This is a genomic window from Xanthomonas citri pv. citri, assembly GCF_000961215.1.
GTDB classification, from domain to species: Bacteria; Pseudomonadota; Gammaproteobacteria; order Xanthomonadales; family Xanthomonadaceae; genus Xanthomonas; species Xanthomonas cissicola.
The window spans coordinates 1,782,221-2,243,593 of sequence record NZ_CP008998.1; the positions used below are offsets into that span (position 1 = coordinate 1,782,221).

Genomic DNA, 461,373 nt, shown 5'->3' on the forward strand with positions numbered 1-461,373 from the left:
GCCAATCGGCTCGCGCGTCCGCCGACTGAATCGACGGCATCAGCTGGCCGCGTCGACGGCTTCGCCCACCGGGCGCACCGTGACTGCCTGGATGCGATGGCCTGCCATGCGCCGCACGGTCAGCAGGTGACCATCCAGCTCCAGCGTTTCGCCTTCCTCGGGCAGGCGCTGCAGCTGACACAGGATCAGCCCGCCGACCGAATTGACGTGGTCCGGCGCGCTCAGGTCCTGACCGAGCAGGCGTTCCAGGCGGAAGATCGAGGTGCTGCCGGCGACCAGCAGCGAGCCGTCCTGGCCACGGATCGGGGCATCGCGCACCACGTGTCGGTGCTCGTCCTCGATGTCGCCAACCACCACTTCCAGCAGGTCTTCCAGGGTGAAAAAGCCCAGGATGCGGCCTTCTTCTTCCACGCACAGCGCCAGATGGGTGGTGCCGGTGCGGAATTGCTCCAGCGCGTTGGGAATCGGCGTTTCCAGGGTCAGCACGGTGGGAGGGCGCAGCAGCGGGCGCAGATCGTCCAGGTTCTGGCCGCGTGCCATCGCCACCAGCAAATCCTTGGTGTGCAGGATGCCGAGTACCTGTTCGCCATCGGCATCGAACCAGGGGTAGCGGCTGTAGCGCGACTCACTGAATTCGGCCAGCACCGTCTCCAGGGTCATGCCTTCGCGCAGGCTGCGCATGTGCTCGCGCGGGCGCATCAAATCGCCGGCGACCAGATCCGGCAATTCCAACGCGTGGCTCATCAAGGCCAGCCCCTGGTCGGGCGCAGCGGCGTTCGGGTCCTGGCGGCCGACGATCAGCATCAGTTCCTCGCGTGAGTAACGATGCGAGTGATGTTCCACCTCGCCCCAGCCGAGCAGGCGCAGAAAGCGGTTGGCGCTGGTATTGAGCACCCAGATGGCCGGGTACATCAGCCAGTAGAAAACGTACAGCGGCGCAGCGGTCCACAACGACATGCGTTCCGGGCGGCGGATCGCCATGGTCTTGGGCGCCAGTTCGCCCAGCACGATATGCAGGAACGAAATCAAGCTGAAGGCGATTGCCAGCGCAGTGAATTGTGCCGCTTCCGGCGACAGGCCCAGCGTATCGAACAGCGGTTGCAGCAGATGTGCGAAAGCCGGCTCGCCGACCCAGCCCAATCCGAGCGAAGCCAGCGTGATACCGAGCTGGCAGGCCGACAGATACGCATCCAGATGCGCGTGTACACCGAGCAACAAGCGCCCGCGCCAGCCGTTGGTTTGCGCCAGGCCCACCGCTTGCGTGTGCCGCAGCTTGACCAGCGCGAACTCGGCGGCGACAAAAAATCCATTCAACAGCACCAGCAGCAATGCCACCAACAGCAGCAGGACGTTACCCAACATGGCCGCCTCCATGCGCTGCAGGAGCGGTCCATCCGCGTGCCACCGCATGTGCGGTAGCGATGAGCAGTGTCGCGGCAACCGATGCGGAACGTGCGTTTCTACAGTCAGGCTCGTCGCCCATGGCGGCTTGGTATCTCGTCATGATCAGCAGGCAGTCTAGCCGACAGCGTGCGACGACATCGTCGCAACGCGGCGTGCGAGTATCGTAGACAGTCTCGCCAGCGTGGGTACGCCCGCCGCCAGCCATCCATCACCACAAATCAGCAATGTGCGGAGAGTGCAGATGAGCGAACGTTTCAGGACCGAACACGACAGCATGGGCGAATTGCAGGTGCCCGCCGACGCGTTGTGGGGCGCGCAGACCCAGCGCGCGGTGCAGAATTTCCCGGTGTCCGGGCAGCCGATGCCGCGCGGTTTCATTCGCGCGCTGGGCTTGATCAAGGCCGCGGCAGCCGGCGTCAACGCCGAGCTTGGATTGCTGCCGAAGTCGATCGGCAAGACCGTGCAGGCCGCTGCATTGCAAGTGGCCGAGGGCAGCTTCGATGCGCAGTTTCCCATCGATGTGTACCAGACCGGTTCGGGCACCTCGTCCAACATGAATGCCAATGAGGTGATTGCCACCCTGGCCACGCGTGCCGGCAAGGATGCGGTGCATCCCAACGACCACGTCAATCTGGGCCAGAGTTCCAACGATGTGGTCCCCACCGCCATTCGCGTGTCGGCATTGCTGGCGGTGCAGGAACATCTGCAACCGGCGCTCAAGCATCTGCGCAAGACCATCGACAAGCGCGCCAAATCGCTTGATAAGATCGTCAAGACCGGTCGCACGCATTTGATGGACGCGATGCCGCTCACCTTTGGTCAGGAGTTCGGCGCGTGGTCGGCGCAGCTGAGTTCGGCGCAGGAGCGTATCGACGACGCGCTCAAGCGCTTGCGACGCTTGCCGCTGGGCGGCACGGCGATCGGGACCGGCATCAATGCCGACCCGCGCTTCGGTGGCAAGGTCGCCAAGGCCTTGTCCACCCTGAGCGGAGCCAGGTTCGAGAGCGCGGAAAACAAGTTCGAAGGACTCGCCGCGCAGGACGATGCGGTGGAGTTGTCTGGCCAACTCAACGCGCTGGCGGTGGCACTGATCAAGATCGCAAACGACTTGCGCTGGATGAATGCCGGCCCGTTGGCGGGCCTGGGCGAAATCGAACTGCCGGCGCTGCAGCCTGGCAGCTCGATCATGCCAGGCAAGGTCAATCCGGTGATTCCCGAAGCCACCGTGATGGCGTGCGCGCAGGTGATCGGCCACCACACTGCCATCACCATCGCCGGGCAAACCGGCAACTTCCAGTTGAACGTGACGTTGCCGCTGATCGCCTACAACCTGCTGGATTCGATCACCTTGCTGGGCAACGTTTCGCGCCTGTTGGCCGACACCGCCATTGCCGGTCTGAAGGTGCGTCAGGAGCGCGTCCGCGAGGCGTTGGACCGCAACCCCATCTTGGTGACGGCACTGAACCCCATCATCGGTTACGAAAAGGCCGCGGCGATCGCCAAGCGTGCCTACAAGGAGCAGCGGTCGGTACTGGATGTGGCCAAGGAAGACAGCGGGCTCGGCGAAGCGGAACTGCGGCGATTGCTCGACCCGACGGCATTGACACGCGGCGGTATCCATGCCGGCGGCGGTAGCGGGGGCTGATCACCGCAGCGCATATGTAGGAGCGCACGTGTGCGCGATGGGGCATTATCGATAACGCCCTGTCGCGGCGCGCTCCTACCGATTTTGCTGATTTGTCGTCGCTTGGCCAAGCCGGCTAAGCGTCAGTGCCGCTCGGCCTGCACATTGCCGAAGCTCTCGCGATACGGCTGCAGCGACGGAATTTCATCCAGCAATTGACCACTGAGCGTCTGGATCTCGGGCGTGGCGGTCAGCTTGATCGACTTGTATTCCGGATCCGGGCCGGCCTCGTTGACCGCCTGCTGACGCAACATCTGCAGGTGGCCGAACAGCAGCTGCAGCTTGGCGCGTGTCGGCTCTTTCTGCGGCAGCGCGATGTCGTCGATCTTGAGCGTGCCATCGGGGGTGATTTCGGCATTGGCAGCTGGCGGGCGGCGGATCATCACCGACTGCGTGGTGACCGCAACGCGCGGCTTGCCGCGTTCGGCGCGGCGAGACGATTGGTCGCCACAGGCAGCAAGCGTGCACAGCAGAAGCGCCATGCAGAGCATCACGAACTTGTTCATGGGGTCGATGGAGTGAGGAGAGCGCATTAGTGTAATCCCGCTCCGGTCTGCGGATCGGCAAAGCGGCAGTCCAGTGCCTGCCAAAATGTCGCAGGGCATCGGTCTGTTTGGTCGCCGTGCACGCATCGTCGGCTGGGGGCGCTTTCCGGCCGGCCAATCAGCAGCGGCGCGCGCCCTGCGAACAGCTGTGCAGGCGGTGCGATACGCAGTTGCCGAACGGTGCTGATGGAAGCGCTGCCACCTCCCCGCGACTAGTCGTCGACCAGGCGTGGGGCGCACAGGCGCCGCAGTGTACGAGCGGCACATGCCGCGCCGCGTACCGACGACGCCCGCTTGTCGGTGGGCGAAGTCGGTTTGTCGGCCGCTCTACTTGCGGCAATCGTCGATGTCGTGCTGCGTCAGGGTCGAATACGGCGCAAACGCCGGCACCAGGTGCGCGGCTGCATCCTGCGCGGTGCGCAGCGTGGCCAGCTGGTCGCAGATCTGCAGGGCCTTGTTCTTGAAGGTGTCCGCCTCGGCCTCGATCTTGTCGCCGATCTGATCGGAATTGCCGCTGAGCACGCCCTTGATCGCTTCGCCCGCCGCATGTGCGCCGAACGCCGCGCCCTGGGTGCCGATGTCGATGCCCTTCTTGGCCACGCCTTGCACCTGCGCGTAGTAACTGCGCATCGCCTGACGTTGCGCCTCGTTCAAGTCCACCGGCTTGCCGTCGACGCTGAGCGCGCCATCGGCACTGATGGTGGCGGCGGGCAAGCCATTGCGCTTGAGCGTCAGGCTCTTGCCGGTAAAGGTCACGCCGGCACCATTGGCCTGGCCGGAGACGTTGACGGTCGGTTCGGACTTGCCGCAACCCGCCAGCAAGACGCTCATCACTAACGCCGAAACAAGCAATTTCATCAGCAATTCCCCCGCATCCTGAAAGAAGTCGTCATTTGTCTGCCGGTACCCGCGTGCTGCCGGAGACCTCGCTCACATCGATATCGCCGCTGCCTTTGTGCGCCACGCTCAGATCGCCACGCACCTTGCGTACATTCAACGCGCCGGAAGCGACCAACTCCACGTTGACATTGCCTTGCACATCGCGGATATCGACATCGCCCGAGCCGATCGTGCCGATCTTGATGTTGCCTGCGACGCCGTGCAGCTTGACCTCGCCGGACTGCACTTTCGCCACCTCGACCGCGCCGTGCACCTCACGCGCCTTGAGGTCGCCCGAGCCCACTGCCAACACGCGCAGAGCGCCCAGGTCTTCCAGCTCGACATCGCCGGAGCCCACCTTGGCAGTCACGCGGCCCTTGGTGCGACGAATCGTCATGTCGCCGGAACCCACATCGGCGCTCACTGCGGCGGCGCCGTTGATCTGCGCATCGCCGGATCCCACGTCGAATTGCACCAGCACCGTGTTGGGCACGCTGCCGCGCAGATCCAGGTAGGAGTAGCTGTTGCCGAAGGAGAACCGGCGGTCATCGTTCAAGGTCACCACCAGCTTGTCGCCGACGCGTTTCTGGGTCACGGTCAGGCTCTTGAGCAACTCAGCCCTGGCAGCACAGGCGCGTCCGCTCAGTTTTCCGCCGCCGCTGGGCGAGGCGTCCAGATGCAGGTCGTTGGAAGCGACCTCGAACAGGACCGACTTCACGCCGGTCAGCTGCAGGTCCAGGCTGCGTGGTTCGGAGAATTTGCACTGCTCCTCTGCCGCTGCGACACCGGGCAATGCGAGCAGGATGGCCAGGCTCAGGGTCAGGCGCATGGGACGTCCCTCAGGCTTCGGAGCGCCGACGGCGCAGATAGATGGAGGCGGCGATCAACGCAACGCCGATGGCTGCGCCGATCCAGATGTCAGGGCTGCCATACACACGTGTGCTATCGGTGTGCTGCAATGCCCACTGCACCAGATCGCTGGGGTTCTGGATCATGCTGCTGTCCAGATTGCCGCTGACGGCAAGCGGCGACCAAGTGCCGGGCAGGGCGCTGAGCAGGCCGCGATAGCCGACGATGTACCAGATCCAGCCGATCGGCAGCGACACGCCCGGCATCGCCGAGAGAATGCTCAGCATCACGCAGGCCAGCAGCGGAAACAGCACCGCCCACAGGAACGGCTTGCTGTTGGCCCAGGCCGAGCAGAACATCAGCCAGCCCACGGTCGGCAGCGCCCACAACAGGCTCATCGGAACGGTCTTCAGCAACAGCCATAGCAGCGAAAACGGGTGCGAATGGGTCGCCAGCGCCCATGGGCTGGGCACACCTGCAATCAAGGCGCCAACGATGGCGATCAACCACAGCGCCATGCCGACCGCCGCACCGATCGCGATGGAAATCAGCGGCGCCAGCAGCAACGCCCAGGCGGCCTTGGACAACACCGTCTGCACGTCCGACACCGGCAACGATTTCCAGAACAGCACGCTGCGGTCGCGGCGGTCGTCGTACAGGCTGCCGAGCGCATAGAAAAACACCACGAACGCCAGGACTACCGACGCGATGCCGATGCCGCCCAGCAGCAGGCCGTCGCCGACCTGGCCCAGCGTGCGGGTGTATTCGGCCAGGTCGTCCATGGCGATGCTGTCGCCGACCATGTTGCGGCGCGCACTGATCGCACCGATCACCGCGCCCAGCAGCGCGAAGAACACCGCAATGCCACCGGTGATGAACTGCGCCCACACGAAGCCGCCACGGTGCTCCCAATATTCGCGTTTGAGCAGCCAGGCGAAGGTGCGTGCGGGTGATGCTTTGTTGGTCACTGCATTCATGCGTAGGTCCCCTTCATGACCGCAACGAACAGGTCGGCTAGGCCGGGATTGCGGGTTTCGCCAAAACGGGCGAGCTGCTCTTTCGGCGCGCCATCGAACAACATCACGGTCTTGCCGAACGGCAGTCCGCGCTCGTCGATCGGCTTCAGCGCGCGTGCTGCATCCAGCTGATCGGCACCGACCAGGACTTCGGTGTAGCGCTCGGAGACGCTTTCCATATCGGCGGTGAGCACGATGCGGCCGTCGCGGATGAACATCACATCGGTGAGGATGTGTTCGATCTCCTCGACCTGGTGGGTGGTGACGATGATGGTCTTCTGCTCGTCGAAGTAATCCTCCAGCAGGCGCTGGTAGAACTGCTTGCGGTAGAGGATGTCCAGGCCCAGGGTCGGTTCGTCCAGCACCAGGATGCGTGCGTCGATGGCCATCACCAGCGCCAGATGCAGCTGCACGATCATGCCCTTGGACAACTCGCGCACCCGCGATTTGCGGTTGAGCTGGGTATTGGCCAGGAAGCGCTCGCACTTGGCGCGATCGAAACGCGGATGCACGCCGGCGACGAAATCGATCGCTTCGCCGACCCGCAGCCAGCGCGGCAGCACCGCCACATCGGCAATGAAGCAGACCTCGTTCATCAGCGCGTTGCGCTGCGTGCGCGGATCCATGCCCAACACCTGCAACTCGCCGGCGAAATCGGTCAGGCCCAGCACCGCCTTGAGCGCAGTGGTCTTGCCGGCGCCGTTGGGGCCGATCAATCCAATGATGCGGCCAGCGGCGATGGTGAAGCTGGTGTTGTCCAGCGCGAGCCGATGCTTGTAGGCCTTGCGCAGGCCACGTGCATCGACCACATGGTCGGAGGAGACGGCGGTCATGGTGTTTTTCCCTGTGGCAACAGATCGTCGATGGACAGTCCCAGGCGCTGGATCCTTTCCAGCACGGCGGGCCATTCTTCATTCAAGAAACGCTCGCGTTCGCTGCCACGCAGCTTCTGTGCGGCTTCCGGGGTCATGAACATGCCCAGGCCGCGGCGTTTCTCCACCAGATTCTCGTCGGCCAGTTCCTGGTAGGCGCGCGAGACGGTGATGGGGTTGAGTTGGTAATCGGCCGCCACCTGGCGCACCGAGGGCAGGGCATCGCCGGGCTTGAGAATTCCATCGAGCATCATGGCAATCACCCGTTCCTTGAGTTGGCGGTAGATGGGAGCGCCGTCGCTCCACTGAATGTCGTTCATGATCAGCTCCGTGGGCGCAGGGCCTGCGCGAAGGAGAAATAGGGCATCGACAGCGAAGCGCGCACATGCCGGCCAGGCCGGGAACGCGCTTCGGGGGGAGTTGTCGCGTTTTCCGTAACCGCCTCCGACACGCCATAATCGGCGCCGGACTCCGTCACCTGACTGGAAGCGGCTCCCAGGCAACCAATGGCAAACAGGGTGCTGCCGAACAGCAACAGCGGAACTGGTCGCGTGAAGCGTGTGCTGTTCATGCTTTCCCCTGCGTTGGATGACTGGTGTTGTATTCAACTATAACACCGACACGCAGGTAGTCAACTGTTTGTCATCCCCAACTGATGGCACCCCTTTATCGGTGCGCCGCCTCAACTATCGAAGGGCATTGCTCATGTTGCTCAATCGTCTGCTAGCTCTTGTATTGACTGGCTTTTTTGCAACGCCTGCGTTCGCTGCCGGCACCCCGGTACTGGATGTGGAGTACCGGCCGCTGGCCGGCAAGACGCCGATCAACCTGAACCGTACCTACGGCGGCAAGGTTGTCATGGTGGTCAACACCGCCAGCAAGTGCGGCTTCACCCCGCAGTACGAAGGTCTGGAAGCGCTCAACCATCGCTTCGGCAGCCGCGGCTTCACCGTGCTGGGCTTTCCGTCCAACGATTTCCAAGGACAGGAACCGGGATCTGAGAAGCAGATCCAGGAATTCTGCACGCTGACCTATGGCGTGAAGTTCCCGATGTTTGAGAAGGTCCATGTGCTGGGTGCCGAGGCAACGCCGCTGTATCAGCGCCTGACCCAGGCCACTGGCGTGGCGCCGGGCTGGAATTTCCACAAGTATCTGATCGGTCGCGATGGCCGGGTGGTTGCGCAGTTCCCCAGCAAGATCAAACCGGACGATCCGAGCGTGCTGGCAGCAATCGAACGCGAGCTCAAGGCGCCGGCGCGCTGAGCGCAGCGCTCGCATCGCCGCGCGCGCGTGCGACAATGCGCATTCAACGCCATCGGTGGCGTGTCTTTTCACTTTTGGGAAGTGCATCGAATGAAGATGGGAAAGCGCGGCGCGGCGGCGTCGTTACTGATGGTGGCAATGGCGGCGTCGATGCCGGCGATGTCGCAGCAACCGGCCGCAGCGGCCACCAAGGAGAAGCCAGCTTTGAATGCATCGTCTGATAAGAGCACGCGCGACAACGTCAGCTACGCCATCGGTATGGACGTGGCACGTTCGTTCGAGCCGATCGCTCAGGACATCGATGTGAACGCGATGCAACGCGCCATCGAAAATGCATTCAAGGGCGGCAAGCCGCTGTTGTCGGATGAGCAGACCCAGGCCACCGATACTGCATTGCGTACCGCGCTCGCTGCCCGCAACGGCCAGCAGGTGCCAGGCATGGCGCCGGGCGCCGCGCCGGCTGCACCGTCCAAGGAAAATGTCGGCCTGATGCTCGGCGATCGCGCGGTTGGTCCGTCGCTGGCCGGTATCAAGGACGAGATCGATCTGTCGATCCTGATGGAAGCGGTGCGTACCGTGTTCGCCAAGGGCACCACGCGTCTGACCCAGCAGGAGGCCGCAGCCACCATGCAGGCATTCGCCTCTGCCAAGCAGGGCGCTGCCGCTGCCAACAATCGCCAGCAGGGCAATGAATTCCTTGCCAAGAACAAGACCGAGACGGGCGTGATCACCACCGCGTCCGGCCTGCAGTACATGGTGTTGCGCCAGGGTAGCGGCGAGCGCCCGATGCGGACCAGCAAGGTGCGTGTGAACTACGAAGGCAAGCTGCTCAACGGGCAGGTCTTCGACAGTTCCTACCAGCGCGGCCAGCCGGCGGAGTTCGGTCTGGATCAAGTCATTCCCGGTTGGACCGAGGGCGTGGCGTTGATGCCGGTCGGTTCGAAATACCGTTTCTGGATTCCATCCAACTTGGCCTATGGCCCGAACGGCACGCAAGGAGGGCCGATCGGACCTGACGCAACGTTGACGTTCGATGTCGAACTGATGGGTATCCTTCCCTGATCTTCCGCAGGAGGCAGTTCATTCCATGCGCGTTGCGATCTTCGGCACCGGCTACGTGGGTCTTGTGACCGGTGCCTGCCTGGCGGAAGTGGGGCATCAGGTCGTCTGTGTGGATATCGATCAAGCCAAGCTTGATGCCCTCAATCGCGGGCTGATTCCGATCTACGAGCCCGGCCTGGAGCCGATGGTGAAGGCCAACCATGCCGCCGGCAGGTTGCGCTTCACCAGCGACGCGGCTGCCGCGATCGCGCATGGCGAGATCACCTTCATTGCCGTAGGCACGCCGGCCGACCAGGATGGGAGTGCCGACCTGCAATACGTGCTGGCAGTTGCGCGCACGGTGGGCCGGCATATCGACGGCCCGGCGATCGTGGTCAACAAGTCAACGGTGCCGGTCGGCACGGCCGATCGCGTACGCGTGGCGATCCAGGAAGAACTGGCCGCGCGCGGAGTGGCGCACGACTTCGATGTCGTCTCCAACCCCGAATTCCTCAAGGAAGGCGACGCGGTGGCCGACTGCATGCGCCCCGACCGCATCGTGATCGGCGCCAAGAAGCCGGCAGCCATTGCGCGCATGCGTCGCCTGTACGCACCGTTCAATCGCAACCGCGATCGCATCGTCGAAATGGACGTGCGTTCGGCCGAGCTGACCAAGTACGCGGCCAACGCGATGCTGGCGACCAAGATCAGTTTCATGAACGAGATCGCCAATATTGCCGAGCGTGTCGGTGCCGACGTCGAACAGGTGCGTAACGGCATCGGCTCTGATCCGCGTATTGGCTGGCACTTCATCTATCCCGGCGCCGGTTACGGCGGCTCGTGCTTCCCGAAGGACGTGCAGGCATTGGCCAAGACGGCCGAGCAGTACGGCATGCAGCCGACCCTGCTCAACGCAGTGGAAAGCGTCAATAACGCGCAGAAGGGCCATCTGTTCGAACTGGTGCAGCGGCATTACGGCACCGAGGGTGCCGGCATTGTGGCCGGCAAGACCTTCGCGGTGTGGGGTCTGGCGTTCAAGCCCAATACCGACGACATGCGTGCTGCGTCCAGCCGTCGCTTGATGGAACAGTTGTGGGAAGCCGGTGCCACCGTGCGCGTCTACGACCCTGAAGCCACTCGCGAAGCCAGGCGCATCTTCGGCGAGCGCGATGATCTGACCTTCTGCGACAATGCCTTTTCTGCACTGGAAGATGCCGACGCACTGGTCGTGGTTACCGAGTGGAAGCAGTTCCGGAGCCCGGACTTCGGCAAGATCAAGCAGGCCTTGAAGGACGATGTCGTCTTCGACGGCCGCAACCTTTACGACCCGCAAGAGATCGAAGCCGCAGGTCTGGCGTACTACGCCATTGGACGAGGCCGTTCGCTGTATGCATGAGCAACTCCCGCTGCAAGACCGCGCGCTGGAAGCGCGGTTGATCGAATTGGAAACGCGCCTCTCCTTCCAGGAGCAGGCGCTCAACGAACTGAGTGAAGCACTTGCAGACGCCCGTTTGACGGGCGCACGCAATGCCGAATTGATCCGCCACCTGCTCGAGGATCTGGGCAAGGTGCGCTCCACATTGTTTGCCGATGCAGTGGACGAACCGCCGCCTCCGCACTACTGATTGCAGATTGCCACCGCCATGAGCGATACCTTACGTGACCAGTTGCTTGGGTTGGGCTTCAAGTCCGCGCCCAAGCCCGAACGCAAACCCGATGCACGTCCTGCAGCGCGTGCGCATGGCAATGGTGGCAAGCCAGCACCCGGGGGTAATCGGCCGGGCCAGGCCAGGGGGCCGCAGCGTCCGCATGCCGCTGCGGCGACCGATGGCCATGGCGAGCGCAAACCCGCTGGCAGGCCCGAGCGTCGTCATGACGGCAAGCCCGGTGCAGCGCCGCGTCCGCAGCATCCCGCTGCAGATCGCCGTGGCCCCAGGCCGGCGCGCACGCGCGAAGATATCGATCTGGCCAAGGCCTATGCGATCCGTGCGCAGCGCGAGAAGGACGAGCGCATCGAAGCCGAGCGAGTGAAGCAGGAAGAAGCACGTCTGCGTCGCGAAGCCAAGGCCAAGCTCGAAGCGCTAGTGAAGGACAAGGGCCTGAATGATGCCGCTGCGGATATCGCCCGGCACTTTCCGTATGGCGGCAAGATCAAGCGCATTTACGTCAACGCCGATCAGCTCAAGGCGCTCAACACCGGGGAGCTGGGCGTGCTGCAACTCAACGGACGCTATCTGCTGGTGACTGCCGAGCTTCTCGCCGAAGCCGAAGCGGTGTTCGCCCCATCGGTGGCATTGAAAGTGGACCCAAACGCACCAGCGGGCGAGGACCCGTACGCTGATCCGAAATATCAGGTGCCCGACGATCTGGTCTGGTAAGACGCGCGCTGCGTGGTGTGTGTTGTATACGGGCGCCTACGGGTGCCCTTTTTTTAGGCATTTTTCCGAAGGCAGCAAGCGCGCAGCCGCCGCGTAAGCCAGAGGGCGGCCATCGGATTGTCGGGCGTAGAACGCATGCTGGTTGTCTGATCATGGTGCCGCGCTGCCATCGGGGCTCACCCTGACCGCTAACCCGGCAGACAACAACCAGAGCGCCGCTATACAAGCCGGTCACAGGCGGCGCGGCACCATGCGCGCCGTTACGTATCGATGCAGGCTGGCGCCTCTGCCGTGGCCTCGTCCCTGCGTGGTTGCTCTGTCCTGCCAATGGTGCTGCATATGTCCCTGTGGTCGAAATCCTTGAAATCCAACGCCGTGGCGGCCGTCGTCTCTCGTGCGCCTGTTCGCGTGCCGGTGCGGGCGCGGCGCCGAACGCCGTCGGCTTTGGCGATGCTTGCGCTGTGCGTCGCTAGCGGGCACGCCGCCGCGCAGGCAGACGATGCGCCAGCGTTCGACCGGCCGGGCATTCCGTTCGCTGCGGAGGCGTTGCAGCCAGGTGCGTTTGCGTGGGAACAGGGCTTGCCGGATGCGAGTACCGATCGCAGCGGCGGGCAGCGCACGACCCAATACACTGCCGACACGCTGCTGCGTCTGGGGTTGTTCCAGGATGTGGAGCTGCAACTCGGGAGCGACAGCTACAACTGGCAGCATGGCGGTGGCGCGCGGGTGCGTGGCGGTGGCGACAGCAGTGTCGGGTTGAAGGTGGCCTTGCCATCGCGCTCGGAGAACTTTCATTGGGCTGCGTTGGGCACTTACAGCATCCCGACCGGCAGCCCGGCCTTCAGCGACGGCTACTCGCGCGAACTCGGGGTGACTGCATCCTGGGATCTGGCGCAGCAGCGCGCCCTCGCGTTATACGTCAATTACGCGCGCGACGACGACGGGCACACCTGGACGTTCTCTCCCAATTACACGTTTTTCTCCGGCGACCATTTCAGCAGCTATGTGGAAGCGGGCTTGGACACCGGCAGCGAGCATGCGCGTGTGGCTGGCGCGGGTGGCGCATGGCAGCTGCCGCATGCGATGCAGCTGGATGTGTCGGTGTTGCGCGGACTGACCTCGGAAAGCCCGGACTGGGAGGGTGGCATCGGACTGTCGATCGCGTTTGAGTGAGCGGCGCGAACCGCCGCTGCTGGGTCACTGACCAGTCGGCGCGTTGCCCTGGGCCTCTCAGCCTGGTGCCAGATGAGCTATGTTGCACTGCCGCATGCATTGGCTGCGCGGAAAAGGCCTAATTGGATCGATCCAATTTGATGCCACTGCATGCGTCTTTCTTCCACCGCAAGGCTTGCCACGTGACGCCAGCCAAGCCGACACCCGAGATGACGGCGGACGACGCGACGCCGGGCGCGCGGCGCGGCGCGGTGACGTTACGCGATATCGCCGGCGCCATTGGTGTCTCGCGCGCAACGGTGTCGCTGGTGCTGCGCGGTAGCCCGCTCGTGCATGCGAGCACGCGCGCGCGCGTGGAGGCCGAGCTGGATCGGCAGAATTACGTCTACAACCGCGCCGCGGCGAACTTACGCCAGCGCACCTCGTCCAGCGTCGCGCTGGTGATCAACGATTTGTCCAACCCGTTTTTTGCCGAGTTCGCCGCCGGCGTCGACGAAGCACTGGGCGCAGCCGGCTATGTCACCTTGCTCGGTAGCACCGGCGAATCGACGCAGCGTCAACAAGCAGTGCTGACCTCGCTGATGGAGCACACGCCGGCGGGCATCATCCTGTCGCCGGCCGAAGGCAGCCAGGCGCAGGCGCTGAGCCAGGTGCTCGGCCGCCAGCGCAACGTGGTGCTGTTCAATCGCGAGGTGGAAGGCGCGCAATGGGATCTGCTGGCGCTCGACAACGCACAAGGCGCGTTCGTGGCCTGCTCGCATCTGATCGCGCAAGGTCATCGGCGTATCGTGTTCTTCGGTGGGCATGCCGCATCCAGTTCCTGCCGCCAGCGCCGCGCCGGCTACGCGCGTGCGATGCAGGAGGCGGACCTGGAAACGCATTACGTCGAGTCGGCTCCAAATCGCCAGGACGCCGCAGTCTGCGGGGCGCGCTTGCTAAACAGTACGGCGCAGGCAGCGACTGCGGCGGTCTGCTACAACGACACCGTTGCGCTCGGCTTGATGGCGGCACTGGCCAAGCACGGCCTCGTACCCGGCCGCGACTTCGCGGTGACCGGCTTCGACGATATCGCCGAAGCGGCGCTGTTCACGCCTGCATTGACCACCCTGGCTGCAGACCCGCGTGCGCGGGGCAGGCAGGCTGCGCAATTGGTGCTGCAACGCATCGGTAGCCCCGAGCTTGCCGCACAACAGCTGACCGCCGCAGTCGCACTGAATATTCGTGCGAGCAGCGCCTGCGGACCCACAACGCGAATGTCACCACCTCCCCCAAGCGGTCCATCCGCCCATTCCCCCACCAAGGCCTCAGGCCGCTGACCAGGCAATCCCTATGGTTTCCCTTTCCACGCAATCCTCCGTGCCCAGCGGCAACAAGGCGCCCGTCAACAACGGCGTCGCGTTGTCGGTGGTCACCACGATCTTTTTCATGTGGGGCTTTCTGACCTGCCTCAACGACATCCTGATTCCGCATCTGAAGGCGGTGTTCGAGCTCAACTTCGCGCAGGCGATGCTGGTGCAGTTCACCTTCTTCGGTGCCTATTTCCTGATGTCGCTGCCGGCCGGTTGGCTGGTGAACCGGTTGGGCTATAAGCAGGGTATCGTGGCCGGCTTGGCGGTGGCGGCGGTCGGCGCGCTGGGCTTCTGGCCGGCGGCGGAATTGCGCGTGTACAGCGCATTTCTCGGCGCGTTGTTCGTATTGGCCACTGGCATCACCATCTTGCAGGTGGCGGCCAATCCCTACGTCGCCTTGCTGGGGCCAGAGCGTAGCGCCTCCAGTCGCTTGACCCTGGCCCAGGCACTGAATTCGCTCGGCACTGCAATCGCGCCACTGTTGGGCGGCTGGTTGATCCTGTCCAACACGGTAATGAGCGGCGACCAACTGAAGGCCCTGCCGGAAGCTGAGCAACTGGCTTATCGCGTGCAGGAAGCGCAGGCCGTGCAAGGCCCGTACATCGGGCTGGGCATCGTGCTGTTCCTGTTGGCGATCTTCGTGTTTTTGTTCCGTCTGCCGGCTCTGACCGACGCCAGCGCACAGAAAGACGACAGCACGCATTCCTTGCTCGATGCCTTGCAACACCCGCATGTGCGCTTCGGTGTGTTGGCGATCTTTTTCTACGTTGGCGCCGAAGTGGCGATCGGCAGCCTGATGGTCAATTACTTCTCGCTGCCGCAGATCGGTGGGTTCACCGAGCGCGAGGCAACCAAGTATGTGTCGGCCTACTGGACGCTGGCGATGATCGGCCGTTTCATCGGCTCGGCGCTGCTGGCCAAGCTGTCGCCGCGCGTGTTGTTGTCGGTGTTCGCTGCAATCAACGCGGTGTTGCTGGGCCTGACCATGACCAGCGGCGGCATGTTGGCGGTGTACGCGCTGGTGGCGATCGGCCTGTTCAATTCGATCATGTTCCCGACCATCTTCACCCTGGGCATCGAGCGGCTTGGTCCGCTGACCGGGCGCGCGTCGAGCCTGCTGATCATGGCCATTGTCGGCGGCGCAATCGTGCCGTATCTGCAAGGGTTGCTCGCCGACAGCATCGGCCTGCATGAGTCGTTCGTGCTGCCGTTGCTGTGCTACCTGTACATCGTGTTCTACGGTATCTGGGGCTCGCGGTTGCGCGGCGCACTGGCGGAGGCACGCGCATGAGTGCGAGCAAGCATCAGGTGGTGTGTTTCGGCGAAGCGCTGATCGACATGCTGGCGTTGCCGCAGGCCCGCCCGGACGAGGCGCGCACCTTCGCGCAATATGCCGGCGGTGCGCCGGCCAATGTCGCCGTTGCGGTGGCGCGCCTGGGGGGCGCTGCGCATTTTGTGGGCATGCTCGGGCGCGACATGTTCGGCGATTTCCTGCTGCAAAGCCTGCAGCAATCCGGCGTGGCGACCGACGGCATCGTACGCACCGATCAGGCCAAGACTGCGTTGGCGTTCGTTGCGCTGGACGACGCGGGCGAACGCAGTTTCAGTTTCTACCGTCCACCGGCAGCGGACCTGTTGTTCCGTCCCGAGCACTTCGCTGCGGACGGGTTTACGCAGGCAGCGGTCTTGCATGTGTGCTCCAACAGCATGACCGAGCCGGAAATTGCCCAGTGCACGCTCGACGGCATGCGCCGTGCGCGCGCCGATGGCGCCATCGTCAGCCTTGATCTGAATCTGCGCCCGATGCTGTGGCCGCAGGATGTCGAGCCGGCGCCGTTGCTATGGGAGGCGCTGGCGTTGGCCGATGTGGTCAAGCTTTCGCGCGAGGAACTTGAGTATCTGGCGGGAACGCTCGATAGCGACGCCAGTGCGGTCACGCAAAAGCTGTGGCAGGGCAGGGCCAGTTGGTTGCTGGTCACCGATGGCGGCGGGCCGGTGCATTGGCAGACACGTACCGATTCAGGCCAGGTGCCGGCGTTCCAGGTGCAGGTGCGCGATAGCACCGCCGCCGGCGATGCGTTCGTCGGCGGGCTGCTGTATCAGCTGGCGACGCGTGCTGCATCGCTGGAGCAGCTGTGCGGTGATCCCGCGGTAATCAATGAGGTGATCCGGTTTGCTGCCGCGGTCGGCGCGCTGGCGGTGACGCGCAAGGGCGCGTTCGCGGCAATGCCGAGCATCGATGAAGTCCATTCCTTGATCCAGGAACAATCATGAGCCGTTTGCCTGCAACACCCGCACCCGATTTCCGTTCGGCCGACGTCTTGCGCCAGCACATCGCCGACACCATGGCGTTCTATCATCCGCGCGCGATCGATCCGGCCGGTGGGTTTTTCCAGTATTTCCGCGATGACGGTTCGATCTACGATGCAGGGCATCGGCACTTGGTCAGCAGTACGCGCTTCGTCTTCAACTACGCGATGGCCTACCGCGAGTTCGGCGATGCTGCGTACCTGCAGGCGGTACGTCACGGGCTGGACTATCTGCGCAACGTGCATCGCAACCCGCAAACCGGGGGTTATGCGTGGACGCTGCGCGATGGCGTGGTCGAAGACGACATGAATCACTGCTACGGCGTTGCCTTTGTGTTGCTGGCGTATTCGTGCGGCTTGAAAGCCGGCGTCGATGAGGCGCGTGCGTGGATGGACGAAACCTGGCAACTGCTGGAAAAACACTTCTGGGAAGCAGGCTTCGGCTTGTATCGCGACGAAGCCGACGCGCAGTTCAACTTCACCAGCTACCGCGGTCAGAACGCCAACATGCATATGTGCGAGGCGATGATTGCTGCGTACGAGGCCAGCGGCGAGCAGCGTTATCTCGATCGTGCACTGGTGCTGGCGGAGAACATGACCCAACGCCAGGCTGCCAAAGCCGATGGGCTGGTGTGGGAGCATTACGACCTGCAGTGGAATATCGACTGGGATTACAACCGCGATAATCCCAAGCACCTGTTCCGCCCGTGGGGCTTTCAGCCGGGCCATCAGACCGAATGGGCCAAGCTGCTGATGCTGCTGGATCGCTATGCGCCGGCCGACTGGTTGCTGCCCACCGCGCAGCACCTGTTCGATGTGGCGGTGGAGCGCTCATGGGATACGCAGCGCGGCGGGCTGTATTACGGCTTCGACCCTGAAGGCAATGTCTGCGACGACGACAAGTATTTCTGGGTGCAGGCCGAGTCGTTGGCCGCTGCCGCATTGCTGGCGCAGCGCAGCGGCGACGATCGCTACTGGCAGTGGTACGACACGCTGTGGGCCCATTCGTGGGCGCACATGATCGACCATCAGTATGGCGCGTGGTATCGCATCCTGGATGCGGACAACCGCAAGTACAGCGATGAGAAAAGCCCGGCGGGTAAGACCGATTACCACACCATGGGCGCGTGCTACGAAGTCTTGAACGTGTTGCGGCCGGCTGCTTGATGCTGGCGTGATCCAAGCGCCGCCGCGCAATGCGGTGGCGTTGCAGCGTAGGAGCGCACCCGGGCGCGATGAGGTTCTACCAGGAAAGCCTCATCGCGCCCGGGTGCGCTCCTGCGATCTGCGGACTGCAGATGCCCTTACTCCGGGTCGTAATCCAGATTCAATGCCAGCCAACGCTCGGCCAGTGCCAGCGTGATGCCCTTGCGCTTTGCATAATCGGCCACCTGTTCCTTGCTCAGTCGCCCGACCACGAAGTACTGGCTCTTGGGGTGGCTGAAGTAATACCCGGAGACCGCGGCAGTGGGCAGCATCGCGAAGCTTTCGGTCAGCGACATGTCGGCGTTGCGCTCGGCATCGAGCAGATCGAACAAGGTACGTTTTTCGCTGTGTTCGGGGCAGGCCGGGTAACCGGGTGCCGGGCGAATGCCGCGATAGCGCTCGGCGATCAAGGCTTCGTTGTCCAACGCTTCGTCCTCGACATAACCCCAGAACTCGGTGCGCACGCGTTGATGCAGGCGCTCGGCCAGTGCCTCTGCCAGACGGTCGGCCAGAGCCTTGAGCAGGATGGAATTGTAGTCGTCGTGCGCGGCTTCGAACCGGGCCACATGCGCATCGATACCGATGCCGGCAGTGACCGCGAAGGCGCCGATCCAGTCCTGCGTGCCGCTGCTTTTCGGAGCGATGAAATCGGCCAGGCAGAAATCCGGGCGGTCGATGGGCTTGTCGACTTGTTGGCGCAAGAAGTGCAGGAGTTGCCGGGATTGGGGATTGGAAATTCGGGATTGGCTTTGCTTCTGCCAATCTCCAATCTCGACTTCCGAATCCCGGGGGTCCGTCAGGATCACCTCAACATCATCCCCAACGCTATTTGCCGGCCACAGCCCGAACACGGCCTTGGCCGTCAGCCACTTCTCTTCGACGATGCGCTTGAGCATGCGGCGTGCGTCGCGATACAGCTCGCTGGCCTGGGTGCCGACGATTTCGTCGCTGAGAATCGCGGGAAACTTGCCGGCCAGTTCCCATGCCTGAAAGAACGGCGTCCAGTCGATGAGTTCGATCAGCTCCTGCAACGGGTAGTCATCGAAGACGTGGATGCCTGGCTGGCGTGGGGCCGGTGGCGTGTAAGTGCCCCAATCGCCGTCGAAGCGTTGCGCACGCGCTTTTTCGAGCGACACCAAGCGCTTGGCATCGCCGCGATTACGGTGGCGTGCGCGGATTTCCGCGTAATCGGCATCGTTGGCGGCGACGAAGGCCTGGCGCAGGTCGCGCGAGATCAGCGACTGCGCCACGCCCACGGCACGCGAGGCGTCCTTCACCCACACGGTGGGCGCGGTGTAGTGCGGGTCGATCTTCAGCGCGGTGTGCGCGCGCGAGGTCGTTGCGCCGCCGATCAACAACGGAATGTCAAAGCCCTGCCGCTGCATCTCGCGCGCCACATGCGACATTTCTTCCAGAGATGGCGTGATGAGGCCGGACAGCCCGATCAGATCCGCGTTTTCTTCGCGTGCGCGATCCAGGATCACCTGCGCCGAGACCATCACGCCCAGATCCACCACGTCGAAGTTGTTGCAGGCCAACACCACGCCGACGATGTTCTTGCCGATGTCGTGCACGTCGCCCTTGACGGTGGCCATGATGATCTTGCCGTTGGACTTGCCGACATCGCCGGTGCGCAGTTTTTCCGCTTCGATGAAGGGCAGCAGATACGCCACCGCTTTTTTCATCACGCGCGCGGACTTGACCACCTGCGGCAAAAACATCTTGCCGGCGCCGAACAAATCGCCCACCACGTTCATGCCGTCCATCAGCGGGCCTTCGATCACGTCCAGAGGGCGTGTGGAATGCTGGCGCGCTTCTTCGGTATCGGTTTCCACGAATGCGTCGATGCCATGCACCAGCGCATGCGCCAAGCGCGCGCGTACCGGCTTGTCGCGCCAGGCCAGGTCTTCGACTTTTGCCGCGCCCTTGGTGCCCTTGTAGCGCTCGGCGATTTCCAGCAGACGTTCGGTGCCGTCACGGCGTCGGTTGAGGATCACGTCCTCCACGCGTTCGCGCAGTTCCGGGTCCAGTTCGTCGTAGATCGGCATGCCGCCGGCGTTGACGATGCCCATGTCCATACCGGCCTTGATCGCATGGAACAGGAACACCGAGTGGATTGCCTGGCGTACGGTTTCGTTGCCGCGGAACGAGAACGAGACATTGGAAACGCCGCCGGACACATGGCAGTGCGGCAGCGTGTCCTTGATGATGCGGGTAGCTTCGATGAAGTCCACCGCGTAGTTGTCGTGCTCTTCGATGCCGGTGGCCACGGCAAAGATGTTCGGGTCGAAGATGATGTCTTCCGGCGGAAAGCCCACCTGCTCGGTCAGCAGCGTGTAGGCGCGCGTGCAGATCTCGACCTTGCGTGCGCAGGTGTCGGCCTGGCCCGCTTCGTCGAAGGCCATCACCACCGCGGCGGCGCCGTAGCGCAACACCTTGCGGGCGTGTTCGATGAACACCGCTTCGCCTTCCTTGAGCGAGATGGAATTCACTACGCTCTTGCCTTGCAGGCACTTCAATCCCGCTTCGATGACACTCCACTTGGACGAATCCACCATCACCGGAATGCGCGCGATATCCGGCTCGGACATGATCAGGTTGAGAAAGCGCGTCATTGCCTTCTCCGAATCGATCAGGCCTTCATCCATGTTGACGTCGAGGATCTGCGCACCGCTGTCCACCTGCTGACGCGCGACCTCCACCGCTTCCTCGTAGCGCTCCTCCTTGATCAGCTTGCGGAACTGCGCACTGCCGGTGACGTTGGTGCGCTCGCCGACGTTGACGAACAACAGGTCCGGCGTAATGACCAGCGGCTCAAGGCCGGACAAGCGGGTGTAGCGGGGAGTGCTCATGCAAGGCTCTGCTGGAAGGCGACGCCGACGGCGCGATCGGTCGTGGTGAGTCGGTGTTCACGGCCCGGCCCTGGGGCGCGGTGCAATGCGGCCCTCATCCGGCGCTTCGCGCCACCTTCTCCCGCAAGTGGGAGAAGGCAGGTGGACTGCGCACGGCGCGTCCTTGCGGCAATCCAAGCGCCGCGCTGTCCTTCTCCCGCTAGCGGGAGAAGGTGCCCGAAGGGCGGATGAGGGTGAGCCTGACGCATCACGCCGCCAGCTCTTGTGCGCCCGGCAATTGCCGCGGTGGCAGATCAGCGACCGCCTCGGCAATGGCGCGGATATGGTCGGGCGAGGTGCCGCAGCAGCCACCGACCAGATTGAGCAGGCCGGCCTGTGCGAATTCGCGCAGCGTCTGCGCCATTTCTTCCGGCGTCTCGTCGTATTCGCCGAAGGCATTCGGCAAGCCGGCATTCGGATGCGCACTGACATAGGTGTCGGCGATCTGCGCCAGCGTTTCCACATGCGGGCGCAAATCCCTGGCGCCGAGCGCGCAATTCAGGCCGATCGACAACGGCCGGCCGTGCGCGACCGATGCATAAAACGCTTCGGCAGTCTGTCCCGACAAGGTGCGACCGGATGCATCGGTGATGGTGCCGGAGACCATCACCGGCAAACGCCCGCCGCGCGCGTCGAAGACCTCTTCGATCGCATACAGCGCGGCCTTGGCGTTGAGCGTGTCGAAGATGGTTTCCACCATCAGCGTATCCGCGCCGCCATCGATCAGGCCCTCGATAGCCTCGCGATAGGTTGCGCGCAGCGCATCGAAACTGGTGTTGCGGTAGCCCGGGTCGTTGACGTCCGGGCTGATCGAGGCAGTACGGCTGGTGGGGCCGAGCACGCCGATCACAAAGCGCGGCTTGTGCGGGGTCAACGCCTCGACGTCGTCGCAACAGGCGCGCGCGACCTGTGCGCCGGCCTTGTTCAACTCGTACACCAGATGTTCCAGGTGATAGTCGGCCTGGCTCACCGACGTGGCGTTGAAGGTATTGGTTTCCAGGAGATCGGCACCTGCCTCCAGGTAGGCACGATGAATGCCGGCAATGATTTCCGGGCGGGTCAACAGCAGCAGATCGTTGTTGCCCTTCAGGTCGTGGCCCTGCGGTACGTGCGCGTGGTCGCAACCGGGGCCGTGCACGTGCGCACTGTCGTAGCCGTCGGCAAAGCGGGTGCCGCGGTAATCGGGCTCCTGCAGATCGTGGCGCTGGATCATGGTGCCCATCGCCCCATCGATGATGAGGATGCGCTCGGCAAGCGCGGCAGTGAGCTTGGCTGCGCGTTCTGGATGCAGCCACGGCAATGCAAACCGGATTGGAGATTCGGGATTAGGGATTCGCACGTGCGTCATGGTCCGGTTCTCCGCGCAGCGGTGTCTTTGTTTTTCACTAATCCCGAATCCCGATTCGCCATTCCCGGCTTCACCGCAATCAGCGAGATCACTTCGAAATGGGGCGGGCGTTTTTCGCGTGTCACCGTCTCCAGGCTGGAGACGTCCAGCCCGGCTTTTTCAACGAACTTGCGCAACTCCTTGGCCGCAAAGCCCAGATTGACGTGGCCGTACGCATGCACTGCGGCGCGATGTTCGTGCTTGGCCAGGCTGCACAGCAGCAGGCGGCCGCCCGGGCGCAGCACGCGCGCCGATTCGGCTACCGCCTGCGCCGGTTTGGCCGCGTAGGTCAGTGCATGCATCAGCACCACCAGGTCGAAGCTGGCATCGGGGAATGGCAGCGCATGCATATCGCCTTCGCGCACTTCCACGTTGCGTAGTTTGCGCAGGCGCTCGCTGGCGGCCGCAACTACGCGCGCGCTGGTGTCGATGCAGATGTAGCGGGTGGCGTGCGGTGCCACCAGTTCGGCCAGCACGCCGTCGCCGGCCGCGATATCGAGCACGTCGCCGGTTTCCAGCAGGGGCAGGGCGGTGCGCGCCAGGGCCTCCCAGGTGCGGCCCGGCGAGTAATGCCGCTCCATGTCGCCGGCCACCGAATCGGCCCAGTTCTGGTCCGCAGCACGGTTGGCCAGCACGGCGGCCACGCGCTCGGCATCCTGGCGCAACAACGGGTCGTCGCTGCCGGTGCTCAGTGCCAGCCACAGCGCCCGTTGGGCCGGGTCCAGCGACACTTCGTCGAAGCGGTAATACGCCGACACCCCGGCGCGACGGTCGCGGACCAGCCCGGCTTCCTTGAGTTTGGCCAGGTGCGTGGACACCCGCGGCTGCGCCAGGCGGGTGATGGCCGACAGCTCGGCCACGGTGAGTTCTTCCTGCTCCAGCAAGGCCAGCAGGCGGACTCGGGTGGCGTCGGCGAATACCTTCAGGCGTGCCGACCAGTCTTCCAGATCCATGAATATCTCTATATCGCGATATGGAGATATTTTCGACCCGGCGCCAGGTGCGGTCAACTACATACGCATGCGAATGGTTGGCGCTACAATGGGGCTCAGCTCAGGCCTGAAGGGGTGCGACGTGGATTTCAGCTTCACCGAAGAACAATTAATGATCCAGGATGTGGCGCGCCGCATCGCGCAGGAAAAGATCGCGCCCAGCGCCGAGCAATTCGACCGTAGCGGCGAATTCCCGCTCGAAAATATCCGCCTGTTGGGCGAAAACGGCCTGATGGGCATCGAGGTGCCGGTCGAATACGGCGGCGCCGGCATGGACCCGATCAGCTACGCGCTGGCGATGATCGAAATCGCCGCGGCCGACGGCGCGCATTCCACCATCGTTTCGGTCAACAACTCGCTGTTTTGCACCGGTATTCTGAAGAACGGCAGCGAAGCGCAAAAGCAGCTCTACGTGCGCGCGATCGCCGAAGGCGCGCACATCGGTGCGTTCGCGCTGACCGAGCCGCAGTCCGGCTCGGATGCCTCGGCAATGCGCTGCCGCGCGGTCAAGCAGGCCGATGGCAGCTTCCTCATCAACGGCAAGAAGAGCTGGATCACCTCCGGCCCGGTGGCCAAGTACATCGTCTTGTTTGCAATGACCGAGCCGGACAAGGGTTCGCGCGGCATCACTGCGTTCATGGTCGACACCGATCGCGCCGGTTTTCATCGCGGCAAGACCGAGCCCAAGCTCGGCATTCGCGCCTCGGCCACCTGCGAAATCGAGTTTGCCGATTACGTTGCGCAGCCCGATGAAGTGCTGGGCGTGGAAGGCGAGGGCTTCAAGACTGCGATGAGCGTTCTGGACGCCGGGCGCATCGGTATTGCCTCGCAAGCGGTCGGGATTGCACGTGCGGCTTATGAGGCCACGCTGGCCTACGTCAAGGAGCGCAAGGCATTCGGCGCGGCGATCGGCACGTTCCAGATGACCCAGGCCAAGATCGCCGACATGAAGTGCAAGCTGGATGCAGCGCTGCTGCTGACGCTGCGCGCCGCGTGGTTGAAAGGGCAGGGGCAGAAGTTCGGCACCGAAGCGGCAGTGGCCAAGCTCACTGCATCCGAGGCGGCGATGTGGATCACCCATCAGGCCGTGCAAATCCATGGCGGCATGGGGTATTCGAAAGAAATGCCGCTGGAGCGCTACTTTCGCGATGCAAAGATCACCGAAATCTACGAGGGCACCTCGGAAATCCAGCGCCTGGTGATTGCACGCGGCGAGACTGGCTTGCGCTGAAGTCGACCGCGCTCCAGCGCTGCCGCCACGCGCGGCAACGCTGGAGCGCTCTCCGCGATGCAAAGATCACCGAAATCTACGAGGGCACCTCGGAAATCCAGCGCCTGGTGATAGCGCGCGGCGAGACTGGCTTGCGCTGAAGTCGACCGCGCTCCAGCGCTGCCGCCACGCGCGGCAACGCTGGAGCGCTCTCCGCGATGCAAAGATCACCGAAATCTGCGAGGGCACCTCGGAAATCCAGCGCCTGGTGATTGCGCGCGGCGAGACTGGCTTGCGCTGAAGTCGACCGCGCTCCAGCGCTGCCGCCACGCGCGGCAACGCTGGAGCGCTCTCCGCGATGCAAAGATCACCGAAATCTACGAGGGGACTTCGGAAATCCAGCGCCTGGTGAATGCGCGCGGCGAGACTGGCTTGCGCTGAGGTCTTGCCGCGCTCCCGCGCTGCCGCTATACGCGGCAACGCTGGAGCGCGCTCGGGTCGCAGCGATGCGGCAAGGTCCGAGCGCTTGCTGCAGTGCGTTGTGATCACCAAGGGCGGCTACGCCAACGCTTGTCCTGCGTTGCAGGCGCGGACCACAATCGACGCCTCTCCCGTGTCTGGTGCGCGCATGTCCCGGTCTTCGCACGCTGCTTCGTCCCGTGTTTCACGCTCCGGCTTTGCATATACGCTTTGGTGCTGGGGGCTGCTGCTGTTCTGCACGATGGCAAGCGCGCAAACGCCGCCACCGTCGATCGTGCCGACCGATCGTCTGCAGGAGTCCTGGTGGGCGCAGCGGCATGCCCAGGTGCTGGAACAGGTCAAGCAGCACCCGGATGCCAAGTTGCTGCTGATCGGCGATTCGATCACCCAAAACTACGAAAAAGCCAAGGCGCCGGACGAAGACTTCCAGCCGACCTGGCAAACCTTCTACGGTAGCCGCGGCGCACTCAACCTGGGTTTCAGTGGCGACGGCACCGAAAACGTGTTGTGGCGGCTGGCCAATGGCGAAGTCGACGGGCTGCAGCCGAAGGTCGCGCTGGTGCTGATCGGCACCAATAACACCGGCCATCTCGGTCAAACCGCCGAGCAGACCCAACTCGGTATCGATGCGGTGGTCGCAGCGATCGAGCAAAAGCTGCCGCGCACGCACATCCTGCTGCTGAGTGTGTTGCCCAGCGATCTCTCCAGCGAAAAATCGCGGCGCGATGCGCAGATCAATCAGGGCCTGGCCGTGCGTTACGGCGACAACCCACGCGTGACCTATCTGGATGTGAGCTCGGTCTTCCAGCGCGACGGCAAGCTGCGCACCGAGCTGTTTTACGACACCCGGTTCCGTCCGGCGGCCGGTGCCTTGCATCCGGACACGCGGGGGCAGCGCATGCTGGCCGAAGCGATCGAGCCCACGCTCGCGCGGCTGCTGGGCGAGCCGCCGGTCAAGCCGGTGGCCGAACTCGGCCGTGACGCGGCGACCTCGCTGATGCCGGTCGACTGGCTGGAGCAGGATTCCTACGACTGGTACGCACGCCACCACGCAGCGCTGGCCATCGCGCGCAGCCTGAAGCCGGAGGTAGTGATGATCGGCGACTCGATCACCCATTCCTGGTCTGGGCCGCCGCAGGCCACGCGCGTCAGTGGCCCCGAATCGTGGCAATGGTTGTATGGCATGCGGCCGGTACTGAATCTGGGCTTCGGCTGGGACCGCACGCAAAATGTGCTGTGGCGCATCCGCCAGGGCGAACTCGATGGTCTGGACCCGCGCTGGGTGGTGCTGCATCTCGGCACCAACAATCTCAGCGGCACGGCGCAATCGCGCGCCAGTACCCCGGCTGAAGCGGCGTTGGGTGTGCAGGCGGTGGTGAGTGAGGTGCGCCGCCGCCTGCCCAACAGCAAGCTGATCCTGATGGCGATCATGCCGCGTGGCCGCAACCCCGACGATGCGCGGCGCGCGCCGATCGCCGAGACAAACCGGCTGCTGGTCGCGCGCTATGCCAAGGATCCGGCGGTGCAGTTGGTCGATATCGGCCCCAGGCTGCTGCAGCCCGACGGCACGCTGCCCGAAGCGCTGATGCCCGATGGCACCCATCCCAGCGAATCCGGCTACCGCATCTGGGCACGGGCGCTGCGCGAGGCAGGAATTACCGCTGCGCCGTGACGGGGGCGGCGCGCGCGCGTTCGTCGAAAGGCGAGCGCGGCTGGTGAGTGTGGCACTGCGGCCGCCCGCGCGCTGCTGCGTTGTGCGTGCCGACAGTCGCGTTTGGTTTTTTTAGCATTGCGCGGGCCCACATTCCGCGTGGAGCGTGATGACGGCCGACGGGCTCAAGCGAGGCTATCTGCCGCGTCCGACGCCAGGAAAGCGAGCCCGGGTCGAGGTGCCGGCAAGGGCTCGGCGCGGCGATCGAGTACAGAGCACTGCATTTTCGAGCCGCAGAAACCAGAAGACCCCCGATTGCTCGGAGGTCTTTTTAAACTGGTGCCCAGAAGAGGACTCGAACCTCCACGAAGTTGCCCCCGCTAGCACCTGAAGCTAGTGCGTCTACCAATTCCGCCACCTGGGCAGGTGAGCCGCGAATTTTGCAGGCTCCCGGCAGGCTTGTCAATGGTTTCTGTGCAGCAATCGTCGGCGGTCGCGCCGGCCTTGCTGCCCATCTCGCCGCGCCACGCAGTACCATGTAAGCAATGACAAAGAAAAAAACCCCAGATTCCGATCGGCCGAGTCGCCGCAAATCCACCGGCGCAGGCGATTCCAGCGCTGCCGAACAGCAGAAGTTGCCGGGCTGGATGCCAGACTTCCTGGTCCGCGCCGCAGCCGGCGCATCGACCAGGTCCGCCAACAAGCGCGCTGCCGACAAAGCATCCAACGCCTCCAAAGCCTCGCCACAGCCGGCGACCGCGCCGCCTGCGCCGCGCGCTCCGCATCCGCGCAAGAGTGGCCCGTCTGCGCCGCCGCCGGAACGCTTCCAGACCGCCGCGCCCGCGGCTGCCGAATTCAAGGATCCGCATGCCGAGCGCGAGGCTCTTCGGTATGCCGAGCCGATCGCCAGCCGCGAGGCGATCCTGCAGTTGCTGGAAGCCTGCGACGGTCCGCAGACCGCCGAAGAAATTGCCGAGCAGCTCAATCTGAGCGATCGCATCGACGCACTGGGCAAGCGCCTGGCTGCGATGGTGCGCGAAGCACAGCTGGTGCAGAACCGCCGCGGCGGTTATGCGCCGGTGCAGCAGACCAGCCTGATCGCCGGCGTGGTCATCGCCAATCCGGAGGGGTTTGGTTTCCTCAAACCCGACGAGGGCGGCGACGATCTGTTCCTGCCACCGTTCGAAATGCGCAAGGTCATGCATGGCGACCGCGCGCTCGCCAATGTCACCGGCATCGATCGCCGCGGCCGTCGCGAAGGCGCCATTGCGCGCGTGCTCGAGCGTGGCATGTCGCGCATGCTGGGGCGCTTCTTCTATGAGCACGGCGTGGCTTACGTCGACCCCGACGACAAGCGCATCCAGCGCAATGTGCAGATCGCCCCGGACGGTATCGGCGAGGCACGCGAAGGCCAATTGGTGGTCTGCGAACTGATCGCCCCGCCGGACGCGCGCCGCCCGGCGATCGGCAAGATCATCGCGGTGCTGGGCGACAAGCTGACGCCGTCGCTGGTCGTGGAAATGGCCATCCACGGCCATGAATTACCGCACGAATTTCCGCAAGAAGTACTGGACGAAGCGGCGGCCGTGCCGTTGGTGGTCGAGCCGCAGATGATCGGCGGGCGCGTGGACCTGCGGCAGATGCCACTGGTCACCATCGATGGCGAAGACGCCAAGGATTTCGACGACGCGGTGTATTGCGAACCCAACGCCGACGGCTTCCGTCTGGTGGTGGCAATCGCCGACGTGTCCAACTATGTGCGTCCCGGGACGCCGCTGGACGACGAAGCGCAAAAGCGCGCTACCTCGGTGTATTTCCCTGGGTTCGTGGTGCCGATGCTGCCGGAAACGCTGTCCAACGGCATCTGCTCGCTGATGCCCAAGGTCGACCGCATGTGTTTCGTCTGCGACATGCAGGTGGGGCGCGATGGCGAAGTGACCGGCTCGCGTTTTTACGAAGCGGTGATGAATTCGCACGCACGCCTGACCTATAACCAGGTCTGGAAGGCGGTGGGCGAAGACGATGCGGATACCAAGGCCTTCATCGGTCCGTTGCTGCCGCAAGTGCAGCGCCTGCATCAGCTGTATCACCTGCTGTCGAAGGCGCGCACGCAGCGCGGCGCGATCGAGTTCGAAACCTCCGAAGTGCGCTTCGTGCTGGACAATACCGGCGAAGTCACCCAGGCCGGCATGCTGGTGCGCAACGATGCCCACAAGCTCATCGAAGAATGCATGATCGCCGCCAACGTCGAGGCGGCGCGCTACCTGCTGAGCGTGCATGTGCCCGCGCCCTACCGTGTGCATGAGCGCCCGCCGGAGAGCAAGTACGAAGACCTGCTGGAGTTCCTCAAGGAATTCCAGCTGAGCTTGCCGGCATGGAGCAAGGTGCGACCCGGCGACTACACCAAGCTGCTGAAGAAGGTGCGCGCGCGCCCGGATGCGGCGCTGCTGGAATCGGTGTTGCTGCGCAGCCAGAGCCTGGCGGTGTATTCGCCGGAGAACAACGGCCATTTCGGTCTGGCGCTGGAGGCATACGCGCATTTCACCTCGCCGATTCGGCGTTACCCGGATCTGTTGGTACACCGCGCAATCAAGCACGCACTGACCGGCGCCAGCCCGCAGACATTCATCTATACCCCGCGTCAGATGGCGGCGCTGGCATTGCAATGCTCCGAGCGCGGACGGCGTGCCGATGAAGCCGAGCGCGAAGTGGACGAGCGCTACCGCGCAGCGTGGATGGAAAAGCACGTCGGTGGCCAGTTCGATGGCGTGATCAGCGGTGTGACGGGATTTGGCCTGTTCGTGGAGTTGACGCAGTCCAAGGTCAACGGCCTGGTGCACGTCACGCAGCTGCCGCAGGACTATTACCAGTTCGATCCGATTCGCAAGACGCTCAGCGGCGAGCGCCGTGGCCGCGAGTTCCGCCTCGGCGACCCGGTGCGTGTGCTGGTGCTCAAGGCCAGCATGGAAGAGCGCAAGATCGATTTCCGCCTGGCCGAAGAAAATGGCGGAGCGCCCGAAGCGCCGCTGCCGCCGCGCGAGAAGCCGACCAAGCGCAAGAAGAAATCGTACTGAGCTGCAGGACCATGTTGCGGGCGACCGAAACGGCAGCCCGCAGCACGTTTAGTGGTGGCAAGAGCAGCCACTAAAATATAGCGAGAGTCGTCGGATGGGTGCAGATGGCGCTGATCCATCGCAGCGTGCCGGCGTTTCCGGCCGATTCCCAATCCCGCTACCGGCCGCGTCCGCTTGGTGGTGAGCGCAGTCGTGTTATTAGCTGTCATAGAGGCAGGTGGGGCCGTTGCAGGTGTGTGGGTCTGCAATGGTGTCCGTAACAGACTGACGCGGAGCAGGGCATGGACACTTCAAGCGAATACAGCGGCGGCTGCCAGTGCGGGGCGGTGCGGTTTCATGTGCGTGGTGCGTTGGTGGACGCTTCCATCTGCCACTGCCGCATGTGTCAGAAAGCATTCGGCGCGTATTACGCGCCGCTGGTGTCTGTGCGAGGCACCGAGTTTCGCTGGACCCGTGGCGAGCCCAAGCGCTTTGCATCGTCGACGGTCGTGCAGCGCGGGTTTTGCGCCGATTGCGGCACGCCATTGACTTATGAGGCACCCGACGGGATCTCGGTTGCAGCAGGTGCCTTCGACACGCCGGAGCGGTTGCCGCCGCATATCCAGTATGGGTTGGATCGCAAGCTGCCCTTCGTCGATAGCTTGGCGCAGCTACCCACGCGTCCACCCGAAGACGATGCCGCCGCGGAGGCTTTTTTGGCCAGCGTGGTGTCGCGGCAGCATCCGGATCACGACACTGCGCATTGGCCCGCGTGAGAAGTCGCCCCGGTTTGGTTGTGCTACTGATCGCGGCATGCGAGCAGTGACGGTATCACCTCGCTCGCGGCCGTCTCGCCGCGCCAAGACGCGCTGGTGCACGATATGGCAGGCTTCCATCGGCACGATGGGTTGCACGGCCAGCATGCGTTCACTGCAGGCGCGCCATTGGCCCCGGGCGCTGCGTGTCCAGCACCGGTGCCCCTTGCAGCAACGCTTCGCTGGCATCGCCCGGGCTCCCATGCACCGGCCGTGACGTGACAGGCCGCAGGCCCTACCATTCCCTCTTTACCTCTTCGTATGCCCACGCAATGAGCAAGCAGAACCAGTGGATCGTCGGCGTCAACGCTGTCGCCTCGTCCGTCGAGAACGACGCCGACAACGTGCGCGAGGTCTTGATCGAAGCCGGCAGCAAGAATCCGCGCCTGACCGAGATCGAGGAACAGGCGCGCCGCAAGGGTATCGACGTGCGCCGGGTCAACACCCAGGCGCTGGACGGTGTGGGCGGGCAGGTGCGCCATCAGGGCGTGGCCGCGCGCTATGCCGCCGCGCGGCTGTGGGCAGAGAACGAGCTGGAAGGGCTGGTCGAGGCCGCCGCAGGGCGCGCGCTGGTGCTGATCCTCGATGGCGTGCAGGACCCGCACAACCTTGGCGCTTGCCTGCGCAGTGCGGCAGCGGCCGGGGTCACCGCGGTGGTGATTCCCAAGGACAAGTCGGCCACGGTGAACGCCACCGTGCGCAAGACCTCCGCCGGTGCCGCCGACCGTATTCCGGTGGTGGCGGTGACCAACCTGGCGCGCTGCCTGCGCGACCTGCAGAAGCAGGGGGTGTGGCTGTATGGCTTGGCCGGCGAAGCAGAGGCTTCGTTGTACAGCGTGGATCTGCGCGGCAATGTCGGGCTGGTTCTGGGTGGCGAGGCCGATGGCCTGCGCCGTCTCACCCGCGAGCACTGCGACGGCCTGGTCAAGATCCCGATGCCCGGCGAAATCGAAAGCCTCAATGTGTCGGTCGCGACCGGTGTGACCTTGTTCGAGGCCGTGCGCCAGCGCCTGGGCGCCTAACACCTGCGTGCATCAGGCGCGAGCGCAGGCGTGCCGGCCTGGGTATCGCACGCGCGTTACGCGATGCACATCAGCTCCAATTCTTGATCGTGGCAGTGCCGATGGGCATCTGCGCAATGTTCCGCGCAGATGCAGCTCGCAGACAGTGGCCTGACCCACGCGCAGGGAGTTGCAGCAAGGCTTTCCAGAGGTGCGCTTCCATCGTCGAACGCCGCGCGGCGTTTTTGCCTACCATATCGCCAGCGAACGGCGCGTTGTGTGTGATGAACGATGGGGTGGGCGCCTGGCAAACAGGCGAGAGCAGTTGCGGCGTCCAGGCGTCAGCACGACGAAGAAATAGACAGCAGCAGCGCTGGTTCGGTGTCGGCGCCTGCCTGCTGTTGGCGCTGTGTTCGCTTGTTGCGGTTGCCTCACCGGCCGGAACGGCACGCTTGCGCGATTACGCCATCGATAGCTGGAGTTCGCGCAACGGGCTGCCGCACAACTCCTTGCGCGACATCGCCCAGACCCGCGACGGGTATCTGTGGTTTGCAACCTGGGAAGGCCTGGTGCGCTACAACGGGCTGGAATTCAGCGTGATCGACCGCAGCACGCGCCCTGGGCTGCCCGATAACGGCGTCGGCGCACTCTACGTAGATCGCGATGGCGCGCTGTGGCTGAGCGATGCACGCGGCAACCTGGTCCGGCATGCTGCCGATGGGCAATGGCGGCAGTGGCAGTGGCAGCGGCAGGGGCAGTGGCCGCAGGCGTTGATCCATGCCATGACCATGGACGCTGAAGGCCGCATGTGGCTGTTGTTCGAAGGGCATGGGCTGGGCTGCCTGTGGCCGGATGGGCACTTCGACTATTCCCCGCCGCACGATGACGCGCCACTGCAGAGCAGCTTTCCGCGCATGGTGTTCGATGCGCGGGGGCGCTTGTTGATCGGCACCTTCGATGGATTGATCTACCGCGAACCGGATGGGCGCATGCACCGCGCGCCGGCTGCATTCGGGTTTCCACCGGGGTTGGCATGGCCGTATCGCGCAACGGACGGCACGGTGTGGGTGGTTGCGGGCGATCAGCTGTATCGCCTGCAGGGCGAGCGCGCCGAGCTGGTGCATCGGGTGCCGGGGCACGGCCACTTCACCGCGATGCTGCAGGATCGCCGCGGCGATCTGTGGCTGGGCAGCGAAAACCAGGGGCTGCTGCGGATCGGGCCGTACGGCGTGGAGCAGCTGCCGGCCGGTCGCAGCCTGCCGACCGGACGTATCGTCAGCCTGCGTGAGGACGCAGAAGGCAGTATCTGGGTCGGCGCCAACGGCGGTCTGTTCCGGCTGCGCGAGACCCTGTTCAGCAGCTACAGCCAGCGCGATGGATTAAGCGGCGACTACAGCCGCGCCATGTTGGAAGACCGCGACGGCAGTCTGTGGATCGCCGGAACCGCCGGCCTGGACCGGATGCTGCCGGACGGGCGCATCGTGCCGGTGCCGGTGGTCACACCCTCCGGGCGACGCCTTTCGGTGCTCAGTCTGGCGCTGGACCGGCACGGCGATCTTTGGGTGGGCACCTATGCCGATGGCGTCTTCGTGTTGCGCGCTGGGCGCGTGCTGAGCCATTACGGCGAGGCCGAGGGCATTCCCGGCGGGCATATCCGCGCGATCGTGATCGACGACCACGATGCGGTGTGGCTGGCAACCCAGCGTGGCGTGGCGCAGCTAGTGGATGGCAGGCGCGCGCCGTTGGCCATCGAAGGCCTGCCTGCCAGCGTGGTGACCGCATTGGCCAGCGTCGATGGTGCGTTGTGGATCGGTTCGGTCGATGGTGCGGCAGTGCTACGCAACGGCAAGCTGCGCCAGTTGAATCTGGAAAAACTGGGCGGCGCGCGCAGCGTGTTCGGTTTTCAGCCCATCGGCGATGCCATGTGGATCGCGACCGATCGCGGCCTGTATCGCGAGCGCAATGGCGTGCTTGCACGCGTGGGTCTGGAGCAGGGTATGCCGGTGGATACGGTGTTCCAGCTCATCGACGACCGGCGTGGCAATGCATGGATCAGCAGCAATCGCGGTGTGCTGCGTACCGAACTTAAGACCCTCAATGCCGTTGCCGACGGGCACGGCACGCTCGCGATCGAACGCTATGGCGAGATCGATGGCATGGGCAATGCGCAGGCCAACGGCAGTTCCGGCCCCAGCCTGCTGCGGCGTGCCGACGGCACGGTGTGGGTAGTGACAGCTGGCGGCGTGAGCAGGGTCGACCCCTCACGCCTGCAGCGCTTTCGCGAACGTCGCCCGCCGCCGGCAGTGATCGAGAATGTGCAGCAGGATGGCCAGCCGTTGGTGTGGCGCCAGCGCGCACAACTGGCTGGCGGGCATCGCTTGAACGTGTCCTACGTCGGCATGAGCTTTCTGCTGCCGGAGCGAATCGAGTACCGCACCCGACTGGAGGGTCTGGACGCTAGCTGGACCGAGCGCGGCCGGCAGCGCAGCGTGGAATTCATCGGCCTGCCGCCGGGCAGGTATCGTCTGCACGTGGCTGCGCGCCATCCGGGCGGGGCATGGAGCCCGCACGAAGCGGTGTGGGCGTTCGAGGTATTGCCGCTGTGGTGGCAACGCCAGGATGTGCGCTTGGCCGCGGCGCTGGGGACGCTCTTGTTGCTGGCCTTGCTGTATCGCGTGTTGCTGCATCGCTACAAGACCCATAACGCGCGCCTGGCCGAGCTGGTGCGCAAGCGCACCGAGGACCTGCAACGGCAGGCGCAGCGCTTGCTGCAGGCCAACCAGGAAAAGAGCGAGCTATTGACGCGTTTGCGTATCAAGTCCGACGTGTTCGAGCGTCAGGCGCACGAAGATGCGTTGACCGGGCTACCCAACCGTCGCCATTTCGACGAAGCGCTGGCGCGCGATATCAGCCGTGCACGGCGCAGTGCGCGCCCGCTGGTGCTGGCGATTCTGGATATCGATCACTTCAAGCGCATCAACGACCATTATTCGCACGCCAGCGGCGATGCGGTCCTGCACGAGGTGGGGGTGCTTCTCACGGCGGCCGCGCGCGCCTCGGATCTGCCGGCACGCCTGGGCGGCGAAGAATTCGCGCTGCTATTGGCCGACACCACGCTGGACGAGGCACAGGCACTTTGCCTGCGCATCCGCGCGCTCTTCCATGCCCGTCACAACTGGGGCAGCGTCGAGGGCTTGCAGGTGACCTTCAGCGCCGGTGTTGCCGCACTGCGCGACGAAGACACCGGCTCGTCGCTGATGCAGCGCGCCGATCACGCCTTGTACGAGGCCAAGAGCGCCGGGCGCGACCGGATCTGTGTGGGTTAGGGGCGGGGAATCGGGATTCGGGAGTCGCAACAGCAGTGCAGACATTCCTCCTCCTGCGGGAGAAAGTGCCCGCAGGCAGAGGAGGTAGATGCGCTACTGGCGCGCCACCTTAGAGTGCCACCTGTGCAAAGCTCTTGCGATTCCCGATTCCCGATTCCCGATTCCCCAACTCAAACCGGCCCGGGCCAGGCGTTGGCGATCTTGCAGAACAGGCGTGCGGTCTGTTCGGTGTCGTAGACCGCGCTGTGGGCGTCGGCTGCATTCCAGTCCAGGCCTGCGGCCTGGGCGGCGCGTGCCAGCACGGTCTGGCCGTAGGCCACGCCGGCCAACGTCACCGTGTCGAACACGCTGAAGGGATGAAACGGGTTGCGTTTGTGGCCCACGCGCGCCACGGCCGCGTTGAGAAAATTCAGATCGAAATGCGCGTTGTGGCCGACCAGGATTGCGCGCTGGCAGCCGTATTTCTTCACTGCTGCGCGCACCGGCGCGAACACATGGTCGAGCGCTTCCTTTTCCTGCTTCGCGAATCGGAATGGATGGTCGAGCACGATACCGGTGATTTCCAGCGACTTCGGGTCGATCTCCAGCCCGGGCGCCGGCACCAGGTGTGCGCTGGCGGTCTCGCCGGGAAAGAAGCGTCCGTCGGCACCCATTTCGATCGGCACGCAAGCGATCTCCAGCAGTGCATGCTTGTTCCAGTCGAACCCGCCGGTTTCTACGTCCACCACCACGGGCAGATAGCCACGAAAGCGGCGCGACATCGGCAAAAAGGAGGGGGCAGGCTGTGCATCGACCGGTTCGTTCATCCGCATAGCCTAGCAGGTCGCACGTCGGGCTCTGCCTTGGCTGCAGGCTTGCAGATTCATACCTGCGGCGGCTGCGGCCCGCATCACCCGGTGCATGACCTAACACCATGCCGTTGGCGCGCACGATCGCCCCGTGTTGGCGAGCATTTTTTTCGAACCGGGCGGCTGTGGACCATATGCGTCGGTCGCCCCCACACCAAATAGGAGAAGCCCGATCCGCGTTGCCACGGACCGGGCCTCACTGACGACACGGTGAGCAAGCGCTTAGTGCCCAGCGACGACGCTGGTGATGAGCCCGGTGGCCACTGCGATCAGCACGTACGTGTTATCCACGCGACGCCATTCGTGTCCACGCGGCGGCGGCTTGAGATGGTGCTTGTGGTAGTCGGCAACGCGGCTGCCACGATGGTCCGGCGCCAGCCGCTCGCCGCGACGATACGGCGGGCCGCGCCGGTCGTTGCGGTGATCGCCGTGATCCGCCTTGCGGCGATCGTCGCGCCTGTCGTCATGCCTCTCGTCGCGATGGTCGTCATGGCGGTCAGGGCCATGGTCGTCGTGATGCTGCGCGTTGCGGTCACGGTCGTGATCGAGGTCGTGCTGCTGCGGCGCTGCAAACGCTGCGCCAGAGGTCAGCAGCGTCAAGGCCATGAAAGATCCAACGAAGCGTTTCATCAGCGGACTCCTGGGTCACAGGAAATGCCTGTGCACCTGCACGGTAGAAGTTTCAAGCTGAATACGTAATGAGAAGGCGTTCCGGCGCCTCACGGCAGCGCTGCCGGGGTCTAGACGACGCCGGTACTGCTGGTGTCGTCGCGCTTCACGCGCGGAGGCAAGGGTTGCTCGCCATGCACCAGGAACCACACGTTCTCGGCGATGTTGGTGGCGTGGTCGCCAATGCGTTCCAGATTCTTTGCCATGAACAGCAGATGCGTACACGGGGTGATATTGCGCGGGTCTTCCATCATGTAGGTGAGCAGCTCGCGGAACAACGCGGTGTACTGCGCATCCAGGCGCGCATCTTCGTCGCGGACACGGATCGCCGCATCGGCATCCTTGTTGCGATACGCCTGTACGGCTTCTCGCACCGCATCGGCCGCCATCTGGCCGAGCGCGCGCAGGCCCACGGTCTGCGGCAGCGGCGGTGCGGAATTGAGCGCGATCGAGCGCTTGGCCACGTTGGCCGCGTAATCGCCAATACGTTCGATATCGGCCGGAATCCGCAGGCCTGCAAGAATTTCGCGCAGATCGCGCGCCATCGGGCCGCGCAATGCAAGTCGCATCACGTCGTGGCTGATCGCGTGCTCCAGCGCATCGATCGCCTCGTCGTTGACCACGATGCGGTGCGCGGCATTGTCATCGCGACGCTCCACCACATCCAGTGCGGCTTCCAGCTGCGCCACCGCCGTCTCGCCCATGCGCACGATCTCGGCGACGAGACGGTGCTGCTCCTCGTCGTAGCTTTTGACGATATGGTCGTTGAGGTGCTGGTTCATCGTGATCTCGATTCGTGGCAGTGGTGGATGTCCGCCGTAACCTTGGCGACATGGCACATGATGCAAATGTCGTGCCGGGCGGTGTGGCGGAACTGCGTCAATGCGGCGTTGCGCTGGCGCGCCTTACATCAACCGAAGCGGCCGGTGATGTAGTCCTCGGTCTGTTGCTTGGACGGCTGCGAAAAAATGGTTTCGGTGCGGTCATGCTCGATCAGATCGCCCAGGTACATGAAGGCGGTGTAGTCGGACACGCGCGCGGCCTGCTGCATGTTGTGGGTGACGATCACGATGGTGTAGTCGCGCTTGAGCTCTTCCACCAACTGTTCGATCCGGCTGGTGGAAATCGGGTCCAGCGCGGACGTCGGTTCGTCCAGCAACAACACATCCGGGCGCAGCGCTACCGCACGTGCGATGCACAGGCGCTGCTGCTGGCCACCGGAAAGACCCAGCGCGCTCTGCCCCAGCTTGTCCTTGACCTCGTCCCACAGCGCGCCCTGGCGCAAGGCCTGCTCGACGCGGTTCTGCATGTCGGCTTTGGACAGTTTTTCGTGGTGGCGGATGCCGTAGGCCACGTTTTCGAAGATGGTCATCGGAAACGGCACCGGCTTCTGGAACACCATGCCCACCTTGCTGCGCAGGCGGTTCATCGGGTACTTCGGCGACAGGATGTTTTCGTTGTCCAGCAATACCTCGCCGCGCGCTTCCATCTTCGGATACAGCGCGTAGATGCGGTTGAAGATGCGCAGCAAGGTCGACTTGCCGCAGCCGGAGGGACCGATCAACGCAGTGACGCGCTTTTCGGGGATCTCGATGTTGATGCTCTTGAGCGCGTGGTACTTGTCGTAATAGAAATCCAGATTGCGTGCGGCCACCTTCACCGGCGCCTGCGCCGTCGGCGCCCCCGTGGCGGCCGGGACAGCGATGCGATGCATCGGCTTGGCGTTTTGGAGATCGTTCATGTCGGGTGTCCGGAAGGAAAGGTCAGTCATTGGAGATCTTGTTGCGCAAGAGCAGGGCGCGCGCGCCCAGGCTGACCAGCAACACGAACACGGTCAGCACCAGCGCGCCGGCCCAGGCCAGCGTCTGCCAGGTGTCGTACGGGCTGCCGGCGAATTGATTCATGATCACCGGCACGCTGGCCATCGGCTGGAAGATGTTGCTGTTCCAGTACTGGTTGCCGAATGCGGTGAACAGCAGCGGTGCGGTTTCGCCGCTGATGCGCGCCAGCGCCAGCAGCACGCCGGTGACGATGCCTGCCGAGGCGCTGCGGTACAGCACCTGCACCGTGACTTTCCACTGGGGAATGCCCAGCGACAATGCCGCTTCCCGCATCTGCGCCGGCACCAACCGCAGCATTTCGTCGGTGGTGCGCACCACCACCGGCAGCACGATGAAAGCCAGCGACAGCGCACCGGCGAATGCCGAAAAGCGTCCGCCGGTCTGCATCACGTACAAGGTGTAGACGAACAGGCCCAGCACGATTGAGGGCGCCGACAACAGGATGTCGTTGACGAAGCGCACCACCACGCCGGCCTTGCGCGCGTTGCCGTACTCGGCGAGCCAGGTGCCTGCAGCGATGCCCAGCGGCGTGCCGATCGCCAGTGCCAGCCCGCACATCACCGCACTGCCGAAGAAGGCGTTGAGCAGGCCGCCTTCCTGCATCGGCGGCGGCGTCATCTTGGTAAACAAGTTGAGATCGATGCCCGGCACGCCCTTGGACACCAGCGTCCACAGGATCCAGGCCAGGAAGAACAGACCAAACAATGCAGTGACGCACGAGAGCAGCAACGCGATGGCGTTGGTGACCCGGCGGCGGTTGTACAGCGATTGCGACACCGAAGCGGCGGACATCAGTTGCCCTCCCGACGCGACAGCTGCATGAGCATGAAGCGCGCGATGGCCAGCACGATGAAGGTCACGATGAACAACACAAAGCCCAGCAGCAGCAATGCCGACCGATAGGTTTCAGTGGCCTCGCCGAAATCGTTGGCGATCAACGCCGCGATAGTGGTGCCGGGCTCCAGCAGCGACGGCGACAGGCGCACCGTGTTACCGACCACGAAGGCCACCGCCATGGTTTCGCCCAGCGCACGCCCCAGACCCAGGAACACACCGCCGATCACCGCAGAGCGGGTGTAGGGCAGCACGATGTCCCAGCTCACTTCCCACTTGGTGGAGCCCAGCGCGTATGCAGATTCCTTCAAGCGCGTGGGCACGGTCAAAAACACTTCGCGCATCACCGAGGAGATGAAGGGAATCACCATGATTGCCAGCACGAAGCCGGCGGTCAGCAGGCCGATGCCCAACGGCGGGCCCTGAAACAACGGGCCGATCAGCGGCAGCGTGCCGAGATGATCGTTGAGCCATGGTGTGACGTGCTCGGTCATCACCGGCACCAGCACGAACAGGCCCCACATGCCGTAGATGATCGACGGGATGCCGGCCAGCAGTTCGATGGCGGTGCCGACCGGGCCACGCAGCCAGCGCGGCGCCACCTCGGTCAGAAAGAACGCGATACCGAAACTCACCGGCACCGCAATCAGCATCGCGATGACCGCGGTGACCAGGGTGCCGTAGATGGGTGCCAGCGCACCGTATTTGTTTTCGACCGGATTCCAGTCGGCCGAATAGAAGAAACTCAGGCCCTGCATCTGCAAGGCATGGCGTCCGCCCCACAGCATCGACAGCGCCGCGCTGCCGAGCGCCAACAGGACGAAAACGACCGTAGCGGCCAGCGCAAGCTTGAACAGGCGATCGGCGCGTGCGTCGCGCAGGTCGCGGCCGCGTGGCGCGGTCATCGCTTCGGGAATGGCGGTGGCATTCATTCGATTGGACTCGTCACCCGCGCAACGGCGGGAGCGTGAGACAGCAGGAACGGCGAGGCACCTTCAGGTACCTCGCCGCAGCGCAGCCCGCCGCATGGGCGGGTGCAGGGCATTACTTGAACTCGCTGCCCCAGTAGGCTTCGATCTGCTTCACCAGCTCCGGCGGCAGCGGCACGTAGTGCAATTCGCTGGCCTGGGCCTGGCCGTTTTCCAGCGCCCACTTGAAGAAGTCCAGCGTCGCCTTGCTGCGCGCGGCGTCCTTGGGCTGCTTGTGCATCAACATGAAGTTGGTCGCGGTGATCGGCCATGCCTTCTCGCCCGGCGCATTGGTGATCACCAGATTGAAGTCACGGGCGTTGGCCCAGTCGGCGCTGGCAGCGGCGGCGGCAAAGCTTTCCGCATTCGGCTCGATCCATTGGCCGGCCGCGTTCTGCAGCGAGGTGTACGGCATCTTGTTCTGCAGAGCGTAGGCAAGCTCGACATAGCCGATCGAGCCCTTGATCTGCTGCACGTACGACGCAACGCCCTCGTTGCCCTTGCCGCCCACGCCACCCGGCCACTGCACCGAGGTGCCTTCGCCGACCTTGCTCTTCCACTCCGGGCTGACCTTGGACAGGTAGTTGGAGAAGTTGAAGGTGGTGCCCGAACCATCCGAGCGATGCACCAGGTTGATCTTGGTGGCGGGCAGGGTCACGCCCGGGTTGGCCGCGACAATGGCCGCGTCGTTCCACATCGTGACCTTGCCCAGGAAGATGTCGCCCAGCAGGGCGCCGGTCAAGCGCAGCTTGCCCGGCGCGATGCCTTCCAGATTCACCACCGGCACCACGCCGCCGATGGCGGACGGGAACTGCCCCAGGCCAGCCTGTTGCAGTTCGGCGCTGTCCAGTGGCTTGTCGGTCGAACCGAAATCCACCGTGCCGGCCTTGATCTGCGCAATGCCGCCGCCGGAGCCGATCGATTGATAGTTGACCTTGTTGCCGGTGGCGGCGTTGTAGTCGGCCGACCACTTGGACACCAGCGGATAGATGAAGGAAGCACCGGCGCCGGAAATTTCAGCACCCTTGCTGTCGCTGGCGGCGGCGCCTGCGGCTGGCGCGCCCTTTGCGGCGTCTGCGGACTGCGCGTCCTTGCCGGGCGAGCACGCGGCCAGGGCGAGGGCAATGGTGAGGGACAGGGCGGTCAGGCTGGCCGACTGCAATTTCATGGAAGCTCCGAGGCTGGATTGGCCGGTGTCTCCGGCAGACCACACTATGAAATGATGTTTTTGTTACACCCGCATGACAGCGCCTTCTGGCCAACGCATCACAAAAAAGACGCGGACCACGGAGGGCGTTGCACCCTCCGGGATCCGCGTCCCGGGGCCGACGCCGGGGAGAGAGACGGCATCGTTCCTTCACGCGTTTTCGTGCTTGCTGCCAGGCCCTAGTGCACGGCGCCCATTGCCAGTTCCAGGTGGGCGGGCGGCTCGCCGGCATGGACCAGACAACGGCCCATGCCGTTTTAGAGCATGGCTTGCCCCACCAGGCCGCTGCAGCAGAGGCCTGCGCCGTACTCTTAGTGCGGCAGATTCTTGGCCCAGTACGCCTCGATCTGGGTCACCAGCGTGTCCGGCAGCGGCACGTAGTCCAACTGTTTGGCCTGCGCATCGCCCTTGGTGTAGACCCAGCGGAAGAATTCCAGCGTGTTCTTCAGTCCAGCCGGATTCTTCGGCTTTTTCTGCACCAGGATGAAGTTGGTCGCCGTGATCGGCCAGGCGTTATCGCCGGCCGCGTTGGTCATCACCAGATAGAAGTCCTTGGCCGTGCCCCAGTCGGCGCTGTTGGCAGCGGCGGCGAAGGTTTCATCCGACGGCTGCACGAACTTGCCGGCCGCGTTCTTCATTGCGGTGTAGGCCATCTTGTTCTGCAGCGCGTACGACAGCTCGACATAGCCGATGCCGCCCTTGATCTGCTTCACGTAGGCAGCCACGCCCTCGTTGCCCTTGCCGCCGATGCCGGTCGGCCACTGCACCGCCGTGCCTTCGCCGACCTTGCCCTTCCAGTCCGGGTTGACCTTGGAGAGGTAGTTGGTGAAGTTGAAGCTGGTGCCCGAGCCGTCGGAGCGGTGCACCACGGTGATCTTGCCTTCCGGCAGTTTCACGCCCGGGTTGAGCGCGGCGATGGCCGGGTCGTTCCAGGTGCTGACCTTGCCCAGGAAGATGTCGCCCAGAGTCTTGCCGTCCAACTTGAGCGTACCGGCGGCAATGCCCGGCACGTTGACCACCGGTACCACGCCGCCGATCACCGAGGGAAACTGCGCCAGGCCGGCAGCGGCCAGTTCTTCCGGCTTGAGCGGGGCATCGGAAGAGCCGAAGTCCACGCTGGCCGCCTTGATCTGGGCAATGCCGCCGCCCGAACCGATCGATTGGTAGTTGACCTGCTTCTTGGTGGCCGCGTTGTAGTCGGCCGACCACTTGGACATCACCGGGTAGATGAACGACGCACCGGCACCGGTGACGTCGGCAGCCTGGGCGCACAGTGCCAGCGAAGCGGCGAGCACGCCGACGGCCAGACGGGTCTTGAAGGAGTGGATCACGGAACAGCTCCTGTAGCGAAGGGATGAGGACGTCCCGCCGTGGTGCCATTGCAGGGCAACGGCATGACCATGCGGTGTCTGGGACATGACAGGCCGATGACGGCGTTGCGCCGTCGGATGTTCGGGCCGGCAGGAAGTGGCGGCTACCACCGCGTGCCTCGACCGAGCGCACGCGGCAGCGACGCACTTACCAGTAAAACTGCGCGCGTGCTTCGATGATCGACGGATTGTCGTCGACCAGGCCGCGCGTGCTGCTGTTGTAGCGGGTGCTGTCGACCTTGGCGTAGTCGAGCGCGAACTTGAAATTGGAGCGCCAGTACCAGTTGGCGCCGACCGTCCAGATGTTCATCTTGCCGCCCAGCACGCCATCGACGAACGGCGTGTTGCCGTTGGCGACCAGGTGGCCGTCGTTGAGGTCGAGGGTGTCGTAGCGCACCGCCAGCTGCCACATGCCCGATGCCGGCTCGTTGGGTAGCGGGGTGGTCGGCACGCCAGCCTTGTAGCCCCAGGTTTCGCCGGTGAGGTTCCAGACGCCGCTCACGTACCAGCCGTCGCTCTTGTAGTCGTGCGCATTGGCACCGATGCGGTTGGCGTTTTCCTGGAAGTACTCGCTCTGCAGTTTGAACGGCCCGGTGATCCACATCGCCTCGGCACCGGCCACGCCGACGTTGTCCACATTGGTGATGGCGCCGCTGTCGATCAGGCGAACCGTGGTCAGGTCCGCGTCGGGGCGTGCGCGCAGGCGCAAGGTGTCGTCGTCGGTGTCGTAGGCCAGGTAGCTCAGGCCGAAGTGCAGCACATTGCCAGTCTCGTTGATTGGCGCCCAGGTGCCACGCGCGCCATAGCCGTTGCCGTGCGCCTGGTTACGGGTCAGCTCGCGGCCGAATGCACTGGCGGTCACGCTCCAATTGTTGTCGCCCATGCCATAGGCCACGCCCAACCGGCGCGAGATGCCATAGGTGTTCGTCACCGACGCCTTCGACACGAAGTCGTTGTTCTTGGTGCTGGACAGTTCTTCCAGGCTGTTGGGCTGCTTGAACTGGCCGATCTGCAGGTAGTTGTTCGCGTTGCCGCCAAACTTGTACTTGATGTTGTTATCCAGGAAGCGGCCGGTGCTGCGAATGGTGGTGCCACGGATGGTGACTTCCTTCAGCACGCTCGGGTCATAGCCGGCGACCCATTCGAAGTTGCCCGGGCCCTTGCCCTTGAGGACCAGCTCGGCGCGCCGGATGCTGAATTCGGAATTGTCGCCATTGGCACCGATCGGACCATTGAGGTCCTGCACATCGTTGTGGAACCAGTTGCCGTCGGCCTGGACCAAGCCTTCCAGCGAGATTTCCGAACCGCCGATTACATCGATGGCGATCTCGGCATGTGCTGCAGGAGCGGCCAGTGCCAGCAGCAGCGCGGAACCAAGCAGGGTGGGAGCGAGTTTCATAGATGCCTTGCGACCTGAGAAAGTGGGCGCAGGCTAGGGCGTGAAGGTTGCGTTAATGTGACAAAACAACAGAAACGTAATAAGTGATTTTTGCCAATAAAGACAAGAGTTTACGGGTGTTTAAACTATGTCATCGTGTGTCAAAAAGCTGAACGGCAATGGTTTATGACAGCGCCGCGCGCCGACCCAAATCCTTGAATTCGCAAGCTGCGCCGCTGACGGCCTGAACTGGAGCCACGCCAGCCTGAACACATGCGTCAGTTTGTGCGGCGCACCACTTGCATACGCGGCGTCAGAATTGTTAGCTTCGAGGCCATGTTTCCTCGATTCCTCCAATTGCTGTTGGTCTGCCTGCTCGCGCTCTCCGCGTGGTCGGCAGCCAACGCGCACGCGCGCATGCAGGATGCGTTCGTGGGCGACGGCTTGGCGGTCATGGTGGATGCTGGCGAAGAACGCGATGCAGTTGAAGATCCGCAGGACGACGGCGATGCACAGAGCCAAGTCGACACACAGCCTGCAGACGATATCCCCTTGCTCTCCCAGGCATGGCCGATGCTGGTGCGGTATTCCCCCTCGTGGCATGCGCATCACGCGCCGGCAAATCAAAAACGCGACCTGATTCCACAGCTGCGTCCTCCAAACGCACTGATTGGCTGATCCCCGCTGTCGCTGCACCCGGTGCGTTCCGCGCCGGATTCCTACCTGATTTGTTTGTCTTTGCAATTCGCGGCGTGCGCCGCGGACTGCTATTCGTTGCCTAGAGGAATCTCCCATGGAAAGTTTGCTAGAAGGTTTTCGTCATTTCCGTAAGGAAGTCTATCCGCGCCAGAGTGCGCGCTTTCAGGAGTTGGCGGGCGGCCAGAGCCCGCATACGCTGTTCATCACCTGCGCAGATTCGCGCGTCATGCCGGAGCTGATCTTCTCCGCACAGCCAGGCGAACTGTTCGTCTATCGCAATATCGGCAATGTGGTGCCGCCTTACTCTCAGCACGTCAGCGGCGTGGTGGCGGCGATCGAATACGCCATCGCTGTGCTGGGCGTGCGGCACATCGTGATCTGCGGGCATACCGACTGTGGCGCGATGAAGGCCGTGCTCAAGCCGGAGTCGCTGGAAGACGTGCCCTCCGTGGCAGCGTGGCTCAAGCACACCGATGCGGCGCGTCATGTCACCGCGCATCACGGGCACGATCCACAGAGCCCGGATGCGCTGAACTGCATGACCGAAGAGAACGTGGTCTCGCAGCTGGACCATCTGCGCACGCAGCCGGTGGTGGCAGCGCGCCTGGCGGCAGGCACCTTGCGCATCCACGGCTGGATCTACGACATCGCCCACGGGGAGATCCGCGCCTTCGATGCCGAGAAGGGTGGCTTCCGGCCACTGCTGGCCGAAAGCACCCCCGAAGCCACTCCACGCCCGCGACTGCAGCAAGTCGTGCGCGCTGAACTCGCCTGACGGAGCCTGCCATGAACACATCAGGTATCGGCGGATATTTCCGTCAGGGACTGTTTGGGCGTGATTTATTGGCGTCCGTAGTGGTCTTCCTTGTCGCGCTGCCGCTGTGCATGGGTATCGCGATCGCATCCGGCATGCCGCCCGCCGCAGGCCTGATCACCGGCATCGTTGGTGGTTTGGTCGTCGGCTTTCTGGCGGGTTCCCCGCTGCAGGTGAGCGGGCCGGCCGCCGGCCTGGCTGTGTTGGTGTTCGAACTGGTCCGGGAGCACGGCGCTGTTGCGCTCGGGCCGGTGATCTTGGTGGCCGGTGCGATTCAGCTGATTGCCGGTCTGTGCCGCGCAGGCGTCTGGTTCCGGATGACATCGCCGGCCGTGGTGGCCGGCATGTTGTCGGGCATCGGCATCCTGATCGTGGCCTCGCAGGCGCACGTGTTGATGGATGCCGCGCCCAAGGCACGCGGTCTGGAAAACTTCGCCGCATTGCCTGGCGTGTTGTGGCAGGCCATCAGCGAGGGGACCGGCCGTAATGCGCTGTTCGTGGGTCTGGCGACGATCGGCATCATCCTGGCTTGGGACAAGCTGCGCCCGCAGCGTCTGCGGTTTCTGCCGGGTGCATTGATCGCGGTGGTGGTTGTCACGGCGACCGTGCAGTTGCAGGGCTTGAATGTCAACAAGGTCGACGTGCCGACCAATCTGTTCTCTGCGATCAGCATCCCCAGCATTTCCGACATCTTTGGCGTGTTCAACCACACCTTGCTGGTCTCGGCTGTGACCTTCGCCTTCATCGCCAGCGCCGAAACCCTGCTGTCGGCGGCAGCGGTGGACCGTATGCATCAGGGCGCACGGACGCAATACGACCGTGAGCTGGCGGCGCAGGGCGTGGGCAATATGCTCTGCGGCTTCCTGGGTGCTTTGCCGATGACCGGCGTGATCGTGCGCAGCGCGGCCAATGTGCAGGCCGGTGCGGCAACGCGTGCATCGACCATCCTGCACGGCAGCTGGCTGCTGGTGTTCGCCATGCTGTTGCCGTGGCTGTTGCGGATGACGCCGGTGGCGTGCCTGGCTGGCATCCTGGTCTATACCGGCGTGAAGATGATCAAGATCGGGCAGGTCAAGGAACTGGCGACCTACGGCCGCGGAACGGCTGCGATCTACCTGGCGACCACCTTCGCGATCGTGGCTACCGACCTGCTGACCGGCGTGCTGATCGGCTTCGGTCTGTCGCTGTTCCGTCTGGCACTGCATTCTTCGCGTTTGAAGGTGGAGGTGCGCGAGCACGCCGACAAGAAGGACGAAATGCATCTGACCCTGCAGGGTTCGGCCACCTTCCTGAAGGTGCCGGCGATGGCACGTACGCTGGAAAGCGTGCCGCCGAACACTGCGCTGCATCTGGATGTGGCCAAGCTGCACCACGTCGATCATGCCTGCATCGAGTTGTTGCGCGACTGGAGCCGGAATGCGGCCTCGCGCGGCTGCGAACTGGTGGTGGACTGGAAGGAACTGGATCGACGTGTCGAAGGTCAGCCCACGGTGGATGGCGTGCTGGTGGAACAGCGCGTCGAGCAGGCGAAAGCTGCGTAAAGTGTCGTAAACGCCCGGCGTTCGCGCCGGGTGACCCCATCGTGATCGGATGATGCATGGCGCCGAACGACGCATCATCCGGTCACGATTTTTTTTGGCGCGAGTGGGGATTCGGGATTCGTAAAAGCTTGCGGCTTTGCGGTTGCTGCGCGTGGATCAGGGCGCGCGGTTGCGTCGTTGCTCCGGCTACATTGCTGCATCAACTCCTGGTTTTTGTTTGCCGCTCAGGGGCCGGCGGCGTCTTGTCGCGGTAGCGGCATAGATCGTGGATCACGCAGCCCGGGCAATCCGGTTTGCGTGCCTTGCAGACGTAGCGTCCGTGCAGGATCAGCCAGTGATGCGCATCGTGCAGGAATTCGGACGGAATCACCTTGACCAACTTGTCTTCGACCGCGCGTACGTCCTTGCCTGGCGCAAGACCGGTGCGGTTGGAGACGCGAAAGATATGCGTATCCACGGCCATGGCGGGCTCGCCGAAGGCGGTGTTGAGCACCACGTTTGCGGTCTTGCGGCCAACGCCGGGCAGCGCTTCCAGCGCGGCGCGATCATGCGGCACGTCGCCGCCATAGCGCTCGAGCAGGATGCGGCAGGTGGCGATGACGTTCTTGGCCTTGGCGTTGAACAAGCCGATGGTGGAGATGTACCGCTTCAGGCCTTCTTCGCCGAGATCGAGAATGTCGCGCGGGGTATTGGCCACCGGATATAGCTTGCGGGTCGCCTTGTTGACGCCGACATCGGTGGCTTGCGCCGACAGCAGCACCGCGATCAATAACTCGAATGGGGTGGTGTACTCCAATTCGGTGGTGGGGTGCGGATTGAGTTCACGCAGGCGCTCGAACATTTCCTGTATCTCGGGCTTGCGCATGCTGCCGCCACGACGCGTCGGCGCCGTTGCCTGAGGTATGTTCATGGCTGCGCTCCGCCAGCGGCTTTCGCCTTTGCGCGCGCCAGGATGGCAGCGGCCAGCGGCGGCAGTGCGGGCGTTGCCGGTTGGCTGGGTGCCGGGGCGGGGGCCCTGCGCGCGTCGCGTTCGGCAGCCCGGCGGTGCAGGCGCGCGGAGCGCGCGCGATAGCGTTCGCGCGCGGCCCAGGCGTCTCGTAGACGGCGCTGCGCGCTTAGCAACGTGGCGCAGACCTGCGGGCAGTCGGCGTCCAGCGTATCGTGCTGCGGGTCGGGCAGATACGCCATCAAGCCGAGTGCCAGCGCACGATCCAGGTCGTCGGCCTGCACACAATCGAACAACAGCAGCGGCCATGGACGCGATTCCGGAATGAGGTCGAGCGTCATGGCGATATCAACGATTGCGGAACTGTGCAGGGCGTTTGTCGAGAAACGCGCGAGTGCCTTCGCGCATATCGTCAGTGGCGAATAACAACGCAAATTGCGCGGCTTCCAGCTGCAGGCCTTCTTCGATGGCGCATTCGCCGCCGAACATCACCGCATCGAGAATGCCGCGCAGCGCCAGCGGCGCCGCGTTTGCCAGGCGTTGCGCGAGCGCCAGCGTCTCTTCGTGCAAGGCATCCGCTTCGACCACGCGATTGACCAGGCCCAGTTGCAGTGCGCGGGCTGCGTCGATCGGCAGGCCGAGCAGGCACAGTTCCAGCGCTGCGGCGCGGCCGGTCAGACGCAGCAGGCGCTGCGTGCCGCCAAAGCCAGGGATCAGGCCGAGATTGATTTCCGGTTGCCCCAGGCGCGCTGTTGCTGCGGCGATGCGCAGGTGGCACGCCATCGCCAGCTCCAGGCCGCCCCCCAGCGCGAAGCCATTGATCATCGCGATCACCGGCTTGGGCATGCGTTCGATCCGGCGCATCAGCCGCTGGCCCAGCAGCGAGAATGCGCGGCCCTGGATTGCCGACAGATCACTCATTTCCGCGATATCCGCACCCGCCACGAAGGCCTTGGGGCCGGCGCCGGTGAGAATCACGGCGCGTACATCGTCCGCAGCGGCTGCGTCTTGGAACGCCTGATCCAGCGCCTGCATGGTCGCCTGGTTCAAAGCGTTCAGTTTGTCCGGCCGGTTGACCGTAATCGTCCGGACGCTGGCGTGATCGGCGATCAGAATGACGTGATTGGACATGTGAACCCTTGCGAACGTAAAAAAATAGTAAATACGGAACTTCCGAAAGCCTTGCTGGTCCTAGCTTTCGCGATAAGTAGCGGTTCGGTATCGCGGCCGTTATCCTAGCGCGTCATCTCAGGCGGCAGACCCGTCCTGTGCCACCACCCTGGAGAATTGTTTGATGAAGTTGCGTTCTATCGCGGTCGCCGTGGCGGCCCTGGCCCTGACGGGCAATGCACTGGCCCAGGACACGACGTCCGAGAAGGGCAAGTTGAGCTATTACTTCGGCTACGACTACGGCAACAATCTTGCCGAGCTCACCGGCCGCGGCGAGCAGCTCGACATCAACTCGGTGGTAAAGGGGCTGCAGGACGCCTATGCCAAGAAGCAGCCGGCGATCACTGCCGACCAGCTGAAGCCGGCGGTTGAAGCGTTCCAGAAGCGCGAGCAGGGCCGTGCCCAGCAGGCCAAGGCCGAGTACGACAAGGCCGCTGCGGCCAACAAGACCAAGAGCGACGCGTTCCTGGCCAAGAACAAGAGCACCGCCGGCGTGCAGACGCTGCCGAGCGGCGTGCAGTACCGCGTGATCGAAGCCGGCAAGGGCGCCAAGCCGACCCAGGCCAGCACCGTGCAGCTGGAAGTGGCCGGTCCATTCCCGTTCGGCGACCGCGAGAAGGCACGTCCGGCGCAGCAGATCCCGGCCATCAAGGTCAGCGAGGTCGAAATGCAGGCCATGCGCGACACGCTGCTGCAAATGCCGGCCGGCTCGAAGTGGGAAGTGACCCTGCCGCCGGAAAAGGCCTACGGCGCCGATCCGCGTACCCCGTTCCCGCCGAACGTGGCTGTGCAGTTCGAGATCAAGCTGGTCAGCGTCAAGTAATTGCACGCGATGGTGCTGCGATAACGCCGGCCACCAGGCCGGCGTTGTCGTTTTGGTCTGGCGATTGTCTGAAGAGAGCGATGCAACGATGCAGCGGCCGCAGGACCAGCGATGAGCGGCAATGACGTCGGATCCGATGATGGTCCCGATTTCGCTGCCGGCCCTCTGCCCAGTCCGTGTATCGGTGTATGTTCGCTGGACGCGCAGTCGCACTGCGTCGGCTGTTTGCGCAGCCTGGATGAAATTGCACGCTGGATGAGCATGAGCGACGCCGAACGCCAGGACTATCTGCACACGGTGCTGCCCGCACGCGCGCTGACGGCACGCCTGCCCGAATACGCGCAGTTGAGGCGGGCGCTGTATCCGCTGGACACCGCGCCGGCCGGGCCGGGTTGGAACCATGCCGAGCTGATCGACCTGACCGACGGCGACGCGTCTGCCGAAGCGGCGGTGCTGTGCGGGCTGGTGCCGCGGGAGCAGGGAACGACGGTGTTGCTGACGCGGCGTACGGACAGCTTGCGCCATCACGCCGGGCAGGTCAGCTTCCCTGGCGGACGGATGGAGCCGTCCGATGCCGACGCCGCCGCTGCAGCGCTGCGCGAGAGTTGCGAAGAAATTGCGCTGGGTGCGCAGCAGGTGCATGCCATCGGATACCTGGATCCGTTTCTGACCGTCAGTGGATTTCGAGTGACGCCCGTGGTGGCGGTCATCGCCCCGGGGTTCGTGGCGGTGCCGCAGCCGGATGAAGTGGCGGACGTCTTCGAAGTGCCGCTGGGCTATCTGATGGACCCGAACAATCTACGCAGTGTGGAACTGGAATTCCGCGGGCGCCCGCGGCGCGTGCTCGAATACGACTGGCCTGCCCACCGCATCTGGGGCGCTACCGCCGCCATTCTTCTCAATCTTCGTCGTCGCCTGGAGCAGGTTGCATGAGTGCCGATCCGAACTGGACCACGTTGGTCGATGCCGCCGTGCTGGCGGCCGCGTTGCAGCATCCGCAGCTGCGTCTGCTGGATGCGCGTGCCGCCCCACCGACCGCGCCAGACCCGCACGCAGCGCGCAAGGCGTACGCGCAGGGGCATCTGCCCGGCGCGTACTACGCCGATCTCGACCAAGACCTTGCAGCTCTTTCGCGGCCGGCGCAGGGGCGGCACCCGTTGCCGCACGGCGCGGCATTCGCCAAACGTCTGGGCGAATGGGGCATCGATCCGCACACCCAGGTCGTTGTCTACGACGCGGCCGATGGCAGCATGGCGGCTGCGCGCGCGTGGTGGATGTTGCGACTGATGGGGCATCGCCGGGTGGCGGTGCTGGACGGCGGCTTGGCCGCTTGGCGTGCTGCCGGGTTTGCGGAAAGCACCGAGTCACCTGCAGTGCGTGATGGCGCAGCGTATCCCGGCAGTTTCGATACCGCCGAGGTCGTGGATGCCGAGCAGATCGTGCAGCGACTGCAGCAGGCGCCGGGCTGGTTGCTGGACGCGCGGGCAGGCGAGCGTTTCCGTGGCGAAGTCGAGCCGATCGATCCGGTGGCCGGGCATGTGCCGGGTGCGGTGAATCGTCCGTTGGGGCTGAACCTGCGTGATGGTCGCTTCAAACCAGCTGCCGAACTGCGCGCCGAGTTGTCCGCGTTGCTGGGTGCGTACCGGCCCGAGCAGGCGGTGGTGATGTGCGGGTCGGGTGTCACGGCATGCCATCTGTTGCTGGCATTGGAAGTGGCCGGGTTATCAGGAGCGCGCGTCTACGCCGGTTCCTGGAGCGGTTGGCTGCAAGACGCCGCGCGGCCGGTCGCGACCGGCGCCTGATTGCAGGCACAATGGCGGCAGGAACGGTGACCTGTGGGGACGCGGGTTCGCTGCGCGGAGCGCAGTTTCTTGCAGTGCTGGGTGAGCCATGCGGTTGCAGTTACGGGTTGGCGCGCTGTGCGTCGCGGTGTGGACGTTGGCTGCCTGTTCGGCGGAGTCGTCCGCCGATGTCAGCGATAGGCCTGCTGCCGGTCATCGAAATGCGGCGCAGCACGATGTGTACCAGGTCGCGCTGGAACAAGCGCGTGCGGAGCGGCTGAGGCAGCTGCGTGCGCCCGACGGGTGGTTGAGCTATACCGGTTCGGGGCGCGTGCGCGCCGGCCAGTACCGTGTGGGCAGCGACCCGCATAGCGATATCGTCCTGCCTGCCGGCCCTGCGCAGCTGGGGCAACTGACGTTGGATGCTGCAGGGCAGGTGCGCTTTCGCGCAGATGCCGCCGCGTCGGTGGCGCTCGATGGGCAGCGCGTCGATGAGGTGCGCCTGGAACCGGAGCGGGCAGGGCAGCGCGGCGACCGGCTGGACGTGGGTGGCCGGCAGTTCTATCTGGTGCAGACCGGCGCCTTGTACGGCTGGCGCTTCCGCGACCCGGCAGCGCCGGCGCTGACGCAGTTCGACGGGCTGGACTATTTCCCGACCGATCCGCAGTGGCGCATCCAGGCGCAGTGGCAACCCTATCCAACGCCGCGCACGACGACCTTGCTGACGTCGATCGGCACGCCGCTCACCGTGCAGGTGCCGGGAGAAGCGGTGTTCTCGCGCGATGGCCGCCAATACCGCTTGCGGCCGCTGCTGCAGGAAGATGGCCAGGGCCTGTTCTTCCTGTTCGCCGACCGCACCAGCGGCAAGGAAAGTTATGGCGGCGCGCGTTATCTGTTTGCCGCGTTGCCCCGCGATGGTCAGGTGGTCCTCGATTTCAATCTGGCCGAAAATCCGCCATGCGCGCTGACGCCCCATGTGGTCTGCCCCATCGCGCCGCCTGAAGACCGGTTGGACGTGGCAGTCAATGCCGGCGAGAAGACCTACCGTGCGACCGAACGTTGAGCGTGCTGCAACGGGTTGACGGTGCGCGAAGGAAGATGTTTTTCGGGTCATCAAAGCATCCGAGAGCTATCACGTGCGTGTTCTGCAGGCGACGCTGCCTTTCGACGGCAAGATTGGCGCGCATGTTGAACCGCTTCTCGTCGATGTCGGCGCCGTCGGGCGCTACCGGGCATGACCGACGTAACGCAGCGAGGCGCCCACCGGCGGCGGCAGACGTGCATGAGCCGGAGTGTTGGCGGGTAGCTGCCGATCCCGCGCCCGTCACGCCGGTGCGGTGGTTGGGCAGCGTCTTTTTGTAGCCGCTCCAGATGGACCGTCAAACACCTGTCGGATGCAGGCGTCGTCCGGTTTCTACAACTGCCTCCTAACGTGGCGTGTGCGACCAGCTCACCGCCGCTTCGATACGTGACCACGGAAACAACGGTCCGGGGTCGAGCTTGCGTTGAATCTTGCGCGACGGGTCGTCGCTGGCCGCTTCCTGGGTGGTATCCAGGGCCTGATGGCCGGCGATGCGCCGCACCGACGGCAACTGCTGCTGGAGCCATTGCAACAAGGTGATCAGCGCCGCGATCTGTGCTTCGGGATACGGTTCGGTCATCTCCTGATACCGCGAATCCAGCCAGTGTGGATAACGGCCGCGGTTGACCAGTTCGATGCCCAGCGTATGCGGGTTGTGCCCGCGCACATGATGCGCAACGCGCTCCAGGGCGACGTATTGCTGGATGCTGCCGTTGCGATCGAGGTAGTAATGCCCGCTGTTCCCGGTGCCGCTGTCATAAAGCACGCGTTCGCCGTATTCGCGCGCCATCGCCATGTCCGGCAATTCGGTGCAATGGATGACCACCATGTCGATCTGGGTGAGCGCGCGCCTGGCCAACCGCGATTCGTAGGATAACGGCGCGTAGGTGATTGGCGGCGACGGCAAGACGGCATCGGACATGGAGCGGATGCTAGCATTGCCCGATGGCTTTGAATCCCGACAGCCCCCTGGGCAAATTGATGGCGACGCTGCCGCAGACCGGTCAGGTCACCTGGATCGGCGTGCGTCCGGCGCGCGACGTGGCGATGCTGGAGGTGGACGCGGCGCAGGTCACCACCGGTATTGGCCTTGTGGGAGACCGCTACAAGGGCGGCAGCGGCAAGCGTGGCGTGACCCTGATCCAGGCCGAGCATCTGCCGGTGATCGCGGCGTTGTCAGGACACGCGACCATCGCGCCGGCGACGCTACGGCGCAACCTGGTGGTGTCCGGCATTCCGTTGATCGCGTTGAAAGGGCGGCGATTCCGGATCGGTGAAATTGAACTGGAAGGCACCGACCCTTGCGACCCGTGTTCGCGCATGGAAGATGCCCTGGGCGCAGGCGGCTACAACGCCATGCGCGGCCACGGTGGGCTGTGCGCACGCGTCCTGCGCGGCGGCGTGCTGCGCATCGGCGATACGGTGCAGGCGCTATGAGTCGCGGCCATTGCATCCTCTCGCACGGCTTCGAAAGCGGCCCGGACGCCTTGAAAGTCACCGCGCTGGCCAACGTGGCCGAGCAGTTGGGCTGGACCCACGAACGCCCGGATTACACCGACCTGGATGCACGCCGCGAGGTGAGTACGCTGGGCGACGTGCGAGGCCGGCTGCAGCGCCTGCTGGAAATCGCGCGGGCGGCGGCCGAGAGGGGGCCGGTGGTGCTGGTCGGCTCCAGCCTGGGCTCGTATATCGCCGGGATGGTGTCGTTGCAGGTGCCCACCCGCGGCCTGTTTTTGATGGTGCCGCCGACCAAGATGGGCCCGATGCCGGCGCTGGACGCCGCACCGGTGCCGATCTCGATCGTGCATGCCTGGCGCGACGAACTGATTCCGGCTGCCGACGTGATCGCCTGGGCGCAGGCCCGGCATGCGCGCCTGCTGCTGGTCGACGACGACCATCGCCTTGCCTCGCACGTCGACGCGTCGGCACGCGCGTTCGCAGAGTTGTTGCAGAGCCTGTGATGCGGACGGTTCCCAGCCACGGCTGCGCGTGGTGCCACCGATGAACGTGTTGATCCGCGAAGCCACCGAAGGCGACGCCGCCGCCATCGAACTGCTGACCATGGTGGCCTTCATGCGCGCCGAACGCAGCCGGCATGACGAGCACCAGGTGATTGCAGGATTGCGTCAGGACGGCGCACTGGCGTTGTCGTTGGTGGCCGACCACGACGGCTATGTGGTCGGGCATCTGGCCGTCTCGCCGGTGGCGCTGTCCGACGATTCGCCCGGCTGGTTCGCGCTTGGCCCGCTGGCCGTGGGGCCCGGCCACCAACGGCAAGGGCTGGGCGCGCGGTTGGTGCAGGCAGCGCTCGCCACGTTGCGCGAGCGCGGCGCCGCAGGCTGCCTGGCGCTGGGCGAGCCGGCGTTTTTCCGGCGCCTGGGTTTCGCGGTCGAACCTGGCTTGGTGTTGCCCGAGGTGCCTGCATCGGAACTGCAAGCCCTGGCATTCGGCGACCGGCTGCTGCCGCTGGCCGATGTGTCTTACCACCCGGCGTTCGGGCTGGGTTGAGCGAGCTGCGTTCGCCCGGCCTGTTGCGCCGGTGTCGCGGCCGGTGCGGCGGGTTAGACTGGGCACACTTGACCTTTTTGGGATTGGTTCGATGCGCCATTGATGCCGCCGTCGAGATGACGGCCTTACCCGCTGCTGGTCCGGTTGGATCGGCGCGTGTGCTGGCATGCAATGGAGACCGGTATGCCCTGTCCGTCGCTGACGCTGGAACGCGTTGCGTATGTGCTGCCCGATGGCAGCCCGCTGTTTTCCGATCTGAACATCCATATCGACCAACGCGCTACCGGCCTGGTCGGGCGCAATGGCGTGGGCAAGAGCGTACTTGCGCGCCTGCTGGCCGGTGAGCTGCTCCCCAGTGCCGGGCGGTGCGTGCGCAGTGGCAGCGTGCACTACCTGCCGCAACGGGTGAGCGTGGCGACGGGGCAGCGCATTGCCGACCTGGCTGGTGTCGCGCCGCTGCTGGATGCGTTGGACCGCATTGCCGCTGGCAGTACTGCGCCGGCCGATTTCGAACGCGTTGGGGAGCGCTGGACGGCCCATGCGCAATTTGCTGCCGAACTGGAACGGCAAGGCCTGGGTGGACGCGATCCGCATGCACCGGCCGCGCAACTGAGCGGCGGCGAAGCGATGCGCGTGGCGCTTGCCGGTGCGTTTGTGAGCCAGCCGGATGTTCTGATTCTGGACGAGCCCAGCAATCACCTGGATGGTCCGCAACGCCAGCGGCTGATGGATCGATTGCTGGCCTGGAGCGGCGGCTTGCTGGTGATCAGCCACGACCGCGGCGTGCTCGAGGCGATGCAGCGCATCCTGGACTTGTCCGCGCACGGGCTGCGCAGCTACGGCGGAAATTACGGATTCTATGCGCAGCAGCGCGCCAGCGGGCAGCGGGTCGCCAGCGATCTGCTGGCCCAGCGCAAACATGCACGCGCACGCGGCGAGCAGGTGTTGCGCGCGCAACTGCAGCGTCAACAGCACCGCCAGGCACGCGGCGCGCGTGCTGCGGGGCAGGCCAATCAGGCCGCGATCCTGCTTGGCGGGCAGAAGCAGCGCAGCCAAGTCAGCGCAGGCCGACTGCAACAGCAACGTCAGGCCGAGCAGGCGCGGCTGAGCGAAGCGGTGGTGCAGGCTGCAGCGCAGGTGGAGGTCGATCCGGCGATCGCTGCGTTGGCGCCGACCTTGCCTGCCAACACGCCGCGGCGGCTGGCGACGCTGCGGCAGGTGGAAGTGGCGGACGCGCGGCTGGGCGGGCGACGCGTGGACCTGCTGCTGCAGGGGCGGTCGCGGATTGGTCTGGTTGGTCCGAACGGCAGCGGCAAGTCCGCCTTGCTCCAATTGCTGGCTGGGCGCCTGCAGCCAAGCGCAGGGCATTGCCAGGTGCACGTGCCGGTGGCGTATCTGGATCAGGACCTGGGGCTGCTGGACCCGGCGCGCTCGGCCGCTGCGCAACTGCAGGAGGCAAACCCGGGTGCGCCAGCCCACGTGCAGCGGCTGCGCCTGGCGCTGCTGGGGCTGGACCAGACGCGTGCCGACCTGCCCTGCGGCCAGCTCAGCGGCGGCCAGCGGCTCAAGGCTGCGCTGGCCTGCGCGCTGTACCGGGCGCAGCCGGCGCACCTGCTGTTGCTGGACGAGCCCACCAACCACCTGGATCTGGCCTCGGTGGAAGCGATCGAGGCGCTGCTGTACGACCACCAGGGGGCGCTGATCGTCGCCTCGCATGATGCGGCCTTCCTGCAACGGTTGGGCCTGCAGCAGCGCCTGGACACCGCGCAGGCGCAGTGGCGGTTGGCGCCGTGGTGAACCGTGCAGTGTGCGACGCTGGCGCCGGGCTGGTAATGCCGGTCGCGATGGCCGACCATTTGCGGCCCGTCCACGGCGGCCGCGGCATTGCCCACCAGGGAGCCGGCCCGCCGTCCTGCTTTCACGCTCGCCGCCGCGGCCAGCGTCTTTATCGATACCTGCCCACGTGAAATTCTTCGCATCCTGCGCCAAGGGCCTGGAATACCTGCTTGCCGACGAGCTGCTTGCGCTCGGTGCCAGCAGGGCCACTGCCACTATTTCCGGCGTCAACGTCGAAGGCGAACTGCGCGATGCGCAGCGCGCCGTGCTGTGGTCGCGCCTGGCCAGCCGCGTGCTGTGGCCGCTGACCGAGTTCGATTGCCCGGACGAAGACGCGCTGTACGCCGGCGTGGCCGAACTGCCATGGGACGCGCATCTGTCGGTGGGGCATACGCTGTCGGTGGACGCGCATGTGTCCGGGACCGCCATCACCCACGCCCGCTACGCGGCGCAGCGCATCAAGGACGCGGTGGTCGACACCATGCGCCGGCAGGGGCTGGAGCGCCCGTCGGTGGACGTGGAAAACCCGGACCTGCGCCTGAACCTGTCGCTGCGCAAGGGCCGCGCCACCATTTCGGTGGACCTGGGCGGCGGCCCGCTGCATCGTCGCGGCTGGCGCATGGCGCAGAACGAGGCGCCGTTGAAGGAAAATCTGGCCGCAGCGGTACTGATGCGCGGCGGCTGGCCGCGCGCCTATGCCGATGGCGGCGGTCTACTCGACCCGATGTGCGGCAGCGGCACGCTGCTGATCGAAGGCGCGCTGATGGCCGCCGACGTCGCGCCCGGTCTGCAGCGCTACGGCAGCGATGTGCCCAGCCGCTGGCGCGGTTTCGACCGCGACGGCTGGCAGCAGCTGGTCGGTGAGGCGCGCGAACGCGATAGGGTCGGCCGCGCTGCGCTCAAGCAGGTGATCCATGGCAGCGATATGGACCCGCACGCCATCCGCGCTGCGAAAGAGAATGCGCAAGTGGCCGGCGTGGCCGAGGCGATCTGGTTCGGCGTGCGCGAGGTCGGTGAATTGCAGACCCCGCCGCAGGCCACCGGCGTGGTGGTGTGCAACCCGCCCTACGACGAGCGCCTGGCCGCCGATGCGGCGCTGTATCGCCGCCTGGGCGACACCTTGCAGCGCGTCGCGCCGCAGTGGCGTGCCAGCCTGCTGTGCGGCAATGCCGAGCTGGCGTATGCCACCGGCCTGCGCGCGGGCAAGAAATACCAGCTGTTCAACGGTGCGATCGAATGCGCGTTGATCGTCTGCGACCCGATTGCAGTGCCGCGGCGTACCCCGCTGGCGGCACCAACCGCGCTCAGCGAGGGCGCGCAGATGGTGGCCAACCGGCTGCGCAAGAATCTGCAGAAATTCAAGAAGTGGCGCGCGCGCGAAGGCATCGAATGTTTCCGCGCCTACGACGCCGACCTGCCGGAATATTCCGCCGCCATCGACGTGTACCAGCAGGCCGATGGCGACCGGCGCATCTTCCTGCATGTGCAGGAATACGCAGCGCCGGCGACGATTCCCGAGGCCGATGTGCGTCGTCGCCTCAACGAATTGCTGGCCGCCGCACGCGAGGTCTTCGAGGTACCGGCCGAGCGCGTGGCGCTGAAGTCGCGCGAACGCGGCAAGGGCGGCAGCAAGTACGGCCGCTTCGAGCAACGCAACGAAATCGTCCACGTGCGCGAACACGGCGCGTTGCTGCGCGTGAACCTGTTCGATTATCTGGATACCGGGCTGTTCCTGGACCATCGCCCGCTGCGCGGCACCATGGCGCAGCAGTGCAGGGGGCGCCGTTTCCTCAACCTGTTCTGCTACACCGGTGTGGCCAGCGTGGAAGCGGCGGTGGCCGGTGCGGCCTCCACCACCAGCGTGGATCTGTCTGCAACGTACCTGCAGTGGTGCGCCGATAATCTTGCGTTGAACGGGCTGGCCGGGAGCAAGCACAAACTGGTGCAGGCCGATGCATTGGCCTGGCTGGAAGCCGAGCGTGCGCACTTCGATGTGATCTTCTGCGACCCACCGACCTTCTCCAATTCTGCGCGCGCGGAAGATTTCGATATCCAGCGCGAGCACGTGCGTCTGTTGCGCGCGGCCGTGGCACGGTTGGCGCCGGGGGGGGTGTTGTATTTCTCCAATAACTTCCGTCGCTTCAAGCTGGACGAGGAAGGGGTGGCGGAGTTCGCGCAGTGCGAAGAAATCAGCCCCCGCACCATCGACCCGGACTTCGAGCGGCATGCGCGCATCCATCGCGCCTGGCGGTTGACGGCCTGAGCTCGGGCCGGTTGCGTCCGATGGCGGGCCGGCATGGCCCGCAGGCGCCAGCAGACGCAGTTGCCAGGATGCCATGCGTGCAGGCGCGGGAGCGGTGCTTGCGACGACGCAACTGCTGCCGTGCATGAGGGGGAGGGTGGGACATGAGCGCAACGGACCCACAACAAGCCCAGCACGGGGCTGCGGTATGCTGATTCGCATGCTCTGGAGTCAACGATGACCGCACCACCTCGCATCGCTTTTCTTGCCAGCCCCGCCGAGCCGGCGGTGGCCGCGCGTGCGCGCCTTACGCAGCGCTATGGCGACCATGCGCTGGACAGCGCCGACATCGTCTGTGCGCTGGGCGGCGATGGGTTCATGCTGCAAACGCTGCACCGGCATGGCGCCTCCGACAAGCCGGTGTTCGGCATGAAGCTGGGCTCGGTCGGCTTTTTGATGAACCAGTACCGCGACAACGAGGACGACCTGCTCGAGCGCCTGCAGCGCGCCGAGCCGGCGTATCTGCGGCCGCTGGAAATGCAGGTGCAGACCGAATCCGGGGCCAGTGCTGGCTCGCTGGCCTACAACGAGGTCTCGCTGTTGCGGCAGACCCGGCAGGCCGCGCATCTCAGCATTGATCTCAACGGCCAGACCCGCATCGCCGAGCTGATCGGCGATGGCGTGATGGTGGCCACGCCGGCCGGCAGCACGGCGTACAACTATTCCGCGCACGGGCCGATCCTGCCGCTGGGCTCGCATACGTTGGCGCTGACGCCGATCGCACCGTATCGTCCGCGACGCTGGCGCGGCGCCATCCTCAAGGCAGATACCGAAGTGCGCTTTCGCGTGCTCGACCCGTACAAGCGCCCGGTCAGCGTCACCGCCGACTCGCACGAAATTCGCGACGTGGTCGAAGTGACCATCCGCGAATCCGCGCAGCGCCAGGTCACGTTGTTGTTCGATCCCGAACACAATCTCGAAGAGCGCATCTTCAGCGAGCAGTTTGCGGTATGAAAGGCGGGGATCTGGGATTCGAGATTCGGGATTGGCAACGGCAGCAGCGTGCCACGTCGTCTTTAGAATCGCGCGCACGCGCTACGATGCTGCGCGGATGGGCGATCAAATCCCGACCTCCAGTTCCCGCTTTAAACCAACCCCGAATCCCGAATCCCGAATCCCCGCCCCAATGACCGATAACTCCCCCAGGCTCCTGACCGTCGCGGTGACCTCGCGCGCCCTGTTCGATCTCGAAGAAGGCCATGCGCTGTTCGAGGCCGACGGAGTGGAGGCGTATTCGGCGTTCCAGCGCGAGCATGAGGACGACATCCTGCAACCTGGCGTTGCGTTCCCGGTGGTGCGCAAGCTGCTGGCGCTCAATCACGATGTGCCCGAGGACGCGCCGCGGGTGGAAGTCATCCTGCTGTCACGCAATTCCGCCGATACCGGTCTGCGCATCTTCAACTCGATCCAGCATTACAACCTGGGCATCGTGCGTGCCACCTTCACCTCGGGCGAGCCGACCTGGCCCTACGTCAAGCCATTCGGGACCGATCTGTTCCTGTCGGCCAATCCGGAATCGGTGCGCCGTGCGCTGAGCCATGGCATCGCGGCGGCGACCATCATGCCGCGCGCACTGGGCGAACGCGCCGAGGCCGCCGCGGCAATCGTGGACAACGACGAAAGCCGGCTGTCGACGCAGCTGCGGATCGCCTTCGATGGCGATGCGGTGATCTTCGGCGACGAGAGCGAACGTATCTCGCGCGAGCAGGGCGTGGAGGCCTTTGGGCGTCACGAGCGCGAACGCGCGCGCGAGCCGTTGTCGGTGGGGCCGTTCCGTAATTTCCTGTCGGCGCTGCATACCTTGCAGGCGGCCTTTCCGCCCGGCCAGGCCTCGCCGATCCGCACGGCGCTGGTCACCGCGCGCTCGGCACCGGCGCATGAGCGGGTGATCCGCACGTTGCGCGAGTGGGGTGTGCGTCTGGACGAGGCGCTGTTCCTTGGCGGGCGTCACAAGGGCCCGTTCCTTCAGGCGTTTGGTGCGGATATCTTCTTCGACGACTCGCAGCACAACATCGACAGTGCCCGCCAGCATCAGCATGTGGCTGCCGGCCATGTGCCGCACGGCGTGGCCAACGAAGGGTAAGGCGAAGGCGGCTACGTCGCTCAACCGGCATCATGACGCCGGCGACATCTCCAACTGGAGGTCCACCACCTTCCAGCGCAACCCCTGTGGTTCCAGCACCACCTTCAGTGGTGGTTCGCCGGGGGCGCGTTCGACGTCGATCACGAAGCGGTCCAGTGCCTCGAAGCGGTGTTTGGCGTTTTTCAGCGGTCGTGCTGGCTCGGTGGGGCCGAAGGGATCGCCGCCCTGCAGTTCATTGCGGCCGCGCTTCCACAGCACATGCCCCTGCAACAGTGCACCGATGCCGATCGGCGTCACCAGCGTATCCACTGCTGCACCACCGAGTTGGTTCCCCAGGCCATACAGCAACGTGCCCCACGGACTGGCGGCGAGGTCTGGACCGGCTTGCCGCACCAGATAATCGTTGAGCTGGGCGCGCAGGCTGCTGCGCACACGCGGGAAGTCGACATAACGTTCCAGTGCAGCGGTGTCGCGTTGCTCGATGGCCTTGGACAGGCCATGCATGGTCATGTAAGGCCCGCCGAACCACCACGCAGTGACGGTCAGCAGGAAAGCGATGAGGACGCCGATGGCTTTTTTCATGCCGCCCAGACTGCCGCAATCGCGGCCGCGACAGGTGAAGATCAGTGACTGGGGGAGCCGAGGCCATCGCCGACTGCAGCGCGTTGTAGTCCAGTAGCACCCCATCGAAGACGTCAGGATTGGCGATCATCCAGTGCAGGGTCGATGCCGAATGCGTATTGATGCCGGTGTGGCGGATCAGGCCGCGTTCGCGCAGGCGCTGCATAGCCAGCAGCAGGTCGTCGTTGATGTCGTGCTCGCTGGCGCCATGTGGCTGGCAGATGTCGAGATAGTCCAAGCCAAGATTGCGCAGCGATGCTTGGCAACTGGCCCTGATCGCTGCAACAGAGAAGTCACGCCGTTGCGCACCACTGGCACCGGCCTGGCCGGTCAACGTACCGCCCTTGCTGGACACGACAAGCGAATCCCGCGAACGCTGCGCCAGCAGGGGGCGCAGGATCCGTCGCAGGCGCGGTTGCGCACATGGAAGGCGGAGTAGTGGTGGCCGGTATCGAGCAGGTTCACGCCCTGCGCCAGCGCGTGCTCGACCACCCGTGCGGCGGCGCCTTCGTCGAAGCGCCGGTGGCCCCAAGAGCCGGAACATCCCTAACCGATCGGCGAGACCAATAGCCTGGTGCGGCCCAGCGTCCGGCGCTGCTGGCCTAGCGGTAGATCCTGTGTCATCAAAATTCCAGGTCCAAGGCCGCGCACAGGTAATCGACGAACGGCGCCAGGATCACCAGGTCCGCCTCGATGGTCTGGCGCAGTCGCGGCCCGGTCATGATGCTGTCGTCCAGGTGACGCAGATACGCCCAGTTGCGGTGCTTGAGATCGTCGATGAACTCGAAATCGTTGGGGAAGCCGCGCGGTGCCCGCACCAGTTTTTCGCTGTCGTCCAGGCTGAATTTGCGCAGCAATTTCGGGTTATGCGCAGCGGCCTTCCAGCTGCCGGGGTTGTCGAAAATGAACTGGCGCAGCTTGCGTTGCGTGTCCGGCTCCGGATGCCACAGGCCGGCGCCGACAAAACTTTCGCCGGGCTGCAGATGGAGATAGAACGATGGCGCCGGCATCTGGCGGCGGCGCTCATGGAACAGGCGCGCGCCTTGCCAGTTCTTGTACGGCGATTTGTCGTTGGAAAACCGCGCATCGCGATAGATGCGGAACAGCGAGCCGCCCTGGGTCCTGGGATCGGCGCGATAGTGTTCGCTGACCTGTGCCAGTGCAGGCTGCAGATCGGTGATCAGCTGCAGGAACGGCTGGCGCACATGCGCTTCATACTGATGCCGATGGTCGTTGAACCAGGTCTTGTCGTTGTGGCGGGCCAGGGCGCGCAGGAACTTGAAGCTGGCGTCGGAAAAGTAGGTGGTCATAGCGTGCGTTGGAGGTCCGAACCCCAGGCGGCGAGCTGGTCGAGTAGGGCTTGCTTGGTAGCATCGTCGGGGTGAGCACCCCGTAAATCCGCGATCTGCGCGTGGTATTGCTCCAGGGTGACTTCGCCCAGGCCGCGGTCTTGGAGCAGGCGCTGGCGGCGATACACGTTCCAGCGCTCCTGTTCCTCGAACGAGAGTGTCTGCGGCCAGTTGCGCGCGCGGTAGCGAAACAGCAGCTCGATCAGGCGCGGATCGCGAAAGCGCGCTTCCAGCGCGCCCAGTTCGTCCGGCGCGCTGGCGCGGACCTGCGCAAGCAGGCGTTTGTCGCCTTCGGCCAGAAAGCCATCGTAGAGCGAGGCGTCGGCATCGTTGACCGCCGCGGCCGCGGCGCGTTCGCTGCCGTAGACCTGGCGCACCTTCTCGGCAAGTTCAGGGCCCAATGCGCGCAACCGTGCCGCCTTGGCCACTACCGCGTCGTGATCCACACCCAGGCGCTCGAAATCCGCAGCGCGCAGATGCTGCCAGGCTACCAGCGCGGGCGACTTGTTCAGATGCACTTCCTTTAGCGGGATACGCTGTTCGCCTTCCGGCAAATCCGCGGCGCGGATATACAGGCGGTCTGCAATATCGTCGGGGCTGAGCCGCAACAGCACCTCCGGGTCGCCCTCCAGATCGAATACGATCACGCGGCTGTCGATGCGCGGGTGGCGCGTCAGCGGCAGTACCGCCGCAGCGCAAAGGCGCGAGGCGGGGTAACGCTGCGAAACATGCAGCACCGGTTGCATCGCAATGACATCCAGCAAGGCGGCTGCAAAGCGCTTGTCGCGCAGGCGCAGCGCGTAGTCCCACAACTTCGGCTGGTGCTGCTGGAATTTGCGCGCCATGCCGATGGTGGCGTACACGTCCGACAAGGCTTCGTGCGCATCGCCTTCGCGCACATCGTTGGCATCGGCCAGGTGCTCCAGCTTGAACGAGGTGGCGCCATCTTCGCGCTGTGGCCAGACGATGCCGTCCGGGCGCAGCGCGTGTACCAGTCGCAGCACATCCAGCAAATCCCAGCGGGAATTGCCGCCACGCCACTCGCGCTCGTACGGGTCGTAGAAATTGCGGAACAGGCCGCAGCGGATGAATTCGTCGTCGAAGCGGATCGAGTTGTAGCCCAGCGTGCAGGTCTGCGGTCGGCCCATCTGTTCGGCGATGCGTGCGAACGCCTCGGCCTCGGTGACGCCTTCGCGCAGCGCGTGCTGCGGGGTGATGCCGGTCACCATGGTGGCGTAGGGCGAGGGCAGCAGATCGTCGGCCGGCTGCACGAAAAAGCTGATGGGCTCTTCGATCACGCGCAGTTGCGCGTCGGTGCGCACTGCAGCGAACTGTGCAATGCGGGTGCGGCGTGGATCCTGGCCGAAGGTTTCCAGGTCGTAGAAGAGAAAGCTGTCAGGCATGCGGGTACGACATCCAGATGCGCGGCGCACGGCGTATGCGCTGCCGGGGTCGCCTAGTATCCCCCATCGCGGCAACGCCACGCGAAGAGCAGCTAACAAAACGACTGCGCAGCCGCCAGGCGGGTGCGGCCGGTGCTCGGAATCGGCATGTACCACTCGTACACTGCGGTTCTGAGCGCGCCGTCCGCGCCCACCTGACGGCTGCTCGCTACGTTTTGTCAGCCGCTCTAAGGCGTGGCCGTGCGGGAGGTGAGCCACGTCCACGGGCGAAGCGCTCGCGTAGCGGGCCGGGTGCGGCGTTGTCAGGCGCTAGCCACTACACATGGGGCGCTTGCAGGTGCTGGCAGCTGCAGCACCGCACCGAAGAGACATCCTTTCCGCACGCCAATCGCAAGCCTGCTCGTCACCGTCGCCGCTGCAAGCATCAATGCCGTCCTCCGCATCCTCCGCAGACGTCAGTGCGCGCCGTCCAGCGGCTCCAGGCGTGCGTGCACAACCGCTTCCAAGGCGGACCAGTCGATGCGCGACAGATCGCTGTGCCCGCGCGTGGCCTGCACCAGGATCTCGCGCTGGATCTCGCTGCGCGCCAGCGCAATCGAGTAGCGCGTGCGCAGGAACGTCACCATGGTGTAGTGCGGCACGAAGCGGGTGGGCCAGCGCGCCTGCAACTGCTGTTCGAGCTCGCGCTGCAGCAGGAAGTCGGGGTCGTCGACGCGGTCGCGCATTTCCAGGTAGTTCTCCAGCGCCATCTGCTGGATGGCGGCCGCATCGTCGCGACGCGCAGCCTCGAAGGCCGCGAACGCGCTTGCCAGGTCGTCGTGCGCGTCCAGTTGATCTGCCAGTGCCACGCAATCTTCGAATGCGCAATTCATGCCCTGGCCATGGAACGGCACCATCGCATGGGCGGCGTCGCCGATCAGCAATGCGCGGCCATCCAGATGCCAGCGATCCAGGGTCAGCGTGCCGAGCAGCCCGGGCGGATGCTCTTCCCAATGTTCCTTGAGTTGCGGAATCAGCGGCAATGCGTCCGGGAAATCGCGTGCGAACAAGGCGAATGCTTCATCGCCGGTACGCGTGGTGGCGAAGCTCGGCTCGCCGGCGTTGGGCAGGAACAGGGTGACGGTGAACGTCCCGCCATCGTTGGGCAGCGCGATACACATGTAGCGCCCGCGCGGCCAGATATGCAGCGCGTTGCCTTCGATCCGGAATCCGCCACCCGGCTGCGGCGGAATTTCCAGTTCCTTGTACGAGTGATCGAGGAATTCGGTGCGTTCGCCCAGCGGCGATTTGCGCTGCATCGCCGCGCGCAAGGCCGAGCCGGCGCCATCGCTGCCGATCAAACTCTGAAAGTGGATCTCGTGCGGCTGGTCGTCGCGGTCGTCGATGAAGCGCGCATAGCCGGCGTCGAAATCCACGGTATGCAGGCGGCGATAGAAGTGCACGCGCGCGCCGGCCTGTTCGGCCAGATCGAGCAGGGCGACATTCAGCGCGGCGCGATGGATCGACCAGATCACCTCGCTGTCGTCGCGCCCGTAGCGTTGCAGCTGCGGTTGCCCGACCAAGGGGTGCACCATGCGCCCACGCATCATCACCGCCTTGGCCATCACCGCATCTTCGGCGCCGGCCTGGCGCAGCGCATGCCGGCCGCGTTCGGCCAGCGCCAGATTAATCGAGCGGCCGGACTCGTAGCCCTTGATGCGCGGGTCGCCACGCCGTTCGTACACGGTGACCTGCCAGCCGCGACGCGACAGCAGGATGGCCAGCAGACAACCGGCCAGACCGGCGCCGATCAGGGTCAGGGAACGCTGAGAAACTGGGCTCAATGCAATGTCCGGAAGCAGCCGGACGCAGCGCCGGCGAAAAGGGGAAGACAGCGACTGGCAGCAACGCCGGGCGGGCTGGGAGTGTACGTGGGCGCGCGGCGATTCCGCGTGCCATACAGGTGCGCTGGAGGCACTGCAGTCAGACTGCCGCGCTCAAGCAGCCGCCCAGGCTTCCACCTGCTCCACGAAGGTATGCAGATCGCTGAAGCGGTTGTACAGCGGCACGGGCGCAATACGGATCACGTCCGGTTCGCGCCAGTCGCCAAGCACGCCGGCTGCGTGGAGGTGCTCGAACAGCGCGCGGCCCCGTGCGCGTCCGCCGGCCACCCGCAGCGAGAGCTGGCAACCGCGTCGCGCTGGTTCTACCGGCGTGACGATCTGCAGCACCTGCGGCACCCGCGCGTGGATCATCTGCTCCAGATGCCCGGTGAGCTGTTCGGACTTGGCGCGCAATGCAGCCATGCCGGCCTGGTCGAACAACGCCAGCGAGGCGCGCAGCGGTGCCAGCGCCAGCACCGGTGGATTGCTCAGCTGCCAGCCTTCGGCACCGGGCGAGGGCACGAACTGCGGGTCCATGCGGAAGCGGGTCTGCTGCTCATGTCCCCACCAGCCGGCCATGCGCGGCAGGTCGCTCGTCGCATGCCGCGCGTGCACGAAGCAACCGCCCACCGCGCCGGGACCGGCGTTGAGATATTTGTAGTGGCACCACACCGCGAAATCCACGCCGTCGTCGTGCAGGGTCAGCGGGAGATTGCCCACCGCATGCGCCAGATCTAAACCCACCGCCGCGCCCTGCGCGCGCGCCAGCCGCACGATTTCGGCTAGGTCGAAGGCCTGCCCGGTGCGGTACTGGATGCCCGGCCACAGCACCAACGCCAGGTGCGGACCATGCTGCGCAATGGCCTCGGCGATGGCCGACATCGACACGGTGCCGTTGGGTTCGTCGGCTTCCACTTCGATCAGATGCGTGGCCGGGTCCAGCCCGTGCAGGCGCAGCTGCGATTCCACCGCATGGCGGTCGGACGGAAATGCGCCAGCTTCGATCAGGATCGCGCCGCGCTCGGCAGTGGGACGATAGAAGCTCGCCATCATCAGATGCAGATTGACGCTGAGGGTGTTCATGGCCACCACTTCGCCGGGTTGCGCACCGACCACGCGCGCCAGCGCGTCGCCCACCAACTGGTGGTACGTCAGCCATTGGGTCGGGCCGGTGAAGTGGCCTTCCACCGCCAGCGCACCCCACTGGTCGAGCACCTCGTCCACCATCGCGCGGGCCGCGCGCGGCTGCAGGCCGAGCGAATTGCCGACGAAATAGGTCTGATCGTCATCGCCGTGCTGCGGGAACACGAAGGCATCGCGCAGGTTGCGCAGCGGGTCGGCGGCATCCAGTGCAGCAGCATGGGCGCGGGACAGCGGGTCGGTCATCGTCGGGCTCGCAACACGGATCAGGGCGGCAGTTTACCTGCCGGCATCGTGCACGCCGTCATGCACGGCCGGCGCGCCGGCCGAGGCCGGTCGGGCAGGGCGCAGCAGGTGGGTGAGCGTGCCGATGCTGTCGGTGACGCGGTCGATGGTGTCGGCCAGCGCGGCGGTGGCTGGGGAACTGTCGGGCAATGCGGCCAACGCATCGGAAAGCTGGCGCTCGGCGTTGCGCAAGGTAGCCGCGGCAGGGGTGCCGCCAGTGCGCAGGCCGTCGATCACCGCGGACAGCGCCTCATCGGCCTGCTGCGCAAAGCTGGGCAACGCGTCCAGCGTGGGTAGCGGATGGCCATCTCGCAGCACCGCTTCCAGCAACAGGCTGGCGCGGATCAGCCGGTTGCCATTGGCCAGCAGCGATTCGGCCAGCTTGAGCTCCTGCAGATTGCGACGGCTGCGCGGTTCGCCACGCAAACGCTCGATCGAGGCCTGGGCATTGGTGCGTGCAACACGCGCGGCGGCACGCGTATCGCTCAGGCCCTCCATCTGGCCGAGCAGCAAATGGCGCAGATGGTCGCGATATGCGCTGAGCAATTGCGCCAGCGAGGCGCGAATCTGCCGGCGTTCGCGGGTGGGCCACAATGCATAGGCGACCAGCGCCAGCGCGCTGCCGGCCACGGTCGCCTGCAGGCGCGCGCCGACCGCTTCGCCCGGTGCCACGCCTTCGAAGGACAGCAGCAGCACCAGCATGCCGGTCAAAAACGCCACGCCGATACCGTAGTTCACCTGCGTCAGCAACCGAAACCCAAGGCAAAACAGCGCCAGCAGGGCCATACGGATGCTGGCGCCGTCCATCGCCAGATGCGCGAGCAAGGTGGCCAGCAACAGGCCGACGAAGGTGCCGGCCACGCGCAACGCGCCAAAGCTGAAGGTGCCGCCGAAATCCGGTTTGAGCACGATGGCGGTGGTCATCGGAATCCAGAAGCCGTGCGGGATTTGCTGCCAGCGCTGGAAGGCGATGGCCAGCGCCAGACACACGCCGCAACGCAACGCGTGCCGGAAGGCGACCGACGACAGGTCAAGATTTGCGCGCAACGTGGCCCAGGTCGCGGCCGGGCGCAGCGCCGACGGCAGCCGCGCTTCGGCCAGTTGCGCCTGGATTTCGCCACGGCTGCTGGCCCAGTGCGCGTTGCGGATCAGCGCGCGTAGCTGGCCGCCCAGGCCCTGTGCGCGCGCGACGGCGACGCGCACCAGGCGGCGTTCGCGCGTATCGGCATTGTCGTGCTGAAACCGTGCCAATGCCCCGACCAGGTCGTCGAACCCGGTCATCGAGGCATTGGCTGCCTGCGGGTCTTCGCCCATGGTCATCGCGTGCGCGAGCTGTTCCAGCACGATGGCGCTGCGTTCGAGCACGCGTTCGATCGCCGGGCGCGCCTGCGAGTCGGTCAGGCGCGTCTCGGCATCGGCCAACGACAGCAGCTCCAGCCGCACGCGATCGCACAGCTCGGCGATGATGCGAAAGCTCTGCACCGCGATCGCGCGCGAGCGATGCTCGCCGTGCAGCATCACCATCGCGTCGAGCACTTCCTGCGTCGCCGGCGGCGCCGCACTGGCGTCCGGGCGCTGCCGCGCGCTGCCGGCCAGCTGGCGCATCAGCTCTGCCAATGCAAAGCGTTCCGGGCGATAACGCTGCAGCGGCCACGCCGCCAACGCCAGCATCACCTGCAGCAGGCCGCCAGCGAAGATCAGCGCCGCCACACCGGGTGCCTGCTGCACCGGCAGCCGCATGTCTGCGCTGACGACCAGCAGGATCATGCTGGTCAGGCCCACCCGCGCGGCCACCGGTCCGAGCGCCACCAGCAAGCCGCCGCCCAGGCCGAGCAACAGGCCGGCCACTACCAGCGCCGGCGTATTGTGCCCGACCCAGATGCCGAGCAAGGCAGCCAGGCCGGCCGCCAGGGCTGCCATCAACATGCGTTGCAGACGCGCACGATACGGCCCGGGCTGGTCGGAGAACATGGTATTGAGCGCGCCGCTGCACACTGCCAAACCGGCGGCAACCTGCCCGGTCGCCACCCCGATCGCCAGCGGCAGGACGACTGCAGCGGTGTTGCGCAGCGCGACGCGCAAGGGCACATCGCGTGGTTTGAGGTCGATCAGTGCGCGCAGCATGGTGCCGGTTTCGGAGCATGCGAGCGCCAGACCTGCTGCGCGCGATCGCGTGCGGTTAGGTTGTCAACCCTCGACCGTGGCATAGCGCTCAGGCGCAGGATGCAGGTGCCCGCACTGCGAACAGGTGCGCAGTGCGGGCGAGCGGTAGAAGCGATCGAACACCGGCGGGAAGTCGGTTTCGATGTTTTTTAGCGGAAACATCGCTTCATACAACTTGTGATTGCACTGCGGGCAATACCATTGCAGGCCGTCCTGCTCGGTGGGCAGGCGCTCGCGTTCGATCACCAGGCCGATCGAGCCGTCCGCGCGTTGCGGCGAATGCGGTACCTTGGGTGGCAGCAGAAAGACTTCGCCGGCACGGATCGGGATGTCGCGCGCCACGCCCTCGTCCTGCACCTTCAACACCATTTCGCCCTCGAGCTGGAAGAACCACTCCGGGCCTTCGTCGTAGTGATAGTCGGTGCGCGCGTTCGGTCCCCCGACAACCATGATGATGAAGCCATCCTGCTGGATGCACTTGTTGCCCACCGGCGGTTTGAGCAGGTGGCGGTGTTCCTCGATCCAGGCGTGCAGGTTGATTGGCGGGGTCAGCATCGACGTTTCTCGGCAAAGAAGATATCCGGTTCAGTCGGCCGCCGATGTGCGATGGACGCTGCGGCCGGCCACGTGTGCGTACGGCTCAGCGCTCGGTTTGATCGGCCTGGATCTGCGCCAGCGCTGCGTCATAGCGTTCCTGCAGCAGCTCGGGGCGGTCGATCGACATGCCCAGGTCGTGCGCGCGGCCATCGCGCAGGCTGTATACCCAGCCATGCACGCTCAATTGCTGGCCACGCTCCCAGGCGTCATGCACGATGGTGGTGCGGCACACGTTGACCACTTGTTCGAGCACGTTGAGCTCGCACAGGCGCGCGTGCTGCACCGACAGTTCGCCCGCGTTGTGCAGGCAGGCTTCGTGCTTGTCGGCCACGTCGGTGACATGGCGGATCCAGTTGTCGACCAGCCCCATGCGCTTCTGGGTCAGGCTGGCGAACACGCCGCCGCAGCCGTAATGGCCGACCACCAGCACATGCTTGACCTTGAGCACATCCACCGCGAACTGGATCACCGACAGGCAATTCAGGTCGGTATGCACCACCACGTTGGCGATATTCCGGTGCACGAACACTTCGCCCGGCGCCATGTCGATGATCTGGTTGGCCGGCACGCGCGAATCGGAGCAGCCGATCCACAGATATTCCGGCGTCTGTTGAGTCGAGAGTTTGGAAAAGAATTCCGGATCCTCGCGGCGGATACGCTCGGACCAGGCGCGGTTGTTTTCAAGCAAGTGGTTAAGCTCGTTCATGCGCGCAGTATTCCAGAAAATGTGGTCGTGGCGGCTTCGATGAGCGCCCAGGATGAATCAGCTTTCAGGCTTCCCAGTCTCGGCGAACGACCGATGTCCGGCCAGCGCACCCCTGGGGAAACTGGCGCCACCGATCAACTCAACAGGTGGCGCCGATGGCCGACTTCAACGCGTTCTTTCCGACCTTGCTCAAACACGAAGGCGGTTTCGTCAACGATCCCGTCGATCCGGGCGGAGCCACCAACAAGGGCATCACCCTGCTGACCTTCAAGGCCTGCGCGCAGGACCTGCTGGGCATCGAGCCAAGTCTGGCGAACCTGCGTGCGTTGACCGACGCTCAGGCTGGGGTCATCTACAAGGCGCAGTACTGGGACCGGCTGCGCGCCGATCAGATCGCGCTGCAGCCGTTAGCCAACATCGTGTTCGACTTCTACGTCAACGCCGGCAACAACGCCATCAAACTGCTGCAGACCGTGCTCAACAGCCAGACCGGCGGCAAGTTGGTCGCGGACGGCCGCATGGGGCCGGCCACCTTCGCGGCGCTTGCTTCCAGCAACCAGCAGGACCTGTATGCACGCTACAAGGCAGGCCGCAAGGACTATTACCACAGGCTCGTCGCCGCGCGACCGCCGCTTGGCAAGTTCCTGAAGGGCTGGCTGGCGCGCGTGGATTCCTTTCCCGACTCGGTCTGAGCCGATAACGGCCCAGCGACACTTCCGACTGACGAGCCCGACATGGCGCAGATATCCCTCAATGATCTGATCGAAGCACTGGCCGGCGCGGTCATCGACGCCCAGGACCGGATCGAGCAACACCAGATGGCCAACCTGGGTGCGTTCTTCGACGAAGACAACCGTCCCAGAAGCGTCCTGATCCGCTTGCCGTCGCAGCACCCGGAGGCGGGTGAGAACGACGAAGACCTGTATCGGGCACCGCTGTTGCCGCTGGTGTCGTCCAACGTCCTGCGGATCAAGGATGTAGAGATCAGTTTCGATGCACAACTGGGTGAACTCAGCGAGCTGGACGAGGCAGTCGTGCCGGACGCGTTGGCGGTTCCGGCGGTCGTCGAAGACTGGCATCCCAAACCGCCGGCGCTGCCGGGCCAGATCGGCATCGACCTCGGCTCCAATGCAAAAAATGCGCGAAACAGTGCAGTGCACGTCGTGTTGCGGGTGGAAGGCAGCGAGCCGACCGAGGGCGTGGCACGTCTCATCAATCGCCTTGCGCAGTCGCAAGGTGTGTTCAAAACGGTCAAGGGAGAGTAGCTCCCGCCGTCATCGTTTTCTTCATAAACAACCACTCTTCAGGAGAACACCATGAGCGATATCGTCAACATGTCCGACCAATTCAAGGGCCTGCCGATGGCAGACCTGATCGGCGCCCCGTTGCGTGCAGCCTGCGATGCGCAGGTCATGCTGGCACGGGCCACCGCCGACTTCATCAAGGTCATCGGCTTTCTGCCGCCGACCGACCCTGCCGACCCCAACGGGAACGGCGGCACGCGCACCGCGCAGTTCAAATTCAAGCGCCCGGTCGAGGACCCTAGCGGTACCGGGATGGCTGAGGAGGAAGTCGAGATCGTTGTACCGTTGTTGACCCTTGTCAACGTACCCAACCTGAGCATTCAGACCGTGGACGTGACCTTCGATATGGAAGTCAAATCCTCGTTCTCGGAAAAGGAAGCCGAAGACAAGAGCCTCAAGGTGGATCTGGAGGCCAGCGTCGGCTGGGGCGTCTTCAAGGCCAAGGTCAACGTGCAGGGCTCCGTGTCAAGTCATAAGGAAAATACCCGCTCTTCGGATAACTCGGCCAAGTATCACGTCGCGCTGCACGCCGAAGATCGCGGCACGCCCGAAGGCCTGTCGCGTGTGCTCGACATCTTGCAGACCGCTGCGGCCCCACGCAAAGTCACCGCGCCTGTGCCGGTGCCGTAAGCGTCGCTGTTGCGTCCCGTACTTTTCCCTCACCCGAGTCTTTGCCGATGATTGATTTGTCAGAAGTCAGTTACATCAAGCGCATCGTCGTCGGCAGCGACAACCCGGCGAAAATGCAGACTGCCGAGCAGGTCGAAGCTGCGCAGCAGTTGCTCAATCGCTGCCTCGGCGAAGCGCCCAAGGGGGCGATTCTCGGGATCGAGAAGAGCTTCAATATCCTGCAGTTGGGCGAGCACCAGGTCGTGCTGCAATGGTTGTGCTACCACGTCGGGTTCAAGCGCAAGCCGGTCTGGCTGACGGAGGCATAGATGGCACGTGCAAGCTATTGCCTCGACGCCTTCGTGGAGCTGCTCGACCAGGCCGTCCGACGCGCGCAACAGCGGTGCCGCCAGCGGCACGCTGCAGTTGTAAATGCCGCGGCGGCCGCATGCGACATGTGGGCACATTGCGTGGATGGTGAGCAAACGGCGCAGGCCGAAACGGCACCCCTGTTTTCCATTCCTGTCTGCCAATTGCGTGCGCTGCGGCTGCAGCAAATCAGCGAGTTTTCGTTGACGCTGCAAGTGCAGATAGAGCCGGTCACGCGGACCGATGGTGCTCCCGGGTTGGCATTGCGTCTTGCGCCTCCAGATGGCCGTACGCCTGGGCATACGCTGAAGATCAGCTATCAAGGAACCGAGCGTCCGCGTGGCGTGCTTTGGTTCGATGGTGTCGCGTTGAAGGAGTGGATACTGCATCCGTTCATGGACGTGCCACTATCCGATCCAGGAGAACTGCGATGAGGCTGCTGCTGTCGGACGCCGATGCCCGTGCGGTCGCCGAGCGGCTGGGAACCGATGTGGCCACCTTGCATGCAGATCTCTGTCGGCAGTCCCGGCGCAAGCTGCGATCCATCTCCATCATCTGCTTGGTTGTTGTTCTGGTGATCGCTGCGTTCGCTGTGCTGAGCGGCAGCGGGATCGATCTTTCCACTATTTCCAATTTCTTATCGGAGCGTTTTCATGGCTGGTCAGCATCGCTATCGTCATCGCATTTTGCGCATCACCTCCGCACTTGCCTTGTGTTTATCGCTGACTGCAGCGCAGGCGGCTCCCGCTGGCGGGATTCCGGCTGGTGACTGGCGCGGCATCCTGTCCGCCAGCGGCAGTACCGGCCCGGTCTATGTCCGTCTGAGCGCGCGTGCGGCTGGAGTCGAGGGCACCCAGGTGGCCGATCTGCGATTCGGGCCTCCCTACAATTGCGCGCTCGAGTTACGCGCGCAGCCGGATGGGTACGCGTTGCTGTCGCGCAATGGCGGCAAGTTCTGCGAGGCGCTGACCGGTGGGGTTGCCCAACTCCAGATGGCGGATAGTGGGGCGCCTGGGATGCAGCTCACCTTGCCTGGCGGCGCCTCGCCGTTGGTCGTTGCCCTGAATCAGAGCAGTGCTGGATTGGCCGAAGCCGGGCGCTGGCGCGCGGCGGGCCTGATGTCCGCGCAGCTGGAGATCGTGGCGACCACCGTCCGTCCGGGAGACGTGCTCGGTCGCCTGCGTTACGGTGCCCCACGGGACTGCCAAGTGGAATTGCGCTATGCCGGGCGTGCAGCAGGTGCGTTGAATGCCTGGGTCGTGGCCAACGATAGAGGCTATTGCCGTCAGCTCAGCGATGCCCAGGCCAGTCTGCAGGTTCGTGCAGATGGCAGTGCCGAGCTTGCACTGCTGTTGAAAGGTCAGCGAGAGACCGCACTGTTCGAGCGGATGCCGTGAGGTGTCGTCGCTGCGTGTCTGCCAGTAAGGACGTCATCTATGTGGAAGCGAGCCAGTAGGCGCGCCGGCCTACGGCGACGCGCAGTGGCCCAGCCCGTCCCGCCGGCGGAATTGGGCGGGACGGCATTTTCCAGCGTGCTCGAACAACTGGAGCTCGAATGCCGGGCGATGGTCTCCTACGCACTGAAGCAAGGGCTGGCAATGTCTCCCGATCTGCCTGGCCGGCTAGCAGAGCTGCGCGTGATGCCTGGCGCCTCCTTGCACGGCGAATCCGGTGCGCGCGAATTGGCCGGTCTGCACCGGCAGCTGGTGCGTGCGATCCAGCCGGCAACGCCGCAGGCGGTGGTGCTGATCGAGCGCGAGCGCCTGCGCGGTGGTTGGTTGCGCTGGCTCGGGCCGATTCCGTTGATCCGCACCTTGACCTTGACCTCGGTCGGTTGCCTGGCCTCAGTGGTCGGGCTGGCGATGTCCAGCCTGGTGAACGAGCGCAACATCACGCTGGGCTTCCTGGATTCCTCAGGAAGCACGCTGGGCTGGAATGTGATGTTCATCCTGGCCTGCGCCGGACTCGGTGCAGCGTTTTCCGCGTTGTTCCAAGCCCATCGTTACGTTGCCGACGCAACATACGATCCGCGCTTCGATTCCTCCTATGCCGCGCGTATGATCCTCGGTCTCATCGCTGGCTGATCCTGGTGGAGTTGCTGCCGGAGAATCTCTTCGCTGAAAGCAGTCTGGGTGCATTCGGAAAGCCCGCATTGGCGATGATGGGCGGATTCTCGGCAAGCGCGGTGTATCGCCTGCTGCAACGCATGGTCGAGGTCATGGAAACGGTCGTGCGCGGCGATTCCGGCCAACAGGCCGCTGCCGCGATCCAGTCGCAGCGTGCGTCGGCCGAATCCGAAAGCATCCGCGCGCGTGGCGAACTTGCCGCAGCTCTGCTGGACCTGCAGCGCGAGATGCAAGCGGACCCGCGTCTGGATCAGGTGCGCCAGCAACTGACCGGCCTTGCCAGGCAGATGATGTCAGACGATTCCTGATCTTTCGCCCATGAGCTGCGCTCAGACGCGCGCGCCTTTTTTTTTCTGCCCGTCCGTAGGGTGCGGTTTGGCACAGCCTGCGGGCATCAGGTGGCAGCGCGCTTCGCGTCGTGCGGCATAGCTCGCTTCGGCATCGGCGTAAATTGCCTAACACGCTTCAGGCAGGCGCACCCGTCACGGTGCCTCAGCGACATCGGCAGCGTTGTCGATACCGGCATCTGATGCTCGCCAAATCAGTTCAAGACCGATGGCCCGGAGGTGAGCGTGTGACAAGCTCGCTCAAGTGCTCCTGCCGAGCATCTGCCGATTCGCTGCAGCGCGCCGCGTGCAAGCCGCTGCGCACTCGCGGCCCCCATTCGTGCACCAGAGCGTATGATGAAGACACGTATCGTCGTCGCTGCCGATCGCACCATCCTCGTGGAAGGGATGGTCGCTTTGCTACAAAAGGTTCCGGGTATCGAAGTGGTAGGGCATGCGGAAGACGGGCTGGCATGTCTTCAGATCGCCGCCAGAGAACGGCCCGATATCGTCCTGGTGGATGTCCTGCTGCCCGGCCTCAATGGTATCGATCTGACGCGGCGCTTGATGCAGCGCAGCCCCAACAGCCGGGCAATCTGTATAGCTCCGTCCGATGCCTGTACGCAGTCCAGCGCAGTCTTCGAAGCCGGCGCCAAAGCATATCTGGCGCGAACCAGCCGCTTCGCCGAATTGCTGCGGGCAATTCAATGCGTCATCCAGGATCAGACCTACATCAGTCCGCAGATGTCGCGTTCGCTGATCGCCGGGCTGCGTCGTGCTGCCAAGGCCGATTCTGCGTACACCCGACTCACCTCGCGCGAGCGCGAAATCGTGCAGCTCTATTCGGAGGGCCTGTCCACCAGGCAGATCGCCAACCGCTTGCACCTGAGCGTGAAAACGGTGGGGACGCATCGCGAAAACTGTATGTTGAAGCTCAATATCCAAAGCATCGCTCAGCTGACCCGTTATGCGATCGCGCAGGGCCTTTCTCCGCTTGAAGCAGCAATCGGCGGTAGCGGTGAGCCATCCGATGGATGCGTAGCGCGGCACATGCGCCGTGCCGGCTGAGGCGTCCTGGCTACGCGCAGCGGCACACCGGCCGCATGGACGCTGGTGCATGTACTCAGGTGCGAGGCGATGGCTTGCGCATATCAGCATCGCCGGTGGCCGGTACACCGCCGCCACAGCGTGTACAACGCTAGCGCATGCAGAGCCTGCTCCGTTTCTAACCGGTCCGGATCTGCGGTCTTGACCGATACCCGGTGATGGGTGCGATTCGCACACTGGTGTTGCGTCCATTGGCGCAGGCGGCGCAACCAGCGACGCACCATCATTGACAGGAGATTTTCATGAGAACCACGTTGAAACTTGAAGCGGAGAGCTATGCCAAGGCGCTGAAAGATATACGGGACGCCAATGCGAATGCGCAGTCTATCGAGGTGTCCTACGTGCCTGGCGAAGCACATGAAGAAGTCTCACGCTACTTTCTCAAATATCCCAACTTCGAGTTGAACGCCTATGCTCTCAAAGATCGGAAGTACGATCTGAGCAAGTATCAACACACGGGTAAATTTCCGAGTGTCACAAGCGTCGACTTGGCTGCCGCGTTGTCCAAAGGCGGCGAAGGCAAGACCGCCATGAACGAACGGTTGAGCGTCGTGGTGTGTCTGATCTGCGAGGCCGCGCGTTCCGAGCCGATCGAACAGGCGATGCAGGCAGCCATCGCGTACGAATACGTCGACTTGGAGCGCTATCGTGTGTTGATGAACATGTACGACCACACGCTCACGTTCAAGCGCGAAAAGCGCACTGCAGACGCGTTGCTGCCGCTGCAGTTGCAGGACTACATCGACTACGTCAAATCCACGAAGTACACCGGCGATAAAGGCATCGAAAAGACCATTAGCGACCTGGGGTAGTGCGTTATCACGTCCATCAAACCGCAACGGCGGCAGACGCCGTTGCGCATCAAGAGCCGCTAACAAAACGTCGCGAGCAGCCGCTAGGCGGGCGTGGATGGCGCTCAGAGCCGGAGTACACGGGGTACATGCCGATTCCGAGTGCCGATCGCGCCCGCATGGCGGTGCGCAGTCGCTCTGTTGGCTGCTCCAAGGAGAAAGCTATGGGTATGTCCGAAGATGCCGCTGCCGGCGGGCAAGGCGGCAATCTGGAGTTGATTCAAACGCTGGAGCAAATGCTCGAACGTGACCAGACCGGCAAGCTACTGCAGCCACTTTCCGGCATGGCGGTCGCGCGGCCGATCTATCAGGTGCCGGCCATTGCGCTGGCGGAACCGCTGAAAACGCTGGTCGCCACCATCTTCCGCTCAGCGGGTGTCTACGATGCAGTGCCTGAATCCAGGCACGGCGAAAATGTGCACGGTTCCATGCGCGATGTGCACCAAAATAACGACAATGGCCGCCGCTATCTTCCGGTGCTCGATTATCCCGTCGCACCGACAGGCCGCGCCGGGCGTTATCACGACTATATCGTGCAGCGGAGCAAGGCAGATGTGCAAAACCGGCAACGCCAACGCTCGGGCATCAGTGGCGTGCTGACTGGTTATGTGGAATACACCGTGGTACTGGAGGGATGTAGCAACGTACGATTGATCTTCGACTATCTCAACACGCGTTTCTTTATCTCTCCCAATCACTACAAGCCCTGGGCCAGGCCAGAGGCATTGGTTGCACGCCGCAATTTGGGCGCCGACCCGGCGCGCTATCGGCTTGCACCGCACGAAGCAGGCATGGACGAGCAGAGCTGGCGCGACGACGAGTTATACGGCCCCCATCTGCTGATCATGCTCTGAGCACGGCGAAGGGCGATCCCTGGTGAAGTAGGAGTCCTGCAATGACCTGTGCCCAGGTCGTTGCAGGTGTCGGCCGACAGCCTGGCCGATGTGTCCGTCTATCTGTGACACGCGTCCGACAATGCGCCTGCGGCTTCTCAGCGCCTGGTTTCGGCATGCAGCGCCGCCTGCATCAATGCTGCGATCGCGTGCGCGTCTTGGTCGGCTTGCTGCGTCAGGAACTGGGCGACACTGCGTTGATTGCCCGCCGGGTGGTTCTGGCTCAGTTTGAAGGTGAGCTCGATGCGGCTTGGAACGAAGCGGAAGCCGACCAGGCCGCGCAATTGTCGGCGATGACTGTCGCGCTCCATTTCGAACTGCCAATCGCTGCCCACGCGCTGCTCGAAGTGCGCGCTCATGCGCGCGATCAAACTGCCCAGCGCCTCCTCATCGCTCACCTGGCTGCAGCGTCCATGCAGGTGCGCGACAGCGTAGTTCCAGGTGGGCACGCGCGCAGCCGCGTCCTTGTCCAGGTACCAAGTGGGCGAGACATAGGCATGCGGGCCCTGCAACACCATTACCGCATCGCCAGGAGCGCGCGCCTGCGGATTGGGGCGTGCCCAATGGCCCTCGATCACGACATCCTGGCCATCGCGCTGATACAGCACCGGCAGGTGCGAGATCGCCAACTGCCCGTCCTCGCGCTGGCTGATCAGGGTGACGAACGCATCGCGCGCGAACAGCCAGTCCAGCAAGGCCAGATCGGTCTGCGCAAATGCGCGTGGGGCGTACATGTCAGGCGCGGCCACCCATGTTCACGACCATGCGCGCGCGCAGCTCGGCATCGTCGTTACCTTGGGGTGGCGAGACTTCATGCAGCGAAAAGCCGCGGATGAGCGCGTCTTCTTCGTCCAGCCCGTCCAGCGCCACGAATTCGGCATCGAACAAGGCCGCGCGTGCGCTGTCTTCGCTGTCGTAGGGCAGCGTCTTGCCGTCGCTGTCCAGCACCTCGGCGGTGCCGGCTTCATTGATGCGCAAGCGCGCCCAGATCAGCGTGCGGCCGATCGTGGCCAGCCACCAGGAGTCGTGGGTGCCCTGCAGTGTGTCTTCGTAACTGGTCATTGCATTACCTTGGAAAGCAGGCCGAGCAGGGCCGCCATGCCCAGGCCGAAAAAGATGGTGAGCAGCGAAAGCCAGGCGGGTGTGGCCAGACCGGACAGCGCGCTGTCGCGGTAGCTTCGGTAACCCCGCGCCAGAAGCCAGCGCAACGCCACGGGACTGATGAAGGCCGGGTCGCCGAAGCTGGCCAACGCATCCGGATGGCGGTCGCGCATGTGCACCAGGGTCAGCGGCCAGAAGATCAGCAGTGCGGTCAACCCGGCGACGGCGACACCGACAAAACACAGTGCGAAGAACAGCGTCATGTGGCCGCCAGCAGTAGTGCGCGTTTGGGGAGTGCCGCGCCAATGACCAACGCTGCGAAGGACCAATGCATTGGAACCGTGGCATGCCGGGTTGCGGCACGCGCGGTGTCGGTCTGCCACCGGCGTTGCGGCTCTAGTTGGCGCGATGCCAGCCGCGTCAGCAACACGCTACGTACCGCCGTCAGCCCGGTCATGATCGCCGCAAGCCAGAAGGCCAGCGATTGCAGCAGGGGGGCGGCGGCCGGCAAGCTCACCTCAGAACTCCGCGCTGCCAGGCGCACGCGGGTAGGGGATCGCGTCGCGGATGTTGCTCAGCCCGCACACGTACACCACCAGCCGCTCGAAGCCCAGGCCGAAGCCGGCATGCGGCACCGAACCGTAGCGACGGAAATCGCGGTACCAGCTGTAGTGCTCCTTATCCAGGCCGAACTGCGCCATGCGCGCGTCGAGCACATCCAGGCGCTCTTCGCGCTGGCTGCCCCCGATGATTTCGCCAATGCCCGGCGCCAGCACGTCCATCGCCGCGACGGTCTTGCCGTCGTCGTTCAAGCGCATGTAGAACGCCTTGATGTGCTCGGGATAGTTGGTCACCACCACCGGGCGGCCGATGTGTTCTTCGGTCAGCCAGCGTTCGTGCTCGGTCTGCAGGTCCAGGCCCCATTCCACCGGGAAATCGAATTTCTTGCCGGAGTTCTGCAGCAGCTTCACTGCGTCGGTGTAGTCGATCTGCTCGAACGGTGCATTGATGAACGCTTCGAGCTTGGCGATCGCGTTCTTGTCCACGCGCTCGGCCAGGAACGCCAGGTCGTCGCCACGCTCATCGAGCACCGCGCGGAACAGGTATTTGAGGAACTGCTCGGCCAGGCGTGCGTCTTCGGCCAGATCGGCGAAGGCGATTTCCGGCTCGATCATCCAGAACTCGGCCAGATGACGCGTGGTATGGCTGTTTTCAGCGCGGAAGGTCGGGCCGAAGGTGTAGACCTTGCTCAGCGCCAGGCAATACGCCTCCACATTGAGCTGGCCGGACACGGTCAGAAAGGTTTCCTTGCCGAAGAAATCGCGGCTGAAATCCACTGCGCCGCTGGCATCGCGTGGAAGGTTGACCATGTCCAGCGTGGAGACGCGAAACATCTGCCCGGCGCCTTCGGCATCGGAGGTGGTGATGATCGGTGTGCTGATCCAGTTGAAGCCGTTCTGGTGGAAGAAGCGGTGCACGGCCTGCGCCAGGCAGTTGCGGATGCGGGTCACCGCACCGAACAGGTTGGTGCGCGGACGCAGGTGCGCCACTTCGCGCAGGAATTCCGGCGTCATCGGCTTGGGCTGGATCGGGTAGGTCAGCGGGTCTTCGACCCAGCCGACGACGTCCACGCCACTGGCCTGGATCTCGAACGATTGACCCTTGCCCTGCGATTTCACCAGCACGCCCTTGGCGATCAGCGAGCAGCCGCTGGTCAGGCGCTTGATCTCGTCGAAATTGGGCAGCGTGTCGTTGGCCACCACCTGGATCGGAGCAAAGCACGAGCCGTCGGTCACGTTGATGAAGGCCAGTCCGGCAGATCCGCGCAAGGTGCGCACCCACCCCCGTACCGTGACTTCGCCGCCTTCCGGGAGCTTTCCCGCAAGCGCATGTTCAACGCTGACCACCGTCATGACTGTTCCTCGCCGTAGCGACCTTGAATGGCCTGCGAGTTTACTGGCTGCGGCCGCGCCGGCGCGAGCATCTGAACAGCTTGCCGAGCGCTGTGCTTGTCGCAGGCGCGTACTGCCCCCACCTATTGCAGATGCCGCAGCTCCGCGTTCTGCCTGGTTGTTGCGGCCTCGCTATACTTGCCGCCACTGTTTCGGAGTGCCTCCATGGCCGTCAGCCTCACCCCCGCCGCGCTGGAGCGCGTGCAGCGTTTCGTGCAGCAGACCCCAGGTGCGTTGGGTCTGCGCTTTGGCGTCACCAAGACCGGTTGTTCCGGCTGGGGCCATGTCACCGACCTGGCACGCGAGGTGCGTGACGACGACGCGGTCTTCGAGCAAGACGGGGTGCGCATCTTTGTCGACCCCGCCAGCCTGCCGCTGGTGGATGGCACCTGCATCGACTTCGGCAAGCACGGCCTGAGCGAGACCTTCACCTTCAGCAATCCCAACGCGACCGCCGAATGCGGCTGCGGTGAGAGCTTTACCACCGCGGACGAGCACCGCTGATTCCTTCTCCCTCGGGAGAAGGTGCCCGAAGGGCGGATGAGGGGGCGCCTCGGAGATCTGCCAACGCATGTACTGACAAGCGCGTCGCTACGCGCCGCCCAGGGTGAATCGCCGACTGCTCCATCGATTTGCTCCGCACCCTCACCCCAACCCCTCTCTCTCGGCGGGAAAGGGACTCTAAGCGGTAACTGCCAGCTGTTTGCTGCCTCATTGCCCAGCGAGTTGCAGCTAAGCCCCTGAACTGCCATACTTTCCTGCTTCCTGCCCGATTCCGGGTGGGGAACCCTTGCTCCACCGGCCGCTTGCGCGGACCACCGGGGAGCTGTCCGGCCCACGTGGCCACATCCGAAAGGTAAAACAACATGAGTCGTCATTACGAAGTCGTGTTCCTGGTCCATCCGGACCAGAGCGAGCAGGTCCCGGCCATGATCGAGCGCTACAAGTCGCTGATCGAGGGCGGTAACGGCACCATCCACCGTCTGGAAGACTGGGGCCGTCGTCAGTTGGCCTACCCGATCCAGAACCTGGTGAAGGCGCACTACGTGCTGCTCAATATCGAAGTCGACCAGGCCGTGCTGAGCGAGCTGGTGGAAAGCTTCCGCTTCAACGATGCGGTGCTGCGTCACCTGGTCGTCAAGCGCGATGGCGCCGACACCGAGCAGTCGCTGATCATGAAGAGCAAGGACGAGAAGGGCGACAAGCCCGAGCGTAGCGAGCGTCGTCGTCGTGACGACGAAGAGGGCGAAGCGCCCGCCGCCAACGATAACGACGGCGACAACGCCGAAGCCGCTTAAGGAGCGCTGACATGTCCAAGTTCTTCCGTCGCCGCAAGTTCTGCAAGTTCACCGCCGAGGGCGTCAAAGAGATCGACTACAAGGATCTCAACACCCTGCGTCAGTACCTCACCGAGAACGGCAAGATCGTGCCGAGCCGCGTGACCGGTACCAAGTCCAAGTACCAGCGCCAGCTGGCCACGGCCGTCAAGCGCGCTCGTTTCCTGGCGCTGATCCCGTACACGGACAACCACGACGTTTAATCCGAGTCCCTCGGAAGAGCCCGCACATCCATGTGCGGGTAATTAAAAATATAAAGGCCGGTCATTCGAGATGCGGTGTTAATCGTTCTTTTACGATTCCCAAATCCCGATTCCCGAATCCCGTCTTTTCGGACAGCACCCGTTGCGCCCGCTACATGCTGGCGCTAACGAATAACGGAGTACCACCATGGATCTGATTCTTCTGCAGAAAGTGACCAACCTGGGCAACCTGGGCGACAAGGTCAGCGTCAAGCCGGGTTACGGCCGCAACTTCCTCGTGCCGCAGGGCAAGGCCGTGCCGGCCACCGCTGCCAACGTTGAAGCGTTCGAAACCAAGCGCGCCGAGTACGAAGCCAAGGCCAACAGCATCCTGGCCGAGGCACAGAGCCGCGCCACCAAGTTCGAAGGCGCCAGCGTCACCATCGGCGCGCATGCGTCGACCGAAGGCAAGCTGTACGGCTCGGTTGGCCCGCGCGATATCGCCGAGGCGTTCACCGCCGCCGGCCTGCCGCTGGAAAAGAGCGAAGTAATCCTGGGCGAAGGCGCATTCCGCAATGTCGGCGAATACGACGTTGTGCTGCACCTGCACGCGGATGTGGAAACCACGGTCAAGGTCATCGTCGAATCCGACGCCTGATCCAGGCCATATGTGTCACCCGAAGGGCGCCTTGTGAGGCGCCCTTCGTTTTTTGGGGCGCCGCCGCCAGCGCTGGCATGCCCGTTATACTCATGCCCCATTGCCGGTTCCACGGCCCGCGGATCTTATGGATCAAGGGCTTGGGCGCTGGCTTCACAGGAAAAGCGCCTGCCGGCCTCGTCCGTGCGGTGCCCGGAATCTCCAGCCCCATGCGCCTGTCCACGATCAAGCTGTCCGGTTTCAAGTCGTTCGTCGACCCGACCACGTTGCACCTGCCCACCAACATGACCGGCATCGTCGGCCCCAATGGCTGCGGCAAGTCCAACATCATCGATGCGGTGCGCTGGGTGATGGGCGAGAGCTCGGCCAGCCGCCTACGTGGCGATTCGTTGACCGACGTGATCTTTTCCGGCTCTTCGGCACGCAAGCCGGTGTCGCAGGCGACGGTGGAGCTGATCTTCGACAACTCCGACCACACCATCAGTGGCGAGTTCGCCTCGTTCAACGAGATTTCGGTCAAGCGCCTGGTCAGTCGCGACGGCAATAGCGCCTACTACCTCAATGGCACCAAGTGCCGGCGCCGCGACATCACCGATCTGTTCCTGGGCACCGGCCTTGGGCCGCGCAGCTACTCGATCATCGAGCAGGGCATGATCAGCCAAATCATCGAAGCACGCCCGGAAGACCTGCGCGTGTATCTGGAAGAAGCCGCCGGCATTTCCAAGTACAAGGAACGCCGCAAGGAAACCGAAACGCGGATTCGGCATACGCGCGAAAACCTCGACCGTCTGAGCGACCTGCGCGAAGAAATCACCAAGCAATTGGCGCATCTGCAGCGCCAGGCGCGGCAGGCCGAGCAATACCAGGCGTTGCAGGAAGAGCGCCGGATCAAGGATGCCGAGTGGAAGGCGCTGGAATACCGCGGCCTGGATGGTCGGTTGCAGGGCCTGCGCGAGAAGTTGAATCAGGAAGAGACACGCCTGCAGCAATTGATTGCCGAGCAGCGCGATGCCGAAGCACGCATCGAAACCGGCCGCGTGCGCCGCGAAGAAGCCGCCGAAGCGGTGGCCAAGGCACAGGCCGATGTCTACCAGGTCGGTGGCGCCTTGGCGCGTATCGAGCAGCAGATCCAGCATCAGCGCGAACTCTCGCATCGCCTGCACAAGGCGCGCGATGAGGCGCAGAGCCAGCTGCAGGAATTGACCCAGCACATCAGCGGCGACTCGGCCAAATTGAGCGTGCTGCGCGAAGCGGTGGCCACTGCCGAACCGCAACTGGAGCAGCTGCGCGAAGACCACGAATTCCGCCAGGAGTCGCTACGCGAAGCCGAAGCGCGGCTGGCCGACTGGCAGCAGCGCTGGGAAACGCATAACCGCGACACCGGCGAGGCCTCGCGTGCCGGTGAAGTGGAACGCACGCGCGTCGATTATCTGGATCGCCAGGCGCTGGAAGCCGACCGCCGCCGCGAAGCGTTGGTCAATGAGCGCGCTGGGCTCGACCTCGAGGCATTGGCCGAGGCGTTCGAGCAGATCGAACTGCGCCATGAAACCCAGAAGACCTCGCTGGACGGGCTGACCGAGCAGGTCGAGGCGCGCAAGCACGCGCTCGCTGGGCTGCAGGAACAGCAACGCGCCAGCCAGGGCGAGCTGGCCGAAGTGCGCAAGCAGGCGCAGGCCGCGCGCGGTCGGTTGTCGTCGCTGGAAACCTTGCAACAGGCCGCGCTTGGCCAGGAGCAGGGCGCCGCAGTGGCGTGGCTGAAGTCGCGCGGACTGGATTCGTCCGCGCGCGTGGGCGAGCGCATCAGCGTCGAGAGCGGCTGGGAAAATGCAGTCGAAGGCGCCCTGGGGCAGTTGATCGAAGGCGTGCTGGTGGAGGCGCCGGAACAATTGGTCGATGCGCTGGGCGAGTTGGGCGATGGCCGCATCGCGTTGGTGTCCAGTGCGACTGACAATGCGAGCTTCGCGCCGACCTCGCTGGCCGCCAAGGTGCAGGGGCCGATCGCGATCCGTCGGCTGCTTGCGCGTCTGCACACCGCCGAGGACCTGGACGCTGCGCGCACGCTGCAACGCAGCCTGCCCGAAGGCGATTCGGTGATCACCCGCAATGGCGAGCGGCTAGGCGAGGGTTGGGTGCGGGTCTCGCGCTCGGGCGCGGCCAAGCAGGGCGCGCTGCTGCGTGAGCGCGAGATCCAGGAGCTGCGCACCCAGATCGAAACCCTGCAAGAGCGCGAAGCCGAGCTTGAGCACCAGCTGTCCAGCTTCCGCGAACAACTGCTGGCGGCAGAGCAGCAGCGCGAAGACGCGCAGCGCCAGCTGTATATGGCGCACCGCAGCGTCTCCGAACTGGCTGGGCAATTGCAGAGTCAGCAAGGCAAGGTGGACGCGGCGCGCACGCGCATCGAGCGCATCGAAACCGAATTGGCGCAACTGCTGGAAACGCTCGATACCAGCCGCGAGCAGGCACGCGAAGCGCGCGCCAAACTCGAAGACGCGGTCACCTTGATGGGCGATCTGCAGGGCACGCGCGAAGCGCTGGAAAGCGAGCGCCGTCAACTCACCGATGCACGCGATCAGGCGCGAGATGCCGCGCGCGGCGTGCGCGATGCAATGCATGCATTGGCGCTGACGCTGGAGTCGCAACGCACCCAGATCGCATCGCTGAGCCAGACCCTGGAACGCATGGACAGCCAGCGCGGGCAGCTCGATACGCGCCTGGAAGATCTGGTCGCCCAGCTGAGCGAAGGCGATTCGCCGGTGGAAACACTGGAACACGAACACCAGGCCGCGTTGAGCGAGCGCGTACGCACCGAGCGCGCGCTGGGCGAAGCGCGCACCCTGCTCGACAGCATCGACAGCGAGCTGCGCAGCTTCGAACAGACCCGCCAGCAACGCGACGAACAAGCGTTGGCGCAGCGCGAACGCATTTCGCAACGCAAGCTCGATCAACAGGCGCTGGTGCTCAATGCCGAGCAACTGGAAGCGGCGGTGGTCAAGGCAGGCTTCGTGCTGGAAGAGGTGGTCAACGGGTTGCCCGAGTCGGCCAACGTGGCCGAATGGGAAGCGGCCGTTGGCCAGATCGACGGGCGCATGCGTCGCCTGGAGCCGGTGAACCTGGCCGCCATCCAGGAATACGGCGAAGCCGCGCAACGCTCCGAGTATCTGGACGCGCAGAACCTGGACCTCAATACCGCGCTGGAAACGTTGGAAGAGGCCATTCGCAAGATCGATCGCGAGACCCGTGGCCGCTTCAAGGACACCTTCGACCGGGTCAATTCCGGCGTGCAGGCGCTGTACCCGCGCCTGTTCGGCGGCGGCCATGCGTATCTGGAACTCACCGGCGAAGACCTGCTCGACACCGGCGTCACCATCATGGCGCGCCCTCCGGGCAAGCGCGTGTCGAGCATTTCGCTGCTGTCCGGCGGCGAGAAGGCGATGACCGCGGTGGCGCTGGTGTTTGCGATTTTCCAGCTCAACCCGGCGCCGTTCTGCCTGCTCGACGAAGTGGACGCGCCGCTTGACGAAGCCAACGTCGGTCGCCTTGCCAACATGGTGCGCGAGATGAGCGAGAAGGTGCAGTTCCTGTTCGTCAGCCATAACAAGGCCACGATGGAGGCCGCGCGCCAGCTCTCCGGCGTGACCATGCGCGAGCCCGGCGTCAGCCGCCTGGTCAGCGTGGACCTGGAAGAGGCCGCACGTTTGGCGGGTGCGGCATGACGTGCCATGCTTGCCGGAATATCGACACCTGTCACTCTTATGCGGAGGCACGCTGAATGTCCGACATGGCCATGATCCGGATCGGGATCCTGATCGCTGGACTGCTGCTGGTCGCGGCCATCTTCCTGTTTGGTCGCCCGAAGAAATCGCCGCAAGGGCGCCGGGTCGACAAGGGCGAGGGCCAGCCGCGTGAACGGCGCGAACCTGTGATTTCCAGCGAGTTCGGTGCGGAGGGCGACGCTGCAGAACGCGCAGAAGGCGTCGAGCAGAGCGAGCTCAATCTGGAAGGGCAGGATGCTTCCGGCGGCAACGAGGTCGGCAAGCGCCCGAACCAGGATTTCGACAAGATCGTGTCGTTGTTCGTGGCCGCCAAGGCGGGCCAGGTGCTGCGCGGCGAAGATGTGGTGGTGGTGGCCGAGAAGACCGGGCTGGTGTTCGGCCACATGAACGTGTTCCACCGCCTGGTGGAAGGCCATCCGGAACGCGGGCCGATCTTCAGCATGGCCAGCATCCTCAAGCCCGGCAGTTTCGACATGGCCAACATCCGCGAGATGCAGACACCGGCGATTGCGTTTTTCCTCACCTTGCCGGCGCCGATGACGGCGCTGGACGCCTGGGAAAAAATGCTGCCCACCGTGCAGCGCATGGCCGAACTGCTGGATGGCGTTGTATTGGACGACAGCCGCAATGCGTTGGGCCGCCAGCGTGTTGCGCACATCCGCGACGAACTACGCGCCTACGATCGCCAGCACCAAGCACCGCCGCTGACCAAGTCGCCGCGCTGGTGAGTTGACATGTTGAGCCTGCAGGGCGTGTTGGCGGTGGTGTTGCTGCTGGTGCTGTGGGCGATCTTGGCGATGCCGTTGTTGTGGATCTTTACCAGGATCGCCGCACGCCTGCGCAAAAGGCCGCGACATTCGCCCTGGGTGATCGTGGGCTTTGCTGCCGCGATCACGTTGCTGGTCGCGCCTGTGCCAACGCCTTTCGTCAGCGTGTTCGTGCCGCACGCCATCGCGCTGCTGGACCGCCGTTATTACCTGCATCTCCTGCAAGGGCCGCCGATGCTGCACGAGCTGCTACTGTGGAACGCCGGCTCGATGGCGCTGACCTTCGCCATCAGCTATTTCTGGATCCGGCGCACGCTGCGCGCTTCGGAGCCTGAGGCGTTCGATCAGTAGACGTCCAGAGCCCCTCTCCCCACGGGAGAGGGGTTGGGGTGAGGGTACGGGCGAAGCACTCGTGCAGTTGAACAACCTCAGGCTTCGCCCGCACCCTCATCCGCCCCTACGGGGCACTTTCTCCCCCCATAAAGGAGGCAACGTCCCAAGGGGAAAAGGGTTAGCGCTTGGCCTTCCCGAACGCCTCACGGAACCGCAGCATTTCCGCCTCGGTCCCCACGCTGACGCGCACCCGCTTGGGCCAGATCGGCCAGCTGCGGCCGACGATGACGCCCTGCTTCTGCATCGAATCGGCGAACACGCTTGCATCGCGCTTGACGTCCAGCAGGAAGCAGTTGGCTTGCGAGGGCAGGCAGGTGTAGCCCTTGCCCTTGAGCCAGGCGATGGTCTCCTCGCGCACGCGGGCGTTCTCGGCGCGGCGGGTCTGCACCAGCAGCGGGTCGCGCAGGCTGGCGATGCCGGCGGCCATCGCCGGAACCGACGACGGGTTGCTGCCGAATGCGGCAAGCTTGGTCTGCAGGCCGGGCGGGGCCAGGGCGGCACCCAGGCGCAGGCCAGCCATGCCGTAGAGCTTGGAGAAGCTGCGCAGCACGATCAGATCCTGGCGCTGACGCACCAGATCGGCCACCGAGGGCTCGTTGCTGTAGTGGATGTACGCCTCGTCGACCACCAGCACGGCGCTGGCCGGCTTGTTGGCCAGCAACCATTCGATGTCGGCGCGTGGGGTGATGGCGCCAGTGGCGTTGCCGGGGTTGCACAGATACAGCATGCCGGCAGTCGGGTCGGCCTTGGCCATCGCCTTGACGTCGTGCGCGCCATCGGCACGCAGCGGCACCTTGCGTACGGCCACGCCGCGGGCGGTGGCGCTTTCGATCAGCGGGTCGAAGCTGGGGTCGGCGACCACCAGCCCCGCGCGCGCGGACGTCAACAGGCTGCCGGCCCGGTTCAGCGCGTCACGCGAGCCGGGGAACAGCGATAGATGATCGTTGGGCAACTGCAGCTCGCCGGTCATCAGGTTGCGCAGATCGTGCTCCATCTCGAGCAGGTAGCGGCCCGAGCGTGCCAGCGAACGTGTGGCAGCTTCAATCGCTGCCGGGGCGGGCCCGAGCGGATGCTCGTTGAGGTTGAGGTAGACCGTGCCGGCCGCCGCGGCCACGCCCGGCGTTGCCGGGGCCGCGGCGCGCTTGCGGGCCGCCTGGGCTGCGGGTGCCAGCCCCAGTGCGGAAACCGCCACGCCGGTGGTAGCGAGGCTGAGAAACGAACGGCGCGAGACGGGCAACGACACGGGCGAACTCCATAGGCGGCGGGCAAAGAGGGCGCCACGCTAGCCGGTTTGTGTCTGTCTGCCTATCGGGGAATTGCCATAAAACTGGTTGGACGCGTGCGTGCAGGCGTTGGACGGCAAAGACAGGTGGCTGGGTGCGATGGCCGGCTCCTGCCGGGCTCGCTGTCGGCCAGAATGCCGATGGGCGCTGGCGCACCTGGTGCGCATCGACGCAAACGACTTCATCCATCGCTCAGTCATCGCGAACGGCGCCCGCGCCGCTGACCTTGGCATCGGTGTGGCCCGTTAGAATGGGCGGCCCAGAGCCAGCCCTGCGATCGTATGACTGCCAGCCCGGATCCCGCTCAGCGCATCGATGCCCTGCGCCGTCGAATCGAAGACGCCAACTACCGGTATCACGTACTCGACGAGCCGCAGATGGCCGATGCCGATTACGACAAGCTGATGCGCGAGCTTGAGGCCTTGGAGCGCGCGCACCCGGAATTGGCCAGCGCCGATTCGCCAACCCAGCGCGTCGGCCATCTGGCCGCCTCGCGGTTTGCCGAAGTGCGGCATGCCATGCCGATGCTGTCGTTGGGCAATGCCTTCAGCGATGAGGAAGTGACCGAGTTCGTGCGGCGCATCAGCGAGCGGCTGGAGGTCAGACAACCGCTGTTTTCGGCCGAACCCAAACTCGATGGCCTGGCGATCAGCCTGCGCTACGAAAATGGCGAGTTCGTGCAGGGCGCCACGCGCGGCGATGGCGCCACCGGCGAGGATGTCAGCGCCAACCTGCGCACCGTCAAAGCGATTCCGTTGCGTCTGCGCGGCGAGGGTTGGCCGCGGGTGCTGGAAGTGCGCGGCGAGGTCTACATGCCACGTGCTGCGTTCGAAGCCTACAACGCGCAGATGCGTGCCCAGGGCGGCAAGATACTGGCCAACCCGCGCAATGGCGCGGCCGGCTCGCTGCGGCAGCTGGATGCGCGCATCACCGCGCAGCGCCCGCTGAGCTTCTTCGCCTACGGCGTTGGCGAAGTGAGCGAAGGCGCATTGCCTCAGGCCCATTCGGCGATCCTGGCGCAGCTGCGCGCGTGGGGTTTTCCGGTCAGCGCGCTGGTCGAGGTCGTGCAGGGCAGCGATGGTCTGCTGGCGTATTACCAGCGCATCGGTGAGGCGCGCGATGGCCTGGCCTTCGATATCGATGGCGTGGTGTACAAGCTCGACGATCTGGCCGGGCAACGCGAAATGGGCTTCGTCTCGCGCGCGCCGCGTTGGGCGATCGCGCACAAGTTCCCCGCACAGGAGCAGTCCACCACGGTGGAGGCGATCGAGATCCAGATCGGCCGCACCGGTGCGGCCACGCCGGTGGCGCGCCTGAAGCCGGTGCATGTGGCCGGGGTGATCGTCACCAATGCCACGCTGCACAACGCCGACCAGATCGCGCGGCTGGATGTGCGCGTGGGCGACACGGTGATCGTGCGCCGCGCCGGTGATGTCATCCCTGAAGTGGCCGCGGTGGTGGCCGACCAGCGCCCGCCCGGCACCCAGGCCTGGCAGATGCCCACGCAGTGCCCGGTGTGCGGTTCGGAGATCGTGCGCGAAGAAGGCCAGGCGGTCTGGCGCTGTTCCGGCGAGTTGACCTGCCCGGCGCAGCGCAAGGAGGCGTTTCGGCATTTCGTCTCGCGGCGCGCGATGGATGTGGACGGCCTGGGCGAAAAATTCATCGAAGTGCTGGTCGACAGTGGCCTGGTGAAGGGCGTGGCCGACCTGTATCTGCTGAGCGTGGACCAGCTGCTGCAATTGCGCCTGATCAGCACGGCCGACAGCCCGCACGCGTTCTTGCGCGAGGCGCGCGAGCATCTGGCCAGCGGTGCATATGCGCAGCTGGAAGCCAGCGTGGTCGGGATCGGCGTGGACCTGGCCGGGGAGCGCGACGTGCCGCAGACCTGGCAGGCCGATCTGCTCCGCGCAGGCTTGCCGAGCTTCGACTGGAACCGCAAGAAGATCGCCACCAAGTGGGCGGAGAATCTGATCGAGGCGATCGAAATATCGCGCGATACCACGCTGGAGCGTTTTCTGTTTGCGCTGGGCATCGAGCATGTGGGCGAAAGCACGGCCAAGGCCTTGTCGGCCTGGTTCGGCGATCTGGAATTGATCCGGCATCTGCCGTGGCCGCTGTTCAAGCGCGTGCCGGATATCGGCGGCGAAGTGGCGCGCTCGCTGGGGCACTTCTTCGATCAGGCCGGCAATCAGAAGGCCATCGATCATCTGCTGGCGCGCAAGGTGCGCATCGGCGACACCCATCCGCCTTCGCCGAAGCTGCGCGGCGAGCTGAGCTTGGCCAATTTGCTGGAGGACCTGGAGATTCCCAAGGTGACGCCGATTCGCGCCGCCCAGATCGCGACTGCGTTTGGTTCCATCGATGCCCTGCGCAATGGCGGTCCCGAGCCTCTCGTCGAAGCCGGTGTACCGCAGTCAGTGGCCGAGTCGCTCGCGGCCTGGCTGTTGGTGCCGGCCAACGATACGCTCGCGGTTAATGCCCAGAGAAAGCTTTCCGAGCTGCTGGCGATGCTGCCGGAGGCCGGCGAGGAAAAGACCGGCCCGCTCGATGGCCAGACCGTGGTCATCACCGGGACGCTGGCTGCGCTGACGCGCGATGCGGCCAAGCAGCGGCTGGAAGCGCTGGGCGCCAAGGTCGCCGGTAGCGTCTCCAAGAAGACCGCGTTTCTGGTGGCCGGCGAAGAAGCCGGTTCCAAGCTCGACAAGGCGCAATCGCTGGGCGTGGAGATCTGGGACGAAGCGCGTTTGCTGGCCTTCCTGGGCGACCACGGCCAACAGCCATGAACACGGCGCAGGTCGATCTGGCCGCGCTGCAGTTGCGGGCGCGGCTCAACGCCGCGATCCGCGACTTTTTCGCCGAACGCGGCGTGCTAGAGGTGGAAACGCCGGTGCTTTCGGAGGCCGGCAATACAGAACCGAATATCGAGAGTTTCAGTACCCGCTTCACCGGCCATGTCGATGCCGGCGCGCCGCTGCGCTGGTTGCGCACCTCGCCGGAATATCCGCTCAAACGCCTGCTTGCCGCCGGCGTGGGCGATTGCTACGAACTGGGGCGGGTGTTTCGCAATGGCGAAGCCGGTGGCCGTCACAATCCCGAGTTCAGCATGCTCGAATGGTATCGGGTGGGTTGGAACGATCGCAGTCTGGCGCAGGAGACCATCGAACTGGTGCGTCGCGCGCTGGCGCTGGTCGGGCGCCAGGCGAGGGTGCAGGTGCTGACGTATCGCGCGCTCTTCGTGCAGACGTTGGGCATCGACCCATTGTGCGATCCGATCGAAACGCTACACGCCGCCTTGCATGACGTGGCGATCGATCCTGTGGGTCTGACCCGCGACGATTGGCTGGACCTGCTGATGACCCATCGCATCCAGCCGGGCTTTGCCAGCGATACCCTGACGGTGGTGCACGATTGGCCGGCCAGTCAATGTGCGTTGGCGCGGATCCGCCACGACGACCCACCGGTGGCCGAGCGCTTCGAGCTGTATCTGGGCAGTTTCGAGGTGGCCAATGGCTATCACGAATTGAACGATGCGCAGGAGCAGCGTGCGCGCTTCGTGCGCGACAATGCCGTGCGTGCAGCACGTGGATTGCCGCAACTGCCACTGGACGAACGCCTGCTGGCGGTGTTGTCGCAGTTGCCCGACTGCGCCGGTGTGGCGGTGGGCGTGGATCGCCTGTTGATGGCCTTGCGCGGCACTACGCAGATTGCCGACGTGCTGGCGTTCGACTTCGCCCGCGCCTGAGTCATCTGGCTGTCATCGGCGCCGTATTGCTATCTTCACATCGATGATGCTCTCATCTTCGCGTCCACGGGGGCGCGACGAAGATCGTTCGGGGTGAGGATTGTCGGCATGAAGTGGCTGGTCAGCTTATGCGGTTTGTGGTGCTTGCCGCTGCTGCTCGCCGATGCGCGCGCGTCCGACCGCGCAGCCGGCGTGGTGCGCTGCGAGTCCAAGGACCTGGCGCGCGTGCATTGCGCGATGGAGACCGCCCAGGGCGTGCAACTGGTGCGCCAGCTCTCCGAAACCAGCTGCATCCGCGGTAGCGAATGGGATGTCGAACGCGATGGCGTGTGGGTCGAACAAGGCTGCCGCGCGGAATTCGCAGCGACCCGTGCGCAGACCGCAACCGTGATGCGCCGCGTGGTCCGCTGCGATTCCAATGGCGGCACGGTGGCGTGCCCGGTGGTGCTGCGTGGCGCGCCGGTGCGTCTGCTGCGGCAACGCTCGATGTGGCCGTGCAAGGAAGGGCGCACCTGGGGCGTTCGCCGCAACGAAATCTGGGTCTCGCGTGGATGCGATGGCGAATTCGAGGTGGGTGCAGAAGATGGCTCCGGCTTCGTCGCGGTGCCGCGCATGGTCACCTGCGAATCGAAGAAAAGTGCGCGGCGCACCTGTGGCGTGTCGGTGGAACGCGCGGTGCGCCTTGGCCGGCAGATGTCCAAAACGCCATGCGTGGAGGGCCAGACCTGGGGCTGGAGCCGCGACGGGGTGTGGGTGAACGACGGCTGCCGCGCCGAGTTCATCGTCGACTAAGAGCAGGTGACACAACGTCGCGCGCAGTCGTCGGGTGGAAAGACGACGCGCAATAGCCGCAGTGTACGAGTGGTACCTGCCTTCCGAGCAGCGGCCGCGCCCGCCTTCCGGCTGCACAGTGGTTTGGTCGGCCGCGCCAGGGCCGCGCGGTCGTGCAGCGGCGCAGGCGCTGCGCGCGCCTTACAATGGACGCATGAACGACAGCGCCCATATCGATTACGCCCGCTACGACCACATCCGGCCACTGCTGTGGACCGGCGATGCCCTTGAATTGCTCGACCAACGCAAACTGCCCTTCGAGGTGGCGCATGTGCGGTGCGACAGCAGCGACGCGGTGGCCGAGGCGATCCATTCGCTGGCCGTGCGCGGTGCGCCGGCGATCGGCATTGCGGCCGGGTGGGGCGTGGTACTGGCCGCGCGCGACATCGCTGCCGACGACGGCAGCGCTGCGCTGCAGAAGCTCGAGCCGGCGCTGCTGCGGCTCAACGCGGCGCGTCCGACCGCCGTCAACCTGGCCTGGGCGCTGATGCGCATGCGCCGGGTGCTGGGCGCGGCGGGCGCCGATTGGCGCGAGGTGATCGCGCGCGAGGCGCAGGCCATCGCCGATGAAGACCTGGCCGCCAACCGCCACATGGGCGCGCTTGGCGCCGCACTGATCGCACCGGGCAGTGGCGTGCTGACCCATTGCAACACCGGCTCGCTGGCCACCGCTGGCTTTGGCACCGCACTGGGCGTGATCCGCGCCGGCATGGCGCAACAGCGCATTGCCAAGGTGTTCGCCGGAGAAACCCGGCCGTGGCTGCAGGGCGCGCGCCTGACCGTGTGGGAGCTGCATCAGGACGGTATCGACGCGACCCTGATCGCCGACTCGGCGGCCTCGCATCTGATGAAATCCGGGCTGGTGCAGTGGGTGATCGTCGGCGCCGATCGCATCTGCGCCAATGGCGATACCGCCAACAAGATCGGCACCTACCAGCTGGCCATCGCCGCCCGCCACCATGGCGTGAAGTTCATGGTGGTGGCGCCGTCGTCCACGGTGGATATGGCAACGGCCAGCGGGGACCAGATCGAGATCGAGCAACGCGATCCCGGCGAGTTGTTCGGCGTGGGCGGGGTCAGGACGGTGGCCGATGGCATCCACGCCTGGAACCCGGTCTTCGACGTGACCCCAGGCGATCTGATCGACGCGATCGTCACCGAACGCGGCGTGATCGCGCAGCCGGACCTGGCGCGGATGCAGGCCGCCTTCGGCAGCTGAGCCCGGGGCCGGCCGCCCGGCTTCCAACGCCGCCCAAACTCCCTGCAAGTGCTTGTTTCTGGCTGGTAAAGCGGAGGCGTCGGGATGCCCTGCCGTGGTACAATCCGGCGCTTGAATCGATCGGCGGGAGCGTGGGGTCGGCAGCCTGATGCAAGGGCGCTCCCGACGCGGCTTTCCGGCTCGCCCGCCACCTCACTTACGGAACCCGAATGGCAGAAACCGCCAAGGAAATCATCCAGGTCAACCTGGAAGACGAGATGCGCAAGAGCTATCTCGATTACGCCATGAGCGTGATCGTGGGCCGCGCACTCCCCGATGCCCGTGATGGCCTCAAGCCTGTGCACCGGCGCGTGCTGTACGCGATGCACGAGCTGGGCGCACACAGCAACAAGGCCTACTTCAAGTCGGCGCGTATCGTCGGCGACGTCATCGGTAAATACCATCCTCACGGCGACCAGTCGGTGTACGACACGCTGGTGCGCATGGCGCAGCCGTTCTCGCTGCGTTACATGATGGTCGACGGTCAGGGTAACTTCGGTTCGGTCGACGGCGACTCCGCCGCGGCGATGCGATACACCGAGTCGCGCATGTCGCGGCTGGCGCATGAGTTGATGGCCGACATCGACAAGGAAACCGTCGACTTCCAGCCCAACTATGACGAGAAGGAACAGGAGCCGACGGTCATGCCGACCCGGTTCCCGAGCCTGCTGGTCAATGGCTCGGCCGGTATCGCGGTGGGCATGGCCACCAATATCCCGCCGCATAACCTGACCGAAGCGATCAATGCCTGCATCGCGCTGATCGACACGCCCGAGCTGGATGTCGAAGGCCTGATGGAATACATCCCCGGCCCGGATTTCCCCACCGCCGGCATCATCAACGGTACCGCCGGCATCGCGGCCGGCTACCGCACCGGCCGTGGCCGTGTACGCATCCGCGCCAAGGCCGATGTGGAAGTGGCCGACAACGGTCGCGAAGCGATCGTCGTGACCGAGATCCCGTACCAGGTCAACAAGGCGCGGCTGATCGAGAAGATCGCCGAGCTGGTCAAGGAAAAGAAGCTCGAAGGCATCAGCGAGCTACGCGATGAGTCCGACAAGGACGGCATGCGCATCTACATCGAAGTCAAGCGCGGCGAATCTGCCGAGGTTGTGCTCAACAACCTGTATCAGCAGACCCAGATGGAGGCGGTGTTCGGCATCAACATGGTGGCGCTGATCGATGGCCGCCCGCAGTTGATGAACCTCAAGCAGATGCTGGAGGCGTTCATCCGCCACCGCCGCGAGGTGGTCACCCGCCGCACCATTTTCGAACTGCGCAAGGCGCGTGCGCGTGCGCACGTGCTGGAAGGCCTGACCGTTGCGTTGGCCAACATCGATGAAATGATCGAGTTGATCAAGACCTCGGCCAACCCGCAGGAAGCGCGCGAGCGCATGCTGGCCAAGACCTGGCAACCGGGCCTGGTGGGTGCGCTGCTGGGCGCGGCCGGCGCAGAAGCCTCCAAACCGGAAGATCTGCCGCCGGGCGTGGGCCTGATCCAGGGCTTCTACCAGCTCAGCGAAGTGCAGGCTGCGCAGATCCTGGAAATGCGTCTGCATCGTCTGACCGGCCTGGAACAGGAAAAGCTGACCGACGAGTACAAGCAATTGCTCGGCGTCATCGAAGGCCTGATCCGCATCCTGGAAAACCCGGATGTGCTGCTGCAGGTGATCCGCGACGAGTTGATCAATGTCCGCGAAGAATACGGCGATGAACGCCGCACCGAGATCCGTCACAGCGAAGAAGATCTGGACATTCTGGATCTGATCGCGCCGGAAGACGTGGTGGTGACGCTGTCGCACGCCGGGTATGCCAAGCGCCAGCCGGTGAGCGCGTATCGCGCGCAGCGCCGTGGTGGCCGTGGCCGCTCTGCCGCAGCGACCAAGGAAGAAGATTTCATCGACCAGCTGTGGCTGGTCAACACGCACGACACGCTGCTGACCTTCACCAGCAGCGGCAAGGTGTTCTGGCTGCCGGTGCATCAGTTGCCGGAAGCCGGCTCCAATGCGCGCGGCAGGCCGATCATCAACTGGATTCCGCTGGAATCGGGCGAGCGCGTGCAGGCCGTGCTGCCGGTGCGCGAATACGCCGACAACCGCTACGTGTTCTTCGCCACGCGCAACGGCACGGTCAAGAAGACGCCGTTGAGCGAATTCGCCTTCCGTCTGGCGCGCGGCAAGATCGCCATCAACCTGGACGAGGGCGATGCGCTGGTCGGTGTGGCCTTGACCGATGGCGACCGCGACGTGCTGCTGTTCGCTTCCAACGGCAAGACCGTGCGCTTTGGCGAATCCACCGTGCGTTCGATGGGCCGTACCGCCACCGGTGTGCGCGGTATCCGTCTGACCAAGGGCGAGGAAGTGGTCAGCCTGATCGTGGCCGAGCGTGCTGGCGGTGTCGAAGAAGAGATCGAAGGCGACGAGGTCGATGATGTGGTGGAAGCCACCGATGGCGGCGAGTCTGCCGTGATCGAGGTCGCCGACGACGGCAACGTGGCCTACATTTTGACGGCCACCGAGAACGGCTACGGCAAGCGCACCCCGCTGACCGAATACCCGCGCAAGGGGCGTGGCACCCAGGGCGTGATCGGTATCCAGACCACCGAGCGCAACGGCAAACTGGTGCGTGCGGTGCTGCTGGGCGCCACCGACGAAGTGCTGTTGATTTCCGATGGCGGCACGCTGGTGCGCACGCGTGGTTCGGAGATCTCGCGCGTCGGTCGTAACACGCAGGGCGTCACGTTGATCCGTTTGTCCAAGGGCGAAAAGTTGCAGGCGGTTGAACGCCTGGATGCATCGCTGGATGAAGTGGATGAGGGAGTGGACGAAGCAAGCGCAAGCGTGAGCGAAACGCCGCCGACCGACGCGTGATTGCAGCGCTAACGCGACGCAGTTGACCAAAAACGCCGGTGAAAACCGGCGTTTTTTATTGCGCGAAGTTTTTTGGATCGCCACGCTTTATGGCGGGCGTTGACATCTGCAACGCAGTGTCTTCATGCGTTCGCCGCAAAGATCGCGACTCTTTCACTGACACGGGTCGAAGGTTGTGGGCGGTGCGGCGGCGTTGCGTCGCCGCCGAGTCGAAGAGGAACAACGGATGACGATTCTGGATCGTCCTGCCGGTCGCGGCCATTGGGCGCTGGCGACCTTGGGAGGCGTGATTGCACTACTGGGCGCGGTGCTGCTTGCCGGTGGCGTGTGGCTGGCTGCGTTGGGCGGCTCCTGGTATTACGCACCGGCCGGTGCGGCGATGCTCGTTGCCGGCGTGCTGCTGTTTCGTGGCCGCAATGCGGGCGCCTGGTGGTTTGCCGGCGTGGTGGCGGTTTCGTTGCTGTGGACGTGGTGGGAATCAGGCAGCGATTACTGGCGCTGGGTGCCGCGTCTGGGCCTGATTGTCGGCCTGGCATTGGTGCTCGCCTTGCTATTGCCGAAATTGCAGCGCCCCGTGTCGCGCACGGTATCGCGCAGCCTGGCCGGTGCGCTGGCGGTGGTATTTGTGGTGGCGTTCGCATTGGCGTTCATGCCGCATGGCGTGACTGAAGCCGATGGCGCGCTGGCGCATGCGGCAGGCGTGCTCGGGGGCCTGGTCACCCGCGACACATCCGCCCCGGTTGCGGCGTCTGGCGCGCAGCCGGCGAATGCACCTGCCGACGGCGATTGGGCCGCGTACGGACGCAGCCAGGCCGGCCAACGCTATTCGCCGCTGCAGCAGATCAATCGCGACAATGTGACGCAGCTGCAGCAAGCCTGGCTTTTCCACACCGGCGATTTGCCGAACAAGCGCTGGGGTGCGGAAACCACGCCGCTGAAGGTGGGCGACAGCCTGTATCTGTGCACTGCGCGCAACCAGGTGATAGCGCTGGATGCCGCCAGCGGCAAGCAGCGCTGGCGCTACGATCCCAAGGTCAAGGACGAGGCGATCCCGTACACGGCGGCATGCCGTGGCGTCTCGTATTACGAAGTACCGGCGGCTGCCGACGTTGCGGATGCTGGAGCAACGACAGCGCTATGCCGCACGCGCGTGATCGAAGGCACGCTCGACGGGCGCTTGATTGCGCTGGACGCACGCAGCGGCACGCCGTGCCCGGATTTCGGCAGCAACGGTCAGGTGGATATCACCGTCGGTATGGGCGAGACGCCGCCTGGCTATGTGTCGATCAATTCGCCGCCGGCCATCGTGCGCGGCGTGGTGGTCACCGGGCATCAGGTGCTCGACGGGCAGAAGCGTTACGAGCCCTCCGGTGTGATCGAAGGTTTCGATGCGGTGACCGGCAAGTTGCGCTGGGCCTGGGACATGACGCATCCGGAATGGAACGGCGCACCGCCGCCGGGCCAGAGCTGGACGCGCGGCACGCCCAATATGTGGACCACCGCCGCAGCCGATGAGCAGTTGGGCTACGTGTATCTGCCGATGGGCAATTCCACCGCCGATTACTGGAGCAGCTCGCGCACGCCGCAGGAGAACCGTTATGCGACCTCGCTGGTGGCGCTGGATGTCACCACCGGCAAGCCGGTGTGGAATTTCCAGACCACGCACATCGATGCCTGGGATTACGACCTGGGCTCGCAGCCGAGCCTGATCGACTTCCCCAAGGACGGCGTCAACGTGCCGGCGGTGCTGTTGCCGAGCAAGCAGGGCGAGCTGTACGTGCTAGATCGGCGTACCGGCAAGCCGCTGGTGGGCGTGGAAGAGCGTACGGTGCCAGGCGGTGGCGTGGAGCCTCAGATGCGTGCCAAGACGCAGCCGTTCTCGCTGTATCACACGCTGCGCAAGCCGGACCTGAGCGAGCGCGACATGTGGGGCATGACTCCGATCGACCAGCTGGTTTGCCGGATCCAGTTTCGCAAGGCCAGTTACAAGGGCATTTACACGCCGCCGGAAGCGGACCGGCATTCGATCGAGTACCCCGGTTACAACGGCGGTTCGGATTGGGGCAGCGTGGCGGTGGATCCGCACCGCGGTGTGATCGTGGCCAACTACAACGACATGCCCAACTACAACCTGCTGGTGCCGCGCGCCAAGGCCGACAAGCTGGGCTGGGCACCGCGCGATGAAGTGCGTGGCGATGCCGGCGGCGCGGAAGGCGCAGGCGACCCGCAGACCGGCACGCCGTATGCAGTCAACGTCAATGCCGGCTGGCGTCTGCCGTTCACCAAGTTGCTGTGCAAGGAACCGCCGTACGGCGGCATCCGCGCCATCGATCTGGCCAGTGGCAAGACCCTGTGGGACCGCCCCTTCGGCAGTGCGCGTGGCAATGGCCCGTTCGGCATCCGTTCCGGCCTCCCGATCGAAATCGGTACACCGAACAATGGTGGCGCGGTGGTGACGGCAAGCGGTTTGATCTTCATTGCCGCCGCCACCGACGACCTGATCCGCGCGATCGATCTGGCCACCGGCAAGGAGCTGTGGCATGCCAAGTTGCCGGCCGGCGGCCAGGCCAACCCGATGGTGTACGAATACGGTGGCCGCGAGTATCTGGTCATCATGGCCGGCGGGCACCACTTCATGGAGACACCGGCAGGCGATGCGGTGATCGCCTACGCGTTACCGCTTAAAGCGCAGTGATTTCGGAGACGAGCGAGATCGGCTGCTAAAGCGGCACGCAAACGCCTGCGTAGGCGCCATGCCACGTGGCCCGTGTCTGGAATCGGAGTGTGCCAATGCAGACAGACATTTTGATTTCGGGCGCGAGTCGTCCGCCGACAGCTAACGATGGATCGCATCATTCGTCAGGGGCTCAGGAACGTTGAAGCATGAAAAAGCGCACCGCAAGCGGTGCGCTTTTTCGCTGAAGAAAATCGCGGGGTAAGCGCTCGGCTACCTCGGCAAGACAACGCTGATGCGCCCAGCGCTTGCCCACATGACGCATCGCGCCGCACGCTTTCCCGGTTCCCGGTTCCCGGTTCCCGAATCCCGAATCCCGAATCCCGGTTCCCGGTTCCCGGTTCCCGAATCCCGAATCCCGAATCCCGAATCCCGAATCATCCGACGTTCGCCGCCACCTCATCGTCCTGCACCGCATCGCGCACATCCTGTGCCAGCGTCGCCTTGACGATGATCGAGCGGATCGCATCGGTGGCCTCGGACAGCGGCACATCGTTGCTCAGGCGCTGGAAGGTGTCGCGGCTGTTGTAGCCGGAGCCATCCTTCAGGTAATGCTCGTACATCGACAACAGATCCTGGCAGGCCGTGATCAGTGCAGCGACATTGCCACGCACCAGTGCGTGACCGATCTGATCGAAACTGTGCAGGCAATCGGCAAGCCAGTGCAGGTCGTAGCGCGCGGTGGTCGGCTCGGGGGCGTTGTGGCCGCGGCTGTAGGCGCTGTAGCGACGCAGGCTACGTGCCACGCGCGCCACATGCGCGAACAGCGTGCCGATCTCGCTGGCGATATCCAGCCGCTGCACCAACACCATGGGAATCACCTGGCCGGCAGCGGCCGCCTGCTGCTCGGAGGCGTTCTGCTCATGCTGTTCCAGCGATTGCTTGAGCACGGCATAGCTACGCTGCAGCGATTCCAGTTCCAGCGTGGTGGCCGCCGCACGCGCCTTCAGTTGCGACAGCGCCGCCTGATAGCGGCCAAGGCTGTCCTGCGTGCTGGCAAGCTCGCCGGATTCGGCACGCAGCTGGCGGCCACGTACGAACGCCAGCCCGGTAGCGATCAGCGCCCAGAGTGCGAATGCAGGCACCAGGTAGATCAGGATGCCCATGGGGATTCCTCGAAACGTTGCATATCTTGTCGGCCTGCAACGCGCAGACTTGAGGCTGATCCTTGGCGCGTGCCCTGATTCGGGACGTCGTGCTCAGACACGGCAACGACATGTTGCCGGCGCACAGGATCTCAGGTGGCGAATGGCACCCGGAAGAGGCCCGACAGCGCGCCACTGCGGGGTAAGGGAATGCACGAAGAGGGGGCTGCGCGCGGGAGCGGCCCGGACGATGCAGCGGTGCCCCCAAGCGCGCTGTTCGGCTGGGTCAGCGCAGAATGCCCGGCAAATCCAGCCCTTTTGCCTTCGCGCAATCGGTTGCAATGGCGTAACCGGCATCGGCGTGGCGCATCACGCCGGTGGCCGGGTCGTTCCAGAGCACGCGTTCCAGGCGCTTGTCGGCGGCCTCGCTGCCGTCGCAGACGATCACCATGCCAGCATGTTGCGAGAAGCCCATGCCGACGCCGCCGCCGTGGTGCAGCGATACCCAGGTGGCGCCGCTGGCGGTATTGAGCAGGGCGTTGAGCAGCGGCCAGTCGGAGACCGCGTCCGAGCCGTCGGCCATCGCTTCGGTTTCGCGATTGGGCGAGGCCACGCTGCCCGAATCCAGATGGTCGCGGCCGATCACCACCGGTGCCTTCAGCTCGCCGCTGCGCACCATTGCGTTGAAGGCCAGGCCCAGCCGGTGGCGGTCGCCCAGGCCGACCCAGCAAATGCGCGCGGGCAGGCCCTGGAAGGCGATCTTGTCGGCCGCCATGTCGAGCCAGCGATGCAGATGCGCATCGTCGGGAATGAGTTCCTTGACCTTGGCGTCGGTCTTGGCGATGTCGTCCGGGTCGCCGCTGAGCGCGACCCAGCGGAACGGGCCAATACCGCGACAAAACAGCGGGCGGATGTAGGCAGGCACGAAGCCGGGGAAATCGAACGCGTTGTCGACGCCGGCCTCCAGCGCCATCTGGCGCAGGTTGTTGCCGTAATCCACGGTAGGCACGCCCAGTGCGTGGAAGGTGAGCATGGCGCGGATGTGGTTGGCCATCGAATCGCGCGCCGCCGCTTCCACTTCTTTGGGCGCGCTCACGCGCTTTGCGTCCCACTCTTCCACGCTCCAGCCCTGCGGCAGGTAGCCGTTGACCGGGTCGTGTGCAGAGGTCTGGTCGGTCAACAGATCCGGCCTGATCCCGCGCAGCAGCAGTTCGTCCAGCACGTCGGCGACATTGCCGAGCAGGCCGACCGACAGTGGCTTCCTCGCGGTGCACGACTCTTCGATCAGGCGCAGCGCTTCATCCAGCGAATCGGTCCAGGTATCGAGATACCCGGTGCGCAGGCGCATGTCGATGCTGGAGCGGCGGCACTCCACCGCCAGGCACGAGGCGCCGGCCATCACCGCCGCAAGCGGTTGCGCGCCGCCCATGCCGCCGAGACCGCCGGTGAACAGCCACTTGCCGGCCAGGTTGCCGTCATAGTGCTGGCGGCCCATTTCCACGAAGGTTTCGTAGGTGCCCTGCACGATGCCTTGCGCGCCGATGTAGATCCAGCTGCCGGCGGTCATCTGGCCGTACATGGCCAGGCCCTTTTGATCGAGTTCGTTGAAGTGGTCCCAGTTGGCCCAGCGCGGCACCAGGTTGGAATTGGCGATCAGCACGCGCGGCGCATCGGCATGGGTGCGGAACACGCCCACCGGTTTGCCGGACTGCACCAGCAAGGTGTGGTCCTCGTCCAGACGCGTGAGCGCAGCAACGATCGCGTCGAAGGATTCCCAGTCGCGCGCGGCGCGGCCGATACCGCCGTAGACCACCAGTTCCTGCGGGCGCTCGGCCACGTCCGGGTCCAGGTTGTTCATCAACATGCGCAGCGGCGCTTCGGTGAGCCAGCTCTTGGCGGTGAGCGTGGTGCCGGTGGCGGCGCGGATGACGCGGGTTGCATCGTGACGGGTCATGCCGGGTTCCTTGCAATCAGCGGTTGGCCGCAGGCGGCGCGGTGTCGGAAGAGGGCGCGTTGGCGAAGTGCAGGCAGGCCTGCAGCACGTGGCGCAGTACCGCGCGCAGCGCGACGGCGTGTACCGGCTGCCACGGCGTTGGCCAGTTGTCGGGAGTGAGGCTGTCGGGTTCGCGCATGTAGCCGCGGCAGGCCAGTTCCATCTGCAAGGTGTGCACGCCGTGCTTGGGCTGCGCGTAGTGGCGGGTGATCCAGCCGCCCTTGAAACGGCCGTTGCGCACCGTGCTGGAGCCGCTGCTGCGGCACAGGCTCTCCACCGCATCGACCAGGTGTCGGTCGCAACTGCGGTCCTCGTTGCTGCCGATGTTGAATTGCGGCAATTCGCCATCGAACAGATGCGGGATGAACGAGCGGATCGAATGCGCGTCGTAGACCACGATCTTCGCGTGCCGCGCGCGCAGGCGCGCGATTTCTCCGGCAAGCGCGGCATGGTACGGGTCGAACCAGCGCGTGCGACGCAACGCGATCTGCGCCTGATCCGGTGCCGCACCAGCTGCATACAGCGGCTGATTGTCGAAGGTGGTGAGCGGGCACAGACCGGTGGTGTTCTGGCCCGGATACAGCGAAGCCCCGCTCGGGTCGCGATTGACGTCGATGACCGAGCGCGAGATGGCGGTCCGCAGCGTGGTGGCGCCCAGCGACTGTGCGAAGTCGTAAAGCTGGTGTACCCACCAATCGGTATCGCGGCGCGCCAGCCACGGCGACACGAACTGGTCGGCCACGTCCTCCGGTAAATCGGTGCCGGTATGCGGAAAACTGATGATCAACGGCGCGTCGCCGCGGTGCAGTTCCAGCCAGTCGGGCAGGGCGTTCATCGCTGCGCTCCATGTACGCGTGCTGCGAGCGTGCGGCATGCGTTGCGCAGCTGTGCGTTGCGGATGCGTCGCGTGTACGGCGCGGCGTCATCGCAAGTGCGTGTGCTTGGGGAGACAGCGAAAGACCGCAGTTGCGACCGTGACGATGCAGGTATCGATTCGCTGCATAAGCGCTGCCCACTCATACGTCCTGCTCCACACCCGGCAACGGGATCGCCACTGTCTGCGCCAGCGCGCCCGAGCGCACCAACGCGCTGGCAGCCAGCATATCCGGATGGAAATAGCGGTCGTCCTGCAACGTGGGCACCTGTGCGCGCAACAGGGCACGTGCCGCTTCCAGCGCAGTGCTGGAGCGCAGTGGCGCATGGAAGTCGCAGCCTTGCACGGCAGCCAGCAGCTCGATGCCGATCACGTGCGCGGCGTTCTCGGCCATCGCCAGCAACCGGCGCGCACCGTGCGCAGCCATCGAGACGTGATCTTCCTGATTGGCCGAGGTCGGGATCGAATCGACACTGGCCGGATACGCGCGCTGTTTGTTTTCCGACACCAGCGCGGCGGCCGTCACCTGCGGAATCATGAAGCCGGAGTTCAAGCCCGGGCGCGGTGTGAGAAAGGCGGGCAGGCCGGACAGCGCCGGGTCGACCAGCATCGCGGTGCGGCGTTCGCTGATCGAGCCGATTTCGCAGACCGCCATCGCCAGCATGTCCGCGGCAAAGGCGACCGGCTCGGCGTGGAAGTTGCCGCCAGACAGCGCTTCGCCGGTATCGCTGAAGACCAGCGGGTTATCGGACACGCCATTGGCCTCGATCTCCAGGGTGCGCGCGGCCTGACGCATCACATCCAGCGCCGCACCCATCACCTGCGGCTGGCAGCGCAGGCAGTACGGGTCCTGCACGCGCACATCGCCAAGCCGATGCGATTCGCGGATGGCCGAATCGGCCATCAGGGCGCGCAGCGCTGCGGCAGTGGCGATCTGTCCAGGCTGCCCGCGCAGCGCATGGATTCGCGCATCGAAGGGCGTATCCGAGCCCTTGGCCGCTTCCACCGACAATGCACCGGTGACCAGCGCGGCCTGCAGGACGGTTTCGATCTCGAACAGACCGGCCAGGGCGCAGGCGGTGGAAAACTGGGTGCCGTTGAGCAGGGCCAACCCTTCCTTTGCGCCCAGCACGCGCGGCTGCAGCTGCGCATGTGCAAGCGCGTCGGCAGCAGGCAGACGCTGCGCGCCGACGAAGGCCTCGCCAACGCCGATCATCGCCGCAGCCAGATGCGACAGCGGTGCCAGATCGCCGGAAGCGCCCACCGAGCCCTGGCACGGCACCACCGGCGTGATGCCGGCGCGCAGCATCGCGTCCAGCAGTGCCAGCGTGTCCGGCTGCACGCCGGACGCGCCCTGGGCCAGGCTGGTGAGCTTGAGTGCCATCATCAGCCGTACCACCGGCACCGGCGTGGGCTCGCCCACGCCTGCCGCATGCGAGAGCACGATATTGCGCTGCAGGGCCTGCAGATCCTCGCGCTCGATACGCACGCTGGCCAGCTTGCCGAAGCCGGTGTTGACGCCATACACCGGCTCGCCACGCGCCACGATGGCCTCCACCGTTTGCGCGCTGCGCAGCACCGCAGCAGCACATGCATCGTCCAACGCGACTTCGGCACCGCGATACAGCGCACGCCATTGCGCCAGCGTGACCTGGCCGGGTTGCAAGACAATAGAAACACTCATGACGACTCCGGATTCAGCACGGATGCCCGCGCCACACGCGGGCATGAAGAGGATTGAAGCCCATGCGATAGACCAGATCGGCCGGCGCATCGATGTTCCAGATCGCCAGGTCGCAGTCCATGCCGGCGCGCAGCTGGCCCAGGCGCTCGCTGCGCCCAAGCGCACGCGCAGCCTCGCGGGTGAACCCGGCGATGCATTCGTCCACGGTCATGCGGAACAACGTCGCCGCCATGTTCATCGCCAGCAGCGGGCTGGTCAGTGGCGAGGTGCCCGGGTTGCAGTCGGTGGCCAGCGCCAGCGGCACGCCGGCCGTGCGCAGCGCGGCGATCGGTGGCAGCTGGGTATCGCGGGTGAAGTAGAACGCGCCTGGCAACAGCACTGCCACCGTGCCGGCAGCGGCCATCGCCGCAACGCCGTGCTGGTCCAGGTACTCGATGTGATCGGCCGACAACGCGCCGTAGCGTGCGGCCAGTTCGGCGCCGTGCTGGTTGCTCAATTGTTCGGCGTGGATCTTGATGCGCAAACCATGCGCTTGCGCCGCGATGAAGACCTGTTCGGCCTGCGCCTGCGAGAACGCCAGATGCTCGCAGAACACGTCCACCGCCTCGGCAAGCCCTTGTGCGGCGATCGCCGGAATCATCTGCGTGCAGACCTGGTCGATGTAGGGCTGCGCCTGCTCGCCAGGCGGCACGGCATGCGCGCCCAAGAAGGTCGGCACCACTTCCACCTTGCGCTGCGCGCCGAGCTGGCGCGCCACGCGCAGCTGCTTGATTTCATCGTCCAGCGCGAGCCCGTAGCCGGACTTGATTTCCAGCGTGGTCACACCTTCGGCCAGCATCGCATCCAGGCGCGGCAGGCTGGCGGCCAGCAGTGCCGCATCGTCGGCGGCGCGGGTGGCGCGCACCGTGGCCACGATGCCGCCGCCGGCTGCGGCGATGTCGGCATAGCTGGCGCCGCGCAGGCGTTGCTCGAACTCGTTGGCCCGATTGCCGGCGTACACCAGGTGCGTGTGGCAATCGATCAGGCCGGGGCTGATCCAGCGACGCTGGCAGTCGTGCGCAGTGTCGGGCTGCAGTGCGGGCGCCTGTGCGGCCGCGCCGGCGTAGACGATATGGCCGTGCCGGCAGGCGACGATGCCATCGTCCACGATGCCCAGGCCGCCAGCGGCCGCATCCAGGGTCATCAGTTGCGCGTTGTGCCACAGAACGTCGCAATGCATGGCGCAGGCTCGTGGTGTCTGATATGTATATACAATAGATTCGGCGATCGAGGGTGTCCAGTGGCAGACCAACAGATGCAGGTGTTCTGGGCCGCCCGGGCATTGTTGCCCGACGGCTGGGCGAGCGGCGTGCGGATCGCACTAGCGCAGGGCCGTATCGGCGCGGTGCAGGTCGATGCGCCTGCTGCCCCCACCGACACGCGTTGCGAGGTATTGCTGCCAGGCCTGGGCAACCTGCATAGCCATGCCTTTCAGCGCGGCATGGCGGGGTTGACCGAAGTGAGTGGGCGCAGCGGCGACAGCTTCTGGAGCTGGCGCGAGCTGATGTACCGCTTCGTCGACCGGCTCGACCCGGACAGCCTGCAGGCGATCGCCGAGCAGGCCTATGTGGAAATGCTCGAAAGCGGCTTCACCCGGGTCGGCGAATTCCATTACCTGCACCACGCGGCGAGCGGTGCGCGGTATGCGCAGGCCGGCGAAATGTCCGAGCGCATTGCCGCCGCTGCCGCCAACACCGGTATCGGGCTCAGCTTGTTGCCGGTGTTCTATGCGCACTCGGATTTCGGTGGTGCCGCCCCCAGCCCGGCGCAACGCCGTCTGATCCACGACATCGACGGCTTCGCGCGCTTGCTGGACGACTGCAGACACAGCCTGAAAGCGCTGCCGGACGCGGTGCTCGGGCTGGCGCCGCACAGCCTGCGCGCGGTCACTCCGCAGCAACTGGCAGCGCTGGTGCCGCTTACCGATGGCCCCATTCATCTGCATATCGCCGAGCAACAGCGTGAAGTGGACGCCTGCCTGGCCTGGTCCAAGCAGCGCCCGGTGCAGTGGCTGCTGGCCAACGCGCCGGTGGATGCGCGCTGGTGCCTGGTGCACGCCACGCATGTGGATGCACGCGAACTGCAGGCGATTGTCACCAGCGGCGCGGTGGTCGGGCTGTGCCCGATCACCGAAGCGAACCTGGGCGATGGCGTGTTCCCGATGCAGGCCTTTGCTGCTGCGGGCGGGCGTTTTGGAGTGGGTTCGGATTCGAATGTGCTGATCGATGCAGCCGAAGAACTGCGCCTGCTCGAGTACGGCCAGCGCCTGACGCTGCAGGCGCGCAATGTCCTGGCGCAGGGGCCTGTCTCGAGCGGGCGCTGGCTCTACGATCAGGCTGGCATGGGTGCCGCGCAGGCGCTGGGCCTCGCGCAGACCGGCATCCGTGCCGGCGCAGCGGCCGATCTGATCGAACTGGACGCCGCGCATCCGGCCCTGCTGGCGCGCAGCGACGACGCCTTGCTGGACAGCTGGCTGTTTGCCGCGCGTGGCACCGCGGTGCGCAACGTCTGGCGTGGCGGGCGCTGGGTGGTGCGCAACGGGCAGCATGTCGACCGCGCCCGTATCGCCATACGGTTTGCCGCGGTGTTGCGCAGCCTGCTGGGCCAGTGACATTGGCCATCGCACGATGCAAGAGTGGTCAGGTGGATGCCCAACGGCGCGCAGAAGTCGTGGTGTACGCTTTACACCTGCCGATGACGGGCCCCGGCCGCAACCGCCAGTGGCTGCGCCTGAGCCGCTTCAAACGGATGCGCGCGCAGTGCTGCTCCAGGAGCCGCTGCAGAGGCAGCAGCGTCGGCGGTGCAGGTGCACCAGTGCCCTCGTCCATGCAGCGTGCATGGTGCATGTCGCAACGTGCTGCTGGCGCACGCTGCCGACCATGTGGCATGCCGATTGAATAGCCGCTCTTTCCGGAGACCCGCGCGTTGAACGCCATCACCACCATCGTGCCTGGCACCTTGCATCAGCGCATCCGCCAGGATCTGGAACAACGCATCCATAGCGGCGACTGGCCGCCCGGGCACCGCGTGCCGCCCGAGCATGAGTTGATGGCGCAGTACGGCTGCTCGCGCATGACCGTGAACAAGGTGCTCGGCTTGCTGGCCGATGCCGGCATGATCGAACGCCGCCGCCGTACCGGTTCATTCGTGGCACGGCAGCACCCGCATCTGGAACAGGTGGCGCTTTCGATCCCGGACATCGAAGTGGAAATGACCACGCGCGGCCATGCGTACCGGTTCTCTTTGTTGTCGCGGCAGCTGCGCAACGTGCGGCAGCGCGTGCCGCAGGAACGTGCGCTGGGCAGCACCGGCAAGGTGCTGGAATTGCAGAGCGTGCACCTGGCCGACGGCCGCCCGTTTGCGCTGGAGCACCGCGTGATCGATATCGCCACCGTGCCCGACGCATTGGACCAGCCGTTCACGGAGGTGGCGCCGGGCAGCTGGTTATTGCGCAACGTGCCATGGACGCGCGCCGAGCACCGCATCAGCGCTGCCAGTGCCGATGCCGCGCAGGCCGAGCAGCTCCAGGCGGACGATGGCGCGGCCTGCCTGGTGATCGACCGCCACACCTGGCGCGGGGACCTGCCGGTCACCTACGTGCGCCAGATGTTTCTAGGCGGGTCGTACGATCTGGTGGCGCGGTTCGCGCCGGGGCTGCGCTGAGGTGATGTCGGCAGGCGACGGACGCTACCGCAGCGCTCAAGTCGCCGGGGATTGTTGGCTGAACGGTTATCGGCCGTGTTGAAGTCGCACGCCAAGATGGCGGCGACTGCGCTTCACGATCAGGTGCCCAGCTGAGCAGGCCAAGCCGCGCGGCACGATGACAGCCGCCAACGCCCCAGGATCAGATCGTGCTGCACTGACGCCAGCGCACCGGCTCGGCGGTGCCCGGGCGCGGGTTGAGCTGCACGCGCACCGTGCGCAGGTAGGGGTAGCGTTCCAGCTCGCGGCAAATCAGCGGCCATGCCGCGCCGTCTTCCACCGTCCGGTCCACGACCAGGGTCGCCTGGGTCAGCCAGATGCCGCGCACCAGCCCCGGTGTCTGCGCCAGCGCCTTGGAGACCTCGCGCTGATAGCCCTGGATGGTGGCCGCATCCGGTTCTGCGCCGGCTGCCACCGCGGCCGGGGCCGCCGCGGTGGGTGACGGCCCCGGCTGGGCGGGACTGGCGGAAGGCCTAGCCGCAGCAATCACGCGAGCCGGCGCGGGAACAGGCGAAGACACCGCAGTGCGCGGTGCAGCCGGCGTCGGAGCCGGCGGGCGCAGCGCCAGCACCGCCATGGCTGCCAGCGTCGCCAGCGCGGCACCGGCGATGATGCTGTGGCGGATCGCGCGGCGGCGCGCCGCACCGACCACGCCGGCTTCCACGTCGCCAGGCAGATAAGGTTTGAGCAGCGGCCACAGACGCACACCGTCCAGGACTTCGATCGATTGTTTCTCCGCGGCGGCGATACCTTCGCGCTCCATGCGGCCTTCGGTCACCATCACGCCGCCGTTGGCGCCAGCCAGCCGCGCCATCGCGCCGCCGTTGGCGCCAGCCAGCCGCGCCATCGCGCCGAGCTCGTTCACTGCCGCCACGCCGATGCGATAACCGCGCCCGTGCTTGCAGGCCACCAGCCGGGTGCCATGCTCGGTCTGCATCATGAAATCGGCAGTGGGCAGGCCGTCCTGCGGCAACTGCGTGGGCTGCCATCCGCGTTGATCCTGCAGAACGCGCAGCACCACGGCGGAAAAATCGCGCCAGTGCATGATGGCTAGCGCACGTACGCCTTCATGCACTTCATTGGCGCGTCGTCGCACCAGCCAAAGATAGGCAGACACGGCCAGCCAGAGCAGCAGTGCAGCCAAGGGCGCCAGAATCCAGGAAGGCATGAGCATCAAGCAATGGCGCGTATAACGAATCGTGCGTGTAGAAGAATCCTTCGCGAAAGATTCGTCAATGGATCGTGCGCGGCGATATCGCGAGCCGTGATCCAGATAGCGAAAGACCCGCCAGTCCGAAGCCGTGAGGGGAGGGGAGCAAACGGACTTCGTAACGCAGGACTGGCGGGTCGTCCCCGATTGTCTGAAAAATCATGTTGCTTTGCAACATCGGGAGGTAGGGCTGTGTCGAAGCGCTAAGGTCCTGATTCCAAAGGCTATGCGGATCTGACTCGCCTCCTGGCTTCACGTCGAACCATCGCCAATGCCGGGCTGCCGCTTCAACAAGCGCACCACGCAGGGCAATTGCCCGCACCAGGTCAGGTGGCGCAGCCGGCGACACTGCTTGGGGTGGCTGGGGGCGACCACGCCGGCACGCATCTCGAAGCGTAGTCTGCACACCAGCACCAGCACCAGCACCAGCACCAGCACCAGCACCAGCACCAGCACCAGCACCAGCACCTGCACCTGCACCTGCACCTGCACCTGCGATGATTTTCTCACCGTCCCGGGCGACAACCGCGCCGTCCCATGACAGCGTGGTTGCTTTCACCGTTGCGCTTATTCCGGGTCGAACGCACCGGGATTGCTGGACGACGATGCCGCCCCGGCGCCCGCGCCGCCAGCACCGGTCGTCTCGCTGGCAGCCTGCGCCGCCTGGTTGGCGGTGCGGTTGGCGCGCTTGGTGGCCGCCGTATTTGCGCGGACCTGGGCCTTCAGCGACTCGACCTCGCGCCGCAGGTTTTCCAATTCTTCCTGCTCGGGAATGTTGAGCGTGCGCAGGACACCCTTCACGCGTTCGTCGAAGGCCTTGCCCAGTTTGTCCCAGCCGCGCACCGCAGTATCGCGGGCCTGCTCGAACTGGGTTTCCACCTCTTCGCGCAACTCATCCACGCTCTCGGCCGCCCTGCGCTGACCGGTGCGTTCATAGGCGGCGCCTTCGCGTACCAGCGAGTCGAACAGCTTGCTGCCTTCGTTCTGCACGCGCCCGAGCGCGCCCAGGCCAGCAAGCCACACGGTCTGAGCCGATTCGCCAAGCCGGCGCGAGATCTGTTCCGCCTGCGCCTGGAAGCCCTGGGCCGCGTTGCCGCGGTTACCGTTGTGATCGTATCCGGTCGTCATGCGATGCTCCTGTAGGTTGCCAACGTGACATTGCGGTCACCCTAGTGCCGACCCTGCATCGGGCAGGTGAAGCAGTGCCCGATCAGGCGGACTGGAAGCATCTACCCGCACGCGCCCGAGCAGGTGACTTGAGGCTGAAGCAGCGCAGCGCCAACGGCACGATCAGGCGAGTTTTTCGGCCAGCAGGCGCCGGATTTCCGATTCCACCATCGGCTGGACGGCCGATAGCAAAAAGCCGAGCTCGGCGGTGACGTGCACTTGCTGCGGCAGCAGCGCGATCGCCCCGTCCACGCCGGCACGTGCGATACGCAAGGTGTCGCCTTCCCAATGCGAGGCGACGCCGTAGCGATCGGTCAGCTTGCGCGCCGCCTCGTCGATGGCCGCGCGGGCCTGGGCCGGCGTCAAGGAATGGTCGTGGCGGATATCGATGTTGGACATGGGTGCGATGGGTCAGGCGAAAAGTGAGGGCGCATTGTGCGCATGCGCGGGCCAGGCTCCAAGTGCGGCCACGCGTGGCGTCGCTGTCGATGTCAGACATGCGGGTCTGCGAGCTGCCGCCGCGGCGCCTGCTCAGCCGACGGCAGCGCGCCAGCACGCTCCGATCACTCCTGGATGGCCGCGCATGGGGGCAAACCTGCTAGGCTGCGGCGGGTGCGCGACCTGCAAGTTCACTTCACCCACCGGCAGCAGCCGGATCATTCCCTCAAGCCCGGCGTCCACCGGATCGTCCGTCATGCCTCCGGCAGCGTGCGGGTGGTCGGCGATGCGCAGGGCGCATTGCTGTTGGCGCAGTTCTGCCTGGACCAACGCGGCCTGTGGCTGCAGGTCGCCAACGGAATCCGCGGTATCCACGTCAATGGGCGCCCGGTGCGCCGCATGGCGCTGCTGCGTGCGGGCGATGCGATCTATGCCGATGGCGTGGAAATGCTGTTGCGCAGTGCCCCGTCCAGTGCGCCGGCCAACGATACCCAAGACGACACGGCCAGCCTCGGCGAGGTCTGCCTGCTGTTGCGCGGCATCGGCGGGCGTCATCACGGTCGCAGTTTCACCCTGGATCGCGCGCGTCTGGTCGGCAGCGATGCCGCCGCCGATATCGTCATCGACGACCCGGCATTCGCGGCGCAGCATGCGCGCCTGGAACGGCACGGCGACCGTGTGCTGATCCGCGATCTGGGTTCGGAAGAGGGGAGCTGGATCAATGGCGTCCAGGTGCGCGACGGCTGGCTGCAGGCGGGCGATCAGGTCGTCTTCGATGCGCGCCACCGCTTCGTGGTGGAAGTGCCGCGGACGCACCACAGCACCACCTGGGATCTGCCCGATACCGAACCCCTGCCGCCGCCGAGCGCCGTTGCAGAGCCGACGCGCGCACCGGTGAAGGTGGCACGCTGGCCCTGGTTGCTGCTCAGCGCGGCGTTGCTGGCGGCGGCGTTGAGCGCCTTGCTGTGGTTTGGCGCGCGCTGAGTTTTTTCCAGACGCGCCAGCCCAGCAACACCGCAAGAATGCCGGCGTACAAGGCCGGCTCGCGGATATCGGATTTCACCAGCCACCAGAAATGCAGCACTGCCAGCAGGCCGATCGGGTAGATCAACATGTGCAGGCGGCCCCAGTTGCGCTTGAGCCGACGCATCCACCCCTGGGTAGAGGTGATCGCCAGCGGCATCAGCAACAACCACGCCGCAAACCCCACCGTGATGTAGGGGCGTTTGAGGATCTCCTCGAAAATCTGCGTCCAGAAGCCGCGCAGGTCCAGCGTGAGGTAAGCCGCCAGGTGCACGGTGGCGTAGAAGAACGCGTACAGGCCCAGCATGCGGCGGAAGCGGATCACCACTGCCTGCCCGGTGAGTTGGCGCAACGGCGTGATCGCCAGCGTGATCAGCAACAGACGCAGCGCCCACAGCCCGGTGCGATGTTCGATCTCGGCCACCGGGTCGGCGCCCAGCGCATCGCTGCCGCTTTGCCACACCTGCCAGAATTGCCAGCCGAGCAGGGCGATCGGCGCCAGCGCCGCGGCATGCACCAGCGTCTTGGCAGCGATCACGGACGTGGATGTCTTGGCCATGCGAACTCGAAAAAGGAAACGATGCTGAAGCGTAGGAGCGCACCCGGGCGCGACTGGCATGACCGATAAAGCCAGTCGCGCCCGGGTGCGCTCCTACGCCGGGTCGATGTCAGAGTGTGTGTTGCCTAGAACCACTTCTTCAGATCCATGCCCGCATACAACGAAGCGACCTGATCGGCATACCCGTTGAAGGGCTTTGTCGCGATGCGTTCGGCAAACAGCTTGCTGGCGGTGCCGGCGATGCGGCGTTCGGTCTTCTGGCTCCAGCGCGGGTGGTCCACCGCTGGATTGACGTTGGAAAAGAAGCCGTATTCGGAAGGTTGCAGATCGTGCCAGGCGGTCTCGGGCATTTTTTCGACGAAACGGATTTCCACGATCGATTTGATGCTCTTGAAGCCGTACTTCCACGGCACCACCAGCCGCAGCGGCGCGCCGTTCTGCTGCGGCAGCGGCTTGCCGTACAGGCCGGTGGCCAGCAGGGTCAGCGGATGCATCGCCTCGTCGATGCGCAAGCCTTCGCGATATGGCCAGTTGATCGAACGGTAGCGCACGCCCGGCATCTGTTGCGGGTCGGCCAGGGTGGTGAATGCCACGTACTTCGCCTTGGAGGTCGGCGCGAAGCGCTTGAGTACCTCGCCCAGCGGCACGCCCGTCCACGGGATCACCATCGACCAGCCTTCCACGCACCGCAGCCGGTAGATGCGTTCTTCCGACGCGATGCCCTTGAGCAGTTCGTCCAGCGACAGGCTGCCGGGCTTCTCGCATTCGCCGCCCACCTTCACCGTCCAAGGCGACAGCTTCAAGGTCTTGGCCGCCTTGGACGGATCGGTCTTGTCGGTGCCGAACTCGTAGAAGTTGTTGTAGCTGGTGACGTCTTCCAGCCGGGTCAGTTCCTCTGCCGTGCGGAACCCGCTGCGCGCCTGCGCCGGCGTCACCACGGTCTTGGGCGGCGGAGGCGGGTCGGCCTCGGCGCACCCGGCCACGCCCAGCGCCGGGGTCAGCGCCAATAACTGCAGCAGCCGGCGACGGTCGCGGTAAACGGACTCGTCGGTGATCTCGCTGGACGGCAAGTTCAAAGCATCGCGAAACGACATGGCAGGCTCCGGCAGTGGCTGCAGCGGTAAGAGTAACGAACCAGGACACAAGTTCGCCTTGGCGCATCGCTACGTTACGTCAGGCTCAGTCAAAAGGATGCAGCTGCAACTTTTTTGTCCGCTGCCAAGCCCGATGCGCTGCGGCATACTAGAAGGCTAGCTCGACAAGGTATGCCATGACACGCGCGTTCAATTTCAGTGCCGGCCCCGCGACATTGCCGGAATCGGTCCTGCGCCAGGCGCAGGCAGAGATGGTGGAGTGGAACGGCGTTGGCGCCTCGATCGTGGAAATCAGCCACCGCAGCGCCGATTTCATGGCGGTGGCCGCTGCCGCCGAAGCCGATCTGCGCAGTTTGTTGTCGATTCCCGACGACTATGCGGTGCTGTTCACCGCCGGTGGCGCCACCACCATCCAGGCGCTGCTGCCGCTGAATTTCGCCGCGCCCGGCCAGGCGGCCGACTACGTGATCACCGGGCATTGGGGCAAGACCGCGATCAAGCAGGCGGCCACATATGTGGATGCGCGCATCGCCGCCGACGCGCAGGCCGATGGCTTCGTCGACATTCCCGCTGCGGCCAGCTGGACCTTGTCGCCGCATTCGGCCTACGTGCACATCACCGCCAACGAAACCATCCATGGCGTCGAATTTCGCGACACGCCGGACGTGGGCACGCTGCCGTTGTTTGCCGACTTCAGTTCGTCGATCGCCTCCGAGCCGCTGGATATTTCGCGCTACGGCCTGATCTACGCCGGCGCACAGAAGAATCTTGGTCCGGTCGGCATTTCGGTGGTGATCGTGCGGCGCGATCTGCTGGAACGTGCCGGGCAACCGCGTGCGGACATCTTCAATTACGCCTCGCAGGTCGCGCGCGATTCGATGCTCAACACCCCGCCGACCTGGAACTGGTATCTGCTCGGGCTGACCGTGAAGTGGATGCTGGAGCAGGGCGGAGTGCAGGAGTTTGCGCGCCGCAATGCAGAGAAGGCCGCGCTGGTGTACGGCGCCATCGATGGTTCCGGCGGCTTCTATCGCAACCTGATCAAACCGGCAGTGCGTTCGCGCATGAACATCCCGTTCTTTCTGCCGGACGAGCGGCTGGATGCGCTGTTCGTCAGCGAATCCAAGGCAGCCGGGCTGCTCGCGTTGAAGGGTCACAAGGCAGTCGGTGGCATTCGGGCGTCGCTGTACAACGCGATGCCGGTGGCGGGCGCGCAAGCGCTGGCCGCGTTCATGCACGACTTCCAGCAGCGTCACGGCTGAGTCTTCATCTACCTGCGGCGTCTGCCGCGCAGGCGCATGCGCTGCCAGCGCACATGCGCCGCCATTTTAGGAATGCCCAGCAATGGCCCCCAAGTCCAACAAGCCCACGGCCGCCACAGGCGGCAACAAAAAGCCGACCAAGACAGCGACGAGTGCTTCAGCCGGCAAGCCTGCAAACACGCCGGCTGAAAAGGCCGCGATCAAGACCGCCGCGCCGGTGCTGGCCGATGTGCGTGCCAAGATCGACGAGATCGACCGCAATATCCAGGCGCTGATTGCCGAGCGCGCCAACTTCGCGCATCAGGTCGGCAAGGCCAAGGGCAAGCTTGCGGCGGCGGTGGATTACTACCGCCCCGAGCGCGAGGCGCAGGTGCTGCGCATGGTGGTGGACCGCAACGAAGGCCCGCTCAGCGACGAAGTGCTGGTGCACGTCTACCGCGAAATCATGTCGGCGTGCCTGGCCCAGCAGGAGCCGCTGAAGATCGGTTATCTCGGCCCGGAAGGCACCTTCAGCCAGCAGGCGGTGCTCAAGCATTTCGGCCGCTCGGCGGTGGGCTTGCCGATGGCGACCATCGAAGAAGTGTTCCAGGAAGTGGAGGCAGGCAATGCCGACTTCGGCGTGGTGCCGGTGGAAAATTCGGGGCAGGGCACCATCCAGGTCACCCTGGACATGTTCCTGACCTCCAACCTGAAAATCTGCGGCGAAGTCGAGCTGCGAGTGCATCAATATCTGCTCTCGCGCAACGGCCGGCTGGAAGATATCGAACGCATCTACGCGCATTCGCAGTCGTTCGCGCAGACCGCGGGTTGGTTGCGCTCGCATTTGCCCAAGGTGGAAAAGATCGCAGTGTCCAGCAACGCCGAAGGCGCACGCCGCGCACGCAATGCTGAAGATGCCGCGGCCATCGGCGGCGAAAGCGCAGCGCATGTGTATGGCTTGAAGAAAGTCATCATGAAGTCGATCGAGGACGACGACGACAACACCACGCGCTTCTTGGTGATCGGGCGGCAGATCTTTCCTTCGTCCGGGCACGACCGCACGTCGGTGCTGGTGTTCATCCACGACAAGCCGGGTGCGTTGTTCGACGTGCTCAGCCCATTCGCACGCCACGGCATCAGCATGAACCGCATCGAATCGCGGCCCTCGCATCAGGCCAAGTGGGAATACGGCTTCTTCATCGATCTGATCGGCCATGTCGAAGACGATGCGATGAAGCAGGCGCTGGCCGAACTGAAAGCGCACTCGGCACAGATCAAGGTGCTGGGTTCGTATCCGGTGGCCATTCCCTGAGCATTGAGGCTCGATACGACAATCCATGCCGGCGCGCCGCAACCTTGTATCGACGGCGACGCCGCACCCTTCTTCAAGCGCATCGTCGGCGTTGGCGATGCCGCAGCCATCGGATCACATGCATGAGCAGCAGCACGCACCACTGGATTGCCCGACGCGGCACCGCACTGCAGGGCAGCCTGGCCATTCCTGGCGACAAGTCGGTTTCGCACCGCGCGGTCATGTTCGCCGCGCTCGCCGACGGCGTTTCGCAGATCGATGGGTTTCTTGAAGGCGAGGACACGCGCTCTACCGCCGCCATTTTCGCCAAGCTGGGCGTGCGCATCGAAACGCCGTCGGCGTCGCAGCGCATCGTGCACGGTGTGGGTGTAGATGGTCTGCAGCCGCCAACCGAGGTGCTGGATTGCGGCAATGCCGGCACCGGGATGCGTCTGCTGGCCGGCCTGTTGGCTGCGCAGCGCTTCGACAGCGTATTGGTGGGCGATGCGTCGTTATCCAAGCGGCCGATGCGGCGCGTGACCGGCCCGCTGGCGCAGATGGGCGCGCGGATCGAGACGCAGGACGACGGCACGCCGCCACTGCACGTACGCGGTGGGCAGGCGCTGCACGGCATCGATTTCGTCTCGCCGGTTGCCAGCGCGCAGGTCAAGTCTGCGGTGCTGCTGGCCGGTCTCTATGCGCAGGGCGAGACTTCGGTGACCGAGCCGCATCCCACCCGCGACTACACCGAGCGCATGCTGTCGGCGTTCGGCGTGGAGATCGATTTTTCGCCTGGCAAGGCCCGTCTGCGCGGTGGACAGCGTCTGCGCGCGACCGATATCGCGGTACCTGCGGATTTTTCGTCGGCTGCATTCTTCATCGTCGCGGCCAGCGTCGTTCCCGGCTCGGAAGTGGTGCTGCGCGCGGTCGGATTGAATCCGCGCCGCACCGGGCTGCTGGCCGCGTTGCGCCTGATGGGCGCAGATATTGGCGAAGAAAACCATGCCGAACACGGCGGTGAGCCGGTCGCCGATCTGCACGTGCGTTACGCGCCATTGCGCGGTGCGCAGATTCCCGAGGCGCTGGTGCCGGACATGATCGACGAATTCCCGGCCTTGTTCGTGGCTGCCGCTGCAGCGAGCGGGCAGACCGTGGTGACCGGCGCCGCCGAATTGCGCGTCAAGGAGTCCGATCGCCTGGCGGCGATGGCCACCGGCCTGCGCACGCTTGGCATACAGGTCGACGAAACGCCGGATGGGGCGACCATCCATGGCGGCAGCATCGGCAGCGGCGTGATCGAAAGTCATGGCGACCATCGCATTGCCATGGCGTTCGCCATTGCCGGCCAGCTATCCATGGGACAGGTGCAGGTGAACGACGTGGCGAATGTGGCGACCTCGTTCCCGGGCTTCGACACCCTGGCACAGGACGTCGGATTCGGGCTGGAAACTGCCGGGCATCGGTAACGCGTCTGTTCTCCGCCGAGTGGCTTGGCAGGGTCTGCCAGCGAGTCAGGAGTCAAACGACGCCCGCGACATCTCTACCGTTGAGGGCAAACGTTGAGGGCAAAAAGCCGCAGCGCTGAGCAAGTCCTCACCGCTGCGCGGTGAATTCCACCGGCACCTGCACGCTGCTCACCACTGCGTGGCCGTCGCGCGTGGCGGGCTCGAAGCGCCACCGATGCAAGCTCTCCATCACCGCTGCATCCAGCCGCGGGTCGTCACTCCCGCTCCGCTCGACGATGGTCACATCGCTCACCCGGCCCTGTACATCCAGTTGCAGACGTGCGGTGCGGCTGCCCTGGATGCCGGCACGCGCCACGGCGGCGGGGTAGCTCGGCATTGCGTTGCCCGGGAGCGGCTTGGCTTCTACGCTGCTGATCGCTGGGCGAGCAGGCTGGTGCGCCACCATCGTCATCGCGCGCGGGCCATCGGTCGTTGGCAGGATCTGCCGACTTTCCACCGGCAGCGGCCGCGTATCGGGAGCGAATGACTCATCGCTGTGGCGTGCCCACCACCAGCTGGGCACCACGACGAGCAGCGCCACCAACGTTGCCCACATCCAGGGCGACGCGCCGTCGCTCGCCACGTTCTGCTGCCGCTCTTGGGGGCGCCGGCCGTGTCGCGGCAACGACGATGGATGAGTGGATGAAGGATTCGAAGTGACGGACATGGCCGGCCTCCTGCGCATCTGGGGATGACGGGACCAGTCTGGTTGGCGATACCTGAGGGAGAGCTAAGGCAGCCGGTAGAGGAAGCGCTAGAGCTTGCCGGATGTTCAGCTTAGTCAAGCTGACATTGCGGCGCGGTTAAACAACATGGCGCTTCCGGCTGCGGGGCGTTCACAGAGCCTGCCACCTCAGGCCTGGATACGCGCAACGCAGTGACAAGGATCAGCTGCGAAGGGTTAGCTGCGCTTACTGCGCCGGCTTGAACTCGAATGGGATGTCCATGCTGCCAGCGACCGGCTGACCATTGCGCTGCGCCGGGTGGAAGCGCCAGTGCCGCACCGCTTCCATGGCCGCACGGTCCAGATCGCGCGAGCCGCTGCGCTGCACCAGGGTCACGCCACCGGGATTGCCGGCGGCATCCACGTCGACCCGCACCACCACATCGCCGGCATCGCCGCGACGCAGCGCAGCGGGCGGGTAGCGGGGCGGCGGCATCTGGCCCTGGATCGGTACCGGGCGATCTCCGCCAGCCACCGGCGGGTTGACCGGCACGGCGCTGCCAGCGGCACCTGGCACCGCATTTTCCGGCAGCGGCGTCGGAGCGGGTGGGGCCGGTGGTGCGGTGTCCACCAGGGTGGGGGTTTCGGCTGGCGGCTTGGCCTGCGGCATGTCGCTGGCACCGTCCTGGGCGGGCAACGGCGCCGGCAGCGGCGCGATGGTGTCGTCGGTCTGCGCGCCTGCGGTCGGCTGCGCCGGCGAGGCCTTATAGAAGTCGTCCTTGCGGCCGGTGGCCCAGACCAGCAGGAACAACAGCAGGCCGGCAGCGAAGGCGATGCCGGCGATTTTCAGCGTGTGGCGGGGCAGACGCAGAACGATAGGGCGATCGGACGCGGGACGGGGCGCGGGCATAGGACTCACCTGAAGAATCGTCGCAATTCTGGCATAGCCGTAGTGAATCGATCGCAGCAGGTGGCGGAACAGGCGATAATCTCGCGCTATTCCACTGACGCACATATTCCGATGCTAGATCCGGCCCTGCTTCGCCAACACCCTGCCGACCTTGCCGAGCGCCTGCGCAGCACGCGCGGTTTCTCCCTGGACACTGCGGAACTGGAGTCGCTGGAGAGCGAGCGCAAGCGTATCCAGGTGCGCACGCAGGAACTGCAGAGCCAGCGCAATTCCAAATCCAAGGCGATCGGGCAGGCCAAGGCCAAGGGCGAAGACGTGGCCGCGCTGATGGCCGAAGTGGCCGGGTTCGGCGATGAGCTCAAGGCGTCCGAAGACGCGCTGGATGCGATTCGCGCCAAGCTCGAAGGCATCGCGCTTGGCCTGCCCAATCTGCCGGCCGAGGGTGTGCCGCTTGGCAAGGACGAGAGCGAGAACCTCGAGCAATCGCGTTGGGGTACGCCGCGTCAGTTCGATTTCGCCGTCAAGGACCATGTGGAACTCGGTGCGCCGCACGGCTGGCTGGATGGCGAAACGGCAGCCAAATTGTCGGGTGCGCGGTTCACCGTGCTGCGTGGTCCGGTCGCGCGTCTGCACCGTGCGCTGGCGCAGTTCATGCTGGACCTGCATGTGGGCGAACACGGTTACGAAGAAACCAACGTGCCGCTGCTGGTCAATGCCGATTCGATGCGCGGCACCGGTCAGCTGCCGAAATTCGAAGACGATTTGTTTCAGACCGAAGTGGGCGAGTCGCGCCGTTATCTGATCCCCACCTCCGAAGTGCCGCTGACCAATATCGTGCGCGAGGAGATCGTCGACGCCGAGCGTCTGCCATTGCGCATGACCGCCCATTCGATGTGTTTCCGCGCCGAAGCCGGCAGTGGTGGCCGCGATACGCGCGGCATGATCCGCCAGCACCAGTTCGAAAAGGTGGAGCTGGTGACCGCCTGTGCGCCGGAAGACAGCGATGCCGAGCATCAGCGCATGACGCGCTGCGCCGAAGTGGTGCTGGAACAACTCGGTCTGCCGTATCGCAAGGTGTTGCTGTGCACCGGCGACATGGGGTTTTCCGCGATCAAGACCTACGATCTGGAGGTGTGGTTGCCGTCGCAGAACACCTATCGCGAAATTTCGTCCTGCTCCAATTGCGGCGATTTCCAGGCGCGGCGCATGCAGGCGCGCTGGCGCAACCCGGTCAGCGGCAAGCCGGAGTTGCTGCACACGCTCAACGGCTCGGGCACTGCCGTGGGTCGCGCGATGATCGCGGTCATGGAGAACTACCAGAATGCCGATGGCTCGATCGATGTACCGCAGGTGCTGCGTCCGTACATGGGCGGGATCGAGCGTATCGGCTGAGCGCCGCTAACAGGAAGGCGGCGCCCATCAGCAGGCGGCGTGGGCGGTGTTCGGTGCGCATGTCGCGTTCGGGCACTGCGGTTGCCCGGCTAGACCCGCGCTCACCAAACGCGTGCTCGCGACGCTTTGGTAGCCGACAACTGCGAGTGTGGAGTGCAGTCTGCGTTGTCTGGCGCACATCGTTTGAGGCGTTTGAGCGCGAGCTCCTTTGCTAGTGGAGATTGACGAAAAAAAACGGGACCAGCGCTGGTCCCGTTTTTCGTTTACGGCATGTCGCCGTCATGACGATCTTTCGATGCGTCGACGCATCACGCCGCACGCTTACGCGCCAGCAGCAGCCTCTTCTTCAGACAGCCCGGCCAGCGCCGAGGCCAGCGCATCGGCGCGATGCTGCGGCGAATACGCCACGCCTTCTGCGCGCACGAAGCTGATGTCGTCGACGCCCAGGAAGCCCAATACCTGGCGCAGATACGGCTCCTGAAAATCGTTCGTGGGATCGGCATACAGGCCACCACGCGCGCTGGCAATGATGACGCGCTTGCCGCCGGCCAGGCCTTCCGGACCATTGGCGGTGTACTGGAAGGTGCGCCCGGCGACTGCAATGCGATCGATCCAGGCCTTGAGCGTGGAAGGGATGGCGAAGTTGTACATCGGTGCGCCAATCACGATGACATCGGCCTGCAGGAACTGCTGCATCACCGCTTCGGCGGCCGCGGCCTCTGCCGGATCGGTCTGCGCCAGCGTTTGCGCGGTCAGATGCGGAATCGGGTCGCGGTCGAGGTCGCGATACGACACGTCCACCTCGGGATGGAGCCGGCGCTGCTGCTCCACGACGGCGGCACTGAGCTCGCGGCTGATGGAATTGGCGCCGAGCGCGCTGGAATCGAGGTGCAGCAGTTTCATGACGGTGACCTGTGGCAAGCGGCATCGCCGCGGAGGTGTGCAGCCTAGGTCGTTGCTCTGTCGGAATAAAGGTGATTAAATATCACTTATCGTTCTATCCATGGATACATGCGCCATGCACGACCTGAATGACCTGTATTATTTCGCGATGGTGGTGGATCACGGCGGCTTTGCCGCTGCCGAGCGTGCGCTGGGCATCCCCAAATCGCGCCTGAGCCGCCGCATCAGCCAGCTCGAGACCGACCTGGGCGTGCGCCTGTTGCAGCGCTCCACGCGCCGTTTCGCGGTGACCGACGTCGGCACCAGCGTGCACCGGCACGCGCAAACCATGCTTGCCGAGGCCCAGGCCGCGCGCGAGGTGGTGGATCGTCTCAGCGCCGAGCCGCGCGGTCTGGTACGTGTGAGCGTTCCTGTTTCGCTTGCGCAGATCCAGTTGCCCAAGTTGTTGCCGGAATTCCTGGCCAAGTATCCCAAGGTGCGGCTGCAGCTCAATATCAGCAATCGCCGCGTGGATGTCATCAACGAGGGTTACGACATTGCGCTGCGTGTGCGCTCGCGCCTGGACGACGACGGCAGCCTGGTGATGCGCAGCTTCGGCCAGGTGCAGGAACTGCTGGTTGCCAGTCCCAAATATCTGGATCGCGCCGGGCGTCCCAAGGACCCCAGCGAGCTGGCCAACCACACCACCATGAGCACCAGCGAAGACGAAGCGCATCAGCGCTGGGAGCTGCACGGCCCGAACGGCGAAATGCGCCGCGTCGATCTGCAGCCACGGCTGGCCGGCTTCGACTTCCCGCTGCTGCAGTCGATGGCGCGCGACGGCTTCGGCATCACCATGCTGCCGGAAACCGTATGCGCCGAAGCGGTGCGGAGCGGCGAGCTGGAAGTGGTGTTGCCGCACTGGTCGCTGCCGCAGGGCATCTGCCATGCCGTGTTCGCCTCGCGTCGCGGCCTGCTGCCGGCGGTGCGGGTGTTCATCGACTTCCTGGCCGAACACCTGCCCCAGGAAATCGAACGCTCGCGCCTGGATTGCGGCGGCAATTGCGCCGAACTGGCGGAAAAGCTCAAGCGTGCCACCGGCACGGCGCCGCGCCTGGTGGTGGCCGAAGCGGGCTAAGCGTCCGTGACGAAGCTGGCCAAGGCCTAGGTTGACGGCCGAGGCTGGCCGGCATGTTGTCTGGCAGTCCCCTTGCTGTTCAGCAGTCAGTTCGCTTCAGATGTCCGGCGGGTTGCGTGCTTAGACGCCGTCGGCCGACCACACCGTGTAGCAGCCGAGCGGCATGCGTGGTGCAGCCCGCTGCGCCGGCCAGCGGCGGCGGTGCCACTGAGCAAAACGCGCCCGGGCATGCGAGAATGCGCGCCCGGGAGCGATCCTGGGAGAGCGGGCCGCACAGGATGTTCGTGCGGCCACAGCCAGGCCACCCGCGCGAGGCGGGTCGCCCGCGTGGCATCCGACGCCTTCGGCGGTCACGCGCAGCAGCATCGGAGAGATGGCCGAGCGGTTTAAGGCACCGGTCTTGAAAACCGGCGAAGGGTCAAACCTTCCGTGGGTTCGAATCCCACTCTCTCCGCCATACGTCGTTGCAAATCGCAGAGGTGCCGTGACGTTCCGCCGCGCACACCGCTCGTCCCATCCGCTGTCCCATACTCGGTGCGATGGTCGTCTGACGATCAATGTGTCAGCGCACGGATCACTCAGCGGCGCGCTCGACCGTGCAGTGCAGGTGGTCGCGCTGCCGGCACCTGCATCGCTGCTATCGCTTTCAGGACGATCCGGAGCGAGCAGCGCTCACCTTGCTACGGGAGCTGCACGCGCTTAAAACGCAGATGAGCCAGATCCGCGTCTGGGCATAAGCCCCTGTCCATCACTTGCTGTGGGCGCCGGCAGTGATAGTGCTGTATTGCCACTCCGCTTAGCTATTGCTGCGATGCATGACACTTCCCCCTCGATCAACGCCGACGCACCTGCGCTGCAGGCCGCTGGCGATGCGGCCGGGATACTCTGGACGATCGGTCATTCCACCAGGACCTGGGAGGCATTCGTTGCGCTGTTGGGCGCGCATCGGATTGAGGCATTGGTGGATGTGCGGCGCTTTCCAGGCTCGCGTCGCTACCCTTGGTTTGCCAGCGACACGATGGCGCAGGCATTGGACGCGGCGTCGGTGCGCTATCTGTGGCTGCCCGCGCTGGGCGGACGTCGCAAGGCGCAACCCGGATCGCCCAATGGCGCGTGGCGCAACGCGGCGTTTCAGGGCTATGCCGACCATATGACCAGCGCCGACTTCGGCGCCGGGCTGGAGCAAGCGACGGCCATGGCACGGGAGCGGCGTACGGCCCTGATGTGCGCCGAAGCGCTCTGGTGGCAGTGCCATCGCCGCTTGATTGCGGATCTGTTGCTGCACCGCCGGTGGCAGGTGCTGCACATTCTTGGCGAGACCGCGGTGCAGCCGCATCAGTTGAATGCCGATGCGCGCCCGGTTGGGCGCGATCTGATCTATCCGCCGCGGCAGGTTGGTCTGTTTTCCGCCGAGTAGGCGCCTGCGGTAAGTCGAGGCCCAGACGATCGCCGCGACCGTCGCTTGTCTATCGAACGCGATCGCGCGGGCTCACAGCACCGTTGCGTTGACCTTGAAGACGTCCACTGCGCGGGTGAGTTGCGTGGAATGCTGCTCCAACGCATGCGCGGCGGTGCTGGCGGCTTCGACCAGGCGCACGTTGTGTTGGGTGGTCTCGTCCATCTGCGCGATGGTGTGATTGACCTGTTCGATACCGCCGGCTTGTTCGTTCGAGGCGGCGGAGATGTGGGCCATGATGTCGGTGACGTGTTGGACGCTGGTGACGACTTCGCCCATGGTGGTGCCGGCCTTGTGCACGAGTGTGGAGCCGTCGGCGACGCGTTGTACGGAGTCGTCGATGAGCCGCTTGATTTCTTTTGCTGCATCCGAGGAGCGGTGCGAGAGCGTGCGCACTTCCGATGCGACAACGGCGAAGCCGCGGCCTTGTTCGCCTGCGCGTGCGGCCTCCACCGCGGCGTTGAGGGCCAGGATATTGGTCTGGAAGGCGATGCCGTCGATGACCGAAATGATGTCGGCGATGCGCCTGGAAGCGGCTTCGATGCCGGACATCTGTTCGATGACCTGGCCGACCACGTCGCGGCCTTCCGTGGCGATCGCGGCGGCGCCGCGTGCGAGCTGGTTGGCGCGGGCGGCGTGCTCGGCATTCTGCTTGACGGTGGAGGTCAGCTCTTCCATCGAGGCGGCGGTTTCTTCGAGGCTGGCGGCTTGTTGTTCGCTGCGCTGCGCCAGCTCCTGATTGCCGCTGGCGATATCTTCTGCGGCGAAGCCGATGCTGTTGGAGGTTGTCTGGATGCGGGTGACGATGTCGGTGAGGCGGTGCACGGTGCTGTTGGCGTCGTCGCGCATGGAGGCGAACACGCCGTGGAAATTGCCGGACATGCGCACGGTCAGGTCGCCATCGGCGATCGCGCGCAGCAGCCCGGAGAAGTTGGCCAGGTTGGTATCGGAGGTGGCCATCATGGTGTTGAGGTTTTCCACCATCAGGCGGAAGTCGTGCTCGAACTTCTCCGGCTGGCCGCGTAGCGCGAAGTCGCCTGCGCAGGCGGCCTGGGTCAGTTCCTGGATCTGCGCGTTGATCGCCTGCAGGTTGCGCTTGACCTGCTGCATGGTGGCAGTGATGGCGGATTTTTCGCCGGGATACTGCTCGATGTCCTGGGCAAGATCGCCAACCGCGTAGCTGCCCATGACCTCGGTCATGCGCAATTGGGTCTGCACGTGGGCGTGCACGAGCGCGTTGGTGTCTTGCACCATGTCGCCATATTCGCCGGGGAAACGCCGTGCGTCGGTGCGGTAGCTGATCTCGCCGGCGTCGTGGCGCGCAGCCATGCTGCGTTGCGCGGAGATCACTTCCTGCAGGCGCCGCTGCATCTGCTGCATGGCGCGCAGCAGTTGCCCGGATTCGTCGTTGCCGGTCGCTGCGTCCTGGCTGCGCAGGTCGCCGTCGTTGATGCGCTGGGCCAGGCGCAGCGACTGGCGTAGCGGCAGCACCACACTGCGCGTGAGCAGGAACGCGATGGCGGCGCCCAGCAGCAGGGCGACCACGGTGGACATCACCATCAGCATCGCAAAGCCGCGCGCGGTGGCAACGGCCTGCCTGGCGGCTTGGCGGTTCTTGGCTTCCTGCAGATCGATGAAGGCGTTGATGCTGGCCAGCCAGGCAATGAAGGCCGGGCGCGCTTGCTGCAGCAGGTGCTGTTGTGCCTGCGCCTTGTCGGCCGCATCGCGGAACGCGCGCACTTGCGCGATCAGCGGCAGGGTGCGCTGCTCGATGGTCTTGATCTGCTGGAGAATGTCTTTCTCTTCCGCATCGGTCGAGCTGGCGATCATGTCGTCGAGCGGTTGCGCAGAGCGTGCGTAATCGGCAGCGAGCTTGTCGATCGATTGTTCGGCGGCGTGGCGGTTCGCGGGGTCGTCCATGAGCACGACATCGCGCAGCGCGATGGCGCGGTCGTGGACACTGCCGCGGAAGTTGATCGCGTAGCGCTGCTTGACGCTGTTGACTTCATTGATGGCAGTGAGCTGCTGGTCGATGCTGCGAACGCGTTGGATGCCGACCACGGTCAGGATCACCATCAAGACGATGATCGCGAGAAAGCCCAGGGCCAGGCGCTGTCCAATGCGCAGATTCGGGAAGAAATGCATAGGGGTTCGATCGGTGTTCCGACTGGCGGAAGAGCGGGGGAGTCCCGGCAACTGCAGGGAGACGAAGGCGCGCGCGACACTGCAGGAGCCAGCGCAACGGCCGCCGCTCTAGTGGTGTCTCGACATGTTCGTTAGCGACCTCTAGCTTTGGAACTGAAGCCGTAGCGTCTGCCGGTTCAGGTGCTGGTGGGGCTGTCCACTGCGTGCCGAGCGATCTCCTCGCTCGCAGCGGCAGCGCTGCCGCGCACGGCGCACCGGCGACTGTCAACGGCGCTTTTAGGGATAACGCGAGAGATCCGGCGCCTTGATCGCAGGCGTCATCCACTTCGCAGCGAGGTTCTGCACGCTTGGCTGGCTGGCGAGTTTGAGGGCGCCATGCAGCAGATGGATGCCGAGCCGGCTATGCGGGTTCATCAGGCGTGGGCCGATCTTCGGCACGCCCTGGGCCTGCTCGACCATCGGACGCATGGCGGTGGCGTAGGCCGCGAAGGCCGCGTCCAGTGTGTCCGCCTGGGCGATCTCGTTGGCCAGCACATACGCGCCGGTCACTGCCAGGGTGGCGCCGATCCCGGCCAATGGCGTCGCGCACCAGGCCGCATCGCCGGTGAGCACGGTGCGGCCGCTGTGCCAGCGTTGCATACGCACCTGGCGTAGGGCATCGAAGTAGAAATCGTCGGTGCCGTGCATGCCATCGAGTACGCGGGCCGCTTGCCAACCGGCGTCGGCAAAGCGCTCGTGCAGGTAGGCCTTCTGGGCGTCGACGCTCCAGTCCTGTTCGCCCTCGGGCGGTTTCTGCAGCGAGAGCATGGCGCGCGTGGTGCCGTGCCGGTCGGGTCGCAACGAGATGCTGCGCCCGCCGGTGGTGTGGTACCAGCGCCACAGCCGGTCGTCGTCGGCGCTGCGCGGGATGGTGAAATAGGCGATGGTCAGATCCATCCAGCGCGGATCGTTTTCCCCGGGGAAAACCTGTTCGCGCGTCGAAGAGCCCACGCCTTCGGCGACGATCACTGCGTCGAAGCGTTCGCTGCATCCGCTTTCGAAGGTAACGGTTGCGGCATCGCTGCCGGCAGCGTCTTCGATGCTGGCGATGCGGTCGCCGAAGCGATATGCCACATGGCTGCGCGCGGCATCGTAGAGCAGGCGGGCCAGATCGCCGCGCAAGATCTCCAGTTCGGCGGTAGGGCCATCGCCATCGACGTCTTCGGTCTTGAAGGTGGCGACGGCCTGGCCGTGCGCGTCGATCCAGGCGGTGCCTTCTTCGCCGGTTCCCTGGGCCAGCGCGGCACGTTCCAGGCCCATGCGTTGCAGCACCTCACGGCCGACACCACGGACATCGATGTTCTGGCCGCCATCGCGAAACCGGGTGGCGCGTTCCGCCACGGTGACATCGAAGCCGCGATGGGCGAGTGTCCAGGCGGCAGTGTTGCCGGCGATGCTGGCGCCGGTGATGAGGATGCGACGCGGCATTGCAGTCACCGTGGGCAGGAAATATCAGGCATGATATTACACGTCTTGCCCGTGACGCTCCATGTTCGCGATCAGCCGGTGCATCAACGCGACGGTCTGCTGCACCTCGTCGGTGGAAAAGCCTTCCAGCGCCACTGCGTTCATACCCAGCAGCGCACGCCCACCGAGCTCGGCAATCTTGCGCCCGCGGGCGGTGAGCGCCACCAGCGCGGCGCGGCGATCCTGCGGGGTCGGGGTGCGCTTGATGAGCTTCAGTCCCTCCAGCTTGTCCAGCAGCGCCACCATGGCCGGCTGCTTCACGGCCGAGGCGATGACCAGGTCGCGTTGCAGCATCGGGCCTTTCCAGGACAGCAGCATGATCGGGCCGATCAGCGCCAGCGACACGCCGTGCGGCCGCAGCTGGGCGTCGACCAGACGGTTGAAGACCCGCGCCGCATGGTTGGCCAGGTACCCTGGCGCGACCGCAGCCTGCGGATGGATGAGTTCATTCTGATCAAGCATTTGGACGACCGTGCGTTGCCCTGGGGGCCATCGGGCAATGTTACGTCTCCTGCAGTGCGGCATGGCGGTCGGCGCCGCGTGGCAACGTGCGCAAGCCTGGTGGCTTGGCTGTCAAGGCGATATCGCGCTGCTGTGCTGCCGAAGACGGCACGGCCCCATGCGCGCAGGCCAACGGCCGTACCGGCCGTGGCGTAGGCTGCGTGCAGCCGCAAACGCAGGCGGGGAAGCTGCCTGGTTCAGTCGCCGCAGACGGGTGTGGCTGGACGCCACCTGCCATAGGCCAGATGATGGGCGACCGCGCGCCGCTTGGTCTTGCCGACGAGTCGTGCGCCTGCGGCGACCTGGTCTTTTCAACGGTTGGACATGATGCACGGATGGGTGATGGAGAAGCTCACGGCAGGCGACCTCGCGGTCGTGCGCGGCGCGTGCCGTAGCGGCGACCTGCGTGTGGACGCACAGCGGGTACGCCGTCTATGAATGCGGAATTTCCGCACGGCAACAGCGTCATGGCGCAGGCGGTGCGCAACCACCCCTGGGCGGCGAGCCCGCTGGGACCCACCGCACAGTGGCCATCGCCATTGCGCAACGCGGTCGATCTGATGCTGGGTTCGCCCGAAAGCATGTATCTGGTGTGGGGCGATGCGCTGACCTTTTTCTACAACGACGCCTACACGCCGATCCTGGGGCCGCGCCAGGCGCAGGCGCTGGGCGCGCCGCTGCGCGTGCTGTGGGCCGATGCCTGGGAGGCGGTGCGCGAGCCGATCGAGGCGGCATTCGTCGGCCAGGCATCGCGCTTTGAGGAAGTGCCCATCGGCATGAACCGTTACGGCGTGCCGGAGCAGACCTGGTGGACGTTCTCGTTCTCGCCGATCTACCTGGACGATGGCCGGGTGGGCGGCGCGTTCTGTGTCACCAATGAAGTCACCGCGCGCAAGCTGGCGCAGGCGCGGCTGGCCGACGAACACGAGCGCCTGATCCGCCTGTTCGAGCAGGCGCCGATGTTCATGGCGTTCCTGAGCGGGCCGCAGCATCGGGTGGAGTTCGCCAACCCGTGTTATTCGCGTCTGATCGGCCACCGCGATGTGATCGGGCGGCCGTTGGCCGAGGCGCTGCCGGATGCGGTGGAGCAGGGGCATGTGCGTCGCCTGGACGAGGTGTACCAGTCCGGGCGCGCGTTTTCGGCCAATGCGCTGCCGTACATCGTGCAAGCGGTGCCGGGTGGTCCCACCGAGCGACGCTTGCTGGATCTGGTCTATCAGCCGATCGCAGGCGCCGACGGCACCATCTCCGGCATCTTCGTGCAGGGTCTGGACATCACCGACCGCATCAGCCTGGAACGCGCGGTGCGCGAGGCCGAAGTGCGCAACCGGCAGATCCTGGACAGCGTGATGGACTACGCCATCATCGCCACCGATATGCACGGGCGGGTGACGTCGTGGAACGAGGGTGCCCGGCGCATTCTGGGCTGGAGCGAGGCCGAGATGCTCGGGCAAACGCTGCAGCGCACCTTTACTCCGGAAGACGTCGAACAGCGGCAACTCTTGATCGAAGCGGCGGCAGCGCTGGAAAGCGGCAGCGGCATGGACGAGCGCTGGCACGTGCGCAAATCCGGCGAGCGGTTCTGGGCCAACGGCTCGCTGATGGTGTTGCGCGAAGAAACCGGCGAGGCGATCGGGTTCGTCAAGGTGTTGCGCGATCGCACCGCCGAGCGGCTGGCCAGCGAGGCGCTGCAAAAGAGCGAGCGGCGCCTGGACGCACTGGTGCGCGCGTCGTCGCAGTCGATTTTTTCCGCCAGTGCCCACTGGCGCGAATTGCGCCAACTGGTGGGCGACGGCGTGCTGAGCGACGCGGTGTCGGCCACGCCCGACTGGCAGACGATGGTGCACCCGGACGACCGCGCGCGGTTGGCGCAAGCGCTTGCGCAGGCGACTGCCACCAAGTCTGGTGTGGATGTGGAATACCGGGTGCTGGGCGCAGATGGGCATGTGGGTTGGACCTTGATGCGCGCGATTCCGTTGCTCGATGAGCGCGAGCAGATCGCCGAATGGTTCGGCACCTCTGCCGACATCACCGACAAACGCGTGGCCGAAGAGCAGCTGCGTCAACTTACCGAGACGCTGGAAGAGCGCGTGCGCGAACGCAGCGCGGCGTTGTTGCTTGCCGAAGAGAAGCTGCGTCAAAGCCAGAAGATGGAGGCGGTGGGGCAGCTGACCGGCGGGCTGGCGCACGACTTCAACAATCTGCTCACCGCCATCAGTGTTGGCCTGGAACTGCTGCAGACGCGCATCGAGCAGGGCAAATACGACCGGCTGGAGCGCTATGTGGAAATGGCACAGTCCAGCGCGGCGCGCGCCACCGCACTGACCCAGCGGCTGCTGGCGTTTTCGCGCCGGCAGACGCTGGCGCCCACCGCACTGGATGTGGAAGCGCTGGTGCGTGGCATGCACGACATCATTGCGCGCACGCTGGGGCCGTCGATCGCGCTGCAGCTGCGTCCGGCGGACCAAGCATGGCAGGTGCTGGTGGACGCGCCGCAGCTGGAAAATGCGCTGCTCAATCTGTGTATCAACGCGCGCGACGCCATGCCCGATGGTGGGCAGCTCACCATCAGTCTGCACAACCGCGCGCTGGATGCCGCTGCCGCGCAGCAGCTGGAGCTGCCACCTGGCGATTACGTGTGCCTGAGCGTGCAGGACACCGGGACCGGCATGACGGCCGAGGTCATGGCCAGGGTGTTCGAACCGTTTTTCACCACCAAGCCCATCGGCCAGGGCACCGGGTTGGGCCTGTCGATGATCTATGGGTTCACCCGCCAGTCCGGCGGGCATGTGCGCATCGATTCGGAAGTGGGCGTAGGCACCACAATGGCCTTGTACCTGCCGCGTTTCACCGGCGTGCTGGCGCAGGACGACATGGCACCTGCCGATGCGCCGCTGCAGCGCAACGCGGCGCACAGTCGCACCGTGTTGTTGGTGGAGGACGAAACCGCGATTCGTGTGTTGATTTCCGAAGTACTCACCGAAGCCGGATACCGCGTGATCGAAACCGCCGAGGGCAGTGCGGCGGTGGAGCGCTTGCGCTCGCAAGAGCACATCGATGTGCTGGTGACCGACGTCGGCCTGACCGGCGGCCTCAACGGGCGTCAGGTTGCCGATGCCGGGCGGCAATCGCGTCCTGCATTGCCGGTGCTGTTCGTCACCGGCTATGCGGCCAGTGCCGCAGTGGGCGCGGGCCAGCTCGACGATGGCATGGAGGTGTTGACCAAGCCATTCCAGGCCATCGAGCTGGAGCGGCGGGTGGCGCAGTTGCTGGAGCGTCGCGCCCACTAAGCGTTGCGGGTGCCAGCTGAGAGTGGCTGGCTGCACCGACATTCATTGCTTGAGACATGCGTATGCCCGTGCAAGTCGCTGGACAGATGCGGAGTGCAGACGCGGTTGCGTCTGCCTAGAGCGCCGTCTGTACGATGCCCAGCAGATCGCGCAAGGAAAATGGCTTGGTCAAAAGACGCATGCCGGTATCCAGAAAGTCGGCACGTTTGGCGATTTCGCCCGCGTAGCCAGTCATGAAGACGATGGGCAGCGCCGGGTAGAGCATGCGCGCCTGATCGGCAAGGTCGCGCCCGTTCATGCCAGGCAGGCAGATGTCCGATAACAGCAGATCGAACGGACATGCCCTGGTGAGTTGCGTCAGCGCGTGTTCGGCGTCGGCAGAGGCCACCACGTGGTAGCCCTCGTCGCCAAGAATGTCTGCAGCCATTTCGCGGATTGCGTCGTCGTCTTCGACCAACAGGATGCGTGCGTTGGGTAATGCGTAAGCCACTACGGTCCTCGAGCGATCGCAATGCTGCGATGCTTCGCCCTGCACGGTAGGCGCACCCGCGTGACGGCAGTGTGGGACAGTGCAACACGATGCGTGCACCGCTGCAGCCCTGGTCATGCACTAGGCTTGGGAATCATCGTAAAAACACGGCAATTCTGGTGATTTGCGATACCCGCAACAGCCATGACGTGCCTTGCGTCAAGTAAAGCAAACTGATCAGTTCAGTCGCTCCCACCGGGTCATACTGTCCGCGTGTTAAATTCAGTTCCATGAAGAACGTGACGCAGATGATCGCAAACCGCATCACTACTGGCAGTACCGGGCTCGACACTATCGTGCGAGGTGGGCTGCCCGCCAACCGCTTGTACCTGCTCGAAGGCCAGCCCGGTGCCGGCAAAACGACTTTGGCGCTTCAGTTTCTGTTGGATGGTGCGGCCAAGGGCGACAGCTGCCTGTATGTGACCTTGTCTGAAACCATCGACGAGCTCACCGAAGTGGCCGCTTCGCATCATTGGTCGTTGGAGTCCCTGCATATTTTTGAGCTGGCATCCGCCGAGGCGTTCTTGGGCGAACGGCGGCAGCAATCCATCCTGCATCCATGGGAGATGGAGCTGGATGGCACCATCAAGCTCATCCAGGCCGAAGTGGATCGGGTCAAACCGACGCGGGTGGTGTTCGATTCGTTGTCCGAGTTGCGCCTGCTTGCGCAGGATTCGCTGCGCTATCGGCGCCAGGTGCTGGCGCTCAAGCAGTATTTCGCGCCGCGCAACATCACGGTGTTCCTGGTGGACGATCTGACCGGCGAGCACGGCGAGCGCGATGCGCATCTGCACAGCCTGTGCCATGGGGTGATTTCGCTGGAGCGCATGACGCTGGAGTTCGGTGCGGCGCGGCGCCGGATGCAGGTGCAGAAATTGCGTGGCGTAGATTTCATCGCCGGCTATCACGATCTGGCCATCGTCACCGGCGGTATGCGCATCTATCCGCGTTTGATCGCCTCCGACCACCACCTGCCATTTGTCGGCGAACCGGTAGGCAGCGGAGTGGAGCGCATCGATGCATTGCTGCATGGCGGCCCGTTGCGCGGTACCAGCACGCTAGTGACAGGGCCAGCCGGCTCGGGCAAGACCAATCTGGCATTGCAGTTCGTGGTTGCCGCGTGCGAGCGCGGCGAGCATTGCTGCGTGCTGGAGTTCGACGAGCGCACCGGCACCTTGTTGAAGCGTGCCGAAGGCCTGGACATGGATCTGCGCAAATATATGGACGCGGGTCTGCTGGAGTTGCACCAGATGGATCCGGCCGAAGTCACGCCGGGCGAGTTTGCCTGGACGGTACGCGGCAGCGTGGAGGAGCGCGCGTGCCGCATCCTGGTGATCGACAGCCTCAACGGGTATCTGGCGTCGATGCCGCAGGAAAAGCAGCTGATGTTGCAGATGCACGAGCTGTTGTCGTATCTCAACCAGAGCGGGGTGACCACGTTCCTGATCAACCCGCAGCAGGGGCTGGTCGGCAGCATGGCGACCAGTAGCACCCTCAATGTCTCCTACATGGCCGACACCGTCGTCTTGCTGCGCTTTTTCGAGGCGAAAGGACGCATTCGCAAGGCCTTGTCGGTGATCAAGAATCGCAGCGGCGCGCATGAAGATGCGATTCGCGAACTGCGCATCGGCAGCAGCGGCCTTCAACTGAGTGAGCCGCTGGAGAAATTCCACGGCGTGTTGACCGGTACGCCGCAGTTTGTCGGAGACGACGGCCCGTTGCTGGATCGTCCCGTTGACTATCTGTGACGCGGACGGCTCCATCGTTCATATCATCGCGCCGTTCGGACGCGATGCGCAGAGCATTGCCGGCATCGTTGGCGAACGCGGGCTAGCGCGCCGGGTCCATGCCACGCTGGACGCGCTGGCGGGCGACCTGCACGATGGTTCCGGCGTGGTGGTCCTGACCGAAGAAGCGATCCGCGGCGACCTGCATGCGTTGTCGCACATCCTGCAAGGCCAGCAGGCCTGGTCGGACATTCCGTTCGTGTTGTTGCGCACGCCGCGGGGTGCGCACAACCGCCGGCAGGTGCGTCTGCCGGCCGAGATGACCAACGTCATCGAGTTGGAGCGGCCGCTGAGCTCGGCCTCGTTGCTGAGCGCCATCTCCACCGCGTTGCGCGCACGGCAGAAGCAGTTCGTCATCCGCGACCAGCTGGCGCAGTTGGCCGAAAGCCGCACCGCGCTGGCGCAGAGCGAGGCCGAACTGCGCCGGGTGACCGATGCGCTGCCGGTGCTGATCGCTTTCATCGACAAGAACTTGGTGTACCGCTTTGCCAATCGTTCTTACGAAGACTGGATTGGTGTGCCGCCTTCCAACGTGATCGGGCGGCCGTTGGCGGATGTGGTCGGGCCTGCGGTGGTTCAAGAACGCCGCGCCTGGATCGAGGCCGCGTTGGCCGGTCAGACGTTGACCATTGAAACCAGCTGGCCGCATGCCGATGGCCGCCGCCGCGATGCGGAAATCCGCTACATGCCGCGCTTTGATGCGGACGGCAAGGTGGATGGATTCCATGTGTTCGCCACCGATGTGACCACACGTGCGCTGGCGCTGGAATCGATCCAGCAACAGGCCAACCTGCTGGAGGTCAAGGTGGCCGAGCGGACCGCCGAGTTGCAACAGCAGATGCTGGCGCGCGAATCCAGCGAAGCGGCGCTGCGCCAGGCGCAGAAGATGGAAGCGGTAGGCCAGCTTACCGGTGGCATCGCACACGATTTCAACAACATGCTCACCGGCATCTTGTCTGCGCTGGATCTGGCGCGGCTGCGCATCGACCAGGGGCGCACCGAAGGGCTGGGCCGCTTTCTGGATGTGGCCTCCGCCTCGGCATTGCGCGCAGCTGCGCTCACCCAGCGCCTGCTGGCATTCTCGCGGCGTCAGTCGCTACAGGCGCGGGATCTGCAGTTGAACGATCTGGTGGCGTCGTTGCAGGAGTTGCTGGCGCGCACGTTGGGCGAATCGGTGCGTCTGGAGATCGATCTGTGTGCGGAACTGCCGCAGGCATACGTTGACGAAAATCAGCTGGAAAGCGCACTGATCAATCTGGCCATCAACGCCCGCGATGCCATGCCCGACGGCGGGCAGCTGCGTATCGCAACCCGGCAGCTGCAGGTGGAAGATCAGCCGCTGGAACTCGGCCGTGGCATTGCCTTGGCGCCGGGGCGTTACGTGGTGGTGTCGGTCGCAGATACCGGGACCGGCATGCCCGCCGACGTGCTTGAACGCGTGTTCGAGCCGTTCTACACCACCAAGCCGATCGGCCAGGGCACCGGCCTGGGCATGTCGATGATCTACGGCTTCATACAGCAGTCCAACGGCCAGGTCTGGGTGGAGTCGCAGCCGGGCGCGGGCACCACGGTCAGCCTGTATCTGCCCGCCGGGGTTGCGGCGCAAACCGCAGTGCCGCAGACGCAGAGCGATGCGGTGCTGGCAGGGCAGGGCCAGCAGGTGCTGGTGGTGGAAGACGACGAGCAGGTGCGGCTGCTGGTCACCGAACTGCTCAGCGAGCTGGGTTACCAGGCCGACGTGGTGGCCGACGCGGACGCGGCGCTGCCGATTCTTGCCTCGCCACGGCGGATCGACCTGCTGGTCACCGATGTCGGCCTGCCGGGCCTCAACGGGCGCCAGTTGGCCGAGATCGCGCGGCAGTCGCGGCGCGATCTGCCGGTGATCTTCATGACCGGCTACGCGGAAACGGCACGCGACCGTGGCGAATTTCTCGGCGAAGGCATGAGCATGATCGCCAAGCCATTCACGCTGGGCGAGTTCAGCGGAAAGCTGCACGAAGTGCTGGGGCCTTCGGCCTGAGTGCGGCTAACGCGATGTAGCGAGCCCGTTGAACGTGGGTGATCCATGGAAGCGGTGGGTACGAGTGGTTGCTTTCGCTCTTGCGTGCCGACCTCGCCTGTGTCGCGATTGCCTGCCTTTTCGTCAGATGCACTCAAGCTGGCGCAAGACGCGGCAATGCGATGACGTGCGTGCCCTGCAACTGCATGGCACGGCACGGCACGGCACGATGCGTAGCGCTTGATTGCATGATGCGATGACGCGGATTGTTTGCGCCAAGTGCCGCGTCTATCGCGTGAACCGGCTGCTTGGCAGTTTGCACGCGCTGTGCAATTGCACTGCATTGCAGCCATCGCCAATCAGACCGCATCACGCGGGGTTGCCACTGTTCAGCGCGTCCCACGCGCAGATTGCCGTGCGCTGGCCATCGATTCGGCCACCGCGATCTTGTCTGCCACCGCTTTCTGCATCGGCGATCCGGTTTCCAGCAAACCGTGCAGATGCCGCCAGTGCGCCGTGGCCGCGGCGAAGTCCTGCTGTTGAAAATCGCTGATGCCCAACAACCAGAGTCCACGCTGGTTGTCCGGCTCGCGTGCGATCACCTGCTGCAGGCGTGCGCGCGATGCGGCGTCGATGGCGAAATCGTCGTGCGTGGCCATATCCGCCGCGACCCAGCCCACAATGGCGGCGCTGATATCGGGAGCGATTCTGAGCACTTGTGCATATGCCTCGCGCGCCTCGGCGGGGCGGTCGTTCTGCTCGAACGTCTTGGCCTGCTGCATGAAGCGATCCAACGCCAGCTCCTGCGCGTCGGCGATGGCGTTTGCCGCTCGCGCCTGCCCTGCAACTGCGGATGGTGGCAGCGGGGCCACGTGTGCTGGCTGCGCTGCATCCACATGCGTGACGATCGCCTCCGGCGCGCCCACCAGCCGGTACAACCCGGCCGTGGCCAGCGGCAGGCCCAGCGCCAGCAGGATTGCCAAGCGGTCACGCGCATGACCGCTGCCGGTGGGGCGGCGCAGCAATGGTGCCAGCAACAGCAGCAAGGCCAGCGCCACCAGCACGGCGCTTGCGACATAAAAACCTGCCATCACCATTCTTCCTCCGCGTGCGGCGCCACCGGCGTGCCGGCGCGCGCACGTTTGCGCACGGTGTGGATGACCACGCCCGCACCAGCAAGCAACATCAGCGCCGGCCCGAACCACAGCAGCCAGGTGCCGCGTTTGACTGGCGGGTCGTAGAGCACGAAATCCGAATAGCGATCGACCATGTACTGCTTGATCTGCGCATCGCTCCTGCCGGCCTGCAGTTGCGCGAACACCTGATGACGCAAATCGCGCGCCAGGCTGGCGTTGGAATCGGCCAGGTTTTCGTTCTGGCAGACCAGGCAACGCAGTTGCGCCGTCAAGCGCTGGTAGCGCGCTTCATCGCTGCGGTTCTTGAACGGCAGCGGGTCCACGGCCTGCGCCGCCAGCGAGGGCGCCAGCAGCACGCCAAGCAGCAACACCAGCAGCAGGCGCACACGGCGGCCTTGCGTGCGCCACTGCCAGCGCCAATGCCACAGGCGTGTGTAGCGCGCCGACGCCATCACGGCGCGGCCTTGGGAAGCGATGCGATGGCCGGCAGCAGCTCGTCGTTGATCGCATCGGGGGTCAGCACGCCGATGTGTTTGTAGCGGATCACGCCCTGCGCATCGATCAGGAACGTCTCCGGTGCGCCGTAGACGCCGAAGTCGATGGCGGTCTGGCCGGCTTCATCGGCGATCACCACTGCATACGGGTTGCCGAGTCGCGCGAGCCAGGCGGTGGCATCGGCCGGAACATCCTTGTAGTTGTAGCCGATCAGCGGCACGCCGAGCCGGCTGGCCTGGGCCATCAACACCGGATGCTCATGCACGCATTCGGCGCACCAGCTGCCGAACACATTCAGCACGTAGGGGTTGCCCAGCAATTGATCGCGGCTCACGCGCTGTTCGGGCTGATCCAGCCGCGGCAACGAAAACGCTGGTGCCGGCTTGCCGATCAACGGCGAGGGCACATCACGCGGACTGTGCTGCATCGTCCGCAGGATGCCGACGCCGAACAGCGCCGCCAGCAACACGAAGCCCAGCAAGGGCAGCAAACGATTCACGGGCGCGATTCCTGTGCGATGACGCGCGCTGGTTGCGCCGGAGAGGCGACCGAGGTGTGTGCAGTCGCCGGCGCACGCAAGCGGCGTGCGCAGGCGCTGACGAAGCCGCCCAGCATCATCAGCAGGCCACCGGCCCAGATCCAGCGAATGAAGGGTTTGTAGTAAAGGCGCAGCGTCCAGTCGTGTTCGATGTGCTCATCGTCCAGTGGCTCGCCCAGCGCCACATACAGGTCGCGGGCGATGCCGGGATCGATCGCCGATTCGGTCTGGATCCGCTCGCTGCTGTACAGGCGTTTTTGCGGATGCAGTTGCGCGACCACCTGGCCGTCGCGGCTGACCTGCACGCTGCCTTGTTCGGCCTTCCAGTTCGGCCCATCCACCAGCTGCACGCCATCGAAGCGGAAGTTGTAGCCGGCGATCTGCGCGCTCTGGCCGGGCGACAGCCGCACATCGCGTTCCACCGACAGGCTTTCGGAGACCAGCACGCCGGCAACGAACGCCGCCACGCCCGCATGCGCGATCAGCATGCCGGCCATTTCCGCCGGAAAGCGCCGCCCGCGCGGCATGTCGCGCCAGCGTTTGACCACGTACAGCGCGGTGCCCGCGGCCACCCATGCGGCCACACCCATGCCGGCCATCGCCTTGGCCTGGCCATCGGCAAACACACTGCCGACCAGGGCGCAGGCGATCGCGGCAATGCCGGCACGCGTGCCGAGCGCTTTCAACGGTGCGGCTTCGGCCTTGCCCCAGCGCAGGTACGGGCCGAACGGCAGCAACAGCACCACCGGCAACATCAACAACGGAAACAGCAGGCCGAAATAGGGCGGCCCCACCGACACCTTGCCCAGCGCAAACGCGTCGGCGATCAGCGGAAACAAGGTGCCCAGCAAGACCATGGCCGCGGCCACGGTGAGCAGCAGGTTGCCGATGAGAATGCCGGTTTCGCGCGAGGCAGCGGCAAACGGTTTGCCGCTGGCGATCTTGGGCGCACGCAGTGCATACAACAGCAACGAGCCGCCGACGACGGCAACCAGAAAAATGAGGATGTACAGGCCGCGGCGCGGATCGGCCGCAAACGCGTGCACCGAGGTCAGCACGCCCGAGCGCACCAGGAAGGTGCCCAGCAACGACAGCGAAAACGCCAGGATCGACAGCAGGATGGTCCACGCGCGCAGGCTGCCGCGTTTTTCGGTGACCGCCTGGGAGTGGATCAACGCGGTGCCGACCAGCCATGGCATGAAACTGGCGTTTTCCACCGGGTCCCAGAACCACCAGCCGCCCCAGCCCAGTTCCGCATAGGCCCACCAGCTGCCGGCGACGATGCCGGCGGTGAGGCAGGCCCAGGCCACATTGGTCCACGGCCGAGCCCAGCGTACCCAGGCCTGTTCGAGGTCGCCGCCGATCAATGCCGCCACTGCGAATGCGAATGCCACCGAAAACCCGACATAGCCGGTGTACAGCACTGGCGGGTGGAAGGTCATGCCCGGGTCCTGCAACACCGGATTGAGTTCGTTGCCATCCAGCGGAATCGGCGACAGCCGCCCGAACGGATTGGACGTCAGCAGTATGAAGGCCAGAAAGCCCAGCGAGATCAGCCCCAAGACCGCCAGCACGCGGGCGGCGAAGCGCTGCGGCAGGTGCCGGCTGAAGGCGGCCAGCAGCACCGTCCAGGTGGCCAGGATGGCGATCCACAACAACAGCGAGCCTTCGTGGGCGCCCCACACCGCCGCAACGCGGTAGTACCAGGGCAGGGCGATGTTGGCGTTGGCGGCGACGTAGGCCACCGAAAAATCCAGCGACAACAACGACCAGGCGAGCAGGCCGAACGCCATCCACACGAACACCGCCTGGCCCACTGCTGCAGGCCGCGCGATCCCCATCAACGCGGTGTTGCCGCGCCACGCACCGATCAAGGGCAGTACGCCCTGGGCGAGCGATAACAGCAGTGCCAGGATCAGTGCGATCTGGCCGAGTTCAGGCGTCATGGGCGGATCGCAAGGTGAAACGGAAAGAGGACGTCATCGACGTGCGTGGCAATGACCGCAAGCGCATCAACGCGGCGCGGTCAGCGGTGCGACGGTGGCGGGAACTGGCTTGCCAAGGTGGCCCTGCGCCATCGCATCCTTCAGCTCTTTCGGCATGTAGGTCTCGTCGTGCTTGGCCAGCACTTCGTTGGCGACAAAGCGCCCGCCCTGCATGCGCCCGTTGGCGATGACCGACTGGTTATCGCGAAACAGGTCCGGAAGAATGCCGGTGTACTCCACCTGGGTCGCTGCGTTTTTATCGATGACGATGAAGCTGACCTTCAGCGAATCACCGGCACGCTGGATCGAGCCGGCCTTGACCATGCCGCCGAGCCGGAATTGCTGGTAGCCGGCGGCTTCCCCCGCGCGGACCTGGCTTGGGGTGAACAGGTAGCTCATGTTCCGCTGCAAGGCGAACACGATGAGCGTGACGGCCAGCGCGGCGGCGGCCAGTACGCCGATCACCAGCCACAGACGTTGTTTGCGCGTGGCGTTCATGGCGCTTCGCGGTCCAGTGCCGGTGCCGGTTGATCGCGTACACGCCACGGTGCCTGCCGCTGCAACTGGCCGCGCAGTTCGCGCGGCAGCCGGCGGCGGCGCAGCCAGGGCGCTGCAAGATCGGCCAGCAGCGCCAGCACGAACAATGCGTAGGCGGTCCACACGTACTGGCCGTAGCCGCCCATCGCCAGAAAGGTGCTCATGCGGTGCGCTCGGTCAATACGATGCGGCGGACCCAGTCCTTGCCGCTTTCCAGTGCCAGCAATTCCACACGCACGCGGCCGAACAGGCTCGCAACGTAATAGCACTTGGTGGCCAGCATCATGGTCAGCAGCGGCCACAGCATGTCTGCGCTCATCTTGGAGGGGCCGAGCAGGCGCACGGTGGACCCCTGGTGCAGCGTGTTCCACCACACCACCGAGTAATGCACGATGGGCAGATTCACCAGGCCCACCAGTGCGAGCAAGCCGGCGGCGCGCATCGCCTGGCGGCGGTCTTCCACGGCGTGATACAGGCCCAGCACGCCCAGGTACAAGAACAGCAGCAGCAACTCGGAGGTGAGCCGCGCATCCCAGGTCCACCAGGTGCCCCACATCGGCTTGCCCCACAGTGCGCCGGTGCACAGGGTGATGAAGGTAAACGCCGCACCGATCGGCGCCGAGGCCATGGCGACCACTTCGGCCAGCTTGATTCGCCACACCAGCGCAATGAACGCCGAAACGCCCATTGCCGCATAGATGAAAAGACTCATCCAGGCACTGGGCACGTGGATGAAGATGATGCGGTAGGCATCGTGCTGCTGGTAATCCGGCGGTGCCAGGACCAGGCCGCCGTAGGCTGCGACCGCGCCGAGCAGCGCGGCCAGCCCCAGCGCCCACGGGCGCACGCTGCCGGCGACACGATAGAAGGTCGGCGGCGAGCTGAGTTGATGCAGCCACAAGGGAATCCACTTGGCCATGCCGGTGCCGTCAGTTGGAGTGTTTGGCGGGAGGCGCCAGCGCCTGCACTGCGGCGCCTGCGTTGACCTGCAACTGCCCGTCGGAGACCTTGCTGGTGCGCTGCATGAGCTCGCGCAACGCCTTGGCATCCATCGATGGTTGCAGCGACAACAGCAGCGCGGCCATGCCGCTGACATGTGCGGTGGCCATCGACGAGCCGGAGGTGAAATCGTAGCGGCCGTTCGGTTGCGTGGTCAGGATGTCCTTGCCGGGTGCGCTGAGCACGCCGGGCATGGCCGGTGTTGCGCTGCTGCTGCGCACGACCAGCACGCCGGGTACGTCATTGGGAAAGCCATCCAGACGCCCGTTCGGTGGCATTGCCGCCACCACGATGCGGCCCTGTTGCACCAGCTGCTGCAGCATCTTGCTCAACAGCGGATCGGCGGGGCCACCCAGGCTCAGGTTGATCACGCGCGCGGAGCTGTTGTCGATCGCCGCCAGCGCCTTGGCCAGGGTGAAGGTATTGCACCGTGCGGTGGCGCCGACCGTGGGCGCGTACCAGCACGCCTTGTAGATACTCAGCATGGCCTTGGGTGCCATGCCGACGATGCCCTGGTGATTGTTGCTGCCGGCGGCAATGATGCCGGCCACTTCGGTACCGTGCGAATCGGTGCTGGTCTTCACCGGTTTGTCGTCGACCAGATCGTGCACGTCGCGGATGCGCGCCTTCAGATCGGGGTGGTCGGTGTCCACGCCGGTATCGACGACCGCGATCACCACGCCGCGGCCCTCGGTCACGGTCTGTGCGCTGGCGGCATCGGTGTCGATGAAGCCGCGTTGCATGTCCACGTACGGGTCGTTGTAGCTGGACAGCGAGGTCGTCTTTTCCGACGCATCGGTGGAGAACACCGAAAAATCCTGCACTGGCTGCACCAGCTCCACGCCTTCGTCGTCGGCCAGTGCACTGACCAGTTCATCGCGCGACACGCCCGGCGGCGGTTGCAGCACAGCGCAATACAGGCCCAGCGAGGTGATTGGCCAGGCCGAGACTTCGTGCAGTTTGTAGCGCTGCTTGATGCTGTCCATGCGCGCGGCAGCCTTCTGGCCGGCGCCGTAATAGCTGGATGCGTAGCCGATCAGGCTGGAGCCGGCGCGGGCCGGTGGCGCGGCGAGCGGGTTGGCCACCGCCAGCAGGATGTCGCGGCTGCTGTCGGGCGTTTGCGCATCGGCCAGTGGCGGGGCGGTGCCGGCAACATCCGTCGCCGGCTCCTGCAGGGCTGCGGCAGCGTGCGCGTTGGAGGGCGCGCCCAGGCCGGTGAACGCGGCGATCAGGCCAATGGCGAACAGGCGATTCATGGGGCCGAGACGATCTCCGCCAGCCGGATGCCTGGGGTGGCGCGTAGTTGCTGCACGGTCTGCTGCGGTTGGGCCGGGGGCTGCGGGGCGGCAGGCACCACGGTGTAGGCGCCCATTTCGTTGGGGCCGCCGACCACCTGCAACTGCTGCGCATGCAGCAGCCGGTCCCAGTCGGCCACGGTCATCCTTGCGTCCGGCACCACGCGGATGGCGCCCTGCGGCACCGGCAGGGCCGCCACGCTGCTGAGCGTGCGGTAGTCGTGCGATGGCGCAGGCGAGGCCAGCTTGACGCCCATCACGCCCAGCCCGATGGCCTGGACCAGCGCGGCGGCGGCCAGGGCGCGTACCGTCCAACTGCCGGAGCGGCGTGCGGCAGGCGCGCGCGCAGACGCGCTGTGCTGCTCCGGTGCATCCAGGCGGCCGAGCAGGCGTTGCAGACCGGCGCTCGGGTCCAGCTTCACTGTCGACGGCAGCGCCAAGGCCTGGCGCAGGCGGTTCTGCTGGGCGAATTCGGCGCTGCACGAGGCGCACTTGGCCACGTGCGCGATCAGCCAGGTGTTTTCTTCCTCGGTGGCACTGTCCAGCAGCACCGCCGGCATCAATTCCCAGGCGTGCGAGCATTCCTTGCCAGGCGCGATGAAAAACGTCTTCATTGCATGGTCTCCGTGTAAGGGGCGCCGCCGGCCAGGCCGGGCAGCACATTGCGTAATTTGACCCGGGCGTGGAACAGCCGGGCTTTGATGGTGCCGACCGGGCACTGCATGATGTCGGCCACTTCTTCGAGCTTGTGGCCGACGCCGTAGACCAGTTCGACCACCAGGCGCTGGTCCGGCGACAACCGTTCCATGCCCTTGTCCAGCCAGTCGCGCAGTTCGCGGTCGTCGTTGTCGTCGGCGCTGGGGGCGTGGTCTTCCACCAGGGCAGTGTCGTCGATGGCTTCGCCGTCATGCTGGCGCAGGCATTTGAGTCCGCAGCGGTAGGCGATGCCCATGATCCAGGTGGACACCTGCGAGTCGCCGCGGAAGTCGCCGGCCTTTTGCCAGGCGATCCAGAAGCAATCGTTGATGGCCTCTTCGATAATGTCCGGGCGGCGGGTCAGCCGCGACAGGAAGCGGCACAGCCGGCCGTGATAGCTGTGGTACATGCTGGCCAGCGCGTCGCGATCGCCCCCGGCCATGCGGCGCAACAGCATGCGATCGGTGGCATCGCCCAGGGTGTCGGTATCATTCATCGGTGCAGGCATGGCGGGTCACCCACGTCAGTGCGCGCTGGCAGGCAAAAGGTTGCGTGTGGATCAGAAGGTTCTGGCGACCGTGCCCAGCCACGGCATGTCGCCGGGGCCGCCCTGCATGCGCGGGGTATTGCCGCTGGTGAGGATGCGCTCGGCTTTCAGTGTCCATCCGGCGCGGTTCCACTTCAGGCCCACCTGGCCGTACTGATAGCGGCTGGAGCGCGCTGCACCGTAGGCCATGGCTGGAAAGCGCGACGAGCCGGCACCGAGCGACAGGCTGACATCGTTGCGCAGCGGGACGTTGGCGGTGATATCGAACGCCACGTTCCACGGCGACCGGTCGGCCCGCGGGAAATTGAAGGTGGACAGCGAAAACGTCAGCAGGTCGCGGTAGGACCAGGCCAGGCTGGCTTCCTGGCGGTCGAAGGTGCGCGTGGCGCGGTCGGTCGGGTAGGCGTAGTAGAGCAGGCTGGCCTGCATCTGCCAGCGGTCGTCCAGCATCCAGGCACGTCCGAGCTGTGCGGTGACCGCGACCGGATCACTCCAGGCGGGGGACTGCAGCGCCACCGAGGTGGAAACCGACCAGCCGGGGGCGGGCAGCCAGTAGCCGGCGGCCTGCACGGTGACCTTGTTGGGGGCGATCGAGATGCCGCGGTCGATCAGGCTGGAGGTCAGCGCCACGGCACCACCGAAGTCCTTGGCCGGGGCGCTGCCGCAGGCGCCGGCTGCCAGCGTGAGCAGCAGCCACTGCAGCAGCGTGCGGTGCCGGTATGGTTGGCGACGCACCCGCGGTTGGCATGGTTGCTGGGCGGACACGGGCGGTCGCGCTTCGCAAAGCTGGCGACGTGCGGCACTGTCCGACAGTGCGCCCACGTAGAAGCCCGCGTGGGCGCAATGCCGTCGCGGTCGGGAGGGGAGCGGCTTGGAAGCTGGAACGGTGGGCAATGGCGTGGGGCGGTGTGTCAGACAGGGACGCGATGGTGCCCCAGGTCGGCGGACGAGACCACCGCAGCGACGGCGATTGCGTCCGGATACGCGAAGGCACCGCGTCGGGCAACGCGAATCCATCCTGGCCGGCCGGTGGCGGCCGCCTGCAATACCTGGCTGTGCAGGCGGCCGCCACCGGCAGGTGCCACGGCTGGGCGCATTGGCAACCGACGCAGCCACGCCACCGGCAGAGCAAGCGATGCAGGTGGTGCCCGCAGGACAGACGACCGGGACCGCGGGCATGCACGCGCGGTGCGATTGGCGCGCCATCCGTCCGCCCCCTCGGGCGACGACGCGCCATGCCGCGTAGGCCGCGCCTATTTCAAGGTGTTGAGGTAGGCGATCAGCGCGTCGAGCTCCTTGGGGTCGTCCAGGCCGTCGTATTTCATCTTGGTGCCCGGCAGCGCCTTGGACGAGGATTGCGATAGATAGGTCTTGAGCTGGGCCGGGGTCCAGGTCCACTTGCTGTTCTTGAGCGCGTCGGAATAACCGCCGAAGTCGGCGACGGTACCGGCAGGGCGTCCTGCCACGCCGAACAGCGATGGGCCCTTCTTGTTCTTGCCCGGTTTGACGCTGTGGCATTCACCGCATTCGGTGAGGAAGACGTTGGCGCCGTCGGCAGCGTATGCCGAGGGCACAGGCAGTGCGCCTGCCAGCATCAGCCCGGCCAATGGGGCGCACAACACGGAGAGTTTGCGTGGTGAGTTCATGTGGATCCGTACAGGTGCGGGAGGGGTCAGAAGGCCAGGTTGACCGACAGGGTGAAGCTGTCGAGATCGCGCGGATTGGTGATCGGCGGGCCACGGAAGACGTTGGAGGTACTGCCGTTGAACTTGTCGAAACGGAACCAGCCGGCGGACACGCGCAGATTGGCCATCGAGGTATAGGTGCCGTCCTTGCCGAACGGGGTCCAGTACAGCAGGATCAGATTGCTGGTGGTGTCCGGGATACCCACCGGCGAATAGCGCGCCGCATCGAACGAGCCGCTGTTGATCATGTGCGCGGCCAGCACGCCGTAGGTCTGCTTGAAGGCGTAGTTCATGCTGAGGGTCTGATCGCGCACGCTGCCCCGGTCCAGCGCCGGCAGGGTGGGATCGGTCGGCATCAGCGGGCTGCCGTATTTGCGACGCTCGTAGATGTTGACGTAGGCCAGCGACAGCACGTGCTCGCGGGTGCCGAGGAATTGGTAGGTCAGGTCGTAGCCGAAATCGGTGAGGTCGTCGCTGGGCCCGGTGCGCAGCGGCTGGCGGCGCGTAGTGAGCGCGGTCAGGCCCACCGAGAAGAACTGGCGCTTCATGTCCTTCATGTAGGCAAGACGCGCATAGCTGGTATCGCTGAGCTTGCCCGGGTCGCCGTTGACCGGCCAGCCGAGGCGGTCCTGCGCAGACGGCGACAGCGCGCTGTAGCTGCCCACTTCGCCGTACCAATTGCGGTCGTACAGGCCGTAGACGCTGGCGCCGACGACGCGGTTGGACAGCGCCGAGGAGCTGAGCATGGTGGAGGCACCGCCATTGGAGGCAGGGGTGAGCGTGGAGGCGTTCGGCAACACATGCACCGGGTCGGAAATGCCCGGGTTGTTGTTGACGCTGACACCGATCATGGTGTCCTTGCCCGCTATCTGGAACGGCTTGCCGACAAAGCGCAGATCGACGTCGTCCAGGCGCGTATCGAAGGTCGCATTGCCGCTGTTGTTGGAGCGGATCTTCGAATAGCCACCGATGTTGTCGTTAAGGCGGCCGCCCAGATACAGATCGGCTTCGCGCAGGCGCGAGGTGCTGTCGCCGCGGCTGGGGTTGTTGCGCGACCAGGTGAGCTGGCCGGACACCGGGATCTTGGTGCCTTCGCCATCGGTATCGGTAAAACCGCCGAGCTTGAAGCGCATGCCGTAGGGCGTGAGCGAGGGGCCATAGGAACCGACATGGCAATCGGCGCAGGACGAGCCGGTCTGGCGCGCGAACGAGGGAATCGCCTGCGCCTGCGTGCTGGCCAGTAGCAACAAGGGGCCGGACACGCACAACAAGGACGTCAGGCAGGCAGTACGCGTGGCGGTGCAACGCGGGGCGGGCTGGAAAGCGGGCATGGAAAGTCCTTGTTCGACGGTGCGGGATGCAGTGGTGCGGGAATCGGCGAGAAAACGAATGACAGACGGCGGGGGGCGGCGGCTCATGCGCGCTTGCCCGGTAAGACGCGACGCAGCAGACCGTCGCGCAACACCAGGTGATGCCAAAGCGCGGCGCCGATATGCAGTAGCACCAGCGCCAGCAGCGCCCAGGCCGCATTCAAGTGCCAGGTGCCGAGGGTGTCGCCGAGGTCGCCGTCCGGCGCGACCAGCGCGGGCAAGGGGATGCCGAAGAAATACACCTGCTTGCCGTAGGCGCTGCTCAGCGACCAGCCCAGCAATGGCAGCGCAAGCATCAGGCCGTACATCGCCACATGCGTGGCGCCAGCGGCCAGGCGCATCGGCAGCGATGCGGGCGGACCGGGCGGCAATCTGCGCAAACGCAGGCGTAACCCGATGCGTAACGCAAACAGCACCAGCACCAGCAAGCCAAAGTGGCGGTGGCCTTCCAGCAGCCACTGACGCAGTGCGCGGCCATCCAGTTCGGCGCGCAGCAGGATCAGCGTGGCGGCCATGGTCAGGCACAGCACGGTGAGCCAGTGCAGCACGCGCATCGCTTTGGGCAAGGGCGGTACCTGCGCGGCTGCGGGCGCCCGTTCTGCCGGGGGCAGCGTGTCTGTGCCGTTGACGGGAGCGCTGGCGGGCGCCGGGGGGGAGGAACGCATCTGATCTGTCTTCCGGTGGTGGTCGTTGGTTCCGGCTGCGCGCTGCGCGGCCAGGCCTGGCTCCCCACGCCGGCCCAACGGCGGCCAGGCGAACGTGCACCGATGGGTGCGGCGATGTCGGAAAAAGGTTGCGTCGTTGCGGCACCTGGTTCGCACGTGCTGCACATCGAAGCGCTGCGACACGATCGGTTGCGCTTGCGCGCACGGCGCTTCGCAGGGTCGCGGGCGCGCGCAACCTTTCGCGCAACCCGGCGCACTCAGGCATGTCGCACTACGTGCAGTCGGCGGTTACGCCTTTCCGATCATGGCTATCGAACGCATCCAGTTGCATACCCACGGTGACGATCGCGGCCTGCTCATCTCATTGGAGCAGCAGCGCAATGTTCCGTTCGAGATCCGCCGCGTGTATTACTTGTTCGGCACGCGCCACGACGTGCATCGTGGCCAGCACGCGCACCGCCAGCTCAATCAATTTGCAGTGGCCTTGCACGGCTCGGTGACGATTCTGCTCGACGAAGGCAACGGCAATGGCCCCAGCGAAGTGGTGCTGGACGACCCATCGCAAGGCCTGCTGCTCGGCCGCATGGTGTGGCGCGACCTGTACCGCTTCAGTGCCGACTGCGTGCTGATGGTGCTGGCCGACCAGCCTTACGACCCTGGCGATTACATCCTGGACTACGACCAGTTCGTGAGCGAAGTGCGCAATGGCACTGCGCTGCAAGCCCGCAGGCTGGAAGCATGAGCGTACCGAGGCAACTGGTGATCGTCGGCGCGGGCGAGTTCGCGCAGATCGCCTGCGAGTACTTTCAGCACGACAGCCACTTCACGGTGGCGGCCTTCAGTGTGGAGCGCGCTTTTCTGCTGCAGCCCACAGTGGCCGGGTTGCCGGTGGTGGCGTACGAAGAACTCGAGCAATGCTATCCGCCGCAACACTACGCGGTGTTCGTGGCGATTCCGGCAACGCAACTCAATCGCCTGCGCACCCGTTTCTTCCAGGATGTGGTGCGGCGCGGCTATCGCTGTGCGACGTATGTGAGCTCACGCGCGTTCGTCTGGCATAACGCGCAGATCGGCGCCAACTGCTTCATCTTCGAGGGCAACGTCGTCCAGCCGTTCACCCGCATCGGCGACAACTGCGTATTGTGGAGCGGCAACCATCTCGGCCACCGCACGGTGGTGCAGGATCATGTGTTCATCGCCTCGCATGCGGTGATTTCCGGCTATTGCGAGATCGGGCAGGGCAGCTTCATCGGCGTCAACGCCACGCTCAGCGACAAGGTGCGGATCGCCGCGGACAACGTCATCGGTGCCGGCGCGCTGGTGACGCGACATACCGAAGCCGAGCGTGTGTACGTGGGCTCGCCGGCACGCGCGGTGGCGGGCAGATCCAGCTTCGATGTGGAGCTTTGAGCGGTGTTCGCCTGGAACAAACGCGGACTGGTGTTCGACGTCGCGCGCCATGGGGTGGGCGGCTGGATGCACCATGCCGCGCTGACGCCAACACCGCATCGCCTGTCTGCTCAGGTGCTGCGGGTGTACGCCGGCTTTCGCGATGCGCAGGGCGTGAGCCGGATCGGCTACGTGGATGTGCGCGCCGATGCGCCAACGCAGATCGTCGGCGTCAGCAAGCAGCCGGTGCTCGACATTGGCCGTGACGGTTGTTTCGACGACAACGGCATGATCCTGGGCGATGTGGTGGCCGGGCCGGACGGGCTATACCTGTTCTATGTCGGCTTCCAGCGCGTGGCCAAGGCCAAGTTCCTCGCCTTCACCGGCCTGGCGGTCTCCCACGATGGTGGCGAGCGCTTCCAGCGTCGGCAGGAAACGCCGCTGCTGGATCGCGCACCGGGGCGCAGCACGATTGCGGCGGTGCATTCGGCACGCTACGAACAGGGCCGCTGGCGGCTCTGGTACGCAGTGGGCGACGACTGGGAAACGATCGGCGGCCAGCCGTATCCGCGTTACCACATCCGCTACGCCCAGACCGACGACCTGCATTGCATCCCCACCGACGATGCTGTGTGCCTGCTTCCACGCGGCGACGAGTACCGCATCGGGCGTCCGCGCGTGTACCGGCTCGGCGAGCGCTATGTGATGTATTTCACCCGTGGCGACCTCCAGGGCGGCTACTTTCCCGGCATCGCCTTCAGTGGCGATGGGGTGCACTGGGAACGCGACGACCGTCAGTTGGGGCTTGCGTTATCCGATGACGGCTGGGATGCGCAAGTGCTGTGCTACCCCGCCTTGATCCAGCACGGCGAGCGTGTGTTGATGTTCTACAACGGCAACGCGATGGGGCAGGCGGGCTTCGGCCTGGCAGAGGCGGCGTTGCCGGTTGCGTTACAGGGCTGCCATGTTTTCGGTTAGGTCCTACGTGCCGGCCGATGCGCCTGCGTGGGATGCCCTGGTGGTGGCGTCGCGCAATGGCAATCTGCTGCATCGGCGTGACTATATGGACTATCACGCCGAGCGCTTCGTGGATGCGTCCCTACTTGTCCAACGTGGGGACGCGGTGGTGGCGGTGTTCCCGGCGAATGTGCAGGGCAATTGCGTCAGCAGCCACGCCGGGCTCACCTATGCCGGGCTGCTGTCGTCGATGGCACTGCGTGCCGGCGCCGCCTTGCAGGTGTTCGAGCAGATTGCCGCGCACTACCGCGCGCTTGGCGTGCGCGAGATCATCTACAAGCCGGTGCCGCATATCTTTCATGCGTACCCGGCCGAAGAAGAGCTGTACGCACTGCATCGGCTTGGCGCGAAGCTCTGCCGGCGCGATTTGTCGTCGGTGATTGCGCTACGCGAGCCGCCTGCATTCAGCACCGAGCGGCGGCGGTCCATTGCCAAGGCGCGCAAGGCCGGGGTACAGATCCGGCGCGGGACCGAGCTCGATGGATTTCATGCGCTGCTGACCCAGGTCCTGCAGCGGCATGGCGTGGCACCGACGCATCGGCTGGATGAGCTTGAACTGCTGCAACGCCGGTTTGCGCAGCAGATCGTATTGCATGAGGCGCGCGCTGATGGGCAATTGGTCGCCGCCGCGTTGGTCTTCGACTTTGGCCGCTGCGTGCATACCCAATACCTGGCGGTCTCCGAGCAGGGCCGCCAGTTGGACGCGTTGAGCCTGCTGCTGGCCGACCTCATCACCGATGTCTATGCGCAGCGCGAATATTTCAGTTTCGGTATCTCCACCGAACAGGGCGGGCAGGTACTCAACGAAGGCCTGGTGGAACAAAAGGAACGCTTCGGCGCGCGCGCCGTGGTACAGGATGTCTATCGATGGTTGATGTAATGGATGTGCCTTTCCTGGATTTGCGTGCAGTCAATGCACGCTATGCGGATGAGCTCAAAACCGCAGCGGCACGTGTGATCGATGCCGGCTGGTATGTGCTCGGTCAAGAGCTGGCCGCATTCGAAGAAGAATTCGCCAGTTATTGCGGCACCACGCATGCAGTCGGCGTGGGCAACGGGCTGGATGCGTTGGGGTTGATCCTGCGCGGCTACCGTGAGCTGGGGGTGTTGCGCGAAGGCGACGAAATCATCGTGCCGGCCAACACCTTCATCGCGACATTTCTGGCGATCAGCCAGAACCATCTGGTGCTGGTGCCGGTCGAGCCGGACCCGGTCACTTTCAACATCGACCCGGCAAGGGTGGAAAAGTCGATCGGGCCACGCACACGCGCCATCATGGCAGTGCACCTGTATGGGCAATTGGCCGAGATGCAGGCCCTGCAGACCCTGGCCCATCGCTACGGCCTGCTGCTGATCGAGGATGCCGCGCAAGCGCACGGGGCAAGCGCACGGGGGCAGCGTGCCGGTGCCTTCGGCGATGCGGCGGCCTTCAGTTTCTTCCCGACCAAGAATCTGGGCGCATTGGGCGATGGCGGCGCAGTCACGACGTCGGATGCGCGTCTGGCCGAGCGCATTCGCGCGCTGCGTAACTACGGCTCGGAAGTGAAGTATCACCATCTCTGCCAGGGGGTGAACTCGCGTCTGGATGAAATGCAGGCTGCTTTCCTGCGCGTCAAGCTGGGCTATCTGGAGGACGAGATCGCGCTGCGGCGTGCAGTGGCACGGCGATATCTGCACGGTATCTGCAACCCGCTGATCGTGCTGCCCGCGCCGGTGGCCGAGCAACAGCACGTCTGGCATCTGTTCGTGGTACGCAGCCTGCAGCGCGATGCCTTGCAGGCACATCTGTTGCGGCAGGGCATCCACACGCAGATTCATTACCCGGTGCCGCCGCACCGGCAGCCGGCATACGCCACTTTGGGCGAGGCCTGCCTGCCGCTGAGCGAACAGCTGCATCGGGAAGTCCTGAGCCTGCCGATGGGGCCGGCGCTGGACGATGCAGCAGTTGCGCATGTGATCGCGGCCTGTCAATCGTTCGGCAGCAACATATGAATCTCATGCGCAGCAGCGCCTACACCGGCGTTGCGACGCTGGCCAAGCTGCTGGCGGCATTGGTGGTGATCAAGCTGGTCGCCGTCTATGCTGGGCCGCAGGGTGTGGGCCGGCTTGGCCAGTTCCTCAACCTGATGTCGGTGCTGGCGGTATTGGCCGGTGGCGGCATCAGTACCGGCATCGTCAAGTATGTGGCGCAGTACCGCGACGATGCCCCCGCATTGGCGCGCCTGCTGAGTGCGGCGCTGTGGTACGCATTCTGCGCGGCCTGCGTGATCGCACTGCTGGCGATGGCGTTCAGTGGAGCGATTGCCGAGCGCCTGTTGGGCGATGCGAGCTACCGTCCGCTGATCTGCGTGTTGGCGATCGCGCAGCTGGGAATCGCACTGCTCAATTTCATATTGGCGCTGATCAACGGCTTCATGGATGTGCGACGGCTCGTCTTCGTGCAAGTGACAGGCGCCGTGCTGAGCGTTGCCTTGGTGGCGTGGCTCTCCAGCCGGGCGCAATTACATGGAGCGCTGCTGGCGCTGGTCCTGGGGCAGGTGCTGTGGCTGCTGGCTGCGGTCCCGGCGCTGCGGCGTAGCCCCTATTTTCAGCCTGCAATGTGGCGGATGCGCTTTGACGCGCAGATGACCCGTCGGCTGGCGGCATTTTCGCTGATGACGCTTACCTCGACACTGATGCCGCAGCTGGTGACCCTTGCGGTGCGCAATCATCTGGCGCTGCGGTTCGGCTGGGAGCAAGTGGGTTACTGGCAGGCGGTAAGCCGGGTTTCCGATGCCTATCTGCTGTTCTTCACCACCGCCATCAACGTGTACTACCTGCCCAAGCTGGCCTCGCTGCAAGGCGCTGCGGCGCTGGGCAGCGAGCTGCGCAGCGCGTATCGCCACGTCATGCCGGCGGTGATCGTGGCGGCGCTGGGCGTCTATGTATGCCGCGATTGGGTGACCTGGCTCCTGTTCGATCCCCAATTTGCCGCTGCGGCGCCCTTGTACGGCCCGCAGCTGCTGGGAGACGTGGTCAAGATCGCGGCGTTCGTGCTGTCGTACGTGATGCTCGCCAAGGCAATGACGCGGCTGTTCGTGATCTCCGAATGCGTGTTCGCAGCGAGCTATCTGGCGCTGGTGTACGTGTTCACCGCGCGGTTCGGGCTGATCGGTGCGATGTATGCCTTCGCCGCCAACTACGTGCTGTATCTGTTGTTCAACATCGTGGTGGTGCGGCGCTATCTGGAGCGGGCGGCATGAACGATCGGGCGTGTGTATCGGCACGTACACGCTGGCCGCTGGTGTCGGTGCTGATTCCGGCGTTCAACCATGCGCGTTTCGTGCAGCGTTGCCTGGATAGCGTCCTGGAAGACCCATATCCATGCAAGGAGATCGTGATCATCGACGATGGCTCCCGTGATGCCACCGGCGAAAAGATCAGCCAGTGGATCAGCGATCATGGACATCGGCTACCGGTGCACTTCGTGCAACGCGAGAATCGGGGAGTGGCCGCCACGCTCAACGAGCTGGCATTGCGTGCGCGGGGAGAGTATCTGCGGCTTGGCGCAAGCGACGACTATCTGTTGCCCGGCGGGCTGGATGCGCAGGTGCGCTATCTGCGCGGACATCCGCAAAAACTTGCGGTGATCGGCGATGCCTGCGTGGTCGATGCGCATGGCCAGTTGATGCATGCCAGCGCCATGCGCGATCTGCACCGGGTCGACAAGGATCTGTATCGCTCCGAATCCGGCATCCGGCATGCGGTGATACGGCAGTGGGCAGTCAGTGGCGCCGTGGCCCTGCTACGGCGCAGCGCCTTGGACGCGCGCAGCCGGTGGGACGAGTCGCTACGAATCGAAGACTGGGACTTCTTCCTGCGCCTGGTTGCGGGCAATGCGCTGGGTTTCATCGATCTGCCGGTATGCGCCTACCGCTTGCATGGCAACAACCTCAGCAAGACCGCAGACGTGCCGGCGCGCATCGCCAACCTGTGCGAGTCGCGGCAAGTGGCATTGCGCTGCGCACCGCTGTTCGATGAGCCCGATCGCATGCTGCTGCATGCGCAGGCGCGTTACATCGCTGCCAAGGTGGAATTTCTGCGGCGCCGGCCGCACCGGATTGCCATGCATCTCGCGGTCTACGCAGGGTTGTCGCTGTCTGCCAGATGGCGTCCGAAACGCGTCGCGCGCGCGGCGGAGCTTGCATGAGCACGCTGTTGCGCCGTCCGGCGACCTATCTGGCATTGCCCATGTTGCTCAGCTGCGCGTTGACGTGGCTGACCTATGCGCTACCCGACGGCTACCTGGAAGGCATCGTGCTGCTGGCGCTTGCGGCAGCGGCCACCTTCGCGCTCGATGCGGTGCTACGCATACAGGTGCCGTCGGTCGAACGCTTTCGCCACTACCGTTACCCCGGTACCCGCGATGCATTTCTGGCGATGGGACTGGCCGCGGCGGTGACGATGTTCTGCATCGCCGATGTGGTGCTGTTTCCGATTCCGTTGTTCAGCGATCCCGCGTCGTACGCTACCTTGAGCCCGCTGCGTGCGCATGTGCGGCACATCTCCAATATGTGCTGGATCCTGCCGCCGATCGCCCTGCTGTGCGTGCGCCATCGTGGGTTGCGTGCGGCGATGGTGATGTTGGGGTTGGTGTTCCCGATCGTGGTGATCGATCGCAACCGCATCTTCGCTGGCCTGTTCTCGTTCGTGCTGGTGATGCTGTTGCGGCGCGACCCGGCACGTCGGTTGCCGTGGAAGACCGTTGGCCTGCTCGTGCTGGCCGGCGGTGGCGTGTTTTCGATCCTTGGCGCGTTGCGCTCCGGTTCCCTGGCCACCGTGGCGTTGCCGTTCAGCGCGTTCTACCGTGCCATGCCGCAGGGCGTGCAATGGTTGCTGCTCTACATCAGTGCCGGGCCGTATAACTTCGGGGCGATGCTGGCCAAGGGCTACGTCAACGCCAGCTTCCTGGTCAATCAACTGGTGCCGTTCACTGGTTCGATTGCCACCGCGGGGACCAGCATTCCGCTGGATGCGCCCAACATCAATGTAGGCACCGAGTTCTTCCCGTTCTTGATGGCGTGGGGCGCTCCCGGTGCCCTGCTTGCGATGTTGGCCTTGTACGCCGGGCTGGTGTGGAGCGTGCGGCGGCTCGATGGTTCGCTGTCGATCTTTCATGTGCTGATCTTCCTGCGCATCGCCTATGCCTGCCTGATGTCGCCCTTCGCGCCACAGGCGTTCACCTGGACCAACTTCGGCTTCGTCGCGCTGTGCCTGGTGCTGCATGCCTGCACGGTGCTGCTGCCCAACCGGCTGTCCCCACATCCGTCTGCCGCGTGAGCGTGCAGCACGCCCCTTATCGCCCCGTTGTAGAGCCGCGCCCATGAATCAACACGACGAAATCTATCTGATCGACCTGTGGCGCATCCTGCGCCGGGAATGGCGCTGGGCAGTGGCAGCGCTGGTGGTGGTGCTTGGCCTGACCTTCGCTTTTACACGCCTGGCAAAACCGCAATGGGAGGCCACCGCGTGGATCCAGGTTGGCGAAATCGGCCCGACCCCTGCTGGCCGCGACCCCAAGGTCGAACCGTTCCAGCGGGTGATCGATCGCATGAAAACGCGGCTGTTTCAGGATGCGGTGTTGCGTCGGGCGCAGGTGCCGCTCAATAGCCGCGCCGCGCAGCTGTATCGCGGTAGCCTGAAGCCGGACCCCGACCCGTACGCCAATCTGATCGGTGTGACTATCCGCGCGGAATCGGCGCAGCAAGCGCGCACGCTGGCCATGGCCACCGTGAGCCAACTGCAGACGCTGCACGGCGACACCCATGCAGCTGCGCTCGATCTTACGCGCGCCCGCCTGCAAGGCTTGAGCGAGGATCTGCGCGCGGCCACCACCAACCGCGAGCAGCTACAGCGGCAGTTGCAGGCCGGGCACGGGGCGTCTTCCGCCACGCCAACGCAGGTACTGGCGGGCGTGTTGCTCACCGACAGCAACACCACCATTCGCGCCTTGAAGAGCGAGCGCGACGACCTCGTTGCCCGCCTCACCGCGCGCTACACCTACCAGACCTCGCTGGCGTGGCCGCTGTACGTGCCCGACCGCCAGGCGTTTCCAAATGCGGTCACCGCCTGGGCGGCCGGCATGCTGGCCGGGGCGGGACTGGGCGTATTGGTCGCCGTGCTGCGCAATGCGGTGCGCCGTCGCGCGCGGACTCCTGCACACGCTGGTGCATGACGGTTGCCGTGGGCAACGGCGCATGCAGGGGGGATTGAGTTTGCGCAAGCAGCAGGCCCCAGGCGATACGAGAGCGAACGCCGGGCCGTATATCGCATGCGGCGTGTTGAGCCAATGCATGCCTGTTGGGCGTGATCGCCTGAGCCAGCTCGGCCAGCAGTCGCCACGCTGCAACCAAACCGGCAACACCGCGCACTCACGGGTCTATCAAGCGATGCCGCACCGGTGGCGTTGCGACCGGAGAGCGTGGTGAAAACAACAGGACGGGTCTGGAAGGCTGTGCATGTCGTCAATCAGTGAGCATGCGGCGCGGGGCGGCACGGTCGCGCCGGAGCAGCTGCTGGAAACGCAACGTGCGTTCGACAGCGTTGCTCCCGACTACGATGGTCCCCGCGGCAACAACGCGCTGATCCAGCGCATGCGCACCACGCTGTGGGACACGGTGGCGAGCGAGTTGCCGATAGGGTCGCGGCTGGTCGATCTGGGCTGCGGTACCGGCCTGGATGCTGGCGAATTCGCGCGCCGCGGATATTCCGTGCTGGCGACCGACTGGTCGCCGGCAATGGTCGAGCGTACCCGCCACCGCGCGGCCACGCACGGTCTGCAAGAACGCCTCACCACCGCGCATGTCGGCATCCAGCAACTCGATCGGCTGGAAGGCAGCTTCGATGGCATGTACTCCAACTTCGGCCCGCTCAATTGCGCGCCGGATCTGCCGGCCGTCGCCGCGCAATGCGCGCGCTTGCTGCGCCCGGACGGCTGCCTGGCGTTTTCGGTGATCGGGCGGATCTGTCCGTGGGAAATCGGCCATTACGCCTTGCGCGGGCGCTTCAGGCGCGCGGCGGTGCGTGCCGCCAAAGGGGCAATTGCGGTGGGCATGAACGGCCACACCATCTGGACCTGGTACCACCTGCCGCGCGAGTTCTACCGCGCATTCGAAGCGCATTTCGTGCTGGACAGCTACCGCGCCTTGAGCCTGTTCCTGCCGCCGCCGTATCTGGTGGAGTTTTGCGAACGCAATCCACGCCTGTCCGAGCGCCTGGGGCGCTGCGACGACCGGTGGGGCGGGCTGCCGCTGCTGCGCGACATGGGCGATCACTTTTTGATCGTGATGCGCAAGCGCTGAGTGGAGCGGTCGATGGCCATGGCCGATGTCTGCCTGCAAGGCGCACGCGCGATCACCCAGGCGGGTCCGTCGCGTGCCGCAGTGACGATCCGCGCGGGGCGCTTCGGCGGCACGCTCGGCACCGGCACCGTGCGCCTGGATCTGCAAGGGCATGTACTGGCGCCGGGCCTGATCAATGCGCACGAACATCTGCAGGTCAACTGCGTGCCACCGCTGCCGCAGGCCACGCCGTTCGCCAACAGCTATGCGTGGATCGAGTCATTTCAGGCGCATTTTCAGCACCCGGACGTGGCCGCCGCACTACGCGTGCCCAAGGCGGTACGGCTGCGCCATGGCGGTTTGAAGAACCTGTTGGCCGGCGTCACCTGCGTGGCCCAGCACGACCCATGGCATGCCACGCTGGACGAGGCGAATTTCCCGGTGAGCCTGCTGCGCGACTTCGGCTGGAGCTACGCATTGGGGTGGGCAGGCTATGGCCCGCCCGTACAAGGCAGCTTTGCCGCAACCCTGCCAGCGCATCCCTGGATGATCCATCTGGCCGAAGGCACCGATGCGGTGGCGCGTGCCGAGCTCGACGAACTCGACCGGCTCGGCTGCCTGGCCGCCAACACGGTGTTGATCCACGGCGTAGGCATGGGTGAGCACGATATCGAGCGGGTGATCGCGCGTGGCGCGGCCGTGGTGTGGTGTCCTTCCAGCAATCAGGCGCTGCTCGGCCGCACGCTCGATCCGTGGCGCTTGTGCATGGCCGGCCGACTGGCGCTGGGCAACGATTCGCGCATCAGCGGCGCGCGCGACCTGCTGGAAGAACTGCAGATCGCCAGCCAGAGCGGGTTGGCACCGGACCAATTGCTTGGCATGGTCACCGGTGACTGCGCGCGTATCCTGCGCATGGCAACGCGTGGGCGTATTGCGCCTGGAGCCACTGCAGATGTGTTGATCGTGCGCGACCGCGGTGGCGAGCCTGCCAGCAGCATCGTCGGTTGCACGCGCAGCGACTTGCGTGCGGTGATTCGCGATGGCAGGCCGCGCATCGCCGATCTGGATTTTGCGTCGTGGTTCGACGCGGCCGGCATCCGGACCGTGCCGGTGTTGCTGGACGGACGGCCCAAATTGCTCGATGCCACGCTGGCCGATCCGGCGGTGCTAGCGCTCGAGCCCGGTCTTAGAGCGTGTTATGTACGTTGAGGTGAGTGCGAAGCGTCCTGTGGCGCGTCGAGACAAGGCGTGCGCTGCGGCCCAGGCTGGCCGCCCGGGCAAGGCGCGCAACGCGGTCTCGGCGCGCCACAGGGCACTTCCCGGAGGGTTGGCCGTCAGCGGCACGGAGCGGGCGCCGCGCGGCTTGCCTTGGCGCCAGCCACGCCGGCGCCACGCAGCACCCGCTCCGCACCGCCGGCGCCCAACGCATCTCATCTCAACGTGCATAACACGCTCTAAGCGTTTAACGCGGGAGCAGCCGGCGCAGGCCACCGCGCAGGTGACCCATGCGCTGGCTGCCAACCGAGCGCTTTCGTGAGCGCAGTGCCGGTGCTCGAGCCCGCTGCTGCGTACGCACTGTGGGCGCAGGCGTATCCACCGCATGCGCACAACCCGGTGATGCTGGCCGAAGAGCGCGCCATGCTCGCATTGATGCCGTCCAGCCTGCAGGGCCAACACGTGCTGGACGCCGGCTGCGGCAGCGGCCGCTACATGCTGCACGCACTGCGCCGTGGCGCCCGGCAAGTGACCGGTGTCGACCTGTCGCCGCAGATGCTGCACCGTGCCGGTGCCGAGCTCGCACAGGACTGGCCGGCCGCACGCATCGTTTTGCAACAAGGCAGCCTGGATCAGTTGCCGTTGGCCGATACGGTGGCCGACCTGAGCGTGTGCGGTCTGGTGCTGGGGCACCTGCAACAGCTGTGGCCGGCGCTGGAAGAACTGCATCGCGTCACCCGCGTCGGCGGCATCGTGCTGTGCAGCGACGTCCACCCGATCGGCCACGCATTGGGCTGGCGGCGCGACTTCAAGGCCGATGGGCAGCACTACGCGGTCCGCCACACCCAGCATCTCTATAGCCACTGGCATTCGGCATGCACCGCACTCGGGTTCGCGATCCAAGCCGTGTCCGAGCCGATGCTGGACCCTGCGGATATCCCGGCCGGGGCGCGTTTCGACCAGATGGCGTTGCAGGTGCCGGTTGCGCTGGTGCTACGGCTGAGACGGATCGCGTGAGCAAGATCTTGCACACCGCAGCGGCTGTCTGTGCGTTGGGCGCTGCCGATCAGTGGCACGCTGCGGTCGCAGCGGCACACGGCAACGACGTGGCGTCGATCGCCATCCAGGGGCTGCCGGCCCTATGAACCTGCACGTCGCACACCTGAATCTGGTTCCCACGCCCGATGGCCTGAACGTGGAGCAGGTATTCGCGCATTGGCCAACGTTGGCAGATATCGCCGAAGCTGTCGCCAGTGCTGGCGTGCAGGTATCGGTGATCCAGGCCTCCGCCTTGAATACCCGACTGCGCCGCCAGGGCGTGGACTATCGCTTCGCCGATCTGCACCAGCGTGGCAGCGCAGTCCGCGCCCGGACGCTTGCCGCCTTGCTGCACGAGATCGATGCCGATGTGCTGCATGTGCATGGTCTGGAATTCGCCGGCGATGCGCGGCGTCTGGCGCGCCTGCTGCCGCAGCTGCCGATCCTGCTGCAGGATCATGCCAACCGGCCGCCACGCTGGTGGGCCAGAAGCCTGTGGCGCGCACGCTATGCTGCCGCAGCCGGCATCGCGTTCACCTCGCTGGAACTGGCGCAGCCGTTCGTGCGCGCGCGCCTGTTTCGCCGCAGCACGCAGCTGTTTGCCATCCCCGAATCCAGCAGCCGCTTTACCCTTGGCGACCGATTGCAGGCGCGCGAGCAGACCCGCGTGCACGGCGACCCCTGTGTGGTGTGGATCGGCCATTTCAGTCCAGCCAAGGACCCGCTCTGTGTACTCGATGCGGTGGCCACCGCTGCGCGTCTGTTGCCCGGTCTGCGGTTATGGTGCGTGTTCGACCAGGCGCCACTGCTGGCGCAGGTGCAGCAGCGCCTGCGCGCCGACCCGCAGCTGGCCAGATGCGTGCACTTGCTCGGCAAGGTCGGGCACGCACACGTGCAGGAGCTGCTGCGTGCGGCGGACGTCTTCGTTTCTGCCAGCCATGCAGAAAGTTGCGGTTATGCCGCACTGGAAGCCTATGCCTGCGGGTGCCTGCCGCTGCTGACGGCCATTCCGTCGTTTCGTGCGCTCAGCGATGACGGCGCAGTGGGCGAGTTATGGCCGATTGGCGATGCATCGGCACTGTCGGAACTGTTGTTGCGCGTCAGCCGGCAACGTCCCTCGCGTGCACAGGTGCGTGCCCATTTCGAGGCGCGCCTGTCGTTTGCCGCAGTGGGCCGGCGCTGGGCGCAGGCGTATACGCAACTACGCACGACCCCGCCGGAGCGCACCGCATGAAGCTGGCATTGGTGGTGCCGGGTGGTGTGGATCGTAGCGGGGAAGTGCGGGTGATTCCGGTATTCCTTACCTTGATCGAGTGGCTGGCACGCAACCATGACGTGCACGTGTTCGTGCTGCATCAAGAGCCGCAACCAGGCATCTGGCGCCTGCGCGGTGCCACGGTGCATAACATCGGCGCGCGTCGCACGCGGCTGCGCGCCATCGCCGCCATCTGCGATGAGCACAGGCGCGCACCATTCGCTGTGATTCAGGCGATTTTTTCCGGCTATTGCAGTTTGATCGCGGTGATCGCCGCCACGCTGTTGCGCCGTCCCAGCATGGTGCATATCGCCGGTGGCGAGCTGGTCGCCTTGCACCGCATCGATTATGGCGGCCGCCGCAAATGGCGCGGGCGTTTGCGCGAGGCGGTGATCCTGCGGCTTGCCGATCAGGTAACGGCTGCCAGCGCGCCCATTATCGATTCGCTGCAGGCGCTGGGCATCGCTGCGCAACGCGTGCCGCTAGGCGTGGATCTGCGCGCCTGGCCGCCTGTAGCGCCGCGCGCCCGCACCGGGCCGACCGCGCGCCTGCTGCATGTGGCAAGCCTCAATCCGGTCAAGGATCAGACCACCTTGTTGCAGGCAATGCGCGCACTCAAGCGCGCCGGCGTTGCCTTCACCCTGGACATGGTGGGCGTCGACACACTGGGCGGTGCCATGCAGCGCCTGGTGCAGCAGCTCGGCTTGCAGCGACAGGTACGTTTTCTCGGCTTCAAGACCCAGCGCGAGTTGCGGCCGATCATGCTGTCGGCCGATCTGCTGGTGCTGTCCTCGCTGCACGAAGCCGGGCCGCTCGTGCTGCTGGAAGCTGCCGTTGCAGGGGTTCCTACGGTGGGAACTGCGGTCGGGCATCTGGTCGAGTGGGCCCCCGTCTGCGCATTGGCGGTGCCGCCGGGCGACTGGGCCGGAATGGCAGAGGCCATCCGCCAGGTCCTCGCCGACGACGAACTGCGCTTGCGTCTTGCCTGGGCGGCGCAGTGCCGCGCCGTCCGCGAAGATGCTGCACTGACCACGCGCCTGTTCGAGCAGTCGTATCGCCAGTTGTGCGATCAGCGACCAATGCGGCGAGTGCGCTGACGCGCGTGGCAACGCAGCGAGTTGTTCGCAGCGCCCTTGCGCTCACCGTTTGAAGGCTGCCGGTGGCGCCTGCGGAACCCTCACGTACTGGCTCGCGCCGGCTGCAGATAGCCGTCCAGTGCCGCACGCACCACGTACAACATGTCCGTGCGCGGCACCGGTCTGGTCAGGCGCGTCACCAGGCGGCGTGCCTGGGTGTGGCGCACCCACGGCTGATCCTGCAGCCATAACTGTGTCTGCAGCATGTCCGCGCGCTCCTTGCGGCTTTCTGCCGAAGGCACCACACGGCTGTGCAGATACCGCCGCGCTTCGCCCAACGAGCGCGACCATTCGATGCCAGGCAGCGCCGACAGCCACAGGTTCGAGCACGATGCGGCGGTGAGCGTTTGCCGGGCTGCACGCATGCGCAGCAGCGCAGGACAGTCAGCATGCAGGCGCGCCATCACGGCAGGCGGCACCAGTGCGCGGTAATAGCGCTGCAGCAACAGCAGTGGCGGCAACGCCCACCATGGGGGCATGGCGCTGTCTTCCCACAATTGCTCCCAATCGCGCGGGCCCATGCGCGTTGCCAGCAAGGCAAGATCATGCAGATGCATCAGGCGAATGGTGCGGTGGCAGATGCCGCCGGCCGCATGCAGCAGCAAATGACACATCAACGCACCGACCGATGGATAAGGGTTCAAGCCCGGTTGCGGGCGCTCTGGCCGGATTCGTGCAGTGATCTCCACGCTGCTCACTGGCAGACGTTCCTGGATGCGCGTGTGTAGCTCGATATTGATCGGCGCATCGCGGTGTTCGCCCAGCCCGGCCACTGCCTCGCCCTGCTGCGGCTTGAATACCTGATGCTTCCACTGCTCGAAGGAGGCGACATAGCCCAGTTCGCACAACAGCGCCGCCGCTGCAGGTGCGTCGTCGGGTTCCACCAGCAAATCGATATCGGCCATTGGTCGGTCGCCAGGCAGATACACCCCCAGCCGATGCAATGCGGTCCCTTTCAATCCCACCAGCGCGACGCCGGCACTGCGCGCAGCGGCATCGATGCGTGTCAGCAGCAGCGCGATATGCCGATGGCGGTCTTCGACATGGTTGCGCTGTTCGCTCAGGAAGGCATTCCATTCGGCGTTCTTCCACAACGAGCGGCGCTGCAACAATGGCGAAACGCCGTGCGCGGCCGCCGCCGCTGCCGCCAGCTGCCACTGCAGCCGGTCCCACTGCGGCAATGCATCGCCCGGCTGGGCCAGTTCCAGAGCCAGCCGTTCGGTCGCCGTCTGCAGGCGGTGCTTGATGGTGCGAAGGGAAGGCTGCATGCGCGTGGTCCGGTCAGGCAAGGTGTCGAAGGGACGGTGTGGGAACGAGCGAGCGCTAGCCCACCAGGACGGTGCTCAGTTGCCGTGGCTGACGCGCAGCACGGGGGGGCATCGGCTCGCTGCGGTGCTGGGTTTCACTGGCGATCAAGGCAGACCAGCGTGCTTCCAGTTGGTCCGATGCCTGCGCGAACGCATCGGCTGTCATCGCAGCACGCGCCTGTTGCAGGTCGACCTGCGTGTGCAGCAGATCGCGGACGGCGCGATAGAACCCGGAGTCGTACGCGCCACGGAACATCATCGCCAGGTCGTCGCTATCCTGCCAATGGGTCTTGCTGCCCAGCTGAGTCTTCACTTCTTCGTAGAACTTGGTGCCGGGCAGGGGATACGACACACTGACACCGATGATGTCCGGATTGGCCTGCGTCACCAGTGCGCGCGTGGCCAGGATGTCCTCGAGTTCCTCGCCCAGATAGCCCAGCTGGATGAAGAAGCCCACGCGAATGCCCTGCGTTCCCAGGCGCTCACGCGCGGCGATGACCTCGCCGACCTGGGTGCCCTTGGTCATCTTGTCAAGAATGCGCTGGCTGCCGCTTTCCGCACCGATCCAGGCCTCCACGCAACCGGCGCGCGCCAGCGCTGCGGCCATGCGTTCGCTGGCAAGGTCGGCGCGGGTCTGGATGCTGAATGGAACCGCGCCGTCGGCATCGCGCAATTGCTGCGCAAAGGTCTCCACCCAATCGATATGAAAGCCGAAGATGTCGTCGGCCATCCAGATATGGTCGGGCCGATACCTGCGTTTGAGGTGAATCATTTCTGCGGCCACCTCTTCGGCGCCTCGGCGCTTGTAGTGATTGCCCCAGATCGGCTTGGCGCACCAGTTGCAACGGAACGGGCAACCGCGCGAGGCTGCCATGTTCAAGCTGAAATGGCCATGCCGTTGTTGCCAGAAGCGCCGGTAGCGCGGCATGTCGACCAGGTCCCATGCCGGCAGGCCGCTCAGGCGTGCGTCCGGTGGTTGCGCGCCGGGATGTACGCGCATCGCCGTAGGCTGGCTGGTGGCGATTTGCGCAACCCCTGACAGCCAGTGTTCGGTGGTGACGTCCGGCTTCGCTTCGATGCGCTCGAGCAAGGAGATCAACGGGGCGATGCCTTCGCCGATCAACACCGCATGCGCGCCTGCGGCCAGGAATGCATCCGGATTGTCGGAGGCATCCGAGCCGGCCACCAGCACGCGGCAGCCGGCGGCGCGGGCCTGCCCGATCATGCGGCAGGCGGCCTCGCGCATCCGGCTCAGGCACATCTTGGTGAGGAAGTTGAAGTTGTCTTCGTAGAACACCACCAGAGCCGGCTGCGCAGCGCACAGTGCAGCGGTGTAGTCCTCCACATCGTCGGCCAGCATCGCATCGAACAGGCTCACTGCATGCCCACGTTCGCGCAGCAGCGCTGCGACCTGCAGCGTCGCCAACGGTGGATAGGGCTTGCCGCGCTCCCATTGCTTGGGGTCGTAACGCAGGAAATACGAATGACTGACCTGGATCTTTACCATCTGCACAAGGCTCTCGTTCTCTCGCCAGGTGGGCGCAGCAGCGGCGTGCGCAGACACCGGCATTCGGCTCGGCAGTAGGTGCGCATGCAGGCGGCTTTGGTTGCGCCGCGTCGCATGCGGACACGGCTTGGGCGATGCAACCTTTCTGTGGAAAAGCAGCACACATCGGCTGATTCAGCGCATCGGATGAAGGCATGCCGCAGTCGGCTGCATGGGTGGAAGACACGCCGCTGAGCGATGGCTCCGCCGCCATCGCAACAGGGGCCGCAGTGGCGGCAGATCCGTTCGGCGAGCATCGCCCGAGGTGCTGGGGCGTGCGCCGGCAGATTCTCGGTGCGCTGTTCCATTTCCAGAGCGATAGCCAAGCACTGCTGGCGCTTGTCGATGCCGCCTACGCTGGGTTGCCCGCGCATCGGTTGCCGGGCGCTCCGGAATTTCATGTCACGCTGGACCTGCTGCCGCGTGCGCCGGGCCGCACCGATGCAGAGCCGCCACCTGTGCGTACGCACGCCAGCGGCGGCCTGCTGTGCGGCATCATGGATGCCTGCAATTACCTGATGCTGTCGGTGCCGCAGCGCCGCGCGATGCTGGTGGTATCCGAGGACATGCTTGCCCACGCGTATCACGTGCGTTACGAACTGATCGAATTCGCCGTGTTCCTGCTGGCTGCGCGTGGGCTTGGGCTGGTGCCGTTGCATGGCGCGTGTGTGGGTCGACGCGGACGCAGCGTGTTACTGCTTGGCGCTAGCGGTGCGGGCAAATCGACCGTGGCCTTGCACAGCCTGTTGCATGGCCTGGACTTTGTCGCCGAAGACGGTGTCTTTGTGGCGCCCAATAGCCTGCTCACCACCGGCGTGGCCAATTTCCTGCACCTGCGTGCCGAAACGCTGGGCCTGGTCGACCCGCCCACGCGCGCGTGGATCAGCGCATCGCCGGTGATCCGGCGCCGCAGCGGCGTGGAAAAATTCGAGGTCGATCTCCGCCATCGCCACGCGCATCTCGCACCCAAGCCCATGCAGTTGCGTGCGGTCGTGATGGTGTCCAGGTCGCCGGCCATCGCATCGGCACCGCACCTGGTCGCGGTGCCTGGCGAGCAAATCGCCGCCTACCTGGCCCAGGATCAACCGTACGCCGCCGGTCAGCCCGGCTGGCAGCGCTTTGTCGAACAGGTGCAGCGCATCGGCATGTTCACCTTGCACCGTGGCACGCATCCGCAGGCCTCGGTGGATGCGCTGCTGCAGCTGTTGCAATGAGGGGTTGTATGCAAGCGTCCCTGGACGCCACCGGCCCGCAGACCCTCGTCGCGCGCTGGCGCCTGCATGTTGCGCACGGATGAGCGGCCGGCGATGACAGCCGGCCAGCGCATGCGCGCTGCATTGCACCGGTTCGCGAGCACTCTGGTGCCGACAGACATGCCGACGATTGCACTTTACGTCGGGTTATCGCTGGCTGCCGCGTTGGCCGGCAGCGTGGTGGCGGTGTGCCTGCTGCCGCTGGTGCAACCAGGCCACAGCGTGCAACTGGCGGGCTATCGTCTGGCCTTGCCGGGCGGGCTGGCGATGCAGGCGGGCGTGTTCATTGCAGTGAGCCTGCTGTTTGCCGCGCTGCGCTGGCAGAGCGCACGGCTGGCCGCGCAGCTGACCAGCCGCTATGCCATCGGTCTGCGCGGACGCGTGCATGCGGCGTTGATCGATGCGCCATTGCCGGCCTTGTCCGGGGCCAGCTCGGCAGAAATCGCCAACGTGCTCACGTATAACATCGAGATCGCCACGCAAGGCTTCAGCGCTGTGCTGCAGCTGCTGGTCGCGGCCATCACTGCGCTGGTGAGCGTGTGCATCGCGGGCCTGATCGCACCTGGGCTGTTGATCACCACCCCATTGCTGGCGGTGCTGGCATGGTTGGGTCTGCGCTTTTCCCGCAGTCACGCACACGCACGCATCAGCCGCGCGTATGTGGCGGACATGACGCGGCTGTTCTGGCTGAGCGAAGATTTCCCGCGTCGCTTGCGCCACGTACGCTCGTTTCAGCGCGAAGATCTCGAAACCCGCCGTTACGAGCGCATTTCGGCGCGACTGGGGCACGGGTATGCGCAGCAGCAAGCACTGGTTGCCGGCAGCCGCCTGCTGCTGGAACTCATCGCGGTGGTCGCTATCGCCGGCATCCTGGTACTGGCCAATCGATGGCAGGGGGGCGATCGTGCTGCCCTGATCGCCGTCAGTCTGTTGCTCGGCCGTCTGTTGCCGTACCTGGTCACCACGCGGCAGAGCATTCAGCAATTGCGTTCGGCGTGGCCGGCGCTGCAGCTGTGGCGCCGCTATGTCGACCTGGGCGCTGCGCGTGTGCACGTTCCGGAAGAAATGGCCGAACCATTGCCGGCTGCGCTGCATATCGAACACATCGGGCTGGCGCTGCCGCTGCCCCAACTCGCGATCGAATCGATATTGCTGGTGCCAGGTCAGATGACCCTGGTGGTCGGTGCCTCCGGCGTGGGCAAGAGCAGTCTGATGGATGTGCTCTCCGGTCAGGCGCCGCCGGCGCAGTTCGTGGCGCACATGGGCGGACGTCGGCTGACATTCTCGGCATATCGACATCTGGTGCGGCACAGCGCCTACATCGGCCAGGGCGTGCGGCCGTGGCAGCACACAGTGCGCGAATGCCTGCAGTGGGCGTTGCCGGGTGCCTCTGACGCTCGCATGTGTGAGGCGCTTGTAGATGTCGGCATGTGTGCACGGCTGCAGCGCGACGCGCAAGGTCTGGACACGCCGATTCATGCGCAGGGCGGGCGCCTGTCCGGCGGCGAGTTGCAACGCTTGCTGCTGGCGCAGGTATTGCTGCGTCGGCCGACGCTGGCCGTCCTGGATGAAGCAACCAGCGCCCTGGATGCCGATGCCGAACATCGGGTGCTGAGCACCCTGCGCGCGCGCCTACCGCAGAGCGCGCTGGTCGTGGTGTCGCATCGCACTAGCCTGGCCGCGGTGGCAGACCGCACGGTGACACTGGGCAGCGCACCTCTTGAACCGGGGCATGCCGGCACGGCGGAACTGGCGGCGAAGCTCGGCGCGCGATGACGCGTCATCGGCTGGCAACCGGTCGGGGGATCAACCAGGGGCGGGGGCGGTGCAGCGGCCTGTGGCGATAGAGAGGTGGCGGATCAGATCCGCCGGCTGATCATTGATCCGCTATCGCTGACAGAACCGAGACCGTTGTCGGGCACGCACCGACGTGCGCTAAACCACACGCAGCACGATGGCTTACACGTCTGGCCTTCCGCAGGCGTTTCATCATCCGTACTCACCTGCAATGTCTTCCAGTGCACGATTGCGCGTGCGTGGGCCGAACACCGCAATCACGCTCGCCACGATCGACATGCTGAGCGCGATGAAGGCCAGCACGCCATGGCTGCCAACCTGCGTCAGCAACCAGCCGATCAGCACGCTGCTCACTGCCGTGGAGAGGCGACTGAAGGAATAGCAAAAGCCCACTGCACGTGCACGTAAGCCGGTCGGGAACAGCTCCGCTTGATAGCCGTGATAGGCAAAGCTCATCCACGCGTTGCAGAACGCGACCATCGCCCCGCACAGCACCATGCCGACGGCGTGATGCTGCACCGCGAACAGCCCACCGAACAGAACAGCGCCCAGCGCCGACGCGGTGATCTGCCATTTGTTTTCCCAGCGCTGCGCAAAACGCAGCAACAGCAATGGCGCCAGCGGGTAGGCCAACGAGATCGCAAACGAATACGCCAGGCTCTTGGTCACCCCGGCTCCGGTGCCCTGCGCCGAGATCAGCGCAGGCAACCAGTTACCGAAGCCGAAGAAGCCGATCGCCTGAAACACATGGAAGACCACCAACATGCCGATGCGCCCGCGATACGGCGCACGCCACAGCGGCGCGCTCAGCATCACGCTGGCCTGCGTGGCTGTGGCCGCCTGCGGCGCGGGCAATGGCGCACCCACATCGCGCGTGCAGCGCGCCTCCAGTTCGGTCAGCACGGCATCGGCTTCTGCGTGCCGGCCGTGCGCGGCCAGCCAGCGCGCCGATTCCGGCAAGCGGCTGCGCAGCCACCAGATCGCCAGCGCAAACGCGCCGCTGAGCAACACCACCCAGCGCCAGCCGCTCACCCCCAGCGGCGCAGACGGCACCAACATCCATGCGGTCAGCGCGACCGTCGGTACCGCCAGAAATTGCACGAAAAATGCAAATGCAAACGCCGCACTGCGCATGTGCCGCGGTACCAGTTCGGATAGATACGTATCGATGGTGACCAGTTCGATTCCCAACCCGATGCCGACCACAAAGCGCAGCACGATGACACCGCTGGCAGTGCTCTGCAGACCCATCGCCACGGTCGCAGCGGTGTACCAGATCAAGGCGAAGGTAAACACCGGGCGACGCCCGAACCGGTCGGCAAACGGGCTCAATAGCGCGGCGCCGACAAACAACCCAAGGAAGGTGGCCGCCGCAAATGCGGCTTGATCGGACATGCCGAACGCGCCGTCGGCGCCGTTGGCAAAAATGCCGTCGCCAATCAGCCCGGGGCTGATGTATGCGGTCTGGAACAGGTCGTACAACTCGAAGAACCCGCCCAGCGCCAGCAACCCCACCAACCGCCACAGTGTGGCGCTGGCTGGCAACCGATCGATCCGGGCGGCGATCTGCGCAGAAGACGAGGGCTGTTCGGGGCGCGCTGAAGCACTCGCAGACATGGGAAGACAGGGGCAGACGGGACCGCGTCATCATAGCCAGCGTCCAGATGCCGCAGCGGGCACGCTTCGTCGCGCGGTCGATGCGTTCGTCTGTGATGAGCGGACACTGGGCATTCAAGGTGCGCCCAACTGAGCAAGGACCAGCGCTCTTCACCGCAGCCGCAACCGCACCGCCCTCGCCAACAGCAAGCGCAACAATACGGGTATCGCGAGTCGGTCAGCCCGTGCGCCCAATGCGTTGTCCGACTGCTGGAATGCTGTAATCCCTCACGGCACCCAACACGCCGCTGGCAATGCCGCCGGGCCAGCCCCATCTCTGGCATATCACTCTTCCCGGAGTCATCCGATGACCCCCATTTCCGTGCTCGACCTGGCGCCGGTCTGCGAAGGCAGCGACACCACCCACGCCTTCGCCAACATGCTCGATCTGGCCCAGCACGCCGAGCGTTGGGGCTATCAGCGCTACTGGCTGGCCGAACACCACAACATGCCAGGCATCGCCAGCGCTGCCACCGCCGTGCTGATCGGTCACGTCGCCGGCGGCACCAAGGCCATTCGCGTGGGTGCCGGCGGCATCATGTTGCCCAACCACGCGCCGCTGCAGGTGGCCGAACAATTCGGCACGCTGGCATCGCTCTATCCGCAGCGTATCGACCTGGGCCTGGGCCGCGCGCCGGGCACCGATCAGCCCACCGCCCGCGCATTGCGCCGCTATTTCGACAGCGCCGATCACTTTCCGCAGGACGTGGCCGAATTGATGCGCTATTTCGCGCCGGCGGTGCCGGGGCAGCTGGTACAGGCCGTGCCCGGCGCCGGGCTGGAGGTGCCGGTGTGGCTGTTGGGATCGAGCCTGTTCAGCGCACGCCTTGCCGCCGCGATGGGCTTGTCGTTCGCGTTCGCCTCGCATTTCGCGCCGGACGCGATGGACGAAGCGGTGGCGATCTATCGCCGCGAATTCCGCCCGTCCGCACAGCTCGCCAAGCCGCACGTGATGCTGGCCCTGAATGTGGTGGCGGCCGAGACGCAAGCGCAGGCACGGCGTCTGTTCACTACCCAGCAGCAAAGCTTCGTCAATCTGCGTCGCGGCAAGCCGGGCAAGATCCCGCCGCCCATCGACGATATCGACAGCTTCTGGCAACCGCATGAGCGTGTCGGGGTGGAGCGTGCACTGGCCTGCACGGTGCTCGGCGATGCCGAGCAGATTGCGCGCGGCGTGGCCGAGTTCATCGAGCGCCACACGCCCGACGAGCTGTTGTTCACCGCCAACATCTACGACCACGCCGCGCGTCTGCGCTCCTTCGAAATCGCCGCTGCCGCGTGCCGCGAGCTGGACGTGACCTTGGTGTGATTCACGTCGCTTTGCGCAGCGATCCGCTGTGATGCGTGCACATCCATCAGGAAAACCAGCATGCAATTTCAAGAACGCAGCGAGAGCATCAAGCAGTTGGCCGAATTGATTCGCGGGGTGGACATCGCGATGTTCACCACCGTCTCGGCCGACGGCAAATTGGTGAGCCGCCCGCTGGGGACGCAGGAAGTCGAGTTCGATGGCGACCTGTGGTTCGCCACCGCCGCCGACAGCCCGAAAGTAGCCGAAATCGCCGCCGATCCGCGCGTCAACGTGGCTTATGCGTCGGCGTCGAAGAACACCTATGTCTCGGTGGCCGGCACTGCACGCGTGGTCCACGACCGGGCCAAGATCGACGAGCTGTGGTCGCCGGCGATGAAGGTGTTTTTCCCGGCCGGCAAGGACGATGCGAACCTGCGTTTGATCCACGTGCGTGCCGAATCGGCCGAATACTGGGACGGCCCCAGCGGGTTGCTCGGCAAGGCGCTGTATTTCGTGATGACGGCGGTCACCGACGATACCGGCAGCCTGTCGGACAACCGCGTGGTCGATCTGAAGTAACCGCGTCGCAAGCGACGCGCCGGACGCGCTGCGCTCAGCGCCATGCGTCCGGCCACCAATCGCGAATCAGATCCACCAGCTGGTCGGAGGTGACGCCGAACACGGCCACCGAGATCAGCGCAGCTGCCCAGCCCACCAGCATGAGCGCGCCGTCGCGCTCGAGCAGGGCCAGCGCGAACAGCAGCAGGATCAAGCCGAAAATATAGTTGGTGAAGGGGATCGGCAGCGTCAGCAAGATGCCGACCAACACCAATAGCAAGCCGGTGAGTAGTTGCGCCGGCATCCCATCCAGCATGCCGTGCAACCGCGGTTTGAGCAGGCGATCCAGGCGTTGCAGCGTCGGTCCCAGTTTGGCCACGAAGCGCTGACTGGTCCGACGGCGCGGCCCACGTTCGCCGATGAAGCGCGGTACCCACGGCTTGCGCAGGCAGCACATCATCTGCAGCCCGATCAGTATCGTCAGTGGTCCGCTGATGCCACCGGCGACGCCGGGAATCGGAATGAACGAGGGCAGGATCGCAAGAAACAGGAACACGCCGAAGGCGCTTTGCTGCAGGTCGGCCAAGATCTCGCGAACGCGCAACACCTGGTCCGGATCACCTTCGCTGAAGGCTGCCAGCAGGCTGCGGATGCCTTCGTTGCGGTAGCGCATCTGCTCGTTGGCATCATCGCGCGGCGCACTGCCGTCACCCGACGATGTCATCGCTGTCCTCGTCGCCCACCCGGCTCAGCAGCAACTTGTCCACGCGCGCACCGTCCAGGTCGACGATCTCGATGCGCCAGCCGGCCCAATCGAAGAATTCGCCGGCCTGTGGAATGCGCCCGAAATAGTAAATGCACAGGCCCGCAAGCGTGTGGTAGTCGCCTTCGTCGGCGTCGGGCAATTCGGCACCGAGCACTTCGCGCAATTCTTCCACCGGCAGCGATCCATCGATCAGCAGCGAACCGTCCGCGCGCGTGACCACCAACGCGTCTTCGTCGGTATTTTCCACCGCCTGCAGACGGCCGACCACCGCGCCCATCAGGTCGCTGATGGTCACCAAGCCACGGATTTCGCCGTATTCGTCGACAACCAGCGCCATCGACTGCTGTTCTTCGCGAAAGATTTCCAGCAGCTTCATCGCATGCGTGGATTCGGATACGAACAAGGTGTCGCGCAGCGCCTGGAACAGGTGCGCGCCGTGGCCGTCCATGCGCGTGACCAGCGATTTGACTTCCAGCACGCCGGCGATGTCCTGGTCGCTGCCGCGGTATACCGGGTAGCGCGAAAATTCGTGCTCGCGCATGATCTGCAGATTGCGTTCCGGCTCGGCGTTGGCGTCCAGCCAGGCGATGCGGTTGCGCGGGGTCATCAGGCTGTCGGCGGTACGATCGCCCAGCCGCATCACCCGATTCATCATGTCGCGCTCGTGCGCGTCGATCACCCCGGCCTCGTGGCTTTCGGCCACCAGCATGCGGATCTCTTCTTCGGTGACCGAGGCCGACTCGTCCTTGCCCATGCCCAACATGCGCAGGACCAAGCGAGTGGAGCGCGCCAGCACCCACACCCCGGGCGCGGCGATCTTGGCCAGCCAGGCCATCGGCACTGCGACAACGCCTGCGATGTCTTCGGAATTGCGCAGCGCCAGCCGTTTGGGCACCAGCTCGCCGAAGATCAGCGTCAGGAACGTGATCAGCGCCACCGCCAGGGTGCTGCCGATGACCACCGAATACGGGCGCGGCTTGCCGACCAGTTCGAACGTGCCCGCCAGGGCCGGGAACACACCCTGCAGCCAGCTGGCAATGGCTTCGCCGATCGCTTCGCCGCCGAACACGCCAGTCAGGATGCCGATCAGGGTGATGCCGATCTGGACCGTGGACAGGAAGTTTTCCGGGCTTTCGGCCAAGGCCAGGGCCCGCGCGGCGCGCTTGCTGGAACCGGCCATCTGCTTCAGGCGGCTCTTGCGCGAGGTCATCAACGACATCTCAGACATGGCGAAGAAGCCGTTCAGCACGATCAGGGCGATGACGATCAAAAACTCAACCACGGGCGTCTTCCCCGGTCAGTGAAGGGGAGGGCGGGGGAGCACTGGAGCTACCGGCGGGCGCACGGGCCGGGCGGCAACACGGGGGGATAGGGTCGTCTTCCATAGGGTGCGCCCGAGGGCGCGGTGGCATGGTAGCAAACCACAGGGTGGTTCGAGCCGGGAAATGTCGATGTGAAGGCCGCTCCCGGCGCGAGATACCCAGAGAGGTCATGGAACGGTCATAATTCGCGTCTGGCGCCGTCTCTCCCTCGACGGCAGGAAGTTGTCCACCCATGTTCTCGTTGCAGACCATCTTCGGTTCCGGCAAGCAGTTCTATGCGCTTCTGAACGAAGCGGCGCAGGCCGCCTACGACAGCACCAAGGCGTTGCACGCCATGATGCGCGAGTCCGACCGCCAACCCGCGCTGGACGCCTTCAAGCTGGCCCGCCTGCGCGAACGCGCCGCCTCCGACAAGATCGGCCAGGCGCTGGTGGACAGCTTCATGACCCCGATCGAGCGCGAAGACATCGAAGCGCTGGGCTCGGCGCTGTACAAGATTCCCAAGCAGGTCGAGAAATTCGCCGACCGCTATTCGCTGGCCACCAAGCACCTGGAACACATCGACTTCGCCCCGCGCGCCGCGATGCTGGAGCAGGCCGCCGGTGTGGTCGTCGAGATGGTGGCCGACCTGCCGGACATGAACATCGACCGCATGACCGCGCTCAACGACAAGCTGCGCATGCTCGAAAACGAAGCCGACCGGCTGATGCTGGAGCTGTACCGCGACATCTATTCCGGCCGCCTGGACACGTTGCAGATGTTCCTGCTCAAGGAGTTCTTCGAGATTCTGGAAAAGGCCATCGACCGCTGCCGCGAGGCCGGTGTGGTGGTCTACCAGATCGTGCTGAAGAACAGCTGAGGTCGCCGCGTGCTTACCTTAGTTCTGGTGGTGATCCTGGCCGCGTTGGTGTTCGAGTTCATCAACGGCTTCCACGACACCGCCAACTCCATCGCCACCGTGGTTGCCACCAAGGTGCTCTCGCCCGGTTGGGCGGTGATGCTGGCAGCCGGCATGAACCTGATCGGCGCGCTGACCGGCACCGCCGTGGCGCTGACGATTGCTTCTGGCCTGCTCAACACCAACGTGGTCGAGGTCACCCCGCAGGTGATTTTGTGCGCGCTGCTGGGCGGCATCATCTGGAACCTGATCACCTGGTGGAAGGGCCTGCCGTCGTCGTCCTCGCATGCCTTGATCGGCGGCCTGTGCGGCGCCGGTCTGGCCGCGGCGCACAACGACTGGGACGCGCTGATCTGGTCGGAAAACATCGGCAACTGGGCCAAGAACAAGGGCCTGTTGTGGAAGGTGTTCGTCCCGATGATCACCTCGCCGATCGCCGGTTTCGTGCTCGGTATCGTGGTGATGGTGCTGCTGTGGGCGATCATTGCCGGCATGTCCAAGATAGGCGGCCCGATCGGGCGGCTGGCGCGGCCGCGCTGGGTCAATGCGTTCTTCGGCAAGGCGCAGATCGCCTCGGCCGCATACATGGGCTACGCGCACGGCCACAACGACGCGCAGAAGACCATGGGCATCATCGCCATGACCCTGATCGGCGCGCAGTCGGCCGGCGCGCTGGACGACCTGCCGAGCTGGTTGTCGTTCCTGCATCCGGGCACCGGCCTTGCGGCCGGCGCCGGTATCCCGATGTGGATCGTGCTCACCTGCGCGGTGGTGATGGCTGCAGGTACCGCGTCGGGCGGTTGGAAGATCATCAAGACGCTCGGCCACAAGATGGTCAAGCTGCATCCCATCCACGGCTTTGCCGCAGAAACCAGCTCGGCGACGGTGCTCACCGTGGCGGCGCATTTCGGCATGCCGGTGTCCACCACGCACAGCATTTCCACCGCCATCATGGGGGTGGGTTTCGCCAAGAATCCGCGTTCGCTGCGGCTGGGCGTGATCGAGCGCATCGTCTGGGCCTGGATCCTGACCATCCCGGCTGCTGGCGGCGTGGCGTACCTGATCCTGACGCTGTTCGAGCTGTTGGGCTGGACCTGAGCGGTGCCGCGGTGCGGTCACGCACCGTTGGCAGACTGCGATGCCCTTGCCGTATGGACCTGTTTCCGGCAGGTTGCCCGCATGCCATGAGTGAGACCCTTTCTCGATGATGCTTGCCCTGGTGTGCGTGTTGTTCGGGTTTGCCTGGTTGATCGACCGACGCGGATTGCGGCGGTTTTCCCGCGTGTTGGGCCTGGCCAGCTTGCTGCTGGTGTTCGCGGTGGGGTGCGGTCCGTTGCCCTCCTGGATGCTGCAACACCTGCAACGCACCGGGGTCAACGATTTCAACGCGTGGGGCGCGCGCAACGTCATCGTGCTGCTGGGTGCCGGCACCGTGCGCCCGGAAGGCCGCGACGCGGTGGCCGAAGCCAACCTGTTCGCCTATGGCCGCATCGTCGAATCGGCGCGGCTGTATTGGCAATGCCGGCACAGCGGTGGCGATTGCAAGATCGAGATCAGCGGCGGCGATGCACGCGGCCTGGGCCTGTCCGAAGCGGTGGTCTATCAGCGTGTGCTGCTGGGCCTGGGCATTCCGCGGGCAGATCTGATCATGGAGCCGTCGAGCATGAACACCTGGCAGAACGCGCAGTTCAGCCAGCCCTTGCTGCGCGACTACCGGCCCGATCGCATTGCGTTGGTGTCCTCGGCCACGCATCTGCGTCGGGCCGAACTGTATTTCCGCCACTTCGGCATCGATGCCACACCCGTGCGCGCCGACTGGCTGACTGCCACGTGGTCGATCCTGCCGCAGAGCTACAACTTCACCCTGGCCGATGTGGCCCTGCACGAATACCTGGGCATTGCCCGCTATCAAGTCTACCAGTGGTTGGGGTGGAACGTGCAGGCGACCGCCCCTGGCGCGGTCTGAGCGCGGCACGACGCGGCTGATCCATCGCCGAGCGTCCACACGCCCGGCGATGCGAGCAATCAGCGCGTTTCGTACATCGCCTCGACGTCGTTACGGAACGCGGCCTGGCTGTCGGCACGGTTGTAGAACATGTGGCCGCCCGGATATTCGCGCACCTGCACGCGTTTGCTGTCGCTGCCCATGGCCGGCATCTGGTCCACCGTCAGGACCGAACCCATGAACGGGCAGGAGAGGTCGTTCCAGCCGTGCGCGATCAACACGCGCAACTTCGGATCGATCGCCACCGATTGACGCAGCTGGGTCACTGCGCCCTTGCGAAGCTCGTCGTTCCAGTCCCAGAGCTTGTTGACGTCGTAGTTGAGCGCGCGATACTGCGCATCGATCTTCCAGCCGACCACGCGGGTCACGAAGTCCACCATTGCGGTGGTGGTGGGCGCAATGATGCTGTCCAGCAGCGGGTCGTTGGCGCGTTGTTCGGCATCGTTGGGAAACGGGTCGAAGGCGGTCACGTTGGAGTCGTAACGGCTGCCCAATTCGCCCTTGTCGCGAAACACCTCGCGCAGATAGGCCTGGGTTTCCAGGCGCCCGCCGGAGCGTCGCACATACGCCGGGTCCAGCCCGGTCATGCGGGTGACCTGCTGCAGCATCGCTTCGGTAGCCTGCGGGTCGGTGCGTCCTTTCATCAGCGCCACCGCGTAATCGCTGCGGGTGTAGTCGATCACCTGGCGCATCGCGCTGTCGCTGAGCTGGCCCTGGCGCTCCAGGTGCGCAGCAGCGATCGAGGGAAGCGTCAGCATCCATGCCAGGGGCGACACATCGCCGTTGTCGTCCAGGGTCGGGTTGAGGTACGGCGACACCAGCACCACGCCGTTCATCGCCACGCCCAGCTGCGTCTGCAGGTAGTGGGTGATGCGCGGGCCGCGGAATCCGCCATAGCTTTCCCCGACCAGATATTTGCGCGCCTGCAGGCGGCGGTTTTTGAGCAGCCAGTCGTAGATCACCCGAGAGAGATATTCCACGTCCGCCTGCGGGTTGTAGAACTGCTTCTTGGCATCGTCGTCGCCGATCAGCGCGCGGCTGAAGCCGGTGCCCACCGGGTCGATGAAGACCAGGTCGGTGAAGTCCAGCCACGTGCCCGGGTTGTCGCGCAGTGTGGCCGGTGCCGACGCACTGTCGCCTTCGGCGCCGAAACCGACGATCTTCGGCCCGATCGCGCCCATGTTGAGATACACCGATGCGGCGCCCGGCCCACCGTTCAATGCGAAGGTCACCGGGCGGTTCTTGCCATCGACGGTGTAGGCGGTGAATACCACCTCGCCCATGGTCTTGCCCTGCGCATCGCGTACCGGCAGCGTGCCGACCGTGGCGGTATAGCTCAGGCTACGGCCAGCCACGCGCGTGTTCTGACGCACGCTGGCGTCGGCCGGCAATGGCGCCTGTTTGGCGGCGGCATCGGATTTGGCGTCGCTTTGCGCATCGCTTTTATCGGCTTTGTCTGGCGCTTCGGCCAGCGCCGTCCCGCTGAGTAGCACACAGGCCAGCAGGCCGGCGCGGAGAAAGAAGGGCATGGGCATCGATGTGGAAGCAGGGGAGTGCCGATGCTAGGCCCCGGCAGCACTCGGTGGATGTGCACAAAGGCATATGTGTCGCGTCGACCGATGTGGCTTGCCTGGCTTGGAGCAGTATGTGCCGCAGCAGGCAGCCGTCTGACTCAAGGGGAAAGGTTTGCGCAGTCCGCTGAAACAAGCATCGACATCAAAGAAAATCGATAACACGCCCTTCTCCCATCGGGACATTGTCCTGCTTTATGGGGGGAGAGGTGCCCCCGCAGGGGCGGATGAGGGTACGGGCGAAGCTCTCGCAATGTTCGATTGCACGAGGCTTCGCCTGTACCCTCCCCCCAACCCCCGCTCCGCGCCCCGGCCCGCGCTCGCAGCGCGGGCGCTCCAAGGCACGCGCGCCAGTGGCGCGCAACCCGTGCCTTCTCGCCCCCGGCGGGAGGGGGGCTTTCAAAGCTTCCGGGTTTTTAAACTTCCAGCGACGCCAGATCGCCCTTGGTTTCCAGCCACTGCTTGCGGTCGCTTGCGCGTTTTTTGGCCAGCAGCATGTCCATCAACGAACGCGTCTGCTCGCCGTCGTCGATGGTCAGCTGCACCAGCCGACGCGTGTCCGGGTGGATGGTGGATTCGCGCAGCTGCTGCGGATTCATTTCGCCCAGGCCCTTGAAGCGGGTGACGCTGATCTGGCCCTTCATCTTCTCGCGCGCGATCTTGTCCAGCAGCGTGGTCTTTTCTTCTTCATCCAGCGCGTAGAACACCTGCTTGCCCACGTCCACGCGGAACAGCGGCGGCATCGCCACGAACACATGGCCGGCGGCCACCAATTCGGGGAAATGCTGCAGGAACAGCGCCGTCAGCAGCGTGGCGATATGCAGGCCGTCGGAGTCGGCGTCGGCCAGGATCACCACCTTGCCGTAGCGCAGCCCGGTGATGTCGTCCTTGCCCGGGTCGCAGCCGATCGCGATCGCCAGGTTATGCACTTCTTCGGAGGCCAGCACGCTGCCGGAAGCCACTTCCCAGGTATTGAGGATCTTGCCACGCAGCGGCAGGATCGCCTGGAAGTCCTTGTCGCGCGCCTGCTTGGCCGAGCCGCCGGCCGAATCGCCTTCGACCAGGAACAATTCGGTGCGCGACAGGTCCTGGCTGATGCAATCGGCCAACTTGCCGGGCAGGGCCGGGCCCTGGGTGACCTTCTTGCGGACGATCTGCTTCTCGGTCTTCAACCGTGCGCTGGCGCGATCGATGGCGATCTGCGCGATCTTCTCGCCGATCTCCACGTTCTGGTTGAGATACAGGCTGAAGGCATCGTGTGCGGCGCCTTCGATGAAACCGGCGGCCTGGCGCGAAGACAGGCGTTCCTTGGTCTGCCCGGAAAATTGCGGATCGGTCATCTTCAGGCTGAGCACGAAGGTGACCCGGTCCCACACGTCTTCCGGCGCCAGCTTGACGCCGCGCGGCAGCAGATTGCGGAAATCGCAGAACTCACGCAGCGCATCGGTCAGGCCCGAACGCAGGCCATTGACGTGGGTGCCGTGCTGCGCGGTGGGGATCAGGTTGACGTAGCTTTCCTGCACCAGCTCGCCTTCCGGCACCCAGGCCGCGGCCCAGTCGACGATTTCGGTGTCTTTTTTCAGGCTGCCGACGAACAGGTCGGCCGGCAGCAGTTCGTGCTCGGCCATCTCACCTTTCAGGTAATCGCGCAGGCCGTTCTCGAAATACCAGCTGTCCTGCTCGCCGGTTGCCTCGTCGTGCAATTTGACGGTCAGGCCGGGGCACAGCACCGCCTTGGCGCGCAGCAGGTGCCGCAACGCACGCACATTGAATTTGGGCGTATCGAAATACTTGGGGTCGGCCCAGAAGCGCAGCCGCGTGCCGGTATTTTTCTTGCCGACGGTGCCCACCACTTCCAGCTTGGACGCAGCGTTGCCATCGCGAAACTCCATGCGGTGCTCGCTGCCTTCGCGCTTGATGAACAGCTCGACCTTGGTCGACAGCGCATTGACCACGCTCACGCCCACGCCGTGCAAGCCACCGGAGAAGGTGTAGTTGCGGTTGCTGAACTTGCCGCCGGCATGCAGCCGGGTCAGGATCAGTTCCACACCCGGAATCTTTTCTTCCGGATGGATGTCCACCGGCATGCCGCGGCCGTCGTCGGACACTTCGCAGCTACCATCCTTGTACAGCGTGACTTCGACCTGCTTGGCGTGGCCGGCCAGCGCCTCGTCGACCGAGTTGTCGATCACTTCCTGCGCCAGATGGTTCGGGCGCGCAGTGTCGGTATACATGCCGGGGCGGCGTTTGACCGGGTCCAGGCCCGACAGCACTTCAATATCGGCGGCGTTATAACGGGTGTTCATGCATCTCGTTGGCACGTGAAACGACGCGCAAGTGTGGGGGCTGAGCCGATTTTTTGCACGCGACCGGCGTTCAGTGGGTGGCCGGGCAGCATTGGCTACCCTGGCGTTGGTTTCGAAATCAAACGTCCCCACCTGAGGATGTCACCGAAGCCAAAGAGGACGCCATGAAGTTCAAGCACATCCTGATGCTCACCCTCGGTGCGGCCGCAGTGGCAGCGCTTCCCGCCATGGCCCAGGCCGCTCCGCAGCAGACCGGACAGGGCGCCGCCGCTCAAAAGACCGACGACGCGAAGGCCAAGACCGAAGCCGAGCGCAAGGCCGAACGCCGCGCCGCCGCTGCCGCGCAGAAGCCCAAGGCCGATAGCGCCCCGCGCGAGGAAGAGGAAGAAGAAAAGCCTGCACGCTGATCGCGCGGCCTAGCCGCCGGATCTTAACGACGCCCCGGCATTGCCGGGGCGTTTACTTTTGGAACATGTCAGACCACTCAGCAGTCGCCCTGCCGGTTGTAGCCGATGCCGGAAGTGGCATGTGACGCGCGTGCTTCCGGTTCCTGCAGAGAGCCGGCAATCGCCTGGCGACTGCCCCTCATCTCTGTCGGTCGCTCAGGCCTGCGCGGCATGCACTGTTTCAACGTGTGATGACCTTGTCGTCACGCAACCCTTGGGCATTCGCCCGTCACCCGCTAAACTATGGCTTTCCGGGAGGCTTCAAGCCCCATGACCCCCCTGATTTTCGTTACCGGCGGCGTAGTGTCCTCGCTAGGCAAGGGCATTGCCGCCGCTTCGCTTGCGTCCATTCTTGAAGCGCGTGGCCTGAAGGTCACGATGATGAAGCTGGACCCGTATATCAACGTAGACCCGGGCACGATGAGCCCGTTCCAGCATGGCGAGGTCTACGTCACCGACGACGGTGCCGAAACCGACCTGGATTTGGGCCACTACGAGCGTTATGTGCGCACGCGCCTGTCGCGCAAGAACTCGGTGACCACCGGCCGCATCTACGAGAACGTCATCCGCAAGGAGCGTCGCGGCGATTATCTGGGCGCCACCGTGCAGGTGATTCCGCATATCACCGACGAAATCCGTCGCTGCATCGACGAGGCCACGGCCGGGTTCGATGTCGCGTTGATCGAAATCGGCGGCACCGTCGGCGACATCGAATCGCTGCCGTTCCTGGAGGCGATCCGCCAGGTGCGCACCGAGCGCGGCGCCGAAAAGGCAATGTTCATGCATCTGACGCTGGTGCCGTACATCGCGGCAGCCGGCGAGTTGAAGACCAAGCCGACCCAGCATTCGGTCAAGGAACTGCGCTCGATCGGCATCCAGCCGGACGTGCTGCTGTGCCGGTCCGAGCAGGCGGTGCCGGATTCGGAACGCCGCAAGATTGCGCTGTTCACCAATGTCTCCGAGCGTGCGGTGATCAGTTGCCCGGATATCGACGTGCTGTACGGCATGCCGCTGGAGTTGCTGCGCCAGGGACTGGACGAATTGGTCATCGACCAATTCAAGCTGCGCGACAAGGTGGCTGCAGCGGATCTGTCGGAGTGGGCGGCCGTGGTGGACGCGGTCAAGCATCCGCTGGACGAGGTCAACATCGCCGTGGTCGGCAAGTACGTCGATCACCAGGATGCCTACAAGTCCGTGGCCGAAGCGCTGCGTCACGGCGGCCTGCGTCAGCGCACCAAGGTCAACCTGAAGTGGCTGGAAGCGCAGGATCTTGAGGGCAGCGACATGTCTGCCTTGCAGGACATCGACGGCATCCTGGTGCCGGGCGGTTTCGGCGATCGCGGTTTCGAAGGCAAGGTGCAGACCTCCAAGTTCGCGCGTGAGCAGAAGGTACCGTATTTCGGTATCTGCTACGGCATGCAGGCGGCCGTGGTGGACTATGCCCGCCACGTCGCCGACCTGGATGCGGCCAACAGCACCGAGAACGATCGCCAGTCGCCGCACCCGGTGATCGGCCTGATCACCGAATGGCGCACCGCCACCGGTGAAGTGGAAAAGCGCGACGAAAAATCCGACCTGGGCGGCACCATGCGCCTGGGCCTGCAGGAGCAACGCCTGAAGCCCGGCACGCTGGCGCGCGAGGTGTACGGCAAGGACGTTGTGGCCGAGCGGCATCGTCACCGTTACGAGTTCAACAACCGCTATCGCACCCAGCTGGAAGACGCCGGGCTGGTGATCTCCGGCAAGTCGATGGACGACACCCTGGTGGAAGTGGTGGAGCTGCCGCGCGACACGCACCCGTGGTTCTTGGCCTGCCAGGCGCATCCGGAATTCCTGTCCACCCCGCGCGACGGCCATCCGCTGTTCATCGGCTTCGTGCGTGCGGCGCGCGAGAAGAAGGCCGGCGGGAAGTTGTTGAAGGAAGCGCGCGCGTGAGCAGTCCCTTCTCCTGTCGGGAGAAGGTGGCGCGAAGCGCCGGATGAGGGGGCGCCGCAACGCACTGGAAGATGACAGCCATGACGAGCGCGTCACCACGCGCCAGCCAGGGCAAACCATGGGGCTTCACAGGCGCTTCGCCAACCGAACCCTCACCCGACCCCTCTCCCGATGGGAAAGGGGCTCAGATGACTGCCTTCTCCCGCCGGGAGAAGGTGCCCCGTAGGGGCGGATGCGGGTACGGGCGAAGCCTCATGTGCCTAAATCATTCAACTATTACGTGCCAACCGTACCCTCGCCCCAACCCCTCTCCCAACCGGAGAGGGGCGTCAATCGAAATAAGGTGACCTGATGAAACTGTGTGACTTTGAAGTTGGCCTGGATCAGCCGTTGTTCCTGATCGCCGGCCCCTGCGTGATCGAATCGATGCAGCTGCAGCTCGACGTGGCCGGCAAGCTCAAGGAGATCACCGGCAAGCTCGGGGTCAACTTCATCTTCAAGTCGAGTTTCGACAAGGCCAATCGCACCTCCGGCACCAGCTTCCGTGGCCCGGGCCTGGAAGAAGGCCTGAAGGTGCTGGATGCGGTAAAGAAGCAGATCGGCGTGCCGGTGCTCACCGACGTGCACGAATACACCCCGATGAACGAGGTCGCGGCCGTTGTCGACGTGCTGCAGACCCCGGCATTTTTGGTGCGCCAGACCGACTTCATCAAGAACGTCTGCGCCGCCGGCAAGCCGGTCAATATCAAGAAGGGCCAGTTCCTGGCGCCGTGGGACATGAAGCCGGTGGTGGACAAGGCCAAGTCCACCGGCAACGAGCAGATCATGGTCTGCGAGCGTGGCGCGTCCTTCGGCTACAACAATCTGGTCAGCGACATGCGCTCGCTGAGCGTGATGCGCGACACCGGGTGTCCGGTGGTGTTCGACGCCACCCATTCGGTGCAGTTGCCGGGCGGGCAGGGCAGCAGTTCCGGTGGTCAGCGCGAGTTTGTGCCGGTACTGGCGCGCGCTGCGGTGGCAGTCGGCATTTCCGGCCTGTTCGCTGAAACCCACCCGGATCCGTCCAAGGCGCTGTCCGATGGTCCCAATGCGTGGCCGCTGGATCGCATGGAAGAACTGCTCGAAACCCTGATGGAGTTGGACACCGTCACCAAGAAGCATGGGTTTGCGCGTTTTGCGTGAGTTCTGAATCAGTGCGCGGCCGCTGCGGCGCACCGCCAGGATCGGCGGTGCGCCACTGGCCGGGGGGCGTGGACATTGGCCGCATCGATCGCGGCGTGGGCGTGCATGGCGGTGATGGCCGTTCTGCTTACCGCCAGCATCGGCATGCCGGGCGATGGCGACCATGCCATGCAAGCCACGCGGCTGCCGATGCGCATCACGCTGGCGGTGGCCATGATGGCCGCCGTCGGGAGCCTGGCCACCGGCTCGGCTGCGTTGCGGTTGGGTCGCCAGCCTGGTGTGGCGATCGCCGCGCTGACCTTGCTGCTGGTCGTGCTGTTGCTGTCTGGTCTGTCGCTGCTGGGCCTGATGGCGTAGCGGTCCGCCCGCGACGTGCTGCGTGTCGCGGCTGCATGCGATTTGGCAATGGACCGGTGTGCGGCGATAATCCGGCAGCTTGTTTCCGGTGTACTTCCCCCCTTACTGGTAACCGAACGGACCTATGACCACTATCGCCAAGATCCTCGCCCGCGAAATCCTCGACTCCCGCGGCAATCCCACGCTGGAGGCCGAAGTCACGCTGGACGACGGTTCGTTCGGCCGCGCGGCTGTGCCGTCGGGTGCCTCGACCGGTACCAAGGAGGCGGTGGAGCTGCGCGATGGCGACAAGACCCGCTACCTGGGCAAGGGCGTGCGCCATGCGGTGGACAACGTCAACGGCACCATCGCCGAGACGCTGAAGAACTTCGATGCGGCCGACCAGCAGGGCCTGGACCGTCGCCTGATCGATCTGGACGGCACCGAGAACAAGGGCCGCCTGGGCGCCAATGCGCTGCTGGGGGTTTCGCTGGCTGCCGCGCATGCCGTGGCAGCCTCGCGCAAGCAGCCGTTGTGGCAGTACCTGTCCACCATCACCGAGGCCGATGTGGCGCTGCCGGTGCCGATGATGAACATCATCAACGGCGGCGCGCATGCCGACAACAACGTCGACTTCCAGGAGTTCATGGTGCTGCCGGTCGGCTGCAGCTCGTTCTCCGAGGCGCTGCGCGCCGGTACCGAAATCTTCCATTCGCTCAAGTCGGTGCTCAAGGGCCACGGCCTGAGCACGGCGGTGGGCGACGAAGGCGGCTTTGCGCCGGACTTCCGCAGCAACGTCGAAGCGCTGGACACCATTCTCGAAGCGATCGGCAAGGCCGGTTACACCGCCGGCGAAGACATCCTGCTGGGTCTGGACGTGGCGTCCAGCGAGTTCTACGACAACGGCAAGTACAATTTGGTCGGCGAGAACAAGCGCCTGACCAGTGAGCAGTTCGTCGATTTCCTGGCCGACTGGGTCGCGCAGTACCCGATCATCAGCATCGAAGATGGCCTGGCCGAAGACGACTGGGCCGGCTGGAAGCTGCTGACCGATCGCGTCGGCAAGAAGGTGCAGCTGGTGGGCGACGACCTGTTCGTCACCAACCCGAAGATCTTCAAGCAGGGCATCGATTCGGGCACCGCCAACGCGATCCTGATCAAGGTCAACCAGATCGGCACGCTGACCGAAACGCTGGAAGCCATCGCGATGGCGCACGCGGCCAACTACGCTTCGATCGTGTCGCACCGTTCCGGCGAAACCGAGGACACCACCATCGCCGACATCGCCGTGGCCACCACCGCCACGCAGATCAAGACCGGCTCGCTGTGCCGCAGCGACCGCGTGGCCAAGTACAACCAGCTGCTGCGCATCGAGCAGGCGCTGGGCTCCGGCGCGCGTTACGCCGGCCGCGACGCGTTCGTTTCGATCAAGCGATAAGCCGTGCGCAACTGGCGCTGGCTACTGCTGGTGCTGGCGGTACTGCTGGCTTGGCTGCAGTACCGCTTCTGGTTCGGGCCTGGGAATTCCGGCGAAGTCATGATGCTGGAAGCCCAGGTCGCGCATCAGACACAGGACAACGAAGGTCTGCGCCAACGCAACCAGGCGTTGGCAGCAGAGGTGAAGGATTTGAAGGACGGCGAGGCGGCAATCGAGGAACGTGCGCGCAGCGAGCTGGGCATGATCAAACCGGGCGAGACGTTCTACCGCGTGGTCGAGGATGCGCCGCTGCCGGCACCTGCATCGGCTGAGGCGTCGGCCCCCGCACAGCAAGCGCCTGAGCCTGTCGATCCGGTGGATCACCCATGACCGGGTCCATCTGGGCAATCGTGCCGGCCGCCGGGCGCGGCACCCGTTTTGGCGGGCCGCTTCCCAAACAATATTTGCAGGCCGGCGGTCAGCCACTGATGGCGTACACGTTGGCGGCGCTGGCCGCGCATCCGGCGCTGGCCGGCATCATGGTGGCAATCGCCCCCGGCGATGCCGATTGGCCCGGCTGGACCGCGGTGCAGTCCAAGCCCGTGCTGACCTGTCTGGGGGGGGCGACCCGCGCAGCCTCGGTGCTGTCTGGTTTGCTGGCCTTGCCCGAGAGCGTGCGTGCCGACGATTTCGTGCTGGTGCACGATGCCGCACGGCCGAATCTGGCGCTGGCCGATCTGGATCGCCTGCTGGAAATCGGTCGCGGCGATCCGGTCGGCGCAATCCTGGCTGCACCGGTGCGCGACACGCTCAAGCGTGCCGGCGACGATGGCGGTATCGACGGCACCGAACCGCGCGAACGCCTGTGGCGCGCACTCACGCCGCAGTTGTTTCGTCGCCATCAACTGATCCGTGGACTCACCGAGGCCTCGGCGGCCGGTGTCGAGGTCACCGATGAAGCGATGGCGATGGAGCGGATTGGGCTACGCCCATTGCTGGTGGAAGGCGCCGAAGACAACTTCAAGGTGACGACCCCTGCGGATCTGGCGCGCTTCGAGTTTGAACTGGCCAACCGGGACTGTGGACCCGGGACCCGGGACCCGGAAAGCGCGCATCCCCAGTCGTCCGTTTCGGCCTCTGCTTTCTCCGGTCCCGGGTCCCGGGCCCCCGGTCCCGAAGAGATCTAATCCATGTCCTTCAATTTCAGAATCGGCCAAGGCTACGACGTGCATGCGTTCGGCCCTGGCGACCATGTGATGCTTGGCGGCGTGCGCGTGGCGCACAGCCATGGCGTGCTCGCCCATAGCGATGGCGATGTGGTGTTGCACGCCCTGTGCGATGCGATGCTGGGCGCGCTGGCGCTGGGCGATATCGGCCGGCATTTCCCGCCTTCCGATGCGCGCTGGAAAGATGCCGATAGCGCGCAGTTTCTGCAGCATTGCGATGGCTTGCTGCGCGAGCGCGGCTGGCGCGTCGGCAATGCCGACATCACCGTGATCTGCGAGCGCCCCAAGGTCGGTCCGCATGCGGTGGCCATGCGCGAGCGCATCGCCGACCTGTTGGCGATTGAACTCGATGCGGTCAGCGTCAAGGCCACCACCAGCGAACAATTGGGCTTCACCGGCCGCGGCGAAGGCATCGCTGCACAGGCCGCGGTGTTGCTGGGCAGGATCGCTGCGCCTCATCAATAGCGACACGTGCAGCGCTTGGCGCCGGAGCGGCGCCGATGCTGCCCGATGCAATCACCGCGCCGAACCACCCGGCGCACAGCGCGCCACCTCCGGCGCGAAGGCGAACCACACCATGAGCGAGACCTCTTTGCTGCCGCGTGCGCATGGCGCCGCGGTGCTCAGCGCGGCGATGCGCAGCACCCCGGACGATTTTCAGGTCGACGAGCTGCCGGCATTCGAACCCTCCGGCGAAGGCGAGCATCTGCTGCTCACCGTGCGCAAGCGTGGCCAGAACACGGCCTATATCGCCAAAAAGCTCGCGCACTGGGCCGGCATCGCCGAGATGGGCGTCAGCTATGCGGGTCTGAAAGATCGCCATGCAGTGACCACCCAGCGCTTCAGCGTGCATCTGCCCAGGCGCATCGCGCCGGATATCGCCGCGCTGGATGATACGCAGATGCAGGTGGTCGAGAGCAGTTGGCACAATCGCAAGCTGCAGCGCGGTGCGCTGCATGGGAACCGCTTCGTGCTGACGCTGCGCCAGGTGCAGGGCGAGCGCGATGCGATCGAGCAGCGGCTGCAGGCGATTGCTGCGCGTGGCATCCCCAATTGGTTCGGCGAACAACGTTTCGGTCGCGATGGCGGAAATGTGGCGGCTGCGCTGGCGATGTTCGGTCATGTGCAAGCTGACGACGGAACCTTGCTGCCGGCGCCCACATCCAGGCGGCGGCTACGCCACGATCAGCGCTCGATGTTGCTGTCGGCAGCGCGCTCGGCCTTGTTCAATCGCGTGCTCGGCGCACGCGTGGCGCAGGGGAGTTGGGATGGCGCACTGGAGGGCGAGGCGTGGATGCTGGACGGCTCGCGCAGCGTCTTCGGCCCGGAGCCGTGGAGCGAGGCCTTGGCCGAGCGACTGGCGCGTTTCGATATCCATCCCAGTGGCCCGTTGTGGGGCGCTGGCCAGTTGCGCTCGACCGACCAAGCGGCAGCGGTGGAGCAGGGCGCATTGTCCGACCCGCCATCCATCGCATTGCGCCAAGGCCTGGAAGCTGCGGGATTGAAGCAGGAACGCCGCGCCCTGCGCTTGCGTCCGCACGGTCTGGAGTATCAATGGCTGGAGCCGCAGACCCTGCAGCTCGCCTTCGCGCTGCCGCCCGGTTGCTATGCCACCGCAGTGCTGTGGGAATTGGGAGATGTCGCCGACGCCGGTCGCTTCAACGTCGACGTACGCGCCGATGCGTGATCGCGTGCGGGTGCTGGTCGATCTGCGCGGGACAGCATGTGACGGCCCAATCTTGCTGTGCGCGCAGGAGCGGCCTTGGCGGTCGCTGAGGCGATAGTGGATCAATCGTGGCGCGACGAAGCAGTGCCAGCTCCCTAAGGGCGCAACAAGACTTGGTTCGCATCAGGCGAGCCATGCGCGAAAGACTTTCCAGACAACACGTCGCCGCGCGCAATCGCTGCCATTCCGAATCAATCGCGCGTCACCATCGGCCTATCGCCGCGCCAGCAACACCAGCAGCGCCCCGGTGCCGCCCTGCGTCGGCGGCGCGGAATGAAACGCCAGCACATCGTTGCGTTGACGCAGCAGCCGGTCCATGAGGTTCTTCAGCACAGGCGCGCCGTTGTCCGATTGCAGTCCCTTGCCGTGGATGATGCGTACGCAGCCATGTTCGTGCGCATGTGCTTCCAGCAGGAACTGGCGCAGCAACGATTCGGCCTGGGCTGCGGTGGCGCCGTGCAGGTCCAGTTCGTCCTGCACCGAGAATTGCCCGCGCTTGAGCCGTTGGAACACGCGGGTGGGAAGGTTCTCGCGCCGATAGCTGGCGGTGTCGCCCGCTTCCAGCGGCGCGCTGTCGCGCAGCAGGCGCGCAAATTCGGTGTGCGCTTCGGCGTCATCGCGCTCGGCCATGCGCGCGCGGGGCTTGGGCCGCGGCTTGGCATTGGCCGGTGGGGCGACTTCACGAATCGGCTTGACCGCGCCGATCGCTGCGCGGAACAACGCGCCGTCGTCTTCGTCTTCAGGATGCGACATTGGCACAGCGTACCCGGTCCAAGCGCAGACGCACGCGAAGATCAAGCGCGAAGGCGCGGGACGCATCCGGTATCATGGCCCGGTTTTCCGAGGAGTCCCATGCGCGTACTGGTTAGCAACGACGACGGTGTCGACGCCCCCGGCATCCAGGTTTTGGCCGAGGCGCTGCGCCATGCCGGTCATGAAGTGATGGTGGTCGCGCCCGACCGCGACCGCTCCGGCGCCAGCAATTCGCTCACGCTGGATGTGCCGATCCGCACCCGCCGCATCGACGCGCAGACCTGCGCAGTGGCCGGCACGCCCACCGACTGCGTGCATCTGGCGCTCACCGGCATGCTCGATTACGACCCGGACATCGTGGTCTCCGGCATCAACAACTCGGCCAATCTGGGCGACGACGTGATCTATTCGGGCACCGTGTCGGCCGCAATGGAAGGCCGCTTCCTCGGCTTGCCGGCGGTGGCGGTGTCGCTGGTCACGCACAACCACCAAGCGCACAACTACGACACCGCCGCGCGCGCTGCGGTGGAAATCGTGGCGCGGCTGAAGGCCGACCCGTTGCCTGCCGACACCATCCTCAACGTCAACGTGCCGGATCTGGCATGGTCGGATGTGCTCGGTTTCGAAGTCACCCGGCTCGGCAATCGCCACCGGTCCGAGCCGTGCGTGCCGCAGCGCGATCCGCGCGGCCACACCGTGTACTGGATCGGCCCGGCCGGTCCCGAGCAGGATGCTGGCGCCGGTACCGATTTCCACGCCGTGCGTACCGGACATATCTCGATCACGCCGATCCACGTCGATCTCACCCGTTACCAGGCACTGGACACCGTTGCCGGCTGGGTGGGTGGGCTGACCGCAGCGCTGGACGGCCCGGCATGACGCCGAGGCTGCGCCTGCAACCGGAATCGGTCGGGATCGGCATGACCTCGCAGCGCGTGCGCGACCGCCTGGTCGAGCGCCTGCGCGAGGCCGGCATCCAGGACGAGTCCACGCTCAATGCAATGCGCACCGTGCCGCGGCATCTGTTCATCGATGAAGCGCTGGCCTCGCGCGCCTACGAAGACACCGCGCTGCCAATCGGCCATGGCCAGACCATCTCCCAGCCCTGGGTGGTGGCGCGCATGACCGAAGCGGTGCTGCAGGTTGCCCCGACCAAGGTGCTCGAAGTGGGCACCGGCTCCGGCTACCAGGGCGCGATCCTGGCGGCGCTGGGGTTGGAGGTCTACACCGTCGAGCGCATCGGCGACCTGCTGCGGCAGGCGCGCAAGCGCTTCCGGCATCTGGGCATGAATGTGCGCAGCAAGCACGACGACGGCCGCATCGGCTGGCCCGAGCATGGTCCGTACGACGCCATCGTGGTGACCGCCGCGGCACCGGCGTTGGTCGATGCACTGATCGATCAGCTGGCGGTCGGCGGACGCCTGGTCGCGCCGGTCGGCGGTGCTTCCTCGCAATCGTTGGTGCAACTCACCCGCGGGGCCGATGGCGCGATCGAACAACAGGTTCTGGCGCCGGTCACGTTCGTCCCGCTGTTGTCGGGCATGCTGGATTGAATCCATGAGAGTCCTTCGATGAAGATTTTTGGGCCGTTGTACGACGTGGCCATCCGTTGGTCGCGCCATCGCCGCGCACCCGCGCTGCTGACCGGTCTCAGTTTCGTTGAGGGCTTCATCTTTCCGGTGCCGCCGGAAGTGATGTTGGCACCGATGTCGCTGGCCGAGCCCAAGCGCTCGCTCTGGTTTGCGACCTTGAGCCTGATCGGCTCGATCTGCGGCGCCCTGGTCGGTTATCTACTCGGCCATTTCGCCTTCGCCGCGCTGCAGCCGCTGATCGAATGGCTGGGCTGGAGCGCGAAGATCCAGCAGCAGATCGAAACCCTGCGCACGCTGGTCGCCGATTCGCCGTGGAAGGCGTTCTGGGCGCTGGTCCTGGTCGGTTTCACCCCGATCCCGCTGAAGATCTTTACCTGGGCCTCGGGCGTGGTCGGCGTGCCGATCCTGCCGTTCATCGCCAGCATGCTGGTCGGGCGCGGCAAGCGCGTGTATCTGGTGGCCGGCGCGATCCGCCTGGGCGGTGCGCGCGCCGAAGCGGCGCTGCATCGCTGGATCGAGCCACTGGGCTGGGTTGCAATGGCGGTGCTGGCGGTCGGTGCGGGGTGGTTGGTGTGGAAGACAACGAACGGATGAGCAAGACGCAGATGAATTCGGCACGCAAGACAGCAGTCATGCTCGCAATCGCCATCGGGCTGACCGCCTGTAGCAGCGCAACGGTGGTGCGTTCGCCCGGAGCGAGCGGTAGCGGGGCGTCGTCGCGTCCCAGTGCCGCGCCGCGCCCTTCGGTGCCGCGTCCGGGTGCCACCGTCACCGTGCAGCGCGGCGATACCCTGTACGCGATCTCGCGCCGTACCAATATCACCGCCGCGGATCTGGCCGCCTGGAATGGCCTGTCTTCGCCGAACACCATCTATCCCGGTCAGACGCTCAAGTTGTATCCGCCCGGTGCCAGCAAGCCGGGTGGCAGCGCGCCGGTGGCTGGCGGCACTGTGGCGCCGCCGCGCCCTGCTGTGCCGATCGCCGCACCGGTCAGTAGCGGATTCTCCTGGCGTTGGCCGGCCGATGGCGTCGTGGTGGGCACCTTCGTCACTGGCGAAACCACCAAGCAGGGCGTAGACATCGCCGGCACCAGCGGCCAGGCCGTACGTGCTGCCGCCGATGGCGTGGTGGTGTATTCGGGCGCCGGCCTGGTCGGCTACGGCGAACTGATCATCATCAAGCACAACGACCAGTGGCTATCCGCATACGGTCATAACCGCAAGCGCCTGCTCAACGAAGGCCAGAGCGTCAAAGCGGGGCAGCAAATTGCCGAAATGGGCCGCAGCGGCGCCTCCCGCGACATGTTGCACTTCGAGATCCGCTACAACGGCAAGCCGGTCGATCCGTTGCTGTATCTGCCTAAGAAGTGAATGGGGAGTAGAGAATAGGGAATGGGGGAAACGCGCGCCGCGGCAATCTGGGGGCGCGGGCAACGAGGTGAGTGCTTACTGATACTGTTCGCGCAAATTCTGCTTGACAGCGAAAGCGTGCTCCGCCTGCTCTCCCGATTCCCGATTCAGCCCGGCAACACCATCGCCAACGCCACCCGCCGGCCTTCGCTGGCCAGTACGTTGTAGGTGCGTGCGGCGGCGGAATTGGTCATCGCTTCCAGGCCGATGCCGCGGGTCAGGCAGGCCGCCAGCACGTCGGTCTTGGGGAATAACTGGCGCTCGCCGGTGCCGAGCAGGATGACGGCTGGATTGAGTGCCAGCACCGCCTCCATATGACTGGCCTGGAGTTGCTCCAGCGCCTGGACCGGCCAGTAGTCCACCAGCTCATCCGGCATCAGGATAAAGCTCTGCTGCAGGATCTGGTCGTTCACCTTGGCGTGGCGGCCGTCGGCCGCGCGCAGCGCATAGGTGTAATCGGGGTGTTCCTGACTTAAAGGCATGACGAACTCGTTGGCTCAGCCGCGCGGCAGCACGATCTGGCGCTTTTCCTTGCTGGGGCGGTACAGAATGGCGACGTGGCCGATGCGCTGCACCAGCGCACTACCAGTCTGCTCGACCAGCTCGGCAATCATCGCATCACGGGTCTCGCGATCTTCCGATGCCACCTTCACCTTGACCAGTTCGTGGCGCTCGAGCACTTCCTCGAGTTCTGCCAGAAATGCCGGCGTGACCCCTTTGCCGCCGGTCTGCAGCAAGGCTTTGAGGTCGTGGGCCTGGCCGCGCAGGAAACGGTTCTGGGCGGAGGTGAGAACAATGGACATGCAGGATCGAAGGGAAGCAAAGGGTGTTCAGGGTATCATGGCGACCCGTTCGGACCCCTCTGCCAATGCCTTCCCGCAGTAAAAGCAGCCAGCGCTGGCTCAAGGAACACTTCGCCGACCCTTACGTGAAGAAGGCCCAGGCCGAGGGCATGCGCTCGCGCGCGGCCTACAAGCTGGAAGAGTTGCTGCAGCGCGACCGCCTGCTCAAGCCGGGCATGGTGGTGGTCGATCTGGGCGCGGCGCCGGGTGGCTGGTCGCAACAGGTACGCAAGTCAATGGGCGACAGCGGCCGGGTGGTGGCGCTGGATATCCTGGACATGCCGGCCCTGGCAGGCGTGGAGTTCCTTCACGGCGACTTCAGGGAGCAGGCCGTCCTATCCCAATTCGAAGCGATGCTGGGCGATGTGCCGGTGGACCTTGTGCTGTCGGATATGGCCCCCAATAAGAGTGGCATGGATGCGGTCGACCAACCGCGGATGATGCACCTGGCGGAATTGGCCATGGAATTTGCCGACACCCACCTCAAGCCGGGCGGGGCGTTCCTGATCAAGCTGTTCCAGGGTGTCGGGTCCGACGACTACATTCGCGAGCTTCGCCGCCGCTATGAAAAGGTGACGATTCGCAAGCCGGCGGCCTCGCGCAAGCGCTCCCCGGAAGTTTATGCGCTCGGTCAGGGCAAGCGTGTCCAGATCAAGTAAGCTGCCAATGACCGCCGTATTTCAAGCATTGAAGAGTAGAGGGCACCGGAGCCAATGAGGATGAACGACTTGACCAAGAATCTGCTGCTGTGGGTGGTCGTCGCAGTTGTGCTGATGGTTGTCTTCCAGAGCTTCTCGCCGCGGATGGCGGGCGGCGTCGGTGCCGACTCGATCACCTACACCCAGTTCCTGAAGGAAGTGGACTCCGGGCGCGTCAAATCGGTGGATTACACCGACGAGACCAACCTGGCCGTCAACGCGATCCGCTTCAAGCGCACCGACGGCAGCGAGGCCACCGTCTACGGTCCCCGCGACGACAAGCTGGTCGACGTGCTGTACAGCAAGAACATCGAAATGACCCGCCAGAAGCCCTCGACCGGCCCTGGCTTCTGGTCGCTGGTGCTCAATTTCCTTCCCGTCATCCTGATCATCGGCTTCTGGCTGTTCATCATGCGCCAGATGCAGGGGGGTGGTGGCGGCGCGAAGGGCGCGATGAGCTTCGGCAAGTCGCGCGCCAAATTGCAGGGCGAGGACCAGATCAAGATCACCTTCGCCGACGTCGCCGGTTGCGACGAGGCCAAGGAAGAAGTGGGCGAATTGGTGGACTTCCTGCGCGACCCGACCAAGTTCACCAAGCTGGGCGGCAAGATTCCGCGAGGCGTGTTGATGGTCGGCCCGCCGGGTACCGGCAAGACCCTGCTCGCCAAGGCGATCGCCGGCGAGGCCAAGGTGCCGTTCTTCAGCATCTCCGGTTCCGACTTCGTCGAAATGTTCGTCGGCGTGGGTGCCAGCCGCGTGCGCGACATGTTCGAGCAGGCCAAGAAGCACGCGCCATGCATCATCTTCATCGACGAAATCGATGCGGTGGGCCGTCATCGCGGTGCCGGTCTCGGCGGCGGGCATGACGAGCGCGAGCAGACCTTGAACCAGCTGCTGGTCGAAATGGACGGTTTCGAGGGTGGCGAAGGCGTGATCGTGATTGCGGCGACCAACCGTCCCGACGTGCTGGATCCGGCGCTGCTGCGTCCAGGCCGTTTTGACCGTCAGGTCGTGGTCGGCCTGCCGGACGTCAAGGGCCGCGAGCAGATCCTGCGCGTGCACATGCGCAAGCTGCCGCTGGCCGACGATGTCGTGCCGATGGTCATCGCCCGCGGTACCCCGGGTTTCTCGGGCGCCGACTTGGCCAACCTGTGCAACGAGGCAGCATTGTTCGCGGCGCGTGGCAGCGAGAAGGAAGTCCGCATGGACCACTTCGACCGTGCCCGCGACAAGATTCTGATGGGTGCCGAGCGCCGCTCGATGGCCATGAGCGAGGACGAGAAGACCCTTACCGCGTATCACGAGGCGGGCCACGCCATCGTCGGCCGTCTGGTGCCGGAGCACGACCCGGTCTACAAGGTCACCATCATTCCGCGTGGCCGCGCGCTCGGCGTGACGATGTATCTGCCGGAAGGCGACCGCTACTCGATGAACCGTGTCGCGATCGAGTCGCAGCTGTGCTCGCTGTACGGTGGTCGCGTTGCCGAAGAGCTGATCTTCGGCGGCGACAAGGTCACCACCGGTGCGTCCAACGACATCGAGCGGGCCACCAAGATGGCGCGCAACATGGTCACCAAGTGGGGCCTGTCCGACGAGCTTGGCCCGGTGGCCTATGGCGAGGAAGAGGACGAGGTGTTCCTGGGCCGTTCGGTGACCCAGCACAAGAACGTTTCCGACGAGACCGCGCGCAAGATCGACGAAGTGGTGCGTTCGATCCTGGACAAGGCCTACAGCAAGACCAAGACCATCCTCACCGAGAACCTGGACAAGCTGCACGCGATGTCGCAGTTGTTGCTGCAGTACGAAACCATCGACGTGCCGCAGATCGATGCCATCATGGAAGGCCGCGAGCCGCCGCCGCCGGCTGGTTGGGGCAAGTCCGACAAGGACGGTGGCAACAACAACGACAAGGGTAGTCCGCGTCCATTGCCGCCCATCGCCGGACCCGCCGAGCAACTCTAAGCCGGCCATGCACTGATCTGCGAGGCATCCATCAAGGCCGGGGAGCGATTCCCGGCCTTGATGCGTTATCGGGCTGCGTCGATGCCCACGTATGGGCGACCATAATCATCCAGGAGACACCGCCGATGTTCGAGACCGCCCTCACGCTGGATTGCGCCGGCCGCAGCCTGCGACTGGATGCGCCGCAGGTGATGGGTATCGTCAATGTCACGCCCGATTCGTTCTCCGACGGCGGCCAGCATGCGACCTGCGCAGCGGCGATCGCCCATGGGTTGGTACTGGTTGAGCAGGGCGCTGCGGTGCTGGATATCGGTGGTGAGTCCACCCGCCCGGGCGCTGCGGCGGTCTCGGTTGAAGAAGAATTGCAGCGGGTCATCCCGGTCATCGAAGCGCTGGCGCAACGTACCAGCGTGCCGATCAGCGTGGACACGTTCAAACCGGAGGTCATGCGCGCGGCGGTCGCAGCCGGCGCCGGCATGATCAACGACGTCTATGCCCTGCGTTCGCCCGGTGCGCTGGAAGCGGCGTCGGATCTGCGCGTGCCGGTGGTCTTGATGCATGCGCGCAGCGCGCCGCATGCCATGCAGGACGCGCCGCACTACGACGATGTCGTCGGCGAGGTGCACCGGTTTCTGGCCGAGCGCATCTTCGCCGCCGAGATGGCCGGAATCGACAAGCGCCGGCTGGTCCTGGACCCGGGCTTTGGCTTCGACAAAACCACCACGCACAACCTCACCCTGCTTGCGCAGCTGCAGCGACTGCAGGAGTTCGGTTTGCCCGTGCTGGCCGGGCTGTCGCGTAAGCGCAGCATCGGCGAGCTGACCGGGCGCGAGATCGCCGCCGATCGTGTGCACGGCTCGGTGGCCGCGCATCTGATCGCCGCGCAACATGGCGCGCTGCTGCTGCGCGTGCACGATGTGGCGGCAACCGTGGATGCGTTGAAGGTGTGGAAGGCGATGGCGGCCATTCCCGTCCCGCGTGTCAGCGCGCCCGCCACGCCCGCGATGCGTTGGCCGGACGAGGACTGATGGCTGTCGACCAACGCCCGCTGGCGATCGCCGTGATGGGCCCCACTGCCAGCGGCAAGACGGCGCTGGCGCTTGAGGCTGCAGAGCGCTGGAATGGAGAAATCGTCAGCGTCGATTCGGCGCTGGTGTACCGCGGCCTGGAAATCGGCGCAGCCAAGCCGGATGCGGCGATGCGTGCGGCGGTTCCGCATCATCTGCTCGACCTGCGCGATCCCTGGCAGGTGTATTCGGCAGCGGAGTTCGCCGCCGATGCACGCCAGGCGATCGCGCAGATCGTGGCGCGCGGCAGGTTGCCGATTCTGGCCGGCGGCACGGGGCTGTACTTTCGTGCGCTGCTGGAAGGTTTGTCGCAGCTGCCCGAGGCCGACCAGGCCGTGCGTGCATCCATCGCCGCCGAAGCTCAGCAGATCGGTTGGGCCGGCTTGCACGCACAACTGGCACGCGTGGACCCGGTGGCAGCAGCGCGCATCCATGCGACCGACCCGCAGCGCATCCAGCGGGCGCTGGAGGTCTACCGCATCAGCGGGCGGCCGATCAGCGCGTGGCAGGCGCTACCGCCAGGGCCGCGCCTGCCGGTGCGCGTGTTGAAGGTGGTATTGGCGCCACGCGAGCGCGCGGTGCTGCATGCACGTATCGCACACCGGCTGGATGCGATGCTGGCGCAGGATTTTCTGACCGAAGTGCGGCGCCTGCGGGCGCTGCCGCAGCTCCAGGCGGTGGCAGCCCCGCTGGATCTGCCGGCCGTGCGCGCGGTCGGCTACCGCCAGGCCTGGCAGTATCTGGACGGGGCTGGCAGCCTGGCCGAGTTCCGCGACAAGGCGATCCAGGCGACCCGGCAACTGGCCAAACGCCAGCTCACCTGGCTGCGCGGCGAGCTCGACGCGCGCTGGTTCGACCCGGAGCGTGACCGCCATCAATTGGAGGACGCAATTGTCGGCTTCCTCGCTGATCGTCCCGCTGTACGGCAGGCTTCAGGCGTGTAACATCCCGTTTCCGGGACCGGCTGGGGATAGCAGGTGTCGACCGGAACAATAAGAACAATAATGAAGAGGATTTTTCGATGGCTAAGGGGCAATCTTTACAGGACCCATTCCTCAATGCGCTGCGGCGCGAGCGAGTGCCCGTGTCGGTGTATCTGGTCAATGGCATCAAGCTGCAGGGCACGATCGAGTCGTTCGACCAATTCGTGGTCCTGCTGCGCAATACCGTGAGTCAGATGGTGTACAAGCACGCCATTTCCACGGTGGTGCCGGCGCGCAACGTGCGCGTGGGGCCTGGTGGTGGGTATGTGCAATCCAATGAAGGCAATCAGGCGGAAGATGACGACGTCGAGCAGTAACGGAGTAGTGCGTGTTTGATCGGTCCCGCAAGGGTGAACACGCGTTGTTGATACAGACCCACTCCGGCGGGCCTGCCGAAGACGATGTGTTGGAGGAGTTCGCCGACCTTGCCAAGTCGGCGGGCGCCACGGTGGCGGCCACGCTCACCGCACGCATCGATAAGCCCAGCCCGTCGACCTTGATCGGTAGCGGCAAGCTGGAAGAGGTCAAGGCCGCAGCCGAGGCCACCGGCGCCGATCTGGTGTTGGTCAATCACACCCTGTCGCCTGGCCAGGAGCGCAACCTGGAGCGGTATCTGGAGCGGCGTGTGATCGACCGCACCGGGTTGATCCTGGACATCTTCGCGCAACGTGCGCGCAGCCACGAAGGCAAGTTGCAGGTGGAACTGGCGCAGTTGCGCCACATGGCCACGCGGCTGGTGCGTGGCTGGACGCATTTGGAGCGTCAGCGCGGTGGCTCCATCGGCCTGCGCGGCCCCGGCGAAACCCAGCTGGAAACCGACCGCCGCCTGCTGCAAAAGCGCGTCGAACAGTTGCAGCAGCGGCTGGAAAAGGTCGAGGTGCAGCGCACCCAGATGCGTCGTGCGCGGATGCGCAGCGAACTGCCACGGATTGCACTGGTCGGTTACACCAATGCCGGCAAGTCGACGCTGTTCAACGTGTTGACCGGTGCAGAGGCTTACGTGGCAGATCAATTGTTCGCCACGCTCGATCCCACCGTGCGACGCATTGCGTTGCCGGGCGGCAGCGCGATTCTTGCCGACACGGTCGGCTTCGTGCGTGATCTTCCGCACGAGCTGGTCGCCGCGTTCCGCTCGACGCTGTCGGAGGCGCGCGATGCCGATCTGTTGCTGCACGTTGTCGATGCGGCAGACCCGTTGCGCGAAGAACGCATCCTGCAGGTCGACGAAGTGTTGCAGGCCGTCGGTGCCGGCGATCTGCCGCAGCTGCTGGTATTCAACAAGATCGACAAGATCGCAGGCGCCGAAGTGCGCCGCGACGCGCAGGACGGCATTCCTGACCCGGCCCGCCGCGAACGTGTGTGGGTATCGGCGCGCGACGGGCGCGGGCTGGAAGAATTGCAGCATGCGCTCGGCCAGCGGCTGGACCTGCGCCACCTGACCGGCCAGCTACGGCTACCACCGTCTGCCGGCCGCCTGCGGTCCAGGCTGCATCAGCTGGAAGTGGTGCGCAATGAGCAATCCGACGAAGAGGGTTGGTTGCTCGAGGTCGATCTGCCGATGGTCGAGGCAGAGCGGTTGGCTGCCGGCGAGGACGGTGCGCCACTGCGCGCAATGCTGCCGGATCGTCGCGAAGACTGGGAAGCGTGAAGAACGCAGCACGCTCGGTATGACGAGAGCGTGCTGCTGCTTCAAGGCGAATGGGGCAGGGTGTACCGCATCGCCGTGCGGCAGTTGCCAGGCCTCGTCCTGGCCAGCCGGAACTTACAGAAAACCCGTAGAGCAGTGGGTGCTGCGGAAGAGTGCAGTCGTGCGCTCATGCAGCGCATCACATCTGTCCTCAGTAATGCAGTGCCATCGTTGCGGTGCTTAGGTGGCTTGAAGGCGGCGCTGCACGTTGACCGCGTGCGGCCGGCATCTCGGCGCACATGCAAGCCCGGCCAGACCCGGCGTACCGCATATTGGCCACACATCGCCACTGAACCTTGGCCGCCTGGCGCCCAGGCGGAATCGGCGCCAGCGGCAGACAGGCGCGACGAATTGGGCTAAAACGTCCGCTGCCCCCTCCTTGCCGTGCCCATGTCTTTTTCCGCCGATTCCGAACTGCAGCAGCTGGCCGAAGCCCTCGGGCAGCAATTGCTTGCCGCGCGCGAGCGCCTGGTCACTGCCGAGAGTTGCACCGGAGGCTGGATCGCCAAGGCAGTGACCGATGTCGCCGGCTCCTCGCATTGGTTCGATTGCGGGATGGCCGCCTACAGCTATGAGGCCAAGCAGGCGCTGCTCGGCGTCCGCCCACAGACCCTGGAAGTGCATGGGGCGGTCAGTCGCGAAACGGTGATCGAGATGGTCTCTGGGGCCCTGGTGAATTCCGGCGCAAGCATCGCAGTGGCGGTGACCGGCATTGCCGGGCCCGGCGGCGGCAGTGAGGACAAGCCGGTCGGCACGGTCTGGATCGGCTGGAAACGTCGCGGTGGTTACGCCACGGCGCAACTGTTCCAGTTCAATGGCGACCGCGATGCGGTGCGTCGTCAGACCGTCGCTGCAGCACTGCGCGGATTGAGCGCGCTGCTTTAGCACTCGTTGGGTCCACTGGATGGGGTTCGGTAGCAGATCCGCAACGCCCTATTGTCAACGCAATCTCGCCCAGCATGGAAACCCAAACGCTGTAGTTATGGACCTTCCCAAGAAACTGGCGGTGGCTCGTTGTCGACACGCCGCTGCAGCACGCTGAGCGGACGCGTTATCTGGCACATGCAACGAGGCTGCGAGGTGGCAATGGCGCAACCGAGGTGCATGCGCTGCGCACGCGTTGCAACCTGCACTGAGCTTGGACGGGGCGGGGGCGCGACAGCGGAGGGCAGATCGGCTACAAACAAGGTCTCCTCGCCGCCCAGCGTGCCAATGCATTCGTTTCTTGCTCCTGTCCCATCGGTCGCCGCGTTGCAGGCTGCTCTGTACTGCAGTGTCACGCAGCGCCTGAGCGCAACGCGCTCGCAGGCGGTGTGCTGATGTGGGAAGCGCTAGGCACGGTACGTGATCTTGGGCGTCTGCAGGAAATCGCCTCGGTCCTGATCCGCTACGGCTTCGGCGATGTGGTGCGTCGTATCGGCCTGGCCGATGTGCTTGAGCGCGCCGGCAGGCTGTTGCATTGGCAGAATGCCGAGGGCCGGTTGCGCATGTCCGCAGCGATGCGCGTGCGGCGTGCACTGGAAGAGCTCGGGCCAACCTTCGTCAAACTGGGCCAGGTGTTGGCCACGCGCGTGGACCTGCTGCCGCCGGAGTGGATCGAAGAATTGAGCGAGCTGCAGAACGCGGTGCCGGCGCTGCCATTCGATCAGATCCGTCCGCAGCTGGTCGCCGCGCTGGGTATGGAGCCGGAAAGCGTCTTCGCGCGCCTGGACGAACAACCGCTGGCGGCCGCATCGCTGGCACAGACGCATCGCGCGTGGCTGGTCGATGGCACCCCGGTGGTGTTGAAGATCCGTCGTCCCGATATCGGTGACACCATCGATGCGGATCTGCGCCTGCTCGCCCGGCTTGCTGAAATCGTCGAAACCCGCGCACCGGATCTCAAGCGCTACCGTCCTTCCGAGGTGGTACAGCAATTTACCGTCTCGCTGCGACGCGAGCTGGACTTCGCTGCCGAGGGGCGCAACGCCGAACGCATCGCCGCCAACTTCGCGCACGATGCGCAGGTGGTGGTGCCGGCGGTGTACTGGGAGTGGACCAGCGAGTCGCTCAACGTGCAGGAATTCATCGATGGGATTCCGGGGCGCGATCTGCTCGCCGTCGATGCGGCCGGCCTGGATCGCAGGGCGCTCGCACGTGCCGGTGCCGGCATCGTGCTCAAGATGGTGCTGCAGGACGGCTGCTTCCACGCCGACCCGCATCCGGGGAACATTTTTTACCTGCGCGACGGGCGCATCGCGGTCATCGATTTCGGCATGGTCGGGCGCGTCTCCGAGCAGCGTCGGTTTCAGGTCGCACAGCTGCTGCACGGCATGGTCAGCTACGACGCCGAAGCGGTGATCGACGTCTTGCTGGAATGGGCGGGCACCAGCCTGGAGATCGACGAGGCGCGTTTGCAGCAAGACATCGGTGCGTTCGTCGACGAGTATCGCGGCGTGCCGCTGAAAGAATTGCGTATTGGCGCAATGCTTGGCGACGTCACCTCCATCCTGCGCGATCACGGGCTGACGCTGCCATCGGATCTGGCACTGATGATCAAGGCCTTTCTCACCCTGGAAGGCATGGGGCGCCAACTCGATCCGGATTTCGACATGGCCACCGAGGCGCGCCCGTACCTGGAGCGCGTGGTGCTGCAGCGCTATGCGCCGCGCGCCATCGTGCGGCGTGGCCGGCGGACCGTGACTGGCGCGATCGACCTGATCGGCGATCTGCCGCGCGACCTCAAGCGCCTGTTGCAAGCCGCACGCCGCGGCAAGCTGCAGCTGCAGGTCGAAACACGCGCATTGCGCGAGTTCGGCGAGCAGGTCGACCGCGCCGCCAATCGCCTCACGATGGGGATCGTGACAGCCGCCTTGGTGATCGGCTCCTCGATCGTCATGAACAGCGTCGGCGGTAGCGCCAGCCGCTGGTTGCTCGCGCTGGGCGTGGGCGGTTTCATCGGCGCGGCGCTGTGCGGCATCTGGATCTTGTTTTCGATCTGGCGAAGCCGGCGCTAGCGCGCGACGCGTCGTCCTGATGGCGTGCGGGCAAGACGCGGCGAAATACTTGCGCAGGCGATCGTTAGTAGTAATACTACTAAACATGGACCTGACCGATACCCAGCAAGCAATCCTGGCCCTGATCGCCGAGCGCATCGACGCCGATGGTGTTCCGCCTTCGCAGACCGAAATCGCGCGCGCGTTCGGCTTCAAGGGCATACGCGCGGCGCAATATCACCTGGAAGCGCTGGAGCATGCGGGTGCGATCCGGCGCGTCCCAGGCCAGGCGCGCGGGATACGGCTGGCCGGGCAGGGTGCGCAGACACGCACGGCTCCTGTGAGCGAGGTGGCCCGCGACGATGTGCTGCGTCTGCCGGTGCTGGGCCGCGTGGCCGCGGGTCTGCCGATTGGCGCCGATATCGGCTCGGACGACTTCGTCGTGCTGGATCGTGTGTTTTTCTCGCCGTCGCCGGATTATCTGCTCAAGGTGCAAGGCGATTCGATGCGCGACGAAGGCATCTTCAACGGCGATCTGATCGGCGTGCACCGTACCCGCGACGCGCGCTCGGGGCAGATCGTGGTGGCGCGGATCGATGAGGAAATCACGGTAAAGCTGCTGAAGATCGGCAAGGACCGCATCCGGCTGTTGCCGCGCAATCCAGACTACGCGCCCATTGAGGTGCTACCGGATCAGGATTTCGCGATTGAAGGCCTGTATTGCGGGCTGTTGAGGCCTAACCGCTGAGCTCTGTGCCGATGGCCGTGCTGGCGTTTCTCCGAGCCCGCACTGCAGGATTTCCCGCTGCCACGGGACTTGCCGCCTTCTTAATCTGAGTGTGTCGCCTGCGGTCTCAGCCTGTGCGATACACCGCCGCTACATTAGCCCCATACCGAAATCACTGACGAGGATCACCCAGATGGACGAGAACAAGAAGCGCGCCCTTTCCGCCGCACTGAGCCAGATCGAAAAGCAATTCGGCAAGGGCTCGGTCATGCGCATGGGCGACCGCGTCATTGAGGCGGTCGAAGTCATCCCGACCGGCTCGCTGATGCTGGATATCGCCCTGGGGATCGGCGGCCTGCCGAAGGGTCGCGTGGTCGAAATCTACGGCCCGGAATCCTCCGGCAAGACCACCTTGACCCTGCAAGCCATCGCCGAGTGCCAGAAGAACGGCGGCACCGCTGCCTTCATCGATGCCGAGCACGCACTGGACCCGATTTATGCGGCCAAGCTGGGCGTCAATGTCGACGACCTGCTGCTGTCGCAGCCGGATACCGGTGAGCAGGCACTGGAAATTGCCGACATGCTGGTGCGTTCGGGTTCGGTTGATATCGTGGTGGTCGACTCGGTCGCTGCACTGACGCCGAAGGCGGAAATCGAAGGCGAGATGGGCGACCAGCTGCCAGGTTTGCAGGCTCGCTTGATGAGCCAGGCGCTGCGCAAGCTCACCGGCAATATCAAGCGCTCCAACACGCTGGTGGTCTTCATCAATCAGCTGCGCATGAAGATCGGCGTCATGATGCCGGGCCAGAGCCCGGAAGTGACCACCGGCGGCAACGCGCTGAAGTTCTACGCCTCGGTGCGTCTGGATATCCGCCGTATCGGTGCGATCAAGAAGGGCGACGAGATCATCGGCAACCAGACCAAGATCAAGGTGGTCAAGAACAAGCTGGCGCCTCCGTTCAAGCAGGTCGTGACCGAAATCCTGTATGGCGAAGGCATCAGTCGCGAGGGCGAATTGATCGACATGGGCGTGGAAGCCAAGCTGGTCGACAAGGCCGGCGCCTGGTACAGCTATGGCGATGAGCGCATCGGGCAGGGCAAGGACAACGCGCGAACCTACCTGCGCGACAACTCGCAGGTTGCGACCCGGCTGGAAGCGGAGCTGCGTGAGAAGTTCCAACCTGCCGAAGCACCGCGTGAAGCCGGCGACGACGAAGACAAGGAGTAAGTTGCAGCTGCACAACATCACCATTCACCGGAGTTGGTTTGCCGGGAATTTATTTGCCGTGAGTTGGTGACGGTGATGCTGTCGGTGAGCGGTTGGGGGAACCTCGCGCGATTCGTGGCCGCTCCATTGCCACCCACGTCAGCCCGGCGCTGGGGCAACAAGTTCGAGCGTGTTTGAAGTTTTTCTATCGCGAGGACGGCGGAGTCAGTGCTGTCGCTTCTCGCGGTAGATCTATCGAAGGCCAGGAGGGCAGGCGCCATGGACGGCGCATTGATGTCGTAACTGATTTTGGCGATTCGGGACACCTCAACGATGGACGAGCAAGAGCCTGCACCAAAGCGGGGGCGCCGGTTCAAGGAACAGACGCCGGTCCAGCGCGCACTCGGCCTATTGGTGCGGCGCGAACATTCCCGCAAGGAATTGAACCGCAAGCTGCTGGCCCGCGGGATCGAGCCAGATGCGGCGCAAGCGGCTGTCGATCGGCTCACGGACGAGGGATGGCAGGACGACACCCGCTTCGCTGCTGCAGTCGTGCGCAATCGCGCCGGTTCGGGCTATGGCCCGCTGCATATTCGTGCCGAGCTCGGAACCCATGGCCTGGATAGCGAGGCCATCAGTGCCGCCTTGGCGGCCTTCGAAGGGGATTGGACCGAAAACGCGCGCGATCTGATCCGCCGTCGGTTTGGCGAACAAGGCCCAACCGACCTTCCGCAGCGGCGCAAGGCCGCCGATCTGCTGGCCCGGCGGGGTTTCGAAGGCAACAGCATTCGCGCCGCCACGCGCTTCGACCTTGAGGACTGAGGGCGTCAGGCCTGCTACCCTTCGTGGTTTCAGGTTGTTCCGCTCATCTGCGCCCACATTTCATTGGGTGACCGGGACTGCCGCCCGCCCAATGCCAGCACATGAACGCACCTGCCAAATTCAGCACTTCCCAGATCCGTAGTGACTTCCTCGCGTTCTTCGAGGGGAAGGGCCACACCATCGTGCCATCCGCGCCGCTGGTGCCGGGCAACGACCCCACCTTGCTCTTTACCAATTCCGGCATGGTCCAGTTCAAGGACGTCTTCCTCGGCGCGGAGAAGCGTAGCTACGTGCGTGCCGCGGACGTGCAGCGCTGCCTGCGTGCCGGTGGCAAGCACAACGATCTGGACTCGGTGGGCTACACCGCGCGCCACCATACCTTCTTCGAAATGCTCGGCAACTGGTCGTTTGGCGACTACTTCAAGAAGGACGCCATCGCCTGGGCATGGGAACTGTTGACCCAGGTCTGGAAGCTGCCGGCCGACCGTCTGCTGGTCACGGTCTACCACACCGACGAAGAAGCCTTTGCGTTGTGGCGCGACGTGATCGGCATCCCGGAAAGCCGCATCGTGCGCATCGGCGACAACAAGGGTGCGCCTTACGCCTCGGACAATTTCTGGCAGATGGCCGATACCGGCCCCTGCGGCCCGTGTACCGAAATCTTCTTCGACCACGGCGATCACATCGCCGGTGGTCCGCCGGGGTCGCCGGATGAAGATGGCGACCGCTTCATCGAGATCTGGAACCTGGTCTTCATGCAGTTCGATCGCCAGCCCGACGGCACCCTGGTGCCGCTGCCGGCGCCGTGCGTGGACACGGGCATGGGTCTGGAGCGTCTGGCTGCGATCCTGCAGCACGTCCATACCAACTATGAAATCGACCTGTTCCAGACGTTGATCGGCAAGGCCGGTTCGCTGACCGGCGTCGCCGATCTGGAGAACAAGTCGCTGCGAGTGATCGCCGATCACATCCGCGCCTGCTCCTTCCTCATCGTCGATGGCGTGCTGCCCTCCAATGAAGGGCGCGGCTATGTGCTGCGTCGGATCATCCGGCGTGCGCTGCGCCATGGCTGGATGTTGGGCGTGCGCCAGCCGTTCTTCAGCAAGATGGTGCCCACGCTGGTCGAGCTGATGGGCGAGGCCTATCCCGAGCTGGTGGTGGCGAAAGACACGGTGGCGCGCGCGCTGTCGGCAGAAGAAGAGCGCTTTGCCGAGACACTGGACGCCGGCATGAAGATCTTCGACGAGGTCGCATCGCGCTCGCAGGACATCATCCCGGGCGCCGACGCGTTCCGGCTGTACGACACTTACGGCTTTCCGGTCGACCTGACTGCCGACATCGCGCGCGAGCGCGGCATGCGCGTGGACATGGAGGGCTTCGAGTTCGCGATGGAGCGTCAACGCGAGACCGCGCGTGCGGCTGGCAAGTTCGGCGGCGGCGTCGCATTGCCGGCGGACCTGGTCGCCAGCATGTCGCCGACCGTGTTTCTGGGTTACGAGGCGTACGATGCCGACGCCCTCAAGGTCGTGGCCATTCTCAGGCAGGGCCGCCCGGTCGAACGTGCGGAAGCGGGTGATGAGGTGATCGTGTTCACCGATCGCACGCCGTTCTACGCCGAGTCGGGTGGCCAGGTCGGCGACAGCGGCCAGCTGAGCGGCCCCGGCGTGTCGGTCGAAGTTGCCGATACGCAGAAGTTCGCCGGCCAGTTCCATGGGCATGTGGGTCGCATCAGCGAAGGTGCGCTCGCGCTTGGTGATGTGCTTGCCGGGGAGATCGATACGCAACGTCGCGGCAAAACCATCCTCAACCATTCGGCCACCCACCTGCTACACGCAGCCCTGCGCGAAGTACTGGGAACGCATGTGCAACAGAAGGGCTCGCTGGTCGCGCCTGATCGACTGCGCTTTGACTTCTCGCACTTCCAGCCGATCACTGCTGACGAGCTCGCTGTGATCGAGCGCAAGGTCAATGCTGAGGTCCGCACCAACCATGGCGTGGAAGTGCACAACATGGCCATGCAGGAGGCGCTGGATTTCGGCGCGATGGCGCTGTTCGGCGAGAAGTACGGAGAAAACGTCCGCGTGCTCAAGATGGGCGGCTATTCCACCGAATTGTGTGGCGGTACCCACGTCACCCGCACCGGCGACATCGGTTTGTTCAAGATCACCTCCGAAGGTGGCGTGTCGTCGGGTGTGCGCCGTATCGAAGCAGTGACTGGGCAGGGCGCGCTGGACTACGTGGCTGACGAGGAACGTCGCCTGCTCGAAGCAGCCAATCTGCTCGGCGGCAACACCACCGAGGTGGTGGATAAGGTGCGCGCGCTGACCGAGCGTCAGAAGCGGCTGGAGCGCGAGCTGGAATCGCTCAAGGCCAAGCTGGCGTCGGGTGCGACTGCGGATCTGGGCGCTCGTGCAATCGATGTTGCCGGAGTCAAGGTTGTCGCGGTGCGTCTGGAGGGATTCGATGCCAAGGCGCTGCGCGATGCGATGGATCGCCTGAAGCAACAGCTCGGCGATTCAGTGATCGTGCTGGCTGGTGCTTCGGGCGGCAAGGTGGCGCTTGTCGCTGGCGTGAACGGCAGCCCAACTGGCAAGGTGAAGGCAGGGGAACTCCTCGGCCACATCGCCAGTCAGATCGGCGGCAAGGGCGGTGGCCGTCCGGATCTCGCCCAGGGTGGTGGCGAGGACGGGCCCGCCCTTGCGACCGCACTCGACGGTGTCCCCCTCTGGGTCAAGCAACACTTGGGCTGAACACTTGTCCTGCTATGCCTTGCTGGCTAGCAGGATGTCCCGCTACCATTTCTGGTCTATTCCCTTTACGTAGGGCGCGTCTCACTCAGGAGGCCGTCGATGCTGGTGGGAAATCCACCGGTTCCAGGAGATTTGCAAAATGTTGATCCTCACTCGCCGGGTAGGCGAAACCTTGATGATCGGCGACTCGGTCACCGTGACCGTTCTCGGCGTCAAGGGCAATCAGGTGCGCATCGGTATCACCGCACCCAAGGATGTGGCTGTGCATCGCGAAGAAATCTATCAGCGCATCCAGCGTGGGGATGAGCCTGTCGCCTCCGGCGCACATCACGGCGACGATTCTTCGAATTGATCGTTGTCAAGGGTTTACGTTAGCCCCTCTTACCCGGTATTCTTCGCGGCCTGCCACGGACATCGCGGCAGGCAGCAAAAACTGGAGCGATGCCCGAGCGGCTGAAGGGGCTCCCCTGCTAAGGGAGTATAGGGTCAAAAGCTCTATCGAGGGTTCGAATCCCTCTCGCTCCGCCAGTGTTCTAAACGCCCGCAAATCACTGATTTGCGGGCGTTTTTATTTGTGCTACGCGTTCGTCGATAAGGCCGTACTGGTTGAAAGCGTCGTCTGGCGCTGCGACGCTGAGCGTCGTCGGATTCTGGGATCCGTGGGTGCTCGCTGACGCTAGTTCAACTCTGCAGGCGCGTCCGAGCGCACTCAGGCCAGCAGTGAGTACGGCGAAAGGGTCGCGCTGTGCACGTGTCGTCAGTACCCATAGTGCTTCAAGAAGGTCGGCTCTGAGCTCGGCTGCTAGCCGGAGGCTTGCAACTAGCCTTTGCGTCTCTCACCAGCTCACATCTGAAGCATGGGATGTGCTGGCTAGCGAAGGCCCTTGTCTTGCTCGCATCGCTCGACGGTCGATAGCGACGCGTCAGGCGCCTGCAGCGCGATCGCGAGCTGCGTTGTCGCATTACGAAGAGGCCGCGCCCTGTTTGCTTGGTGCCAGTCCGCCAGATTTCGGCGCAGCTCTGCGACATGTCATTCCATCCGCATGGTTGTGGGCATGCGCTTGCAGGCATTGTGCGAGACACAGGGCGAGGCGGCACTCCATTGCCGTGTGCGCCAGCGTGCCGTATGACGCATCGAGCGAGGCGCATCGACGTGAGCGATAAATCCTCGTATCGATGGTGTCTTGGGCACTCCGGGTTTTTGCCATCTTGCGCATGCAGGCGGGTGGCATACGAAGACACTGCTTCTGCGCGCGAGATTGCAGCGTTTGGATCTGTTGCTGCTGCAAATAGACCGGCGCACCAATCCACTCCTGTGGACCATCAAGGAGTAAGGATCAAGACCAAAACCAAAACCAGGGTCGAAGGCCCAGAGCGAAAGGCCTATCGATGTTCGGCGTTCGAGGTCGGCGGCGCAGCGATCGAGGTCTTACACCCCATTCGCTCGCCTGCCCGGGCTGCCATGAATGGCACTCAGGACGGGCGTCATTGCCGCTTCGCGAGCACGCGTCGCCTCTGTCCTACACATCTGAACCGCCCTGTCGATGCGGCATGTGGTGGGGGGTCAAGTAACCGGCACCTGGGTCGCTAAGGACGTAGACCATATCTCGGATGTTGACGTGATGCGCCTATCGAACCTGCTTGGACGCGTGTTCTCCTTCTGGGGTCGCGGGCTGCGCCACAAGGTCGCAGCGGTGGACCGGGTGATGGCGGTCATCGAGTTCGACCTGGACGGCCGCATTCTGGATGCGAACCCGAACTTCCTGGCCCTGATGGGGTATCGACTGGACGAGGTGATCGGCCAGCACCACCGCATGTTCGTGACGGCCGCAGATCGCGACAGCGAAAGCTATCGGCACTTCTGGGAGGGGCTGCGGCGCGGAGACTTCAATGCCGGGCGCTTTTGCCGGCTGGATAAACGCGGGCACGAGGTGTGGATCAATGCCTCCTACAACCCGTTGCTGGATCGATCCGGCAAGGCGTATCGCGTGGTGAAGTACGCCACCGACATCACTGCGCAGGTACGCCAGACAGCCGATTTCGAGGGGCGCATCGACGCCATCGACAAGGTGATGGCGGTCATCGAGTTCTCGCTGGACGGCACGGTGCTCGCGGCCAACCAGAATTTCCTGCAAGTGATGGGCTACCGGCTCGAGGAGATTGTCGGCAAGCATCACCGTATGTTCGTCGATGCCGGCACGCGCCAGTCGGCGGAGTACCGCGCGTTCTGGGATTCGCTCGGGCGCGGTGCCTTCGATGCAGGCCGCTATCGGCGCATCGGCAAGGACGGCAGGGAGGTATGGATCCAGGCGTCCTACAACCCGGTGCTCGACGAGCATGGGCGCCCGTACAAGGTGGTCAAGTATGCCACCGACGTGACCCGCCAGGTGATCGATTCGGCCGATGCGGATGGGCGCATCCGGGCGATCGACAAGGTCATGGGCGTGGTCGAGTTCGACCTGCAAGGGAACGTGCTCGGTGCGAACGAAAACTTCCTGACCATCATGGGGTATCCGGCTGCCGAGGCGATCGGCCAACACCACAGCGTGTTCGTGGATGCGGCCTACCGCGCGTCCGAGGAGTACCGGCAGTTCTGGGCGAAGCTGGCGAGCGGCCAGTTCGATGCGGGACGTTATCGCCGATTGCGCAAGGATGGCAGTGCGGTGTGGATCCAGGCTTCCTACAACCCGATCCTGGATGTCTCCGGGCGGCCGTACAAGGTGGTCAAATACGCAACCGACGTCACCGATCAGGTGCGTTCGGCCGAGCGGATGCGCGATTTGATGCTGCAGACCATGAGCATTGCGCAGAACGTGCAGCGCGAGGCGCATCATATTTCAGTGAGCAACCAGGAGCTGGTCAGTCGCGTGTCTACGCAGTCTGCCGCGGTTGCGCAGACCTCGAGCACGATCGATCAGCTGGCCGCAACGGTGCGGGCCAATTCCGAGAATGCCGGTTCGGCGCGGCGCATGGCCGAAGACTCGGCCACGGTGGCGCGGCGCGGTGCCGACGTCATTGCCGATGTGGTCAAGACCACCGCCGGCATTCGCTCGGCGACCGACCGCATCGGTCAGATCATCGAGGTGATCGACGGCATCGCGTTTCAGACCAACATTCTGGCCCTGAACGCTGCGGTCGAGGCGGCGCGTGCGGGCGAGCAGGGGCGCGGTTTTGCGGTGGTGGCGACCGAAGTGCGTAGCCTTGCGCAGCGCTGCAGCGTGTCGGCCAGGGAGATCCGGTCCTTGATCGACCACGCGACCGATCAGGTCGGCGATGGCTCGCGCCTGGCCGAGCAGGCCGGTGTAGTGATGCAGGAGATGGTGTCTTCGGTCCTGCGCGTCACTGCGACCGTGGAGCAGATCGCCGCCGCCAGCCATGATCAGGCGCTGGACATTTCCAGCGCCAATACCGCGTTGCAGTCGATCGGCGTGCAGGCGCGCGACCAGGCGCAGATGGTGGGCGACTTGGCGCGTTCGGCGCGCGTGCTGGAAGACGATGCGGATGCGCTGTTCGCCTTGGTCAACGGCGATGCGGATGGCGGGGCGGATCGTGCGCCAGTGCAGGTCGATGCGCAGGCTGCGCGGCGCGCGACAGCGAAGGTGGCGTGATGATGGTTGACTGCGTCCCGCACGCGAGATCGTGATGTTCCCTTAGATCCTGCACTTCCTTGTAGTGGATCTCGGCGCAAGTGGCCGAACCTGCGGTGCTGGGGCGTTCGCTGCCATCAGCGCCGCTGCGATGACATACAGACCGTCGCGATGATGGGGCGAGCTGCAATTGGCAACTCACACATCGCAGAGCGCGCAACTCGCAGCGCGAGTGGCATTTTGCGTCTCGCGGCTATTGGCTGCCAAGCTGCAGGATGCAAGTCGCCTGCCATGAGCTGCCACGTCACGGCTGGCCAGCTCCACGAGACTGCGCACAAGACAAAGCCCGCGTACGCGGGCTTTGTTTGCTTCGGCACTGGCCAGCGCATCGCACGCCAATCCTGGAAGGTACGCCATCCAGCCCGCCCTGGATGCTTACTTGGGCAGGTCGAACACCAATACTTCGGCATCGCGTGCATCGGCCAGCACGATTTCCGGCTCGCCGACGATCTGCACCGCGTCGCCAGCCGACAGCGCCTGCCCATTGACGCTCAGGCTGCCACGCGCCACCTGCACGTAGCCGATGCGTCCTTCGGCCAGCGGCTGCTGCAGACGCGCCTGGCCATCCAGGATCGAGGCATACAGACGTGCGTCCTGGTGCAGGCGCAGGGAGCCGTTGTCGCCGCCTGGCGAGGCGATCAGGCGCAGTTGATTGCGCTTGCTGTCGGCATCGAAGTGCTTTTCTTCGTAGCTCGGCTCGATGCCGGCACGCTCGGGCATTACCCAGATCTGCAGGAAGTGCACGGGCTCGCTGGCCGAGTGATTGAACTCGCTGTGAGTCACGCCGCTGCCGGCGCTCATGCGCTGCACGTCGCCGTAATGCAGGACCGAGCCGGTGCCCATGCTGTCCTTGTGCTCCAGCGCGCCGCCCAGCACGTAGGAAATGATCTCCATGTCGCGGTGTGCGTGGGTGCCGAAGCCTTCGCCTGGCTGCACCTTGTCCTCGTTGATCACCCGCAGCGGGCCAACGCCCATGTGGCGCGGGTCGTGATAGCTGGCAAAGGAGAAGGTGTGGCGTGAGGACAGCCAGCCATGTTCGGCGCGGCCACGGGTTTCGCTCTTGCGGACATTCAACATGCTGCTTCTCCTTGAAAGGTTCGAAATTGGCGCTGGAAGGAATCGGGGTCCAGCGGCTTGATGCGTAGTCTCCGCCTCTATCTTCGCCACAAAAAGCGAGTAGATTTGGTCATTACCATCGAAAATTTCGAACAATGAAAATCAGCCTGGAAGCGTTGCAGATCCTGGATGCCATCGACCGGCGTGGCTCGTTCGCTGCCGCGGCCAAGGTGCTGTTCAAGGTGCCTTCGACGATTTCCTACACGGTGTCCAAACTCGAAGAGGATCTGGGCGTGCAGCTGTTCGAGCGGGTGGGGCCGAAGGCCACGCCTACCCAGGCTGGCCGCGAGCTGTTGCGCGAGGGACGCCACTTGCTGCGTGCCGCGCAAGAGCTGGAGGTGCGGGTGCGGCGCGTGGCTTCCGGCTGGGAGTCGGAGTTTGCGATCGGGCTGGATGCGGTGCTGCCTGCGGCCTTGCTGCAGTCGCAGATCCTGGACTTCTACACCGTGGCCGACAGTACGCGGCTGCGTGTGCTGAGCGAGTCGTTGTCGGGCAGTTGGGAGGCGCTGCTGGACAGGCGCGTGGACCTGATCGTGGCGGCGGGCGAGGGGCCCAGCGGTGGCGGCTATGTGGCCGAGCCGATCGGCACGTTGCGGTTCGTGTTTGCCGTGGCATCCACCTCTCCGCTGGCGAATGCCGGCCTGCTGGGCGCGGCCGAGTTGGCCGAACACCGTGCGATCGCAGTGGCGGACTCGGCGCGGCGCCTGCTGCCGCGCACGGTCGGGCTGCTCTCCGGACGCGATGTGCTCACCGTGCCCGACATGCGCACCAAGCTGCTGCTGCAATTGGCCGGTGTCGGCTACGGCTTTCTGCCCGAGCCGTATGCGCGCGGGGCGCTGCAGGAAGGCCGGCTACGCGAGGTGCAGGTGGAAACCCGCAAGCCCGACGAAACCTTTTATCTGGCATGGCGGCCGGGCGAAGAGGGGGAGGCATTGAGCTGGTGGCGACGTGCCTTGCGCAGCGAGGGCCTGTTCGAGCGCTGGTTGCACGCCTTGGCCGCAACGTATCGTTCCGTCGCTGCCGGGCAGTCGCCGCTGTGAGGGAAGACGGATAATGGTCGCCCGCCATCGCGCAGGGTCGTCGCATGCAAGGCTTGATCGAACAGTACGGATTGGCGCTGGTGTTCGCCAACGTGCTGGCATTGTCGCTCGGGCTGCCGGTGCCAGCGTTGCCGACCCTGGTGCTGGTCGGCGCCAGCTATGCGTTGCAAGGTGGCAGCGATGCCTGGCTGGCCGGGCTTGCAGCGTTGGCGGTCTCTGTCGCGGCAAGTCTCTTGGGCGATCTGGTCTGGTATCTGGCCGGTCGCCGCTTCGGTAACCGCACCTTGCAGTCGCTGTGTCGGCTGTCGTTGTCGCGCGACAGCTGCATGAAGCAGACCGAGCGCTTTTTTTCGCGCTGGGGCGTGCGCGTGCTGGCGGTCGCCAAGTTCGTGCCGGGCCTGTCGATGGTCTCGGTGCCGATGGCCGGGGCAATGCGGGTACGTCCTGCGGCGTTCCTGCGATACGACGCCGTCGGTGCATCGTTGTGGGCATTGGTCGGCTTGAGTGTGGGTGCTGCGTTCGCGCCTCAGGTGCAGGACGTGCTTGCCTTGCTGTCCGAACTCGGCGCGGGCGCGATCGTGGTCTTGGCCGCGTTGCTGGCCGGCTATGTCGGTTGGCGCTGGTGGCGACGGCAGAGCCTGTTGCAATCGCTGGAGCATGCGCGCATCGCGGTAGACGAGTTGGTGCCGTTGCTGGCCGGCGAAGAAAGCCTGCGGCCGACCGTGCTGGATATCCGTGCCCCGGGCTATCGCCAGTTGCAGCCATACACCATTCCTGGCGCCGTGTTCGCCGACGAGCGTCAGCTGGCGCAGATCCTTGCCAGCGTGCCGCGCGATCGCAGCGTGGTGATCTACTGTGCGTGTCCGGACGAGGTGTCTGCAGCATGGCTGGCTGCGCGGATGCGCGAGCGCGGGTACCGCGATGTGCGGCCACTGCTGGGTGGTCTGGACGCATGGCGCGATGCCGGGCACCCGGTGACATCGCTGGTGCCGGTGATGGTGGTTGCCGACGCGAACGCTGCTGCTGCCACGGCCTGATTGCGCGGGAGGCGGTGCGTGCGGTGACGGCGGCGCGCGTTCTGCTGAGAGATCGGCATCGCCCGACGGGCCGGCGCACTGCAATGCAACGCACTGCGCACCAGCGTCTGCTTCGGCAGAAACGACGGGTAAAAAAAAGACCAGCAAGCTGGTCGTTTTCTTCAAGATTGGTGCGCCCGGAGAGATTCGAACTCCCGACCGCCTGGTTCGTAGCCAGGTACTCTATCCAACTGAGCTACGGGCGCATATCTTGTTTTGACTTGCAGATCTGACGCGGGGCGATCGGATCTTTTTAACTTAAAAACAGCGCGTGAGTGCTGTCTTCTTCTTGTTCTGAGGATGGTGCGCCCGGAGAGATTCGAACTCCCGACCGCCTGGTTCGTAGCCAGGTACTCTATCCAACTGAGCTACGGGCGCCTCGTCAGGAGCGGAATTATGCGGATGAGCGACGGGTCCGTCAATCCCTTTGTGAAATTCCAGCGTCGTTGCGGTCGTGGTCAGGCGCGCGACGCAGCGCAGCGACCACGGCCGCAGGCGTTTTCATCCAGGCGAAATGATCGCTGCGTGCGCCGAGGTGCACATCGTCCAATCGCACATGGTGTGGGTGTGTTTGCGGCATCTTGTCGAGTAATGCGCGCAGCGCATCTGCTGGGCCCCACGTGTCGCGCGCAAGGGTGACTGCGCGGATCGGCACGCGCAGTTGGCCCAGCGCCTGTTCCAGATCCCATGGCGCGCCTGCCGCGCGATAGCGATTGCTGCGGCCGACCTGTGCCCAATCGGCAATCAGACTGCGTGCTTCGGTGCCGCCAAAACCGAGCTTGCGCCCGTGCAGTACGCCCTGCCTGCGCGCCAGCCATGGCAACAACCGAAACGCCAAGGGCAGGCCGTAACGCATGGGGCCGGGAAAATTGCGCCAGTACGGCGAGCCGCTGGCCACCAGCCAGAGCTGGGCGAATTGCACCGGATGCAGGGCGGCGTAGCAGCACGCGAGCTGACCGCCAAGGCTGTGTCCACCGATCATGCGCGGCAGCTGCGGGTCGTGGATATCGAGTAGGGCGTGGCTGGCGGGGAGATCGTCTGCAAGCAGCGTGCGATAGCCCCAATCGTGCTCACGCGACGGGCGCAGCGTGCTGCTGCCATTGCCGCGCCATTCGTGCACATACACCGCAACCCCGGTGGACGCGAGCGCTTGTGCGAACGGTTGGTAATGCCGCGCTGCCACGCCCAATGCCGGCAGCCACAGCAGCGTTGCGGTCGGGTGCGGCGGCGCGCAACGGATGATTTGCCAGCGGTGCCCATCTGCAGCGCTGGCGAGCAGGGTGTCGGTCTGCACGCTCATGCGCCGCGCGCGGCGCCGAAGTGGTCGAGCACCAGCACATCGCTCTGGCCCGGGCGTTGGCCGATGCGAATGGCGCGGGCAACGTAATCGATCGCCGCTTCGCAGGCATTGAGCAGCGACAGGCCCTGGCACAGCTGCGCGGCGATGGCTGCCGACAGGCTGCAGCCGGTGCCGTGCGCATCGACCTGCAGGCGCGGATGCATGAACACGTCCTGGGTCACGCCGTCATCGAAGCGGTCGAGCACGCGTGCGCCCTCGTGCAGATGTCCGCCCTTGAGCAGCACCGCGTTGGCACCCAGGTCGAGCAAGGCGGCGGTGGCATGTTCGGCGGCGTCGGCGCTGTCGATGCGGTGGCCTGTCAGCAGCTCGGCTTCGGGCGTATTGGGGGTCACCAGGGTGGCCAGCGGCAGCAAGCGCGTGCGCAGCGCATCCAATGCCGCATCTTCGAGCAGGCGCGCGCCGCTGGTGGACACCATCACCGGGTCGAGCACCACGAACGGCGGGCGATACCGCTCAAGCAGGTCGGCCACGCAATGAATGATGTCGGCATTGGCCAGCATGCCGAGTTTGACCGCCTGGATCTCGAAATCGGCGAAGCATGCATCCACCTGCGCCTGCAGAAAGGGCAGTGGTGGAAGATGCACGGCGGTGACGGCGCGGGTGTGTTGCGCGGTCAATGCGGTAATCGCCGACAACCCGTGCACGCGGTGCGCGGCGAAGGTCTTGAGGTCGGCCTGGACGCCGGCGCCCCCGCCGGAGTCGGAGCCGGCGATGCTCAATGCAGACAGCGTACTGGGCGTAGTCATGTGGCGATTCTGCACTGCTGGCTGGAGGATGTGCACATCATCCTGTGCGCCAGCGACGCCATTGCAGGTAGGCGACATAGCCAGCGCCGGTCGATCCGGTGAGGCTGGCGGGCAGGTAGAGCGCGTCGTACTGCCAGCGCTGGAACAGCAAGGTACCGAGGATGCTGCCGCCCAGAAAGCCGCTGATGATCAGCGCGCTCAGCGCGAGGCGGCGCACCTGCAGCGGGCGCCCGCGCAGCAGGTGTCCCAGGCCGATGCCCAGGTCGGTGAACATGCCGCTCAGATGCGTGGTACGGACCGCGGCGCCGCTGAGGCTGGTCGCCATCGCATTCTGCAGGCCGCAGGCGCCAGCGGCGCACAGGACGCCGCCGAGATGATGCAACTTGAACAGCGCAGTCGCGCCCAGCAACGGCAGCGCCTCGATCATCAGCGCGGCGCCGTAGCGCTGTCCAAGCCGCAAGACATCGTCCTCGATGATCAGTCCGCTGAGCATGGCGCCTGCGCAGAAGGCGATGAGGACGCCGCAGAGAAAGCCGATGTCCGGTGCGGTGTTTTGCGCCAGGGCAACGCCAAGCAGACTGGTCGTGCCGGTGAGGTGGCTGACCACCTGGTGCTCGGAGCCCAGGTAGCCCACCACATTGACCATGCCGGCCACGGCCGACAATGCCACCGCGCCAACCCAGACCCAGCGCGGCAGCAGGATTCCCATCTCGGGTTCAGGGGCTACCGTTGATTGCAATCTGCGAGAACGCGCCGGTCTGCGGCTCGTACAGCGCGCCCCAGAACATGCTGCCGCCGTCGCAGACCTGGATCGCTTCCATAGCCGCTGATCCGGCCTGGATGCCGCGCCGGGCTGTCGCGCGAGCAGGTCTGCAACACCTGTTCGGCCACGCTCTGCCGGGTGATGATCCAGGACTGTCCGTTCTTGAGATTGGTCGGCACGCTGGATGGCCCCTGCGTGCTGGCGCAACCGGCCAGCGCGATCGCGGCGAGCGCCGCCGCGCCGCGATATGCGCGCATCACAACACCTCCGAAGCGAAGTCGGCCAGACGCGAGCGCTCGCCGCGACGCAGCGTGATGTGCGCGCTATGCGGCCACGCCTTGAAGCGATCCACCGCGTAGGTCAGCCCCGAAGTGGTTTCGGTGAGGTAGGGGGTGTCGATCTGTTCGACGTTGCCGAGGCACACGATCTTGGTGCCGGGGCCGGCACGGGTGATCAGCGTCTTCATCTGCTTGGGCGTGAGGTTTTGCGCCTCGTCCAGGATCAGATACCGCGACAGGAAGGTGCGGCCGCGCATGAAGTTCATCGAGCGGATCTTGATGCGACTGGCGAGCAGGTCGTTGGTGGCCGCTCGGCCCCACGAGCCACCCTCCTGGTTGTGCGTGAGCACTTCCAGATTGTCGGTCAGTGCGCCCATCCACGGCGTCATCTTTTCTTCTTCGGTACCGGGCAGGAAGCCGATATCTTCGCCCACGCTGACGGTGGCGCGGGTCATGATGATTTCCCGGTAACGCTGCTGGTCCATGGTCTGCGCCAGGCCTGCAGCCAGTGCGAGCAAGGTCTTGCCGGTGCCGGCGGTACCGAGCAGGGTGACGAAGTCGATCTCCGGGTCCATCAGCGCGTTGAGCGCGAAATTCTGCTCGCGGTTGCGCGCCACGATGCCCCAGACCGCATGCTGGCCGCTGCGGAAATCGTCGACCAGGCACAGGGTGGCCTTGCCGCCGCCAACCTTGGCCACGCGCAGCTCCACCTCGTCTTCGCCGGGCAGGTACAGGTACTGGTTCGGATACCAGTCTTCGTCCTCGGCCAGGACGATTTCGTAATGGGTGCGGCCGCGTTCGTTCCAGCTGCGCAGATCTTCGTTGTGCTTCTGCCAGAAATCTTCCGGCAGCTCGATGGCGCCGGTGAACAGCAGGCTGAAATCGTCCAGCGCACGGTCGTTTTGGTAGTCCTCGGCGACCAGGCCGCTGATGTAGGCCTTGATGCGCAGGTTGATGTCCTTGGACACCAGGATGACCGGCACATCCGGATTTTCTTCGCGCAGCGCCAGCACCGAGGCAAGGATCTTGTTGTCCGGCAGCATTTCGCCGAAGGTCCGGCCCGGATCGATCGGCTTGATCTGGAAAAACAGCCGGCCGATCGCGGCCTGGCCTTTAAGCTGGATGCCCTGCGGATGGCTGAGCAGGATGCCGGCCTGGATTTGCTCGGCGTTGGTGTTTTCCAGCAATTCGTCCAGGAAACGGCTGACCTGGCGTGCATTGCGGCTGACTTCGGAGGTGCCCTTCTTGGCGTTGTCGAGCTCCTCGATCACCTGCATCGGCAGGAACACATCGTGTTCCTCGAACTTGAACAGCGCGGTGGGATCGTGCATCAGCACGTTGGTGTCCAGCACGTAGATGCGCTTGCCTCGGGTCATTGGGTCTTCCAAGTGATGGAGCAGGGGCGAGCCATCACGCCTGCAGCTGCAGGGTGATGGAGGACGCGGGAAGCGAGGGATGTCACTGTTTGGCGTGCGCCTTTACTGCGGCCAGCACGGCCTCGGCATGGCCGGCGACCTTGACCTTGCGCCATTCCAGCACGACATGCCCTTCGGGCGACAGCAAGAAGGTGCTGCGCTCGATGCCGAGCACCTGTTTGCCGTACATGTTCTTTTCCTTGATCACGTCGAAGGCGCGGCACAGCGCTTCATCGCTGTCGCTGATCAACGGGAAGGTGAAGCCTTGCTTGGCGCAGAAGTTGTCGTGCGACTTCACCGAATCGCGCGAGACGCCCAGCACCATCGCACCTGCTTTTTTGAACTGCGGCAGCAAGGCGTTGAAGTCCAGGCCTTCGGTGGTGCAGCCGGGCGTGCTGTCTTTCGGATAGAAGTACAGCACCAGCCATTTGCCGGCATAGTCGCGCAGGGTGGTCTGGGTGCCGCCGGACAGCGCCAGCGGCAGGTCGAAGGTTGCAGCAGGGAGTTCGAATACAGCGTCGGTCATCGTTGCTCAGCCCAAAGTGGAGGGGCGTACGGCGCGGTCATGCCGGGCCGACGTCCATCCCATCATAAGCAGCCACATGGAAGCGTTTGGCAAGTGCGTCGAACTGCGCATTGCGCTGATTCAGCGACTCGATGGTGTGGTGTTCTTTCTTGTCCACATGCAGAAAGTACGACTCTTCGTCGTCGCCATCGTCTTCGTCGCGTTCGCCGAGGAAGATGTCGATGACGCGATAGCCGTCCTGGGTCAGTTGCTCGGCGAGTTTCTGCAGCGGCTCCTGCGCGGGATCGGCGAAGAAGTACTCCCAGCGCAGCGGACCGTCGAGATTCCAATCGGTCTCCGAGCGGATGTGGTCGAACATCTGTTTTAGCGCAGAGATCGCGATGGCCATGGTTGGTGCCTTAGAACTTCATCGGGTCCATGATCGCGTCGAGATTGAGGTGATCACAGAATTCCAGGAAATCATCGCGCAAGGCGGCGATGTGCATGTTGGCCGGCACGCCGATCGTCACCTGCGCCGAAAACATCTCCGCGCCGGTCTGCATGGCGCGGTAGCGGGTGCTTTGCAGGTTTTCGATGGTGATGCCCTGGCGGTCGAAGAAATCGGCGAGCTGGAACAGGATGCCCGGCTTGTCGGCGGCGATCACTTCGACGATGTAGGGCAGCAGGTTGGACTGGGTCTGCTTGGGGCCGGTGCGATACCACACCAGCTTGAGACCTTCCTCGCGTTCGAGCCGGGTCAGCATGGCTTCGAGCTTGGCGACCGAATCCCAGGAGCCGGTTGCCAGTGCGGTGACCGAGACGTCGCGCCCCACCGTGGCCAGACGGGCGTCCACGAGATTGCAGCCGCTGTCGGCGATGCGGCGAGTGACGGGCAACAGGGGGGACTCCGGATGCGTCGTGTAGGCGTTGATCAGGAGGTGATTTTCGGTCGGCGAAGGCCGGGGTGTAGAGTCGGTCAAAGGGGCTTCCGGCATTGCATCAGGCTGAATGGCCGCCCGGGCAGGCGCCCTGGCGGTGACCAGCATACTTGCCCGTGGTTTCGCGCCGCAAGTAACATGCAGGCGGTCGCAACCCGCGCGTGCGCGGGCCTTTTCCTGTCACGTAAGAGCAGCAGAATCTTGTCCCTTTCCGGCATCATCACCGCGCTGGCGACCCCCTTCGGTCCCGATGGCGCACTCGACCTGGATGCCTGGCGGCGGCTGCTGGAGCAGCAGTTGCACGGTGGCGTGCAGGGACTCGTGGTTGCCGGCTCCACCGGCGAAGCGGCGGCATTGAGCGACGACGAATACGACACCCTACTGCGCGCTGCCGCGGCGCAGGTGGCCGGTCGCGTGCCGGTGCTGGCCGGCACCGGCTTGTCCGGGACGGCAAAGACCATTGCGCAGACCCGTCGCGCTGCAGCGCTGGGCGCGCAGTACGCGCTGGTGGTGACGCCGCCCTACGTGCGTCCGACCCAGGCCGGGTTGAAGGCACACTTTCTGGCGGTGGCCGATGAAGGTGGCCTGCCGGTGGTGCTGTACAACGTGCCGGGCCGCACCGGCTGCGACCTGCTGCCGGAGACGGTGGCCGAGCTGGTGGGCCATCCGAACATCGTCGGTATCAAGGAAGCGCGTAGCGAACCCGAGCGCGTCGCCGCGTTGGTGGCCTTGCGCAGCGACAGTTTTGTGGTGCTCAGCGGCGACGACGGCAGCGCGGCGCACGCGATGCTGTCCGGCGCTGCCGGGCTGATCTCGGTCGCCTCCAACGCCTTGCCGGCGGCGTACCGGCGCCTGTGCGATCTGGCCCGCGATGGCCAGCGCGATGCTGCCGCTGCCTGGGACGCGCGGCTGAGCGAATACCACAACTTCTGCGGCATCGAATCCAATCCCATCCCGGTCAAGGCGCTGCTGCAGCGCGCCGGGATCGGCCACGGCCTGCGCTTGCCGCTGCTGCCTCTTTCTGCGGCGCACCAGCCTGCCGCCGACCGCCTTGCCGCCGACGCCATTGCGTTGGAAGCGCTTTCCAGCCGCGAAATGCTCGCGGCCTGACCCAGGAGATCTATCGATGCGTCATTCCGTTTCCCCCGTCCGCGTGCTGTCGCTCGCGTTGCTGGCGACCGCCACCGTCGCTGCCACGAGCGGTTGCAGCTGGTTTCACAAGGGCGCGCGCGGCGACTATGCGCTGGCCCCGGAAGCCCGCCCACTGGAAGTGCCGCCGGATCTGAACCTGCCCGACACCTCCGGTGCGATGAAGGTGCCGACGCTGGCTTCGACCACCCAGCAGCAGACCAACACGCCGCCGTCGGCAAGCGCCAATAGCGGGTTCACCGTGCCGGGCGAGCGCGACGAGGTGTTCGGCAAGGTGGGCGCGGCATTGGCCGACATCCCCGGCCTGACCATCGCCAGCAAGGCGCAGATGCTCGGTTCCTATGACGTGAGCTACGAGGGTTCCAGCTTCCTGGTGCGCGTGGTCAAGGTCGACGCCGGCAGTTACGTGTCGGCCGTGGACCCACGTGGCATGCCGGCGACGGCGGCAGCGCCGGTGGCGGTGATCGCTGCGCTCAAGGGCAAGCTGGGCGGCTGAGGCCGGTGCGGTTTGCTGGATAGCAAAACGGGCGCCTTGGGCGCCCGTTTTGCGTTAGTGCGGAGTTGATGGCAACTGCATTGTGAGGTGCGGCAGCGGTGCGGCTCCGGGCCGCGCCCGGTCATGCAGCTCAGCGCTGCAGCAGCGGCAATTTGTTGGGCTTGCCATCCCATTCGGCGGCATCCGGTGCCGGCTCCTGACGCACGGTCAGCACCGGCCAGGCCTTGGCGAGCTCGGCGTTGAGCGCCACGAAGGCTTCCTGGCCCGCTGGCACGTCGTCTTCGGGATAGATCGCGTTGGCCGGGCATTCCGGCTCGCACAGGGTGCAGTCGATGCACTCGTCCGGGTCGATGACCAGGAAGTTCGGCCCGACGTGGAAGCAATCCACCGGACAAACCTCGACGCAGTCGGTGTATTTGCACTTGATGCAGTTTTCGGTGACAACAAAAGGCATGGCGGAATCCGGCGTTTAGCCTTCCAATTCTAAAGCAGTCGCGTGATGGGTGTGGAGTTGTCGGCGTTTTTGCTGCTGGCCTGTCAGGCCAGCCCGCGCTGCCTGGCCAGCGCGAACAACCCTGCCGCAGCCAGATCTTCCGGATGCAGCCGGCTTTCGACACCCAGGTGCTGCAGCGCCAGTGCGTAGCGCTGGGCCAGGGCGGGGCTGCCGACCAGATGCACGGTGGCGTGACCGCCGCGGTGCTCGCGCAGTTCGTGGCCGATCAGCACGCCCGAGAGGTAGGACGGCAGCGCCGCCGAGGACAGGCGTTCGAACAGGCCGAGCGTGCGGGTGCCGAACAGGTGGTGGCTGAGGCCGCCAGGGTCGTTGCTGCGATCGACACCTTGGAGGAATGCGTCAGCGTCCAGCGCAGCGTGGTCGTCATCCATCAGCTTGCCGAGGATGCTGTGCCGACGCAGCACGGCGTACAACTCGCCGGTCATGACCGTGGCGAAACCTGTGAGCTGGCCGTTGGCGATCCGCGCCCACTTGCTGTGCGTGCCGGGCAGGCAGGCGACATGCGCGCCGTCGCCGAGCGCGGCGATCAGCCCGACCAGTTGGGTTTCTTCGCCGCGCATCACATCGGGCACGCCGGTCTGTTCGCCGGTACTGACGCCAGGCACGAACCACAGCGCGCGGCCCGGCAACAGCGCGTCGTAGCAGCGCATCGCCTGGGCGAGCGCGGCGGTGTCGGCCGGGCAGGGCAGGTAGGGTTGCTCGACCCAGCCATTGCGGCTGCCGATCATGCCCGAGAGCAGCAGCGGGCCGTCCCAGCCATCGATCAGGCCAGCCAGCACTTCGTCGAAGCGGCCCTGGCAGGCCAGGATGCCGTCGCTACCGCGGCGCTGCGCACGGACCTTGCCGTCGGCACCGAGCAGATAGCCGCGCAGGCTACTGGTGCCCCAATCGATGGCGATCACGCGCTCGCCACCCGAGTTTCGGGCAGGCCGGCGATGGCGAGGTCGCAGACGAACAGGCTGCCGGCCTCGGGCATGCGGGCCAGCTCATCGGCGCTGTGGTCCAGACGCGAGGAGATCACGTGCAGTCTATCCAGCGCTGCACCGCCGAAGGCGCTGCAGGTAGGGTGCTTGACCGGCAGCTGCACGACGCGCTCCGCGCTGCCATCGGGGCGATAACGCACCACGCGCGACGCACGCCATTGTGCATTCCACAGGTAGCCTTCGCTGTCGATGATCGAGCCGTCCGGCTCTGCGTCATCGCGGTCCAGGCTGGTGAACACGCGCATGTTGCTGGTTTGTGCAGTCTCCGGGTCGTAATCGCAGCACAGGATCTGCGGACGCACCGAATCGCAGTAATACATGGTGCGGCCGTCGAGGCTGAAGCAGATCGAATTGGGAATGGATACACCCGGCAGCGGAAGGGCGCGCAAGCCGTGCTTCAGCGAAAATTGGTAGAACGTACCGCGCGCGGCCTTGCTGTCGTGTTCGTCCATGGTGCCGAACACCAGATTGCCATGCCGGTCGACGCGGCCATCGTTGCTGCGCGTAAGCGGGTTGTCCGCTTCCACGTCCGCCAGTTTTTCGAAGGGCAGCACGTCTTCTTCGATGGTGTCCGGATCGACAATGCCGATCGCCTTGGCCAGCGCGATCAGCACGCGGCCATCGTCCATCAAGCCGATGCAGCCGGGACGGTCGGGCAGTGTCCAGTGGCGCGTGTGCGCACTGGCCGGATGGTGCCGCCACAGGCGTTTTTCGCTGATGTCGACCCAGTACAGCGCCTGGCGTTGCTCGCACCACAGCACGCCTTCGCCATGTGTGCAGCGGCTGTCGACCGCCAGCACGGCGGTGTGTTCGGGCGTGCTTACCATTCGGCGATGCTGCCATCGCTGTGGCGCCATACCGGGTTGCGCCAGTCGGGCGGGTTTTCGTTTGCGCGCTTGAGCATCTCTTCGTCGATCTCCACACCGAGCCCGGGTTTGGGCAGTGCGGCAATGCTGCCATCCACGCAGTGAAAATCGTCTTTGTTGACGACGTAATCGAGCAGATCCGCGCCTTCGTTGTAGTGGATGCCGATGCTCTGTTCCTGCAGCACGGCGTTGTGCGAAACGAAGTCCACGTGCAGGCACGCGGCGAGTGCGATCGGGCCGAGCGGGCAGTGCGGGGCGAAGCCGACGTCGTAGGCTTCGGCCATCGCGGCGATCTTGACGCATTCGGTGATGCCGCCGGCATGCGACAGGTCCGGTTGCACCATGCCGATGCCGCCGGCGCACAGCACGTTCTTGAATTCGAAGCGCGAGAACATGCGTTCGCCGGCGGCGAGCGGAATCGAAGTGCTTGCGGCCAGACGCGGGTAATACTCGGCCTGTTCGGCCAGCACCGGCTCCTCGACGAACAGGGGCTTGAACGGTTCGAGCTCGCGCAACAACGCCTTGGCCATCGGCGCGCCGACGCGGCCATGGAAATCGATGCCGAAGTCGATGGTGTTGCCGAAGGCTCCGCGAATTTCAGCCACCTTGACCACCGCCGCATCGACTGCGCGCGCGCTGTCGATCAGCTTCATTTCTTCGGTACCGTTGAACTTGAAGGTGTCGAAACCCAGCGCGCGGTAGTCGGTGATCTGCTGGATGATCGCGCCCGGGCGGTCGCCGCCGACCCAGCGATAGGTCTTCATGCGGTCGCGCACCAGCCCGCCCAGCAATTCGTACACCGGCACGCCCAGCGCCTTGCCTTTGATGTCCCACAGCGCCTGGTCGATACCGGCGATGGCGCTCATCAGGATGGCGCCGCCGCGATAAAAGCCGGCGCGGTACAGGGTTTGCCACAGGTCGTTGATGCGCGCCGGATCCTTGCCCACGACATAGCCGGCCAGTTCGTGCACGGCGGCCTCCACCGAACGCGCGCGGCCTTCGATGACCGGCTCTCCCCAGCCGGTGATGCCCTCGTCGGTCTCGACCTTGAGGAACAGCCAGCGCGGTGCGGCGTGGTAGGTGGTGAGGCGGGTGATCTTCATCCTTGCAGTTCCTGGTAGGCCTGCACAAAGGCGCGTGCATGCGTCTGGGTTGTTTCGAGCGATTGGCCGGGTTTGTACAGTTCGCCACCGATGCCGGCGCCGGCGGCGCCCTGGGCAACGAAGCCGGCCAGGGTCTGCGGGCTGACGCCGCCCACCACATAGACCGGGATGTGCGTGGGCAGCACCGAGCGCAGCGCGCGCACATGCGCGGCGCCATAGGTCGCTGCCGGAAATAGCTTGAGGATGGTTGCGCCGGCGTCGATGGCGTCGAACGCTTCGCTTGCGGTGGCGAAGCCGGCCACCACGGTCAGGCCGCGCGACACCGCATGACGGATCAGCGATGGCCGCGTGTTCGGCGTAACGATGAAGCGCGCACCGATCTCGGCCAGGGTGTCGACATCTTCGTTGCGCAACACCGTGCCCGCACCGATCCAGGCGCGCGCGCCGAAGGTCTGCTGCGCCAGTGCAATGCTCTGCTCCCAGCGCGGCGAATTGAGCGGGATTTCGATCGCATCGAAACCGGCGTCGATCAGTGCGCCGACATGGTCGAGCGTCTCTTCCGGCGTGATGCCGCGCAGGATGGCGACCAGGGGCAGGACGAACGGGCTGGCGGTGGTATCTGAAGTCATGCGGTTACTCGCGGTAGAGCGGAAAGCGGCGGTTGGCGGCCGGAGGGCCGGCAACGTCGGGGGAGGCTGCGCGACTGCGTGTCGTGGCATGGCGGCCGACGCGCAGCGTGGGAGGAGGACGTGTGCCGAACAAGGCGATGGATTCCGACCTTGAGGGAGCGTCACCTGGACACGCATGCGCCGTCCTACGGCCTGCAATCGGCGGGCATGATGCCGTCATCGTCGTCCACCTCCGCATATAGGGCGTGCGTGTTGCCGCCCGAGGACGGGCAGGTCACGTCTGTTCTGACCGCGCCCGGGAGGTAGGGGCTCCTGCTGCGGCGTTCGATAGCCTCGCGCGGGGAGATATGTGCTGCAAATGAAATTTTCGGCATATTCTATTCCTCCGACGAATACACGGTCGCAACCGCACGCTATGGCAAATTCCGGTACTCCCTGGTTCAACGCAGCCCGGCTCAAGACGCGCCAGCTCCTGCTGCTGCTGCATTTGCACGAACAGCGCTCGGTGTTGCGCGCGGCTGAGGCCGCTAGCATGACGCAACCGGCCGCGTCCAAGTTGCTGGCGGAAATGGAAGACATGCTGGGGGTGAAATTATTCGAGCGGCATGCCCGTGGCGTGGAGCCCACCTGGTATGGCCACGTGCTGATCCGGCGCGCACGCGCAGCGATGTCGGAGATTGGGCGGGCGCAGGAAGAAATCGCCGCGCTGCGCGCCGGCCGCATGGGCCAGGCTTCGATCGGCACGGTGGTCAATCCGGGCACCAACCTGGTGCCGCAGGCCATCGCCGAGGTCAAGCGCGAATTTCCGGACATCCTGGTGCGGGTGGAAATGGACTACAGCCGTCCGCTGGTGGCCAAGTTGCTGGACGGGCAGCTCGATATCGTGATCGGGCGCATCCTCGGGCCGGAAGGGGTGGGCGAGCTGGAGTTCGAGCCGCTGGCCGACGAGCCGCATTCGGTGATCGCGCGTGCCGGCCATCCGCTGGCCAGCCGCGCCGGCCTGCAGCACGCCGATCTGGTACGGCACGGCTGGATTCTGCCGCCGGCCGACAGCGTGTTGCGCGCGCGCCTGGATTCGATGTTCATGGAGCACGGCGTGCAGACGCCGACCAATGCCATCGAAACCTCATCGCTGCCGGTCACCTCGACCCTGCTGCGCGGCACCGACATGCTGACCGCCCTGCCGGTGGAATCGGTGGCGCCGTTGATCCAGGCGAAATTGCTTACCGTGCTGCCGATCGAACTGGGCGTGCGGATGGAATCGTTCGGCATCATCCGTCGACGCGATTACGTCCTGCCGCCCGGTGCCGAGCGCATTTTGCAGGCGTTGCGCACCACTGCACGACGTCTGTATCCCGCGCTGCGCGTGCCGGACTCCCTTGCCTGACCAGTGCGCTCATCGCTATTCCGCAGTGGAATAGCAGCCTGTGAAATTTTCATTGGCTGGCGCTGCGTGGTGCGCCTATACGTGTGAACCAAATCGCACGCTGAAGCGCACGTAACGTCGGGCACGCGATCGGCGGCCAAGCCGCCTGCTGAAGGGAATTGACGGGCGACATCGCCCGTTTTTTGCGTGATCACGCCGCGCGTCTGCGTTGCGACAACTTGTTCAATCGTCTTGCGTCCTGGGAGGGATTCAGATGTACCAGTGTTCCAGCCATGCCTCGGCAGGTACGGGCGTGCTCGCCCGTCGTTTGCCTTCGTTGCGCCGTTCCGCCATGGCCATCAGCATCGGGCTCTTGCTCGCTGCGCCGGTCTATGCGCAGCAGGCGCAGTCGTCCCAGAATGCCTCCTCGAGCACCGCAAGCAAGGCCACCGACCTGGATGCAGTGGAAGTGCGCGGTGTGCGCGCCAGCCTGATCAAGTCGCAGTCGATCAAGCACGATGCCGAACAGATCGTCGATTCGGTCAGCGCCGAGGATATCGGTGCCCTGCCGGATCGCAGCGTTACCGAAACCCTGCAACGGGTGAGCGGCGTGACCATCGATCACTTCATGGCGCGTAACGATCCGGACCACTTCTCTGCCGAAGGCAGCGGCGTGATGATTCGCGGCATGACCCAGGTGCGCGGCGAGCTCAATGGCCGCGACAGCTTCAGCGCGGCCAGCGGACGCGGCCTGAGCTTCGAAGATGTGCCGGCCGAACTGATGGCGGGCGTGGACGTCTACAAGAACCCGTCGGCCGAGATCATCGAAGGCGGTCTGGGCGGCACGGTCAACCTGCGCACGCGCATGCCGTTCGACCAGCCGGGCCGGATCATCGGTGCGACCGCCGACGTGAACTACGGCGATTTCAGCAAGACCTACAAACCATCGGGCTCGTTTCTCTTCAGCGATCGCTGGAATACCGGCCTCGGCGAGATGGGCTTGATGGTGGATGTGGCGCATTCGGAACTGGCCACGCGCAGCGATGGCATCCAGGTCGAGCCGTTCGTGCGCCGCACCGATGCGGCGCTGCTGGAAGGCACCAGCTTCGACAAGGTCTACGTGCCCGGCGGCGTCAATTGGCGGCAGCTCGATTTCGAGCGCAAGCGCAACGGCGTGGCCGGCGCGTTCCAGTGGCGGCCCAGCGACGACACGGAGATCTACGTGCAATACATGCGCTCCAGTTACGACATGAACTGGCAGGAGCGTGCGGCGTTCTTCAACGACGACACCAACGCGATTGGCCCGGCGCCCGGGACGCAGTTTACCTACGATGCCGACGGCCGCTTCGTCAGTGGCTCGCCGGCATCCAGTTCCTGGCGCGGCAACGTCACCGGCAACGATGGTGTGCGCTTCTACACCAATAACCGCTACGCGCAGCAGAGCACGACCACCTCGGATTTGTCCGGCGGCTTTACCCACAAGCTCACCAGCAACCTCACCGTGCGCGGCGATATGCAGCTGGTGCGCTCGGAGAGCGATTCGCTGGACTTCACCCTGTTCGATTCGATCTACCTGCCGGGCCTGACCTTCGATCTGAGCGGCAAATATCCATCGGTCGGGATTGCCGACAGCACCTACACCAGCAACCCCTCCAATTATTTCTGGAGTGCGGCCATGGACCATCTGGCGAAGAATCGCGGCCGCGAACTGGCCACGCGCTTCGACCTGGAATACGCATTCGACGGCAGTGCCTGGCTGCGCACCTTCCGTGCCGGCATCCGCGCCACCGACCGCACCCAGATCAACAAGAACTCCGGCTACAACTGGGGTGTGATCAGCGATAACTGGGCGCAGATTCCCGGGACCGCCAATGGGACCGGACTGGCCGATCTGGCCACCTACATGACCGGCACCTCGCAGCTGTATTCGTATTCCAATCTGTTCCGCGGCAAGATCGATGTGCCCAACAGTCTGTATTTTCCGAGCAACGCCGCAGTCAAGGACTACGCAGGTACCTCGAAGATGATCGAGCAGATCGTGGCGCTGCGCGGCTCGGGCTGGGCGCCGGACCAGTACCAGCTGCAGGACATCAATCGCCAGTTCGAACGCACCCAGGCCGCCTACGCGGTGATGTACTTCGGCAACGACGAAGCATTGGGCGTGCCGGTGGACGGCAATATCGGCGTGCGCATCGTGCAGACCAAGACCGAAGCCAATGGCTACGGCCAGTTCCCGGACCTGTCGGGAAGCGCGGGTTCGGAAGCGCTGCGCGAACAGTACACCGGGCAGTACTTCGCCAACAATGCCAAGGGCAGCTATACCAACGTGCTGCCGAGCTTCAACATGCGCTTCAAGTTCTCCGACGCGCTGCAGTGGCGTATCGCCGCGTCCAAGGCGATGGCGCGCCCGGACTACACGCAGTTGCAGCCGTACCTGCTGCTCGCGGCAAACACCGAGTCCAATGGCACTGTTTCCAGATGGACCGGTACTGCCGGCAATCCGAATCTGCAGCCGATGAAGGCCAATCAGTACGACACCGCACTGGAGTGGTACTTCGACACCAGCGACATGATGTACCTGACGCTGTTCTACAAGAGCGTCAAGGATTACTTCTCCAACCAGACCGTCACCGAAAACTACGGTGGGCAGGACTGGCTGGTGACGCGCCCGTACAACATGGACAAGGGGCGCATCCGCGGCTTCGAATATGGCTGCACGCAGTTCTTCGATTCGTGGCCGGGTTGGCTGAGCGGGTTCGGCGTCAATGCCAACTTCACCTTCGTCGACAGCAGCGGCGGCGTGAATACCGCCACCGACCCGTACACCCAGACCACCGTCACCGGTGTGAGCCTGCCGCTGGAAGGGCTGTCGCGGCGCAGCTACAACCTGGCCGGCATCTACGAGAAAGGACCGCTTTCGTTGCGCCTGGCCTACAACTGGCGTTCGCGCTACCTGCTCACCGCCAGCGACGTGTCGACCAAGTTGCCGACCTGGTCGGACGACTACGGCCAGCTCGACGCCTCGGCGTTCTACCGCTTCAACCCGCATGTCCAGCTCGGCATGCAGGCCAACAATCTGACCAACACGGTGACCAAGGTCTTGATGGGGCCGACGTCCTACACGGGCGGCGAGGTCGACTACCATTTGTATACGCGCAGCTGGTTCGTCAACGACCGGCGTTACTCGCTGGTGCTGCGCATGAACTGGTAAGTGCGGGCGATCACGCAGGTGACGTGCGCGGGCTCTCAGAGTTGAGCCCGCCACGTTCAAATCAGTGCCATGTCCCTACGATGCCAGAGTTGCCGGGTTTTCTGGGGTTGTTATAGGTTTAGCGAATACCTTTCCAGGAATATTTCATTGGTCTGGCATGACGGCCGCGCCCTATGCTCCGGCCGCAGCTACCAGGTAAGCCCGATCGGGTTTACACCGCATCTACCCAGCCACGGCACTTGCCGTCGGCAGATGCCAAGCCAGCACAACGACGGGCAGGGCGCTCGCGCACCGGCCCGCTAAAAACTAGAAGTACATGCGTCCTGGGAGGGAGCACCATGTCAGTGCAACATCGCCACGTTCCGGCAGGCCGGACTGTGGGTCAGCGTTCGATCCGTGATTTCCGCCGCTCCGTGATGGCCATCAGTGTGGCCACGCTGCTGAGCGCGCAGGCCTATGCGCAGGATGCGACCACCACTGCCGCGCCGGCATCGGATGCGACGACGCAACAGCTGGACACCGTGCAGGTCACCGGTACCCGCAGCAGCGTGACCAAGGCGCAGCTGGTCAAGCAGAACGCAGAGCAGATCGTCGATTCCATCGTTGCCGAAGACATCGGCAAGCTGCCCGACAACAACGTGGCCGAAGCGCTGCAGCGCATCTCCGGAATCCAGATTTCGCGCAACTACGGCGAAGGCAGCTCGATCGCCATCCGCGGCCTCACCCAGGTGCGCACCGAGCTCAATGGTCGCGACATCTTTACCGCCAACGACGGCCGTGGCCTGAGCTTCGAAGACGTGTCTGCCGAATTGCTCGGTGGCGTCAATGTCTACAAGAATCCGTCTGCCGACATGATCGAAGGTGGCCTGGGCGGCACGGTCGACCTGCGCACGCGTCTGCCGTTCGACTACGACGGCCGCAAGATCGCCGGCAGCGTGCAGTACAACTATTACGACCTCGCCGACGACGGCAAGCCGGCGTTCTCGGGCCTGTTCAGCGATCGCTGGCAGACCGGTATCGGCGAGATCGGCATCCTGGTGAACTACTCGCAGCAGAAGAGCCCGTTCCGTCAGGACACCATCTCGATCGAGCCGTGGTACACCCAGACCGATCTGCCGGGCTACGAAGGCCAGGGCGTGTCGGTACCGCACGGCGCCGGCATCAACACCACCGTCGGCGAGCGCGAGCGCAAGACCGGCGCGTTTGCGATGCAGTGGCGTCCGAACGATGCAGTGGAGGTCTATACGCAGGTGCTGCGTTCGGACTACGACTTCAGCTGGCACGATTATTCGTTCTTCGCGCTGACCGGCGCCAACCCGATGCAGGGCTTGCCTGGCATCCAGGTCAATAACCGCAACGAGTTCGTCAACGGCTCGTTCCAGAATGTGCCGACCGAATCCAATACCAGCTTGACCGAGCGGCATTCGGTGACCACCGATTACTCGCTGGGTGCCAAGTGGACGGTCAACGAAAAGCTGACCCTGAGCACCGACTTCCAGTATGTCGATGCCACCACCACCGGCACGCGCTACATCCTGTCTACCGGTCAGGTCACCAGCCCGCAGTTCAACGTGGATTTCCGTGGCGATCTGCCGCGCTTGTCGGTGACCGATGCCAGCGGTGCGGAAGGCTACCTGGCCGACGTCAACAACTACAACGGTTGGCGCTATCACCTGGACAACAAGGACGACAACACCGGCACCGAATTCGCCTGGCGTTCGGATATGGATCTGGCCTTCGATAGCGACTTCGTGCGCAGCTTCAAGGCCGGTGTGCGTTACACCGACCGCGATGCCGAAACCAAGGGCAACATCTATCGCTTCATGTGCATCAACAATTGCGCGGGCGCACCGTTTTCGCAGTACCCCGGCATCGGCGTGATGACCAATCCGATCACCGACTTCTTCCGCGGCGAGAGTCATGCCTTCGGGCCGACCCTGACGGCATCCGATGCGGCAGTGGCGAACTATCAGCAGACCCTGGCTGCCTTCGGTGCCACCCCGCTGGAATTTGCGCCCAACAACATCAACACGCAGAGCGAGAAGACCTACGCGGCGTATGGCGTACTGCGCTTCGGCGTGGATGGCGACATTCCGTTCGATGGCAACATCGGGGTGCGCGTGGTGCGCACCGAAGTGGGCTCGCAGGGCGTACGCACCGGCACCGATGCCGAAGGTGGCGGCCTGATTCCGGTGGATGCGCAGCAGACCTACACCGACGTGCTGCCCAGCTTGAATCTGCGTTGGATGCTCAGCGATCAGCTGCAGTGGCGGTTTGCCGCCTCGCGCGGTATTTCGCGCCCGACCTTCGACAAGCTCAACCCGAACCTGAGCCTGAGCACCGGCACCTCGAACGGCGCTTCGACCTTCACCGGCACCGCGGGTAACCCGAGTCTGGAAGCGGTCAAGGCCGACCAGTTCGACACCGCGCTGGAGTGGTACTTCGGCCAGGGGTCGATGATGTACGGCACCCTGTTCTACAAGAAGGTGGAAGGCTTCATCGCCAATGCCGTCTTCAACGAGGTGTACGACGGCCAGGTGTGGCAGATCACCCGTCCGGTCAATGGCGATTCGGGCAAGATCCGCGGCGCCGAATTGGGTTACACGCAGTTCTTCGACTTCCTGCCGGGCTGGTTGAGCGGTTTCGGCCTGCAGACCAACTACACCTACGTCGACAGCGAAGCGCCGAGCCCGACCGCCACCGACACCAACGGCCAGTCGCTGACGGTGCCGCTGGAGGGCCTGTCCAAGAACAGCTACAACGCGATCCTCAGCTACGAAACGGCGCGCTTCCAGGGCCGTGTGGCCTACAACTGGCGCAGCGACTGGCTGGTGACCACTGCGGGCAACGGCACCGGCAACCTGCCGGTCTACAACAAGGGCTTCGGCCAGCTGGATGCCTCGCTGCGTTTCAACATCAATGATGTGTGGTCGATTTCGCTCGATGGCGTGAACCTGCTCGATACCCGTCGCGAAAGCTATCTGGGCACCGAGTCGCGCTACCGCGATTTCGTGATCAACGATCGTCGGTATGGCCTGACCTTGCGGGCCAGCCTGTAGAACGCGCCGTAGGAAGTGCGTCGCCGGTCCGGCGAGCTGTGCAGGCAGCTCGTTGGGCCGGTGTTTTTCCTATCGATGGCCAGGCCATCGATCGCGAGGGGAGCCGGAGGAATGATCGCCGTGATCGATCCGCCTACTAAGCGCCGTTTTTCTGCAGCACATGCGTGGCTGACTGCCGTCTGCCTGACGCTGGTGCTGCTCTTCATGACGTCCGAGGCATCCGCGGACGAGCCCGGTACGCCAGACCCGTATCAGTGGCACAGCGTGGCCATCGGGGGGGGCGGCTTTGTCACCGGTGTGCTGTTTCATCCCGCCGAACGCGATCTTGCCTATGCACGCACCGATGTCGGTGGTGCCTATCGCTGGGACGCGCAGGCGCAGCAGTGGGTCGCGCTGACCGATTGGTTGGGCGCCGACGATTGGAATCTGATGGGAATCGACGCTTTTGCGGTCGATCCTGCCGACCCGAACGCGTTGTACCTGGCTGCTGGCACCTACATGCACGAACGCGCCGGCAATGCCGCGGTGTTGCGTTCGTTCGATCGCGGTAAGCAGTTCGAACGCGCCGACCTGCCGTTCAAGCTCGGTGGCAATCAATTGGGCCGCGCCAATGGCGAGCGGCTGGCCGTTGACCCGCACGACGGCCGTGTGCTGTTGCTTGGCTCACGTGATGCGGGCCTGTGGCGCAGCGACGATCGCGGCGCGCACTGGGCGCGGGTGGAAGGATTTCCTGCCGATGCATTGGCTGGCGCCACGGCGCGCAACCATGTCGGAAGCGAACAGGCGGTGGGCATCGCCTTCGTGGTGTTCGACGCCGCCAGCGGCCATGCTGGCGCTGCGACACCACGCATCTATGTGGGCGTTTCGACTGCGCAAACCAGCCTGTATGTCTCCGAAGATGCGGGGCGCACCTGGTCGGCCGTGGCCGGGCAACCCAAGGGGCTGCGCCCCAGCCACATGGTCGGTCACAACGCTGGGCAGTGGTACTTGAGCTATGGCGATCGCCCCGGCCCGGATCTGATGGCCGGTGGCGCGCTGTGGAACTACGACGCGACGCAAGGCCGCTGGCGCGAGATCAGCCCGATTCCACAACCAGCCACTGGCGATGGTTTCGGCTGGGGCGCGGTGGCGGTGGATCCGCAACATCCGCAGGTGCTGCTGGCCAGCACGTTCCGCCGCCGCACGCCGCGCGATGAGGTGTTTCGCAGCGGCGATGGCGGACGCAGCTGGGTTCCGCTGTTGGCGGCTGCGCAGTTCGATCACAGCGCCGCGCCGTGGACCGCGCACGCAACACCGCACTGGATAGGCGCGCTGGCGATCGATCCGTTCGATAGCAACCACGCCACGTTCGTCACCGGCTACGGCATCTGGGCCTCGCGCAATCTGCAGACGTTTTCAGAGCAGCAGCCGCTGCAGTGGTGGTTCCAGGACCGTGGGCTGGAAGAAACCGTGCCGCTGGATCTGCTCAGCCCGATGGCCGGCGCGCATCTGCTCAGCGCGCTGGGCGATATCGATGGCTTCCGGCATGACGCGTTGGACACCGCACAGTTGCAGTATCTTGGTCCGCGCCTGACCAATGGCGAAAGCATCGATGGCGCCGGCCAGGCGCCGCAGTGGGTGGTGCGCAGCGGTACCGTGCGCGATCGTCGCAACAACGAGATTCGCGCGCTGTATTCGCAGGACGGGGGCACGCACTGGGCTGCATTCGCCAGCGAGCCGCCGCGCGGGCAGGGGGCCGGCACCATTGCCATTGCCGCCGATGCATCGCAGGTGGTGTGGGTGCCGGACCAAGGCGGGGTGTGGCGCACTGGCGATTTCGGCAAGCGCTGGCAGCGCGTGCAGGGCTTGCCCGATACCGCGGTGGTGGTGGCCGACCGCGTCGATGCGCAGCGCTGGTATGCGGCCGATCGGGTGAGCGGGCGCCTGTACGAGAGCAGCGATGGCGCGGCCAGCTTTCGCGATACCGGACAGCAGGTTGGCAGCCCGGCGCGCGATGAACGTGCGCGCCCGCAACTGCGTCCCGACCCCTGGCGTGCGGGCGTGGTGTATCTGGCCAGCCCGACGCTGGGCGTGATGCGTTGGCAGAACGGCCAGTTGCGCACGCTATCCAAATCAGATGAAGCGCGCTCGCTGGGCATCGGCAAGGCGCTACGTGCCGGCGCGCCGCCGGCCCTGTATCTGGCCGGGCGCGTGGCGGGCGTGGATGGCATCTTCCGCTCCGACGACGAAGGCGCCCATTGGCGACGCATCAACGACGATGCCCATCGCTTCGGCAAACCGTATAGCGTGACCGGCGACCCGCGGATTGCCGGCCGCGTGTACTTTGCCACCGGCGGCCGTGGCATCTTCTATGGCGATCCACGATGAGCGCGGCCGCGCTGCGCGCGTCATCGCGCTGTCTTACCGTGTACGGCGCTGTGCGGCGCCTGGCTGCGCCAAATTTGGAGATCACTGCATGACCGCTTCTTTCGTTCGTCGTGGCTGCCTGCTGGGCCTGGTGCTGGTCAGTCCGTGTGCCTGGGCGGTGCCGACGCTGCCGCTGCTGCTTGCCGATGGCGCCGTGCTGCAGCGCGATCAGCCGATGCCGGTCTGGGGCTGGTCTTCGCCCAACGCCGCGATCGCGGTCAGCTTCGACGGCAAGCGCGCCACCGTCAAGGCCGACGCAACAGGGCAATGGAAGGTCAGGCTGCCTGCGCATGCAGCCGGTGGTCCGTACGTGCTACGTGTGCAGGGCGACGGGGGCGAGCTGCAGGTGCGCGATGTGCTGGTCGGCGATGTGTGGCTGGCCGGTGGGCAATCGAACATGGAATGGCCGCTGGCCCAGGCCAGCGACGGCCCGCAAGCGGTGGCCGCTGCCAACGATGCGCAGCTACGGCAGTTCAAGGTGCCCAAGTCGTGGTCGGTGCAGCCGCAGGCGCGCCTGACCGGTGGCGAGTGGAAGGCCGCAACGCCTGCCAATGCCGGTGAATTCACCGCGGTTGGCTATTTTTTCGCCAAGGAGCTGCGCGCCAGCACCGGCGTGCCGATCGGCATCGTCAACAGCACCTGGGGCGGCAGCGCGATCGAAGCGTGGATGGACGCTGCGTCGTTGGGCCTGAATGCCGATCAGAACCAGGGCGCGATCGAGGCGATCAAGCAACGCGACGCCGCAGCGCAGGCGGCCACCGGCAAGCGCATCGCGCGTTGGCCCAAGGTGGAGGACGAGATGCCGCAATGGCGCGAAGCGGCGTTCGACGACAGCGACTGGGACAGCATCCCGGTCACCAAGCAATGGGAATCCAGCGGCTACGACGGCATGGACGGCATCGCCTGGTATCGCACCACCATCACGCTCAGCGCTGCCGAGGCCAAGGCCGGCATCACCTTGGGCGTGGGCCAGATCGACGATTCGGATACCACCTACGTCAACGGCCAGCAGGTCGGCAGCACCGAAAAGCAATGGAACCTGCCACGCGTGTATCAGGTGCCGGCTGCGGCGCTCAAGGCCGGCGTCAACCACATTGCGGTCCGCGTGGAAGACCTCAGCGGCGGTGGCGGCATGCATGGCCCGGACGAGCAGCGCTTCGTGCAGACCAGCGCCGGTGCCAAACGCGCGTTGGACGGCTGGAAATTCCGCCCGGCCGCAGTGAGGGTGTCGTTGACCGACAACAAGAATCAGCTGCCCACGCTGCTCTATAACCAGATGATCCATCCGCTGCAGCCGTTCCCGGTCAAGGGCGTGATCTGGTACCAGGGCGAAACCAATGCCACCGACACCGGCGCGGTGAAATACCGCGAGCAGTTCGCAGCGATGATCCGGCAGTGGCGTGCCGAGCGTGGCGACAAAACGCTGCCGTTCCTGTGGGTGCAGCTGGCCAACTTCAAGGCCGGCGGGGACAAGGGCGAGCTGAGCCCGTGGGCGCTGTTGCGCGAATCGCAGTCCAAGACGCTGGCGCTGCCGGCGACCGGGCAGGCGGTGATCATCGATATCGGCAACCCCACCGACATCCATCCCACCAACAAGCGCGATGTGGGTCATCGCCTTGCACTGGCGGCGCGGCATGTGGCGTATGGCGAAACGCTGGTGTACAGCGCGCCGGTGTTCAAGCGCGCAAGTTTTGACGGCGGCAAGGCGGTGCTGGGCTTTGATTTGCAGGGCAGCGCGCTGCAGGTGCGTGGCGGCGGTGCTGTGCAGGGCTTTCGAATTGCCGGCGCCGATCAACGCTTCCACCCGGCCACCGCGCAGATCGATGGCGACCGCGTGATCGTGCGCAGCGATGCCGTCGCCGCACCGGTCGCCGTGCGCTACGGCTGGAGCGAAAACCCGGACGACGCCAATCTGATCAATCGCGACGCCCTTCCTGTTTCCCCTTTCCGCACCGATACCTGGTGACACGGAGCCTTATGTCCATGCATTCCCCCGTTGCACGCGTGATCGCTTCTTCCCCTGCACGCCGTCGCCTGCGTCCGCTGCTGCTGTCCGCGTTGGCGCTGGCCCTGGCGGCGTGCCAATCCGGCGAACAGGACGACAAAGCCAAGCCAGCCGCAGTCGCACCGATTGCCGGTAGCGCAGCGACCACGCCTGCCACGGCAGCGGCGCCGGCGGCGCAGACGCCGATGCCGCAGTTCGTCAGCAAGGACGGCAAGCATGCGTTGATGGTCGATGGAGCGCCGTTCCTGATCCTGGGCGCGCAGGTCAACAACTCCAGCAACTATCCCGGCATCATGGACAAGGTGTGGCCGGCCATGCAGGTGCTCGGTCCCAACACCGTGCAGGTGCCGATCGCCTGGGAACAGGTGGAGCCTGAAGAAGGCAGGTTCGATTTTTCCTTCGTCGATACGCTGCTCAATCAGGCGCGCGAGCACAAGGTACGGCTGGTGCTGTTGTGGTTTGCGACCTGGAAGAACAACGGCCCGCAGTACGCGCCGCATTGGGTCAAGACCGACAACCAGCGCTTCCCGCGCGTGGTCACCCGCGAAGGCAAGTCGATCGGTTCGCTGTCGCCGCATGCGCAGGCCACCCTGGATGCCGACCGCAAGGCATTCGTCGCCTTCATGCAGCACCTGAAAAAAGTGGACCCGCAGCACACCGTGATCATGATCCAGCCGGAGAACGAGGCGGGCACCTACGGCAGCGTGCGCGACTTCTCGCCGATGGCGCAGAAGCTGTTCGACGGCCAAGTGCCGGACGAGCTGATCAAACGGATGAACAAGCAGCCGGGCACCTGGGCGCAGGTGTTCGGTGCCGATGCCGACGAGATCTTCCACGCGTGGTCGATCGGCCGCTACATCGACCAGATAGCGCAAGCCGGCAAGGCCGAGTATCCGTTGCCGATGTACGTCAATGCTGCGCTGCGTGGCCCGTTCAATCCGGGCCAGCCCGGCCAGTACGCCAGCGGTGGACCCACCGACAACGTGCTGGATGTGTGGAAGGCGGCCGGCCCGCACATCGACCTGCTGGCGCCGGACATCTACATGCCCGAATACCGCATGTACACCACGGTGCTGGAACGTTACGCACGCCCGGACAACGCGCTGTTCGTGGCCGAAACCGGCAACCGCCCCGAATACGCGCGCTATCTGTATCCCACGCTGGGCCACAACGGCATCGGCTGGTCGGCCTTCGGCATCGACTACACCCGCTATTCCAACTATCCGCTCGGTGCCAAGCACGTCAACGAAGAGACGCTGGCGCCGTTCGCGCTCGGATTTCAGGCGGTCAGCATGGGGATGCGGCCGTTCGCCAAGGCCGCTTCCGAAGGCAAGCTGCATGGCACTGCCGAAGAACCCGGCCAGGCCGTGCAGGAGCTCAAGCTCAACGACCGTTGGAGCGCCACCATCACCTATGGCGTGCCGCAGTTCTGGTTCAAGGGCGAGCCGCCGGGCAATCCCGAACCGATCGGCGCCGCATTGATCGCCGAACTGAGCCCGGACGAATTCCTGGTCACCGGTTACCACGCGCGCGTGACCCTGCATCCGGCCAGCGACGCCACCGCCAACATGATCTACGACCGTGTCGAGGAAGGTGTGTACGAAGGCAACGATTGGAAATTCCAGCGCAACTGGAATGGCGACCAGACCGATTACGGCGTCAATTTTTCCAGCGTGCCGCAGCTGCTCAAGATCAAGCTGGCAACCTACAAATAAGCGCGCCTGCCACCACGCCGCGACGCCGCCGCGACGGCATCGCCTCGCCTTACCCATGCGCTGCCGCCCCCGCGGCACCGTTTCGTCATTCAAAGGGAGTGATCATGCAAACCACCATCCGTTCTGCCGGCGCCATGCCTGCCAACCGACGTACGTCACTGGCCCAGTGCCTGGCGTTGTCGCTGGCCTTGCTGGCCAATGCCGCACACGCGCAGGAAGTGCGCAAGGCCGCCGATGGCGTCACCGTGGTGCCGAGCGCCAAGGGCGCCGCACCGGTGCGCCTGCAGGTGGTCGATGCCGGCATCATCCGCGTCAGCGCCGATCCGGACGGCGACTTCGCGCGCAGCCCCAGCCTGATGCGCGTGCCGGTGCAGGGCGACACCGCGTTCCAGGTTGCCGAGCAGGGCGACAGCGTGCAGCTGAAGACCGGCAAGGTCACTGCCAGCATCTCCACCGTCGATGGCCATGTCAGCTTTGCCGATGCCAACGGCAAGCCGGTGCTGTCGGAAGTGGCCGGCGGGCGCAGCTTTGCGCCGCTGAACGTGGAGGGCAAGCAGTACCTGAGCGTGCGTCAGCGTTTCCAGTCGCCCGACGACGAAGCGCTGTACGGCTTCGGCCAGCACCAGCAGGGCTGGATGAACCAGAAGGGCCGTAATGTCGAGCTGCAGCAGAACAACATCGACATGGCGGTGCCGTACCTGGTGTCCAGCCGCAACTACGGCCTGTTGTGGGACAACAATTCGATCACCCGCCTGGGCGACCCGCGCGGCCTGCAGCCGCTGCCCAAGACGTTGACGTTGTACGACGCCAAGGGCAAGGCCGGTGCGCTGACCGCGCGTTATGCGATCAACGGCAAGCACATCCTCGAACGCCGCGAGAGCGAGGTGAACTACCAGTACCTCAGCGACCTGACCAAGTATCCCAAGAAGGCGATCACCAAGGACAAGAACAGCCGCATGCAAGTGACCTGGGAGGGCGAGATCGAAGCGCTCACCGGTGGCGAGCACACCTTCTCGCTGTATTCGAGCGAGTACGCCAAGCTGTACGTGGACGGCAAGCTGGTCGTCGATCGCTGGCGCCAGAACTGGAATCCGTGGAATCACGAATTCAAGCTCGATCTTGAGCCGGGCCAGCGCCACACCGTCAAGGTCGAATGGGACCTGATCGACCCCAGCTACATCGCGCTGCTGCACCGCGACCCGCTGCCGGCAGCCGAAGCGAAGGACCTGTCGCTGTGGTCCGAAGCCGGCCAGATGATCGACTACTACTTCGTCTCCGCCGATTCCTACGATCAGGCCGTTGCCGGCTACCGCGCGCTCACCGGCAAGTCGACGATGCTGCCCAAATGGGCCTACGGCTTCTGGCAGAGCCGCGAGCGTTACAAGAGCCAGGACGAGTTGGTCGGCGCAGTGGCCGAATACCGCAAGCGCAAGTTGTCGCTGGACAACATCGTGCTGGATTGGTCGTACTGGCCCGAGAATGCCTGGGGCTCGCACGATTTCGACCCGCAGCACTTCCCCGATCCGGACGGCATGGTCAAGGCGGTGCACGACATGCATGCGCAGATCATGATTTCGATCTGGCCCAAGTTCTATCCCACCACGGCCAACTACAAGGAACTGGACGCGGCCGGTTTCATGTTCAAGCGCAACGTGGAAGTGGGTGAGCTGGACTGGATCGGCAAGGGCTACAAGAACTCGTTCTACGACCCGTATTCGGAGAAGGCGCAGGCGATCTATTGGCGCCAGATCAACGAAAAGCTCAACAGCAAGGGCTTCGACGCCTGGTGGATGGACGCCGACGAGCCGGACGTGCACTCGAATCTGGACATCGCCGAGCGCAAGGCACGCACCACGCCCAACGCGTTGGGTTCGTCCACCGAATACTTCAACTCCTACCCGTTGCCGCACACGCATGGCGTGTACGTGGGCGACCGCGCGGCCGACGACAAGCGCGTGTTCATCCTTTCGCGCAAGGGCTATGCCGGCACCCAGCGCAATGCGGTGGCAGTGTGGAGCGGGGACATCGTCTCGCGCTGGGACGACATGCGCGACCAGATCTCCGGTGGCGTGAACATGGCGCTGTCGGGCCTGCCCAATTGGACCTTCGACATCGGCGGCTTTGCGGTGGAGAAGCGTTATGAAGACCAGGACCCGGCCCACCTGCCGGAATGGCGCGAGCTCAACACGCGCTGGTTCCAGTTCGGTGCGTTCGTGCCGATCTTCCGTTCGCACGGCCAGTTCCCGTATCGCGAGATCTGGAACATCGCACCGGAAGGTACGCCGTTCTACGAGAGCATGGCCTACTACAACCGTTTGCGTTCTGCGTTGCTGCCGTACATCTACAGCCTGGCCGGCGACACCTACCAGCGCGATGGCGTGATCATGCGCGGCATGATGATGGACTTCCCGAACGACCCCAAGGTCCGCGACATCAACGACCAGTACCTGTTCGGGCCGGCGTTCCTGGTCGCACCGGTGACCCGCTTCGGCGCCACCTCGCGGCAGGTGTATCTGCCGGCCGGCAGCAGCTGGCTGGAGTTCGCCACCGGCAAGCGTTACGAGGGCGGCCAGAGCATCGAAGCTGCCGCGCCGATCGAGCGCATGCCGTTGTTCGTGCGTGCCGGTTCCATCGTGCCGACCGGCCCGGTGCAGGAATACGTCGACCAGGTGGCGGACGCACCGCTCACCGTGGTGGTCTACACCGGCGCCGATGGCCAGTTCTCGCTGTATGAAGACGATGGCAAAGGCTACGGCTACGAGAAGGGCGAGTTCAGCCGCATCCCACTGGTCTGGAACCAGGCCAAAGGCGAGTTGAGCATCGGCAAGCGCGAAGGCAGCTGGACCGGCATGCAGGCCAAACGCACCATCAACGTGCGCTTCGTGGACGGCCCGCGCGACGATGCCGGCGCGCTCGCGCCCAAGACCGACGCCAGCATCCAGTACGACGGCAAGCCGGTCAGCGTGTTGCAGCGCAAGATTGCGTCGGGCAAAGCGCGTCGTCGATGATCGCAGGCCGTTTTCAGTCGATGAGCACCCAGATGCCGGAACGCCGCAAGGCAGGTGCGCGCGGTTCCGGTCAGTCAGCACGGCGGTTGCCGTGCTGACCCGTCGTGAGCTGTGCAAGGCGACCGGGGCCGCCATCGCGGTCCTGGGCGCCGTGCCGGCAGCTGCACAGGCCACGCAGGCTTCGAAAACAACCGCGCTCCCGCCCGTCGCGGCTGCCGAGGCCCTGCAGCTGTGGTACCGCGAACCGGCCAATGAATGGGTAGAAGCCTTGCCGGTCGGCAACGGGCGATTGGGCGCGATGGTGTGGGGCGGTATTGCCCATGAGCGCCTGCAGCTCAACGAAGACACGCTGTATGCAGGCGGGCCCTACGATTCAACCAGCCCTGACGCGCTGGCGGCTTTGCCGCAGGTGCGTGCGCTGATCTTCGCCGGTCGTTACGCAGAAGCCGAAAAACTGGCCGATGCCAAGCTGCTTTCGCGTCCGCTCAAACAGATGCCGTATCAACCGTTGGGCGATCTGCTGCTGGATTTCGATCGCGCCGACGGCATCAGCGACTATCGCCGTCAGCTTGATCTGGACACGGCGGTGGCAACCACCACGTTCCGCTCCGGCGGCGCGGTGCATCGGCGCGAGGTATTCGTCTGCGCGCAGGCGCAATGCATCGTGGTGCGGCTGTCGTGCGACCGCCCCGGCGGTATCTCGCTGCGTGTGGGCATCGACAGCCCGCAAACCGGCGAGGTCACCGCGGAGCCGGGCGGTTTGCTGTTCAGTGGTCGCAACGGCAGTTTTGCAGGTATCGAAGGCAGGTTGCGGTTTGCATTGCGGGTGCTGCCGCAGGTCAGTGGCGGCAAACTGAGCCAGGTGCGCGACCGTCTACGCATCGACGCGGCCGATGAAGTGGTGTTGCTGCTCAGCGCAGCAACCAGTTACCAACGCTTCGATGCGGTCGATGGCGATCCGCTCGCATTGACCGCCGCACGCCTGCGCAAGGCTGCCAAGCTGGATTTCCCCGCGCTGTTGCGTGCGCATCTGGCCGATCATCAACGCCTGTTCCGGCGCGTGGCGATCGACCTCGGCAGCAGCGAAGCCGTGCAGCTGCCTACCGACGAACGCGTGCAGCGGTTCGCCGAAGGCAATGATCCGGCACTGGCTGCGCTGTATCACCAATACGGACGTTACCTGCTGATCTGCAGCTCGCGGCCCGGCACCCAGCCGGCCAACCTGCAGGGTATCTGGAACGACCTGATGCAGCCGCCGTGGGAAAGCAAGTACACCATCAACATCAACACCGAGATGAACTACTGGCCAAGCGAGGCCAACGCATTGCACGAATGCGTTGAACCGCTGGAAGCCATGCTGTTCGATCTGGCCCAGACCGGTACGCACACCGCAAGGGCGATCTACGACGCGCCGGGTTGGGTGGTGCACAACAATACCGACCTGTGGCGCCAGGCCGGCCCGATCGACGGCGCGCAATGGAGCCTGTGGCCGATGGGCGGCGTATGGCTGCTGCAGCAACTGTGGGACCGCTGGGATTACGGCCGCGACCGCGCGTACCTGAGCAAGGTCTACCCGTTGTTCAAGGGCGCCGCCGAGTTCTTCGTTGCCACGTTGATGCGCGATCCGCAGACCGGCGCGATGGTGACCAATCCGTCGATGTCGCCGGAAAACCAGCACCCCTTCGGTGCGGCCGTGTGCGCCGGGCCCAGCATGGACGCGCAGCTGCTGCGCGATTTGTTCGCGCAATGCATCGCCATGAGCAAGTTGCTCGGCATCGATGCGCAGTTGGCCCAGCAATTGGCCGCCCTGCGCGAGCAATTGCCGCCCAACCGCATCGGCAAGGCGGGGCAGTTGCAGGAATGGCAGCAGGACTGGGACATGCAGGCGCCGGAGATCAACCACCGCCACGTCTCGCATCTGTACGCCTTGCATCCCTCGAGTCAGATCAATCTGCGCGATACCCCGGAACTGGCTGCGGCCGCACGCCGCTCGCTGGAAATCCGTGGCGACAACGCCACCGGCTGGGGCATCGGCTGGCGCTTGAACCTGTGGGCGCGGTTGGCCGACGGCGAGCATGCCTACCGCATCCTGCAACTGCTGATTTCGCCAGAACGCACCTATCCGAACCTGTTCGACGCACATCCGCCCTTCCAGATCGATGGCAACTTCGGCGGCACCGCCGGCATCACCGAGATGCTGCTGCAAAGCTGGGGCGGTAGCGTGTTCCTGCTGCCGGCCTTGCCCAAGGCCTGGCCACGCGGCAGCGTGCGCGGTTTGCGCGTGCGTGGCGGCGCCAGCGTGGATCTGGAATGGGAGGGCGGTCGCTTGCAGCAGGCACGCTTGCACAGCGATCGTGGCGGGCGCTATCAACTGTCCTACGCAGGGCAGACCCTGGACCTGGAACTGGGCGCAGGCCGCACCCAGCAGGTGGGACTCAACAACAACCGATTGGTGACGCAATGAGCTTGTATGTAGGACTGGATGTGGGCACGCAGAGCGTCAAGCTGGTGGCCTACGATCCGCAGGATCGCGCCGTGGTCGCCACCATCGCAGCGCCCATGGGGCTGATCAGCCGCGACGACGGCACCCGCGAACAACAGGCGCAGTGGTGGATCGACGGCATCGTGCATTGCTTCGCGCAGCTCGATGGCGAACAGCGTGCGCGCGTGCGCGGCATCTCCGTCTCCGGCCAGCAACACGGCTTCGTGCCGGTGGCCGCCGACGGCAGCGTCACCGCGCCGGTCAAGCTGTGGTGCGATACCAGCACCGCGCTGGAATGCGATGAAATCATGGCCGCCGTCGGCGGCGCCGCAGGCAGCGTGGCCGCGGCAGGCAACCCCATCATGGCCGGCTATACCGCCTCCAAATTGCCGTGGACGCGCAAGCATCGTCCCGATGCGTATGCCGCGATGACCACGGTGATGCTGCCGCACGACTACGTGAACTTTTGGCTCACCGGCGAGCGCTTTGCCGAAGTGGGCGATGCCTCCGGTACCGGCTGGCTGGACGTGCGCACGCGGCAGTGGTCCGAGCGCATGCTGAGTGCGGTCGACGCACAACGCGACCTGCGCGAGGCGTTGCCGCCGCTGGTGGACACGGGCGCGGTCTATGCCTTATCCGATGCCGCCGCCCAGGCATTGAATCTGCCGGCCGGCGTGCGCGTCACCACCGGCGGCGGCGACAACATGATGGCCGCCATCGGCACCGGCAACGTAGTGCCCGGGCGCCTGACCATGAGCCTGGGCACCTCGGGCACCTTGTTCGCCTATGCCGATCACCCGGTGGTGGACGATGAGGCGCGCTGGGCCGCGTTCTGCTCCTCCAGCGGCGGCTGGCTGCCCTTGATCTGCACGATGAACTGCACCGTCGCCACCGAGGCGGTGATGCGCATGTTCTCCATCACCCGCGACCAGACCGAAGCGATGATCGCCGACACCGCGCCGGGCGCCGACGGGCTGGTGCTGCTGCCGTTCTTCAACGGTGAGCGCACCCCGGATCTGCCGGCTGCGCGCGGCTGCCTGTTCGGGATGGATCTGCACAACACCACCGCCGCGCATTTCTATCGCGCCGCGATGGAAGGTGCGACCTACAGCCTGCGCAACGGCTTCGATGCCTTCGTTGCTGCGGGATTGCAGTTCGATACCATCCTGCTCACCGGCGGCGGCAGCAAGAGCGCGCAGTGGCGGCAGATGGTGGCCGACATCTTCAACCTGCAGGTCGTGGTGCCGACCCAGCCCGAAGGCGCTGCGTTCGGTGCCGCGCTACAGGCATTGTGGGCCTGCGAGCGCGCCGATGGCGGCGATGCGGCGTTGGCCGACGTGGTGCTGGAGCACCTGCAGGTGGACGATGCGCTTGCCGCACAGCCCAACCCGCAGCATGTGGCCCAGTATCAGCAGCACTATCAGACCTTCCTCAAGCACCTGCATGTCGTCAGCCCGCTCTACGCCGGTTGATCGATAGTTTTTCTACAACTCCCCCAGCAGCAAGGACTTCACACCCCATGAGCAACACCGTGTACATCGGCGCGAAAGAATATTTCCCCGGCATCGGCAAGATCGGTTTCGAAGGCCGCGATTCGGACAACCCGCTCGCGTTCAAGGTCTACGACGCCAACAAGACCATCGGCGACAAGACCATGGCCGAGCATCTGCGCTTTGCCGTGGCCTACTGGCACAGCTTCTGCGGCAATGGCGCCGATCCGTTCGGCCCGGGCACGCGTGCGTATCCGTGGGATGTGGGCGATACCGCGTTGAACCGTGCCGAAGCCAAGGCCGATGCGGCGTTCGAGTTCTTCACCAAGCTCGGCGTGCCGTACTACTGCTTTCACGACATCGACCTGTCGCCGGATGCCGATGACATCACTGAGTACGAGAGCAACCTCAAGCACATGGTGGGCGTTGCCAGGCAGCGCCAGGCCGACACCGGCATCAAGCTGCTGTGGGGCACGGCCAACCTGTTCTCGCATCCGCGCTACATGAATGGTGCCTCGACCAACCCGGACTTCAATGTCGTGGCGCGTGCGGCGGTGCAGGTCAAGGCCGCGATCGATGCCACGGTGGCGCTGGGCGGCGAAAACTACGTGTTCTGGGGCGGGCGCGAAGGCTATGCCTGCCTGCACAACACGCAGATGAAGCGCGAGCAGGACAACATGGCGCGCTTCCTCACCCTGGCGCGCGACTACGGCCGCAGCATCGGCTTCAAAGGCAACTTCCTGATCGAGCCGAAACCCATGGAGCCGATGAAGCACCAGTACGATTTTGATAGCGCCACCGTGATCGGCTTCCTGCGTCAGCATGGCCTGGACCAGGACTTCAAGCTCAACATCGAGGCCAACCACGCCACCTTGTCGGGCCATAGCTTCGAGCACGACCTGCAGGTGGCATCCGATGCCGGCCTGCTCGGCAGCATCGATGCCAACCGCGGTAACGCGCAGAACGGCTGGGACACCGACCAGTTCCCGACCGATCTGTACGACACCGTCGGCGCCATGCTGGTGGTGCTGCGGCAGGGCGGGCTGGCACCGGGCGGCTTGAACTTCGATGCCAAGGTGCGTCGCGAATCGTCCGACCCGCAGGACCTGTTCCTGGCCCACATCGGCGGCATGGACGCGTTCGCCCGCGGGCTGGAAGTGGCCAACGCGCTGCTGACCGCCTCGCCGCTGGAACAGTGGCGCGCCGAGCGTTACGCCAGCTTCGACAGCGGCGCGGGCGCGGACTTTGCCGCAGGCAAGACCACATTGGCGGATCTGGCCAAGCATGCGGCCGGCAATGCGCCCCAGCAGATCAGCGGCCGCCAGGAAGCGTATGAAAACCTGATCAATCAGTATCTGACGCGTTGATGTCCCGTGGCCGGCGGCGCATTGCGTCGCCGGCCGATGGCGGCCACCCCCGTGGACGCTCCCTTGCATGTTCCCAGGTGAACCCATGTCCAGTGTTTCCATTGACGGCGCCCCCGATGCCGGCGAGAACACCCGTTTCATCATCCTGATTAGTTGCGTGGCCACGATCGGTGGCTTCCTGTTCGGCTTCGACAGCGGCGTGATCAATGGCACCGTCGACGGCCTGAAACAGACCTTCCAGTCCACTGCCGCAGAGACGGGCTTCGAGGTCGCCTCGATGCTGCTGGGCTGCGCCATCGGCGCCTTCTTTGCCGGCCGCCTGGCCGACCGCTGGGGCCGCCGCGCGGTCCTGATCATTTCCGCGGCGCTGTTCCTGCTCTCGGCCATCGGGGCCGGCGCCTCGCACAGCTCTGCCTTTTTCATCTTTGCGCGCGTGATGGGCGGCTTTGCGGTGGGCGCGGCCAGCGTCATTTCGCCGGCCTACATCGCCGAGGTCGCCTCCGCGCGCTACCGCGGCCGGCTCGCCACGATGCAGCAGATCGCCATCATCAGCGGGCTGTTCTGCGCATTCCTGAGCAACTACCTGCTGGCCAACGCCGCCGGTGCCTCCACCGAGCCGCTCTGGGCCGGGCAGGCCGCCTGGCGCTGGATGTTCTGGATGCAGGCGGTTCCCTCCATCCTGTTCCTGTTGCTGCTGCTGGTCATCCCGGAAAGCCCGCGCTATCTGGTGGTCAAGGGTCGCCGCGAGCAGGCGCTGGTGGTGCTCAAGCGCCTGTACGGCAACGCCGCCGCGCAGACCAAGCTGGGCGAGATTTCCGCCTCGATGGCGGCCGACCAGCACAAGCCCAAGTTCTCCGACCTGATCAACAAGGCCACCGGCAAGATCCGCCCCATCGTCTGGATCGGCATTGGCCTGGCGGTGTTCCAGCAACTGGTCGGCATCAACGTGGTGTTCTACTACGGCGCGGTGTTGTGGCAGGCAGTGGGCTTCTCCGAGCAGGATGCGCTGTTGATCAACGTGCTTTCCGGCGGCCTCAGCATCGGTGCCTGCCTGGTCACGGTGATGCTGGTGGACAAGATCGGCCGCAAGCCGCTGCTGTGGATCGGCTCGGCCGGCATGGCCGTCTCGCTGGCCTTGGTGACCTACGCGTTTGCCACTGCCTCGCTGGATCCCAACGGCAAGCTTGCGATGTCCGATGCCATGGGCATGCTCGCCCTGGTGGCCGCCAACGTCTATGTGGTGTTCTTCAACGCCTCGTGGGGCCCGGTGATGTGGGTGATGCTGGGCGAAATGTTCCCCAACCAGATCCGCGGCTCGGGCCTGGCCATTGCCGGTGCCGCGCAGTGGACGTCCAACTTCGCCATCACCGTCAGCTTCCCGATCCTGCTCGGCAGTATCGGTCTGGCCGGTGCCTACGGCATCTACACCGTCGCCGCCTTCATCTCGGTGTTCTTCGTACTCAAGTACGTCTACGAGACCAAGGGCAAGGAGCTGGAGCAGATGGAGGGCTGATGGCCCCGGTTGTGCCGATATCGGCATCGAAAACGAAAAAGGCCGCGCAGTGCGCGGCTTTTTTCTTGTGCAATTCCTCATAGCCAATCGTTTTGTCCGCGGATTTGAGCGTCATCAGCAAGCCGACTCATGTAACCGAGGCTACCCTTGATTGCATTGCATGCTTGTCGTACTTCGGCAAGGGAAGGCCAATCCAGCACTTACCGGCCGCCCTCGACCGCATCGTGCATCAACGGATGAAGCAAATGCACCAGCAAAGTGCAATGCGCGTCGTTAAACGCACATGCTGCAAGCCAAACCTGCAGCCTTTATCGCAATGTGTGCGCCATCGCTATACTCCATCCGGCAGTTCCCTCCAGACTAGGATGCATCGTGGAACCAAGGAGTGGTGGTATGGCGGTAGCGAAAGAGCTTGTCAGGGGCATGCTGATCAGCGTGTGCTACTGCTTGGTATTTTTGATGCTTTGGCGTTTTTCCCTTGACCAGTGGTACCTGCCAGTTGGACTGCGGGTTGTCACTTTGCTTTATCGACCTTATCGAGAGTGGCCGTTTCTGTTGGTAGGGGACGCTGCTGCGATGCTTTTCCTGCGAATTCCTCTGGGCGAGCTGCAGGGGTTCAGTCCGCTCTGGTCGTACTTGAGCCCTCTATTGCATGCGCCCTTGATCGCCTGTGCGATTGGAGTGCTGCGTTACCGTGCTCCTTACATTGTCAAGAGGGAGCAATGGCTCATCCCCGCTGCTCTCGCGCTAGCACTTTGGAATGCGTTGTGCAGTCTGCTGTTGAATGGGTTGCTTGGTGGGCCGCAAATTTATCCTGTCATCGACCTGATGTTGCGATATGGGGCGGGCAGCTATCTCGGCGTGATTACCCTGTTGTTGCCGGTGATGTTGTGGGCCAATTGGAATGCCGGTCCGGTGCGCTCCAGTTTTCCGCGGGATGTTGCCATCGCCGTGGTTGTGATCCTCGGTCTGTTCTTCATTCTTGGCGTTTTGAATGATCCATCGATTCGAAACGTTTTGATGGTTGCGATGCTCGTGCCGATGGCTATACTGACTTTTAGGCATGGGTGGAAAGGGACTGCTTTAGGGGCGCTGCTGGCGAGTTTTTCGATTGAGTTCTCAATGCCCAAGGTGTATCAGGTCGGGTTTTTCGATCAAAATGTTTTTAATTTCCAACTGCTCTATGCAGTTGTAACGACGCTTCTGTTTATCTTCGATGCTCGTCTGCGTGAGCCTGTTCCCCACAGTAGATCGAATCAGTCCAACACTGATGTCTATGAATTTGCCCGTAAAAGCTACGCCAGCGCCGAGCGCTTGCTTCGAAATCGTGTGCTTGAATACACCGACATCAATGTGCAGATCAATAGAATGCGCAAAGATGTGGTGGCCGATTTAAGGGCAAAAGGGCAGCATTCGGTTGCAATGGAGATGACACGAGTGAGCGTCATCGAATCGCAACTACTGCAGCAATACGTCGCCGCGCTGTATCCGCTTGAAATAGAAACCCATGGCTTGTATCAAGCGTTACGTTCGCCGGCGCTTGAGCGCTTCTGCGGTTCTCAGTTCGAGTGTGTGTTTCGCGGCAACTGTCGTAACTTGTCTTTGGAGATGCAGCTGAGCGCCTATCGCTGCGTTCTCAATTGCGTCGAGATTTTGCCTCCAGCGGGCAGGCACTTTATCCAGGTGCGTGCATGGGCAGCAAGGGAGACTCGTGGTGTCGCGGTGCGTGTTATTGCTGATTCCTCATCGGCTGAAGCGGCTCGGCGCGACTTGAATGACGTCGAAGCTGAGCTAAAAGCAAGATTGAAAGCGCATGGCGGCATGTTTCATCGCCGCCATGCATTAGTTTTGACATTCCTGGTTACTGAGGCAAACCCCATGCAGGTCAGGGAGACACGATCCACTGATCCCCGGCTGCTTCGCGCCATGTGAGCACTGTGAAATTTCTTGTCTTATAGACAAGTTGCGCTTGGTTGCGCTTGGTTGCATCGCTTCCAGTCGGCTCGTTCAAGCGTGCATCTGAGGAAATTTTATTTTCCTTAGGCAACACAACGCGGTCCACGTCCTTCCCCATTGGTAGAGTCCACAACGCGTCATCCACTCTGGCAACAACAGCATGGACTACGCCGGTTATATCGTTGATTTGCAAGTATGTCACGCCATCACGATGGAACTCATAGATGGCAAGCGAGGAGTCCATGGCGAGGTTGGCTGCTTTGGGATTGCTATCGCCGAGCCCGATTGCAGGTGCGCCGACGCCACCACTGGGACAGCAGTCAGCCAGTGCCGCGCTCGATGCGAAGAGTCCGGCGATTAAACAAAGACCCTTAAGCGAATTAGCTATGTTTTTCATGATTTGCCTTCCCCTGCGAGGGGCAAGTCCGCCTGCGATTCAGGCCCTTGTACGGTACGTGCTGGCGAAGAATTTTTGTTGATTGTTTGTCACCAAAATCGGCGAGTAATGCCTAGTCGGTAAGGCATTGATTACTCGATCGATTTAACGCGTTATTGGTCGCCTCTGGGCCTGTCTTCCTCAGTGTGGAGGGGGCTCCAACTCGCGGCTTGGCATCAACTCGTTGCCGGCACGCTCAAACTACCCAATTACCTGCCGGTGATGCGCTGGCCCCCCCAGTGACGCAGAAACTGTTGGGTGGGGTGATCGGCAGGGTCATGGAGTGCGGCGAGACGCTGGGCGATGAAGGCCGTTGTCAGGGGGAGGCGCAGTCGACCTCGATGCAGTGATGCCAGGCGGCATAGCTCTCAGGGAAATGCTGGGACATGGGCGGCTTTGGGACGAGGAGATGAACGCGGCAGCGCAGGGCGAAAAATGACAATTTGCTTTCGCTGAATTGATGTTACTTTATAACACTTGTCCGCCGCCGCGCAGTCTTGCCTCCCGTGTCCTGCCTCCCCTTGTGTTGGATGTGCTGTCTGGAATCGCGCCGCAGTCGGTGCTGCCGTCTGCTGTGTCGCGTCGACTGCTTGGGTTTTGAGGTGCAGGCATGAAGCGCCGTCAACTACTACAGGGAGGCGCTGCCGCGGTGATGCTTTTGCCGGCGTTGGGGGCTGCACAAGGACTTCCCGTCCTGCGGGGATGCAGCGTGCAGCAGCAGGGCCAGTCGCTGCGCCTTCGGCTGGAACTGGGCGCACAGGTTGCCTATCGCAGTTTCCGGTTGACCGATCCCGAGCGGGTGGTCATCGACCTCTCTGGCGTGTCTTCGCAGTCGCCGCGCATCGATCCGATGCCTGCCGGTGCTGCGGTGGCCCGCATACGCAGCGCGCCACATCTGGATGGTCTGCGCGTCGTGCTCGACCTCCAGCAGCCATGTTCGACCAACATGCACTGGGAAGGTGGCGCGCTAGTGCTGGAGCTTGCCGCCGCTGGCAGCGTCGCGTTGTCCACGAGCGACGCCGCTGCAGCGGCAGCGCCGACGGAGCCGACCCGCTCACGCCTGCGCCCCTACGTGGTTGCGATCGATGCCGGCCACGGCGGCAAGGATCCGGGGGCGGTCAGTGTCGATGCGCGTTACGAAAAACATGTCGCCATGGCGGTCGCCGGGCGGCTGCATCGACGCCTGGCGGCCGATGCGCGCTACCGGCCGACCATGATCCGCAGCGATGACCGCTTCGTGCCGTTGCACGAGCGCGTGTTGATCGCGCATCGCCACAATGCGGACCTGTTCGTCTCCATCCATGCCGATGCCGCACCAACGCGCCAAGCGCGCGGCGCCTCGGTCTTTGCGCTGTCGCAGACTGGCGCCAGCTCTGCGCTGGCGCGCTGGATCGCCGATAGCGAAAACGCTGCCGACGACATGGGCGATATCGCGCGCCGGCTGCGGGTGCCGAGCAATCCGGTGTTGTCGCAGGTGCTGGCCGATCTGTCGCTGAGCGGCACCATCGCCAGCAGCCTGGCATTCGGCACGTTGATGTTGGAGCGCCTGCAGCAGGTGACGCGCCTGCATCAAAACCAGGTGGGGCAGGCCGGTTTTGCGGTGTTGAAGTCGCCGGACATTCCGTCGCTGCTGGTAGAAACCGGCTTCATGAGCAATCGCGACGATTGCAGCCGCCTGTGCAGCGATACGCATCAGGACGAACTCGCGCAGACATTGCATGCGGGAATCGACGATTACTTCGCTGCGTTTCCTGGCCGCGCCTGAGGCGCGGTCGTCACCTTTATCTTCGACGAGACCCCGATGTCCCCTACGCTTCCCGATGTTGCTGTGACCGAACCATCAACGCTGAGCGCGCCCCTGCGATGGGTGGGCATGCAGGACATCGCCATTCCCGTGCAGTTGGAGACCGGTAGCAGCCAGCTTGCCGCGCGCGCCAGCGTGCAGGTCGACCTGCCGCGGGCAGAGCTGAAAGGCATCCACATGTCGCGGCTGTACCGCCTGCTGGATACGCATCTGCAGCAGCCATTGTCGCCGGCCATGCTCTCGCAGTTATTGCAGGCGCTGATCGACAGCCATGCCGATTGCGCGAGCCGCGCCGCTCGGCTGACGCTCAGCTTCGAACTGATGTTACGCACGCCGGCATTGCGCAGTGAGGGACTGAGTGGCTGGCGTGCCTATCCGGTGCACATCGCCGCGCAATGCAGGGCAGGGCGCACCACGATCCAGCTCCAGATCGAGGTGTTGTACGCCTCCACCTGCCCCTGTTCGGCAGCCTTGTCGCGGCAGCTGCTGAGCGATGCATTCGTGCAGCAACATGCCGGGCGCGATACGCTGCCGCTGCGCGATGTTGTGCAATGGCTGCAGGACCACGGTACCTACGCCACGCCGCATAGCCAACGCAGCGTGGCGCAGGTACGCGTCGAGCTGCCCGCCGATGCGCAGCGCTTGGCCATCCAGCAACTGGTCGGTCTGTGCGAGCAGGCGTTGGCGACGCCGGTGCAGGCAGCAGTGCGGCGACCAGACGAACAGGCATTTGCGCGCCTGAATGGCGCAAACCTGATGTGTGTCGAAGATGCGGCGCGACGCCTGCGCAAGCCGCTGGCAGAGCACTACGCGGCCTTTCATGTAGCGGTACGCCATCTGGAAAGCCTGCATGCCCACGACGCCGTCGCCGAAACCGGCAGCGACGACGCGGTGCTTGGCCCGACAACCATGTGAGCAGACGCGATGCACTGCAAATTCCCAAGGCGGTCGGCACGCATGGTGCACAGACACAACACGTCGACTCACGTCGCCGCGCAGCGAATGCGCACCGCCGAGCGCGCCGCGATGAGGTCCGTTCTCCTTGTGCTGGTGTGGCTGATCTGAGCCGCGTTCCTGAGATCGACACATCGTCGAACGCTTGCCGTGCGATGCCTGCGAATCTGCATGCGTTTGTCTGCGGCCAGGTGAGGGCATGGCCGTATCGCATCCCGATAAAGCGCTGCCGCGTCGCGGGCGTGAGATGGAATCCGGCGCCGTGTGGGCGGCAACCAACCTCGACTACTTCCTGGGCCCGGCGGTCCTGACCAGGCCAGGATGTGAGACGGAGATGGTTGCGGCCTGCCCGATGCCACACAGACCAACGCATGTGCGCATGCCTGCGCTACAACGCAAAAGCCCCGCAATGCGGGGCTCTGGCGTTTTGCAGTGAGGCGCATCGTGGTGCTCCCTAGGGGACTCGAACCCCTGTTTTAGCCTTGAGAGGGCCACGTCCTAACCATTAGACGAAGGGAGCGCTTTTGTCACGTCTTGTGCGGCGCGCTAGTATAGTGAGGTAATAGCCGTTGGGCAATCCTGCAACACAAGACGGAAGCGCCATCATCGAACCCTCAGTTACATCTCCGTTCACGCTGCGCGTCATTCCACGCGACCAGCACACCATCTCGCGCAAGGACATCAGCCCCAACGCGTTACGCGTGTTGTACCGCCTGCGCGAATCGGGCTTTGGTGCCTATCTGGTCGGCGGTGCGGTCCGCGACCTGCTGGTTGGCGGCCACCCGAAGGATTTCGACGTGGCCACCGACGCGACGCCGGAAGAGGTCAAGGCGCTGTTCCGCAACTGTCGCCTGATCGGCCGCCGTTTCCGTCTGGCACATGTGGTGTTCGGTCGCGAAATCATCGAAGTGGCCACCTTCCGCGCCAATGTCGACGATGGCAGCGGCGACCGCGAACTCGATAACGGCCGGCTGGTGCGCGACAACGTCTACGGCACCATCGAAGACGATGCGATCCGCCGCGACTTCACCTGCAATGCCTTGTATTACGCCATCGAGGATTTCTCGGTACGCGATTACTGCGGTGGCTTCGAAGACGTGCAGGCGCGCCTGATGAAGTTGATCGGCGACCCGCAGTTGCGTTACCAGGAAGACCCGGTGCGCATGCTGCGCGCGGTGCGTCTGGCTGCCAAGTTGAATTTCGACATCGAAGCCGGAACCGCCGAACCCATTCCGCGTCTGGCCGGGCTGCTGTCCGAAGCTGCGCCTGCGCGGTTGTTCGAAGAAATTCTCAAGCTGTTCCTGTCCGGGCATGGTGTGGCCAGCTTCGAAGGCCTGGAGCGTTACGGCCTGCTCGGTGCGCTGTTCCCGGAAAGCGCGGCGGCATTGAAGTCCAACCGCAGTGGTGCGTTGCGCGCGATGGTGCTGGAAGGCCTGCGCAATACCGATGCACGCGTGGCCAACGACGAGCCAGTGTCGCCGGCCTTCCTGTTTGCGTTGCTGCTGTGGCCTGCGTTCTGCCGCACCTTGATGGGGCTGCAGGCGCAAGGTGTGCAACCGGAGGATGCGCAGCGCCGCGCGGCCGATCGCGTCACCTTGCATCAGTTGGAGCGCGTCGCGTTGCCGCGCCGTTTCTCTCTGCCGATGCAGGAAATCTGGTTGCTGCAGACGCGTTTCTCCTCGCGTCAGCGCAAGCGGGTATTCCGCACCTTGTCGCATCCGCGCTTCCGCGCGGCATTCGATTTCCTGGTGTTGCGTCAGTTCGCGTCGCCCGATCACGCCGCCGATGTGGAGTTCTGGCGCGAGGCGCAGAAGTCGTCCGGCCAGGAGCTGGTGGATGCGATCGAATCGGCGCAGGCCGACCACGAGAGCGATGAGGGCGCACCGCGCAAGCGTCGCCGACGCCGCCGTCGGACCGGCGCACCGGCCGGCGAGTAGGGCATGCAGACCGCCTTTGTCGGCCTGGGTGCCAACCTGGGCCCGGCCGAGGCCAGCGTGCGCGCGGCCATCGCCGCGCTGGGCGCCGTGCCGCAAACCACGCTGATCGCCGCATCGCGCTTGTATCGCACGCCGGCCTGGGGCCGCGAAGACCAGCCCGACTTCATCAATGCCGTGGCCCAGCTGCGTACCGAGCTTGCGCCGCTGCCGCTGCTGGAGGCCTTGCTCGGCATCGAACAGGCGTTCGGCCGCGAGCGTCGCGCCGGCGAGCGCTGGGGCCCGCGTACGCTCGACCTGGACCTGCTGCTGTACGCCGATCAGGTGATCGACCTGCCGCAGCTGCAGGTGCCGCATCCGCATCTGCACGCGCGCGCCTTCGCCCTGCTGCCGCTGTCGGAGCTGGCGCCGGAGGCGATCATTCCGGGGCATGGAACAGTGCGGCGCGCCCTGCACGCCATCGATACCTGCGGGCTGGAGCCGATTGGGTAGATAATGGCCGGCTTATCACCCCACGTAATGACTTCATGAGCAGCCACGCCGACAGCAAGCCCTGGACCGTGCCCGCCTTGGCGCAGGCCAAGCGCGAGGGTCGAAAACTGGTCATGTTGACCGCGTACGACGCCGGTTTCGCGCGCACCTTCGACGCCAATGGCGTGGACCTGATCCTGGTCGGCGATTCGCTCGGCATGGTGGTGCAGGGGCACGATTCCACCTTGCCGGTGACCACCGCCGACATGGTCTACCACACGGCTTCGGTTGCCCGTGCGCTCGATCGCGCCTTGCTGGTGGCGGACCTGTCGTTCCAGGCCGACGCCACGCCTGAGCGTGCATTGGACGCCGCCACCCAGCTGCTGCAGGCTGGCGCGGAGATGGTCAAGATCGAAGGCGCCGGGCACAAGCTGGAGGTCATCCGTTACCTGGTCGAGCGCGAGATCCCGGTCTGCTCGCACCTGGGCCTGACCCCGCAATCGGTGCTGCGGTTCGGTGGCTACAAGGTGCAGGGGCGCGGCGAGGCTGGCGAGCAGCTGCGTCGTGACGCACAGGCCGTGGTCGACGCCGGTGCCAGCCTGTTGGTGCTGGAATGCGTGCCGACGCCGATCGCCACGCAGATTAGTGCCGAGCTCAGCGTGCCCACCATCGGCATCGGTGCCGGCCCCGGTTGCGACGGCCAGGTGCTGGTGATGCACGACATGCTCGGGCTGGACAGTGGCCACCGCCGGCCCAAGTTCGTCAAGGATTTCCTGGCCGAAGGCGGCTCGGTTGCCGGCGCGGTGCGCGCCTATGCACAGGCGGTGCGCGACGGCAGTTTTCCCGATGCAGAGCACGCGTACGCCGCATGATCCAGACCCTGACCGATCTTTCCGCACTGCGCGCCCTGGTCAATGGCTGGAAGCGCGAGGGCTTGCGTGTGGCGCTGGTGCCTACCATGGGCAACCTGCACGCCGGGCATTATTCGTTGGTGATGCTGGCGCGCCAGTACGCCGACCGCGTAGTGTCCAGCGTGTTCGTCAACCCGACCCAGTTCGGCCCGAATGAAGATTTTGCGCGCTACCCGCGCACGCCCGAGGCCGACCTGCGCGGCCTGGAAGACGCCGGTTGCGATGCGCTGTGGCTGCCGGACGTGGACACCATGTACCCGCTCGGCACCGCGCTGGCCACACCGATCCACGCGCCCGGCGTCAGTGATGTGCTGGAAGGCGAATGCCGGCCCGGGCATTTCGATGGCGTGTGCACCGTGGTGGCGCGATTGTTCAACCAGGTGCAGCCGGACGTGGCCGCCTTCGGCAAGAAGGATTACCAGCAGTTGGCGGTGATCCGGCAGATGGTGGCCGACCTGGCGTTTCCGACCGAAATTTTGGGCGGCAGCATCGTGCGCGAGGCCGATGGCCTGGCGATGAGCTCGCGCAACCAGTATCTGTCGGCGGAAGATCGCCCGATCTCGAGCACGATCCGCAAGGTGCTGCTGCAGATGCGCGACAGCTATGCCGCCGGCACGCCGCGTGCGCAGGTGGAAGATGCGGCCAGCCACACGCTGGAACAGGCCGGTTTCCGGGTCGATTACGCGGTGGTGCGGCTGCCTGATCTCAGCGAGCCGGGCGACAGCCACGCCGGCGCGCGCGTGGCCTTGATCGCGGCCCGGTTGGGCAACACGCGCTTGATCGACAACCTGGAGTTCTGAGCAGGCCGACGCGCCGTCGGAGCCGTCCGGCAGCGCCAGCGAACGGGGCGCGCGTTTGCGCGCGCTGCGCAGGCCTGAAGCCCTCACCACCGGCCGCAGCGCAAACCGGTGGGGACGGGCGCTTTCCGCTAAAATGCCGGCTTTCCTTTTGTCGTTGCCTGCGTCCATGCATCTGTCCCTGCTGAAAGCCAAGATCCACCGCGCCACCGTCACCCACTCCGAGCTCAACTACGAAGGCTCGATCGCCATCGACGGCCTGCTGCTGGAAGCGACCGGCATCCGCGAGTTCGAACAGGTCCATATCTGGGACGTCACCAACGGTGCGCGTTTCAGCACCTATGCCATCCGCGCCGAAGACGGCAGCGGCATCATGTCGCTCAACGGTGGCGCGGCGCGTCACGTGCAGGTGGGCGATCTGATCATCGTGGCGGCGTTCGCCAGCATGAGCGAAGACGAAGCCAAGACCTTCAAGCCCAATCTGGTATATGTGAACGCGCACAACGCGATCTCCCACACCAACCACAGCATCCCCACCCAGGCCGCATGACACAGACCAACGGATTCGACGCGCTTCACGCCCACGCCCAGCGCCTGCGCGGCGCTGCCATCCCCGCATTGCTTGCCGCCGAGCCGGAACGGCCGACGCAATACGCCAGGCAAGTCGGTCCGTTGTATTTCAACTTCGCGCGGCAAAAGTACGACCGCGCCGCGCTCGATGCGCTGTTCGCCATCGCGCGCGAGCGCGATCTTTCCGGCGCGTTCCAGCGCCTGTTCCGTGGCGAGCAGGTCAATGTCACCGAACAGCGCGCTGCATTGCACACCGCATTGCGTGGCGACCTGACCGATGCGCCGGTGGCCTCCGAAGCGTATGCCACCGCCGAGGAAGTCCGCCAACGCATGGGCTCGCTGATCCAGCAGCTGGAAGCCACCGACGTCACCGATATCGTCAGCGTCGGCATCGGCGGTTCGGACCTGGGGCCGCGGCTGGTGGCCGATGCCTTGCGGGCGCCGTCGGGCGCGCGTTTCCGCGTGCATTTCGTCTCCAACGTCGATGGCGCGGCGATGCAGCGCACGCTGGCCACGCTGGACCCGGCACGCACCGCCGGTATCCTGATCTCCAAGACCTTCGGCACCCAGGAAACCCTGCTCAACGGCAGCATCCTGCATGCCTGGCTCGGTGGCAGCGAGCGGCTGTACGCAGTCAGTGCCAACCCCGAGCGTGCCGCCAAGGCCTTCGATATCGCACCCGGCCGCGTGCTGCCGATGTGGGATTGGGTGGGCGGGCGCTACTCGCTGTGGTCGGCAGTGGGTTTCCCGATTGCATTGGCCATTGGTTTCGAGCGTTTCGAACAACTGCTGGAAGGCGCCGCGCAGTTCGATGCGCATGTGCTCAACACGCCGCTGGAAGAAAACGTTGCGGTGTTGCATGGCCTGACGGCAGTGTGGAACCGCAACCTGCTCGGTAGCGCCACGCACGCGGTGATGACCTACGACCAGCGCCTGGCACTGCTGCCGGCTTACCTGCAGCAGCTGGTGATGGAGAGCCTGGGCAAGCGCGTCAAGCTCGATGGCTCGGCGGTGGACAGCGACACCGTGTCGGTGTGGTGGGGCGGTGCCGGCACCGATGTGCAGCACAGCTTCTTTCAGGCTCTGCATCAGGGCACCAGCGTGGTGCCGGCCGATTTCATCGGCACCGTGCACAACGACGACCCGTACGCGGAAAACCATACTGCGCTGATGGCCAATGTGCTGGCGCAGACCGAGGCGCTGGCCAACGGCCAGGACAGCAGCGACCCGCACCGCAGCTACCCGGGCGGCCGCCCGAGCACGGTGATCCTGCTCGATGCGCTCACCCCGCAGGCGCTGGGTGCGCTGATCTCGATGTACGAGCACAGCGTCTACGTGCAATCGGTGATGTGGGGCATCAATGCGTTCGACCAGTTCGGCGTGGAGCTGGGCAAGCAGCTGGCCAGCCAGTTGCTGCCGGCGCTGAAAGGCGAATCGGTCGATGTGGCCGACCCGGTGACGCGCGAGCTGCTGAACAAGTTGCGCGGCTGAGCATTTGCGCATCGCGCTTAAAAAAACGGGGCCTGCGGGCCCCGTTTTGTTTTGGACGGCATGGTCGACCGCATTGTTTGGACAAAATGGACAAATTTCCTAAATTGGGAATTTGAGAGTAGGCTGATCGCCAGCACTCCGCCCCGGATTTCTCCATGTCGCGCTTCCAGGATCTGCCCGAGCTCGAAAAATCCCCCGCTGCCGACATCAAGGTGAAGGGCTGGCCCAGCCTGATGCGCAAGGTGCGCTCGCACGGGGCAGTGGTGATCACCAACCACAATCATCCCGAAGCGGTGGTGGTGGATGCCGAGGAGTATCGGCGCCTGGTCAATCAGGCCAGTGCGGCGGCCGCAACCTCGGCGCGCGCGCAGTCGCTGCAGGCACTGCAGGCGAAGTTCGACGCGCATCTTGCGGTGACGACTGAGGGTGCGGGCCTGGCCAAGGCGATCGCCACACCGGCACGCCGCGGCCGCAAGGTCGCCCTGGGCCCGTCGCTGTAAGCGATGGGCCATCTTCTGGTGCTGGCCGGCGTCAATGGCGCGGGCAAGAGTTCGTTACTGGGTCGTTTTCTGCTGGAGGACGGCGCCACCTGGTTCAATCCTGATGCCTTCACCAAGGAACTGGTGGAGCGGGGCTGGGCGGCTGCAGAGGCGAATGCGCAGGCCTGGCAGGAAGGCGTACGGCGGCTGCGCCAGGCCATGGCCGATGGCAGCGATTTCGCCTTCGAAACCACGCTGGGCGCGACGACCATTCCGCGCCTGCTGCGCGAGGCTAGCGCGCAACAGACGGTAGCGGTCTGGTTTTGCGGGTTGGCGACGGTGGATCTGCACATCGAGCGCGTGGCGGCGCGGGTTGCGGCCGGCGGTCATGCCATTCCCGAACACAAGATCCGCGAGCGTTACGATGCCTCGCGTGCCAATCTGATTGCGTTGCTGCCGCATCTGGCCGTGCTGCATGTCTACGACAACAGCGCACCGGCCGACGCCGCGGGTCAGGCATCGCCCACGCTGGTACTGGAACTGGACCGCAGCGGCCTGCATTACCCGCAGACGCCGGACGAGCTGGCGCAGGTGCCTGACTGGGCCAAACCCATCGTGATGGCGGCGCTGGAGTTGCGGCAGTCTTGAGCCGCGCGTGCGGTCTGATCTGATTCTCACCGACGCGGCCAGACATCCATCGACCTCACGCGTAGGAGCGCACCCGGGCGCGACAGGCCATCCGGGCAACGCTCCTCGCGCCCAGGTGCGCTCCTACCGGCCTTGCGACAGCAGCGAGAACGCCACGCTGCACGGGTCAGCCTCACCCGTGGGAGCGCACCCGGGCGCGACAGGCCATACCGGCAACGCTGCTCGCGCCCAGGTGCGCTCCTACCGGCCTTGCGACAGCAGCGAGAACGCCACGCTGCACGGGTCAGCCTCACCCGTAGGAGCGCACCCGGGCGCGACAGGCCATACCGGCAACGCTGCTCGCGCCCAGGTGCGCTCCTACCGGCCTTGCGACAGCAGCGAGAACGCCACGCTGCACGGGTCAGCCTCACCCGTGGGAGCGCACCCGGGCGCGACAGGCCATACCGGCAACGCTGCTCGCGCCCAGATGCGCTCCTACCGGGATGCGACAGCAGCCAGAATGCCTCGCTGCACGTGTCGGCTGTAGCGGCATGCAGCGCCGCAACGCAAAACGGCGGCGCTTACGCCTTGCTCAACTGCACGGCCACCGGGTCGCCGGTGAGATAACCCACCGCTCCACCGAAGCGGTCCTTGTAGTTGGCGCGGACCAGCGGATCCAGCGTGGCCTTGACGGTGTCGTGCAACGGGCTCTCCCAGTCGCCGGGATGCTGGAAGTTGCTCATCACATAGGTCCAGCCGTGGATCTCGTCGACCGCGTGCAGGCCGGTCGATTCGGCGCCCGCCGGCACCGACAGCACGCGCGTCAGCGTGCCGCTGTCCACGTTGTAGGCCCACAGGAAATTGTTGACGTGCAGGCTGCTGTCTTCGCCGATGAACAAGGTGCGCAGCGATTCGGAGAACTTGAGGTTGTCCGGGTTGGCGATCCGTTCCGGGTCGGCCAGATTGCCGAGCGCATCGGCTTTGGCCAGGTTGTGTCCGGTGAGGGCAGCCGGGGCGGCCATGTCGATCGGCACCCAGTCGCTATGGATCGGGGCGCCTTGGCTGTCGCGCTGGCCGCCGCGCAGGTTCAAGGCATACACCGCGCCGGCTTCCGGACCCTCGACTTTCACATCGCCCGAGCCGTTGAGCATGCTGGTGACGATGTAGGACATCGCCATATAGGCGACCTTGTCGTGCGCGTTGACAGTGGTGCCTTCGAGCTTGGTGAAGCCCAGGCTGCCGCCGGCCAGCGCGGCATAGCGATGGGTTTCCAGGTACGTGGCGGCCTTCTCCATGCCGGGCTTGATGCGGATCCAGTTGAAGGTGCCGTTGAACGGGATCTTGGTGAACGAGGCATCGCCCGGGTCGCTCAGGTGCACGTCGAGGATGTCGGCAGCGGTGAGGCGGTCGGCCATGGCCTGGATCTCGGCACTGGTGGCATGGCCAAGCTTGATCCAGCGCAGCGTGGCCGCGCCCGGGCCGAAGCCCGAGGTCTGGTGCCACTTGCCGACATACAGGGTGCCGGCGGAGAGGTCGGCCTTGCGGTCGGCAATGAACATGAAGAGCCCGCCGTTGGTCGCGTCGTCGCCCATCAGCACGGTGCGTTGGTCGGGCATGACCTGCACCAGCTCGTGCGAGATGCGGCCCAGGCAGTAATGCTTGCGCACGCTGCCGGTGCCGTCCGGGTGCACGGTGATTTCCGGCAGATGGCCGTAGTGGTACGGGTTGGCTTTATTCGGATCGCCGTACAGATGCGTGCTGTAGCTGCGGAACTGCGTGTTGCCGGCCAATGCCGTGGCATCGGGCTCGTACTCTTCGCTGGACAGGTGGGTATTCCACGGCGACAGGCTTGCGCCGCAGGTGGTCCACAACCCATGGACCGGTGCGGTGTCGACATTGTGGTACTTCACCAGCGACAGCTTGCCGGTGGCCGGGTCCTGATCCAGCGTCAACACGGCGATCGGCGCAGGCAGGTGACGGTTGGTGTCGTTGCCGGCCAGGTCGCGGGTGGTGTATTCGAACTGCACCACGGCGAACACGTGGTTGCCCTTGACGCCTGGCACCTTGGCATTGGGCAGGGTCAATAACGAGGAGCCGTCCGGGCAATCGGAAAAGAACGGACGTTCGGAACCGGGTTTGGAGCGGTCGATGATCGGGCGATGCTGGATGTCGTAGTACCCGCCGGCCAGCACGGTGCCGCCGTTGCCGTCCGGCAACTGGTCGCCGGTGACGAAGAATGGGTGGTAGGCCAGCGCATAGCGCTGCGTGCTGCCGTCGCTGCGCGTCACGCTGAGTGCCGAACCGACCGTGGTGGTGGCCATTGCGGCCGGGTCGGCCAGGCTCGGCGCCGGCATGCCGTGGAAGGTGGCCGAGACCAGGCGGGTCGGGTTCTCCGATGGCCGCAGTGGGCGCGCGGCCCACGCCGCACCGCCAAGCTGTTGCAGGGCGGCAGCGCTGGCGTTGCCGAGCGGCAACAGGGGAACGGCCGCCAGCAATTGCATCAGGCGACGACGGGAGGGGTCGGGGGAGGGGGACATCGAAACTCCAGGCAAAGGCAACGATCAACGATGGCAATGGCGCATCGGCAAGCCGGTCACGCTAGGCCGCTGGTATGACAGTTGTTTGACAGCAAGCTCACCCGTTGGCCTGCGTTCGAACGTGTCGTGGCAAGCGAGCGCTGCCAGAGACCCTCGACATGCCGATACTGCGCACTAGCCTGAGCTGCAGGTGGTGCGATGCAGCAAAGTGGATCTGCTCGCGCTGTCAGACGCGGCAGCGGATTAGGTGGTTTTGCGCGGTTTCACAGGTGCTGCCGGTATTCCAATGCTATAGCCGCGGCCAATAAGTTGCCCGGTATTCGGCATACGGGCAGCCGTTGTTGACAGGGTAGGGGAATCACGCAAGCGTACGCCGCCTAATGGCCTGCGGCGCAACGCATCGCCGTGGGAGAACCACCCTGGAGAAACGAATCTTGGACAAGCTGCTCCGTCGTACCGCCGCGCCCGTCGCGCGTCGCGCCCTCTGCCTGGCCACCGCTGCGGCGGTGCTGATGTTGGCCGCCTGCCAAGGCAAGGACACTGCTGCCGAGGCGAGCAAGGCGGCTCCGGCCGCCGCACCTGCCGAGGCGTCGACCGCCATCCATCCGGACCAGTGGCCGTCGCCGAAGTGGCCATTCGCGCAGGACGCGGCGCTGGAGCAGCGCATCACCGATGTGATGGCCAAGATGAGCGTGGAAGAGAAGGTTGCCCAGACCATCCAGGGCGATATCGCCAGCATGACCCCGGACGACGTGCGCAAGTACCGTATCGGCTCGGTGCTGGCCGGCGGCAATTCCGATCCGGGCGGCAAGTACAACGCCAGCCCGGCCGAATGGTTGAAGCTGGCCGACGCGTTCTATGAGGCGTCGATGGACACCTCCAAGGGCGGCAACGCGATTCCGATCATCTTCGGCATCGATGCGGTGCACGGCCAGAGCAACATCGTCGGTGCCACGCTGTTTCCGCACAACATCGGCCTGGGCGCAACGCGCAACCCGGACCTGATCAAGAAGATCGGCGAAGTCACCGCTGCCGAAACCCGCGTCACCGGCATGGAGTGGACCTTCGCGCCGACCGTGGCCGTGCCGCAGGACGACCGCTGGGGCCGGACCTACGAAGGCTATTCCGAGTCGCCGGACGTGGTGGCCAGCTTTGCCGGCAAGATGGTCGAAGGCGTACAGGGCGTGCCGGGCACGCCGCAGTTCCTGGACGGCAGCCACGTCATTTCGTCGGTGAAGCATTTCGTCGGCGACGGCGGCACCACCGACGGCAAGGACCAGGGCGACACCAAGGTGTCCGAAGCTACCATGCGCGATATCCACGCCGCCGGTTATCCGCCTGCGATTGCCGCTGGCGCACAGAGCGTGATGGCCTCGTTCAACAGCTTCAACGGCGAAAAGATGCACGGCAACAAGGTCATGCTGACCGACGTGCTCAAGGGCCGCATGAATTTCGGCGGATTCGTGGTCGGCGACTGGAATGGCCACGGCCAGGTCAAGGGCTGCACCAACCAGAATTGCCCGGCCTCGTTCATCGCCGGTGTCGACATGGCGATGGCCGCCGACAGCTGGAAGGGCATCTACGAAACCGAACTGGCGGCGGTGAAGTCCGGCCAGATTTCGGCCGAGCGTCTGGACGATGCCGTGCGCCGCATCCTGCGCGTGAAGGTGCGCCTGGGCCTGTTCGAGGCCGGCAAGCCGTCCAAGCGCCCACTCGGTGGCAAGTACGAATTGCTCGGCGCACCGGAACACCGTGCCATCGCCCGCCAGGCGGTACGTGAGTCGCTGGTGCTGCTGAAGAACCAGGCCGGCATCCTGCCGCTGAATCCGACCAGACGCGTGCTGGTGGTCGGCGATGGTGCCAACGACATGGGCAAGCAGTCCGGCGGCTGGACCCTGAACTGGCAGGGCACCGGCACCAAGCGCAGCGACTACCCCAACGGCACCACCATCTGGGAAGGCCTGGACAAGCAGATCAAGGCCGCCGGCGGCAGCGCCGAGCTGGCCGTGGATGGCGCCTACAAGACCAAGCCGGACGTGGCCGTGGTGGTGTTCGGCGAAAATCCGTATGCCGAATTCCAGGGCGATATCGCCACCCTGCTGTACAAGCCGGGCGACGAAAGCGAACTGGCCCTGATCAAGAAACTCAAGGCCGAAGGCATCCCGGTGGTGGCGGTGTTCCTGAGCGGGCGTCCGCTGTGGATGAATCAGTACATCAACGCCTCCGACGCGTTCGTCGCTGCCTGGTTGCCGGGCTCCGAAGGCGAGGGCATTGCCGATGTGCTGCTGCGCAAGGCCGATGGGTCGGTGCAGAACGACTTCAAGGGCAAGCTCAGCTTCTCCTGGCCCAAGACCGCCGTGCAGTTCGCCAATAACGTCGGCCAGAAGGACTACGACCCGCAGTTCAAGTTCGGCTTCGGCCTGACCTACGCCGACAAGGGCGACCTGGCAGCACTGCCGGAAGAATCCGGCGTGTCCGGCGAGCAGTCGGTAGGCGGGATGTACTTCGTGCGCGGCAAGCCTGCGCTCGGCATCGCCATGCAGCTGTCCAACGCCGGCCAGGCCAACATGCCGGCAACCACGCTGCCGGTGGGCTTGTCCGATGGCAGCCTGAAGATGACCGCAGTCGACCACAAGGCGCAGGAGGATGCGCGCCGTCTGGTGTGGTCGGGCAGTACCGCCTCCAGCGTGTTGCTGGTGTCCGCCAAGCCGGTGGACGTCTCGCGTGAAAGCAACGGCGATGTGCAGTTGCAGCTGACCCTGCGCCGCGACAGCGCGGTGACCGCGCCGGTGTGGCTGGGCGTGGGCTGTGGCGACAAGTGCGGTGGTCGTGTCGACGTCCAGAAGACCCTGGCTACGCTGCCGCAAGGCCAGTGGAAAGTGGTCGGCGTGCCGTTGAAGTGCTTCGCAGTGGCCGGCGCGGATGTGACCAAGCTGACCCAGGTCGCCAGCATCGAAAGCGCTGCCGCGCTGGACCTGTCGGTGTCCAGGGTGTCGCTGGGCGCGCTCAACGAAGCCGAAGTCACCGTCGACTGCCCGGTCAAGTAAGCAGCATTCCAGCTGGCGTGCGTGCGCGCCTGGGGGATGAGACCAAACAGCTGCGTCGCCAGTGCTGGCGGCGCGGTACAGCGGCCACCCTGATCGGTGGTGTCATCAGCCGCCGCGGGACGCGTGCGTCGATCGGCCGGGATGGCCTGCAGCTGCGGTTCGCCGCGTTGCCGTGGCGCATGCTGTGCGTTGCGGCGGCATTCTGCAGGCCTGTCTGGCGTTCGACGCACACCCCAAAGCCAGACAGGAGAGTGCAGTGGGTTTGGCGACGTTGGATATCGTGATCGTGCTGGTCTATCTGGCCGGCATCTTCGTGCTCGCGCAGTGGGTCTCGCGCGAGAAGGCAGGCCATAGCAAGAGCGCCGAGGATTATTTCCTGGCGAGCAAGTCGCTGCCGTGGTGGGCGATCGGCGCATCGCTGATCGCTGCGAACATTTCGGCCGAACAGATCATTGGCATGGCCGGTTCGGGCTATGCGATCGGTCTGGCGATCGCCTCCTACGAATGGATGGCGGCGCTGACCCTGCTGATCGTCGGCAAGTTCTTCCTGCCGATCTTCCTGCGCAACGGCATCTACACCATGCCGCAGTTTTTGGAGCAGCGTTACGGCACGTGGATCCGCACGCTGATGGCAGTGTTCTGGCTGCTGCTGTACGTGTTCGTCAACCTGACCTCGATCCTGTGGCTGGGATCGATCGCGGTCAGCCAGGTCACCGGCATGGACCAGACCCTGGCGCTGGCGTTGATCGGCGTGTTCGCGCTGGTCTACCAGCTGTACGGCGGGCTGAAGGCGGTGGCGCTGACCGACATCGTGCAGGTCACCCTGCTGGTGCTGGGCGGCCTGCTGGTGGCGGGGCTGACCCTGGCGCGCATTGGCGACGGTGCCGGCGTGCTGGCCGGCTTCCAGCACCTGTGGACTGCGCACCCCGATCACTTCCACATGATCCTGACCAGGGACAACCCGTTCTACAAGGATCTGCCGGGCCTGAGCGTGCTGCTCGGCGGGCTGTGGGTGATGAACATCAGTTACTGGGGTTTCAATCAGTACATCATCCAGCGCGCGCTGGCCGCCAAGAACATCGGCGAGGCGCAAAAGGGCATGGTGTTCGCCGCGTTCCTGAAGCTGCTGATGCCGTTGGTGATCGTGGTGCCGGGCATTGCCGCAGTGGTGCTGGCGCCGGATCTGGCCAAGCCCGACCAGGCCTACCCGACCATGATGCAGTTGTTGCCGACCGGCATCCTGGGCCTGGTGTTTGCCGCGTTGGTTGCGGCGATCGTGGCCTCGCTGGCCTCGAAGATCAATTCGGTGGCGACGATCTTCACCCTGGATTTCTACGCCAAGTTCCGTCCGCAGACCGAGCAGAAGCAGCTGGTGCGCGTGGGGCGTCTCGTGGCCGCCGCCTCGGTGCTGATCGGCATCCTCACTGCGCGGCCGTTGCTGGGCAACTTCGATCAGGGCTTTCAGTTCATCCAGGAATTCACCGGCTTCTTTACCCCAGGCGTGGTGGTGATCTTCATGCTTGGCCTGTTCTGGAAGCGGGCCAACGAAGCCGGCGCGCTGACCGCGGCGATCGGCTCGGTGGTGTTGTCGTTCGCGCTCAAGTTCGCCTGGCCCGAACTGCCGTTCATGGACCGCATCGGTGTGGTGTTCGTTGCCGCGCTGGTATTGGCGGTGGTGGTGTCGCTGCTGACGCCTGCCACGCAGGCACGCGATCTGATCCGTACCAACGACGTTGCCTACGGCACCACGCTCGGCTTCAAGATCGGCGCCGCCGGCGTGATCGCGATTCTGATCGTGCTGTACACCGTGTTCTGGTAAGCAGCGATGTCTTGAAACGCAGCGCGGCGTGGCACCTTGGTGTCGCGCCGCGCTGCGTTGACAGCCTGCCGTTTCGGAGGCGCCAGCCCTCGTCAAGCGGGTTTGGATGGCCCACAGGAGCCACTGCGCACGCGTGGGAGATGCCGCTCGAGTACCGCACGCGCCACCGAGTGGTGGACGCGGTTGGTTTGTTGGCTGCGCCTAGACGCGCGCCGCGGCCAAGCTGGCGGCAAGCAGGTTGACCGGCGCGGCATGTTGCTCGTGCCACGGCGTTTCCAGCCAGGTTTCCAGCGCGGCGGCCGGCATCGGTTTGGCGATCCAGTAGCCCTGGCCTTCGTCGCAGCCCCAGGCGCGCAATTGCGCGTACGCCTCCGCCGATTCGATGCCTTCGGCGACCACGCGCTGGCCCAGACTGTGGCCAAGCTGGATCATCGCCGGTACCAGGGTGCGATCGGTTCGGCTGTCCGGCAGCGAGCGGATGAAGGATTGATCGATCTTCAACGAACTGGCCGGCAGCTGCTTGAGATAGCTGAAATTGCTGTAGCCGGTGCCGAAGTCGTCGATGGCGATATGCACGCCCAGCGCCGCAATGGCGGCCAGTTGTTCGGCCAGGTGATCGGGGTGGCGGATCATCGCGCTTTCGGTGAATTCGATCTCCAGCCGGCGCGGGTCCAGCTTGTGACGATCCAGGCCGCGCCGCAACAGGCCGGCAAAACCGGGGCGATCCAGATCGGCAGCCGACACGTTCAAGGCCAGGTTGAAGTCCAGGCCTTGCTGCTGCCAGCGCGCTGCCTGCGCAATGCCGTTGTCGATGACCCAGGCGGTAATGCGGTTGATCAGCGCAGTTTTCTCGGCCATCGGAATGAAATCCGACGGCATCACTGGGCCGATCATCGGGTGCTGCCAGCGCAGCAAGGCTTCCACGCCTACGCAGCGGTGGTCGTGCAGATCCACGCGCGGTTGAAAGTGCAGGCGCAGTTGGCTGGAGCTGTCCAGGGCAGCGGGCAGGGCGGCGAGCAGGCGGAAGGTGTTGCGCTGGGCGACATCGTGCTTGCGCTCGTACATGCTCCACGGCAGGCAGCGCTCGCGCGCGATATCCACCGCGGTGGTCAGTGAGCGGATGGTATCGGCGGCGCCGTAGCTGGACTGCAGCGACACCGCGCCGATCGAAGCCACCGCGGTATGCGGAATGCCCTGGTGTTCCAATGGCTCGGTGAACGCCTTGGAGACCTTGGTGCATAGCGTGGCCAGACGCTGGCCTTCCGCCTGGGCCAGGAAGCCGAAGGTCGTCGGGTCCAGCCGATACAGCAGGGTGCCGCCGGGCAGATAGGCCGCAAGGCGACGCTGCGCCAGGGCGATGTAGCCGTCTGCGTATTCCCAGCCCAGCGCCTTGACCATATCGCGGAAGTAGTCGCTGCCGCAGACATCGATGGCCACCGCCGTGGTCGCCGGCGCAGTGTCGCGTTGCGACAGCCAGGTATCCAGGTCTTCGCTAAAGCGCGAGCGATTGGGCAGCCCGGTCGGACCATCGCGGTAGGTGGTACTGCGCAGGTTTTCCACGCGCAGCACGGCCAAGTCGCGCAGGCCTTCCAGCTGCGTGATCGCAGCTTGATCCAGCCCTGGGCGCGGACTGGTGCCGATCACGCACAAGGTGCCGATGCGATGGCCGTCGCGCAGCTTCAGCGGTGCGCCGGCATAGAAGCGAATGAACGGCGGGCCCAGCACCAGCGGGTTGTCGCAGAAGCGCGGATCCAGTTGCGCATCCGGCACCACCATCACCTCGTCCGAGCGGATCGCATGCGCGCAGAACGCCTGGCTACGCGGCGTTTCGCGCGCTTCCAGGCCGATGCGCGCCTTGAACCACTGGCGGTGCTCGTCCACCAGCGAGACCACCGCAATTTCCGCGTCCAGGCTGCGCGCGGCCATCGCGGCCACGGTGTCGAACACCGGGTCTGGCGGCGAATCCAGCAGGCACAGGCCGCGCAGCACCTCGAGCCGGGTGGACTCGTCGAGCGTGGGCGGAAGAAGAGACTCGGCAGAGGCGGGCAGGGAAGGCATGTGCTCGTATCGGCCTGAAGCGTAATCCCTTGACCGGCGGTGGCTGGCTCCGTTCAGTTGCAGTACGGGACGCAGCACGCCTTGGAATTCATGAACGGTGCCGTCGCCGCGTCAGCCGTGCGCCGCACGCGATTCGACTGCGATCTGCGCGGCGCTGTCGCGGCCATGCGCCGTCTGCCGGAGCTGGAATGCGTGCCCACACCAACGCGCGTGGCGCATGTGTCCTCCGGTGACAGCGCCTAAATATCTCGCGTGCGCTGCCGATCACCTTTTGACCACAGCAGTGCTGACGCAACCATCTGCATCGCACACGCGACCAATGATCTTTAATCGATGTTTGCTTTTGTGATGTGCATTCGACTCATGGGTGTCACGAATCGACACAGTCTTCACCCGTGCTGTGAATCTCGCCATCGCGGTTTTGTCACTTCTATTTTGGAATCATCGTGAATTCATTGCTGTCCTTTGCACAACGCACGCTCCTGGTCGTCGCCGGTCTGGCCGCGTCGTCTGCCGCCCATGCAGGGCTCACGGTGTCCGGCACGCAGTTACGCGAGTCCAATGGCAATGCATTGGTGCTGCGCGGCGTCAACCTGCCGCATGCCTGGTATGCGGGCCGCACCGATGCGGCGTTGGCAGCCATCGCGGCCACCGGCGCCAACAGCGTGCGCGTCGTGCTCAGTTCCGGCTACCGCTGGACGCGCACACCGGAGGCCGATGTGGCCCGCATCATCGCGCGCTGCAAAAGCCTGGGCTTGATCGCCGTGCTGGAGGTCCACGACACCACCGGCTATGGCGAAGACACCGCCGCTGCGAATCTGGTCAATGCGACCAATTACTGGGTCGGCATCCGCAAGGCGCTGATCGGCAACGAAGACCATGTGGTCATCAATATCGCCAACGAACCGTTCGGCAACAGTCTTGCTGCCAGCGAATGGGTCAACGGCCATGCCACCGCCATCGCCACCTTGCGCAAGAATGGACTGACCCACGCCTTGATGGTGGATGCGCCCAACTGGGGCCAGGACTGGAAATTCTACATGCGCGACAACGCCGCTGTTCTGCTGGCGCGCGACAGCCGCCGCAACCTGATGTTCAGCGTGCACATGTACGAAGTGTTCGGCAGCGATGCCACGATCAACAATTACTTGCGCGCCTTCAACGATAAAAAGCTGGCGCTGGTGATCGGCGAATTCGGTGGGGACCATCGCGGTGCGCACGTGGACGAAGCGGCGATCATGCGCCGCGCGCGCGACTACAACGTCGGCTACATGGGCTGGTCATGGTCGGGCAACGACAGCAGTACGAAGTCGCTGGACATCGCGATCGGCTGGAATGCGGCACAACTGAGCACCTGGGGGCGCAACTTGATCCTGGGCACCGATGGCATCGCAGCAACCTCGCGTCGGGCGAGCGTGTTCGGCCCGCTGTGAGATTGAAGTCCTGCAGTCGGCGGCTGTAGTTTTCCGAAACGCATTGAAGCGCACTGCAAAGCTGTCGAACTGCGGCCCGTTGCGGGGCCGGTGCCGGCACCTGGGCGCGTGACACGCTCGCACGCTCGCACGCGCGTCCCTGCAGGCCCTCGCGCGGCATCCATGCTGCGTGGGGTCCGGCGACAGGGGGAGACGGCTAGCGTAACGGCCCAGGGCTCGGGCGCTTGGTCAGCTTGCGCTGCAGCGAGCGGCGATGCATGCCGAGCAGGCGCGCGGCCGCCGACACGTTGCCGCCGGTTTCGTGCAGCGCCTGCTGGATGTGCTCCCACTGCAAGCGGCTGAGCGGCGTCATCATTTCCTGCGCGCTTTCTTCTTCGTCCGGCTCTGGCAGGTCGTCATCCTCTTCGCCCAGCGCCCGCATGATGGTGGGGATATTGGCCGGCTTGGGCAGGTAATCATCGGCGCCGAGTTTGATCGCCTCCACCGCAGTGGCGATGCTGGCGTAACCGGTGACCAGCAGAATGCGCATGTCGGCACGGATCTCGCGCAGCGGCTGGATCAGGCTCAAACCGGAGTCGTGGCCGAGCTTGAGATCGATCAACGCAAAATCCGGCAACGCGCTGCGTGCCGTGGACAACGCACTGGCCGCATCGGTGGCGGTGAGCGTTTCCACGCCGCGGCGTGCAAGGCTGCGTTGCAGCGTGCGCAGGTACAAGGTGTCGTCGTCGACCAGCAGGCCGGTACGGATCGGGGGACTTGTCATGCGAGTGCCTCGTGGTCGGAGAGCGGCAGACGGAAACCGACGCGCGCGCCGCTGCCTTCGGCGGGCAGCATCCACAACTCGCCCTGCAGGCGTTCGACGGTGGCATGCGAGAGCGCCAGCCCGACGCCCATGCCGTCGTGCTTGCCGCTATTGAATAGCGTGCCCGGCAGCATCGCTTGCGCGGTGTCGAAGCCGGGTCCGTAGTCGCGCACTTCGCCGCTGAGATGGTCGTGTTCCACGCGCAGGGTCAGGTCGATCTGCGGGCGTCCGGCGCGTTCGCCGGCATCGGCGGCATTGTTGAGCAGCACCATCAGCAGGTGGCTGACGCCGGGCTGCAGCATCAGGCGCATTGGCGCGTCCTCGTTGCGGCGCAGCTCGATGGTGGGCCGCACCAGGCGCCATTGTTCCAGCACTTCTTTCACGGCCACCTCGCGGCTCAGATGGCCGTTGTCGGCAGGTGCTGCCAATGCCAGCACGCGCTCGTGGCACTGCACCAGCAGCTCGCGCAAGGTGTCCAGGTCCTCGCGCAATTCGCCCTGCTCGCACTGATCGGCGATGTCGTCCACCAGCAGGGTCATGGTGGCCAGCGGCGTGTTCAATTCGTGCGCCACCGAGGCCGCATGCGTGGCCAGCGCGACGATGCCTTCGTTGCGCGCAAAGCGCTCGCGCAAGGTCGAGATTTCGCGCTCGCGCTCGCGCATCGAAAGAGCCAGCCGTGTCGCGAACGCCAGCACCACCACGGTGGACAGCAGGAAGTTGGCCGCCATGCCCCACATGTGCAGGCTGAGCGGGTCGAAGCCGCCGTAGGGCAGCGGCAGACCGAACGCTGCGCTGATCACATAGCCGGCCACGCACGATGCCGCTACCGCCATCGCCCAGCTCAGCGGCAGCGCCAACGCGGCCAGCGCAATCAGCACCAGGAATAACGAGCCGAACGGGTTGGCGATGCCGCCGCTCCAGCCCACCATCCAGGTCAGCACGGTCACGTCGACCAGGATGTGGCCGAACTCGGTGGCCGGGCTGACTGCGCCGCGGTGCGCCACGCGCAGCTGCGCATACAGGTTGAAGACCGCCAACGCGGCCACGCCGGCCCACAGGGGTTGCTGCGGCAGGTTCAGGCCCATCAGCCCGGTCGCGACCAGGATGGTGGCGGCCTGGCCGGCAGTGGCCAGCCAGCGCAGGCTGCAGAGGGTCCGCAGGAAGGAAGCGTCGGAGCTGTTCATCACGGCAATGCTATGCGCTTGGAAAGACGGTGGCCTGCGACAAACCGTCGCATCGGCCTAGACCGTCGCATCGGCCTAGAGCGTGTTATGCACGTTGAGATGAAATGCGTTGGCCGTCAGCGGTGCGGCGCGCGCTCCGTGCCGCTACGGCCAACCCGCCGGGAAGCGCCCTGCGGCGCGCCGATACCGCGTTGCGTGCCTTGCCCAAGGCGGCCAAGCCTGGGCAGGCGCACGCCTTGTCTCGACGCGCCACAGGGCGCTTCGCACTCACCTCAACGTACATGACACGCTCTCCAGATCGGTGCGCATCCCGCTTCAGCTGTGAGCGCACGGCGGACAGGCTAAAATAGCCCGATGCATGACGCCGTGACCCGCCCAACCCCTCCCGCCGACGCCACCGCCTGGCCGCGCCGCATCACCCGGGCCGTCAAGATCGGCAGCGTGACCGTGGGCGGGGGCCATCCGGTCGTCGTCCAGTCGATGACCAACACCGACACCGCCGACATCGCCGGCAGCGTCAAGCAGGTCGCCGATCTGTGGCGCGCCGGCTCGGAAATGGTGCGCCTGACCGTCAACAATGCCGAGTCCGCTGCTGCCATTCCGCGCATCGTCGACAAGCTGCGCATGATGGGCATCGAAGTGCCGTTGATCGGCGACTTCCATTACAACGGCCATCAATTGCTCGCTGCCGAGCCGGCCTGTGCCGAGGCGCTGGCCAAGTACCGCATCAACCCGGGCAATGTCGGATTCGGCAAGAAGAAGGATCTGCAGTTCGGTCAGTTGATCGAGTTCGCCATCAAGTACGGCAAGCCGGTCCGGATTGGTGCCAACTGGGGCTCGCTGGACCAGTCGCTGGCAGCGCAGCTGATGGACGAAAACTCGCAACGCGACACCCCGTGGGACGCCGGCCGGGTGCTGCGCGAGGCGCTGATCCGCTCGGCGGTGGATTCGGCCGAGCGTGCGGTGGAGCTGGGCCTGCCGCGCGAGCGCATCATCCTGTCGGCCAAGGTGTCCGGCGTGCAGGAGCTGATCGCGGTATATCGGGACATGGCCAGCCGCTGCGATTTCGCGCTGCATCTGGGGCTCACCGAAGCCGGCATCGGCAGCAAGGGCATCGTGGCTTCGGCGGCGGCACTGAGCGTGCTGTTGCAGGAAGGCATCGGCGACACCATCCGTATTTCGCTGACCCCCGAGCCGGGGCAGTCGCGCACCCAGGAAGTGGTGGTGGCGCAGGAACTGTTGCAGACCACCGGCCAGCGCGCGTTTACCCCGATGGTCACCGCCTGCCCGGGCTGCGGCCGCACCACCTCCGAGTTCTTCCAGGAGCTGGCCGGCGTGGTGCAGAACCACGTGCGCGCCAAGATGCCGGAGTGGAAGATCACCAACCCCGGCGCGGAAAACATGACCCTGGCGGTGATGGGCTGCGTGGTCAACGGGCCGGGCGAATCGCGCCACGCCAATATCGGTATTTCGCTGCCGGGCACGGGCGAGGCACCGTCGGCGCCAGTGTTCATCGACGGCGAAAAGAGCGTCACCTTGCGCGGCGAAAACATCGCGTACGAATTCATCGAGTTGATCGATCAATACGTCGAACGCACCTATGTCCGCCGCGCCGGCTGAATCGCCGGCCGGGTTCAAGGGATGGTTGCGTAGCAATGCGTGGCGCATGGCGTTGCTGTTTGCCGGGGTGCTGCTCCCATTGGGCCTGTTCGTGGACCTGGCCGACGAAGTCCACGCGCTGGAAAATGTCTACTTCGACGAGCCGCTGCTGTGGAGCATGCGCAGCATCGCCACGCCGGGCCTGGATGCGTTCTTTGGCGCGATCTCCAAGGCCGGCTACCAGTACGGCGTGATTCCGGCCGATATCGCCATCGTGCTGGTGTTGCTGGTCTTGCAGCGCTGGCGCGAGGGCACGTTTGCCGCGCTGGGATTCGGTGGCTCGGCGCTGCTCAACATGGGCGCCAAGCAGTTTTTCCAGCGCGACCGCCCCAGCTTGTGGGAATCGATCGCGCCGGAGAGCACGTTCAGTTTTCCCAGCGGCCATGCGATGGGCTCGATGACGCTGGCAGCGGTGGTCATCGCGCTGGCCTGGAGCACGCGCTGGCGCTGGCCGGTGACCATTGTCGCCAGCGTGTTCGCGCTGCTGGTGGGCATCTCGCGCATCTACCTGGGCGTGCATTACCCGTCCGACATCCTGGGCGGCTGGTCGGCCGCGCTGGTGTGGGTGGTCGGGCTGTATCTGGTGATGTTCCGCGGCGCGCGGCGGCCGCATTGGCGCACGCCGGCTGGAACGGTAGTGGAGCAGCCCGGGCGCGTGCCGTTTTCCGATTGAGAGCAGCTAACAAAACCACTGCACAGCTGCCAGGCTGGCGTGACCGGTGTTCGGAATCGAGCAGGTACCACTCGAACACTCCGGATCTAGGCGCGTCGTCCACGCCCACCTGACGACTGCCCGCCCCGGTTTTTTTAGCCGCTCTACCAGCGACTGATACGCTCCCGTTGCGATAGCCGGGCGCCAACGATGGCGCCGATGGAAGCCAGCAAGATCACGTAGTACGCCGGCCCCATCGGGTGCAGCTTGAGCAGCATCACCACCAGCAGCGGAGTCAGGCCGCCGAACACGGCATAGCCCAGGTTGTAGGCGAACGACACGCCGGACAGGCGAACCACTGGTGGAAACGCCTCGACCATCACGCGCGGAATCGCCCCCAGCACGCCTAGCGCAGCGCCGAGCAGGGCATACAGCGGGAACAGCAGGTACGGGTCGCCCGCAAGGCGGTAGAACAGCCATGCGCTGACGCCCAGAAGCACGCTGCCGGCCAGCAGCACACGCCCATTGCCCCAACGATCCGACAGTGCCCCGGCCACCACCGAGCCGACCGCCTGCAGCAGCACTGCCAGGAGATTGGCCTGCAACGCCACCGGTGACGGGTAGCCGTATGCGCTCTGCAGCAGCGTAGGTGTCATCAGCGACACCACCAGCACTGCAGCGGCGATCACCCAGGTCAGCCATAGCGACATTGCCAGACTGCGCGGGTGATCGCGCAGTACCACCTTCAATGGTGTTTCGCGTGCCAGCGCGCGCATGGCAACCAGTTCGGCGAACACCGGCGTTTCATGTAGCCAGCGCCGCAAGTACACCGACAGCAGCCCGAAGATGCCGCCGGCCAGAAACGGCAGGCGCCAAGCGTACTCGGCGATTTGGTCCGGAGAAAACGCACGATGCAGTGCGCCTGCACTCAGCGAACCAAGCAGCACGCCGGCAGCCAGGCCAGCGGTCAAGGTGCCGCAGGCCAGCCCTGTGCGCCGCGCCGGCACGTGCTCTGCCACGAATACCCATGCACTGGGAACTTCGCCACCGATGGCGGCACCCTGCAGCAGGCGCATCGTCAACAGCAGCAGCGGTGCGGCCACGCCGATCTGCGCGTAAGTCGGCAGCACGCCAATGGCCAATGTAGGCAGTGCCATCAATCCGATGCTCAGCGCGAACATGCGCTTGCGGCCAAGCAGATCGCCGAAGTGGGCCATCACGATGCCGCCCAACGGGCGGATCAGGTAGCCGGCCGCAAAGATGCCGAATGTCTGCAGCTGCCGCGTCCACTCCGGAATGCCTGGCGGAAAGAACAGCTCGCCCAGCACCTTCGCGAAAAAAATGAAGATGATGAAGTCGTAGAACTCCAGCGCACCGCCCAGCGCGGACAAGCCCAGCGTCTTGTAATCGCTGCGGGTGAGCTGCGTTGGTGGGGCATGGGTCGTCATGCAGTCGTATCCTGTCGCGGGTGGCGCGCATTGCCATTGACGCCTGCTGATGCGCCGAGCAGGCAATGCTAGCTGCCGGGCGGGGCCGTCGCTACGCCGTTTTCGGCGATGAAATGCCGATGGCACCTATCAGGCCTGGTGCGAGCACGCCTGCGGGCGTCGGTTGCCGCACGCGTCCGGGCCTTCGCTGCGAATCAGCCGGACACGCTCGCCAGCGCCGCTGCCTCGGCGTGCAGTGCGGTGGTGTCGAACAACGGCAGTTGCGCATCGGTGCTGCTCACCAGCAGCGAAATCTCGGTGCAGCCCAGGATGATCGCTTGCGCACCGTGCTGGCCGAGTTCGTTCATGACCTGGCAGACGTATTCGCGCGATTCGGGCTGGATCACGCCCTGGCAGAGTTCGTCGTAGATCACGCGATGCAGCTGCGCGCGTGCTTCGGCCGGCGGCACCAGCACGTCCAGGCCACGTGCCTGCAGGCGCTGGCGATAGAACGGCTGCTCCATGGTGAAGCCCGTGCCGAGCAATCCGATCCGGCTGAGGCCCGCTGCGACGAGCGCGTCGGCGGTGGCATCGGCGATATGCAGCAGCGGCAGTGGCGTCGCGGCGGTAATCGCGTCGGCAACGCAGTGCATGGTGTTGGTGCACAGCACGATGAAGTCGGCGCCTGCTGCCTGCAGCGCACGCGCGGCGGCTGCCATCGCCTGGCCAGCGCCATCCCAATCGCCGGCGTGCTGCAGTCGCTCGATCTCGTGGAAATTGACGCTATACAGCAGCAGTTTCGCCGAATGCAGGCCGCCGCATGCATGGCGGACGCGCTGATTGATGATGCGGTAGTAGGGCAGCGTGGATTCCCAGCTCATTCCACCGATCAAACCGATCGTTTTGCTTGGAACCGGCATGCGAACTCCATGACAGGACAGCGGATGAGGTTGCACAGCGACGGCACGCAGCGTGCGTTGCGCTTGGGGACTGAAGTGTATGTCGGCGGTCCCGACCGGATACGTTCCCGATCGCGCTCCGGCAGCTCAGGATCTCGGCTCACTCGCCCGGCTTGGCGCCTTCCACCGGTGCGTGCGTGGCGGCGCGGCGTGCCAGCACGGTTTCGCGATGGGCGATATAGACGTTGGCACCGATGATGATGGCCGCACCGATCACGGTGTGGCGTTCGATCGCCTCGCCGAACAGCCACCAACCCAGCAGCGCCACCAACGGCAGTTGCATGAAGCTGATCGGCTGCAGCGCAGAGACTTCGCCCAGCTTGAGTGCGCGCGTCCAGAACAACTGCCCGGCGGTGCCGAAGATGCCAGTGGCCACCAGCCATACCCAGCCGATGCCCTGCGGCCATGTCCATTGGAACAGCGCCGGGATCAGCGACATCGGCACCCAGAACACGTAGGTGTAGAACACCACCGTGTCGGAGTCGTCGCTGCGCGAGAGCTGTTTGATCTGGATCGCGACGATGGCGCTGATGACCGCAGCCAGCAGCGCAATCAGCAAGCCGGGCGTGAACGTGGACGAGCCCGGCCGCAGGATCACCAGCACGCCGATAAAACCGGCCGCCACCGCCAGCCAGCGCCGCAGCCGTACCTGCTCATGCAGCCACACCACTGCCAGCACCGTGACGAATAACGGCGTGGAGTAGGAGAGCGAGATGGCCTGCGACAGGGGTAGATGGCCGATCGCCCAAAACCCGCACAGCATCGAGGCCAGGCCGATCAAGGTACGGGCGAAGTACTGCGGCAATTGCCGCGTGCGCGGCAGCGGCTTGCCCGGCCGCAGGATCAACGGCAACAACGCCAGCAACCCGAACGCATTGCGGAAAAATGCGATCTCGGCGGTGGCAATGGTGCTCGAGGCCAGGCGGATGGTGATTGCCATCAGCCCGAAGGCGACGGTACTGGTGAGCATCCACAGCGCGGCTCGCCGCGCAACCTGCGCTGGCGTCACCAATGCGCCCCGATGATGCGCGGTTCCGGCTCCAGAATCACCGAATAGCGCTCGCGCACCGACTCGGCGATGCGTCGTGCGAAATCCAGCAACTGCGCGCCCGTGGCGGTGCCGTAATTGACCAGCACCAGCGCATGGTCGGGCGACACGCCGGCGTCGCCTTCGCGCTTGCCCTTCCAGCCGCATTGCTCGATCAGCCAGGCGGCCGACAATTTGCCCTGGCCGGCATGCTCGCCCGGATACACCGGCATGTCGGCAAAGCTGGCCTGCAACGCGGCAATCTGTTCGCTCGGCAGCAATGGGTTCTTGAAGAAACTGCCTGCATTGCCCAGCACATCCGGGTCCGGCAGCTTGCGGCGACGGATGTTGATCACCGCCTGCGCCACATCGGCCGCGCCTGCCAGCTCGGCGCCCATGCTTGCCAGTTCCTCGCGAATGCCGGCGTAGTCCAGCCGCAGTTCGTGCAGCAGCGGTAGATTGAATTCCACCGCCACGATCAGATAACGCTCGGGCTGCTGCTTGAACACGCTGTCGCGGTAGCCGAACGCGCAGTCGGCCGCATCCAGCCGCACGAACTGCTGGCTATGCCGGTCGAAGGCCTCCACCACGTGGATGAAGTCGCCTACCTGCGCGCCGTACGCACCGATGTTCTGGATCGGGCAGGCGCCCACGGTGCCCGGAATCAAAGCCAGGTTCTCCAGCCCCGACAAGCCCTGCTGCAGCGCGTACAGCACCAGCGCATGCCAGTTCACGCCGGCGCCGGCCCGCACGATGGCGTGGTCGGCACGGTGCGCGATGATGGAGGTCTCGCGGTTGTCGAAACACAGCACGCAGCCTGGCGGATCGCCGGCCAGCAAGACATTGCTGCCGCTGCCCAGCACCAGCAACGGTTGTCCGGCGATCTCGGGCGCAGCCAATGCCTGCGGCAATGCCTCAGGCGCTTGGACATTGAGCAACCAGCGCGCGGTGGCTTCGACATGGAAGGTGTTGAGCGTACGCAGCGGCGCCTGTTCGCTCAGCTGCCAGCCTGTCTGCACTGCATCGCTCATAATGGCGACACCGCACCGCCGCTGGGTGCTTCGCGGCGGCGTCGGATGGCGTTGACGCATTCGCCGATGAGCTGCGGGCCGCGATATACCAACCCGCTGTAGCACTGCACCAGGCTCGCACCGGCTGCCATCTTGGCCACCGCATCGGCGCCGGAGTTGATGCCGCCCACGCCAATCAACGGAATCGATTCGGGCAGGCGCGCGCGCAGGCGCCGCAGCACCAGCGTGGATTGCCCCAGCAGCGGCGCGCCGGACAGACCGCCGGCTTCGGCAGCTAGCGGGTGATTGGCCACCAGCGTGCGCGTCACCGTGGTATTGGTGGCGATCACGCCATCCACCGCCAGGTCGGCCAGCACGCGTGCGGCGGCATCGATGTCGCGGTCGTTGAGGTCCGGCGCCACCTTGACCAGCATCGGCACACGTTTGCCGTGTTGCGCGCTTAGCGCTTCCTGGGTTTCGCGCAAGTCGGAAATCAGGCGGCGCAGCGATTGTTCTTCCTGCAACTCGCGCAAGCCTGCGGTGTTGGGCGAGGAGATGTTGACCGTGATGTAGTCGGCCAGCGGATACACGCGCTCCATGCAGTAACGGTAGTCGCTGGTGGCCTCTTCGTTGGACGTGTCCTTGTTCTTGCCGATGTTGATGCCGAGCAGGCCTCCCGTGCGGCGTGCGCGCTGCACGTTGGCCACCAGCGCATCCACGCCCAGGTTGTTGAAGCCCATGCGGTTGATCACCGCCTGGTATTCCGGCAATCGGAACATACGTGGCTTCGGGTTGCCCTCCTGCGCGCGCGGCGTCACCGTGCCGATCTCGACAAAGCCGAAGCCCAGCGCAAACAACGCATCGATGTGCTCACCGTTCTTGTCCAACCCGGCACCCAGCCCGACCGGGTTGGGGAACATCAGGCCGAAAGCCGGGGTGGGCAGCGGCACCGGGCGCCTGGCCAGCAACGCCGTGGTGCCGGTGCGGTAGGCGGTGTCGATGGAGCGCAACGCCAGCGCGTGGGCGCGCTCGGCATCCAAGGAAAACAGGAAGGGGCGGGCGAGCGAATACATGCGGGTCAGTTCAATCTCCCGGCGAACACGCGGGTTTGGTATTGGAAGTCGATCAGCCCATCGTGCGCATACGCATCGAACAACGTGCGTAGCGCGGCGAGCATCGGGGCATGACGTGGGTCGTGCGCAAGCGGGGCGTACGAGGACGATAGCAGGCGGCCGCGCAAGCTCTCGAAATCCAGCCGCTGCACATTCGGGAAGCGCGCCATTGCGCGGAAACCCTCGCCGAACCACGCCTGCATGGTGGCATCGTCCTGATACCGCTCGGCCACTGCGGAATAGTCGGTGCCGTAATCCAGCAGCAACTGCTCGTAGCCGCGCAGGAACGCGGTGCTGTCCAGTTCGCGCGAATTCCAGTACACCACCGCCAGCCCACCGGGTTGCAGGATGCGCGCCCATTCGTCGCGCACGGCCTGCATGTCGAACCAGTGGAAGGCTTGTGCCGCAGACACCAAGCCCACGCTGGCATCGGCCAGCCCGGTGGCTTCGGCGGTGCCGTCGATCGCCTGAAACTTGGGAAATTCCGCCAGCCACTGCAGCGCCGCTTCGCGCATGGCCTGGTTGGGCTCCACCGCCGTCACCGCATATCCGGCTTCCAAAAACAGGCGGCTGGAAATGCCGGTGCCGGCGCCGATGTCGGCCACTGCCGTTGCGGGCGTCACGCCGAGTTCTCCGTGCAGCCAGCGCAGCAACTGCGGCGGGTAACTGGGCCGGTAGCGCACATAGGCCGCCACGCGATCGTTGAAGCGCTGGGCGGAGGAGGGCGTGGCCATGCTCAACTGTTGGCGGCCGCAAGCCAGGCCATGCCGCCGAAGAACAGCAGGAAAAACGCGATTCCCACGACCCAGAGCGCCACCGCCAGCCAGCCCATGATGAGGCCGCCGATGGCCAGGCCGTCGCCGTCCAGGCCATGTGGATTGCGGCGGATTTCCGCGCGGGCCAGATGCCCGGTAATGATGGCGCAGATGCTGCCCAGGAACGGGATCAGCGTCCAGCCGAGAATGCCGGCAACCAGGCTGACGATCGCCATGGCGCTGGTCTGTCGAACGACAACGTTCATCATGAACTCCTTGAAAAAGGCGGGCAGCCGAAGGCTGGCGTTGCACGATTATCCCAGAGCCGTCGGGCAAAAGGCGTGCCGTTTGCGGCCAAACGTCGTTGCGGGGCTGGTTTTGCGGGCGGGACCGGCTCCAATCGCCGCTCGTGCGGGCAGGGCATGGTCGGTCATGCCGGTCGAGACGCGTCCTGCAGTTCGCTGGCCTTCGGTGGTGCCGACCGGGCGCCGTGCGGGTCGGCGGGTTCGAGCCGGGCCGGTGCCATGTGGCGACTGCGTTGTGCCACCGGGGCGAACGCTCCGCCTCGCGCAGACGTGGCGTACTTGCACAGAGCCGGATTGCTGAGCGTCGCCTGCAGCCGCCGAGTCTTCACTGGCTGCCACTGCCACTGCTGCCGCTGCCGCTGCCGCGAAAGCGAGAACCGCCGGGTTGCGTGCGTCGGGTACGCCACGACGGCCGTTGCAGCAGGCCCGTTGCGACCACGCAGCGCGCCGAGCATGTGCCCGGCGCGCCATGCAACCTCGATCAAAGATCGAACTTGATGCCCTGTGCCAGCGGCAACGAATCGGAGTAGTTGATGGTGTTGGTCTGGCGACGCATATAGACCTTCCACGCATCCGAGCCGGACTCGCGCCCGCCGCCGGTTTCCTTCTCGCCGCCGAACGCACCGCCGATCTCCGCACCCGAGGTACCGATATTGACGTTGGCGATGCCGCAATCGCTGCCCGCCGCCGACAGGAACTTCTCGGCCGCCTTCAGGTTCTGGGTGAAGATCGACGACGACAGGCCCTGCGGCACGCCGTTCTGCAGCTCGATCGCCTCATCCAGCGTGCTGTACTTCATCACGTACAGGATCGGTGCAAAGGTCTCGTGCTGCACCACCGCGTCGCTGTTCTGCAGCCCCGTGACAATCGCCGGCAGCACGAAGTTGCCCGGGCGATCGATCGCCGTGCCGCCCACTTCGACCGTGCCGCCGGCCGCCTTGGCCTTGGCGATCGAGTCCAGGAACTGCGCAACGGCGCCCTGGCTGTTGAGCGGGCCCATCAGGTTTGCCGGGTCGGTCGGGTCGCCGATCTTGCTGTCGAGCTGCTTGTACGCCTTGACCAGCGTTGCCAGTACGGTGTCGTAAATGGAGGCGTGCACGATCAGCCGGCGGGTGGTGGTGCAGCGCTGCCCGGCAGTGCCGACGGCGCCAAACACGATGCCCGGGATGGCCAGCTTCAGGTCGGCGGTTTCGTCCAGGATGATGGCGTTGTTGCCGCCCAATTCCAGCAGGCAGCGGCCCAGACGACGGGCGACTTTCTCTGCCACCACGCGGCCGATCTGGGTCGAACCGGTGAAGCTGATCAACGGCACGCGGGTGTCTTCGACCAGCTTCTCCGACAGCGCCGTGCCGGCATCGTTGATCAGGAAGAAGATGTCCGGGAAGCCGGCATCCTTCAGTGCCGCGTTGCAGATCTTCATCGTGGCGATCGCGGTCAACGGCGTCTTGTTGGAGGGCTTCCAGATGCAGATATCGCCGCAAATCGCAGCCAAAAACGCATTCCACGCCCATACCGCCACCGGGAAGTTGAACGCACTGATGATGCCCACCAGGCCCAGCGGCTGGTACTGCTCGTACATGCGGTGGCCGGGGCGCTCCGAATGCATGGTGTAGCCGTACAGCATGCGGCTCTGGCCCACGGCGAAGTCGGCGATGTCGATCATCTCCTGCACTTCGCCGTCGCCTTCGGGCTTGCTCTTGCCCATTTCCAGCGCCACCAGCGATCCCAGCGCATCCTTATGCGCACGCAGCGCCTCGCCACATAGGCGTACGGCTTCACCACGGCGCGGTGCCGGCGTGGTCCGCCACACCTTGAACGCGGCCTGCGCACGCTGCACGATCAGCTCGTAGTCTTCCGGCGTGGTGGCCTGCACCTCGGCGATCACCGCATTGGTGGTCGGATTGAGCGGCTGCAGCACCCCGGCGCCAGTGGCCTGCGACCAGGTCGCCTCGCCAAGATAGGTGCCGGAATTGGACGCAGCGAGGTCGAGCGCCTTGAGCAGGTCAGCGGACATGGGATCTCCTGGAAACAGTGGCGGTCGTGGTGGCAGAGCCACCCGCAACACGGTAGCCGCCGATTTTAGCAGGCTCCGCCGGCCGCCTACCGCCACCGGCTTGGCAATCGCAACGATCATGCGACAATGCCGCCCTTGGCCCCGTAGCTCAGCTGGATAGAGCGTCCCCCTCCTAAGGGGAAGGTCGCCCGTTCGAATCGGGCCGGGGTCACCAGATCGAGGTCGGCAATTCTCAGGGCCGCTTCTCACTTGCGCAGCCGCCGGATGCCGTGCCTCATGCGCATGTCTGCAGACTGTACTCATCAGGTTGCGTGACACATGGCTGACTGACACCGGATATCTGCCGACCGATCTAGCCTCGATTCTCATCCGCGCTCAGGCAGCGCCGGGCGGGGGATCAGCCACAACTCCCCAGAACCCCGCAATTCTAATGAGTCAGATTTGAACGGGCTGCTCAAAAATTTGCAGCGGGCTTGGCAGTGGCAGCCTCACAACCTTCAAGCTTGACCAGTGTTCGTAAACGAAGGCCTGCCTGCGCAGGCCTGCCACGTGGTCTTCCACCGGCCCTCGAATACTGCGTCTGTTACCGATGCCGCACCACCCGCACCGCCACCGGTCGTGCAAACTTGTCCATCGCCACCGAGGAGATGCGGCTATGCCGCAGCAGGGTGCCGAGTTGTTCGGTGGCGCCCAGGCGCTGGTCGACGTCGGGTTCGGCGACGGTGCGCGGACGCCTGCGCTTGTCGGCGTTGACGAAGCGTAGGCGGTTGTATTCGGCCCAGCCAACCGTGGTGATCGCGCTCATCAAGGCGATTACCGGTAGGGAGCCCAAAGCGAACGGGTCCAGCGCGTTGTGTTGCAGATAGAGCTCGGTGTAGGCACTGCGCAGGCCGAAAAACCAGGCGATCAGCGTTGCCAGTGGTGCCCACAGATAGAAGTAGACCATCCATGCGCCGGCGGTGGCGGCGCCGTAGGCGAGGCGGCGCGAGCGGCCGAGGCGTTGCGGCAGGTTGATGATGGGTGGGGTCATTGGATTCCTCGGTCGGGGCTTTTCCAGCGAGCGCGCTTGTTGCGGCGCGCGAGCAGGGCACGTGGGAAGGCGATGACGGCGGTGAGCATGCCGATCATCCAGAACGCGGCCGGGTACCAGATCACCCAGAAGAACTGGCGGGCCAGGCCTTTTTCGTAGCGGCGTTCGATCATCAGGCTGGTGGCGAACTGCAGCAGGCAGACCACGGCCAGCACCAGGCCATGCCAGCGCGGCAGGATGGTGTCGACATACAAGGCCGGCGGCAGCGCAATGAACTTGCCGAGCAGCCACAGCACGATGATGAGCAGCATGGTGTACGCCCAGGCCAGGCTCAGCGCGTATTCCAGCAGCACCGCCCACATACGCCGGCTGCGCCATGCCAGCGCACGGCGGCCGTGGCTCAGCAACACCTCGACACCGCCGCGCGCCCAGCGCAGGCGCTGCATCCACAGGCCGCGAAAGGTTTCCGGCATCAGGATCCAGCACAACGCATTGGGTTCGTAGCGGATATCCCAGCCGTCCAGCTGCAGACGCCAGGAGATGTCGATGTCCTCGGTCACCATGTTGTCGGACCAGAAGCCGACGTGATGTAGCGCCGAGCGACGGAACGCGCAGATCACACCAGACACGGTAAACAGCCGCCCGTACACGCGTTGCGCGCGCTTGATCAGCCCGACGATGGCGGAAAATTCGCCTACCTGCATGCGGCCCATCAGTGTGGTGCGGTTGCGCACGCGCGGGTTGCCGGTAACGCCGCCCACGCGTGGGCCGGCGATCAGGTGGCCGACCATCCAGCGCGTGGCGTTCGGGTCCAGGATTGCATCGGCGTCCACGCACACCAGATAGTCCGAGCGCGCGGCCAGCGTGCCGACGCGCAACGCGTTGGCCTTGCCGTGGTTCTGCTCCAGATGCACCACGCGCAGGCGCGGGTGGTGGTGGGTGAGGTCGTCGAGTACTTCGGCAGTGCGGTCGGTGCTGCCGTCGTTGATGGCAATGATCTCGAAGTCTGCGTACTGCTGCGCGCTCATCGCCGCGATGGTTTCGGCAACGTGCTTGGCCTCGTTGTAGCAGGGCATCAGGATCGAGACGAACGGCTCGCTGGCCATCGGCGGTGGCTTGGATGGCCTGTGCGTGCCGCGCTCACGGCGCAGGTAGTAGTAGATGCCGCCGATCATCCAGAAGAACGCCATGATGATCGGGTAATAAAACGCAAAGTTGAACAGGGCGGCCAGTAGGAGGCTGGTCGTCATCGGTCATCGCTCGAGATAGGGGAATTGGCGAGCCGAGATGGCTTCGCGCGCTTCGGGCAGAAACGGATGACCACCGATGAAATCGTCGGGGTAATACGCCAGATGACGCACGCCGGCTGCCAGCAGCAGCTTGCTGTGCGCGAGCAACACTCCGTCGGGCAGCGGTTTGCCGCTGCGCCAGTCGAACGTCTGCAGTTCGAAGATGGTCTTGTCGAAACCGCGCGGCTGTTGGCCGACGCGTGTGGCCAGCTGCGTGAGCCAGGCATTCGCGTCGTTGGCTTGCTCCATGTACGGCATCGCCATCAGCGCGGTGTAGTCGTACGCGCTGGCAAAGGCCTCCAGACGCTGCGCGAACCAGGCCTCGCTGTGCGGTTCCAGCACCGGCTGTGCGAACAGATTGCGCACCGTCACCAGCTTCGGCCGCCAGCGTTCGGCGGCGGCTTTCAGTTCCTGGGTGAAGCCGATCAGTTGCTGCGTGCGCTTGGCCGGGTCGCCATTGCCGTAGGCCGGTATTTCGTCGTCGCGCAGGTAGGCATCGTCATGGAACAACAGACCTTCGAAGTAGGTATTGGCCGCGAGGTCTTCGTAGATGTCTGCCACCAGCTGGCGGGTGCGCGGGTTGCCTGGATCCAGGCGCGGCACATCCTTGGGGTCGTTACCATGAATCTGCAATGCGGCTTGTTGCTGCGCGTCGGGCAGATGGAAGCCGAGCACCGGCAACCAGGCGAAGACACGTACGCCGGCACGCGTGCGCAGCTGCCAGGCGACACGCCCGAACAGATCCGCGCGCATCGGGAGATGGCGGTTGGGGAAATACAGCGCATCTGCAGCGCCATCCCCATCCGGGTCGGCAAAGGCTTGCAAGAACACATGGCTGGGGCCGATGTCCTTGACGCGCTGTACCAGCACATCGAGGTTGCGCTCCAGCTGTGCCGGGTCCGGGTCGTAGACATAATCCAGATCGACCTGGATCGCACGCACGCCGTCACGCGACAGATCACGCCGCAGTTCGCCAGCGAGATCGCGTACGTCGGGATTGTTGAACAGCAGCAGGCGGCCCAGGCTGGCCAACGATTGACCATCTACACGGTCGCGACCCTGCTGGCCGATATCGGCCTCGTGCGAGCGGCCTTCCAGGTCGAAGCTAAGCGTCATGCCCAGGCGCGCGGCGATCTCGTTGCTGGCGCGGTTGTAGGCAGCGTAAGGCCACACCATGGCGCGCGGCGGTTTGCCCAGATGCGCCACCATTGCGTCGCGACTATGGCGTAGATCGGTCTCGATCCGCTGACGATAATGCGCTTCGCTTTCGTACCCGTTGCCGACATCCCAGCGCCGCGTGACCGCTGCCGGGGTTTCATTGCCGAACGGATTGCCCGGGATACCTTTATGCAGGTCATCGCTGTGCGACCCGATTTCGACCAGGCCGCTGTCCTGCATCTCGCGCAACTGTGCCCAGGTGACGAAATCGTCGCGGGTGAAATCGCGCGGGCCATAGGGCACGACCTGACCAGCCGGCAGTTCCACCCAACTGGTCACCGGTGCGACCAGCGCCGGATAGCCGTAGGCCTGCAGCAACGGGAACACCCGTGTATAGACACTGCGCAAGCCATCGTCGAAGGTCAGCAGCACCGGCCGCGAGGGCAGGTCACGCTTGCCGGCACGTGCATCGAGCACCTGTTGCACGCTGACCGGGTGGTACGCATGCGAGCGCAGCCAGTCCAGATGCGCGGCGAAATTGCTGGTGGACACCGCATAGCGATCGGGGTCGCCCTTGGCGGCGACGTCGTCGCGAATATCGTGGTAGCTGAGCACGAGCAGGCCCGCCTGCGCCGACGAGGCAAACGTCATCAGCAACAATGCGACCAGCAGCAGCGGCAGGCGGATCACGGCGTACCTCCCCATCGGAAATCAAGGTCCAATCCAAGTTGTTGTTCGCGCTGGCCGTCGTAGACCGGGCGCGACCAACTCACGCCGTAGCTCAATGCGCTGCCATCGCCCAGCGACCACAGATGGCGATAGGCAAGCGCAGGTACCCAGCGGCTGCCGAAGCCGGACTGGTAGGTCGGCCCGGCAGTCACTTCCAATCGCTGCCGAAACGCGTCGTCGTACCGGCGCCAGCCGATCTGTTCGATCCGTACGCCGGCGGCAACTGCAGAGCTATGGCGTGGATTGAAGTAATCGACCGCGCGGTCGTCTTCGGCGCGCCCGGCCGAGGCGGCGAACAGCCCATCGACCAGGACATGCGGGTTGGCCCACAGGCGTTGGCTACCGAAAAGATCCAGCTGATCGCGTCGATTGCCGTCGCTATAACGCAACTGGCGTGCCTGCAGTTCCCACCGGCTTTCGTCGCTGGGCGTCCAGCGCACGGCAGCACCGATGCTGTCGCCGGTGATGCCCAGGCGGCGCGCCTGCAGCGAGGCCTCCGGGTCGCGTGTGCGCCAGGCGACGCTGCCATACCACGCATCGGAAAAGCGCCAGCCGGCATCCAGCGCCCAGGCAGTGCCGTCGCGATCGAAATCATCCAGGGCGCGGCCGCCGTACGCGCTGAAATCCAGGCGGTCGTAGCGGTAATGCGCACCCAGCCAGAAGCTGCGGTAACGCACGCGGGTGGCCTGGAAATCCGCCCAGTCATCGCGCGCGCGCAGGCCCACCCGCCAACGCTCGCCGAGTAACGGCGATTCGGCTTCCAGCAGCGAACTGCCGAAGTGATTGCCGAGCGGCGAGGTGCTGTTGGTCAGCGTGTCATTCTCGCTGCGTCCCCAGGCATGGCTCAGGTGCACCTGCCAGCCTCGTTGACGTTCCAGCGATGCGCCAAGCCGTTGCAGGCCGGCGTCGTCCGGATACTCCTGTTGCAGCGACGCGAACGCGGCATCCGCAAGATCCAGGCGATCAAGATCGCGTTGCGCTTCCACCACGCCGCTGCGCGCCTGTTTCTGATGCGGATCCAGCGTCAACGCCATCCGATTGCGCTGCAGTGCCTGCATGGTCTGGCCGCGACGCGCTTCGATCGATGCCAGTGCCGCTTGTAGCTCGGCATTATCCGGGCCAATGGCCGCACGCTCGCGCAGCAATGCCTCCGCACCGCGATTATCGTTGGCCGCAGAACGTGCGGTAGCCAGCGCGATATCGGCGCTGAAGCGGTCCCAGTTTTCGTAACCGCTGGTGGCACCTTCCCGGCGCGGCCATGGGGCTTGCGTGGCGGCCAGGGATTCGAATAGCGGCATTGCTTCGTCGAAGCGTTCCTGCTCCAGCAATGCGTAGCCCAGCAGCAATTGCGTATTGAAGTCGTTCGGTGAGTGCTGCAATGCTTGACGAAGCACGCTTTCCGCTTCGGCAGGGCGGCGCAGCCCCATCAGCGAATCGCCCACCGTCGGCAGCACGTATGCCGGCACATCGACGCCTTCGGCACGCAGCGCCTGATAGTTGGCGATCACATCGCGGTGCCGCTGGCGTTGATTGAGCGCGACCAGGCTGTCCACGCGCAATCGTGTCGCTTCCCAGGCAGCCTGTGGAGGCGCGTCGCGCTGGATGCGGGCTGCATTGGCCAGCGCCTGATCGGTCTCGGCATAGCGATGCGTAGCATCCACCGGCTCGGCGCTGGCCCAGCCGATCATGCGTGCGACGCGGTCGTTATCCAGGCGCTCGCGTTCCTGCTGCGAAAACCAGTTCGGATGCCGCCACATCGCCTCGGCCGCGAGTTGCGCGCTGCCGAGGTCGCTGAGCGTGAGCGCGCGCATCGTGTAGGCGCCTCTATCGCGTGGGTCGGCATGCAAGACCCGCTCGTAGATGGCCAAGGCGTCCGCGTAGCGTTGCCGGCCGCGAAATTGCTCGGCCTGCTGCATGGGGGTGAGGGCAGTGGAGGCACCAGACACGTCCGCAGACCGCACTTCGCCGCTGTGCGCCTGTGGCACACATGCGGTGAACAAAGCGAGGCTGAGCAGAGGAGTGAGTGCGCCTGTACGGTCAGGACGACCGCGCTGCACGTGATTGCGTGAACAGGGGGAGGGGGAGATTCACGAGCGATCCCGGCTATGAAGTCCGGCGATACTGGGTATGCCGCAGTAAAGAGCATGTCATCACAATGTGGATGAGATGTTCATTGCTTCAGTTTGTTTGGCCTGGAACTGGTCTTGCCGTTTGAATGCGCGCGGGGGTTCATGGCAGGTGGCTAAGTTTGTCCGCAGCGGGTTTCTATTCCTTATCTTCATTCAGAATTAACATCCTGGGGATGATTCCATGCCCCTCATATGCCTGAAGAAGCATCTAACAGATGCTCCGGCTTATTTGCACGATGGCAGACATTGCGGGTACGTAGGGTCACTGATCATTGATTTGATGACGTGGGCGAGTCGTCGCTAATCCGCTTTTTAAGTGATTTTCGTCACAAAATTAGAAAGGTCGGGTTTTTCTTACAGGGTGGCCCCTACATGGCGCGTTGACCGTTTTTTAACATTCCGTCACAGTCGCACCGCATTTCAGCGTGCTGACGGATTGCGCCGCCGCTTTGGTGGCCAGGTACGTTGATGCGGGTGACGGCGCGCAGTAGCGCGACCGCCGCACAGGGGGCAGGACAGATGTGGATGCGATCGGCGCCCTTGGCGCTGGCGGTTTGCCTATGGTCAATCGCCGGGCTGGCGGCTGCACAACAGTCGGCACCGACAACGCTGGATCGGCAGGAGCAATTGCGCCAGGCCGAGGAGATTCAGCGTCGCCAGGAACAGGAGCGCCAGGCGCCCTTCGCCGGCCCGCGCGAGGAAGCCGACCGTGTGGACGCGCGCAGCACCGTGCTGCCCAAGGAAGACCTGTGTTTTTCGATCACGCGCGTGCGCCTGTCCGGCGCGGGCGATGATGCGGCGCGCTTTGCGTGGTTGTGGACGTCGCTGCGCCGTTACCAAGGCCGCTGCATCGGGCACGCCGGTATCGACATCATCCGGCGCCGCGCATTGGATCAGTTGGTTGCACGCGGATTGGTCACCACCCGCATCGGCGTGCCGGAACAGGATCTGTCGCGCGGCGAGCTACGTTTCGAACTGATGCCCGGCCGTTTGCGTGCGGTGCGCGTGGTCTCCGATACCGAAGGCGCGCACTGGAAAACCGCATTGCCGCTGCGTACGGGCGATTTGCTGGATTTGCGTGCCATCGAGCAAGCGGTAGAGCAGTTCAAGCGGCTGCCATCGCAGGACGCCAAGATCGATATCGCGCCGGGCGAGGCACCGGGCGAATCGGATCTGGTGATCACCTTGCAGCATGGGCGGCGCTGGCGCGGTGTGGCCAATGCCGACGATTCAGGGGTGGAGGCGACCGGTCGCGTGCAAGGTGGATTGGACGTTTCGCTGGATAACCCACTGGGTCTCAACGATCTGCTCAGCATTGGCTACAGCCATGACTTGGCCACGCGCGACGAAGAACGCGGCACACGCGGCAACAGCCTGAGTTACAGCCTGCCATGGGGATGGTGGACGTTTGCGCTGTCGGCATCGTCGTACCGCTATCACCAGCGCGTGGATGGTTTTTTGCAGACCTTCCGGTCCAGTGGCGAGTCCGGTAACGCGCAGCTGGATATTCAGCGCGTGCTGCATCGCGATGGCACCAGCAAGACCTCGGCCGGTGTGGTGATTGGCCGGCGGCGTGCGCGCAGTTATCTGGATGGCGTGGAGATCGGCATCCAGCGGCGCGATACCAGCAGCGCGGAGTTCTACCTCACGCACCGGCGCTATCTGGGCACGATGCAGCTGGACATGCGTCTGGCGCATCGGCGCGGCACGCCGTGGTTCAACAGCCAGTGGACCGGCTACGCCCCGCAGATCGGCTTCCCGACATTTCGCTATGGGGTGACTACGCTGGACATCAGCACGGCCCTGCCGTTCAAGCTGGGCCCGGTGCCGATGGCGTGGGAAAGCAGCCTGCGTGCACAGACCGCTGGCGAACTGTTGCTGGGTTCGGAGTTCGTCACCATTGGTGGCCGTTACAGCGTGCGCGGTTTCGACGGCGAGGCGACGCTCGGGGCGGAAAAGGGCGCGTACTGGCGCAATACCTTCAGCTTCCCCGTGCAGCAGATCGGGTTGACGCCCTACCTGGGCCTGGACGCCGGCCGCATCGATGGCACCAGCGCCAACGGGCTGCGCGGCCGCAGTCTGGTCGGTGGCGCGGTGGGTCTGCGTGGCGGTTGGTTCGGCGCCAGCGTGGATGCATTTGCTGGTTGGGCGATTCACCGTCCCGACGGATTTGGAAGTGCGCAGCCGGCCTACGGCGCGCGTGTGATTTACCAGTTTTGACACGGATCGCGTCGCCAGCCGGCTGCGCGTTTGTTGATGGATGACGCCAACCGGCGGCGAGAGAGAAACGATGGACAACGAAGCGATGCGCGTGCGTGGTTACCTGGCCGAGCAGGGCAAGCGTGCGCTTGCACTGTTGCTGTGCTGCACGACCACCTGGACATCGTTTCCAGCATGGGCGCAGGTTGCGCCAACCGCCAACCCTGCAGGGCAAACGCCCGGTCAGCAGGTCGCTGCCAATGGCGTGCCGGTGGTGGACATCGTCGCGCCCAATGCGCGCGGTATTTCGCACAACCGTTACAGCAATTTCAATGTCGGCCCGAACGGGTTGATCCTCAACAACAGCGCGCAGATCTCCAAGACCGAGCTGGGCGGTTACGTTGCCGGCAACAACAACCTGCAGCGCAGCGGCGCTGCGTCGTTGATCCTCAACGAAGTCACCTCGGGCAGCAGTCGCCTGCAGGGCTATACCGAAATCGCCGGTGCGAAAGCGCAGTTGGTGATCGCCAACCCCAACGGCATTTCCTGCGATGGCTGCGGCTTTCTCAATACCTCGCGCGTCACCCTGACCACCGGCACACCGAACCTGGGCAGCGATGGTGCGTTGAACGGTTTCAGCATCACCGGTGGTGCGCTGAGCATCGGCCGCAACGGTCTGGACGCGTTCAACGTGGATCGACTGGATCTGCTGTCGCGTCAGCTCAGCGTAGATGGCTCGGTCTGGACCAGGGAGCTGGTCGCCGCCGCTGGTGCCGGACGGGTGAATTACGACGGCATGCTGCTGGACGTCCTGCCAGGTGCCGACGGCGCCGCTCCTGCGATCGGCATCGATGTGGCGCAATTGGGCGGCATGTATGCCGAACGCATTCGCCTGATCGCCACCGAAGCCGGCGTCGGCGTGGTGAGCCGCGGCACGTTAGCCGCGCAAAGTGGCGACCTGCAGATCGACAGCGCTGGGCAATTGAGCCTGAGTGGAACCAACGTGGCACGCGATGGCGTGAATGTGCGTGCCACCGGGGCGCTGGATCAGCGTGGCGTGCTCGGCTCGCAGCAAGGCGAGGTGTCCCTGCGTGCGGCCAACATGACGCTTGCAGGCGACCTGGTCGCCGCCGGTGCGCTGGATGCGCAAGCCGGTGGTGTGGTGAACCATGTTGGCCGCAGTAGCGCGGGGGCGATCCGTCTGTTCGGTTCGCAACTGAATGCCGATGGCAGCTTGCACACCAACGGTGCGCTGGACCTGGGCGCTGATGGATTACTGAGCAGCAGTGGTGTGGCCTATGGCGGCGCGGGCGCGAATTTGCGCGCAGCGCAGATTGCATTGTCCGGTACCTTGCAGAGCGGCGCGGCGATCGCGCTGAATGCCACTGCCATCGACGCGCTAGGCACGCTGGATGCGGCAACTGCGCTGCAGATCAACGGCAATGGCGATGTGCGTGTGGCTGGATTGGCGCAAGCCGGGCAGGGGATTGATGTACGTGCGGGTGGGCGCCTGGAACTGCAGGGGCAGCTGATCGCAGCCGATGCGCTTGCGTTGAACGCAGCGTCGATCGACATCGCACAGCGCGCTGCGGTGTCTGCAGGCAACGAGCTGGATCTGCATAGCGCCGGTGCAGTCAACAACGCCGGTAGCGCGTATGCCGGCCGCGATCTGCGGTTACAAGCTGCCAGTGTCACCACTGCAGGCAGTCTGTCTGCCGCACGCGATGCGCAGCTTTCTGTTGAAGGCCAATTGCTCAATAGCGGCACCATTGTCGCAGGCAATGCATTGAGCGCGGACGCGGCGCAGCTGGAGAGCAGCGGCGATATCGGCAGCCAGCGTGGCGATGCCACGTTGCGCAGTCGCGGCAATCTGGGCCTGAGCGGCAATACCGTTGCAGGCGGTGCATTAGCATTGGATGCCGCAAGCGGCGCCCAGGTGTCGGGCACGGTGAACGCGGCCAGCGTCGACTTACGTAGCGGCGGCGATGCCAGCCTCTCCGGCGCGCTGCACAGCACGCGCGGCGCGCTGACGGTTGCCGCGGCAGGTGAGCTTGCAAACGATGCCGTCGTACGTTCGGCAGGCGCGCTCGATCTGCAGGCCGATGGCGTGGTGCGTCAGCGCGGCCAACTGCACAGCGATGGCGGGTTGCAACTGCGTGGCGGCAGTGTCGCCCATCACGGCCTGATCGATACTGGCGGTGACCTGCGCATCGCCAGCGTTGGGGCGCTGGCATTGGACGGCACCGTGCAGAGCGCGGGCAGTACGACCTTGACGGCGGCCGGCGCACTGGATAACAGCGCAAGGGTGGTCGCTGCTGGTCCACTGCAGGTGGATGCGGCCAGCCTGCGCAACGCGCAAGGCGCGGCATTCTCGTCTGGTGCCGATGCGCAGTTGCGTATCGGCGGCACGCTTGAGAATGCCGGCAGCATGTACGCTGCCAACGCATTGCAGATCAGTGTCGATTCCTTGATCCAGAACGGAACCGTCGGCTCAGGCAACACGCTGTCCGCAACGGTTGCCGGCACGTTCGACAATGCCGGCAATGTGGTGGCACGCAATGGGCTGCAGATCGATGCCGGCGACTTGCGCAGCAGCGGCCAGCTCGGCAGTGAAGCTGCAGGCGTCGTCTTGGGCAGCCAACGCAATATCGCATTGCAAGGTGTGGTGGCTGCCGCAACCACCTTGCAGGCCAGTGCCGCGCACGATCTGGAGCAGTCCGGCTCGCTGGAGGCGCAATCCGTAGCGCTGCGAGCAGGCCGCGACCTCGGCGCGAGCGGCACGCTGCACTCTGCCTCGACGTTGGACCTACAGGCGCAACGTGCATTGACTTTCGCTGCGCAAGCCCAGGCTGATGGCGACATCAGCATGCGCGCTGCCACGCTGACGACAAGCCAGGATGCGGTCCTGCAGGGCGCCGGTGCGATTGCATTGGATAGCGGCACGATTCATAGCCGCGGCAAGCTCGATGCAGGCAGCGATCTGCGTGTACGTAGCCTGGGCGACCTGACGCTGGCGGGCGTTGCGCAGGGCAGCGGCGATGTTGAGCTGACGGCTACCGGGGCGCTGACCAATGCAGCACAGGTCTTCGCCGGGCGCACCCTGACCGCGCAGGCACAAAGCCTGGAGAACACCGCTGCCGGCGTATTGGCCGGCGATGGGGATGTGGCACTCACCGCGGCAGCACAGTTGAGCAACGCCGGCCGCGTGCAGGCAGCCGGCGACCTGCAGATGACGGCGGCAAGTCTCGATCAGAGTGGCAGCGCATCTGCCGGCAAGACCTTACGCGGCACGGTTGCCGGCACGCTGGATAACCGCGGCAACCTGATCGCCAGGGACGCGCTGCAGATCGATGCAGGCACGTTGCGCAGCAGCGGCCAATTGGGCAGCGAGCTGGCCAGTGTTGCATTGAGCAGCCAGGGCGCGATGCAGCTAGACGGTGTGGTTGCAGCCGCGACCGCATTGCAGGCATCGGCTGGCGGCGACCTGCAGCAAGCTGGTTCGCTCAAGGCGCAGTCGATTGCGTTGCAGGCCGGGCAAGACCTCACTGCCAATGGCAGCCTGCAGTCCGCATCCACGCTGGATCTGCAGTCACAACGCACGCTTGCATTGAACGGTCAGGCGTCCAGTGCGGCCGATGCCACGCTCAATGGCGCAACCATCGCGGCCAGCGCTGCGGCGGTGCTGCAGAGCGGTGCGTCGATTACCTTGGCAGGCGACAGCATCGAGAGCCGTGGTGCGCTCGATGCAGCGAATGATTTGACTCTACGTAGTGCGGGCGATTTGACGCTGGGCGGCGTAGCGCAGGCCGGTCGCGACATTGCGCTGACCGCAACAGGTAACTTGAACAACGGTGCCCAGGTGGTCGCCGCGCGCGATCTGGGCGTGCAGGCTGCCAGTGCCACCAATGCGTCTGACGCAACCCTCGGTGCCAAGCGCGATTTGCGCGTCGACGTTGCCGGGGGGCTGGACAATCTCGGTAGCCTGCATGGAGAGCGCGGACTTTCGCTGACCTCCGGGTCGCTGTTGCAGCGCGGTCGTGTCTATAGCGGCGATGCGCTGTCGATCGCTTCCAACGGTGCGTTCGAAAACGCAGGCCAGTTGGTTTCTGGCAAAGCGTTGAGCATCACCGCCGGCAGCATTGTCAGTAATGGCCAGCTGGGCTCGGTGACCGGCGCGCTGACGCTGACCAGCCAGAACGACATCGCGTTGCAAGGCGTGGTGTCTGCCGCGACCACGTTGCAAGCCACGGCAGGGGGCGACCTTTCACAGGCAGGGACGCTCAGCGCACAGACCGTCGCGCTACAGGCTGGCCGTGATCTCGTTGCCGGTGGCACCCTGCAATCGGCTTCCACGCTGGATGTGCAAGCACAGCGCACGCTGAGCTTGAACGGGCAGGCGCAGGCCGGGACAGATGCCAGCCTGCATGGCAATCGCATCGCAACCGGTCGCGATGCCGTGCTGAAAAGCGGTGGTGCCATCACCCTGGACGGCGCCGCAATCGACAGCCGTGGAACGCTGGATGCCGGGACGGATCTTGCAGTCCGCAGCACAGGCGATCTTGCCCTGGCGGGTGTTGCGCAGGCCAACGGCGATGTCGTGTTGAGCGCCAGCGGTGCACTGGGTAACGCCAGCCAGGTCTTCGCGGGCCGCGACCTCTCGCTACAGGCAGGTTCGATCAATAATGCAGCAGCCGGCGCACTTGCGGCAGCGGGCGGCGTCACGCTGGCGACAGGTACATTGCAGAACGTCGGCAGCCTGCAGAGCAGCGGCGATCTGCGGATCACTGCAGCCAGCATGGACCAGAGCGGCACTGCTGTCGCTGGCAAGGCGTTGACCGCCACAGTCACCGGCACGCTGGATAACCGCGGCAGCCTCATCGCCAAGGATGCATTGCTGGTCGGAGCGGGCACGTTGCGTAGCAGCGGCCAACTCGGCAGCGAAGCGTCGACGGTGACGTTGACCAGCCAGGGCGATATGACCTTGCAGGGCGTGGTCGCAGCAGCCAGCACGCTACACGCCGACGCTGGCGGCGATCTGCAACAGGCCGGTTCGCTCAAGGCGCAGTCCATCGCGCTGCAGGCCGGGCGCGATCTCACTGCCGCAGGCTCGCTGCAATCGGCATCGGGGCTTGATCTGCAGGCGCAGCGCGTACTTACGTTGAACGGCCAGGCGGTGTCCGCAGCGAATGCAACCCTGCGTGGCATGCAGATCGCGACCGGGCAAGCGGCAGTGCTGCAAAGCGGCGCTGCGATCAGCCTGGACGGCGCAGCGATCGACAGCCGTGGTGCACTCGGTGCCGTCACCGACATCGATCTACGCAGCACCGGCGATCTGGCGGTTGCAGGCGTGGTGCAGGCAGACCGCAACGTGGTGCTGAGCGCAACCGGCGCGTTGACCAATGCCGCGCAGGTCGTGGCCGGCGATGGATTGACTGCGACCGCAACCAGCGCGAGTAACACCGCGACGGGCGTGCTGCTTGCGCAAGGCAATGCCACGCTGTCCATTGCTGGCCTGCTCGACAATGCCGGTGCCGTGCGCGCCGGTCATCAACTCTCGCTTGGTGTCGGATCGCTACGCCAGACCGGTCAGGCCTATGGGCTCCAGCGGCTTGGTGTCAGCGCCAGCGGTGCGGTGGATAACCGGGGCGATCTGATCGGCGGCAATGCGTTGCGCGTGGAAGCAGCACAGCTGAGCAGCAGTGGTCAGTTGGGCAGCGAGCGTGGCGATGTGGCATTGATCAGTCGTGGCAACCTGCAGCTCGATGGCCGCTTGGCATCGGCAGGGGCGCTCACGGCACAGGCCGATGGCGCGCTGACGCAAAACGGCAATTTGAGCGCAGCCAGCACACTCGACCTGCGATCCAAAGGTGATTTGACCGTAGCCGGCCAGGTCGCGGGTCAACAACTCACACTCGTCAGCGATGCGGTTGTACGCCAGCAGGGCACTGTCAGCGGGACCACGGTCGATGTGCAAGGCGCGCGCATCGAGAACGCCGGGCAAACCACTGCAGCGGGCAATCTCAGCCTTCGTGCAGGCGAGATCGGCATCACCGGTACGGTGGGTGCTGGCATTAACGCAGACGGCAGCCTGGGCAGCGGAAGCATGCTCAGTCTGGTTGCCGATCGTCAGCTCGCTGCCTCCGGCACACTGTTGGCAGGCGGCAACCTCACCGCGCAGGGCAGTCAGCTGCAGTTGGCCGGCGCCACCACGCGCGCCACCGGCAATGTGGCACTGACCAGCGGCGGTGCCCTCGATCACCGTGGCGGCAATCTGCTCGCGGGCGGCACGCTTACCGTGCAGGCCATCGGCGCTATCGACAATGGCCGCCTCAACAATGTGGGTGGGCAACTGCAGGCTAACCAGCTGAGCATCGATGGCGGAAGCCTGAGCAATGTCGGCGGTGGTCTGGTGCAGAGCGGCACTGGCGCGACCCGCGTGGTTATCGGGGGTGCCCTCGACAACACCGCCGGCACGCTCGCCAGCAACGGTCAGGACCTGACCATCACTGCTGCCAGCATCGAAAATGCGCAGGGCCGCATCGAGCATGCTGGCGCCGGCACGCTGTCGGTGACCAGCCGCGCTGCATTCGGCAACAGCAGTGGACGCATCCTGACGCAGGGTCAGCTGACCCTGGGTGCCAGCGGCGCCTTGAACAACCAGAGCGGCGCCATCGCGGCGGCAGGCGACGCAGGCGTGAGCGCAGCCAGCCTCAATAATCTGGCCGGGTCGGTGTCGGGACGGACATTGAACGTGCAAACCAGCGGCGCAGTCGATAACCGTAACGGTCTGCTGCAGGCAAGCGGTGGTGCGTTGGCCTTGCGTGCCGACAGCCTCAGTAATGCCGGCGGTACCGTGCAGGCGGTTGCCAATGCGGGCGCAGGCGGCGGTTTGCGCGTGGAAGTGAACCGCAGTCTGGACAATGGCAACGGCACGATCGGTGCCAGCACCGATGCAGTGATCATTGCAGAAAACATCAGCAGCATCGGCGGCAATCTGCAGGCCGGTCGCGACCTCGGCATCACCGCACGGGGCCAGTTGGACAATCATCAAGCCGGCAAGCTCAGCGCCGGCCGTGATCTGAACGTTGCGGTCACCGGCGCGTTGCTCAATGGCGGCGGCCAGCTCGATGCCGGCAATACCTTGACCGCCTCTGCCGGACGGATCGACAACGCCCAGGGCAGCATCGTCAACAACGGCAGTGGCCTGACCCGCATCACCACTGGCGGCGCATTGACCAACACCAGCGGCAATCTGGGCGGGCGCGGCAGTGTGGTGATCGATGCCGCCAGCATCGCGAACAATAGTGGCCAGCTGGTGGCAGGCGGCGACCTGATCGCCAATACCAATGCCTTGAACAACCAGGGCGGCAGCGTTTATGCCGGCGCCAGCTTCCTGCTGCAGCGCGCGGGTGCCACGCTCGACAACCAGAGCGGCAAGATCAAGGCCGAGCAATCGGTTCGCCTGAATCTGCAAAACCTGAGCAATGCCGGTGGCCAGATTGGCGCCGGCAGCGTGATCGGCGGCGCTGGCGATGTGCTTATCGACACGGTCGGCTTCGACGGTGGCGGCAGCATCCTGGCGCAGAACCTGCTTGATCTGACGCTGCGCAGCGACTACACGCACCGCGCCGGCGCCGACTTGGTCAGCAACGGGAACTTCAACCTGCGCGTGGGCGGCAACCTGGTCAACGAGTCCACGCTCAAGGCTGCGCGTACCCTGGATATCACCGCCAGCAGCATCACCAATCGCGGCGGCGCCAACATCGTCTCCAACGATACCCGTCTCAACGGTGGCAACGTCATCGACAACGCCGGCAGCGTTTCCGGCAACGGGGCGTTGTCGCTCGTTGCCAGCAGCGTTTACAACACCGGCAGCATCGTCGGTGGCAATGTCTCGGTGAATACCGGCACGCTGGTCAATGGCGCCGATCTGGGTGGCGCAACCGACAATGCGGCCTATGGTTCGGCCCTGCTGGGTTCCACCGGCAACATGAACCTGATCGTGCGCGATCAGTTGCTCAATCGCGATGCGCGCATCTTCAGCCTGGGCAATATCGCGATTGGTGGGGCGCAGGATGGTGGTGGCACCTTGGTATCGCGCACCGGGGTGGTGAATAACCTGTCGGGCAGTATTGAGGCCGACGGGAGCATCTTGATTGCGGCCAACCAGCTGAATAACCGGCGTCGTGTCGTTAACACAACCAGCGTTTCTACCGATCCCGGTAACGATGGTGTGTATGCGGGTGGTGAGCTGATCGAAGGCAAGGCGATCCGGAACATCCAGGGCGCCCGGGCCCCCTATCCTTACAAGGGGCTCGCGCCGGGTATTTATCGCAACTATCAGGTGATCCAGCAGGAGCAGCTGTCTTCGGCAAGCGCAGAGGGACGCATCGCGGCGGGCGGAAACATCCTGCTGTCGGGAAGCGTGACGAACAATGCCTCCACCATCGCTGCAGCAGGCGTGTTCGCTGCCAACCAGCGCGGTCTTGGCGGGCTCTCGGACGGGATGATCGTAGGCAGCGAGCAGCTACTCAACCAGGCGCTGGCGTTGAATCAGACGGTTCGACAAAGCGACGTGGAACACATCGTCACCGCGATCACCAACGACTGCATGCAGCCGGTCGGGCAGAAGGTCGTTTGCTATTACGAAGAAGAAGACCAGCGGCTGAGCTCCTCAACGGTCAGCAGCAGCTATATCGCCCTGGCCGCCAGCATGACCGGCAACCAAGGCGTCAGCCTCAACGGCGCCAACATCAGCAACGGCGCGGTCGGCAGCGATGGTCGCAGCATCAGTGGTGCCTCACTGAATGGTGTGGGCGCGCAAGGCGGCTTGAACGGTCGCACTACGCAAAGCGCCGTTGGTGTGGGTGGTCAGGCCGTGGTTGGCCGCGCCAACGGCGGCGCCGGCAGCATCCGAGTTGCGACAGGCACCAACGGCAGCACCGGCACGCAGGTCGGCGCCGACACGCAGGACGCCACGCTCGCCACCTCGGGCGGCATCGTCAAGATGTCGGTCGCACCGGTGATGTCCAACGACAGCGGCCTGGTGCGTAGCAGCGTCGATCAGACGAAGGTGCAGACCACCGCCGCCGGTACCGGTGTCACCGCCGGTGCGAACCAAACCCGCACGCATGTCGATCCCGCCACCATCCCCGTCACCAACATCGTCGGCGGCGGGCAGACCTCGCTGACGCAGATCGATCTGCCCATCGGCGGCCTGTATCGCCTGTCCAGCGGCACGGCCACCGACCGCACGGCGATGGGCCGCGCGGCAACCGGTCTGGGCGGCATCAACGCCTGGCGCAGCAACGGCCCGGGCCGTCGCTACCTGATCGAGACCGATCCGCGCTTCGTCAACTACGACAACTTCATCAGCAGCGACTTCCTGCTGGACAAGCTGGGTGTGGACCCGGAGTGGACCCAGACCCGGCTGGGCGATGGCTTCTACGAGCAGCGCCTGGTGCTGGACCAGATCACCCAGCTCACCGGCCGCCGCTATCTGGGCAACTACGCCGACGGCGTGGCGCAGTACCGCGCCTTGCTGGAATCGGGCGTGGCCGCTGCAGGCCAGCTGCAATTGAGCATGGGCGTGGGTCTCACCGCCGCGCAGGCCGCTGCACTCACGCAGGACATCGTGTGGATGGTGGAGCAGGAGTACCAGGGCCAGACCGTGCTGGTGCCGGTGGTATACCTGGCATCGAACTCGCTGCAGTTGCGTGGCAATGGCGCCTTGATCGCCGGTGGCAACGTCGAGCTCAACGCCACCAACACCCTGAGCAACCAGGGCGTCATCGCAGGCGCCGACGTCAGCATCACCGCCGGCAACCTGCTCAACCAGGGCCGCATCAGCGGCACGGGCAGCGTGGCATTGGAAGCGCGCAACGACCTGCTCAATCAAGGCCAGATCCAGGGCCGCGATGTCGCGTTGGTAGCCGGCAACAACCTGGTCAGCGAAGCATCCAAGGCCATCAACGGCGTCGGCATCCTGTCCGGCATCAGCGCTAGTAACACGCTGCAATTGATGGCCGGCAACGATATGACCCTGACCGGCACCCGCGTGCAGGCGGGCGGCAGCGCGGCGTTGATCGCCGGCAATAACCTCAGCCTGACGCCCAGCGCCTTGCGCGACGACAACGGCCTGCTGCGTGGCGGCGATGCCGTGTCGGTGACCACGGGCAAGGACCTGATCGTCTCTGCCGGCAACGACCTGCAACTGCATGGCGTGACCATCGCCGCTGGCGGCAGCGCAGCCCTGCAGGCGGGTAACGATCTCTCGCTGACCCCGACCACCGGCCTGGATGGCAAGGTCGCCACCCGTACCAGCCTCAGCACCGGCGACAGCCTGCAACTCACTGCAGGCAACGACCTGACCATCCGCCAGGCCGAAGTGAAGGCCGGCGGCGACCTGATCGCGGCAGCAGGCAACAACCTCAACGTCGAATCCGTCGTCAACGACAGCCAGAGCAACAGCGACAACTCCCGCAACGGCAAGACCCGCGTCACCACCACCACGACCACGCAGACCATCGACCAGCAGGCGCTCACCGCTGGTGGCAACCTGATCCTCAGCGCCGGCAACGACGTCAACCTGGTCGCCGCAAAACTCGATGCAGGCAAGGGCTTAGGGATCAGCGCCGGCAACGACATCAATGCCAGCACGCTGACCACGGTCGACACCAGCGACACGCTGGAAACGCGCAAGCGCTTCAAGCAAACCACCGCGACCCGCGACGAAACCGTCCACGGCACGGAGTTCAGTGCCGGCGGCAACCTGGCGATGCAGGCCGGCAACGACATCACCCTGACCGCCGCATCGGCCGCCACCAAGGACGGCGGCATCACCCTGGCCGCCGGCAACGACGTCAACCTGCTCGCCGCCAGCGAGCAGCACGACGCCGTGCAGGACATGACCAAGAAGAAGAAGGGCACGTTCAGCAGCAAGACCACGACCACGCACGACGAGTGGCACGACAACGTCGCGGTCACCACCACGCTCAGTGGCGATACGGTGCAGATCGCGGCGGGTAACGATTTGCTGTCGCAGGGCGCGCAGGTCGCCAGCACCGGCGATGTGGTGCTGGCCGCCGGCAACAACCTCACGCTGGACACGGTGCAGAACACGCACAGCGAGGAACACGAAAAGACCGTCAAGAAGTCCGGTCTGTATGGCGGTGGTGGATTTAGCGTCGCCTTGGGCGCGACCAAGAAGACCGATGGATTGGACGTCACCGAGGTCACCAACACCGGCAGCCTGGTCGGCAGCACCGACGGCGCAGTGACGATGACCGCCGGCAACAAGGTGGCCATCACCGGCAGCGATGTGCTGAGCGCCACCAGCACCACCATCGTAGGCAAGGAAGTGACGATTGCTGCGGCGGAAAACACTGTGGATACGGTGCAGACGTCCAAGCAGCAGAGTGCGGGTATCACGTTGGGCTTGACCGGTGGCGTGGTTGCAGCAGCGGAAGCGGCCTACAGCGCGACAAAACGTGGTTCAGAGGTCGAGGATGACCGTCTAAAAGCACTCTACGCCGCCAAGGCGGGTTACGCCGTCAGCGATGGCGTTGCCGAGTACCAGGCAGCTGCAGCCGCTGGCAGCAGTATGGGGGGCGTGAGTTTACGCATCGGTATCGGTGCCAGCAGTGCGTCGAGCAAGACGACCACGCACGAGGAAACCACTGGCGGTAGCCGAATCCTAAGCGACGGCAACGTCACCATCGCAGCGACCAGCGGTGACCTGAATGTCATTGGTAGCAAGATCAATGGTGAAAATGTCGCGCTATCTGCGGCGAACGACTTGAACTTGCTGAGCAACTTGGAGACCAACACCAACAAGTCGGAGAACAAGAACGCTGGTGGCGAGATTGGTGTAAGCGTCGGGACCACGACAGGTGTGTATCTGACTGCCTATGCCGGCAAAGGAAGTGCCAAGGGTAATAGTGACGTACACGCTGAGAGCGTGGTGACCGCCAACGACAGGTTGACGTTGATTAGTGGTAACGACACTACGATCAAGGGCGCGCAAGCAATCGGCGACAAAGTGCTGGCCGACGTTGGCGGTAACCTACTGATCCAAAGTGAGCAAGACACCAGCGACTACAAGAGCAAGCAGCAGCAGGCAGGTATGACGTTGGTGTGGGGCTTTAGCGGAAGCAGCGCGAGCTACAGCCAGCAGAAGGTCAACAGCAGCTACACCAGCGTGACCGAACAAAGCGGCATACAGGCTGGCAATGGCGGCTTCGACATCACGGTGGGCGGCAATACCCACCTCGTTGGTGGCGCAATTGCAAGCACGGCGGATGCGGCGCTCAATCGCCTGTCTACGGAAAGTCTGACTGTAGATGATCTTCAGAACGAAGCCAAAGCAAAGGCATCGAACATCGGTGTGGGCGCAGGAACCAGTGGTGCGGGATTAGCGCAATCGGCCGCAAGTGCAGGACTCAGTGCTCTGGGTAACGCCAATAGCAATGCAACAAGTACGACTCGCAGTGACATTGCTGCGGGTGCTATTGAAATACGTAATAAAGATCTCAGCGCCCTGGAAGGTCTAGAGCGCAGCGCCTCAGTACTTGATGGCAATAGCGTCAAGGCGATTGATACGAACAAGTTGCAGGAACAGATCGAACTGAGCCAGGTTGCAGGCGAGGTCGGATTCCGCACTGCAAAGGAAGTAATTGCTGCACGGCGCGACGCGGCAACAGAAGAGCTGAAGGCAGCCGCCGAGGATTATCAAGCAGCCACAACCGATGAAGAACGTGCGGCAGCAGTGGTGCGGCGTGACGCAGCTCAATCCAGCCTCAAGCAGTGGTCCGATGGCGGCAACGCCAAGATGGCGACGCAGGTGCTGGCAGGCGTATTCCAGGCGAGCCTGGGCGGGGGCAGCGCTCTAGGGGCTGCTGCTGGTGTGGCTGCCAACGAAGGATTCCTGACCAAGCTATCAGCAATTATCAACAAGGGTGTGGATGGCGATGGTATTGCCCACGAAGGGGCGATGAACCTAGCCAGCATCGGCTTGGGTCTGATCGCTGGTGGTCTGGTGGGGGATGCCACGTCGGGCGCCATCGCTGCCAACATGTCCCAGCAATATGGCTACTACGACTACCGGGATGGTAAGCGACAGCTGTTGGCCTCCGATGCTCTGCGTGAGATGGCCGGGGGTGATGAAGCCTTGCTGCAAGGCATGCGTACGCTGATCAACGAGGCCATCAAGAATGGTGCAGATCCGGCCAGCCTTGCGGCTGCGCTGACAACGCCTGGCGTCGCCAACAACATGGCGGGCATGGCGCTGGTTGAAGCATCGGCACAGAAGGAATACGGCACGAGTTTTGGTGCGCTTGGCTTGGAGGATCAGAAGATTCTTCTTGGAATGGTGGGCAAGGTCTATGTTGAAGGTGTGCAGAGCATTGGCCTTGATGGACAGCCTCTTGCTGCTATTGGAAATGTCGAGAAGCTACCAACAGTAGAGGTAGTCGGTAAATCGTCCGGTGGGCTGCTGCACGCTGGCCAGCTTGTCAGCGGAGTCATCGAGAGTGGTGGTCGCGGCGTTGAGAAGGCAAGCAACTGGCTGGGTCAAGACACGGCATTGGCGCTTGCTTACGTCGCGATGGCAGCTGCTGGCGGCCCGGTCAAGACCGTTGCGAGTACTCTGTTTGAAAACTCTGCGCCAGGAGAGTTCCTGCAGAACAAGAAACAACAGTATCTGGTTGATCCGTTTGGAAACTTTATTGGGACTTATGGCTTAGGAGCACAGGGCGAGCAGCAGCTTCAATCGGTACGGCCTGCCACCAGTATGATGGCAGGAATGGGCGTCGATTCGATGGCGTCGGTTATCGGTGTTATCAGTACAGGGAAGGCAGCCAACAGCCTTCTTGAAAGTTCGCAGGGTATCGGTCAAAAAATCGATTCCGCTAAGGAAGTTAAGGCTGCTGTGCAGGAGCTTGATGTTGAGTCTTTTGGTGGATTAAAGTCTAGGGAAATAGTAGGTGATAATCTTGAGCATGACCATATTCCATCTTTTGCAGCTGTGCGTTTCGCAAAAGAAAAGGAACTTGGCCGAAAGTTATCAAAAGAAGAGGAGCGTATTTTATATAACGAGTCCACTGCTATTGAGGTTCCTAAGGACGTACATAGAGAGAGTCCTACGTATAAAGGAAGGAACACTCCTGCCCAAATTGAGAAGGATGCCAGTGATTTGTGCGCGGCGGCTTGCAGGGATATAGACGCCCTCAAAGCCAATCTTCTCAAAAGAGGCTACAATGAAGATGATGTTGAAGCTGCAGCTAAGAAGATCGTTAAGCGTAATGAGGAGCTTGGAATAAAATGAATATTTTGGATTCATTAATTTCGATGTTGGGGCAAGAGGAACAGGTTGTAACCAATATTTTTGGCGAAGATTTTATTTCAGGGTCCGGGGTGAGTAGGGACGTCGGACCTTTGGGTGATCGCGTATATTATTCCTTGGTTAATGATGGAATTGAGTTGATATTTAGTGATAATAGGCTTGCGCAAATTACGCTGCATATCAAGCCTGGCGACGATTTTAGATCATATGATGGCAATCTTCCTGCAGGGCTGTCAAATGAAATGTATTTTGATGAGGTAGTCGGTCTGCTTGGGTCTCCGGATGTTAGTGGTGGTGGAAATGATGACCCTTTGTTGGGGCGTATTTACCCTTGGATTAAATATGAAAACATGTGTCCTAAAATACATATTGAGATGGGATTTAAAGGGGGGATTGAGAGGATTTCATTGAGTTAATTTGTGTGTGCAAAAATAAGGTGGTTAAGAGAAAGTGGCGAGAATAATTTTCAAAAAAGAGAAACTTTCTCTAAATATCCGTGACGCATAGTCAGCAACGGCCCCGGCCGTCGCTACCTGATCGAGACCGATCCGCGCTTCGTCAACTACGACAACTTCATCAGCAGCGACTTCCTGCTGGACAAGCTGGGCGTGGACCCGGAGTGGACCCAGACCCGGCTGGGCGATGGCTTCTACGAGCAGCGCCTGGTGCTGGACCAGATCACCGAGCTCACCGGCCGCCGCTACCTGGGCAACTACGCCGATGGCGTGGCGCAGTACCGCGCCTTGCTCGAATCCGGCGTGGCCGCTGCAGGCCAGCTGCAACTGAGCATGGGCGTGGGCTTGACGGCAGCCCAGGCGGCTGCGCTCACGCAGGACATCGTGTGGATGGTGGAGCAGGAGTGCCAGGGCCAGACCGTGCTGGTGCCGGTCGTATATCTGGCCTCCAACTCGCTGCAGCTGCGTGGCAACGGCGCATTGATTGCCGGCGGCGACGTCGAGCTCAATGCCACCAACACCCTGAGCAACCAGGGCGTCATTGCAGGCGCCGACGTCAGCATCACCGCCGGCAACCTGCTCAACCAGGGCCGCATCGGCGGCACGGGCAGCGTGGCATTGGAAGCGCGCAACGACCTGCTCAATCAAGGCCAGATCCAGGGCCGCGATGTCGCGTTGGTAGCCGGCAACAACCTGGTCAGCGAAGCATCCAAGGCCATCAACGGCGTCGGCATCCTGTCCGGCATCAGCGCTAGTAACACGCTGCAATTGATGGCCGGCAACGATATGACCCTGACCGGCACCCGCGTGCAGGCGGGCGGCAGCGCAGCGCTGATCGCCGGCAACAACCTCAGCCTCACGCCCAGCGCCCTGCGCGACGACAACGGCCTGCTGCGTGGCGGCGATGTCGTATCGGTGACCACGGGCAAGGACCTGTTCGTCTCTGCCGGCAACGACCTGCAACTGCATGGCGTGACGATCGCCGCTGGCGGCAGCGCAGCCCTGCAGGCGGGTAACGATCTCTCGCTGACCCCGACCACCGGCCTGGATGGCAAGGTCGCCACCCGTACCAGCATCAACACCGGCGACAGCCTGCAACTCACTGCAGGCAACGACCTGACCATCCGCCAGGCCGAAGTGAAGGCCGGCGGCGACCTGATCGCGGCAGCAGGCAACAACCTCAACGTCGAATCCGTCGTCAACGACAGCCAGAGCAACAGCGACAACTCCCGCAACGGCAAGACCCGCGTCACCACCACCACGACCACGCAGACCATCGACCAGCAGGCGCTGACCGCCGGCGGCAACCTGATCCTCAGCGCCGGCAACGACGTCAATCTGGTCGCCGCAAAACTTGATGCAGGCAAGGGCTTAGGGATCAGCGCCGGCAACGACATCAATGCCAGCACGCTGACCACGGTCGACACCAGCGACACGCTGGAAACGCGCAAGCGCTTCAAGCAAACCACCGCGACCCGCGACGAAACCGTCCACGGCACCGAGTTCAGTGCCGGCGGCAACCTGGCGATGCAGGCCGGTAACGACATCACCCTCACCGCCGCATCGGCCGCAAGCAAGGAAGGCGGCATCACCCTGGCCGCCGGCAACGACGTCAACCTGCTCGCCGCCAGCGAGCAGCACGACGCCGTGCAGGACATGACCAAGAAGAAGAAGGGCACGTTCAGCAGCAAGACCACGACCACGCACGACGAGTGGCATGACAACGTCGCGGTCACCGCCACGCTCAGTGGCGATACGGTGCAGATTGCGGCGGGTAACGATTTGCTGTCGCAGGGCGCGCAGGTCGCCAGCACCGGCGATGTGGTGCTGGCCGCCGGCAACAACCTCACGCTGGACACGGTGCAGAACACGCACAGCGAGGAACACGAAAAGACCGTCAAGAAGTCCGGTCTGTATGGCGGTGGTGGATTTAGCGTCGCCTTGGGCGTGACCAAGAAGACCGACGGATTGGATGTCACCGAGGTCACCAACACCGGCAGCCTGGTCGGCAGCACCGACGGCGCAGTGACGATGACCGCCGGCAACAAGGTGTCCATCACCGGTAGCGATGTACTGAGCGCCACCAGTACCACCATCGTGGGCAAGGAGGTCACGATTGCTGCGGCGGAAAACACTGTGGATACGGTGCAGACGTCCAAGCAGCAGAGTGCGGGCATTACGTTGGGATTGACCGGTGGGGCTGTAGACGCCGCGCAGGCGATCTACGGCGCAGCCAAGCGTGGATCGGAAGTTGAAGACGACCACTTGAAGGCGCTCTACGCCGCGAAGGCGGGCTATGCGGTCAGCGACACGGTGGGGCTGGTCAGCAACGGCCTGAAGGGCTACGACGGTCAGGCCGTTGCCGGAAATACAACCAAGACCGGCGCTGCCGCAGCGGATGGCGCTCAGGGTGCAGCCAATGCGGCGGGCGTGAGCTTGCGCCTTGGCATCGGCGCCAGCAGTTCGTCGAGCAAGACGACCACGCATGAAGAAACCACCGGGGGAAGCCGCATCCTCAGCAATGGCGATATCACCATCGCCGCGACCGGCGGCGATCTCAATATCATCGGCAGCAAGATTGCAGGTGAAAACGTGGCCTTGGCTGCGGCAAACAATCTAAACCTGCTGAGTAACAAAGAAACCAACACCACTAAGTCGGAGAACAAGAACGCAGGCGGTGAAATCGGCATCAGTGTCGGTGCGGTCACGGGCTATTACCTATCGGTGTCTGCAGGCAAGGGCAGCGCCAAGGGCAATAGCGATCTGCGTACCGAAAGCGTGGTCACTGCCAATGACACCTTGACCTTGGTGAGCGGCAACGACACCACCATTCAGGGCGCGCAAGCGATCGGCAACAAGGTCCTGGCCAATGTAGGTGGCGATCTGCTGATCAAGAGCGAGCAGGACACCAACGAGTACAAGAGCAAGCAGCAACAGGCCAGCCTGACCCTTGCCACAGGAACGGGTAGCGGCGGCAGTTACAGCCAGCAGAAGGTCAACAGCAGCTACACCAGCGTGACCGAGCAGAGCGGCATCCAGGCAGGCAATGGCGGCTTCGATATCACGGTGGGCGGCAACACGGCCTTGGTCGGCGGTGCCATTGCGAGTGCAGCCGATGCCAGCCTCAATCGGCTGTCCACCGGCAGCCTGACGGTCGAGGATCTGCAGAACAAGGCCGAGTACAAGACCAGCGGCGTCTCGGTGGCTGGCGGTACGGGCAGCAGCATGGCCAGCATGGCCATCGGTACGGGACTGAGCATGCTGGGCAATTCCAGCGATAGCTCGAGCAGCACGACCAAGAGCGACATCGCCGCCGGCACGATCCAGATCCGCAATGGAGATGAGTCTGCGCTCGCAGGGTTGGATCGCAGTGCAACCGAGTTGCAGCAGTCTGGGCTGAAAGAGATTTTCGATCAGAAGAAGATCGAAGATCAGAAAGAACTGATGGGGCTGGCTGGGGAGATTGGATTCCGGGTAGCGGGTGATGTTGCCTCGGCTATGTATCAGAAAGCCCAGCTTGATTTGGCTAGCGCACCGGATGAAGCGTCGAAAGCTCAGGCACTGGCACGTCTGGACGCATGGAGCGATGGGGGTACGAACAAGATTTTGCTGCATGGCCTGACAGGTGCGGCGATTGCGGCACTCGGCGGCGAAAACGTTCTGCAAACAGCAGCTGGTGCAGCGGGTGCTGAAGCAGCCAAGGTTGCGATGTCGGATTATTTGGTCAAGAACGGCGTTACCGACCCAGCCACTTACAACGCACTTATGGAGCTAGGAAGTGCGGCGCTTGGTGGTATTGCGGGTGGGCAGGTTGGCGCAACAACCGCGCTGGCGGGAGATCAGTTTAATCGGCAGCTCCATCCTGATGAAGTGACATGGATTCGCCAGAACGCTGAAGCTTTCGCATTGCAGGAAGGCATTAGTGTCATTGAAGCGAAGCAGCGTCTGACTGTGGAAGCTGCGGCGCAAGTGGATGCAGTGATCGCAAAGAAGGTCGGTATCGAGAATATCGACACAGAAGCACTAGCGTTTCTGAATTCCAATAAAAATCAATACAAGTGGGGACAGGCCTTCAAGGCAACTGATGACGAGTATGCCAACTTCCACCAATATGGAAATATTCTTGCGAATAATCCTGATCAATTTCGCGAGGTATATAACGCTCTCGGTGCATCTGGAATAGCGAAGGACTCCTTACAGCAGGTGTATCAGAGCGAGCTGTTGGCTTGGTCTACTGCGACGCGTGGGTCGGACGGTGTGGCCATGCTCGAGACGTTTACCGGTGATGTAGGGATGGCGGCAGGCATCATCCGTAATATTGCACAAGGCGACACCCAGGCTGCCGGCACGAGCATCGCTCTTGCGGCGATGCCGACAATTGTAGGCAAACAGTTGGTCCCCTGTTGCGCCCACTGGCGAAGGCGGCTGATGAGACGCTCTGGCTAAATGGTCAAGTAATTAGTAGTACTTGGATGAATGCCAAGAATGAGCTGACTTGGATCAATCCACTAACTGGTGTGAAGGAAGCGGTGCCTGCAACGGCTAAAATTCATGTGGATCACGTCTTGCCACAAAATGCTATTCGGCAAATTGAAGGTTTTGATTCTTTGCCAAAAGGCGTTCAGAATGAGATTATGAAAGACCCTGCGAACCTGCAACCAATGATCAAATCAGCGAACTGTTCAAAGGGGTGTAAGGTAGAGGCCGAGGGTGCGGGGTGGATGACGTGGAATGGAAAGCCGGTTAGTGAAAAGTACAAGATGTACTTGGAAGAGGCGCAGCAAGATTTTCGGACGAAAGTTTCAAAGATTATTGATGATAATAATGCGTTAAAAGGAAAATAAATGAAGAATTTGTCGGGTCGAAGCGATCGGCCATGGGAGTTGATGGGTGTCTTCAAAGATGAGTTTATTTTAGAATTCAATGGGGGTATTTATTCTGATGTGAATGGTATTTGTGATAAATATAATTTTTTGCATGAGCGAGATGGTGCTGGATATAGAAATGTTGGCTATTCTGGATTGCTTTTAAATGGTAAGAGCTGGATTATAGAACCTTTGCGGCTGCTCCAGCCGAACTCCTATCAAGCTTTTCAAGAAGCTGCGGAGCCATTGTTGCTCGGTGTTATGTTAATCGAGGATTTGAGGAACCCAGGAGGTCCTCCGATGGTTCGGCCAATTTTGTTCCTAGAGGTGCATGGTAGGATGGTGGAAGTCTTCGCAACGTTCCCAGGCTCGACTTACGAGGACGGTAACGACTGCTTCGGTTCTTTGCTCAGCTTGCCGGATGGCTTGGCGAAGTCCTGGTTGTGGCGAACCGACGGATGGCGTATTCCAGGAAGTGTAGGTGAAGGTCCTATGACCAATCGTCAGTTGATTGGGCATCCTTCATCAAGGTGGCGGGATGCGGATACTTATTTGGATAGCCTGGGTAAAGGGTGGAAAAAGAAGTATTTACCGAAAATAAAAGAATTATTCCCTGACGCAGTGACGAATATAAATGGCGTAAAAAGAATTAAGTTTAGATGCTTTTTGGATACGAGGCCGGTAGGCGTCGGTGGTCCAGAGGGAGATCAATTCTTCGTTTGCTCGACCCGTCAGGATCAGGTGGTCTACCATGTCCATGAAGGGGATGTTGAAAATTTACGCGTGTTGTGTAATCCGGAGGATGCGATAGATCGTTATTGCGCACATGTATTGCGCCGCAAACCGGGTCAATTTGACTTCAGCGATTGGAGCGAGCCATTTCGCCCTTGATAGTGGGACGGTGGTGGATTCGATATTGGTTAGATATGGCACTCATAGTGCTGGACCCAGCAAGTAAAGTTCCTCCGGAATTTTCTCTTTGAAAATTTAGTAATAGCCAGCTCAAAATTATGCTCGGTGGGTGTGGTTATGATCGGTACGGCTCTAGCCATCAATCTGATCGCTGAGGCCGGAGTCTGTAAATTGCAGCCTCCGTTTGCGGCGCGTGCATTGACCACTTGGCACCGATTTCACCGCAAATGGGCCGCGCGGCAACCAGCCTGGGCGGCATCAACGCCTGGCGCAGCAACGGCCCGGGCCGTCGCTACCTGATCGAGACCGATCCGCGCTTCGTCAATTACGACAACTTCATCAGCAGCGATTTCCTGCTGGACAAGCTGGGTGTGGACCCGGAGTGGACCCAGACCCGCCTGGGCGATGGCTTCTACGAGCAGCGCCTGGTGCTGGACCAGATCACCGAGCTCACCGGCCGCCGCTACCTGGGCAACTACGCCGATGGCGTGGCGCAGTACCGCGCCTTGCTGGAATCGGGCGTGGCCGCTGCAGGCCAGCTGCAATTGAGCATGGGCGTGGGTCTCACCGCCGCGCAGGCCGCTGCACTCACGCAGGACATCGTGTGGATGGTGGAGCAGGAGTACCAGGGCCAGACCGTGCTGGTGCCGGTGGTGTACCTGGCCTCCAACTCGCTGCAGTTGCGTGGCAATGGTGCCTTGATCGCCGGTGGCAACGTCGAGCTCAACGCCACCAATTCCATGAGCAACCAGGGCGTCATCGCAGGCGCCGACGTCAGCATCACCGCCGGCAACCTGCTCAACCAGGGCCAGATCCAGGGCCGCGATGTCGCACTGGTGGCCCGACGTACCCCGATTTTAAGTAGCACCTCAGTTTTGGAGTCCAACTCGCCCGGAGATTTGGACATGACGTTACCAATCCGTACGGCCTTAGTAGAGCTTTGACTTGCTCAGTTGCGTCGTCATGGCTTGCACACATGCTCTGGCAGGCTGGCGAACGTTGACAACTCACCTCGACCGTCATGACGCAACATCGTTTAAACACATCGCAATGGTTCGGTCTTCTCGGCTGGCTGGTGCTGTGCTACGCGGTCGCCGCGCTGGGCGCAATGGCATCAATCCAGGCGGCCAGCTTTTATGCGCAGCTGCAGCGGCCGGCATGGGCGCCGCCGGGGTGGTTGTTCGGGTCGGTGTGGACGGTGCTGTACGGGATGATGGCGGTGTCGGTGTGGTCGGTGTGGCGCCGTGGGGGATGGGCTGGCGCGCGTGTGGCGCTGACTCTTTTCTTGGTGCAGCTGGCGCTCAATGGGCTGTGGAGTTGGTTGTTCTTTGCATGGCATCTGGGGGCGTGGGCGTTTACGGACATCGTGGCGCTGTGGCTGGTGCTGGCGGCGACCATCGGTGTGTTTGCGAAGAGGCAAGCTCTGGCGGCGTGGTTGTTGGTGCCGTATCTGGCATGGGTGAGCTTTGCGGCGGCGCTTAATTTCTCGGTCTGGCAACTCAACCTTCAGATGCTTGGCTGATCTTCGCTGCTGACCTTGGCTCGCACCGATTCGGGTTTCCGATAGCGACGATCTGTTGCTTGATGCGAAGTGGCCTGTTGCTCGAAGCAACCTGATGCCTGCAGCGATGTGATGCCTCGGGCGCAACCGATCCAGCTAGCTATATGGCTTCAGCCAAGCACATGACTCGACCAATGAAGGTCAGAAACCTGCGCAGCACGGCTCTGCAAGGCCGATCCAAAAGTTTCCATAGCAATCAATTGCTTGCGCGCTCAGTGCTTAAATCCCTGAGCGGCAAGGTTTTCTGTTCCATGCGCCGGGCGCGTGCACCTGCCCATTCACGCAACGCTTGACAGGCCTCGTCCCGGTGATGTCTTTTGCATGCATGGGTAACGCCTCCGCCATCGCTTCGCTTCTCTGCCAGCCGCTGCTGCGGGTCGGTGCATGCGTGACTGGCATTACCACCATCATTACTACCGCCACCATTCGCCCGGTGCGGTCCGTCGTCTTCGCGTAACTTCCGAAAACAACGGCCCCGCACCCGGATCAGGATGCGGGGGCTTCCCTCTCTCATCCGATGCGGACGGGGCCTCCCCAACGAGGTCTGTCGATGTCATCGCATGCTGTTTCGTTCGAACCCGCTGCTGTTCTTGCGTCCTCTGCGCGCACTGTCGTGCACAAATTCGGCGGCACCTCGGTGGCAGATGCCGAGCGTTATCGGCATGTGGCGCAGCTGCTGCTTGCACGCGACGAGACGGTGCAGGTCACCGTGGTCTCGGCGATGAAGGGCGTCACCGATGCCTTGATCGAACTGGCCGAACTGGCGGCGAAGAATCGCCCCGAATGGCGCGAGCGGTGGCACGAAACGCGCGCACGCCATCGCGGTGCGGCGGTCGCCTTGCTCGGCGAGCATTCCGGGCCAACGGTGGAGTGGCTGGACGAACGCTTCGCGCATCTGTCGCAGATCCTCGGCGCGCTGGCGGTCATCGGGGAATTGCCGCGCGAAGTGCTCGACCGCGTGCAAGGACTGGGCGAGGTGTATTCGGCGCAGTTGCTGGGCGATCACTTTCGCGCGATCGGCGAAGACTGCGCAGTGCTGGACGCGCGCGATGTGCTGGTGGTCAATCGCGGCGAACTCGGTGTGGATGTGGACTGGGAGGCGAGTGCGCAGCGCCTCGCAACCTGGCGGCAAGCGCATCCGCAGACGCGCGTGGTGGTGACCGGATTCGTGGCGCGCGACCGTGCCGACCGCGTCACCACGCTGGGCCGCAACGGCAGCGATTATTCGGGTGCCATCTTCGCTGCATTGTTCGATGCAGACGAACTGCATATCTGGACCGATGTGGATGGCGTGCTGTCGGCCGACCCGCGCGTGGTGCCCGAAGCGGTGCAACTGGAAACACTGAGCTACGACGAGGCCTGCGAGCTGGCATATTTCGGTGCGAAGGTGGTGCACCCGCAAACGATGTCGCCGGCGATCGAGCGCGGCCTGCCGATCATCATCCGCAACACCTTCCAGCCCGAGCATCCCGGCACGCGCATTACTGCCAGTAGCGCGGTGAGCGGGCCGATCAAGGGTCTGACGTTGAGCCCGGATCTGGCGGTGCTGAATCTGGAAGGCACCGGTCTGATCGGTGTGCCGGGCACGGCCGAGCGCGTGTTCGCCGCGCTGCGCACCGCGCAGGTGTCGGTGGTGATGATCTCGCAGGGTTCGTCGGAACATTCGATCTGCTGCGTGGTCAAGCAGCACGAGTCCGAGCGTGCACGCAACGCATTGTTGCAAGCGTTCGCGCATGAACTCACGGTCGGGCAGGTGCAGCGCGTGCAGCTGACCACCGGCATCAGCGTGCTCGCAGCAGTAGGCGATGGTATGGCCGGTCAGCCGGGTGTGGCGGCGCGCTTGTTCGAATCGTTGGGGCGAGCCCAGGTCAATATCCTGGCAATTGCGCAGGGCTCCTCCGAACGCAATATCTCGGTAGCGATCGATGCGGCGCACGCCACCAAGGCGTTGCGCGCGGCGCATGCCGGTTTCTGGTTGTCGCCGCAGACGTTTTCTGTAGGCGTGATCGGTCCGGGCAATGTGGGCGCGGCATTGCTGGACCAACTGCGCAACGCGCAACCGCAGTTGTTAGGCAAGGCCAATCTTGATCTGCGCCTGCGCGCGGTGGTCTCACGCGGTCGCATGCTGCTGGACGAACGCGGCCTGGTCGGCGACTGGCGCGATGCGTTTGCATCGTCCGCAACGCCCACCGATCTGGAACGCTTCACCACGCATCTGCTGTCTGCGCATCTGCCGCATACGGTGATCATCGATTGCAGCGGCAGCGCCGAAGTCGCAGACCGTTATGCGGGCTGGCTGGCAGCCGGCATCCACGTGGTGACGCCGAACAAGCAGGCGGGGTCCGGCCCGCTGGCGCGCTATGAGGCGATTCGCGCAGCGGCCGACGCCAGTGGTGCGCGCTTCCGTTATGAAGCCACCGTGGGCGCCGGTTTGCCGGTGATCACCACACTGCGCGACCTGGTGGACACCGGCGATGCAGTCACGTCCATCGAAGGCATCTTCTCCGGCACGTTGGCATGGTTGTTCAACAAGTACGAAGGCAGCGTGCCCTTCGCCGAACTGGTGACGCAGGCGCGCGGCATGGGCTATACCGAACCGGATCCGCGCGACGATCTGTCCGGCGTGGACGTGGCGCGCAAGTTGGTGATCCTGGCGCGCGAAGCAGGGCGCTCCATCAGCCTGGAAGATGTGCAGGTTGAAAGCCTGGTGCCTGAAGCGCTGCGCCAGGCCAGCGTGGACGATTTCATGGCGCGCTTACCGGAAGTGGATGCGTCCTTCGCGCAACGTCTGGCCCAAGCGCATGCGCGTGGCAATGTGCTGCGCTATGTCGCGCAGCTGCCGCCGGACCGCGCGCCCAGCGTGGGCCTGGTCGAGCTGCCGGCCGATCACGCGTTCGCCAATCTGCGTCTGACCGATAACGTGGTGCAGTTCACCACGCGGCGCTACTGCGAGAACCCGTTGGTGGTGCAGGGCCCGGGTGCCGGTCCGGAAGTGACCGCGGCAGGCGTGTTCGCCGATCTGCTGCGCGTGGCGGCAGGCGAGGGCGCGCGGCTGTGACGCATGCTGTTGTCAGCCAGGCCGGCGTGAGCCAGGCGGCGGTGGCGCAGGGGCAGGGCAGCGATCACGCTTCCCTGGGCAAGCACGGCTTGCACGAAGCGCGCGCCTTCGCGCCGGCATCGGTTGCGAATGTCGCGGTGGGATTCGATCTGCTCGGCTATCCGATCGATGGAGTCGGCGACACAGTGACCGTGCGCCGTATCGACGCGCCAGTGGTGCGCATCGCTGCGATTCGCGGCACGACGGTGGCGCTGCCACTGGATGCCGAGCGCAACACTGCAGGCGCTGCACTCATTTCGCTGCGTGCCGCCTTGCAACTGCCTTATGGATTCGAAATCGAGATCGACAAAGGCATCGCGTTGAGCTCGGGCATGGGCGGGTCTGCCGCGTCATGCGTCGCGGCGTTGGTGGCGGCAAACGCGCTGCTGGCCTCGCCGTTGGATCACCACCAGCTCTACCAATACGCGCTCGATGGCGAAGCGGTGGCCAGCGGCAGCTGCCACGGCGACAACCTGGGGCCGCTGTTTGTCGGTGGCTTGGTGCTGTGCACGCTGGAGCGCCTGGTACCGATCGCGGTGCCGCCAGCGTGGCATAGCCTGCTGGTGCATCCGGATGCAGTGCTGGAAACGCGGCGCGCGCGCGAAGCCTTGGCAGGAAACTATCAATTGCGCGAATTCGTCGCGCAGAGCACCAATCTGGCGTTGGTGTTGGCCGGTTGCCATGGCGGCGATGCAGACCTGGTACGCGCAGGCTTGCGTGATGTGCTGATCGAACCGCGTCGCGCCCCATTGATCGCCGGCTTCGCCGAAGCCAAACAGGCAGCGCTGGACCACAACGCCTTCGGCGCCAGCATTTCCGGCGCCGGGCCGAGCGTGTTTGCCTGGTTCGAATCGCGCGCCGCGGCCGAAGCTGCGGCACCGGCAGTGCAGGCCGGGTTTGCGGCCGTAGGGTTCGATAGCCAGGCCTGGGTCTCGCCGATCGCAAGTCCTGCGGCGCGGTTGCTCGAATGAATCGGGACGCACGCAATGACAACGCGCCGCAGGCAGCCGGTAGCAGGTCTGGCCTGCAGCTTGCCACACGTCATTTAGTCGACGACGACTTCGCTGATCTGCATGACCGGGGTCAGGTCGGTGTAGTTGGCGATGTCGGCGAGGATTTCCTGTGCATGCGGCCCGAAGCTGGCGTTGAAGGTCTCCACCGACTCGCAAAAGATGTGGCACATGCCGATGAACGCCGGCGGGCTGCCGGCGTCGCCGCCGCTGATGCCTTTGTCCACGGTGTATTTCAAACAGGCCGCGCCCATGCGCGCGCTCACCAGCGGCATGTGCCGGTCGCGGTAGTAGGCGTGATCGAAGCGGGCGCCGTCGCGGTACGGGTACATCACACTGACCTTGATCATCTGCCGACTCCACGGAAGGGTGCGCGCAGCATAGCCCCGCGCCATCGACCGTACGCAACCCTGCGGCCGAACGCCGGCGCAACGCGACGCCCGGCGACGTCACACGCGGCACCGCTTGTCACGGGCACCGCCCAGCCTTCGCTTTATCTGGAGTCATGCTGATGTTTATCTCCACCCGTGGCGGTGCCCCCGCCGCAAGCCTGAGCCAAGCCATTGCCGCCGGGCTGGCGCCCGATGGCGGCCTCTACGTGCCGCAGACCCTGCCACCTGCCCGTACGCTGGTTGCGGGCGCCGGCCTGGCCGACACCGCCACTGCGCTGTTGCAGCCATTTTTCGAGGGCGACGCACTGGCGGCCGAACTGCCTGCCATCTGTGCCGAAGCCTTCGATTTCCCGGCGCCATTGGTGGCGCTGGGTACGCCGGGCGATTACGCGCTGGAGCTGTTTCATGGCCCCACGGCGGCGTTCAAGGATTTCGGTGCGCGCTTCCTGGCTGCCTGCCTGACCCGCTTGCGCCGCGCTGAAGACCGCCCGCTCACCATCCTGGTCGCCACCTCCGGCGACACCGGCGCCGCCGTGGCCGCCGCGTTCCATCGCCAGCCCGGCCTGCGCGTGGTGGTGCTGTATCCGGACGGCCGCGTGTCGCCGCGGCAGGCGCATCAGTTGGGGTGTTTCGGCGACAACATCCAGGCCCTGCGCGTGGCCGGCTCGTTCGACGACTGCCAGGCGATGGTCAAGCAGGCCTTGAACGATGCCGCGTTGCAGACGCAGGTGCCGCTGAGTTCGGCCAACAGCATCAGTCTGGGCCGGCTGCTGCCGCAGATGAGTTACTACGCGCATGCCGCCCTGCAGCATCATGCGGCGTCGGGCAGCGTGCTCAATCTGGTGATACCCACCGGTAACCTGGGCAACGCGCTGGCGGCGATCATCGCGCGCGCGCTCGGGGTGCCGTTGGGCCGCATCGCGCTGGCGTCCAACGCCAATCACGTGTTGCCGGACTATTTCGCGGGCGATGCCTACGCACCGCAGCCCAGCGTGTCCACCCTGGCCAATGCGATGGACGTGGGCGCGCCGAGCAACTTCGAGCGGCTGCGGTGGCTCTACAACGGCGACGATGCCGCCTTGCGTGAGGAATTCCGGGCCTTGTCGGTGGACGATGCGGCGATTCGCAACACCGTGCAGCAGCGCTTCGCGCGCTACGGCGAGGTGCATTGCCCGCATACCGCCACCGCGGTGCATGTGCTCGAACAACTGCGTGCCGAAGGCGCGGAGGGCGGCACTGGCGACTGGGCGGTAGCGGCCACCGCGCATCCGGCAAAGTTCGAGGGCGTGGTGGAGCCGCTGATTGGCCGTTCCGTAGAGGTTCCGCCGGCACTGGCCGCACTGCTGCAGCGCCCAGCGCATGCCGAAGCACTGGCGCCGGACTACGCCGCCCTTCGGCAGCGCTTGCTTGCCGATGCCACCTGACCCAACGCGTTCAGCCACCGGGGTTGGAAAGTGGCCCATATGCGGCTATTTCTAGGGGGTGCGGCCCCGCTGTGGCGCCGCGTCCGCTGTGGGTTGTTGCATGTCTGATCGAATGATCGCCGTTGCCGCCGTCTTGTGCGGGTGGGCAGCGGCCGGTGCGGCCAGTGCGGCCGATGCATTGGCTGGATCGCCGGTCCCGCCACTGGGCGCCCCGCGTGTGGGTCTGGTCGAGGCGCTGGCGCGCCAGGCGCCGTCGCTGGACCGTCAGGTGCTGGCCCTGGCCACAGAGGCGCTGCAATGCGCCCGCCAGCACCAGCAGGTGGGTGCCGAACGGGTGCTCAGCGTCATCGACTACAGCCGGCCCTCGACCGAGCGCCGGCTCTGGGTGTTCGATCTGGACAAGCAACGCCTGTTGTTTCGCGAATGGGTCGCGCACGGGCGCAATACCGGCGAGAACCTGGCGGCGAAGTTCTCCAATAACGACGGCAGCTTCCAGTCCAGCCTGGGCGCATTCACCGCGCAGGAGTCGTACACCGGGCACAACGGTTACTCGTTGCGGCTCAAGGGTCTGGAGCCGGGGTTCAACGACCACGCGCGCGACCGCGCCATCGTGATCCACGGCGCGCCCTATGTCAGCGAAGCCATCATCCGCACGCAGGGCCGGCTCGGCCGCAGCCTGGGCTGCCCGGCGGTGCGGCCAGCGGTGGCCAAGCAGTTGATCGATACATTGCGCGACGGTGCGTTCGTGTTCGCCTACTACCCGGATCGCGCCTGGCTGCGCCAATCGCGGCTGCTGAGCAGTGGCTGTGGCGGTGCGGCAGCGCGTGCAGTGGCCGGGCGCTGAGTGATCGCAGGCGGGTGCCCGACGCCAGTGTGCGCTCGGCGTGAAGCACGGCGCCGCTTTCGAATCGGTCGGTAAGTCGCTGCGCGGCTGTCAGCATGCGGATGGCTTGCATCATTTTGGAGCGGCTGCCTGCAAGCAACTGCGTCGCCTCAGGCGAGCGCTGCCGAGCGGCACCGACGCCGACGAGTGCGCAATCATGCGTGATATTGGCGGGCTGTTCCGGATCGACCGCCTGGACACTGGGCGCCGCCGTGTCAATCGGTCAACCAGTCGCACGGGTAAGCGCACACTGGCGCTCACGCGATCCCAACAGCCTCACACCGTATCGCCGGCGAGACGGCGCAGGGCGGCGTAATCCAGGATCTGCACCACCTGCAGTTGCGGTAGCGCGATCAACTGCTGCTGCCGCAGCTTGGTGAAGGTGCGGCTCACCGTTTCCACGGTCAGCCCCAAGTGGTCGGCGATGTCGCTGCGGCTCATCGGCAGCGCCACGGTATCGCCGCTGGCGCCAGGCTGGGTGGAGCGGGCTGCAAGCCGGAGCAGGAAATGCGCCAGCCGTTCGCTGGGTTGCAGGCGCGCCAGCAGCAGGCCGGTGTCCTGCGCGGCGGCCAGTTCCATGCTGGCGCGTTGCAGCAGCTTGCGTTCCAGCTGCGGGTAGCGCTCGCGCAGCTGGCGCATGTGCGCCATCGGCGTGCGGCACACCCGGCTGTCGACGATGGCTTCGATATCGTGGCGGTGCCGCGCGGTTTCGGTGAGCCCGACGTAGTCGCCGGGCAGCACGAAGCCGGTGATCTGGCGACGTCCGTCGGCCAGCGTGCGCACCATGCGCAACGCGCCGGAGGTCACGGTATAGACGTTGTGCCGGGTCTCGCCCGCACGTACCAGGGTGCTGCCGGGCGCATAGGCCGCTGCATGGGTGACCTGGTCCAGTGCGTCCATTTCCTGCGCCGAGAGCGCCGCACAAATGGCCCGGCCGCGCACGGCGCAAAGGGCGCAATCTGAGGTGGGCGTGCCGCTGGCGGATGCCGCGCTGGGCGCCGGGCAGGTCGCGCTGGGGTCGGAAAGCTGCCGGTACATGGGCCACGCACTGCTGGGACGCATTGAATGATACGCCATGCGGTCAGCGCGGCCGCCCAGCCGTTAGAATTGTGCGTTCGCCACATTGTCCTGCAGGAGTTTCGCTCGTGATCAAGCCCCGTACGCCGCCCGGCATCATGGAATTGCTGCCGCGCGAGCAGATCGCGTTCCAGCGCATGCTGGACGTCATCCGCCGCAACTACGAGCGGTTCGGGTTCCTGCCGGTCGAAACGCCGGTGTTCGAGCTGTCCGATGTACTGCTGACCAAATCCGGCGGCGAAACCGAGCGCCAGGTGTATTTCGTGCAGTCCACCGGCGCGCTGGCCAATGCCGCCGCTGCGGCCGATGAGGGCGCCGAGAACGGCGGCTTGCCGGAGCTTGCGCTGCGCTTCGACCTGACCGTGCCGCTGGCACGCTACGTCGCCGAGCACGAGCATGACTTGAGCTTCCCGTTCCGGCGCTACCAGATGCAGCGCGTGTATCGCGGCGAGCGCGCACAGCGTGGGCGATTCCGCGAGTTCTACCAGTGCGACATCGACGTCATCGGCAAGGATGCGCTGAGCATCCGCTACGACGCCGAAGTGCTGGCGGTGATCCATGCGGTGTTTGCCGAGCTGGGCATCGGCGACTTCAAGGTGCAGTTGAACAATCGCAAGCTGCTGCGCGGCTTCTTCGAAAGCCTGGGCGTGGCCGAAGGCGAGTTGCAGCTGGCGGTGCTGCGCGAGGTCGACAAGATCGACAAGCGTGGCGCCGATTACGTGCGCGACACACTGGTGGGCGAGGGCTTTGGCATTCCTGCCGAGCAGGTCGCCAGGATTCTCGCCTTCGTGGCGGTGCGCTCCAACGGGCATGCCGATGCGCTGGCGCAGTTGCAGGCGCTGGAAGGCTCGGTCGGGGCCAGCGCGACGCTGGGCGAAGGCATCGCCGAGTTGCGCGAAGTGCTGGAGCTGGTCAAGGCGCTGGGCGTGCCGGAGAGCGCGTACTGCCTGAACTTCTCGATCGCGCGCGGGCTGGACTACTACACCGGCACCGTCTACGAAACCACCCTGACCGACCACCCGCAGATCGGCTCGATCTGCTCGGGCGGCCGTTACGACAGCCTGGCCAGCCACTACACCAAGTCCAAATTGCCCGGCGTGGGCATCTCGATCGGCCTGACCCGCCTGTTCTGGCAGCTGCGCGAGGCCGGCCTGATCCAGGGTATCGCCGAAAGCAGCGTGCAGGCGATGGTGGCGCTGATGGACGAGACCCGCCTGGACGACGCGCTGGATATCGCGCGCCGGCTGCGCATCGGCGGCATCAACACCGAAGTGCAGATGGAGCCGAAGAAAATCGGCAAGCAGTTCCAGTATGCGGCTCGTGCCGGCATCCGCTTCGTGGTGCTGGCCGGCGACGACGAACTGGCCCGCGGCGTGGTGGCAGTGAAAGACCTGGTGCGCGAGCAGCAGTTCGATGTGGCCCGCGATGAGCTGGCCAGCACCTTGCAGGTGGAGCTGGAGCAGGCCAGGGCGATGCTGGTGGCTGGCAGCGTCCAGGGCGACTGATCCTGTCAATTTGAAGATTTCACGGGTCTGGTGACCATTTCGCCGGCCAACTACGCGCCGTCGCGCAGAACGCGCCCACTGACATCCGGATGTCAGTGGGCGTTTTCGTAATGGGCAGGTGCGCGAGCAGTTCCTCCATGAACGCTTCGATGCGGTCGACTTGCCCCAAAGTCGGTGTTTGCGTTAATGTACTAACACGCTATTACATTAACGCAATGAAACAACGACCTGCCCCCCGCGAAAATACCGACGTTGCCGCCTCGCTGACGATGCTGGCCGACGCACTGGCATGCCTGCGCGAGCCCGAGGCTGTCGAAGCGTTTCTGCGTGACCTATGCACGCCCGCCGAGCTGGAAGCCATGGCCGACCGCTGGCGGGTGGTGCCGCTGCTGGTCAAGGGCGTGCCGTATCGCGAAATCCACGAGCTGACCCAGGTCAGCGTGACCACCATCGGGCGCGTTGCGCGCACCCTGGACCACGGTGCCGGCGGCTATGCCGCGGCCCTGCGCGAGCAGTCGTCGCGCCCCGACGACTCCCACTGAGAGAACAAGATGAGTGCTTCCACGGCAGCGCCGGCACGTGACCGGTTGCGTATCGCCATCCAGAAGAGCGGCCGCCTGGCCGAGCCGGCGCGCAGCCTGCTGGCCGCCTGCGGGCTGAGCTGGCGGCAGAGCCGCGACAAGCTGTTCTGCTACGGCGAGTCGTTGCCGGTGGACCTGCTGCTGGTGCGCGACGACGATATCCCCGGCCTGATCGCCGATGGCGTCTGCGACTTGGGCATTGTCGGCCAGAACGAGCTGGAAGAGCAGGCCGCCGAGCGCCGCCGTCATGGCTTGCCGGCCGCCTATCACGCGGTACGTGGGGTCGGCTTCGGCCAGTGCCGCCTGATGCTCGCCGTGCCGGAAGAATGGGACTGGCACGGCGTGGCGCAACTGGCGGGCAAGCGTATCGCCACCAGCTACCCGGCGATCCTGGCCGATTGGCTGGAGCGGCAGGGCATCGAAGCGACGGTGGTGGAGTTGTCCGGTTCGGTGGAAATCGCGCCGCGCCTGGGCACTGCCGATCTGATCTGCGATCTGGTCTCCAGCGGCGCCACCCTGGCCGCCAACCAGCTCAAGCCGGTCGAACTGGTGATGGAAAGCGAAGCGGTGCTGGCCGGCGCGGTGCGCGAACCTGCCGATGCGCGTGCCGGCCTGCTGGCAATGCTGTTGCGGCGCATGGACGGCGTGCTCAAGCTGCGCGACAGCAAGCTGCTGATGTTCCGTGCCGAACAGACCAAGGTCGATGCGTTGCGCCGCCTGCTGCCCGATGCTGATCCGCTGGTGCAGTTGCCCGACGATGGCAACGGCGCGCTGCGCTTGCAGACCATGTGCCACGGCGCGGTGACCTGGCAGCGCCTGGAAGAACTCGAACGCGCAGGTGCGCAAGGCTTGATGGTGTTGACGGTGGAGCGCTCGCTGGCATGAAGATTCTCGATTGGTCCCAACTCGACGGTGCCGCACAGACCGACGCATTGACCCGCCCGGTGCAGACCGTGGCCGCACGAACGCGCGATGCGGTCGCCGCGTTGATTGCCGACGTACGCACGCGCGGCGATGCCGCATTGCGCGAGATCACCGCGCATTTCGATGGCGTGTCGCTGGACAGCTTCGCAGTGAGCGAAGCCGAATTCGCCGCCGCCGAAGCGGCCGTCCCACCGGAGCTGCGCCAGGCCATGCAGGATGCGGTTGCACGCATCGACACCTTCCACCGCGCCGGTATGAGCGGGGGCTATGCGGTGGAAACCGCGCCCGGTGTGGTGTGCGAAAAGATCGTGCGTCCGATCGGTCGTGTCGGTTTATACGTGCCGGCCGGCAGCGCGCCGTTGCCGTCGACGGCATTGATGCTCGGCGTGCCTGCGCGTCTGGCCGGATGCCGCGAGGTGGTGTTGTGCACGCCGCCGCGCAAGGACGGCAGCGTGGACCCGGCGGTGCTGGTGGCCGCGCGGCTCACCGGCGTGCGCCGCGTGTTCAAGCTCGGCGGTGCGCAGGCGATCGCGGCGATGGCGTATGGCACCGAATCGCTGCCCAGCTGCGACAAGCTGTTCGGCCCGGGCAACAGCTATGTCACCGAAGCCAAGCAGCAGGTGGCCCAGTCCGGTGCGGCGGCGATCGACATGCCGGCCGGCCCCTCGGAAGTCTTGGTGATCGCCGATGCGGGCGCGCAACCGGCGTTCGTGGCTGCTGACCTATTGTCGCAGGCCGAACACGGGCCCGATTCGCAGGTGCTGTTGCTCTCCGACAGCGACGCGTTGATCGGTGCGGTGCGAGCGCAGCTGGAAGTTCAGCTGGCGCAACTGTCGCGTGCCGACATTGCGCGCCAGGCGCTGGCGCAATCGCGGCTGATCAAGGTGCAGACGCTGGATGAGGCGTTTGCGATCAGTAATCGCTATGCGCCGGAACATCTGATTCTTGCGCTGCGCGAACCGCGCGGATGGTTGGCGCAAGTCGAAGCGGCCGGATCGGTGTTTCTCGGCGATTACACGCCCGAAGCGCTTGGCGACTACTGCAGCGGCACCAATCATGTATTGCCGACCAGCGGTGCGGCGCGCGCCTACAGCGGCGTGAGCGTGGCCAGCTTCCAGAACATGGTCAGCGTGCAGGCAGCCAGCAAGGCCGGCATCGACGGTATCGGCGCATGCGCTTTGGTCCTCGCGCGGGCCGAGGGGCTGGATGCGCATGCCAACGCGGTGGCGCTACGCATGGGAGTGGCGGCATGAGCGCGTCGTCGATTCTGGATCTGGTACGCGAAGACCTGCGTGCATTCGCGGGCTATTCGTCGGCGCGCACCAGCGCGTTGCAGGGCGATGTGTGGCTCAACGCCAACGAGTCTGCCTGGGCCAATCCCGCCGATCCCGACGCCAGCACACGGCGCTATCCCGACCCGCAACCCAAGGGCCTGCGCAGCGCGCTTGCGGCGCTGTACGGTTGCGCACCGGAGCAGCTGTTGATCGGCCGCGGCAGCGACGAGGCGATCGATCTGCTGGTACGTGGCCTGTGCGTGCCAGAGCGCGATGCGGTGCTGGTCACGCCGCCGGTGTTCGGCATGTACGCCGTGTGCGCACGGCTGCAGAACGCGCCGCTGGTGGACGTGCCGCTGGTCGACGGGCCCGACGGTTTCCATGCGGATATCCCGGCGATCGTGGCAATGGCATTGTCTTCGAACGCGAAGTTGGTGTTCCTGTGTTCGCCGTCCAATCCTGCTGGTTCGGCCATCGCGCTGGACCAGATCGAACAAGCGCTGCAGGCCTTGCAAGGCAAGGCGCTGGTGGTGGTGGACGAGGCCTACGGCGAATTTTCCGATGTGCCTTCGGCGGTCGGCCTGCTCGGGCGTTACGACAATCTCGCCGTGTTGCGCACGCTTTCCAAAGCGCATGCATTGGCGGCGGCACGTATCGGCACGCTGATCGCCAATGCCGAGTTGATCGCCTTGCTGCGCCGCTGCCAGGCGCCGTACCCGGTGCCCACACCATGTGCAGCCATGGCCGAGCAGGCTTTGTCTGCGCCAGCGCTGGAGGTTACCCGCCGCCGCATCGCCGAGGTGCGTAGCGAACGCGAACGTATGCACAAGGCGTTGGTGCAGCTGCCTGGCGTACGTCAGGTCTATCCCTCGCAAGGCAACTTCCTGCTGGTGCGTTTCGACGATGCCGAAGGCGCATTCCAGGCGCTCCTGGAGGCCGGGGTGGTGGTGCGCGATCAACGCGCAGTGCCGCGCCTGGCCGACGCGTTGCGGATCACGCTGGGCACGAACGAACAGAACCAGCGCGTGCTGAGCGCGCTGCAACGCACGCAGGAGGCCGCCGCATGACCCCGATTCTTTTTGTCGACCGCGACGGCACGCTGATCGTCGAGCCGGCCGATTACCAGATCGACGCCTACGAAAAATTGCGCTTGGTCGATCACGTGATTCCGGCGATGCTCAAGCTGCGCGATGCCGGCTATCAGTTCGTCATCGTCAGCAACCAGGATGGGTTGGGCAGCGAGAGCTACCCACGCGCGTCCTTCGACGGCCCGAACAATCTGATGCTGCAGATCTTCGCCAGCCAGGGCATCGAATTTCGCGAAGTGCTGATCGATTGCAGCTGGCCTGCCGACAATGCGCCCACGCGCAAGCCCGGTATCGGCCTGATGGTGCCGTATCTGCAGGACCGCACCATCGACTGGGCACGCTCGGCGATGGTGGGCGACCGCATCACCGACATCCAGTTCGCGCAGAATCTGAATATCCGCGGGTTTCAGCTGCGCACCGATGAGTTCGGCGGCGAGTGGGACTGGTCCGGCATCGCCCACGAGCTGGCCGATGCGCCACGCCGTGCGCTGGTCCAGCGCAATACCAAGGAAACCAGGATCCGCGTCGAACTGGATCTGGATCGTGTCGCCGAGCCGAAGACTGCCACCGGTCTGCCGTTCTTCGACCACATGCTGGAACAGATCGGCAAGCATGGCGGTTTTGCGCTGGAGATCCGTGCCGAAGGCGATCTGCATATCGATGAGCACCACACCATCGAAGACACCGGCCTTGCGCTGGGCCAAGCGCTGCGTGAAGCGCTGGGCGATAAACGCGGCATCGGCCGTTACGGCTTCGATCCGGAAAGCAGCCCCTGGCGTGTCGCTGGCGACACGCCGCAGCACGGCTTCACGTTGCCGATGGACGAAACCATCGCAAGTGCGGCGCTGGATTTCAGTGGCCGCCCGTATTTCGTCTTCGAGGGCGAATTCAAGCGCGAGCGCGTCGGCGACATGCCCACCGAACTGGTGCCGCATTTCTTCCGTTCGATCTGCGATGCGTCCGGCTTGAATCTGCATCTGACCGTGCGTGGCGAGAACGATCACCACAAGGTGGAAGCCTGCTTCAAGGCCTTGGCGCGGGCATTGCGTCAGGCGATTCGCCGTGAGGGCACCGCGTTGCCGACCACCAAGGGCACGCTATGACCGACGTTGCGCTGATCGATGCCGGTGGCGCCAACCTGGGCTCGGTGCGCTATGCATTGGAGCGCTTGGGCGTCGACGCACGCTTGGTGCGCGATGCGGCTGGCCTGCAGGGCGCGCAGCGGGTGATCCTGCCCGGCGTCGGGGCGGCGCCAGAGGCGATGTCGCGTCTGCGCGCGCAGGGCTTGGTCGAGCCGTTGCGGGAACTGCAGGTGCCGTTGATCGGCATCTGTCTGGGCATGCAGTTGCTGTTCGAACATTCCGAAGAAGGCGATGTCGAGTGCCTGGGTCTGCTGCCGGGCATCGTGCGGCACATGACGCCTGCGCTTGGCATTCGCATTCCGCACATGGGCTGGAACCAGCTGGTGCCGATGCGCGACTCCGCGTTGCTGGCCGGTCTGCCCGAGCGCGCCAGTGCGTATTTCGTACATGGTTACGCGGCGCCGGTGACGGCCGACACCGTGGCCGCCTGCGATCACGGCGGGTTGTTCACCGCCGTGGTGCAGAACGGGCTGCGCTGCGGCGCGCAATTCCACCCTGAGCGTTCGGCCGAGACCGGTGCACGCATCCTGCGCAATTTTCTTGAGATGAGCTTCCCATGAGTTTCACCGTTTACCCGGCGCTGGATATCCGCAACGCTCGCGTGGTGCGCCTGCTGCAAGGCGATTACGCGCGCGAAACGCAGTACGGCGACGACGTGCTGCCGCGTGCGCAGGCATTCGCCGATGCCGGTGCGCAGTGGATGCATCTGGTCGATCTGGATGCGGCCAAGGCGGGCGGCTACACCCTGGCCGGCACACTCGGCGAGATTGCGCGAGCCACCGGCTTGCGCGTGCAGACCGGCGGCGGTGTGCGCTCGCGCGAGGATGTGGCGCGCATCCTCGACGCAGGCGCCGCACGCGTGGTGATCGGCTCATTGGCAGTGCGCAATAGCGAGATGGTGGTTGGCTGGCTGCAGGAATTCGGCGCCGATCGCCTGACGATTGCGCTGGACACGCGCCAGGACGCCGATGGCATCTGGCAGTTGCCGGTGCACGGCTGGACCGAAGCTGCAGACGCCACGCTGGATCAATTGGCCGTGCGCTACGCGCGAGCCGGGCTGCAGCATTTGCTGTGTACCGACATTGCCCGCGACGGCATGCTGTCCGGCCCCAACATGGCGCTGTACGGGCATTTGCGCGCGCTGACGCCGCAGTTGCAGGTGCAGGTCTCCGGGGGCGCGCGCAATCTGGCCGATGTCGCAGCTGCCAAGGCCGCGGGCTGCGCCGGCATCGTGCTGGGCAAGGCCTTGCTCGAAGGGCATCTGAATCTCGACGAGGCACTGGCATGCTGAGCCGTCGCATCATTCCGTGCCTGGACGTGCGCGATGGGCGCGTGGTCAAGGGCGTCAAGTTCCGCGATCACATCGACATGGGCGACATCGTCGAACTGGCATTGCGCTACCGCGCGCAGGGCGCCGACGAGCTGGTGTTCTACGACATCGGTGCCAGCCCGGAAGGACGCTCGGTCGACTACACCTGGGTCGAGCGGGTGGCGCGGCTGATCGATATTCCGTTCTGCGTGGCCGGCGGTATTGGCGATGTGGAAACAGCGCGCGCGGTGCTGCACGCCGGTGCCGACAAGATATCGATCAACTCGCCCGCGCTTGGCCGCCCGCAATTGATTTCCGAGCTGGCCGATGCCTTTGGCGTGCAATGTGTCGTGGTCGGCATCGACTCGATTCGTGAGGAAGATGGTCAGTGGCGCGTGCGCCGCTACACCGGCGATCCGAGCAAGACCCAGGCGTTGCCGATGCGCACGCTGGATTGGGTGGCCGAAGCGCAGCGGCTGGGCGCAGGGGAAATGGTGCTCAATTGCATGGACAACGACGGCGTGCGTCGCGGCTACGACATCGCCCAGTTGCGGCAGGTGCGCGCGTTATGCCGCGTGCCGCTGATCGCCTCCGGCGGTGCAGGCGACATGCAGCACTTCGCCGATGTGTTCGACCAGGCCGATGTGGATGGCGCACTGGCGGCCAGCGTATTTCACAGTGGTGCGATTCCGATTCCGGAACTCAAGCAATTCTTGCGCGCGCAACAGATCGAGGTACGCGATGGGCAGTAACGAAGTGGCGACGGGCGACCCGCTCGCAACGCTGGATTGGAACAAGGGCGAGGGCCTGTTGCCGGTGATCGTGCAGGACGCCGACAACCTGCGCGTGCTGATGCTGGGCTACATGAATGCCCAAGCGTTGGCCGTGACCCAGCAGCGTGGTGAAGTCACCTTCTTCAGCCGCAGCAAGCAGCGCTTGTGGACCAAGGGCGAGAGCTCGGGGAACGTGTTGCGCGTGGTGTCGATCCAGACCGACTGCGATGCCGACACATTGCTGGTGCAGGCGCGCCCGCATGGCCCGACCTGTCACCTGGGCCGCACCAGTTGCTTCCCGTCTGCGCCCGGGCAGTTTCTGGGCAGCCTGGATGCGCTGGTGGCCGAGCGCGAGCGCGAACGCCCGCACGGTAGCTACACCACCAAGCTGTTCGAGCAAGGCATCCGTCGCATCGCGCAGAAGGTAGGCGAGGAGGGCGTTGAAACCGCGCTGGCCGGTGTGGTGCAGGACGATGACGCGTTGCTCGGCGAATCGGCCGATCTGCTGTATCACCTGATCGTGCTGCTGCGCGCACGTGGGCTGGGGCTTGGCGATGCGGCGGCGTTGCTGGAGTCGCGGCATCAATAACGCGGTCGCGTAGGAGCGCACCCGGGCGCGGCGCGTTATCGGTAACGCCCATCGCGCCCGGGTGCGCTCCTACAGGGTAGGTGTCGGCGTGTCCTTCGCGCTGTGCGCCTGGCGATGGCATGTACAATTTCCGCTGATCTTCGCGCGGGAAAACGCATGCAACCTCGCTTCGCTTTGTTGGCCATCGGCTTGCTCGCAGCAAGCGCTTACGCGCGCGGCACCACGGTCGATGGCATCGTCTATGAAGAACGCGACGGGCGCGCCGGCCGCAGCGCGGATGAGCCGGGCGTCGCCGATGTGGCGGTTTCCAATGGCGATCAAATCGTACGTACCGACGCACAGGGGCGCTACCGCCTGCCGGTGCGCGACGGGCAGACGGTCTTCGTGATCAAGCCGGGCGACCGCCGCTTTTTGCCCGCCGCCGACGGTCTGCCTGCATTCTGGCGCCACTACGCACCGCGTGGTTCTGCCAAGCATCGGTACAGCGGTGTCGCCGCGACCGGCCGCAACACGCGCAACTGGGATTTCGCGCTGACGCCACGCGCAAACACCGCGGCCGATGGTTTCCAGATGCTGGTGTTTGCCGACAGCCAGACCGCCAGCCTTGCCGACGTTGGCTACTACCAGCGCGACATCGTGCAACCGATCATCGGCAAGACCACCGCCAGGCTGGGCACCACGCTGGGAGATATCGTCAGCGACGATCTAAGCTTGTATCCGGCTTTGAACAAGGTCACCACGCAGCTGAGCGTGCCGTGGTTCCACGTGCCGGGCAACCACGATCTCAACCTGGACGCGCACGACGATGCGCAGTCGCTCGACAGTTGGCATGCGGTCTACGGTCCGGACACCTATGCGGTGGAAGAGGCCAATGCCAGCTTCGTGTTCCTGGACGATGTGATCTACACGCCGGGCGGCAAGCAGGCCTACATCGGTGGCCTGCGCGAAGATCAATTCGCGTTCCTGCAGAATTACCTGGCGCAGCTGCCACGCGACAGGCTATTGGTGCTGGGCATGCACATCCACCTGTTCGATGCAGTGCCGGGACAGGAAACCTTCCGGCATGCCGATCGCCGTCGCCTGTTCGCATTGTTGAAAGAGTTTCCGCATGTATTGGTGCTCAGCGGCCATAGCCACACCCAGCGCCAGGTGGATCACGGTGCGGACGAAGGCTGGCAAGGTGCACGCCCGCTGCACGAGTACAACGTCGGCGCTGCCTGCGGTGCGTTCTGGTCGGGCGCCAAGGATGCCGACGGCATTCCCGATGCGACGATGAGCGATGGCACTCCCAATGGCTATGCGGTGCTGCAGGTTGCCCCCAGCGGCAACTACACGCTGGCTTATCACGCCGCGCGCGCGGCCGACGATGCGCAATTGCTGCTGCACGCGCCCAAGGTACTGCGCAAGGGCGCGTATGCGGCGTGGGGCATCTACGCCAACGTCTTCATGGGCCAGGACGACACCGTGGTCGAGATGCGCATCGATAACGGCGCATGGCAGCCGATGAAGCGGGTAGAGCGTGGCGATCCGCGCGTGCTGGCAGAGAATGTGCGCGACGATGCGGCGGACGCGTTGCGCGGTTACGACCGCTCGCCGGAGGCCACGCCGTCCACGCATCTCTGGCGCGGCGCATTGCCGACCACGCTGGCGGTGGGCGAACACACCGTCCAGGTGCGCGCGACCCTGCCCACTGGGCAATACAGCGCGAGCACGGTGTACCGCCTGCAAGCCGCTGAGCCGTAAGACGGCTTGCAGTGACAGTCGCCTAATGCCCTTCCCCCACAGGCAGAAGGCGCTCAGAAGGGTGGATGAGGGGACGCGCAATGCCTGACATCACCCAATCCTGCGGCACCTCGCGCCAAGCATCCAATCGCACCAAACGGTTGCTTGTTACCTTGCTCTTGATGCAGCGACAGGGCGCTGTGTCTGCGTGATCCAGCATGGACACAAGCGCGGCTGCGACATCGCGACGTTGAAGCATGCGTCAGCTGCGACGCAGCCTCCCTGATCGCCACCAACACAAACGCCTCCACAAGGGAGGCGTGTTGGGATCCGGGCTGGCAGGCGTTGGCGCGCTGGCGAAGATCGGTGCTGGCTGGCGGTTGCTGGCTGGCTGGGCGAGTGTAGCGATGCCCGGTCAGTGCTGCCGAAATGAGAATTAGTCTCAGAAATCGTCGTGGTTATCGCTTGGATGCTGCAGGTGCAGTTGGCGGCGTGGTTGGCGGGTTCGCGAGTGCCGGGGCCTTCGAACCAGGCGCGGCGTCCACGGGCGCATCGTCCGGTGAGTCGGTTGACTCGACGCCCTGGTCCGACTCGGTCTCCATGTCCACTGGCGGATACGGATACGCCACTGCCGGACCGAGATGCACGCCGGCACGCCAGCGCGCCAGCACCGGCGCGATGCGCTTGCCCAACGACTGCTGCGGCAACGAGGGCTGCTCGCCTTCCTGCTTTTCGCGTGCGGTGATGGCGGCTTTGGCGATGTCGAATGCGGCCAATGGGTCGTCGCTCTGGTTCATCGCATCGATCAACCAAGCTTGCCCGAAATAAGTGGCGTTGGAGGTATTGCCGCAACCGAACGAGGGCCGGTCGGCGCGCGCAGCGGTGAGGATCAGCGTTTGCGGCGAACGCAGTGCGGGAATGAAACCTCCCGAATAGCAGGCCGACAGCACGATGACGCGATTGTCGATGCCGGCTTCGTCCAGCGCCTTGCGCAGATCCTGCGGGCTGATGAAATCCTCTTCCTTGTCGTCCACCTGCACGTACAGGCTGTGGTCTTCGGTACCGTGGGTGGTGACGAACAGCAGCAGTGCGTCTTCCTTGCGATCCATATGCTTGCCGATCGCGGCAAGCGTGTCGTAGAGATTGTCGTAGGTCGCCAGTGGGGCGTAGGGATGTTCGCCCAGGTTGTCCGGGTTGTTGACCAGCGTGACCACGCGCCCGCGCGCATCGAAGCGTTGCTCGAACAGCTGCTTGAGGTAGAGCGTCTCGTTGCGGAAGACATCGTCGCTGGCATCGCCGGCAAAACCGACCACGTACAGATCGGTGACGCCTGGGCGCTGCGGTTGCAACGCTTTCAGCGCTTGCGCCAAGGCGGCCTGATCGACCGGATCGGCCTCATCGTGATTCTCGGCAGGCTGAGCCTGTAACGCCGCACCAGCGTCCGGATGGCAGCCGGCCATCAAAGCCACCACGACGATCAGCGTGGAAAGTCGACGCCATACTGCATGTGGTGCGAAAGGGGAATGCAGCGACATGGCGCGCCGAGGTCCAGAGAAGACAGGGTGGAGCGGCGGAGCACGATGCCCGCAGCGCAGACCATCACCCCGACAGAGATGCATGCATGCGGCGCATAGCAGCTGGAACATCTCAGCGGCCTGCGCAGCGCCAACGCCCGATCGCGCTCAAACGGCCAGGAGCGCAATCGGCTTGCAGATCGTGCTTACAGCACCAGCTGGCTGAAACTCTCCACGCGCTGGTGGCTGCCGACCTCGTCGGCCGAACGCGGCGTGGGGTAGTCGTCCAGGCGATCCAGCAGCGCGGTGCGCATGCCGGCACGCTTGGCGGCATCGAGCTCTTCGATCACATCCGACAGAAACAGGATCTCCGGCCCCGGCACGCCAATGCGCTCGGCGATGCGGCGGTAGCTGGCGCTTTCGCGCTTGGGGCCGACTTCGGTATCGAACCAGTCGGTGATCAGTCCGCTCAGGTCGCCCGCGTCGCTGTGCGCGAAGAACAATTTTTGCGCCGGCACCGAGCCGGACGAATACACATACAGCGGGATGCCCGCTGCGTGCCAGGCTTTGAGCTGGATCGCGGCATCGGCGTAGATATGCGCAGTGAAGTCGGCCGTCTTGTAGCCGTCGCCCCAGATCAGGCCCTGCAAGGCCTTGAGCGCGGTGTGCTTGCGGTCCTCGTCGATCCAGGTCTGCAGCGTGGTGATCAGCACCTCGTCCGGCACGTCCTCGCCGATTTCATCGGCCACCTGGTTGAGCCAATGGCGCACCTGCGGATGATTGCCGTGGTCGCGCACGTAGGCCGGCATTGCACGGCGCGCATACGGGAACAAGACGTCCTTGACGAACGAAATGCTGCTGGTCGTACCTTCGATATCGGTGAGGATCGCTTGCGGTCGTGTCATCGTCAGCTGGCCTTGTGAGGTTTCTTGGGGGCGTAGCGGGGGAATTGTTTGGCGATTTCGGTGCCGGTGAAGTGCCCGACCCAGCCGTCCGGCTCGGTGAAGAAGCGGATCGCCACGAAGTGCGGTTCCGGTCCCATGTCGAACCAGTGCAGGGTGCCGTCGGGCACGGCAATCAGGTCGTCCTTGACGCATTCGATCTCGTAAACCTTGGCATCGACGTGCAGCGTGAACAGGCCCGAGCCGGCGACGAAAAACCGCACTTCGTCTTCCTTGTGGAAGTGTTCGTCCAGAAACTTGGCGCGCATTTCTTCGCGCTTGGGGTTGTCCGGCGCGATGCTGACCACGTCCACGGTCTTGAAGCCGCGCTCGGCACTGATGCGGTCGATATCGGCGCGGTAGGCATCCATCACCTGCTCGGGCGTTGCGCCCGGTTCGACCGGCGCGCTGGCATGCCAGCGTTCGAAGGTCACGCCGATCTTGACCAGCTCGGCGGCGATCGCATCGCCGTCGCGGCTATCGAACTCGGGTGTGGCGGGATTGGTGTCGGCAAAGATACGCAGTCGGCTCATGGCGGTCTGGCTACGAATGGGGGGGCGGGCATTACTCAGCGCGTGCCGCGCAGTTTCAGCAGTTCGAGTTCGCAATGCAGCAGGAATTCGAACGCTTCCAGATGACGACGTGCCTCGGCCATGTTGCGGCCCCAGGCATACAGGCCGTGTCCTTCGATGAGATACCCCCACATGCTCTGTTTGTCCAGCAAGGCATCGACCTGCGCGGCCAGCACCTGCATGTCCTGGGTATTGGCGAACACCGGCACTTCCATCGCGGTTTCGTGGGTGGTGTTGCCATCGAAGGCCTTGAGCAGTTCATAGCCTTCCAGCCGAATCACGCCGCTGCCTGCATACAGGCGGGAGGCAATCGTCTGCATCGGCGAGTGCGTGTGCAGTACGCAACCGATCTCCGGGAAACGGCGATACAGCTGGGTGTGCAGCAGGGTTTCGGCAGACGGGCGCAACGGGCGGCCGACGGCCAGGCCATCGAAGTCCACCACCATGATGTCTTCTTCGACCAGGCGACCCTTGTCGCGGCCGGAGACGGTGATGGCCGCGTGCTGTTCGTCCAGACGGTGGGAGAAATTGCTGCTGGTCGCGGGTGTCCAGCCGGCATGGGCCAGCTCGCGGATATTGGCGATCAGCAGATGCGCCAGCTCGTGCAGACGCGCGGCGCTATAGGGCAGGGGGGCAGTGGTCGCATTCATGGACCTATTCTACTGCGCCCCCGGTGCATGGGCAGGTGCAGCGCAGCAGGCGTCGTCCTGCCGCGCCCGACGCCGGATCATGCGTGGGCTCAGCGGCCGTCGCGCAGACGGCTGTGGCGATACCCGTAGCCGAAGTAGATCACCAGCCCGACCAGCGTCCACAGGCCCATCAGCATCCAGTTGTGCAGCGTCATTGCCGACAGCAGCGCAAGGCAGCTCAACACGCCGGCGGTGCAGATCAGCCAGGCGGCCGGCATGCGGAACGGACGCGGCAGTTCCGGGTGCGTGCGACGCAGGATCAGCACGCCGGCGCAGACCGCCGCGAAGGCGATCAGCGTGCCCATCGACGTCAGTTCGCCCAGCACATCCAGCGGGAACACCGCTGCCAGCAGCGCGATGCCGACACCGGTGATGACGGTATTGACATGCGGGGTGCGGTACTTGGGATGGATGCGGGTGAAGATCGAGGGCAGCAGGCCATCGCGCGCAATGATCATGAAGATGCGCGGCTGCCCGATGATCATCACCAGCACCACCGACGACAGCCCGATCAACGCGCCCACTTCCACGACCACGCGCAACCAGGCCAGCTGCGGATGCGCTGCCACCGCGGTCACCACCGGCTCGTCGGTGCCGAGCAAGGTGTACGGCACCAAGCCGGTCATGACCGCCGCCATGGCGATGTAGAGCACGGTGCAGATCACCAGCGACAGGATCATGCCGATCGGCAGGTCGCGTTGCGGGCGATGCGATTCCTGCGCTGCCACCGACACCGCTTCGAAGCCGATATAGGCGAAGAACACCATCGCTGCGCCGCGCAGCACGCCTTCCATGCCGTATTTGCCCGGGCCTTCGTTGGCCGGAATGAACGGGTGCCAGTTGGAGGTGTCCACGTATTTCCAGCCCACCGCGATCACCAGCAGGATCAGGCCGGTCTTGAGGATCACCATGGCCATGTTCATTGCCGACGACTTGCGGATGCCGACATAGCACAGCCAGGTCAGCAGCAGCACGATGCCGGCCGCCGGCAGGTTGGCGATCGCCCCGGTGGGTTGCAATTTGCCGTCCAGCGGCGCGCTGACGAATGCGGCCGGCAGATGGATGTCGAAATGCTCGAGCAGGCTCAAGAAGTAGCCGGTCCAGCTGACCGCCACTGCCGAGGCGGACACGCCGTATTCCAGCACCAGCATCCAGCCGATGAACCACGCGGCCAACTCGCCGAAGGTGGCGTAGGTGTAGGTGTAGGCGCTGCCGGAGACCGGCACCATCGCAGCGAATTCGGCGTAGGCCATCGCACAGAACGCACAGCACACCGCTGCGAGCACGAACGAGAGCATGATCGCCGGGCCGGCATGGTCGGCCGCCGCTTGGCCGGTGATGACGAAGATGCCGCCGCCGATCACCGCCCCAATCCCCAGGGCGGTCAGCCCCCAGGGGCCAAGCGCGCGTTGCAGGCCCAGCCCATCGGCCGCCTCATGGCTGGCGTGCGGGTGTTTGGTGGCCCAAAGTTGTTTGAACATGAAGCGGTTCCGGCTTGGCGCTACGCGCGATCATTGAACAAGAAGACCGGCGTCGCGCGCCGGTCTTGAGAGAAGGTTAGGCCCGTTTCGCGAGGCGACTGTGGTGGATGCCGTAGCCGAAGTAGATCGCCAGGCCAATCACGGTCCAGCCCACGAACACCTTCCAGTGTTCCTGGAAGGCCTGGAAGAACAGGAACAGACAGGCCAACGCGCCCAGCGGGCAGATCACCATCGCCAGCGGCACCCGGAACGGGCGCGCCAGGTCGGGCTTGGTGAAGCGCAGCACCAGCACGCCAGCGCAGACCGTGGCGAAGGCGAGCAGGGTACCCATCGAGACGAGTTCGCCCAGCACGTTCAACGGGATGACCCCGGCCAGCAGCGCGGCGACCACGCCCACGAAGAGCGTGCCGACGTAAGGCGTGCGGAATTTCGGGTGCACCTTGCCGAACAGCTTGGGCATCAGCCCATCCTTGGCCATGGTGTAGAAGATGCGCGGCTGTGCCATCAGCATCACCAGCACCACCGATGACAGGCCGGCGATGGCACCGATTTCCACCGCGGTCTTGAGCCAGGTCAGTTGCGGATGGGCTTCCAGCGCGGTGGCCACCGGCTTGGCGGTGCCGAGCTGGGTGTAGGGCAGCAGGCCGGTCAGCACTGCGCAGACGATGATGTAGATGATGGTGCAGATCGCCAGCGACACCAGGATGCCGATCGGCATGTTCTTCTGCGGGTCCTTGGTCTCGCCGGCCGAGGTGGAAACCGCGTCGAAGCCGATGTAGGAGAAGAACACGATGGACGCGGCGCGAAACACCCCGTCCCAGCCGAACTGGCCAGGGCCGGTATTTTCCGGGATGAAGGGGTGCCAGTTCGCCGGGTCGATATAGGCAATGCCGAAACCCACGAACAGGCAGATCACCACGACCTTGATCGCAACCACGATCGCGTTGGCGAACGCCGACTGAGTGACGCCGACGTAGCACAGGATGCTCACTGCGGCGACGATCAGCACGGCCGGCAGGTTGACCAGGTTGCCGGAGCTGACAAAGCCGTGGCCGTCCCAGGCCAGCGGCGCACCCGCCAACTCTGCGGGGAACGGCAACCCCAGGGTCCCGGTGATGAAGCTGATCAGGTAGGCAGACCAGCCGACCGCAACGCTGGAGCCGGCGAACAGGTATTCCAGCACCAGACACCAGCCGATGAACCAGGCGATGCCTTCGCCGAGCGTGGCGTATGAATACGAATAGGCGCTGCCGGAGACCGGCATCATCGCGGCGAATTCGGCGTAGCACAGGCCGGCGAAGGCGCAGGCGATACCAGCGAACACGAACGACAGCATCACCGCCGGGCCGGCGTGATTGGCCGCGGCCTGGCCGGTCAGCACGAAGATGCCGGCGCCGATCACCGCGCCGATACCGAGCATGATCAGGTGCTTGGCTGTGAGGGTCCGTTGCAACGTGGCTTCGCCTTGCAGGCTACCTTCGACCGGTTCGCCCGCATCGACGTGGCCGGCGGGCTCGATCGGTTTGACCCTCAACAGAGACTTCAGCATTCGGTACATCCCTAAGTGGCAAAGCGCAGGCGCAGGCGCCCGGACGAATTGGTGCGCCGCATCCCGATGGGACAGGCAAGCGGCCTACCTTGCCAAAGCTACACGCTCACGACAAGCGCGTACGCAGCATGAATGGCGATAATGCCCGCCTGGCCCGCACCGGGCGACCGAGAAAGAGCGATGGTGGATGCAACCCTGCAGCAGCAATTGGCGGTCTACCGCCTGCGTTGGCCGGAGGAAGCCGCGCTGACCGAGCAGTTCGCGCAACTGCTGGACGATGCCACCGATCCGTTCGTGCGCGAGCGTGTCGAAGGTCATTTCACCGGCTCGGCGTGGGTGGTGAGCGCCGACGGCACACGCACCTTGCTGACCCATCACCGCAAGCTGCAGCGCTGGCTGCAACTGGGTGGACATGCCGACGGCGACCGCGATCTGGCCCAGGTGGCATTACGCGAAGCGGAGGAGGAATCCGGGCTCGGTGGCCTGCGGCTCGCCGATGGGCAGCTGTTCGATCTGGACCGTCACTGGATTCCGGCGCGCGGCGACGTGGCGGGGCATTGGCACTTTGATGCGCGATACGTGGTGGTGGCCGGTGCGGACGAGGCATTCGAGGTCAGCGAAGAATCGCTGGCACTGGCATGGCGCCCGATTGCCGAGCTGCTTGCCGAGCCCGAGCTCGATCCGTCGCTGCGTCGGATGGCGGAGAAGTGGCTGGAAAGCAGGGATTAGCGATTCGGGATTCGGGATTGGCAGAAGCGGTGGTCCGGCGCCGATCTACCTAGCCGGCCCCCATGTTCTACCTCCTACAGCGTGATTGGACCGGTGAACCCACAGGTTGCCGCGCAGCGCTGTTGCGAATCCCGAATCCCGAATCCCGATTCCCCAATCCCGCTCAATAAAGGATCCGGGTCCGCAAGGTGCCGGTGATCTGCCCCAGCTCGTCCTTCAGTACGCCGGCAAGTTCCTCGCTGGCGCCGACATCGATGACCACGTAGCCCACCTTGGGGTCGGTGCGCAGGAACTGGCCATCGATATTGACGTTATGGCGCGAAAACAGTTCGTTGATCTGCGACAGCACGCCCGGCACGTTGCGATGGATGTGCAGCAAACGCAGGCTTTCAGCGTGCTCGGGCAGGGTGACCTCCGGGAAGTTCACCGCCGACAAGGTGCTGCCGTTGTCGCTATAGCGCACCAGTTTGGCGGCGACCTCGATGCCGATGTTGTCCTGCGCTTCCAGCGTGCTGCCGCCCACGTGCGGGGTCAGGATCACGTTGTCGTGCGCAGTGAGCGGCGATTCGAACGCATCGCCATTGCCCTTGGGCTCGATCGGGAAGACATCCACCGCCGCGCCGCCGATCTGGCCGGAGGTGAGCGCCGCATCCAGCGCGTCGATGTCGATGACGGTGCCACGCGAGGCGTTGATGAGATGCGCGCCGGGTTTCATGCGGGCGATCTCCGGCGCGCCGATCATGTCCTTGGTCGACGGCGTTTCCGGCACGTGCAAGGTCACCACGTCTGCGCGTGCCAGCAGGTCGTCCAGATCGATCGCCGCGCGGGCATTGCCCAACGACAGCTTGGTTTCGATATCGTGGAAGATCACCTGCATGCCCAGCGATTCGGCCAGCACGCCGACCTGGGTGCCGATATGCCCGTAGCCGACGATGCCCAGCACCTTGCCGCGCGTTTCGTGGCTGCCGGCGGCCGATTTCGACCAGCCACCGCGATGGCATTGCGCGTTCTTCTGCGGAATGCCGCGCAATAGCAGGATCGCCTCGGCGATGACCAGTTCGGCCACGCTGCGGGTGTTGGAGTAGGGTGCGTTGAATACCGGGATGCCAGCCAGCTCGGCCGCGTCCAGGTCGACCTGGTTGGTGCCGATGCAGAAGCAGCCGACTGCGATCAGGCGCTTGGCGTGCGCCAGCACGTCGGCGCTCAGCTGCGTGCGCGAGCGGATACCGACGATATGCGCGTCTGCGATGCGGGCGATCAACTCGTCTTCCGGCAGCGATTTGGCGTGCAGTTCGATCTGCGAGTAGCCGGCGGCGCGGAACACGTCCACGGCGGTCGGGCTGATCCCTTCCAGCAACAGCACGCGGATGTCCTGCTTGGGAAACGAGGTTTTCTTCGGCGACATGGGGGAACGCAATGCAGCAATCGGGTCGGCAACTATGCCAGATGGGGTGCGCGATTGGGTGGCCGCAACGCAGTGTTCGCACCGGCCAAGCCCTTGCGGTGCAACGGTTTCAGCTGAATCCAACGCGGCGTCGGCCGGGAGTGCGCCGGCTGGACGAGGCAGGCCGGCGCTGGCACGCTGTGCGGTTCCTACCGCAGCGCCGCGTGCCATGACCGATCCCCGCATCCTTTCGTTGCAACAGGCCGTGCCTGCGTTGCGTTTGAAGACCGAGCCGGCCGACCTGGAGCATTACGGGCGCGACTGGACACGCCGCTGGACGCCGAACCCGCTCGCGATCGCCTTGCCCGGCTCGGTGGAGGAAGTGCAGGCGGTCGTGCGTTGGGCGAACGCGCAAGCCGTGGCGGTGGTGCCGTCGGGCGGGCGCACCGGCTTGTCCGGCGGCGCAGTGGCGGCCAACGGCGAGTTGGTGTTGAGCCTGGAGCGTTTGAACAAACCGCTGGATTTCAACGCAGTCGATCGCACGCTCACTGTGCAGGCCGGCATGCCGCTGGAAGCGGTGCACAACGCCGCGCGCGAGCAGGGGCTGGTGTACCCGGTGGATTTTGCGGCACGCGGCTCGTGCTCGATCGGCGGCAATATCGCCACCAATGCCGGCGGCATCCGGGTGATCCGCTACGGCAATACGCGCGAATGGGTGGCCGGGTTGAAGGTGGTCACCGGTAGCGGCGAGTTGCTGGAACTCAACAATGCGCTGGTGAAGAATTCCAGCGGCTACGACTTCCGGCATCTGATGATCGGCTCCGAGGGCACGCTGGGCATCGTGGTCGAGGCCACGCTGCGGCTGACCGACCCGCCGCCGCCCAGCAATGTGATGCTGCTGGCATTGCCGTCCTTCGACGTATTGATGCAGGTGTTCGCCGCGTTTCGCGCGCAGCTGCGCCTGGAGGCTTTCGAATTTTTTACCGATCGCGCGCTGGAGCATGTGCTTGCGCATGGCGCGCAGGCGCCGTTCGCCGAGGTTCACCCGTATTACGTGGTCACCGAATTCGCGGCAGGCGACGAGGCGCAGGAAGCTGCCGCGATGGCGGCCTTCGAGACCTGCATGGAGCAGGGCTGGGTCAGCGATGGCGTGATCAGCCAGAGCGATGCGCAGGCCGCCCAACTGTGGCGCCTGCGCGAAGGCATCACCGAAGCGCTGGCGCGCTACACGCCGTACAAGAACGACGTGTCGGTGCGCATCTCGGCGATGCCGGCGTTCCTGGCCGAAACCCAGGCGTTGCTGCACGATGCGTATCCGGACTTCGATGTGGTGTGGTTCGGGCATATCGGCGATGGCAACCTGCACATCAACGTGCTCAAACCCGATGCTACCAGCCAGGCCGATTTCGTTGCGGCCTGCGATCAGGTCACCAAGTTGCTGGCGCAGGCCCTGCAGCGTTTCGACGGCAGCATTTCCGCCGAACACGGCATCGGTCTGGTCAAGAAGGCCTATCTATGGAGCACGCGCTCTGCCGAGGAAATCGCCTTGATGCGCGGCATCAAACATGTGCTCGATCCTCATCTTTTGCTGAATCCCGGCAAGCTGTTCGAGACCCATGACGCACCTGCCAACACGCCCGCCGGTTAGTCTTCCAGCACCTTCACACGGAATCGATCAGCCCATGATGCGCTCCCTCGTGTTCTGCGCTTTGACGCTGCTGCCGCTGGCAGCGTTCGCATCCAGCCTGGCCGGCACTTCGGCAGGTGCCTCGTCGGCTGGCTCGTCCAATTCTTCCGGCAGCAGTTCCGGCGACGACAAGGTGGTGGCCGACGCCCGCGAAGATGCGGCCGGCTTTGTCGCCAGCGATGGCGTCATCCGCGGCGCGCGTCTGGAAGCGGCGTTGGTGCAGTTGCGTAGCCGTAGCGACGCGGCGCGGCTGGCCAGCGACCTGGAACTGGCGCAGTCCATTCTGGCCCAGTGAGTCTGCGCCGGTGGTGCGGTTGGCTGCTGCTGGCCGCCTTGATCGCACCGCCGGCGCAGGCCGAACTGTTGTTCGAGGTTGTTCCGTCGGATTTGCCAGCGGCGGAAATCGAAGCAAGTAATGCGCTGGTACAGCAGGTCACGCAGCGATTGCCGCAAGGCTGGGCGCAGCGGATGACCGCCCCGATCCAGCTGCAATGGCGCACCGATCTGCCGGCGCAGGTACACGGCCGTGCAATCGGCAATCGCATCCTGCTCGATCGCGCGCTGTTGCAGGCGTGGAGCGCGCAATCAGACGAAGCACGTTCCGATCGCAACGCGGCTGCCACGCGCGCGGCGATGGCTGCGCTCATACACGAACTGGCGCATGTGCTCGATCGCGGCGCACACAGCGCGTTGTCGCACGATCCGCGCCTGCGCGATCTTGCCGGCTGGCAGGTACGGCCGTGGCGGGTAGGGCGCGGCGCAAATCGGTTCAGCGACCGTAGCCCGGACGCGTACGAACGTCGCAGCCCGGCCGAGTTCGTTGCGGTCAATCTCGAGCATTACGTGCTGGACGGCGACTACGCCTGCCGGCGCCCTGCGCTGGCGGCCTGGTTTGCGCAGCGCCTGGGTACGCCGCAGGGCGCTACGCCCTGCGAGACTGCGTTGCCGTACCTGCAGGCCGACAACGATGCCGGTGCGATGTCGTTGCTGTCGCTGGATCCGGCGCGCGTGTACGCGGTGGACTATCTGCTTGCAGAGGGCAACGAGCAGCCGATGAGCCGCTGGGGCCATAGCATGTTGCGCCTGGTGATCTGTGCACCCGGGCGCGCACCGGGCCCAGCATGCCGGCTGGATCTGCAGTACCACCGTGTGCTGTCGTTCCGCGCGTTCGTGGGCGATGTGCAGATTTCCAGCTGGCGTGGGCTCACCGGCTCGTATCCGTCGCGGCTGTTCGTGCTGCCGTTGAACCAGGTGGTCGACGAATACACCAAGGTGGAATTGCGTGCCCTGTCGTCGGTGCCGCTGACGCTGGCGCCCGATGAGATCGCGGCCCTGCTCAAGCGCGCCGCGCAGGTGCATTGGAGTTACGACGGGCGCTATTACTTCATCGGCAATAACTGCGCGGTGGAGACCTACAAGTTGCTGCATGACGGGGTGCCGCGCCTGGCTGCAGCGAACTTGTCCTCGATCACGCCGCGCGGAGTGCGGCAGCGATTGCAGCGTGCCGGCATCGCCGATCTGCGGGTGCTGGACGACCCTGCACAAGCCATCCGCCAGGGCTATTACTTCGAATCGGCGGCGCATTACCAGGCCATGTTCGATGTCCTTCGGCGCGGCATCGCGGTGCCGCAAACAACTGTCGCGCAGTGGCTGGATGCCGCGCCCCAGGTGCGCGCGCAATGGTTCGAACGCGGCGGCCTGCGCGAGACTGCAGCGGCATTGTTGCTGGAACAGGCGGCCCTGCGTCGTCAGGAATTACTGGCGCGCGATGCGCTCAAGCGCCTGTTGCAACCGGGCATGGCCGCGCGCGACGCGGTGCAGGGACAGCTGCAAGCGCTGTTCGCGCGCCAGGCGCAACTCAGTCGTCCGGCGGTGCTGCTGGGCAGCGCGGGGTATGGCTTGCCGCAAGCGGACGAGCAGCAACAGCTGAGCGCGCGCGTGGCGCGGGAAAGCGCGGTGTTGGTCGGCGGCTGGAAACAGCTGCAGGTGGCTGGACGGCAGCAACTGCCGGCCAACGTGCGCAATGGATTGGAGCAGGGCGAAGCGAATGTGGAACGTTTGCGTGCGCGCCTGCGCGTGCTTGCGCGCGGTGATGCGGCCGCCGCCGATGTGCTCGCCCCCGCGCATGCGCAATCGCGACCCTGATTGGAACGGATGAACTGCTTGGCCCTCTCCCATTGGAGAGGGTTGGGGTGAGGGTAGGGCAGCCAGCAGTCTCCCGAATTGCCTCGCCCTCATTGAGGGGGCGGCGCGCCATCTTCTCGCGGCGAGAAAGAAAGGGCGGCAGTCCGCAGCTGTGAGTCCTGACGACGCTGCGACCAGCAGGAGTAACCCATCGCATCGGCACACAGCTGTCATCTCAGCCGATGTATCTCAGCCGGCTGGTTGCAGATCCGCTTGCTTTGCATACTGACGCAGCCATTGGCTGACATGCGCATCGTTGCGGTACTGCTGCATCAACTTGGCCAGGCGTGCCGGTGCCGGGGTGCAGAACTGTGCCACGGCCACTTCGATCTCATGCCGGCGGTCGGCGTCATACGGCTCTTCGCCGGCGAAGTGCTCGCAGGTGTCGTAGTCCTCGACCAGTTTGCGCACCTCCTCGGGCATGCCGCACAGGCCTGCCGGATGCTGCAGCCATTCCTCTTCCACCTTGGGATCGGTGCAGGCCACCGGCGCAGGCGTTGCGGCCTGCGTCGGTGCTTGCTGCACGCTGCAGGCCGCCAGCACACCTACGGCCACGACAACAGCCACGCGACGCATCAGTCGGCGCGACCGGCAAATTCGCCCGTGGTGGTGTTGACCAGCACGCGTTCGCCGTTGGTGATGTACTCGGGCACCATGATTTCCATGCCGGTGTTGAGCTTGGCCGGCTTGGGCCGCTTGGTGGCGGTGCCGCCCTTCAATTCCGGCGGAGTCTCCACCACTTCCAGCGTCACCGTCTGCGGCAGTTGGACGGCCACCGGCTGCTCGTCGATCACTTGCACATAGATGCCGGTCAGACCATCGGTGATGTAGCCGGCGTCGGTGCCGATCACGTCCGCATCCAGCGTGTACGGGGTGAAGTCTTCGTCGTCCATGAACACGAACGCCTCGCCGTCCTTGTACGAGAACGTGGACTGCCGGCGCAGCAGCTCGACTTCCGGCAGGTTGTCGTCGGCATCGAAGCTGGCATCGGTTTTCACCCCGCCCGGCACGCTGTACATGATGAAACGAAAGCGCACATTGCCGCCGCGGCCCTGCGGCGAGCTGCGTTCGATGTCGCGGATCTGGTAAATGCCGCCGTTGTATTCGACGACGTTGCCTTTCTTGATGTCGTTGGCTTTCATGGGAATCGGGAGTAGGGAATGGGGAATCGAAAAACCGGGGTCCGGGGTGCTGAGAGCAGGGCGCCGTTACGATTCCCCATTCCCGATTCCCCAATCCCCGCTACTTGGGCGCCAACCGCACGCCGCCGTCCAGGCGGATCACTTCGCCATTGAGGTAGCGGTTGCGCAGGATGAAGGCGACGGTGTCGGCGTATTCGTCGGGCTGGCCGAGGCGCGAGGGGAACGGGATGGAGGCGGCCAGCGATTGCTGCACGGCCTCGGGCATGCCGTCGACCATCGGGGTCCAGAACACGCCCGGCGCGATCGTCATCACGCGGATGCCGAAGCGGGCCAGTTCGCGCGCCATCGGCAAGGTCATGCCGACCACGCCGCCTTTGCTCGCCGCATATGCTGCCTGGCCGATCTGTCCCTCGAATGCGGCGACCGAGGCGGTATTGACGATCACGCCGCGCTCGCCGTCATCGCCGGTGGTGTTGTGTTGCATGACATCGGCCGCGGCCTTGGCCACATTGAAGCTGCCGACCAGATTCACCAGCACGGTGTTGCGGAAGGTGGCCAACGGCATTGGCGCTTCCTTGCCCAATACGCGGCCGGCGCCGAGGATGCCAGCGCAATTGACCACCAGATTCAATCCGCCCAGCGCCTGCGCGGCTTGCGCCACATTGGCCGCGACCTGGGCCTCATCGGTGACATCGGTGGCGAGGTAATGCGCGTTGCCGGCACCGAGCAGCGCCAGCGCCGCCTCGGCCTTGTCGGCGTTGACATCGAACAGCGCGACCTTGCCGCCGTCGGCCACGAGACGCTGTGCGACAGCCAGGCCGAGGCCGGAGACGCCGCCGGTCACGATGGCAAGGACAGAAGATGGCTGCATGCGGTGGTTCCCTGAGTCGCGTTGATGGCCGGTGGTGGCGGCAAACGAACGATCGGCGGAGCGGTCGGCCATTCTAGCCCAAGCCCCTGCGTGATCGCGGTGGTAGGTGATGCACGATGCGCGGGCAGGCAGATCTCAGCCGGCGGCAGCCAACGCCTTGCCGACCTTGCTGCCGGTGTCGCGACCGAGCAGCCGCGCCAGCCAGCGGCCGGTGCGGGCCAGGGCGGGCAGGTCGATGCCGGTGGGCATGCCCAGCCCCTGCAACAGGTACACCACGTCTTCGCTGGCCACGTTGCCGCTGGCGCCCCTGGCATACGGGCAGCCGCCCGCACCGGACACGGCCGCATCGATCACGCGTACGCCTTGCTCCAGGCAGGCCGCGATATTGGCCAGCGCCTGCCCGTAGGTATCGTGGAAATGCACCGCCAACGCCGGCATCGGCACGGCCTGCGCCACTGCGGCCAGCATCCGACGCGCCTTGACCGGCGTGCCCACGCCAATGGTGTCGCCCAGCGAGATTTCATAGCAGCCGAGCGCGTGCAGACGTTGCGCCACATCCACCACGTCGGTCACCGGCACCTCGCCCTGGTACGGGCAGCCCAGCACGGTGGAGACGTAGCCGCGCACGCGTATCCCATCGAGCGCGGCCTGCTGCAGGATTGGCCGAAACCGTTCGATCGATTCGTCGATGCCGGCGTTGGTATTGGTGCGATTGAACGCCTCCGATGCTGCGGTGAATACCGCCACTTCCTGCGCCCCCGCGGCGCGTGCGCGTTCGTAGCCCTGCAGGTTGGGTACCAGCACCGGATATTCGATGCCCGGCGCCTGCGCGATGCCGGCAAACACCTCGGCGGCGTCGGCCAGCTGCGGTACCCAGCGTGGGCTGACGAAGCTGGTCGCTTCGATCGTGCGCAGCCCGGTGGCCGAGAGTTGATCGATCAACGCGATCTTGTCGGCAGTGGCGATCGGCTGCGCTTCGTTTTGCAGGCCATCGCGTGGGCCAACTTCGACAATGCGGACGAAGTCGCTCATGCGCTCACATCGCGGCGCGCATGACCGCATACAGGCATCGCCACAACCGCATGCGTGGTGGCGGCCGAATGCGCGAATAAGGAATCCAGGGACATCGGAAAGAGACTCATGCGGGGAGGTGGCAGACCGCTTCGCAATTGTGGCCATCAGGGTCGAGCACGAAGGCGCTGTAATAGTCTGGGTGGTAATGCGGGCGCAGGCCGGGGGCGCCGTGATCGCGGCCGCCGGCGGCCAGCGCAGCACGATGAAACGCATCGACGCTGTCGCGGTCGGTCGCCGTCAGCGCGACATGGGTGGTGCCCGGCGTCTGCGCGTGGGAGCCCAGCCAGAGAAACGGGCGTTCGGTGCCGAAGCCGGCATGCGCGCGGCCGCCGGTCTGCGCGGCCGTCAGTTCCACCAGCAGCGCGATGCCCAGGGGCGCGAGCGCGGCCTGGTAGAACGCGGTGCTGGTTTGCGGATCGCTGCAGGCCAGGCCGATATGGTCGATCACGCCATGCTCTCCGGCACCCACGCGGCGCTGCGCTTGTCGAGGAACGCCCCCAGGCCTTCCTGGCCTTCGGGCGACACGCGCAGACGGGCAATCAACGCCGCATTGGCGGCATCGATGGCATCGCGGTCGGCAGGTGGCAGCACCGAGCGCACCAGCGCCTTGGCGCTGCTGGTGGCCAGCGGCGCTGCAGCCAGCAGCAGACGGACCTGCCGCTCCACGGCGATATCCAGCTGATCGGCGGCCACCAGTTGGTGCAGCAGACCCAGCAACTGCGCGGTGCCGGCATCGAAGATCTCGGCGGTTGCGAACCAGCGCCGCGCCTGGCGCGCACCGATCGCTGCAACCACATAAGGCGAAATGACCGCCGGCAGCAGGCCGAGCTTGCTCTCGGTCAGGCCGAAGCGCGCCTCGGTACAACCGATGGCGATATCGCAACACGCCACCAGGCCGACACCACCGCCGAAGGCGGCCCCGTTGACGCGCGCGATGGTGGGCTTGGGCAGTTCATCCAGGGTGCGCATCAACTGCGCCAGCGCCAGTGCGTCGGCGGCGTTCTCCGCTTCGTTGGCGCTGGCCATGCCGCGCATCCAGTTCAGGTCTGCGCCGGCCGAAAAGGCCGCGCCATCACCGGTCAGCACGACGATGCGGATCTGCGAGGCCCGGCCAGCCTCGCGCAATGCATCGGTCAGCGCGGCGATCAGCGTCGCATCGAAGGCGTTGTGGACTGCGGGGCGATGCAATCGCAAGGTGCGGACCGCTCCGTGGTCTTCGACAATCAAGCCGGTGTCCTGCATTGCGTACGTCCATGAATGGGATGCGAACCATGATAGCGGGCCGGGTCGCCGGAGCCATGACGCGGTGCGTCGATGCTAGAATTGAGAACCATTCCTAACAATCAGGCCGTCTTTGTGACGCTGTCCGACATGCCTTTGCATCGCGCCGCCATCGTGGATTCCGTGGAGGATCGTCTCCCCAACGACACGATCGCCCGGCGCTTGCGGGAGTTGGGGTTTGTCGCAGGCGAGGAAGTCACAGTGCTGGCCACCGGGCCGGTCGGTCGCGAGCCATTGTTGGTGCAGGTGGGCTACACGCGTTTTGCCCTGCGCCGCAGCGAGGCTGCGCGCGTGCAGGTGCGCCATGCGGGAGGATCGGCATGAGCGCGGCCAGCGTTCCGCTGCGTCTGGCGCTGGTTGGCAACCCCAACAGCGGCAAGACCGCACTGTTCAACCAGCTCACCGGTAGCCGGCAAAAAGTGGCCAACTACACCGGCGTCACCGTCGAGCGTAAGGAAGGGCACTTCCGCGCACCGTCGGGGCGCGACTTTGCGGTGCTGGATCTGCCCGGCGCCTACAGCCTGCAACCGGCGAGCCTGGACGAGGCCATCACCCGCGACCTGTGCCGTGGCTTTTATCCGGGCGAGCCGGCGCCGGATGTGCTGGTCTATGTGATGGACGCGACCAATCTGCGCCTGCATCTGCGCTTTGCGTTGGAGCTGCGCGAGCTCGGCCGACCGATGATCGTGGCGCTGAACATGATGGATGCCGCACAGCGGCGCGGCATTGTCATCGACCTGCCGGCGCTGGAGCAGGCGCTCGGCGTGCCGGTGGTCGAAACGGTGGCGGTGCGGCGCGGTGGTGCCAAGGTGCTGGTCGAGCGACTCGATGCGCAGGCGGCGCGCCTGGCGGCGCCCGCCGCCAATCCGCCGGCCGACGGTAATTATCACGCGCTGGTGCGGCAGATCCTGGGCGCAGCGGTGACCATGCCCACCCGCACCTCGCGCGTGGACGATGCGCTGGACCGCTGGCTGGTGCATCCGATCTGGGGCCTGGTCACGCTGGCGGTGGTGATGTTCCTGATCTTCCAGGCGGTCTATGCCTGGGCTGCGCCGGTCATGGACCTGATCGACGGCGGCACCGCTGCCTTGGGCGATTGGGTCGGCGCGACCCTGCCGGAAGGTCCACTCAACAGCTTGCTCAAGGATGGCGTCATCGCCGGGCTGGGCGGGGTGATCGTGTTCCTGCCGCAGATCCTGATCCTGTTCGCCTTCATCCTGGCATTGGAAGAATCCGGCTATCTGCCACGTGCGGCGTTTCTGCTCGATCGCATGATGTCGGTGGCCGGTTTGTCGGGGCGCTCGTTCATTCCGCTGTTGTCGAGTTTTGCATGTGCGGTGCCGGGCATCATGTCCACGCGCAGCATCCAGGACCCGCGCGACCGGCTCGCCACCATCATGGTCGCGCCGCTGATGACCTGTTCGGCGCGGCTGCCGGTGTATGCGTTGTTGATCGGCGCCTTCATTCCGCAGAAGACCGTGTGGGGCATCTTCAACCAGCAGGGGCTGGTGCTGTTCGGTCTGTACGCTGCGGCTATCGTCAGTGCGCTGCTGGTCTCGTGGACGATGAAGAAATGGCGGCGCGACAAGAGCGAGCACCCGTTGATGCTGGAGCTGCCGTCCTATCGCGTCCCGCAGGTGCGCGATCTGGCGCTGGGGCTGTGGGAGCGCGCATGGATCTTCCTCAAGCGCGTGGGCGGCATCATCCTGGCGCTGACCATCCTGCTGTGGTTCCTGCTGTCGTTTCCCGAGGCGCCGGCCAATGCCACCTTGCCGGCAATCGACTACAGCTTCGCCGGTCGTATCGGTCACGCAATGGCAGTGTTCTTCGCACCGCTGGGCTTCAACTGGCAGATCTGCATCGCGTTGATTCCCGGCCTGGCTGCGCGCGAAGTGGCGGTGGCCTCGCTGGCCACGGTGTACGCGTTGTCCGCTGCCGACGACGACGCGGCAGCCCAGGCGCTGTCGCCGCTGATCAGCGACGGTTGGTCGCTGGCCACCGCGTTGTCGCTGCTGGTCTGGTACATCTACGCGCCGATGTGCATCTCCACGCTGGCCACGATCAAGCGCGAAACCAACTCGTGGAAGCAGATGACCATCAGTGCGGTGTACCTGTTCGCGCTGGCCTACCTGGCGTCGCTGGTGACCTACCAGCTGGCCGTGCTGCTGGGAGCCGGCTGAGATGACGCTTCCGCTCACGCTGCAATACCTGGTGATCGCCATCGCAGTGCTGGTCAGCCTGTGGGTGGTGATGAAGAAACAGTTTCCCGGTGTATTGCGTCGCCTGCGTGGCGCGCTTGCGCTTGGGCTGCTGCGCCGCGGGCGGCCGGCATGGATGCAGGCACTGGGGCGTCGCGTGGCGCCGCCTGCCGCCCAAAACGTCTCGGCCTGCGGCGGTTGCGACAGCTGCGGCCCGACACCGCCCCGCAGCCACTGATCCCCGGCGTCTGGTCTACACTTGCGCGGCCGCAGGACGCGGCCAGACAAGGGGGCGGTGATGCGTTTGCTGGTGTTGTTGGCGGTGCTGGCCGCCGTTGCGGGTGTTTATCACCATGGCGGCAACGCGCTCGACGAGAAGCAGGTGCGCGATTTCTATGCCGCGCACGACAAGGCGATGTTGAGGCAGGACGGCGAAGCGCTCTGCGCGATGACCGCGCCGGAATTCGAAATGGTGATGCTGTACCGCATGGACTCGCATCAGCAGCGGCAGACCGCCAACCGCGAGAAATATTGCAAGTCCAACGGCGAATGGGCACAGGTGCTGCGGCAGATGAGCCACGTGGCCGATCCGGAAGAGCTGATCGACTATAAGCAGTCGATCACCAAGATCGACCTCGCCGCGGACCAACAATCGGCGATGGTCGAAACCCGCGCCACGCTCGGTCTGCCGGGCGTGCGCATGACCTTTCGCACACGCGACAAGGTGATCCGCAAGCGCTGGAAGACGCTCATCGCCCACAGCGAAGGCACTGCCTGGGTCGGCCCGGCGTATCAATAAGCGCAGTTGACCAAACGACTGCGCTGGCTGCCCGGTGGCGCGATCGTCGCTGGTTGCGGCTTGTGTCGTGCGGCCAGGGCAGCTGCAGTGCACCCTGCACGGTTGCCTGGTGATGGCCGGCGACGTGCTGCCGGCCTTTGGACTCCGTGCCGGGCGAGGCAAGCGGTCAGCGATCCGTCGCTGCACTGCACAGCGCCGCAGCCACTTGCGTTCGCTATGCTTGCGCCATGACAACTTCCTTCCAGATCTCCCGACGTGCGCAGGCGCTGACCAGTTCGGCGATTCGCGAAATCCTCAAGGTGACCGAACGGCCGGAGGTCATTTCCTTCGCCGGCGGCCTGCCGTCGCCGGCCACCTTTCCCGTGGAGCGCATGCGCGCAGCCAGCGACCAGGTGCTGCGCGACGCCCCGCAGGCGGCACTGCAATACGGCCCAACCGAAGGTTATGCGCCGCTGCGCGAATGGGTGGCCGCGCGGCTGAGTCGCGATGGCGCCAGCATCCGGCCCAGCCAGGTGCTGATCACCACCGGCTCGCAACAAGGCCTGGACCTGCTCGGCAAGGTCTTCATCGACGAAGGCAGCAAGGTGTTGGTGGAAACGCCGAGCTACCTGGGCGCATTGCAGGCGTTTTCGTTGTTCCAGCCGGCATTCGTCGGCATGCCTTCGGACGAGGGCGGCGTGGTGGTGGATGCGCTGGATCCGTCGCTGCTGGCCGATGCGCGCTTTCTGTATTGCCTGCCGAATTTCCAGAATCCCACTGGCCGGCGCTTGCCGTTGGCGCGTCGCCAGGCCTTGGTGGCACGCGCGGCCGAGGCAGGCGTGCCGATCGTCGAAGACGACCCGTATGGCGAGCTGTACTACAGCGGGCAACCGTTGCCGAGTCTGTTGTCGATGAACCCGGAAGGCGTCATCTACATGGGCTCCTTTTCCAAGGTGCTCGCGCCCGGCCTGCGGCTGGGCTATGTGGTGGCGCCCGAAACGGTGCTGGGAAAACTGATCCAGGCCAAGCAGGCGGCCGATCTGCACACTCCATCGTTCACGCAGCGCGTGGTGTACCAGACGCTGCAGGACGATTTTCTCCAGACCCATATTCCGCAGATCCGTGCGCTGTATGCGCGTCAGTGCAGCCTGATGCTGGAGGCGCTGGACCGGCACTTCCCGCCGCAGGTGCAGTGGAATCGCCCGGAGGGCGGCATGTTCTTGTGGGTGACCTTGCCGCCGGGTCTGGACGGGACCGCGTTGCTGGCGCGGGCCATCGCGCGCAATGTCGCGTTCGTTCCCGGCGCGCCGTTCTTCGCCACCTTGCCGCAGACCAATACGCTGCGCCTGTCGTTCGTCACCGTGCCCGGCGAGAAGATCGATGCCGGCATCCAGGTGCTGGGGGAGCTGTTGCGCGAGGCGCTGGCCGAGTCGCCAGGGTTGGGCGGGTGACGGTGGCGACGGCGGAGCAGGGTGCGCCGATCGCGATCAGGATCGATCATGTTGCCATCGGCAGCGCGCGCGACTTCACTCGCCCTGGCAGCCGCAGCGCGATCGACAAGCGCGCGCTGCAGGGAGTGGTGCAGGTGGGCCTCGAAGGCCTGGAGGGCGACGAACAAGGCGACCGGCGCGTGCATGGCGGGCCGGACAAGGCCATCCATCATTACCCGCGCGATCACTACGCTGCCTGGCGCGATGAACTTGGTCCGCACGTATTGCTTGAGGCTGCAGGTGCGTTTGGCGAAAACCTCAGCAGTGTGGGCGTGACCGAAGCCGATGTCTGTCTCGGCGATCGCTTCACCTTGGGCACGGCGGTGGTGGAGGTGTCGCAGTTGCGACAACCGTGCTGGAAGCTGTCGGACCGTTTTGGTGTGCGCCAGCTGGCGCGGCGGGTGCAGGAGACCGGCCGTACCGGCTGGTATTACCGCGTGCTGCAGCCGGGCAGCGTCGCGGCCGGCGACCTGCTGACCCTGCAGGCGCGGCCGCATCCGGATTGGCCGCTGTCGCGTCTTCAGCAGGTGCTGTACGCGCGCCAGGTCGATGTTGCAGTTGTCACCGCGGCATTGCAGCTGCCGCTCGTGCCGTCCTGGCGCGCGCTTTTCGAACGCCGCCTGCAGCGCAGCGAAGTGGAAAGCTGGAGCAAGCGGCTGGATGGTATTGGCGACTGAGGAGGGATAACAAGACTACTGCGTAGTGTCAGGCGGATGTGGTCGCTGCGTACGTCGGCCAGTACAGCACGTGCACGCGCTTGCGCCGCGCAGTCCGCGCCTGCATGACGATTGCGCGCTATGTTGCGATAGCCACGCGGAGAGCGGCCGACATCATCGCCTCATAGGGTTGGCTGCGTGCCGGCTTGCGGAATCGGCAGAGTCCAGTCGCATCTGCGGCTCTCCGTTCGGCAGTACATCTCCAGGAACCGTTCGCCACGCCTCGCCCGCCTCGAAAGTAACCGGTCGCATCACTGCGCAACGCCGCATCGCGCGCAATGGGGCACCGCAGTGACGAATCGCTAATCCCAGATCCCCAATCCCGGCTATCGTGTACCACCCACATCGCCAAGCCAGCCTGCCGCCATGACAACCTCTGCTGTGAAAGTTCTGATCCACGGCGCCTCCGGGCGGATGGGCAAGGCGTTGCTGCGATTGGCTGCCGAAGACCAGACCTTGCAGGTGGTCGGCGCCGTGGTGGGCCGCTCGCCCTCCCAGCGCGTGGTCGATGGGGTGCCGTTTTTCGCTGCCAGCGAACTCGGCGGCGCGCCTGCGTTCGATGTGGCGATCGACTTCAGTTTGCCGCAGGGCTTCGCACCGATCCTGGCGTTGTGCGCGCAGCGCGGCAAGCCGCTGGTGTCCGGCACCACCGGGCTCGACGAGGCGCAGCGTGCGGCCTTGCGCGATGCCGCCCAGCAGATTGCGCTGGTCTGGGCGTCCAACTTCAGTCTGGGCGTTGCGGTGCTGACAGAGCTGGTGGAGCGCGCGGCCGGCACCTTGCCGGGGTGGGACTGCGACATCCTCGAATCGCATCACGTGCACAAGCAGGACGCGCCCTCCGGCACTGCATTGACGCTGGGCGAGGCGGCGACCGGCAGCGGCGCGCAGCCGCGCTATGTCAGCTTGCGTGCCGGCGACATCGTTGGCGAGCACACCGTGCAGTTCACCGGGCTGGGCGAGCGGGTCGAGCTGGTGCACCGCGCGACCAACCGCGACATCTTCGCGCGCGGTGCCTTGCATGCGGCCAAGCGGCTGATCGGCAAGCCGGCAGGCAGCTACCGCGTACGCGATCTGGTGCTGTAGGCGCGCCGCAGCCATGCATGAACGGTAGCCGCACGTCGCGGCCTATTCATGCCTCAACGTTGATGCCGTGACGGCATCCGATGCTCTTCAGACTGGCATGGCGGGGCAGTTGCCTTTACAATTCTCGCTTGCCCGAACCAGCGTCGGACCGGTCCCCAGCACCGCGTCCGCGCTTTGCTGCAACCGGAATTTGGCCGGGAGCGCATCGGAGTCCCAGGCAGCCAGAGCGAGACCCCCACGTGACCCAACCCGCAATCCTTGTCCTCGAAGACGGCACCGTGTTCGAGGGCGAATCCGTAGGCGCCAACGGGCTTTCCGTCGGTGAAGTGGTGTTCAACACCGCCATGACCGGCTATCAGGAAGTCCTGACCGATCCCTCCTACGCCCGCCAGATGGTCACGCTGACCTATCCGCATATCGGCAACACGGGCTTCACCGATCAGGACGACGAAGCCCGCAAGATCTGGGCGGCCGGCCTGATCGTGCGCGATGTGCCGCGCCGCCCCAGCAACTGGCGCAGCCAGGTGGCCTTGCCGGAATGGCTGCAGGCCCGCGGTGTGGTCGCCATCTCCGGCATCGACACCCGCAAGCTGACCCGCCTGCTGCGGCAGAAGGGCGCCCAGAACGGTGCGCTGATGGCCGGCGACATCGACGTCGAAAAAGCGCTGGAAGCCGCACGCAAATTCCCCGGCCTGAAAGGCATGGATCTGGCCAAGGTGGTCTCGACCGAGAGCACGTACAACTGGAAGGAAGGCTCGCTGGATCTGAACTCAGACAGCTTTTTGGGTCTGGGTGCGTTGAATATTGGAAAGTCCGCACATGCAAGTGCGGGCTCTGGCGAGGAACTCGCATTCAAGGTCGTGGCCTACGACTACGGCGTGAAGCTCAACATCCTGCGCATGCTGGCCGAGCGCGGCTGCGACGTCACCGTGGTACCGGCGCGCACGCCGGTGGCCGAGGTGTTGGCGCTGCAACCCGATGGCGTGTTCCTGTCCAACGGCCCGGGCGACCCGGAGCCGTGCGACTACGCGATCGATGCGATCAAGGAACTGATCGCGCAGAAGGTGCCGACCTTCGGCATCTGCCTGGGCCATCAGCTGCTGGCGCTGGCCGCTGGCGCCAAGACGCTCAAGATGACCACCGGCCATCACGGCGCCAACCACCCGGTGCAGGATCTGGACGGCGGCCGGGTGATGATCACCTCGCAGAACCATGGTTTTGCAGTGGATGAAAGCACCTTGCCGGCCAATGTGCGGGTGACCCATCGGTCGCTGTTCGATGGCACCAACCAGGGCATCGCGCTGACCGACGCACCGGCGTTCTCGTTCCAGGGCCATCCGGAAGCCTCGCCCGGCCCGCGCGATGTGGGGCCGTTGTTCGATCGGTTCGTGGATCTGATGGCGGCACGCGCCTGATGAAAACAGGGCTGGCCTCGCTGCCGCGCACACGCCATTGGCGGGTGTTTGCGTTGGCGATGCTGGCGCTGTCGATGTATCCGGCGTTCGTGTTGATTGCGGTGTATTCGCAGTGGTTGGGTTCCGGCCTCCCCGGCGGGCGCAACGGCCCGGCCGATGCCTACCGACACAGCCTTGCGAGCGCCATCGTCGCCTACACCTTGTCTCCGCGTTGCGTGGATTGGGTGACTGCCGTGATGGAACGCGGTGGCGTTGGCACGCCGAGCCGCGCGATGGATGCGCATAACAACGGGATTGGCGCGCGCATCGGCGCCGCCGCTCCCAGCTGGGCCGCGATGCAGCGAGAGGTTCGCGCCGCGGTCGACCATGGCGCGATCGATGCCCGATCGCCCGACCAAATTACCTGGCTCGCCGCTACGGCGTGGCAGGACCGACTTTACTGAGGACCCCCATGCCAAAGCGCACCGACCTAGAAACCATCCTGATCATCGGCGCCGGCCCGATCGTCATCGGCCAGGCCTGCGAGTTCGACTACTCCGGCGCGCAGGCGTGCAAGGCGCTGCGCGACGAGGGTTACCGCGTGGTGCTGGTCAACAGCAATCCGGCCACCATCATGACCGACCCGAACATGGCCGACGCCGTGTACATCGAGCCGATCAACTGGCAGACGGTCGAAAAGATCATCGCCAAGGAAAAGCCCGATGCCCTGCTGCCGACCATGGGCGGCCAGACCGCGCTGAACTGCGCGCTGGACCTGGCCGACCACGGGGTGCTGGAGAAGTACAACGTCGAGCTGATCGGCGCCAAGCGCGAAGCGATCCGCATGGCCGAAGACCGCGAGCTGTTCCGCGTGGCGATGGGCGAGATCGGCCTGGACTGCCCGACGGCGGCGGTTGCCCACACGCTGGAAGAAGCGCTGGAGATCCAGACCCGCGTCGGTTACCCGACCATCATCCGCCCCAGCTTCACCCTGGGCGGTAGCGGTGGCGGCATCGCCTACAACCGCGAAGAGCTGATCGAGATCGTTGGCCGCGGCCTGGAACTATCGCCGACCACCGAAGTGCTGGTGGAAGAGTCGGTGCTGGGTTGGAAAGAATTCGAGATGGAAGTGGTGCGCGACACCGCGGACAACTGCATCATCGTGTGCGCCATCGAAAACCTCGACCCGATGGGTGTGCACACCGGCGACTCGATCACCGTTGCGCCGGCGCAGACGCTCACCGACAAGGAATACCAGCGCCTGCGCGATGCCTCGATCGCGGTGTTGCGCAAGATCGGCGTGGATACCGGCGGCTCGAATGTGCAGTTCGGCATCAGCCCGACCACCGGCCGCGTGGTCGTCATCGAAATGAATCCGCGCGTGTCGCGTTCCTCGGCGCTGGCCTCCAAGGCCACCGGCTTCCCGATCGCCAAGGTCGCCGCCAAGCTGGCCGTGGGCTACACGCTGGACGAATTGAAGAACGAGATCACCGGCGGTCTGACCCCGGCCTCGTTCGAGCCGTCGATCGACTATGTGGTCACCAAGATTCCGCGCTTTGCGTTCGAAAAATTCCCGCAGGCCGATGCGCGCCTGACCACGCAGATGAAGTCGGTGGGCGAGGTGATGGCGATGGGCCGCACCTTCTCCGAATCGCTGCAGAAAGCGCTGCGTGGCCTGGAAACCGGCAAGATCGGCCTGGATCCGACCGGCCTGGACCTGAGCAGCGAGGACGACATCGCCACGCTCAAGCGCGAACTGAAGGCACCGGGCCCGGAGCGCTTGTTCTACGTCGCCGATGCCTTCCGTGCCGGCATGACGGTGGCCGATGTGTATGCGCTGTCGTTCATCGACCCCTGGTTCCTGGACCAGATCGAAGAAATCGTCAGCCACGAACAGCAGTTGGCCGACGACGGCATGGCGGCGCTGGATGCACCGCGCCTGCGCATGCTCAAGCGTGCCGGTTTCTCCGATGCGCGCATGGCGCAGCTGATCGGCAGCAACGAAGAATCGGTACGCACGCTGCGCCGCGCGCTGAAGGTACGCCCGGTCTACAAGCGCGTGGATTCGTGCGCTGCCGAATTCGCCACCAGCACGGCGTATCTGTATTCGACCTACGAGGACGAATGCGAGGCGCTGCCGACCGATCGCGACAAGATCATGATCCTGGGCGGTGGCCCCAACCGCATCGGCCAGGGCATCGAGTTCGATTACTGCTGCGTGCACGCGGCACTGGCGCTGCGCGATGATGGCTTCGAAACCATCATGGTCAACTGCAATCCGGAAACCGTCTCCACCGATTACGACACCTCCGACCGTCTGTACTTCGAGCCGCTGACGCTGGAAGACGTGCTGGAAATCGTCGAGCTGGAAAAACCCAAGGGCGTGATCGTGCAGTACGGCGGCCAGACTCCGCTGAAGCTGGCGCGTGCGCTGGAAGCCAACGGCGTGCCGGTGATCGGCACCTCGCCGGACTCGATCGACCTGGCCGAAGACCGTGAGCGTTTCCAGCAGCTGGTCGACAAGCTCGGCCTGAAGCAGCCGCCGAATCGCATCGCCCGCAATGCCGAAGAAGCCTTGGTGCTGGCACGCGAAATCGGCTACCCGCTGGTGGTGCGCCCGAGCTACGTGCTGGGCGGCCGTGCGATGGAAATCGTCTACGGCGAGTCCGACCTGGCGCGCTACGTGCGCGATGCGGTCAAGGTCTCCAACGATTCGCCGGTGCTGCTGGACCGCTTCCTCGACAACGCGGTGGAAGTGGACGTGGACATCATTGCCGACAAGGACGGTAACGTGCTGATCGGCGGGGTGATGGAACACATCGAAGAAGCCGGCGTGCATTCGGGCGATTCGTCCTGCTCGCTGCCGCCGTATTCGCTCTCGCCGCAGACCCAGGCCGAGCTGCGTCGCCAGGTGGTGATGCTGGCCGAAGGCTTGAACGTAGTCGGCCTGATGAACACCCAGTTCGCGGTGCAGGTCAACGAGGCGGGCGACGACATCGTGTACCTGCTGGAAGTGAACCCGCGTGCCTCGCGCACGGTGCCGTTCGTGTCCAAGGCGATCGGCATGCCGCTGGCCAAGATCGCCGCGCGTTGCATGGCCGGCAAGACGCTGGCCGAGCAGGGCGCCACCAAGGAAATCGTGCCGGACTACTACTCGGTGAAGGAAGCGATCTTCCCGTTCGCCAAGTTCCAGGGCGTGGACCCGATCCTCGGGCCGGAGATGCGCTCCACCGGTGAGGTGATGGGCGTGGGCCGCAGCTTCAGCGCTGCGTTCGCACGCGCGCAGGAAGCCGGTGGCATCAAGGCGCCGCCGCTGGGCAAGGCCTTCGTCTCGGTGCGCGACCCGGACAAGCAACGCGTGCTGCCGGTGGCGCAGGCGCTGGTGGAGCGTGGCTTCACGCTGGTGGCCACGCGCGGTACCGGTGCCTGGCTGCAGCAGAACGGACTGAGCTGCGAAATCGTCAACAAGGTGGCCGAAGGCCGCCCGCACATCGTCGATTCGATCAAGAACGGTGAGATCGTCTACATCGTCAACACCACTGAAGGTCGCGCTGCCATTTCGGATTCGTTCTCGATCCGCCGCGAAGCGCTGCAGCATCGCGTGACCTATTCGACCACTGTCGCCGGCGCCAAGGCGCTGGTGCAATCGCTGGAATTCCGCGGCACCGGCCCCGTGTGGTCGCTGCAGGAACTGCACAAGGAGCTGGAAGCATGAGAGCACCCATGACATCGAAGGGCGCGCAGCGCCTGCGCGAAGAGCTGGAACACCTGAAGTCGGTCAAGCGCCCGGAGGTGATCAATGCGATCGCCGAAGCGCGTGCGCATGGCGATCTGAAGGAAAACGCCGAATACCATGCGGCGCGCGAGCAACAGAGCTTTATCGAAGGCCGCATCAAGCAGCTGGAAAGCGAGCTGTCGCATGCCGAAATCATCGACATCACCAAGTTGTCGGCCGGCACCAAGATCGTGTTCGGCGCCACGGTGACGCTGGCCGATACCGAGACCGACGAAGAGAAGCGCTACCAGATCGTTGGCGATCTGGAAGCGGACATCAAGATGGGCCTGATCGCGATCTCCTCGCCGTTGGCGCGTGCGCTGATCGGCAAGCTGGAAGGCGATTCGGTCACCATCGATGCGCCGGCCGGCCAGCGCGAGTACGAAGTCGTCAGCGTCGCCTACCTGGACTGACCGGCATCACTGCGCGATGACCACCGCCACATTGCTGCTGCCGGAAAAACGCCGCCTGCCCGGAACCCTGGGCGATACGGCAGTGGCGCGTGCGCTTGCGCGCGCCGACGGGCACACCGCCGACGCCGGCGAAGTGGCGCAATTGCAGCGCCATTTCAGTCTGACTCCGGCGCACTGGCCGGTGGCCGCGTTGACGCGCCAGCTGGATGCCGGCGATGCCGCCGGCGCCACCTGGGTGCGCGCGGATCCGGCCTATGTGGTGCCGGATATGCAGGGCGCGCGGTTGATGGGCTACGGCGAGGCGCTCGGTCCCACCGCCGACGATCTGGCGGTGCTCTTGCCCATCCTCAAGCCGATGTTCGGCGATGCTGGTTTTCTGTTGGACGCGCCCACGCCATCGCGTTGGTATCTGCGCCTGTCGCCGGATGCGAAATTGCCGGACTTCGCGCCGCCCGATATCGCCATTGGCGACGACTTGTTCGAGCACCTGCCGGCCGGCGATAGCGGCCGCCGTTGGCGGGCCTTGCTGACCGAGGCGCAGGTGCTGCTGCATCAACATCCGTGGAATGAAGGCCGCATCGCCAGCGGCAAGCCGGCCATCAATTCGCTGTGGTTCTGGGGTGGCGGCGTCCTGCCGCACGCGGTGAGTTCGCCGCATCGCCAGGTGCGCAGCCGTGAATCGCTGCTGCGCGCGCTGGCGCTGGCGGCAGGTGCCGACGCGCAGGGCGAACAACGCGTCGATGCGCTGGTGGATCTGCGTCATCTGCGTTCGCTGCAGCAGTTCAGCGACGATGCGGTGGCGCCGCTGTTGGCGGCGATGGCGCGCGGCGAACTGGATCGGTTGGTGTTGGACTTCCAGGACGGCGAAAGCGTGTCGCTCACGCACGCCCAGCGCTGGCGTTTCTGGCGCAAGCCGCGGGTACAGCTGGCGCAATGACTTCGAGTCCGCGGATCGTCCGGCGCTCCTCCGGGCAGGCCGGCAGTTGGCCCGATACCATGTTGCCGCTGCTGCGCCGCATCTATGCAGCGCGCGGTGTCACCGATGCGCAAGGCGCGCAGCCGCGACTGGGCCAGCTGTTGTCGCCGGAATTGCTGCACAACAGCGGCGTGGCCGCCGAGCTACTGGCCGACGCGATCGCGCAGCAACGGCGCATTCTGGTGGTGGGCGATTTCGACTGCGATGGTGCCACCGCCTGTGCCGTCGGTGTGCGCGGCCTGCGCATGCTCGGTGCGCTGGATGTGCACCACGCCGTGCCCAATCGCATGGTGCATGGCTATGGCTTGTCGCCTGCGTTGGTCGACGAACTGGCGGGGTTGCAGCCGGATGTGCTGGTCACCGTCGATCACGGCATCGCCTGTCACGCTGGCGTCGCCGCAGCCAAAGCGCGCGGCTGGACGGTGCTGGTCACCGATCACCATCTGCCGGGCGAGGTGCTGCCGCCGGCCGATGCGATCGTCGACCCGAACCTGGCCGAAGACACCTTCCCCAGCAAGACCCTGGCCGGGGTCGGGGTGATCTTTTACGTGTTGTTGGCATTGCGACAGGTGTTGCGCGCACGCGGCGCCTTCGCCCAGCGTGCCGAGCCTGACCTGTCGGTGCTGCTGGATCTGGTCGCAGTCGGCACCGTTGCCGATTTGGTACCGCTGGACACCAATAACCGTGCGCTGGTGTCGGCTGGATTGCGTCGCCTGCGCGAGGGCAAGGGCTGCATCGGGTTGCGTGCCTTGATCGATGCCAGCGGCCGCGATGTGGCGCGGCTGAGCGCCAGCGATATCGGGTTTGCGCTCGGGCCACGCCTCAATGCCGCCGGGCGGCTCGAGGACATGGCGCTGGGTATCGAACTGTTGCTCAGCGAAGACTGGAGCCAGGCCCGCGAGATTGCCGGCACGCTGGAAGAGATCAACGCCGAACGCCGCGCGGTGCAGCAGTTGATGACCGACGATGCCGAGCACGCCGTCACCAAGGTGGTGCTGGATGGCGATGGTGCATTGCCGATCGCCGCATGCCTGTTCGATGCCGAATGGCACCCGGGCGTGATCGGTCTGGTGGCCTCCAAACTCAAGGACCGCCTGCACCGTCCGGTGATCGCGCTGGCACCGGCCGAGCCGGGCAGCAGCCAGTTGCGGGGTTCGGCGCGTTCGATTCCCGGCCTGCATATCCGCGATGTGCTGGCGGCGGTGGACGCGCGGCATCCCGGATTGATCCAGAAGTTCGGCGGCCATGCGATGGCGGCCGGGTTGAGTATCGACCATGCGGCATTGGCCACGTTCGAGCAGGCCTTCCAGGCGCAGGTGACGGCGATGGTGGATGCCTCGCTGCTGCATGCCCAATTGCATAGCGACGGCGAACTGGCCGCGCACGAACTCGATCACCTGCACGCCGAAGCGCTGCGCGTGGCCGGTCCATGGGGGCAGGGCTTTCCCGAGCCGCTGTTCGATGGTCAGTTCGAGGTGCTGCAGCACCGCGTGCTCAAGGAACGCCATCTCAAGTTGACACTGCGGTGCCCCGGACGCGCGGAACCGCTCAATGCCATCCACTTCAACGGTTGGCGCGGCAGCGATCCCGCGCGCTTGGTGCGGCTGGCCTATCGGTTGGTCGCCGACGACTATCGCGGCGGCACGGCAGTGCAGTTGATCGTGGAGCATTGCGAGCCGGTGGCGTTGGCGTAACACATCGCCGGAATCCGGCGTAGCCATGGCAGGGCTGTTGCCGATGAGACCGCTATTGCATTTCGTAAATGTTGCTGAGAAGCTCCCGATGGCTGCCGCGCTGGGGAGCACGGTCGGTTGTGTCGGTCTGGTCATTGGATGTGCAAGCGCATGCTGCAGGCGTCGTCGCTGCCTGTCGGGCGTCGCTGCGTGTCCATGAGGGCACTGCAAACCTCGCTGCGCACTGCCAGAGCCGTCTGGCATGCAACGCCGTGTCTGCCTGCACGGCGAGCGCACCGACAGGATGTGGACCGTGTAACGGGAGCCGTTGCAGCGCCTTTGCGCGACTGTACGGCGTGATTTTCGTGCTGTCGGTCGTTCAAGGACAAGGAACAACGTGTTCAAGCAAGCGTCACGCCTGATGGGCGTCGTGGTGGTGGTGGGGATGGCGTGTGGTCAGGCGCTGGCGCAGGACGACGCGAAGGCGCCCTGGGAGGAGTACGACAAGCTGATCGGCAAGCGCTCCACGATCGCGGCGCTGGGGCCGACGCTGCTCGGCGACCAGGTCGATCTGGTCAGCGGCGCGCTGTCGTTCCGGCACGCCGACGTCGAGTTGCCGGGCAATGACGCGTTGCCGGTGGCGGTGGCGCGAACGTTCCAAGTCGATGTGCGCACGGACGTGCCATATCACGATCTGCCCTTCGCCGATTGGGACCTGGACGTGCCGCGGCTGTCGGGCAGCTTCGCCAGCGACTGGCCCGATGCACGGTGTGCGGTACCGTCGGTGGAGGCCGCGGCACCGCCGACGGTGCAGGTTGGCGACAAATACTTCTACGCACCCGACTACTGGCACGGCCTGCGCGCGGACATGCCCGGTGGCGGCGAGATGCTGGTGCTCGGCCAGGACGGCGCGCGTCCGGCCAGCGGCGGCCCGTATTACTGGACCACGGCCGGCCGCACGGTGTTCGCGTGCCTGGGCGCGCTGAAGAACGGCAGCGGGCAGGGCTTCCTGGCCACCACCGCCGACGGCACGCGCTACTGGTTCGACTGGATGGCGCAATATCACGAGCCCTCGCTCAAGGGGACGGTCAAGAGCGGAGCCACCCACTACCTGGCGCGCCGCACCAACGTGCTGTACGCGACCCGGATCGAAGACCGGCACGGCAACTGGGTGACCTACGACTATGCCAACGCCTGGAACGCGCCGGCGCGGTTGACCGCGATCGCTAGCGGCGACGGCCGGCGGATGACGCTGGCCTACAACGGCAGCGGGCAGATCCAGAGCGTCAGCGTGGGCACGCGCACGTGGAGCTATGCGTACAGCGGATCGGGTGTGGACAAGCACCTGTCCAGCGTGACGCTGCCCGATGGCAGCCAGTGGCGGTTCGATCTGGCCGCGCTGTCCAACGCGCTCATCCGCTACGAGAAGGGCCAGGCCGGCGATCCGGTGCGCGCCTGCGGCGATCCGGGCGGTGTGATCAGCGGCGGCTTCAGCGGCAGCGTGACCCATCCGTCCGGCGCGGTGGGCACGTTCGCGGTGCAGCCCTGGCGGCATGGGCGCAGCAACGTGCCGCGGGTCTGTAACGAATACACCACGCCCAGCAACGATCCCAACGACGACGTCGCCGTCTATCCGTGGGCCTACGACGCGTTCTCGCTGGTCAACAAGACCCTGTCCGGTCCCGGCGTCGCGCCGTTGCAGTGGCAGTACGACTACACCGCGCAAATCTCCTTCGCGCCCGGCACCGGGCCGGTGTGCACCTCCGGCAACTGCGCCGCGCCCACCTGCCTGTCGGACGATTGCGCCGGCACGGCGGTGACCACGGTGACCGCGCCGTCCGGCGAGTGGACGCGCTACACCCACGGCAACAGCTACCGCTACAACGAAGGCAAGCTGCTCAAGGTCGAGCGTGGCGCCGCCTCGGCGGCCAGCGCCAGCGTGACCACCACCAGCTATGCATTGGCGCAGACGGGCATGCCGTACGTGCAGCCGATCGCGCGCAGCCCGCAATGGCGTGGCGACGGGTTCGTGTCCGAATACCCGCGGCCGGAGAACAAGACGGTCATCGTGCAGGACGGCACCACCTACCAGGCAGTCGTCAATGCCTTCGATGGTTTGGCCCGTGCGCTCAGCGTCACCCGCTCTGGGCCTGGCGGCAACCGCACCGATGCCACCGAGTATTACGACCATCTGTCGCGGTGGGTACTGGGCCAGACCGCGAAGGTCACCAATGGCGATAGCGGCCGGGTGGTGTCGCAGGTGGGCTACGACGACAGGGCGCTGCCGGTGCAGCGCTGGGCGTTCGGCAAGCTGCAGCAGACGTTGAGCTACAACGCCGACGGCACGGTAGCCACGGTCAAGGATGGCAACAACGCAACCACCACGCTGTCGTCGTGGAAGCGCGGCATGCCGCAGGCGATCGCCTATGCCGATGGCAGCACCGTGTCGGCCAGCGTCGACGACAACGGCTGGATCGCCTCGGCGACCGACGAGAACGGCTATGTGACCCGCTACGGCTACGACGTGATGGGCCGCATTGCGAGCATCGCCTATCCCGACGGCGACAGCAGTGCCTGGAACGCCACCACGCAGAGCTTCCAGCAGGTCGCAGGTACCGAATACGGGCTGGGCGCCGGGCATTGGCGGCAGACCGTGGCCACCGGCAACGCGCGCAAGGAGACGTATTTCGACGCCTTCTGGCAGCCGATCGTGACGCGCGAGTACGACCTTGCCGCGGTGGGTGCGACCCAGCGGTTCCAGCGCTTCGCCTACGACCATGCGGGACGCCAGGTGTTCGCCTCCTACGCAGGTGCCAACGACGCGCTCAGTACCGGCGTATGGACCGGCTACGACGCACTGGGCCGGACTACGTCGGTCTCGCAGGACAGCGAGCTGGGGCTGCTGACGACCCTGACCGACTATCTGGCGGGCAACCGGACCCGCGTGACCGGCCCGCGGGGCCAACAGACGCTGACCAGCTACCAGGCCTTCGACCAACCCGTCTATGACGCGCCGGTGGCGATCCAGCATCCGGAGGGCGCATTCACCGAGATCGCGCGCGATGTGTTCGGCAAGCCGCTGTCGCTGCGCCGGCGCAACGCGGACCAGACCCAATCGGTGACCCGTAGCTACGTCTACGACGACATGCAACAGGTGTGCAAGACCATCGAGCCGGAGACCGGTGCCACCGCCAATGGCTACGACGCCGCCGGCAACCTGGTGTGGAGCGCCGGCGGCCTGGCGTTGCCGAGTCCCACGGCGTGCGACACCAGCACCGCCTATGCCTCCGGTCGCCGCGTCGACCGCAGCTACGACGCGCGCAACCGGATCCGGTCGTTGACCTTCCCCGACGGCAACGGCAACCAGACCTGGAACTACACCAGCGATGGCCTGCCCACGCAGATCGTGACCGCCAACGATGGCGGCGCCAGCCAGATCGTCAACACCTACGGCTACAACAAGCGCCGGCTGCTGGTCAGCGAGAGCCTGCAGCAGAGCGGCGGTGCGCTGTGGTCGCTGGGCTATGGTTACGACGCCAACGGCGCGCTGTCCGGCATCACCTATCCGAGCGGGCTCTACGTCGACTATGCGCCCAACGCGCTGGGGCAGCCGACCCAGGCCGGTCCCTACGCAACGGCGGTGCGCTACTACCCAAATGGTGGCATGCAGCAGTTCGCCTACGGCAACGGGCTGGTGCACGGCATGACCCAGAACGCCCGTCAACTTCCGGCCCGCGTGGTGGATGGAGGCGGCGTGCTGGACAACAGCTACGACTACGATGCGTCCGGCAACGTGGCGCGCATCGGCGACGCCCTCGACGGCGCGCGCACGCGCACGATGGAGTACGACACCCTGGAGCGTCTGACCAAGACCTCCTCCAGCGCCTTCGGCGGCGACGGCGTGATGCGCTACAGCTACGACGCGCTGGACAACGTGCGCAGCGCCAAGCTGTTGGGCAGGAAGGAACACAACTACTGGTACGACGCCAATAACCGGCTGAGCAACGTCACCACCGACAGCGGCGCCACGACGGTGGGGTTGAGCTACGACGCGCAGGGCAACCTGAGCAACAAGAACGGCCAGCAGTTCACCTTCGACCTGGGCAACCGGCTGCGCGAAGCGGTGGGCAAGGAAGGCTATCGCTATGACGGTCATGGCCGTCGGGTGCAGTCGGGCACGGCCGGTGGCAGCCGGATCCTGTCCTTCTACGGCCAGGACGGGGTGCTGCGCCGGCAGAACAACGAGCGCCAGGGCAAGACCATCGAGTACGTCAGCCTCAACGGTAGCCTGGTCGCCAAGCTGACCACGGTGGTGGCGCCGGTGACGCCGACGCTGTCGGTGCCCAGCTACAGCAGCAACGGCAGTTACACCGTCAGCTGGAACGCAGTGGCCTTCGCCACCAGCTACGAGCTGCAGGAGCAGGCCAATGGCGGCGCCTGGAGTGGCACCTACAGCGGTGCCTCACAGACCTGGTCGGCCAGCGGCAAGCCGGGCGGCAGCTACAGCTATCGGGTGCGCGCGTGCCAGGCGGCGGCGTGCAGCGGTTGGAGCGCGGCGGCCACGTCGACCGTGCAACTGCCGCCGTCCAGCGCCCCGGCGCTCACTGCCCCGGCGCAAGCGCCCAACGGCACCTACACGGTGGGCTGGAGCGGCCCGGCGGGTGCGGACACCTACCGTCTGGAAGAGAGCGTCAACGGCGGCGGCTGGAGCGAGGTGCAGAGCGCGGCCGCCACCAGCAGGGCGTATACCGGCAAACCCGCGGGCACCTATGGGTACCGCGCCCGTGGCTGCAACCCGGCCGGCTGCGGACCGTACTCGGGCACCACACCACGGTGCAGGCGTTCTATCCCCCTGGCGGAACCCCGAGCCTGTCGGCCCCGGGCCAGAGCCTGGGCGGCAGCTACACGGTGGCGTGGAGCGCGGTGAGCGGCGCCGCCAGTTACCGGCTGGAAGAAAGCGCCAACGGCGGCGGCTGGACGCAGGTGCAGGAAACGGCCACGACCAGCACCGCATTCTCGGGCAAGGCCGCGGGCAACTATGGTTACCGCGCGCGTGCCTGCAATGGCGCCGGTTGTGGCGGCTATTCCGGCACCGCGACGGTCTCGGTGCTGTATCCGCCCTCGGGCGCACCGTCGCTGACGGTCCCGGGGAGCAGCAGCACCGGCAATTACACGGTGAGCTGGAGCGGGGTGGCCACGGCCGACAGCTATCGCCTGGAAGAGCAGGTCAACGGCGGCGGTTGGAGCGAAGTGCAGAACGCCGCTAGCACTTCCTGGGGCGCTGGCGGCAAGGGCAACGGCACCTACGGCTACCGTGCACGCGGTTGCAACGCGGCCGGCTGCGGCCCGTACTCGGGCAGCGGCAGCATCCAGGTGAGCCTGCCGCCGCCGATCCCGGCGGTGCCGGGTGGAGTGGCGGCGTCCAGCTACTGGGACCGCGAGGTGCGCCCGGCCAAGCGCTACAACGAGGTGATCTGGAACGCGGTAGGCGGGGCGACGGCGTACGAAGTGCAGGCCCAGCCGGGTAGCGCGTCGGCGAGCATCTACTACCGCGGCGCCGACACCAATTACCGCGACACCCTCACCGCCACGCCGCTGCGGTACTGGGTACGCGCGTGCAACAGCAGCGGCTGCTCGGCCTGGAGCGGGATGGTGCAGCCATGAGCCCATGGATGAAAATGGGAAGGTTGAGTGCGCGTTTGCGCGATTGCGTCCGTGCAGCCGCACTGGGTTTGCTGTTGGTTTCGGCGAGCGCCGTGGCGCAGACAACGGTGGAATACATCCATACCGACGCACTGGGCTCGCCGGTGGCGGTGACCAACGCGTCCGGGCAGGTGGTGGAGCGGACGTTTTATGAGCCGTACGGTGCGCAGGTCGACGGGACGCCGGACGATGGTCCGGGGTTCACGGGGCATGTGGAGGATGCGGCGACCGGGCTGATTTACATGCAGCAGCGGTACTATGATCCGGCGATTCCGCGGTTCCTGTCGGTCGATCCGATGACCGTTGACACCAGCAGCGGTGCCAACGTCAATCGTTATTGGTATGCGGCCAACAACCCTTATCGGTTTACCGATCCGGATGGGCGCTGCGAAAAGCCCACTGGCTCGAACATCTGCGCAAGCGGCGGATACTCGGGCTCCACAACCCAGGGCGGCGCTGCTGGGGAGAAACGATCTGCCAATGCTGGCTTGGCGGCTACCTCATCGAACAACGGATTCGTCTCTGCTTTCACCGATCGGAACTGGCTTACAGGTGATGGAAGCCTTACCGATTTCGGTGCGATTGCGCATGATGTCTGGTACCCCTTGCTCGATATGCCGGAAGGGGCTGGCTTCAAGCTGGTGGGCGGCGGCTTGATGGCTGTCAGGCTTGGTAAGATGGGCGAGGACGCCGTACGGGCCACATACAATATTGGTGGGAAAGGATTTTTTGTCGTAAATGGAAGGCTTCGAATAGCTGACGGATTGAATAAAGATCTCAGGACAATCAGCGAAGTTAAGAGCAAGCAGTCCCTAGACTATACTAGGCAGCTAAGAGACTATGTTGATTACGCCAAGCTCAAGGGGTTTGATTTTTATCTCTACGTGAGGCCCGGCGCAAAACTTTCAGGGCCGCTTCGTCAAGCGGAAGCGGCAGGCGATATTGTGATAAAGGATATTCCGTGAAAAAAGATAAATCCGGCTGGATGACTCTTGATGAGCATCACGCGCAGCTTAAGGCTGAGGGTAAATGGGACGATTATCTTGCAATGAGGGCGGCCAAGGAGGAGGCTCGTCAGAAGGCGGTAGAGAAATATGCAGAACAATGTGCTCCTGTGGTTGCTGCATTGAGGCAGGCTGGCGTTGATGTAAATTCAATCGGCGAGCTCGGCAAGGATGGCAAGTCTTATCCGGAGGCCGTCCCTGTGCTACTTGAACACTTGGGATATTCTTATTCGGATGATGTGCGAGAAGGAATACTCCGAGAATTGGCAACGCCCCATGCACGCAAGTACTGGGATCAGCTCGTTGAAATCTTCGAGAAGAACACCCTCAGCCTTGCGCCGGAAATCCGTTATGTGGCAGCGCTTGCCTTGAGTGGCGCAGCGGACGATACGGTGCTGGACGATGTGATCCGGTTGTTGGGCGACAAGAGTCTCGGGCTGGATCGCGCTCCGCTGTTGATCGCCTTGATCCGCTCCAAATCGCCGAAGGCGAAGATGAAACTGCTGGAGCTACGGGATGATCCTGATCTTGGCAAGCAGATCAAGATCTTTCGTCGGCTGGAAAGACATCAAAAAGCGAGCGGCACACTCTCCCTGTGAGGAGAGCCAAAGGATCTCATCATCGTAATCGCCAGAGCAACCGTTCGCCCTGCTTCGGCGGCGCCGGCACAGCTACGACGGACAGGACAACCTGCGTACGCATGTGACGAGAACGACGAGTTACGACTACTACTACGACAGCGCCAACCATCTGACCAACCTGACGGAGACCACGACCGGCGCGAGCGTAGTGGGCATGGGTTACGACGCGCAGGGCAACCTGAGCAACAAGAACGGCCAGCAGTTCACCTTCGACCTGGGCAACCGGCTGGGCGAAGCGGTGGGCAAGGAAGGCTATCGCTATGTCGACTCCCCATAATTCAATGCCAGCCAAAACTAGAGGTCTGCGGTTGATGTTGATCACGGAACTCAGCGGGCGTTAGTCCGCCCAGGCTGTCGTGTGGGATCTGTTGGTTGTAGTCGGCAAGCCAGTGTTCGGTCTGTTCGCGGACCTCGCTCAGCGCGCGGAATATATGCATGTCCCGCACGCCGCGCCTGTAGCTGCCGCTGAAGCGTTCGATGAAACCTTTCAGCCCACTCGGTCAAGTCCAACGCGACAAATTCCGGCCCGTTGTCCAAACGAAGCTTGTTCGGATAGCCGCGCCAGGCCGCGCTGCGTTCCAACGTGCGGATGACGCGGGCTGCTGGAAGATTCAGGTCCACTTCGATCGCTAAGGCGCACACGCCAGACCCTTTTGTGATTCCATACATGTCCACGACGGCGGATGATCTGAAAGAGCTTTCCAAAACCACGCTCGGGAAACGCTCAGCCAATTCGGACAACAGCGCAATGACCTCCTCGTCGCGATCGGGACGACACCGATAGCGCGCTGTTGAGCGAGCTAGGCCAACGACCGAACAGGCCCGACGCTCGCTCCAGCCATGCTGCTCGACGAGCCAGGCAAGAAGCGGCCGCTTGTGCGTCGGGTCCACAGCTTTTTTAACGATGACATCCTTCAATGCATGGTTTTCCATCGCCAGCTCGGCGTACACGCGTTTGAGCTTGCTGTGCTCCGTCTCCAGGTCGCGAAGGCGTTGCACATCAGCGGCCTCCATGCCGTCGTACTTGGACTTCCAGACGTAGTAAGTCGCCTCGGAAATGCCCAGCTCGTGACAGACATCCTTGACCTGGCGACCGCCCTCGACCTGCTTCAGCGTGGCGACGATCTGGCTCTCGGTGAACTTGCTTTGCGCATCGTTTGTCTCCTAGGGGGCTAGTGTGCCCGGAGACCTCTAACTATGGCTGGATCAATCTCCTTCGCCAACGTCTGAGCCGGAATTGCAGGGGATTCGGTCAAGTCGACCTCTTCACCGTCGCCAGCAACGGTTGAGCGCCGTTTGCGCCTGAGCGATGCAATCCAAACAACGGCCGCAGCCAACCCACCCGGCGGATCACGTACTCATGCAGTGCCAGGCAGCCGACCACGGTTGCGGCGATCACCAGCGCCGGCTCCAGCCAGGCATTCAGATGTAGCGGGGCCAGCCAGTACAGTGCCACGATGATCAGGCTCTGATGCAGGATGTACCAGGGAAACACCGCTTCGGTGCAATACGGCAGCCAGCGGTACGGTCGGTTCAAGCGGTGCCTGGCCCAGCCAAGAAGCGTCAGCAGCGCGAGCCAGGTATAGGCGGAACGCGCGATGCGTTCGATGCGGTCCCACGGCAGGCTTGCCAGCAGCGCGTCGAGTTGTGCGGGAGGCAGGTGCCTGCCGACGTAGCGGATCGATAGTTCGGTGCCGATCGCCAGCAGGGCGCAGCCCAGGGTGGGCCAGCGCAGTTGCACGGTCCAGGCCCAGAAGCGTTGGTTGCGTGCCAGCAGATAGCCCAAGAGAAAGAGCGGGAACGATTCGGCATGCACGAACCAGTCGCCAACCAACGCATGGGTCGGCGGATGCCGCGGCATCACCCACATCACGCAGAACGCCTCCCGCAGGATCGGCAACACCAGCAGGGCCGGCACCGCCACGGCGGCGGGAAGCGGTGGTAAGGCCGGCAGCCGCACCAGCCTGGCCAGCGACACCAGCGCCATCAACGCCACGGTGTAGGGCAGCAGGTAGGCCAGGTACCACAGGTGATTCCAGGTGATGCCGTGTTCCCAACCATCGAAACTGCCGGCCGGCCACGGGCGCACCTGCCAGTAGCGCAGCAGGAAGCTGCCGAACCCGGTGGCGACCTTGCCGTTGCTCACGCCCTGGCAGTAGGCCTGCACCGCCACCACCACGAACATGCCGAACAGCAAGGGCGGCAGCAACCGCCCGCAGCGACGCAGCGCGAAGCGCCAGGGCGCGGCTTGCGGCTGCGACAATCCGATCGCAATGCCGGAGATCATGAACAGCAACGGCATTCGCCACCGGTTGAGCACGATCATCGGCCACTGCAACCACTCGGCCGTGTGCACGCTCTTGAGGTGGAACCCCCAGTCGGCCACATAGGCCATGCCCACGTGGTAGAGGATCAGCAGGGCGAAGGCGAAAACGCGCAAGGCATCGATATCGTGGCGGCGCTCGGTCATGGTCGGTGGCTGGTGAAGGAGTGGCTGCATCCTGCCCGCGGCCCCGCTCCAGCAGTGGTGTCAGGGGCGGAAAGCCCGGTCCGCGGTGACCAGTTGTGCCCACCCAGGGACGAATAGGGCCGGCAGGGATGGCGGTTTCGCCTTGTAGCGCAGGCCTCTATGATCGGCAGCTGCCAACTGCGGACGTGTGCAATGCAATCGATCGGGGCGCGCCCGCCAATCCTCCACGACAGTGCCGGCCGCGCTGCGACACGCTGGGCGGTGGTGATCTGGTCGCTGGTGTTCTATGTGAGCGCGCTGGGCAACGTCTGGACCGCCTGGCTTGCCGCGCGCCGCGATGGCCAGCCCATCGTGGTGTGGCAGGTGCTGAGCTGGGAGCTGAGCAGCGCCACCGCAGCGCTGCTGCTGTTGCCGGCGGTGGTGTGGCTCTGCGCACGCTGGCCGTTGCATGCCGATGTCTGGGTGCGACGCCTGCCGGCGTATGTGATGGCTGCACTGGGCTGGTGGCTGCTGCATGTCGCCGGCATGGTGGTGCTGCGCATGCTGGTCTATGCCCTGGCCGGCGCACACTACGACTTCGGCGGCTGGCTGCAGTGGGTCTACGAGCTGTCCAAGGACCTGCGCACCTTTGCACTGCTGGTGGCGGTGCAGCACGCACTGGCCTGGTACGCACGGCGTCGTCAGGGCGAGGCGCACCTGCTCGCCGCACCTGACGAAGGCCCGCCAGTGGAGCCGCTGGATCGCCCGGAGCGTTTTCTGGTGCGCAAGCTGGGACGCGATTTCCTGGTCGCGACCGCCGATATCGAGTGGATCCAGGCCTCGGGCAACTACGTCAACCTGCACGTGCGCGGTCACGATTACCCGTTGCGCAGCACCATGGCGGCGATCGAGGCGAAGCTGGACCCGGCCGTGTTCGTGCGCATCCACCGCAGCTATCTGGTCAATCTGGGGCAGGTGCAGGCGATTGAGCCGTCCGATTCCGGCGACGCACGCGTGCATCTGCGCGATGCCAGCGTGCTGCCGTGCAGTCGCAGCCACCTGGCCGGTTTGCGTACCCATGCCGGGCGGGGCGCCGCTGCGCCGAGATCCGACGCACTGGTGGCATAACCCCCGCTGGGTGCCTGGGGTGACCAGCCTCTGGTCCCAAATTCGTCCCTGGCCCAGGCGCCGCAAGGTCGCAACTGCTGCGACACCGACACGCCATGGTGGCCACCAGCCGAGCCTGCGGTCGCGCGGCAGCCAGGAGCCTGGGGTGTCGCAGGTGTCCCCGCACGCGCGGCCGCAGTTCCATTGCGTTCCGCCGCCGCCGCCCGCTTGCTAAACTAGCCCGCTTGTTTGCCGGAAGTCCGTCATGATCGAAACCAATCCGATCCGCCAGCGCATCACCGATCTCAACGATCGCGTGCTCTCGCTCAGGGGGTATCTTTGACTACGACGCCAAGAAAGAGCGTCTAGAGGAAGTCAGCCGGGAGCTCGAGAGTCCGGATGTGTGGAACGACGCCGAACGCGCGCAGGCCCTGGGCCGCGAGCGTTCGATGCTGGAAAAGACCGTGATCGGCATTGCCGATGTGCTGTCGGGCCTGGCCGATGCGGGCGACCTGCTGGAGCTGGCCGAGAGCGAACAGGACGAAGACACTGCGGTGGCGGTGATCGCCGATCTGGACAACTACCAGGCGCATGTCGAAAAGCTGGAATTCCAGCGCATGTTCTCCGGCCAGATGGACGGCGCCAACGCGTTCGTCGACATCCAGGCTGGCGCCGGCGGCACCGAGGCGCAGGACTGGGCCGAAATCCTGCTGCGCATGTATCTGCGCTGGGCCGAGTCGCGCGGCTGGAAAACCGAGTTGATGGAAGTCTCCGGTGGCGAAGTGGCGGGCATCAAGTCGGCCACCGTGCGCATCGAGGGCGAATACGCCTACGGCTGGCTGAAGACCGAGATCGGCGTGCATCGGCTGGTGCGCAAATCGCCGTTCGACTCGGACAACCGCCGGCATACCAGCTTCACCTCGGTGTTCGTGTCGCCGGAAGTGGACGACAACATCGAGATCGACATCAATCCGGCCGACCTGCGTACCGACGTGTATCGCTCGTCCGGTGCCGGTGGTCAGCACGTCAACAAGACCGAATCGGCGGTGCGTATCACGCACATCCCGACCAATACCGTGGTCGCCTGCCAGACCGGCCGCAGCCAGCACCAGAACCGCGACAACGCGATGAAAATGCTGGCCGCCAAGTTGTACGAGCTGGAAGTGCAAAAGCGCAACGCCGAGAAGGATGCCTTGGAAGCGACCAAGTCCGACATCGGCTGGGGCAGCCAGATCCGCAATTACGTGCTCGACCAGAGCCGCATCAAGGATCTGCGCACCGGCATCGAGCGCAGCGATACGCAGAAGGTGCTGGACGGCGACCTGGACGAATTCGTCGAGGCCAGCCTGAAGGCCGGTCTGGCAGCGGGCTCCAAACGCCTGGATGCCTGACCGCCGCGCCAGGTGACCGTCGCGACGGCATCCTGGCGCATCGCCGCAGTGCCTGTGACGCAGCGGTGGTCATGCGCTGCGGCTTTAGGGTAACCCGATAACCGCCTGCCTCCGTCACATCCTCGTTCTAATAAGCGTGCCGGCACCGCCGGTTCCTCATTCCCCACCGGGCACCCGCCCGACCCACAGCAGACCGATCCCGCCATGACCGAGCAGACCCCCGCGCCGCAGCCCCCCGCCGACGAGAACAGCCTCATCGCCGAGCGCCGCGCGAAACTGGGCGCGTTGCGCGGGCAGGGCATCGCCTACCCGAACGACTTCGTGCGCGAACACTTCGCCGGCGATCTGCAGGCAGAATTCGCCGACGCCGACACCTGGACCCCGGAAGCGCTGGAAGCCAGCGGGCGCACGGTCAGGATGGCCGGCCGCCTGATGGCCAAGCGGGTGATGGGCAAGGCCAGCTTTGCGCAGATCCAGGACGAATCCGGGCGTGTGCAGCTGTTCCTGCAGGGCAATGTGCTCGGCGATGCCTATACCGCGTTCAAGGGCTGGGATGTGGGCGACATCGTGGCGGTGGAGGGAGGGCTCACCCGCACCAAGACCGGCGAGCTGTCGGTCAAGGCCAGCGCGCTGCGCCTGCTGACCAAGTCGCTGCGCCCGTTGCCGGACAAGTGGCACGGCCTGTCGGATGTTGAGCAGCGTTACCGCCAGCGTTATGTCGACCTGATCGTGACACCGGAAGCGCGCGAGGTCTTCATCAAGCGATCCAAGATCATCCGCGCCATGCGCGCCTGGCTGGACGCGCGCCGCTTCCTGGAAGTGGAAACGCCGATGATGCATTACATTCCCGGCGGCGCCACGGCCAAGCCATTCACTACCCACCACAATGCGCTGGACCTGGACTTGTACCTCCGCGTCGCCCCAGAGCTGTATCTCAAGCGTCTGGTGGTCGGTGGCCTGGAGCGCGTCTACGAGATCAACCGCAATTTCCGCAACGAAGGCGTGTCGACCCGGCACAACCCCGAGTTCACCATGCTCGAGCTCTACGAGGCTTATGCCACGTACCACCAGATCATGGACCTGACCGAGCAGGTGATCCGCGACACCGCGCAGTCGGTGTTGGGTACCACGCAGGTGAGCTGGGATGGCGCGGACATCGATTTGGCGCCGGCTTTCCGGCGCTGGCGCATGGATGAGGCCGTTCGTCACCATAATCCGGAGATCAGCGCTGCCGACTGCACCGACCGCGAGGCGCTGCTGCGCCATTGCGAGCGGCTCAAGATCCGCGTGAAGCCGTCTTACGGCTGGGGCAAGCTGCTGCTGGAGATTTTCGAGGCGACCGTGGAGCACACCCTGGTGCAGCCGACCTTCATCACCGACCACCCGGTCGAAGTGTCGCCGCTGGCGCGTTCCAGCGACACCGAGCCGGGTTACACCGACCGCTTCGAGCTGTTCATCAACGGTAAGGAGCTGGCCAACGGCTTTTCCGAGCTCAACGACCCCGAAGACCAGGCCGCACGTTTCCAGGCGCAGGTGCAGGCCAAGGACGGCGGCGACGACGAAGCGATGCATTTCGATGCCGATTACATCCGTGCCTTGGAGTACGGCATGGCGCCGACCGGCGGCCTGGGCATCGGTATCGATCGTCTGGTGATGCTGCTGACCGGCAGCACCTCGATCCGCGATGTCCTGCTATTCCCGTACATGCGTCCGGAAGCCTGATTTTTTTGTGCCGGCGGTGTGCCGACGGCACAGATACTGCATATGCTAGGGCGGTTCCTCCGGACGGCGTATCGTCGGAGGTAGCCGGCGCGGGGGCCGGTGTCATCGCTTTCCCGTTCTCGAAACCGAGGAGTAACGGATATGCAGGATGTTTTAGGGAATCCGGCCGGTGTATCTTCGGCGGATACATGGGGAAGCTGGTCGGAAAAGGCGGATCTGGGATTGAACATCGTCATTGTCGATGACCAGATGTCCGCGCGGACGATGCTGCGCCACGTCATCGAGGACATCGCGCCGGAGTTGAAGGTCTACGATTTCGGCGACCCGCTCGATGCGCTGGCGTGGTGCGAGGCCGGGCGCGTGGATCTGCTGTTGCTGGACTACCGCATGCCCGGCATGGACGGGCTGGAGTTCGCGCGCCGCCTGCGCCGGCTGCCGAGCCACCGCGATATCCCGATCATCCTGATCACCATCGTCGGCGACGAGCCGATCCGCCAGGCGGCGCTGGAAGCGGGCGTCATCGATTTCCTGGTCAAGCCGATCCGTCCGCGCGAACTGCGCGCGCGCTGTTCCAACCTGTTGCAGCTGCGTCAGCAGAGCGAAAGCGTCAAGCAACGCGCGCTCTCGCTGGAGCAGCGGCTGCTGGCGAGCATGAACGAGGTCGAGGAGCGTGAACGCGAGACCCTGTCGCGGCTGGCGCGCGCCATCGAGTACCGCGACTCCGGCACCAGCGCGTTCCTGGAGCGCATGTCGCACGTGGCCGGGTTGATCGCCGAGCAGCTGGGCCTGTCGGAGGAGGAGGTGCGCATCATCGAGATGGCCGCGCCGCTGCACGACATGGGCAAGATCGCCATTCCCGATGCGGTGCTGCTCAAGCCGGGCAAGCTCACCGACGACGAGATGAGCGTGATGCGCCGGCATCCCCGGATCGGCTACGAACTGCTCAGCGGCAGCCAGAACCGGTTCATCCAGGTCGGCGCGTTGATCGCCCTGCGCCATCACGAGCGCTACGACGGCAGCGGCTACCCGGACGGACTGGTCGGCGAGGCGATTCCGCTGGAGGCGCGCATCGTGGCGGTGGCCGATGTGTTCGACGCGCTGCTGTCGCCGCGCCCCTACAAGGATGCCTGGACGATGGATGCCGCGCTTGCCTATCTCTACGCGCAACGCGGGCGTCTGTTCGATCCGCGTTGCGTGGATGCGCTGCTGCGCGGACGGGCGCAGTTGGATCAGGTCTGCAACCAGTTCTCTACCGCATCGGTGCGTCCAGGAGCATAGGCCATGAATCCGTTCGCCAGGATCCGGCAAACGCTGATGAATCGGCCCGATAGCGAACATGGCCAGGCCATCGTCCGTATCGTGCTGATCACCCTGATCCTGTCGTATGTGTTGTTGCCGCACGTGCGCAACAGTTTGCCGATGCACCAATACACCGATGTGCTGGCCGTGGTGCTGGTCGGGCTGAGCCTTGGGCTGGGACTGTTCGTGTGGTTGCTCTCGCGGCCGGGCCGCTCCGACCCGCGCCGGATCATCGGCATGCTGGCCGATTACGGCCTGATGGCGGCCGGCATGGTCCAGATGGGCGAGCCGCTGGCCTGGGTCTACGTGGTGGTGATGTGGGTCACCGTGGGCAACGGCTTGCGCTACGGCAACCGCTATCTGTATCTGGCCGTCGGCATGGCGGTGAGCAGTTTCGCCACGACCCTGGCCATGACCGAGTACTGGCATGAGAATCTCAGTCTTGGCATCGGTCTCGCGGTTGGCCTGGCCGCGGTTCCGCTGTACTTCGCCAGCCTGCTGCGCCAGCTGACGCGCGCCACCGTGGAAGCGCGTCGTGCCAGCGAAGCCAAGAGCCGGTTTCTGGCCAACATGAGCCATGAGTTCCGCACGCCGCTCAACGGCCTGTCCGGCATGACCGAGGTGCTGGCCACCACGCGCATGGACAGCGAGCAGCGCGAATGCCTGAAGACCATCCAGGCGTCCACGCGCAGCCTGCTCGCGCTGGTGGAGGAAGTGCTGGACATCTCGGCCATCGAAGCCGGCAAGCTGCGCATCAACACTTCCGACTTCGCGCTGCACGACACGCTGCAGGCGATTGGCCTGATTCTCGAGCCGCAGTCCAGGGCGAAGGCGCTCAACTACCAGGTGAGCGTGGCGGCGGACGTGCCCGCCCGCCTGCATGGCGATGCCGGGCACCTGCGCCAGATCCTGCTCAATCTGGTCGGCAATGCGGTCAAGTTCACCGACCAGGGCAGCGTCCAGCTGAAGGTGGCGGCAACCGGAACCAATGGGCGCGTCGGTGTGCTGCTGCGCTTCGAGGTGATCGATACCGGCATCGGCGTGCCGGTGGACATGCGCCCGCGGCTGTTCGAGGCATTCGAGCAGGCGGACACCGGGCTGGCGCGGCGTTTCGAAGGCAGCGGCCTCGGCACGACGATCGCCAAGGGGTTGGTGCAGTCGATGGGCGGTGCGATCGGGTTCGAGGAGAACCCCGAGGGCGGCAGCCAGTTCTGGTTCGAGCTTCCGTTCGGCCTGGCGGCCGCCGTGCCCGCATCCGCGTCGCTCCCCGCGTTGCAGGATGCCGACACCACCGCCATTCCCGGCAACGTCATCGCTTTCGCCGATCCGTTCCTGCGCCATCGTGCCCGCGTGCGCAGCATGCAGATCCTGGTGGCCGACGATCACCTGGCGAACCGGCTGGTGTTGCAGCGATTGCTGCAGAAGGCCGGGCATCGGGTCACCTGCGTCGATGGTGGCGAGGCGGTACTGGATGCGCTTGCCGACACCGATTACGACGCCGCCATCGTCGATCTGCACATGCCGGGCGTCAGCGGGCTGGACATGCTGAAACAGCTGCGGGTCATGCAGGCCGGCGGCGCCTCGGTCACGCAGGTGGTGGTGCTCAGCGCCGATGTCACCCCGGAGTCGATCCGCAGTTGCGAACAGGCCGGCGCCTACGCGTTCCTGGCCAAGCCGGTCGCGGCGGTCAAGCTGCTCGATACGCTGGCCGAGATCGCCCTCAACCAGAAGGTGCGCCAGACCGATGCGGCGATCGGCAAGCGCGGTCCGGCCACGAACGGAGCCGTGCTCGATCCGGCGGTGCTGGACGAGCTGGCGGAACTGGGGATGGGCGAGGAATTCGAGCGCGAGTTCATCCAGCAATGCCTCAGCGATGCGACCGCGTGTGTCGTCGAACTCGGCAAGGCCGCCGCGGACGAGGACTGGGGGCGTCTGCGCGAGCATGCGCATGCGGTGAAAGGAGTGTCCAGCAATCTGGGGCTGGTGATCCTGGCCGAGCAGGGCGGCGAATTGATGCGGCTGCCGGAAGCGCAATTGCGCAGTGAATGGCGGCAGCGGCTGGAACAGTTGAAGACCGGACTGGCGCAGGGGCGCGAGGCGTTGGCGCAGCGTGCGCGACGCAAGACCGAGGGCGGGGCCAGCGGTAATGGCGATCCCTGATTAAGTAAAGCCCGGCATCCGGCCGGGCCTGATTCCCCCTGAAGATGCGACGTATCAAAAATCAGGCGACGCCCATGCCGACGCGCCGGTTCTGCGCCTTGACCAACCGGTCCATCGTTCGCAGCGACTTTTCATTGAGCGCCAGGGCCGTGTCCACCCACACTTCGGTGATGCGCAGCAGTTCCTCGTAGGGAACCGACTGCGCCAGATTGCGTGCCGCATTCATGGCCAGGTACGCGTGCGAAATGCGCTTTTGCTGGCGGATCAGGTTTTCGGTCGCAACGACGCCCTGTCCCTTCGGCACCAGCACGTCGACGATGCCCATCGCGTGCATTTCTTCGCTGCTGTAGATGCGTCCTTCGAGAATGATTTTCTCGGCCAGTTGAGGGGCGACGCGGCGGCACAGGAAGGAATATGCGCCCATGCCGGGAAACAGGCCGAACATGACTTCGGGAAGTCCCATGCCGATGCCTTCCTCGGCCACGATGGTGTGGCAGGCCAATGCCATTTCCAGGCCGCCTCCCAGCGCATCGCCCTGCAGCAAGGCGATGCTGCGCACGTCGCCGCCGAAGCCGACATGCAGATGGTGCACGCCTTCCACGCAACGCTTGGCGTAGCGCAGCAACTGCTCGCGGTTCTGTTCGCGGATCAGCCGTGCGAACAGGTCCAGATCCCCGCCGAGATTGAAGGCGCTCGAATCGGAGGCGAGGATGAAGTGGCGTAGTTCGCCACTGCGGCGCTCGTGCGGAGCGCGGGTGATGGAGCCCATGACATCCCACATTTCTTCCAGCAGTTCGGGGCGACAGCAAGGGCGCACGCCGACCCGCGCATCGGCATGCATGAACAGCCAATGGGTACCGTCGACGGCCGACGAATCAACACGAATGGTGGAGTGGGGGCGGCCGAGGGAAATCTTTTCAATCGTGTTCATGGGTTTGATCCTGGAAAGGCCCGCGGTGGGAGAGCGGATGTCGGCGGGCACGCACGATCCACTCCCGATCGATGCTACACCGGCACTATCTCCATGAACGCAAAGGGCTTTCCCGTGACGGGAAAGCCCTTTGGCCAGACTGCTGCGCAACCCTCCGGCGGCGTGCCGGACACGATTATGGGCGTGCGGAATCTCGCAGTTCGCGACGCAGGATCTTGCCGACGTTGGTTTTCGGCAACTCCTTGCGGAATTCGATCACCCGAGGCTGCTTGTAGGCGGTCAGGTTGGCGCGCGCGTGCGCTTTCACGTCCTCGGCCGTCAACGCCGGATCCTTCTTGACGATGACCACCTTGACGATTTCGCCCGACTTTTCGTCCGGTACGCCCACCGCCGCCACTTCCAGCACGCCCGGCAGCGCGGCGATCACGTCTTCGATCTCGTTGGGATACACGTTGAAGCCCGACACCAGGATCATGTCCTTCTTGCGATCGACGATATACACGAAACCTTGTTCGTCCATGCGCGCGATATCGCCGGTGTGCAGCCAGCCCTCGGCGTCCATCACCTTGGCGGTTTCCTCGGGCTTCTTCCAGTCGCCCTTCATCACCTGCGGCCCCTTGATGCACAGCTCGCCGATCTCGCCCAGCGGCAACGCGTTGCCGGCGTCATCCTTGATGCAGGCGTCGGTCGACGGAATCGGAACGCCGATCGAACCGTTGTAGTCCTTCAGATCCATCGGGTTGATGCATGCGGCCGGCGAGGTTTCGGTCAGGCCGTAGGCTTCGACCAAGGTCAGGCCGGTGACTTTCTTCCAGCGCTCGGCGACCGAGCGCTGGACGGCCATGCCGCCGCCAAGGGTCATCTTGAGCGAGGAGAAACCCACCTGATCGAATCCGGGCGTATTGAGCAGCCCATTGAACAGCGTGTTGACGCCGGTGAACGCGGTGAAGCGGGTCTTTTTCAGCTCCTTGACGAAACCTGGCATGTCGCGCGGGTTGCTGATCAGGTGATTGCAGCCGCCGATCTTCATGAAGACCAGGCCGTTCGCAGTCAATGCGAAGATGTGGTACGGCGGCAGCGCGGTGATCACCACTTCGTTGCCTTCTTCCAGCTTGCCGGTGCCCGCCAGCCACTGGTGCGCCTGCTGCATGTTGGCGACCAGATTGCGGTGGGTCAGCATGGCGCCCTTGGCCACGCCGGTGGTGCCGCCGGTGTACTGCAGGAAGGCGATGTCGTCGGGTTCGATCTGCAGCGTCGGCACGCGGTGCTTGCGGCCCAGCGCCAGCGCCTCGCGGAAGCGAATCGCGCCGTTGATGCGGTAATCGGGCACCAGCTTCTTGACGTACTTGACCACGAAGTTGAGCAGCGCCGCCTTCGGGAAGCCCAGCATGTCGCCCAGGCCGGTGGTGATGACTTGCCTGACCGGCGTGTCGGCGATGACCTGCTGCACGGTGGTGCCGAAGTTGTCGATGACCACCAGCGCGCTGGCGCCGGAGTCGATCAACTGATGCTTGAGTTCGCGGGGGGTGTACAGCGGATTGACGTTGACCACGGTCAGGCCGGCACGCAGCACGCCGAATGTCGCGATGGGGTATTGCAGGCAGTTGGGCATCATCAGGGCGACGCGGTCGCCTTTCTTCAACTGCAACTCGCCAAGCAGGTAAGCAGCGAAGTGCTCGACCAGCTGATCCGCCTCGCGGTAGGTGATGGTCTTGCCGAAGCTGTGGTACGCAGGCCGGTCGGCGAAGCGTTTCACGGAGGTGGCAAACACCTCGGCCACCGTGCGGAACTGCTCAAGATCGATTTCGGCGGCAACGCCGGCCGGATAACTTTGCAACCAAGGACGTGCCTGATTCATCTGCCCCCCTCCAGGGTGTTCTCGACGCGCCGCAGTGTGTTCCACGGCGCTACAACAGCTGGCAGCATACCGTCATGCATGGAAAAGGCGAAGCGTGATGCAGAGCAGCATTCAAGGGCAGTGGCGCGTGGTGTGGGTGGGGTTTTGCATGCTGGTCTTGCTCGGCTGCACACGTGCTGCGCCGGAACAACGTCTGCGCGCGACGCTGGAGCAGATGCATCAGGCAATCGAAGCACGCGAGATCGGCGATGCGATGGCGCCGGTGGCGGAGGATTTTGTTGGCGAAAACGGATTGGACGCCGACGGGTTACGGCGCTTGATGCGAGTGCAGATGCTGGGCAACCAACAGATCGGCGTGACCATGGGACCGGTCGACGTGGCGCTCGCCGGTGATACCGCCACGGTGCGCTTCACGGCGTTGTTGACGGGCGGCAGCGGGCGCTGGGTGCCCGATCAGGCGCAGACCTACCAGGTCACCACCGGTTGGCGATGGCAGGGCAGCGACTGGCAGCTGTATCACGCGCAATGGGTGCCGGCAGCGCGCTGAACGCGCCGACGCAGCGGGGGCGCGGCTGGCCGTGTGGTACGGCCGACCCCTGGTGCCGGTGCATGGACGGGGCGCGTGGGGCATTCGGTCCAGGCGCGGGTCGCCCGGTAATGCCGGCGCGTGGCGCTGAGCTCGGAGGTGGCTCATCCGGCTGGCCGCCGTTAGCTGGGTCATCCAAGGGTGTCGCCGCCATCTTCTCGGCCAAGCATTTCGGCGGTGATCGATGTCCGTGGTGCCGGCGATGGCATAGGGCAACACCAACGGCGGGGAGGCCATGCGCGCTTTGCTTACCGCGGCGTGATCGCCGGTTTCACAAGGCCTGAAACGCCGCTCCCGCCGAGCGGCGGGAGTGCGTTGCATCGTTGGAGCGCGATACGCGTTGTGGTCAGGCGGCCTTGCGTGCCGCTAGCTGACGCAGCACATACTGCAGCAGGCCGCCGTGCTTGAAGTACTCCACCTCCTTGGGTGTCAGCAGCAGCACCTTGACCTGGAACTGTTTGACGCTGCCATCGGGCTTTTTCGCATTGACGGTGGCACGGCGGCTGGCGCCGTCCTGCAGGCCGGTGATGTCCAGCACTTCCGAACCATCCAGGCCGAGCGTCTGGGCGTTTTCGTTTTCCAGGAACTGCAGCGGCAGCACGCCCATGCCCACCAGGTTGGAGCGATGGATGCGCTCGAAGCTTTCGGCGATCACGGCCTTGACCCCGAGCAGGTTGGTGCCCTTGGCCGCCCAGTCGCGTGAGGACCCGGTGCCGTATTCCTTGCCCGCCAGCACCACCAGCGGCACGCCATCGGCCTTGTACTTCATCGCGGCATCGTAGATGGCCAGTTTTTCCGGCTGGCCGCCGTTGGCTGGGTAATACAGCGTGTTGCCGCCTTCTTCGCCGCCGAACATCAGGTTCTTGATGCGGATGTTGGCGAAGGTGCCGCGCACCATCACGTCATCGTTGCCGCGGCGGCTGCCGTAGCTGTTGAAGTCGGCCGGCTGTACGCCGCGTTCCTGCAGGAAGCGGCCTGCCGGCGAATCTTTCTTGATGTTGCCGGCCGGGGAGATGTGATCGGTGGTGATCGAGTCGCCGAACAGGCCCATGATGCGCGCGCCGTGCACGTCGTCCACGTTGCCCACCTGCATGGTCATGCCGTCGAAGTAGGGCGGGTTCTTGATGTAGGTCGAGGCTGCGTCCCACTCGTACAGCGCGCCATCGGGCGAGGCGATGGTGTTCCAGCGCGTGTCGCCCTTGAACACGTCGGCGTAGTTCTGCTTGAACATCTCCGGGCCGACGGTGGCGGCGATGGTGTCGCCGATTTCCTTGTTGCTCGGCCAGATGTCGCGCAGATACACCGGCTGCCCATCGCTGCCGGTGCCCAGCGGCTCGGTGGTGAGGTCGATATCGGTGGTGCCGGCGATGGCGTAGGCCACCACCAGCGGCGGCGAGGCCAGATAATTCATCTTGACCTCGGGGTGCACGCGGCCTTCGAAGTTGCGGTTGCCCGACAACACCGAAGTCACCACCAGATCGTCCTTGGCAATGGCTGCAGACACGTCTTCCGGCAGCGGGCCGGAGTTGCCGATGCAGGTGGTGCAGCCGTAGCCGACCACGTAGAAACCAAGCTTTTCCAGGTCGGCGAGCACGCCGGCCTTTTCAAGATAGTCGGTGACCACGCGCGAACCCGGTCCGAGCGAGGTCTTGACCCACGGCTGCGCCGTCAGTCCCTTGGCTGCGGCATTGCGCGCGAGCAGCCCTGCGCCCAGCATCACCGCCGGGTTGGAGGTGTTGGTGCAGGAGGTGATCGCGGCGATGACCACCGAGCCATCGCGCAGCTGCCAACCGGCACCGCTGGCGCTGGCGCTTTCTGCCTGCGACGCCTTCGCACCGACGGCGGTGCCGCCGCCACCTTCGTTCTTGAGGCGGTCTTCCTGCTTGAGATCGGCCAGCTTCTTGCTGCGCGCGTCGGCGAACGGCTTGAGGCTTTCGCGGTAGTTGGACTGCATGTCTTCCAGCAGCACGCGGTCCTGCGGGCGCTTGGGGCCGGCCAGCGATGGCTTGACCTGGCCCATGTCCAGTTCCAGCGTGGCGCTGTACCGGGCGGGTGGGGAGGCGGCGTCGTGCCACAGGCCCTGCGCCTTGGCATAGGCCTCGACCAACGCAATCTGCTCCTCGCTGCGGCCGGACAGGCGCAGATAGGTCAGCGACTCCTCGTCGACCGGGAAGATGCCGCAGGTGGCGCCGTATTCGGGCGCCATGTTGCCGATGGTGGCGCGGTCGGCCAGCGGCAGGTGCTGCAGGCCGTCGCCATAGAACTCGACGAACTTGCCCACCACGCCGAGCTTGCGCAGCATCTGGGTGACCGTCAGCACCAGGTCGGTGGCAGTGGCGCCCTCGGGCAACTTGCCAGTGAGCTTGAAGCCCACGACCTGCGGAATCAGCATCGAGGAGGGCTGCCCCAGCATGGCCGCTTCGGCCTCGATGCCGCCCACGCCCCAGCCCAGCACGCCGATGCCATTGATCATGGTGGTGTGGCTGTCGGTACCGAACACGGTGTCGGGGTAGGCGACCAAGGTGCCGTCCTTGTCGGCGCTCATCACCACGCGCGCCAGGTTTTCCAGGTTCACCTGGTGAACGATGCCGGTGTTGGGCGGCACCACCTTGAAGTTCTCGAACGCCTTCTGGCCCCAGCGCAGGAAGCCGTAGCGTTCCTGGTTACGCTGGAATTCGATCTTGCCGTTGAGGTCGAGCGCGTCCGGCTTGCCGAATACATCCACCTGTACCGAGTGGTCGATGACCAGTTCGGAGGGAATCTGCGGGTTGATCTGGTCGGCATTGCCGCCGAGCTTGACCACCGCATCGCGCATTGCGGCCAGGTCGACCACGCAGGGCACGCCGGTGAAATCCTGCAGCACCACGCGCGCCGGCATGAAGGCGATTTCGGTATCGGGCTCGGCGGTGGGGTCCCACTTGGCAACCGCTTCGATATGGTCCTTGCCAACGGTCACGCCGCCGTCTTCATGGCGTAGCAGGTTCTCCAGCAGGATCTTCATCGAATAGGGCAGGTGGCCGATATCGAAGCGTTCGCCCAGCTTCGGCAGGCTGTAGTACGCGTAGCGCTTGCCGTGGACCTCAAGTGAGGTGCGAGTGGAAAAGGAATCGCTCATGCATCACTCCTATGGCATCGAAGGCTTTAGGTAGGCGCTCATTCTGAGCGATTCAGTGTGTACGTACGGTGTGTCCAGACAGATCTGCGAACTTGAGTAGGACGGCGTAAGTACGTATCATGCATGCATACTTTCTGGAGCATGCTCATGGAAGCCACCGTTGCCGAACGCGGACAGATCACGCTGCCAAAGGCCGTGCGCGATGCCCTGGGCCTGACCAAGGGCACCACGTTGAAGATCGAGCTCGACGGCGGGCGCATCATCCTGCGCAAGGACGTCAGTGAGGCGCTGCGCAAGGTGCGCGGCAAGTTCAAGCTGGTCGACGGCCTGACCAGCACAGATGCGGCGATGCGCGTGATCCGTGGCCGCGCCCCCGGAGACCCGTTCGACCCATGATCGCCCTGGATTCCTCGGTCCTGCTGGACATCCTGATCGGCGACCCGGTCTATGGCGAAGTGTCGGAGATCTGCATCGGCGACGCCCTCGCGCGCGACGAAGTGGTGGTCTGCGACGCGGTGGTGGCCGAGGTGCTGGCCATGCTCGACACCCAGGTCGACCTGATGGAAACCCTGGCCTCGATCGGCGTGCGCTACGAAGCCACCCAGGAAGCGGCGGCAGTGCGCGCCGGCCATATGAACAAGCGCTTTCGCGCGCGCGGCGGCAAGCGCGAGCGGGTGGTGGCCGACTTTCTGATCGGCGCCCACGCGATGCTCCAGTGCGACGGGTTGATCACCCGCGACGAGGGCTTCTTCCGCGATTACTTCAAGGGTTTGAAGATCGTCGTTCCCAAACCCGCCCCCTGATCCACGTTTTGCGCTTTACCACCTTCACCGCTGCTTTTTTGGAGAACCCGCATGTTGGAAGCCTATCGCCACCACGTTGCAGAGCGCGCCGCGCTCGGTATCCCGCCGTTGCCGCTGACCGCGCAGCAGACCGCCGAGGTCATCGAGCTGCTCAAGGCGCCGCCTGCCGGTGAAGAGGAGTTCCTGGTCGAACTGCTCAGCCAGCGCGTGCCCGCCGGCGTCGACGACGCTGCCAAGGTCAAGGCCTCGTACCTGGCCGCGGTGGCCTTCGGCACCGAGACCACCGCGCTGATCAGCCCCACGCGCGCCACCGAACTGCTCGGCACCATGCTGGGTGGCTACAACATCCAGCCGCTGGTCGACCTGCTGGACAACGCCGAGCTGGGCGCCACCGCCGCCGAAGCGCTCAAGCACACCTTGCTGGTGTTCGATGCGTTTCACGACGTGCAGGAAAAGGCGCAAGCCGGTAATACGCATGCCAAGGCCGTGCTGCAGAGCTGGGCCGATGCCGAGTGGTTCACCAGCAGGCCGGAAGTGCCGCAGAGCCTGACCGTCACCGTGTTCAAGGTGCCGGGCGAGACCAATACCGACGACCTGTCGCCGGCGCCGGACGCCACCACCCGCCCGGACATCCCGTTGCACGCGCTGGCGATGCTGAAGAACAAGCGCGACGGCGCCGCGTTCGAGCCGGAGGAAGACGGCAAGCGCGGCCCGATCCAGGCGATCGCCGAGCTCAAGGACAAGGGCCATCTGGTCGCCTACGTGGGCGATGTGGTCGGGACCGGTTCCTCGCGCAAGTCGGCGACCAACTCGGTGCTGTGGTGGACCGGCGAAGACATTCCGTACATCCCCAACAAGCGCTTCGGCGGCGTGTGCCTGGGCAGCAAGATCGCCCCGATCTTCTACAACACCATGGAAGATGCCGGCGCCTTGCCGATCGAGCTGGACGTGTCGCAGATGGAGCATGGCGATGTGGTCGAGCTGCGTCCGTACGACGGCAAGGCGCTGAAGAACGGGCAGGTGATCGCCGAGTTCGCGATGAAGTCGGACGTGCTGTTCGACGAAGTGCGCGCCGGCGGCCGCATCCCGTTGATCGTCGGCCGCGGCCTCACCGCCAAGGCGCGCGAGTTCCTCGGCCTGCCGGCCTCGGACCTGTTCCGGCTGCCGATGGACCCGCCGGACACCGGCAAGGGTTTCTCGCTGGCGCAGAAGATGGTCGGCCGCGCCTGCGGCCTGCCCGAAGGCCAGGGCATGCGCCCGGGCACCTATTGCGAACCGAAGATGACCTCGGTGGGCTCGCAGGACACCACCGGGCCGATGACCCGCGACGAGCTGAAGGACCTGGCCTGCCTGGGCTTCTCCGCCGACCTGGTGATGCAGTCGTTCTGCCACACCGCCGCGTACCCGAAGCCGGTGGACGTCAAGACCCACCACACGCTGCCGGAGTTCATCTCCACCCGCGGCGGCGTGTCGCTGCGTCCGGGCGATGGTGTGATCCACAGCTGGCTCAACCGCATGCTGCTGCCCGACACCGTCGGCACCGGCGGCGACTCGCATACCCGCTTCCCGATCGGCATCTCGTTCCCGGCCGGCTCCGGCCTGGTGGCGTTCGCAGCGGCCACCGGCGTGATGCCGCTGGACATGCCCGAGAGCGTGCTGGTGCGGTTCAAGGGGCAGATGCAGCCGGGCGTGACCCTGCGCGACCTGGTCAACGCGATCCCGCTGTACGCGATCAAGCAGGGCTTGCTGACCGTGGCCAAGCAGGGCAAGAAGAACATCTTCTCCGGCCGCATCCTGGAAATCGAAGGCTTGCCGAACCTGAAGGTGGAGCAGGCGTTCGAGCTGTCCGATGCCTCGGCCGAGCGTTCGGCGGCCGGTTGCACCGTGCACCTGGACAAGGCGCCGATCATCGAATACCTGACCAGCAACATCACCCTGCTGCGCTGGATGATTGCCGAAGGCTATGCCGATGCGCGCACCCTGGGCCGCCGCATCAAGAAGATGGAAGAGTGGCTGGCCGATCCGCAGCTGCTGCAGCCCGATGCCGACGCCGAGTACGCTGCGGTCATCGAGATCGACCTGGCCGATATCCATGAGCCGATCGTGGCGTGCCCGAACGACCCGGACGACGTCAAGACGCTGTCGGACGTGGCCGGTGCGGCCATCGACGAAGTGTTCATTGGTTCGTGCATGACCAACATCGGCCACTTCCGCGCAGCGGCCAAGCTGCTGGAAGGCAAGCGCGACATCCCGACCCGGTTGTGGGTGGCACCGCCGACCAAGATGGATGCCTCCGAGCTGACCAAGGAAGGCCACTACGGCACCTTCGGCGCGGCCGGGGCGCGTATGGAAATGCCGGGCTGCTCGCTGTGCATGGGCAACCAGGCGCAGGCGCGCGAGGGCGCCACGGTGTTCTCCACCTCCACGCGTAACTTCCCGAACCGTCTGGGCCGCAACACCAATGTGTACCTGGGCTCGGCGGAACTGGCGGCAATTTGTTCGCGCCTGGGCCGCATTCCGACCAAGGACGAGTACATGGCCGATGTGGGCGTGATCAAGACCAGTGGCGAGCAGATCTATCGCTACATGAACTTCGATCAGATCCAGGAGTATCAGAACGTGGCGGAGACCGTCGCCGCCTGATTCATCCAGCAGGTTGGTCGTTCCGAAATGCCCGGCACTGCCGGGCATTTCGTTTTCTAGGCAATGGCTTCGTGTTGTGCATCACGATGCCCGGCGTTAACACAAATACCAGCTGACTGGATTGTGGCATTGCAACAAAAATCTGAAGTGCGCAGGTCTAGAGTCCGGCCGCTCTACCACTGCCCGTTGATGCCCATGCCCACTTGCACAATCTCCGGTCAAACCCTGCATTACACGCAACACGGCCGCGGTTTCCCGGTCTTGCTTGGCCACAGTTATCTCTGGGACGCTGCGATGTGGGAGCCGCAGATCCAGGCGCTCTCGCAGCACTACCAGGTCATCGTTCCCGAGCTGTGGGGGCATGGGCAGTCAGGTCCGTTGCCGCACGGCACGCAGCAGATCGGCGATCTTGCCCGGCACATGCTGGCCCTGCTGGACGCACTGAAGTTGCCGCAGTGCGCGGTGGTCGGCCTGTCGGTGGGCGGCATGTGGGCCGCCGAGCTTGCCCTGATGGCGCCGGAGCGCGTGTGCAGCCTGGTGTTGATGGACACCTTCCTGGGCGCCGAGCCAACCGCCACGCGTGCGCGCTATTTCGGCCTGCTCGATGCGATCGAGACGGCCGGGCAGGTGACGCCTGCGTTGATCGAGGCGATCGTTCCGATCTTCTTCCGCCCCGGCATCGATCTGAGATCGGCACTGCCGGCCGCCTTTGCGCAGCGTCTGGCTGCCATGTCGGCCGAGCAGTTGCGCGCATCCATCGTGCCACTGGGCCGGCTGATCTTCGGCCGAACCAATCGACTGGATGCCCTGTCTGGACTGGATCCGGCCAACACCTTCCTGCTCGGTGGCGCCGAGGATATTCCGCGCCCGCCCGAAGAGGTGTGGATGATGGCCGAGGCAATCTGCTGCGATTACGAGCTGATCCCGGACGCAGGACATATCGCCTCGCTGGAGAACCCGGCCTTCGTCAACGCGCAGTTGCTGGGATGGCTGAAGCGGACGGTGGGTGAGACCGAGGTGGAGCTGATGCGTGTGGGATGAGGGCGATGACCTCGCCTGGTGCCCGCGGGGCGGATGCGGGTACGGCATCGGCGCGCTGCGTGGTTGGCCGTACCCTCACCCCAACCCCTCTCCCGCGGGGAGAGGGGCTTAAAGCCCTCTTCCGTAGGGAAGGGCTTGCAGCGCTGCTCTCCTGCAGCAGGGAGGCTCGTTCCTTGTCACGCCATGGCCCGCCTTTCCTGGCTGGAAGGGAGTTCGAAGCTGCGCGATTACGGTTGCGCGTCCAGCCAGGCTTCCAGTGCCGGGGCGGGTAGGGGCCGCGAGAACAGATAGCCTTGCAGCACCTCACAGCCCAGGTCGGCGAGGAACAGGCGCTGCGCTTCGTTTTCCACACCTTCGGCGACCACGTGCTTGCGCAGGTGCTCGCCGATGCGCAATACCGAGGTGGTGAGCGCGCGCGCGTCTTCGCTGTGTTCGATATCGCGGACGAAGCTCATGTCCAATTTGAGTTCGTCGATCGGCAGGCGATGCAGATGGCTCAGGCTGGAATAGCCGGTGCCGAAATCGTCCAGCGACAGCGAGATGCCGGCTTCGCGAATGGCATGCAGGTTTTCCAATACGCCCGGTTGCCCGGACAGCATCACGCTTTCGGTCAGTTCCAGGGTCAGATCGGAGGGCTGTACGCCCGTCTCGGCGATGAGCCGGAGCAGATCCGACAGCATGCGCGGACTTTCGAAACCACTCGCCGACAGGTTCACCGACACGCGTGCGACCGGCACGCCACGCTGGCGCCAGTCGGCGACCTGCTGGCAGGCGCTGCGCAGGACCCACGCGTTGATCTGCGGCATCATGCCTTGTTCTTCGGCCACGGGCAGGAAGCGCGCCGGCGACACTGCACCCAACTGCGGGTGATTCCAGCGCAGCAGCGCTTCCACGCCATAGAGCGTGTGCGGCGCGGCGCTGTGCATCTGCGGTTGGTAATGCAATTGCAGTTGATCGCGGTCGATGGCCTGACGCAGTTCCGCTTCCAGCGCAACGCGTTCTTGCGCCATGCGGTTCATGTCGGAACTGAAGAAACGGAAGCGCCCACCGCCTTCCTTCTTGGCGCGATTCATCGCCAGATCGGCGTGGCGCAGCAGGATGTTGATGTCTTGGCCATCCTCGGGAAACATCGCCACGCCGATACTGGCCGACGAATGCACGGTCATGTGGCCGACCGGCAGGGGGCTGGCGATGCTGACCAACAAACGCTCGGCGGCGGCACTGGCCTGCTCTGCGCTGCATTGCGGCAGCGCAAGCGCGAATTCGTCGCCGGAGAGTCGCGCCAGCATCGCCGTGGCGGCGACCTGGTCGTTGACGCGCAAGGCGATATCGCGCAGCAGCCCATCGCCTGCGGCGTGTCCCTGGCTATCGTTGATGAGCTTGAAGCGATCGATGTTGATGAACATCAACGCGGCCGGTTCGCCTGCGTATTCGGCCTGCGTCAGCGCCTGCTCGGCACGCGCGCTGAACATGATGCGGTTGGGCAGGCCCGTGAGCGTGTCGTAGAACGCCAGTTGATGCACGCGCTGGCGGATCTGCTCGCGTTCCAGCGCCAAGGTGCACAGCTGCTGGCACAAATCGGTGAGCCGCATATGCCAGGCATCGGCACGTTGCGGCTTGCGGTAATACAGCGCGAAGGTGCCAAGCACGCGCGCGCTGTTGGAGCGGATCGGCGTGCTCCAGCAGGCGCGCAGGCCCCAAGGCAAGAGGGTGTCGCGATACGCCTCGAACAATGGGTCGGTGGCGATGTCTTCCACCATCACCGCGCGACCGCGCCAGGCCGCGGTGCCGCAGGCGCCTGTGCCCGGGCCGATCTTCAAGCCGTTGACCGCATCGGCGTATTCGGGCGGCAGGCTGGGCGCAGCCAGCGAATGCAGGCGACCTTGATTGTCCGCACTCATCACCGTGGCCAGCACGTCCGGTGCGATGCGTTCGACCTCGGTGCAGATCAGCGTCATCACCTCGATCAACGGGCGTTCCTGCACCAAGGCTTCCAGCACGCGGTGCTGCAATACCTCGTGCATCTTGGTGTCGGTGATGTCGGTCAATACCGCCACGTAATGCGAGGGAGCGTGGTTGGCGTCGTAGATCGGGTTGAAGTTGAGCGAGATCCACAGCGGTGTGCCGTCCTTGCGATAGACCAGCAAGTCGGCGCGGGTGTGCTGCAAGGCATCGGCGCGATCGCGAACGCGGGCGACCTCGCTTTGGTCGCTTTGGGCGCGGGTCAAGACATCGGAGGGACGCAGACCGACCAGCTCGGCTTCGGTGTAGCCGAACATGCGCTGGAAGCCGTCGTTGGCGTACAGCAGGCGCGATTGCAGATCGCAGATGAGAATGGCGCTGCTGCTGCCATCGAGGGCTTCTGCGAGCAGGCGCGAACGGCGCTGCTCGGGCTGCTCGCCGGCCTTGGCCATGCCGGCGGTGACCGGGCCGGGCCTGACCAGACCAGCGCTTGGGGCGTTGGCATGGATTGGCTCAGCCGTCAGCGGCATGCCGTCCATCGCTGCATCCACGCCAGCGCCCGCCGCGCTTCCCGGTGCTGGAGGAAGCGTTTGGTTGGTCGGGTGCGAGGGATGCGCGGCCATGCCGGATCAGCGCGCCTGCGCCGACAATGCGAGCAAGCGCTCGGCTACGCGGTCCAGCGGCACCACTTCCTGTGCGGCGCCAAGCTTGTACGCCGCACCGGGCATGCCCCAGACCACGCTGCTGGCTTCGTCCTGCACCAGCGTCGGCGCGCCGGCCTGCAGCATTTCCAGCAGGCCGCGTGCGCCGTCGTCGCCCATGCCGGTGAGGATGGCGCCCACCGCATTCGGGCCGGCATTGGCGGCAACGGAACGAAACAGCACGTCCACTGCCGGTTTGTGGCGATTGACCGGCGGGCCGTCGTCGATACGGCAGCGCCAACGCGCTCCGTCGCGAATGATGCGCAGATGCTGGCCGCCCGGCGGCAGATACGCATGACCTGGCAGGATCGCCTCGCCATCGGTGGCTTCGCGTACCGACATGGCCGAATGGCGGTTGAGGCGCTCGGCGAATGCGGTGCTGAAGCTGGCAGGCAGATGCTGGGTCATCACCACCGCGGGCGCATCGGCGGGCATGTGTTCGAGCACCACGCGCAGCGCTTCGGTACCACCGGCGGAGGCGCCGATGGCGATCAAACGGTCGGTCGTGCGAAAGCGCAGCGCGCTGCCGGCCACCGGTGCCGATTGCATATCCAGCGTGACTTTGGGCGCGCTCGGGCGATTGAGTGCGCTGACCTTGGCCTTGGCGGCCATTTTGACCTTGCTGACGATCTCTTCGGCGTAGCCTTCCAGCCCGCGTGCAACGTCGATCTTGGGCTTGGACACGAAGTCCACGGCGCCCAGCGACAAAGCCTGCAAGGTGGTGTCGGCGCCGCGCTCGGTCAGCGATGAAATCATCACCACCGGGGTAGGGCGCAGGCGCATCAGGTTTTCCAGAAACACCAGGCCGTCCATGCGCGGCATTTCCACATCCAGCGTGATGACGTCTGGATTGAGGCGCTTGATCTTTTCGCGCGCCAGCAACGGGTCGGCGGCCGAGCCGACCACTTCGATGCCGGCGTCGCGCGACAAAATTTCGGTGAGCATCTGACGCACGACCGCCGAATCGTCGACGATCAATACACGCACAGGAGTTTCCAGCGTCATTCGAACAACTCCACTCCACCGGTGACCGGTGCTTTGGACAGACGGGCGCGCACGGCCGATTCGGTGGCGGCGACTTCGGCTTCGTGTGCGTGCGGCAAACGCTGCACGACGACGCGGCCAGTCGTCGCGAAGAACCACACCTTGCGCGGATGGATGCCACACAGGTCTTCAGCGATGATGGGAATATGTTCGGCCTGCAGGTACTGGCGCACGAACTCGGCGTTGCGGGTGCCGACCGGGTTGCTGGTGAAGCCCTTCAACACGTTGGCGCCACCGAAGACCTTGGCTTCGATGCGTTTGCGGTGCGCGCCGCGCTTGAGCATGTCGTTGATCAGCAGCTCCATGGCATAACTGCCGTAGCGCGTGGGTGCGCCATCGCCGACCTGGCCTTCCGGCAGCAGAAAGTGGTTCATGCCGCCGATCTTGAGCACCGGGTCGCGCAGGCAGGCTGCAACGCACGATCCCAAGGTGGTCGTCAACGCGGTGTCGTCGTCCACCACCAGGTATTGGGTGGGCAGCAGTTTGGCGGCAATGGTCTGGAACCGCGAATCGCGGTAGCGCATGACGTCGTCGACTTGCACGGCAGTACTCATGCTCACGCTCCTGCGCGCGGTGCGCGCCGATACAGCGTGCGCCCGCACGGCTGGATCAGATCGGCCGCGTGCAGGTAGTTCTCCGAATGCCCGGTGTAGAGCAGGCCGTCGTCGCCCATGTGGCTGACCAGGCGCGACAGGATGCCGCGCTGGGTGGGCTTGTCGAAGTAGATCATCACGTTGCGGCAGAACAGTGCCGCATACGGACCGCCGACATCGTAACGCGGCGCCAGCAGATTCAACTGGCGGTATTCGATGAGCTGGCGCAACGCCGGAATGACCCGACATTTGCCTTCATTGGGGCCGCTGCCGCGCTGGAAATACTTGCGCTTGATCGCGGCATCCAGCGAGGCGACGCGGTCGATGGCATACACGCCGCGCGATGCGGTTTCCAGTACCTGGGTGTCGACGTCGGTGGCGACGATGCTCACTGGCGGGGTCAGCGTGCCGAAGGCTTCGCAGGCGGTAATGGCGATGGAATAGGGCTCCTCGCCGGTGGAGGCGGCGCACGACCAGATCTTCAACGGCGCCTGCGAGGCGCGCTTTTGCAGTTCTTCGCGCAGCTTGTCGAAATGGTGCGGCTCGCGGAAGAACGAGGTCAGGTTGGTGGTCAGCGCATTGGTGAATGCCTGCCATTCTTCTTCATCGTTGCCGGCTTCGAGCTGGTCGAGGTAATCGCGGAACGAGCGCAGGCCGAGCACGCGCAGACGACGCGACAGGCGGCCATACACCATGTCGCGCTTGGCTGGCGCCAATGCGATGCCCACACGCTGGTAGATCAGGTCGCAGACGCGCTTGAAGTCGCGGTCGCCGAAATCAAATTCGCGTGTGTCTGAAGCGGAAGTCGTAGTCGTCATATCCATACGCGTCGTTAGCTATAACTGGATATCGGCCACGGAGCCGCGCAACTGAAGCGCCAATGCGTGGATCGGACGCGGTTGTGTTCGCTACCTCGTCCGATGGGGACGGCGGCTGTTGATGGGATGCTTGGAGGGCAAAGACGCCCCATCGGCGTGCTGCCGCATCGTACGCGCGAGGACCAGCGTCGGTGCCTGGCCTAAATGCACAACGCCCCGGCAATGCCGGGGCGTTGTGGGTGACAGCGGTGAATCAGAACTCTTGCCAGTTACCGTCGGCCAGCGCGGCCTGGGATGTGGCTGGCCGTGAGGCGCTCGCTGCTGCGCGCGCTACCGGCCTGGCGGCGCTTTTCACTGCAACCGGGCGCGAGGTGATCGGGCGTACGCGTGCGCTCTGCGGCGCCTGCGCAGCCGAGTCGTCCAGCTTGAACACCGACACCGCTTCGGCCAGATGACCTGCCTGCTCTTCCATCGAGCGGGCGGCGGCAGTGGCTTCTTCCACCAGCGCGGCGTTCTGCTGGGTGGCTTCGTCCATGTGGGTGACGGTCTGGTTGACCTGTTCGATACCCGCGTACTGCTCCTGCGAGGCCGAGGAAATCTCGCCCATGATGTTGGTGACGCGCTGCACGCTGGCGACGATCTCGGCCATGGTGGTGCCGGCCTGATCGACCAGGGTTGCGCCTTGCGTGACCTTTTCGACCGAGTCGTCGATCAGGTGCTTGATCTCCTTGGCGGCACCGGCCGAACGCTGCGCCAGCGTGCGGACTTCAGACGCGACCACCGCAAAACCACGGCCCTGTTCGCCGGCACGCGCCGCTTCCACTGCCGCGTTCAAGGCCAGGATATTGGTCTGGAACGCGATGCCGTCGATGACGCTGATGATCTCGGCGATCTTCTTGGACGAGCCCTGGATGTCGGACATGGTGGTGACCACCTTCGCCACCACGTCGCCGCCTTGCGAGGCGACCGCAGCGGCGCCAATGGCGAGCTGGTTGGCCTGGCTGGCGTGTTCGGCGTTCTGCTTGACGGTGGAGGTGAGCTCTTCCATCGAGGCCGCGGTTTCTTCCAGGTTGGCGGCCTGCTGTTCGGTGCGCTGCGACAGATCCTGATTACCGGAGGCGATTTCGCCCGAGGCCAGACCGATCGCATCGGCCGCGATCTGGATGCGGCCGACGATGCTGGCCAGTTGTTCGGCGGTGGCATTGGCATCGTCGCGCATCTGCGCGAACACGCCCCGGTATTGGCCGCTCATGCGCGCGGTGAGGTCGCCGGCAGCGATCGACTGCAACAAGGCCGAGAGCGATTGCAGGTTGCCGTCGGCGGTGGCCATCAAGGTGTTGAGGCTTTCCACCATGATGCGGAAATCGAACTGGAACTGCTCGGCATCGCCGCGCGCGGTGAAGTCGCCATTGGCCGCAGCCTGCGCCAGCTGCTTGATCTCGGTGTTCATGGTCGACAGGTTGTGCTTGACCTGGTTCATTGCCGCGGTGATGGCCGCCTTCTCGCCGGGCAACTGCTGCATGTCTTCGGACAGGTCGCCGATGGCATAACGCTCGATCAGGTGGATGGTCTGCATCTTGACCTTGATGTGCGCGGCCACCAGCTCGTTGGTGTCATGGGCCATGCGGCCGAAATCGCCCGGGAATGCGCCGGCATCCATGCGGAAGCTGATCTGGCCTTCTTCATGGCGCTTGGCCATGCCCAGCTGTGCGGCAATCAGATTGCGCAGCTGGCCCTGCATGTCGTTCATGGCATGCAACAGGCGACCGGTCTCGTCGTTGAAGTTCGCGCTGACGTCGTTGTCCAGTTTGCCTTGGGCAATGGCTTCGGCGGCGCGCGTGGCGCGTGTCAGCGGAACCACCAGGCTGCGCGTGATCAACCAGGCGAGCACGCTGCTGATCAGCACCACCGCCAGGCCGCCACCAATCAACATGGCACGACCGCGGGCCATCGCCGTGGTGGCCAGCGCATTGGCCTCCTGGGCGCGTTGGCGCTGCAGCGCCGAATATTCCAGCAGCGTGTCCTGCCATGCCTGCGTGGCGGGTGCGGCACGTTGCAACAGCAAAGGCAGGGCCTGGTCCGCCTTGCCGGCAAGACCCAGGTCGATCACCTGCTGGTTGAGCGCGCGGGCGGCCTTGTTGTTGGCATCGATCCTCTCACGCAGCGCCTGGGCGGCAGGCGTTGCCGAGAAGGTGTAGAGCTTCTCGCGTGCATCCTTGTAGATGCTGCGCTGGTCTTCGATGATCGCAGCGAAGCGACGATTCTCCGCATCGCTGGTCGGCAACACGATGTTGCGTAGCTGCACGGCAATCACCGACACCGCGTTGTTCATTTCCTGCAACCGCTGGACGATCACCATGTTGCGGTTGGTGAGCGTGTCAAGGGTCTGGCGCGCCTGCGCCAGCGTGTACAGGCCAGCCACGACCAGGGCGCAGGACAGCAGGATCAGCGTGCCGAAGGCGAAGCCCAGGCGCTTGCCGACGTTGTAGCGTTGAAGAAGAGCAATCATGGTTGGGATCTCGAGAGCGATGGGCAGGAAAGAGGCAATGCGCTGGGCGGGGAGGCGTACTGGGTACGCTGGTGGCGCCGAAGCGGGCGTGCGTCGAACCGATCCATCGAGCGTTGCGACATCTAAAGGGTCGTGACGCTGGCGATTGCAGGGCAGGTACGCGTGCTTGGGGTTGGTAACGGCACCGTGTCGGTGCTGCTGAACTCGCTAGGCCAGGCGCGTATGGGTCGGCGTCACCGAGGTGAGGCTGGTGTGCACAACCGCCTGGAAATGCCTGTCAAAAGAGGCATCTCAGTGAATCCAAAGACTCGTGCTTTCACTTCTTGCTCACGCGCCTGACCGTCGCTCAGCCCTTCGAAATCCAAAGCGGCTTGGCGTCTGGCGTGTACCTGCGCCATCGCGCAGGGCTGATCGACGCCTGCGTGCGTGTCGTAGAGTTCTGCTGATCGCACTGGGCAAAACGCATGCGCGTTAGCGATGTGCGGAGTTGCGCCGTTGCCTGATCGATGCGGGCAGCGGGCAGTCACTAAGGTGGGACGCATGCGTGCGCGCAGCGTCCCAGGGCAGATCGACCGCCGGTCGCTCTAGGCAGCGTGGCCCAGGCGGCGACGCGCAGGCCCAGCCTGCAACTGGAACACAGAGACCGCATCGCGCAATTGCTGCGCCTGTTCTTCCATCGAACGGGCGGCGGCGGTGGCTTCTTCCACCAGTGCGGCGTTCTGCTGGGTGGCCTGATCCATCTGCGCGATGGTCTGGCCGACCTGTTCGATGCCTTGCGACTGCTGCTGCGAGGCCTCGCTGATCTCATGCATGATGGTGGTGACGTTCTGCACCGAGTCGACGATGTCCTGCATGGTGCGACCGGCCTGGCCCACCAACTGGTTGCCGTGTTCGACCCGGCTGACCGAGTCCTCGATCAGTTGCTTGATCTCTTTTGCCGCACCGGCCGAGCGCTGCGCCAGCGTGCGCACTTCGCTGGCCACGACTGCAAAGCCGCGGCCCTGTTCGCCGGCGCGCGCCGCTTCCACCGCGGCGTTCAAGGCCAGGATATTGGTCTGGAAGGCGATGCCGTCGATCACGCTGATGATGTCGGCGATCTTCTTGGATGCAGCCTGGATGCCGGCCATGGTGCCAACGACCTCACCCACTACCGCACCGCCTTGCGAGGCGACCGTGGCCGCACCGACCACCAACTGGTTTGCGCGGCGCGCATGCTCGGCGTTGTTGCGCACGGTGGAGGTGAGTTCTTCCATCGAGGCAGCGGTTTCTTCCAGATTGGCCGCTTGCTGTTCGGTGCGTTGCGACAAATCCTGATTGCCGGTGGCAATTTCGCTGGCGGCGTCGTTGATGGCATTGGTGGACTGCTGGATGCGCCCGACGATATTGGCCAGCTGGGTCACGGTAGTATTGGCATCGTCGCGCATGCGCGCGAACACGCCGTGGAAGTCGCCGTGCATGCGGGCGGTGAGGTCGCCCGCCGCGATCGCCTGCAATACCGTCGAGAGCGCGTGCAGATTCGCATCGGAGGTGGCCATCAATTGATTGAGGCTGTCCACCATCGCGCGGAAGTCGTACTGGAAGCGCTGTGCGTCGCCGCGCACGCTGAAATCGCCATTGGCTGCGGCCTGCGCAAGCAGCTTGATCTCGCTGTTCATCGCCGACAGGTTGGCCTTGACGGTATCCATGGTGTCGGTGAACACCGCCTTTTCGCCAGGCAGGCGCTCCATGTCCTGGCTCAGGTCGCCGATGGCGTAGCGCGACATGATCTGCGCAAGTTTCATCTTGACTGCAATGTGCGAGCCCACCAGCGCGTTGGTGTCGCGCACCATGGTGGCGTAGGCACCGGGGAAACTGTCTGCCTGCATGCGGTAGCTGATCTGGCCGGCGTCGTGGCGCTGCGCCATTTCGCTTTGCGCGCTGAGGACGCGCTGCAGTTGCCCTTGCATCTGGCGCATGGTGTCGAGCAATTGACCGGTTTCGTCGCGGCCGGCGGCACTGACCTGATCGTCCAGCTGGCCCTGCGCGATATTGGCTGCCACCGTCGCGGCGCGGCGCACATTGCGGGTCAGGCGCGACAAGGTATACCAGCACAGGGCGGCGATCAGCAGCGCCAGCACCGACAGGCCGGCGATCGCTTGCCACATCGCGTTGCGTGCGTCGACCAGGTGGCGCTCGGATTGCCGCTGCAGCGCCTGCAGGGACACGTTGCTGAGGTCCCGCATGCTCTGGCCAAGCGCATCGAGTGCGGCATTCCACTGCGCGTCGGCCTTGGCATCGCTGCCCTCCAAGGCGGTACCCAGTGCGGCCAGTGCGGCGCGTGACTGGGTGGCTTCGACCTTGGCGGCATCGGCCAGGGCAGGGTCGGGCTGCTCCAGCAGGCCCATCGCCTTGTCCAGCTCATGGCGGAAACGCACATGGTTTCGGGCAAGTTGATCGAGCTGCTCGCGCAGCATGGCGCGGCTGTCGCCCGCCTGCGAGGGGTCGCTGGCGGCGTCCAGACGGGTCAGCGATTCGGTGGTCTCGGGGCTGTAGATCAGCGTGGAGACCACCAGGTGATAGCTCTCGATGTACGGGGTGTAGACCAGCTGGCTGTCGTCGCGTAATGCATCGAGCGCGGCAAAGGCCTGTTCGCTCACGGCGGCGTAGCCTTCCGCGGCGGCACCGGCAACATGGCGCTGCTGCAGGGCCAGCAATTGCTTCTGGCTGCGTTCGAAGCCGGGAAGCTTGGCCGTGGTGGCGAGCAGTTGGGTGAGATCGCGCTCGGCGCGCTGGGCGGCGTCTTTGGCGGTGCTGCCGCTATCTACGTGGGCTGCGTGCAGGTCGGTGATCAGGCCCAGCATTTGCCCAAGCGGCGCATAGCTGCGCAATTCGTTGCTGCTGATGGCGACGCTTTCGTTGAGCTTGCCGCGATAGAGCAGCACCGGAATGACCAGCCCCACCAACGCAAGCACGCCGATGATGCCGAGTTTTCTGGCGATGGCCAGGTCGTCCCAACGGCGGGTCCAGCGGCGTGGGGACGCTGGAACGGTCTGCGGCGACAGCGTGGGTGAGGTGGTCATTGATGCGTCTCATGGATGTAAGCAGGCTATCGGCTAACGACGCGTACGCCTTTAGCGGGTCGGCAGCGCTGCCGACCAGTCCGGTTCAGTCAGTGCTGGCGATCTGTTCAGAACTCCTGCCAGCTGCTGTCGTTGCCTGGCGCAGCGACCACGGCGCGCAGCCTGGGGGCAGGAGCGCGGCCGGCTGCCACCGCCTTGGCCGCAAGCGCCGGCGTTGCTGCCGGGCGTCGTGATGCTGCACGCGATGCGTCGTTGCTGTCGGTCTTGAAGACCGCCACTGCCTCGGTCAATCCGAGCGCCTGTTCTTCCAGTGCGCGGGCGGCGGCGGTGGCTTCTTCCACCAGTGCGGCGTTCTGCTGGGTGGTTTCGTCCATCTGGGTGACGGTCTGGTTGACCTGCTCGATGCCGGCCGACTGCTCCTGCGAGGCCGCGGAGATCTCGCCCATGATGTCGGTGACGCGCTGCACGCTGGACACGATCTCGGCCATGGTGGTGCCGGCGCTGTGCACCAGCAGCGAGCCTTCGGCGACGCGTTGCACCGAATCGTCGATCAGGCTCTTGATCTCCTTGGCCGCGGCGGTGGAGCGCTGCGCAAGCGTACGCACTTCGCTGGCCACCACGGCAAAGCCGCGGCCTTGTTCGCCGGCACGCGCCGCTTCCACCGCGGCGTTGAGCGCCAGGATGTTGGTCTGGAACGAGATGCCATCGATGACGCTGATGATATCGGCGATTTTCTTGGACGAAGACTCGATCCCGCTCATGGTCTCGACCACCTTGCCGGCGATCTCGCCGCCTTGCGACGCAACGCGGGCGGCGCCGATGGCGAGCTGGTTGGCCTGGCGTGCGCTTTCGGCGTTCTGCTTGACGGTGGAGGTGAGCTCTTCCATCGAGGCAGCGGTCTCTTCCAGGTTGGCGGCCTGTTGTTCGGTACGCTGCGACAGATCCTGGTTGCCGGCGGCGATTTCGCCGGTGGCCGCGCCGATGTTGCCGGCCGCGCCCTGGATCCGCACCACGATACGCGTGAGCTGTTCGGTGGTGGCGTTGGCGTCGTCGCGCATCTTGGCGAACACACCGTGGAAGTTGCCGTGCATGCGGGCGGTGAGATCGCCGGCGGCGATGGACTGCAACAGCGCCGACAAGCTGCCCAGGCTGGTGTCGCTGACCTCCATCATCGCGTTGAGGTCCTGCACCATGCGCAGGAAATCGTGCTCGAACCGCTGCGCATCGCCGCGTGCGCTGAAGTCGCCGGCAGCCGCCGCGCTGGCCAGGCGCTGGATCTCGGTGTTGATCGCCAACAGGCTGGTTTTGGCCGCATCCATCGATTCGTGCAGCACCGCGCGGCTGCCCGGCAGGCGCCGTGCATCGCGGCGCAGATCGCCACGGGCGTATTCGTTGAGCACTTCGACGGCATCGACGATGGCGTCCAGGTGCTCGAACATCATGGTGTTGATGCCCTTGCTCAAGTCGCCATACACGCCGGGGAAGTCCTGCGGCATGCGGTGGCTGATGTCCTTGTCGGCGTGCAGCTCGATCATCCGCGCGGTTTCGCTGGAGAAACGTTGCAACTGCGTCTGCATCTTGGCCATGGCGCTGAGCAGCCGGCCGGGCTCGTCGGTGGCGGTGGTATGCACATTGCTATCCAGGCGGCCCTCGGCGATGGCCTCGGCGGCACGGGTGGCGCGGTTCAAGGGCTGGGTCAGGCTGCGGGTGATCAGCCAGGCCAGCAGGCCGCTGATCACGACGACCGCAATGCCGCCGGCGATCAGCAACGCCCGGCCATAGTCCATGGCGGTATTGGCATCGTCATAAGCCGCGGCGCCACGGCTGCGCTGGCGCGCAGCGTACGCATCGAGTGCGGCCTGCCATTGTTGGTTCGCCGGTACCGCCTGCTGCATCAACACCTTGAGTGCCTCATCAGGCTTGTAGTTCAAGCCCAGGTCCATGACCTGCTGATTGGCGATACGCGCTTTTTCGCGCGCAATATCAATCTGCCGACGCATCTCCGCGCCGGCAGCGTTGGACGGCGGGCGTGCGTAGAGCTTTTCGCGGTTTTGGTTGTAGTTCTGCCGCTGTTCCTCGATCACCTTGGCAAAACCGAGGTTTTCTTCCTGCGTGGTCGGCAGCACGATGTTGCGCAGATTGATCGCAATAGCTGCACTGGCGCTGCGCATCTCGCCGACATATTCGAGGATCGCCATATTGTGCTTGACGATCGACTCCATGCGCCCACGCGCTTGCGCCAGGGTCATCAGGCCAGCGGCCACCAGGCCGCAGGACAGCAGGATCAGGAAGCCGAACGCAGCGGAAAGGCGGGTGCCGACGTTATAGCGCTGGAGAAAGCCGATCATGAAACATACCTGCCGGAAAGGAGGAGAAGGAGGCGGTTCGAGGCAAACGGCGGCGGCCTCGCGATCACGGTCGGCACCCGCTGCAAGCGGGGGACGGCCGCGTGACGCCTTGCGCTGGTAGCCCGCGTCGGCTCCGTCCCGATTGCAGGGCAGGTAGCGGCGACTCGGTCGTATACTTGAGCTCGCTATTTAGCGTTTGTTATAGCTGGCATCGTCACGGAAGCAGGCAGCAACGTTTGCCGATGCACGGCCATACCGCGTGAGATGCAGTGGCGATGAACGCGCGTGCGCAGGGAAGGGCGCCCGACGTGCATGCCGGTCGTGGCGGCGTTGCCGCCGTGCGACTGGTGTTCCAGTTGCTCTTTGGGAAGCGACCGATCAGAAAATGGGCAAGCTGGCCGACGCGTGCCGGCGGCATCGACTGCAGGCGAGACTCGCCTCGGCGGTTCGACGTCATCCAGGGCGCATCAGTCTGGCCCATCGCCAGCGGCTACCATCAATGCAATGAGGGCCCGAGCTAGCGCATGCGGGTTGCATGTGCTTGGTCGGGCCCTGCGTGTTGCAACGACCGATGTGTGGAGCGGTCGCCTGGCGCAGATGGCATCGGTGAATATTCCCCGCCGATGCCAGTGCGTGCTGGTCAGAACTCCTGCCAGCTGGTCTCGACGGTCGTCGATGCAGCGACCGCGCGCGGCTTGGCGGCAGCGGTGCCGCCGATCGAGGTCAGCTTGGCGCGCACGGCGGGCGCGGCCTTGGCGACCGATGCCGTGCGGACAGTGCTGGCGGTGCCTTGCTCGGTCTTGAAGACCGCCACGGCCTCGGTCAATCCGATCGCCTGTTCTTCGAGCGAACGCGCGGCGGCAGTGGCTTCTTCCACCAGCGCGGCGTTCTGTTGGGTGGTTTCGTCCATCTGGGTGACGGTCTGGTTGACCTGTTCGATGCCAGCCGACTGTTCCTGCGAAGCGGCGGAGATCTCGCCCATGATGTCGGTGACCCGCTGCACGCTGGTCACCAGCTCGCTCATGGTCCTGCCTGCGGTATTGACCAGCACCGAACCGGCGGCCACACGTTCGACCGAGTCGGCGATCAGGTCCTTGATCTCCTTGGCGGCGCCGGAAGAGCGCTGTGCCAGCGTACGCACTTCAGAAGCCACCACGGCGAAGCCGCGGCCTTGCTCGCCGGCACGCGCCGCTTCCACCGCGGCGTTCAAGGCCAGGATGTTGGTCTGGAAGGCGATGCCGTCGATGACGGAGATGATATCGGCGATCTTCTTCGACGAGGCCTCGATGCCGGCCATGGTCTCGACCACCTGGCCGGCGATCTCGCCGCCCTGCGTGGCCACGCTGGCCGCGCCGATGGCGAGCTGGTTGGCCTGTCGTGCGCTTTCGGCGTTCTGCTTGACGGTGGAGGTGAGCTCTTCCATCGAGGCGGCAGTTTCTTCCAGGCTGGCGGCCTGCTGTTCGGTGCGCTGCGACAGGTCGCTGTTGCCGGCAGCGATTTCGCTGGCAGCGCCCTTGATCGAGATGGCCGAGGCCTTGATGCCGGTGACGATTTCGGCCAGCTGCACGGCGGTGGCATTGGCATCGTCGCGCATCTGCGCGAACACGCCGTGGAATTCACCGCTCATGCGGGCGGTGAGGTCGCCGGCAGCGATCGCCTGCAACAAGCCCGAGAGCGACTGCAGGTTGCCGTCGGCGGTGGCCATCAAGGTGTTGAGGCTTTCCACCATCACGCGGAAGTCGTGCTGGAAGTTTTCCGCATCGCCGCGGGCGCTGAAGTCGCCATTGGCGGCGCATTGGGAAAGATGCTTGATGGCGTGATTGACCGAAGACAGGTTGCCCTTGACCTTGGCCATGGTGTCGCTGAGCACGGCCTTGTCGCCGGGCAGGGCTTCCATGTCTTCGCGCAGGTCGCCGATCGCGTATTGGCCCATGATCTGCGCCAACCGCATCATCACGGCCACATGCGAGGCGGCCAGGTCGTTGTTGCCGCGCACGATGGTGGCGTAGTCGCCAGGAAACGCTGCGTCGTCCAGGCGGAAATTCAGCTCGCCCTGATCGTGCCGGCGCTTCATTTCCTGCTGGCCGTGCAAGACCTTCTGCAACTGCTGCTGCATCTTGCTCATGCTGGAGAGCAGGCGACCGGTTTCATCGGTGCCGCTGCTGTCCACGCTGACCGACAGATTGCCAGCGGCGATGGAATCGGCCACGTGCGAGGCGGTGCCCAGGCGATTGACCAGGCGACGACGGATCAACCAGCCGCTGGCCAGCGCCACCAGCACGGCGATGCCGCTGCCGATGATCATCGACCAACGGTTGCTGGCCTTCGCGGCCTTCAATGTTGCGCTGCGCTTGACCAGCAATTGGTTTTCCTGCGCTTCGAAGTCGACCAGCAGCTGACGGATCTGCCCCATCGCCGCACGTTCATGGCCGGCCTTGAATTGCGTCAGCAGCGCGGACAGCTCGGTGTCGCTGCTTTTGCCACGCAGCGCGATCAGGTTGTCCTCAAAGCCCATGAACTGCTCATACGCCGCATGCAGGCGCTGCAGGCGTTCCTGCTGAACCGGGTTGTCGGCGGTCAACGTCTTGGCGTTGGTGAATTCCTGTTCGAACTGCACCTTGCCGTTGTTGTACGGTTTGAGATGCGTTTCCTGCCCGGACAGCATAAAGCCGCGCGCACCGGTCTCGATATTGACCGTGGCAATGGACATGGCGCGGCCGGTGCCGATGACCTGATAGGTGTGGTCGTTCATGGCCACCGCGTCCGACAGCTGGGACTGCCCACGTAGCCCCACCGTTGCGACGATCAAAAGCACAAGAACAACTGTGCCGAAGCCCAGTGCCAGTTGTGTCGAAAGACTTAGCTGTTTCATCGAATGTGCCTTGAGCTGGTGACAATCTGAGTAGTGGGAGCCATCCGTTCGGCCCCCCGTGATCGGCCGTGTGGTGGCGCGGTGCAGTGAGGCGTTTTCGCGCTCGCATGCGTGCCTCGTTGCTGACATAGCTAGCGGCGCTACCGCTCGCGACTGAAGGGCCTCGTCACAAATTGATCACGCGGTTTCGATGGCATTTATGTTCGAAACCGGGTTCTGACGATGCAGCCTGTTGGTAATCGCAACTTGGTCTGCTGAAGCGCGTCCCAAGGCCGGCGCAGGGCGTCAGTGCAGGCTCTGCCTGTGGCCCAATGAAAGCGTTCGGGCGCGTGCGCAAGACGTCGCTGCCATGCTGCAGTGTCGGGCGCGATGCCCGCCGATGCGCCTCGTGCTAGAAGTACCGCCCATAAAGAGACACCGCGCTCGCCAGCGAACGCGGTGTCTAGGTGCAGTCTCTGGGCCGATATTAGAACTCGGCCCAATTGGATGCCTCGGATGCGACCGACGCAACAGTGGGGCGTGCCGTCGGGCGTGCGACATGCGGCTTGATCGTCGGCTTGTTGACCGCAACCGGACGCTTGGCGGCAATCTGGCGCACCGCCGGCGTGGTGCGGGTCATCGCTCCTGCGTCGGCCGATAGCCGAAACAGCGCCACCGCTTCGGTCAGTTGCTGGGCCTGTTCTTCCATTGCGCGTGCCGCGGCGGTGGCTTCTTCCACCAGCGCGGCGTTCTGCTGGGTGGTTTCGTCCATGCTGGTCACGGTCTGGTTGACCTGCTCGATCCCGGCCGACTGCTCCTGCGAGGCCGCAGAAATCTCGCCCATGATGTCGGTGACGCGCTGCACGCTGGCCACGATCTCGCCCATGGTGGTGCCGGCGCTGTGCACCAGCACCGAGCCTTCGGCCACCCGCTGCACCGAGTCGTCGATCAGGTCCTTGATCTCCTTGGCCGCGCCCGAAGAGCGCTGTGCCAGGGTGCGCACTTCCGAGGCGACCACCGCAAAGCCGCGGCCCTGTTCACCGGCGCGTGCCGCTTCCACGGCCGCGTTCAAGGCCAGGATATTGGTCTGGAAGGCGATGCCGTCGATGACGGAGATGATGTCGGCGATCTTCTTGGACGAAGCTTCGATCCCGCTCATGGTGCCGACCACCTTGCTGACGATCTCGCCGCCCTGCGAGGCCACGCTGGCCGCGCCGATGGCGAGTTGGTTGGCCTGGCGTGCGCTTTCGGCGTTCTGCTTGACGGTGGAGGTGAGCTCTTCCATCGAGGCCGCGGTTTCTTCCAGGTTGGCGGCCTGCTGTTCGGTGCGCTGCGACAGGTCCTGATTGCCGGCGGCGATTTCGCTTGCCGCACCCCTGATCGACGTGGCCGAGGCCTTGATGCCGCTGACGATCTCGGCCAGCTGGGTGGCGGTGGCATTGGCATCGTCGCGCATCTGCGCAAACACGCCATGGAACTCGCCACTCATGCGTGCGGTGAGGTCGCCGGCAGCGATCGACTGCAACAAGCCCGAGAGCGATTGCAGGTTGCCATCGGCGGTGGCCATCAAGGTGTTGAGGCTTTCCACCATCACCCGGAAGTCGTACTGGAAACGCTCGGCATCGCCGCGGGCACTGAAGTCGCCATTGGCCGCCGATGTGGCCAGGTGCTTGATCTCGGTATTCATTGCCGACAGGTTGAATTTGACCTGCGCCATGGTGTCGGTGAGCACGGCCTTTTCGCCGGGCAGCTTGTCCATGTCCTCGCTGAGATCGCCGATGGCGTAGCGGCCCATGATCTGCGCAAGCTTCAGTTTCACCGCGATATGCGATGCGACCAGATTGTTGGTATCGCTTGCCATGCGGCCGTAGTCGCCTGGGAACGCATCGGCATCGATGCGGTAGCTGATCTGGCCTTCATCATGGCGCCGGGCCATGTCGGTCTGCGCGCTCAGCAGATTGCGCAACTGTTGTTGCATCTTGCTCATCGCCTTGAGCAGGCGCCCGGCCTCGTCGTTGAACTGGGTATCGACATCGTTATCCAGCCGGCCGCCGGCGATGGATTCTGCAGCGCGGGTCGCGCGGCTCAACGGCTGGGTCAGGCTGCGGGTGATCAGCACGCCCAGGGCGCCGCTCAGCAGCACGACCAGCAGCGAACCGCCGATCAGCAACTTGCGCGACTCGTCCATGGACTGCAGCGCAGCAGCGGAGGCGTCGCCCGCCAGCTTGTTCTGCAATGCGATGTTTTCTGCGATCTTGTCCTGCCACTGCTGCATCGCCGGTGCAGCCTTGGTCAGCAGCAAGGGCAGGGCGTCGTCGCTATGGCCAGTCATCACCAGCTCGATGACCTTGTCGTTCAAGCCCTTGACGATCTCTCGGCGGCGATCGATTTCTGCACGAATTTCCTTGCCTTCTTCCGAGGGCGGGGTTGCGTACAGGGCCTCGCGTGCCTTGACGTAGTCTGCACGGGCATTCTTGATGTTTTCGATAAACTTGAGATTGTCCTCGTTGGAGGTCGGCAACACGACATTGCGAATCTGCGTGGCAATGACGGAGTTGGCATTCATCATGGTGTTGGACAAGCGGATTTTCACCATGTTCTGATTAACCAGGTGATCCACCAGCGCACGCGACGCGCTCAGGCCACGATAGCCGATAAAGGCAATCAGCCCCGACAGCACGATAAGAACGGCGAAGGCGGCGGCCAGTCGTGGGCCGACGTTATAACGTTGGAGAAGGTTAGTCATGGCTGGTTCCTTGGACGCGTTGAGCAGCGGGAAGAGCGATACGCTGACGGCAGCGATACTCGCCTGACCTGTCGCTATGTGCTGTAACGGCGCCCACGTATATTCTCTGAATACCTCGATATCTAAAAAATATAACTCAAGTTAGGCTTGTGAAATAAGCCGATGATTTATTGAATCGAATCCATCAAAATAGCCCATGGATAATGCGAGCTCTACTGATCATTCATTTTTTACATTTATAAAATGTATCCGGATAATCCATTTTGACGTGCCGATGGGTTTATTCGATCTGGCGACGCAATAAAAAAGCCGCGCTCCAGAAAGCGCGGCTTGCATGGCGGCGACTATTTCAGCCGTGCGGGATGTTCGACTCGATGACCGGCACGCTGCGAACAGCTGCCCCGGCGCCGGTCGCGCCCACCTGGCGGCGAGCGCAGCCGTCTCGCCGCTTAGAACTCGGACCAATCGGATTCGTTGGACGGTGCCACTGCTGCTGCGGCACGGCCCGCCGGGCGCGCAGCATGCGGCTTGCTGGCCGGCATGCTGGCAGCAACCGGGCGCTTGGCGGCGATGTGGCGCACCACCGGCGTGGCACGGGTTACCGCTTCCAGCTCGGCCGAGAGGCGGAACTGCGCCACCGCTTCGGTGAGCTGCTGCGCCTGCTCTTCCATCGAGCGTGCTGCGGCGGTGGCTTCTTCCACCAACGCGGCGTTCTGCTGGGTGGCCTCGTCCATGTGGGTGACGGTCTGGTTGACCTGCTCGATGCCGGCCGACTGCTCCTGCGAGGCGGCAGAAATCTCGCTCATGATGTCGGTGACGCGCTGCACCGAGGAGACGATCTCGGCCATGGTGCTGCCGGCCTGATTCACCAGTGCCGAGCCTTCGGCTACCTTGCTGACCGAGTCGTCGATCAGGCCCTTGATTTCCTTCGCTGCACCGGCCGAACGCTGCGCCAGCGTGCGCACTTCCGAGGCCACCACGGCAAAGCCACGGCCCTGCTCGCCGGCGCGCGCCGCTTCCACCGCGGCATTCAAGGCCAGGATGTTGGTCTGGAACGCGATGCCGTCGATGACGCTGATGATCTCGGCGATCTTCTTGGACGAGGTTTCGATGCCGGACATGGTGGTGACCACCTGGCCGACCACGTTGCCGCCGTGCGATGCCACGCCTGCCGCGCCGATGGCGAGCTGGTTGGCCTGACGCGCGTGCTCGGCGTTCTGCTTGACCGTGGAGGTGAGCTCTTCCATCGAAGCGGCGGTTTCTTCCAGGTTGGCCGCCTGCTGCTCGGTGCGTTGCGACAGGTCGTTGTTGCCGGCGGCAATCTCGCCGGCGGCCGTGTTGATGGCCAGGGTGGAGTGCTTGATGCGGCCCACGATGTCGGTCAGGCGCTGGGTGGTCGCATTGGCGTCGTCGCGCAGACGTGCGAATACCCCGTGGAATTGCCCGTCCATGCGCGCGGTCAGGTCGCCATCGGCCACCGCGCCGAGCAGCTGCGACAGCTTGCCCAGGTTGCGGTCGCTGACTTCCATCATCGAGTTCAGATCCGACACCATCACGGCGAAGTCGTACTTGAAGCGCTGCGCATCGCCACGCGCACTGAAATCGCCGGAGGCGGCCGCCTGCGCCAGATGCTTGATCTCGGTGTTGATCGACAACAAGCTGGCCTTGGCTGCATCCATTGCCTCATGCAGCACCGCGCGGCTGGCGGGCAGGCGACGCGCATCTTCGCTAAGGTCGCCCTGGGCGTATTGATTGAGGATGCGCACTGCATCGACGATGGCATCGAGATGCTCGAAGATCATCGTATTGATGCCGGTGGCAAGGTTGCCGTAGACACCGGGAAAATCTTCCGGCATGCGGTGGGTGATGTCTTCGGCAGCATGCAGGTGCGACATGCGCGCGGTTTCGTCGGAGAAACGGCGCAGCATCTGGGTCATGCCACCAGTGGCATCGAGCATCTGGCCGATCTCGTCCTTGCTGGTCTTGCCGACCTGCACGCCCAGATCGCCGCGCGAAACCGCCCGGATGGCGCCCAGTGCCTTGGCGATCGGGCTGGTGATGCTGCGCGCGATCAACCAGCCGAAGGTCACCGACAAGGCGGCCATCAACAAGGTGCCGATCAGCAGCACTGCGCTGGTCAGCTTGAACGAGCTGGCGCTGGCACTCACCATGTCGCCCAGCGCCTTGGACTGCTGTGCATACAGCTTGTCCACCGAGGCGAACAGTTCCTTGCGGATCTCGCCCGATTGCTTGCGCGAAAACTCCATCGCGGCGGCGCGGTCGGGCTCCGCATAGAGCTTGCGCAGTTGCTGGTTGGCCGCGAAATAGCGTGCGCTGGCATCGGTCAGCTTGTCGTACTCGGCTTTCAACGGCGAGGCCGCATCGATCTTGGCGTCCAGCTGCTTCTGGGTATCGGCGTACTTGGCCTGGATTTCATCCATGCGCTTGAAGAAATACGCGTAGCGCTCCGGGTCTTCCAGATTGAGGAACTGGCCCACTTCGTAGACGCGGAATTCGCCGGCAAAACCGCGCAACTCGGACAGGCGGCTCAACACCGGCACCACGTCCTGGTTGATCAAGGTGGTTTCGCTCTGCATCTGCTTCATGCGCGAAAAACCCAAACCGCCCAGTAATGCGGTGAGCACGGCGCTCAGACAGAAGGCAAACATCAGTTTGCGGCGAATCGGCCAGTCGTTGAACTTATTCATCACTTGCTCCGGAGCATTGCCTGACGGCGTTATCCAGCACGCTAACGGCCGAAACGCCACATTCTTTAATTGTGAAGTATTAATGCGTACGCAAACGCCTGCCGATTCCGGCCAACGCTGCAATACAGCTGTCGCGGCGATGGGGCCGGGTCGCAGGGCCGCTAAACAGCGCTATGCGTCACTGCGCCATATCCAGGCCGCAGTTGCAGAGCGGCCTTGCTCAGAAGTCCTGCCACTGGCCGTCGTTGCCGGCGGTGGCCGCGGGTGCGTTCACTGCCGGCTTGCGTGCGCCCGGCGCACGCGTGCTGGTCTTGCTTGCCCGGGCAACTGCGACGACGGCGGCCTTTTTGGCCGCAGGCGTTGCAGCCTGCGACGGCGGCGCATCGGCCAGGGTAAAGCGCGACACTGCGTGCGCCAGCTGGCTGGCCTGGTCTTCCATGGTGCGCGCAGCGGCAGTGGCTTCCTCCACTAACGCGGCGTTCTGCTGGGTCGCTTCATCCATCTGGGTGATGGTGAGGTTGACCTGCTCGATGCCCGACGACTGTTCTTGCGACGCGGCAGCGATCTCGCCCATGATGTCGGTGACGCGCTGCACGCTGGCAACGATGTCGGCCATGGTGGTGCCGGCCTGATGCACCAGCTGCGATCCCTCGGCGACCTTGCTCACCGAATCGTCGATCAAATGTTTGATCTCTTTTGCGGCACCGGCCGACCGCTGCGCCAGCGTGCGCACCTCGGAGGCCACAACGGCAAAACCCCGGCCCTGTTCGCCGGCACGCGCCGCTTCCACGGCGGCGTTGAGCGCCAGGATGTTGGTCTGGAACGCGATGCCATCGATGACGCTGATGATCTCGGCGATCTTTTTCGATGAAACTTCGATGCCGGACATGGTGGTGACCACCTGCGCCACCACCGCGCCGCCCTGCGAAGCCACGTCAGCCGCACCGATCGCCAGCTGGTTGGCCTGGCGTGCGCTCTCCGCATTCTGCTTGACGGTGGAAGTGAGTTCCTCCATCGAGGCGGCAGTCTCTTCCAGATTGGCCGCTTGTTGTTCGGTGCGCTGCGACAGGTCGTTGTTGCCGGCGGCAATTTCGCTTGAGGCAGTATGAATGCTGCCGGCGGCCTGCTGGATACGCCCGATCACCAGTGCCAGTTGCTCGGCGGTGGTATTGGCGTCGTTGCGCATCGTGGCGAAGACGCCATGGAAATCGCCCTGCATGCGCGCACTCAAGTCGCCGTCGGCCAGTGCGCTGAGCAGGCGCGACACTTCGGCGATGCTGACCGCGTTGGCATCGAGCAAGGCATTGAGCTGTTGCGCCAGTTGCAGGAAAAAGCCCTGCTTTCCGGCACTGTCGATGCGCTTGGAAAGATCGCCGGCAGCGGCGCTACGCACCACGTCGGCAACGTCGATTTCCACGCGCGCCTCGGCCGTGCGGTCGCGCCACTCGCAGACGAAGCCCAGATGCGCGCCGGTCTCGTCGCGAATTGCCGAAACGTTCTGTGCGATGCAGGTGCTGCGGTACTGCACCTCGCGTTGGGCAGCGCCCTGGCGGTCCAGACGCTGATAGATCTCTGCGTCCTGTGCGTTGCCCACTTCCAGCAGCGAGACCGGCTGGCCGACCAGGTTGGCCGTGCGATGGAACGCAGGCGCGCAGGCCTGAATATCGTCCGCGTAGGTGTGCAGCAGGTCTTGCAGCGCACCATTGGTGTAGATGATGGTGAGATCCGGGTCGGCGATGTACATGCCGGTGGATGCGTTATCCAATGCGGTACGGATGCGCAGGTTTTCGGCCGCGATGCTGCGCTCGCGCTCCAGGCGCTCGCGCAGGTCGCGCTGCATGCGCGCCAAGGCGGCCATCAGGCTGCGCGAGTGCTTTGCGGCGACCGGGATCGGTTGATCCAGGCAGCCTTCGGCGATGTGCTGCGCGGCCGCCATGGCCAGCTGCGGCTCGCCGCCAAGCAGGCCGAACACCGAGCGCAGGATCCAGCCGGCCGCCAGCGCCAGGCACACCAATGCCAGCACCACGGCACTGCCTTGCTGCCACATCACGCGGTGGCTGTCTTGCTCGGCCTGGCGGCGGCTGGCCTCGTTCAAGGCCAGGATGCGCTCGCTGATGGCGCCCATGCGGGTTTGAAGCTGGCCGAACTTGTCGTTGAAATCCGCGTAGGCCGCTGCGCTGTCCGCATGCGTTTCGGCAGCGTTCACCACGTGGTCGGCGGATGCGATATAGGCCTGCAATGCCGGCGTCACCGCGTCCAACTCGCCGCGCAATGCAGGGGCCAGCGGCAGTTTGCGGTTGGCTGCCAGCGACTCGCGGAATTCGCCAGCGTGTTCCCCCAATGCGGTGCGTGCGGCTGCAACCGCTTTATCGTCTTTCGTGGAGGCAGCAAGCAACGCCGCGGTGACATCGCCGCGCAGGGCGTCGTGCATCATGTCCGCCTGCATGTGGTTGCGCAGCGCGTCGGAGGAAATGACCTGTGCGGCAATCGCATCGAGCAGGCCGCGCTGGCCGTTATAGCCCACGCCACCAAGCGCGAGCAGCGCCAATGCGGCCACCAGCACCAGGACGCCCAGCATGTGCATGATCTTCATGGTGCAACCCGTGTCAGAAGCGGAAAGACAGGCCCACGCCGAGCGCGTGATCCGGTGAGCGGTCGTTGAGTCCGCGGCTGTAGACAGCGTCCAGTTGGACGTCGTTGCTCAGCAGCCAGGCCGAGCCGATATCGAGCAGGGCGACGGTGCCGCCATCGTCGCTGTTGGCGATCTGCGGCAACGCCACTTCGACGAACGAGCGCACGCGGTCGTTCCAGGCCTTGCCGAGAACGGCGCCGAAAATGCCGGCGGTATACCGGTTGCCCTGGCCATCGTCGTCCCAGATCACCCCGGGCATCATGCCCGCGGAAATGCTGTCGCTGAGCTCCCATTCGGCCACCAGCCGGAACGAGGGGCGGGCGCCATGGCCGCGCAATGCCTGCGCGCCGCTGGGCAGATCCACATGCAGCAACCAGGCCAGCGAGGTCTTGCCATCGTCGGAACTGGCCAGGTGATGCTTGATGCCGAGCGAGACGTCGGACATGCCGCTCACCTGCGCATCGCCAGGCAGGTCGATGCGCTGCCAGCCATCGGTTTCCATCCGCAATTCCCAGGTCTGGCCCAGGCCGTAGCGCAGCAGCGTGGGCGTGGAATATGCATCCACGGCGTCGTCGCGTTCCCACGCGACGCTGGTTTCCACCTGCACGCGGCGGTCGCCGACGGTGAGGCTGGATTCCACGAAATCCGGGCGGTCGGTCGCGATCGGGTCTTCAGCGCGGGCCTGACCCATCATACCCAACAGCACAAAACAGCTGGCGATAACAGACGGCTTCATGGCATCCCTTGCGTGGCAACCTGCGGGAACGAATATCCGGATGCATGCGTGGCTGTGCTGGCTGCAACAGCACGCATGCATTGCTGGACCGGCTGCTGCGGTGGGGCGCAGGCAATCGATGTCATCCACCCTAACGGCAACGCTGCATGATTCTTGATGCGCGTCGGACGGGCGGAAGGGCAGGGCATGCGCAGCGCGCCCAGATGCGCCATGCCGGATGCAGCTGTGGAATGCAGGTAACGCTGCGTACGTACGGTGACGCTTGTGTACGCTTGCATCCACTGCGCACGGGGCGGTTAGAAATCCTGCCACTGGCTGTCGTTAACGGCAGTGCCGGACGACTTGCCCACGGACTGACGCAGCGGTGTCGCTGCGCGCTTGCCGCGGGCAGGTGCCGGCTTGGTGGTGGCCACCGCGCGCACCGCTGGTGTGCCAGTGGGCGCAGCCAACACCGGTTTGACTGCATGGTTGAGCCTGAAGACCGCCACCGCCTCGGTCAGCTGGCCAGCCTGTTCTTCCATCGCACGCGCTGCGGCAGTGGCTTCTTCCACCAGCGCGGCATTTTGCTGCGTGGCTTCATCCATCTGCGTCACGGTGAGGTTGACCTGCTCGATGCCGGACGATTGTTCCTGCGACGCGGCGGAGATTTCGCCCATGATGTCGGTGACGCGCTGCACGCTGGCCACGATCTCGCTCATGGTGGTGCCGGCCTGATGCACCAGCGACGCGCCTTGTTCCACCTTGCTCACCGAATCGTCGATCAGGTGCTTGATCTCCTTTGCAGCACCAGCCGAACGTTGCGCCAGCGTGCGCACTTCCGAAGCGACCACGGCAAAGCCGCGGCCCTGTTCGCCGGCACGCGCCGCTTCCACGGCGGCATTCAAGGCCAGGATATTGGTCTGGAATGCGATGCCATCGATGACGCTGATGATCTCGGCGATTTTCTTGGACGAGGTCTCGATGCCCGACATCGTGGTGACGACCTGCGCCACCACCGAACCGCCGTGCGATGCCACGTCGGCCGCGCCGATGGCCAGCTGGTTGGCCTGACGCGCGTGCTCGGCATTCTGTTTGACGGTGGAGGTGAGTTCCTCCATCGAGGCTGCGGTTTCTTCCAGATTGGCGGCCTGTTGTTCGGTGCGCTGGGAGAGATCGTTGTTGCCGGCAGCAATTTCGCTGGCGGCTGCGCTGATCTGCGTGGCCGAGGTCTGGATGCCGGAGACAATGCCGGTGAGCTGCGCCACCGTGGCGTTGGCATCGTCGCGCATGCGGGCGAACACGCCCTGGAAATCGCCGTCCATGCGTACGGTGAGGTCGCCTTCGGCCAGCGCACTGAGCAGGCTGGAAATCCGTTCCAGGCTCAGCGAGGTGGTTTCCAGCAGGCCATTGAGCTGGCGGCCGAATTCCAGGTAGAACCCGTGCTTGTCTTCCAGCGCCAGGCGCTGGCCGAAATCGCCCATCAAGGCGGACTGCACCAGTTCGGCCACTTCCTGCTGCGTGCTGACTTCGGCACTGATATTGCGCCACAGCAGCATGCTGCCGCTGCGGCGGCCATCGGGGGCGTACAGCGGGGTCATGGTCAGATCCAGTGTCACCGGCCCGAAGCGATAGCGTTCGGTGCTGGTGGACTGCAGCTGACGCAGGCGCTGCGTGCGCGCGGTGCCTTCGCTGTCGTTGCCGAACACGTAGTCCATCGGCTTGCCGACCACCGCATCGGCACTGAAGCCGGTCTGGCCCTTGGCATGGAAGGCGGGCTCGCCCTGCTTGAACGAGGTGTGCAGCGCTTGGGTGATGAACACCGCGTTGTGCTGTTCGTCGGCCAGCAACACTTCCATTTCCGAGTGTTCCAGTGCGGTGCGGATGCGCAGGTTTTCGTTGGCGACCTGCGCATCGCGCTCGATGCGCTCGCGCAGGTCGCTCTGCATGCGTTGCATGGCGCCCATCAGGCGGCCCACTTCGTCCTGGCGCTGCACGGTGATCTGGTTGTCGAGCTTGCCCGAGGCGATCGCATCGGCCACGTGCGCGGCGGCCTCCAGCGGCCGCACCACCTGGCGACGCAGCAGCGCGAACAGCGCCACGCTGAGCACCAGCGCCGAACCAAGGCCGACGGCAAGGATGGTCCACAGCAGGTGATGCGCCTGCTGCATGATCGTGGCATACGGCACCACCACGCCCAGCGCGAAGCGCTCCTGCGCCTTGCCGATCTGTAGCGGAACGTAGGCGCTGACTGCGCCGTCTGCATCGGGGGTGAAATCCAACGCGTCCTTGCCGACCTTGATCGCCTCCAGCATGGTGCGGTGGCGTGCGTCGGTGACCTGCTTGCCTATACGCGTGGTGTCGTGCGATGCCAGCACCACGCCGGCGGGCGACAGCAGTTCGACATAACCGTCCTGCATCGGGCGCAAGGCGCCAAGGCGCTGCTGCAATGCCGCCAGTGCCACGTCCACGGTGACCGCGCCCAGATACTTGCCGTCCTGCAGGATCGGCGTGGACAAAGTAGTCATCAGCACGGTCTTGCCGCCGATCTTGTAATCGTAGGGTTCGGCCACGGTCTGCCGCAGCAGCGCCCGCGGTTTCAGATTCCAGTCGCCCAGGCCGGGGGTTTCGTAATCGGTGAGCGGCTCGCGGACCAGTGTCTGGTCGCTGCGTCCCCAGTAGGTCATGAAGCGGCCGGTGGCGTCGTGGCCCGTAGCATTGGCGAATGCGCTGTCCTTGCCATCGAAGGCCTGCGGCTCCCACAAGGTGCCCATGCCGACCCACTCGGGGTGATCCAGCAATTGGTCGTGCACCACGGCTGCGGCACTGTCGCGGCTGATGCCGCCATTGGCGCGTTGCACCAGCAAGGTGGTGGCCAGCGATTGGCCGGTCGTCAACGCCTGGCCAAGGTCGCTGCCGATCTGCTCGGCCTGGTAGCGCGCGGCATTTTGCATCGTGGCCTGCGCTGAGGCGCTCAATGCGCGACTGCTTTGCCAATAGGTGATGGCCGCGGTCAAACCGAAGCACAGCGAGGCAATGACCGCCGTACCGAACATCAGGCGGTACGCCAGGCGTCCGCTGAAACGTGAGTGGGTGGAAGGCGAGGTCATGGCGTAGCCGCGGAAGGGAAGGGAAAGGGGGGAGCGGAGAAGACAACCCCGCCGTAGCGGGGCGTCTGCGATCAGTGGGCGGCCAGCGCAACCCGCGTCGGCGCGCGTGCGCCTGCATGGCCGAATTGGTTGGAGGCGGCAGCGACGATCCGGAAGCTGGACACCGCTTCATCCAGCTGCTGCGCCTGCTGTTGCATGGCATTGGCCGCGGCGGTGGCTTCTTCCACCAACGCCGCGTTCTGCTGGGTGCTCTCGTCCATCTGGGTGACGGTGAGGTTGACCTGTTCGATCCCGGCCGACTGTTCCTGCGAGGCGGCAGAAATTTCGCTCATGATGTCGGTGACGCGCTGCACCGAAGAGACGATCTCGGCCATGGTCTTGCCGGCCTGATCCACCAGCAGCGAGCCCTCGGAAACCTTGCCCACCGAATCGTCGATGAGGTGCTTGATCTCCTTGGCCGCACTGGCCGAACGCTGGGCCAGCGTGCGTACTTCCGAGGCGACCACCGCGAATCCGCGGCCTTGTTCGCCGGCACGTGCGGCTTCCACCGCAGCATTCAACGCCAGGATATTGGTCTGGAAGGCGATGCCGTCGATGACGCTGATGATCTCGGCGATCTTCCTGGACGAGGTCTGGATGCCGGACATGGTGTCCACCACCTGGCTCACCACCTGGCCGCCCTGCGAGGCCACGCTGGCGGCGCCGATCGCCAACTGGTTGGCCTGACGCGCGCTTTCGGCATTCTGCTTGACGGTGGAAGTGAGCTCCTCCATCGAGGCGGCGGTTTCTTCCAGACTGGCGGCCTGCTGTTCGGTGCGCTGCGACAGATCGTTGTTGCCGGCGGCGATTTCGCTGGCCGAGCCGGTGATGGAACTGGCGGCCTGCTGGATGCGCCCCACGATGCCGGCCAGCTGGGTGGCCGTGGCGTTGGCGTCGTCGCGCATGCGCGCGAACACGCCATGGTACTGGCCGTCCAGGCGCGCGGTGAGGTCACCTTCGGCCAGGGACGCCAGCAGCTCGGACAGCTTGCCCAGGTTGCGGTCGCTGACCTCCATCATCGCGTTGAGGTCGTTGATCATGCGCGCCGAGTCGTGCTTGAAGCGCGTCGCATCGCCGCGCTGACTGAAGTCGCCGTTGGCCGCGGCCTGGGCCAGGCGTTTGATCTCGGTGTTGATCGCCAGCAGGCTGGCCTTGGCTGCGTCCATCGCTTCATGCAGCACCGCGCGCGTGCCGGGCAGGCGCGCGGCATTGCGCGACAGGTCGCCTTGCGCATACTCGTTGAGGATGCCGATCGCATCGACGATGGCATCCAGGTGCTCGAAGATCATCGTGTTGATGCCGGTGGCCAGCTCGCCGTAGACGCCCGGGAAATCGGTCGGCATGCGGTGGGTGACATCGTCGCCGGCATGCATGTGCACCATCACCTTGGTCTGCGCGGAGAAGCGCTCCAAGGTGTGAACCATCTCATCGGTCGCCTTGAGCATCTGGCCGATTTCATCGGTGCCGTGTTCGGCGGTACGCACGCTCAGGTCGCCGCGCGCCACACCCTTGATGGCTGCCAGGGCCCGCGACACCGGCTCCAGGATGGAGTTGCCGATCATCCAGCCCACCAGCAGATTGATCAGCACCAAGGCGCCTCCGGCGATCGCAACGATGCCGGTGAAAACCAGCGCCTGCGATTGAGTGTCGTCCAGGTACACGCCGGTGCCGATCACCCAGCCCCACGGCTTGTACAGCGCCGCGTACGAGGTTTTCTGCACCGGATCCTTCTGCCCTGGCTTGGCCCAGGTGTAATCGACATAGCCGCCGCCGGCCTGCGCTGCGGTGACGAACGCCGGAAACACGCGCTTGCCGTCCGGGCTGAGCACATCGCTCAACGGCTTGCCGACCAGGTCGGGCCGGGTGGGGTGCATCAGCATCGTCGGCGTCTGGTCGGTGACGTAGATGTAATCCACACCGCCACGTGCGCGCATGGTCGACAGGGTATGCAGCGCACTTTTCTTGGCGGTCTCCACGTCGATCTCGCCCTTTTCGGCGCGCTCGGCGTAGCCATTGACCACTGCAATCGCCATCTCGATCTGGCTCTTGAGCCCATCGCGGCGCGTATCGGTCAGATCGACGTACTGCATGCGTGCGGCGATCACCGCCAACGCAATGATGCCCAGCGCAACCAGAGCAGTCTGGGCGAAGAACTTGCGCTTGAGCGGCACATTGGCCAGCGTTTTTGCAACCGTGGTCTTCAGCGTCATGGCAGATATCCAGCAAAGGAATGTGACCGGCGTAAGTCGAATAGCGACCCGACTCCGAAAATGTTGAGCCGGGCGCACCGCAGGGTTGCGGACGATGTGTGGCGCAGGCCACGTGCGAATGGCCTGACTTTGCTCAGTGCGTTAACCCGCTGGCACGGCGCGTTGCGTACCCGATGCACTGGCAGCGCGTTGGGCATCACAGCGGACCAGGCAGTGCCTGGAAGACATGCTGTGACGTGATCGCCGACGGCGCGCGCAACGGTGGCGGTTGCACTATCGGCGAGCATCGAACGGCTCACATCTGCCTGGCGAATTCATCAGGCAATGTGGTGGAGGCGCTGCGCGTGCAGCATCGAGCATCGGGCACGGCGTGACCCGCAGCGGCAGGCGGCCCGGCGTGCTGTGCAGGCGTTTCGCCGATTACCTCGGCCGCACAGGGCGTGACGGTTCAGCGTGAAGCGCAGCGTACTGCTCGTGATGTTGCCCGGTCGCTCGTGGCCACCGTTGCGTTGCCTGCAGCGGCTCAGTTGCGCTGCGCAACGTTCGCGCTGGCGACCGATTGCTGCAGGCTCTGCAGTTCGGTCCACAAGACATGGCGGGTATCGCCGCTATGGCCCAGCGACAAGGCTTGTGCGTATTGCAGGTCGCCCTCGTGCAGGGCGCGATTGGCCTGGCGGTGCTGTGCCAGATACTTGCCCAGCAGCTGCTGCACCAGCGCGAATTTGCGTGCCTGCTCGCCCTGCGGCGCGGTGGCCTGGAAGTAGCCGGCGTGCCGTGCGATGCGCTGGTGCAGATTGCCCAGACGCTCGTCGTAGGCGTCGATACGCGCCGCATCGTGCCTGGCGGCAAGCTGTGCACGTTGATCGTCGCGCAACTGCGCCAGATCCACCGCCAGCGACTGCAATGCGGTGACCGGCACATTGTCCAGAAGCACCGAGACCGGCGCTGCCGGGGCGGCGAAGGAGGGCGGCAACGAGACGCCGGCAGCCAGCAGCGCGACGGTGAACACACAGCCCAGCACGGTGCGTGCAGAGCGGTTGGAGTTGGCGGTGTGCATGCGGACGTCCTTCGATCTAGCGCGGGCAATGCGGCCCTCAGTGCTTGCTGTATCGGCCGCAAACGCCTGCGCTTGACCGATTTTCGACCAGCGGCACACTTGCATGGGCGTCGCAGCGACTTCCTTTTCCTGCGGGAGAAGCTGGCGCACAGCGCCGGATGAGGGACGCACGCCGCCTCACGCGCCCAACTGCAAGCTGTCGACAACGACACGCGAAAACGCCTTAAGCAGAGTTTCTCGCCAAAAAAGCCCCGACATTGCTGCCGGGGCTTGGGGTGCACGTGCCGCCTGATCCGGCAGCCGTGCAGCTGCAGTGCGCTTAGAACTCCTGCCAGTCCGACTCGCTGTTGCCAGCTGTGGCAGCCACCGGGCGTGGCGTGGCTGTGGCTTTGGCCGCGACACCGGCCGGTGCGGGTGCGCGCTTGGTCGTGGTCGGTTTGGTAGCGCCTGGCTTTGCGGCGGCCAGGCGCAGCGGCGCAGGGCGCTTGGCCGCAGGCGCCACGGCGGCGACCTGCTGGACCTTGAAGATCGACACCGCATCGGACAGCTGACCGGCTTGCTCTTCCATCGCACGTGCCGCGGCGGTGGCTTCTTCCACCAGCGCGGCGTTCTGCTGGGTGGCTTCGTCCATCTGCGTCACGGTGAGGTTGACCTGCTCGATCCCGGCCGACTGTTCCTGCGAGGCGGCAGAAATCTCGCCCATGATGTCGGTGACGCGCTGCACGCTGGCGACGATGTCGGCCATGGTCTTGCCGGCCCGATCCACCAGGACCGAGCCTTCGGCGACCTTGCTCACCGAATCGTCGATGAGGTGCTTGATCTCCTTGGCTGCATTGGCCGAACGCTGGGCGAGCGTGCGCACTTCCGAGGCAACCACGGCGAAACCACGGCCCTGTTCGCCGGCACGCGCCGCTTCCACCGCAGCGTTCAAGGCCAGGATGTTGGTCTGGAAGGCGATGCCGTCGATCACGCTGATGATGTCGGCGATCTTCTTCGACGACACCTCGATGCCGGACATCGTGGTCACCACCTGCGACACCACGCTGCCGCCTTGCGAGGCAACCGTGGCCGCACCGATGGCGAGTTGGTTGGCCTGGCGCGCATGCTCGGCGTTCTGGCGTACGGTGGAGGTGAGTTCCTCCATCGATGCGGCGGTTTCTTCCAGGTTGGCGGCCTGCTGCTCGGTGCGCTGCGACAGATCGTTGTTGCCGGCCGCGATCTCGCTGGCCGCGGTATTGATCGACAGGGTGGCGTGCTGGATGCGCCCAACGATATCGGCAAGTTGCGCCGTGGTGGCATTGGCATCGTCGCGCATCTGGGCGAACACGCCATTGAACTGGCCTTGCATGCGCTCGGTGAGATCGCCCGCGGCGATGGCCTGCAACAGCTTCGACAGCGAGCCGAGGTTGGCATCGGCGGTCGCCATCAGCTGGTTGAGGCTCTCCACCATCGCCTGGAAATCGTACTGGAAGCGCTGCGTGTCGCCGCGCACGCTGAAGTCGCCGTTGGCGGCGGCCTGCGCCAACAGCTTGATCTCGCCGTTCATCGCCGACAGGTTGGCCTTGACGGTATCCATGGTGGAACTGAGCACGGCCTTCTCCCCGGGCAGGCGGTCCATGTCCTGACTGAAGTCGCCGATCGCATAGTGCGACATGATCTGCGCGAGTTTCATCTTGACTGCGATATGCGAGCCGACCAGGCTGTTGGTGTCGCGCACCATGGTGCCGTAGTCGCCTGGAAACGCATCGTGTTCCATGCGATAGCTGATTTGGCCGGCATCGTGGCGCTTGGCCATTTCCGATTGCGCTGCGAGCACGGCCTGCAGTTGCCGCTGCATGCCTTCCATGCTGTGCAGCAGTTGCCCGGCTTCGTCGCGGCTGTCGACGTGGATGGCGTTATCCAGTTTGCCCTGTGCGATGGCACTGGCCACCCGCGTGGCGCGACCGAGCGGGCCGGCGATGCTGCGGGCGATGAACCAACCGGAAAATGCAGCCAGCAGCACGAACAGCGCCATCGCCACGAGCATGACGTGCACCGAACGCCGGTAGGTTGCCTCGGCCTGCGCGATCTCGCTGTCCATGTGGGCAACGTTGAACTTGGTCAGCTCCACCAATTTTGCGAACAGGTCGCGCCGCGCCGGACGCGATTGCTCGTCGGAAACGCGATTGGCAGTGACCAGATCGCCGGCACGCACCGCGGCGCTGAGCGCAGCATTGGCCTTGTAGTAATCGGACAGTTTCAGTTTGACCTCGTCGTACAACTCGGTCTCTCTACCTGCCGTGGTGGTCTTGGCGTAGGCGTCCTGCGCCGTCGCGACGTCGGCGCGCGCCTTGTCCATGCGTTCGAAATAATTCTGCACCGCCTTCGGATCGTCGGCGTGCGCCAGCTGAGCGAGTTCGTAGGTGCGGAATTCGCCGAGCAATGCGCGCATTTCGCTCAGTTGCTGCACGGCCGGTGCCCACACGGTGCCGATCTCGCGCAACAGATGCGCGCTCGATTGCATGCGCGCAAGCGCAAACCCGCCCAGGCTCAGGGTGATCAATGCGGTAAATGAAAACGCCACGGCCAACTTGCGGGCGACGGCAAGATTGCGGAACCAGTTCATCGTGTCTTCCCGTATTGCAGAGACGACTGGCCTCGTGGCGCCCGCCAGCAGGTAGGCAAAGACGTGGCGAAGTCGACAGATCCGGACAAAGGGCCAGAATCTACCGTCGGTCGTGTCGGGACGGACGGGTGTTGCTGATGCCGGCAGTCCCCATACTGCCGGCGATCGCTCCAGCAACCATCGTGCGTCGATGGCGTGGCGGAGTCTTGCGCCGCGGCATCCACGCCGCGGCGACTGCATTACGCGGCTTGCGGCACCTTGAGCGAGCGCACCAGACCGCCGATGTCCACGATCAGCGAAACCCGCCCATCGCCGAGGATGGTGGCGCCGGAAACGCCCGGAATGCGCCGGTAATTGTTCTCGATGTTCTTGACCACCACCTGCTGCTGGCCGAGCAACTCGTCCACTTCCAGCGCGATCTTCTGGCCGTCGCCTTCGACCACCACCACCAGCGATTCCTTGGAGGACTGCTGCCCGCCGAAGCCGTAGTAGTTGGTGAGCGAGAGGATCGGCAGATATTCGCCACGCACCCGCAGTACCCGACCGTCGCCGGCCATCGCACGGACGTCTTCTGGTGCCGGCTGCAGGGCTTCGAGCACGTAGGACAGCGGCAGGATCAGGGTTTCGCCGGCGACCGACACGGTCATGCCGTCCAGGATGGCCAGGGTCAGCGGCAGACGGATCAACACGCGGGTGCCGCTGCCGGCATTGCTTTCCAGCTGCACTTCGCCACCCAGGCCCTGGATGTTGCGGCGGACCACGTCCATGCCCACGCCACGACCGGACAGGTCGGTCACCGCATCGGCGGTGGAGAAGCCCGGTGCGAAGATCAAGTCCCACACCTGCGCATCGGTCGGGTTGTCCGGCACGGCGATGCCGCGCTCGGCCGCTTTTTCCAGGATCTTGGCGCGATTGAGGCCACGGCCGTCGTCGCTGACTTCGATCACGATGTGGCCGCCCTGGTGCGAGGCCGCCAGGGTAATCGTGCCGGTTTCGTCCTTGCCGGAGGCGCGGCGCGCATCGGGCATTTCCAGGCCATGGTCGATCGAGTTGCGCACCAGGTGCACCAACGGATCGGCAATCTTCTCGATCAACCCCTTGTCCAACTCGGTACTTTCGCCAATGGTGCGCAGGCGCACCTGCTTGCCGAGGCGGCTGGAGAGGTCGCGCACCAGGCGCGGGAAGCGGCGGAACACCGCATCGACGGGCAGCATGCGCACGCCGATGACCGCTTCCTGCAGATCGCGGGTATTGCGTTCGAGCAGATCCAGGCCGGCGAACAGTTGTTCGGCATGCGCTGGGTCCAGACCGGTGGAGACCTGCTTGAGCATGGCCTGGGTAATCACCAGCTCGCCGACCAGGTTGATCAATGCATCGACCTTGTCGACGCTGACGCGGATCGAGCTTTCAGCTTCGGCAGCGGCGGCCTTGGCCGGTGTCGCCGCGGCGGCAGGTTCGGCAACGGCACTCGGTGCGGCAGCGACCGCTGCAACCGGTGCGGCACCCGGAGCGTCCACGGCCAGGCTCGGCGGCGGGCCGGGCACCGCCATTGGGCGGATGTCCAGCTCGCAATCGTCCACCACCCAGGCGAAGGTGTCTTCGATCTTGCTGCGCGGAATCTTGCCGATCAGGCCCAGGTCCCACGCCAGATACGCTTCCAGCGGGTCGATGTTCTCAAAGCCCGGCATGCGCTCCAGACGCGCGGCGATCTGCAGCGGGCCCAGGTGTTCGAGCTCGCGGATGATGCGCAACGGGTCGTTGCCGCTCATGAACAGCGACGGCGCCGGGGTGAAACCGATGTGCCAGGCTTCGGGTTCTTCTTCCTTCGGCTTGGCGACCGCTGCGGCCGCCGGCGCTTCGCCAGCAAGCACGGCATTCAACCGGGTGTGCACGGCCTTGACCGCAGCCGGGTCGGCCGGGGTGCCGTGTTCGGCTTCGCGCAACAGGGCGCGCAGCACGTCGACCGAGCCAAGCATGGCATCGACCGCATTGGGTTCGAGCTGGCGCTTGTTGGAGCGCAGCTCGTCCAGCAGCGTCTCCAGCACGTGGGTCAGGCCGGCGACGGCGTCGAAGCCGAAGGTGGCGGCGCCGCCCTTGATCGAGTGCGCGGCGCGGAACACCGAGTTGATGATTTCCGGGTCGCGGTTGCCTTCTTCAAGCGACAGCAGCCCAGCCTCCATCGCGTCGAGCCCTTCACGGCTTTCCTCGAAAAAGGTGGCGTGGAAACGTTGCAGGTCCATGCTCATGGGCGTGAAATCCGAAGCTGAAGCGAGAAGGGTTTAACCGAGAACTTTCTGGACGGTGGCGATCAGCTGTTCTGGATTGAACGGCTTGACCAGCCAACCGGTGGCGCCGGCGGCCTTGCCTTCGGATTTCTTGTCGGCCGCCGACTCGGTGGTGAGCATGAGCATGGGGGTGAACTTGTAGTCCGGCAGCTGGCGCAGCTCGCGGATCAGCGAGATGCCGTCCATGTTGGGCATGTTCACGTCGGTGACCACCGCATTGAAGCGCTGGCCCTTCGCGCGGCCCAGCGCAACGGCGCCGTCTTCGGCTTCTTCGACGGCAAAGCCGGCAGAGGTGAGGGCGAAAGAGACCATCTGGCGCATCGACGCCGAATCGTCCACCACCAAGATACGTGCGCTCATGCGGCGTTCTCCACAGATTTCAGGTTGTCATTGGATGCCGGGAGTCCGAGCGCGTCGGTGACGCCGAGCAGACGCGCTGCATCCCTAAAAGTGTCGTTGCAGCCATCGAATTCGGTGTGCAGGCCGGCCTGGCGGCGGCTTTGCACAAAGGCGCAGAGCAACTGCACGCTGGCGGTGTGGATGCGCCGGACTTCACCGGCGTCAAGCACCAGGTCGCCGTCCTGGGTGAGGAATCCGGCAAGCTTTTGCTTGAGGTCGGCGCTGGTCTCGATGCCGAGATCCTCACCCAATGTCACTGTGCTCATTGTTGCTCCGAACGGATGGTTCTATGCGTACTAACGGCGGGGGGCGGAAAAGCTTTAACGGTGAATCGTCGTGCGTGCAGGTGCGGGCAAGCTAGGCGCGCATCAATGCAGCAGATGGGTGGCATCGAGCAGGATCATCGGCTGATGGCCAAGACGTGCGACACCGCGGAACAGGTTGTTGTAGATGCGGCACAGGCGCGCGTTGTCCGGCGGCTCGATCTGCTGATCGGTGAGGCTGGTGACGTCTTCCACGGCCGACACGCGCAGGCCCATGGTTTCGCCGTTTTCTTCCAGGACCACCACGCGGGTCTGCAGATCCATGTCCACCGGCGAGGAGCCCAGGTGGATGCCCAGATCGATCACCGGGACCACCTGGCCGCGCAGGTTCATGATGCCGAGCATGGCGCTGGGCGTGCCGCGCAGCGGCAGCAGCGGCACCGGCAACACCACTTCCTGCACCTTGAGCAATTCCAGCGCATAGGTCTGTTCGCCGCAGCGCAGACGCAGCCAGCGGGTGCTGCGTTCGCTGGCGCGGCGTTCGGCGTGAATCTTGTCGGCCTGGCCAGGCGCCAGCAGTGCCTGCAGCCCGGTCGGTGCCGGAGCGCGTGCCGGCGCGGGTGCTGCACGCGGGGGCAGGGCGGGCGCTGGGACCGGGGCTGGTGCGAGCGCCGCGACCGGTGCAGCCTCCAGTCCGAAGGCGGGGTCGGCATCCATTTCTGCCAGCAGATCTGCGGTGATCAGGTCCACTGCGGTGGGTGCGGCTCCGAACGCCGGGTCGGCATCCATTTCGGCCAGAAAGTCGGCGGCGATGTCGGCAGCGCTGGGCGCGGCGTTGACCGGCGGAGCGAACGCCGGGTCGGCATCCATTTCGGCCAGAAAGTCGGCGGCGATGTCCGCAGCGCTGGGTGCGGCCTTGACCGGCGGAGCGAATGCCGGGTCGGCATCCATTTCGGCCAGAAAGTCGGCGGCGATGTCGGCGGCGCTGGGTGCGGCCTTGACCGGCGGAGCGAATGCCGGGTCGGCATCCATTTCGGCCAGAAAGTCGGCGGCGATGTCGGCAGCGCTGGGCGCGGCCTTGACCGGGGGGGCGAATGCCGGGTCGGCGTCCATTTCTGCCAGGAAATCGGCGGCGATCGCATCGGCGCTACGCACCGCGGCAATCGCGTTGGAGGTGGCAGCCTCGGAGACAGTAGCGGCTTCGGGAAGTGCGGCCGTCTCGACCGGCGGCTCGGCCAGCGCGAGATCGGCATCCGCAATTGGCGGCGTATCGACCGTCGCTGCGGTGGCCGCGGGCGGGGCGACGATCTCCACGCCCGCATCGTGCAGCAGGCCTTCCAGATAATCGTCCAATTCACCGTTGGCGGTGGAGTTGCTCATGCGGCTTGCTCCATACGCATCGCGTCATCGGCCAGCACCCATTCCAGCGCGCGGCGATACGCGGACAGACCGCGGCCCTGATAGTCGCCGCCAACGGCAGGCACGGTCAGGGCGGCGGCGTTGCAGATTCGGGTATCCACCGGCACCGCGTCTTCCCAGACGACCGGGCCGTAGGTGGCCTGCATTTCCTTCAGCGTTTCGGTGCCGGCGCGGGTGCGGCGGTCGAACAGCGTGGGTAGGATCGACACCGGCAGCTCGCGGCGACGCGAACGCTGCACCATGTCGGCAGTGCGCACCATGCTGGCCAGGCCATGCAGGGCAAGCGGCTCGGCCTGGGTCGGCACCACGACACGGTCGCAGGCGGCCAGAGCGTTGATCATCAGCAGGCCCAGGGTCGGCGGGCAATCCAGCAGGATGTAATCGTGCTGGCCGGCATGCCGGGTCATGGCGTTCTGCAGCGCCAGGCCCAGGCCGGGCTGGTTGGCGCTGCGGCGTTCCAGCGTGGCCAATGCGGCTTGCGCGCATACGTACGACAGGCCTGGGATGCTGCTTTCATGCGCCAGGCTGGCCAGGTCGCTCGGCGGGGTGCCGAACAGGTCCAGCACCCCGCGCGGCGGCGGGTCGATCGCCACGCCGAAGGCGCGGGTGAGCGAGGAGTGCGGATCGAGGTCGATCAACAAGACCCGGTGGCCGAGCGCGGCCAGGCCGCGACCCAATGCCAGCGTCGTGGTGGTCTTGCCGACGCCGCCCTTTTGGTTGGCGATTGCCCAGATACGCATGTCACTGCACTCCTTGAATTACGGCGGGGACGGAACTTGTGCCGCTTTCGGTGGTGACGGCCGTTTGGCCGCCGTCAGACTTGGGAAGCTTGGGCGCCCCGGCGGCGGTCGCATTTAATTGCGATGGCGGATCGGGTGCGAGTGAGCCAGCCGAGTCAGCGAGGATGATCAACACCACACGCCGGTTCGCATTCCGTCCCGCCTCAGTGCTGTTATCGGCACGTGCGCGGAATTCTCCATAGCCCACCATCGCCAATCGTTGCGGGGCGATGCCGTCGTCGGCGAACAGGTGCACCACGCTGGCCGCACGCGCCGCCGACAGTTCCCAGTTGGAGGGAAATTGCGCGGTGGCGATCGGCTGGTTATCGGTATAACCCTCCACGCGCACGCCATTGGGCGCCTCGCGCAGCACCGCGGCCAGCGTGGACAACGTCCCGCGGGCGCGGCCGGCCAGGGTGGCCGAGCCGGTGCCGAACAGGATGTCGCTGTTGATCTCCACCTCGATCCACAGATCGTTGCGGCGGATGGTGATGAGTTGCTTGTCGATCAGCGGGGCCAGCGTCTTGCTCAGCTGCTGCTCCACTGCATCCATCTGCCGCTGTGCGCGCGCCAGTTGCGCCTGGTTGCGCAGCGACACCGGCATGCGCATCTGCGCGGCCATCGACGGCAGCAGGGTAGGGTCGGTCGGGCCATTGGAGGCCGCCATCGGCGCCCCGGCCTTGATCACGGATGGGCGGTCGTAATCGGCGCCCAGGCTCTGGGTCTTGCCCAGCTGCACCGGGCTGGCCTTGTTCGACGAGCCACCGAAGGCGCTGGTCAGCGCTTGCGCCATGACCTTGTATTTGCCTTCGTTGAGCGAAGAGATGGCGTACATCACCACGAAGAACGCCAGCAGCAGCGTCATCAGATCGGCATACGGAATCGCCCACGCTTCGTGGTTGCCATGTTCTTCGTGGTGTTTGCGACGACGGGCCATAACGAGCTAATGCAAGTAGCCTGCCAATTTCGATTCGATGTTGCGCGGGTTCTCGCCCTGGGCGATCGCGATCAGGCCTTCGATCGCCATTTCGCGCTCGTTGGTGCTGCAATGGATCACGCTCTTGAGCTTGGCAGCGACCGGCAGGAACAGCAGGTTGGCCGAGGCGATGCCGTAGATGGTGGCGGTGAATGCCGCCGCGATGCCGTGCCCGAGCATGGCCGGATCGGCCAGGTTCTTCATCACCGCCATCAGGCCCAGCACCGCGCCGATGATGCCCAGCGTGGGCGCATAGATGCCCATGCCCTCGAATACCTTGGCCGCGGCAAGATCCTGGCGCTCCTGGTTGTCCACTTCGATTTCCAGCATGTTGCGCATGGCTTCCGGCTCCACGCCATCGACCAGCATCTGCAGGCCTTTGCGCAGGAAGGCATCGTCCTGACGCGGCAATTGGTCTTCCAGGCCCAGCAGGCCCTGGCGACGGGCGATATTGCTCCACTCGACGATACGCGCCACCAGTTGCGGGCGATCGCTGGCCGGCGGCTGGATGACCCAGCGCAGGATCTTGAACGCGCGCCGGAAAACCGCCGGCGAGGTGTGCAGCAGGATCGCGGCCACCGTGCCGACGATGACGATCACGAAGGCAGCCGGCGACCACAGCGACGAAATGCCGGCACCTTTCAACACGCTGCCGCCCACGATCGCCACGATCGCCAGCACCAGTCCGATTACGCTGAGTCTGTCCATGCATGCGGTATCGGCCCAGGCCCGGCGGACTTGATAGGTGCGCCCGGTTGGCGCGCCAGAAAGTTGTCGTTCTGGGGAATGGGTCTGCGAACTGCCGACTTCGTTGGGGGCAAGAGCGCGGCCGGGGACCGGTTCCTCGGCTCGAAAGACATCCTGTCCGACTCGCCGTCGCGGCACATTCCCGTGCCGCTCTCCGCCGATCTCCGGCCACGCTGCTGCTTCGGCACGTTACTGATGTGATTTCGCGGAGTCCTGAGTCCGGCGCGGAACTAAAGCCCCTCTCCCGCCGGGAGAGGGGTTGGGCGAGGGTACGTCCAGGCGCGGACTGTTGATTGCGGCTTCGGTGGGCGGCGCGAACGTGCCCGGGAATTGGCTCTTCGGCGCGGCAGACATCCTGTCCGACTCGCCGTCGCGGCACATCCCTGCCATGGCGATGGCAGCCAAGCAGCGCGTGGCGGGACATGTCCTGGAGTGCGTCAACACACGCATGTCGACCCCGTATATCGCTGAGCTCGGTTGCAAATAACGGGGAATGTGCAAGCGCTTCGGTAAACCGCTTGCGCCCGGTTGCGGGCGAGGGCGTTTTGCGGGCGGCCATCGAGCTGCTGCTGCTGCCGCCAGCCTGTACCGTGCCGCGCGCAAGCGTGGCGAGCCCGACCGCTCGTGGTGACGCTTGCAACGCCGCGGGCCTGCTGCGCGGCAGAATGCGCTGGCGCATGGGCTGTGCTACTTAGCTTCCCACTGCATTAGAACGATCTAATCGCATCCGCGCAGGAGGGAGAGAAGGTAAGGGAAACCGGGCGCCGCAACGGTGCCGGATATTTTTGCGTTACGTCGCGCGGCGTTCTGGTCCGATCGTTGGATCGATACAAAGCCGCCGAGGCCGATCACCATTGGGAGAGCACGATCGAAATGAACTGCACGCCATTCGCACGCAACCGCAGCACGCTGTACGCCGGTATCGCCATCGCCTTGTTCGCGAGCGCCGCCTCTACCTCCGCCGCCGCCCAGCAGGCCGACGGCACGCCGGCGCCCACGGACCAGGCCGCGGTGCAGGCCACGGACCTGGACGCGGTGACGGTGACCGGCTACCGCTACGCGATCGAGAAGAGCCTGGAGCAAAAGCGCAACGCCAACGCCGTGGTCGATGTGATCACCGCCGAGGACGTGGGCAAGTTCCCCGACAAGAACGTGGCCGATGCGCTGCAGCGCGTGCCTGGCGTGGTCATCAGCCGCGACGGCGGCGAAGGGAAGAACGTCAGCGTGCGGGGCCTGTCCTCGGAGCTGGTGCTGACCGAATTGAACGGCAACTACATCGCCACCGCCGAGTCCAACGGCGACCCGACGCGCTCGTTCAACTACACGTTGCTGCCATCGAACCTGCTGGGCAGCGCAGAGCTGTACAAGACCCCGGAAGCGCGCATCGACGAAGGCGGCATCGGCGGCACGGTGATCCTGCAGACGCGGCGCCCGCTGGAACTGGAGCCACATTCCGGCTTCGTCTCGGCAGAGGGCACCTGGTCGGATACCAGCAAGAAGACCGACGGCCAGTTCTCCGGCTCCTACTCGTGGCACGACAAGGACAACCGCTTCGGTGTCTTCGTTGGCTACACGCAGCAGAAGCGCACCGCGCGCACGCTCAATGCCAGTACCGAGAGTTGGCAGTGGTACGGCCGCGACGAAGGCGGCCCGGCGGTCGACGTGAATGGAAATCGGTCGGACTTCAACGCCAACTGGTGGGGCGGCACCGGTTTCTGGAACCAGGACGGCAATTACTACACCGGTTTCATGATGCCGACGGCGGTCAGCCTGGAGGCCAAACGCGAGGAGCGCGAGCGCAAGGGCGGGCAACTGACCTTGCAGTTCAAGCCCACCGACGACCTGACCCTGACCGCCAACTACTTCCGCTTCGACCTGTCGCAGGACTCGCAGACCAACACCATCAAGATTCCCGAGTGGAACATCGCGCGCTATTACGGCGACGGCAACTGGCGCGGCGGCCGTCTGCTCGACGGGCTGCAGTTCGATCCCAGCGGCACGATCGTCACTGGCGCTGCCTATAGCCTGCGTCCGGGCAAGACCTACTATTGCAGCGAGGCGCAGGCCGCCGCGGCCGGCCTGCCGCCGGGTGGCTGGGGCTCGGACGACTGCACGGTGCCGACGCCGCAGATCACCGGCAGCTACAACATCGAAAAATCGCAGTCGCAGACGGTGGACCTGGGCGGCGAATGGCGTGGCGAGCAGGTGGACGTAGCGTTCAAGGCCGGCCGCACCTGGGCCAAGGGCGGGCCGGAGCTGCAGTTTTCCCTGCCGATCAAGCCGCGCCTGCAGAACGCCGACGGCAGCTGGACCAATGGCAACTTCGCCAGCGCCTGGGACCTGACCGGCACCCCAAGCATGACCTTCTCGCCGGAGCTGATGCAGAACCTGCGCGACGGCATCCTGCAGGTCGACCTGGGCTCGACCGGCTCGTCCTGGACCCGCAACACCAACCAGCAGCAGTACGCGCAGATCGATACCACCTGGCATTTCGACGGCGAGGTCTTCGACTCGCTGCAGTTCGGCATCAAACGCCGCGACGGCGGCATCCACCGCAATACCGGCAACAACTACTGGGTATGCCCCGGCACCGACCCGGGCGACTACGACAACCGCTACTGGAACGGGCGCTGCAATGCCATCGCCACGCAGTTCTCGCCGGGCCTGCTGTTCGCGCAGGACAACCTGGCCGGTGGCGTCAACGCCAGCGCGTTCCCGGCGATCAACTTCCCGGGCTACATCGGCTACTTGAACCAAACCTACGGCGCGATGCAGACCCGTAGCGAAGACAACTTCGTCTACAACGTCGACGAAGAGATCTATTCCACCTACCTGCAGCTCAACTTCCACACCGAGCGGCTGCGTGGCAACGTCGGCGTGCGAGTGGCGCGCACCGGCCAGCGTGCCGATTCCACCGACAAGGTGACCGCCTACAACGACTATTTCTTCGACGGCGCCGACGGCAATCCGCTGGCCTGCCAGCAGGGCGCCGCCACGCCCGGCGGCGCCCCGGCCGACACCTATTGCGGGACCGAAGGCTATTGGCGTTTGGCCGACAGCGTGCAACGCACTGAGTCGTTCGTGGTGAGCGGGCTGGACCGCAACTACACCGACGTGCTGCCGAGTTTCAACCTGGCCTACGACCTGACCGAGAACCTGCTGCTGCGCGCGGCGGCCTCGAAAGTGATCGCACGCCCCAGCTACAACGACATCGCCGCGCCTGGCAGCCTGGAGTTCTACAGCCCCGAGTACGTGGCCGACCGGCGCCTGACCGGCGGTGCCAGCGAGCAGGGCTGGTACGGCTCGGGCAGCAACAAGAACCTGGAGCCGTACAAGGCCAACCAGTTCGACCTGGGGCTGGAATGGTATTTCCACCCGGGCTCGGTGGCGGGTGTGGGACTGTTCCGCAAGAACGTGGAGAACTTTGCGGTCGACGTGATCAGCGACGTCAACATGATGGTTGACGGGCAACTGGTCACCGTGCAGAACTACAGCACCCAGGCCGGCGGCCAGGATGCGGTCTCGCAGGGTGTGGAGCTCTACGCGCAGCACACGCTGCCATTCGGTCTCGGTGTGCAGTTCAACTACACCTACAACGATGCCAGCAAGGCCGCGGTGCGGCTGGAGGACGGTACCGAGGCCGGCAAGACCTCCATGCCGGGCAGCGCCAAAAACCAGACCAACCTCACCGTGTTCTACGAGACCGACAGCCTGCTGCTGCGCGCCTCGTACAACCGGCGCGGCGAGTTGGTGCAAGGCCTGGTCAACGGGTTGAACGTCTTTGAGGAGCCGTACTACCAGATCGACGTGAACGCGGCATACAACATCACCCCGGCACTCAGCCTCACCGCCTCGGTGTTGAACCTGACCAAGCAGGAGTTCCGCTCGCACCTGGGCGACGACACCCGCGCCCGCTTCTACACCGGCGGCTACGCAGGCCGGCTGGCGTACCTGGGGCTGACCTACAAGTTCTAGACCCAACGTGTCGCGCCCATGCCTGCCGCGTGGCGGTATGGGCGCGATGGTTCGGTGACGGCTGGGTTGTAGTGGAAGTGAACCTGGAATCGTTATTTCGATAGTGTGGTCGATGTGGGGTGCTTGTTTCCTAGGCCTCCTACTGTTGGCGTATGCGCTGGTTTGCCTTACCGAACGGGCTGCCGCTAGTTGGCCAAGTATTGGTAAACTACACAACAGTAGTCAGTGAAGCGCCTCATGTCTCAAGCCACTGCCCCAGCGATAGACCGTGACGATTTTTCAACCGAGTCAGACTTTGTCGACAGCTTCGTAGGTAAGCTATCGAAGGGTCGTACATCGTTTGGAAAGGTAGAAATCACCAAGGAATGGGATCACCGCGCTGGGGTCGTTGATGTTCTCGCTCGGCATCGGCGCAAGACACTAGTAGCCTTCGAAGCCAAGTTAAATAATTGGAAGCGAGCATTTCATCAGGCATATCGCAGCACTGCTTACGCCAACAAGTCATATGTGATCGTTCCTGCACATGTGGCCGCTAGAGCGCTGAGGAACCGAGACGAGTTTGAATTACGGGGGGTGGGACTGTGTTCATTCGATGGAAAATCCGTGGAGGTGCTCATCGAGGCCTCCGAACAGGACGCACTACTGACCTGGCTGCGGGCGCAAGCGCACGAGCATTTCGATTCGCTAAAAGATGATGAGCGCGCAGCTAAATCTAGATCTGGTTGCCGAGCAGCTGTGTCAGCAATGCGGATTTGAATTCAAAGGATTGTTGGGCAAAGGGGCATTCAAGAGCGCCTATCTTTCTGTCCACAAGTCGTATCCATTCGCGCTTAAGATTGCTGCGATAGCGGGTGATGCTAACCGCCTTGTGCGTGAGGCCGATGCGCTCAAGGAGTGCTCGCATGCATCGGTTGCGAAACTTCTGCAAGCATTCTCCTATGCGCACGGAACCCACCACCTGTGGGTCGTCTATGAGGAATACTTGGGCGGCGGAACGCTTGAGGCACGCCTTAAGCTAGGCGCTCTGCCTCCAGCAGTTGTCCGAGCTCTCGGTGTACGGCTAGCAGAAGTCTTGGAACATCTTGAAAGTAAGCGACTTGTTCACCGGGACATCAAGCCCGCAAACATCATGTTCCGCGATGATAGGGACCCCCACCCCGTACTAACGGATTTCGGAATTGTGAGAATGTTGGATCAGCCAACTCTCACGCATGCCTTCATGCAAATGGGGCCGGGAACGCCTGCATATGCAGCCCCTGAGCAGCTAACCAACGACAAAGCACTCATTGACTGGAGAACTGACCAGTTCGGGGTCGCCATAGTGCTGGCAGAATGCCTTCTTGGACATCACCCGTTCCTTGAGCCGGGAAAAACTATAAATGACGCCATCATTAGTGTAGCCGCGAAACACGAAATGCCGGCTACAAATGCTCAGCGCCTTACCGCAATGGGGTTCGGCTGCATAACTAGGGCGCTCAAACCGTGGCCCGTTTCCAGATACCGCAGGCCTTCCGATTTCATCAAATCATTGACCCAAGCCTAGGAGAAATCAATGGCGTCCTATCTGCAGTTCGGCCACGATTCCTGGAACCTCCTAGAGGAAGCTGACATCGGCGCCTATACCGGGCTAATCCTCAGCCCGGTCAACGATGGACCTACAGACGTTCAAACTCGACTTGCTCGCCTAGGTACTCTGCGCGATAGGCTTGAGGTGATCCTTGACCCGCAAATGTATAACCCTGCGGTCGAAAAAGGAAAGATGGACCAATGGTCCTACTTTCCGGCCGATTTTGCGACAGCCGATCATGCAGATATCGGCTGGTGGACAACGCGCACGCGCGCGATTGTTGATGAAGGAGCCCGTCTCGGCGTAGATGCGGTGTGCTCCCCAGCGTTGTTTCCGAGAGCATTTACGGACGACTATTACTCCTTGATGGTAGAGGTCGCTGACGCGACTAAGCAGTACGCAGATCAGCATGAAATCCAGACGATGCTGACAGCCGTAGTGAGCTTGCGTGACCTCGCGAACCCAACAAGGGCGATGGCTATCGCATCGATCCTTTCGCGAAGTTCCTGCGAACGCGTCTACCTCACGTTTGTAAATGAGGATGTGCCACCACGTGAGCCCCTGAAGGATGGCGCTGGCATTCCCACTGCCGTGCATCTTGTGCGTCTCCTTTCTGCGGAGATGCGAGTGCATGTTGCCTTCGTGAGTCATGACTTGATTCTGTGGAAGCTCGCTGGAGCAACCGACATCTCCACAGGAAAATTCATGAATCTACGGCGCTTCTCCCCTGGGCGATGGCAGGACGAAGAAGCTGGGGGACGGCAAGTGGCCTATTGGAACGAAGGGCCCTTGCTAGCTCGATTGCGGGAGGCTGACGTGGCGTTGCTACTTCGTCATGGATGGTTCGAAGGCAGGGATATGTCCGGCAACCCATCGGAAGCGCGAATCTTGGAAATCATCCGCGGTGGTACTCGTACTGCCTGGCTGAAGCTATCCTGGATGCAGTACCTGCGATGGGCTAGTAACATGGAAGCTCTATGGCACGGCAATCCCACTCTCGCTGAGGCCTCGTTGGACACCGCTGACCGGAATTGGAGTGAGATTGTCGACCGACGGAAGCTCCTCTTCCAAGATAGATTCAATAACGGTGACCATGTCCGCGCATGGATGAATGCCGTTCGGGAAAGCCGAATTCGGTGAAGTGGAACTTGTATTTAAGTGACATCCAATGGTTAAGAAGTAACGGCTCGAAGTAACGGTTCCAGGTTCACTTCCACTGCAGCCTGGCAGTCGCCAAACCACGCGCCTATGCCTGAAACGCGGCGGTATGGGCGCGACGCTCCCGCGCTCGCATCGGACCGTGAAGGGTCAGGTGCACTTAATCAGGCGAGGGCGCTCGGCTTGCGTGGCCCGTATGGAACTGCTTCAGCGGCGCACACAGCCGCGCGAGACCCGCCAGCGTGTCTTGACACGCCAGACCGTGTACTTGCAATCTAGTCCCAAGGAGCGTCGAAACTCCTCTAAGAGCGGTACCCACCTCCGTCAAACCGGTGGGTTTTTTGTGCCTGCATCCTGCAGGTACAAGCCGATGCGATGCCTGCGTCGGGAGGGCGGCTAATACAACACCCGCAAGGGGAATACGCCCGCCGGCTCTTAGCGGTTTCGAACCTCCCGACATCCCGTCGCCGTTGGCGGCGGTTCTTGGGTTGTTCCAGGAGGGCGTTGCCATGTCTACCGCACCATCCATGCTGGCATCTGTGCCGGTTGATCTGTTGTCAGCCTCCGCTCACCGCCCGCGATGGGATGTGATCGAAATGCTGCGTCGGCTTGCCGCACGCGCGGTTGTTGAGCAGGCGCGCGAGCATCCCGCACATTCGCTGAGTCGCCGGTTCGATATGTTGCCGCACACCTCCAGCCGCCGGTTCGCACGCAGGGCCGTGGCGTTGCAGCAGCGCGTTGCCGCATCCACCATCCACCACCGGGAGGCGCCATGACACGCCGCCGCCCACCCACGGCATCTGCCAGCGCACGGCCCACCCGCACGCGTGCGCGCCCCACGCCGCCTAAGCGGGTGCAGTGGGTTGTTGTGGAACCCGACCGCACCAAGCTGCCACCGATGCTGCCGCCCGACCCGGACGCCTCCCCGCAAGGCCCCGGCACGCTACGCGCACCCCGCCGCGCCCGCCGCCCGCGCCAATGCACCGTCAGCTACACCCATTACCCCGGCGCCCACGACCACGCCGGCGACCAGCACGTGCCCCACGTCCGCCTCAGCGGCCTATGGCTGGAACAACTGGGCTTCGCCATCGGCACAAAACTGCGCATCACCGCCAGCGAAGGGCAACTGCTGATGGAGGTGTTGCCGCCGGTGGAGACGCCGGCCAAGGCGCGCAACGTGCGGCGATGATGCTGCGGCTGCCAGACCCCTTGCGATTGACCTCGGTGCCCGATGCCACTAGCGTCGCAGCCACACCAGCGCACAACGGACGCTTCATGATCGCGCGCCCCCTCTACGCCTTGCTCGCCTCCCTCGCTCTGGGCGCATGCGCCCACACGGCGGCCACCCCAGCCCCGGCAACCGTCACGGAGACATCTGCCATGAATTCCTCAGCCGAATCCAAAGTCACTCCCGCTGGCGGTGAACCCAGCGGGCCGATACGAACGGCAGAGGATGCGCTCACCCGCATGCTTGCATTGATTCAAGCTATTGATGGACTGGACGATCTGACACCTGACTACCTGCAGTCCAAAATGGGGGTTCCGGTGACGCATGCGGCAGCTGATCCCAAGCGTTATGGCGCCAGTGCTCCGCTTACCAGTGAGTGGGGTTACAGCTTTGGCATGGACCAGACGCCGACTGCGGGGCGTTGGTTCGAGTTCACTTTTATTCCAGCGCAAGCGGGTGCTTCCCCGTCAATGACGGAGATCTGCGGGATCGATTTCGAGACGTTTACGAAGAAGCTGGAAAACATCGGGTTTGTACGTCAACGGAACATGGTGGAAGACGGGCGATGGATGAGTGATTTCTTTACGCGCCCAGGAATGCGAGTAGAGGTTTTTCCGCGTGGTGAGGCTGCGAAACCGCAAGTGTTGGTAGCGCACAAATGCATCGAATGGGTCTACATCTGAGGTTTCCCCACATTTCTTCCTGCGAGATCAAGCGCTTGGTGGGCCAGGCGGTGGAAGAAGGTGCGCGCATGGGGCACGCTTCAAGGTGATTAAGCCAGAGAAGAGTGCCGACCATGCGCGCCAGCGAAGTATTGCAGAAGTGCCTGTCTAACTCACTCTCCGGGATGCATGCGTTACGCCAACGTACCTTGCTGGGCGCGGTTGAAGCGCTAGTGCACGGGGGCCGACTGACGCTGATCGACATCGCACGCGCGTGGCCTGGCGCGACGCGGGTACGTGCGCCCCTCAAGGCATGCGACCGCCTGCTGTGCAATCGCACGTTGCAGGCCGAGCGATCCATGATCGAGCGGGACATGGCGCATTGGCTGTTGCGCGGCGACCAGCCGGTGATCGTCATCGACTGGAGCGATTTGAGGCCGGACAAGTCATGGTGTCTGCTGCGCGCAGCCGTGCCGATCGGTGGACGCACACTCACCTTGCTGGACATGGTGGTTGCCGGGAAACAGCAGGGATCGCCCGGCGCGGAAAAACGCTTCTTGCAACAGCTCAGGCGAATGATTCCAGACGATGTGCGTCCGATCCTGGTCACGGACGCCGGATTCCGCACGCCATGGTTTCGCGCGGTGTCGGCGATGGGCTGGGATTGGGTCGGGCGTCTTCGCGGACGCACGCAGGTCAAACCGCAAGACGTGCCCGATGATGCAGCGCAATGGATCGATAGCCGACGCCTGCATGCATTGGCGTCCAACCGTGCATGCGAATTGCCACCGATGCAGGCCAATCGCAGTGATCCACTCGATTGCCGTCTGGTGCTCTATGCCAAGACACGTCTGGGACGTCAGCAACGCAACCGCCGCTCGCCAGCGAAGGTCTCGCGTGCATCCTCCAGCTTGAAAGCAGCGGCGCGTGAACGCGAGCCGTGGTTGATCGTTGCCTCCCCACAGTTACAAGCACCCAGCGCGAAACACTTGGTCAATCTGTACGCACGAAGGATGCAGATCGAGCTGGCATTTCGTGATCTGAAGTCGCATCGCTACGGTCAGGCGATGGAAGACAGCCTGACCCGTCGCGGCGAGCGGTTGCAGATCCTGTTGTTGCTCAACACACTGGCCACCTTTGCCAGTTGGCTGGCAGGACTGGGATGCGAAGCCACCGGTATCGCCCAGTGGCTATCGCCACGCAGCAGTACACGCAAGCTCTACTCGACACTGCGTGTCGGCCGCCAGGCGCTGGCCAGGCGCTGGCCGATGGAACCTGTCTCACGCTGGCTAGAACGCTTACGTACACTGCCCGAAGCAGTGCGTGAGCAGATGACGCTGGTGCTTTAAAAACGTGGGGATACCTAAGGGTCTACATCCGTTAAGTGACCCACCCCCAATAAACCGGACCACCGTAAAGTAGAGACTTCGTCCCGCGTGGGCTCCCGTGGATTACGAGGAATCAGGCGATGAAGAAGTCCCGTTTCACCGAGGAGTAGATTGCGTACGCGCTCAAGCAAGCCGAGCTTGGGATGACAGTCGGAGATCTGACGCAAGCTGGGTATCGCGGAGGGAACGTTCTATGTGTGGCGCAAGAACTACGGCGGCGGGGCCCGTCCGAGCTCAAGCGCCTGTGGTTGCTGGAAGAGGAAAGCCGCAAGCTAAAGCAGCTGGTGGCCGACCTGAGTCCGGACAAGGCGATGCCCCAGAAGTGGTCAATGATGTTATTCACACGCAAGGAGTTTTCATGAAAATAAAGTCTGTTGGCTGCGTGGCGCTTGCGCTCTTCTTCATCACAGGATGTACGGTGGTATCCGCGGGCGCGGACATGCGTGCTCCATCCGGAGCCTCGCTTTGTGAGGAGTCCCGTGGTTGGGAGGGCGCAGGTTCGACGCAAGCCATACAAGTCAATCCACAGGTCTCCGAAGATGATAGCGGGCGTTCTTATCGCTTTGATCTTGGCGGTCGAGGCGGGTTGAAGCGCTTGGGTGCTAGTTGTGGATGGGGCTCATATGCGGAATGTAGCTTTGAGGCAGTCCGGTCAGATGGAGCAAGTTATCGCTTCTCAGAGATGTCCACGTTTGGCCTCTGGGAGACGAAAGAAGGGTTGTATCTTGTTTACCGTATCGTCGCGCCAAAGGAAAAGGCCGCAGAAGCAAAGCGGAGAGTCGTGAGGGTGGGTAATCCGCCTGCAGAGATCTGCAATCAGATCGGGGATTACTCTAACTTAATGTAGTTTTAGATAAGGAGATCAGAAATGCCTATCAACTATCGCGAGCTTACCCAAGAGCAGTACAACGCGCTCACCGGTGATTTGGTCAAGCTCACCGAAAGCTTGCACGCGCGCTCCCAGGATGTAGGCGATGGTCGGGCCACGATTGGCTATGGATATACATTCAATCGCTCAAACAATGCTGCGATCTGGGCTGAGTCCGGCATCGAGCTCTCGGATGCACAGCGCAGACAATTGTCAAGGATCGATGCTGCAGCCCCTGGGGACCGCACAAGGCTGGGTCTGCAGTTTGATCGTACGCTCAATGCTGCAGAAGGAGACCAGCTACTAGCCGCATCAATGCCTGAGTACGAGCGGCCGATCAATGCGTTGAACATGCCAATGTCGCAAGAGCGGGCGGCGCTTGTGTCGCTCGTCTACAACCGTGGTGCGGGGTCGTATAACGCCAACATGCAGTCATTTCGGGATGCTGTAGTGGCCGGCGATCGCTCCGAGGCCTGGTTTGAAATGCGTTACAACGCGTGGGGAAGCAATGCTGCTGCGGAAGCGGGTCTTCGCAAGCGTCGTGTACTGGAGTCCGAACTCTTTGGCCTCTACAGCGATCCAAACAACGTCACAAGCGACGAGGCGCTGTCTACTTACCAGATGTATCAGCAACATCGCGAGCGCATCAATCGTGACGAAGCTCGCTGGGGGGTGGATATCGATGGAAATCCTGGGCAACGTAATTTGATTGCGGAGGCGAATCGGGACTATGCAACCTTGCTGGAAGGGCGAGGCAATGTGCAAACCCTTGCGCAGTCGTTGGACCCAGCGCGTTTGCGCCTGCTTTCTGATTTGCGGGAGCAGCATCCTGAAATTGCAGATCGCTTGAGCAACGAGGCATTCAACGCAGGCTCGATCCATGTAGATGCGGGGCGAGATTCTGCGCGCGTTGCCGTGGATGCCGATCACGCCGCGACAATCGATGCAACCCGCCGGAGGAACGGCGCAGAGGTCAGCAGTAACGATCTGCTCCTAGGGGGGGGAGGTAATGACACCCTGATTGGCGGGCAGGGCAACGACGTGCTGATAGGCGGGCCGGGTCATGACGTGCTGCGTGGTGGGGCTGGTAATGATATCTACATCGTTAACGATGGTGATGTAGTGCAGGATGCCGACCGAAATGGTCAGATATTTTGGGATGGCCGGCAGCTGACCGGAGGCACCCGGCAAGGGGACGAACCAGAAGGTGTCTTTCGTAGTGCGGATGGTCAAACTACTTACCGAATCCAAGGTGCCGATCTATTGATTGGTAACGAACGAGGGCAATCGGTAACCGTGCAGGATTTTCAGTCAGGAAGCCTAGGCATCGAGCTCGGCCAGGCGCATGTTCAGCGCGAGCACGGTGCATCGCAGACTGAGCAGGGTGCGGTCAAAATCTCGGAAAGCGGGAGATATCAGCTGGCATCGCTATCCCAAGACCCGCTCCATAGCCAAGCCGAGGATGCAGTTCGCCGCCTTGAGCAAGGCCTCGGTCGAGAGTACGACGACAACAGCGCCCGCCTTGCGGCAAGCAGTGCATATCTTGCAAAAGAGAACGGGCTGTCGCGAATCGATCATGTCGTACTGAGCGAGAACACAAAATCCGTGCGACAAGGCGAGAACGTCTTTGTGGTGGAAGGCGCGTTGAACGACCCCGCTCACAAGATGGCGCATATGAAGACGAGCGATGCGATTGCGCAGCCTGTCGAGCAATCCTTAGCGCAACTGCAGGCCTTGGGCGAAACGCAGCGCCAACAGCAATCCCAGCAGCAGGAGCAGCAGCGAGAGCAATTGATCGCACCTCAACACCGGATGGTGTGAGGCCTGGCGCAAGTTGTCTGGGGGCTATTGCACAAATCCGCCCCTTTTTACCTTGTAGTGAATAGCGGTTCTGAATCGCGGTTCCAGGTTCACTTCCACTGCAACGTGGCCGTCGCCAAACCATCGCGCCCATGCCTGCGCGCTTGGCGGCGTAGATCGGTAGCGCTGCGGGTAGTGAAACGACAACGGCCGCAGTACGCCGCCGCTATCGTTAGATCAGGCAGCCAGGATCGTCTTGACGATTCCCGATTCCCGATTCCCGATTCCCCAAACTCACTGATCGCTGGAGCGCAATCCGTCCACGTCCAGGATGAGTGCCATGCGGCCGTCGCCGATCAGGGTGGCGCCGGCTTAGCCGGGGAGGCCGCAAAGGGCGTGGGGGTAGGGGTTTTGATCACGAAGGAAGTGAATCTGGAACCGTTACTTGATCGAACCGTTACTTGCCCCATTGTTGACGGGGCCAAAGCGCCAGCACTTCTTACCCCGCTTTTACTTGAAGGGTTTCACTAGGGACGATCAATTGTTGTCGGTATACGACCGCACTACAGGCGAGGTGCGCAGACAATCGCCCGATAATACTGCGGTAACCGGACACCTTTACACGCTGACTGATGATCAGGGGCGCAAGCGCTTTGAGTTGGAGGGCGACGCTAGCCGCTATTGAAGGCGACGCTTCTAATCACCTGCCAACTCTCATAGAAGGGTCGCCACTATCGGAAGAAGCACGTCTAGCTCTGTCTTATTTTTTTGCGGCTATGGCAGTACGAACTCCGGATTTTATCCAAAGCATTCAGCGCGCCAATGGCCAACTACTCAAGCGCGTTTCGCAAATCATGCTTAGCACTCCCGAGCAGGCTATGAAAGCACTGAGAGCTAAACCGGCTAACTTCGAAAAAAGTGATGCTGAGCTCTTCGATGAGGCGCTCAGGCTTGTGGTGATACGCCCAGGGTTCCGTAGACACTCAAGACCCTCGTTGCGCGTAGCGCCGTTCAAACTCTACAGGGGACAGGTCGCCAGTTGAACCATGACGGCGTTGTGGGTTGTAGAACATCTCGATGTAGTCGAACACCTCGGCGCGTGCGGCGTCCTTGGTGGGGTAGATCCGCCGCCTGATCCGCTCGCGTTTGAGCAGACCAAAGAAGCTCTCCACCGGTGCGTTGTGCCCCAAGGGCAGGCTTCGCGCTCGTGGCAGTTGCCACGCCGACTCATGCTGCACACCAAGCCATGGGACGCCAGGAAACTGCGCCAGTCATCGCTGGTGTAGACAGACCCCTGGTCCGAATGAACCAGGCAACCAGCGCTGGGTTTGCGCCGCCACACCGCCGACAGCAAGGCCTGCACGACCAACTCGGTATCGGCTCGATCGCGCATCGCCCAGCCGACGACCTGCCTGGAAAACAGATCGATCACCACAGCCAGGTACATCCAGCCTTCATGCGTACGGATGAAGGTGAAGTCGCTCGCCCAGGCCGTGTCCGGCTCGGTCACGTCGAACTGTCGATCCAGCAGGTTGGCTGCCGCCTTGCACGGCGTTCCGCCATGGAAGCGCGGCTTGCGGCCATAGCCCACCTGGGCACGCAGTCCCTCGGTGCGCATCAATCGATGCACCCGATGGCGACTGCAACGCTCACCCAGATCGCGTAGATCCTTGGCAATCTTGCGATGCCCATAGACACTGCCGCTGGCCAACCAGTGGTGCTTGATCAGCCCCAGCAGGCGTTCGTCTTCCTTGGCGCGTTCACTGTCGGGCGACTTTAGCCACGCGTAGTATCCAGCCCGGTTCACCCGCAAAACCCGGCACATCGCGCACACCCTGAATTCTTCGCGGTGGACTTGCATGAAGAGGTACTTTGCCTTTACCCCTTGGCAAAGTACGCGGCGGCCTTTTTTAGGATGTCGCGCTCCTCCGTCACCCGGCGCAACTCGATCTTCAGCCGCCGGACTTCGGCGCTCTGGTCCGCCTCAGCGCGCTGTACTACGCCGGGCTTGCCGAACTTGCGCAGCCAAGCGTACAGGCTGTGCGTGGTGACACCCAGTCGCTCGGCGACCTCTGCCACCTTGAACCCACGATCGGTCACTTGCCGGACCGCCTCGATCTTGAACTCATCCGTATACCGCTTACTGCTCATGGACACCTCCGAATCAGCCATTTTCCATGGCCTTGAGATGTCTAGGAAATCCTGGGCGTATCACTGTTCGCGCGTGATGATCGGCATGCAGTAGCTGTCAGTCGTGCCGCACGAATGAAAGAGAATAGTTGGAACCAAGGTTCCACGTCGGGTGACGTCGCACTTCTATGTAAAGTGTGCTTTCGGCTGAAACTGTTATTCCAACCGTTATATGTCTGAGATTCTTGAGGTTCTTAGGGAAGTGCGCCCCCCCCCCCACCCCCTAGAAGCATGCATATTCGGTAATAGAGTGGTATTTTCAAAGTTTTTTCAGCGCCAACTAATTTATTTCTTGTATTACCTGAAAATCTATGAACTTGACACTGGCACTAATGGGTTGCTAAACCGTCAATTGCTAAATGCTCACACAACTGGACTTAAAAGGTTCGCGCATCCATGTAACGCATGTAAATCAACTATTGTACTATTTATGAAAATTACATTTATAAAAATGATAGTTTTGGGGGTGTTGGTTGGTAGTAGTGCTGGGGCTGGGGCGGCTCCGCCATCTAGCGATGGTGAATTGCTCAAGAGTTCTTCGATTCTTCAAGAAGAGGTGGATTTGGCTACAGCTCGGATTCGTTCAAGCAAGCAATTTGAAGCTTATCTAGCTGCCACCCCGTCCTCTGTCGCTTTCAAACTTCCCCCAAGCGTGCTTAGTAAGTTCCGCCGTAGCATGGTTTTTACGGAGAGGGGTCTCGCTTCCTTTTCTTATGACGGATTGATAGACTACCTTAATACTAAAGAGCTATACGAACTGCTTGGCCTGTTTGGGGTCCAGCGAACTATCTCGTCTATTCCAGGGATTGTCGGAAAAAACGAAATAGAAAGGAAGATTATCGAAGTTAATGATATCAACCCTAGGCAAGATTCTTATTGCTTAATTAATCAAGGCAGTAACTCTTGCAAATATGAATATAAAAGCATGTGCTCTCAGGCCTGTTCTTCATCAGGTAATGGTAGGTAGAATGTGCTTACAAGTTTTTTTGCGGCGGATGCTCGTCGCATTCGCCGCTCTTGCGTGCGGTCACGCTTTCGCGCAAGACTCTGATATAAAAATTTCAGTTGAAGAGATTGGCAAGGCTAGAGTGGTCCGTCGAAGTGATGCCATGCATGGCTTCACGCTTATGGTTAAATCTTATCAACGCCTTGTCAGGCCAAAACTTTTATCGATTGATGCGCTTAGCATGGAAGATATTCATGTTGTATTTGATCTTTCTGCTGAGCTTGCTTTCTATTCGAATCTATATAAAGGAGGTTTGGACGTAAGTTACCTCCGGGATATGAGTCGGGCTTACGCCATTCTGTCAAAGAATGGGAGGCTGACAGAAAGCGATAAATTCGCAATGCGTGAAACTCTTGAGCAATATAGAGACTTTAGATCCGCCGAAATTATTTCAGGGCACAGGAGTGATGTTATTCTTAAGACGGATGGTTTAGGTTATGTTATCAATCCGGCGCCGTATCGTGGAAATTCTTCTAGGCCCGTGTTGTCTTTTTCTAGCGACTCGAAAAAATTCGAGATTTCGGAAAAAAAGGTTTCTAAGGAGTTTCAAATAATCGTGCTTGGCGGATGTCACTTTGCAAGTGACGCTGCCGCACGTATAGATGCTGACGATGAGATTAGCTCAGCTTTTGAAAAAGCTAATGCCATATGGATTGCATCAAGTACTACTCCTTTGAATGTGGAAGATTTTTCAAATTGGCAATCAGACCATCCAAGGCAGAAGCTGGTAATTGCTTTCAGCAATCTGGATTGGCCTGGCGTAAGATTTGACTCTATTCCAACATTCCACCTTTTCAGAAGAGGGCATCTGGTGGCCGTTCTCACTGGCTGGTCTTCTGATGAGAAAAGTTTGAATGACTTAAGATCTATTCTGGCGAAGAATGATTTTCTCCTGCCTCGCGCAGACTGATCTGCTGGCGCAGGTCAAGGTAGTTGTCGCCTGAGGTAAGCATCAAGAATGGGCCGGGTGCTTGGGTATCTCCATGTTTTACAGCATCGATGTCATCTGCTAAGGAAACTCTGCAGGAAACGGGGCAAATTCACTTCCCACCCGCTAGTCGCCCGCCATTGCGTAAGCTCCCCCGTCAAGCAGGCAGTTCAAAAGTAGAGCTTTCGGCGTACTTGTTGCGGTACTCGACCGGGGTCATTCCGCCGAGCGAATCATGGGATCTTGCTTGGTTGTAGTCGATCATCCACCAGTGGGCGGCTTCGCGCACCTCGTCGAGGCAGGCGAAGAGATTCAGGTCGAGCACTTCCTCGCGGAACGTGCGATTGAAGCGCTCGATGAAGGCATTCTGATTTGGCGCGGCACCTGGTCGGTCACATGGCCGCCCGTCCGCACTGCCGACCCATGGCCTGGCGCGGCCGCGCCGCCCATGGATCGGGTGTTGCACCGCGGGCGCCGCACCGCGCGGCTCAGCCCGTCAACAATTCGATGATCTGCGCGATGGCAACACGTTTGCGCTGAGATGCGCGCCGTAAAGCGACCAAGACGCTGCTTTCCAGCTCGTCGCGCGCGAAGTCGCCGCTTTGCACGGCCGCATCCAGCAGGCCCTCCTGTGCCCGGGACGGGCCGCGACCGGTGGCCAGCCATTCGAAGCACACTGCGGTCTCGCAGGCGATCTGAATCAAGTGGCCGACGCTGGGGGTGGTGCCGGCAGTGCATTCCCATTGGGTGACTGCGCTGCGCTGGACGCCGACGCGCTTGGCTAGTTCTGCCTGACTGATGGCGGCGAGCGCGCGCGCGCGGCGAATACGAGCAGACAGGGACGTCACCGAATCACCTGCGTCGGGTTGAGGTAAGTGCGTCTTCCGGGGCAGCAAGAATTAGCACATTTTGGCTACTTCCGCTGTCCGGACAAGCCTACACAGCCTGCTGGCAACGGCGGCGCATGCGCCGCCCCGCAGTGAGGCAGCGTGGCTGCCCGTGCCGCGGGCGCATGCGGGCTGCCCGGGTTGCCGCCCGTCATGCATGCTTCGAGCCACACCGGGCCGGGAGGAATGGGACAGGACGGCCAGCAAGGCGCGCAATTCCCTTAATCACATCAGGTGAGTCATGAAGACAACCAGGACAGGCACCAAGGAAATCAGTTTGACGCTGGCAGTGGAGGTGACCGAAGACACCGCGGCCGAGAGCGTGGCCGAGCAGTTGGAGAAGGCGCTTTCGCATCTGGACGGCAAGGTCGGACGGCTTTCGGATGTGGTGGTCCGGACGGTGCCGCGCATCGTCAGCAACGCGGGCGCAGGCTACGAAAGTCGTATCTGGGAAAAGGCGACCTGCAAGATTGCCGACAACCCGCGCGACCGTCTGATCGATCCGGTAGTGGATCTGGAAAAGCTCTCCGAGCAAGTCATTCAGCTGGAACGGCAACTGGGGGCAGTGCGCGAGGGCCTGGCACGGCTCCAGACCGGGGCGAGGGGTTGAGCCGTGGCCGGTTATGCGTGGGCCAGCCACCGTGTGCTTCCGCTGGACGGTGACGATCTGGCAGTGCTGGCGGACGGCAGTTCCGGCTGGTGCGTGTTGACCCGCGACGCCTACCGGCAGCTGCGAGCGGAGCTGCCGCTGGAATTGGACGATTCCATCCAGCTGCAGCCGCTGACGCAGTTGTGGGAGTCGGCATTGCTGACGCGCGATGGACGCTGCATCGACACCGCGCAGTACCGTCAGGCCCAGTCCCCGACCGCGGTGCTGCTCAAGCTCACCGGTACCTGCAACATCGACTGTGATTATTGTTACGACTACGACGCCGAACGGTTCCGCGCTCAGCAATCTCTCGGCACCATCCAGACTACGCTGGCGCCGCTGTTGGAGCGCGGTGAGCCGCTGTCGATTGCCTTCCATGGCGGCGAGCCATTGCTGCGGTTCGGTCTCATCCGCCAGGTGGTGCAATGGCTGGAACCGCACCGCGCCCGCGTCGGTTTCTCGTTGCAGACCAACGGGACGCGCTTCACGCCGGAGATTCTCGACTTTCTGGAGCAGCACGACTTTTCGGTCGGCCTGTCGCTCGATGGTCTGGATGAAGCGAGCAATGCATTGCGCCGCACGCGGGGGCCGCGGACGCCGCTGCAGTGCATCCTGGCGCTGATGCGCGAGCGTCCACAGTTCGTGCGTCAGCGCTGCGGTTTCCTGGCCGTTGCCTCGCGTACCTCGGCACCCGGGCTGCCGGCGTTTGCGCGCTGGCTGCAGGACTTCGGTGTGCAGGGCATGTCGATCACCTTCCTCGACCTGGCCGGCCGCGGCGCCGATCTCGCCGACGAGCGGCTCTCGCCCGAACAGGCCGTGGATCTGTATGCAGGGCTGCTGGAGATGATCCGGAACGGTCAGCTCCATAGCCTGGCGTTGCGCAACCTGGTCGCACGCATGAACAACCTGTTTACACTGCAGTCCCGCGATCTTTGCTATCGGGGGCCCTGCGGCGCGGCCGGCGATTTCCTGGTGCTGGACGCGCAGGGCGGCAAACGGACCTGCGACTGCGTCTATCACCCGTATTTCGAACTGAAGGCAGGCCAGGACGGGGGCGACGCGCCGGCGCGCGCTGCCATCGTCGCGCGTCACAGCTGGCTGCGGCTGCATGGCCAAGGCTGCAGCCGCTGTGCACTGTTCGGACTGTGCGGCGGCACCTGCGTGGCCAAGGCACTGGTGCGCACTGGTCACGACCGTAGCGTGGATCCGGTGGAATGCGCATTGTCGCGGTATCTGTATCCCGAACTGCTGCGCGAGTTCACGGCTGCCGAACGGCCTTTGTTCGCGTACTACGCGCGGCATGCGCAGGGCGATGCGCTCGCCGAGGCGGCATGACACTGGCCGTACCGGGCTGGCGGCCCGACATGCCGCTGGACGACGATGCGCTGGTGGCCCACCTGCGTGCACGTGCCGAACCGACAAGTTGTCACGCGCTGGCCAACTGGCTGGCTGGCCCGTTGGAGCACGAGACCCGCAAGGCGTACTGGAGCTATGCACAGGCCGCGCAGCGGTTGGGCTGGCGCGTGCGGCCCACCTTCTCGGCGCACTACCTGCAGCGACAGGCGGAGTACTACTTGTCGGCTGCGTATGCGCGACCGGCGGCGCCGGCGTTCGCGGTGCCCCCGGCGACGCTGATACTGACCTGGCACCATCCTGCAGCTCCCGTGCTCATGGCTGGCGTGCGGGCGACAGGTGTTCTGACCTTGATCGCCCAGCGGGCGGAGTGGATGGGCGTGCTCATGGGCGAGGGCAACCTGCTTGCGTTCCGCGATGCCGGAAGCAGCATGCGGCTGCTACGCGCCTTCCGTCAGCAGCGCGTGGTCAGCTGCATGATCGATTTCTGTTACGACGACACCGCGTACGTGGAAGGGCCATTCCTAGGCCATCGGGCGCGCACGCCGCGGGGAGTATTCGCCTTGGCCGAACGCTTCGGTTATGTGGTCTGGCTGGTGTCCTTCGCCGATCATCGGCCCTATGTGGCGGCGCGATTCGCCGCCGGCACGCATGGCGTCGCCGCGCTGGTGGCGCAGGTCAACGCATTGCTGGAAGCAGAGATCCGAAGCGACCCACCGGCCTGGCTGCTGTGGCCGGCGCTGGATCGGCGGGTGACCGATTTCGATTATGGGCAGGCGCGCTCGGGCCGTGCTGCGGTGCCCGCGGCCTGACCCGCCGCCCGCATGGCCGTGGAGCCGGCGGCGCATCGTGACCATTGGGCTGATGCCAAGAGACTGGTGCGCTTCCGTCGAGAGAGCGCCTGCGTAGATCGACTGTCGGCGGGATTGCTGCCGGCGATGTCTCCCCCCATCCGCCCTTCGGGCACCTTCCCCCGCAAGCGGGAGAAGGGAGCAGCGCTAGCGGTAGAAGGGACCGGCGCACGCGGGAAGGGACGAACGCATGCCGAGAAAAGAAGCGATTCGTCTGTACGAGCCCCTCTCCCGCCTGCGGGAGAGCTGCTGGGGTAAGGGTTGAGGTTGCACGGAATGTCTTCCGCCACGCACCTGCACCCGCGCGCAGCGAGATCTACGGAGATAACGGTTCCAGGTTCTTAGGTATCCCCACGTTTTTAAAGCACCAGCGTCATCTGCTCACGCACTGCTTCGGGCAGTGTACGTAAGCGTTCTAGCCAGCGTGAGACAGGTTCCATCGGCCAGCGCCTGGCCAGCGCCTGGCGGCCGACACGCAGTGTCGAGTAGAGCTTGCGTGTACTGCTGCGTGGCGATAGCCACTGGGCGATACCGGTGGCTTCGCATCCCAGTCCTGCCAGCCAACTGGCAAAGGTGGCCAGTGTGTTGAGCAACAACAGGATCTGCAACCGCTCGCCGCGACGGGTCAGGCTGTCTTCCATCGCCTGACCGTAGCGATGCGACTTCAGATCACGAAATGCCAGCTCGATCTGCATCCTTCGTGCGTACAGATTGACCAAGTGTTTCGCGCTGGGTGCTTGTAACTGTGGGGAGGCAATGATCAACCACGGCTCGCGTTCACGCGCCGCTGCTTTCAAGCTGGAGGA

The 461,373-nt window shown here is 64.6% G+C and carries 373 protein-coding genes, 7 tRNA genes, 4 other RNA genes and 15 pseudogenes (2 of these 399 only partly in view); 231 read left to right on the forward strand and 168 right to left on the reverse strand.

The window, feature by feature from the left end; all coding sequences use genetic code 11:
- Positions 1 to 29, forward strand: the 3' portion of a protein-coding gene (locus AMD14_RS08335) for a CAP domain-containing protein (protein ID WP_015463033.1). It extends 922 nt beyond the left edge of the window; only the last 29 of its 951 coding nucleotides appear in the window; its start codon lies off the left edge, out of view; the stop codon is at positions 27 to 29.
- Between the two features lie 10 nt (positions 30 to 39).
- On the opposite strand, the gene AMD14_RS08340 is transcribed toward AMD14_RS08335, so the two are convergent.
- On the reverse strand, positions 40 to 1,362 hold the full coding sequence (locus AMD14_RS08340) for a hemolysin family protein (protein ID WP_011050989.1): 1,323 nt from the start codon (positions 1,360 to 1,362) through the stop codon (positions 40 to 42).
- Between the two features lie 283 nt (positions 1,363 to 1,645).
- On the opposite strand from AMD14_RS08340, the gene AMD14_RS08345 reads away from it, so the two are divergent.
- Positions 1,646 to 3,049, forward strand: coding sequence for a class II fumarate hydratase (locus AMD14_RS08345; protein ID WP_011050990.1), 1,404 nt, complete (start codon positions 1,646 to 1,648; stop codon positions 3,047 to 3,049).
- Between the two features lie 122 nt (positions 3,050 to 3,171).
- On the opposite strand, the gene AMD14_RS08350 is transcribed toward AMD14_RS08345, so the two are convergent.
- From AMD14_RS08350 to AMD14_RS23085, 7 genes are all read right to left on the reverse strand, one after another.
- Entirely contained in the window at positions 3,172 to 3,594 is a 423-nt protein-coding gene (locus AMD14_RS08350; RefSeq protein WP_003483680.1) for a hypothetical protein, read from the reverse strand.
- Between the two features lie 366 nt (positions 3,595 to 3,960).
- On the reverse strand, positions 3,961 to 4,491 hold the full coding sequence (locus AMD14_RS08355) for a DUF2884 family protein (RefSeq protein WP_003483683.1): 531 nt from the start codon (positions 4,489 to 4,491) through the stop codon (positions 3,961 to 3,963).
- 31 nt (positions 4,492 to 4,522) lie between these two features.
- The gene (locus AMD14_RS08360; protein WP_011050993.1) at positions 4,523 to 5,341 is read right to left on the reverse strand and encodes a DUF4097 family beta strand repeat-containing protein; all 819 of its coding nucleotides are present in this window, start codon (positions 5,339 to 5,341) and stop codon (positions 4,523 to 4,525) included.
- 10 nt (positions 5,342 to 5,351) lie between these two features.
- Positions 5,352 to 6,338: a hypothetical protein gene (locus tag AMD14_RS08365; protein ID WP_005919828.1), complete on the reverse strand. Its 987-nt coding sequence runs from the start codon at positions 6,336 to 6,338 to the stop codon at positions 5,352 to 5,354.
- Positions 6,335 to 7,210, reverse strand: a complete 876-nt coding sequence (locus tag AMD14_RS08370; protein WP_005913764.1) for an ABC transporter ATP-binding protein — start codon at positions 7,208 to 7,210, stop codon at positions 6,335 to 6,337. The genes AMD14_RS08365 and AMD14_RS08370 overlap by 4 nt, the downstream gene beginning before the upstream one ends.
- A complete protein-coding gene (locus tag AMD14_RS08375; protein WP_003483692.1) occupies positions 7,207 to 7,569 on the reverse strand; it encodes a GntR family transcriptional regulator in 363 nt (120 codons plus the stop codon). The genes AMD14_RS08370 and AMD14_RS08375 overlap by 4 nt, the downstream gene beginning before the upstream one ends.
- Before the next feature lie 2 nt (positions 7,570 to 7,571).
- Positions 7,572 to 7,820 (reverse strand): hypothetical protein, encoded by a 249-nt coding sequence (locus AMD14_RS23085; protein ID WP_015472303.1) that lies wholly within the window; start codon positions 7,818 to 7,820, stop codon positions 7,572 to 7,574.
- 134 nt (positions 7,821 to 7,954) lie between these two features.
- On the opposite strand from AMD14_RS23085, the gene AMD14_RS08380 reads away from it, so the two are divergent.
- From AMD14_RS08380 to AMD14_RS08425, 11 genes are all read left to right on the forward strand, one after another.
- Positions 7,955 to 8,512, forward strand: coding sequence for a glutathione peroxidase (locus AMD14_RS08380; protein ID WP_011050994.1), 558 nt, complete (start codon positions 7,955 to 7,957; stop codon positions 8,510 to 8,512).
- A gap of 35 nt (positions 8,513 to 8,547) precedes the next feature.
- Positions 8,548 to 8,733, forward strand: a complete 186-nt coding sequence (locus tag AMD14_RS25255) for a hypothetical protein (protein ID WP_223301068.1) — start codon at positions 8,548 to 8,550, stop codon at positions 8,731 to 8,733.
- Positions 8,651 to 9,574: an FKBP-type peptidyl-prolyl cis-trans isomerase gene (locus tag AMD14_RS08385; protein ID WP_234336743.1), complete on the forward strand. Its 924-nt coding sequence runs from the start codon at positions 8,651 to 8,653 to the stop codon at positions 9,572 to 9,574. Before AMD14_RS25255 ends, AMD14_RS08385 begins: the two co-directional genes overlap by 83 nt.
- A 25-nt stretch (positions 9,575 to 9,599) precedes the next feature.
- On the forward strand, positions 9,600 to 10,949 hold the full coding sequence (locus AMD14_RS08390) for a UDP-glucose dehydrogenase family protein (protein WP_011050996.1): 1,350 nt from the start codon (positions 9,600 to 9,602) through the stop codon (positions 10,947 to 10,949).
- Entirely contained in the window at positions 10,942 to 11,178 is a 237-nt protein-coding gene (locus AMD14_RS08395; protein WP_011050997.1) for a SlyX family protein, read from the forward strand. The genes AMD14_RS08390 and AMD14_RS08395 overlap by 8 nt, the downstream gene beginning before the upstream one ends.
- Before the next feature lie 18 nt (positions 11,179 to 11,196).
- Positions 11,197 to 11,931 carry a DUF2058 domain-containing protein gene (locus AMD14_RS08400; protein WP_011050998.1) on the forward strand — a complete coding sequence of 245 codons (735 nt, stop codon included), beginning with the start codon at positions 11,197 to 11,199 and terminating at the stop codon, positions 11,929 to 11,931.
- A 327-nt stretch (positions 11,932 to 12,258) separates the two neighbouring features.
- Positions 12,259 to 13,104: a transporter gene (locus tag AMD14_RS08405; RefSeq protein WP_040107603.1), complete on the forward strand. Its 846-nt coding sequence runs from the start codon at positions 12,259 to 12,261 to the stop codon at positions 13,102 to 13,104.
- Positions 13,105 to 13,244: 140 nt separating this feature from the next.
- Complete coding sequence (locus tag AMD14_RS08410) at positions 13,245 to 14,420, forward strand: LacI family DNA-binding transcriptional regulator (protein ID WP_016849915.1); 1,176 nt, start codon at positions 13,245 to 13,247, stop codon at positions 14,418 to 14,420.
- A 13-nt stretch (positions 14,421 to 14,433) separates the two neighbouring features.
- Positions 14,434 to 15,744 carry an L-fucose:H+ symporter permease gene (fucP, locus tag AMD14_RS08415; protein ID WP_011051000.1) on the forward strand — a complete coding sequence of 437 codons (1,311 nt, stop codon included), beginning with the start codon at positions 14,434 to 14,436 and terminating at the stop codon, positions 15,742 to 15,744.
- On the forward strand, positions 15,741 to 16,727 hold the full coding sequence (locus tag AMD14_RS08420) for a carbohydrate kinase family protein (RefSeq protein ID WP_003483712.1): 987 nt from the start codon (positions 15,741 to 15,743) through the stop codon (positions 16,725 to 16,727). Before fucP ends, AMD14_RS08420 begins: the two co-directional genes overlap by 4 nt.
- Positions 16,724 to 17,929 (forward strand): AGE family epimerase/isomerase, encoded by a 1,206-nt coding sequence (locus tag AMD14_RS08425; RefSeq protein ID WP_011051002.1) that lies wholly within the window; start codon positions 16,724 to 16,726, stop codon positions 17,927 to 17,929. The genes AMD14_RS08420 and AMD14_RS08425 overlap by 4 nt, the downstream gene beginning before the upstream one ends.
- Before the next feature lie 137 nt (positions 17,930 to 18,066).
- On the opposite strand, the gene metH is transcribed toward AMD14_RS08425, so the two are convergent.
- From metH to AMD14_RS08440, 3 genes are all read right to left on the reverse strand, one after another.
- On the reverse strand, positions 18,067 to 20,820 hold the full coding sequence (gene metH, locus AMD14_RS08430) for a methionine synthase (RefSeq protein WP_011051003.1): 2,754 nt from the start codon (positions 20,818 to 20,820) through the stop codon (positions 18,067 to 18,069).
- A 247-nt stretch (positions 20,821 to 21,067) separates the two neighbouring features.
- A complete protein-coding gene (locus AMD14_RS08435; protein WP_015463039.1) occupies positions 21,068 to 22,207 on the reverse strand; it encodes a homocysteine S-methyltransferase family protein in 1,140 nt (379 codons plus the stop codon).
- Positions 22,204 to 23,199 carry an ArsR/SmtB family transcription factor gene (locus AMD14_RS08440; RefSeq protein ID WP_011051005.1) on the reverse strand — a complete coding sequence of 332 codons (996 nt, stop codon included), beginning with the start codon at positions 23,197 to 23,199 and terminating at the stop codon, positions 22,204 to 22,206. Before AMD14_RS08440 ends, AMD14_RS08435 begins: the two co-directional genes overlap by 4 nt.
- An 88-nt stretch (positions 23,200 to 23,287) precedes the next feature.
- On the opposite strand from AMD14_RS08440, the gene AMD14_RS08445 reads away from it, so the two are divergent.
- The 4 genes and pseudogenes from AMD14_RS08445 (at position 23,288) to AMD14_RS08450 (ending at position 26,600) form a co-directional block, all read left to right on the forward strand.
- A complete protein-coding gene (locus AMD14_RS08445) occupies positions 23,288 to 24,469 on the forward strand; it encodes an acyl-CoA dehydrogenase family protein (protein ID WP_029828661.1) in 1,182 nt (393 codons plus the stop codon).
- Between the two features lie 74 nt (positions 24,470 to 24,543).
- Entirely contained in the window at positions 24,544 to 24,609 is a 66-nt protein-coding gene (locus tag AMD14_RS25480; protein WP_233125238.1) for a hypothetical protein, read from the forward strand.
- A 53-nt stretch (positions 24,610 to 24,662) separates the two neighbouring features.
- Positions 24,663 to 24,749 (forward strand): annotated as a pseudogene (locus AMD14_RS25260) (acyl-CoA dehydrogenase family protein); the annotation flags it as partial.
- A gap of 327 nt (positions 24,750 to 25,076) precedes the next feature.
- Positions 25,077 to 26,600, forward strand: coding sequence for a platelet-activating factor acetylhydrolase IB subunit (locus AMD14_RS08450; protein ID WP_173427133.1), 1,524 nt, complete (start codon positions 25,077 to 25,079; stop codon positions 26,598 to 26,600).
- Between the two features lie 316 nt (positions 26,601 to 26,916).
- Here the strand turns inward: AMD14_RS08450 and AMD14_RS08455 are convergent.
- A tRNA-Leu gene (locus AMD14_RS08455) sits at positions 26,917 to 27,003 on the reverse strand.
- Positions 27,004 to 27,124: 121 nt separating this feature from the next.
- On the opposite strand from AMD14_RS08455, the gene rnr reads away from it, so the two are divergent.
- The 4 genes from rnr to AMD14_RS08475 all read left to right on the forward strand — a co-directional run bounded on the left by rnr (position 27,125) and on the right by AMD14_RS08475 (position 34,774).
- A complete protein-coding gene (gene rnr, locus AMD14_RS08460) occupies positions 27,125 to 29,653 on the forward strand; it encodes a ribonuclease R (RefSeq protein WP_003487135.1) in 2,529 nt (842 codons plus the stop codon).
- 281 nt (positions 29,654 to 29,934) lie between these two features.
- On the forward strand, positions 29,935 to 30,408 hold the full coding sequence (locus tag AMD14_RS08465) for a GFA family protein (protein ID WP_005913791.1): 474 nt from the start codon (positions 29,935 to 29,937) through the stop codon (positions 30,406 to 30,408).
- 311 nt (positions 30,409 to 30,719) lie between these two features.
- On the forward strand, positions 30,720 to 31,469 hold the full coding sequence (gene rlmB / locus AMD14_RS08470; protein WP_003487142.1) for a 23S rRNA (guanosine(2251)-2'-O)-methyltransferase RlmB: 750 nt from the start codon (positions 30,720 to 30,722) through the stop codon (positions 31,467 to 31,469).
- 263 nt (positions 31,470 to 31,732) lie between these two features.
- Positions 31,733 to 34,774, forward strand: coding sequence for a ligand-binding sensor domain-containing diguanylate cyclase (locus AMD14_RS08475; protein WP_040156847.1), 3,042 nt, complete (start codon positions 31,733 to 31,735; stop codon positions 34,772 to 34,774).
- A gap of 170 nt (positions 34,775 to 34,944) precedes the next feature.
- On the opposite strand, the gene rnt is transcribed toward AMD14_RS08475, so the two are convergent.
- The 9 genes from rnt to AMD14_RS08520 all read right to left on the reverse strand — a co-directional run bounded on the left by rnt (position 34,945) and on the right by AMD14_RS08520 (position 43,910).
- A complete protein-coding gene (gene rnt, locus AMD14_RS08480) occupies positions 34,945 to 35,586 on the reverse strand; it encodes a ribonuclease T (RefSeq protein WP_011051010.1) in 642 nt (213 codons plus the stop codon).
- A gap of 258 nt (positions 35,587 to 35,844) precedes the next feature.
- Positions 35,845 to 36,252 carry an RcnB family protein gene (locus tag AMD14_RS08485; RefSeq protein WP_015463041.1) on the reverse strand — a complete coding sequence of 136 codons (408 nt, stop codon included), beginning with the start codon at positions 36,250 to 36,252 and terminating at the stop codon, positions 35,845 to 35,847.
- 110 nt (positions 36,253 to 36,362) lie between these two features.
- Positions 36,363 to 37,073, reverse strand: a complete 711-nt coding sequence (phoU, locus tag AMD14_RS08490; protein ID WP_003487149.1) for a phosphate signaling complex protein PhoU — start codon at positions 37,071 to 37,073, stop codon at positions 36,363 to 36,365.
- 128 nt (positions 37,074 to 37,201) lie between these two features.
- On the reverse strand, positions 37,202 to 38,032 hold the full coding sequence (pstB, locus tag AMD14_RS08495; RefSeq protein ID WP_005913798.1) for a phosphate ABC transporter ATP-binding protein PstB: 831 nt from the start codon (positions 38,030 to 38,032) through the stop codon (positions 37,202 to 37,204).
- Positions 38,033 to 38,054: 22 nt separating this feature from the next.
- A complete protein-coding gene (gene pstA, locus AMD14_RS08500) occupies positions 38,055 to 38,924 on the reverse strand; it encodes a phosphate ABC transporter permease PstA (protein WP_005913799.1) in 870 nt (289 codons plus the stop codon).
- Positions 38,924 to 39,898, reverse strand: coding sequence for a phosphate ABC transporter permease subunit PstC (gene pstC / locus AMD14_RS08505; protein WP_003487154.1), 975 nt, complete (start codon positions 39,896 to 39,898; stop codon positions 38,924 to 38,926). Before pstC ends, pstA begins: the two co-directional genes overlap by 1 nt.
- Before the next feature lie 112 nt (positions 39,899 to 40,010).
- Complete coding sequence (gene pstS / locus AMD14_RS08510; RefSeq protein WP_005913801.1) at positions 40,011 to 41,102, reverse strand: phosphate ABC transporter substrate-binding protein PstS; 1,092 nt, start codon at positions 41,100 to 41,102, stop codon at positions 40,011 to 40,013.
- 350 nt (positions 41,103 to 41,452) lie between these two features.
- The gene (gene pstS / locus AMD14_RS08515) at positions 41,453 to 42,472 is read right to left on the reverse strand and encodes a phosphate ABC transporter substrate-binding protein PstS (RefSeq protein WP_003487159.1); all 1,020 of its coding nucleotides are present in this window, start codon (positions 42,470 to 42,472) and stop codon (positions 41,453 to 41,455) included.
- A 187-nt stretch (positions 42,473 to 42,659) separates the two neighbouring features.
- The gene (locus AMD14_RS08520) at positions 42,660 to 43,910 is read right to left on the reverse strand and encodes an OprO/OprP family phosphate-selective porin (protein ID WP_003487161.1); all 1,251 of its coding nucleotides are present in this window, start codon (positions 43,908 to 43,910) and stop codon (positions 42,660 to 42,662) included.
- A gap of 336 nt (positions 43,911 to 44,246) precedes the next feature.
- Between AMD14_RS08520 and AMD14_RS08525 the strand changes: the two genes are divergently transcribed.
- The 3 genes from AMD14_RS08525 to AMD14_RS08535 all read left to right on the forward strand — a co-directional run bounded on the left by AMD14_RS08525 (position 44,247) and on the right by AMD14_RS08535 (position 46,943).
- Positions 44,247 to 44,567, forward strand: coding sequence for a hypothetical protein (locus AMD14_RS08525; protein WP_015463042.1), 321 nt, complete (start codon positions 44,247 to 44,249; stop codon positions 44,565 to 44,567).
- 115 nt (positions 44,568 to 44,682) lie between these two features.
- A complete protein-coding gene (locus AMD14_RS08530; RefSeq protein WP_005913808.1) occupies positions 44,683 to 45,363 on the forward strand; it encodes a carbonic anhydrase in 681 nt (226 codons plus the stop codon).
- 11 nt (positions 45,364 to 45,374) lie between these two features.
- A complete protein-coding gene (locus AMD14_RS08535; protein WP_008572157.1) occupies positions 45,375 to 46,943 on the forward strand; it encodes a SulP family inorganic anion transporter in 1,569 nt (522 codons plus the stop codon).
- 199 nt (positions 46,944 to 47,142) lie between these two features.
- Here AMD14_RS08535 and nth read toward each other — a convergent pair whose 3' ends face one another.
- Genes nth through AMD14_RS08550 form a run of 3 tightly spaced genes read right to left on the reverse strand, consistent with a single transcriptional unit; the run spans position 47,143 to position 49,020 of the window.
- A complete protein-coding gene (gene nth, locus AMD14_RS08540; protein ID WP_015472295.1) occupies positions 47,143 to 47,853 on the reverse strand; it encodes an endonuclease III in 711 nt (236 codons plus the stop codon).
- Complete coding sequence (locus tag AMD14_RS08545) at positions 47,850 to 48,230, reverse strand: hypothetical protein (protein WP_004429217.1); 381 nt, start codon at positions 48,228 to 48,230, stop codon at positions 47,850 to 47,852. Before AMD14_RS08545 ends, nth begins: the two co-directional genes overlap by 4 nt.
- 7 nt (positions 48,231 to 48,237) lie before the next feature.
- Complete coding sequence (locus tag AMD14_RS08550; protein ID WP_011051013.1) at positions 48,238 to 49,020, reverse strand: enoyl-CoA hydratase-related protein; 783 nt, start codon at positions 49,018 to 49,020, stop codon at positions 48,238 to 48,240.
- Between the two features lie 163 nt (positions 49,021 to 49,183).
- On the opposite strand from AMD14_RS08550, the gene AMD14_RS08555 reads away from it, so the two are divergent.
- The 4 genes from AMD14_RS08555 (at position 49,184) to AMD14_RS08570 (ending at position 52,726) form a co-directional block, all read left to right on the forward strand.
- Positions 49,184 to 49,882, forward strand: coding sequence for an FKBP-type peptidyl-prolyl cis-trans isomerase (locus tag AMD14_RS08555; protein ID WP_004429231.1), 699 nt, complete (start codon positions 49,184 to 49,186; stop codon positions 49,880 to 49,882).
- A gap of 111 nt (positions 49,883 to 49,993) precedes the next feature.
- Entirely contained in the window at positions 49,994 to 50,815 is an 822-nt protein-coding gene (locus AMD14_RS08560) for a CoA pyrophosphatase (protein ID WP_004429234.1), read from the forward strand.
- Positions 50,812 to 51,684 (forward strand): sulfurtransferase, encoded by an 873-nt coding sequence (locus tag AMD14_RS08565; RefSeq protein WP_011051015.1) that lies wholly within the window; start codon positions 50,812 to 50,814, stop codon positions 51,682 to 51,684. The genes AMD14_RS08560 and AMD14_RS08565 overlap by 4 nt, the downstream gene beginning before the upstream one ends.
- Before the next feature lie 88 nt (positions 51,685 to 51,772).
- On the forward strand, positions 51,773 to 52,726 hold the full coding sequence (locus tag AMD14_RS08570; RefSeq protein ID WP_015463045.1) for a DUF1684 domain-containing protein: 954 nt from the start codon (positions 51,773 to 51,775) through the stop codon (positions 52,724 to 52,726).
- 364 nt (positions 52,727 to 53,090) lie between these two features.
- On the opposite strand, the gene AMD14_RS08575 is transcribed toward AMD14_RS08570, so the two are convergent.
- Entirely contained in the window at positions 53,091 to 53,666 is a 576-nt protein-coding gene (locus AMD14_RS08575) for an N-acetylmuramoyl-L-alanine amidase (RefSeq protein WP_004429240.1), read from the reverse strand.
- 23 nt (positions 53,667 to 53,689) lie between these two features.
- Between AMD14_RS08575 and AMD14_RS08580 the strand changes: the two genes are divergently transcribed.
- The 8 genes from AMD14_RS08580 (at position 53,690) to AMD14_RS08610 (ending at position 61,473) form a co-directional block, all read left to right on the forward strand.
- On the forward strand, positions 53,690 to 54,181 hold the full coding sequence (locus AMD14_RS08580; RefSeq protein ID WP_011051017.1) for an MOSC domain-containing protein: 492 nt from the start codon (positions 53,690 to 53,692) through the stop codon (positions 54,179 to 54,181).
- On the forward strand, positions 54,178 to 54,705 hold the full coding sequence (locus AMD14_RS08585) for an alpha/beta hydrolase (protein ID WP_011051018.1): 528 nt from the start codon (positions 54,178 to 54,180) through the stop codon (positions 54,703 to 54,705). Before AMD14_RS08580 ends, AMD14_RS08585 begins: the two co-directional genes overlap by 4 nt.
- Positions 54,706 to 54,745: 40 nt before the next feature.
- Complete coding sequence (locus AMD14_RS08590; protein WP_005913825.1) at positions 54,746 to 55,252, forward strand: GNAT family N-acetyltransferase; 507 nt, start codon at positions 54,746 to 54,748, stop codon at positions 55,250 to 55,252.
- Positions 55,253 to 55,435: 183 nt separating this feature from the next.
- Positions 55,436 to 57,049 (forward strand): ABC-F family ATP-binding cassette domain-containing protein, encoded by a 1,614-nt coding sequence (locus tag AMD14_RS08595; protein ID WP_015463046.1) that lies wholly within the window; start codon positions 55,436 to 55,438, stop codon positions 57,047 to 57,049.
- On the forward strand, positions 57,028 to 57,219 hold the full coding sequence (locus AMD14_RS23110) for a hypothetical protein (protein WP_075149988.1): 192 nt from the start codon (positions 57,028 to 57,030) through the stop codon (positions 57,217 to 57,219). Before AMD14_RS08595 ends, AMD14_RS23110 begins: the two co-directional genes overlap by 22 nt.
- Positions 57,216 to 59,351 (forward strand): bifunctional 23S rRNA (guanine(2069)-N(7))-methyltransferase RlmK/23S rRNA (guanine(2445)-N(2))-methyltransferase RlmL, encoded by a 2,136-nt coding sequence (gene rlmKL, locus AMD14_RS08600; RefSeq protein WP_011051020.1) that lies wholly within the window; start codon positions 57,216 to 57,218, stop codon positions 59,349 to 59,351. The genes AMD14_RS23110 and rlmKL overlap by 4 nt, the downstream gene beginning before the upstream one ends.
- A 216-nt stretch (positions 59,352 to 59,567) precedes the next feature.
- Positions 59,568 to 60,344, forward strand: a complete 777-nt coding sequence (locus AMD14_RS08605; protein ID WP_003485927.1) for an NAD kinase — start codon at positions 59,568 to 59,570, stop codon at positions 60,342 to 60,344.
- A 172-nt stretch (positions 60,345 to 60,516) separates the two neighbouring features.
- A complete protein-coding gene (locus tag AMD14_RS08610; RefSeq protein ID WP_005919764.1) occupies positions 60,517 to 61,473 on the forward strand; it encodes a 5'-nucleotidase in 957 nt (318 codons plus the stop codon).
- A gap of 30 nt (positions 61,474 to 61,503) precedes the next feature.
- On the opposite strand, the gene AMD14_RS08615 is transcribed toward AMD14_RS08610, so the two are convergent.
- From AMD14_RS08615 to sbcB, 4 genes and pseudogenes are all read right to left on the reverse strand, one after another.
- Complete coding sequence (locus AMD14_RS08615; RefSeq protein WP_005913835.1) at positions 61,504 to 62,055, reverse strand: DUF2939 domain-containing protein; 552 nt, start codon at positions 62,053 to 62,055, stop codon at positions 61,504 to 61,506.
- Between the two features lie 73 nt (positions 62,056 to 62,128).
- Positions 62,129 to 62,718: pseudogene (locus AMD14_RS23115) on the reverse strand (aldo/keto reductase); the annotation flags it as partial.
- Complete coding sequence (locus tag AMD14_RS08625) at positions 62,718 to 63,404, reverse strand: DUF2461 domain-containing protein (RefSeq protein WP_011051021.1); 687 nt, start codon at positions 63,402 to 63,404, stop codon at positions 62,718 to 62,720. The gene AMD14_RS08625 and the pseudogene AMD14_RS23115, both read right to left, overlap by 1 nt.
- Complete coding sequence (gene sbcB, locus AMD14_RS08630) at positions 63,401 to 64,846, reverse strand: exodeoxyribonuclease I (protein WP_011051022.1); 1,446 nt, start codon at positions 64,844 to 64,846, stop codon at positions 63,401 to 63,403. Before sbcB ends, AMD14_RS08625 begins: the two co-directional genes overlap by 4 nt.
- Positions 64,847 to 64,993: 147 nt before the next feature.
- On the opposite strand from sbcB, the gene AMD14_RS23120 reads away from it, so the two are divergent.
- Positions 64,994 to 65,070: non-coding RNA, sX9 sRNA (locus AMD14_RS23120), on the forward strand.
- A gap of 231 nt (positions 65,071 to 65,301) precedes the next feature.
- Here AMD14_RS23120 and AMD14_RS08635 read toward each other — a convergent pair.
- From AMD14_RS08635 to can, 5 genes are all read right to left on the reverse strand, one after another.
- The gene (locus AMD14_RS08635) at positions 65,302 to 66,669 is read right to left on the reverse strand and encodes an FAD-dependent oxidoreductase (protein WP_003485915.1); all 1,368 of its coding nucleotides are present in this window, start codon (positions 66,667 to 66,669) and stop codon (positions 65,302 to 65,304) included.
- A 153-nt stretch (positions 66,670 to 66,822) separates the two neighbouring features.
- On the reverse strand, positions 66,823 to 68,094 hold the full coding sequence (gene kynU, locus AMD14_RS08640; RefSeq protein ID WP_011051023.1) for a kynureninase: 1,272 nt from the start codon (positions 68,092 to 68,094) through the stop codon (positions 66,823 to 66,825).
- A gap of 33 nt (positions 68,095 to 68,127) precedes the next feature.
- Positions 68,128 to 70,257, reverse strand: coding sequence for an FUSC family protein (locus AMD14_RS08645; RefSeq protein WP_011051024.1), 2,130 nt, complete (start codon positions 70,255 to 70,257; stop codon positions 68,128 to 68,130).
- Between the two features lie 63 nt (positions 70,258 to 70,320).
- Positions 70,321 to 70,851, reverse strand: a complete 531-nt coding sequence (locus AMD14_RS08650) for a 3-hydroxyanthranilate 3,4-dioxygenase (RefSeq protein WP_003485910.1) — start codon at positions 70,849 to 70,851, stop codon at positions 70,321 to 70,323.
- A gap of 85 nt (positions 70,852 to 70,936) precedes the next feature.
- Positions 70,937 to 71,599: a carbonate dehydratase gene (gene can / locus AMD14_RS08655; RefSeq protein WP_011051025.1), complete on the reverse strand. Its 663-nt coding sequence runs from the start codon at positions 71,597 to 71,599 to the stop codon at positions 70,937 to 70,939.
- Between the two features lie 155 nt (positions 71,600 to 71,754).
- Between can and AMD14_RS08660 the strand changes: the two genes are divergently transcribed.
- Genes AMD14_RS08660 through AMD14_RS08680 form a run of 5 tightly spaced genes read left to right on the forward strand, consistent with a single transcriptional unit; the run spans position 71,755 to position 74,315 of the window.
- A complete protein-coding gene (locus tag AMD14_RS08660) occupies positions 71,755 to 72,291 on the forward strand; it encodes a glycoside hydrolase family 108 protein (protein ID WP_005926250.1) in 537 nt (178 codons plus the stop codon).
- A gap of 42 nt (positions 72,292 to 72,333) precedes the next feature.
- Positions 72,334 to 72,864: a DUF2589 domain-containing protein gene (locus AMD14_RS08665; protein WP_007966280.1), complete on the forward strand. Its 531-nt coding sequence runs from the start codon at positions 72,334 to 72,336 to the stop codon at positions 72,862 to 72,864.
- Positions 72,865 to 72,915: 51 nt separating this feature from the next.
- Positions 72,916 to 73,533, forward strand: coding sequence for a DUF2589 domain-containing protein (locus tag AMD14_RS08670; RefSeq protein WP_003485902.1), 618 nt, complete (start codon positions 72,916 to 72,918; stop codon positions 73,531 to 73,533).
- 47 nt (positions 73,534 to 73,580) lie between these two features.
- Complete coding sequence (locus AMD14_RS08675; RefSeq protein ID WP_005913847.1) at positions 73,581 to 73,841, forward strand: hypothetical protein; 261 nt, start codon at positions 73,581 to 73,583, stop codon at positions 73,839 to 73,841.
- Complete coding sequence (locus AMD14_RS08680) at positions 73,842 to 74,315, forward strand: hypothetical protein (RefSeq protein ID WP_015463048.1); 474 nt, start codon at positions 73,842 to 73,844, stop codon at positions 74,313 to 74,315. It begins immediately after the preceding gene.
- An 11-nt stretch (positions 74,316 to 74,326) separates the two neighbouring features.
- On the opposite strand, the pseudogene AMD14_RS08685 reads toward AMD14_RS08680, so the two are convergent.
- Positions 74,327 to 74,515 (reverse strand): annotated as a pseudogene (locus AMD14_RS08685) (hypothetical protein); the annotation flags it as partial.
- A 52-nt stretch (positions 74,516 to 74,567) separates the two neighbouring features.
- Between AMD14_RS08685 and AMD14_RS08690 the strand changes: the two are divergent.
- The 4 genes and pseudogenes from AMD14_RS08690 to AMD14_RS08705 all read left to right on the forward strand — a co-directional run bounded on the left by AMD14_RS08690 (position 74,568) and on the right by AMD14_RS08705 (position 78,252).
- On the forward strand, positions 74,568 to 75,278 hold the full coding sequence (locus AMD14_RS08690; RefSeq protein WP_026007272.1) for a hypothetical protein: 711 nt from the start codon (positions 74,568 to 74,570) through the stop codon (positions 75,276 to 75,278).
- A 168-nt stretch (positions 75,279 to 75,446) separates the two neighbouring features.
- Positions 75,447 to 76,315, forward strand: a pseudogene (locus AMD14_RS08695) (hypothetical protein).
- Positions 76,316 to 76,687: 372 nt separating this feature from the next.
- Positions 76,688 to 77,401 (forward strand): LuxR C-terminal-related transcriptional regulator, encoded by a 714-nt coding sequence (locus tag AMD14_RS08700; protein WP_011051030.1) that lies wholly within the window; start codon positions 76,688 to 76,690, stop codon positions 77,399 to 77,401.
- A gap of 281 nt (positions 77,402 to 77,682) precedes the next feature.
- Complete coding sequence (locus AMD14_RS08705) at positions 77,683 to 78,252, forward strand: hypothetical protein (RefSeq protein WP_011051031.1); 570 nt, start codon at positions 77,683 to 77,685, stop codon at positions 78,250 to 78,252.
- 57 nt (positions 78,253 to 78,309) lie between these two features.
- Here AMD14_RS08705 and AMD14_RS23125 read toward each other — a convergent pair.
- Positions 78,310 to 78,382, reverse strand: a non-coding RNA gene (locus AMD14_RS23125) — sX9 sRNA.
- 73 nt (positions 78,383 to 78,455) lie between these two features.
- Here AMD14_RS23125 and AMD14_RS08710 point away from each other — a divergent pair.
- Positions 78,456 to 79,145, forward strand: coding sequence for a hypothetical protein (locus AMD14_RS08710; protein ID WP_011051032.1), 690 nt, complete (start codon positions 78,456 to 78,458; stop codon positions 79,143 to 79,145).
- A gap of 137 nt (positions 79,146 to 79,282) precedes the next feature.
- Here the strand turns inward: AMD14_RS08710 and AMD14_RS08715 are convergent, their stop codons facing one another.
- The 5 genes from AMD14_RS08715 to asnS are packed head-to-tail and all read right to left on the reverse strand — an operon-like array spanning position 79,283 to position 82,198.
- Positions 79,283 to 79,918, reverse strand: a complete 636-nt coding sequence (locus AMD14_RS08715) for an FMN-binding negative transcriptional regulator (protein ID WP_015463051.1) — start codon at positions 79,916 to 79,918, stop codon at positions 79,283 to 79,285.
- A gap of 1 nt (position 79,919) precedes the next feature.
- Positions 79,920 to 80,246, reverse strand: a complete 327-nt coding sequence (locus AMD14_RS08720) for a hypothetical protein (protein ID WP_003485881.1) — start codon at positions 80,244 to 80,246, stop codon at positions 79,920 to 79,922.
- On the reverse strand, positions 80,243 to 80,548 hold the full coding sequence (locus AMD14_RS08725; RefSeq protein WP_003485878.1) for a hypothetical protein: 306 nt from the start codon (positions 80,546 to 80,548) through the stop codon (positions 80,243 to 80,245). The genes AMD14_RS08720 and AMD14_RS08725 overlap by 4 nt, the downstream gene beginning before the upstream one ends.
- The gene (locus AMD14_RS08730; RefSeq protein ID WP_015463052.1) at positions 80,545 to 80,802 is read right to left on the reverse strand and encodes a hypothetical protein; all 258 of its coding nucleotides are present in this window, start codon (positions 80,800 to 80,802) and stop codon (positions 80,545 to 80,547) included. The genes AMD14_RS08725 and AMD14_RS08730 overlap by 4 nt, the downstream gene beginning before the upstream one ends.
- A 1-nt stretch (position 80,803) precedes the next feature.
- The gene (gene asnS, locus AMD14_RS08735; RefSeq protein ID WP_011051034.1) at positions 80,804 to 82,198 is read right to left on the reverse strand and encodes an asparagine--tRNA ligase; all 1,395 of its coding nucleotides are present in this window, start codon (positions 82,196 to 82,198) and stop codon (positions 80,804 to 80,806) included.
- Between the two features lie 204 nt (positions 82,199 to 82,402).
- On the opposite strand from asnS, the gene AMD14_RS08740 reads away from it, so the two are divergent.
- From AMD14_RS08740 to AMD14_RS08770, 7 genes are all read left to right on the forward strand, one after another.
- Positions 82,403 to 82,741 carry a HesB/IscA family protein gene (locus AMD14_RS08740; RefSeq protein ID WP_011051035.1) on the forward strand — a complete coding sequence of 113 codons (339 nt, stop codon included), beginning with the start codon at positions 82,403 to 82,405 and terminating at the stop codon, positions 82,739 to 82,741.
- A 362-nt stretch (positions 82,742 to 83,103) separates the two neighbouring features.
- Positions 83,104 to 83,535, forward strand: coding sequence for a 30S ribosomal protein S6 (rpsF, locus tag AMD14_RS08745; protein ID WP_003485869.1), 432 nt, complete (start codon positions 83,104 to 83,106; stop codon positions 83,533 to 83,535).
- Between the two features lie 11 nt (positions 83,536 to 83,546).
- Positions 83,547 to 83,777 carry a 30S ribosomal protein S18 gene (gene rpsR / locus AMD14_RS08750; protein ID WP_002804494.1) on the forward strand — a complete coding sequence of 77 codons (231 nt, stop codon included), beginning with the start codon at positions 83,547 to 83,549 and terminating at the stop codon, positions 83,775 to 83,777.
- Between the two features lie 187 nt (positions 83,778 to 83,964).
- Complete coding sequence (gene rplI / locus AMD14_RS08755; protein ID WP_003485864.1) at positions 83,965 to 84,414, forward strand: 50S ribosomal protein L9; 450 nt, start codon at positions 83,965 to 83,967, stop codon at positions 84,412 to 84,414.
- A gap of 209 nt (positions 84,415 to 84,623) precedes the next feature.
- Positions 84,624 to 88,127, forward strand: a complete 3,504-nt coding sequence (smc, locus tag AMD14_RS08760; RefSeq protein WP_015463053.1) for a chromosome segregation protein SMC — start codon at positions 84,624 to 84,626, stop codon at positions 88,125 to 88,127.
- Positions 88,128 to 88,183: 56 nt separating this feature from the next.
- On the forward strand, positions 88,184 to 88,915 hold the full coding sequence (zipA, locus tag AMD14_RS08765; protein ID WP_011051037.1) for a cell division protein ZipA: 732 nt from the start codon (positions 88,184 to 88,186) through the stop codon (positions 88,913 to 88,915).
- A gap of 6 nt (positions 88,916 to 88,921) precedes the next feature.
- Complete coding sequence (locus tag AMD14_RS08770; RefSeq protein WP_011051038.1) at positions 88,922 to 89,305, forward strand: hypothetical protein; 384 nt, start codon at positions 88,922 to 88,924, stop codon at positions 89,303 to 89,305.
- 160 nt (positions 89,306 to 89,465) lie between these two features.
- Here AMD14_RS08770 and AMD14_RS08775 read toward each other — a convergent pair whose 3' ends face one another.
- Positions 89,466 to 90,590 (reverse strand): pyridoxal phosphate-dependent aminotransferase, encoded by a 1,125-nt coding sequence (locus AMD14_RS08775; protein ID WP_011051039.1) that lies wholly within the window; start codon positions 90,588 to 90,590, stop codon positions 89,466 to 89,468.
- A gap of 321 nt (positions 90,591 to 90,911) precedes the next feature.
- Here AMD14_RS08775 and ligA point away from each other — a divergent pair, with 321 nt between their 5' ends.
- The 3 genes from ligA (at position 90,912) to AMD14_RS08790 (ending at position 95,164) form a co-directional block, all read left to right on the forward strand.
- Entirely contained in the window at positions 90,912 to 93,413 is a 2,502-nt protein-coding gene (gene ligA / locus AMD14_RS08780; protein WP_011051040.1) for an NAD-dependent DNA ligase LigA, read from the forward strand.
- A complete protein-coding gene (gene epmA, locus AMD14_RS08785; protein WP_011051041.1) occupies positions 93,410 to 94,372 on the forward strand; it encodes an EF-P lysine aminoacylase EpmA in 963 nt (320 codons plus the stop codon). Before ligA ends, epmA begins: the two co-directional genes overlap by 4 nt.
- 108 nt (positions 94,373 to 94,480) lie before the next feature.
- Positions 94,481 to 95,164: a DUF3011 domain-containing protein gene (locus tag AMD14_RS08790; RefSeq protein ID WP_003485848.1), complete on the forward strand. Its 684-nt coding sequence runs from the start codon at positions 94,481 to 94,483 to the stop codon at positions 95,162 to 95,164.
- A gap of 4 nt (positions 95,165 to 95,168) precedes the next feature.
- Here the strand turns inward: AMD14_RS08790 and AMD14_RS23135 are convergent.
- Positions 95,169 to 95,242, reverse strand: a non-coding RNA gene (locus AMD14_RS23135) — sX9 sRNA.
- A gap of 115 nt (positions 95,243 to 95,357) precedes the next feature.
- Here AMD14_RS23135 and mtnA point away from each other — a divergent pair.
- From mtnA to AMD14_RS08805, 3 genes are all read left to right on the forward strand, one after another.
- Positions 95,358 to 96,422 carry an S-methyl-5-thioribose-1-phosphate isomerase gene (mtnA, locus tag AMD14_RS08795; protein ID WP_011051043.1) on the forward strand — a complete coding sequence of 355 codons (1,065 nt, stop codon included), beginning with the start codon at positions 95,358 to 95,360 and terminating at the stop codon, positions 96,420 to 96,422.
- Between the two features lie 209 nt (positions 96,423 to 96,631).
- On the forward strand, positions 96,632 to 99,331 hold the full coding sequence (gyrA, locus tag AMD14_RS08800) for a DNA gyrase subunit A (protein ID WP_005914880.1): 2,700 nt from the start codon (positions 96,632 to 96,634) through the stop codon (positions 99,329 to 99,331).
- Between the two features lie 226 nt (positions 99,332 to 99,557).
- Positions 99,558 to 102,026 (forward strand): membrane-bound PQQ-dependent dehydrogenase, glucose/quinate/shikimate family, encoded by a 2,469-nt coding sequence (locus tag AMD14_RS08805; RefSeq protein WP_015463054.1) that lies wholly within the window; start codon positions 99,558 to 99,560, stop codon positions 102,024 to 102,026.
- Between the two features lie 416 nt (positions 102,027 to 102,442).
- Here the strand turns inward: AMD14_RS08805 and AMD14_RS24620 are convergent, their stop codons facing one another.
- The 5 genes from AMD14_RS24620 to hutI all read right to left on the reverse strand — a co-directional run bounded on the left by AMD14_RS24620 (position 102,443) and on the right by hutI (position 108,920).
- A complete protein-coding gene (locus AMD14_RS24620) occupies positions 102,443 to 103,171 on the reverse strand; it encodes a hypothetical protein (RefSeq protein ID WP_005914878.1) in 729 nt (242 codons plus the stop codon).
- A gap of 265 nt (positions 103,172 to 103,436) precedes the next feature.
- On the reverse strand, positions 103,437 to 105,104 hold the full coding sequence (gene hutU / locus AMD14_RS08815) for a urocanate hydratase (protein ID WP_011051047.1): 1,668 nt from the start codon (positions 105,102 to 105,104) through the stop codon (positions 103,437 to 103,439).
- Between the two features lie 16 nt (positions 105,105 to 105,120).
- Positions 105,121 to 105,978, reverse strand: coding sequence for an N-formylglutamate deformylase (hutG, locus tag AMD14_RS08820; protein ID WP_015463055.1), 858 nt, complete (start codon positions 105,976 to 105,978; stop codon positions 105,121 to 105,123).
- Positions 105,979 to 106,159: 181 nt separating this feature from the next.
- Positions 106,160 to 107,701, reverse strand: coding sequence for a histidine ammonia-lyase (gene hutH / locus AMD14_RS08825; RefSeq protein ID WP_011051049.1), 1,542 nt, complete (start codon positions 107,699 to 107,701; stop codon positions 106,160 to 106,162).
- 13 nt (positions 107,702 to 107,714) lie between these two features.
- The gene (gene hutI, locus AMD14_RS08830; RefSeq protein ID WP_011051050.1) at positions 107,715 to 108,920 is read right to left on the reverse strand and encodes an imidazolonepropionase; all 1,206 of its coding nucleotides are present in this window, start codon (positions 108,918 to 108,920) and stop codon (positions 107,715 to 107,717) included.
- A 60-nt stretch (positions 108,921 to 108,980) separates the two neighbouring features.
- Here hutI and AMD14_RS08835 point away from each other — a divergent pair, with 60 nt between their 5' ends.
- From AMD14_RS08835 to hutC, 3 genes and pseudogenes are all read left to right on the forward strand, one after another.
- Entirely contained in the window at positions 108,981 to 110,351 is a 1,371-nt protein-coding gene (locus AMD14_RS08835) for a formimidoylglutamate deiminase (protein ID WP_033479935.1), read from the forward strand.
- Between the two features lie 59 nt (positions 110,352 to 110,410).
- A pseudogene (locus tag AMD14_RS25015) lies at positions 110,411 to 110,637 on the forward strand (hypothetical protein).
- A 28-nt stretch (positions 110,638 to 110,665) separates the two neighbouring features.
- On the forward strand, positions 110,666 to 111,403 hold the full coding sequence (gene hutC / locus AMD14_RS08845) for a histidine utilization transcriptional repressor HutC (RefSeq protein WP_015472283.1): 738 nt from the start codon (positions 110,666 to 110,668) through the stop codon (positions 111,401 to 111,403).
- Positions 111,404 to 111,584: 181 nt separating this feature from the next.
- Here hutC and AMD14_RS08850 read toward each other — a convergent pair whose 3' ends face one another.
- The 4 genes from AMD14_RS08850 to AMD14_RS08865 form a co-directional block, all read right to left on the reverse strand.
- A complete protein-coding gene (locus AMD14_RS08850; RefSeq protein ID WP_040107604.1) occupies positions 111,585 to 112,616 on the reverse strand; it encodes a restriction endonuclease in 1,032 nt (343 codons plus the stop codon).
- Between the two features lie 288 nt (positions 112,617 to 112,904).
- On the reverse strand, positions 112,905 to 113,162 hold the full coding sequence (locus tag AMD14_RS08855; RefSeq protein WP_223293163.1) for a hypothetical protein: 258 nt from the start codon (positions 113,160 to 113,162) through the stop codon (positions 112,905 to 112,907).
- A 57-nt stretch (positions 113,163 to 113,219) separates the two neighbouring features.
- Positions 113,220 to 113,780 (reverse strand): phasin family protein, encoded by a 561-nt coding sequence (locus tag AMD14_RS08860; protein ID WP_003485818.1) that lies wholly within the window; start codon positions 113,778 to 113,780, stop codon positions 113,220 to 113,222.
- A 162-nt stretch (positions 113,781 to 113,942) separates the two neighbouring features.
- Positions 113,943 to 114,218 (reverse strand): polyhydroxyalkanoic acid system family protein, encoded by a 276-nt coding sequence (locus tag AMD14_RS08865; protein WP_003485815.1) that lies wholly within the window; start codon positions 114,216 to 114,218, stop codon positions 113,943 to 113,945.
- 213 nt (positions 114,219 to 114,431) lie between these two features.
- Here AMD14_RS08865 and AMD14_RS08870 point away from each other — a divergent pair, with 213 nt between their 5' ends.
- Positions 114,432 to 115,241, forward strand: a complete 810-nt coding sequence (locus AMD14_RS08870; protein ID WP_011051053.1) for an FHA domain-containing protein — start codon at positions 114,432 to 114,434, stop codon at positions 115,239 to 115,241.
- On the opposite strand, the gene msrQ is transcribed toward AMD14_RS08870, so the two are convergent.
- Entirely contained in the window at positions 115,183 to 115,839 is a 657-nt protein-coding gene (gene msrQ, locus AMD14_RS08875; RefSeq protein WP_011051054.1) for a protein-methionine-sulfoxide reductase heme-binding subunit MsrQ, read from the reverse strand. The two genes, AMD14_RS08870 and msrQ, sit on opposite strands and share 59 nt — an antisense overlap.
- A 125-nt stretch (positions 115,840 to 115,964) precedes the next feature.
- The gene (gene msrP, locus AMD14_RS08880; protein ID WP_015463058.1) at positions 115,965 to 116,933 is read right to left on the reverse strand and encodes a protein-methionine-sulfoxide reductase catalytic subunit MsrP; all 969 of its coding nucleotides are present in this window, start codon (positions 116,931 to 116,933) and stop codon (positions 115,965 to 115,967) included.
- 176 nt (positions 116,934 to 117,109) lie between these two features.
- On the opposite strand from msrP, the gene serC reads away from it, so the two are divergent.
- The 3 genes from serC to aroA all read left to right on the forward strand — a co-directional run bounded on the left by serC (position 117,110) and on the right by aroA (position 120,931).
- Positions 117,110 to 118,195 (forward strand): 3-phosphoserine/phosphohydroxythreonine transaminase, encoded by a 1,086-nt coding sequence (gene serC, locus AMD14_RS08885; RefSeq protein ID WP_011051056.1) that lies wholly within the window; start codon positions 117,110 to 117,112, stop codon positions 118,193 to 118,195.
- Positions 118,196 to 118,277: 82 nt separating this feature from the next.
- Positions 118,278 to 119,486 carry a prephenate dehydratase gene (gene pheA / locus AMD14_RS08890; RefSeq protein WP_003485797.1) on the forward strand — a complete coding sequence of 403 codons (1,209 nt, stop codon included), beginning with the start codon at positions 118,278 to 118,280 and terminating at the stop codon, positions 119,484 to 119,486.
- A gap of 122 nt (positions 119,487 to 119,608) precedes the next feature.
- Positions 119,609 to 120,931, forward strand: a complete 1,323-nt coding sequence (aroA, locus tag AMD14_RS08895) for a 3-phosphoshikimate 1-carboxyvinyltransferase (RefSeq protein WP_011051057.1) — start codon at positions 119,609 to 119,611, stop codon at positions 120,929 to 120,931.
- A gap of 127 nt (positions 120,932 to 121,058) precedes the next feature.
- Here aroA and AMD14_RS08900 read toward each other — a convergent pair whose 3' ends face one another.
- Together AMD14_RS08900 and AMD14_RS08905 are read right to left on the reverse strand one after the other, a co-directional pair.
- A complete protein-coding gene (locus AMD14_RS08900; protein WP_005926340.1) occupies positions 121,059 to 121,526 on the reverse strand; it encodes an energy transducer TonB in 468 nt (155 codons plus the stop codon).
- A gap of 355 nt (positions 121,527 to 121,881) precedes the next feature.
- Positions 121,882 to 122,544 carry an energy transducer TonB gene (locus AMD14_RS08905; RefSeq protein ID WP_003485791.1) on the reverse strand — a complete coding sequence of 221 codons (663 nt, stop codon included), beginning with the start codon at positions 122,542 to 122,544 and terminating at the stop codon, positions 121,882 to 121,884.
- A 111-nt stretch (positions 122,545 to 122,655) separates the two neighbouring features.
- Between AMD14_RS08905 and serS the strand changes: the two genes are divergently transcribed.
- Complete coding sequence (serS, locus tag AMD14_RS08910; RefSeq protein WP_003485789.1) at positions 122,656 to 123,936, forward strand: serine--tRNA ligase; 1,281 nt, start codon at positions 122,656 to 122,658, stop codon at positions 123,934 to 123,936.
- A gap of 321 nt (positions 123,937 to 124,257) precedes the next feature.
- Here the strand turns inward: serS and AMD14_RS08915 are convergent, their stop codons facing one another.
- Positions 124,258 to 124,839 (reverse strand): FMN-dependent NADH-azoreductase, encoded by a 582-nt coding sequence (locus AMD14_RS08915; RefSeq protein ID WP_011051060.1) that lies wholly within the window; start codon positions 124,837 to 124,839, stop codon positions 124,258 to 124,260.
- Between the two features lie 100 nt (positions 124,840 to 124,939).
- Here AMD14_RS08915 and AMD14_RS08920 point away from each other — a divergent pair, with 100 nt between their 5' ends.
- From AMD14_RS08920 to AMD14_RS08930, 3 genes are all read left to right on the forward strand, one after another.
- Complete coding sequence (locus AMD14_RS08920; RefSeq protein ID WP_015463061.1) at positions 124,940 to 125,956, forward strand: LysR family transcriptional regulator; 1,017 nt, start codon at positions 124,940 to 124,942, stop codon at positions 125,954 to 125,956.
- 367 nt (positions 125,957 to 126,323) lie between these two features.
- Positions 126,324 to 126,413 (forward strand) — tRNA-Ser (locus tag AMD14_RS08925).
- A 354-nt stretch (positions 126,414 to 126,767) separates the two neighbouring features.
- Positions 126,768 to 127,373, forward strand: coding sequence for a DUF488 domain-containing protein (locus AMD14_RS08930; protein ID WP_011051068.1), 606 nt, complete (start codon positions 126,768 to 126,770; stop codon positions 127,371 to 127,373).
- 72 nt (positions 127,374 to 127,445) lie between these two features.
- Here the strand turns inward: AMD14_RS08930 and AMD14_RS08935 are convergent, their stop codons facing one another.
- The 3 genes from AMD14_RS08935 to AMD14_RS08945 all read right to left on the reverse strand — a co-directional run bounded on the left by AMD14_RS08935 (position 127,446) and on the right by AMD14_RS08945 (position 131,525).
- Positions 127,446 to 129,557, reverse strand: a complete 2,112-nt coding sequence (locus AMD14_RS08935) for a methyl-accepting chemotaxis protein (RefSeq protein WP_003481709.1) — start codon at positions 129,555 to 129,557, stop codon at positions 127,446 to 127,448.
- A gap of 276 nt (positions 129,558 to 129,833) precedes the next feature.
- Positions 129,834 to 131,024: an FAD-dependent monooxygenase gene (locus AMD14_RS08940; protein WP_011051070.1), complete on the reverse strand. Its 1,191-nt coding sequence runs from the start codon at positions 131,022 to 131,024 to the stop codon at positions 129,834 to 129,836.
- 36 nt (positions 131,025 to 131,060) lie between these two features.
- Complete coding sequence (locus tag AMD14_RS08945) at positions 131,061 to 131,525, reverse strand: MarR family winged helix-turn-helix transcriptional regulator (protein WP_003481719.1); 465 nt, start codon at positions 131,523 to 131,525, stop codon at positions 131,061 to 131,063.
- A 473-nt stretch (positions 131,526 to 131,998) separates the two neighbouring features.
- Between AMD14_RS08945 and AMD14_RS08960 the strand changes: the two genes are divergently transcribed.
- Positions 131,999 to 134,854, forward strand: coding sequence for a PAS domain-containing hybrid sensor histidine kinase/response regulator (locus tag AMD14_RS08960; RefSeq protein ID WP_011051071.1), 2,856 nt, complete (start codon positions 131,999 to 132,001; stop codon positions 134,852 to 134,854).
- A 115-nt stretch (positions 134,855 to 134,969) separates the two neighbouring features.
- Here the strand turns inward: AMD14_RS08960 and AMD14_RS08965 are convergent, their stop codons facing one another.
- Complete coding sequence (locus AMD14_RS08965) at positions 134,970 to 135,314, reverse strand: response regulator (protein ID WP_033479739.1); 345 nt, start codon at positions 135,312 to 135,314, stop codon at positions 134,970 to 134,972.
- Between the two features lie 299 nt (positions 135,315 to 135,613).
- Here AMD14_RS08965 and AMD14_RS08970 point away from each other — a divergent pair, with 299 nt between their 5' ends.
- Both AMD14_RS08970 and AMD14_RS08975 read left to right on the forward strand, forming a co-directional pair.
- Positions 135,614 to 137,131 (forward strand): ATPase domain-containing protein, encoded by a 1,518-nt coding sequence (locus tag AMD14_RS08970; protein WP_011051072.1) that lies wholly within the window; start codon positions 135,614 to 135,616, stop codon positions 137,129 to 137,131.
- A complete protein-coding gene (locus tag AMD14_RS08975) occupies positions 137,118 to 139,190 on the forward strand; it encodes an ATP-binding protein (protein ID WP_011051073.1) in 2,073 nt (690 codons plus the stop codon). The genes AMD14_RS08970 and AMD14_RS08975 overlap by 14 nt, the downstream gene beginning before the upstream one ends.
- Positions 139,191 to 139,558: 368 nt before the next feature.
- Here the strand turns inward: AMD14_RS08975 and AMD14_RS08980 are convergent, their stop codons facing one another.
- From AMD14_RS08980 to AMD14_RS09050, 14 genes are all read right to left on the reverse strand, one after another.
- Entirely contained in the window at positions 139,559 to 140,266 is a 708-nt protein-coding gene (locus AMD14_RS08980) for a tetratricopeptide repeat protein (RefSeq protein WP_040107606.1), read from the reverse strand.
- Complete coding sequence (locus tag AMD14_RS08985; RefSeq protein ID WP_005914849.1) at positions 140,260 to 140,757, reverse strand: cytochrome c-type biogenesis protein; 498 nt, start codon at positions 140,755 to 140,757, stop codon at positions 140,260 to 140,262. The genes AMD14_RS08980 and AMD14_RS08985 overlap by 7 nt, the downstream gene beginning before the upstream one ends.
- Positions 140,757 to 141,299: a DsbE family thiol:disulfide interchange protein gene (locus AMD14_RS08990; RefSeq protein ID WP_005919663.1), complete on the reverse strand. Its 543-nt coding sequence runs from the start codon at positions 141,297 to 141,299 to the stop codon at positions 140,757 to 140,759. Before AMD14_RS08990 ends, AMD14_RS08985 begins: the two co-directional genes overlap by 1 nt.
- Positions 141,296 to 143,284 carry a heme lyase CcmF/NrfE family subunit gene (locus AMD14_RS08995; protein ID WP_011051076.1) on the reverse strand — a complete coding sequence of 663 codons (1,989 nt, stop codon included), beginning with the start codon at positions 143,282 to 143,284 and terminating at the stop codon, positions 141,296 to 141,298. The genes AMD14_RS08990 and AMD14_RS08995 overlap by 4 nt, the downstream gene beginning before the upstream one ends.
- Before the next feature lie 66 nt (positions 143,285 to 143,350).
- Positions 143,351 to 143,821 carry a cytochrome c maturation protein CcmE gene (gene ccmE / locus AMD14_RS09000; RefSeq protein WP_003481743.1) on the reverse strand — a complete coding sequence of 157 codons (471 nt, stop codon included), beginning with the start codon at positions 143,819 to 143,821 and terminating at the stop codon, positions 143,351 to 143,353.
- The gene (gene ccmD / locus AMD14_RS09005) at positions 143,818 to 144,024 is read right to left on the reverse strand and encodes a heme exporter protein CcmD (RefSeq protein ID WP_003481747.1); all 207 of its coding nucleotides are present in this window, start codon (positions 144,022 to 144,024) and stop codon (positions 143,818 to 143,820) included. The genes ccmE and ccmD overlap by 4 nt, the downstream gene beginning before the upstream one ends.
- The gene (locus tag AMD14_RS09010; RefSeq protein WP_003481749.1) at positions 144,021 to 144,779 is read right to left on the reverse strand and encodes a heme ABC transporter permease; all 759 of its coding nucleotides are present in this window, start codon (positions 144,777 to 144,779) and stop codon (positions 144,021 to 144,023) included. Before AMD14_RS09010 ends, ccmD begins: the two co-directional genes overlap by 4 nt.
- Positions 144,780 to 144,789: 10 nt before the next feature.
- Positions 144,790 to 146,115: a S8 family peptidase gene (locus AMD14_RS09015; RefSeq protein ID WP_005924222.1), complete on the reverse strand. Its 1,326-nt coding sequence runs from the start codon at positions 146,113 to 146,115 to the stop codon at positions 144,790 to 144,792.
- Positions 146,112 to 146,768 (reverse strand): zf-HC2 domain-containing protein, encoded by a 657-nt coding sequence (locus AMD14_RS09020; RefSeq protein WP_015463069.1) that lies wholly within the window; start codon positions 146,766 to 146,768, stop codon positions 146,112 to 146,114. Before AMD14_RS09020 ends, AMD14_RS09015 begins: the two co-directional genes overlap by 4 nt.
- Entirely contained in the window at positions 146,765 to 147,358 is a 594-nt protein-coding gene (locus tag AMD14_RS09025; RefSeq protein ID WP_007964109.1) for a sigma-70 family RNA polymerase sigma factor, read from the reverse strand. The genes AMD14_RS09020 and AMD14_RS09025 overlap by 4 nt, the downstream gene beginning before the upstream one ends.
- A 51-nt stretch (positions 147,359 to 147,409) precedes the next feature.
- Complete coding sequence (locus AMD14_RS09030) at positions 147,410 to 148,132, reverse strand: TorF family putative porin (protein WP_015463070.1); 723 nt, start codon at positions 148,130 to 148,132, stop codon at positions 147,410 to 147,412.
- A 518-nt stretch (positions 148,133 to 148,650) separates the two neighbouring features.
- Positions 148,651 to 149,043, reverse strand: a complete 393-nt coding sequence (locus tag AMD14_RS09040; RefSeq protein ID WP_003481759.1) for a c-type cytochrome — start codon at positions 149,041 to 149,043, stop codon at positions 148,651 to 148,653.
- Positions 149,044 to 149,069: 26 nt separating this feature from the next.
- Entirely contained in the window at positions 149,070 to 150,413 is a 1,344-nt protein-coding gene (locus tag AMD14_RS09045) for a hypothetical protein (protein ID WP_011051080.1), read from the reverse strand.
- An 83-nt stretch (positions 150,414 to 150,496) separates the two neighbouring features.
- Positions 150,497 to 151,117, reverse strand: coding sequence for a cytochrome b (locus AMD14_RS09050; RefSeq protein WP_015472191.1), 621 nt, complete (start codon positions 151,115 to 151,117; stop codon positions 150,497 to 150,499).
- Between the two features lie 304 nt (positions 151,118 to 151,421).
- Here AMD14_RS09050 and AMD14_RS09055 point away from each other — a divergent pair, with 304 nt between their 5' ends.
- From AMD14_RS09055 to AMD14_RS09120, 15 genes are all read left to right on the forward strand, one after another.
- The gene (locus AMD14_RS09055) at positions 151,422 to 151,859 is read left to right on the forward strand and encodes a sugar 3,4-ketoisomerase (protein ID WP_011051082.1); all 438 of its coding nucleotides are present in this window, start codon (positions 151,422 to 151,424) and stop codon (positions 151,857 to 151,859) included.
- Positions 151,856 to 152,527 carry an acetyltransferase gene (locus AMD14_RS09060; RefSeq protein WP_011051083.1) on the forward strand — a complete coding sequence of 224 codons (672 nt, stop codon included), beginning with the start codon at positions 151,856 to 151,858 and terminating at the stop codon, positions 152,525 to 152,527. Before AMD14_RS09055 ends, AMD14_RS09060 begins: the two co-directional genes overlap by 4 nt.
- Before the next feature lie 3 nt (positions 152,528 to 152,530).
- The gene (locus AMD14_RS09065) at positions 152,531 to 153,484 is read left to right on the forward strand and encodes a glycoside hydrolase family protein (RefSeq protein WP_011051084.1); all 954 of its coding nucleotides are present in this window, start codon (positions 152,531 to 152,533) and stop codon (positions 153,482 to 153,484) included.
- Positions 153,485 to 153,491: 7 nt separating this feature from the next.
- Positions 153,492 to 154,403, forward strand: coding sequence for a GNAT family N-acetyltransferase (locus AMD14_RS09070; protein WP_015463073.1), 912 nt, complete (start codon positions 153,492 to 153,494; stop codon positions 154,401 to 154,403).
- A complete protein-coding gene (locus tag AMD14_RS09075; RefSeq protein ID WP_075149994.1) occupies positions 154,391 to 155,515 on the forward strand; it encodes a DegT/DnrJ/EryC1/StrS family aminotransferase in 1,125 nt (374 codons plus the stop codon). Before AMD14_RS09070 ends, AMD14_RS09075 begins: the two co-directional genes overlap by 13 nt.
- The gene (locus AMD14_RS09080; RefSeq protein WP_011051087.1) at positions 155,512 to 156,765 is read left to right on the forward strand and encodes an O-antigen translocase; all 1,254 of its coding nucleotides are present in this window, start codon (positions 155,512 to 155,514) and stop codon (positions 156,763 to 156,765) included. The genes AMD14_RS09075 and AMD14_RS09080 overlap by 4 nt, the downstream gene beginning before the upstream one ends.
- A complete protein-coding gene (locus AMD14_RS09085; RefSeq protein WP_011051088.1) occupies positions 156,762 to 157,712 on the forward strand; it encodes a glycosyltransferase in 951 nt (316 codons plus the stop codon). The genes AMD14_RS09080 and AMD14_RS09085 overlap by 4 nt, the downstream gene beginning before the upstream one ends.
- Positions 157,709 to 158,842, forward strand: a complete 1,134-nt coding sequence (locus tag AMD14_RS09090; RefSeq protein ID WP_005924253.1) for a hypothetical protein — start codon at positions 157,709 to 157,711, stop codon at positions 158,840 to 158,842. Before AMD14_RS09085 ends, AMD14_RS09090 begins: the two co-directional genes overlap by 4 nt.
- Before the next feature lie 43 nt (positions 158,843 to 158,885).
- A complete protein-coding gene (locus AMD14_RS09095) occupies positions 158,886 to 159,737 on the forward strand; it encodes a Wzz/FepE/Etk N-terminal domain-containing protein (protein ID WP_015463074.1) in 852 nt (283 codons plus the stop codon).
- A 283-nt stretch (positions 159,738 to 160,020) separates the two neighbouring features.
- The gene (locus AMD14_RS09100) at positions 160,021 to 160,863 is read left to right on the forward strand and encodes a class I SAM-dependent methyltransferase (RefSeq protein ID WP_011051091.1); all 843 of its coding nucleotides are present in this window, start codon (positions 160,021 to 160,023) and stop codon (positions 160,861 to 160,863) included.
- Positions 160,864 to 160,875: 12 nt separating this feature from the next.
- Positions 160,876 to 162,051: an amidohydrolase family protein gene (locus AMD14_RS09105; RefSeq protein ID WP_015472187.1), complete on the forward strand. Its 1,176-nt coding sequence runs from the start codon at positions 160,876 to 160,878 to the stop codon at positions 162,049 to 162,051.
- Between the two features lie 324 nt (positions 162,052 to 162,375).
- Positions 162,376 to 163,074, forward strand: a complete 699-nt coding sequence (locus AMD14_RS09110) for a class I SAM-dependent methyltransferase (RefSeq protein WP_005924265.1) — start codon at positions 162,376 to 162,378, stop codon at positions 163,072 to 163,074.
- Complete coding sequence (locus AMD14_RS25485; protein WP_255601772.1) at positions 163,071 to 163,202, forward strand: hypothetical protein; 132 nt, start codon at positions 163,071 to 163,073, stop codon at positions 163,200 to 163,202. Before AMD14_RS09110 ends, AMD14_RS25485 begins: the two co-directional genes overlap by 4 nt.
- A complete protein-coding gene (locus AMD14_RS09115; protein WP_011051093.1) occupies positions 163,199 to 164,329 on the forward strand; it encodes a glycosyltransferase family 4 protein in 1,131 nt (376 codons plus the stop codon). Before AMD14_RS25485 ends, AMD14_RS09115 begins: the two co-directional genes overlap by 4 nt.
- Positions 164,326 to 165,447, forward strand: coding sequence for a glycosyltransferase family 4 protein (locus tag AMD14_RS09120; RefSeq protein ID WP_015463076.1), 1,122 nt, complete (start codon positions 164,326 to 164,328; stop codon positions 165,445 to 165,447). The genes AMD14_RS09115 and AMD14_RS09120 overlap by 4 nt, the downstream gene beginning before the upstream one ends.
- 80 nt (positions 165,448 to 165,527) lie before the next feature.
- Here the strand turns inward: AMD14_RS09120 and AMD14_RS09125 are convergent, their stop codons facing one another.
- Together AMD14_RS09125 and AMD14_RS09130 are read right to left on the reverse strand one after the other, a co-directional pair.
- Positions 165,528 to 166,754 (reverse strand): nucleotidyltransferase family protein, encoded by a 1,227-nt coding sequence (locus tag AMD14_RS09125; RefSeq protein WP_015463077.1) that lies wholly within the window; start codon positions 166,752 to 166,754, stop codon positions 165,528 to 165,530.
- A gap of 55 nt (positions 166,755 to 166,809) precedes the next feature.
- On the reverse strand, positions 166,810 to 168,363 hold the full coding sequence (locus AMD14_RS09130) for a B12-binding domain-containing radical SAM protein (RefSeq protein WP_015463078.1): 1,554 nt from the start codon (positions 168,361 to 168,363) through the stop codon (positions 166,810 to 166,812).
- Positions 168,364 to 168,494: 131 nt separating this feature from the next.
- Between AMD14_RS09130 and AMD14_RS09135 the strand changes: the two genes are divergently transcribed.
- Positions 168,495 to 169,553: a phosphoenolpyruvate carboxykinase (ATP) gene (locus AMD14_RS09135; RefSeq protein ID WP_011051097.1), complete on the forward strand. Its 1,059-nt coding sequence runs from the start codon at positions 168,495 to 168,497 to the stop codon at positions 169,551 to 169,553.
- 93 nt (positions 169,554 to 169,646) lie between these two features.
- Positions 169,647 to 171,368, forward strand: a complete 1,722-nt coding sequence (locus AMD14_RS09140) for an ATP-binding cassette domain-containing protein (protein WP_015463079.1) — start codon at positions 169,647 to 169,649, stop codon at positions 171,366 to 171,368.
- 213 nt (positions 171,369 to 171,581) lie between these two features.
- On the opposite strand, the gene AMD14_RS09145 is transcribed toward AMD14_RS09140, so the two are convergent.
- A complete protein-coding gene (locus tag AMD14_RS09145) occupies positions 171,582 to 173,006 on the reverse strand; it encodes an MFS transporter (RefSeq protein ID WP_011051099.1) in 1,425 nt (474 codons plus the stop codon).
- Between the two features lie 346 nt (positions 173,007 to 173,352).
- On the opposite strand from AMD14_RS09145, the gene AMD14_RS09150 reads away from it, so the two are divergent.
- Positions 173,353 to 174,354 (forward strand): LLM class flavin-dependent oxidoreductase, encoded by a 1,002-nt coding sequence (locus AMD14_RS09150; protein ID WP_011051100.1) that lies wholly within the window; start codon positions 173,353 to 173,355, stop codon positions 174,352 to 174,354.
- 60 nt (positions 174,355 to 174,414) lie between these two features.
- Positions 174,415 to 174,915, forward strand: coding sequence for a pyridoxamine 5'-phosphate oxidase family protein (locus tag AMD14_RS09155; protein ID WP_003481803.1), 501 nt, complete (start codon positions 174,415 to 174,417; stop codon positions 174,913 to 174,915).
- Positions 174,916 to 174,949: 34 nt separating this feature from the next.
- On the opposite strand, the gene AMD14_RS09160 is transcribed toward AMD14_RS09155, so the two are convergent.
- Both AMD14_RS09160 and AMD14_RS09165 read right to left on the reverse strand, forming a co-directional pair.
- Positions 174,950 to 175,618, reverse strand: a complete 669-nt coding sequence (locus AMD14_RS09160) for an exopolysaccharide biosynthesis protein (protein WP_003481805.1) — start codon at positions 175,616 to 175,618, stop codon at positions 174,950 to 174,952.
- A complete protein-coding gene (locus AMD14_RS09165; RefSeq protein WP_011051102.1) occupies positions 175,602 to 176,942 on the reverse strand; it encodes a hemolysin family protein in 1,341 nt (446 codons plus the stop codon). The genes AMD14_RS09160 and AMD14_RS09165 overlap by 17 nt, the downstream gene beginning before the upstream one ends.
- A 272-nt stretch (positions 176,943 to 177,214) precedes the next feature.
- Here AMD14_RS09165 and AMD14_RS09170 point away from each other — a divergent pair, with 272 nt between their 5' ends.
- The 3 genes from AMD14_RS09170 to AMD14_RS09180 all read left to right on the forward strand — a co-directional run bounded on the left by AMD14_RS09170 (position 177,215) and on the right by AMD14_RS09180 (position 179,846).
- A complete protein-coding gene (locus AMD14_RS09170) occupies positions 177,215 to 177,841 on the forward strand; it encodes a DUF47 domain-containing protein (RefSeq protein ID WP_003481809.1) in 627 nt (208 codons plus the stop codon).
- Positions 177,842 to 177,850: 9 nt separating this feature from the next.
- The gene (locus tag AMD14_RS09175) at positions 177,851 to 178,978 is read left to right on the forward strand and encodes an inorganic phosphate transporter (protein ID WP_005919584.1); all 1,128 of its coding nucleotides are present in this window, start codon (positions 177,851 to 177,853) and stop codon (positions 178,976 to 178,978) included.
- Positions 178,979 to 179,084: 106 nt separating this feature from the next.
- On the forward strand, positions 179,085 to 179,846 hold the full coding sequence (locus tag AMD14_RS09180; protein WP_003481813.1) for a YdcF family protein: 762 nt from the start codon (positions 179,085 to 179,087) through the stop codon (positions 179,844 to 179,846).
- 59 nt (positions 179,847 to 179,905) lie between these two features.
- Here the strand turns inward: AMD14_RS09180 and AMD14_RS09185 are convergent, their stop codons facing one another.
- Positions 179,906 to 181,414, reverse strand: coding sequence for a S10 family peptidase (locus tag AMD14_RS09185; protein ID WP_011051103.1), 1,509 nt, complete (start codon positions 181,412 to 181,414; stop codon positions 179,906 to 179,908).
- Positions 181,415 to 181,872: 458 nt separating this feature from the next.
- A complete protein-coding gene (gene parE, locus AMD14_RS09190) occupies positions 181,873 to 183,762 on the reverse strand; it encodes a DNA topoisomerase IV subunit B (protein WP_045714568.1) in 1,890 nt (629 codons plus the stop codon).
- A 164-nt stretch (positions 183,763 to 183,926) separates the two neighbouring features.
- Here parE and AMD14_RS09195 point away from each other — a divergent pair, with 164 nt between their 5' ends.
- From AMD14_RS09195 to truD, 9 genes are all read left to right on the forward strand, one after another.
- Positions 183,927 to 184,169 carry a hypothetical protein gene (locus AMD14_RS09195; RefSeq protein WP_003481819.1) on the forward strand — a complete coding sequence of 81 codons (243 nt, stop codon included), beginning with the start codon at positions 183,927 to 183,929 and terminating at the stop codon, positions 184,167 to 184,169.
- 309 nt (positions 184,170 to 184,478) lie between these two features.
- The gene (pyrG, locus tag AMD14_RS09200; protein WP_003481821.1) at positions 184,479 to 186,143 is read left to right on the forward strand and encodes a CTP synthase; all 1,665 of its coding nucleotides are present in this window, start codon (positions 184,479 to 184,481) and stop codon (positions 186,141 to 186,143) included.
- A gap of 351 nt (positions 186,144 to 186,494) precedes the next feature.
- Entirely contained in the window at positions 186,495 to 187,325 is an 831-nt protein-coding gene (gene kdsA / locus AMD14_RS09205) for a 3-deoxy-8-phosphooctulonate synthase (RefSeq protein WP_003481823.1), read from the forward strand.
- A 114-nt stretch (positions 187,326 to 187,439) separates the two neighbouring features.
- Positions 187,440 to 187,682, forward strand: a complete 243-nt coding sequence (locus tag AMD14_RS09210; protein ID WP_040107746.1) for a hypothetical protein — start codon at positions 187,440 to 187,442, stop codon at positions 187,680 to 187,682.
- A gap of 124 nt (positions 187,683 to 187,806) precedes the next feature.
- Positions 187,807 to 189,099 (forward strand): phosphopyruvate hydratase, encoded by a 1,293-nt coding sequence (gene eno / locus AMD14_RS09215; RefSeq protein WP_003481827.1) that lies wholly within the window; start codon positions 187,807 to 187,809, stop codon positions 189,097 to 189,099.
- Positions 189,100 to 189,102: 3 nt separating this feature from the next.
- Positions 189,103 to 189,468: a cell division protein FtsB gene (gene ftsB, locus AMD14_RS09220; RefSeq protein WP_011051106.1), complete on the forward strand. Its 366-nt coding sequence runs from the start codon at positions 189,103 to 189,105 to the stop codon at positions 189,466 to 189,468.
- Entirely contained in the window at positions 189,465 to 190,265 is an 801-nt protein-coding gene (gene ispD, locus AMD14_RS09225; RefSeq protein WP_011051107.1) for a 2-C-methyl-D-erythritol 4-phosphate cytidylyltransferase, read from the forward strand. Before ftsB ends, ispD begins: the two co-directional genes overlap by 4 nt.
- A 3-nt stretch (positions 190,266 to 190,268) precedes the next feature.
- Positions 190,269 to 190,769: a 2-C-methyl-D-erythritol 2,4-cyclodiphosphate synthase gene (gene ispF, locus AMD14_RS09230; protein WP_003481833.1), complete on the forward strand. Its 501-nt coding sequence runs from the start codon at positions 190,269 to 190,271 to the stop codon at positions 190,767 to 190,769.
- A gap of 112 nt (positions 190,770 to 190,881) precedes the next feature.
- Complete coding sequence (gene truD, locus AMD14_RS09235; protein WP_011051108.1) at positions 190,882 to 191,991, forward strand: tRNA pseudouridine(13) synthase TruD; 1,110 nt, start codon at positions 190,882 to 190,884, stop codon at positions 191,989 to 191,991.
- Positions 191,992 to 192,243: 252 nt separating this feature from the next.
- On the opposite strand, the gene AMD14_RS09240 is transcribed toward truD, so the two are convergent.
- A complete protein-coding gene (locus tag AMD14_RS09240) occupies positions 192,244 to 192,783 on the reverse strand; it encodes a Smr/MutS family protein (RefSeq protein ID WP_003481836.1) in 540 nt (179 codons plus the stop codon).
- 99 nt (positions 192,784 to 192,882) lie between these two features.
- Between AMD14_RS09240 and surE the strand changes: the two genes are divergently transcribed.
- From surE to AMD14_RS09260, 4 genes are read left to right on the forward strand one after another with little or no spacing between them, the layout of a single operon-like run.
- On the forward strand, positions 192,883 to 193,662 hold the full coding sequence (surE, locus tag AMD14_RS09245) for a 5'/3'-nucleotidase SurE (RefSeq protein ID WP_005915011.1): 780 nt from the start codon (positions 192,883 to 192,885) through the stop codon (positions 193,660 to 193,662).
- Positions 193,659 to 194,336, forward strand: a complete 678-nt coding sequence (locus AMD14_RS09250; protein ID WP_003481841.1) for a protein-L-isoaspartate(D-aspartate) O-methyltransferase — start codon at positions 193,659 to 193,661, stop codon at positions 194,334 to 194,336. Before surE ends, AMD14_RS09250 begins: the two co-directional genes overlap by 4 nt.
- An 18-nt stretch (positions 194,337 to 194,354) precedes the next feature.
- A complete protein-coding gene (locus AMD14_RS09255) occupies positions 194,355 to 194,969 on the forward strand; it encodes a YqaA family protein (RefSeq protein ID WP_003481846.1) in 615 nt (204 codons plus the stop codon).
- Positions 194,966 to 195,745 carry a peptidoglycan DD-metalloendopeptidase family protein gene (locus AMD14_RS09260; protein WP_011051109.1) on the forward strand — a complete coding sequence of 260 codons (780 nt, stop codon included), beginning with the start codon at positions 194,966 to 194,968 and terminating at the stop codon, positions 195,743 to 195,745. The genes AMD14_RS09255 and AMD14_RS09260 overlap by 4 nt, the downstream gene beginning before the upstream one ends.
- A 146-nt stretch (positions 195,746 to 195,891) precedes the next feature.
- On the opposite strand, the gene AMD14_RS09265 is transcribed toward AMD14_RS09260, so the two are convergent.
- Together AMD14_RS09265 and yhbY are read right to left on the reverse strand one after the other, a co-directional pair.
- The gene (locus AMD14_RS09265) at positions 195,892 to 196,266 is read right to left on the reverse strand and encodes an Mth938-like domain-containing protein (protein ID WP_003481850.1); all 375 of its coding nucleotides are present in this window, start codon (positions 196,264 to 196,266) and stop codon (positions 195,892 to 195,894) included.
- A gap of 15 nt (positions 196,267 to 196,281) precedes the next feature.
- Positions 196,282 to 196,587, reverse strand: coding sequence for a ribosome assembly RNA-binding protein YhbY (yhbY, locus tag AMD14_RS09270; protein WP_011051110.1), 306 nt, complete (start codon positions 196,585 to 196,587; stop codon positions 196,282 to 196,284).
- A 65-nt stretch (positions 196,588 to 196,652) separates the two neighbouring features.
- Here yhbY and rlmE point away from each other — a divergent pair, with 65 nt between their 5' ends.
- The 15 genes from rlmE (at position 196,653) to AMD14_RS09345 (ending at position 215,112) form a co-directional block, all read left to right on the forward strand.
- On the forward strand, positions 196,653 to 197,285 hold the full coding sequence (gene rlmE / locus AMD14_RS09275; protein ID WP_005915021.1) for a 23S rRNA (uridine(2552)-2'-O)-methyltransferase RlmE: 633 nt from the start codon (positions 196,653 to 196,655) through the stop codon (positions 197,283 to 197,285).
- Positions 197,286 to 197,345: 60 nt separating this feature from the next.
- Positions 197,346 to 199,286, forward strand: coding sequence for an ATP-dependent zinc metalloprotease FtsH (ftsH, locus tag AMD14_RS09280; protein WP_003481854.1), 1,941 nt, complete (start codon positions 197,346 to 197,348; stop codon positions 199,284 to 199,286).
- A gap of 125 nt (positions 199,287 to 199,411) precedes the next feature.
- Positions 199,412 to 200,314 (forward strand): dihydropteroate synthase, encoded by a 903-nt coding sequence (folP, locus tag AMD14_RS09285; RefSeq protein ID WP_011051111.1) that lies wholly within the window; start codon positions 199,412 to 199,414, stop codon positions 200,312 to 200,314.
- Entirely contained in the window at positions 200,314 to 201,297 is a 984-nt protein-coding gene (gene miaA / locus AMD14_RS09290) for a tRNA (adenosine(37)-N6)-dimethylallyltransferase MiaA (protein ID WP_011051112.1), read from the forward strand. The genes folP and miaA overlap by 1 nt, the downstream gene beginning before the upstream one ends.
- 77 nt (positions 201,298 to 201,374) lie before the next feature.
- Positions 201,375 to 201,653, forward strand: coding sequence for an RNA chaperone Hfq (gene hfq, locus AMD14_RS09295; RefSeq protein WP_005915027.1), 279 nt, complete (start codon positions 201,375 to 201,377; stop codon positions 201,651 to 201,653).
- Between the two features lie 11 nt (positions 201,654 to 201,664).
- The gene (gene hflX / locus AMD14_RS09300; protein WP_003481862.1) at positions 201,665 to 202,984 is read left to right on the forward strand and encodes a ribosome rescue GTPase HflX; all 1,320 of its coding nucleotides are present in this window, start codon (positions 201,665 to 201,667) and stop codon (positions 202,982 to 202,984) included.
- Between the two features lie 429 nt (positions 202,985 to 203,413).
- Positions 203,414 to 203,908: a CinA family protein gene (locus AMD14_RS09305; RefSeq protein ID WP_003481865.1), complete on the forward strand. Its 495-nt coding sequence runs from the start codon at positions 203,414 to 203,416 to the stop codon at positions 203,906 to 203,908.
- A gap of 434 nt (positions 203,909 to 204,342) precedes the next feature.
- On the forward strand, positions 204,343 to 206,019 hold the full coding sequence (gene ubiB / locus AMD14_RS09310) for a 2-polyprenylphenol 6-hydroxylase (RefSeq protein WP_003481867.1): 1,677 nt from the start codon (positions 204,343 to 204,345) through the stop codon (positions 206,017 to 206,019).
- An 85-nt stretch (positions 206,020 to 206,104) separates the two neighbouring features.
- Entirely contained in the window at positions 206,105 to 206,746 is a 642-nt protein-coding gene (lexA, locus tag AMD14_RS09315; RefSeq protein WP_005915033.1) for a transcriptional repressor LexA, read from the forward strand.
- 172 nt (positions 206,747 to 206,918) lie between these two features.
- Positions 206,919 to 207,953, forward strand: a complete 1,035-nt coding sequence (recA, locus tag AMD14_RS09320; RefSeq protein WP_011051113.1) for a recombinase RecA — start codon at positions 206,919 to 206,921, stop codon at positions 207,951 to 207,953.
- 312 nt (positions 207,954 to 208,265) lie between these two features.
- A complete protein-coding gene (recX, locus tag AMD14_RS09325; RefSeq protein WP_003481873.1) occupies positions 208,266 to 208,754 on the forward strand; it encodes a recombination regulator RecX in 489 nt (162 codons plus the stop codon).
- A gap of 101 nt (positions 208,755 to 208,855) precedes the next feature.
- Positions 208,856 to 211,504 carry an alanine--tRNA ligase gene (gene alaS, locus AMD14_RS09330; protein ID WP_011051114.1) on the forward strand — a complete coding sequence of 883 codons (2,649 nt, stop codon included), beginning with the start codon at positions 208,856 to 208,858 and terminating at the stop codon, positions 211,502 to 211,504.
- 139 nt (positions 211,505 to 211,643) lie between these two features.
- Positions 211,644 to 211,856 carry a carbon storage regulator CsrA gene (csrA, locus tag AMD14_RS09335; RefSeq protein WP_003481884.1) on the forward strand — a complete coding sequence of 71 codons (213 nt, stop codon included), beginning with the start codon at positions 211,644 to 211,646 and terminating at the stop codon, positions 211,854 to 211,856.
- An 83-nt stretch (positions 211,857 to 211,939) separates the two neighbouring features.
- Positions 211,940 to 212,032 (forward strand) — tRNA-Ser (locus AMD14_RS09340).
- Positions 212,033 to 213,153: 1,121 nt separating this feature from the next.
- Positions 213,154 to 215,112, forward strand: a complete 1,959-nt coding sequence (locus AMD14_RS09345) for a methyl-accepting chemotaxis protein (protein ID WP_040107607.1) — start codon at positions 213,154 to 213,156, stop codon at positions 215,110 to 215,112.
- Between the two features lie 414 nt (positions 215,113 to 215,526).
- On the opposite strand, the gene AMD14_RS09350 is transcribed toward AMD14_RS09345, so the two are convergent.
- On the reverse strand, positions 215,527 to 216,228 hold the full coding sequence (locus tag AMD14_RS09350; RefSeq protein WP_007966758.1) for a pirin family protein: 702 nt from the start codon (positions 216,226 to 216,228) through the stop codon (positions 215,527 to 215,529).
- A 134-nt stretch (positions 216,229 to 216,362) separates the two neighbouring features.
- On the opposite strand from AMD14_RS09350, the gene AMD14_RS09360 reads away from it, so the two are divergent.
- The gene (locus AMD14_RS09360; RefSeq protein ID WP_003481891.1) at positions 216,363 to 217,307 is read left to right on the forward strand and encodes a LysR substrate-binding domain-containing protein; all 945 of its coding nucleotides are present in this window, start codon (positions 216,363 to 216,365) and stop codon (positions 217,305 to 217,307) included.
- A 44-nt stretch (positions 217,308 to 217,351) separates the two neighbouring features.
- A complete protein-coding gene (locus AMD14_RS09365) occupies positions 217,352 to 218,344 on the forward strand; it encodes a DedA family protein/thiosulfate sulfurtransferase GlpE (protein ID WP_011051117.1) in 993 nt (330 codons plus the stop codon).
- A gap of 168 nt (positions 218,345 to 218,512) precedes the next feature.
- Here the strand turns inward: AMD14_RS09365 and AMD14_RS09370 are convergent.
- The 10 genes and pseudogenes from AMD14_RS09370 to AMD14_RS09415 form a co-directional block, all read right to left on the reverse strand.
- Positions 218,513 to 218,589 (reverse strand) — tRNA-Arg (locus AMD14_RS09370).
- A 95-nt stretch (positions 218,590 to 218,684) separates the two neighbouring features.
- A tRNA-Arg gene (locus AMD14_RS09375) sits at positions 218,685 to 218,761 on the reverse strand.
- 40 nt (positions 218,762 to 218,801) lie between these two features.
- Positions 218,802 to 219,683 carry an alpha/beta hydrolase family protein gene (locus tag AMD14_RS09380; RefSeq protein ID WP_011051118.1) on the reverse strand — a complete coding sequence of 294 codons (882 nt, stop codon included), beginning with the start codon at positions 219,681 to 219,683 and terminating at the stop codon, positions 218,802 to 218,804.
- A complete protein-coding gene (thiD, locus tag AMD14_RS09385) occupies positions 219,680 to 220,489 on the reverse strand; it encodes a bifunctional hydroxymethylpyrimidine kinase/phosphomethylpyrimidine kinase (protein ID WP_040107608.1) in 810 nt (269 codons plus the stop codon). Before thiD ends, AMD14_RS09380 begins: the two co-directional genes overlap by 4 nt.
- A gap of 37 nt (positions 220,490 to 220,526) precedes the next feature.
- Positions 220,527 to 221,198 carry a YoaK family protein gene (locus tag AMD14_RS09390; protein ID WP_011051120.1) on the reverse strand — a complete coding sequence of 224 codons (672 nt, stop codon included), beginning with the start codon at positions 221,196 to 221,198 and terminating at the stop codon, positions 220,527 to 220,529.
- A gap of 7 nt (positions 221,199 to 221,205) precedes the next feature.
- A pseudogene (locus AMD14_RS09395) lies at positions 221,206 to 221,509 on the reverse strand (hypothetical protein).
- On the reverse strand, positions 221,509 to 222,906 hold the full coding sequence (locus AMD14_RS09400) for a PhoH family protein (protein ID WP_003481904.1): 1,398 nt from the start codon (positions 222,904 to 222,906) through the stop codon (positions 221,509 to 221,511). Before AMD14_RS09400 ends, AMD14_RS09395 begins: the two are co-directional and overlap by 1 nt.
- A gap of 82 nt (positions 222,907 to 222,988) precedes the next feature.
- Positions 222,989 to 223,471, reverse strand: coding sequence for a peroxiredoxin (locus AMD14_RS09405; RefSeq protein WP_005916564.1), 483 nt, complete (start codon positions 223,469 to 223,471; stop codon positions 222,989 to 222,991).
- A gap of 37 nt (positions 223,472 to 223,508) precedes the next feature.
- On the reverse strand, positions 223,509 to 223,859 hold the full coding sequence (locus AMD14_RS09410) for a ribonuclease E inhibitor RraB (RefSeq protein ID WP_003481909.1): 351 nt from the start codon (positions 223,857 to 223,859) through the stop codon (positions 223,509 to 223,511).
- A gap of 10 nt (positions 223,860 to 223,869) precedes the next feature.
- Entirely contained in the window at positions 223,870 to 224,496 is a 627-nt protein-coding gene (locus AMD14_RS09415; protein ID WP_002813792.1) for a glycine cleavage system transcriptional repressor, read from the reverse strand.
- A 93-nt stretch (positions 224,497 to 224,589) separates the two neighbouring features.
- Here AMD14_RS09415 and dapA point away from each other — a divergent pair, with 93 nt between their 5' ends.
- Positions 224,590 to 225,498, forward strand: a complete 909-nt coding sequence (gene dapA / locus AMD14_RS09420; RefSeq protein WP_011051123.1) for a 4-hydroxy-tetrahydrodipicolinate synthase — start codon at positions 224,590 to 224,592, stop codon at positions 225,496 to 225,498.
- Between the two features lie 16 nt (positions 225,499 to 225,514).
- Positions 225,515 to 226,033 (forward strand): hypothetical protein, encoded by a 519-nt coding sequence (locus AMD14_RS09425; RefSeq protein WP_005916570.1) that lies wholly within the window; start codon positions 225,515 to 225,517, stop codon positions 226,031 to 226,033.
- A 130-nt stretch (positions 226,034 to 226,163) separates the two neighbouring features.
- Here AMD14_RS09425 and fdxA read toward each other — a convergent pair whose 3' ends face one another.
- The 5 genes from fdxA to AMD14_RS09450 all read right to left on the reverse strand — a co-directional run bounded on the left by fdxA (position 226,164) and on the right by AMD14_RS09450 (position 230,128).
- Positions 226,164 to 226,487: a ferredoxin FdxA gene (fdxA, locus tag AMD14_RS09430; protein WP_003481917.1), complete on the reverse strand. Its 324-nt coding sequence runs from the start codon at positions 226,485 to 226,487 to the stop codon at positions 226,164 to 226,166.
- An 83-nt stretch (positions 226,488 to 226,570) separates the two neighbouring features.
- A complete protein-coding gene (locus AMD14_RS09435; RefSeq protein ID WP_003481918.1) occupies positions 226,571 to 227,449 on the reverse strand; it encodes a 2-dehydro-3-deoxygalactonokinase in 879 nt (292 codons plus the stop codon).
- Positions 227,446 to 228,357, reverse strand: coding sequence for an SMP-30/gluconolactonase/LRE family protein (locus AMD14_RS09440; protein ID WP_011051124.1), 912 nt, complete (start codon positions 228,355 to 228,357; stop codon positions 227,446 to 227,448). Before AMD14_RS09440 ends, AMD14_RS09435 begins: the two co-directional genes overlap by 4 nt.
- On the reverse strand, positions 228,351 to 229,499 hold the full coding sequence (dgoD, locus tag AMD14_RS09445) for a galactonate dehydratase (protein WP_011051125.1): 1,149 nt from the start codon (positions 229,497 to 229,499) through the stop codon (positions 228,351 to 228,353). Before dgoD ends, AMD14_RS09440 begins: the two co-directional genes overlap by 7 nt.
- Positions 229,496 to 230,128 carry a 2-dehydro-3-deoxy-6-phosphogalactonate aldolase gene (locus tag AMD14_RS09450; RefSeq protein WP_003481924.1) on the reverse strand — a complete coding sequence of 211 codons (633 nt, stop codon included), beginning with the start codon at positions 230,126 to 230,128 and terminating at the stop codon, positions 229,496 to 229,498. The genes dgoD and AMD14_RS09450 overlap by 4 nt, the downstream gene beginning before the upstream one ends.
- 415 nt (positions 230,129 to 230,543) lie before the next feature.
- On the opposite strand from AMD14_RS09450, the gene AMD14_RS09460 reads away from it, so the two are divergent.
- From AMD14_RS09460 to AMD14_RS09515, 12 genes are all read left to right on the forward strand, one after another.
- On the forward strand, positions 230,544 to 231,515 hold the full coding sequence (locus AMD14_RS09460) for a LysR family transcriptional regulator (protein WP_003481928.1): 972 nt from the start codon (positions 230,544 to 230,546) through the stop codon (positions 231,513 to 231,515).
- Positions 231,516 to 231,768: 253 nt separating this feature from the next.
- A complete protein-coding gene (locus AMD14_RS09465) occupies positions 231,769 to 234,705 on the forward strand; it encodes a TonB-dependent receptor (protein ID WP_011051126.1) in 2,937 nt (978 codons plus the stop codon).
- Positions 234,706 to 235,043: 338 nt separating this feature from the next.
- Positions 235,044 to 237,764, forward strand: a complete 2,721-nt coding sequence (locus AMD14_RS09470; protein WP_011051127.1) for a TonB-dependent receptor — start codon at positions 235,044 to 235,046, stop codon at positions 237,762 to 237,764.
- A gap of 111 nt (positions 237,765 to 237,875) precedes the next feature.
- Positions 237,876 to 240,131 carry a WD40/YVTN/BNR-like repeat-containing protein gene (locus AMD14_RS09475; RefSeq protein ID WP_011051128.1) on the forward strand — a complete coding sequence of 752 codons (2,256 nt, stop codon included), beginning with the start codon at positions 237,876 to 237,878 and terminating at the stop codon, positions 240,129 to 240,131.
- A gap of 88 nt (positions 240,132 to 240,219) precedes the next feature.
- Positions 240,220 to 242,136 (forward strand): sialate O-acetylesterase, encoded by a 1,917-nt coding sequence (locus AMD14_RS09480; RefSeq protein ID WP_011051129.1) that lies wholly within the window; start codon positions 240,220 to 240,222, stop codon positions 242,134 to 242,136.
- 11 nt (positions 242,137 to 242,147) lie between these two features.
- Positions 242,148 to 243,890 (forward strand): GH35 family beta-galactosidase GalD, encoded by a 1,743-nt coding sequence (gene galD / locus AMD14_RS09485; RefSeq protein ID WP_033485297.1) that lies wholly within the window; start codon positions 242,148 to 242,150, stop codon positions 243,888 to 243,890.
- A gap of 104 nt (positions 243,891 to 243,994) precedes the next feature.
- Positions 243,995 to 246,898: a TIM-barrel domain-containing protein gene (locus AMD14_RS09490; protein WP_011051131.1), complete on the forward strand. Its 2,904-nt coding sequence runs from the start codon at positions 243,995 to 243,997 to the stop codon at positions 246,896 to 246,898.
- 91 nt (positions 246,899 to 246,989) lie between these two features.
- Positions 246,990 to 249,362: a glycoside hydrolase family 95 protein gene (locus tag AMD14_RS09495; RefSeq protein ID WP_011051132.1), complete on the forward strand. Its 2,373-nt coding sequence runs from the start codon at positions 246,990 to 246,992 to the stop codon at positions 249,360 to 249,362.
- Positions 249,359 to 250,852, forward strand: a complete 1,494-nt coding sequence (gene xylB / locus AMD14_RS09500; RefSeq protein ID WP_040260547.1) for a xylulokinase — start codon at positions 249,359 to 249,361, stop codon at positions 250,850 to 250,852. Before AMD14_RS09495 ends, xylB begins: the two co-directional genes overlap by 4 nt.
- 47 nt (positions 250,853 to 250,899) lie before the next feature.
- Positions 250,900 to 252,237: a xylose isomerase gene (xylA, locus tag AMD14_RS09505; RefSeq protein ID WP_011051133.1), complete on the forward strand. Its 1,338-nt coding sequence runs from the start codon at positions 250,900 to 250,902 to the stop codon at positions 252,235 to 252,237.
- Between the two features lie 85 nt (positions 252,238 to 252,322).
- Positions 252,323 to 253,750 carry a sugar porter family MFS transporter gene (locus AMD14_RS09510; protein ID WP_005924402.1) on the forward strand — a complete coding sequence of 476 codons (1,428 nt, stop codon included), beginning with the start codon at positions 252,323 to 252,325 and terminating at the stop codon, positions 253,748 to 253,750.
- A gap of 393 nt (positions 253,751 to 254,143) precedes the next feature.
- Positions 254,144 to 255,682, forward strand: a complete 1,539-nt coding sequence (locus AMD14_RS09515; protein ID WP_011051135.1) for an MASE1 domain-containing protein — start codon at positions 254,144 to 254,146, stop codon at positions 255,680 to 255,682.
- On the opposite strand, the gene AMD14_RS23175 is transcribed toward AMD14_RS09515, so the two are convergent.
- Both AMD14_RS23175 and AMD14_RS25020 read right to left on the reverse strand, forming a co-directional pair.
- Entirely contained in the window at positions 255,636 to 256,103 is a 468-nt protein-coding gene (locus tag AMD14_RS23175; protein ID WP_011051136.1) for a hypothetical protein, read from the reverse strand. The genes AMD14_RS09515 and AMD14_RS23175 overlap by 47 nt on opposite strands.
- Before the next feature lie 240 nt (positions 256,104 to 256,343).
- A pseudogene (locus tag AMD14_RS25020) lies at positions 256,344 to 256,530 on the reverse strand (hypothetical protein).
- 222 nt (positions 256,531 to 256,752) lie between these two features.
- Here AMD14_RS25020 and AMD14_RS09520 point away from each other — a divergent pair.
- Together AMD14_RS09520 and folE2 are read left to right on the forward strand one after the other, a co-directional pair.
- The gene (locus AMD14_RS09520) at positions 256,753 to 257,907 is read left to right on the forward strand and encodes an N-acetylmuramoyl-L-alanine amidase (RefSeq protein WP_011051137.1); all 1,155 of its coding nucleotides are present in this window, start codon (positions 256,753 to 256,755) and stop codon (positions 257,905 to 257,907) included.
- Positions 257,908 to 257,943: 36 nt separating this feature from the next.
- Positions 257,944 to 258,861, forward strand: a complete 918-nt coding sequence (folE2, locus tag AMD14_RS09525) for a GTP cyclohydrolase FolE2 (protein ID WP_011051138.1) — start codon at positions 257,944 to 257,946, stop codon at positions 258,859 to 258,861.
- Between the two features lie 484 nt (positions 258,862 to 259,345).
- Here folE2 and AMD14_RS09530 read toward each other — a convergent pair.
- A tRNA-Glu gene (locus AMD14_RS09530) sits at positions 259,346 to 259,420 on the reverse strand.
- A gap of 49 nt (positions 259,421 to 259,469) precedes the next feature.
- On the opposite strand from AMD14_RS09530, the gene pcnB reads away from it, so the two are divergent.
- The 8 genes from pcnB (at position 259,470) to AMD14_RS09570 (ending at position 266,201) form a co-directional block, all read left to right on the forward strand.
- The gene (gene pcnB / locus AMD14_RS09535; RefSeq protein WP_003481956.1) at positions 259,470 to 260,837 is read left to right on the forward strand and encodes a polynucleotide adenylyltransferase PcnB; all 1,368 of its coding nucleotides are present in this window, start codon (positions 259,470 to 259,472) and stop codon (positions 260,835 to 260,837) included.
- 3 nt (positions 260,838 to 260,840) lie between these two features.
- Positions 260,841 to 261,326 (forward strand): 2-amino-4-hydroxy-6-hydroxymethyldihydropteridine diphosphokinase, encoded by a 486-nt coding sequence (folK, locus tag AMD14_RS09540; RefSeq protein ID WP_003481958.1) that lies wholly within the window; start codon positions 260,841 to 260,843, stop codon positions 261,324 to 261,326.
- A 35-nt stretch (positions 261,327 to 261,361) separates the two neighbouring features.
- Complete coding sequence (panB, locus tag AMD14_RS09545) at positions 261,362 to 262,177, forward strand: 3-methyl-2-oxobutanoate hydroxymethyltransferase (protein ID WP_005923398.1); 816 nt, start codon at positions 261,362 to 261,364, stop codon at positions 262,175 to 262,177.
- Positions 262,174 to 263,016: a pantoate--beta-alanine ligase gene (gene panC, locus AMD14_RS09550; protein WP_015463092.1), complete on the forward strand. Its 843-nt coding sequence runs from the start codon at positions 262,174 to 262,176 to the stop codon at positions 263,014 to 263,016. Before panB ends, panC begins: the two co-directional genes overlap by 4 nt.
- Before the next feature lie 166 nt (positions 263,017 to 263,182).
- Positions 263,183 to 263,563, forward strand: coding sequence for an aspartate 1-decarboxylase (gene panD / locus AMD14_RS09555; protein WP_003481969.1), 381 nt, complete (start codon positions 263,183 to 263,185; stop codon positions 263,561 to 263,563).
- On the forward strand, positions 263,560 to 265,074 hold the full coding sequence (gene pgi, locus AMD14_RS09560; protein ID WP_011051139.1) for a glucose-6-phosphate isomerase: 1,515 nt from the start codon (positions 263,560 to 263,562) through the stop codon (positions 265,072 to 265,074). Before panD ends, pgi begins: the two co-directional genes overlap by 4 nt.
- Before the next feature lie 155 nt (positions 265,075 to 265,229).
- Positions 265,230 to 265,574: a type II toxin-antitoxin system prevent-host-death family antitoxin gene (locus AMD14_RS09565; RefSeq protein WP_005916242.1), complete on the forward strand. Its 345-nt coding sequence runs from the start codon at positions 265,230 to 265,232 to the stop codon at positions 265,572 to 265,574.
- Between the two features lie 3 nt (positions 265,575 to 265,577).
- Entirely contained in the window at positions 265,578 to 266,201 is a 624-nt protein-coding gene (locus tag AMD14_RS09570) for an ATPase (protein ID WP_005924427.1), read from the forward strand.
- A 560-nt stretch (positions 266,202 to 266,761) separates the two neighbouring features.
- Here AMD14_RS09570 and AMD14_RS09575 read toward each other — a convergent pair.
- On the reverse strand, positions 266,762 to 268,717 hold the full coding sequence (locus AMD14_RS09575; protein WP_015463094.1) for a PhoX family protein: 1,956 nt from the start codon (positions 268,715 to 268,717) through the stop codon (positions 266,762 to 266,764).
- A 434-nt stretch (positions 268,718 to 269,151) separates the two neighbouring features.
- Here AMD14_RS09575 and AMD14_RS09580 point away from each other — a divergent pair, with 434 nt between their 5' ends.
- Together AMD14_RS09580 and AMD14_RS09585 are read left to right on the forward strand one after the other, a co-directional pair.
- The gene (locus AMD14_RS09580) at positions 269,152 to 271,764 is read left to right on the forward strand and encodes a glycoside hydrolase family 3 protein (RefSeq protein WP_011051143.1); all 2,613 of its coding nucleotides are present in this window, start codon (positions 269,152 to 269,154) and stop codon (positions 271,762 to 271,764) included.
- 256 nt (positions 271,765 to 272,020) lie between these two features.
- The gene (locus AMD14_RS09585) at positions 272,021 to 273,583 is read left to right on the forward strand and encodes a sodium/sugar symporter (protein WP_011051144.1); all 1,563 of its coding nucleotides are present in this window, start codon (positions 272,021 to 272,023) and stop codon (positions 273,581 to 273,583) included.
- A gap of 201 nt (positions 273,584 to 273,784) precedes the next feature.
- Here the strand turns inward: AMD14_RS09585 and AMD14_RS09590 are convergent, their stop codons facing one another.
- Positions 273,785 to 275,641: a putative bifunctional diguanylate cyclase/phosphodiesterase gene (locus AMD14_RS09590; protein ID WP_011051145.1), complete on the reverse strand. Its 1,857-nt coding sequence runs from the start codon at positions 275,639 to 275,641 to the stop codon at positions 273,785 to 273,787.
- 81 nt (positions 275,642 to 275,722) lie between these two features.
- On the opposite strand from AMD14_RS09590, the gene AMD14_RS23195 reads away from it, so the two are divergent.
- Both AMD14_RS23195 and AMD14_RS09595 read left to right on the forward strand, forming a co-directional pair.
- The gene (locus AMD14_RS23195) at positions 275,723 to 275,884 is read left to right on the forward strand and encodes a hypothetical protein (protein WP_155400522.1); all 162 of its coding nucleotides are present in this window, start codon (positions 275,723 to 275,725) and stop codon (positions 275,882 to 275,884) included.
- A 203-nt stretch (positions 275,885 to 276,087) separates the two neighbouring features.
- A complete protein-coding gene (locus AMD14_RS09595; protein ID WP_003481985.1) occupies positions 276,088 to 277,074 on the forward strand; it encodes a cellulase family glycosylhydrolase in 987 nt (328 codons plus the stop codon).
- 196 nt (positions 277,075 to 277,270) lie between these two features.
- On the opposite strand, the gene AMD14_RS09600 is transcribed toward AMD14_RS09595, so the two are convergent.
- Positions 277,271 to 277,837 (reverse strand): response regulator transcription factor, encoded by a 567-nt coding sequence (locus tag AMD14_RS09600; protein WP_003481988.1) that lies wholly within the window; start codon positions 277,835 to 277,837, stop codon positions 277,271 to 277,273.
- A complete protein-coding gene (locus AMD14_RS09605) occupies positions 277,834 to 279,060 on the reverse strand; it encodes an ATP-binding protein (protein WP_003481990.1) in 1,227 nt (408 codons plus the stop codon). Before AMD14_RS09605 ends, AMD14_RS09600 begins: the two co-directional genes overlap by 4 nt.
- A 354-nt stretch (positions 279,061 to 279,414) precedes the next feature.
- Between AMD14_RS09605 and ispG the strand changes: the two genes are divergently transcribed.
- From ispG to AMD14_RS23205, 3 genes are all read left to right on the forward strand, one after another.
- Positions 279,415 to 280,680 (forward strand): flavodoxin-dependent (E)-4-hydroxy-3-methylbut-2-enyl-diphosphate synthase, encoded by a 1,266-nt coding sequence (ispG, locus tag AMD14_RS09610; RefSeq protein ID WP_011051147.1) that lies wholly within the window; start codon positions 279,415 to 279,417, stop codon positions 280,678 to 280,680.
- Entirely contained in the window at positions 280,661 to 281,392 is a 732-nt protein-coding gene (locus tag AMD14_RS09615) for a phosphatase PAP2 family protein (protein ID WP_011051148.1), read from the forward strand. The genes ispG and AMD14_RS09615 overlap by 20 nt, the downstream gene beginning before the upstream one ends.
- Before the next feature lie 62 nt (positions 281,393 to 281,454).
- A non-coding RNA gene (locus AMD14_RS23205) (sX9 sRNA) lies at positions 281,455 to 281,532 on the forward strand.
- Between the two features lie 3 nt (positions 281,533 to 281,535).
- Here the strand turns inward: AMD14_RS23205 and AMD14_RS09620 are convergent.
- The 8 genes from AMD14_RS09620 to amaB all read right to left on the reverse strand — a co-directional run bounded on the left by AMD14_RS09620 (position 281,536) and on the right by amaB (position 289,980).
- Positions 281,536 to 282,819: an MFS transporter gene (locus AMD14_RS09620; protein WP_005916265.1), complete on the reverse strand. Its 1,284-nt coding sequence runs from the start codon at positions 282,817 to 282,819 to the stop codon at positions 281,536 to 281,538.
- Positions 282,820 to 283,013: 194 nt separating this feature from the next.
- Positions 283,014 to 283,718 (reverse strand): aspartate/glutamate racemase family protein, encoded by a 705-nt coding sequence (locus AMD14_RS09625; RefSeq protein WP_011051149.1) that lies wholly within the window; start codon positions 283,716 to 283,718, stop codon positions 283,014 to 283,016.
- Positions 283,719 to 283,857: 139 nt separating this feature from the next.
- Positions 283,858 to 284,769 (reverse strand): DMT family transporter, encoded by a 912-nt coding sequence (locus AMD14_RS09630; protein WP_011051150.1) that lies wholly within the window; start codon positions 284,767 to 284,769, stop codon positions 283,858 to 283,860.
- Positions 284,763 to 285,815, reverse strand: a complete 1,053-nt coding sequence (gene murB / locus AMD14_RS09635) for a UDP-N-acetylmuramate dehydrogenase (protein ID WP_011051151.1) — start codon at positions 285,813 to 285,815, stop codon at positions 284,763 to 284,765. Before murB ends, AMD14_RS09630 begins: the two co-directional genes overlap by 7 nt.
- Positions 285,812 to 286,867 carry a quinone-dependent dihydroorotate dehydrogenase gene (locus AMD14_RS09640; RefSeq protein WP_011051152.1) on the reverse strand — a complete coding sequence of 352 codons (1,056 nt, stop codon included), beginning with the start codon at positions 286,865 to 286,867 and terminating at the stop codon, positions 285,812 to 285,814. Before AMD14_RS09640 ends, murB begins: the two co-directional genes overlap by 4 nt.
- 5 nt (positions 286,868 to 286,872) lie before the next feature.
- On the reverse strand, positions 286,873 to 287,640 hold the full coding sequence (locus AMD14_RS09645; protein ID WP_015472255.1) for a class I SAM-dependent methyltransferase: 768 nt from the start codon (positions 287,638 to 287,640) through the stop codon (positions 286,873 to 286,875).
- Between the two features lie 2 nt (positions 287,641 to 287,642).
- The gene (locus AMD14_RS09650; RefSeq protein ID WP_005916283.1) at positions 287,643 to 287,927 is read right to left on the reverse strand and encodes a DUF4190 domain-containing protein; all 285 of its coding nucleotides are present in this window, start codon (positions 287,925 to 287,927) and stop codon (positions 287,643 to 287,645) included.
- 520 nt (positions 287,928 to 288,447) lie between these two features.
- Positions 288,448 to 289,980: an L-piperidine-6-carboxylate dehydrogenase gene (amaB, locus tag AMD14_RS09655; protein WP_003482014.1), complete on the reverse strand. Its 1,533-nt coding sequence runs from the start codon at positions 289,978 to 289,980 to the stop codon at positions 288,448 to 288,450.
- 137 nt (positions 289,981 to 290,117) lie between these two features.
- Between amaB and AMD14_RS09660 the strand changes: the two genes are divergently transcribed.
- A tRNA-Arg gene (locus tag AMD14_RS09660) sits at positions 290,118 to 290,194 on the forward strand.
- A gap of 369 nt (positions 290,195 to 290,563) precedes the next feature.
- On the opposite strand, the gene pgaD is transcribed toward AMD14_RS09660, so the two are convergent.
- From pgaD to pgaA, 4 genes are read right to left on the reverse strand one after another with little or no spacing between them, the layout of a single operon-like run.
- Positions 290,564 to 291,010, reverse strand: coding sequence for a poly-beta-1,6-N-acetyl-D-glucosamine biosynthesis protein PgaD (pgaD, locus tag AMD14_RS09665; RefSeq protein WP_003490761.1), 447 nt, complete (start codon positions 291,008 to 291,010; stop codon positions 290,564 to 290,566).
- Positions 291,007 to 292,260: a poly-beta-1,6-N-acetyl-D-glucosamine synthase gene (pgaC, locus tag AMD14_RS09670; protein ID WP_011051154.1), complete on the reverse strand. Its 1,254-nt coding sequence runs from the start codon at positions 292,258 to 292,260 to the stop codon at positions 291,007 to 291,009. The genes pgaD and pgaC overlap by 4 nt, the downstream gene beginning before the upstream one ends.
- Positions 292,261 to 292,263: 3 nt before the next feature.
- The gene (pgaB, locus tag AMD14_RS09675) at positions 292,264 to 294,162 is read right to left on the reverse strand and encodes a poly-beta-1,6-N-acetyl-D-glucosamine N-deacetylase PgaB (protein WP_011051155.1); all 1,899 of its coding nucleotides are present in this window, start codon (positions 294,160 to 294,162) and stop codon (positions 292,264 to 292,266) included.
- A complete protein-coding gene (gene pgaA, locus AMD14_RS09680; RefSeq protein WP_015463095.1) occupies positions 294,144 to 296,102 on the reverse strand; it encodes a poly-beta-1,6 N-acetyl-D-glucosamine export porin PgaA in 1,959 nt (652 codons plus the stop codon). Before pgaA ends, pgaB begins: the two co-directional genes overlap by 19 nt.
- Positions 296,103 to 296,834: 732 nt before the next feature.
- Between pgaA and AMD14_RS09685 the strand changes: the two genes are divergently transcribed.
- From AMD14_RS09685 to AMD14_RS09715, 10 genes and pseudogenes are all read left to right on the forward strand, one after another.
- On the forward strand, positions 296,835 to 298,535 hold the full coding sequence (locus tag AMD14_RS09685; protein WP_045714571.1) for a ShlB/FhaC/HecB family hemolysin secretion/activation protein: 1,701 nt from the start codon (positions 296,835 to 296,837) through the stop codon (positions 298,533 to 298,535).
- 70 nt (positions 298,536 to 298,605) lie between these two features.
- Positions 298,606 to 312,837: a two-partner secretion domain-containing protein gene (locus AMD14_RS09690; protein ID WP_040107609.1), complete on the forward strand. Its 14,232-nt coding sequence runs from the start codon at positions 298,606 to 298,608 to the stop codon at positions 312,835 to 312,837.
- Positions 312,834 to 313,271 (forward strand): DUF6392 family protein, encoded by a 438-nt coding sequence (locus AMD14_RS23220; RefSeq protein ID WP_223293174.1) that lies wholly within the window; start codon positions 312,834 to 312,836, stop codon positions 313,269 to 313,271. Before AMD14_RS09690 ends, AMD14_RS23220 begins: the two co-directional genes overlap by 4 nt.
- A gap of 192 nt (positions 313,272 to 313,463) precedes the next feature.
- Complete coding sequence (locus tag AMD14_RS09695; protein ID WP_045713547.1) at positions 313,464 to 317,756, forward strand: hemagglutinin repeat-containing protein; 4,293 nt, start codon at positions 313,464 to 313,466, stop codon at positions 317,754 to 317,756.
- A 26-nt stretch (positions 317,757 to 317,782) separates the two neighbouring features.
- Positions 317,783 to 318,154: a hypothetical protein gene (locus AMD14_RS24625; RefSeq protein WP_015472247.1), complete on the forward strand. Its 372-nt coding sequence runs from the start codon at positions 317,783 to 317,785 to the stop codon at positions 318,152 to 318,154.
- The gene (locus tag AMD14_RS23225) at positions 318,155 to 319,066 is read left to right on the forward strand and encodes a hypothetical protein (protein ID WP_011051160.1); all 912 of its coding nucleotides are present in this window, start codon (positions 318,155 to 318,157) and stop codon (positions 319,064 to 319,066) included.
- A 248-nt stretch (positions 319,067 to 319,314) separates the two neighbouring features.
- A pseudogene (locus AMD14_RS09700) lies at positions 319,315 to 319,929 on the forward strand (S-layer family protein); the annotation flags it as partial.
- A 179-nt stretch (positions 319,930 to 320,108) separates the two neighbouring features.
- Entirely contained in the window at positions 320,109 to 320,609 is a 501-nt protein-coding gene (locus AMD14_RS09705) for a TspO/MBR family protein (protein ID WP_011051162.1), read from the forward strand.
- A gap of 589 nt (positions 320,610 to 321,198) precedes the next feature.
- Positions 321,199 to 323,706, forward strand: coding sequence for a bifunctional aspartate kinase/homoserine dehydrogenase I (thrA, locus tag AMD14_RS09710; RefSeq protein ID WP_011051163.1), 2,508 nt, complete (start codon positions 321,199 to 321,201; stop codon positions 323,704 to 323,706).
- Between the two features lie 41 nt (positions 323,707 to 323,747).
- On the forward strand, positions 323,748 to 324,716 hold the full coding sequence (locus AMD14_RS09715; protein ID WP_044022119.1) for a homoserine kinase: 969 nt from the start codon (positions 323,748 to 323,750) through the stop codon (positions 324,714 to 324,716).
- Between the two features lie 74 nt (positions 324,717 to 324,790).
- Here AMD14_RS09715 and AMD14_RS09720 read toward each other — a convergent pair whose 3' ends face one another.
- A complete protein-coding gene (locus AMD14_RS09720; RefSeq protein ID WP_015463099.1) occupies positions 324,791 to 325,105 on the reverse strand; it encodes an EthD family reductase in 315 nt (104 codons plus the stop codon).
- 155 nt (positions 325,106 to 325,260) lie between these two features.
- Between AMD14_RS09720 and thrC the strand changes: the two genes are divergently transcribed.
- Together thrC and AMD14_RS09730 are read left to right on the forward strand one after the other, a co-directional pair.
- Positions 325,261 to 326,571, forward strand: a complete 1,311-nt coding sequence (gene thrC / locus AMD14_RS09725; protein WP_171843836.1) for a threonine synthase — start codon at positions 325,261 to 325,263, stop codon at positions 326,569 to 326,571.
- A gap of 100 nt (positions 326,572 to 326,671) precedes the next feature.
- Complete coding sequence (locus AMD14_RS09730; RefSeq protein ID WP_033480419.1) at positions 326,672 to 327,415, forward strand: murein L,D-transpeptidase catalytic domain family protein; 744 nt, start codon at positions 326,672 to 326,674, stop codon at positions 327,413 to 327,415.
- Positions 327,416 to 327,730: 315 nt separating this feature from the next.
- Here AMD14_RS09730 and AMD14_RS09735 read toward each other — a convergent pair whose 3' ends face one another.
- Complete coding sequence (locus AMD14_RS09735; protein WP_005932051.1) at positions 327,731 to 328,396, reverse strand: Crp/Fnr family transcriptional regulator; 666 nt, start codon at positions 328,394 to 328,396, stop codon at positions 327,731 to 327,733.
- A gap of 203 nt (positions 328,397 to 328,599) precedes the next feature.
- On the opposite strand from AMD14_RS09735, the gene hisS reads away from it, so the two are divergent.
- The 11 genes from hisS to AMD14_RS09790 all read left to right on the forward strand — a co-directional run bounded on the left by hisS (position 328,600) and on the right by AMD14_RS09790 (position 339,459).
- Positions 328,600 to 330,036, forward strand: coding sequence for a histidine--tRNA ligase (hisS, locus tag AMD14_RS09740; protein ID WP_011051168.1), 1,437 nt, complete (start codon positions 328,600 to 328,602; stop codon positions 330,034 to 330,036).
- A gap of 215 nt (positions 330,037 to 330,251) precedes the next feature.
- A complete protein-coding gene (locus AMD14_RS09745) occupies positions 330,252 to 330,578 on the forward strand; it encodes a YerC/YecD family TrpR-related protein (RefSeq protein ID WP_011051169.1) in 327 nt (108 codons plus the stop codon).
- A gap of 9 nt (positions 330,579 to 330,587) precedes the next feature.
- Positions 330,588 to 331,502 (forward strand): ATP phosphoribosyltransferase, encoded by a 915-nt coding sequence (gene hisG / locus AMD14_RS09750; RefSeq protein WP_005932045.1) that lies wholly within the window; start codon positions 330,588 to 330,590, stop codon positions 331,500 to 331,502.
- Entirely contained in the window at positions 331,499 to 332,794 is a 1,296-nt protein-coding gene (hisD, locus tag AMD14_RS09755; RefSeq protein ID WP_005932042.1) for a histidinol dehydrogenase, read from the forward strand. Before hisG ends, hisD begins: the two co-directional genes overlap by 4 nt.
- Positions 332,791 to 333,882, forward strand: a complete 1,092-nt coding sequence (hisC, locus tag AMD14_RS09760; RefSeq protein WP_011051170.1) for a histidinol-phosphate transaminase — start codon at positions 332,791 to 332,793, stop codon at positions 333,880 to 333,882. The genes hisD and hisC overlap by 4 nt, the downstream gene beginning before the upstream one ends.
- Positions 333,879 to 335,006: a bifunctional histidinol-phosphatase/imidazoleglycerol-phosphate dehydratase HisB gene (gene hisB / locus AMD14_RS09765; protein WP_011051171.1), complete on the forward strand. Its 1,128-nt coding sequence runs from the start codon at positions 333,879 to 333,881 to the stop codon at positions 335,004 to 335,006. Before hisC ends, hisB begins: the two co-directional genes overlap by 4 nt.
- A complete protein-coding gene (hisH, locus tag AMD14_RS09770; protein ID WP_003486219.1) occupies positions 335,003 to 335,605 on the forward strand; it encodes an imidazole glycerol phosphate synthase subunit HisH in 603 nt (200 codons plus the stop codon). The genes hisB and hisH overlap by 4 nt, the downstream gene beginning before the upstream one ends.
- Positions 335,602 to 336,336 (forward strand): 1-(5-phosphoribosyl)-5-[(5-phosphoribosylamino)methylideneamino]imidazole-4-carboxamide isomerase, encoded by a 735-nt coding sequence (gene hisA / locus AMD14_RS09775; RefSeq protein ID WP_011051172.1) that lies wholly within the window; start codon positions 335,602 to 335,604, stop codon positions 336,334 to 336,336. Before hisH ends, hisA begins: the two co-directional genes overlap by 4 nt.
- Positions 336,330 to 337,106 carry an imidazole glycerol phosphate synthase subunit HisF gene (gene hisF / locus AMD14_RS09780; protein WP_011051173.1) on the forward strand — a complete coding sequence of 259 codons (777 nt, stop codon included), beginning with the start codon at positions 336,330 to 336,332 and terminating at the stop codon, positions 337,104 to 337,106. The genes hisA and hisF overlap by 7 nt, the downstream gene beginning before the upstream one ends.
- On the forward strand, positions 337,096 to 337,716 hold the full coding sequence (hisIE, locus tag AMD14_RS09785) for a bifunctional phosphoribosyl-AMP cyclohydrolase/phosphoribosyl-ATP diphosphatase HisIE (protein WP_003486226.1): 621 nt from the start codon (positions 337,096 to 337,098) through the stop codon (positions 337,714 to 337,716). Before hisF ends, hisIE begins: the two co-directional genes overlap by 11 nt.
- A gap of 156 nt (positions 337,717 to 337,872) precedes the next feature.
- Positions 337,873 to 339,459 carry a calcineurin-like phosphoesterase C-terminal domain-containing protein gene (locus AMD14_RS09790; protein ID WP_011051174.1) on the forward strand — a complete coding sequence of 529 codons (1,587 nt, stop codon included), beginning with the start codon at positions 337,873 to 337,875 and terminating at the stop codon, positions 339,457 to 339,459.
- 437 nt (positions 339,460 to 339,896) lie between these two features.
- Here AMD14_RS09790 and AMD14_RS09795 read toward each other — a convergent pair whose 3' ends face one another.
- The 6 genes from AMD14_RS09795 to AMD14_RS09820 all read right to left on the reverse strand — a co-directional run bounded on the left by AMD14_RS09795 (position 339,897) and on the right by AMD14_RS09820 (position 346,184).
- Entirely contained in the window at positions 339,897 to 340,973 is a 1,077-nt protein-coding gene (locus AMD14_RS09795) for a C13 family peptidase (protein WP_015472243.1), read from the reverse strand.
- Positions 340,974 to 341,158: 185 nt separating this feature from the next.
- Complete coding sequence (gene mtnC / locus AMD14_RS09800) at positions 341,159 to 341,857, reverse strand: acireductone synthase (protein WP_003486234.1); 699 nt, start codon at positions 341,855 to 341,857, stop codon at positions 341,159 to 341,161.
- A gap of 2 nt (positions 341,858 to 341,859) precedes the next feature.
- Complete coding sequence (locus AMD14_RS09805; RefSeq protein ID WP_011051176.1) at positions 341,860 to 342,426, reverse strand: 1,2-dihydroxy-3-keto-5-methylthiopentene dioxygenase; 567 nt, start codon at positions 342,424 to 342,426, stop codon at positions 341,860 to 341,862.
- Positions 342,427 to 342,461: 35 nt separating this feature from the next.
- Positions 342,462 to 343,115, reverse strand: coding sequence for a methylthioribulose 1-phosphate dehydratase (locus tag AMD14_RS09810; RefSeq protein ID WP_011051177.1), 654 nt, complete (start codon positions 343,113 to 343,115; stop codon positions 342,462 to 342,464).
- Between the two features lie 89 nt (positions 343,116 to 343,204).
- Positions 343,205 to 344,635: an amino acid permease gene (locus tag AMD14_RS09815; protein ID WP_003486240.1), complete on the reverse strand. Its 1,431-nt coding sequence runs from the start codon at positions 344,633 to 344,635 to the stop codon at positions 343,205 to 343,207.
- 76 nt (positions 344,636 to 344,711) lie between these two features.
- A complete protein-coding gene (locus AMD14_RS09820; RefSeq protein WP_003486242.1) occupies positions 344,712 to 346,184 on the reverse strand; it encodes an amino acid permease in 1,473 nt (490 codons plus the stop codon).
- A 141-nt stretch (positions 346,185 to 346,325) separates the two neighbouring features.
- On the opposite strand from AMD14_RS09820, the gene AMD14_RS09825 reads away from it, so the two are divergent.
- Positions 346,326 to 346,913 (forward strand): NUDIX hydrolase, encoded by a 588-nt coding sequence (locus AMD14_RS09825; RefSeq protein WP_062826823.1) that lies wholly within the window; start codon positions 346,326 to 346,328, stop codon positions 346,911 to 346,913.
- Between the two features lie 163 nt (positions 346,914 to 347,076).
- Here AMD14_RS09825 and serA read toward each other — a convergent pair whose 3' ends face one another.
- Positions 347,077 to 348,318, reverse strand: a complete 1,242-nt coding sequence (gene serA, locus AMD14_RS09830) for a phosphoglycerate dehydrogenase (protein ID WP_011051180.1) — start codon at positions 348,316 to 348,318, stop codon at positions 347,077 to 347,079.
- 208 nt (positions 348,319 to 348,526) lie between these two features.
- Between serA and AMD14_RS09835 the strand changes: the two genes are divergently transcribed.
- The 3 genes from AMD14_RS09835 to AMD14_RS09845 are packed head-to-tail and all read left to right on the forward strand — an operon-like array spanning position 348,527 to position 352,129.
- Positions 348,527 to 349,945 carry a D-2-hydroxyglutarate dehydrogenase gene (locus AMD14_RS09835; RefSeq protein WP_003486248.1) on the forward strand — a complete coding sequence of 473 codons (1,419 nt, stop codon included), beginning with the start codon at positions 348,527 to 348,529 and terminating at the stop codon, positions 349,943 to 349,945.
- A 34-nt stretch (positions 349,946 to 349,979) separates the two neighbouring features.
- The gene (locus tag AMD14_RS09840; RefSeq protein WP_005915396.1) at positions 349,980 to 350,279 is read left to right on the forward strand and encodes a DUF2388 domain-containing protein; all 300 of its coding nucleotides are present in this window, start codon (positions 349,980 to 349,982) and stop codon (positions 350,277 to 350,279) included.
- A complete protein-coding gene (locus AMD14_RS09845; protein WP_011051181.1) occupies positions 350,276 to 352,129 on the forward strand; it encodes a DUF7844 domain-containing protein in 1,854 nt (617 codons plus the stop codon). Before AMD14_RS09840 ends, AMD14_RS09845 begins: the two co-directional genes overlap by 4 nt.
- A 228-nt stretch (positions 352,130 to 352,357) precedes the next feature.
- Here AMD14_RS09845 and AMD14_RS09850 read toward each other — a convergent pair whose 3' ends face one another.
- From AMD14_RS09850 to AMD14_RS09875, 6 genes are all read right to left on the reverse strand, one after another.
- Complete coding sequence (locus tag AMD14_RS09850) at positions 352,358 to 352,744, reverse strand: hypothetical protein (RefSeq protein ID WP_005915400.1); 387 nt, start codon at positions 352,742 to 352,744, stop codon at positions 352,358 to 352,360.
- Complete coding sequence (yeiP, locus tag AMD14_RS09855) at positions 352,744 to 353,310, reverse strand: elongation factor P-like protein YeiP (RefSeq protein ID WP_003486255.1); 567 nt, start codon at positions 353,308 to 353,310, stop codon at positions 352,744 to 352,746. The genes AMD14_RS09850 and yeiP overlap by 1 nt, the downstream gene beginning before the upstream one ends.
- A gap of 100 nt (positions 353,311 to 353,410) precedes the next feature.
- The gene (locus AMD14_RS09860) at positions 353,411 to 354,181 is read right to left on the reverse strand and encodes an SDR family NAD(P)-dependent oxidoreductase (RefSeq protein ID WP_003486257.1); all 771 of its coding nucleotides are present in this window, start codon (positions 354,179 to 354,181) and stop codon (positions 353,411 to 353,413) included.
- A gap of 135 nt (positions 354,182 to 354,316) precedes the next feature.
- Entirely contained in the window at positions 354,317 to 355,213 is an 897-nt protein-coding gene (locus AMD14_RS09865) for a hydroxymethylglutaryl-CoA lyase (protein ID WP_011051182.1), read from the reverse strand.
- 106 nt (positions 355,214 to 355,319) lie between these two features.
- Positions 355,320 to 355,703 (reverse strand): VOC family protein, encoded by a 384-nt coding sequence (locus AMD14_RS09870; RefSeq protein WP_045714642.1) that lies wholly within the window; start codon positions 355,701 to 355,703, stop codon positions 355,320 to 355,322.
- Positions 355,700 to 356,497, reverse strand: coding sequence for an enoyl-CoA hydratase-related protein (locus tag AMD14_RS09875; RefSeq protein ID WP_003486265.1), 798 nt, complete (start codon positions 356,495 to 356,497; stop codon positions 355,700 to 355,702). The genes AMD14_RS09870 and AMD14_RS09875 overlap by 4 nt, the downstream gene beginning before the upstream one ends.
- Before the next feature lie 114 nt (positions 356,498 to 356,611).
- Here AMD14_RS09875 and AMD14_RS09880 point away from each other — a divergent pair, with 114 nt between their 5' ends.
- The 18 genes from AMD14_RS09880 to AMD14_RS09965 all read left to right on the forward strand — a co-directional run bounded on the left by AMD14_RS09880 (position 356,612) and on the right by AMD14_RS09965 (position 378,657).
- Positions 356,612 to 356,860, forward strand: a complete 249-nt coding sequence (locus tag AMD14_RS09880; RefSeq protein WP_003486267.1) for a FeoA family protein — start codon at positions 356,612 to 356,614, stop codon at positions 356,858 to 356,860.
- Positions 356,857 to 358,716, forward strand: coding sequence for a ferrous iron transporter B (gene feoB, locus AMD14_RS09885; protein WP_005931040.1), 1,860 nt, complete (start codon positions 356,857 to 356,859; stop codon positions 358,714 to 358,716). The genes AMD14_RS09880 and feoB overlap by 4 nt, the downstream gene beginning before the upstream one ends.
- A 1-nt stretch (position 358,717) precedes the next feature.
- On the forward strand, positions 358,718 to 358,972 hold the full coding sequence (locus tag AMD14_RS09890; RefSeq protein ID WP_011051184.1) for a DUF6587 family protein: 255 nt from the start codon (positions 358,718 to 358,720) through the stop codon (positions 358,970 to 358,972).
- A 60-nt stretch (positions 358,973 to 359,032) separates the two neighbouring features.
- A complete protein-coding gene (locus tag AMD14_RS09895; RefSeq protein WP_015463105.1) occupies positions 359,033 to 359,533 on the forward strand; it encodes a hypothetical protein in 501 nt (166 codons plus the stop codon).
- 227 nt (positions 359,534 to 359,760) lie between these two features.
- The gene (locus tag AMD14_RS09900; protein ID WP_015463106.1) at positions 359,761 to 360,963 is read left to right on the forward strand and encodes an aminotransferase-like domain-containing protein; all 1,203 of its coding nucleotides are present in this window, start codon (positions 359,761 to 359,763) and stop codon (positions 360,961 to 360,963) included.
- Positions 360,960 to 361,679 (forward strand): MOSC domain-containing protein, encoded by a 720-nt coding sequence (locus AMD14_RS09905; RefSeq protein WP_015463107.1) that lies wholly within the window; start codon positions 360,960 to 360,962, stop codon positions 361,677 to 361,679. Before AMD14_RS09900 ends, AMD14_RS09905 begins: the two co-directional genes overlap by 4 nt.
- A 405-nt stretch (positions 361,680 to 362,084) precedes the next feature.
- Complete coding sequence (dapB, locus tag AMD14_RS09910) at positions 362,085 to 362,801, forward strand: 4-hydroxy-tetrahydrodipicolinate reductase (protein WP_005915418.1); 717 nt, start codon at positions 362,085 to 362,087, stop codon at positions 362,799 to 362,801.
- 239 nt (positions 362,802 to 363,040) lie between these two features.
- Entirely contained in the window at positions 363,041 to 364,216 is a 1,176-nt protein-coding gene (gene carA / locus AMD14_RS09915) for a glutamine-hydrolyzing carbamoyl-phosphate synthase small subunit (RefSeq protein WP_011051188.1), read from the forward strand.
- A complete protein-coding gene (locus AMD14_RS09920) occupies positions 364,216 to 364,659 on the forward strand; it encodes a hypothetical protein (RefSeq protein ID WP_005931060.1) in 444 nt (147 codons plus the stop codon). Before carA ends, AMD14_RS09920 begins: the two co-directional genes overlap by 1 nt.
- Before the next feature lie 8 nt (positions 364,660 to 364,667).
- Positions 364,668 to 367,910, forward strand: a complete 3,243-nt coding sequence (gene carB, locus AMD14_RS09925; RefSeq protein WP_011051189.1) for a carbamoyl-phosphate synthase large subunit — start codon at positions 364,668 to 364,670, stop codon at positions 367,908 to 367,910.
- Between the two features lie 8 nt (positions 367,911 to 367,918).
- The gene (gene greA / locus AMD14_RS09930; RefSeq protein ID WP_003486289.1) at positions 367,919 to 368,383 is read left to right on the forward strand and encodes a transcription elongation factor GreA; all 465 of its coding nucleotides are present in this window, start codon (positions 367,919 to 367,921) and stop codon (positions 368,381 to 368,383) included.
- A 16-nt stretch (positions 368,384 to 368,399) separates the two neighbouring features.
- Positions 368,400 to 369,320: a hypothetical protein gene (locus AMD14_RS09935; protein WP_005915426.1), complete on the forward strand. Its 921-nt coding sequence runs from the start codon at positions 368,400 to 368,402 to the stop codon at positions 369,318 to 369,320.
- Positions 369,317 to 371,053 carry a single-stranded-DNA-specific exonuclease RecJ gene (recJ, locus tag AMD14_RS09940; protein ID WP_011051190.1) on the forward strand — a complete coding sequence of 579 codons (1,737 nt, stop codon included), beginning with the start codon at positions 369,317 to 369,319 and terminating at the stop codon, positions 371,051 to 371,053. Before AMD14_RS09935 ends, recJ begins: the two co-directional genes overlap by 4 nt.
- 400 nt (positions 371,054 to 371,453) lie before the next feature.
- Positions 371,454 to 375,959 (forward strand): RHS repeat domain-containing protein, encoded by a 4,506-nt coding sequence (locus AMD14_RS09945; RefSeq protein ID WP_040151920.1) that lies wholly within the window; start codon positions 371,454 to 371,456, stop codon positions 375,957 to 375,959.
- On the forward strand, positions 375,866 to 376,696 hold the full coding sequence (locus AMD14_RS09950) for a phage tail protein (protein WP_015472237.1): 831 nt from the start codon (positions 375,866 to 375,868) through the stop codon (positions 376,694 to 376,696). Before AMD14_RS09945 ends, AMD14_RS09950 begins: the two co-directional genes overlap by 94 nt.
- A complete protein-coding gene (locus AMD14_RS09955; protein ID WP_015463110.1) occupies positions 376,693 to 377,700 on the forward strand; it encodes an RHS repeat-associated core domain-containing protein in 1,008 nt (335 codons plus the stop codon). Before AMD14_RS09950 ends, AMD14_RS09955 begins: the two co-directional genes overlap by 4 nt.
- A gap of 20 nt (positions 377,701 to 377,720) precedes the next feature.
- A complete protein-coding gene (locus tag AMD14_RS09960) occupies positions 377,721 to 378,338 on the forward strand; it encodes a hypothetical protein (protein WP_011051194.1) in 618 nt (205 codons plus the stop codon).
- Between the two features lie 103 nt (positions 378,339 to 378,441).
- A complete protein-coding gene (locus AMD14_RS09965) occupies positions 378,442 to 378,657 on the forward strand; it encodes a hypothetical protein (RefSeq protein WP_011051195.1) in 216 nt (71 codons plus the stop codon).
- Between the two features lies 1 nt (position 378,658).
- On the opposite strand, the pseudogene AMD14_RS23230 reads toward AMD14_RS09965, so the two are convergent.
- Both AMD14_RS23230 and AMD14_RS09980 read right to left on the reverse strand, forming a co-directional pair.
- Positions 378,659 to 379,505 (reverse strand): annotated as a pseudogene (locus AMD14_RS23230) (integrase core domain-containing protein).
- Between the two features lie 127 nt (positions 379,506 to 379,632).
- Entirely contained in the window at positions 379,633 to 380,850 is a 1,218-nt protein-coding gene (locus AMD14_RS09980; RefSeq protein WP_015463113.1) for an acyltransferase family protein, read from the reverse strand.
- A gap of 159 nt (positions 380,851 to 381,009) precedes the next feature.
- On the opposite strand from AMD14_RS09980, the gene AMD14_RS09985 reads away from it, so the two are divergent.
- The 5 genes from AMD14_RS09985 to AMD14_RS10005 all read left to right on the forward strand — a co-directional run bounded on the left by AMD14_RS09985 (position 381,010) and on the right by AMD14_RS10005 (position 388,508).
- Positions 381,010 to 381,957, forward strand: a complete 948-nt coding sequence (locus AMD14_RS09985; protein ID WP_015463114.1) for a LytTR family DNA-binding domain-containing protein — start codon at positions 381,010 to 381,012, stop codon at positions 381,955 to 381,957.
- A 244-nt stretch (positions 381,958 to 382,201) separates the two neighbouring features.
- Positions 382,202 to 383,327 (forward strand): peptide chain release factor 2 gene (prfB, locus tag AMD14_RS09990; RefSeq protein WP_096807576.1). Its coding sequence is split into 2 segments (ribosomal slippage): positions 382,202 to 382,276 and positions 382,278 to 383,327, totalling 1,125 coding nucleotides; the frame shifts between segments, so codons are not numbered across the junction.
- Between the two features lie 204 nt (positions 383,328 to 383,531).
- Positions 383,532 to 385,049 carry a lysine--tRNA ligase gene (gene lysS, locus AMD14_RS09995; protein WP_003486300.1) on the forward strand — a complete coding sequence of 506 codons (1,518 nt, stop codon included), beginning with the start codon at positions 383,532 to 383,534 and terminating at the stop codon, positions 385,047 to 385,049.
- A 141-nt stretch (positions 385,050 to 385,190) separates the two neighbouring features.
- Positions 385,191 to 386,327 carry a cyclic di-GMP phosphodiesterase response regulator RpfG gene (gene rpfG / locus AMD14_RS10000; RefSeq protein ID WP_011051201.1) on the forward strand — a complete coding sequence of 379 codons (1,137 nt, stop codon included), beginning with the start codon at positions 385,191 to 385,193 and terminating at the stop codon, positions 386,325 to 386,327.
- A gap of 3 nt (positions 386,328 to 386,330) precedes the next feature.
- The gene (locus tag AMD14_RS10005) at positions 386,331 to 388,508 is read left to right on the forward strand and encodes an ATP-binding protein (RefSeq protein ID WP_011051202.1); all 2,178 of its coding nucleotides are present in this window, start codon (positions 386,331 to 386,333) and stop codon (positions 388,506 to 388,508) included.
- Positions 388,509 to 388,569: 61 nt separating this feature from the next.
- On the opposite strand, the gene AMD14_RS10010 is transcribed toward AMD14_RS10005, so the two are convergent.
- Complete coding sequence (locus AMD14_RS10010) at positions 388,570 to 389,439, reverse strand: crotonase/enoyl-CoA hydratase family protein (protein ID WP_011051203.1); 870 nt, start codon at positions 389,437 to 389,439, stop codon at positions 388,570 to 388,572.
- 175 nt (positions 389,440 to 389,614) lie between these two features.
- The gene (gene rpfB / locus AMD14_RS10015; protein ID WP_045714574.1) at positions 389,615 to 391,297 is read right to left on the reverse strand and encodes a fatty acyl-CoA ligase RpfB; all 1,683 of its coding nucleotides are present in this window, start codon (positions 391,295 to 391,297) and stop codon (positions 389,615 to 389,617) included.
- A gap of 97 nt (positions 391,298 to 391,394) precedes the next feature.
- On the opposite strand from rpfB, the gene AMD14_RS10020 reads away from it, so the two are divergent.
- Positions 391,395 to 391,844: a hypothetical protein gene (locus tag AMD14_RS10020; RefSeq protein WP_015463115.1), complete on the forward strand. Its 450-nt coding sequence runs from the start codon at positions 391,395 to 391,397 to the stop codon at positions 391,842 to 391,844.
- Between the two features lie 385 nt (positions 391,845 to 392,229).
- On the opposite strand, the gene acnA is transcribed toward AMD14_RS10020, so the two are convergent.
- Complete coding sequence (gene acnA, locus AMD14_RS10025; protein ID WP_011051206.1) at positions 392,230 to 394,998, reverse strand: aconitate hydratase AcnA; 2,769 nt, start codon at positions 394,996 to 394,998, stop codon at positions 392,230 to 392,232.
- A gap of 147 nt (positions 394,999 to 395,145) precedes the next feature.
- Between acnA and AMD14_RS10030 the strand changes: the two genes are divergently transcribed.
- The 4 genes from AMD14_RS10030 to AMD14_RS10045 all read left to right on the forward strand — a co-directional run bounded on the left by AMD14_RS10030 (position 395,146) and on the right by AMD14_RS10045 (position 399,485).
- Positions 395,146 to 395,394, forward strand: a complete 249-nt coding sequence (locus AMD14_RS10030; protein ID WP_003486316.1) for an AbrB/MazE/SpoVT family DNA-binding domain-containing protein — start codon at positions 395,146 to 395,148, stop codon at positions 395,392 to 395,394.
- A complete protein-coding gene (locus AMD14_RS10035) occupies positions 395,391 to 395,801 on the forward strand; it encodes a type II toxin-antitoxin system VapC family toxin (protein WP_003486318.1) in 411 nt (136 codons plus the stop codon). Before AMD14_RS10030 ends, AMD14_RS10035 begins: the two co-directional genes overlap by 4 nt.
- 51 nt (positions 395,802 to 395,852) lie before the next feature.
- Positions 395,853 to 398,444 (forward strand): bifunctional aconitate hydratase 2/2-methylisocitrate dehydratase, encoded by a 2,592-nt coding sequence (locus AMD14_RS10040; RefSeq protein ID WP_011051207.1) that lies wholly within the window; start codon positions 395,853 to 395,855, stop codon positions 398,442 to 398,444.
- 195 nt (positions 398,445 to 398,639) lie between these two features.
- Positions 398,640 to 399,485 (forward strand): alpha/beta fold hydrolase, encoded by an 846-nt coding sequence (locus AMD14_RS10045; protein ID WP_003486322.1) that lies wholly within the window; start codon positions 398,640 to 398,642, stop codon positions 399,483 to 399,485.
- Positions 399,486 to 399,712: 227 nt separating this feature from the next.
- Here AMD14_RS10045 and AMD14_RS10050 read toward each other — a convergent pair whose 3' ends face one another.
- From AMD14_RS10050 to AMD14_RS10170, 24 genes and pseudogenes are all read right to left on the reverse strand, one after another.
- The gene (locus tag AMD14_RS10050; protein ID WP_040107611.1) at positions 399,713 to 401,998 is read right to left on the reverse strand and encodes a sensor domain-containing protein; all 2,286 of its coding nucleotides are present in this window, start codon (positions 401,996 to 401,998) and stop codon (positions 399,713 to 399,715) included.
- A gap of 78 nt (positions 401,999 to 402,076) precedes the next feature.
- On the reverse strand, positions 402,077 to 403,153 hold the full coding sequence (locus AMD14_RS10055) for a protein-glutamate methylesterase/protein-glutamine glutaminase (RefSeq protein WP_003486327.1): 1,077 nt from the start codon (positions 403,151 to 403,153) through the stop codon (positions 402,077 to 402,079).
- Positions 403,150 to 403,746, reverse strand: coding sequence for a chemoreceptor glutamine deamidase CheD (gene cheD / locus AMD14_RS10060; RefSeq protein WP_003486330.1), 597 nt, complete (start codon positions 403,744 to 403,746; stop codon positions 403,150 to 403,152). Before cheD ends, AMD14_RS10055 begins: the two co-directional genes overlap by 4 nt.
- A 2-nt stretch (positions 403,747 to 403,748) precedes the next feature.
- A complete protein-coding gene (locus tag AMD14_RS10065) occupies positions 403,749 to 404,609 on the reverse strand; it encodes a CheR family methyltransferase (RefSeq protein ID WP_005914920.1) in 861 nt (286 codons plus the stop codon).
- A 247-nt stretch (positions 404,610 to 404,856) separates the two neighbouring features.
- The gene (locus tag AMD14_RS10070; protein ID WP_011051209.1) at positions 404,857 to 407,112 is read right to left on the reverse strand and encodes a methyl-accepting chemotaxis protein; all 2,256 of its coding nucleotides are present in this window, start codon (positions 407,110 to 407,112) and stop codon (positions 404,857 to 404,859) included.
- A 584-nt stretch (positions 407,113 to 407,696) separates the two neighbouring features.
- Positions 407,697 to 410,171, reverse strand: coding sequence for a methyl-accepting chemotaxis protein (locus tag AMD14_RS10075; protein WP_015463122.1), 2,475 nt, complete (start codon positions 410,169 to 410,171; stop codon positions 407,697 to 407,699).
- Positions 410,172 to 410,278: 107 nt separating this feature from the next.
- A complete protein-coding gene (locus AMD14_RS10080) occupies positions 410,279 to 412,519 on the reverse strand; it encodes a methyl-accepting chemotaxis protein (RefSeq protein ID WP_015463123.1) in 2,241 nt (746 codons plus the stop codon).
- Between the two features lie 189 nt (positions 412,520 to 412,708).
- Positions 412,709 to 413,000 (reverse strand): annotated as a pseudogene (locus AMD14_RS25270) (hypothetical protein).
- 159 nt (positions 413,001 to 413,159) lie between these two features.
- On the reverse strand, positions 413,160 to 415,271 hold the full coding sequence (locus tag AMD14_RS10090; protein ID WP_040107750.1) for a methyl-accepting chemotaxis protein: 2,112 nt from the start codon (positions 415,269 to 415,271) through the stop codon (positions 413,160 to 413,162).
- A 586-nt stretch (positions 415,272 to 415,857) separates the two neighbouring features.
- On the reverse strand, positions 415,858 to 418,116 hold the full coding sequence (locus tag AMD14_RS10095; RefSeq protein ID WP_011051213.1) for a methyl-accepting chemotaxis protein: 2,259 nt from the start codon (positions 418,114 to 418,116) through the stop codon (positions 415,858 to 415,860).
- A 449-nt stretch (positions 418,117 to 418,565) separates the two neighbouring features.
- Complete coding sequence (locus AMD14_RS10100) at positions 418,566 to 420,824, reverse strand: methyl-accepting chemotaxis protein (protein WP_015472224.1); 2,259 nt, start codon at positions 420,822 to 420,824, stop codon at positions 418,566 to 418,568.
- Positions 420,825 to 421,044: 220 nt separating this feature from the next.
- Entirely contained in the window at positions 421,045 to 423,417 is a 2,373-nt protein-coding gene (locus tag AMD14_RS10105; protein ID WP_015463126.1) for a methyl-accepting chemotaxis protein, read from the reverse strand.
- Positions 423,418 to 423,430: 13 nt separating this feature from the next.
- Positions 423,431 to 424,192, reverse strand: coding sequence for a transporter (locus tag AMD14_RS10110; RefSeq protein ID WP_033482967.1), 762 nt, complete (start codon positions 424,190 to 424,192; stop codon positions 423,431 to 423,433).
- A gap of 296 nt (positions 424,193 to 424,488) precedes the next feature.
- A complete protein-coding gene (locus tag AMD14_RS10120; RefSeq protein WP_045714575.1) occupies positions 424,489 to 427,278 on the reverse strand; it encodes a methyl-accepting chemotaxis protein in 2,790 nt (929 codons plus the stop codon).
- A 71-nt stretch (positions 427,279 to 427,349) separates the two neighbouring features.
- Positions 427,350 to 429,527, reverse strand: a complete 2,178-nt coding sequence (locus AMD14_RS10125) for a methyl-accepting chemotaxis protein (RefSeq protein WP_005931838.1) — start codon at positions 429,525 to 429,527, stop codon at positions 427,350 to 427,352.
- 523 nt (positions 429,528 to 430,050) lie between these two features.
- Positions 430,051 to 430,584: a hypothetical protein gene (locus tag AMD14_RS10130; protein ID WP_011051219.1), complete on the reverse strand. Its 534-nt coding sequence runs from the start codon at positions 430,582 to 430,584 to the stop codon at positions 430,051 to 430,053.
- Positions 430,585 to 430,903: 319 nt separating this feature from the next.
- Complete coding sequence (locus tag AMD14_RS10135) at positions 430,904 to 433,189, reverse strand: methyl-accepting chemotaxis protein (protein ID WP_015463128.1); 2,286 nt, start codon at positions 433,187 to 433,189, stop codon at positions 430,904 to 430,906.
- A 239-nt stretch (positions 433,190 to 433,428) separates the two neighbouring features.
- Complete coding sequence (locus AMD14_RS10140) at positions 433,429 to 435,435, reverse strand: chemotaxis protein CheA (protein ID WP_011051221.1); 2,007 nt, start codon at positions 435,433 to 435,435, stop codon at positions 433,429 to 433,431.
- 33 nt (positions 435,436 to 435,468) lie between these two features.
- The gene (locus tag AMD14_RS10145; protein ID WP_002806565.1) at positions 435,469 to 435,834 is read right to left on the reverse strand and encodes a response regulator; all 366 of its coding nucleotides are present in this window, start codon (positions 435,832 to 435,834) and stop codon (positions 435,469 to 435,471) included.
- A complete protein-coding gene (locus tag AMD14_RS10150; protein ID WP_003489692.1) occupies positions 435,831 to 436,139 on the reverse strand; it encodes an STAS domain-containing protein in 309 nt (102 codons plus the stop codon). The genes AMD14_RS10145 and AMD14_RS10150 overlap by 4 nt, the downstream gene beginning before the upstream one ends.
- 102 nt (positions 436,140 to 436,241) lie before the next feature.
- Positions 436,242 to 437,516 carry a chemotaxis protein CheW gene (locus tag AMD14_RS10155; RefSeq protein ID WP_011051222.1) on the reverse strand — a complete coding sequence of 425 codons (1,275 nt, stop codon included), beginning with the start codon at positions 437,514 to 437,516 and terminating at the stop codon, positions 436,242 to 436,244.
- The gene (locus AMD14_RS10160; protein ID WP_003489696.1) at positions 437,513 to 438,295 is read right to left on the reverse strand and encodes a ParA family protein; all 783 of its coding nucleotides are present in this window, start codon (positions 438,293 to 438,295) and stop codon (positions 437,513 to 437,515) included. Before AMD14_RS10160 ends, AMD14_RS10155 begins: the two co-directional genes overlap by 4 nt.
- Position 438,296: 1 nt before the next feature.
- Complete coding sequence (gene motD, locus AMD14_RS10165; protein ID WP_005922751.1) at positions 438,297 to 439,271, reverse strand: flagellar motor protein MotD; 975 nt, start codon at positions 439,269 to 439,271, stop codon at positions 438,297 to 438,299.
- A gap of 6 nt (positions 439,272 to 439,277) precedes the next feature.
- Complete coding sequence (locus AMD14_RS10170; protein WP_005914940.1) at positions 439,278 to 440,018, reverse strand: flagellar motor protein; 741 nt, start codon at positions 440,016 to 440,018, stop codon at positions 439,278 to 439,280.
- Positions 440,019 to 440,876: 858 nt separating this feature from the next.
- Here AMD14_RS10170 and AMD14_RS10180 point away from each other — a divergent pair.
- The 13 genes and pseudogenes from AMD14_RS10180 (at position 440,877) to AMD14_RS25680 (ending at position 453,746) form a co-directional block, all read left to right on the forward strand.
- On the forward strand, positions 440,877 to 444,032 hold the full coding sequence (locus tag AMD14_RS10180) for a TonB-dependent receptor (protein ID WP_171843837.1): 3,156 nt from the start codon (positions 440,877 to 440,879) through the stop codon (positions 444,030 to 444,032).
- A gap of 237 nt (positions 444,033 to 444,269) precedes the next feature.
- Complete coding sequence (locus tag AMD14_RS23235; protein ID WP_011051224.1) at positions 444,270 to 444,788, forward strand: hypothetical protein; 519 nt, start codon at positions 444,270 to 444,272, stop codon at positions 444,786 to 444,788.
- Positions 444,727 to 445,575, forward strand: coding sequence for a serine/threonine-protein kinase (locus AMD14_RS10185; protein ID WP_011051225.1), 849 nt, complete (start codon positions 444,727 to 444,729; stop codon positions 445,573 to 445,575). Before AMD14_RS23235 ends, AMD14_RS10185 begins: the two co-directional genes overlap by 62 nt.
- Positions 445,576 to 445,584: 9 nt before the next feature.
- On the forward strand, positions 445,585 to 446,739 hold the full coding sequence (locus AMD14_RS10190; RefSeq protein ID WP_011051226.1) for a hypothetical protein: 1,155 nt from the start codon (positions 445,585 to 445,587) through the stop codon (positions 446,737 to 446,739).
- Between the two features lie 790 nt (positions 446,740 to 447,529).
- Positions 447,530 to 447,946 (forward strand): SymE family type I addiction module toxin, encoded by a 417-nt coding sequence (locus AMD14_RS10200; RefSeq protein WP_011051227.1) that lies wholly within the window; start codon positions 447,530 to 447,532, stop codon positions 447,944 to 447,946.
- 86 nt (positions 447,947 to 448,032) lie between these two features.
- A complete protein-coding gene (locus AMD14_RS10205; protein ID WP_011051228.1) occupies positions 448,033 to 448,668 on the forward strand; it encodes a hypothetical protein in 636 nt (211 codons plus the stop codon).
- 113 nt (positions 448,669 to 448,781) lie between these two features.
- Positions 448,782 to 449,996 (forward strand): IS4-like element ISXac1 family transposase, encoded by a 1,215-nt coding sequence (locus AMD14_RS10210; RefSeq protein WP_011051229.1) that lies wholly within the window; start codon positions 448,782 to 448,784, stop codon positions 449,994 to 449,996.
- 149 nt (positions 449,997 to 450,145) lie between these two features.
- Positions 450,146 to 450,355, forward strand: a pseudogene (locus AMD14_RS25275) (transposase); the annotation flags it as partial.
- A 38-nt stretch (positions 450,356 to 450,393) separates the two neighbouring features.
- On the forward strand, positions 450,394 to 450,882 hold the full coding sequence (locus tag AMD14_RS25280; RefSeq protein ID WP_223293175.1) for a hypothetical protein: 489 nt from the start codon (positions 450,394 to 450,396) through the stop codon (positions 450,880 to 450,882).
- Positions 450,883 to 450,903: 21 nt separating this feature from the next.
- Positions 450,904 to 451,953, forward strand: a pseudogene (locus AMD14_RS25665) (glycoside hydrolase family protein); the annotation flags it as partial.
- A 378-nt stretch (positions 451,954 to 452,331) separates the two neighbouring features.
- Positions 452,332 to 452,724, forward strand: a pseudogene (locus tag AMD14_RS25670) (XVIPCD domain-containing protein); the annotation flags it as partial.
- Between the two features lie 523 nt (positions 452,725 to 453,247).
- Complete coding sequence (locus AMD14_RS25675) at positions 453,248 to 453,388, forward strand: hypothetical protein (protein ID WP_367682950.1); 141 nt, start codon at positions 453,248 to 453,250, stop codon at positions 453,386 to 453,388.
- Entirely contained in the window at positions 453,336 to 453,746 is a 411-nt protein-coding gene (locus tag AMD14_RS25680) for a DUF4238 domain-containing protein (RefSeq protein WP_327348062.1), read from the forward strand. Before AMD14_RS25675 ends, AMD14_RS25680 begins: the two co-directional genes overlap by 53 nt.
- Here the strand turns inward: AMD14_RS25680 and AMD14_RS23270 are convergent.
- A pseudogene (locus tag AMD14_RS23270) lies at positions 453,687 to 454,854 on the reverse strand (IS3 family transposase). The gene AMD14_RS25680 and the pseudogene AMD14_RS23270 sit on opposite strands and share 60 nt — an antisense overlap.
- A gap of 211 nt (positions 454,855 to 455,065) precedes the next feature.
- Here AMD14_RS23270 and AMD14_RS23275 point away from each other — a divergent pair.
- Entirely contained in the window at positions 455,066 to 455,860 is a 795-nt protein-coding gene (locus tag AMD14_RS23275; RefSeq protein WP_011051233.1) for a hypothetical protein, read from the forward strand.
- A 28-nt stretch (positions 455,861 to 455,888) separates the two neighbouring features.
- Positions 455,889 to 456,809: a hypothetical protein gene (locus AMD14_RS23280; RefSeq protein ID WP_223293177.1), complete on the forward strand. Its 921-nt coding sequence runs from the start codon at positions 455,889 to 455,891 to the stop codon at positions 456,807 to 456,809.
- A 175-nt stretch (positions 456,810 to 456,984) separates the two neighbouring features.
- Here AMD14_RS23280 and AMD14_RS10240 read toward each other — a convergent pair.
- Positions 456,985 to 457,209: pseudogene (locus AMD14_RS10240) on the reverse strand (integrase core domain-containing protein); the annotation flags it as partial.
- Between the two features lie 106 nt (positions 457,210 to 457,315).
- Positions 457,316 to 457,723: a helix-turn-helix domain-containing protein gene (locus tag AMD14_RS10245; RefSeq protein WP_015472057.1), complete on the reverse strand. Its 408-nt coding sequence runs from the start codon at positions 457,721 to 457,723 to the stop codon at positions 457,316 to 457,318.
- A gap of 232 nt (positions 457,724 to 457,955) precedes the next feature.
- Here AMD14_RS10245 and AMD14_RS10250 point away from each other — a divergent pair, with 232 nt between their 5' ends.
- Genes AMD14_RS10250 through AMD14_RS10260 form a run of 3 tightly spaced genes read left to right on the forward strand, consistent with a single transcriptional unit; the run spans position 457,956 to position 460,528 of the window.
- Entirely contained in the window at positions 457,956 to 458,324 is a 369-nt protein-coding gene (locus AMD14_RS10250; protein WP_005923946.1) for a hypothetical protein, read from the forward strand.
- Between the two features lie 3 nt (positions 458,325 to 458,327).
- Positions 458,328 to 459,698: a radical SAM/SPASM domain-containing protein gene (locus AMD14_RS10255; protein WP_015463139.1), complete on the forward strand. Its 1,371-nt coding sequence runs from the start codon at positions 458,328 to 458,330 to the stop codon at positions 459,696 to 459,698.
- A complete protein-coding gene (locus AMD14_RS10260) occupies positions 459,695 to 460,528 on the forward strand; it encodes a lysophospholipid acyltransferase family protein (RefSeq protein WP_011051237.1) in 834 nt (277 codons plus the stop codon). Before AMD14_RS10255 ends, AMD14_RS10260 begins: the two co-directional genes overlap by 4 nt.
- 398 nt (positions 460,529 to 460,926) lie before the next feature.
- Here the strand turns inward: AMD14_RS10260 and AMD14_RS10265 are convergent, their stop codons facing one another.
- A protein-coding gene (locus AMD14_RS10265; protein WP_011051238.1) for an IS4-like element ISXac1 family transposase crosses the window boundary here: on the reverse strand, positions 460,927 to 461,373 show its end. The gene runs 768 nt beyond the window's last position; 447 of the gene's 1,215 nt are visible here — the last part of the coding sequence; the start codon falls outside the window, past its right edge — the gene reads right to left on this strand; the stop codon is at positions 460,927 to 460,929.

Excerpts from the sequence above, each read along its gene's own strand:
- AMD14_RS08340 (WP_011050989.1), bottom strand. The coding sequence starts at position 1,362 with ATGTTGGGTAACGTCCTGCTGCTGTTGGTGGCATTGCTGCTGGTGCTG.
- AMD14_RS08345 (WP_011050990.1), top strand. The coding sequence starts at position 1,646 with ATGAGCGAACGTTTCAGGACCGAACACGACAGCATGGGCGAATTGCAG.
- AMD14_RS08350 (WP_003483680.1), bottom strand. The coding sequence starts at position 3,594 with ATGAACAAGTTCGTGATGCTCTGCATGGCGCTTCTGCTGTGCACGCTT.
- AMD14_RS08355 (WP_003483683.1), bottom strand. The coding sequence starts at position 4,491 with ATGAAATTGCTTGTTTCGGCGTTAGTGATGAGCGTCTTGCTGGCGGGT.
- AMD14_RS08360 (WP_011050993.1), bottom strand. The coding sequence starts at position 5,341 with ATGCGCCTGACCCTGAGCCTGGCCATCCTGCTCGCATTGCCCGGTGTC.
- AMD14_RS08365 (WP_005919828.1), bottom strand. The coding sequence starts at position 6,338 with ATGAATGCAGTGACCAACAAAGCATCACCCGCACGCACCTTCGCCTGG.
- AMD14_RS08370 (WP_005913764.1), bottom strand. The coding sequence starts at position 7,210 with ATGACCGCCGTCTCCTCCGACCATGTGGTCGATGCACGTGGCCTGCGC.
- AMD14_RS08375 (WP_003483692.1), bottom strand. The coding sequence starts at position 7,569 with ATGAACGACATTCAGTGGAGCGACGGCGCTCCCATCTACCGCCAACTC.
- AMD14_RS23085 (WP_015472303.1), bottom strand. The coding sequence starts at position 7,820 with ATGAACAGCACACGCTTCACGCGACCAGTTCCGCTGTTGCTGTTCGGC.
- AMD14_RS08380 (WP_011050994.1), top strand. The coding sequence starts at position 7,955 with ATGTTGCTCAATCGTCTGCTAGCTCTTGTATTGACTGGCTTTTTTGCA.
- AMD14_RS25255 (WP_223301068.1), top strand. The coding sequence starts at position 8,548 with ATGCGCATTCAACGCCATCGGTGGCGTGTCTTTTCACTTTTGGGAAGT.
- AMD14_RS08385 (WP_234336743.1), top strand. The coding sequence starts at position 8,651 with ATGGCGGCGTCGATGCCGGCGATGTCGCAGCAACCGGCCGCAGCGGCC.
- AMD14_RS08390 (WP_011050996.1), top strand. The coding sequence starts at position 9,600 with ATGCGCGTTGCGATCTTCGGCACCGGCTACGTGGGTCTTGTGACCGGT.
- AMD14_RS08395 (WP_011050997.1), top strand. The coding sequence starts at position 10,942 with ATGCATGAGCAACTCCCGCTGCAAGACCGCGCGCTGGAAGCGCGGTTG.
- AMD14_RS08400 (WP_011050998.1), top strand. The coding sequence starts at position 11,197 with ATGAGCGATACCTTACGTGACCAGTTGCTTGGGTTGGGCTTCAAGTCC.
- AMD14_RS08405 (WP_040107603.1), top strand. The coding sequence starts at position 12,259 with ATGGTGCTGCATATGTCCCTGTGGTCGAAATCCTTGAAATCCAACGCC.
- AMD14_RS08410 (WP_016849915.1), top strand. The coding sequence starts at position 13,245 with ATGCCACTGCATGCGTCTTTCTTCCACCGCAAGGCTTGCCACGTGACG.
- fucP (WP_011051000.1), top strand. The coding sequence starts at position 14,434 with ATGGTTTCCCTTTCCACGCAATCCTCCGTGCCCAGCGGCAACAAGGCG.
- AMD14_RS08420 (WP_003483712.1), top strand. The coding sequence starts at position 15,741 with ATGAGTGCGAGCAAGCATCAGGTGGTGTGTTTCGGCGAAGCGCTGATC.
- AMD14_RS08425 (WP_011051002.1), top strand. The coding sequence starts at position 16,724 with ATGAGCCGTTTGCCTGCAACACCCGCACCCGATTTCCGTTCGGCCGAC.
- metH (WP_011051003.1), bottom strand. The coding sequence starts at position 20,820 with ATGAGCACTCCCCGCTACACCCGCTTGTCCGGCCTTGAGCCGCTGGTC.
- AMD14_RS08435 (WP_015463039.1), bottom strand. The coding sequence starts at position 22,207 with ATGACGCACGTGCGAATCCCTAATCCCGAATCTCCAATCCGGTTTGCA.
- AMD14_RS08440 (WP_011051005.1), bottom strand. The coding sequence starts at position 23,199 with ATGGATCTGGAAGACTGGTCGGCACGCCTGAAGGTATTCGCCGACGCC.
- AMD14_RS08445 (WP_029828661.1), top strand. The coding sequence starts at position 23,288 with ATGGGGCTCAGCTCAGGCCTGAAGGGGTGCGACGTGGATTTCAGCTTC.
- AMD14_RS08450 (WP_173427133.1), top strand. The coding sequence starts at position 25,077 with ATGTCCCGGTCTTCGCACGCTGCTTCGTCCCGTGTTTCACGCTCCGGC.
- rnr (WP_003487135.1), top strand. The coding sequence starts at position 27,125 with ATGACAAAGAAAAAAACCCCAGATTCCGATCGGCCGAGTCGCCGCAAA.
- AMD14_RS08465 (WP_005913791.1), top strand. The coding sequence starts at position 29,935 with ATGGACACTTCAAGCGAATACAGCGGCGGCTGCCAGTGCGGGGCGGTG.
- rlmB (WP_003487142.1), top strand. The coding sequence starts at position 30,720 with ATGAGCAAGCAGAACCAGTGGATCGTCGGCGTCAACGCTGTCGCCTCG.
- AMD14_RS08475 (WP_040156847.1), top strand. The coding sequence starts at position 31,733 with ATGAACGATGGGGTGGGCGCCTGGCAAACAGGCGAGAGCAGTTGCGGC.
- rnt (WP_011051010.1), bottom strand. The coding sequence starts at position 35,586 with ATGCGGATGAACGAACCGGTCGATGCACAGCCTGCCCCCTCCTTTTTG.
- AMD14_RS08485 (WP_015463041.1), bottom strand. The coding sequence starts at position 36,252 with ATGAAACGCTTCGTTGGATCTTTCATGGCCTTGACGCTGCTGACCTCT.
- phoU (WP_003487149.1), bottom strand. The coding sequence starts at position 37,073 with ATGAACCAGCACCTCAACGACCATATCGTCAAAAGCTACGACGAGGAG.
- pstB (WP_005913798.1), bottom strand. The coding sequence starts at position 38,032 with ATGAACGATCTCCAAAACGCCAAGCCGATGCATCGCATCGCTGTCCCG.
- pstA (WP_005913799.1), bottom strand. The coding sequence starts at position 38,924 with ATGTCCGCCGCTTCGGTGTCGCAATCGCTGTACAACCGCCGCCGGGTC.
- pstC (WP_003487154.1), bottom strand. The coding sequence starts at position 39,898 with ATGAATGCCACCGCCATTCCCGAAGCGATGACCGCGCCACGCGGCCGC.
- pstS (WP_005913801.1), bottom strand. The coding sequence starts at position 41,102 with ATGAAATTGCAGTCGGCCAGCCTGACCGCCCTGTCCCTCACCATTGCC.
- AMD14_RS08520 (WP_003487161.1), bottom strand. The coding sequence starts at position 43,910 with ATGAAACTCGCTCCCACCCTGCTTGGTTCCGCGCTGCTGCTGGCACTG.
- AMD14_RS08530 (WP_005913808.1), top strand. The coding sequence starts at position 44,683 with ATGGAAAGTTTGCTAGAAGGTTTTCGTCATTTCCGTAAGGAAGTCTAT.
- AMD14_RS08535 (WP_008572157.1), top strand. The coding sequence starts at position 45,375 with ATGAACACATCAGGTATCGGCGGATATTTCCGTCAGGGACTGTTTGGG.
- nth (WP_015472295.1), bottom strand. The coding sequence starts at position 47,853 with ATGAACATACCTCAGGCAACGGCGCCGACGCGTCGTGGCGGCAGCATG.
- AMD14_RS08545 (WP_004429217.1), bottom strand. The coding sequence starts at position 48,230 with ATGACGCTCGACCTCATTCCGGAATCGCGTCCATGGCCGCTGCTGTTG.
- AMD14_RS08550 (WP_011051013.1), bottom strand. The coding sequence starts at position 49,020 with ATGTCCAATCACGTCATTCTGATCGCCGATCACGCCAGCGTCCGGACG.
- AMD14_RS08555 (WP_004429231.1), top strand. The coding sequence starts at position 49,184 with ATGAAGTTGCGTTCTATCGCGGTCGCCGTGGCGGCCCTGGCCCTGACG.
- AMD14_RS08560 (WP_004429234.1), top strand. The coding sequence starts at position 49,994 with ATGAGCGGCAATGACGTCGGATCCGATGATGGTCCCGATTTCGCTGCC.
- AMD14_RS08565 (WP_011051015.1), top strand. The coding sequence starts at position 50,812 with ATGAGTGCCGATCCGAACTGGACCACGTTGGTCGATGCCGCCGTGCTG.
- AMD14_RS08570 (WP_015463045.1), top strand. The coding sequence starts at position 51,773 with ATGCGGTTGCAGTTACGGGTTGGCGCGCTGTGCGTCGCGGTGTGGACG.
- AMD14_RS08575 (WP_004429240.1), bottom strand. The coding sequence starts at position 53,666 with ATGTCCGATGCCGTCTTGCCGTCGCCGCCAATCACCTACGCGCCGTTA.
- AMD14_RS08580 (WP_011051017.1), top strand. The coding sequence starts at position 53,690 with ATGGCTTTGAATCCCGACAGCCCCCTGGGCAAATTGATGGCGACGCTG.
- AMD14_RS08585 (WP_011051018.1), top strand. The coding sequence starts at position 54,178 with ATGAGTCGCGGCCATTGCATCCTCTCGCACGGCTTCGAAAGCGGCCCG.
- AMD14_RS08590 (WP_005913825.1), top strand. The coding sequence starts at position 54,746 with ATGAACGTGTTGATCCGCGAAGCCACCGAAGGCGACGCCGCCGCCATC.
- AMD14_RS08595 (WP_015463046.1), top strand. The coding sequence starts at position 55,436 with ATGCCCTGTCCGTCGCTGACGCTGGAACGCGTTGCGTATGTGCTGCCC.
- AMD14_RS08605 (WP_003485927.1), top strand. The coding sequence starts at position 59,568 with ATGACCGCACCACCTCGCATCGCTTTTCTTGCCAGCCCCGCCGAGCCG.
- AMD14_RS08610 (WP_005919764.1), top strand. The coding sequence starts at position 60,517 with ATGACCGATAACTCCCCCAGGCTCCTGACCGTCGCGGTGACCTCGCGC.
- AMD14_RS08615 (WP_005913835.1), bottom strand. The coding sequence starts at position 62,055 with ATGAAAAAAGCCATCGGCGTCCTCATCGCTTTCCTGCTGACCGTCACT.
- AMD14_RS08625 (WP_011051021.1), bottom strand. The coding sequence starts at position 63,404 with ATGACCACCTACTTTTCCGACGCCAGCTTCAAGTTCCTGCGCGCCCTG.
- sbcB (WP_011051022.1), bottom strand. The coding sequence starts at position 64,846 with ATGCCTGACAGCTTTCTCTTCTACGACCTGGAAACCTTCGGCCAGGAT.
- kynU (WP_011051023.1), bottom strand. The coding sequence starts at position 68,094 with ATGACCGACCCGCTGTCCCGCGCCCATGCTGCTGCACTGGATGCCGCC.
- AMD14_RS08645 (WP_011051024.1), bottom strand. The coding sequence starts at position 70,257 with ATGCTGCGCGCACTGATCGACCTCAAACCACGCGATGTGCCCTTGCGC.
- AMD14_RS08650 (WP_003485910.1), bottom strand. The coding sequence starts at position 70,851 with ATGCTGACCCCGCCAATCAACCTGCACGCCTGGATCGAGGAACACCGC.
- can (WP_011051025.1), bottom strand. The coding sequence starts at position 71,599 with ATGAACGAGCTTAACCACTTGCTTGAAAACAACCGCGCCTGGTCCGAG.
- AMD14_RS08660 (WP_005926250.1), top strand. The coding sequence starts at position 71,755 with ATGGCCGACTTCAACGCGTTCTTTCCGACCTTGCTCAAACACGAAGGC.
- AMD14_RS08665 (WP_007966280.1), top strand. The coding sequence starts at position 72,334 with ATGGCGCAGATATCCCTCAATGATCTGATCGAAGCACTGGCCGGCGCG.
- AMD14_RS08670 (WP_003485902.1), top strand. The coding sequence starts at position 72,916 with ATGAGCGATATCGTCAACATGTCCGACCAATTCAAGGGCCTGCCGATG.
- AMD14_RS08675 (WP_005913847.1), top strand. The coding sequence starts at position 73,581 with ATGATTGATTTGTCAGAAGTCAGTTACATCAAGCGCATCGTCGTCGGC.
- AMD14_RS08680 (WP_015463048.1), top strand. The coding sequence starts at position 73,842 with ATGGCACGTGCAAGCTATTGCCTCGACGCCTTCGTGGAGCTGCTCGAC.
- AMD14_RS08700 (WP_011051030.1), top strand. The coding sequence starts at position 76,688 with ATGATGAAGACACGTATCGTCGTCGCTGCCGATCGCACCATCCTCGTG.
- AMD14_RS08705 (WP_011051031.1), top strand. The coding sequence starts at position 77,683 with ATGAGAACCACGTTGAAACTTGAAGCGGAGAGCTATGCCAAGGCGCTG.
- AMD14_RS08710 (WP_011051032.1), top strand. The coding sequence starts at position 78,456 with ATGGGTATGTCCGAAGATGCCGCTGCCGGCGGGCAAGGCGGCAATCTG.
- AMD14_RS08715 (WP_015463051.1), bottom strand. The coding sequence starts at position 79,918 with ATGTACGCCCCACGCGCATTTGCGCAGACCGATCTGGCCTTGCTGGAC.
- AMD14_RS08720 (WP_003485881.1), bottom strand. The coding sequence starts at position 80,246 with ATGACCAGTTACGAAGACACACTGCAGGGCACCCACGACTCCTGGTGG.
- AMD14_RS08725 (WP_003485878.1), bottom strand. The coding sequence starts at position 80,548 with ATGACGCTGTTCTTCGCACTGTGTTTTGTCGGTGTCGCCGTCGCCGGG.
- asnS (WP_011051034.1), bottom strand. The coding sequence starts at position 82,198 with ATGACGGTGGTCAGCGTTGAACATGCGCTTGCGGGAAAGCTCCCGGAA.
- AMD14_RS08740 (WP_011051035.1), top strand. The coding sequence starts at position 82,403 with ATGGCCGTCAGCCTCACCCCCGCCGCGCTGGAGCGCGTGCAGCGTTTC.
- rpsF (WP_003485869.1), top strand. The coding sequence starts at position 83,104 with ATGAGTCGTCATTACGAAGTCGTGTTCCTGGTCCATCCGGACCAGAGC.
- rpsR (WP_002804494.1), top strand. The coding sequence starts at position 83,547 with ATGTCCAAGTTCTTCCGTCGCCGCAAGTTCTGCAAGTTCACCGCCGAG.
- rplI (WP_003485864.1), top strand. The coding sequence starts at position 83,965 with ATGGATCTGATTCTTCTGCAGAAAGTGACCAACCTGGGCAACCTGGGC.
- smc (WP_015463053.1), top strand. The coding sequence starts at position 84,624 with ATGCGCCTGTCCACGATCAAGCTGTCCGGTTTCAAGTCGTTCGTCGAC.
- zipA (WP_011051037.1), top strand. The coding sequence starts at position 88,184 with ATGTCCGACATGGCCATGATCCGGATCGGGATCCTGATCGCTGGACTG.
- AMD14_RS08770 (WP_011051038.1), top strand. The coding sequence starts at position 88,922 with ATGTTGAGCCTGCAGGGCGTGTTGGCGGTGGTGTTGCTGCTGGTGCTG.
- ligA (WP_011051040.1), top strand. The coding sequence starts at position 90,912 with ATGACTGCCAGCCCGGATCCCGCTCAGCGCATCGATGCCCTGCGCCGT.
- epmA (WP_011051041.1), top strand. The coding sequence starts at position 93,410 with ATGAACACGGCGCAGGTCGATCTGGCCGCGCTGCAGTTGCGGGCGCGG.
- AMD14_RS08790 (WP_003485848.1), top strand. The coding sequence starts at position 94,481 with ATGAAGTGGCTGGTCAGCTTATGCGGTTTGTGGTGCTTGCCGCTGCTG.
- mtnA (WP_011051043.1), top strand. The coding sequence starts at position 95,358 with ATGAACGACAGCGCCCATATCGATTACGCCCGCTACGACCACATCCGG.
- gyrA (WP_005914880.1), top strand. The coding sequence starts at position 96,632 with ATGGCAGAAACCGCCAAGGAAATCATCCAGGTCAACCTGGAAGACGAG.
- AMD14_RS08805 (WP_015463054.1), top strand. The coding sequence starts at position 99,558 with ATGACGATTCTGGATCGTCCTGCCGGTCGCGGCCATTGGGCGCTGGCG.
- AMD14_RS24620 (WP_005914878.1), bottom strand. The coding sequence starts at position 103,171 with ATGGGCATCCTGATCTACCTGGTGCCTGCATTCGCACTCTGGGCGCTG.
- hutU (WP_011051047.1), bottom strand. The coding sequence starts at position 105,104 with ATGACCCGTCACGATGCAACCCGCGTCATCCGCGCCGCCACCGGCACC.
- hutG (WP_015463055.1), bottom strand. The coding sequence starts at position 105,978 with ATGAACGCCCTGCCCGACTGGCTGGAACTGCACCGCGGCGACGCGCCG.
- hutH (WP_011051049.1), bottom strand. The coding sequence starts at position 107,701 with ATGAGTGTTTCTATTGTCTTGCAACCCGGCCAGGTCACGCTGGCGCAA.
- hutI (WP_011051050.1), bottom strand. The coding sequence starts at position 108,920 with ATGCATTGCGACGTTCTGTGGCACAACGCGCAACTGATGACCCTGGAT.
- AMD14_RS08850 (WP_040107604.1), bottom strand. The coding sequence starts at position 112,616 with ATGCTCATGCCTTCCTGGATTCTGGCGCCCTTGGCTGCACTGCTGCTC.
- AMD14_RS08860 (WP_003485818.1), bottom strand. The coding sequence starts at position 113,780 with ATGACGACCGGATACGATCACAACGGTAACCGCGGCAACGCGGCCCAG.
- AMD14_RS08865 (WP_003485815.1), bottom strand. The coding sequence starts at position 114,218 with ATGTCCAACATCGATATCCGCCACGACCATTCCTTGACGCCGGCCCAG.
- msrQ (WP_011051054.1), bottom strand. The coding sequence starts at position 115,839 with ATGGCCAAGACATCCACGTCCGTGATCGCTGCCAAGACGCTGGTGCAT.
- msrP (WP_015463058.1), bottom strand. The coding sequence starts at position 116,933 with ATGTCGTTTCGCGATGCTTTGAACTTGCCGTCCAGCGAGATCACCGAC.
- serC (WP_011051056.1), top strand. The coding sequence starts at position 117,110 with ATGACACGCGCGTTCAATTTCAGTGCCGGCCCCGCGACATTGCCGGAA.
- pheA (WP_003485797.1), top strand. The coding sequence starts at position 118,278 with ATGGCCCCCAAGTCCAACAAGCCCACGGCCGCCACAGGCGGCAACAAA.
- aroA (WP_011051057.1), top strand. The coding sequence starts at position 119,609 with ATGAGCAGCAGCACGCACCACTGGATTGCCCGACGCGGCACCGCACTG.
- AMD14_RS08900 (WP_005926340.1), bottom strand. The coding sequence starts at position 121,526 with ATGTGGGCAACGTTGGTGGCGCTGCTCGTCGTGGTGCCCAGCTGGTGG.
- AMD14_RS08905 (WP_003485791.1), bottom strand. The coding sequence starts at position 122,544 with ATGCCCGCGCCCCGTCCCGCGTCCGATCGCCCTATCGTTCTGCGTCTG.
- serS (WP_003485789.1), top strand. The coding sequence starts at position 122,656 with ATGCTAGATCCGGCCCTGCTTCGCCAACACCCTGCCGACCTTGCCGAG.
- AMD14_RS08915 (WP_011051060.1), bottom strand. The coding sequence starts at position 124,839 with ATGAAACTGCTGCACCTCGATTCCAGCGCGCTCGGCGCCAATTCCATC.
- AMD14_RS08920 (WP_015463061.1), top strand. The coding sequence starts at position 124,940 with ATGGATACATGCGCCATGCACGACCTGAATGACCTGTATTATTTCGCG.
- AMD14_RS08930 (WP_011051068.1), top strand. The coding sequence starts at position 126,768 with ATGCATGACACTTCCCCCTCGATCAACGCCGACGCACCTGCGCTGCAG.
- AMD14_RS08935 (WP_003481709.1), bottom strand. The coding sequence starts at position 129,557 with ATGCATTTCTTCCCGAATCTGCGCATTGGACAGCGCCTGGCCCTGGGC.
- AMD14_RS08940 (WP_011051070.1), bottom strand. The coding sequence starts at position 131,024 with ATGCCGCGTCGCATCCTCATCACCGGCGCCAGCATCGCCGGCAACACT.
- AMD14_RS08945 (WP_003481719.1), bottom strand. The coding sequence starts at position 131,525 with ATGCTTGATCAGAATGAACTCATCCATCCGCAGGCTGCGGTCGCGCCA.
- AMD14_RS08960 (WP_011051071.1), top strand. The coding sequence starts at position 131,999 with ATGAATGCGGAATTTCCGCACGGCAACAGCGTCATGGCGCAGGCGGTG.
- AMD14_RS08970 (WP_011051072.1), top strand. The coding sequence starts at position 135,614 with ATGAAGAACGTGACGCAGATGATCGCAAACCGCATCACTACTGGCAGT.
- AMD14_RS08980 (WP_040107606.1), bottom strand. The coding sequence starts at position 140,266 with ATGGTGATGGCAGGTTTTTATGTCGCAAGCGCCGTGCTGGTGGCGCTG.
- AMD14_RS08985 (WP_005914849.1), bottom strand. The coding sequence starts at position 140,757 with ATGGCGTCGGCGCGCTACACACGCCTGTGGCATTGGCGCTGGCAGTGG.
- AMD14_RS08995 (WP_011051076.1), bottom strand. The coding sequence starts at position 143,284 with ATGACGCCTGAACTCGGCCAGATCGCACTGATCCTGGCACTGCTGTTA.
- ccmE (WP_003481743.1), bottom strand. The coding sequence starts at position 143,821 with ATGAACGCCACGCGCAAACAACGTCTGTGGCTGGTGATCGGCGTACTG.
- ccmD (WP_003481747.1), bottom strand. The coding sequence starts at position 144,024 with ATGAGCACCTTTCTGGCGATGGGCGGCTACGGCCAGTACGTGTGGACC.
- AMD14_RS09010 (WP_003481749.1), bottom strand. The coding sequence starts at position 144,779 with ATGGCCAAGTGGATTCCCTTGTGGCTGCATCAACTCAGCTCGCCGCCG.
- AMD14_RS09015 (WP_005924222.1), bottom strand. The coding sequence starts at position 146,115 with ATGAATCGCCTGTTCGCCATTGGCCTGATCGCCGCGTTCACCGGCCTG.
- AMD14_RS09020 (WP_015463069.1), bottom strand. The coding sequence starts at position 146,768 with ATGAAGACGTTTTTCATCGCGCCTGGCAAGGAATGCTCGCACGCCTGG.
- AMD14_RS09025 (WP_007964109.1), bottom strand. The coding sequence starts at position 147,358 with ATGCCTGCACCGATGAATGATACCGACACCCTGGGCGATGCCACCGAT.
- AMD14_RS09040 (WP_003481759.1), bottom strand. The coding sequence starts at position 149,043 with ATGAACTCACCACGCAAACTCTCCGTGTTGTGCGCCCCATTGGCCGGG.
- AMD14_RS09045 (WP_011051080.1), bottom strand. The coding sequence starts at position 150,413 with ATGCCCGCTTTCCAGCCCGCCCCGCGTTGCACCGCCACGCGTACTGCC.
- AMD14_RS09050 (WP_015472191.1), bottom strand. The coding sequence starts at position 151,117 with ATGCGTTCCTCCCCCCCGGCGCCCGCCAGCGCTCCCGTCAACGGCACA.
- AMD14_RS09055 (WP_011051082.1), top strand. The coding sequence starts at position 151,422 with ATGGCTATCGAACGCATCCAGTTGCATACCCACGGTGACGATCGCGGC.
- AMD14_RS09060 (WP_011051083.1), top strand. The coding sequence starts at position 151,856 with ATGAGCGTACCGAGGCAACTGGTGATCGTCGGCGCGGGCGAGTTCGCG.
- AMD14_RS09075 (WP_075149994.1), top strand. The coding sequence starts at position 154,391 with ATGGTTGATGTAATGGATGTGCCTTTCCTGGATTTGCGTGCAGTCAAT.
- AMD14_RS09080 (WP_011051087.1), top strand. The coding sequence starts at position 155,512 with ATGAATCTCATGCGCAGCAGCGCCTACACCGGCGTTGCGACGCTGGCC.
- AMD14_RS09085 (WP_011051088.1), top strand. The coding sequence starts at position 156,762 with ATGAACGATCGGGCGTGTGTATCGGCACGTACACGCTGGCCGCTGGTG.
- AMD14_RS09090 (WP_005924253.1), top strand. The coding sequence starts at position 157,709 with ATGAGCACGCTGTTGCGCCGTCCGGCGACCTATCTGGCATTGCCCATG.
- AMD14_RS09095 (WP_015463074.1), top strand. The coding sequence starts at position 158,886 with ATGAATCAACACGACGAAATCTATCTGATCGACCTGTGGCGCATCCTG.
- AMD14_RS09100 (WP_011051091.1), top strand. The coding sequence starts at position 160,021 with ATGTCGTCAATCAGTGAGCATGCGGCGCGGGGCGGCACGGTCGCGCCG.
- AMD14_RS09105 (WP_015472187.1), top strand. The coding sequence starts at position 160,876 with ATGGCCATGGCCGATGTCTGCCTGCAAGGCGCACGCGCGATCACCCAG.
- AMD14_RS09115 (WP_011051093.1), top strand. The coding sequence starts at position 163,199 with ATGAACCTGCACGTCGCACACCTGAATCTGGTTCCCACGCCCGATGGC.
- AMD14_RS09120 (WP_015463076.1), top strand. The coding sequence starts at position 164,326 with ATGAAGCTGGCATTGGTGGTGCCGGGTGGTGTGGATCGTAGCGGGGAA.
- AMD14_RS09125 (WP_015463077.1), bottom strand. The coding sequence starts at position 166,754 with ATGCAGCCTTCCCTTCGCACCATCAAGCACCGCCTGCAGACGGCGACC.
- AMD14_RS09130 (WP_015463078.1), bottom strand. The coding sequence starts at position 168,363 with ATGCCGGTGTCTGCGCACGCCGCTGCTGCGCCCACCTGGCGAGAGAAC.
- AMD14_RS09135 (WP_011051097.1), top strand. The coding sequence starts at position 168,495 with ATGCCGCAGTCGGCTGCATGGGTGGAAGACACGCCGCTGAGCGATGGC.
- AMD14_RS09140 (WP_015463079.1), top strand. The coding sequence starts at position 169,647 with ATGACAGCCGGCCAGCGCATGCGCGCTGCATTGCACCGGTTCGCGAGC.
- AMD14_RS09145 (WP_011051099.1), bottom strand. The coding sequence starts at position 173,006 with ATGTCTGCGAGTGCTTCAGCGCGCCCCGAACAGCCCTCGTCTTCTGCG.
- AMD14_RS09150 (WP_011051100.1), top strand. The coding sequence starts at position 173,353 with ATGACCCCCATTTCCGTGCTCGACCTGGCGCCGGTCTGCGAAGGCAGC.
- AMD14_RS09155 (WP_003481803.1), top strand. The coding sequence starts at position 174,415 with ATGCAATTTCAAGAACGCAGCGAGAGCATCAAGCAGTTGGCCGAATTG.
- AMD14_RS09160 (WP_003481805.1), bottom strand. The coding sequence starts at position 175,618 with ATGACATCGTCGGGTGACGGCAGTGCGCCGCGCGATGATGCCAACGAG.
- AMD14_RS09170 (WP_003481809.1), top strand. The coding sequence starts at position 177,215 with ATGTTCTCGTTGCAGACCATCTTCGGTTCCGGCAAGCAGTTCTATGCG.
- AMD14_RS09180 (WP_003481813.1), top strand. The coding sequence starts at position 179,085 with ATGATGCTTGCCCTGGTGTGCGTGTTGTTCGGGTTTGCCTGGTTGATC.
- AMD14_RS09185 (WP_011051103.1), bottom strand. The coding sequence starts at position 181,414 with ATGCCCTTCTTTCTCCGCGCCGGCCTGCTGGCCTGTGTGCTACTCAGC.
- parE (WP_045714568.1), bottom strand. The coding sequence starts at position 183,762 with ATGAACACCCGTTATAACGCCGCCGATATTGAAGTGCTGTCGGGCCTG.
- AMD14_RS09195 (WP_003481819.1), top strand. The coding sequence starts at position 183,927 with ATGAAGTTCAAGCACATCCTGATGCTCACCCTCGGTGCGGCCGCAGTG.
- pyrG (WP_003481821.1), top strand. The coding sequence starts at position 184,479 with ATGACCCCCCTGATTTTCGTTACCGGCGGCGTAGTGTCCTCGCTAGGC.
- kdsA (WP_003481823.1), top strand. The coding sequence starts at position 186,495 with ATGAAACTGTGTGACTTTGAAGTTGGCCTGGATCAGCCGTTGTTCCTG.
- AMD14_RS09210 (WP_040107746.1), top strand. The coding sequence starts at position 187,440 with ATGGCCGTTCTGCTTACCGCCAGCATCGGCATGCCGGGCGATGGCGAC.
- eno (WP_003481827.1), top strand. The coding sequence starts at position 187,807 with ATGACCACTATCGCCAAGATCCTCGCCCGCGAAATCCTCGACTCCCGC.
- ispD (WP_011051107.1), top strand. The coding sequence starts at position 189,465 with ATGACCGGGTCCATCTGGGCAATCGTGCCGGCCGCCGGGCGCGGCACC.
- ispF (WP_003481833.1), top strand. The coding sequence starts at position 190,269 with ATGTCCTTCAATTTCAGAATCGGCCAAGGCTACGACGTGCATGCGTTC.
- truD (WP_011051108.1), top strand. The coding sequence starts at position 190,882 with ATGAGCGAGACCTCTTTGCTGCCGCGTGCGCATGGCGCCGCGGTGCTC.
- AMD14_RS09240 (WP_003481836.1), bottom strand. The coding sequence starts at position 192,783 with ATGTCGCATCCTGAAGACGAAGACGACGGCGCGTTGTTCCGCGCAGCG.
- surE (WP_005915011.1), top strand. The coding sequence starts at position 192,883 with ATGCGCGTACTGGTTAGCAACGACGACGGTGTCGACGCCCCCGGCATC.
- AMD14_RS09250 (WP_003481841.1), top strand. The coding sequence starts at position 193,659 with ATGACGCCGAGGCTGCGCCTGCAACCGGAATCGGTCGGGATCGGCATG.
- AMD14_RS09255 (WP_003481846.1), top strand. The coding sequence starts at position 194,355 with ATGAAGATTTTTGGGCCGTTGTACGACGTGGCCATCCGTTGGTCGCGC.
- AMD14_RS09260 (WP_011051109.1), top strand. The coding sequence starts at position 194,966 with ATGAGCAAGACGCAGATGAATTCGGCACGCAAGACAGCAGTCATGCTC.
- AMD14_RS09265 (WP_003481850.1), bottom strand. The coding sequence starts at position 196,266 with ATGCCTTTAAGTCAGGAACACCCCGATTACACCTATGCGCTGCGCGCG.
- yhbY (WP_011051110.1), bottom strand. The coding sequence starts at position 196,587 with ATGTCCATTGTTCTCACCTCCGCCCAGAACCGTTTCCTGCGCGGCCAG.
- rlmE (WP_005915021.1), top strand. The coding sequence starts at position 196,653 with ATGCCTTCCCGCAGTAAAAGCAGCCAGCGCTGGCTCAAGGAACACTTC.
- ftsH (WP_003481854.1), top strand. The coding sequence starts at position 197,346 with ATGAACGACTTGACCAAGAATCTGCTGCTGTGGGTGGTCGTCGCAGTT.
- folP (WP_011051111.1), top strand. The coding sequence starts at position 199,412 with ATGTTCGAGACCGCCCTCACGCTGGATTGCGCCGGCCGCAGCCTGCGA.
- miaA (WP_011051112.1), top strand. The coding sequence starts at position 200,314 with ATGGCTGTCGACCAACGCCCGCTGGCGATCGCCGTGATGGGCCCCACT.
- hfq (WP_005915027.1), top strand. The coding sequence starts at position 201,375 with ATGGCTAAGGGGCAATCTTTACAGGACCCATTCCTCAATGCGCTGCGG.
- AMD14_RS09305 (WP_003481865.1), top strand. The coding sequence starts at position 203,414 with ATGTCTTTTTCCGCCGATTCCGAACTGCAGCAGCTGGCCGAAGCCCTC.
- ubiB (WP_003481867.1), top strand. The coding sequence starts at position 204,343 with ATGTGGGAAGCGCTAGGCACGGTACGTGATCTTGGGCGTCTGCAGGAA.
- lexA (WP_005915033.1), top strand. The coding sequence starts at position 206,105 with ATGGACCTGACCGATACCCAGCAAGCAATCCTGGCCCTGATCGCCGAG.
- recA (WP_011051113.1), top strand. The coding sequence starts at position 206,919 with ATGGACGAGAACAAGAAGCGCGCCCTTTCCGCCGCACTGAGCCAGATC.
- recX (WP_003481873.1), top strand. The coding sequence starts at position 208,266 with ATGGACGAGCAAGAGCCTGCACCAAAGCGGGGGCGCCGGTTCAAGGAA.
- alaS (WP_011051114.1), top strand. The coding sequence starts at position 208,856 with ATGAACGCACCTGCCAAATTCAGCACTTCCCAGATCCGTAGTGACTTC.
- csrA (WP_003481884.1), top strand. The coding sequence starts at position 211,644 with ATGTTGATCCTCACTCGCCGGGTAGGCGAAACCTTGATGATCGGCGAC.
- AMD14_RS09350 (WP_007966758.1), bottom strand. The coding sequence starts at position 216,228 with ATGTTGAATGTCCGCAAGAGCGAAACCCGTGGCCGCGCCGAACATGGC.
- AMD14_RS09360 (WP_003481891.1), top strand. The coding sequence starts at position 216,363 with ATGAAAATCAGCCTGGAAGCGTTGCAGATCCTGGATGCCATCGACCGG.
- AMD14_RS09365 (WP_011051117.1), top strand. The coding sequence starts at position 217,352 with ATGCAAGGCTTGATCGAACAGTACGGATTGGCGCTGGTGTTCGCCAAC.
- AMD14_RS09380 (WP_011051118.1), bottom strand. The coding sequence starts at position 219,683 with ATGAGCGTGCAGACCGACACCCTGCTCGCCAGCGCTGCAGATGGGCAC.
- thiD (WP_040107608.1), bottom strand. The coding sequence starts at position 220,489 with ATGACTACGCCCAGTACGCTGTCTGCATTGAGCATCGCCGGCTCCGAC.
- AMD14_RS09390 (WP_011051120.1), bottom strand. The coding sequence starts at position 221,198 with ATGGGAATCCTGCTGCCGCGCTGGGTCTGGGTTGGCGCGGTGGCATTG.
- AMD14_RS09400 (WP_003481904.1), bottom strand. The coding sequence starts at position 222,906 with ATGACCCGAGGCAAGCGCATCTACGTGCTGGACACCAACGTGCTGATG.
- AMD14_RS09405 (WP_005916564.1), bottom strand. The coding sequence starts at position 223,471 with ATGACCGACGCTGTATTCGAACTCCCTGCTGCAACCTTCGACCTGCCG.
- AMD14_RS09410 (WP_003481909.1), bottom strand. The coding sequence starts at position 223,859 with ATGGCCATCGCGATCTCTGCGCTAAAACAGATGTTCGACCACATCCGC.
- AMD14_RS09415 (WP_002813792.1), bottom strand. The coding sequence starts at position 224,496 with ATGCTGGTCACCGCCAGGGCGCCTGCCCGGGCGGCCATTCAGCCTGAT.
- AMD14_RS09425 (WP_005916570.1), top strand. The coding sequence starts at position 225,515 with ATGCGTCATTCCGTTTCCCCCGTCCGCGTGCTGTCGCTCGCGTTGCTG.
- fdxA (WP_003481917.1), bottom strand. The coding sequence starts at position 226,487 with ATGCCTTTTGTTGTCACCGAAAACTGCATCAAGTGCAAATACACCGAC.
- AMD14_RS09440 (WP_011051124.1), bottom strand. The coding sequence starts at position 228,357 with ATGGTAAGCACGCCCGAACACACCGCCGTGCTGGCGGTCGACAGCCGC.
- dgoD (WP_011051125.1), bottom strand. The coding sequence starts at position 229,499 with ATGAAGATCACCCGCCTCACCACCTACCACGCCGCACCGCGCTGGCTG.
- AMD14_RS09450 (WP_003481924.1), bottom strand. The coding sequence starts at position 230,128 with ATGACTTCAGATACCACCGCCAGCCCGTTCGTCCTGCCCCTGGTCGCC.
- AMD14_RS09460 (WP_003481928.1), top strand. The coding sequence starts at position 230,544 with ATGGCAAATTCCGGTACTCCCTGGTTCAACGCAGCCCGGCTCAAGACG.
- AMD14_RS09465 (WP_011051126.1), top strand. The coding sequence starts at position 231,769 with ATGTACCAGTGTTCCAGCCATGCCTCGGCAGGTACGGGCGTGCTCGCC.
- AMD14_RS09470 (WP_011051127.1), top strand. The coding sequence starts at position 235,044 with ATGTCAGTGCAACATCGCCACGTTCCGGCAGGCCGGACTGTGGGTCAG.
- AMD14_RS09475 (WP_011051128.1), top strand. The coding sequence starts at position 237,876 with ATGATCGCCGTGATCGATCCGCCTACTAAGCGCCGTTTTTCTGCAGCA.
- AMD14_RS09480 (WP_011051129.1), top strand. The coding sequence starts at position 240,220 with ATGACCGCTTCTTTCGTTCGTCGTGGCTGCCTGCTGGGCCTGGTGCTG.
- galD (WP_033485297.1), top strand. The coding sequence starts at position 242,148 with ATGTCCATGCATTCCCCCGTTGCACGCGTGATCGCTTCTTCCCCTGCA.
- AMD14_RS09490 (WP_011051131.1), top strand. The coding sequence starts at position 243,995 with ATGCAAACCACCATCCGTTCTGCCGGCGCCATGCCTGCCAACCGACGT.
- xylB (WP_040260547.1), top strand. The coding sequence starts at position 249,359 with ATGAGCTTGTATGTAGGACTGGATGTGGGCACGCAGAGCGTCAAGCTG.
- xylA (WP_011051133.1), top strand. The coding sequence starts at position 250,900 with ATGAGCAACACCGTGTACATCGGCGCGAAAGAATATTTCCCCGGCATC.
- AMD14_RS09510 (WP_005924402.1), top strand. The coding sequence starts at position 252,323 with ATGTCCAGTGTTTCCATTGACGGCGCCCCCGATGCCGGCGAGAACACC.
- AMD14_RS09515 (WP_011051135.1), top strand. The coding sequence starts at position 254,144 with ATGGCGGTAGCGAAAGAGCTTGTCAGGGGCATGCTGATCAGCGTGTGC.
- AMD14_RS23175 (WP_011051136.1), bottom strand. The coding sequence starts at position 256,103 with ATGAAAAACATAGCTAATTCGCTTAAGGGTCTTTGTTTAATCGCCGGA.
- AMD14_RS09520 (WP_011051137.1), top strand. The coding sequence starts at position 256,753 with ATGAAGCGCCGTCAACTACTACAGGGAGGCGCTGCCGCGGTGATGCTT.
- folE2 (WP_011051138.1), top strand. The coding sequence starts at position 257,944 with ATGTCCCCTACGCTTCCCGATGTTGCTGTGACCGAACCATCAACGCTG.
- folK (WP_003481958.1), top strand. The coding sequence starts at position 260,841 with ATGCAGACCGCCTTTGTCGGCCTGGGTGCCAACCTGGGCCCGGCCGAG.
- panB (WP_005923398.1), top strand. The coding sequence starts at position 261,362 with ATGAGCAGCCACGCCGACAGCAAGCCCTGGACCGTGCCCGCCTTGGCG.
- panC (WP_015463092.1), top strand. The coding sequence starts at position 262,174 with ATGATCCAGACCCTGACCGATCTTTCCGCACTGCGCGCCCTGGTCAAT.
- panD (WP_003481969.1), top strand. The coding sequence starts at position 263,183 with ATGCATCTGTCCCTGCTGAAAGCCAAGATCCACCGCGCCACCGTCACC.
- pgi (WP_011051139.1), top strand. The coding sequence starts at position 263,560 with ATGACACAGACCAACGGATTCGACGCGCTTCACGCCCACGCCCAGCGC.
- AMD14_RS09565 (WP_005916242.1), top strand. The coding sequence starts at position 265,230 with ATGTCGCGCTTCCAGGATCTGCCCGAGCTCGAAAAATCCCCCGCTGCC.
- AMD14_RS09570 (WP_005924427.1), top strand. The coding sequence starts at position 265,578 with ATGGGCCATCTTCTGGTGCTGGCCGGCGTCAATGGCGCGGGCAAGAGT.
- AMD14_RS09575 (WP_015463094.1), bottom strand. The coding sequence starts at position 268,717 with ATGTCCCCCTCCCCCGACCCCTCCCGTCGTCGCCTGATGCAATTGCTG.
- AMD14_RS09590 (WP_011051145.1), bottom strand. The coding sequence starts at position 275,641 with ATGCCTTCCCTGCCCGCCTCTGCCGAGTCTCTTCTTCCGCCCACGCTC.
- AMD14_RS09600 (WP_003481988.1), bottom strand. The coding sequence starts at position 277,837 with ATGACAAGTCCCCCGATCCGTACCGGCCTGCTGGTCGACGACGACACC.
- AMD14_RS09605 (WP_003481990.1), bottom strand. The coding sequence starts at position 279,060 with ATGAACAGCTCCGACGCTTCCTTCCTGCGGACCCTCTGCAGCCTGCGC.
- ispG (WP_011051147.1), top strand. The coding sequence starts at position 279,415 with ATGCATGACGCCGTGACCCGCCCAACCCCTCCCGCCGACGCCACCGCC.
- AMD14_RS09615 (WP_011051148.1), top strand. The coding sequence starts at position 280,661 with ATGTCCGCCGCGCCGGCTGAATCGCCGGCCGGGTTCAAGGGATGGTTG.
- AMD14_RS09620 (WP_005916265.1), bottom strand. The coding sequence starts at position 282,819 with ATGACGACCCATGCCCCACCAACGCAGCTCACCCGCAGCGATTACAAG.
- AMD14_RS09625 (WP_011051149.1), bottom strand. The coding sequence starts at position 283,718 with ATGCCGGTTCCAAGCAAAACGATCGGTTTGATCGGTGGAATGAGCTGG.
- murB (WP_011051151.1), bottom strand. The coding sequence starts at position 285,815 with ATGAGCGATGCAGTGCAGACAGGCTGGCAGCTGAGCGAACAGGCGCCG.
- AMD14_RS09640 (WP_011051152.1), bottom strand. The coding sequence starts at position 286,867 with ATGTATTCGCTCGCCCGCCCCTTCCTGTTTTCCTTGGATGCCGAGCGC.
- AMD14_RS09645 (WP_015472255.1), bottom strand. The coding sequence starts at position 287,640 with ATGGCCACGCCCTCCTCCGCCCAGCGCTTCAACGATCGCGTGGCGGCC.
- AMD14_RS09650 (WP_005916283.1), bottom strand. The coding sequence starts at position 287,927 with ATGAACGTTGTCGTTCGACAGACCAGCGCCATGGCGATCGTCAGCCTG.
- amaB (WP_003482014.1), bottom strand. The coding sequence starts at position 289,980 with ATGTCCGCTGACCTGCTCAAGGCGCTCGACCTCGCTGCGTCCAATTCC.
- pgaD (WP_003490761.1), bottom strand. The coding sequence starts at position 291,010 with ATGACCCCACCCATCATCAACCTGCCGCAACGCCTCGGCCGCTCGCGC.
- pgaC (WP_011051154.1), bottom strand. The coding sequence starts at position 292,260 with ATGACGACCAGCCTCCTACTGGCCGCCCTGTTCAACTTTGCGTTTTAT.
- pgaB (WP_011051155.1), bottom strand. The coding sequence starts at position 294,162 with ATGGGGAGGTACGCCGTGATCCGCCTGCCGCTGCTGCTGGTCGCATTG.
- pgaA (WP_015463095.1), bottom strand. The coding sequence starts at position 296,102 with ATGCAGCAGGCCGAGCAATTTCGCGGCCGGCAACGCTACGCGGACGCC.
- AMD14_RS09685 (WP_045714571.1), top strand. The coding sequence starts at position 296,835 with ATGTGGATGCGATCGGCGCCCTTGGCGCTGGCGGTTTGCCTATGGTCA.
- AMD14_RS09690 (WP_040107609.1), top strand. The coding sequence starts at position 298,606 with ATGGACAACGAAGCGATGCGCGTGCGTGGTTACCTGGCCGAGCAGGGC.
- AMD14_RS23220 (WP_223293174.1), top strand. The coding sequence starts at position 312,834 with ATGAATATTTTGGATTCATTAATTTCGATGTTGGGGCAAGAGGAACAG.
- AMD14_RS24625 (WP_015472247.1), top strand. The coding sequence starts at position 317,783 with ATGAATGCCAAGAATGAGCTGACTTGGATCAATCCACTAACTGGTGTG.
- AMD14_RS23225 (WP_011051160.1), top strand. The coding sequence starts at position 318,155 with ATGAAGAATTTGTCGGGTCGAAGCGATCGGCCATGGGAGTTGATGGGT.
- AMD14_RS09705 (WP_011051162.1), top strand. The coding sequence starts at position 320,109 with ATGACGCAACATCGTTTAAACACATCGCAATGGTTCGGTCTTCTCGGC.
- thrA (WP_011051163.1), top strand. The coding sequence starts at position 321,199 with ATGTCATCGCATGCTGTTTCGTTCGAACCCGCTGCTGTTCTTGCGTCC.
- AMD14_RS09720 (WP_015463099.1), bottom strand. The coding sequence starts at position 325,105 with ATGATCAAGGTCAGTGTGATGTACCCGTACCGCGACGGCGCCCGCTTC.
- thrC (WP_171843836.1), top strand. The coding sequence starts at position 325,261 with ATGCTGATGTTTATCTCCACCCGTGGCGGTGCCCCCGCCGCAAGCCTG.
- AMD14_RS09730 (WP_033480419.1), top strand. The coding sequence starts at position 326,672 with ATGTCTGATCGAATGATCGCCGTTGCCGCCGTCTTGTGCGGGTGGGCA.
- AMD14_RS09745 (WP_011051169.1), top strand. The coding sequence starts at position 330,252 with ATGAAACAACGACCTGCCCCCCGCGAAAATACCGACGTTGCCGCCTCG.
- hisG (WP_005932045.1), top strand. The coding sequence starts at position 330,588 with ATGAGTGCTTCCACGGCAGCGCCGGCACGTGACCGGTTGCGTATCGCC.
- hisD (WP_005932042.1), top strand. The coding sequence starts at position 331,499 with ATGAAGATTCTCGATTGGTCCCAACTCGACGGTGCCGCACAGACCGAC.
- hisC (WP_011051170.1), top strand. The coding sequence starts at position 332,791 with ATGAGCGCGTCGTCGATTCTGGATCTGGTACGCGAAGACCTGCGTGCA.
- hisB (WP_011051171.1), top strand. The coding sequence starts at position 333,879 with ATGACCCCGATTCTTTTTGTCGACCGCGACGGCACGCTGATCGTCGAG.
- hisH (WP_003486219.1), top strand. The coding sequence starts at position 335,003 with ATGACCGACGTTGCGCTGATCGATGCCGGTGGCGCCAACCTGGGCTCG.
- hisA (WP_011051172.1), top strand. The coding sequence starts at position 335,602 with ATGAGTTTCACCGTTTACCCGGCGCTGGATATCCGCAACGCTCGCGTG.
- hisF (WP_011051173.1), top strand. The coding sequence starts at position 336,330 with ATGCTGAGCCGTCGCATCATTCCGTGCCTGGACGTGCGCGATGGGCGC.
- hisIE (WP_003486226.1), top strand. The coding sequence starts at position 337,096 with ATGGGCAGTAACGAAGTGGCGACGGGCGACCCGCTCGCAACGCTGGAT.
- AMD14_RS09790 (WP_011051174.1), top strand. The coding sequence starts at position 337,873 with ATGCAACCTCGCTTCGCTTTGTTGGCCATCGGCTTGCTCGCAGCAAGC.
- AMD14_RS09795 (WP_015472243.1), bottom strand. The coding sequence starts at position 340,973 with ATGTCGCTGCATTCCCCTTTCGCACCACATGCAGTATGGCGTCGACTT.
- mtnC (WP_003486234.1), bottom strand. The coding sequence starts at position 341,857 with ATGACACGACCGCAAGCGATCCTCACCGATATCGAAGGTACGACCAGC.
- AMD14_RS09805 (WP_011051176.1), bottom strand. The coding sequence starts at position 342,426 with ATGAGCCGACTGCGTATCTTTGCCGACACCAATCCCGCCACACCCGAG.
- AMD14_RS09810 (WP_011051177.1), bottom strand. The coding sequence starts at position 343,115 with ATGAATGCGACCACTGCCCCCCTGCCCTATAGCGCCGCGCGTCTGCAC.
- AMD14_RS09815 (WP_003486240.1), bottom strand. The coding sequence starts at position 344,635 with ATGTTCAAACAACTTTGGGCCACCAAACACCCGCACGCCAGCCATGAG.
- AMD14_RS09820 (WP_003486242.1), bottom strand. The coding sequence starts at position 346,184 with ATGCTGAAGTCTCTGTTGAGGGTCAAACCGATCGAGCCCGCCGGCCAC.
- AMD14_RS09825 (WP_062826823.1), top strand. The coding sequence starts at position 346,326 with ATGCCCGCCTGGCCCGCACCGGGCGACCGAGAAAGAGCGATGGTGGAT.
- serA (WP_011051180.1), bottom strand. The coding sequence starts at position 348,318 with ATGTCGCCGAAGAAAACCTCGTTTCCCAAGCAGGACATCCGCGTGCTG.
- AMD14_RS09835 (WP_003486248.1), top strand. The coding sequence starts at position 348,527 with ATGACCGATCCCCGCATCCTTTCGTTGCAACAGGCCGTGCCTGCGTTG.
- AMD14_RS09840 (WP_005915396.1), top strand. The coding sequence starts at position 349,980 with ATGATGCGCTCCCTCGTGTTCTGCGCTTTGACGCTGCTGCCGCTGGCA.
- AMD14_RS09850 (WP_005915400.1), bottom strand. The coding sequence starts at position 352,744 with ATGCGTCGCGTGGCTGTTGTCGTGGCCGTAGGTGTGCTGGCGGCCTGC.
- yeiP (WP_003486255.1), bottom strand. The coding sequence starts at position 353,310 with ATGAAAGCCAACGACATCAAGAAAGGCAACGTCGTCGAATACAACGGC.
- AMD14_RS09860 (WP_003486257.1), bottom strand. The coding sequence starts at position 354,181 with ATGCAGCCATCTTCTGTCCTTGCCATCGTGACCGGCGGCGTCTCCGGC.
- AMD14_RS09865 (WP_011051182.1), bottom strand. The coding sequence starts at position 355,213 with ATGAGCGACTTCGTCCGCATTGTCGAAGTTGGCCCACGCGATGGCCTG.
- AMD14_RS09875 (WP_003486265.1), bottom strand. The coding sequence starts at position 356,497 with ATGCAGGACACCGGCTTGATTGTCGAAGACCACGGAGCGGTCCGCACC.
- feoB (WP_005931040.1), top strand. The coding sequence starts at position 356,857 with ATGAGCGCGGCCAGCGTTCCGCTGCGTCTGGCGCTGGTTGGCAACCCC.
- AMD14_RS09890 (WP_011051184.1), top strand. The coding sequence starts at position 358,718 with ATGACGCTTCCGCTCACGCTGCAATACCTGGTGATCGCCATCGCAGTG.
- AMD14_RS09895 (WP_015463105.1), top strand. The coding sequence starts at position 359,033 with ATGCGTTTGCTGGTGTTGTTGGCGGTGCTGGCCGCCGTTGCGGGTGTT.
- AMD14_RS09900 (WP_015463106.1), top strand. The coding sequence starts at position 359,761 with ATGACAACTTCCTTCCAGATCTCCCGACGTGCGCAGGCGCTGACCAGT.
- dapB (WP_005915418.1), top strand. The coding sequence starts at position 362,085 with ATGACAACCTCTGCTGTGAAAGTTCTGATCCACGGCGCCTCCGGGCGG.
- AMD14_RS09920 (WP_005931060.1), top strand. The coding sequence starts at position 364,216 with ATGAAAACAGGGCTGGCCTCGCTGCCGCGCACACGCCATTGGCGGGTG.
- carB (WP_011051189.1), top strand. The coding sequence starts at position 364,668 with ATGCCAAAGCGCACCGACCTAGAAACCATCCTGATCATCGGCGCCGGC.
- greA (WP_003486289.1), top strand. The coding sequence starts at position 367,919 with ATGACATCGAAGGGCGCGCAGCGCCTGCGCGAAGAGCTGGAACACCTG.
- AMD14_RS09935 (WP_005915426.1), top strand. The coding sequence starts at position 368,400 with ATGACCACCGCCACATTGCTGCTGCCGGAAAAACGCCGCCTGCCCGGA.
- recJ (WP_011051190.1), top strand. The coding sequence starts at position 369,317 with ATGACTTCGAGTCCGCGGATCGTCCGGCGCTCCTCCGGGCAGGCCGGC.
- AMD14_RS09945 (WP_040151920.1), top strand. The coding sequence starts at position 371,454 with ATGGGCGTCGTGGTGGTGGTGGGGATGGCGTGTGGTCAGGCGCTGGCG.
- AMD14_RS09955 (WP_015463110.1), top strand. The coding sequence starts at position 376,693 with ATGAGCCCATGGATGAAAATGGGAAGGTTGAGTGCGCGTTTGCGCGAT.
- AMD14_RS09960 (WP_011051194.1), top strand. The coding sequence starts at position 377,721 with ATGACTCTTGATGAGCATCACGCGCAGCTTAAGGCTGAGGGTAAATGG.
- AMD14_RS09980 (WP_015463113.1), bottom strand. The coding sequence starts at position 380,850 with ATGACCGAGCGCCGCCACGATATCGATGCCTTGCGCGTTTTCGCCTTC.
- AMD14_RS09985 (WP_015463114.1), top strand. The coding sequence starts at position 381,010 with ATGATCGGCAGCTGCCAACTGCGGACGTGTGCAATGCAATCGATCGGG.
- lysS (WP_003486300.1), top strand. The coding sequence starts at position 383,532 with ATGACCGAGCAGACCCCCGCGCCGCAGCCCCCCGCCGACGAGAACAGC.
- rpfG (WP_011051201.1), top strand. The coding sequence starts at position 385,191 with ATGCAGGATGTTTTAGGGAATCCGGCCGGTGTATCTTCGGCGGATACA.
- AMD14_RS10005 (WP_011051202.1), top strand. The coding sequence starts at position 386,331 with ATGAATCCGTTCGCCAGGATCCGGCAAACGCTGATGAATCGGCCCGAT.
- AMD14_RS10010 (WP_011051203.1), bottom strand. The coding sequence starts at position 389,439 with ATGAACACGATTGAAAAGATTTCCCTCGGCCGCCCCCACTCCACCATT.
- rpfB (WP_045714574.1), bottom strand. The coding sequence starts at position 391,297 with ATGAATCAGGCACGTCCTTGGTTGCAAAGTTATCCGGCCGGCGTTGCC.
- AMD14_RS10020 (WP_015463115.1), top strand. The coding sequence starts at position 391,395 with ATGCAGAGCAGCATTCAAGGGCAGTGGCGCGTGGTGTGGGTGGGGTTT.
- acnA (WP_011051206.1), bottom strand. The coding sequence starts at position 394,998 with ATGAGCGATTCCTTTTCCACTCGCACCTCACTTGAGGTCCACGGCAAG.
- AMD14_RS10030 (WP_003486316.1), top strand. The coding sequence starts at position 395,146 with ATGGAAGCCACCGTTGCCGAACGCGGACAGATCACGCTGCCAAAGGCC.
- AMD14_RS10035 (WP_003486318.1), top strand. The coding sequence starts at position 395,391 with ATGATCGCCCTGGATTCCTCGGTCCTGCTGGACATCCTGATCGGCGAC.
- AMD14_RS10040 (WP_011051207.1), top strand. The coding sequence starts at position 395,853 with ATGTTGGAAGCCTATCGCCACCACGTTGCAGAGCGCGCCGCGCTCGGT.
- AMD14_RS10045 (WP_003486322.1), top strand. The coding sequence starts at position 398,640 with ATGCCCACTTGCACAATCTCCGGTCAAACCCTGCATTACACGCAACAC.
- AMD14_RS10055 (WP_003486327.1), bottom strand. The coding sequence starts at position 403,153 with ATGACGCTGGAAACTCCTGTGCGTGTATTGATCGTCGACGATTCGGCG.
- cheD (WP_003486330.1), bottom strand. The coding sequence starts at position 403,746 with ATGAGTACTGCCGTGCAAGTCGACGACGTCATGCGCTACCGCGATTCG.
- AMD14_RS10065 (WP_005914920.1), bottom strand. The coding sequence starts at position 404,609 with ATGGATATGACGACTACGACTTCCGCTTCAGACACACGCGAATTTGAT.
- AMD14_RS10070 (WP_011051209.1), bottom strand. The coding sequence starts at position 407,112 with ATGATTGCTCTTCTTCAACGCTACAACGTCGGCAAGCGCCTGGGCTTC.
- AMD14_RS10075 (WP_015463122.1), bottom strand. The coding sequence starts at position 410,171 with ATGACCACCTCACCCACGCTGTCGCCGCAGACCGTTCCAGCGTCCCCA.
- AMD14_RS10080 (WP_015463123.1), bottom strand. The coding sequence starts at position 412,519 with ATGATCGGCTTTCTCCAGCGCTATAACGTCGGCACCCGCCTTTCCGCT.
- AMD14_RS10090 (WP_040107750.1), bottom strand. The coding sequence starts at position 415,271 with ATGAACGACCACACCTATCAGGTCATCGGCACCGGCCGCGCCATGTCC.
- AMD14_RS10095 (WP_011051213.1), bottom strand. The coding sequence starts at position 418,116 with ATGACTAACCTTCTCCAACGTTATAACGTCGGCCCACGACTGGCCGCC.
- AMD14_RS10100 (WP_015472224.1), bottom strand. The coding sequence starts at position 420,824 with ATGAATAAGTTCAACGACTGGCCGATTCGCCGCAAACTGATGTTTGCC.
- AMD14_RS10105 (WP_015463126.1), bottom strand. The coding sequence starts at position 423,417 with ATGAAGATCATGCACATGCTGGGCGTCCTGGTGCTGGTGGCCGCATTG.
- AMD14_RS10110 (WP_033482967.1), bottom strand. The coding sequence starts at position 424,192 with ATGAAGCCGTCTGTTATCGCCAGCTGTTTTGTGCTGTTGGGTATGATG.
- AMD14_RS10120 (WP_045714575.1), bottom strand. The coding sequence starts at position 427,278 with ATGACCTCGCCTTCCACCCACTCACGTTTCAGCGGACGCCTGGCGTAC.
- AMD14_RS10125 (WP_005931838.1), bottom strand. The coding sequence starts at position 429,527 with ATGACGCTGAAGACCACGGTTGCAAAAACGCTGGCCAATGTGCCGCTC.
- AMD14_RS10130 (WP_011051219.1), bottom strand. The coding sequence starts at position 430,584 with ATGCACACCGCCAACTCCAACCGCTCTGCACGCACCGTGCTGGGCTGT.
- AMD14_RS10135 (WP_015463128.1), bottom strand. The coding sequence starts at position 433,189 with ATGAACTGGTTCCGCAATCTTGCCGTCGCCCGCAAGTTGGCCGTGGCG.
- AMD14_RS10140 (WP_011051221.1), bottom strand. The coding sequence starts at position 435,435 with ATGAGCATGGACCTGCAACGTTTCCACGCCACCTTTTTCGAGGAAAGC.
- AMD14_RS10145 (WP_002806565.1), bottom strand. The coding sequence starts at position 435,834 with ATGAGCGCACGTATCTTGGTGGTGGACGATTCGGCGTCGATGCGCCAG.
- AMD14_RS10150 (WP_003489692.1), bottom strand. The coding sequence starts at position 436,139 with ATGAGCACAGTGACATTGGGTGAGGATCTCGGCATCGAGACCAGCGCC.
- AMD14_RS10155 (WP_011051222.1), bottom strand. The coding sequence starts at position 437,516 with ATGAGCAACTCCACCGCCAACGGTGAATTGGACGATTATCTGGAAGGC.
- AMD14_RS10160 (WP_003489696.1), bottom strand. The coding sequence starts at position 438,295 with ATGCGTATCTGGGCAATCGCCAACCAAAAGGGCGGCGTCGGCAAGACC.
- motD (WP_005922751.1), bottom strand. The coding sequence starts at position 439,271 with ATGGCCCGTCGTCGCAAACACCACGAAGAACATGGCAACCACGAAGCG.
- AMD14_RS10170 (WP_005914940.1), bottom strand. The coding sequence starts at position 440,018 with ATGGACAGACTCAGCGTAATCGGACTGGTGCTGGCGATCGTGGCGATC.
- AMD14_RS23235 (WP_011051224.1), top strand. The coding sequence starts at position 444,270 with ATGTCTCAAGCCACTGCCCCAGCGATAGACCGTGACGATTTTTCAACC.
- AMD14_RS10185 (WP_011051225.1), top strand. The coding sequence starts at position 444,727 with ATGAGCGCGCAGCTAAATCTAGATCTGGTTGCCGAGCAGCTGTGTCAG.
- AMD14_RS10190 (WP_011051226.1), top strand. The coding sequence starts at position 445,585 with ATGGCGTCCTATCTGCAGTTCGGCCACGATTCCTGGAACCTCCTAGAG.
- AMD14_RS10200 (WP_011051227.1), top strand. The coding sequence starts at position 447,530 with ATGACACGCCGCCGCCCACCCACGGCATCTGCCAGCGCACGGCCCACC.
- AMD14_RS10205 (WP_011051228.1), top strand. The coding sequence starts at position 448,033 with ATGATCGCGCGCCCCCTCTACGCCTTGCTCGCCTCCCTCGCTCTGGGC.
- AMD14_RS10210 (WP_011051229.1), top strand. The coding sequence starts at position 448,782 with ATGCGCGCCAGCGAAGTATTGCAGAAGTGCCTGTCTAACTCACTCTCC.
- AMD14_RS25280 (WP_223293175.1), top strand. The coding sequence starts at position 450,394 with ATGAAAATAAAGTCTGTTGGCTGCGTGGCGCTTGCGCTCTTCTTCATC.
- AMD14_RS25680 (WP_327348062.1), top strand. The coding sequence starts at position 453,336 with ATGATCAGGGGCGCAAGCGCTTTGAGTTGGAGGGCGACGCTAGCCGCT.
- AMD14_RS23275 (WP_011051233.1), top strand. The coding sequence starts at position 455,066 with ATGTCTGAGATTCTTGAGGTTCTTAGGGAAGTGCGCCCCCCCCCCCAC.
- AMD14_RS23280 (WP_223293177.1), top strand. The coding sequence starts at position 455,889 with ATGCTCGTCGCATTCGCCGCTCTTGCGTGCGGTCACGCTTTCGCGCAA.
- AMD14_RS10250 (WP_005923946.1), top strand. The coding sequence starts at position 457,956 with ATGAAGACAACCAGGACAGGCACCAAGGAAATCAGTTTGACGCTGGCA.
- AMD14_RS10260 (WP_011051237.1), top strand. The coding sequence starts at position 459,695 with ATGACACTGGCCGTACCGGGCTGGCGGCCCGACATGCCGCTGGACGAC.